416 protein-coding genes, 3 tRNA genes, 9 pseudogenes and 4 riboswitches (1 of these 432 only partly in view) are annotated in these 461373 nt (G+C 48.4%); of the genes and pseudogenes, 90 read left to right on the forward strand and 338 right to left on the reverse strand.

Annotated elements, in window-relative coordinates:
* On the forward strand, window positions 1–537 hold the 3' portion of the coding sequence (locus NIA71_RS08905; protein ID WP_253020242.1) for a tyrosine-type recombinase/integrase. It extends 522 nt beyond the left edge of the window; only the last 537 of its 1059 coding nucleotides appear in the window; the start codon falls outside the window, past its left edge; it ends in the stop codon at window positions 535–537.
* A gap of 126 nt (window positions 538–663) precedes the next feature.
* On the opposite strand, the gene nifJ is transcribed toward NIA71_RS08905, so the two are convergent.
* The 17 genes from nifJ to nadA form a co-directional block, all read right to left on the reverse strand.
* Window positions 664–4194, reverse strand: coding sequence for a pyruvate:ferredoxin (flavodoxin) oxidoreductase (gene nifJ, locus NIA71_RS08910; protein WP_253020243.1), 3531 nt, complete (start codon window positions 4192–4194; stop codon window positions 664–666).
* Window positions 4195–4941: 747 nt separating this feature from the next.
* Window positions 4942–6135: an elongation factor Tu gene (gene tuf, locus NIA71_RS08915; protein WP_148396131.1), complete on the reverse strand. Its 1194-nt coding sequence runs from the start codon at window positions 6133–6135 to the stop codon at window positions 4942–4944.
* 39 nt (window positions 6136–6174) lie between these two features.
* Window positions 6175–6251 (reverse strand) — tRNA-Thr (locus tag NIA71_RS08920).
* Window positions 6252–6322: 71 nt separating this feature from the next.
* The gene (gene sigH, locus NIA71_RS08925; protein ID WP_148399035.1) at window positions 6323–6934 is read right to left on the reverse strand and encodes an RNA polymerase sporulation sigma factor SigH; all 612 of its coding nucleotides are present in this window, start codon (window positions 6932–6934) and stop codon (window positions 6323–6325) included.
* Window positions 6915–7658, reverse strand: coding sequence for a 23S rRNA (guanosine(2251)-2'-O)-methyltransferase RlmB (rlmB, locus tag NIA71_RS08930; protein WP_148399007.1), 744 nt, complete (start codon window positions 7656–7658; stop codon window positions 6915–6917). The genes sigH and rlmB overlap by 20 nt, the downstream gene beginning before the upstream one ends.
* A 1-nt stretch (window position 7659) precedes the next feature.
* Complete coding sequence (locus NIA71_RS08935; protein ID WP_253020244.1) at window positions 7660–8139, reverse strand: dihydrofolate reductase; 480 nt, start codon at window positions 8137–8139, stop codon at window positions 7660–7662.
* 9 nt (window positions 8140–8148) lie between these two features.
* On the reverse strand, window positions 8149–8979 hold the full coding sequence (gene thyA / locus NIA71_RS08940; protein WP_148399003.1) for a thymidylate synthase: 831 nt from the start codon (window positions 8977–8979) through the stop codon (window positions 8149–8151).
* Between the two features lie 12 nt (window positions 8980–8991).
* Window positions 8992–9222, reverse strand: coding sequence for a hypothetical protein (locus NIA71_RS08945; protein WP_148399001.1), 231 nt, complete (start codon window positions 9220–9222; stop codon window positions 8992–8994).
* Window position 9223: 1 nt separating this feature from the next.
* A complete protein-coding gene (locus tag NIA71_RS08950) occupies window positions 9224–9619 on the reverse strand; it encodes a Mini-ribonuclease 3 (protein WP_148398999.1) in 396 nt (131 codons plus the stop codon).
* Between the two features lie 2 nt (window positions 9620–9621).
* Window positions 9622–11025, reverse strand: coding sequence for a cysteine--tRNA ligase (gene cysS, locus NIA71_RS08955; protein ID WP_148398997.1), 1404 nt, complete (start codon window positions 11023–11025; stop codon window positions 9622–9624).
* Window positions 11012–11671, reverse strand: a complete 660-nt coding sequence (cysE, locus tag NIA71_RS08960; protein ID WP_148398995.1) for a serine O-acetyltransferase — start codon at window positions 11669–11671, stop codon at window positions 11012–11014. The genes cysS and cysE overlap by 14 nt, the downstream gene beginning before the upstream one ends.
* Window positions 11672–11792: 121 nt before the next feature.
* Window positions 11793–12851, reverse strand: coding sequence for a M23 family metallopeptidase (locus NIA71_RS08965; RefSeq protein ID WP_253020245.1), 1059 nt, complete (start codon window positions 12849–12851; stop codon window positions 11793–11795).
* 147 nt (window positions 12852–12998) lie between these two features.
* Complete coding sequence (locus tag NIA71_RS08970; RefSeq protein WP_148398991.1) at window positions 12999–13799, reverse strand: PHP domain-containing protein; 801 nt, start codon at window positions 13797–13799, stop codon at window positions 12999–13001.
* On the reverse strand, window positions 13784–14332 hold the full coding sequence (locus NIA71_RS08975; protein ID WP_253020246.1) for a DJ-1 family glyoxalase III: 549 nt from the start codon (window positions 14330–14332) through the stop codon (window positions 13784–13786). Before NIA71_RS08975 ends, NIA71_RS08970 begins: the two co-directional genes overlap by 16 nt.
* A gap of 81 nt (window positions 14333–14413) precedes the next feature.
* On the reverse strand, window positions 14414–15271 hold the full coding sequence (gene nadC / locus NIA71_RS08980) for a carboxylating nicotinate-nucleotide diphosphorylase (protein ID WP_148399033.1): 858 nt from the start codon (window positions 15269–15271) through the stop codon (window positions 14414–14416).
* Complete coding sequence (locus tag NIA71_RS08985; protein ID WP_148398987.1) at window positions 15243–16556, reverse strand: L-aspartate oxidase; 1314 nt, start codon at window positions 16554–16556, stop codon at window positions 15243–15245. The genes nadC and NIA71_RS08985 overlap by 29 nt, the downstream gene beginning before the upstream one ends.
* Before the next feature lie 12 nt (window positions 16557–16568).
* Entirely contained in the window at window positions 16569–17480 is a 912-nt protein-coding gene (nadA, locus tag NIA71_RS08990) for a quinolinate synthase NadA (protein ID WP_253020247.1), read from the reverse strand.
* Between the two features lie 244 nt (window positions 17481–17724).
* Here nadA and NIA71_RS08995 point away from each other — a divergent pair, with 244 nt between their 5' ends.
* Window positions 17725–18051: an Rpn family recombination-promoting nuclease/putative transposase gene (locus NIA71_RS08995; RefSeq protein ID WP_253020248.1), complete on the forward strand. Its 327-nt coding sequence runs from the start codon at window positions 17725–17727 to the stop codon at window positions 18049–18051.
* Window positions 18052–18266: 215 nt separating this feature from the next.
* Complete coding sequence (locus tag NIA71_RS09000; protein WP_253020249.1) at window positions 18267–18827, forward strand: hypothetical protein; 561 nt, start codon at window positions 18267–18269, stop codon at window positions 18825–18827.
* Between the two features lie 516 nt (window positions 18828–19343).
* On the opposite strand, the gene NIA71_RS09005 is transcribed toward NIA71_RS09000, so the two are convergent.
* The 13 genes from NIA71_RS09005 to NIA71_RS09065 all read right to left on the reverse strand — a co-directional run bounded on the left by NIA71_RS09005 (window position 19344) and on the right by NIA71_RS09065 (window position 33634).
* Window positions 19344–20270 (reverse strand): ABC transporter permease, encoded by a 927-nt coding sequence (locus NIA71_RS09005; protein WP_148398777.1) that lies wholly within the window; start codon window positions 20268–20270, stop codon window positions 19344–19346.
* Window positions 20271–20272: 2 nt separating this feature from the next.
* Window positions 20273–21346 (reverse strand): ABC transporter permease, encoded by a 1074-nt coding sequence (locus NIA71_RS09010; RefSeq protein WP_148398779.1) that lies wholly within the window; start codon window positions 21344–21346, stop codon window positions 20273–20275.
* On the reverse strand, window positions 21346–22866 hold the full coding sequence (locus NIA71_RS09015; RefSeq protein ID WP_336246079.1) for an ABC transporter ATP-binding protein: 1521 nt from the start codon (window positions 22864–22866) through the stop codon (window positions 21346–21348). Before NIA71_RS09015 ends, NIA71_RS09010 begins: the two co-directional genes overlap by 1 nt.
* A gap of 89 nt (window positions 22867–22955) precedes the next feature.
* Entirely contained in the window at window positions 22956–24068 is a 1113-nt protein-coding gene (locus tag NIA71_RS09020) for a BMP family ABC transporter substrate-binding protein (RefSeq protein ID WP_148398781.1), read from the reverse strand.
* A 111-nt stretch (window positions 24069–24179) separates the two neighbouring features.
* On the reverse strand, window positions 24180–24752 hold the full coding sequence (locus tag NIA71_RS09025) for a xanthine phosphoribosyltransferase (protein WP_148398783.1): 573 nt from the start codon (window positions 24750–24752) through the stop codon (window positions 24180–24182).
* 10 nt (window positions 24753–24762) lie between these two features.
* Window positions 24763–25422: a signal peptidase I gene (gene lepB, locus NIA71_RS09030; protein ID WP_253020250.1), complete on the reverse strand. Its 660-nt coding sequence runs from the start codon at window positions 25420–25422 to the stop codon at window positions 24763–24765.
* A complete protein-coding gene (locus NIA71_RS09035) occupies window positions 25415–27037 on the reverse strand; it encodes a hypothetical protein (RefSeq protein WP_148398787.1) in 1623 nt (540 codons plus the stop codon). The genes lepB and NIA71_RS09035 overlap by 8 nt, the downstream gene beginning before the upstream one ends.
* A gap of 392 nt (window positions 27038–27429) precedes the next feature.
* Complete coding sequence (locus NIA71_RS09040; RefSeq protein WP_253020251.1) at window positions 27430–27723, reverse strand: cupin domain-containing protein; 294 nt, start codon at window positions 27721–27723, stop codon at window positions 27430–27432.
* 26 nt (window positions 27724–27749) lie between these two features.
* On the reverse strand, window positions 27750–28418 hold the full coding sequence (locus NIA71_RS09045) for a cyclase family protein (protein ID WP_148398791.1): 669 nt from the start codon (window positions 28416–28418) through the stop codon (window positions 27750–27752).
* A gap of 98 nt (window positions 28419–28516) precedes the next feature.
* Window positions 28517–30001, reverse strand: coding sequence for a M81 family metallopeptidase (locus NIA71_RS09050; protein ID WP_148398792.1), 1485 nt, complete (start codon window positions 29999–30001; stop codon window positions 28517–28519).
* Window positions 30002–30017: 16 nt separating this feature from the next.
* A complete protein-coding gene (locus NIA71_RS09055) occupies window positions 30018–31385 on the reverse strand; it encodes an MATE family efflux transporter (protein ID WP_253020252.1) in 1368 nt (455 codons plus the stop codon).
* A 212-nt stretch (window positions 31386–31597) separates the two neighbouring features.
* The gene (locus NIA71_RS09060) at window positions 31598–32320 is read right to left on the reverse strand and encodes a response regulator transcription factor (protein ID WP_253020253.1); all 723 of its coding nucleotides are present in this window, start codon (window positions 32318–32320) and stop codon (window positions 31598–31600) included.
* A 96-nt stretch (window positions 32321–32416) separates the two neighbouring features.
* Window positions 32417–33634, reverse strand: a complete 1218-nt coding sequence (locus NIA71_RS09065) for an MFS transporter (protein ID WP_253020254.1) — start codon at window positions 33632–33634, stop codon at window positions 32417–32419.
* Window positions 33635–33851: 217 nt separating this feature from the next.
* Between NIA71_RS09065 and NIA71_RS09070 the strand changes: the two genes are divergently transcribed.
* The gene (locus tag NIA71_RS09070; protein WP_253020255.1) at window positions 33852–35045 is read left to right on the forward strand and encodes a PucR family transcriptional regulator; all 1194 of its coding nucleotides are present in this window, start codon (window positions 33852–33854) and stop codon (window positions 35043–35045) included.
* 102 nt (window positions 35046–35147) lie between these two features.
* On the opposite strand, the gene NIA71_RS09075 is transcribed toward NIA71_RS09070, so the two are convergent.
* The 17 genes from NIA71_RS09075 to NIA71_RS09155 all read right to left on the reverse strand — a co-directional run bounded on the left by NIA71_RS09075 (window position 35148) and on the right by NIA71_RS09155 (window position 57562).
* Window positions 35148–36365 (reverse strand): CaiB/BaiF CoA transferase family protein, encoded by a 1218-nt coding sequence (locus NIA71_RS09075; protein WP_253020256.1) that lies wholly within the window; start codon window positions 36363–36365, stop codon window positions 35148–35150.
* Window positions 36362–37675, reverse strand: coding sequence for a 2-hydroxyacyl-CoA dehydratase subunit D (locus tag NIA71_RS09080; protein ID WP_253020257.1), 1314 nt, complete (start codon window positions 37673–37675; stop codon window positions 36362–36364). Before NIA71_RS09080 ends, NIA71_RS09075 begins: the two co-directional genes overlap by 4 nt.
* Window positions 37676–37679: 4 nt before the next feature.
* Window positions 37680–38837, reverse strand: a complete 1158-nt coding sequence (locus NIA71_RS09085; RefSeq protein ID WP_253020258.1) for a 2-hydroxyacyl-CoA dehydratase subunit D — start codon at window positions 38835–38837, stop codon at window positions 37680–37682.
* Entirely contained in the window at window positions 38834–40588 is a 1755-nt protein-coding gene (locus tag NIA71_RS09090; protein WP_253020259.1) for a CocE/NonD family hydrolase, read from the reverse strand. The genes NIA71_RS09085 and NIA71_RS09090 overlap by 4 nt, the downstream gene beginning before the upstream one ends.
* A 664-nt stretch (window positions 40589–41252) precedes the next feature.
* Window positions 41253–41675 (reverse strand): hypothetical protein, encoded by a 423-nt coding sequence (locus tag NIA71_RS09095; protein WP_148398809.1) that lies wholly within the window; start codon window positions 41673–41675, stop codon window positions 41253–41255.
* A gap of 67 nt (window positions 41676–41742) precedes the next feature.
* Window positions 41743–43275, reverse strand: coding sequence for a carboxylesterase/lipase family protein (locus NIA71_RS09100; RefSeq protein ID WP_148398811.1), 1533 nt, complete (start codon window positions 43273–43275; stop codon window positions 41743–41745).
* Window positions 43276–43284: 9 nt separating this feature from the next.
* Window positions 43285–44568, reverse strand: coding sequence for an MFS transporter (locus tag NIA71_RS09105; protein WP_148398813.1), 1284 nt, complete (start codon window positions 44566–44568; stop codon window positions 43285–43287).
* A gap of 153 nt (window positions 44569–44721) precedes the next feature.
* On the reverse strand, window positions 44722–45738 hold the full coding sequence (locus NIA71_RS09110; RefSeq protein WP_253020260.1) for a helix-turn-helix domain-containing protein: 1017 nt from the start codon (window positions 45736–45738) through the stop codon (window positions 44722–44724).
* A gap of 199 nt (window positions 45739–45937) precedes the next feature.
* Entirely contained in the window at window positions 45938–47161 is a 1224-nt protein-coding gene (locus tag NIA71_RS09115; protein WP_253020261.1) for an MFS transporter, read from the reverse strand.
* Window positions 47154–48344, reverse strand: coding sequence for an electron transfer flavoprotein subunit alpha (locus tag NIA71_RS09120; protein ID WP_253020262.1), 1191 nt, complete (start codon window positions 48342–48344; stop codon window positions 47154–47156). The genes NIA71_RS09115 and NIA71_RS09120 overlap by 8 nt, the downstream gene beginning before the upstream one ends.
* Window positions 48345–48357: 13 nt before the next feature.
* Window positions 48358–49149, reverse strand: a complete 792-nt coding sequence (locus NIA71_RS09125; RefSeq protein WP_148398837.1) for an electron transfer flavoprotein subunit beta/FixA family protein — start codon at window positions 49147–49149, stop codon at window positions 48358–48360.
* Window positions 49150–49170: 21 nt separating this feature from the next.
* Window positions 49171–50310 (reverse strand): acyl-CoA dehydrogenase family protein, encoded by a 1140-nt coding sequence (locus NIA71_RS09130; RefSeq protein WP_253020263.1) that lies wholly within the window; start codon window positions 50308–50310, stop codon window positions 49171–49173.
* Between the two features lie 4 nt (window positions 50311–50314).
* Complete coding sequence (locus NIA71_RS09135; RefSeq protein ID WP_253020264.1) at window positions 50315–51871, reverse strand: acyl CoA:acetate/3-ketoacid CoA transferase; 1557 nt, start codon at window positions 51869–51871, stop codon at window positions 50315–50317.
* Between the two features lie 368 nt (window positions 51872–52239).
* On the reverse strand, window positions 52240–53571 hold the full coding sequence (locus NIA71_RS09140; protein ID WP_148398824.1) for an MATE family efflux transporter: 1332 nt from the start codon (window positions 53569–53571) through the stop codon (window positions 52240–52242).
* A 3-nt stretch (window positions 53572–53574) separates the two neighbouring features.
* Window positions 53575–54711 (reverse strand): CapA family protein, encoded by a 1137-nt coding sequence (locus NIA71_RS09145; protein ID WP_253020265.1) that lies wholly within the window; start codon window positions 54709–54711, stop codon window positions 53575–53577.
* A 28-nt stretch (window positions 54712–54739) separates the two neighbouring features.
* Window positions 54740–56236 carry a carboxylesterase/lipase family protein gene (locus NIA71_RS09150; RefSeq protein WP_253020266.1) on the reverse strand — a complete coding sequence of 499 codons (1497 nt, stop codon included), beginning with the start codon at window positions 56234–56236 and terminating at the stop codon, window positions 54740–54742.
* An 18-nt stretch (window positions 56237–56254) separates the two neighbouring features.
* Window positions 56255–57562: an MFS transporter gene (locus tag NIA71_RS09155; RefSeq protein WP_253020267.1), complete on the reverse strand. Its 1308-nt coding sequence runs from the start codon at window positions 57560–57562 to the stop codon at window positions 56255–56257.
* A 314-nt stretch (window positions 57563–57876) separates the two neighbouring features.
* Here NIA71_RS09155 and NIA71_RS09160 point away from each other — a divergent pair, with 314 nt between their 5' ends.
* Window positions 57877–59439 carry a C45 family autoproteolytic acyltransferase/hydolase gene (locus NIA71_RS09160; protein WP_253020268.1) on the forward strand — a complete coding sequence of 521 codons (1563 nt, stop codon included), beginning with the start codon at window positions 57877–57879 and terminating at the stop codon, window positions 59437–59439.
* A 373-nt stretch (window positions 59440–59812) separates the two neighbouring features.
* Here NIA71_RS09160 and NIA71_RS09165 read toward each other — a convergent pair whose 3' ends face one another.
* Window positions 59813–60481, reverse strand: a complete 669-nt coding sequence (locus tag NIA71_RS09165; protein ID WP_253020269.1) for a cyclase family protein — start codon at window positions 60479–60481, stop codon at window positions 59813–59815.
* Between the two features lie 849 nt (window positions 60482–61330).
* Between NIA71_RS09165 and NIA71_RS09170 the strand changes: the two genes are divergently transcribed.
* A tRNA-Ala gene (locus NIA71_RS09170) sits at window positions 61331–61406 on the forward strand.
* A 143-nt stretch (window positions 61407–61549) separates the two neighbouring features.
* Here NIA71_RS09170 and NIA71_RS09175 read toward each other — a convergent pair.
* The 13 genes from NIA71_RS09175 to NIA71_RS09240 form a co-directional block, all read right to left on the reverse strand.
* A complete protein-coding gene (locus NIA71_RS09175; RefSeq protein ID WP_148396796.1) occupies window positions 61550–61795 on the reverse strand; it encodes a DUF2321 domain-containing protein in 246 nt (81 codons plus the stop codon).
* On the reverse strand, window positions 61795–61989 hold the full coding sequence (locus tag NIA71_RS09180) for a DVU_1557 family redox protein (RefSeq protein WP_148396797.1): 195 nt from the start codon (window positions 61987–61989) through the stop codon (window positions 61795–61797). Before NIA71_RS09180 ends, NIA71_RS09175 begins: the two co-directional genes overlap by 1 nt.
* Window positions 61961–64309 (reverse strand): pyridine nucleotide-disulfide oxidoreductase/dicluster-binding protein, encoded by a 2349-nt coding sequence (locus tag NIA71_RS09185; protein WP_253020270.1) that lies wholly within the window; start codon window positions 64307–64309, stop codon window positions 61961–61963. The genes NIA71_RS09180 and NIA71_RS09185 overlap by 29 nt, the downstream gene beginning before the upstream one ends.
* A 181-nt stretch (window positions 64310–64490) precedes the next feature.
* Window positions 64491–67430, reverse strand: a complete 2940-nt coding sequence (locus NIA71_RS09190) for a molybdopterin-dependent oxidoreductase (protein ID WP_148396799.1) — start codon at window positions 67428–67430, stop codon at window positions 64491–64493.
* A gap of 209 nt (window positions 67431–67639) precedes the next feature.
* Window positions 67640–67762, reverse strand: a riboswitch (molybdenum cofactor riboswitch).
* Between the two features lie 177 nt (window positions 67763–67939).
* On the reverse strand, window positions 67940–68728 hold the full coding sequence (locus NIA71_RS09195) for a nitroreductase family protein (protein ID WP_148396800.1): 789 nt from the start codon (window positions 68726–68728) through the stop codon (window positions 67940–67942).
* Between the two features lie 11 nt (window positions 68729–68739).
* Entirely contained in the window at window positions 68740–72045 is a 3306-nt protein-coding gene (locus NIA71_RS09200; protein WP_148396801.1) for a PD-(D/E)XK nuclease family protein, read from the reverse strand.
* A gap of 25 nt (window positions 72046–72070) precedes the next feature.
* Window positions 72071–73525: a nitronate monooxygenase gene (locus NIA71_RS09205; RefSeq protein WP_148396802.1), complete on the reverse strand. Its 1455-nt coding sequence runs from the start codon at window positions 73523–73525 to the stop codon at window positions 72071–72073.
* 12 nt (window positions 73526–73537) lie between these two features.
* On the reverse strand, window positions 73538–73963 hold the full coding sequence (fabZ, locus tag NIA71_RS09215; RefSeq protein ID WP_253020271.1) for a 3-hydroxyacyl-ACP dehydratase FabZ: 426 nt from the start codon (window positions 73961–73963) through the stop codon (window positions 73538–73540).
* 9 nt (window positions 73964–73972) lie between these two features.
* On the reverse strand, window positions 73973–75205 hold the full coding sequence (fabF, locus tag NIA71_RS09220; protein ID WP_148396804.1) for a beta-ketoacyl-ACP synthase II: 1233 nt from the start codon (window positions 75203–75205) through the stop codon (window positions 73973–73975).
* Between the two features lie 19 nt (window positions 75206–75224).
* Complete coding sequence (gene fabG, locus NIA71_RS09225; protein ID WP_148396805.1) at window positions 75225–75965, reverse strand: 3-oxoacyl-[acyl-carrier-protein] reductase; 741 nt, start codon at window positions 75963–75965, stop codon at window positions 75225–75227.
* 2 nt (window positions 75966–75967) lie between these two features.
* Entirely contained in the window at window positions 75968–76957 is a 990-nt protein-coding gene (locus NIA71_RS09230) for an ACP S-malonyltransferase (protein ID WP_148396806.1), read from the reverse strand.
* Window positions 76914–77867, reverse strand: a complete 954-nt coding sequence (gene fabK, locus NIA71_RS09235) for an enoyl-[acyl-carrier-protein] reductase FabK (protein ID WP_148396807.1) — start codon at window positions 77865–77867, stop codon at window positions 76914–76916. Before fabK ends, NIA71_RS09230 begins: the two co-directional genes overlap by 44 nt.
* 39 nt (window positions 77868–77906) lie before the next feature.
* On the reverse strand, window positions 77907–78893 hold the full coding sequence (locus tag NIA71_RS09240) for a 3-oxoacyl-ACP synthase III family protein (RefSeq protein ID WP_148396808.1): 987 nt from the start codon (window positions 78891–78893) through the stop codon (window positions 77907–77909).
* Window positions 78894–79101: 208 nt separating this feature from the next.
* Between NIA71_RS09240 and NIA71_RS09245 the strand changes: the two genes are divergently transcribed.
* Window positions 79102–80658: an ABC-F family ATP-binding cassette domain-containing protein gene (locus NIA71_RS09245; RefSeq protein WP_148396809.1), complete on the forward strand. Its 1557-nt coding sequence runs from the start codon at window positions 79102–79104 to the stop codon at window positions 80656–80658.
* A 296-nt stretch (window positions 80659–80954) separates the two neighbouring features.
* On the opposite strand, the gene ppaX is transcribed toward NIA71_RS09245, so the two are convergent.
* The 14 genes and pseudogenes from ppaX to NIA71_RS09315 all read right to left on the reverse strand — a co-directional run bounded on the left by ppaX (window position 80955) and on the right by NIA71_RS09315 (window position 93865).
* Window positions 80955–81602: a pyrophosphatase PpaX gene (gene ppaX / locus NIA71_RS09250; protein ID WP_148396810.1), complete on the reverse strand. Its 648-nt coding sequence runs from the start codon at window positions 81600–81602 to the stop codon at window positions 80955–80957.
* A gap of 273 nt (window positions 81603–81875) precedes the next feature.
* Entirely contained in the window at window positions 81876–83516 is a 1641-nt protein-coding gene (locus NIA71_RS09255; protein WP_253020272.1) for a recombinase family protein, read from the reverse strand.
* Between the two features lie 74 nt (window positions 83517–83590).
* The gene (locus NIA71_RS09260; RefSeq protein WP_253020273.1) at window positions 83591–83839 is read right to left on the reverse strand and encodes a hypothetical protein; all 249 of its coding nucleotides are present in this window, start codon (window positions 83837–83839) and stop codon (window positions 83591–83593) included.
* Window positions 83829–84179: a replication initiator protein A gene (locus tag NIA71_RS09265; protein WP_148396812.1), complete on the reverse strand. Its 351-nt coding sequence runs from the start codon at window positions 84177–84179 to the stop codon at window positions 83829–83831. Before NIA71_RS09265 ends, NIA71_RS09260 begins: the two co-directional genes overlap by 11 nt.
* A 362-nt stretch (window positions 84180–84541) precedes the next feature.
* The gene (locus tag NIA71_RS09270) at window positions 84542–84925 is read right to left on the reverse strand and encodes a cysteine-rich VLP domain-containing protein (protein WP_415270827.1); all 384 of its coding nucleotides are present in this window, start codon (window positions 84923–84925) and stop codon (window positions 84542–84544) included.
* 322 nt (window positions 84926–85247) lie between these two features.
* A complete protein-coding gene (locus NIA71_RS09275) occupies window positions 85248–86981 on the reverse strand; it encodes an ABC transporter ATP-binding protein (protein WP_148396813.1) in 1734 nt (577 codons plus the stop codon).
* A gap of 1 nt (window position 86982) precedes the next feature.
* Window positions 86983–88755, reverse strand: coding sequence for an ABC transporter ATP-binding protein (locus NIA71_RS09280; protein WP_253020275.1), 1773 nt, complete (start codon window positions 88753–88755; stop codon window positions 86983–86985).
* A gap of 108 nt (window positions 88756–88863) precedes the next feature.
* On the reverse strand, window positions 88864–89493 hold the full coding sequence (locus NIA71_RS09285) for a TetR/AcrR family transcriptional regulator (RefSeq protein ID WP_148396976.1): 630 nt from the start codon (window positions 89491–89493) through the stop codon (window positions 88864–88866).
* 135 nt (window positions 89494–89628) lie between these two features.
* Window positions 89629–89874 (reverse strand): annotated as a pseudogene (locus tag NIA71_RS09290) (winged helix-turn-helix domain-containing protein); the annotation flags it as partial.
* Window positions 89875–89933: 59 nt separating this feature from the next.
* Window positions 89934–90299: a metal-dependent transcriptional regulator gene (locus tag NIA71_RS09295; RefSeq protein WP_022155856.1), complete on the reverse strand. Its 366-nt coding sequence runs from the start codon at window positions 90297–90299 to the stop codon at window positions 89934–89936.
* Window positions 90300–90321: 22 nt separating this feature from the next.
* Window positions 90322–91710, reverse strand: coding sequence for an ABC transporter ATP-binding protein (locus NIA71_RS09300; RefSeq protein WP_148396816.1), 1389 nt, complete (start codon window positions 91708–91710; stop codon window positions 90322–90324).
* Complete coding sequence (locus tag NIA71_RS09305) at window positions 91707–92399, reverse strand: energy-coupling factor transporter transmembrane component T family protein (protein ID WP_253020276.1); 693 nt, start codon at window positions 92397–92399, stop codon at window positions 91707–91709. The genes NIA71_RS09300 and NIA71_RS09305 overlap by 4 nt, the downstream gene beginning before the upstream one ends.
* Window positions 92400–92993: an MptD family putative ECF transporter S component gene (locus NIA71_RS09310; protein WP_253020277.1), complete on the reverse strand. Its 594-nt coding sequence runs from the start codon at window positions 92991–92993 to the stop codon at window positions 92400–92402.
* A gap of 257 nt (window positions 92994–93250) precedes the next feature.
* The gene (locus NIA71_RS09315; protein ID WP_148396819.1) at window positions 93251–93865 is read right to left on the reverse strand and encodes a TetR/AcrR family transcriptional regulator; all 615 of its coding nucleotides are present in this window, start codon (window positions 93863–93865) and stop codon (window positions 93251–93253) included.
* 141 nt (window positions 93866–94006) lie between these two features.
* Here NIA71_RS09315 and NIA71_RS09320 point away from each other — a divergent pair, with 141 nt between their 5' ends.
* Complete coding sequence (locus NIA71_RS09320; RefSeq protein ID WP_148396820.1) at window positions 94007–94267, forward strand: helix-turn-helix domain-containing protein; 261 nt, start codon at window positions 94007–94009, stop codon at window positions 94265–94267.
* Between the two features lie 313 nt (window positions 94268–94580).
* Here the strand turns inward: NIA71_RS09320 and NIA71_RS09325 are convergent, their stop codons facing one another.
* The 6 genes from NIA71_RS09325 to NIA71_RS09350 all read right to left on the reverse strand — a co-directional run bounded on the left by NIA71_RS09325 (window position 94581) and on the right by NIA71_RS09350 (window position 101305).
* A complete protein-coding gene (locus tag NIA71_RS09325) occupies window positions 94581–95009 on the reverse strand; it encodes an Hsp20/alpha crystallin family protein (RefSeq protein WP_367177913.1) in 429 nt (142 codons plus the stop codon).
* A gap of 250 nt (window positions 95010–95259) precedes the next feature.
* A complete protein-coding gene (locus NIA71_RS09330) occupies window positions 95260–95703 on the reverse strand; it encodes a DUF3237 domain-containing protein (protein WP_148396822.1) in 444 nt (147 codons plus the stop codon).
* A complete protein-coding gene (locus NIA71_RS09335) occupies window positions 95700–97376 on the reverse strand; it encodes an amidohydrolase (protein WP_253020278.1) in 1677 nt (558 codons plus the stop codon). The genes NIA71_RS09330 and NIA71_RS09335 overlap by 4 nt, the downstream gene beginning before the upstream one ends.
* A 13-nt stretch (window positions 97377–97389) precedes the next feature.
* A complete protein-coding gene (locus NIA71_RS09340; protein ID WP_253020279.1) occupies window positions 97390–98751 on the reverse strand; it encodes an APC family permease in 1362 nt (453 codons plus the stop codon).
* Between the two features lie 114 nt (window positions 98752–98865).
* On the reverse strand, window positions 98866–99810 hold the full coding sequence (locus NIA71_RS09345; RefSeq protein ID WP_148396825.1) for a helix-turn-helix transcriptional regulator: 945 nt from the start codon (window positions 99808–99810) through the stop codon (window positions 98866–98868).
* 148 nt (window positions 99811–99958) lie between these two features.
* Window positions 99959–101305 (reverse strand): MATE family efflux transporter, encoded by a 1347-nt coding sequence (locus NIA71_RS09350; protein WP_148396826.1) that lies wholly within the window; start codon window positions 101303–101305, stop codon window positions 99959–99961.
* Window positions 101306–101547: 242 nt separating this feature from the next.
* On the opposite strand from NIA71_RS09350, the gene NIA71_RS09355 reads away from it, so the two are divergent.
* Together NIA71_RS09355 and NIA71_RS09360 are read left to right on the forward strand one after the other, a co-directional pair.
* On the forward strand, window positions 101548–103056 hold the full coding sequence (locus NIA71_RS09355) for an FAD-binding oxidoreductase (RefSeq protein ID WP_253020280.1): 1509 nt from the start codon (window positions 101548–101550) through the stop codon (window positions 103054–103056).
* A gap of 35 nt (window positions 103057–103091) precedes the next feature.
* Window positions 103092–103967, forward strand: coding sequence for a LysR family transcriptional regulator (locus tag NIA71_RS09360; protein ID WP_148396828.1), 876 nt, complete (start codon window positions 103092–103094; stop codon window positions 103965–103967).
* A 29-nt stretch (window positions 103968–103996) separates the two neighbouring features.
* Here NIA71_RS09360 and NIA71_RS09365 read toward each other — a convergent pair whose 3' ends face one another.
* The 21 genes from NIA71_RS09365 to NIA71_RS09460 all read right to left on the reverse strand — a co-directional run bounded on the left by NIA71_RS09365 (window position 103997) and on the right by NIA71_RS09460 (window position 137622).
* Window positions 103997–106483 (reverse strand): ABC transporter permease, encoded by a 2487-nt coding sequence (locus NIA71_RS09365; RefSeq protein ID WP_253020281.1) that lies wholly within the window; start codon window positions 106481–106483, stop codon window positions 103997–103999.
* Window positions 106470–107165, reverse strand: coding sequence for an ABC transporter ATP-binding protein (locus tag NIA71_RS09370; protein WP_148396830.1), 696 nt, complete (start codon window positions 107163–107165; stop codon window positions 106470–106472). The genes NIA71_RS09365 and NIA71_RS09370 overlap by 14 nt, the downstream gene beginning before the upstream one ends.
* Before the next feature lie 56 nt (window positions 107166–107221).
* On the reverse strand, window positions 107222–108181 hold the full coding sequence (locus NIA71_RS09375; RefSeq protein WP_253020282.1) for a sensor histidine kinase: 960 nt from the start codon (window positions 108179–108181) through the stop codon (window positions 107222–107224).
* Window positions 108169–108837, reverse strand: a complete 669-nt coding sequence (locus tag NIA71_RS09380; protein WP_253020283.1) for a response regulator transcription factor — start codon at window positions 108835–108837, stop codon at window positions 108169–108171. The genes NIA71_RS09375 and NIA71_RS09380 overlap by 13 nt, the downstream gene beginning before the upstream one ends.
* Window positions 108838–108973: 136 nt before the next feature.
* A complete protein-coding gene (locus NIA71_RS20060) occupies window positions 108974–109279 on the reverse strand; it encodes a hypothetical protein (protein WP_367177914.1) in 306 nt (101 codons plus the stop codon).
* Between the two features lie 64 nt (window positions 109280–109343).
* Window positions 109344–110042: a response regulator gene (locus NIA71_RS09385; protein WP_148396834.1), complete on the reverse strand. Its 699-nt coding sequence runs from the start codon at window positions 110040–110042 to the stop codon at window positions 109344–109346.
* Window positions 110008–112758, reverse strand: a complete 2751-nt coding sequence (locus tag NIA71_RS09390) for an ATP-binding protein (protein WP_253020284.1) — start codon at window positions 112756–112758, stop codon at window positions 110008–110010. The genes NIA71_RS09385 and NIA71_RS09390 overlap by 35 nt, the downstream gene beginning before the upstream one ends.
* A gap of 128 nt (window positions 112759–112886) precedes the next feature.
* The gene (gene kdpC / locus NIA71_RS09395; RefSeq protein WP_148396836.1) at window positions 112887–113489 is read right to left on the reverse strand and encodes a potassium-transporting ATPase subunit KdpC; all 603 of its coding nucleotides are present in this window, start codon (window positions 113487–113489) and stop codon (window positions 112887–112889) included.
* Window positions 113490–113508: 19 nt separating this feature from the next.
* Window positions 113509–115575 (reverse strand): potassium-transporting ATPase subunit KdpB, encoded by a 2067-nt coding sequence (gene kdpB, locus NIA71_RS09400; protein WP_253020285.1) that lies wholly within the window; start codon window positions 115573–115575, stop codon window positions 113509–113511.
* Between the two features lie 16 nt (window positions 115576–115591).
* Window positions 115592–117334: a potassium-transporting ATPase subunit KdpA gene (kdpA, locus tag NIA71_RS09405; RefSeq protein ID WP_148396838.1), complete on the reverse strand. Its 1743-nt coding sequence runs from the start codon at window positions 117332–117334 to the stop codon at window positions 115592–115594.
* A 319-nt stretch (window positions 117335–117653) separates the two neighbouring features.
* Window positions 117654–118799 carry a sodium ion-translocating decarboxylase subunit beta gene (locus NIA71_RS09410; protein WP_148396839.1) on the reverse strand — a complete coding sequence of 382 codons (1146 nt, stop codon included), beginning with the start codon at window positions 118797–118799 and terminating at the stop codon, window positions 117654–117656.
* A gap of 126 nt (window positions 118800–118925) precedes the next feature.
* On the reverse strand, window positions 118926–121184 hold the full coding sequence (locus NIA71_RS09415; protein ID WP_253020286.1) for a Tex family protein: 2259 nt from the start codon (window positions 121182–121184) through the stop codon (window positions 118926–118928).
* Window positions 121185–121195: 11 nt separating this feature from the next.
* Window positions 121196–122300 (reverse strand): peptide chain release factor 2 gene (gene prfB, locus NIA71_RS09420; protein ID WP_148396841.1). Its coding sequence is split into 2 segments (ribosomal slippage): window positions 121196–122224 and window positions 122226–122300, totalling 1104 coding nucleotides; the frame shifts between segments, so codons are not numbered across the junction.
* Between the two features lie 499 nt (window positions 122301–122799).
* Window positions 122800–124179, reverse strand: coding sequence for an APC family permease (locus NIA71_RS09425; RefSeq protein WP_148396842.1), 1380 nt, complete (start codon window positions 124177–124179; stop codon window positions 122800–122802).
* Between the two features lie 52 nt (window positions 124180–124231).
* Window positions 124232–125128, reverse strand: coding sequence for an acetamidase/formamidase family protein (locus NIA71_RS09430; protein WP_253020287.1), 897 nt, complete (start codon window positions 125126–125128; stop codon window positions 124232–124234).
* A gap of 117 nt (window positions 125129–125245) precedes the next feature.
* Window positions 125246–126001, reverse strand: a complete 756-nt coding sequence (locus tag NIA71_RS09435; RefSeq protein ID WP_148396844.1) for an alpha/beta hydrolase — start codon at window positions 125999–126001, stop codon at window positions 125246–125248.
* Between the two features lie 198 nt (window positions 126002–126199).
* Entirely contained in the window at window positions 126200–128953 is a 2754-nt protein-coding gene (secA, locus tag NIA71_RS09440; protein WP_148396845.1) for a preprotein translocase subunit SecA, read from the reverse strand.
* Window positions 128950–130239 carry an HlyC/CorC family transporter gene (locus NIA71_RS09445; protein WP_148396846.1) on the reverse strand — a complete coding sequence of 430 codons (1290 nt, stop codon included), beginning with the start codon at window positions 130237–130239 and terminating at the stop codon, window positions 128950–128952. The genes secA and NIA71_RS09445 overlap by 4 nt, the downstream gene beginning before the upstream one ends.
* Window positions 130240–130353: 114 nt before the next feature.
* A complete protein-coding gene (locus NIA71_RS09450) occupies window positions 130354–131616 on the reverse strand; it encodes an HD-GYP domain-containing protein (RefSeq protein ID WP_148396847.1) in 1263 nt (420 codons plus the stop codon).
* A 161-nt stretch (window positions 131617–131777) separates the two neighbouring features.
* Window positions 131778–136169, reverse strand: a complete 4392-nt coding sequence (locus NIA71_RS09455) for a leucine-rich repeat protein (protein ID WP_253020288.1) — start codon at window positions 136167–136169, stop codon at window positions 131778–131780.
* A 226-nt stretch (window positions 136170–136395) separates the two neighbouring features.
* Window positions 136396–137622 carry a saccharopine dehydrogenase family protein gene (locus NIA71_RS09460; RefSeq protein WP_148396848.1) on the reverse strand — a complete coding sequence of 409 codons (1227 nt, stop codon included), beginning with the start codon at window positions 137620–137622 and terminating at the stop codon, window positions 136396–136398.
* 255 nt (window positions 137623–137877) lie between these two features.
* Here NIA71_RS09460 and NIA71_RS09465 point away from each other — a divergent pair, with 255 nt between their 5' ends.
* On the forward strand, window positions 137878–139626 hold the full coding sequence (locus NIA71_RS09465; protein ID WP_253020289.1) for a helix-turn-helix domain-containing protein: 1749 nt from the start codon (window positions 137878–137880) through the stop codon (window positions 139624–139626).
* 77 nt (window positions 139627–139703) lie between these two features.
* Here NIA71_RS09465 and NIA71_RS09470 read toward each other — a convergent pair whose 3' ends face one another.
* Both NIA71_RS09470 and NIA71_RS09475 read right to left on the reverse strand, forming a co-directional pair.
* Window positions 139704–140585, reverse strand: coding sequence for an Rpn family recombination-promoting nuclease/putative transposase (locus NIA71_RS09470; RefSeq protein ID WP_253020290.1), 882 nt, complete (start codon window positions 140583–140585; stop codon window positions 139704–139706).
* 137 nt (window positions 140586–140722) lie between these two features.
* Window positions 140723–143050, reverse strand: a complete 2328-nt coding sequence (locus tag NIA71_RS09475) for a hypothetical protein (protein WP_253020291.1) — start codon at window positions 143048–143050, stop codon at window positions 140723–140725.
* 160 nt (window positions 143051–143210) lie between these two features.
* Window positions 143211–143286: riboswitch (cyclic di-GMP riboswitch) on the reverse strand.
* Window positions 143287–143445: 159 nt separating this feature from the next.
* Between NIA71_RS09475 and NIA71_RS09480 the strand changes: the two genes are divergently transcribed.
* Complete coding sequence (locus NIA71_RS09480; RefSeq protein ID WP_148396852.1) at window positions 143446–143898, forward strand: hypothetical protein; 453 nt, start codon at window positions 143446–143448, stop codon at window positions 143896–143898.
* A 74-nt stretch (window positions 143899–143972) separates the two neighbouring features.
* On the opposite strand, the gene NIA71_RS09485 is transcribed toward NIA71_RS09480, so the two are convergent.
* The 8 genes from NIA71_RS09485 to metK all read right to left on the reverse strand — a co-directional run bounded on the left by NIA71_RS09485 (window position 143973) and on the right by metK (window position 153054).
* The gene (locus tag NIA71_RS09485; RefSeq protein ID WP_253020292.1) at window positions 143973–144206 is read right to left on the reverse strand and encodes a hypothetical protein; all 234 of its coding nucleotides are present in this window, start codon (window positions 144204–144206) and stop codon (window positions 143973–143975) included.
* Complete coding sequence (locus tag NIA71_RS09490) at window positions 144203–144847, reverse strand: Rpn family recombination-promoting nuclease/putative transposase (RefSeq protein WP_253020293.1); 645 nt, start codon at window positions 144845–144847, stop codon at window positions 144203–144205. Before NIA71_RS09490 ends, NIA71_RS09485 begins: the two co-directional genes overlap by 4 nt.
* A 290-nt stretch (window positions 144848–145137) precedes the next feature.
* Window positions 145138–145446, reverse strand: a complete 309-nt coding sequence (locus NIA71_RS09495) for a DUF6506 family protein (protein WP_148396854.1) — start codon at window positions 145444–145446, stop codon at window positions 145138–145140.
* 16 nt (window positions 145447–145462) lie between these two features.
* Window positions 145463–147172, reverse strand: a complete 1710-nt coding sequence (locus NIA71_RS09500) for a molecular chaperone HscC (RefSeq protein WP_148396855.1) — start codon at window positions 147170–147172, stop codon at window positions 145463–145465.
* Window positions 147169–147939: a tetratricopeptide repeat protein gene (locus tag NIA71_RS09505; RefSeq protein WP_253020294.1), complete on the reverse strand. Its 771-nt coding sequence runs from the start codon at window positions 147937–147939 to the stop codon at window positions 147169–147171. The genes NIA71_RS09500 and NIA71_RS09505 overlap by 4 nt, the downstream gene beginning before the upstream one ends.
* A complete protein-coding gene (locus NIA71_RS09510) occupies window positions 147894–150374 on the reverse strand; it encodes a tetratricopeptide repeat protein (RefSeq protein ID WP_253020295.1) in 2481 nt (826 codons plus the stop codon). The genes NIA71_RS09505 and NIA71_RS09510 overlap by 46 nt, the downstream gene beginning before the upstream one ends.
* Window positions 150375–150479: 105 nt before the next feature.
* On the reverse strand, window positions 150480–151796 hold the full coding sequence (locus NIA71_RS09515; RefSeq protein ID WP_148396857.1) for an aspartate kinase: 1317 nt from the start codon (window positions 151794–151796) through the stop codon (window positions 150480–150482).
* 70 nt (window positions 151797–151866) lie between these two features.
* Window positions 151867–153054 (reverse strand): methionine adenosyltransferase, encoded by a 1188-nt coding sequence (gene metK, locus NIA71_RS09520; protein ID WP_148396858.1) that lies wholly within the window; start codon window positions 153052–153054, stop codon window positions 151867–151869.
* Window positions 153055–153140: 86 nt separating this feature from the next.
* Window positions 153141–153256, reverse strand: a riboswitch (SAM riboswitch).
* A 159-nt stretch (window positions 153257–153415) separates the two neighbouring features.
* On the opposite strand from metK, the gene NIA71_RS09525 reads away from it, so the two are divergent.
* Window positions 153416–154597: a hypothetical protein gene (locus NIA71_RS09525; protein ID WP_148396859.1), complete on the forward strand. Its 1182-nt coding sequence runs from the start codon at window positions 153416–153418 to the stop codon at window positions 154595–154597.
* Here NIA71_RS09525 and NIA71_RS09530 read toward each other — a convergent pair.
* Window positions 154581–155663 (reverse strand): serine hydrolase domain-containing protein, encoded by a 1083-nt coding sequence (locus NIA71_RS09530; RefSeq protein ID WP_148396860.1) that lies wholly within the window; start codon window positions 155661–155663, stop codon window positions 154581–154583. The genes NIA71_RS09525 and NIA71_RS09530 overlap by 17 nt on opposite strands.
* 90 nt (window positions 155664–155753) lie before the next feature.
* On the opposite strand from NIA71_RS09530, the gene NIA71_RS09535 reads away from it, so the two are divergent.
* On the forward strand, window positions 155754–156881 hold the full coding sequence (locus tag NIA71_RS09535; RefSeq protein ID WP_253020296.1) for an aldo/keto reductase: 1128 nt from the start codon (window positions 155754–155756) through the stop codon (window positions 156879–156881).
* 411 nt (window positions 156882–157292) lie between these two features.
* Here NIA71_RS09535 and NIA71_RS09540 read toward each other — a convergent pair whose 3' ends face one another.
* The 6 genes from NIA71_RS09540 to NIA71_RS09565 all read right to left on the reverse strand — a co-directional run bounded on the left by NIA71_RS09540 (window position 157293) and on the right by NIA71_RS09565 (window position 163571).
* Window positions 157293–157829, reverse strand: a complete 537-nt coding sequence (locus NIA71_RS09540; RefSeq protein ID WP_148396862.1) for a CHAP domain-containing protein — start codon at window positions 157827–157829, stop codon at window positions 157293–157295.
* Window positions 157830–158070: 241 nt separating this feature from the next.
* Window positions 158071–159336, reverse strand: a complete 1266-nt coding sequence (locus NIA71_RS09545; protein WP_148396863.1) for a 4Fe-4S dicluster domain-containing protein — start codon at window positions 159334–159336, stop codon at window positions 158071–158073.
* A 245-nt stretch (window positions 159337–159581) separates the two neighbouring features.
* Window positions 159582–160721: a saccharopine dehydrogenase family protein gene (locus NIA71_RS09550; protein ID WP_367177915.1), complete on the reverse strand. Its 1140-nt coding sequence runs from the start codon at window positions 160719–160721 to the stop codon at window positions 159582–159584.
* Window positions 160652–160864 (reverse strand): hypothetical protein, encoded by a 213-nt coding sequence (locus NIA71_RS09555; RefSeq protein WP_253020297.1) that lies wholly within the window; start codon window positions 160862–160864, stop codon window positions 160652–160654. Before NIA71_RS09555 ends, NIA71_RS09550 begins: the two co-directional genes overlap by 70 nt.
* A gap of 123 nt (window positions 160865–160987) precedes the next feature.
* The gene (locus NIA71_RS09560; protein WP_148396865.1) at window positions 160988–162523 is read right to left on the reverse strand and encodes a helix-turn-helix domain-containing protein; all 1536 of its coding nucleotides are present in this window, start codon (window positions 162521–162523) and stop codon (window positions 160988–160990) included.
* 253 nt (window positions 162524–162776) lie between these two features.
* Window positions 162777–163571: an N-acetylmuramoyl-L-alanine amidase gene (locus NIA71_RS09565; protein WP_253020298.1), complete on the reverse strand. Its 795-nt coding sequence runs from the start codon at window positions 163569–163571 to the stop codon at window positions 162777–162779.
* A 199-nt stretch (window positions 163572–163770) separates the two neighbouring features.
* Between NIA71_RS09565 and NIA71_RS09570 the strand changes: the two genes are divergently transcribed.
* Entirely contained in the window at window positions 163771–164979 is a 1209-nt protein-coding gene (locus NIA71_RS09570; protein ID WP_253020299.1) for an alanyl-tRNA editing protein, read from the forward strand.
* 1048 nt (window positions 164980–166027) lie between these two features.
* Here NIA71_RS09570 and NIA71_RS19940 read toward each other — a convergent pair.
* Complete coding sequence (locus tag NIA71_RS19940; protein WP_269478695.1) at window positions 166028–167107, reverse strand: 3D domain-containing protein; 1080 nt, start codon at window positions 167105–167107, stop codon at window positions 166028–166030.
* A 22-nt stretch (window positions 167108–167129) separates the two neighbouring features.
* Window positions 167130–168092 (reverse strand): G5 domain-containing protein, encoded by a 963-nt coding sequence (locus NIA71_RS19945; protein ID WP_148396869.1) that lies wholly within the window; start codon window positions 168090–168092, stop codon window positions 167130–167132.
* Window positions 168093–168433: 341 nt separating this feature from the next.
* On the opposite strand from NIA71_RS19945, the gene NIA71_RS20160 reads away from it, so the two are divergent.
* Genes NIA71_RS20160 through NIA71_RS09605 form a run of 5 tightly spaced genes read left to right on the forward strand, consistent with a single transcriptional unit; the run spans window position 168434 to window position 170418 of the window.
* Window positions 168434–168643 (forward strand): GntR family transcriptional regulator, encoded by a 210-nt coding sequence (locus NIA71_RS20160; RefSeq protein ID WP_417448626.1) that lies wholly within the window; start codon window positions 168434–168436, stop codon window positions 168641–168643.
* Between the two features lie 2 nt (window positions 168644–168645).
* Window positions 168646–168801, forward strand: coding sequence for a hypothetical protein (locus tag NIA71_RS20165; protein WP_417448627.1), 156 nt, complete (start codon window positions 168646–168648; stop codon window positions 168799–168801).
* Window positions 168798–169649, forward strand: coding sequence for an ABC transporter ATP-binding protein (locus NIA71_RS09595; protein ID WP_227755514.1), 852 nt, complete (start codon window positions 168798–168800; stop codon window positions 169647–169649). Before NIA71_RS20165 ends, NIA71_RS09595 begins: the two co-directional genes overlap by 4 nt.
* A gap of 14 nt (window positions 169650–169663) precedes the next feature.
* Window positions 169664–170239, forward strand: coding sequence for a hypothetical protein (locus NIA71_RS09600; RefSeq protein ID WP_253020300.1), 576 nt, complete (start codon window positions 169664–169666; stop codon window positions 170237–170239).
* Complete coding sequence (locus tag NIA71_RS09605; protein ID WP_253020301.1) at window positions 170227–170418, forward strand: hypothetical protein; 192 nt, start codon at window positions 170227–170229, stop codon at window positions 170416–170418. The genes NIA71_RS09600 and NIA71_RS09605 overlap by 13 nt, the downstream gene beginning before the upstream one ends.
* A gap of 401 nt (window positions 170419–170819) precedes the next feature.
* Here NIA71_RS09605 and NIA71_RS09610 read toward each other — a convergent pair whose 3' ends face one another.
* Entirely contained in the window at window positions 170820–171938 is a 1119-nt protein-coding gene (locus tag NIA71_RS09610; protein ID WP_253020302.1) for an aldo/keto reductase, read from the reverse strand.
* Between the two features lie 113 nt (window positions 171939–172051).
* Between NIA71_RS09610 and NIA71_RS09615 the strand changes: the two genes are divergently transcribed.
* Complete coding sequence (locus tag NIA71_RS09615; RefSeq protein ID WP_148396874.1) at window positions 172052–172462, forward strand: MerR family transcriptional regulator; 411 nt, start codon at window positions 172052–172054, stop codon at window positions 172460–172462.
* A 36-nt stretch (window positions 172463–172498) separates the two neighbouring features.
* Here NIA71_RS09615 and NIA71_RS09620 read toward each other — a convergent pair whose 3' ends face one another.
* From NIA71_RS09620 to NIA71_RS09635, 4 genes are all read right to left on the reverse strand, one after another.
* On the reverse strand, window positions 172499–173416 hold the full coding sequence (locus NIA71_RS09620; RefSeq protein WP_148396875.1) for a SufB/SufD family protein: 918 nt from the start codon (window positions 173414–173416) through the stop codon (window positions 172499–172501).
* Window positions 173409–174140, reverse strand: coding sequence for an ABC transporter ATP-binding protein (locus tag NIA71_RS09625; protein ID WP_148396876.1), 732 nt, complete (start codon window positions 174138–174140; stop codon window positions 173409–173411). The genes NIA71_RS09620 and NIA71_RS09625 overlap by 8 nt, the downstream gene beginning before the upstream one ends.
* A gap of 14 nt (window positions 174141–174154) precedes the next feature.
* Window positions 174155–174859 carry a pseudouridine synthase gene (locus tag NIA71_RS09630; RefSeq protein WP_148396877.1) on the reverse strand — a complete coding sequence of 235 codons (705 nt, stop codon included), beginning with the start codon at window positions 174857–174859 and terminating at the stop codon, window positions 174155–174157.
* Between the two features lie 128 nt (window positions 174860–174987).
* A complete protein-coding gene (locus NIA71_RS09635; protein WP_227755515.1) occupies window positions 174988–175143 on the reverse strand; it encodes a hypothetical protein in 156 nt (51 codons plus the stop codon).
* Window positions 175144–175338: 195 nt separating this feature from the next.
* Here NIA71_RS09635 and NIA71_RS09640 point away from each other — a divergent pair, with 195 nt between their 5' ends.
* Together NIA71_RS09640 and NIA71_RS09645 are read left to right on the forward strand one after the other, a co-directional pair.
* Entirely contained in the window at window positions 175339–176142 is an 804-nt protein-coding gene (locus NIA71_RS09640) for a threonine/serine ThrE exporter family protein (protein ID WP_227755516.1), read from the forward strand.
* On the forward strand, window positions 176139–176591 hold the full coding sequence (locus tag NIA71_RS09645; protein WP_148396879.1) for a threonine/serine exporter family protein: 453 nt from the start codon (window positions 176139–176141) through the stop codon (window positions 176589–176591). The genes NIA71_RS09640 and NIA71_RS09645 overlap by 4 nt, the downstream gene beginning before the upstream one ends.
* A gap of 19 nt (window positions 176592–176610) precedes the next feature.
* On the opposite strand, the gene NIA71_RS09650 is transcribed toward NIA71_RS09645, so the two are convergent.
* From NIA71_RS09650 to NIA71_RS09690, 10 genes and pseudogenes are all read right to left on the reverse strand, one after another.
* The gene (locus NIA71_RS09650; protein WP_336246084.1) at window positions 176611–177420 is read right to left on the reverse strand and encodes an amidohydrolase; all 810 of its coding nucleotides are present in this window, start codon (window positions 177418–177420) and stop codon (window positions 176611–176613) included.
* A 688-nt stretch (window positions 177421–178108) separates the two neighbouring features.
* On the reverse strand, window positions 178109–178960 hold the full coding sequence (locus tag NIA71_RS09655; RefSeq protein ID WP_148396881.1) for an Mrp/NBP35 family ATP-binding protein: 852 nt from the start codon (window positions 178958–178960) through the stop codon (window positions 178109–178111).
* Between the two features lie 81 nt (window positions 178961–179041).
* Window positions 179042–180319 (reverse strand): sensor histidine kinase, encoded by a 1278-nt coding sequence (locus NIA71_RS09660; RefSeq protein ID WP_253020304.1) that lies wholly within the window; start codon window positions 180317–180319, stop codon window positions 179042–179044.
* Window positions 180320–180337: 18 nt separating this feature from the next.
* Window positions 180338–180526, reverse strand: a complete 189-nt coding sequence (locus NIA71_RS20065) for a LytTR family transcriptional regulator DNA-binding domain-containing protein (RefSeq protein WP_367177916.1) — start codon at window positions 180524–180526, stop codon at window positions 180338–180340.
* Window positions 180527–180720: 194 nt separating this feature from the next.
* Window positions 180721–181038: pseudogene (locus NIA71_RS20070) on the reverse strand (LytR/AlgR family response regulator transcription factor); the annotation flags it as partial.
* 560 nt (window positions 181039–181598) lie between these two features.
* On the reverse strand, window positions 181599–182360 hold the full coding sequence (locus tag NIA71_RS09670; RefSeq protein ID WP_148396884.1) for a Rossmann-like domain-containing protein: 762 nt from the start codon (window positions 182358–182360) through the stop codon (window positions 181599–181601).
* Between the two features lie 517 nt (window positions 182361–182877).
* A pseudogene (locus NIA71_RS09675) lies at window positions 182878–183723 on the reverse strand (FAD-dependent oxidoreductase); the annotation flags it as partial.
* Between the two features lie 170 nt (window positions 183724–183893).
* Complete coding sequence (locus tag NIA71_RS09680) at window positions 183894–185759, reverse strand: DUF6273 domain-containing protein (RefSeq protein WP_253020306.1); 1866 nt, start codon at window positions 185757–185759, stop codon at window positions 183894–183896.
* Window positions 185760–186096: 337 nt separating this feature from the next.
* Window positions 186097–187737, reverse strand: a complete 1641-nt coding sequence (locus tag NIA71_RS09685) for a recombinase family protein (RefSeq protein ID WP_253020307.1) — start codon at window positions 187735–187737, stop codon at window positions 186097–186099.
* Window positions 187738–187754: 17 nt separating this feature from the next.
* Window positions 187755–187931: a DUF6870 family protein gene (locus tag NIA71_RS09690; RefSeq protein WP_253020308.1), complete on the reverse strand. Its 177-nt coding sequence runs from the start codon at window positions 187929–187931 to the stop codon at window positions 187755–187757.
* 229 nt (window positions 187932–188160) lie between these two features.
* On the opposite strand from NIA71_RS09690, the gene NIA71_RS09695 reads away from it, so the two are divergent.
* Window positions 188161–189507: a Na+/H+ antiporter NhaC family protein gene (locus tag NIA71_RS09695; RefSeq protein WP_148399116.1), complete on the forward strand. Its 1347-nt coding sequence runs from the start codon at window positions 188161–188163 to the stop codon at window positions 189505–189507.
* A gap of 28 nt (window positions 189508–189535) precedes the next feature.
* On the opposite strand, the gene NIA71_RS09700 is transcribed toward NIA71_RS09695, so the two are convergent.
* From NIA71_RS09700 to ppdK, 3 genes are all read right to left on the reverse strand, one after another.
* Window positions 189536–190045 (reverse strand): helix-turn-helix domain-containing protein, encoded by a 510-nt coding sequence (locus NIA71_RS09700; protein ID WP_253020309.1) that lies wholly within the window; start codon window positions 190043–190045, stop codon window positions 189536–189538.
* 156 nt (window positions 190046–190201) lie between these two features.
* Window positions 190202–193645 carry a pyruvate carboxylase gene (locus NIA71_RS09705; RefSeq protein ID WP_253021295.1) on the reverse strand — a complete coding sequence of 1148 codons (3444 nt, stop codon included), beginning with the start codon at window positions 193643–193645 and terminating at the stop codon, window positions 190202–190204.
* Window positions 193646–193677: 32 nt separating this feature from the next.
* On the reverse strand, window positions 193678–196329 hold the full coding sequence (gene ppdK, locus NIA71_RS09710; RefSeq protein ID WP_253020310.1) for a pyruvate, phosphate dikinase: 2652 nt from the start codon (window positions 196327–196329) through the stop codon (window positions 193678–193680).
* 151 nt (window positions 196330–196480) lie between these two features.
* On the opposite strand from ppdK, the gene NIA71_RS09715 reads away from it, so the two are divergent.
* Complete coding sequence (locus NIA71_RS09715) at window positions 196481–197359, forward strand: LysR family transcriptional regulator (RefSeq protein WP_148399114.1); 879 nt, start codon at window positions 196481–196483, stop codon at window positions 197357–197359.
* Window positions 197360–197361: 2 nt separating this feature from the next.
* Here NIA71_RS09715 and NIA71_RS09720 read toward each other — a convergent pair whose 3' ends face one another.
* The 3 genes from NIA71_RS09720 to NIA71_RS09730 all read right to left on the reverse strand — a co-directional run bounded on the left by NIA71_RS09720 (window position 197362) and on the right by NIA71_RS09730 (window position 200346).
* A complete protein-coding gene (locus tag NIA71_RS09720; protein ID WP_148399113.1) occupies window positions 197362–197541 on the reverse strand; it encodes a hypothetical protein in 180 nt (59 codons plus the stop codon).
* A 16-nt stretch (window positions 197542–197557) separates the two neighbouring features.
* Window positions 197558–199069: an L-lactate permease gene (locus NIA71_RS09725; RefSeq protein ID WP_253020311.1), complete on the reverse strand. Its 1512-nt coding sequence runs from the start codon at window positions 199067–199069 to the stop codon at window positions 197558–197560.
* Window positions 199070–199191: 122 nt separating this feature from the next.
* Window positions 199192–200346 carry an NAD(P)-dependent malic enzyme gene (locus NIA71_RS09730; protein WP_148399111.1) on the reverse strand — a complete coding sequence of 385 codons (1155 nt, stop codon included), beginning with the start codon at window positions 200344–200346 and terminating at the stop codon, window positions 199192–199194.
* Between the two features lie 255 nt (window positions 200347–200601).
* Between NIA71_RS09730 and NIA71_RS09735 the strand changes: the two genes are divergently transcribed.
* Window positions 200602–201978 (forward strand): Na+/H+ antiporter NhaC family protein, encoded by a 1377-nt coding sequence (locus NIA71_RS09735; RefSeq protein ID WP_227755529.1) that lies wholly within the window; start codon window positions 200602–200604, stop codon window positions 201976–201978.
* 19 nt (window positions 201979–201997) lie between these two features.
* Complete coding sequence (locus NIA71_RS09740; protein ID WP_148399109.1) at window positions 201998–203983, forward strand: M28 family peptidase; 1986 nt, start codon at window positions 201998–202000, stop codon at window positions 203981–203983.
* 1042 nt (window positions 203984–205025) lie between these two features.
* On the opposite strand, the gene NIA71_RS09745 is transcribed toward NIA71_RS09740, so the two are convergent.
* From NIA71_RS09745 to NIA71_RS09780, 8 genes and pseudogenes are all read right to left on the reverse strand, one after another.
* Window positions 205026–205454, reverse strand: a complete 429-nt coding sequence (locus tag NIA71_RS09745; protein ID WP_253020312.1) for an ATP-binding protein — start codon at window positions 205452–205454, stop codon at window positions 205026–205028.
* Entirely contained in the window at window positions 205444–205950 is a 507-nt protein-coding gene (locus NIA71_RS09750) for a DUF4869 domain-containing protein (RefSeq protein WP_253020313.1), read from the reverse strand. Before NIA71_RS09750 ends, NIA71_RS09745 begins: the two co-directional genes overlap by 11 nt.
* A gap of 53 nt (window positions 205951–206003) precedes the next feature.
* Window positions 206004–206291, reverse strand: coding sequence for a hypothetical protein (locus tag NIA71_RS09755; protein WP_253020314.1), 288 nt, complete (start codon window positions 206289–206291; stop codon window positions 206004–206006).
* A gap of 98 nt (window positions 206292–206389) precedes the next feature.
* Window positions 206390–206872 (reverse strand): annotated as a pseudogene (locus tag NIA71_RS09760) (FAD-dependent oxidoreductase); the annotation flags it as partial.
* A gap of 65 nt (window positions 206873–206937) precedes the next feature.
* Window positions 206938–207240: pseudogene (locus tag NIA71_RS09765) on the reverse strand (DUF2812 domain-containing protein); the annotation flags it as partial.
* Between the two features lie 22 nt (window positions 207241–207262).
* Window positions 207263–209020 carry a peptidoglycan D,D-transpeptidase FtsI family protein gene (locus NIA71_RS09770; protein WP_253020315.1) on the reverse strand — a complete coding sequence of 586 codons (1758 nt, stop codon included), beginning with the start codon at window positions 209018–209020 and terminating at the stop codon, window positions 207263–207265.
* Window positions 209021–209373: 353 nt separating this feature from the next.
* Complete coding sequence (locus NIA71_RS09775) at window positions 209374–210516, reverse strand: ethanolamine utilization protein EutH (RefSeq protein WP_227755534.1); 1143 nt, start codon at window positions 210514–210516, stop codon at window positions 209374–209376.
* 377 nt (window positions 210517–210893) lie between these two features.
* Window positions 210894–211061, reverse strand: coding sequence for a hypothetical protein (locus NIA71_RS09780; protein ID WP_227755535.1), 168 nt, complete (start codon window positions 211059–211061; stop codon window positions 210894–210896).
* Between the two features lie 155 nt (window positions 211062–211216).
* Between NIA71_RS09780 and NIA71_RS09785 the strand changes: the two genes are divergently transcribed.
* Window positions 211217–211456 carry a helix-turn-helix transcriptional regulator gene (locus NIA71_RS09785; protein ID WP_148396889.1) on the forward strand — a complete coding sequence of 80 codons (240 nt, stop codon included), beginning with the start codon at window positions 211217–211219 and terminating at the stop codon, window positions 211454–211456.
* A gap of 227 nt (window positions 211457–211683) precedes the next feature.
* On the opposite strand, the gene NIA71_RS09790 is transcribed toward NIA71_RS09785, so the two are convergent.
* From NIA71_RS09790 to mtnA, 8 genes are all read right to left on the reverse strand, one after another.
* Window positions 211684–213066 (reverse strand): TrpB-like pyridoxal phosphate-dependent enzyme, encoded by a 1383-nt coding sequence (locus tag NIA71_RS09790; protein WP_148396890.1) that lies wholly within the window; start codon window positions 213064–213066, stop codon window positions 211684–211686.
* A gap of 449 nt (window positions 213067–213515) precedes the next feature.
* A complete protein-coding gene (locus tag NIA71_RS09795) occupies window positions 213516–214415 on the reverse strand; it encodes a hypothetical protein (RefSeq protein ID WP_253020316.1) in 900 nt (299 codons plus the stop codon).
* A gap of 2 nt (window positions 214416–214417) precedes the next feature.
* Window positions 214418–215269 carry a D-alanyl-D-alanine carboxypeptidase family protein gene (locus NIA71_RS09800; protein ID WP_227755536.1) on the reverse strand — a complete coding sequence of 284 codons (852 nt, stop codon included), beginning with the start codon at window positions 215267–215269 and terminating at the stop codon, window positions 214418–214420.
* 92 nt (window positions 215270–215361) lie between these two features.
* Window positions 215362–216687: an MATE family efflux transporter gene (locus NIA71_RS09805; protein ID WP_148396893.1), complete on the reverse strand. Its 1326-nt coding sequence runs from the start codon at window positions 216685–216687 to the stop codon at window positions 215362–215364.
* 93 nt (window positions 216688–216780) lie between these two features.
* A complete protein-coding gene (gene scpB / locus NIA71_RS09810; RefSeq protein WP_148396894.1) occupies window positions 216781–217371 on the reverse strand; it encodes an SMC-Scp complex subunit ScpB in 591 nt (196 codons plus the stop codon).
* A complete protein-coding gene (locus NIA71_RS09815) occupies window positions 217361–218125 on the reverse strand; it encodes a segregation and condensation protein A (RefSeq protein WP_148396895.1) in 765 nt (254 codons plus the stop codon). The genes scpB and NIA71_RS09815 overlap by 11 nt, the downstream gene beginning before the upstream one ends.
* 7 nt (window positions 218126–218132) lie before the next feature.
* Window positions 218133–219044 carry a DMT family transporter gene (locus NIA71_RS09820; protein ID WP_253020317.1) on the reverse strand — a complete coding sequence of 304 codons (912 nt, stop codon included), beginning with the start codon at window positions 219042–219044 and terminating at the stop codon, window positions 218133–218135.
* Entirely contained in the window at window positions 219041–220111 is a 1071-nt protein-coding gene (gene mtnA, locus NIA71_RS09825) for an S-methyl-5-thioribose-1-phosphate isomerase (protein WP_148396897.1), read from the reverse strand. The genes NIA71_RS09820 and mtnA overlap by 4 nt, the downstream gene beginning before the upstream one ends.
* A gap of 783 nt (window positions 220112–220894) precedes the next feature.
* On the opposite strand from mtnA, the gene NIA71_RS09830 reads away from it, so the two are divergent.
* Window positions 220895–221779, forward strand: a complete 885-nt coding sequence (locus tag NIA71_RS09830) for a cation diffusion facilitator family transporter (protein WP_148396898.1) — start codon at window positions 220895–220897, stop codon at window positions 221777–221779.
* Window positions 221780–221910: 131 nt separating this feature from the next.
* Here NIA71_RS09830 and NIA71_RS20075 read toward each other — a convergent pair.
* A pseudogene (locus NIA71_RS20075) lies at window positions 221911–223469 on the reverse strand (aldehyde dehydrogenase family protein).
* Between the two features lie 208 nt (window positions 223470–223677).
* The gene (locus tag NIA71_RS09845) at window positions 223678–225063 is read right to left on the reverse strand and encodes a putrescine aminotransferase (protein WP_148396900.1); all 1386 of its coding nucleotides are present in this window, start codon (window positions 225061–225063) and stop codon (window positions 223678–223680) included.
* Window positions 225064–225439: 376 nt separating this feature from the next.
* Here NIA71_RS09845 and NIA71_RS09850 point away from each other — a divergent pair, with 376 nt between their 5' ends.
* Window positions 225440–226249: a DUF368 domain-containing protein gene (locus NIA71_RS09850; protein WP_227755540.1), complete on the forward strand. Its 810-nt coding sequence runs from the start codon at window positions 225440–225442 to the stop codon at window positions 226247–226249.
* Between the two features lie 551 nt (window positions 226250–226800).
* Here the strand turns inward: NIA71_RS09850 and NIA71_RS09855 are convergent.
* From NIA71_RS09855 to NIA71_RS09875, 5 genes are all read right to left on the reverse strand, one after another.
* Complete coding sequence (locus tag NIA71_RS09855) at window positions 226801–228030, reverse strand: saccharopine dehydrogenase family protein (RefSeq protein ID WP_148396902.1); 1230 nt, start codon at window positions 228028–228030, stop codon at window positions 226801–226803.
* A 361-nt stretch (window positions 228031–228391) separates the two neighbouring features.
* The gene (locus tag NIA71_RS09860) at window positions 228392–229756 is read right to left on the reverse strand and encodes a Na+/H+ antiporter NhaC family protein (RefSeq protein ID WP_227755541.1); all 1365 of its coding nucleotides are present in this window, start codon (window positions 229754–229756) and stop codon (window positions 228392–228394) included.
* A 359-nt stretch (window positions 229757–230115) separates the two neighbouring features.
* Entirely contained in the window at window positions 230116–231495 is a 1380-nt protein-coding gene (locus NIA71_RS09865; protein ID WP_148396904.1) for a sigma-54 interaction domain-containing protein, read from the reverse strand.
* A gap of 323 nt (window positions 231496–231818) precedes the next feature.
* On the reverse strand, window positions 231819–231980 hold the full coding sequence (locus NIA71_RS09870; protein ID WP_227755542.1) for a hypothetical protein: 162 nt from the start codon (window positions 231978–231980) through the stop codon (window positions 231819–231821).
* A 72-nt stretch (window positions 231981–232052) separates the two neighbouring features.
* A complete protein-coding gene (locus tag NIA71_RS09875) occupies window positions 232053–233192 on the reverse strand; it encodes a radical SAM protein (RefSeq protein WP_148396906.1) in 1140 nt (379 codons plus the stop codon).
* A 240-nt stretch (window positions 233193–233432) separates the two neighbouring features.
* On the opposite strand from NIA71_RS09875, the gene NIA71_RS09880 reads away from it, so the two are divergent.
* Window positions 233433–236222: a leucine-rich repeat protein gene (locus tag NIA71_RS09880; protein ID WP_253020319.1), complete on the forward strand. Its 2790-nt coding sequence runs from the start codon at window positions 233433–233435 to the stop codon at window positions 236220–236222.
* 118 nt (window positions 236223–236340) lie between these two features.
* Complete coding sequence (locus NIA71_RS09885) at window positions 236341–236937, forward strand: histidine kinase dimerization/phospho-acceptor domain-containing protein (RefSeq protein ID WP_253020320.1); 597 nt, start codon at window positions 236341–236343, stop codon at window positions 236935–236937.
* On the opposite strand, the gene NIA71_RS09890 is transcribed toward NIA71_RS09885, so the two are convergent.
* The 16 genes and pseudogenes from NIA71_RS09890 to NIA71_RS20080 form a co-directional block, all read right to left on the reverse strand.
* On the reverse strand, window positions 236838–237830 hold the full coding sequence (locus tag NIA71_RS09890) for a type II secretion system protein (protein WP_253020321.1): 993 nt from the start codon (window positions 237828–237830) through the stop codon (window positions 236838–236840). The two genes, NIA71_RS09885 and NIA71_RS09890, sit on opposite strands and share 100 nt — an antisense overlap.
* A 99-nt stretch (window positions 237831–237929) precedes the next feature.
* Entirely contained in the window at window positions 237930–238661 is a 732-nt protein-coding gene (locus NIA71_RS09895) for a type II secretion system protein (RefSeq protein ID WP_253020322.1), read from the reverse strand.
* Complete coding sequence (locus NIA71_RS09900) at window positions 238634–239242, reverse strand: hypothetical protein (RefSeq protein ID WP_227755546.1); 609 nt, start codon at window positions 239240–239242, stop codon at window positions 238634–238636. The genes NIA71_RS09895 and NIA71_RS09900 overlap by 28 nt, the downstream gene beginning before the upstream one ends.
* The gene (locus NIA71_RS09905; protein ID WP_253020323.1) at window positions 239232–239639 is read right to left on the reverse strand and encodes a hypothetical protein; all 408 of its coding nucleotides are present in this window, start codon (window positions 239637–239639) and stop codon (window positions 239232–239234) included. The genes NIA71_RS09900 and NIA71_RS09905 overlap by 11 nt, the downstream gene beginning before the upstream one ends.
* Window positions 239636–241954 carry a prepilin-type N-terminal cleavage/methylation domain-containing protein gene (locus NIA71_RS09910; RefSeq protein ID WP_253020324.1) on the reverse strand — a complete coding sequence of 773 codons (2319 nt, stop codon included), beginning with the start codon at window positions 241952–241954 and terminating at the stop codon, window positions 239636–239638. The genes NIA71_RS09905 and NIA71_RS09910 overlap by 4 nt, the downstream gene beginning before the upstream one ends.
* 20 nt (window positions 241955–241974) lie before the next feature.
* On the reverse strand, window positions 241975–243033 hold the full coding sequence (locus tag NIA71_RS09915) for a type IV pilus twitching motility protein PilT (protein WP_227755548.1): 1059 nt from the start codon (window positions 243031–243033) through the stop codon (window positions 241975–241977).
* 1 nt (window position 243034) lies between these two features.
* The gene (locus NIA71_RS09920; RefSeq protein ID WP_227755549.1) at window positions 243035–244717 is read right to left on the reverse strand and encodes a GspE/PulE family protein; all 1683 of its coding nucleotides are present in this window, start codon (window positions 244715–244717) and stop codon (window positions 243035–243037) included.
* Window positions 244718–244747: 30 nt separating this feature from the next.
* Window positions 244748–245527 (reverse strand): hypothetical protein, encoded by a 780-nt coding sequence (locus tag NIA71_RS09925; protein WP_253020325.1) that lies wholly within the window; start codon window positions 245525–245527, stop codon window positions 244748–244750.
* A 10-nt stretch (window positions 245528–245537) separates the two neighbouring features.
* Window positions 245538–246128, reverse strand: a complete 591-nt coding sequence (locus NIA71_RS09930; protein ID WP_148396915.1) for a hypothetical protein — start codon at window positions 246126–246128, stop codon at window positions 245538–245540.
* Between the two features lie 20 nt (window positions 246129–246148).
* Complete coding sequence (gene pilM / locus NIA71_RS09935) at window positions 246149–247030, reverse strand: type IV pilus biogenesis protein PilM (protein WP_148396916.1); 882 nt, start codon at window positions 247028–247030, stop codon at window positions 246149–246151.
* 52 nt (window positions 247031–247082) lie between these two features.
* The gene (locus tag NIA71_RS09940) at window positions 247083–248282 is read right to left on the reverse strand and encodes a type II secretion system F family protein (protein WP_253020326.1); all 1200 of its coding nucleotides are present in this window, start codon (window positions 248280–248282) and stop codon (window positions 247083–247085) included.
* Between the two features lie 314 nt (window positions 248283–248596).
* Window positions 248597–249376 carry a prepilin peptidase gene (locus NIA71_RS09945; RefSeq protein WP_227755550.1) on the reverse strand — a complete coding sequence of 260 codons (780 nt, stop codon included), beginning with the start codon at window positions 249374–249376 and terminating at the stop codon, window positions 248597–248599.
* Window positions 249377–249491: 115 nt separating this feature from the next.
* Window positions 249492–249968 carry a prepilin-type N-terminal cleavage/methylation domain-containing protein gene (locus NIA71_RS09950; protein ID WP_148396919.1) on the reverse strand — a complete coding sequence of 159 codons (477 nt, stop codon included), beginning with the start codon at window positions 249966–249968 and terminating at the stop codon, window positions 249492–249494.
* A 480-nt stretch (window positions 249969–250448) separates the two neighbouring features.
* Window positions 250449–250883 (reverse strand): prepilin-type N-terminal cleavage/methylation domain-containing protein, encoded by a 435-nt coding sequence (locus NIA71_RS09955; RefSeq protein WP_253020327.1) that lies wholly within the window; start codon window positions 250881–250883, stop codon window positions 250449–250451.
* Window positions 250884–251200: 317 nt separating this feature from the next.
* The gene (locus NIA71_RS09960) at window positions 251201–251623 is read right to left on the reverse strand and encodes an acyl-CoA thioesterase (protein WP_148396921.1); all 423 of its coding nucleotides are present in this window, start codon (window positions 251621–251623) and stop codon (window positions 251201–251203) included.
* Window positions 251624–252086: 463 nt separating this feature from the next.
* Window positions 252087–253114: pseudogene (locus NIA71_RS20080) on the reverse strand (Rpn family recombination-promoting nuclease/putative transposase).
* Between the two features lie 223 nt (window positions 253115–253337).
* On the opposite strand from NIA71_RS20080, the gene NIA71_RS09975 reads away from it, so the two are divergent.
* From NIA71_RS09975 to NIA71_RS09985, 3 genes are read left to right on the forward strand one after another with little or no spacing between them, the layout of a single operon-like run.
* Window positions 253338–253565, forward strand: coding sequence for a FeoA family protein (locus tag NIA71_RS09975; RefSeq protein ID WP_148396923.1), 228 nt, complete (start codon window positions 253338–253340; stop codon window positions 253563–253565).
* On the forward strand, window positions 253565–255580 hold the full coding sequence (feoB, locus tag NIA71_RS09980; RefSeq protein ID WP_253020330.1) for a ferrous iron transport protein B: 2016 nt from the start codon (window positions 253565–253567) through the stop codon (window positions 255578–255580). The genes NIA71_RS09975 and feoB overlap by 1 nt, the downstream gene beginning before the upstream one ends.
* A complete protein-coding gene (locus NIA71_RS09985) occupies window positions 255577–256476 on the forward strand; it encodes a PhzF family phenazine biosynthesis protein (RefSeq protein WP_253020331.1) in 900 nt (299 codons plus the stop codon). Before feoB ends, NIA71_RS09985 begins: the two co-directional genes overlap by 4 nt.
* Window positions 256477–256555: 79 nt before the next feature.
* On the opposite strand, the gene NIA71_RS09990 is transcribed toward NIA71_RS09985, so the two are convergent.
* Window positions 256556–256861: a hypothetical protein gene (locus tag NIA71_RS09990; RefSeq protein WP_148396926.1), complete on the reverse strand. Its 306-nt coding sequence runs from the start codon at window positions 256859–256861 to the stop codon at window positions 256556–256558.
* A 402-nt stretch (window positions 256862–257263) separates the two neighbouring features.
* Here NIA71_RS09990 and NIA71_RS09995 point away from each other — a divergent pair, with 402 nt between their 5' ends.
* From NIA71_RS09995 to NIA71_RS10025, 7 genes are all read left to right on the forward strand, one after another.
* Complete coding sequence (locus NIA71_RS09995) at window positions 257264–257758, forward strand: complex I 24 kDa subunit family protein (RefSeq protein WP_253020332.1); 495 nt, start codon at window positions 257264–257266, stop codon at window positions 257756–257758.
* Window positions 257759–257782: 24 nt separating this feature from the next.
* Window positions 257783–259669 carry an NADH-quinone oxidoreductase subunit NuoF gene (locus NIA71_RS10000; RefSeq protein WP_290445988.1) on the forward strand — a complete coding sequence of 629 codons (1887 nt, stop codon included), beginning with the start codon at window positions 257783–257785 and terminating at the stop codon, window positions 259667–259669.
* Window positions 259670–259680: 11 nt separating this feature from the next.
* Entirely contained in the window at window positions 259681–261423 is a 1743-nt protein-coding gene (locus NIA71_RS10005; protein ID WP_148396929.1) for an NADH-dependent [FeFe] hydrogenase, group A6, read from the forward strand.
* A 753-nt stretch (window positions 261424–262176) separates the two neighbouring features.
* Entirely contained in the window at window positions 262177–262671 is a 495-nt protein-coding gene (nuoE, locus tag NIA71_RS10010; protein WP_148396930.1) for an NADH-quinone oxidoreductase subunit NuoE, read from the forward strand.
* Between the two features lie 71 nt (window positions 262672–262742).
* Window positions 262743–264572: an NADH-quinone oxidoreductase subunit NuoF gene (nuoF, locus tag NIA71_RS10015; protein WP_148396979.1), complete on the forward strand. Its 1830-nt coding sequence runs from the start codon at window positions 262743–262745 to the stop codon at window positions 264570–264572.
* A gap of 19 nt (window positions 264573–264591) precedes the next feature.
* A complete protein-coding gene (locus tag NIA71_RS10020) occupies window positions 264592–266334 on the forward strand; it encodes an NADH-dependent [FeFe] hydrogenase, group A6 (RefSeq protein ID WP_148396931.1) in 1743 nt (580 codons plus the stop codon).
* Between the two features lie 366 nt (window positions 266335–266700).
* Entirely contained in the window at window positions 266701–266946 is a 246-nt protein-coding gene (locus NIA71_RS10025) for a TM1266 family iron-only hydrogenase system putative regulator (RefSeq protein WP_148396980.1), read from the forward strand.
* Window positions 266947–267009: 63 nt separating this feature from the next.
* On the opposite strand, the gene atpC is transcribed toward NIA71_RS10025, so the two are convergent.
* The 15 genes from atpC to NIA71_RS10100 form a co-directional block, all read right to left on the reverse strand.
* Window positions 267010–267444, reverse strand: a complete 435-nt coding sequence (gene atpC, locus NIA71_RS10030) for an ATP synthase F1 subunit epsilon (protein ID WP_148396932.1) — start codon at window positions 267442–267444, stop codon at window positions 267010–267012.
* Complete coding sequence (gene atpD / locus NIA71_RS10035; protein ID WP_148396933.1) at window positions 267437–268828, reverse strand: F0F1 ATP synthase subunit beta; 1392 nt, start codon at window positions 268826–268828, stop codon at window positions 267437–267439. The genes atpC and atpD overlap by 8 nt, the downstream gene beginning before the upstream one ends.
* Window positions 268829–268840: 12 nt before the next feature.
* Complete coding sequence (gene atpG / locus NIA71_RS10040; protein WP_148396934.1) at window positions 268841–269707, reverse strand: ATP synthase F1 subunit gamma; 867 nt, start codon at window positions 269705–269707, stop codon at window positions 268841–268843.
* A gap of 42 nt (window positions 269708–269749) precedes the next feature.
* Window positions 269750–271267, reverse strand: coding sequence for a F0F1 ATP synthase subunit alpha (gene atpA / locus NIA71_RS10045; protein WP_253020333.1), 1518 nt, complete (start codon window positions 271265–271267; stop codon window positions 269750–269752).
* An 18-nt stretch (window positions 271268–271285) separates the two neighbouring features.
* Entirely contained in the window at window positions 271286–271819 is a 534-nt protein-coding gene (atpH, locus tag NIA71_RS10050; protein ID WP_253020334.1) for an ATP synthase F1 subunit delta, read from the reverse strand.
* Window positions 271807–272316, reverse strand: coding sequence for a F0F1 ATP synthase subunit B (gene atpF, locus NIA71_RS10055; RefSeq protein WP_148396937.1), 510 nt, complete (start codon window positions 272314–272316; stop codon window positions 271807–271809). The genes atpH and atpF overlap by 13 nt, the downstream gene beginning before the upstream one ends.
* Window positions 272317–272355: 39 nt before the next feature.
* The gene (atpE, locus tag NIA71_RS10060; RefSeq protein ID WP_148396938.1) at window positions 272356–272622 is read right to left on the reverse strand and encodes an ATP synthase F0 subunit C; all 267 of its coding nucleotides are present in this window, start codon (window positions 272620–272622) and stop codon (window positions 272356–272358) included.
* 40 nt (window positions 272623–272662) lie between these two features.
* Window positions 272663–273394, reverse strand: coding sequence for a F0F1 ATP synthase subunit A (gene atpB, locus NIA71_RS10065; protein ID WP_148396939.1), 732 nt, complete (start codon window positions 273392–273394; stop codon window positions 272663–272665).
* Between the two features lie 2 nt (window positions 273395–273396).
* Window positions 273397–273858 (reverse strand): ATP synthase subunit I, encoded by a 462-nt coding sequence (locus tag NIA71_RS10070; protein WP_148396940.1) that lies wholly within the window; start codon window positions 273856–273858, stop codon window positions 273397–273399.
* Window positions 273859–274108: 250 nt separating this feature from the next.
* Entirely contained in the window at window positions 274109–275506 is a 1398-nt protein-coding gene (locus NIA71_RS10075) for an MATE family efflux transporter (RefSeq protein WP_148396941.1), read from the reverse strand.
* Between the two features lie 7 nt (window positions 275507–275513).
* Window positions 275514–276614, reverse strand: a complete 1101-nt coding sequence (locus NIA71_RS10080) for an MraY family glycosyltransferase (protein WP_148396942.1) — start codon at window positions 276612–276614, stop codon at window positions 275514–275516.
* A gap of 2 nt (window positions 276615–276616) precedes the next feature.
* Entirely contained in the window at window positions 276617–277078 is a 462-nt protein-coding gene (locus tag NIA71_RS10085) for a deoxycytidylate deaminase (protein ID WP_148396943.1), read from the reverse strand.
* The gene (gene truA, locus NIA71_RS10090; protein ID WP_253020335.1) at window positions 277068–277865 is read right to left on the reverse strand and encodes a tRNA pseudouridine(38-40) synthase TruA; all 798 of its coding nucleotides are present in this window, start codon (window positions 277863–277865) and stop codon (window positions 277068–277070) included. The genes NIA71_RS10085 and truA overlap by 11 nt, the downstream gene beginning before the upstream one ends.
* 8 nt (window positions 277866–277873) lie before the next feature.
* On the reverse strand, window positions 277874–278170 hold the full coding sequence (gene yhbY, locus NIA71_RS10095; RefSeq protein WP_148396945.1) for a ribosome assembly RNA-binding protein YhbY: 297 nt from the start codon (window positions 278168–278170) through the stop codon (window positions 277874–277876).
* Window positions 278171–278276: 106 nt separating this feature from the next.
* Window positions 278277–278969: a prepilin peptidase gene (locus NIA71_RS10100; protein ID WP_227755561.1), complete on the reverse strand. Its 693-nt coding sequence runs from the start codon at window positions 278967–278969 to the stop codon at window positions 278277–278279.
* Window positions 278970–279147: 178 nt separating this feature from the next.
* Here NIA71_RS10100 and NIA71_RS10105 point away from each other — a divergent pair, with 178 nt between their 5' ends.
* Window positions 279148–281211 carry an ATP-binding protein gene (locus NIA71_RS10105; protein ID WP_253020336.1) on the forward strand — a complete coding sequence of 688 codons (2064 nt, stop codon included), beginning with the start codon at window positions 279148–279150 and terminating at the stop codon, window positions 281209–281211.
* A 279-nt stretch (window positions 281212–281490) separates the two neighbouring features.
* On the opposite strand, the gene NIA71_RS10110 is transcribed toward NIA71_RS10105, so the two are convergent.
* The 6 genes from NIA71_RS10110 to NIA71_RS10135 all read right to left on the reverse strand — a co-directional run bounded on the left by NIA71_RS10110 (window position 281491) and on the right by NIA71_RS10135 (window position 289259).
* Complete coding sequence (locus tag NIA71_RS10110; RefSeq protein WP_148396948.1) at window positions 281491–282105, reverse strand: single-stranded DNA-binding protein; 615 nt, start codon at window positions 282103–282105, stop codon at window positions 281491–281493.
* Between the two features lie 136 nt (window positions 282106–282241).
* Window positions 282242–282688, reverse strand: a complete 447-nt coding sequence (locus NIA71_RS10115; RefSeq protein ID WP_253020337.1) for a GNAT family N-acetyltransferase — start codon at window positions 282686–282688, stop codon at window positions 282242–282244.
* Window positions 282689–283597 (reverse strand): YegS/Rv2252/BmrU family lipid kinase, encoded by a 909-nt coding sequence (locus tag NIA71_RS10120; RefSeq protein ID WP_148396950.1) that lies wholly within the window; start codon window positions 283595–283597, stop codon window positions 282689–282691. It abuts the gene before it with no gap.
* A complete protein-coding gene (locus NIA71_RS10125; RefSeq protein ID WP_253020338.1) occupies window positions 283597–284877 on the reverse strand; it encodes a bifunctional folylpolyglutamate synthase/dihydrofolate synthase in 1281 nt (426 codons plus the stop codon). Before NIA71_RS10125 ends, NIA71_RS10120 begins: the two co-directional genes overlap by 1 nt.
* A 17-nt stretch (window positions 284878–284894) precedes the next feature.
* The gene (locus tag NIA71_RS10130; protein WP_253020339.1) at window positions 284895–287570 is read right to left on the reverse strand and encodes a valine--tRNA ligase; all 2676 of its coding nucleotides are present in this window, start codon (window positions 287568–287570) and stop codon (window positions 284895–284897) included.
* Between the two features lie 909 nt (window positions 287571–288479).
* Window positions 288480–289259, reverse strand: a complete 780-nt coding sequence (locus NIA71_RS10135; RefSeq protein WP_148396953.1) for a MerR family DNA-binding transcriptional regulator — start codon at window positions 289257–289259, stop codon at window positions 288480–288482.
* Window positions 289260–289563: 304 nt separating this feature from the next.
* On the opposite strand from NIA71_RS10135, the gene NIA71_RS10140 reads away from it, so the two are divergent.
* Window positions 289564–291231, forward strand: coding sequence for an amidohydrolase (locus NIA71_RS10140; RefSeq protein WP_253020340.1), 1668 nt, complete (start codon window positions 289564–289566; stop codon window positions 291229–291231).
* A gap of 328 nt (window positions 291232–291559) precedes the next feature.
* Here NIA71_RS10140 and NIA71_RS10145 read toward each other — a convergent pair whose 3' ends face one another.
* The 18 genes from NIA71_RS10145 to NIA71_RS10230 form a co-directional block, all read right to left on the reverse strand.
* Window positions 291560–292300 (reverse strand): peptidylprolyl isomerase, encoded by a 741-nt coding sequence (locus NIA71_RS10145; RefSeq protein WP_148396955.1) that lies wholly within the window; start codon window positions 292298–292300, stop codon window positions 291560–291562.
* Between the two features lie 15 nt (window positions 292301–292315).
* Complete coding sequence (locus NIA71_RS10150; protein ID WP_148396956.1) at window positions 292316–292801, reverse strand: SseB family protein; 486 nt, start codon at window positions 292799–292801, stop codon at window positions 292316–292318.
* Window positions 292798–293475 carry a nickel insertion protein gene (gene larC / locus NIA71_RS10155; protein ID WP_253020341.1) on the reverse strand — a complete coding sequence of 226 codons (678 nt, stop codon included), beginning with the start codon at window positions 293473–293475 and terminating at the stop codon, window positions 292798–292800. The genes NIA71_RS10150 and larC overlap by 4 nt, the downstream gene beginning before the upstream one ends.
* Window positions 293476–293487: 12 nt before the next feature.
* Window positions 293488–294234: a nickel pincer cofactor biosynthesis protein LarB gene (gene larB, locus NIA71_RS10160; protein WP_253020342.1), complete on the reverse strand. Its 747-nt coding sequence runs from the start codon at window positions 294232–294234 to the stop codon at window positions 293488–293490.
* Between the two features lie 79 nt (window positions 294235–294313).
* Window positions 294314–295096 carry a ZIP family metal transporter gene (locus NIA71_RS10165; RefSeq protein WP_148396959.1) on the reverse strand — a complete coding sequence of 261 codons (783 nt, stop codon included), beginning with the start codon at window positions 295094–295096 and terminating at the stop codon, window positions 294314–294316.
* A 459-nt stretch (window positions 295097–295555) separates the two neighbouring features.
* The gene (locus NIA71_RS10170) at window positions 295556–295696 is read right to left on the reverse strand and encodes a CDIF630_02480 family spore surface protein (RefSeq protein ID WP_148396960.1); all 141 of its coding nucleotides are present in this window, start codon (window positions 295694–295696) and stop codon (window positions 295556–295558) included.
* Between the two features lie 94 nt (window positions 295697–295790).
* Window positions 295791–296864 (reverse strand): M42 family metallopeptidase, encoded by a 1074-nt coding sequence (locus NIA71_RS10175; protein WP_148396961.1) that lies wholly within the window; start codon window positions 296862–296864, stop codon window positions 295791–295793.
* A 10-nt stretch (window positions 296865–296874) separates the two neighbouring features.
* Window positions 296875–298251 carry a Na+/H+ antiporter NhaC family protein gene (locus tag NIA71_RS10180; RefSeq protein ID WP_148396962.1) on the reverse strand — a complete coding sequence of 459 codons (1377 nt, stop codon included), beginning with the start codon at window positions 298249–298251 and terminating at the stop codon, window positions 296875–296877.
* A gap of 310 nt (window positions 298252–298561) precedes the next feature.
* A complete protein-coding gene (locus NIA71_RS10185; RefSeq protein ID WP_227755567.1) occupies window positions 298562–299419 on the reverse strand; it encodes a bifunctional 5,10-methylenetetrahydrofolate dehydrogenase/5,10-methenyltetrahydrofolate cyclohydrolase in 858 nt (285 codons plus the stop codon).
* A gap of 26 nt (window positions 299420–299445) precedes the next feature.
* The gene (locus tag NIA71_RS10190; RefSeq protein ID WP_148396964.1) at window positions 299446–300075 is read right to left on the reverse strand and encodes a cyclodeaminase/cyclohydrolase family protein; all 630 of its coding nucleotides are present in this window, start codon (window positions 300073–300075) and stop codon (window positions 299446–299448) included.
* Between the two features lie 205 nt (window positions 300076–300280).
* Entirely contained in the window at window positions 300281–301315 is a 1035-nt protein-coding gene (locus NIA71_RS10195) for an ADP-ribosylglycohydrolase family protein (RefSeq protein ID WP_253020343.1), read from the reverse strand.
* Complete coding sequence (locus tag NIA71_RS10200) at window positions 301308–302336, reverse strand: ADP-ribosylglycohydrolase family protein (protein WP_148396966.1); 1029 nt, start codon at window positions 302334–302336, stop codon at window positions 301308–301310. Before NIA71_RS10200 ends, NIA71_RS10195 begins: the two co-directional genes overlap by 8 nt.
* Window position 302337: 1 nt before the next feature.
* Window positions 302338–303393 (reverse strand): substrate-binding domain-containing protein, encoded by a 1056-nt coding sequence (locus NIA71_RS10205; protein WP_148396967.1) that lies wholly within the window; start codon window positions 303391–303393, stop codon window positions 302338–302340.
* Between the two features lie 259 nt (window positions 303394–303652).
* Window positions 303653–304588, reverse strand: coding sequence for a carbohydrate kinase family protein (locus NIA71_RS10210; RefSeq protein ID WP_148396968.1), 936 nt, complete (start codon window positions 304586–304588; stop codon window positions 303653–303655).
* Window positions 304585–305535, reverse strand: a complete 951-nt coding sequence (locus NIA71_RS10215) for an ABC transporter permease (protein WP_253021298.1) — start codon at window positions 305533–305535, stop codon at window positions 304585–304587. Before NIA71_RS10215 ends, NIA71_RS10210 begins: the two co-directional genes overlap by 4 nt.
* Before the next feature lie 5 nt (window positions 305536–305540).
* On the reverse strand, window positions 305541–306296 hold the full coding sequence (locus NIA71_RS10220) for an ATP-binding cassette domain-containing protein (RefSeq protein WP_148396969.1): 756 nt from the start codon (window positions 306294–306296) through the stop codon (window positions 305541–305543).
* Between the two features lie 6 nt (window positions 306297–306302).
* Complete coding sequence (locus tag NIA71_RS10225; RefSeq protein WP_148396970.1) at window positions 306303–307448, reverse strand: double-cubane-cluster-containing anaerobic reductase; 1146 nt, start codon at window positions 307446–307448, stop codon at window positions 306303–306305.
* Window positions 307449–307484: 36 nt separating this feature from the next.
* Window positions 307485–308246, reverse strand: a complete 762-nt coding sequence (locus NIA71_RS10230) for an acyl-CoA dehydratase activase (RefSeq protein WP_253020344.1) — start codon at window positions 308244–308246, stop codon at window positions 307485–307487.
* A 237-nt stretch (window positions 308247–308483) separates the two neighbouring features.
* On the opposite strand from NIA71_RS10230, the gene NIA71_RS10235 reads away from it, so the two are divergent.
* Window positions 308484–309080, forward strand: a complete 597-nt coding sequence (locus NIA71_RS10235; protein ID WP_227755569.1) for a hypothetical protein — start codon at window positions 308484–308486, stop codon at window positions 309078–309080.
* Window positions 309081–309508: 428 nt separating this feature from the next.
* Here NIA71_RS10235 and NIA71_RS10240 read toward each other — a convergent pair whose 3' ends face one another.
* From NIA71_RS10240 to NIA71_RS10280, 9 genes and pseudogenes are all read right to left on the reverse strand, one after another.
* Window positions 309509–311185 carry a formate--tetrahydrofolate ligase gene (locus tag NIA71_RS10240; protein WP_227755570.1) on the reverse strand — a complete coding sequence of 559 codons (1677 nt, stop codon included), beginning with the start codon at window positions 311183–311185 and terminating at the stop codon, window positions 309509–309511.
* A gap of 114 nt (window positions 311186–311299) precedes the next feature.
* Window positions 311300–311384: riboswitch (ZMP/ZTP riboswitch) on the reverse strand.
* A gap of 33 nt (window positions 311385–311417) precedes the next feature.
* Window positions 311418–312083 carry a ribonuclease HII gene (locus tag NIA71_RS10245; protein WP_253020345.1) on the reverse strand — a complete coding sequence of 222 codons (666 nt, stop codon included), beginning with the start codon at window positions 312081–312083 and terminating at the stop codon, window positions 311418–311420.
* Complete coding sequence (ylqF, locus tag NIA71_RS10250) at window positions 312076–312921, reverse strand: ribosome biogenesis GTPase YlqF (protein ID WP_148396974.1); 846 nt, start codon at window positions 312919–312921, stop codon at window positions 312076–312078. The genes NIA71_RS10245 and ylqF overlap by 8 nt, the downstream gene beginning before the upstream one ends.
* 493 nt (window positions 312922–313414) lie before the next feature.
* Window positions 313415–313744: pseudogene (rplS, locus tag NIA71_RS10255) on the reverse strand (50S ribosomal protein L19); the annotation flags it as partial.
* 139 nt (window positions 313745–313883) lie between these two features.
* Window positions 313884–316313, reverse strand: coding sequence for a glycyl radical protein (locus NIA71_RS10260; protein ID WP_253020346.1), 2430 nt, complete (start codon window positions 316311–316313; stop codon window positions 313884–313886).
* Window positions 316314–316443: 130 nt separating this feature from the next.
* Complete coding sequence (locus tag NIA71_RS10265; RefSeq protein WP_253020347.1) at window positions 316444–317544, reverse strand: helix-turn-helix transcriptional regulator; 1101 nt, start codon at window positions 317542–317544, stop codon at window positions 316444–316446.
* A 16-nt stretch (window positions 317545–317560) separates the two neighbouring features.
* Window positions 317561–318457, reverse strand: coding sequence for a glycyl-radical enzyme activating protein (locus NIA71_RS10270; protein ID WP_227755572.1), 897 nt, complete (start codon window positions 318455–318457; stop codon window positions 317561–317563).
* A gap of 64 nt (window positions 318458–318521) precedes the next feature.
* Entirely contained in the window at window positions 318522–319973 is a 1452-nt protein-coding gene (locus NIA71_RS10275; RefSeq protein WP_148396234.1) for a cytosine permease, read from the reverse strand.
* A gap of 14 nt (window positions 319974–319987) precedes the next feature.
* Window positions 319988–320212 (reverse strand): hypothetical protein, encoded by a 225-nt coding sequence (locus NIA71_RS10280; RefSeq protein WP_148396233.1) that lies wholly within the window; start codon window positions 320210–320212, stop codon window positions 319988–319990.
* Between the two features lie 405 nt (window positions 320213–320617).
* On the opposite strand from NIA71_RS10280, the gene NIA71_RS10285 reads away from it, so the two are divergent.
* Window positions 320618–322174: an amidohydrolase gene (locus tag NIA71_RS10285; protein ID WP_253020348.1), complete on the forward strand. Its 1557-nt coding sequence runs from the start codon at window positions 320618–320620 to the stop codon at window positions 322172–322174.
* 85 nt (window positions 322175–322259) lie between these two features.
* Here NIA71_RS10285 and NIA71_RS10290 read toward each other — a convergent pair whose 3' ends face one another.
* On the reverse strand, window positions 322260–323048 hold the full coding sequence (locus NIA71_RS10290; protein WP_227755574.1) for a C40 family peptidase: 789 nt from the start codon (window positions 323046–323048) through the stop codon (window positions 322260–322262).
* 367 nt (window positions 323049–323415) lie between these two features.
* Window positions 323416–324297, reverse strand: a complete 882-nt coding sequence (locus NIA71_RS10295; RefSeq protein ID WP_148396230.1) for a site-specific tyrosine recombinase — start codon at window positions 324295–324297, stop codon at window positions 323416–323418.
* 171 nt (window positions 324298–324468) lie between these two features.
* On the opposite strand from NIA71_RS10295, the gene spoIIM reads away from it, so the two are divergent.
* Window positions 324469–325098, forward strand: a complete 630-nt coding sequence (spoIIM, locus tag NIA71_RS10300; RefSeq protein ID WP_227755575.1) for a stage II sporulation protein M — start codon at window positions 324469–324471, stop codon at window positions 325096–325098.
* Here the strand turns inward: spoIIM and NIA71_RS10305 are convergent.
* The 4 genes from NIA71_RS10305 to NIA71_RS10320 form a co-directional block, all read right to left on the reverse strand.
* Complete coding sequence (locus NIA71_RS10305) at window positions 325067–325606, reverse strand: NUDIX domain-containing protein (protein ID WP_148396228.1); 540 nt, start codon at window positions 325604–325606, stop codon at window positions 325067–325069. The two genes, spoIIM and NIA71_RS10305, sit on opposite strands and share 32 nt — an antisense overlap.
* A 9-nt stretch (window positions 325607–325615) precedes the next feature.
* The gene (gene proC, locus NIA71_RS10310; RefSeq protein ID WP_227755576.1) at window positions 325616–326419 is read right to left on the reverse strand and encodes a pyrroline-5-carboxylate reductase; all 804 of its coding nucleotides are present in this window, start codon (window positions 326417–326419) and stop codon (window positions 325616–325618) included.
* Window positions 326420–326423: 4 nt separating this feature from the next.
* The gene (gene proB / locus NIA71_RS10315) at window positions 326424–327221 is read right to left on the reverse strand and encodes a glutamate 5-kinase (RefSeq protein WP_148396226.1); all 798 of its coding nucleotides are present in this window, start codon (window positions 327219–327221) and stop codon (window positions 326424–326426) included.
* A gap of 480 nt (window positions 327222–327701) precedes the next feature.
* A complete protein-coding gene (locus tag NIA71_RS10320; protein WP_148396225.1) occupies window positions 327702–327962 on the reverse strand; it encodes a stage V sporulation protein S in 261 nt (86 codons plus the stop codon).
* 682 nt (window positions 327963–328644) lie between these two features.
* Between NIA71_RS10320 and NIA71_RS10325 the strand changes: the two genes are divergently transcribed.
* From NIA71_RS10325 to NIA71_RS10335, 3 genes are all read left to right on the forward strand, one after another.
* Window positions 328645–329658, forward strand: coding sequence for a ribonuclease H-like domain-containing protein (locus tag NIA71_RS10325; protein ID WP_253020349.1), 1014 nt, complete (start codon window positions 328645–328647; stop codon window positions 329656–329658).
* Window positions 329640–330917 (forward strand): glutamate-5-semialdehyde dehydrogenase, encoded by a 1278-nt coding sequence (locus tag NIA71_RS10330; protein ID WP_148396223.1) that lies wholly within the window; start codon window positions 329640–329642, stop codon window positions 330915–330917. The genes NIA71_RS10325 and NIA71_RS10330 overlap by 19 nt, the downstream gene beginning before the upstream one ends.
* A 78-nt stretch (window positions 330918–330995) precedes the next feature.
* Window positions 330996–331871, forward strand: a complete 876-nt coding sequence (locus NIA71_RS10335; protein WP_253020350.1) for a DUF368 domain-containing protein — start codon at window positions 330996–330998, stop codon at window positions 331869–331871.
* On the opposite strand, the gene amrS is transcribed toward NIA71_RS10335, so the two are convergent.
* The 42 genes from amrS to NIA71_RS10545 form a co-directional block, all read right to left on the reverse strand.
* On the reverse strand, window positions 331868–332701 hold the full coding sequence (gene amrS / locus NIA71_RS10340; RefSeq protein WP_253020351.1) for an AmmeMemoRadiSam system radical SAM enzyme: 834 nt from the start codon (window positions 332699–332701) through the stop codon (window positions 331868–331870). The two genes, NIA71_RS10335 and amrS, sit on opposite strands and share 4 nt — an antisense overlap.
* Window positions 332698–334083: an AmmeMemoRadiSam system protein A gene (gene amrA, locus NIA71_RS10345; RefSeq protein ID WP_148396220.1), complete on the reverse strand. Its 1386-nt coding sequence runs from the start codon at window positions 334081–334083 to the stop codon at window positions 332698–332700. The genes amrS and amrA overlap by 4 nt, the downstream gene beginning before the upstream one ends.
* Before the next feature lie 328 nt (window positions 334084–334411).
* On the reverse strand, window positions 334412–335389 hold the full coding sequence (locus NIA71_RS10350) for an Rpn family recombination-promoting nuclease/putative transposase (RefSeq protein ID WP_367177917.1): 978 nt from the start codon (window positions 335387–335389) through the stop codon (window positions 334412–334414).
* A 238-nt stretch (window positions 335390–335627) separates the two neighbouring features.
* The gene (locus NIA71_RS10355) at window positions 335628–337094 is read right to left on the reverse strand and encodes a M28 family peptidase (RefSeq protein ID WP_253020353.1); all 1467 of its coding nucleotides are present in this window, start codon (window positions 337092–337094) and stop codon (window positions 335628–335630) included.
* Window positions 337087–339156: a M28 family peptidase gene (locus NIA71_RS10360; RefSeq protein WP_253020354.1), complete on the reverse strand. Its 2070-nt coding sequence runs from the start codon at window positions 339154–339156 to the stop codon at window positions 337087–337089. The genes NIA71_RS10355 and NIA71_RS10360 overlap by 8 nt, the downstream gene beginning before the upstream one ends.
* A gap of 40 nt (window positions 339157–339196) precedes the next feature.
* Complete coding sequence (locus tag NIA71_RS10365) at window positions 339197–340618, reverse strand: MFS transporter (protein ID WP_148396203.1); 1422 nt, start codon at window positions 340616–340618, stop codon at window positions 339197–339199.
* A gap of 210 nt (window positions 340619–340828) precedes the next feature.
* The gene (locus tag NIA71_RS10370) at window positions 340829–342244 is read right to left on the reverse strand and encodes an AraC family transcriptional regulator (RefSeq protein ID WP_227755582.1); all 1416 of its coding nucleotides are present in this window, start codon (window positions 342242–342244) and stop codon (window positions 340829–340831) included.
* A gap of 289 nt (window positions 342245–342533) precedes the next feature.
* A complete protein-coding gene (rplQ, locus tag NIA71_RS10375) occupies window positions 342534–342875 on the reverse strand; it encodes a 50S ribosomal protein L17 (protein WP_148396201.1) in 342 nt (113 codons plus the stop codon).
* Window positions 342876–342889: 14 nt separating this feature from the next.
* Window positions 342890–343837 carry a DNA-directed RNA polymerase subunit alpha gene (locus tag NIA71_RS10380; RefSeq protein WP_148396200.1) on the reverse strand — a complete coding sequence of 316 codons (948 nt, stop codon included), beginning with the start codon at window positions 343835–343837 and terminating at the stop codon, window positions 342890–342892.
* Window positions 343838–343893: 56 nt separating this feature from the next.
* Window positions 343894–344514, reverse strand: coding sequence for a 30S ribosomal protein S4 (gene rpsD, locus NIA71_RS10385; protein ID WP_148396199.1), 621 nt, complete (start codon window positions 344512–344514; stop codon window positions 343894–343896).
* Window positions 344515–344536: 22 nt separating this feature from the next.
* Window positions 344537–344935 carry a 30S ribosomal protein S11 gene (gene rpsK, locus NIA71_RS10390; RefSeq protein ID WP_148396198.1) on the reverse strand — a complete coding sequence of 133 codons (399 nt, stop codon included), beginning with the start codon at window positions 344933–344935 and terminating at the stop codon, window positions 344537–344539.
* Between the two features lie 12 nt (window positions 344936–344947).
* Window positions 344948–345316 (reverse strand): 30S ribosomal protein S13, encoded by a 369-nt coding sequence (gene rpsM / locus NIA71_RS10395; protein WP_148396197.1) that lies wholly within the window; start codon window positions 345314–345316, stop codon window positions 344948–344950.
* Between the two features lie 335 nt (window positions 345317–345651).
* Window positions 345652–345765, reverse strand: coding sequence for a 50S ribosomal protein L36 (rpmJ, locus tag NIA71_RS10400; protein WP_022155406.1), 114 nt, complete (start codon window positions 345763–345765; stop codon window positions 345652–345654).
* 26 nt (window positions 345766–345791) lie between these two features.
* On the reverse strand, window positions 345792–346013 hold the full coding sequence (gene infA, locus NIA71_RS10405) for a translation initiation factor IF-1 (RefSeq protein ID WP_148396196.1): 222 nt from the start codon (window positions 346011–346013) through the stop codon (window positions 345792–345794).
* Window positions 346014–346029: 16 nt separating this feature from the next.
* On the reverse strand, window positions 346030–346776 hold the full coding sequence (map, locus tag NIA71_RS10410) for a type I methionyl aminopeptidase (protein ID WP_148396195.1): 747 nt from the start codon (window positions 346774–346776) through the stop codon (window positions 346030–346032).
* Window positions 346777–346778: 2 nt separating this feature from the next.
* Window positions 346779–347423, reverse strand: coding sequence for an adenylate kinase (locus tag NIA71_RS10415; protein WP_148396194.1), 645 nt, complete (start codon window positions 347421–347423; stop codon window positions 346779–346781).
* Between the two features lie 12 nt (window positions 347424–347435).
* The gene (gene secY / locus NIA71_RS10420) at window positions 347436–348713 is read right to left on the reverse strand and encodes a preprotein translocase subunit SecY (RefSeq protein ID WP_148396249.1); all 1278 of its coding nucleotides are present in this window, start codon (window positions 348711–348713) and stop codon (window positions 347436–347438) included.
* Window positions 348714–348720: 7 nt separating this feature from the next.
* Complete coding sequence (gene rplO, locus NIA71_RS10425; RefSeq protein WP_148396193.1) at window positions 348721–349161, reverse strand: 50S ribosomal protein L15; 441 nt, start codon at window positions 349159–349161, stop codon at window positions 348721–348723.
* Between the two features lie 18 nt (window positions 349162–349179).
* Complete coding sequence (gene rpmD, locus NIA71_RS10430) at window positions 349180–349362, reverse strand: 50S ribosomal protein L30 (RefSeq protein WP_148396192.1); 183 nt, start codon at window positions 349360–349362, stop codon at window positions 349180–349182.
* A gap of 12 nt (window positions 349363–349374) precedes the next feature.
* Window positions 349375–349878 (reverse strand): 30S ribosomal protein S5, encoded by a 504-nt coding sequence (rpsE, locus tag NIA71_RS10435; protein WP_148396191.1) that lies wholly within the window; start codon window positions 349876–349878, stop codon window positions 349375–349377.
* A 15-nt stretch (window positions 349879–349893) separates the two neighbouring features.
* Window positions 349894–350256, reverse strand: a complete 363-nt coding sequence (gene rplR, locus NIA71_RS10440; RefSeq protein ID WP_148396190.1) for a 50S ribosomal protein L18 — start codon at window positions 350254–350256, stop codon at window positions 349894–349896.
* A gap of 18 nt (window positions 350257–350274) precedes the next feature.
* Window positions 350275–350817 carry a 50S ribosomal protein L6 gene (rplF, locus tag NIA71_RS10445; protein WP_148396189.1) on the reverse strand — a complete coding sequence of 181 codons (543 nt, stop codon included), beginning with the start codon at window positions 350815–350817 and terminating at the stop codon, window positions 350275–350277.
* 10 nt (window positions 350818–350827) lie between these two features.
* A complete protein-coding gene (gene rpsH, locus NIA71_RS10450) occupies window positions 350828–351226 on the reverse strand; it encodes a 30S ribosomal protein S8 (protein WP_148396188.1) in 399 nt (132 codons plus the stop codon).
* A gap of 63 nt (window positions 351227–351289) precedes the next feature.
* Window positions 351290–351475, reverse strand: a complete 186-nt coding sequence (locus tag NIA71_RS10455; protein WP_148396187.1) for a type Z 30S ribosomal protein S14 — start codon at window positions 351473–351475, stop codon at window positions 351290–351292.
* 12 nt (window positions 351476–351487) lie between these two features.
* Window positions 351488–352030: a 50S ribosomal protein L5 gene (rplE, locus tag NIA71_RS10460; RefSeq protein WP_148396186.1), complete on the reverse strand. Its 543-nt coding sequence runs from the start codon at window positions 352028–352030 to the stop codon at window positions 351488–351490.
* Between the two features lie 17 nt (window positions 352031–352047).
* Window positions 352048–352353: a 50S ribosomal protein L24 gene (gene rplX, locus NIA71_RS10465; RefSeq protein WP_148396185.1), complete on the reverse strand. Its 306-nt coding sequence runs from the start codon at window positions 352351–352353 to the stop codon at window positions 352048–352050.
* A gap of 11 nt (window positions 352354–352364) precedes the next feature.
* Window positions 352365–352733, reverse strand: coding sequence for a 50S ribosomal protein L14 (gene rplN, locus NIA71_RS10470; protein ID WP_148396184.1), 369 nt, complete (start codon window positions 352731–352733; stop codon window positions 352365–352367).
* A gap of 12 nt (window positions 352734–352745) precedes the next feature.
* Window positions 352746–353006 (reverse strand): 30S ribosomal protein S17, encoded by a 261-nt coding sequence (gene rpsQ, locus NIA71_RS10475; protein WP_148396183.1) that lies wholly within the window; start codon window positions 353004–353006, stop codon window positions 352746–352748.
* 18 nt (window positions 353007–353024) lie between these two features.
* Complete coding sequence (gene rpmC / locus NIA71_RS10480; protein ID WP_148396182.1) at window positions 353025–353228, reverse strand: 50S ribosomal protein L29; 204 nt, start codon at window positions 353226–353228, stop codon at window positions 353025–353027.
* Window positions 353228–353659, reverse strand: coding sequence for a 50S ribosomal protein L16 (rplP, locus tag NIA71_RS10485; protein WP_148396181.1), 432 nt, complete (start codon window positions 353657–353659; stop codon window positions 353228–353230). Before rplP ends, rpmC begins: the two co-directional genes overlap by 1 nt.
* A 23-nt stretch (window positions 353660–353682) precedes the next feature.
* Window positions 353683–354576 carry a 30S ribosomal protein S3 gene (rpsC, locus tag NIA71_RS10490; RefSeq protein WP_148396180.1) on the reverse strand — a complete coding sequence of 298 codons (894 nt, stop codon included), beginning with the start codon at window positions 354574–354576 and terminating at the stop codon, window positions 353683–353685.
* 17 nt (window positions 354577–354593) lie between these two features.
* Window positions 354594–354926 (reverse strand): 50S ribosomal protein L22, encoded by a 333-nt coding sequence (gene rplV / locus NIA71_RS10495; RefSeq protein WP_148396179.1) that lies wholly within the window; start codon window positions 354924–354926, stop codon window positions 354594–354596.
* A gap of 18 nt (window positions 354927–354944) precedes the next feature.
* On the reverse strand, window positions 354945–355223 hold the full coding sequence (gene rpsS / locus NIA71_RS10500) for a 30S ribosomal protein S19 (RefSeq protein ID WP_148396178.1): 279 nt from the start codon (window positions 355221–355223) through the stop codon (window positions 354945–354947).
* 16 nt (window positions 355224–355239) lie between these two features.
* On the reverse strand, window positions 355240–356073 hold the full coding sequence (gene rplB, locus NIA71_RS10505; protein WP_148396177.1) for a 50S ribosomal protein L2: 834 nt from the start codon (window positions 356071–356073) through the stop codon (window positions 355240–355242).
* Between the two features lie 18 nt (window positions 356074–356091).
* The gene (gene rplW, locus NIA71_RS10510) at window positions 356092–356382 is read right to left on the reverse strand and encodes a 50S ribosomal protein L23 (protein ID WP_148396176.1); all 291 of its coding nucleotides are present in this window, start codon (window positions 356380–356382) and stop codon (window positions 356092–356094) included.
* Window positions 356382–357005: a 50S ribosomal protein L4 gene (gene rplD, locus NIA71_RS10515; protein ID WP_148396175.1), complete on the reverse strand. Its 624-nt coding sequence runs from the start codon at window positions 357003–357005 to the stop codon at window positions 356382–356384. The genes rplW and rplD overlap by 1 nt, the downstream gene beginning before the upstream one ends.
* A gap of 25 nt (window positions 357006–357030) precedes the next feature.
* Window positions 357031–357666, reverse strand: a complete 636-nt coding sequence (rplC, locus tag NIA71_RS10520; RefSeq protein ID WP_148396174.1) for a 50S ribosomal protein L3 — start codon at window positions 357664–357666, stop codon at window positions 357031–357033.
* A 289-nt stretch (window positions 357667–357955) separates the two neighbouring features.
* A complete protein-coding gene (rpsJ, locus tag NIA71_RS10525) occupies window positions 357956–358267 on the reverse strand; it encodes a 30S ribosomal protein S10 (RefSeq protein ID WP_148396173.1) in 312 nt (103 codons plus the stop codon).
* Between the two features lie 1184 nt (window positions 358268–359451).
* Complete coding sequence (locus NIA71_RS10530; RefSeq protein WP_227755587.1) at window positions 359452–360273, reverse strand: PhzF family phenazine biosynthesis protein; 822 nt, start codon at window positions 360271–360273, stop codon at window positions 359452–359454.
* 94 nt (window positions 360274–360367) lie between these two features.
* Window positions 360368–360988, reverse strand: a complete 621-nt coding sequence (locus NIA71_RS10535; protein WP_148396171.1) for a lactate utilization protein — start codon at window positions 360986–360988, stop codon at window positions 360368–360370.
* A complete protein-coding gene (locus tag NIA71_RS10540; RefSeq protein ID WP_253020355.1) occupies window positions 360985–361887 on the reverse strand; it encodes a PfkB family carbohydrate kinase in 903 nt (300 codons plus the stop codon). The genes NIA71_RS10535 and NIA71_RS10540 overlap by 4 nt, the downstream gene beginning before the upstream one ends.
* Before the next feature lie 27 nt (window positions 361888–361914).
* Window positions 361915–363579, reverse strand: coding sequence for a nucleoside kinase (locus tag NIA71_RS10545; protein ID WP_253020356.1), 1665 nt, complete (start codon window positions 363577–363579; stop codon window positions 361915–361917).
* Window positions 363580–363656: 77 nt separating this feature from the next.
* On the opposite strand from NIA71_RS10545, the gene NIA71_RS10550 reads away from it, so the two are divergent.
* On the forward strand, window positions 363657–363863 hold the full coding sequence (locus NIA71_RS10550) for a DUF378 domain-containing protein (RefSeq protein WP_148396168.1): 207 nt from the start codon (window positions 363657–363659) through the stop codon (window positions 363861–363863).
* Between the two features lie 36 nt (window positions 363864–363899).
* On the opposite strand, the gene NIA71_RS10555 is transcribed toward NIA71_RS10550, so the two are convergent.
* The 13 genes and pseudogenes from NIA71_RS10555 to NIA71_RS10615 form a co-directional block, all read right to left on the reverse strand.
* A complete protein-coding gene (locus tag NIA71_RS10555) occupies window positions 363900–364055 on the reverse strand; it encodes a hypothetical protein (protein WP_227755590.1) in 156 nt (51 codons plus the stop codon).
* Between the two features lie 68 nt (window positions 364056–364123).
* The gene (locus tag NIA71_RS10560) at window positions 364124–364360 is read right to left on the reverse strand and encodes a YdbC family protein (RefSeq protein ID WP_148396167.1); all 237 of its coding nucleotides are present in this window, start codon (window positions 364358–364360) and stop codon (window positions 364124–364126) included.
* Between the two features lie 86 nt (window positions 364361–364446).
* Complete coding sequence (locus NIA71_RS10565; protein WP_253020357.1) at window positions 364447–366426, reverse strand: thioredoxin domain-containing protein; 1980 nt, start codon at window positions 366424–366426, stop codon at window positions 364447–364449.
* 268 nt (window positions 366427–366694) lie between these two features.
* Entirely contained in the window at window positions 366695–366922 is a 228-nt protein-coding gene (locus NIA71_RS10570; protein ID WP_148396165.1) for a hypothetical protein, read from the reverse strand.
* 90 nt (window positions 366923–367012) lie between these two features.
* Window positions 367013–367465, reverse strand: a pseudogene (locus NIA71_RS10575) (DUF3990 domain-containing protein).
* Window positions 367410–367604 (reverse strand): DUF3791 domain-containing protein, encoded by a 195-nt coding sequence (locus NIA71_RS10580; protein WP_253020358.1) that lies wholly within the window; start codon window positions 367602–367604, stop codon window positions 367410–367412. Before NIA71_RS10580 ends, NIA71_RS10575 begins: the two are co-directional and overlap by 56 nt.
* Before the next feature lie 643 nt (window positions 367605–368247).
* Window positions 368248–369468 carry a saccharopine dehydrogenase family protein gene (locus NIA71_RS10585; RefSeq protein ID WP_227755593.1) on the reverse strand — a complete coding sequence of 407 codons (1221 nt, stop codon included), beginning with the start codon at window positions 369466–369468 and terminating at the stop codon, window positions 368248–368250.
* 15 nt (window positions 369469–369483) lie between these two features.
* Window positions 369484–369963 carry a DUF3237 domain-containing protein gene (locus tag NIA71_RS10590; RefSeq protein WP_253020359.1) on the reverse strand — a complete coding sequence of 160 codons (480 nt, stop codon included), beginning with the start codon at window positions 369961–369963 and terminating at the stop codon, window positions 369484–369486.
* Between the two features lie 17 nt (window positions 369964–369980).
* Window positions 369981–370457, reverse strand: a complete 477-nt coding sequence (locus NIA71_RS10595) for a DUF3237 domain-containing protein (protein ID WP_253020360.1) — start codon at window positions 370455–370457, stop codon at window positions 369981–369983.
* A 2-nt stretch (window positions 370458–370459) separates the two neighbouring features.
* Window positions 370460–372127: an amidohydrolase gene (locus tag NIA71_RS10600; RefSeq protein WP_253020361.1), complete on the reverse strand. Its 1668-nt coding sequence runs from the start codon at window positions 372125–372127 to the stop codon at window positions 370460–370462.
* 37 nt (window positions 372128–372164) lie between these two features.
* Window positions 372165–373247, reverse strand: coding sequence for an amidohydrolase family protein (locus NIA71_RS10605; protein WP_253020362.1), 1083 nt, complete (start codon window positions 373245–373247; stop codon window positions 372165–372167).
* A 21-nt stretch (window positions 373248–373268) separates the two neighbouring features.
* On the reverse strand, window positions 373269–373619 hold the full coding sequence (locus tag NIA71_RS10610; protein ID WP_253020363.1) for a hypothetical protein: 351 nt from the start codon (window positions 373617–373619) through the stop codon (window positions 373269–373271).
* Entirely contained in the window at window positions 373556–374542 is a 987-nt protein-coding gene (locus NIA71_RS10615; RefSeq protein WP_253020364.1) for an MFS transporter, read from the reverse strand. Before NIA71_RS10615 ends, NIA71_RS10610 begins: the two co-directional genes overlap by 64 nt.
* A 167-nt stretch (window positions 374543–374709) precedes the next feature.
* Between NIA71_RS10615 and NIA71_RS10620 the strand changes: the two genes are divergently transcribed.
* Window positions 374710–375681, forward strand: a complete 972-nt coding sequence (locus NIA71_RS10620) for an AraC family transcriptional regulator (protein WP_253020365.1) — start codon at window positions 374710–374712, stop codon at window positions 375679–375681.
* 72 nt (window positions 375682–375753) lie between these two features.
* Here the strand turns inward: NIA71_RS10620 and NIA71_RS10625 are convergent, their stop codons facing one another.
* The 11 genes from NIA71_RS10625 to NIA71_RS10675 all read right to left on the reverse strand — a co-directional run bounded on the left by NIA71_RS10625 (window position 375754) and on the right by NIA71_RS10675 (window position 385857).
* Complete coding sequence (locus NIA71_RS10625) at window positions 375754–377112, reverse strand: MATE family efflux transporter (RefSeq protein WP_253020366.1); 1359 nt, start codon at window positions 377110–377112, stop codon at window positions 375754–375756.
* A gap of 103 nt (window positions 377113–377215) precedes the next feature.
* Window positions 377216–377779, reverse strand: a complete 564-nt coding sequence (locus NIA71_RS10630) for a TetR/AcrR family transcriptional regulator (protein ID WP_148396155.1) — start codon at window positions 377777–377779, stop codon at window positions 377216–377218.
* Window positions 377780–377924: 145 nt separating this feature from the next.
* Window positions 377925–378806: a tocopherol cyclase family protein gene (locus tag NIA71_RS10635; protein ID WP_253020367.1), complete on the reverse strand. Its 882-nt coding sequence runs from the start codon at window positions 378804–378806 to the stop codon at window positions 377925–377927.
* Window positions 378803–380158 carry an FAD-dependent oxidoreductase gene (locus NIA71_RS10640; protein ID WP_253020368.1) on the reverse strand — a complete coding sequence of 452 codons (1356 nt, stop codon included), beginning with the start codon at window positions 380156–380158 and terminating at the stop codon, window positions 378803–378805. The genes NIA71_RS10635 and NIA71_RS10640 overlap by 4 nt, the downstream gene beginning before the upstream one ends.
* Before the next feature lie 139 nt (window positions 380159–380297).
* A complete protein-coding gene (locus NIA71_RS10645) occupies window positions 380298–381038 on the reverse strand; it encodes a TraX family protein (RefSeq protein WP_253020369.1) in 741 nt (246 codons plus the stop codon).
* A gap of 170 nt (window positions 381039–381208) precedes the next feature.
* On the reverse strand, window positions 381209–381952 hold the full coding sequence (locus NIA71_RS10650; protein ID WP_253021300.1) for an ABC transporter permease: 744 nt from the start codon (window positions 381950–381952) through the stop codon (window positions 381209–381211).
* Window positions 381945–382670 carry an ABC transporter ATP-binding protein gene (locus NIA71_RS10655; protein WP_253020370.1) on the reverse strand — a complete coding sequence of 242 codons (726 nt, stop codon included), beginning with the start codon at window positions 382668–382670 and terminating at the stop codon, window positions 381945–381947. Before NIA71_RS10655 ends, NIA71_RS10650 begins: the two co-directional genes overlap by 8 nt.
* A 35-nt stretch (window positions 382671–382705) precedes the next feature.
* Window positions 382706–383497, reverse strand: a complete 792-nt coding sequence (locus NIA71_RS10660; protein ID WP_253020371.1) for a MerR family transcriptional regulator — start codon at window positions 383495–383497, stop codon at window positions 382706–382708.
* A gap of 155 nt (window positions 383498–383652) precedes the next feature.
* Window positions 383653–383865, reverse strand: a complete 213-nt coding sequence (locus tag NIA71_RS10665) for a cold-shock protein (RefSeq protein WP_148396148.1) — start codon at window positions 383863–383865, stop codon at window positions 383653–383655.
* 205 nt (window positions 383866–384070) lie between these two features.
* Window positions 384071–384144 (reverse strand) — tRNA-Gly (locus NIA71_RS10670).
* A 474-nt stretch (window positions 384145–384618) separates the two neighbouring features.
* A complete protein-coding gene (locus NIA71_RS10675; RefSeq protein WP_253020372.1) occupies window positions 384619–385857 on the reverse strand; it encodes a pyridoxal phosphate-dependent aminotransferase in 1239 nt (412 codons plus the stop codon).
* A 231-nt stretch (window positions 385858–386088) separates the two neighbouring features.
* Here NIA71_RS10675 and NIA71_RS10680 point away from each other — a divergent pair, with 231 nt between their 5' ends.
* Complete coding sequence (locus NIA71_RS10680; RefSeq protein WP_253020373.1) at window positions 386089–386739, forward strand: M23 family metallopeptidase; 651 nt, start codon at window positions 386089–386091, stop codon at window positions 386737–386739.
* A gap of 101 nt (window positions 386740–386840) precedes the next feature.
* Here NIA71_RS10680 and NIA71_RS10685 read toward each other — a convergent pair whose 3' ends face one another.
* The 7 genes from NIA71_RS10685 to aroD form a co-directional block, all read right to left on the reverse strand.
* On the reverse strand, window positions 386841–392102 hold the full coding sequence (locus NIA71_RS10685; RefSeq protein WP_253020374.1) for a Cna B-type domain-containing protein: 5262 nt from the start codon (window positions 392100–392102) through the stop codon (window positions 386841–386843).
* A 245-nt stretch (window positions 392103–392347) separates the two neighbouring features.
* Window positions 392348–392980, reverse strand: a complete 633-nt coding sequence (gene trmB / locus NIA71_RS10690) for a tRNA (guanosine(46)-N7)-methyltransferase TrmB (protein WP_253020375.1) — start codon at window positions 392978–392980, stop codon at window positions 392348–392350.
* Window positions 392981–392994: 14 nt separating this feature from the next.
* Window positions 392995–393801: an energy-coupling factor transporter transmembrane component T family protein gene (locus NIA71_RS10695; protein ID WP_148396143.1), complete on the reverse strand. Its 807-nt coding sequence runs from the start codon at window positions 393799–393801 to the stop codon at window positions 392995–392997.
* Window positions 393798–394661 carry an energy-coupling factor transporter ATPase gene (locus tag NIA71_RS10700; RefSeq protein WP_253020376.1) on the reverse strand — a complete coding sequence of 288 codons (864 nt, stop codon included), beginning with the start codon at window positions 394659–394661 and terminating at the stop codon, window positions 393798–393800. The genes NIA71_RS10695 and NIA71_RS10700 overlap by 4 nt, the downstream gene beginning before the upstream one ends.
* Entirely contained in the window at window positions 394646–395485 is an 840-nt protein-coding gene (locus NIA71_RS10705) for an energy-coupling factor transporter ATPase (protein WP_148396141.1), read from the reverse strand. The genes NIA71_RS10700 and NIA71_RS10705 overlap by 16 nt, the downstream gene beginning before the upstream one ends.
* A complete protein-coding gene (locus tag NIA71_RS10710) occupies window positions 395486–396223 on the reverse strand; it encodes a hypothetical protein (protein WP_148396140.1) in 738 nt (245 codons plus the stop codon).
* 66 nt (window positions 396224–396289) lie between these two features.
* The gene (gene aroD, locus NIA71_RS10715; RefSeq protein ID WP_148396139.1) at window positions 396290–397075 is read right to left on the reverse strand and encodes a type I 3-dehydroquinate dehydratase; all 786 of its coding nucleotides are present in this window, start codon (window positions 397073–397075) and stop codon (window positions 396290–396292) included.
* Window positions 397076–397277: 202 nt separating this feature from the next.
* Here aroD and NIA71_RS10720 point away from each other — a divergent pair, with 202 nt between their 5' ends.
* From NIA71_RS10720 to NIA71_RS10730, 3 genes are all read left to right on the forward strand, one after another.
* Complete coding sequence (locus NIA71_RS10720) at window positions 397278–399011, forward strand: ATP-binding protein (RefSeq protein WP_253020377.1); 1734 nt, start codon at window positions 397278–397280, stop codon at window positions 399009–399011.
* Between the two features lie 2 nt (window positions 399012–399013).
* Window positions 399014–399781 carry a response regulator gene (locus NIA71_RS10725; protein ID WP_253020378.1) on the forward strand — a complete coding sequence of 256 codons (768 nt, stop codon included), beginning with the start codon at window positions 399014–399016 and terminating at the stop codon, window positions 399779–399781.
* Window positions 399782–399882: 101 nt separating this feature from the next.
* A complete protein-coding gene (locus NIA71_RS10730; protein WP_148396136.1) occupies window positions 399883–401370 on the forward strand; it encodes a Na+/H+ antiporter NhaC family protein in 1488 nt (495 codons plus the stop codon).
* 78 nt (window positions 401371–401448) lie between these two features.
* On the opposite strand, the gene NIA71_RS10735 is transcribed toward NIA71_RS10730, so the two are convergent.
* Window positions 401449–401646, reverse strand: coding sequence for a hypothetical protein (locus NIA71_RS10735; protein WP_148396135.1), 198 nt, complete (start codon window positions 401644–401646; stop codon window positions 401449–401451).
* Between the two features lie 410 nt (window positions 401647–402056).
* Here NIA71_RS10735 and NIA71_RS10740 point away from each other — a divergent pair, with 410 nt between their 5' ends.
* Window positions 402057–403157, forward strand: a complete 1101-nt coding sequence (locus NIA71_RS10740) for a DNA alkylation repair protein (RefSeq protein WP_148396134.1) — start codon at window positions 402057–402059, stop codon at window positions 403155–403157.
* Window positions 403158–403186: 29 nt separating this feature from the next.
* Here the strand turns inward: NIA71_RS10740 and NIA71_RS10745 are convergent, their stop codons facing one another.
* Together NIA71_RS10745 and NIA71_RS10750 are read right to left on the reverse strand one after the other, a co-directional pair.
* Window positions 403187–403699 (reverse strand): hypothetical protein, encoded by a 513-nt coding sequence (locus tag NIA71_RS10745; protein ID WP_253020379.1) that lies wholly within the window; start codon window positions 403697–403699, stop codon window positions 403187–403189.
* A 608-nt stretch (window positions 403700–404307) separates the two neighbouring features.
* A complete protein-coding gene (locus tag NIA71_RS10750; protein WP_253020380.1) occupies window positions 404308–404688 on the reverse strand; it encodes a hypothetical protein in 381 nt (126 codons plus the stop codon).
* 407 nt (window positions 404689–405095) lie between these two features.
* On the opposite strand from NIA71_RS10750, the gene NIA71_RS10755 reads away from it, so the two are divergent.
* The 16 genes from NIA71_RS10755 (at window position 405096) to NIA71_RS10830 (ending at window position 421393) form a co-directional block, all read left to right on the forward strand.
* Window positions 405096–406013 (forward strand): DUF6017 domain-containing protein, encoded by a 918-nt coding sequence (locus NIA71_RS10755; protein WP_253020381.1) that lies wholly within the window; start codon window positions 405096–405098, stop codon window positions 406011–406013.
* A gap of 18 nt (window positions 406014–406031) precedes the next feature.
* On the forward strand, window positions 406032–406244 hold the full coding sequence (locus tag NIA71_RS10760; RefSeq protein ID WP_227035716.1) for a DUF5348 domain-containing protein: 213 nt from the start codon (window positions 406032–406034) through the stop codon (window positions 406242–406244).
* A 38-nt stretch (window positions 406245–406282) separates the two neighbouring features.
* Window positions 406283–406771, forward strand: a complete 489-nt coding sequence (locus NIA71_RS10765) for a PcfB family protein (protein ID WP_253020382.1) — start codon at window positions 406283–406285, stop codon at window positions 406769–406771.
* Window positions 406768–408540, forward strand: a complete 1773-nt coding sequence (locus NIA71_RS10770) for a VirD4-like conjugal transfer protein, CD1115 family (protein ID WP_253020383.1) — start codon at window positions 406768–406770, stop codon at window positions 408538–408540. The genes NIA71_RS10765 and NIA71_RS10770 overlap by 4 nt, the downstream gene beginning before the upstream one ends.
* 165 nt (window positions 408541–408705) lie before the next feature.
* Complete coding sequence (locus NIA71_RS10775) at window positions 408706–408921, forward strand: Maff2 family mobile element protein (protein WP_253020384.1); 216 nt, start codon at window positions 408706–408708, stop codon at window positions 408919–408921.
* A gap of 19 nt (window positions 408922–408940) precedes the next feature.
* Complete coding sequence (locus NIA71_RS10780; RefSeq protein WP_253020385.1) at window positions 408941–409810, forward strand: VirB6/TrbL-like conjugal transfer protein, CD1112 family; 870 nt, start codon at window positions 408941–408943, stop codon at window positions 409808–409810.
* A 12-nt stretch (window positions 409811–409822) separates the two neighbouring features.
* Window positions 409823–410359: an MT-A70 family methyltransferase gene (locus tag NIA71_RS10785; RefSeq protein ID WP_253021301.1), complete on the forward strand. Its 537-nt coding sequence runs from the start codon at window positions 409823–409825 to the stop codon at window positions 410357–410359.
* A 14-nt stretch (window positions 410360–410373) separates the two neighbouring features.
* Window positions 410374–410766, forward strand: coding sequence for a PrgI family protein (locus NIA71_RS10790; protein WP_253020386.1), 393 nt, complete (start codon window positions 410374–410376; stop codon window positions 410764–410766).
* Window positions 410726–413125, forward strand: coding sequence for a VirB4-like conjugal transfer ATPase, CD1110 family (locus NIA71_RS10795; RefSeq protein ID WP_253020387.1), 2400 nt, complete (start codon window positions 410726–410728; stop codon window positions 413123–413125). Before NIA71_RS10790 ends, NIA71_RS10795 begins: the two co-directional genes overlap by 41 nt.
* 61 nt (window positions 413126–413186) lie before the next feature.
* Window positions 413187–415190 carry a CD1108 family mobile element protein gene (locus tag NIA71_RS10800; RefSeq protein WP_253021302.1) on the forward strand — a complete coding sequence of 668 codons (2004 nt, stop codon included), beginning with the start codon at window positions 413187–413189 and terminating at the stop codon, window positions 415188–415190.
* Between the two features lie 17 nt (window positions 415191–415207).
* Window positions 415208–415462, forward strand: coding sequence for a DUF4315 family protein (locus NIA71_RS10805; RefSeq protein ID WP_253020388.1), 255 nt, complete (start codon window positions 415208–415210; stop codon window positions 415460–415462).
* Window positions 415452–416120 carry a DUF4366 domain-containing protein gene (locus tag NIA71_RS10810; protein WP_253021303.1) on the forward strand — a complete coding sequence of 223 codons (669 nt, stop codon included), beginning with the start codon at window positions 415452–415454 and terminating at the stop codon, window positions 416118–416120. The genes NIA71_RS10805 and NIA71_RS10810 overlap by 11 nt, the downstream gene beginning before the upstream one ends.
* Entirely contained in the window at window positions 416117–418210 is a 2094-nt protein-coding gene (locus NIA71_RS10815) for a DNA topoisomerase 3 (RefSeq protein WP_253020389.1), read from the forward strand. Before NIA71_RS10810 ends, NIA71_RS10815 begins: the two co-directional genes overlap by 4 nt.
* Window positions 418211–418314: 104 nt before the next feature.
* Complete coding sequence (locus tag NIA71_RS10820) at window positions 418315–420825, forward strand: YodL domain-containing protein (protein ID WP_253020390.1); 2511 nt, start codon at window positions 418315–418317, stop codon at window positions 420823–420825.
* A 2-nt stretch (window positions 420826–420827) separates the two neighbouring features.
* The gene (locus NIA71_RS10825) at window positions 420828–421031 is read left to right on the forward strand and encodes a transposon-transfer assisting family protein (protein ID WP_253020391.1); all 204 of its coding nucleotides are present in this window, start codon (window positions 420828–420830) and stop codon (window positions 421029–421031) included.
* Window positions 421028–421393 (forward strand): cysteine-rich VLP domain-containing protein, encoded by a 366-nt coding sequence (locus NIA71_RS10830; protein ID WP_253020392.1) that lies wholly within the window; start codon window positions 421028–421030, stop codon window positions 421391–421393. Before NIA71_RS10825 ends, NIA71_RS10830 begins: the two co-directional genes overlap by 4 nt.
* A 179-nt stretch (window positions 421394–421572) precedes the next feature.
* Here NIA71_RS10830 and NIA71_RS10835 read toward each other — a convergent pair whose 3' ends face one another.
* The 5 genes from NIA71_RS10835 to NIA71_RS10855 are packed head-to-tail and all read right to left on the reverse strand — an operon-like array spanning window position 421573 to window position 424904.
* Window positions 421573–422370 carry an endo alpha-1,4 polygalactosaminidase gene (locus tag NIA71_RS10835; protein ID WP_253020393.1) on the reverse strand — a complete coding sequence of 266 codons (798 nt, stop codon included), beginning with the start codon at window positions 422368–422370 and terminating at the stop codon, window positions 421573–421575.
* Between the two features lie 14 nt (window positions 422371–422384).
* On the reverse strand, window positions 422385–423098 hold the full coding sequence (locus NIA71_RS10840; RefSeq protein ID WP_253020394.1) for a type II CAAX prenyl endopeptidase Rce1 family protein: 714 nt from the start codon (window positions 423096–423098) through the stop codon (window positions 422385–422387).
* Window positions 423099–423110: 12 nt separating this feature from the next.
* Complete coding sequence (locus tag NIA71_RS10845) at window positions 423111–423860, reverse strand: CPBP family intramembrane glutamic endopeptidase (protein ID WP_253020395.1); 750 nt, start codon at window positions 423858–423860, stop codon at window positions 423111–423113.
* A gap of 41 nt (window positions 423861–423901) precedes the next feature.
* Window positions 423902–424519 (reverse strand): VOC family protein, encoded by a 618-nt coding sequence (locus NIA71_RS10850; RefSeq protein WP_253020396.1) that lies wholly within the window; start codon window positions 424517–424519, stop codon window positions 423902–423904.
* 16 nt (window positions 424520–424535) lie between these two features.
* A complete protein-coding gene (locus NIA71_RS10855) occupies window positions 424536–424904 on the reverse strand; it encodes a DUF6050 family protein (RefSeq protein ID WP_253020397.1) in 369 nt (122 codons plus the stop codon).
* A 288-nt stretch (window positions 424905–425192) separates the two neighbouring features.
* Here NIA71_RS10855 and NIA71_RS10860 point away from each other — a divergent pair, with 288 nt between their 5' ends.
* Complete coding sequence (locus NIA71_RS10860) at window positions 425193–426401, forward strand: IS110 family transposase (RefSeq protein WP_253020398.1); 1209 nt, start codon at window positions 425193–425195, stop codon at window positions 426399–426401.
* Between the two features lie 216 nt (window positions 426402–426617).
* Here NIA71_RS10860 and NIA71_RS10865 read toward each other — a convergent pair whose 3' ends face one another.
* From NIA71_RS10865 to NIA71_RS10875, 3 genes are all read right to left on the reverse strand, one after another.
* On the reverse strand, window positions 426618–427967 hold the full coding sequence (locus tag NIA71_RS10865; protein WP_253020399.1) for a relaxase/mobilization nuclease domain-containing protein: 1350 nt from the start codon (window positions 427965–427967) through the stop codon (window positions 426618–426620).
* Window positions 427928–428257 carry a plasmid mobilization protein gene (locus tag NIA71_RS10870; protein WP_253020400.1) on the reverse strand — a complete coding sequence of 110 codons (330 nt, stop codon included), beginning with the start codon at window positions 428255–428257 and terminating at the stop codon, window positions 427928–427930. Before NIA71_RS10870 ends, NIA71_RS10865 begins: the two co-directional genes overlap by 40 nt.
* A gap of 216 nt (window positions 428258–428473) precedes the next feature.
* A complete protein-coding gene (locus tag NIA71_RS10875) occupies window positions 428474–428821 on the reverse strand; it encodes a helix-turn-helix domain-containing protein (protein ID WP_253020401.1) in 348 nt (115 codons plus the stop codon).
* Window positions 428822–428944: 123 nt separating this feature from the next.
* Between NIA71_RS10875 and NIA71_RS10880 the strand changes: the two genes are divergently transcribed.
* The 12 genes from NIA71_RS10880 (at window position 428945) to NIA71_RS19955 (ending at window position 438659) form a co-directional block, all read left to right on the forward strand.
* Window positions 428945–429514, forward strand: a complete 570-nt coding sequence (locus NIA71_RS10880) for a TetR/AcrR family transcriptional regulator (protein WP_227035694.1) — start codon at window positions 428945–428947, stop codon at window positions 429512–429514.
* A 130-nt stretch (window positions 429515–429644) separates the two neighbouring features.
* Window positions 429645–431381, forward strand: a complete 1737-nt coding sequence (locus NIA71_RS10885) for an ABC transporter ATP-binding protein (protein ID WP_253020402.1) — start codon at window positions 429645–429647, stop codon at window positions 431379–431381.
* Window positions 431378–433114 carry an ABC transporter ATP-binding protein gene (locus NIA71_RS10890; RefSeq protein WP_253020403.1) on the forward strand — a complete coding sequence of 579 codons (1737 nt, stop codon included), beginning with the start codon at window positions 431378–431380 and terminating at the stop codon, window positions 433112–433114. The genes NIA71_RS10885 and NIA71_RS10890 overlap by 4 nt, the downstream gene beginning before the upstream one ends.
* Entirely contained in the window at window positions 433095–434624 is a 1530-nt protein-coding gene (locus tag NIA71_RS10895) for an ABC transporter ATP-binding protein (RefSeq protein ID WP_253020404.1), read from the forward strand. Before NIA71_RS10890 ends, NIA71_RS10895 begins: the two co-directional genes overlap by 20 nt.
* Window positions 434602–435315: an energy-coupling factor transporter transmembrane component T gene (locus tag NIA71_RS10900; protein WP_367177888.1), complete on the forward strand. Its 714-nt coding sequence runs from the start codon at window positions 434602–434604 to the stop codon at window positions 435313–435315. The genes NIA71_RS10895 and NIA71_RS10900 overlap by 23 nt, the downstream gene beginning before the upstream one ends.
* Window positions 435316–435328: 13 nt before the next feature.
* The gene (locus NIA71_RS10905) at window positions 435329–435931 is read left to right on the forward strand and encodes an MptD family putative ECF transporter S component (protein ID WP_253020406.1); all 603 of its coding nucleotides are present in this window, start codon (window positions 435329–435331) and stop codon (window positions 435929–435931) included.
* A 15-nt stretch (window positions 435932–435946) separates the two neighbouring features.
* The gene (locus tag NIA71_RS10910; RefSeq protein WP_253020407.1) at window positions 435947–436375 is read left to right on the forward strand and encodes a metal-dependent transcriptional regulator; all 429 of its coding nucleotides are present in this window, start codon (window positions 435947–435949) and stop codon (window positions 436373–436375) included.
* 494 nt (window positions 436376–436869) lie between these two features.
* Window positions 436870–437316, forward strand: a complete 447-nt coding sequence (locus NIA71_RS10915; RefSeq protein ID WP_253020408.1) for an RNA polymerase sigma factor — start codon at window positions 436870–436872, stop codon at window positions 437314–437316.
* Window positions 437297–437551, forward strand: coding sequence for a helix-turn-helix domain-containing protein (locus NIA71_RS10920; RefSeq protein ID WP_253020409.1), 255 nt, complete (start codon window positions 437297–437299; stop codon window positions 437549–437551). Before NIA71_RS10915 ends, NIA71_RS10920 begins: the two co-directional genes overlap by 20 nt.
* A gap of 417 nt (window positions 437552–437968) precedes the next feature.
* On the forward strand, window positions 437969–438139 hold the full coding sequence (locus NIA71_RS10925; RefSeq protein ID WP_253020410.1) for a transposon-encoded TnpW family protein: 171 nt from the start codon (window positions 437969–437971) through the stop codon (window positions 438137–438139).
* 98 nt (window positions 438140–438237) lie between these two features.
* The gene (locus NIA71_RS19950) at window positions 438238–438363 is read left to right on the forward strand and encodes a hypothetical protein (RefSeq protein ID WP_256147837.1); all 126 of its coding nucleotides are present in this window, start codon (window positions 438238–438240) and stop codon (window positions 438361–438363) included.
* Window positions 438360–438659, forward strand: a complete 300-nt coding sequence (locus tag NIA71_RS19955) for a hypothetical protein (RefSeq protein WP_290445994.1) — start codon at window positions 438360–438362, stop codon at window positions 438657–438659. The genes NIA71_RS19950 and NIA71_RS19955 overlap by 4 nt, the downstream gene beginning before the upstream one ends.
* 48 nt (window positions 438660–438707) lie before the next feature.
* Here NIA71_RS19955 and NIA71_RS10935 read toward each other — a convergent pair whose 3' ends face one another.
* The 6 genes from NIA71_RS10935 to NIA71_RS10955 form a co-directional block, all read right to left on the reverse strand.
* Window positions 438708–440384 (reverse strand): recombinase family protein, encoded by a 1677-nt coding sequence (locus NIA71_RS10935; protein WP_009447114.1) that lies wholly within the window; start codon window positions 440382–440384, stop codon window positions 438708–438710.
* Between the two features lie 100 nt (window positions 440385–440484).
* Entirely contained in the window at window positions 440485–440712 is a 228-nt protein-coding gene (locus NIA71_RS19960; protein ID WP_004607973.1) for a transposon-encoded TnpW family protein, read from the reverse strand.
* Between the two features lie 417 nt (window positions 440713–441129).
* A complete protein-coding gene (locus NIA71_RS10940; RefSeq protein ID WP_016289899.1) occupies window positions 441130–441390 on the reverse strand; it encodes a helix-turn-helix domain-containing protein in 261 nt (86 codons plus the stop codon).
* A complete protein-coding gene (locus tag NIA71_RS10945) occupies window positions 441371–441811 on the reverse strand; it encodes a sigma-70 family RNA polymerase sigma factor (protein ID WP_050636981.1) in 441 nt (146 codons plus the stop codon). Before NIA71_RS10945 ends, NIA71_RS10940 begins: the two co-directional genes overlap by 20 nt.
* A 536-nt stretch (window positions 441812–442347) precedes the next feature.
* Window positions 442348–443337 (reverse strand): 23S rRNA (adenine(2503)-C(2))-methyltransferase RlmN, encoded by a 990-nt coding sequence (gene rlmN, locus NIA71_RS10950; RefSeq protein WP_002569187.1) that lies wholly within the window; start codon window positions 443335–443337, stop codon window positions 442348–442350.
* A 23-nt stretch (window positions 443338–443360) separates the two neighbouring features.
* The gene (locus NIA71_RS10955; RefSeq protein ID WP_002588768.1) at window positions 443361–443540 is read right to left on the reverse strand and encodes a cysteine-rich KTR domain-containing protein; all 180 of its coding nucleotides are present in this window, start codon (window positions 443538–443540) and stop codon (window positions 443361–443363) included.
* Between the two features lie 384 nt (window positions 443541–443924).
* On the opposite strand from NIA71_RS10955, the gene NIA71_RS10960 reads away from it, so the two are divergent.
* From NIA71_RS10960 to NIA71_RS10975, 4 genes are all read left to right on the forward strand, one after another.
* Window positions 443925–444278, forward strand: a complete 354-nt coding sequence (locus NIA71_RS10960; RefSeq protein ID WP_002569186.1) for a helix-turn-helix transcriptional regulator — start codon at window positions 443925–443927, stop codon at window positions 444276–444278.
* 268 nt (window positions 444279–444546) lie between these two features.
* Complete coding sequence (locus tag NIA71_RS10965) at window positions 444547–444876, forward strand: plasmid mobilization protein (protein WP_002569185.1); 330 nt, start codon at window positions 444547–444549, stop codon at window positions 444874–444876.
* Window positions 444837–446180, forward strand: a complete 1344-nt coding sequence (locus NIA71_RS10970; protein WP_253020411.1) for a relaxase/mobilization nuclease domain-containing protein — start codon at window positions 444837–444839, stop codon at window positions 446178–446180. The genes NIA71_RS10965 and NIA71_RS10970 overlap by 40 nt, the downstream gene beginning before the upstream one ends.
* An 89-nt stretch (window positions 446181–446269) precedes the next feature.
* Entirely contained in the window at window positions 446270–446716 is a 447-nt protein-coding gene (locus NIA71_RS10975) for a HEAT repeat domain-containing protein (RefSeq protein WP_009447122.1), read from the forward strand.
* A 172-nt stretch (window positions 446717–446888) separates the two neighbouring features.
* On the opposite strand, the gene NIA71_RS10980 is transcribed toward NIA71_RS10975, so the two are convergent.
* The 12 genes from NIA71_RS10980 to NIA71_RS11035 all read right to left on the reverse strand — a co-directional run bounded on the left by NIA71_RS10980 (window position 446889) and on the right by NIA71_RS11035 (window position 461258).
* A complete protein-coding gene (locus NIA71_RS10980) occupies window positions 446889–447254 on the reverse strand; it encodes a cysteine-rich VLP domain-containing protein (protein ID WP_009447123.1) in 366 nt (121 codons plus the stop codon).
* Window positions 447251–447457, reverse strand: a complete 207-nt coding sequence (locus NIA71_RS10985) for a transposon-transfer assisting family protein (RefSeq protein ID WP_009447124.1) — start codon at window positions 447455–447457, stop codon at window positions 447251–447253. Before NIA71_RS10985 ends, NIA71_RS10980 begins: the two co-directional genes overlap by 4 nt.
* Before the next feature lie 2 nt (window positions 447458–447459).
* Complete coding sequence (locus NIA71_RS10990) at window positions 447460–448413, reverse strand: hypothetical protein (protein ID WP_253020412.1); 954 nt, start codon at window positions 448411–448413, stop codon at window positions 447460–447462.
* Between the two features lie 3 nt (window positions 448414–448416).
* A complete protein-coding gene (locus NIA71_RS10995) occupies window positions 448417–451800 on the reverse strand; it encodes a YodL domain-containing protein (protein WP_253020413.1) in 3384 nt (1127 codons plus the stop codon).
* Between the two features lie 239 nt (window positions 451801–452039).
* Window positions 452040–454130, reverse strand: a complete 2091-nt coding sequence (locus tag NIA71_RS11000) for a DNA topoisomerase 3 (RefSeq protein WP_243197720.1) — start codon at window positions 454128–454130, stop codon at window positions 452040–452042.
* A 15-nt stretch (window positions 454131–454145) separates the two neighbouring features.
* Window positions 454146–454334: a hypothetical protein gene (locus NIA71_RS11005; protein ID WP_076776107.1), complete on the reverse strand. Its 189-nt coding sequence runs from the start codon at window positions 454332–454334 to the stop codon at window positions 454146–454148.
* Window positions 454331–455059, reverse strand: coding sequence for a DUF4366 domain-containing protein (locus tag NIA71_RS11010; protein WP_243197719.1), 729 nt, complete (start codon window positions 455057–455059; stop codon window positions 454331–454333). The genes NIA71_RS11005 and NIA71_RS11010 overlap by 4 nt, the downstream gene beginning before the upstream one ends.
* Window positions 455052–455330, reverse strand: coding sequence for a DUF4315 family protein (locus NIA71_RS11015; RefSeq protein WP_243197718.1), 279 nt, complete (start codon window positions 455328–455330; stop codon window positions 455052–455054). Before NIA71_RS11015 ends, NIA71_RS11010 begins: the two co-directional genes overlap by 8 nt.
* A gap of 31 nt (window positions 455331–455361) precedes the next feature.
* The gene (locus NIA71_RS11020) at window positions 455362–457470 is read right to left on the reverse strand and encodes a CHAP domain-containing protein (protein WP_253020414.1); all 2109 of its coding nucleotides are present in this window, start codon (window positions 457468–457470) and stop codon (window positions 455362–455364) included.
* A 35-nt stretch (window positions 457471–457505) separates the two neighbouring features.
* Window positions 457506–458465, reverse strand: coding sequence for a DNA-methyltransferase (locus NIA71_RS11025; RefSeq protein WP_253020415.1), 960 nt, complete (start codon window positions 458463–458465; stop codon window positions 457506–457508).
* On the reverse strand, window positions 458462–460906 hold the full coding sequence (locus tag NIA71_RS11030) for a VirB4-like conjugal transfer ATPase, CD1110 family (RefSeq protein WP_243197715.1): 2445 nt from the start codon (window positions 460904–460906) through the stop codon (window positions 458462–458464). The genes NIA71_RS11025 and NIA71_RS11030 overlap by 4 nt, the downstream gene beginning before the upstream one ends.
* Window positions 460851–461258: a PrgI family protein gene (locus NIA71_RS11035; RefSeq protein WP_253020416.1), complete on the reverse strand. Its 408-nt coding sequence runs from the start codon at window positions 461256–461258 to the stop codon at window positions 460851–460853. Before NIA71_RS11035 ends, NIA71_RS11030 begins: the two co-directional genes overlap by 56 nt.
* Window positions 461259–461373: the final 115 nt, after the last annotated feature.

Genomic DNA, 461373 nt, shown 5'->3' on the forward strand with positions numbered 1-461373 from the left:
TTTCGAAAGCTCATGAATGAGGCTGCCATCAAAGATCCGTATGGTGTCGTCTTGGAGGTCCTATACTGGTCTGGCATGCGCATTGGAGAGCTGCTTGCATTAAATTTTAATGATGTCGATTTCTACAAGAATACGATTCGAGTCACGAAAACGCTCATCGGCTCCACAGGACGGATACAGAACCACCCCAAAAACGAGGGTGGATACCGAACCATATTAATGCCAAAAAAAATCATGAAAAGTATCTCTACTTATGTGAATCGTATGTATGATAAAGTCGGACGCTTATTCCCATTTTCACACAACACAATACGCAGCCATTTTTATCGGGCCATTGACGAGGTTGGGCTGCATCAAATTCGGGTACACGATCTACGCCATTCCCAAGCTTCTCTTATGATCGATCTTGGCTATTCTGTCTTTGCTGTTGCGAAGCGGCTTGGGGACACTCCAGAAATGATTTTAAAAACATACGGCCACATGTATAAAAATAAAGAGCAAGAATTGATCGCTAAATATGATAACTTGCTCGAGTAATATATAGTACGCTTTTAGTACGATTCATCTGCCTTAATTCCCCAAAGCAAAGAAACCGCAACATAAGCACGGTTTCTTCACTGGTATTATTGTGTAGAAAGGAATTTAATCCCTTATACTACAAATTTATTTCCTCTCCGCCAGCTGTTTGTAGCCGTCATATCTTTCCTTGGCATCTTCCTCCGTCATCGTAAACAGTTTATCTGCGATTTCAGGGAATTCCTTAGCGAGTGAGGAGTAACGAACCTGACCCATGATAAAGTCTTTAAAGCTTGCATTTGGTTCTTTTGAATCCAGAATAAACGGATTCTTGCCTTTTGCCTTCAGTTCAGGATTGTACCTGTACAGATGCCAGTATCCGGCTTCCACTGCATCCTTGATATTTTCCTGAGATTTTCCCATGCCCTTCTTCAGGCCGTGGTTAATACATGGCGCGTAAGCGATAATCAAGGATGGGCCGTCATAGGCCTCCGCTTCGATCATGGCTTTCATCAGCTGATTTTTGTCTGCACCCATGCCAACCTGTGCTACATAAACATAGCCATAGGACATAGCCATCATACCCAGATCCTTCTTCTTAATTCTCTTTCCGGAGGCAGCAAATTTAGCAATCGCTGCAGCCGGTGTCGCTTTTGACGCCTGGCCGCCTGTGTTGGAGTAAACTTCGGTATCAAATACCAGAATATTGATGTTTTCGCCGGAAGCCAGCACATGGTCCAGACCTCCGTAACCGATATCGTACGCCCAGCCGTCGCCGCCCAGAGCCCAGATGGATTTCTTAACCAGATAATCTTTCAAATCCATGATTCTGTCACAAAGCGCTCTGACAACGTTATCTGTCGTTTTCATATGTTCAATCGCAGCAACGACTTTATCACTCTTTTCTCTGGATTCTTTACCGTCTTCCTTGAATTCCAGCCATTCTTCCATGGCCTCTTTCAAGTTTTCGTCAACATCCAGCTCCAGCAGGGCTTTCATGTTATGCTCGATCTTTTCTCTGTGTTGCTTGGAGGCCAGCGCCATACCATAGCCGTATTCCGCATTGTCCTCAAACAGGGAGTTGGCCCATGCAGGACCTCTGCCGTTCTCATCCTTGCAATAAGGCGTGGACGGAGCGGACGCACCCCAAATAGAGGAACATCCCGTTGCATTGGCAATCAGCATTCTGTCTCCAAAGAGCTGAGTCGCCAGCTTGATATACGGCGTCTCGCCGCAGCCTGCGCAAGCGCCGGAGAATTCAATATATGGTTTTGCGAACTGGCTTCCCTTAACGGTGTCAGGAGAAACTCGCTTGTCTTTTCTCGGAATATCGATACCATAATTCCAGTTTTCCGTTTCCATGATTTCCTCTGAGAAAGGCTTCATAACCAGAGCCTTTTCCTTGGACGGACAAATATCCGCACAGTTTCCGCAGCCTAAGCAATCCAGCGGTGAAACCTGCATTCTGTACTGGAGACCTTCCAGACCTTTGCCCTTGGCTTCCGCTGTAATAAATCCAAATGGCGCTGCAGCCTTTTCTTCTTCGTCGAGAAGCATTGGTCTGATAGCAGCATGGGGGCAGACAAAGGAACACTGGTTGCACTGAATACATTTTTCTGCATCCCATTCCGGCAGCATAATCGCTACGCCGCGCTTTTCATAAGCGGCCGTACCGGACGGGAATGTACCGTCTTCAATGCCGTCAAATGCGCTGACCGGCAGATCATCGCCTTCCTGCTTGTTCATTGGGATCAAAATTTCTTCAATAAATTCAGGCAGTTCTTCATATTTTTCTTTTGGATCTTCCGCGTGGGCCCAGCCTTCGGGAACGTTGATCTTCTTGATCGCAGCAACGCCCATATCGACTGCCTTGCAGTTCATATCAACGATATTCTGTCCCTTCTTTTTGTAGGTCTTGTCAATTCCTTCTTTCAGGTATTTGATCGCTTCATCAACCGGCATTACTTCCGCCAGCTTGAAGAAAGCCGCCTGCATGACCATGTTGATTCTGCTTCCCAGTCCTACTTCGCCTGCAATCTTCCAGGCATCTATGATATAGAAGTTGATATTCTTTTTTGCCAGGTCTCTTTTTACCTTTGCCGGGAGCTTTTCAGCGATTTCTTTTTCCGAATACATACAGTTGAGCAGGAAAGTGCCTCCCTTTTTCAGGTCTTTGAGCATATCGTACTGTCTCAGATACGCCTGATTATGGCAAGCTACAAAATCCGCCTGATTGATCAAATATGTAGACTGAATCGGATGCTCACCAAATCTCAGATGGGAGATGGTAACGCCACCGGACTTCTTGGAGTCATAAGCAAAATATCCCTGGGCATAAAGGTTTGTTTTATCACCGATAATCTTGATGGCTGTCTTGTTGGCGCCAACCGTACCATCGGAACCCAATCCCCAGAATTTACATTTGATGGTGCCTTCCGGTTCTCTGGCAATTCCTTCTGTGTACGGCAGCGATGTTCCTGTCACATCGTCCTCGATACCAATGGTAAAATGATTCTTTGGCTTTTTATGATACAGATTGTCATAAATGGCGTGAACCATCCCAGGAGTTGTATCCTTGGATCCCAGGCCGTATCTGCCGCCGTATACTTCCGGTGCGTTTCTTTCACCGTAAAGCATGGTCTTAACATCCTGGTAAAGCGGCTCACCGAGAGCGCCCGGCTCTTTGGTTCTATCTAAAACAGCAATTCTTTCTACAGACTTTGGAAGAACGTCCATAAAATATTTCTTAACAAAAGGTCTGTAGAGTCTTACTTTAATCAATCCTACTCTGTGGCCTTCTGAAATCAGCTTGTTCATAGTTTCTTCAATGGTTTCACATACAGAACCCATAGCTACCACAACGTTCTCAGCGTCCGGTGCTCCTACATAGTCAAAAGGCTTGTAGCTTCTCCCGGTTAGATCACTGACCTTATCCATATACTCTACTACGATTTCCGGAATGCGCTCATAAAATTTATTAGCAGCCTCTCTTCCCTGGAAGAAAATATCCGGATTTTGGGCCGTACCTCTGATTACTGGATGTTCCGGATTGAGGGCTCTTTCTCTGAATTCCTGAACTGCATCCCAATCAACCAGTTTCTTAAAGTCATCATATGCGAAAACTTCAATTTTCTGTATCTCGTGGGAAGTTCTAAATCCGTCAAAGAAATGCAGGAACGGTACTCTACCTTTAATAGAAGCAAGGTGCGCAATACCGCCTAAATCCATAACTTCCTGTACGGATCCGGAAGCCAGCATGGCAAATCCCGTCTGACGGCAGGCCATAACGTCGGAATGGTCGCCGAAGATACAAAGAGCATGGGTGGATACGCTTCTTGCCGCAACATGGAACACGCCCGGCAGCAGTTCACCCGCGATTTTATACATATTAGGAATCATCAGCAGCAGACCCTGCGATGCAGTAAATGTAGTCGACAGAGCGCCTGCCGCCAAAGAGCCGTGTACTGCTCCGGCCGCTCCGGCCTCGGACTGCATTTCCGCAACTTTTACAGTCTGTCCAAAGATATTCTTTCTCCCGTAAGCTGCCCATTCATCTACGACTTCTGCCATGGTAGATGATGGTGTAATCGGATAGATGGAGGCAACATCTGTAAATGCGTACGAAACATGTGCCGCAGCTGTATTGCCGTCCATTGTCTTCATTCTTCTGTGTGTCATTTTTCCCTCCAAACAATAGTACCACTATTATATTTTTTCACAATATACGTTATACTTTACCGCAATAAAATATAAATGTCAAGGATGTACTAAAAATTATACAAAATACACAAAAAAACTTGAACCTCAGTAATTGCAAGGATTTGCAAATTTTTTAACAATGTTTTCTTTGCAAATAAATCGTTCGAATAGTTCGTATTTTTCCTATCGCTGCAGAACAGTTCTGTATGCATATTATGAATAACTTATACATCGTCTATTCCCTATTGAATTTTTTCCTTCTCATTCCGCAGGGGAAGCTCGGGAAGAGTGGGATACTTGGGGAGCCTGTCAGCAACGCGCAAGTATCAGTATAAACACATTTATCCAGATATCCTGACCGGTTTGGATACATTTCGTCTTAACGGGCTATTCACCTCCTGGAAGAATATCGGGATTCAGAAAAAGAGCTTCTCTTTCAATACTTTTTTGGCGAGCGCAGGGACCAGCCCATCGGAAAACTATCAAAATTGAATAAAAGCGAGCGGAATTTTGATAGCTCCACTGCGGGCAAACCATCTGCAGGCTGGCTGGCCATGAAAAACGATCAAAATTTGCGCGTGTAGCCCTTCGGTCTGATACTTTCGCCCTTGGGCATGTGCCACACCACGATGCCACCCAGCCGGTCTGCGGCCGCCCCCTCCCGGCCGGCCCAGGCCAAAAAAAGACCGCCGATAACCGGTGGTCTTTTTTAATATCAATCTTTAATTACTCGATGATCTCGGATACGACGCCGGAGCCGACTGTTCTTCCGCCTTCTCTGATGGCGAATCTCAGTCCTTCTTCGATCGCGATCGGTGTGATCAGCTCGATTGTCATGGTGATGTTATCTCCAGGCATGCACATTTCTGTTCCTTCTGGCAGCTGCAGATCTCCCGTTACGTCCGTTGTTCTGAAATAGAACTGCGGTCTGTATCCGTTGAAGAACGGCGTATGTCTTCCGCCCTCTTCCTTCTTCAGCACGTATACTTCGCCTTTGAACTTTGTGTGCGGGTGAATCGTTCCCGGTGCGGACAGTACCTGCCCTCTTTCGATTTCATCTCTCTGCACGCCTCTTAAGAGCGCTCCGATGTTGTCTCCGGTCTCCGCTACGTCCAGCAGCTTTCTGAACATTTCGATTCCCGTTACGACGACCTTTCTCTTTTCTTCGGTCAGTCCTACGATTTCTACTTCTTCTCCCACCTTCAGGCAGCCTCTTTCGACTCTTCCAGTCGCTACTGTTCCACGGCCTGTGATGGAGAATACGTCCTCGACCGGCATGATGAACGGTTTGTCGTTATCTCTCTCCGGTTCCGGAATATAGCTGTCTACTGCTTCGAACAGTTCCACGATCTTGTCTCCCCATGGGCCGGCAGGATCTTCCAGCGCGCCCAGCGCCGATCCTCTGATGATCGGTGTGTCGTCTCCTGGGAATTCGTATTCGTCCAGCAGTTCTCTTACTTCCATTTCTACCAGATCCAGCAGTTCTTCGTCATCTACCATGTCGCATTTGTTCAGGAATACGATGATATATGGTACGCCTACCTGTCTCGACAGCAGGATGTGTTCTCTTGTCTGAGGCATTGGTCCGTCGGTCGCTGCTACTACTAGGATCGCTCCGTCCATCTGAGCCGCTCCTGTGATCATGTTCTTTACATAGTCCGCATGTCCCGGGCAGTCTACGTGCGCGTAGTGTCTGTTGGGTGTTTCATACTCTACGTGAGCGGTCGCGATGGTGATTCCTCTTTCTTTTTCTTCCGGAGCTTTATCGATCTGGTCGAAAGCTACCTTTTCACCCAGCTGGTATCTCTGCTGCAGGGTCGTTGTGATCGCTGCCGTCAGAGTTGTCTTACCATGGTCTACGTGTCCAATGGTTCCGATATTGATATGTGGTTTGTTTCTTTCAAACTTTGCCTTTGCCATTTCAATTTCCTCCTAAAATGTGTTTAATCGTTAAAAAATTGGAGCTGTTGAGCAGACTCGAACTGCCGAACCTCTTCCTTACCAAGGAAGTGCTCTACCAACTGAGCTACAACAGCACGCCGATCAATTCATATGGTACTATATTTTAGGGCTTGTGTCAACAAAAGAAATGAGTGAAAACGCTTAATTATTGACACAAGTACGCTAAAATTTTTTTCTTGGTTCTCTGGATGGCATTATCAACGGCTTTCGGGCTTTTTCCCAGACCTTCTGCAATCTGTCTATAATTCTTTCCCGTCAAATACTCATTCCATACCTGCATCTCAAATTTGCTGAAAATATTGCCCTCGTTGCCGATGATAGATTTCACCACATCCTTGAGAAGCAGCTGGGCTTCCGGATCCGAATTGCTGTCCGAACAGAGGGTTTCTTCCAGAGTTCCATCTGTCTCTTCCTCAGAAACCGGTTTGTTAAGTGAGATGGAGGTATTGAGTGGTGAATGCTTGAGCCGGCTGGCAGTTTTGATGGCTGTTATGATCTGACGGTTGATGCACAGTTCCGCAAATGTATGAAAGGATGCGTCTTTTGCGCAATCGTAACTCTTAATAGCTTTAAAGAGGCCGATCATCCCTTCCTGAACCACATCCTCGCCATCAGCGCCCATAATAAAATACAGCTTGGCCCTGCTTCTCACCACTTCTTTGTATTTTCGAATCAGATATTCTTCCGCCTCCAGGCTTTCCGCCTGAGCTTCTTCTACCAGCTGTTCATCCGTCAGCTCATCGTAACGCTTGTCCATCACGCTGCCTTACCACCTCGTACATTAAAATTGCCGCCGCACAACTCGCGTTCAGCGAAGTAATCTTTCCCTTCATGGGGATTGATACGGTGAAATCACATTTTTCCCGTACCAGCCTGCTGATGCCGGCCCCCTCGCCGCCGATCACCAGCGCCAGTTTGCCCGTCAAATTCTGCCGGCTGTAAATCTGCCCGTCCATGTCGCAGGCTGCCACCCAGATCCCCTGCGTTTTCAGCTTGTCGATCGTCTGACCAATATTGGCAACCTTTGCGCAGAGCATATGCTCGATGGCGCCGGCAGAAGCTTTAGCTACCGTTTCGGTCAACCCTGCTGCCCGCCGTTTTGGAATTACAATACCGTGAGCGCCGCAGCATTCTGCGGTGCGCATGATGGCTCCCAGATTGTGGGGATCTTCCAGTCCGTCCAGCAGGATCAAAAGCGGTTCTTCGCCGCGCTCTGCAGCACGGTCCAGAATATCTTCCACCTGGCAGTACCGATATTGGGAAACCCAGGCCGCCACTCCCTGATGGTTTTTTCCTTCCGCAACGCGGTCCAGCGCAGATTTGTCGCTGTAATGAATGGGTATCTTTTTCTCCTTAGCCATGCCGGTTATCTTACGGATGGAACCTTCCGCACCCTTGGCCACAATCAGCTTTTCAATTTCCCGGTCGCTTTTCAGCGCCTCCATAACGGCATTTCTGCCGATAATCATAGTATCTGCCATTCTATATCCTCGTATACTCAAAAAATTGGTAGCGAATTCCTTTTTCTTCCTGAACATCGCTTTTCCAGGTGACCGCAAGGTCCTCCATCTCATCCAGGTTGGGAAAGGATCGGTCCGCTGGAAAGGATGCATAGATCTTTGTTACATAAAATCGCCGGCAATCTTCCATAAACTGGAGGTAAATCTGTTCGCCGCCGGATACGAAAACTTCTTCGCCGGCCAGAGCTTCCATCAGCTCTTCTTTTGAGTGATAGACCGTGCAGTCTTTTGGATTGTAATCCTCATTTCGTGAAAGAACCACATTTTTTCTTCCGGGGAGGGGCTTTGCGCCGGGAAAGGATTCCAGGGTTTTTCGCCCCACGACCACCGTTTTTCCGTAAGTGCGCTCTTTAAAATATTTCAAGTCGCCGGGAAGATGGACCAAAAGTCCCCCGTCCCTGCCAATGTTCCAGTTTTCATCTACAACTACAATTGTGTTCATTCCGATCTCCTAAATTGCAACGGGTATATTTTTAATCTGGGGATTCTTTTGATAATCTTCAATCTTAAGATCGTCCACCGTAAAGTCATAGAAATCTTTGATATCCGGATTGAGCGTGAACTTGGGGGCCGGATACTGAGGCCTTTGAATCAGTTCTTTTATGACCGGAACATGCCGGTCATAGATATGGGCATCCGCGATTACGTGAACCAGCTCACCTGGTACTAAACCCGATACCTGAGCGAACATGTGAATCAGCACCGAATACTGCACTACGTTCCAATTATTGGCCGTCAAAATATCCTGGGATCTTTGGTTGAGGATGGCATTGAGCTTATTACCGGTTACGTTGAAGGTCATGCTGTAAGCGCAAGGCTCCAGTCCCATCTCCATCAGATCGCTGAAATTATAAATATTGGTCATAATCCTTCTCGAATAAGGGGTATGGCGAAGCTGCCACAAAACATTGTCCACCTGATCCATCTCTCCATGGGGGAACTTGTACTTCACACCCATCTGGTAGCCGTAGGCTTTGCCGATGGACCCCTCTTCATCCGCCCACTCGTCCCAAATGCGGCTCTTGAGGTCGTTGATGTTGTTGGATTTTTTCTGCCAGATCCAAAGGATCTCGTCCACTGCCGATTTAATCGCCGTCGGCCGCAGCGTCAGGGCCGGAAATTCTTCCTGCAAATCGTAGCGGTTGACTACCCCAAAAGTTTTTATGGTATGAGCCGGCGTTCCGTCTTCCCACTTGGCGCGCACAGTTTGGCCTTCCGATGAAAACCCGTGCTCCAAAATATTTCCGCACATGGTTACAAATAATTGATCTGCTTTGCTCATTTTCTCTCCTGTCTAAAAAATTACATATTTAACAAAGATGCCGATCAGCCCCAGGGCAATAACGACAATATAGGTCTTTTCCGTGGAGGAAAGATTATGCCACTTCCAGCTTTCTCTGCCAGTGGCTTTCCCCTCCTGCTGCTGCCGCTCTCGGTTTTCCTTTGCGTACTGTTTATTGGTTTCATAGTAATCCGTAAAAACGTCCCGGGCCTTATTACGGACTTTTTTCTTTTTTTTCGCCATCTTATGCTCCGTTTTTATTTATCGTTTCAATTGCCCGATCAATGAACCACTTGAGCCGGTCCTGCTGATCCGCCAAATACAGGTAGCCGACCAGTGCTTCGAAAGCGGTGGCCAGTTTGTAAGTCACCGGATCCGTATTCTTGGGCTTGGAAGTGATTTTGCGGTTTCTGGCCCTTCTGGCCAGCGCCTGCTCTTCCTCCGTCAGCTCGTCCATCAGCTTTTTTATCGCCAGCGCCTGGCCTTCGGCCCTGACAAACCTTACGGCGATTTGATGAAGCCGATCCGCGTTGTGCTGACCGGTCTCCATGATGAATCTGCGCACGGCCACTTCGTAGACCGCATCGCCCAGATAGGCCAGCGCTGTCGTATTGATGGTTTTTACTTCCTTTATATCCATATCTATTCTTTGATAATCTGTACGCCCTGCGGAGTATCTTTCAGGGTAATTCCCTTTTCTTTCAGCAGATCGCGAATCTCGTCCGCTCTGGCAAAGTTCTTGTTTTTTCTCGCTTCCTGACGTTCATCGACCAGCGCCTGAATGTCATCGTCAATGCCGCCCTCATCTTCCTGATCGTGCTGCAGAAGTCCCAAAACAGAGGCAAGCTCCATCAGTGTTTCCAAAGATTTTTCTGCAAATTCTTTACTGCAACCGTCTTTTACGGCGGTGTTGATGGCCGTCACCAGTTCAAATACTGCGGAAATGGCATCAGCCGTATTCAGGTCATCCTCCATAGCGGCAATGAATTCCTGTCTATATTGATCGTAACCCTTCAAAGTGTCCTGTTCTTTCTCAGACATCGTTCCCTGGCAGGTACTGATTAAGTGCTTGAGATTGCTCTTGGCATTCTCCATTCTGGCAAGACCGTTCTTGGCCTGTTCCATGAGGCTGTCGCTGAAGTTGATCGGATTGCGGTAATGGCCCGAAAGCAGGAAGAATCGGATCACCTCTCCATCATACTCCTTGAGGATATCTCTTACGGTAAAGAAGTTGCCCTTGGATTTGGACATCTTTTCATTATCAATGGTAATATAACCATTGTGCATCCAGTAGTTGGCGAACTGCTTGCCGCTGTGGGCCTCCGACTGGGCCACTTCGTTTTCGTGGTGGGGGAAGGTCAAATCCTGTCCGCCGGCATGGATATCGATGGTATCGCCCAGATACCGCTTTGACATGGTGGAGCATTCGATGTGCCAGCCGGGCCGCCCCATTCCCCATGGGGATTCCCAGGCGATTTCATCGTCCGTCTTTCTCGCCTTCCAAAGGGCGAAATCCAATGGATCTTTTTTCTTTTCGCCCACTTCAATTCTGGCGCCCGATTCCAAATCCTCGATGTTCTGTCCGGAAAGCTTTCCATAATCCTTAAAGGCTCTGGTGCTGTAGTAAACATCGCCGTCAACCTCATAGGCATATCCCAGATCGATCAGGTCTTTGACAAAGGCGATGATCTCATCCATGTTCTCGGTCACCTTGGGATGGACGTTCGCTTTCTTTACATTGAGCGCCGCTGCGTCTTTATAGTATTCTTCAATAAATTTTTCACTGATTTCTCCGGCGCTGACGCCTTCTTCTCTGGCCTTATTGATGATCTTGTCGTCCACATCGGTAAAGTTCTGGACAAACTTTACGTTTTTTCCCCGGTACTCCAGATATTTTCTCAGGGTGTCGAAGACGACGAAGGGCCTGGCGTTGCCGATGTGAAAGTAGTTGTAAACCGTCGGTCCGCAGACGTAGATTTTGATTTCATTCTGATCCACTGGCACAAATTCTTCTTTTTTCCTTGTCAAGGTATTATATATTTTCATCGTTTTTTCCTTTCTGTTGTTCCCTCAATTTATTTTCAAGCATTACGATACGTCTCCGCAGGCACTCCAGCTCGACGGCGATTGGATCCGGCAGGTCTACCTGGTTGAGATCTTCATTGGTCGGCTTGCTCCGTTTTACGATGGTCCCAGGTATTCCCACCACCGTACAGCCGTCGGGAATCTCCTTGAGTACCACAGAACCGGCGCCGATCTTAACGTCGTTTCCCACTCTGAATGGCCCCAGAACCTTGGCTCCTGAGCTTACGATTACCCGGTCGCCCAGGGTGGGATGGCGCTTGCCCACGTCCTTCCCCGTACCGCCCAGGGTCACTCCCTGATAGATGGTCGCATCATCGCCGATCTCGGTTGTTTCTCCTATGACCACAGCCATACCGTGGTCGATGAAACATCGCCTGCCGATGGCGGCTCCAGGATGGATTTCAATACCGGTGAACCATCTGGTCAGCTGGGAGATGATTCTGGCCAGCAATTTCATATGATGTTTGTAACACCAGTGAGCCGGCTTATGCCAGATCAAAGCCCATACGCCCGGATAACATAAAAGGACCTCAAAGCCGTTTCGCGCGGCCGGGTCTTTTTTTAATACGGTCTGTATGTCTTCTCTGATTGCCTTAAAAAATGCCATGTATCTCCTCTTTCATCCTTACAATATCTATTAAAATAAGACAGGTACGCATACCTGCCTTATATTATACAATGTGAGGATAAATTTGTCACCCCTTTGATTTTGCCTCGAAAAAGTTGTCTTACAGATAGTTCATGGGGTTGACATTTTCACCGTTTACCCGGACCTCAAAGTGGAGGTGGGGGCCGGTGGAGTTTCCGGTGGAGCCGACTTTGGCAATGGTCTGGCCTTTTTCTACAGCTTGTCCCTCTTTTGCCAGGATGGCGCTGCAATGGGCGTAATAGGTAACAAGTCCATTCCCGTGGTCGATTTTAACCAGGTTGCCGTAGCTTCCCGAATAACCGGCGAAAATCACCGTTCCTCCGTCGGCGGCGCTGATGGGCGAACCGGATGCCATTCCCAGATCCACACCCAAGTGAGTTCTTCCCCATCTGGGGCCAAATCCGGATGTGACGCGAATGGTCGATACGGGCGCCGCCAGGCTGCCGCTGCCCCGCTTTTCGGTGCCCCTGGAAGCGGTGAACAGGGCTTCTTCATTTTCTTTGGTCCCTGTCAACACAACCTGCGGCTCCGCCTCCTGAAGGATTTCTTCCTCCACAACGTCGGTTTTAACGGCTTCTCCGTTTTCCTTGGTGATTTTCTTTGTTACTTTCTTCAAACCGCTGCGGCCTTCTTTTTTGACTTTCGTCTGTCCCACATAGAGCTTGTCCGTTTTTTCGTGAGTCTCTTTGAATGCAATCGGTTCTTCTTCTGTAACCACTTCGGTGGTTTTGACGGTCAACTCTTCTTTTTCCGCAATTTCAGCGGCTGCTTCCTCTACCGTCATAATCCGGGGCTTTTTATCGCCGTTTTCCAGATTCATCTCTTTTGCAGAGGTCTGCTCTTCTATCTCGATTTTTACAGTTTCATTGTTTTTGTAATGCTGTGCTACTTTTTTTACGACTTCTCTGGCATCTTCCTTACTGTCCACGAGGGCAACCTGCTGCCCATTGGCGGTAACATACCAGGGTGGTGTGATCACTTCTCCATTTGCTAAACGTACAGGTACTTCAAAGTCTGACGGTACTATGGCTGTTCCGGCCGCAATGGATACAGCGGCCAGAAAAACGGCGGCGGTTCCCATGACGATCTTCTTTCTTGTTTTTAGGAACCGGAGGCTCCTACTGGGTAATTCTTTCATAATATCGCTTCCTTTTTTCTCTGTCCCCTTACAGGGAGCTTTGAATTTTGAGCGACTTCCTGGGCGGTGTTTTCAGGTTTAACACCACCTGGATTTAATCGCACACGATATATAGTATTCCCAGCTTGTCCCAATTATACCTATTTTTTATTCAAATTTTGTGCCATGAAAATCCGATCCCCTGGTAATACGCAGGTGATGTCTTTGGGCGATTTCCACAAAACGGGCCGCCTGCTCGACGCTGTGATCGCAATGAAAGCACTCCAATCCGTCCAGCCCATCTTTTTTTAGACGAGAGATCAGGTCATCCACTTTTTGATAAAAGGATTCACTTCCAGGCGTGCCAAACTTGCGAATTTGAATGGGATGGGCAAGGACAGCAATACCGCCCGCTCCTTTAATCAGACCAATGGCGTCGGAGGTTTTCAGCTTTTCTTTTTTAATGGCTTTTGCGGCGGGTGATTCTAAGAGCTTTCCCTCTGCAAAGGCCTCCTTGGGCTTTTCGATGTATCCCTTGGCCGCCATGGCACGGGCAATGATGGGCTTTCCGATAAAGGTCTGCCCGGACCGGAGCATCAGCTCCTCCTGTGTAAGGGGATATCCCATGCGTTCCAGCTCTTTGAGCAGTTTTTCATTGCGGGCGTCCCGCTTCTTGCGCAGATCGTCCAGCGTTTTTAAGAGCTGTTTGTTTTCAGTATCGATATAATAGCCCAGAATGTGAAGGCCGATGCCCGTTTCTGTTTCTGTGGCCAGCTCGATACCGGGTATAATCTCCAGCCCCAATTGTCTGCCGGCTTCCTGAGCTTCTTTGATTCCGTCGATGCCGTCATGATCGGTGATGGCGATTTTGTCGTAGCCATTCTCTTTTGCCTGCTTTACAAGTTCCGCCGGCGAGATGGATCCGTCGGAAAACCAGGTATGGATATGAAAATCTACTTTTGGTTCCATAAGAGCCCTGCTGCCACTTCATCGGAAGCAGCCTTGCCTTTCAACAGTTCGATCAGCTTGAGAGCAAAAGGCATGGCTGTGGCCGGTCCCATGGATGTGACGATTTTTCCATCCACCACTACCTTTTCGTTTTGATAGTCCGCACCGCCAAGCTTGTCCTCCATGCCCGGATAAATGGTGGATTTTTTCCCATCCAGCACTCCCAGCGCACCAAAGACCATAGGCGCCGCACAGATCGCCGCAATATATTTGTCGTTCTTCGCAAAGCAGCGAATGTGGCTTGTCAGACCTTCGTGATTTCCCAGGTGCTCGGCTCCCGGCATTCCTCCAGGCAGCACAATCATTTCACACTGTTCATAATCGGTTTCTTCAAAGAGGATATCCGCCTCCACCGTTACATTGTGGGCACCCGTAACCTCTTTCTTTCCGGTGATGGAAACCGTCTGCACGCCAATCTGGGCTCTGCGGAAAAGATCCACCGTTGTCAGCGCCTCTACTTCTTCAAATCCATCTGCTAAATGTACGTAAACCATAATCTTACCTCCTTTTTTCATTAGTATATGCCAAAATTCAGCCGCATACAAGCTGCGGCTGAATTCTTTCTTACCATTATTTTACTTGCAAGGCTTTAAGTTTTTCAAGGAAATGTCCATCAAAGGCGCGCCGTAGGTCAGCGTTCCTGCGGAGACATAGTCCACGCCGATGGCCGCGATTTCTTTCAGCCGCTGCTTGGTGACGTTTCCCGAGCATTCCAGCTCCGCCCGTCCTGCGGTAATTTCGACGGCTTTTCGCATGGTCTCAAGGTCCATATTATCCAGCATAATGATATCCGCTCCTGCTGCCAGAGCTTCCTCAAGCTGGTCCAGCGTTTCCACTTCCACTTCCACTTTACGGACAAAAGGTGCATATTCTTTGGCCATCTCCACGGCTTTGGCCACGCTTCCGGCAGCGCCGATGTGATTATCCTTCAGCATCAGCCCGTCGGAAAGATTATAGCGGTGGTTGTTTCCGCCGCCTACTTTTACCGCGTATTTTTCAAAGATGCGCATATTGGGCGTGGTCTTTCTGGTATCCAGAAGTTTTGTGTTGCTTTCTGCAAGCTGGGCTGCCATATTCCGGGTGTGGGTAGCAATGCCGCTCATTCGCTGGAGATAGTTGAGGGCGGTTCGTTCTCCCGATAGAATAGCCCGGATATCTCCGGTCACAATGCCGATCAGATCACCCTTTTTTACCGGATCGCCGTCTTTGAACCGAGTTTCGAAGCGGATGTTTTCATCCAGCAGTTCAAACACCCGCCGAAAGATTTCCAGTCCGCAGATAACGCCGTCCTCTTTGCAGATCAAGTCGGCGGTGCCCGTCTTTTCCTCCCGCATAACCGCATTGGTGGAAACGTCTTCTCCGGTGATATCCTCCTGCAAAGCGCTGAGCAGGTATTTATCCACGTTAATTTTTATGGTCACACCATTGATCATAGAACTTTTCATCCCTTCTCTTTATCTCATTCATAATCAGCTTGCGATTATCCGCCTGCCATGCCTCTTCATCTTCGTATTGGGTCAAGTCGACTTGCTTTCTACCATAAGCGATCAGAGAAATGTTTTTTTCGATCAGCGCGGCGGCCCGTTTGGCAAAGACCAGTCCTTCCAACAAGGAATTACTGGCCAGGCGGTTGGCGCCGTGCACGCCGTTGCAGCCGCTCTCACCTACAGCATAAAGGTTTTTGGCAGAGGTTTCGCCGTTGGTATTGGTTTCAATTCCACCCATCAGGTAGTGCTGCGCCGGTGTGATGGGAATCGGTTCTTTGCACAGATCGTAGCCTTCCTCCAAACATTTCTGATAGATGTTGGGGAAGCGGTCTTTGATCCATTGTTCCGGTTTGCCGGCCAGGGACAAATAGACGCACTGGCTGCGTGTCTTTGTCATTTCTTCCTGAATCGCTGCCGATACCACATCCCGCGGAAGCAGTTCGTCTACAAAGCGTTCGCCTTTATTGTTAATGAGAATCGCTCCTTCTCCGCGCACGGATTCGGATATGAGAAATCCTCTTCCCGGCTTGTTGGAGTAAAGCACGGTGGGGTGAATCTGTATGTAGTTGAGGTTTTTCAGTTTGATATGGTGCTTGGATGCCATGGCAAAACTGTCGCCGGTGATATGGCGGAAGTTGGTGGAATGTTCAAAGAGACCGCCCATGCCGCCGGTAGCCAGAATGACGGCTTTTGCCTGAATTTGTCTCAGCTGGCCGTCCCGGTCTTTTACAATGATTCCGCAGCAGCGGTTTCCTTCCATGACCAAATCCATCATCAGCGTATATTCCTCGATGGTGATATTCTTTTTCTTTCGTGCCGCATCGATCAGCTTGCTGGTGATCTCCTTGCCGGTCACGTCTTTATGGTGCAGGATGCGGCAGGAGCTGTGGGCTCCTTCTCTGGTGTAGTCAAAGCCGCCGTCTTCACTGCGGTCGAATTCCACTCCGTAGGAGATTAGCCGGCGGTTGACTTCCGCTGCCCCTTGGATCATGCACTTAACGGATTCTTTGTTGTTTTCATATCGCCCCGCCCGGAGGGTGTCTTCAAAGAAGGTTTCAAAATCCTGCTCTTCTTTTAAAGTGCAGATGCCGCCCTGGGCCAGGTAGGAGTTGCTGTTTTCTGTCTTGTCCTTTGTGATCATCAGCACATTCACGTTTTGCGGAAGGCTGAGTGCCGCGAACAGCCCGGAGGCACCGGTGCCCGCGACGATCACGTCATATTTGCTTTCCATGATCTTCTCCAATCATTTTTGGGCCAGCTCCAGCATTTTGGTCAGCGGCTTTTGCGCTTCCAGTCGTGCTGTTTCGTCCATTACAAGCGGCTGGTCCATCGATTCTAATGTCTGTAATACTTTTTCCAGCGTGATCTGCTTCATGCCGGAACAGATCTGCTGTTCTTTTGCCGGATGAAAAATCTTATCCGGATTGTTCTTGGTAAGCTCATAGAACACCCCCGTTTCGGTGCAGATAATAAATTCTTTGGCATCGCTTTCGCCTGCTCTTGCTATGATTCCCGATGTGCTGCCAATGTAATCGGCTTCTTCCAGAACTTCCATCGTGCATTCGGGATGGGCCAGAACTTCGGCCTGCGGCCATTGCTCCTTGGAGCCGAGCACGTCTTCTTTTTTTATTTCTTTATGTACATAGCAGTAGCCGTCATTGAAAATAAAGTGCTTTTCCGGAATCTTGGAAGCGATGTATCTTCCCAGATTCTCGTCCGGCACGAAGAGGATATGTTTGTTTGGCAGAGATTTGACGATCTTCATGGCGTTGGAAGATGTTACGCATACGTCCGAATACCGTTTGATTTCCGCCGTGGAGTTGATGTAGCAGACAACGGCCAGGTCGTCGTACTGCTGTCTGACTGCTTTGATTTTTTCCGCCGTCGCCATATGGGCCATCGGGCAGTCGGCGGAAGGATCGGGCATCAAGACCAGCTTTTCCGGATTGAGAATCTTGGCGCTCTCACCCATGAAAGAAACTCCGCAAAAGAGGATTGCTTGTTCTGTGGCCTCTACGGCCTTTTCGCTGAGATAGTAGGAATCGCCCACACAGTCGGCGATCTTCTGTACCTCTTCATCTACGTAATAATGCGCCAGAATGAGCACATCGTTTTCTTCTTTTAACTTTTTAATTTGATTTACAATATCAGCCATTGTCTTTCTCCTACGATTAAACTATAAAACATACTAATTTAACTATCGCACATTTCTTTACAGGTGTCAAGACATTTGTAAATTCCGGTTTGATTCTCGCGCAAATCCCGCTTTTAATTAAATGGTATATATTGACATTTAACATTATATGGTATATACTTCTATAAATTACATTTATATACAAAATATAAGTTAGGTACACCGGCACAAACTTGCAAAACCATCAAAAGGGGGATTTATCACCATGACAAAACCGAAACACATCTACAAAGACAGCGTATTCCGCCGGCTCTTCGACGACAAGGAAAAACTCCTGGAGCTGTACAGCGCCCTCTCCGGGCGGCACTACGCAAAGGATACCCAAATTGAAATCGTTACGTTGGAAGAGGCCATCTTCGGGGACCGGAAGAACGATCTGGCTTTTATCATCGAAGGCCGCCTGATCATCTTGATCGAACACCAATCCACGATCAACCCCAACATGCCGCTGAGGATGCTGGTTTACATCGCCAAAGAATATGAAAAATTCTATTTTTCCAAGGCCATTTACAGCAAGCATTTCGTGTACTAGCACGCTGAAGTTTGGATAAATGACGTCGAAGGATTTTTCATCTCACAAAACGGAAGAATGAGGCGTAGCCGTAGCTACGGCGAACGATGACAACGCAGTGAGGGGAAAATCCGGCAAGTCATTTGCCGAATTTTCAGCGTGTCAGTACACTATTACCCGCGCCGGAGCTTTACGTTTTTTACAACGGCATCCAGGCCGCGCCTTTGGAGCAGGAATTGAAACTTTCTAACGCATTTTTCGAAAAATGTGATAAAATAACCTTAGAAGCGGTGGTGAAGGTCATCAATGTGAACTACGGCCAGGGCGCGGAGGTTTTGACCCATTGCAAAACTCTCTCCGAATACAGTCGGTTCATCCACACCGTGCGTGAGAACCAAAAGCGCATGGGTGACCTGAAAGCCGCTATCGAAGAGGCCGTGAAGGCCTGCGTCAAGGAAGGGATCCTGCGGGATTTCCTGAAAAGGAATGGTGGTGAGGTTGTGAGTTTTTTATATGACGAATTGAGCAGGGAAGAATGTGAGACCATCCGCGAAAATGATGGCTACCAGACAGGCCGCGAGCAGGGACGTAAAGAAGGTCTGGAACAGGGAAGAACGGAAGGCGCAATCATTAAAACCATTGAAAAAGTGAAAACAAAATACCTAAAGCATCAATCCATCTCACAAATAGCGGACGCCCTGGAGGAGCCGGAAGCGGATATCGCGGCGATCCTTGAGGTCATAAAAAAATATCCAGATGCAGAAGCATCTGAACTTTATAAATTCCTGTGTCGTTGATCATATCAAAGAGAAAGCCTGCAGTCTCCTATTGGGGATATGCAGGCTTTCTCTTTTCATGTTTTCACTTATTGCTGTGAGTTTCACTTTTGGGGATCTAGGCCGGAAGCCTGGACAGGGTGGAGGCCGGGAGCAAATCATCGCGATCTGTGCCCAGCAGCCTTCCCAGCGATAATTTTTAGCCTTTTTCGCTGCCAATCCACCCAAAAACAGCAGCAAATTATCGCTCTTCTAAATTTTTTCTTTTTTCACGATGAAAAATCATCGCAATCTTAGACCAAAACAAGCTCCAGCGATCATTTTACTTTGCACCCTTTAAAAATCCGGGCCCGAAGGGCCCGCTCCTTATCCCTACACAAATCCGCGCTCCCCCACAAGGGGAACCGCGCCCCTTATCTCAACTCACAACTCCCGCAGCAAAAAACGTTTTGCGCAGGCAAACTCCGCAGAGCTGCATATCGCGCAAGCGATACAGCGCAGCTCGAGGACCTTGCCGTAGCAAAACGTTTTTTGCCCCTACCGCTCCTCTCGGAAGTAATTGTTGCCCAAATCTCCCGGAGGCTGGCTTTCTTTTCTCTTTTTATGCGTACTGATAATTACAATCAAAATCGTCGCAATATATGGAATCATATCCACCAAGTATTGGGAAATCCCAAGTCCCATAGCCTGGAATTTCAGACCCAGGATGGACAGTCCGCCGAAGAGCACGCCGCCGAAGAAACCTTTGATCGGATTCCATGCCACAAAGATTACCAGAGCCACCGCGATCCAGCCTCTGCCGTTGACAACGTCTTCCTGCCAGATGGGAATACGCACCAGAGAAAGGTACGCGCCGCCCAGCCCGCAAAGCGCGCCGCCGATGAGGATGTGCACATATTTATACAAGGTGATGTTGATACCGGAAGCATCCGCTGCCGCCGTGTTTTCCCCCATCGCTTTCAGGTTCATACCCATGCGGGTCTTATACATGTACACCGCTGCTACTGCGCAGACCACATAGCTCAAATACACGAACATATCCTGCTGGAAGAAAATCGGCCCTATAACCGGAATCTGACCCAGCACAGGAATCGTCACTTTGCTGAAAAAGGAAGTGATCGCAGATGGAGCCATGGAGCCCAGCAGCGGTTCGCCTACGAATTGAGCAAAGCCAGTGCCGAAGATGGTCAGCGTCAGTCCGGTAACAACCTGATTGGCCTTCAAGGTTACCGTCACGAATGCATAAATCATGGCGCCGCCGGCTCCCGCAAGGGCCGCCGAAAGCAGCGCGGCTCCAGGATTAGCTGTGTTCAGCCCCGTGTAAAAGCCCATAACTGCTCCCATGAGCATCATACCTTCCACACCCAGATTCATGTTTCCCGTTTTTTCCGTAATCAGTTCACCCACCGTCGCAAATACCAGAGGTGTTCCCGCTACCACGCACGCAGCCAGAAATTCAATCATAATTAAGCCACCTCCTTGGACGCTCTGCCGAAACGAACTCGGTACCGCATGAAAAATTCACTTCCCAGAACAAAGAACAAGACCAATCCCTGCACAATATCCGATACAGCGCTCGGAATGCCCAGGGCTATTTGAATGTATTCGCCGCCCTGAATCAGCATGGCAAAGACCACGCATACCAGCAGGGCGTATCCCGCATGAAGCTTGGAAAGCCATGCGGTAATGATGGCGGTAAATCCATAATTGTTGGCAATCGCCGCAACCAGCGTTTTTTCGATGGCCGATGCCTGCACCATGCCGACGATGCCGCAAAGACCGCCGGAAACCAGCATGGCAATGACGATAACCTTGCTGATATTCATACCCGCATAGCGGGCTGTTTCAACGCTTTCTCCAACAACTGTAATTTCGTATCCGACTTTAGTATGATTAATGAAGAAATATACAAACGCCGTCGCGATCAGCGCGAAAATCCAGCCGATATGCACGCCGCCCAAAGAAGGCAGCACCGCATTGGAGGAGAACGTTGCGATTTTGGGAAATCCGTTGGCTGCAGGATCCATCCAGGGACCGTACTGAAGGTATGTAACGAATTTAATCGCCACATAGTTCATCATCAAGGTAAAGATGGTTTCATTGGTTCCCAGCTTGGCCTTGAAGATCGCCGGTATGAACGCCCAAATTCCGCCGCAGATGGCAGCCGCGATCACCATGAGCAGGATCATGACCGGCTGAGGCACGCTTTCGCCCAGATTAAGGGCTACCCATCCGGCTCCGAGAGCTCCCATCGTGATCTGGCCCTCACCGCCGATATTCCAGAATTTCATTTTAAAGGCGACGATAATTCCCATGGACGCGATGATCAGTGGGATCGCCTTAATGATCGTCTGCTTGATCCGAAGAGAAGTTCCAACCGATCCCAATACGATCTCCTTGAAAATATTAAACGGGTTAAGCCCGAAAATCAATAAAATGATGCCTGCAAAGACAATTGACAGCACCACCGCCAAGGCAGTGATGATAATCTCTTTTTTTCTAGGCAGGTCATCACGTTTTGTCACTCTTATAAAATCCATTACGCCAAAGCCTCCCCATCTTGTTTTCCTGTCATCAAAAGACCAATATCTTCTTTTGTCACTTCCGACGGCTTGACAATGCCTGTAATTTCTCCATGACAAAGCACGATCACCCGGTCGCACAGATCCATCAGCACGTCCAAATCTTCACCGACAAAGAGGACGCCTACGCCTCTCTCCTTCTGTTCGTTGAGCAGATCGTAGATCTTGTAAGAAGCTCCGATATCCAATCCTCGGACCGCATATGCCGTAATCAGGACCTTGGGCGCAGAATCGATCTCCCTGCCAAGGAGCACCTTCTGTACATTGCCGCCCGAAAGCTTTTTAACCGGCGTATAAATATTAGGTGTCTGGATATCCAGTTCTTTGACGATTTTTTTCGCCTTCTTTACGCACGGGCCCCGCTGAAGGATAATCCCCGGCTGATTCTGATAATCTTTTAGAATCATATTATGAACGATATCCATGGAACCCACCAGCCCCATGCCCAACCGGTCCTCCGGAATAAATCCCATACGGATCCCCAAACGGATAATATCCCGCGGCGTTTTTCCCACCAGATTTTCGCCTTCGAAGTAGATCCTGCCCTTTTCCGCTTTGGCCAGGCCGGCAATCACCTCGCACAATTCCTTCTGTCCGCTGTTGGCCACTCCTGCCACACCGACGATCTCGTGGGAATTCAAGGTAAAGCTCACATCTGAGAGGGCGTTTTTCCCTTCGCTGTCCAAAACGGTCACCTCGTCCATGTTCAACAGCGGACGTTTTTTATCAAAGCTTTTCTTTTCAATGGACAAATCCACTTTTTTGCCTACCATCATCTCAATCAGATTGGCGACTTTGACCGTTTCTGTCACCACGGTCTCGATGGACTGTCCTTTCCTGAGAACCGTAACCCGGTCGGAAATCTCCATAACCTCATTGAGCTTATGGGTAATGATGACCACCGAACATCCCTGTTCCTTCATATTGCGGATAACCCGAAAAAGTTTTTTAATTTCCTGCGGGGTCAGGACAGCAGTAGGCTCATCCATGATCAGGATTTTGGCGCCCCTGTATAAAACTTTGATGATTTCCAAAGTCTGTTTTTCTCCCACGGACATATCGTATACCTTTTTATCAGGATCGATATCCAGCCCGTATTGATCGGAAAGGTCCTTCACTTTTTTAGACAGGGCTTTTCCGCGGAGAAAAACATTAGTCGGCTGTCCGATGATGATGTTCTCTTTTGCAGTCATAACGTCGACCAGTTTGAAATGCTGATGAATCATGCCGATTCCCATGCGAATAGATTCCTTAGGCGAAGAAAAATGCACTTCTTCCCCGTTGATCTTGATGATACCCGAATCAGGGGTGTAGATTCCCGAGAGCATGTTCATCAGAGTCGACTTGCCTGCGCCGTTTTCTCCAAGCAAAGCATGGACCTCTCCGTGCCGCACGGACAAATTGATATTGTCATTGGCCTTGAGGGTTCCGAATGATTTGCTGATGTTCTTCATTTCGATTGCCAGTTCTTGCTGCACTGTTCGCCTCCAAAATAATGGTAAAATAGTATAAGGGGGACCTGACGGTTCCCCTCAATACAATAAGTTTATTTGTTTCTCATCGATGATTATTTGTTGGAAGTCGCTTTCACGCCTTCAACCTCGCCCTGAATCTTCCATACTTCTTCATCAGTTAAGGTCTGGCCTTCTTTGCACAAAGTCTTTCCGTTATTGTATTTGATTTCGCCGGAGAATACTTTGAATTCGCCTTTTGCCATCTTATCCTTTACTTCGTTGATCTGCTTCTGAGCATCTTCCGGTACTGCTGCACCCAGCTTGTCCAGACAGATCAGACCGCTTTCGATGGAGCCGTAGCTGCTGAAAGGCTTTGTTCCGGTCGGTTTAAAGCTTCCGTCTTTGATCGCCTTAAAGGTCGGTGTGAAGTAAGCGGACATATCCCAGTAAGGAGCTGTCAGGTAATTTTCGCCTGCAACATTGTTGTTGTAGTTCCAGCCGGTGGTGTAAATGCCTGCTTCTTTTGCAGCCAGCTGGGTTGCTGTTGAGTCAGCATGATAGGTCAGCACATCGCATCCGGCGCTGATCAGCTGTTCTGCCGCTGCTTTTTCGATTTCAGCATCGCCCCAAGTGTTGATGTAAACGACTTTTACTTCAACATCCGGATTGACTGCCTGTGCGCCCAGTGTAAAGGCATTGATGCCAATCTGCACTTCTGTGTAAGGATGAGCCGCTACATAACCCAGAACGTTTTTCTTGCTTGCCGCTGCTGCTGCCATGCCGGAAAGATATCTTGCTTCTTCCATGGAACCGAAGAAGTTTTCCATGTTCTTTTCATTCTGGTAAGGGCCTGAGAAGTGTAAGAAGGTAACATCATCATAGTCGCCGGAATTGGCCAGCTCGTTGAGAGCATCTCCGTATCCGAAGGAACACCCTACAATGATCTTGCATCCCTGGTCGATTAGGTTGGTGGCAGTGGTTTTTGCTCCCTGCGTATCACTGTCGCTTACGTTTTCTTTCTTAACCAGTTCCATTCCGTTTTCTTTGGCTGCCTTTTCCAGACCTTCGTTCATGCACTGAGTAAAGCCGCCGTCATTGATGGATCCGATAAAGATACATCCAACTTTTACCGCGTCCTTATCGCCTTCATCGCTGCTTCCGCCGCCGCATGCCGCGAAGCTGAAGACCATAACAAGCGCCAGTAATACTGCTAGTACTTTTTTCATGTTCTTTTTCTCTCCTTTGCGTAAATATAAGTAAATGAAATAAGATACACTCCATTATAGCCACTTCATAATTGGCTTGTAAAGTTATTTTGTCCAGAAAATCACAATTTTTTACACAAAAGCAATCGTTCCGTCATCAATCTTTTCGATGACTGCCAGCGATTCCAGGCGGAACCCTGCCTGCCGCAGTTTTTGACCGCCGCCCTGAAAGCCTTTTTCGATCACTGCGCCGATCCCCAGGACTTTTGCGCCCGCCTGCTGTACCAGCTGTGTCATTGCCAGCGCTGCTTGGCCGTGGGCGAGAAAATCGTCCAGAATCAGCACCCGATCCCCTTCATGAAGATATTTTTTAGCGACCCGAATGATAGAGACGGTTCCCTTGGTAAAGGACTTGGCTTCAGCACCGTAAAAGTCTTCCGTCATGGTGCTGGGCGTGGTTTTTTTTGCGAAAACCACAGGTGGATAGCCGAAATACGGAGCCGTCATACAGGCGATGCCGATACCGCTGGCTTCCACGGTCAAAATTTTATCCACTTCGATATCTGCAAAACGGCGGCGGAATTCTTTGCCGATCTCATCCATAAATTTAACATCGATCTGGTGGTTGAGGAACCCGTCCACTTTCACGATCCCGGTTCCGACAGCTTGTCCTTCTCGGATGATTTTATCCTTTAATGCTTCCATGCTCTGTCTCCTAAACTTTTTTTATATCCAAAACAACTCGTCCAACAATATCTTTTTTCTCAACCAGTCCTACCTCTTTGCTTCTGGAGTCTTTGGAGTTGACCCGGTTGTCACCGAGGACAAAATAGCAATCCTCCCGAACGGTCACCGGATATTCCATCGTCTCATCGGTGATGGCCGTAGCCGTGTAAACATAGTCTTCTTCTACCTTGGTTCCGTTGATGTACAGCCCGTCCTGTCTGCTGACATCCACCGTATCCCCGGCAGTAGCGACCACTCGCTTGATCAGCTTTTCCCCTTTTTTCGTTTTAAAGACGATAATATCCCCTTTTTCTATGTTTCTGGCCAAACGAAAAATAACGATCCGGTCGCCGTTGCAGAAATTGGGCTCCATGGAATTTCCTGTAATCCGCGGCACGCCTATAATCAAATTAAAAACAAGCAAAACCACAAGGAGCGCTGCCCCCGCTTCGAGGGCGAGCCACTTCCAGTTTCGCTTGAAAAGGTTTTCTTTTGAATCCTCGGGTTCTTTTTTTTTCGGTTTCTTTGGTTCTTCGTCTTTAAAAGCTGCATCAAGAGCCTCCCTTACCCATTTATCGGAAGACAGGCTCTCATTCATCTCAAGATTTATTTTGGGAGTTTGCTGCAAATCTTTCTTCAGATCAATCATCCGACTCTACCAGAACATCCTCTATATCTGTACTTGTATCCGTATAGCTCCTGGTGATCTCGTCCTTATCCTGGAAATACAGCTTACTTCTAATTCCTTCCAAAGCTTCTGTTACACTGCCAATATCGGACTTGACTTTCCCGAATTCGCCTTCTATGGTTTCAATATATGTACTATATTTATATTTCTGCTGCTGCAGTTTCTTTTCTTCCAGCTCCAGGTTTCTCCGTTCCTGCTCCATCCGGCTTTCAAGAGCTTTTTTCTGTTCTTCCATTTCAGCCTTCATGCGATTGATCTCCGCTCTAGCCATGGATTTTTCGTTCTGCATTTCGATTTCCAGATTGGCGCGCATGGTCTGTACTTCAGAATTAAAGTTTTCTCTGGCCTGCTGGACATTTTTGGCCAGGCTTTCCTGAACAGCTTTGACTTCAGCCTGGCTCTTGGCACGGGCTTCCTGAACTTCCTTGCGGACAGCCTGCTGCTCCGCTTCCAGTTCTTGTCTGACTCTCTGCTGTTTTCTTTCCAGCTCATGATTGACGCGCTCTTCCTTTGCCTTAAGCTGCGCGTTGACTTTATTCTGTTCAGCGGCCAATTCTTCCCGAACACGATTCTTTTCAGCGGCCAGTTCTTCGCGTACTTTTTTCTTTTCTGCTTCCAGCTCTTCCCGAACCCGATTCTGGTCTGCCTCCAGCTGTGCATTGACTTTACTCTGTTTTGTTTCTAGTTCTTCGTTAATCTTCTTTTCTCTTGCTTCCAGGTCTGCCTGAACTTTTTGCTGTCTCGCTTCCAGTTGTTCGGTAATGCGCTTTTGTTCCGATTCCAGCTGAACCCGGATGCGCTTTTGTTCAGCTTCCAATTCTGCGTTAACCTGAGCCCGCTTCTCATTGATCTGTCTTTCTGCCTCAGCCCACGCAGCTTCGATCTGCATCTGAGACTTGGCCTTTGCCATCTGCATATCTTCTTCGGCCTGTTCTTTCTGCGCTTTGAGCAGAATTTCGCTCTCTGCTTTATCGGCCTCTATTTTGTCACGCAGCGCCTTCATTTCCATTTCAAAACGGCTTCTGGACGCTTGCGCCTCTTTTTCAAACTCTTCCCGTTCCTGCTGCAGTTCTGTCTGTGTCCGTACCTTTTCAGCCTGGAGCTGCAGCCTCTCTTCTTCCTGCTTCTTTTCTTCTTCAGCCAGCTGCGCTCTGCCCTCTTCCAACATCTGGGTAACTTCCGCCCTAGCTCTAGAAACAATCTCGTTGCTGTTTTTCTTCGCTTCCATCATCATGTTGATATAAACATCGTTGTTGGCTTCATATTTTTGCAGTCTCTGCTGAATTTCTTTCATTTTGATTTCAGCTTCCTGCTCAGCCTGACGCTTACTTTCGGCAATCCGCTGTTCCATGGAGGTCTTTTCCGCCTGCATCTGTTTCTGTAAAACCTGTATTTCTGAATCAAATGTCTGCTCCAGCTGAGCGATATTCGCTTCATATAAGTTGCAGAGGTCCTGCATGCTCGCATAGACCGCCTCTTTTGCGAAGCCTCCGTCGGCGTCTTTTTTTATGTTCATATTCTGAAGCAACTTGATAACTTCTTCTTTTCTCTTGCTTGCGATTTCGTTTCTATCCATACCTAGCCTCTTTCTGATTTTCAGTTATAGATTTTCTCATTTGTATCCATTCAGGTCCGCAGTGTCCTGAAAATGGTTCAGACAGATTTATTATAACATTTTATTTTCTATTTGTCTCCACATAATTTATACCCTTTAAATTATAAGGATTCTGCCATGAAAGTCAACCGCTTTTACGCTTATCGCCTCCTTCTGACTTTATATTTAGTGCGGCCGTCTCCTTGTTTCATCAGGCTGGCTGGCCGCCGCTTACACTAATTTGCGCAAAAATAGGGCATTTTTATTATGGTAAACCAATTAACACTTCGTGATATTGTGCGAAAAAAAGAGGCTGATCCCATTCATCCTTTGATGCGGCAGCCCCTTTTCTTCGTCTATATTTGAATGTATAATTACACCTCAAAGTCAAAACCTTCTTTAAAGGTTTTCTTCATATATTTCGGCGTTTTCCAGATACACGAAAGCCCTTTGGGAAACGAAACGAGGGTGCCGGGTGTCAGCATCAGTTCTTCACCATTTACAGTAACAATGGCCTCGCCCTCTACGATATAGCTGGCTTCTTGCTCTTCCACCAGCCACTCTTCTTCCAGAGGTTCCTCATCAATCAGAACTTCCCACTGATCGGCGCCGATCCGAACCGCTTCCTCAGCTGTAATTTTTTTCACTTTGATATCTTTAATTGTCAATTCTCTTTCTCCTTTCTTGCTTGCTATTATAACTCCATGGCCATGGCCCTGACCGGGGAGCCGTCCGCTCCTTCCAGCTTTAACGGCGCGCCGATAAAAAACACCTCATCCGGCAGCTGCGCCGCATGGACCAGGCCGAGGATGCACGGAATTCCCGCCTTCTGGAATACATAGTCCGGCAGCTCCAGGCCTTCCGGAACCACATCCATCCCATCCCGGGGATCACCGAACATGGGAGCATCGATGGCAAAGGCCTTGATCTTTTTTTCTTTTAGATAATTGGCCGATTCTACCGTAATAAATGGGCTTTCCCAGGTATAATTAGCCTCCTTAATCCGTTTATCCCATCCAGTGGCGATGATGCAGATGTCGCCTTCTTCCAGCCGGTCAGCTCCTGCGGCTTCCAGCATTTCCGGTGTAATCCCGTAAAAAGGCTGCTCCTTGCACGCAAACCGCAATACTCTGGCATGACCCGCTATTTTCTCCAGTGCCACCTGATCTGCGCATTCCCCATCATCCCACCAGTGCTTGCCGCACTCCAGATGGGTTCCGGTGTGGGATGTTAAGATATGTTCTTTGGTGATATATCCATTGCCTTTGACCGTAGCCAGGTATTTTGTCCGATAGGGAACATAGGGCGTTCCGTAATACCACAGCTCTTCATTGACTGTGGCTGACAAATCATAGATTTTCATCTTTATTGCTCTCCTTTATTCTCAAAATTTCGCAGCAGGCTCCGGGAAACAAGAAGCCTGCCGCATAAAAGGTCTATGTATAGAAATAAACTGATTGTTTATTCATACCTCATTTCTGTGCCCGGGTCCAGCGGATAAACCGGCCTTCTGATGTTCTTGAAGTCTCCGATCTTTGTCACATCCGGATTGGTCACGCCGATACTGTCGATGGTGATAAATTTATCGGCCATCTCTTTGAAAACCATTTGATAAGCTTCTCCCAGCCCTTTTCCGACAAGGACTTTGTAAGCCGCCGCGTCCATATTCAGATACTTGAAGACATTGATGCTTTCCGTAGATGTTTTATGCTGGGTCACCACAATATGAATGCCCTTAAAGTCTACCACTGCGATTCTGCCCGGATTCTGCAGGTCCTCTTCATTCCAGCATACAAGGGGGATTTTGCCTTCATATAATTTAACAACCGTTCCTTCCACTTGGATGGGATCACCGTGCTTGTTGTCAATCTTTCCGCCCAGCAGGCCGGAAACGGCATTTCCTTCTCCAGCCTGGAACGCCAGCGCAACAAATTCAGGATCGAAAATGGTCATAACCGCTGCCGAATCAGCGCCTTCCTCAAGCAGCCGGCTCAGTATGTAGGTACCGTCAGCCGGGCCTCCGCCCATCGGATCGTCGGCTTCATCGACGAAAAAGCACAGCTTCTCAGTCTGTTCGGCTATTTTCAGAGCATCTTTGACCGAAACCGTTTCCACGAAAAAGGTTTCCTTTTGCTGCCAGAAGTAATCTGCCATTTCAGCTGCGATTTCATTTGCCCGCTGTTCCTTATCCGCCTGCGCCACGACAACTGCCGAAGCTCCCGTATTTACCGTGTCCGACCCATAATAGCCGGCAAAAGGCGAAACGTTGATGATGCCGTTTTCCTCTTCATATTGGAATGCTTTTTCGATCACCGGCTTCATCGCTCCGATGGCCGTGTCCGTGGATATGGCCGGAAGCAAAAGCGGCGGCTGGGCATAAGTACAATAAGTTTTTACTTCTCCTTTTAAGGTGCGTCCCATCAGTGCGGCTGCTTCCTGTTCCCGCTCATACATATCGGCATGTGGCTGAGTATTGTAGCCGAACAGTCCATTTACCGTCTGGATCATTGCCGGCGATACATTAGCATGCAAGTCGTGCACGGTCATCATTGGGATCTCATTGCCCACAATCTCCCTGACGGCGGTCAGAATAGCGCCTTCGCAATCCGGAACTTCTTCCGAAACAATCGCCCCGTGTAAATGGAGCAGAATTCCATCCACCTTTTCTCTTTTTAACGGCTCGCAAAATTGCGCTTTTATATGTTCATAGGTTTCTTTTTTTACCGGGCCTGCCGGTACTGCCATCGCTGCTACCAACGGCAGGATTTCCCACTTCTGATCTTCGGCATAATCGATAAATCCTCCGAGAATCCGGCGATCATGGCGGTGCCTCTCAATTAGATTTCCGCTTTCGGTATAAATCATTTCCTTGAATTTTTCCAGGCCAATGGTTTCCACACTAAAACTGTTACCTTCATGGATAAATCCACCAATTGCAATTTTCATAATAAATCTCCCTTCTTTACTTTTCCGTTTTTGATAATCTCTTAAATTCGTGTGCCAGGCAGATGACTGCGATGATGCATGCTAGTGCATCCGCGAAGGGCTGTGCCATCCAAACGCCATTGAGGCCGAACAGCTTTGGAATCACAAACAGCATCGGCACTGCGAAAATCAGCACTCTGGTTGTTGAATTGAGGATAGCCAGCTTGTTGTTTTCGATCCCGATATAGTAGCCGCCAACCAATGTGGAAACATTGCCGAAGGCAAACATTAGGATATAAATTCTCATGGCGCTGACGGTGATGTCGGTCAGTTCACCCGCATCTCCTGCGAAGAAGCTTACGCACGGCCGGGCTGCTATGAGAATGATCACCTGCAGGGCCAGCAGCACGAGAAAACTCTGGCCGACGCCGGTCTTTAACAGCTGTTTGATTCTTCCGTTTTCATTGGCCCCGTAGTTGACGCTGGCAATGGGCTGGATACCGGCTGTCAGCCCGGTGGTCAGACAGTTCATGACGTAAACGATATATGCGTTAAAAATACCGAAGGCCGCGATATGCAGGTCATTGCCGCCATAAGCGATCAGCTGCCTATTGATGATGACCGTTGTAATGAGCGGGCAAAGGTTGAAGAGGAACATGGGAAAACCGATCTTGATTGATTCCCAAATGTAATCAAATCTGATTTTCAAATCCCGTTTTCTTAACTTGAAAGGATTGGCGGTCCCCTGCAAATAAGGAATCAACAGAACCGTACCGGCAACGCCGATTATAAAATCAGTAGCCGAAGCTGCGGTTTCAATATGCAGCTTAAAGGCCATGATGTATTCCACAAGGATGGCCGCCAAGCCGGAGGCAACAAAGATGATCGCCGCCATACGGGGCTTTTCCGCCAGCCGGCAGAAATAGTAGCCAATCTGGCCGAGAACGCTCAGAGGCAGAAATGAGAAAAACACCAGCCCATAAGCTCGGGCGTATGGCAGAATGGCATCTGTCGCGCCTAAGAATCTCAACAGCGGATTGAGGAAAAGGATGGACAGAATTCCGATTACCACTGTCAGAATTAAGGCGAATAAAAGGGTGCTGCCATAGACGTTTCTTGCTTCATCCCGTTTCCCCTGCCCCAGTTTGATACCGGCCAGGGTCGATGCTCCTACGCCGAACATGGCGCACAGTCCCATGCAGAAATACATCAGTGTAATACAGACCGCAATTGCTCCCAGAGCCAATTCCCCTACAGCGTTGCCCATAAAGTACCCGTCGATAATGACGGCCAGACAGGAGAACATAACACCTGCCACCGAAAGCAGCGCATACTTCCAAAATAGTTTAGGCACATGGCCTGTCAGCAGTTCACTGTTTTCATTTTTTAATACAGTTTCAGACATTTTCATTATCTCCTTTAAATTTATGAAGGATTAGAAGCTAAAAAAGATATACCTTTTACACTTAAAAGTATATCTTTATCTGAATATTTTATAAATTGTCTAAAAGAATCGAAATTTCCCGATCCATGCTCCTTTTAGATAGGTCAATGGTCTTTTTTGCTACTTTTCACTTGGCGAAAAAGACCATTATTCCTGCGAAGCGATAAGTTTGATCAACTCACCCCGGTGGACACCTGGAATTTAGAGAGAATGCTGTAAACATGCTTTTTGGCCGTTGAGCTTGAAATGTAAAAGATTTCGCTTAGATCATCGTTGGAATAGCCTTTTAGCACATAGGGTATGATTTCCTTCTCCCGTCCGGAGAGTTTTTGGTAAGCCTGCATAGTCTTGAAATCCATAAAGCGATTTTGCTGTTCAATGAGCAGATAGCCGATGATACTTTCCATATGGCCGATGAACAAATCTAAAATGTAGAGTTCCCGATCCGACAAGGGCCCGTTCATTTCATCCCGAAACAAAGTTATACAGCTTATAAGCCGGTTTTCCAATTTAATAGTCAGGCCGCCGCCGTACTTTTTCCCCTGGGGGGCCAGCCATTCCCGATAGATCGTTGTTTTCTGTTTCTGCTCTTCATTGATGAGATCGGTATCGCGGTAAGAAGTCGATTTGGGAAAGCTGAGAATTTCATTGGTATAGTCCTGATCCGCATATTTTTCATTATATTCCCTGATACTGCTGGCCGGTAAATTGATGCCTGCATATTGCTGCTCCCGCACGGTAAAACCATTATCGATTATGGTGAACGCAGCAGAACGAAACGGTATCAATTTGCGAATCAGCAGCAGAAAGGTCTCTCCAAACTGCTTGAGATTTTTCGCCGCATAAATCTCTTTTATAATGTCGTTGATCAGCAGGCATTCTTTTTCTGTCAGCATGTATACAACCTCCCAAAATGTGATTGTTTTATTATATCACGCTTTACCGGTTTCTTATCCAAGTTCCGTATCAAAAATTACCCCTTGGCTGGTTTATCAGGCCTGCACGGCCGCCTTTCCTTTTTTGTATCTCATATAACCGGCATAGAAGACAATTCCGGCCAGCATCAGGATGCCGCACAAATCGTACGCTGCCGCATAGCCTGCCCGGTCAATGACTGCCCCGCCAACAATTGGGCCAATGCCCTGCATAATGTCCGGCCCCAGATAATAGGTGCTGCTTGCCACGCCGACCCGATCCTGGGAAACGGAAGTCATGCACTGGGACTGAAGAGAGGGCTGCCCGGCGCCCTGCCCCAGTGCTTTTAGCGCCGCCGCAGCCAGGAACATGGCCATACACCCGGCATTTCTCAGGATGAACATGCTGACAGCCCCGACCAGATACGCCGGATAGAGAATGACCGCCAAGCCCTTTTTATCATAAATCCTTCCCGCAAAGAGCCTGGACAGCAGAATGAAAGCCGCGCTCACGGTAAAGTAGATGGAAATGTCGTCGATTCCTTTCGTCTCGCTGTAAAGTGCGATAAATGTGTATTCGATACTATTAGCAAAGGAAAAGAGTCCTGCAAGAAAAGCAAAGACGATCACTTCTGTGGCTATAAACTGTTTTAAAGAAAATCTGCGGCCCGCCGCCTGCGGCAGAGCTTTGCTCTCCTGGATTTTCTCTGATTCAGCATCTGGCGTTTCCCTTTGTTCTTGATTGGCAACAAACAGGATCACCAGTGTTGCCGCGGCGGACATGACTGCAGCAATGAAAAAACTGTTTATGTATCCGTAGGTTGTTCCGATTTTCAGTCCCATTCCGGGGGCAAAGGCTATGGCAATAATAGGCCCGATACCGAAGAATCCGATTCCCTGGCCCATCTTCCCCTTCGGTATATATCGGGTTACCAGCACCAAAGAAACCGTCGTATCAACGGCAAAGAAAATTCCGTGCACCACTCTTACGAAAAACAACCCTGAAAAACTGCTGAACACGGCATATCCGCAGCAGGCAGCGGTGATGATGGCGCCCGCTGCCAGATATAGTCTCTTTTGATTCATCTTATCCGCCGCAATGCCGCTCAGGGGCCTGAAAATCAGCGCCGTGATGGAGAAGCACCCTGACAGGACACCGGCCAGCGTAACGCTCATCCCCAAACCGGTCACATATTTGGGGAGCACCGGATTGATCATATTGAAGCTGGTAAACAAAAGCGTGTTGATGATCATCAGCAATATATAGTTTTTGTTAAATATTTTTTCTTCTTTCATTTTATCCCTTCCTATCTTTACATTATGCACGTTCCTTGGTCATGAAGGCAAATACTTTTCCCTGAAATATAGAACCTTCACTAATTGGAAAAGATAAAATAGTCAGGTTGCACATCCGCATGCTCCCGATTTCATTTGCTTCCCCGGTGATTCTATTATAAAATAAACAGAACAGGGTAAGTAACGTTTTACCCAATTCTTTATCAGAGGTAATCTTATGAAAATCATCAACTATTTATTGCAAACGCTGGGGAGCACGGTAAAAAACATCCATATAAAAAACGATCTGCGTACAATCCCGGTCCAGATTGTGCTCCTGGACAGAAATACGCCGATACCCGCAGACAGCATTTGCATAGGAACCATTGATGAAATCGCCGCTGTCATGAAACATTATGAGATTCCCAAGAGTGTGGTTTTTTTTGCGCCTTTGGAGGAACAGGCTCAGTCCGCTGCCGCACCGGCGGTCAGCTTAGTCGAAACCACGCTGAATTTGATTCCTCTATACAATAAACTGAACCAGGCATTGCTTTCCCTGCGAAAGGCTTTTCCCCAAGTAGGCTCACTGGAATCATCCTTTGATGTCTTTTTCCGCAATATCGTCTCCAGGGAGCTTTCCTATGAAGATGAAATCAAATCCGGTTTGTACGAGCTGCCCTTCCAATCGGCAGAAGCGTATAATCTATTTGTCATTGAAGCCTCAGACCCAGGCCGTTTTCAAAGTGCTCCCGAAGAAATCAAAGCTGATCTTAGGAACGCTTTTCCGACTTCCAATGTGACGTTGTTTTCCAACCGGGCGGTCGTCATGTATCACAGCCCCGGTCGATCGATCCACCTGGCGGTGGAAAGACAGGAAGCGCTGCAATCCATTTTGGAAAAATACGACGCTTATGCCGGGATCAGCAACCATACCCGCAACTTTGAAATGATTCGCACGGAATATCTGATTGCTAAACGAATTTTGTCCATTGCCAGAAAAATGTTCCCGGATTCGGGAAAACGGATTTTTACCCAGGAAGAGTATGGAACCTACTTTATTTTAGATTTGTGCTACCGCCAGTACGAGCAGATCTGCCACCATGATAATGTCCTCTATTTAACCCATCCGGGTCTTGCAGCTTTGATTCGTTATGATACGGAGCATAACACCAATCTGCGGGAAATTTTGCTGTGCTATCTCCTGCACGATCGCAATTTGACCAAAACATCGCAAATTCTCTTTATGCACCGCAACACCACCATGAATAAGATCAATCGAATTGTAGAAATCGTGGAGGATGATCTTGAAGATCCTTTAATCCGGCAGCGCCTGCTCTTTTCCTGCATGCTCTATGACTATTATGAAAAGTATAAGCAGAAATCCTTTAAACTGCTGCCTGTACTGGAAACGGACGGGAACAAAACACCATAACGCCTGGAAGAAAAAACGTATGCATGTCTGTCAATATGAATTTTATCGATATTTCCTGAATAATAACAAAAGAGACTGACACTTTTCAGCCTCTTTTTTCTTCTATATAACTTTTTTCTCCTTTAAGGCCTGCAGTTCCTCATCGGAAAGTCCCAGGATCCCTTGATACACTTCCTGGTTGCTTTCTCCCAGTCCCGGAGAAGGTTTATAGGGAACATGGTTTTCCGACATCCTGGATGCAAAGCCGGGGACCACCAGTTTGCCTCTGTCTTTGGTCTCCAGCTCCACCATCATACCCCGTTTTCGCAGGTACGGATCCTTGGTAATGTCATCACAGTCAAGAACTGCTCCAGCCGGGATATCCGCTTTGCAGAGAATATCCATCGCCTCCTGTTTGGTATGCTGGCCGGTCCATTCTTCAATAATTGGATCAAGCACATCTTTGTATTGGAATCTGGAGCGCGGCGTGGCAAATCGTTCGTCTTCCAGCAGATCCGGTCTGCCGATGATCCGGCACAGATTGGAAAAATGCTTGCTGCCCGGGTGTCTGGAGCAATAGATATGTACATAATCGTTTTCGCCGAACGGTTTGCACGGATACATACCGGCCGGTCCCACATCCTCCAGCGGCATGCCGTTGCCCACTCTTTTCGGCGGTCTGCCTTCCCGGTAATAGGGCTCCCAGCTGGAACGTCCGAATGCGATGACCACATCCTGCATGGCCACTTCAATTCTCTGTCCGACTCCGGTCCGTTCTCTTTGCAGCAAGGCCGCGATCATGGACATGGCGCACATATAACCGGCTCCCGAGTCCGCCAGATTCAATCCGGATTGGAGAGGCTTTCCTCCCGGAAATCCGGTAATAGCAGGCATTCCTCCCACTGCCGTAGCAATGGGGTTGAAGGCAGGATAATCCTTATAGGGGCCATCCATGCCAAAACCTTTGATCTGGGCATAGATGATCTTCGGGTTGATCTCCTTGCACTTATCATATCCCAGCCCCAGCTTCTCGATGGAGCCCGGTCCCATGTTCTCGACAATGGCATCGGCTTCTTTCAGCAGTTGGTAGATCAAGTCCAGCCCTTCCGCGCTCTTGAGATTACATGTAATGGATTTTTTATTCATGTTAACAAGGATAAACCCCACCGAATCCTGATCCGGCTCTGCAATGGAGTACCGCCCCAGCTCGCCGGTTCCCGGACGCTCTACCTTCCAGACTTCCGCGCCCATCCAGGCCAGCGTTTCCGTACAAACCGTGCCCGATTCAAATTGTGTCAAATCCAATATCTTATATCCTGTTAAAGGTCCTGTTTCTGTCATCTTTTTTCTCCCTTCCCGATGATTCGATCCTGTAAGAATGTTTCCACTGCTTCGGTCATTGTTTCCTGGTTCCATTTTCTCGCATCCACTGGATCCGCTCTCAGCTGGAGCACGGGAATTCCCGCATCCTCCAGCCGTTTGGTAATGAAGTAAGAGCCTTCTACCGCCTGCATGCAGTTTTCCGGAACCAGATAAACAACACCGTCAATTTTATTATGCCTGGCCTCTGAGACAAACCATTGGGCATTCCAGGGCGGCATATGGAGAAAGTCCTCCATGCCGATAAACCTGGCTGCAAGGGCCCGCAGCGGATCATCTTCCACGTGGTTTCGGATATATGCGTCTGCCCCCATAGCCAGATACATGGACCAAATGAACGCGGCGCCGTATTTTTTTTCAAAATATTGATAAAAGCCCAAATTAAACCAGAGCCCTCTGCCGATCCACATCAGCCGTATTTTTTCATTGGGGCATGCTTTGTGACCGGCATCCACCATGGCCTTGATTTCTTCGTAAAATTTTCGGGCATGATCGGCAGCCCATTGGGTTCCCCGCTGCCACTGGGCCTGCATCACTGCATTCACCGTATCGGCAATGGTAACCGGGGCCGGCACTGTATCAGCAATTAAATCCCGCGCCTTTTTATAATAACCTTCCTGCTCATTAATTAAATTCATGACTTTAATCAGTTGATTTTCATCGAACATTCGCCCGGTTTCCATTTCCAGAAAGCGAATGAATCCTTTCAGCTCCTCTACAGCCGCATCCAGGCGCTCGCTCTCATAAAGCTCTTCCCAGTTGTCCGGAGCTTTCTCCCACCAACGGTCCGGGGCAATGGCAGGGATGGTATTTTCGATGGGATAAAACTTGGCGCCGTATTTTTGGGCCAGCAGCTCGAAGATTCTTCCCTGGCTGTCGCAGGTCAGGCGCGTGATTGCCAGGGTGGGCCTTGGAAGCCCTCCCCACGGTCCCTTCTCCGGTTCCGGGTCCATGCTTCCGGCAAAAGCGGTGGCGCAATAGCTGCACAAGTCGTCCCGGTAACCGTTTTCCCGAAGGAAGTTAAAGTAACGCGGAGACATCTGTTTGGCGGAGCAAATGGCCGCCCACCATTGATTAACAACAAATGGTATATCCATAGCCCTTAGAATTTCCAGCGGCACATCCGCATTGATGTAAGCAAAGGGTTCTCCGCCGGCGACACGATCCTGCAGTCCGAAAAACCATTCTTTCTGATATTTGCTGGCTGTTTTTGCAGCCTCCATACTTTTAACGGATCTCTGTCCTTTCATCGGCTTTTTTTCTTCCGACATACCCTTACACCTCCTTGATGCTGCTTGCAAACTCTTCTAATTTTGTCTTTAACGATTCGCCCTCTTCCACTCCATAGGGCCGGCCTGTCAGCTGGAGCATGGGGATTCCCATCTCCTTTAAAGCCTTTTTCTGCTCGGGGAAATCCCATGACGGAGCATCGTCGTAGAGATACGTATAGGCAATTACACCCTCCGCTCCGCAGGCCCGGGCGCTGCGGCAAATCGCCTCTACCCGCTCCGACACGAAGGCCCGTTTAGTTCCCGGGCTTCGGAGCATGTAGCGGTCCACGATACCCTTTATGGGCTCCAGGCTGGTATCGATCTTTTTGTTCCAGTGACGGTCTCCCCAATCGTGGTCCTCACCAACGACCACCATTCCATGCTCTTCCAGCAGCTGATAAAATCCGCTCTGTTCCTGACCGCTGCCGGTGAGAAAGAGTTTGACGCCGGAAACGGTTTGCCATGCAGCTGCTTCCTGCAGCAAGTCTTCCAAAAGCACCGAATGGGCGTCCTTTTCCATATAGAAGGAGGAACCTATGATGACTAACGCTTCGGAGCCGTTGATTCTGCCTTCCCGTCTCAGAGCTGCCATCTTCTCCAGCAGCTCCCGGTTTCGATTGCACTGATCGGCGGCTTTCAAAATTTCCTGGTCATCCAGTTTTTTCCCAGACCAGGCCTCCAGCTTTTCCCGGAACTGTCCCACGATCTTTTCATTGCGGACCTGGTGCATTCTGAATCTGGTAAAGAGCCAATCAATGAAATACAGCTCGGGGATCGGTTTTTCCGGTTCTAATGCTGCCACCTCCCGAATATAATAGTAGATTCGAACCAGCGCATCCGTTGAATTGGAAATGATCAGGCAGTCCATCAAATCGGCATTTGCGCCGTCAATAATCTTTTCGAACTGGGACCTGAGGACCGGCGGAAAGGCAAATTCCAGATATTGATCCGCCTCCTTCATGGATATGTCAGGTGTTCCGTAAATCCGGTAGGGCAGTATATCCGCCGCCATCAAAAGTTCCTCCGGCACGTCCCACCCCAGGATGCCTGCTACCTTTTTCCCTTGGGCTTTCCAATCCCTGGCTATGCTCTCCCGATTGTCGTAAATTTCCTTTAACTTTTGAAACGCTTTGCTGTTTAATGCTTCTTTTCGAATGGTCATTTTATCCCTCCTTGCTGCTTGACAACGGGAAGCGAGATGTAGGATGTATGTACTGCGTCGCGATAAATAGTTACCGCAGGCGGCTCTGCTTCCTGTATAAAATAGACTTTCTGACAGGCACATGTGATGGTGACACGGATGCGATGGCCCTTGCAAAAGAGGTGGGAAAGGGGCTGAAGATCCATTTGCAGGCGGTAAGGCTTTCCCGGTGTAAGCTTGTGTTCATCTTCTTGACAGCATCTGTGCCACGGCAATCCCAGAAAATCGTAGGGCGGCTGGGAAACTGCACGAAGAGAAGCCCGCAGCTTGCCGTCGGAAAGATAGGTGCCTTTCCCCTCTTCGTCCACATCGATCAAGTGTACAAAGAAATCCCCGTCGTCGGATGAAGAGGAAATCCATAAGTCCATTGTCGGATGACCCGTCACCGTCAAATCCTGTTCCAAAGGCTGGCTGGTATAGGTCAGGCCTTTTTTGTCCCGATCTTCAGTTTGGGTGTGGTTATCGATGTTTTCCCGGATGTCGTAAACGACCTGGTATTCATCCTGTCCCGACTCTTCTTCAGGCGCGTTTTTACTCAGGCCGCCGTCATTGATCGAAGGGGCGGTTTTCGACGTTTCTCCGCCCAGGAAAAAACTCTGTCTTTCTGTATCGGGCAGAGGCCAGCTGCCGGCAAAGGACCATTCCCCGCCTTCTCTGGCATTTCCTGTGCTGTAGTAGATAGGAGGTTCTTCCATCAGACCGTTTTCAATATCCTTCAGCCAGTAATCAAAGAATCGCAGTTTTTCGGCGGCCATATCGAATCCAGGGCGGTGGTCCATGTGCCACCAGGGCCCAAACAGCAGCTTCTTGGGCTGCTTCAGGTTGCAGTACATCATCATCGTATCTCTTCGAAAGACATCTCTCCATCCGCCGTACAGATAGAGTGCTGTCTGTGCCTGATTGATGTCCGCCAGATACGTTACATGGCTGATATCCTCCCACAACCTGGTATCCGTATCCTCGCACCAAGAATCCCGATAAGGGCAAGCCTTCATGTTCTCGGCCTGCCGGGTACTGAATCTATGCTGCACGACCGCCTTTTCCAATTCTGCTTTTGCAGCCTCACTTTCCAGCTCACCCACCGGGACATTGCGCAGATCGTCCAAATAAGCGGCATCGGGCTGGGTACCAAATGCTCTCAGGCTTCCGCCCCGAACCCAGCCGTCGTATTTATCCAGATCGGTCATACCGATAAAGGCAGCTTTCAAGGCCGGCGGTCTTTTTCGCAGCATCTCCATCTGAGTGGCTCCGTAATACGAGTAACCGAATGTACCCACCTTCCCATTGGACCAGCTCTGCCGGGCCAGCCATGCGCACATTTCGTATCCGTCCCATGCTTCCTGGTCGCTGTTCACAGATTGCCGGAATCCAAAAGAAGCGCCTGTGCCTCTGACTTCCGCCGCTGCAAACACATAGCCGTGGGACACCAGCAGCTTTGCCTGCCCCAGTGTGTCTTCCTCCAGGTCCGGCGCATACTCTGTCCCATCGGTGAACTTCCCTGTAGCAAACACGGTGCGGTAATCATAAGGTGTGAAAATCCATACCACCGGCAGGGGTTCTTCTTCTAATACGCCCTGTCTGGTGGGACGGTAGTAATCGACTGCGATTTTCACGCCGTCCCGCATCTTTACATATTCAGAAAATCGTTTCCAGCCGTCATAGCTTGTTTCGCTGTATCCGCTGTAAACGCCCGGCTTTGATATTTTTTCCATGGTGGTCTCCTTTCCCCATCCATTGGGCTTTGTTTTCTTTGTAAATTCAGAATACCACAGGTCTTTACCGCCACCTAGCAGATTGCTTTTTGTAAGCGCAAAACTGTAATTCTGTCACATTTTTTTCCGGCAATTTGTTCATGTTGCACATGCCTTTGCATGAAGTTGGTATAGAAAGAAGCGATGTTGAAAATGGAAAACAGCTTTGGGATGCATTAGGAAGCCTTAGGCAGTCATGGGAATCAGGTTTGCTCTTTTAATCTGTATTTTATTTCCATTTCTATTCGAAACACGGTAGTTTAGCGGCAATGTCCATAGGAATCTGAGCTTTTTCCGCTATTTTCCGCAAACTGCGGGGAAGATCCGGGCGCCAGGGGGTCAAGTTAGCGCAAACTTTCATAATCAAATGTGTAGAATGGAGCAAGTTAGTTTCATTTTTCCAATCGTTTGTAAAAAGCTCATTAGTTTTATATGGACAAGCATGCTGAATTTGCCCATTTCGAATAGGTTTTTGCAAAAAAACTTAAAATCGGGTTGTGCCGTCCTGGCCGGGGCGGCCGCATGAGTGTTTCCAAAAAAAGAACGGCACCAGCCGCTTGCTGCCAAGCGGCTGATGCCGGTGTTATTATGCTCTACATCTGAACTGAGGGCTGCATGAATCAAATCAGTTTTCAGCAGATAGCTCCTGGTTTTCTACTTGATCTGTATTTATAAAAATCAGTTCGTCAGAAATTTTATTATATTTTTTTATCACATTATCTTTCGAAATCAGATACGCGGACTTTTTATCCAATAAGAGAAAGGATTCCGATTTCCCCTCAGGCTCCTTTAGTAAAAACAAATTAGGAACCGGCGTTTCTCTATAGGCTCCTTCAGTTTTCTTCTCAAATTGCTTATAGGAATAAAACTTTAATTGGTCCTGTTCATCTTTCGAAAACGCTATGTAGCTCTCTTTATTATCTAATTCGGCATTATCGTCTATATGCTCATAGGTGCCAGTAATATCAAATCCATTTTTGTATAAATTCAAATCATACTGCTGTTTTATAATAATAGCGCACATGCTGAGTAATAACACAACGATCATTACCCAGGAGCCGCCCTCCTTGCAATAGCCCTGGGCCCCTGATAAATCCCTGTTCTTGCTCTTACTTTCATTTTTTTGCTCCCGTGGTTTTCTGCTTCAAATGCAGCGGCAGCAATAAATCCGTATCTTGATTGCGGACACCTGCCTCAATGGACCAGGCGTGGTCGATTACGGCGGTCAGTCTCTTCTCGGGTGTATAAAGGGGCCACTCTACATCAATATGGTTTCCGTTGGGATTGCCATTGCGGACAAAGTTGGCCCAGCAGCCGTGAAGCTCTTTTTCCAGCTTGCCGCAAGGCTGATTTCCCTGCACCGGTTCACCCGTCTGCAAATCCATATATACCAGATGATCCTTTTTCATATTGGTGTAAGGGATCTCAAAGCAATGCTGCGGCCGAATCTTCGCTCCTTGTGGAAGGAAGGATATGTAATACAGGTAAGCCTTTCCGCCTCCCTGAGTCTGTGCATTTGCCGTTACCACAGCACCCAGCCTGAGAAGCGCGTCATTCCATAAATCCTGGTATGCGTTTTTCCGGTCTCTTTTTGGATCGTGGGATACAAATTCTTCGATCAAATCCGGCGTGAGGGCCTGAGGGAAAACGCCTGCCGCCGCTTGGCAAATTTCCTCTTCTGTCATATAAAACCCTACGGTATCAAATTCACCTGCCACGGTACCGATCATCAGCGGAATATCAGCGGCTTTTCCCTCTCGCAGCTCCTGACAGGGATTTTCCGGAAAAATCCCCTGGCCCCAGACCTGTTCAAACGCCCCTGCATCTCCGGTTCCCAGGCCTTTGGCCAATTCCTGCCCTGCCTGACACAGCTGGTCTGCAGGCATTTTTAATAAATCCTCCAGAGACTGCGCTCCGGCAATCTGGTAAAAACGATCCGCCAGCATGCGCGCATCCTCCTTTGTCTTTAAAAAGGCGTCGGAGCATGCGGTGCTTTGGCAAATTACTTTTTGAAAGTACGGTCTAGCTTCCGGAATCGCCATTAGACTTGCCACTGACATTCCTCCGGCAGACTGGCCTGAAATTGTCACCTGCTGAGGATCACCGCCGAAAGCCTGGATGTTTTCATGAATCCATTGCAGCGCAGCGATCTGATCCAGCGTCTGCAGGTTCGTGCTGTCCGCATAGATTCCCTCCTGGTCAAACCTGCTCAAATCCAGGCTGCCAAAGATGTTAATTCTGTAGTTGATATTCACATAGACGATATCCGGGCTTTCAGCCACAAACTGGTCACCGCAATATACGCCGTTATAGCAGTCTTTTCGGTTGCTGCCGGTGGCATAGCATCCGCCGTGGATCCAGACGAGGACAGGTTTGCCTTTTTTCTGTGGATCCGCTGTCCAAATATTTAAGGTCAAACAATCCTCGCTCATGGGCGGCGCAGTCACCCATTCTTCTTTTTGTACTTCCTGCCAACATGCAGGCCCGCATTCCGCCGCCTCAAAAATTTCTTTACTAGCTTTCAGCGGCTGGGCTTTCTGCCAGCGCTTCGGGGGCTGGGCATAAGGAATTCCCAGGAATTCGATCACGCCATTTTCCAATTTATGTCCTATATAGGTTCCTGTTGTTGCTGTTACTGTCGTATTCATAAAATTCTCCTATGCTGCTTTTTTTACTTTCCTGATCTGTGGCTCTACATTATTCCTTCTCATCAGATAAAGGACAACCATCAAAATGAATCCGATCCCACACATGATGGTGCAAACGGTAAAGGTTTTGGTGTAATCCCCAGTATCCGTTCCGCCCAGCACACCCAGCCATGGGGAAAGGGCCGATGCGATCAAAATGGATTGGTAGCAGATGGAATAGTTGAATCCAAAGTTTTTTGAACCGAACAAATCGCTGACAACGACAGGATGTATGGTCGCAAAACCGCCGAAGCAGAAACAAAAGGCAAAGGCGCAGACTGTAAACCAGATCACCCCGTGATCCCCTGCGAAAATCAGTCCTGCTACGCAAACCGTTCCCACGCCGAATAGAACAACGCTCACGAGCAAGCGGTTGAGCCTGTCTCCAATCGGTCCTACGATTCCGCAGATAATGCCGACAACGCTGACTCCGCTTACAAGAAACGCCGATTGCATGGCCGTAATCGGCAGCATGTCCTGGGCGATCCAGGAAAGCTGGTATGTGAGCAGCATATAGGTGGATGAGCCTAAAATCGGTGCGATGAAAACTACGTAAAAGGCCGGATCCTTCAGCATACCTTTCCAATCCTTTTGTACGAACTTTCCATCTTCCTCCGCCGCATTGTCTTCGCCATAGTCTGGAGTGTCATATCCGGCCGGAATGTAGTCCTGAGGCGCATTGGGGAAAAAGATAATTGAAATCACACCAATTGCAGTAAGGATCAAACCAACAAATACAAATTGCATATCAAAGCCTACGGTGTCAATCAGTTTCTGGACCAGCGGCGGCAAATAAACGCCTCCAATGGGAATTCCTGTGCAAGTAATAGCTACCGCAAGGCCTTTCCAATCAGGAAACATCTTGATGACATTATCATATACGGCGATATAGACGACAGCCTGCTGCCAGGAAAGAAAAATCACTTCCGCTGCGGCAAAGCCAGCAACTCCATCCAGGAGAGCGCACATCAATTCACCGACAGCGAATGCGATGATCGCAGATAGGATGACCTTCGTCCCGCCGAATTTATCCACACATTTTCCGCCGATCAGTGTCATAAGCGCTCCCGTAAGGGTTAATGCCGTATAAATACTCGCCATCCCGGCATCCGTCGCTCCTCGCAGCTCAATCATCGGCTCTACCAGCAAACTCCAGATATAGCCGATTCCCAGTGTTGACATCAACAAAAGAGCCGCGGCCAGGGCAACCCACCTTGTCTTGTCAAAATTTTTCGTACTCATTTGCATTTTCATAATGAACTCCTTTGAATCATGACAATCATTGCGTTTAGTATTAACGTTGAATTCATTATATTCTTACAATTTCAATATTTATATGGATCATTCATCTGCAAAAACCCCCAATTACATCATTTTTTTACTATAAGAAATATACCCTTCAAAAACTCAATAGGACCGCCATTCCGCATAAGTCTTGTGGCTCATCCCGGAAAGATTGATGGACGGCATGGGAATTTGGTGGGCCGCAAGTTGTGCTTTTGAAAAATAATAGAGGATATACTGCTGGATAATATGGCGGATTTCGTTTACGTGATAAAACCGGTTCGCCCGGCTCTTTTCGTTATGCTTTTTATGCCATTTGCGATGATTGGCCGGGGTTGTACCGTACCATTGTTTAAAGGTTTTGTAATAAAATTTGGGGTCGGAAAATCCGCAGTTATAAGAAATGGTTGAAATGGTATCGCTGGTAGCCAGCAAATCGATTTCAGAATGAAAGACCCGCAGCAGAGCCAGGTAATTGTTGAAGGTATCGTCAAAAATTTTGTTGAAATATACAGACAAGTAGTTGGGGTTTAAATGTTCTATGCTGCTCATGGACTTTAAAGTAAGTTTTTCCCGGTAGTGGGTATTGAGATAGAGCAGCATGCGGTCAAAGCGCTCCTTGGACCAGGCGATGTCCACATCATAATCTGCGATGCAGTACACGCTGAAATATTGGATCAAAATCTGCGTCATCTGATCTGCAATCGCCTGAAAGGTCTTGGTCTGCGGTTCGTAGTCACCGGTGAAGATATAGAGCGCGGAGAGAATGAGATCGTGCAGCTCTTTCAAATGTGTCTTCTGGTGCGGACCGGAAAGATCGGGTGTCAGTTTGAACATAAAATTCCCCAGATTCTGTCCTTGAAAGAATGGATGGGAAAAATCCAGATAAAAGGAAACGATCAGATTATCGCCCTGCCCGTCGATGCCGTGTACCTCATTGCAATTTATGCAGAGAATCTGCCCGGTTGCCAGGGGAATCGTTTCATAGGAGGAAAGGACAGAGGCTGACCCTTTCAGGCAGTAAATCAGTTCCAGCGTATCTTTGTGATAATGAGTAGGCTCATCAGCAGCCGTATAGATGGAAATGCCCAGTGGCGTTTTTGCGATGTATTTGGGGACCGCATTCTCTACGATATTCATGTTGCACCTCTTTTTCATCAAATCATCCGCATCCATTGTATGTTTCCTATTATTCTTGCAAAGGGCGTACCAACAAAAATGCTCTGTTTTTCAAGTCCCAGAACGGACGCAAAACCGCTTCTATTCAAAAGAAAATAAAAGCGGTTTCAAACCTCATCAGATAGATGGTTCAGCCCTATTCCAACTTAAATACAATATTTTAATTCGAATAGTCTTTGTCCAAACTTCTGCCGTTTTTCCCGGCCAGCCGCAAAACAGCGAAAACCACCGCCAGGGAAAGGATTCCAAGGCCCACCACGCCATAGAAGGTGGCAATGTAATTTCCAGTCATCGTATAAAGCTTCCCCGCCAGCATCGGTCCAAGCAAAGCCGCGATGATCAGCTGGGTGCTGATGATGCCAAAGTTGGAGGAAAAGTATCGCGGCCCATAAAAACGAATGACCACGGCTGAACTGGAAGTTGGCGCTGCCCCGAAGCTCAAGCCCACCAAGATGCAGCCGGCAATGAGCAAGGGCAGGCTCTCAACAGTCACCGCAGCCGCTATGGTCACTGCGGCAATGAGAAATATGGCACAAATAAGAAGCAATGTTTTTTTCACACCCAGCTTGTCATACAAGAGCCCATATACAATCCGCCCCGCGCCGTTGGACACGGAAACGATACCGGCGATTACAGCCGCCAGTTCCCCACCGGCTCCCATCTGAATCGCGCAGGGAGCGATGTGGCCCATCAAAGCCAGCCCTGCCGCGCTGATAAAGATCAGCCAAACATACAGAGCTTTAAAATCGCTGCTTCTGGTCATTTGACCAGTTGTCAGGCTGCCTGCTTCGGACTCGCTTTTCTTCTCCGGTTTATTGGATTTTGGTTTCACTGTAGATTGGAGCATAACGCCTTCTGCCAATATCAGGATGCCAAAGAGAATGCCCAGGATCAAAAAAGTCGTCCTCCAGCCAATGGCATTCATAAGGGCCGAGCAGACCGTGCCCAAAATCATCGCACCCAGACCGAAGCACATCATCAACATACCGGATGACAGCCCCTGTTTTCCGGGAAACCATTTGCTGGGAATGGCGATCATTTCTACATAGGCAAAGCCTACGCCAAACCCACAGAACATCCCGTAAAAAATATAAAAATGCATCAAAGCCTGTGCTCTACTGGCTGCGGCAAAACCCGCGAACAAGAGAATTGCCGCAATCAGTAAACTAAGGAGGGCTTTGTCTTTTCGCTTATTAAATTGTCCTCCGGCCATGATTCCCAAGGTCATTGCAATCATGGAAATGGTAAAGGTGAGAGAAGTCTGCGATCGCTGCCAACCGAATTCCGTTTCCAAAGGAACAACAAAAATCGACCACCCGTATACCAGACCTAGACAAAGCATGGCAATCAAGGTAAAGACAAACATTGGTATTTTTCTATTCATGAGACCGGTCCAATTCTTCCATAATACAAGGAATGATCTCATACAAATCGCCGATCAAACCATAGTCCGCCACTTGAAAAATGGGAGCATGGGCATCCTTATTGATCGCCACAATATAGTCGGATCCGTCCATCCCGGCCAAGTGCTGAATGGCGCCGGAAATCCCGCAGGCAAAATAGATGCTCGGCCTTACCGTGCTTCCCGTCTGACCGATAAGATGGGAATGGTCAATCCACCCGGCATCGACGGCCGCCCGGGAAGCGCCCACCACGCCGCCTAATTTTTTCGCGAATTCTTCCAAAAGGGCAAATCCTTCTCCACTTCCCAATCCGCTTCCGCCTGATACAATAATGTCTGCATCGGAAAGGGATACTTGTTCCTTGATGGATTTTACGGTTTCCAAAACCTTGGTCCGAATATCACCTTTTTGGAAATTCACCTCAAGGGGAATCACTGTACCTTGGCGCTGCGGATCAAAAACAGCCGCCTCCATAACGCCAGGCCTTACTGTGGCCATCTGCGGTCTGCTGTGGGGACAGAGAATGGTAGCCATCAGATTTCCGCCAAAAGCAGGTCTTGTCTGATGAAGATTCCGTTCCTCGTCGCCGATTTCCAACCTGGTACAGTCCGCCGTCAGCCCCGTATCCGCTTTTACAGCCAGACAGGGACCTAAATCCCTTCCAATGTGGGTCGCTCCCAAAAGAACGATTTCCGGCTTATACGCAGAAATCGCCTCTCCGATTACCTTTGTATAGGCATCGGTTCTATATGTATCAAGCTCTTGGTGGTCCCCTATATATACCTTTTCTGCGCCGTACCCGATCAGCTCTGAAGCCAAATCCGATATCTGATGTCCCAGCACCACCGCGCAAAGCTCTGTGTTCAGCTCATCGGCCAGCTTACGCCCCTCACCTAAAAGCTCGGCAACCGCCGGCATCAGCTTGCCTTCTCTTTGTTCAGCAAACACCCATACGCAGCGATAGGCCTCCCGATCAAAGGTCTGTGCCGCCTCTTCACTCTTTTCAATGGCATCGAATTTACAAACCTCGATACAGTTTCCGCACTGGGTGCAGCCGGGCTGAATGACAGCCGTCTTATGCTCCATGGTAATTGCATCAAAAGGGCACGCCTTTACACACAATTCACATCCTTTGCAATTCTCGTTTATTATCTTAACAGCCATGTTTTTCCTCCCGCTACCATACGTTTTTTTCTTCTAATTTAGCGACCAACGTCCTTGCCATTTCCTGGGGCGTACCTTTCAGCATCTCCCCCTGTCCCTTTAATTCAGGTGCAAAAGAGCGGACAACCCTTGTCGGCGAAGCCTCCAGACCGCATCGCTGCACCGGCAAATCGATATCATTGTGATCCAGCGTGATGATTTCTTTCTCGTAAGCATCCACAATACCTCCCCCGCTCATATACCGGGGCGTATTCAATTCCTTTACCGCAGTGATCAGACAAGGCAGAGGCGTTTCAATGACTTCATAGCCGTCCTCCAGCTGCCTCTGTACAATCGCTTTTCCCTCTTTTATCTTGATATCCTGCGCATATGTGACCAAGGGCAGTCCCAGCCGCTGGGCAAGCTGAGGTCCCACTTGAGCTGTGTCGCCTACAATTGACTGCCGTCCTGCCAGGATCAAATCAAAATCTCCGATTTTTCGAATGCCGTATTCCAATGTCACGGATGTGGCATAGGTGTCCGCGCCGCCAAAAGCATGGTCCGAAAGAAAGTAAGCGTCATCCGCGCCCATGGCAAGGCATTCACGAATCATAAATTTGGCAGCCGGGGCTCCCATGGTCAAGATCGTTACGGTAGTTCCTGGATTGGCATCTTTCATCGTAAGCGCGGCTTCCAGCGCATTGGCATCATCTGGGTTGAGGATCGATGGTACGCCTTCTTTGATCAAGGTACCTCTTACCGGATCCATCTTTAAATTAACATCGGTTGTATCAAGTACGCGTTTCGCGCAGACCAGTATTTTCATCATCATTCCCTTCGCCTCCTGTTATTTTTTCAGCAGCTGCCCTGCGATTACCATCTGCTGCACCTGTGATGTTCCTTCATAAATGGTAAAGACTCTGCAATCCCTATAGAAGCGTTCCACTTTATAATCTTTAATAAATCCGTATCCTCCATGGACCTGAATCGCTTTGGCGCATATTTCATTGCAGGCTTCAGACGCGTACCATTTAGCCATGGATGCCGCTTTGGACGCATCCTGACCGGTGTCCTTCAAATAAGCAGCCTGGTAGGTCAAGAGTCTGGCTGCTTCCAGCTTTGTCGCCATACCTGCGATGGTGAAGCTGATCGCCTGAAAATCTTTGATCTTTCTTCCGAATTGGGTTCTTTCCTGAGAATACTTGATCGTCTCCTCAAGAGCGCCCTTAGCCACGCCGATTGATTGGGCCGCTACGCCGATTCTCCCGCCGTCCAGCGTTTTCATAGCATTGATAAAGCCACGGTTTTCTTCTCCCAGCCGGTCCCTTTTATGAACCCGCACATCCTTGAGGATGATATCCGAGGTGGGCCCGCCGATAATGCCCATTTTTTTCTCCGGCAGCCCAGTGGATACGCCTGGCAGCGTCATATCTACGATAAAAGCGGAAATTCCTTTGGTGCCCCGCTGGGGATCCGTTTTGGCGAAGATAATCGCATAATCGGCCTCCGGCGCATGAGTAATAAAACATTTCCTGCCGTTGAGTATGTAATGGTCTCCGTCCTTGACAGCCGTCGTCTGCATGCCGCCCGCATCAGATCCTGCTCCCGGCTCGGTCAGTGCAAAGGAGATGATCCGCTTCCCTTTTGCTAGCGGGATTAAATATTTTTCCAGCTGTTCTTCCGTACCCGCTGAGAGCAGCGGCCCTCCGCCGAGGGAATTGGGTGTATTGGCATAAATGGCCGATATGGCACTAACGCTGGCCAGCTCCTCGTTGAGAATTACATATGCCCTGGTATCGAATCCTGCGCCTCCCCATTTTTTCGGTATCTTAACTCCAAAAAATCCGCACTCTGCCATCTTATCCAGGATTTCTCTCGGATAATGGTTGGTTTCTTCGATTTCATCCAGCAGCTCCGGCTTCAGTTCTGTTTGGGCGAACTGTTTCACCAGCTTTCTGAATAATTGGTGCTTTTCCGTCAAATACATGCTTTTAACCTCCTAAGTATTGGTTTAAATTTCCCCATTCTTCATGAAAGATCTCTTCACTCATCGATTTCAAGTCCTTGGAAATGGCCGGAACAAAATCCATGTTCGCCAGAATATCCTTTTCCAAATCCATTCCCGGAGCAATTTCCATAAGCGTCATCTTGCCGTCCATCAGCTGGAAAACGCATCGTTCGGTGATGTATAAGACTTGCTGATCCTCGCCTTTATAGGCCCCTGCGAAGGTAACCTGCTCCACCTTTTCCTTGAATTTTTTAATGCTTCCTTCTTCCACAACCGTTATTTTTCCATTGCCAGTTTTCAATTTGGCTTTTCCCATAAAAGTACCACAAAAAATCACTTTGGGCGTCGCCTTTGTAATGTTTATAAACCCGCCCGGCCCAGTCAGGCGCGGGCCAAATTTACTGACGTTGATATTTCCATCTCGATCGGCTTCTCCAATTCCCAGGCACGTGACGTCCAGGCCGCCGCCGTCGATCAAATCGAACATATCGCCGTGAACCATAATCGCTTCCGGATTGTAAGCGCTGCCGAAATTGGGCAGGGCCGCCGGAACGCCTCCGACCATGCCGCTTTCCGTTGTCATCACGACTGCTTCAGAGAGATTCTCTTCTGCGAGAATCTTGCCCATTTCCGCCGGCATTCCCACACCCAGATTGAGGACATCACCGTTCTTCAATTCCATCGCGCATCTTCTGCATATTACCTTTCGTTCATCAAAGGGCAAAGGCGGCAAAGCGCGGAGCGGTTTTTTGATTTGCCCGGAAAAAGACGGTTCATAATAAACGCCTTCTGTCTGCCAGCATGCTTTCTGATCACTGGCCTGAACCACATAGTCCACCAGCACGCCGGGAATCTTGACCTCCTTTGGCGCAAGGGTACCCGCCTTTGCCAGATATTCTACCTGAACGATGACGATTCCTCCTGTATTTTTAGCAGCGGCAGCTACCGACAACCCTTCGTTTATTACGCTTTCCCGTTCAAAGGAAATATTTCCATGTTCATCGGCGATTGACCCTCGCAGCAAAGCCACATCCACATCAAAGCCTTTATAAAAGAGGTATTCTTCGCCATCCAGCTCTTTTATCTCTACCAATTCGGTCTTGGTACATTGGTTCATTTTTCCCCCTTCCAGCCTGGGGTCGACGAAGGTTCCCAGTCCGACCTTGGTCAGCAGTCCAGGCCTCCCGGCGGCGATTTCTCTCCAAAGATTGACGATAACGCCCTGGGGCAGACAGTGACATTCCAGCTTGTTTTCCACTGCCAGTTTGCACAAGGAAAAGGCAGAACCTACGTGAGCCGCGGACCACTTGGTAACCAGACCTTCATATCCCAATCTGGTTGTTCCCCGTTCTTTCCAATCTCCCATGGCGCTCCCCTGCTTTAAATTCAAATCTCGGGGATGCCCTGTTTCCTGAAAGCGGTCTGCAATGGCGCAGGCGATTTCTTCCGCCCAGCCGGACAATCCCATTCCCGCAAGACCGATCGTCGCCCCGTCCGGTATCAGCTGCGCGGCTTCTCTGGCTGTAATCACTTTTGTCATGACTTTCTCCTTCCAACTATCTGCCTCAAAACAAAATTCGTACCTTTAACTTACCATAAACCTTGGGATTGGTCAGGGGTTGGGGAAAAACATGTATGCTTTGCATATATTGGACGGGCCGAATTGTAAAATTTACACATCTTTGCATTGAGACTACTGCTGGGAATAATCCCGCTGTCAAATTGCTGGCGCGCTGAACAACAAGAAGAATACGCAAAAACTCCGCCTTCACGGCGGAGCGGTTAAAATCGGGAACATGTTATTGGAAGAATAAGGCGTTTTCATTATGGTAAACCAAAAAACTTTTGTGCCGGGCCGATACACCACTGGCACGCTTGGCCTGCTATGTCCTGAGTTACAAGTTCTTTTTACAGATATCCGTACCGTTTCCTTTTGGCGGCAATAAAGCTGCCAGTCACGCCCAGGGCCAGCACTTCCGCCACAATGATCGAGCACCAGATGCCGTTGAGACCGAACAGTATCGGCAGAAAGATAATAGCTGATACTTCAAAGATCATCACTCGCACAAAGGATATAATCGCCGAAACGACGCCATTGCTCAATGCAGTAAACAGTGCGGAACCAAAGGTATTAAAACCTGAGAACAGAAACGCGATGGAAAAAACCCGCAGTCCATGGCTGGTCATTTGCCAAAGCTCCTGGTCATAGCCCACGAACAGCTTGGCCAGCGGCCCGGCAAAGGAAATAGCCGTTATCGCCAGAAGAAGTCCAACAACCGCTATGATCCGAAAGCTCTTTTTAAACATATTCTGCAGCTCGCATTTGTTCTTCGCACCGTAATGAAATCCGAAGATGGGAGCGCAGCCCACCCCGTATCCCAAATATATGGAGGCAAAGATAAAATGCACATACATGATTACACCGTAGGCCGCAATACCGTTTTCCCCCGCCAGCCGCATCAGTTGAAAATTATAGAGTACCGTGACGATGGACATGGAAATATGGGTCATCAATTCCGATGATCCGTTGATACAGGTTTTTAAAAGGATCGCTCCCATAAAGCGCGTTCTTCCCAATCGGAGGAGACTGGTATTCTCCCGCAGGAAATATCCCAGAGGAACCAGGCCGGCCACAAGCTCGCTCATGGCCGTAGCTATGGCAGCCCCGGCAAGTCCCCAATGAAACACAACAATAAAAAGAAAGTCCAATACGATATTGGTACATCCGGCAGCCACTGTAATCAACAGGCCCATCCGCGGTTTTTCCGCAGTAATGAGAAATGCCTGAAAGACATTTTGCAGCATGAAGCCGGTCAAAGAAGCCATCATGATTCTCCCGTACAGAACACAGCTTTCCAGCAAGTCTCCTGATGCTCCCAGGAATCGGGAGATAGACGGCATAAAAACAAACCCTAACATAGAAATTGCAAGGCCGCCTCCAACCACAACATAGACCAGCATCGAAAAATATCGATTGGCTTTCTCATGCTCACCTTCTCCGAGGGTTTTAGCCACAATAGCGCTGCCCCCAGTACCTACCATAAATCCGAGGGCGCCAAGAATCATCAGTACCGGCATAATCAGGTTGATGGCGGCGAACTGGGTTTTTCCCACAAAATTGGATACGAACAAACCGTCTACCACGCCGTAGATGGAAATAAAGACCATCATCATGATAGACGGCAGTACGAACCGAAACAATCTTCCATATGTAAAATGATCGGATAATTTTATCTGCATAAATCAGCCTTCTCCTACGATTATTTCATCCCCCGCCCATTGATAGACGCCGTTTAAGCCCGCCTGCCGGGTAATCGTCTCCATATAGGCCAGCACCTCCTGGCCACCTTCTTTACGGCTGACAATACGGGTTATACCGTCTTTGCCTACGATAGCCGGCAGGAATCCGTTTCGGACGATTTTTCCCTCTTCAATGTGGCATAATGCGGCGATGGTATAGACGGCCTGCGGGTGAAATGGATAGGTGGGATAGTTTCCGTCTGGCACAAATCCGAACATCTCCATGCGTTTGTGCGCCCAGCCTTCAGGATCAAAATCCGCGGTTTTGGAACCCTTTTGGGCCTTAAAATCCGGCCGCAGCGACGGAACCCATGCAATGAAGTTATTCAGGCCATGATAGATAGCCTTGCCTTTATATAGCTCCACTCCTCGCAGCAAATGCGCGTGAGAAGCAAATACAACATCGGCCCCCGCATCAATGGCCGCATACGATACTAATTTTTCATATTCCGCCAGCTTAGCCGGTTTATGAACCAGCCCTTTATGAAAATAGACGGTCAGGATATCGCACCGGAGCCGCAGCGCTTCGATCTGTCGGATCATACTGCAAAAGGAAGTTACCTCCGGGCTGGTCTTAATGCTTGTCGGCGGTCCTCCCGGATTTGCCACATCGCCCAAATCATATTGGGTCAATATTTCCACATAAGCGCCGCCGGCCTTGTCCGGTCCTTCCCAGGCAGCCTTCGGCCCCGTGCAGTTAAAGTTAAGAAAACCAAAGCGAATGCCCTCTTTAACCATAATAACCGGGCGTTCGGCTTCCTCCTGATTCATTCCGCCCCCTGTATGGGGAATTTGATTTTGATCCAGCCATCCAAGAGTTTGGGCAATGCTCTCTGTTCCCCCGTCGAACATGTGATTGCCTGAAAGGGTGAGTACATCGAAAAAGTCTTTCAGCGGCTCCAGATTGGTCAACTCCCGATGAAGGTCGCCATAGGCGGCAATGTCGTTTCCATACATGACTTCCAGCTGACCTAACCGAATATCGGCGTTCTTTAATGCTTCTGCCACACCGGAAAAATACGCTGCGGAATCTTCTCCTAAAATAATGTCACCTCCGGCCAGCATTGTCAATGGTTTCATCTGTAAATTTTGTCCTTTCTTTCATTTCTTATTCAAACATAAAATGCTGCAGTAATTCTGTATCCTTCTTTCTTGGGAAATCCTTCAAATGCCAGCCGCTGTTGGTTAGCATCATCGTTGTTTTCCGATCCAGCGTATAGGGCGGCCAGTCCATGGCAATATGCTCGCCGCCGGGGTTGCCCGATCTTGCGAAATTGGCCCAGCATCCCTGAATCTCATTTACCAGCTTACGGTCGGGATGATGGCCTTGTACCGGCTCATCAAAGCGCAGATCCATATGAACGGGGGTTTCCAGTTTGTCGTTGAAAAAAGGAATTTCAAAGAGGTGCTGCGCCCGGATCTGGGAGCCCTCGGGAATATAGTCGATATAGTACATATAGGTGTCTGCTCCCGATGCGCATTGGGCCTCCAGGGTGGACAGCACCGGCATTCGGATCGCCATATCGTTCCTGCAGTCCAGATAAGCCTCCCTCAGCGGCCGCTCTTTATCGTTATCTACGAATTGATTGATGAGCGTTTCATCAATGCGGTCGCCGAACAGATCGAGGATCCTCTGTTTTACCGCCTCATCAGGCAGACCAAAAGCTGCAGTATCGTACTCTCCCGATACGGTTCCCGACATCAGGGTAATGTGCTTGGCAACGCCCGCCCGCAGAGCTTCATAAGGCTTCTCTGGAATCAGATTTCCATCCCGCACAGAAGCAAAGGCCCTGGGGAAGCGAGAATTTTCAAAAATCTCCAGAGAATATTCCAGTACTTTTTCCGCCGGAAGCCGCAGCAAATCTTCCAGGGTTTCGGCCCCCGCAAGTCGTGCGAATTCTTCTCCCATACTCCGGCTGTCGTCCAGGGTTTTCTGCGTCTTTTCAAATCCGGAGCTTTCGCAGATAGCCTTGCTGATATACTGATTGACCTCCGGGATGAGCAGCAGGGTTGCCGTGGAATAGGAGCCGGCCGATTGTCCGTAAACGGTGATGTTTTCCGGATCGCCTCCAAAGGCCTCGATGTTTTCATAAACCCATTTGACAGCAGCCATCTGATCCAGGGTCTGCAGGTTGGGAGCATCCCGATATTCTCCCTTTTGGTCGAAGATGGTCAAATCCATGGAACCGAAGTTTCCCAGTCGGTAATTGATATTGACAAAGACCAGATCCCGGCAGTCGGCAGCGAATTTATCGTTGCAGTAATAAGGGATTCGATTGCTGCCGGTCAAATAGCAGCCGCCATGAATCCACAGCATAACCGGCTTTCCTTTTTTATCGATATCATCGGTCCAGATGTTCAAAGTGAGACAGTCCTCGCTCATTGGGGTGCCTTCCTCGTGTTCTTCCGGAAGAATGGGTTGATAGCAGATCGGGCCGAATTCAAATGCATCGATTCTTTCATCAGAAGTCTTTAAAGGCTCGGCTCGTTTCCATCTCTGCGGTGTTTTCGCATAAGGAATCCCCAGAAAATTAATGATGTCGTTTTGATCGATAAACCCTCGGTACTGACCGGTCTTTGCTTTGGCAATTGTATGTTTGCGCATTTTTTCCTCCAAATTGTATTACACAGCTTCTTCTTTTTTTATCTTCTTCACCACTTCGATATTGTCCTTTTTCATCTTTCTTAAAACGATCGCCAGAATAAATCCTATGAAACATAAAGCTGCAGTAAGGCCAAAGGTAATGGCGTAATTTCCTTCGTTGTCGCCGGATCGTCCAAGAACAGCAATCCAGGGAGCAACCATGGAGGCCAGCATAATCGCCTGATAGCAAATGGAGAAATTGAACCCATAGTATTTGGAACCAAACAAATCAGCGATCAGGGCCGGATAAGTGGAAGAATTTCCACCTGAAGCAAAGGACCCTAAAAAGATAAAAACAGTGAAGAGAATCACTTGCCCGGCTCCGATAAACATCAGTCCCACCATGGACAAGCAGCTAAGCGCCGCCAGAACAATGAGGATGTTCAGGCGTCCCGCCTTATCGGCAACTGTGCCCCAAAAGAGCTTGCCCAGGGTTCCCATCAGAAACACGCCGCTCAGCATCCAGGCCGCTTTGCCGGCGCTCACCTGAACGATATCCTGGGCCATCCAGGCAAGCTGGTAATTTAAAATCTGTCCGGCCACATTAACCAGCAGCGGCATGGCAAAGGCAATATAAAACGCCGGGTCCTTGATCATCATCTTCCAGTCTTTCTGAACAAACCCGCTGTTGAGCGTCTCATCTTGATCGCCCTCATCTTCACCGGCATCGAATACGGGTTCATATCCCTTGGGAACGTAGCCTTCTTCTGGTTTGGGGAAGAAGAACAGCGCCGCCAGACCCATGATGGTAAACAGGATTCCGGTTACCAGGAACTGGTTTCCAAAGCCCAGGGTGTCGATCAAATATTGGGTAAAGGGGACAAAAATCATCGATCCGCCGGTGATGCCCATGCCGGAAATAGCGATGGCCGTTCCTTTTTTGTCAGGAAACAGCTTCGCCATATTTGCGTAAACAGCAATATAGACCACGGAACCCTGCCATGTAAGGAAGATCACGTCTGCAATACCAAAGGGCAGAACCGTCGTCGTCCATGCACAGATAAACTGACAGACCGCCAGCGAAAAGATAGCCGAAATAATCACCTTGGTGCTGCCGATTTTATCCAGCAGCTTACCTCCAATCAGCGAGAATAGCATGCCCGATGCAGTGGCCAAAGTAAAGATCATCGCCATGCTTTTATCCGTTGCGCCTCTGGTTTCAATCATGGGATTGACCATCAGACTCCAGGTACTGGCATAGGAAAGGGTCGACATCAAAACGATCCCTGCCGCCAACGCGATCCATCTTGTTTTATCGAGATTTTTCGTGCTCATTTGTAAACGCATTTTCTTTAGAACCTCCTTTTTCCTCATTGAGGTTAGTGAGACGATAACAAATTGATATTTCGAAACATCTTAGTGGTTTCACTATAGGAGGTTTTCATTATTGTTTCAATTTTTTAAATATTCCATCTGAGTTTTATGTGAAGATTACCCATTTCTCACAGCCAAAAATAGATGTTTTGCACAGGAAATGGTGTATTTCCTAAAATACTTCCTGCATGGCCGGTTCGCCGCGCTATACTCTTTTTATAATACAGGAAAGATTGATTCCACTGATATTTTCATAACCCCGACGTACTTAGAAGGAGGTATTAAGTATGTATCGACCATTCCCCAATTTAGGCGACATCCTGAAAAAAGAAGGTTCTTCCATTTTCGATTACTTTGACTTTGATCCGGACCAGCCCCCTTTCCCCACAAAAGAGGTGGCGGTTCTGCAGGGGTCCTGGTATGAAATGGGCCTTCAGTACGGCCAGCAGGCCAGAGATTCGCTCCATCGGAGGGTTGCCTTTTTCCTTCAGCTAGATCGAAGCAAGGCCGAAACTTATGATAAGCTGTATGATGATATGAAGGAATATATCGCTCATTACCAACAATTTTTTCCCGAGTTCGTGGAACTGCTCCACGGTATGGCAGACGGCGCAAAGCTGGGATTTCTTGATGTAGCGGCTACCCATACCATCTATACGCCGCTCTCGGAGCACAGCTGCAGCCACGTTTCCGCCTGGGGCAAGGCAACGGCTGACGGTGGAATCTACGGCGGCGCCAACTGGGATTATGAGGGAAATCTAAGAGTTTACGAGCCCGCTGTAATCGCTTATCCGGACAATGGCCACGCTTTTATCAGCGCCAGCGGCATTGCCACCAATGCCATGATCAACGACGCCGGAGTCATGGTCCTTTCTTCCGGATCCCAGCATAAACTGCCGAAAGATCACAAGGATATCGGTTTTCAATATATGGTGGGTTTTCTCTATATTTCTGCAAAGTGCGCCACCGCTGCTGAGGCCCGGGATGCATTACTGAACGCAAACATTGCCTGCAATATTGGAAACAACGTTCAGATCGTGGACCAGACTTTAGATGCTTTCATATTGGAGCATACGGCCAGAATGGATATCATAAGAAAGTCCGGCGATTACGGGGAGCAGGATTATCTGATCGCTACCAATCATTTTCTTGCGCCGGAAATGAAGCCTTCGCTCTATTCAGGTGATCAGGAATGGATCGACTGCCAGTACCGTTATGACACGGAAGAGCAGGTAATCAAGGAGAACTATGGGAAGGTCACACTGGATACGATTAACCAGGCCCTGGGAAGCACCCGCACCTTCGTCGATGGCAGGTGGGAGGATGAAATTTGGTCCATGGAACCCACCGCTGGTGTATCCAGAGGCGAATGGTCGCCTGATAATGTGTCGGTAACCTGCAAATGCGTCAACCGCGGGCTGATCGATTTGAAAAAACGCACCCTTTATATCATCGCTGGCTGCGGCAATACCCTGGCTGCGGAGCGGCCTTATGCTGCCGGCACCGCATCGAGACTGGTACTGAAGGGTTCCCCAAAAGAGGTTCTGGAAAATGCCAAGATGCACGCTCAGGTGCAGTTGTTTCTGGCTGGCAAAGACCTGACAGGTCAAACCATGCCCGACCAGGACAAAATCGAGCGGCTCAACAAAGCCAAGGCAGCGCTGTATGCAGGACACAATTATATGAATCTGGCGGACTGTTCCCTGGACCGAAATGAAAGACTCCGTCTCTATGGAATGGCGGCTACCCGCTACAGCTATTGTCAGTGCATGGCGCAGCAGGCCATGGATGATCCCCAGAGAATTGTCCGGGAATCCTTTTATCTAGAAAGTTGGGAAGAACTGATCTAGTCCGGCTTTTATCGGCCAATAGAAACTCCCAGGCCTGCCTGCTGAAACAAATCGTTTTCAAGCAACAGCCCTGTTTGCAGGAGTGCTCCCGGCAGCGCATGCTTATTCTTGAATTTCATAGGGTATTGGCTCTTGGGAAAAAACTTAAAACAAATTTAAGTTTTTACGCAGCTTTCAACGATTGCGCCCTCTCAATATCAGCCAGAGGCACCAAAACCTGCTTCTTCTCAAGATCAGGTCCCGCAAGCCCACAATTTTGCGAAAAAAATGCAAACTTTCAACAGAATTTTCCCGATTGAGTCAACATTCCTTGAAGGTGAATTTTTTTTCGGCGCCTTCCCGTTTCTTCGTCTGTGTTGTCCAGTTGATTCAATTATAATTCAATGGCAAAAGCCCTTACTGGCGATCCGTCGGCTCCTTCCATTTTGAGCGGAGCAGCGATAAAGAACACCTCATCAGGAATTTTATCCACATCCACAAGTCCTAAAATACAAGGAATTCCCTTTCTGGAGAATACGTAATCTGGTAATTCCAAGTCAGCAGGTACATAGTCCATGCCGTCTCTTGGATCGCCGAACATGGGAGCATCGATCGCAAAAGCTTTGATCCCTTTATCGGTCAGATATTTGGCAGCTTCTACTGTGATAAACGGACTTTCCCAAGTGTAATTTTCTTTTGCTATGCGCTTGTCCCAGCCAGTAGCGATGATACAGATATCGTCCTTTTCCAGTTTGTCCGCACCGGCTTCTTTCAGCATATCCACATCGATTCCGTAGAAAGGCTGTTCCTCGCAAGCAAATCTTAAAACACGAGCTTTTCCGGCAATCTTGTCCAGCGAAAGTTTCTCTACGCCATCATAGTCGTCCCACCAGTGTTTGGCGCATTCCAGATGGGTACCTGTGTGAGATGTCATTACCTGTTTATGGGTGATATAGCCGTTTGCTTCTACCGTTCCTACCCGTTCCATCTCATATGGCACATATGGTTCTCCATAATACCATAAACCTTCTTTCAGCGTGCAGCTTAAATCGTAAGTGATCATAGTCATCCTCCTTCTCTGAGCTATATTATACCTTACGGAAAAAATAATTTAAATTGGCCTGGAGTTTGATTTTATGCCGGAATTTGCCTTTTATGGTGTAGGTCTATGGTCATGAAGTTCTATACCGTAGAACTATTTCCAATATTCTTTATATTTTCTTTCCAGTTCTGCAGCTTCTCCCTCGGTTATGCTTCCATTGTTGACTGAAGGGCCTCCTTCTATTATCTTTATAAAACTGTCTCAGTAATAATGATCGTCATCAGCCCTGAATCCTTGAGCGTCACGTTCTCGGAGAGCCGGGGGGATGGGGCCAGGAGTCGAGGCCGGCAGCAAATCATCGTGATCTGCGGCCAGCAGCCTTCTCCACGATAATTTTAGGCCTTTTTCGCTGCCAATCTGCCTAAAAACAGCAGGAAATTATCGCTTTTCTAGCTATTTTTCTTTTCCCACGATGAAAATTCATCGCAAACCTAGACCAAAACAAGCTCGAGCGATTATTTTGCTTTTCACCCTTTATTAGCCCGGGCCCGAAGGGCCCGCTCTGAAACAGCCTTGACAAACTCAACGCGTATGAAAATGCTTCGTATTTCCAATAGTTTACAAAATGAGTCGAAAGAGGTACCGCTCCCCTCACCCAGATATTACCGCTATCCATAGACCAGTCCCCGTGCTATAATAAAAACCGTAAGAAGGATTTGATGAAGGTCCATCCTTTTTTTAATATTAACAGCAGATAAGGCGCCCGCAGCGGTGCCTTTTTGCTTTAAAGCCAACCGTTTTTTCTATTCAATTTGACACTTTTCTATTGACTTTCAAAACCCTCCATAGTAAAATAATTCTTGACAGTTTGGGGGATTAGCGCAGCTGGGAGCGCGTTTGACTGGCAGTCAAGAGGTCACGGGTTCGAGCCCCGTATTCTCCACCAAGAAAAAAAAGAATGTTCAAAAACGAACATTCTTTTTTTATGAACCTGCTGCAGGAAAATCGATTTGCCTCATACAGCCCCCTGGCAGGCCAGGACACTATTTGTCCGAAAGAGTTTTCGGACAACCTCCTGATCATATCGCTCTATTTATCGGCCCAGGGGAATACCTGCCCGCATTTGGCGCAGGAATCCGGCCGTTCAAATTTTAGGTTTTTCGGGGTCAGATACACCATGCCATAATAGTGCCATTGCTTGATCAGATTGCCGCACTGGGGGCAGGAATCCATCAGAGGCGCGCCGCATTCCTGACAGTGCTCATCTCCTTTGACTCTTCGATACGTGATATTCACGTGGCCGCTTTCGCATATTCTCGCATAGAAATTACTCATTACTTATCCTCCATCATGGATTCAACTTCGCTCATTCTTCCGCTGACCAGTTCTTCGGGAAGGCATACCTGCCCGCACTGGGGACACCTGCTGACTTTATGACGAAAGCTTTTTCCCAGATACGAAAACTGTACTTCCAGTTCCGCAAGCTCTACTTTACATTTATCACAAATCAGTCTCTGTTTTTCTTCCATTCCAGACAGCCTCCAATTCTATTTTCATTCTATGGGTATACAGGTTGTGGACTTCATAGCCCTGTTCCAAAGGCGTGTATTCCACCCAGCATGTGATATGCCCGATCTCCTTATATGCTTTGTAATGCCCTGTATTTGGGTCAAAGGTTCTCCTGCCTGTCGTTTGGGCGTTATCAATGACCGCGCATATATCCTCTTCAAGGATTTTTTGTTTGTTTACCTTTTCCCGGACTTCATCCTCCATGATGAGGGGATATTCATTTTCATATGATTCCATTTCCGATTCTTCTTTCCAGATCTCTTCGAGTAATCGCTTTTTCAAGGCGACGCGGTTCATTCTCCTGCGGGTCAGGTCAGGCTGTGATCTTACTCCGTCAGGGTCAATACCAAAGAGGATATCCAGTATATGGACGGTCTTTTTTCCCCTGTCGCAGAAAATATCTTTACAATTTGAACAATACACAATATAAGGGGCCTCACTGAGTTCCATCCTCTGGCGGGCAACGTATTCTGCGAATTCAGGCGCGGCAACGCTTCCCATACCGCCAAACCCGCAGCAGCCGTGCTGGTCGCCCTTGGGCAGTTCACCGGCGCTGATGCCGGAAGCAGAAATAAGCGTTCGCACTGCCGATTGTACGTTCTCTTCATTGCGGGCAGAACACGGGTCAAAAATAGCATAGGAAGTCCCCTTGTCCTCTTTCGCGGCTTCATCAGGTTCAAATCCCCACTGCTCCAGTATTTCATACAAAGACACCGTCTCGATCTCCGGAAGATATTGCCGGATATGCTTTTGACAGGACATACAGGCCATGATTAACGTAGGTTTTCCCAGATCCATCCAGTCGCGTCTGAGGGCTTCAATTTCTTCCCCATGCTGCTGGCTGTTTCCGTCCCAGTCCGCCGGCACGCTGCAGCACCTCAGCAGAATAGAAGTATCCGGCTGTTTGGAAAGCAGCCATTTATACGGTCTTAAAACATATTCCGGCTCCAATGCGCCCAGATTACATCCTGGGAAAAAGGCATAGTTGCCTTCCGTGCCTATGTTTTTTTTAAGCGCCGCGTACTCTCCGTTTGCAAAAGCCATATCGCGTATAAAATACTGCCTGTACGCTGCCGGCACTTTATCAGCATCATGCATTTTATGTCTTGCGTATTTCACCATGCCGCACAGGTCTATATGTTCGGGACAGCCTTCTGTCATCAGATCGCACCGGGTGCAGGCGGCCACATATTTTCGCGCCGGGGATTTATGAACAAGAGAGCCTGCGGGTTTGCAGGAGAGAAAAATCTCATCTCTCATTTTAACCGGCATTTTATCAAAGTATGCCACAAGGTCGCACTGAGCGGCGCAGGCGTCGCATTGGCAGCGTATGCAGCGCTTTGCTTCTGCGATACATTCCTCCTGATCCAGGACCTTTCCATCCTTTGGAATCACCGCCGGAGTATCGGTCAGCTTGTCTTGATCAGGCACACACCCTGTCGGTTGGGCCTGCTTTGGATAATCCAGTTTTTTTGCTTTCAAAAACCCTTCTGCGGATGAAGCGATATTGATCCCGTCCGCCAGGGCATGCATCAGATCTTTGCCGCATACCTCACCGCCGATAAACACAGCCGTATCGCCCACCGTCATATAACCGCCGGGGCCGCCGGTTTCTGTCTTTTGGTTCGGCATCGGCAGGCCAAAGGTATTTCCGCCTTTTCCCGTTGCCACATAAATAACATCAAAGGTCTCTCCGCCGCCTGAAGCATCTGGGGATTCCGAGCCGCCGTTTTTACAAAGTTTATGGATATCATCGATTTGGGTATTGAGCCTGAGTTCATAGTTTTCATTTGCAAATTGCAGATCAAACTCAGCCATGTATACGGATTCCTCCATCAGTTCTTTGAGGTGTCCGCCAATCCTGTCTTCTTTTTCAAAAACGGTTACCGGATATTTTTTCGAAGCCATGCGGAAAGCAAAGCCCATACCGGAAAGCCCGGCGCCGATGACTGCGACACTTTTTTTCTTCGCCGGAAGATTATATTTATTCGATGTTTTACGCGTTGCGCTTGCAACCACCGATTTCTCCATAAGTCTTACCTGCACCGGTGCGTCTATGCTCTTGCGTATACATACATTTTCACAATACGCAGGGCAGATTTCTGATACAATACCCGGGAAAACGACTTGATCCCGAATTGATTTATAGGCTGCATTAAAACGCCCCGTTGCAATTTTATCCTGGACGGTAAGAATATCCAGTTTGAACGGACATGCATCGGCACACGCGGGAATATCCCGCTCTCTGCATGTCTCAAATTGTTTATAATAATTTTGCATTTTTTTCTCCTTAAAGCTTATATAGGCCCGATCTTATCTTAGCCAAGCCTCTGAGCAAAAACATTATACCATAAAACTCTGCCTGCGGCCCGCCTTCTCAGATTTTGACAAATTATAGAACGGAGCGTGCAAATCACGCACGCTCCGCAGTTGAATATTTGGTTTTCAGATTACCGTAGCCTTATTTCCACTGAACGCCTTCCTTACCAAGTGAACCGAATTCCAGGTTTTCAGGTTTTGAAGGAGTAAGCGGATTATTTTTGATTTCCTCGATGGCATCGTAAAGATCCGATCCCAGGAAGTATGGCTCAGGTGCGTTGGGGTTTGGTTCTCCCTTAGCAAGAGCCTCCATTCCGGCTTTGATCTTGTCCGGTGTTGCCGGGAGCTCATGTACTCTTACGCCTACCGCATTATTAATGGCATTGATTACAGCCATGTGATCGGATGACTGGAATGCTTCGGAGGCTCCGGATGAACCGAAAGGACCTCTTGGGTCAGTACCGCCCACATCAACCGATACAAGCTTATCCGGAACATCCTTGATGTAAGGCACACCCGCGCCAAGCATGTTGGCATGTTTCTTAAGGTCATCGTAGTTTTCGCTGAGAGCGAATCCAATGGCGTGGGAAATACCACCGTTAACCTGACCTTCAACAGCCTGTATGTTACCAGGTTTACCGATCCAGTAAATGCAGGTCATACCTGTACATGTTGTCTTTCCTGTCGCGGTTTCTACATCAACCTCTGCCAGGAACAGCGCATATGTGTATGTATAAGTCGGGTTACCGCTTCCATCGTTCGGGTCAAGGTCGTAGAAGCAATCGTATTCGTCAGCTGTAGCCCAGTCTCCGTCGTATCTTGTCGGAATTCCTTCTGCAACCATTTCGTCATAAGTTCTGTAAGTACCGTCGGGCTTTCTCATTGCATCTGCGATATTCTTAGCAGCTACGATACTTGCTTTACCATTGGCATAATGGGATCTGGAACCTGCAGACTCACCGGTGTTCGGACAGTATTTGCTGTCTGTCTGGATCAACTTGATGTCATCCGGTGTAACGTCCGGGAAGTAAGGCTTGAGAGCTTCCAGCGTACAAATGAGGGAACCCTGGTCGCCGCCCTGTCCCTGATCCTGCCATGTATCGTATTTTCTGAACTTCGGTCTGTCTCCAGGCATCAGCTCGATGGCAACATGGGCTTCGTCAACCGCACCCAGGCCTACGTTATATCCGCCCCAGGCGATACCGACACCCTTCTTGATTTCGTCTGTTGATTCAGCTTTCGCCTTTGCAACAGCTTCCTCATACATCGGTTTTAATTTATCCATCATTTCTTCCATTGGATAATGGAGGAACGGATACTGGTTCAGATTGTCCTGTCCCGGTCTTGCGATATTCTTATATCTGATTTCAAACGGATCGATTCCCGCTTTTTCAGCCAGCATGTCCACCAGCGCTTCGGAGCATGTAAATGCCTGCGGAGCACCGTATCCTCTATATGCAGTACCGAAGGAGTGGTTTGTAGCAGCTACTCTTGAGAGACCTACCACATTGGGCATGTAATACGGGTAGAACATAAATCTTGAAATCTTAGTCAGTTTGTCGTCACCCAGTTCTAAGAACGGACCATGGTCCAGTCCTGCGTCAAATTCGCCGGCAACGAACATGCCGTCCTTATCGCAGGCAAGCTTGGCGTTGAAGTAAGCCGGAGAACGTTTGCCGGATACTGCCATGAACTGACCGTAATCCATCGACAGTGAGCAAGGCATGCCGGTAACCTTGGCAGCCATGCCGACCATGGAATAAGTGTGAGCACTCATAGCCCATCCGAAAGATCCTCCGGTCGGATTTTCGATAACTCTCAGTTTTTCAACCGGAACTCCGATCGCTTCTGCGATTTCATCTCTGTCAAAGTATAAGGTCATCGTCTTGCAGTGGATGCAAAGGTTGTCATCTTCATCATAGTATGCCTGCATAACATCACCTTCGATGGACATATGCGGCTCTCTGGATGAATAGAAGGAACCCTCTACCGAGTATGCAGCATCGCCGATGATTTCCGGAACCTTCTCATGATCGCCCTTGAGTACAGGAAGCTCGGAGTAAATGTTTTTACCGTATGTATCCGGCATCCAGTCATGGATTTTCTCAGCGTCCGGAGTAACAGCTTCCAGATAATTCATATATTCAGGCAGCGGCTCAAGTTCAACCTTTACTGCGTCTGCCGCGGCTTTTGCATGCGCTCTTGTGTCTGCGCATACCAGCGCAACAACATCACCATAATAAAGGATTTCATCTTCAGCCAAAACGTGATGCGCCTGCTGCATTTCAACCGTTCTTTCTGAGAAAGCATAGGTCATCAGTCTGTTTGCACCTTTTACATCTTCAGCAGTAACAATCTTTACTACGCCAGGCATTTTTTCCGCTTCGCTGCAATCGATGTTGATAATCTTCGCGTGGCTGTACTTTCTTGGCTGAACCAGTTCAACCTTGAGTGTTTCTTCCGGCATGTGCAGTTCTACATCATCACCGTAGTCGCATACACCGCAGGCCTTAGGCATGGCATTGGGTCTGATGAGCGGTTTGCCGTAGAAATCGCCTACATCCTTTGACCAGTCATAAGTAATATCGTCAAATGTCTTTTCTCCGCGCATAATCGCAGCCGCTTCCATAACAGCGTCCACAATCTGCTTGTAACCAGTGCATCTGCAGACATTTCTATGTTTCTGGAACCAATCACGAACATCTTCTCTTGTCGGGTTTGGATTGTCCAGTAGCAGCTGATAAGCAGATACAATAAATCCAGGTACGCAGAATCCGCACTGTACGGCTCCGAGATGTACCCATGCATACTGGAGCGGATGCGGGTTCAGTACTGTTCCGATTCCTTCGATCGTCATAACGGAACTGTATTCTTTAACATTCTTGATCTTTCTGGTACAGGAACGGATTACTTTTCCGTCCAGAATAACAGAGCATGCTCCGCATACGCCGGTACCGCAGCCTACTTTCGTTCCAGTCAGGCCCAGACGACGCAGTACGGATGCCAGCGTGTCCTTTTCGGGATCGCAGATGAACATACGGTCCGCGCCGTTGATGTTCAGGGTCATTTTCTTCAAATTCATAATAGCTTGCCTCCGATTTTTCCAATAAAACTTGTTTTAACTTGGTAACAATCTGAAAAAATAAAGACCCTCCGCTCATTTGTGCGGAAAGGTCTAGGTTGCGATCTGCTCCTCAAAACATATGTACTGCGCAGCTAAAGAAACCCTACATTCCAATCAGCTCGGCTGCTGCATATAAACGACTGCCGCAAAGCCGACGGTTTCGGCCTGGCTGCCAGATCATCCATCCTTTCCAAACACGGGAGGCCCACGCGTTTCCGCAGTGAACCCATTGGTCCCGATTCCATGCGTTCCGCAGCGAAGGAATTCGGGACTCGGATCTCTATCTTATCTGTTACATTGACAACATTTTATCAGTTTGTTCTCCTGTATGTCAACAGGAGAAACCATTATTTTTGTACTATTTTGCGATTTTACTGCAAATCAAGTTGCTAATTTTAAAATCCTTGAGAATTAATCTCATTTATTGTAAATTGGATATTTGTTTTGAGAAAGTTTTTTCTACTACTTTATACCCATTTTATGTCTTCCCGTTTTAACCGTTCCGGGATATGGAAGTATTCTTCCTGCTGGGGATAGCCAGCCATGAAAGCGCCGTAAAAGCTGTTGTTGTCTGGCAGCGGCGGCAGAAGTTCCCGGATCTGGGGGATCGCGTTGCACATTCTTGTCAAATAGCCGGCCCAGCAGGTTCCGATGCCTCTAGCTTGAAGGACCAGTTCGGCAGTGGTCATGGCGATGGCCGTATCGGCCGGCGAATTAATGGCGTTATTTCTTCCATAGCACAGAATCAGTATGGGCGCTGTTCCCATAACCACATTGTTGCCCTCTTCATATTCGCTGGCGATTTCCGGAGATGTTCCCGTTTCTTTCACATAGTCCAATATGTACCCCATCATTTTTTCAATCACCTCTTTGGAATCGATGACCATCCACTTGGCCGGATGCTGGTTTTTGGCGCTGGGCGCCCAGGCTGCCATTTCCAATGCGTGGCGCACCAGCTCCCGGTCGGGCGGCGTCTGCTTGAAATGGCGATAGGATCTTCTGGTCAGGATGTGGTTATCCAAGTCTTCGGCAAAGCCCTGGGAAAGTGCGGGCAAAGTTCGGTCAAGTACAGCCGGTTTGTCATCCCAGCAAATGGCGTTTTGGGGACATGCAGCCGCGCAGTGCATACATTTGAGACAAGCCTTTCCCTCTCTCAGCTGGGGCCTTCCATCCTTTTCCCCCAGCACGGTAAAGGGGCATACGGATACACATTTCAGGCATTCAACACACTTTTCCATATCAAATTTTATCATCATTCAACCTCCATTTAAATAATTTCATATCTGCATCCTTCAAAGGCCAGGTCAAACTGGCAGATGCCCTTGTACTTACAATAGGTGCAGGCGCTCACCTGACCGGATTTTTTCGGCTTTACGGCGATGTTCCCCGAAAGCAGCTCCTGGCACAGCTCGCTCACTGTCTCATCCACCTTTTCCTGCAGCTGTAAAAAGGTTTCCTCATCCAGCAGTTTTCCGGCCCCGGTCCCGGAAAAGCCCTTCTGTGTCTGGCGAATGGGAACCACGTCCGAATACCCGGAAAAATCTCCGGCAATGTCCCGGATCACCTGGGGATCATCCACCATGACCCCGTCCATCTTGCACGCTTTCTTTGCTTCCTGCTCCACCTTCTCCCCAAGCTCCTCGGGTTTGATCGCATCTGCGCTCACAGATGGTTCGCTGATGAGAAAGTAGAACACGCCGGCAGGTTCCCGCTCTTTTTGCTGGGCGGCTTTTAAATAAAGCATCAGCTGGAGGCGAAATCCCTTTTCTGCTTCATGGACACGGAAGGTTTCATTACCCGTCTTGTAATCGATGACCTTGACCCGGCCGTCATCCAACAGATCTACCCGGTCGATCTTACCTTCAATAAAGACGTCTCCCTGGCTGGTTTCTACTATCACCGGCGGAATGCTCCTTCCTCTGCCGAATGCCTGTTCAAAGGCAATGGTTCGGATGCTGCCCCGCCTTACATGGTCGATGAGAACCCAGCTGATTTCACTGCAAATCTCATGGAGCCGCTTGGTTCGATAGGCCTCTTCACTGCCGGAGGAGAGCATGCCCTCCCGGTACAAAAGCGCCTCCCGCGAAAGGATGCTCCCGATCTTTTTATCGCATTCCTCTTTTGACACAGTCATCCAGCGGGATGCGGGATCGTTCACCGGGATGCCGTCATCGGTCAGCCACCTGGAGATCTCCATCAGGCAGGTGTGATACAGATCGCCGATCTCCCGGCCGCCCATTTCATAGATTCGCTGCTCCTGGGGCCGCAGGCCATATCCCACAAAATGAGCAAAGGGGCAGCGACTGTATTGTTCCAGCCGGGACGGGCTGACCGTCATTTCCTGGGGCACCTCCTTTTTATAAAGGGCTTCCACGAAATCTCCTGATATATGCTCCTGCTCATTGGTGAAAAAGAGTCCTTCTTCCAGCTGAGCCAGATTTCGGTTTTCCCGGTACCAGGCGATGGCCGACTGCCACTGGGGATCCAGCTCGCCGCTGTCCATGGTCCGCCGCAGGGCCCCGGTCAAATGCTCCACAGCCGCCTTTTCCGCCTGCAAAAGCTCCAGGGGCTTTCCTCTGCTCACCAGGTCGGTTTCCACCTCAAGCCCCGGATAGATGCTCTGCAGCTTGTTAAATATGGGAGAGGGTTTCAGTTCCCGGCCGTCGCCGTCCGAGGCCGAATAGCTGATCCACAGCCGTGTCTTGGGCCTGGCCAGATTCTTATAGATGGCCAGTTTTTCTTCCTGGAGGCGGATCTCATCCACTTTGCAGATTTCGATTTCCTGCTGGGCCAGATAATGTTTTTCGTCCTCGCTTAGAATGCTGTCCGCAGGCGCCGATGCAGGCAGCAAGCCTTCATTGGCTCCCAGAATCAGCATCGCCTTCACATGTCCGCTCCTAGTCCGCTGCATGGTTCCCATGATCAAACCGTCAGCCGAAGGCGGCAGCAGGCCCACCTCGATGGATTCCAGCCCGGCCTTAAAAATATCACCGAAGCTGCCGGCCAAAATGGTTTCCTCGCCCACGATTTCCACGAACTGGTCCAATACATCCATCACCAGCCCCCACACTTGGGCGGTTTCCTCCGCGGCTGTGAGAAATCCCTGCTCTTCCTGCTTTCCAATCATCCCTTCCAGTTTTCCCGGCAGGCCGCAGTCCTCAGCCAGATAGGTATACAGCGCTCTCACCCGCTCCTTTACCGTAGAGCCTTGTTTGAATTTCTCAGAAAAGGTTTCGATCAGCGATACGAACCGGATGCGGGAATCCTCCAGCCGGGAAAGGGCTTCCTGTCCGTATTCTCCTGCGCCTCTGGTAAACGGTTTTTTCCACTTGCTTCCCCGGATGCGGAATTTCCTGGCGTAGTTTTCCAGCTCCTCGATTTCATCCCAGCCGAGATCCGTCAGTCCGGTTTTCAGCAGCCGGAACACATCCTCGCTTCGGTACCCTTTGCTGCTGATGTCCAAAAGGGACAGAATGAACACCGAGGCCGGGTTATGGAGGATGCTCTGTTTTTTATCCAAAAACAGCTCCATGCCGTACTGGGCAAAGATGCGCTTGACAATGGCGCCTCTGGTTTCCATGTCATTGCAGATGAGAATGATATCTTTGTATTCCATCCCCTGATCCCGGACTAAAGAAAGCACTTCCGCTGCGGCTGACTCTGCCTCGCTGTAGAGATTGGCCGCCCGCAGGAGGGTGATCCCATCGTGCTCCCCCGCTGCTTTGGACGGTATGGCATACAGCTCGTGCTCCAAATGGAGGATTGACGGCGCCTTATCTTCAATGGCATAGGTCTTTGGGATGGGGGATTTTTCCCACGGGATTCCAGCTTCCTCCGCCATTTTGCAGAATTTGTAGATGATGGTCCCGGGAAGGCCGAAGATCTCGCTGTCCCGCCCTCCTTCTCCGTAGGTGAGCACCAGATTCACATCCCTGGCCGTCCTCATCAGCTGCCCGATCACTTCCGTGTTTTTGGGTGTAAAAGAATCAAAACCATAAACCCATACGGAGGATTGGCCGATCTTCTTGGAGTCTGTGATCTTCTGCCCATAGAGGCTCACATAGTCTTCCGTATCCAGATACTTTCCTTTTATATAGGCCTCGTAGCTTTCAAAGACCAGTCCGATGTCTTTGAGCTTTTTCCTCAGAAAGGTGTCCTCCCCCAGTCCCTGGGCAATGGCTTCCAGCTCCTGGGGCGTGGTTCCGTACTGCTTTAATTCGGAAATAAAGTTGTTGACCATTTCGATGAAGGACTGCTTTTTTTCCAGGCCCCGGTAGATCTCCAATTCTTCTCTGCGTTCAGTGAGGATTTTGGTCAGCAGCATGTGGCGCCCGTACTTATCGATGAGGGCCGTGCGTCCGCCGCCGGTTTCTGCCAGCACCTTCAGTCCCAGCCTGGAAATGCTCACCACTTCCAGGTCCATCAGGCCCCGTGCTCCCAGATAAAAAAAGGCATCCCGTTCCGCTTGCAGGGTAAACTGGTCCGGTACAAGCAGCAGGGTTTTGCCTTTTATGGAATCGAATATGAATTTGTCTTTGTTGATCTGTTCGCGGCCGTAATAGATATGCAGCATTAACCGTTCTCCTCCTTGGATGATGTCACCGTGTGAATTCTTGAAAGATATCGGCCACGCTTTCGATTTTATCCGCTTTGTACACTTTGCTTCCGCAGAATACGAGGCCGTTTTCCAGGTCCCCCATGGCCGCGTTGATCAGCCCCTTGGTAATGCACCTGGGGTCCTCGCCCGTCCGCTTTACATAGGGACTTTCGATCACCCTTCCCGGGAATCCTTCAGGGCTTGTAATGATTGTAACATCCTTTTCCCTGCAGTTCAAATAGGCATTCTTGAATTCTTCGCAGGCATCACATTCTCTGGTGGTGACAAACCGGGTTCCCATCTGGAATCCGTCCGCACCGTAGGCATAGGCTTTTTCTGCGTCCTCCCGGCCGTAGATGCCGCCGCAGACGATGAGCGGACAGTTGTCCAGCGCCTCAAGCTCGCCTTTGATATCGGCGATGTTTTTGTAAAAGTCCTCTGCCGCCGCCTCCATCTGAAATTCTTTCACACCCAGATAGCCTCCGGCCAGGGGGCCTTGGAAAATAAAGCCGTCCGGTGTCCGGTTGTATTTTTTTGCCCAGTTGCGAATGATGATGTTGGCCGCCCGTTTTGAAGAGACGATGGGTACCAAGGCTATTTTTTTGTCCTTGCAGCAGCGGGGCAGGTTGGTGGGCACCCCGGCTCCGCAGATGATCACTTCTGCTCCGGCCGCCGCGGCAGTCTCCACGTAGTCCTGCAGATGGCGGGACGACCACATAACGTTGACGCCGATGGGTCCCCGATTTTCACAATCCTTCACCAGCTCCCGGGCCCGCCTTACTTCCCGCGTTAAAATCCGTTTATTGGCAGTTAAGGGATCGCTGCTGTAATCGGGCTCGCGAAATCCGATCTTGGATGCAGCGATGATCCCCACTCCGCCTTCCTTTGCCACGGCTGCGGCAAGCGTGCTCATGGAAAGGCCGATGCTCAGGGCTCCCTGGAAAATGGGCACTGGCACCAGAATTTTTCCCAGCTTGATGGGCTTTAGGGTAAAAGGTCCCGGATCCCTTGCAGGAGGATGCTTGCGCATCAACAGGTATTCATTGATGTTGTCGATGGATTCAATGAACTTTCCCACCTGGTCCTCCGGAATCTGGGAAATGGCTTCGCTGATCATGGCTGTGTGAAAGGCCTCGTGCTCCCGCACGGCCGCCGCCCCTTCATCGGTCAGGCGGATTTTCACGATCCGCCGGTCCTCAGGAATGCGAAAGCGTTCCACATAACCCTTTTTCACCAGCTTGTTGATGGCTGCGGTAAGTGTGCTGACATTGATCTTCAGCGACGCGGCCACCTGGCTCATGGTTTTGGTTTTACCCTCGCCCACAGCGGCCAGGGTATGGAGCTCCGTTATGGAGAGGTCTCTGCGGGTGGATCCCTGGATCGCCTTTTCTTCCAGCTTTAAGACGACATTAAACAGGTTCACTAAAATATCATTGATTTTTTTAACGTTATCCACCTTGGATGCTCCTTATTCAAACATAAACATGATCTCACATTTGCAGGCCAGCTTGTCGTCCACGTAGGCTTCCGCCTTACCGGTACCGGCCCTGCTTCTAAGCTTTTCAAAGTGAACCTTGAGGGTCAGCGTGTCCCCCGGAACCACCTGGTGCTTGAATTTGGCCTCTTTGATGGAGCCGAAGAAAGCCAGCTTGCCCTTGTTTTCCGGCAGGGATAAAACCGCGATTGCTCCCGCCTGGGCCAGGGCTTCCACTTCCAGCACGCCGGGCATTACTTTTCTTTCGGGAAAATGTCCCTGAAAATAGTATTCGTCCTCCCGCACGTATTTGACGGCTGTGATGGATTTTCCCGCTTCCATTTCCAACACTTCGTCAACCAGAAGGAAAGGCTCTCTATGGGGAATGATTTCTTTGATCTGTTCCTGATTCATCAACATGGTATCACCTTATTTCTCGAATTTCTTAACAATAATGGACCCGTTATGGCCGCCAAATCCCAGGGAGTTGGAGAGGACATACGTCAAATCCGCGTCTCTTCCTTCATTGGGAACATAGTCCAGCGTCAGCTCCGGATCTGGCTTTTCAAGGCCGATGGTGGCCGGTATAAATCCATCGTTGATGGCTTCTACGCAGAATACGGTTTCGATTCCGCCCGCTGCTCCCAGCAGATGGCCGGTCATGCTCTTGGTGGAGCTGATGGGTACCTTGGTATCGTCTCCGAAGATCTTTTTAATGGCATTGGTCTCAAAGAGGTCGTTATATGGAGTTCCCGTACCATGGGCATTGATGTAGTCGATTTTGTCCGGTGTGATGCCGGCTTCCTGAATGGCCAGCTCCATGGCGTCGGCCGCGCCTTCGCCGTCCGGAGATGGCGCTGTGATGTGGTAAGCATCGCAGGTTGCTCCGTATCCTACCATTTCGCCATAGATTTTGGCGCCTCTTGCCAGCGCGTGCTCCAGCTCTTCCAGAATCAGGAATCCTGCTCCTTCTCCGAGAATAAAGCCGTCTCTTTCCACATCGAAAGGAGTGGAGCACCTTGCCGGGTCGGTTCTGGTGGACATGGCTTTCATATTGGCAAATCCCGCGAAGCAGACGGGCGTAAACACCGATTCGGCTGAGCCTGCCAGCACAACGTCCGCATAGCCGTGCTTGACATTGCGGAAGGCTTCTCCCACGCTGTGGGTTCCTGCGGCACATGCGGAAACTACGCCGAAGCAGGAGGCTTTGGCGTTGAACTTAATGGCCAGGTTTCCGGCTACCGCGTTGGGCATGACCATGGGCACCAGCAGGGCCGAAGCTCTGGTCACATTATCCTTTTTTACACATTTGGTTACTTCTGCTTCCAGAGTGGTGATTCCGCCGATTCCCGTTCCGCCGAATACGCCGAACCGCTGGGGTTTTACGTTTTCACCGCTGACAATCCCCGCATCCTGCACTGCCTCTTCCGCTGCCGTAAGGGCCAGCTGAGATGATAGGTCCAGCCGCTTGGCTTCCCGCTTGTCTCCGAACTGAAAATCTTTGACTTCCGCACCCATCTTTACTTTGTGGGGGGTGATATCAAATCGGGTGATCTCTCCGATTCCGTGTTTGCCTGCTTTGATGCTGGCCCAGGAATCCGCGACGTTATTTCCAACAGGAGTAACTGCTCCTCTTCCCGTAATTACAACTCTTTTTTCCATTTATCCAAATCCTTTCTCTTTACATGGTTAATCCGCCGTCAACGCAGATGGTCTGTCCCGTAATATAGGAAGCGCTGTCGGAAGCCAGGAACAGGGCAGTCTTTGCAATGTCCTCCGGTTTTCCCGTGCGTCCCAGGCTGATGGCCTCTGCAATCTTGGCTTTCTGATCGTCAGTCATAACGGCTGTCATATCGGTATCGATGAATCCAGGAGCGATGGCGTTGACGGTAATGCCCCGTCTGCCCAGCTCCTTGGCCGCCGACATGGTCATGCCGATGACACCGGCTTTTGATGCGCTGTAGTTGACCTGGGCCGGATTGCCCTTCACTCCGGCCACCGACGACAGGTTGATAATTCTGCCGGATCTCTGTTTGATCATGACCTTGGAAGCCTCGCTGAGGAAATAAAAGGAACCGTTCAGGTTGGCGCTGATCACATCGGTAAAATCTTCGGCTGACATGCGCATCAGCAGCTTGTCTCTGGTGATGCCGGCGTTGTTGACCAAAATGTCCACTTTTCCGAACAAGTCTTTGGCCCTGGCGACAGCTTCCTTTGCCGTCTTAGGATCCGCCACATCTCCTTTCAGCAGTTCCACCCTGGTTCCGTGCTGTGAAAGCTCGGCTGCTGTTTTCTGCGCCTGCTCATCGTTGCTCCGATAGCAGAGGAGCACATCGGCGCCGTTTTTGCAGAATTCAGCGGCAATGGCCTTGCCGATCCCGCGCACGCCTCCTGTAATTATGGCTGATTTTCCCTGTAACATAGCTATTCTCCTTTTTTCAGAGCCGCCAGCCCTTCAATGGTCTGCTGCAAGCTCTCCTCATTTTCGATATTAAACCTGGCGATGGACGAATCGGTCTTTTTGGCCAGCCCGGATAAGGTTTTTCCAGGTCCGATTTCAATCAGCGCTTCTGCGCCGTCGCGGACAAAATTGCGGATGGTCTCTTCCCAGTAAACCGGGCTCATGGCCTGTCTGGACATGATATCAGCCAGATACTCACATACGTCGCCGCCGTCAAAGTCCTTCATCATATCCTCTGCGGTTACGTTGGCATAAATCTTTGCCTGAGGAGCACCAAGTCCTGCTTCCCGGAGCACGTTCTTCAATTCTTTTGCCGCCGGAACCATCATCGGGCTGTGGAAGGCTGTTCCCACCGGCAGCACCATGGCCCGAATCTTCTTGGCCTTGGCCGCCTGTACAAAGCGTTCGATCGCTGCTTTATCGCCTGCCACAACGGTCTGTGCCGGAGAGTTGAAGTTGACCCCTTCCAGAACCCCGTCTTCTCTGGCTTCTTCCACCACCTCCAGGATCGGTTCCCGTTTTCCCATGGCTGCTGCCATCGCGCCCATGGGTTTGCCGTCGGCCCCCGTTCCGGCTTCATTCATCAGTTTTCCCCGCTTGGTGACGATTTCCATGCCTGTTTTGATCTCATCGATAACGCCGGCTGCGGTGAGGGCAGCGTACTCGCCCAGGCTGAATCCTGCATAGCCTATGATTTCCACATCATCCTTCAGTCCCGCCTGCTCCAGTGCCTGCAAAAATGCTTCATAAGCAGCCATGGTTACGGTATAGATGCACGGCTGGGTCACGTGGGTCTGCTTTAAGGTCTCTTCATCGCCTTCAAAGCACCATTCCTTCACCTGTTCACCTGCCATGTCAAAGATTGCTTTTGCTGCCGGGTAGGTATCGTACAGATCCTTTCCCATTCCGCTATATTGAGCGCCCTGCCCTGCAAATGTGATTCCGATCTTCATAAATCTCCTCTGCCTCCTTAAATAGTTCTTTGATAATCTCTGCCGCCGGCTGTTCTTTTTTTACCATTCCGGCGATCTGCCCGGACATGATGTTGCCGTGGTCCGCGTCTCCATCGCGCACAGCGGCTGCCAATGTTCCTGTACACAGTTCATTGATCTTTTCCAAGTCCTCATTTTTCTTTTCCAATGCCAGAATCTCTCTGGCCAGCTTATTTTTAATTACTCTCACCGGATGGCCCGTGCTCCTGCCGGTGGCGACGGTGGATGAGTCCTTTGCTTTCAGAATGGCATCCTTATACCCCTGGGCCACGATGCACTCGTCGGCTACCAGAAATCGAGTTCCGATCTGCACGCCCTTGGCTCCCAGCATATATGCGGCTGCCACGCCTCTTCCGTCTGCGATTCCCCCTGCTGCCAGAACCGGAATCTTTACCGCATCCGCAATCTGGGGAACGAGGGCCATGGTCGTAGTTTCCCCGATATGGCCTCCGGCTTCCGTTCCTTCTGCCACCACTGCGTCTGCTCCGGCCCGCTCAACACGAATGGCCAGCGCCACGTTGGCGACCACCGGCACTACTTTAATGCCGCATTCTTTCATTCGTTTAATGTATTTTCCCGGATTTCCGGCTCCTGTTGTGACCACCGCCACCTTTTCTTCGCATACTACATCGATCAATTCATCTACGTTGGGGGCCAGCAGCATGATGTTAACACCGAACGGCTTGTCTGTCATTTGGCGCGTTTTCGCGATCTGGTCTCTCAGCCAGTCTGCCGATTCTCCGCCTGCGGCGATGATTCCCAGACCGCCGCCGTTACTCACAGCTGCCGCCAGATTGCATTCTGCGATTCTGGCCATCGCCCCCTGGATAATTGGATATTCTGTTCCCAACACTTCGCATACGTTTACCATTTTATTTTCCTCCTGCTTCTTATCGGATATGGGACGAGCTTACCATTCTATAATGGCCGCAGCGGCACAGAGCCCGCCGCCAAATCCCATGACTGCAATTTTATCGCCTTTCTCCATTTTACCAGTTTTTGAAAGGTCATACAATGCCATTGGAATACTTGCTGAAGAAACATTGGCGCTCTTGTTGATGCTGATCTGAAATTTTTCGATGGGTTGATTGAGCCTTTTGGCCGCTGCTTCCATGATACGGCCGTTGGCCTGATGGGGAACGAACCAGTCGATATCGTCCAGCTCCAATCCCGCCTGCTTTAGCGCTTCCATGGTCACCTCTTCAATGGAGTTGACCGCGAATTTGAACACTGCTTTGCCTCGCAGCGCCAGGTGCTGGGGTTGATTCTCATCCTTATAGAACGGCGTCTGATGATATTCTTTGCCGCAGGTCAGCACACCCTTTTGGTCATCGTAATTTTTTAAGTATGTAGCCAGAATACCCGGCCGTTTTGGATTGTTCTCCAGTACCGCCGCCCCGGCTCCATCTCCAAACAATATGCAGCTGGAACGTTCTTTCCAGTTGGTAATCCTTGAAAGCCGCTCGGCCCCGATCACTAGCGCCCTCTGAATATTCATGGTGCCCGCACCGGGCGCGGCGCCGTTTTTCATCAGCGCCTCCGCACACCAAATCCCGTACATAAACCCGCTGCACGCCGCGTTTATGTCAAAAGCGACGGCATGATCAAGCCCTAATCTCATTTTTACCTGTGCGCTAGTTACCGGCACCATGGCATCCGGCGTGACGGTAGCCACCAGCACCAGACCGATGGAGTCACGGTCGATGTTGCCCAGAGCTTCTTCTGCTGCTTTGCACGCCAGGTCAGTTCCTGACTCACCGGCTGCGATGTGCCTCTGCTCGATGCCGGTCCGTTCGATGATCCAGGTGTGATCGGTATCTACCAGGTCGGAAATGTCGTCATTTGTCACGACTTTTTCCGGCAGACATTTCCCTAATCCTACAATTTCTACGCCCAAATCGTCCTCCTTTTGAAATTAATTTACTTCTAAAACAAAATACTTTGATGATCAAACTATTTATTTAATTATAGTTTATTTTCAAAAAAAGTCAATGTTTTTGTTGAGTCTTTGACCGTTGTAAAAACCTTCCTTGCAAGTTGTCCGCCTTTTGGGTATAATCTGCTTTGCGGCTATATTTGGATGCCGTTTGAGCAAAGGAGCAGGTATGAGTATTTTAACAGTTGAACATTTATCCCATGGCTTTGGCGACAGGGCCATTTTTAACGACGTATCCTTCCGTCTGCTGGCCGGTGAGCACATCGGACTTGTGGGCGCCAACGGAGAAGGAAAGTCTACGTTTATGAATATTGTCACCGGCAAGCTGGCGCCGGATGAAGGAAAGGTGGAGTGGGCCAAGAACTGCCGCATCGGTTACTTGGATCAGCACACGGTTCTGCAAAAAGGCATGACCATGCGGGATGTGCTCAAGTCGGCCTTTTCCTGGCTCTTTGAGATGGAGGCGCGCATGAACCAGATCTGCGACCAGCTGGGATCGGCCGATGAGTCGGAGATGGACATGCTCATGGAAGAGCTGGGAGAAATTCAGGATATGCTGACCATGCACGATTTTTATATCATCGATGCCAAGGTGGAAGAGGTGGGAAGAGCCCTGGGCCTTACGGACATCGGTCTGGACAAGGATGTGTCTGATCTGTCCGGCGGCCAGAGGACAAAGGCCCTGCTGGCAAAGCTGCTTTTGGAAAAGCCGGATATCCTCCTGCTGGACGAGCCGACCAATTATCTAGATGAAGAGCATATTGAGTGGCTGAAGCGGTATTTGCTTGATTACGAAAATGCCTTTATTCTCATCTCCCACGATATTCCTTTTTTAAACAGTGTCATCAATCTGGTCTATCATATGGAAAATCAGCGGCTGGACCGTTATGTGGGCGATTACGACAAATTCCAGGAGGTCTATGCGGTGAAAAAGGCCCAGCTGGAGGCTGCGTACAAGCGTCAGCAGCAGGAAATCAGTGAGCTGAAGGATTTCGTGGCCAGAAACAAGGCCCGGGTGGCGACCCGCAATATGGCCATGTCCCGGCAGAAAAAGCTGGATAACATGGAACGGATCGAGCTGGCGTCTGAAAAACCCAAGCCGGAATTTAACTTCCAGAAAGGGCGCACTTCGGGGAAGGTGTTGTTTGAGACTCGGGAGCTGGTGATCGGCTATGATGAGCCTTTGTCCAAACCGCTGAATCTTTCCATGGAGCGGGGACAGAAAATTGCCTTGATCGGCGCCAACGGCATCGGCAAGACCACGCTGCTGAAAAGTATCCTGGGTCTCATCCCGCCCCTTTCCGGGAAATGCGAGCTGGGTGATTATCTGCAGATCGGTTATTTTGAACAGGAGATGGCGCCGGGAAACACCAATACCTGCATTCAGGAAATGTGGAATGAGTTTCCGGGCATGAATCAGTTCGAGGTGCGGGCGGCGCTGGCAAAGTGCGGGCTGACCACCAAACATATTGAAAGCCAGGTGCGGGTTCTCTCCGGGGGCGAGCAGGCGAAAGTGCGGCTCTGCAAGCTGATCAACCGGGACAGCAATCTTTTGCTGCTGGACGAACCGACCAATCATCTGGATGTGGATGCCAAGGCGGAGCTAAAGCGGGCTTTGGTGGATTATAAAGGAAGCTTGCTTCTGATCTGTCACGAGCCGGAATTCTATCAGGATGTGGTGACGGATGTCTGGGATTGCAGCAAATGGACGACCAAGCTGGTTTAAGGCCGCCGGGTGACGGCTACGCTTTGCAAGGTGGAGTTTTGGGGAATATGGGGTGCCTCGGGGCTGGCGCATCATGGAGCAGTGGTGTCTGGGATGCCTTGGGCGCTTCAGATTACCTTTTTGGGTTTTTTTGAGTTTAGGGGGCGGGTCTCGGGGTACTTTGAGGGTGCCCCGAGTTGCCGCAGGAAAAAAGCGAGAATTTTATTGAAAATTTACCGGATTTTTACCTTTGTTGAAATTTGGTGCCGCGCAAAGCAAGAAGGCCGCCTGCAGAATAGTGTCGAAAATTGTCGAATTTAAATCAGCAGCTTCAGCAGATCGTCCGCTTGATCGATGATATAATCCGGCCTGTTGGGGCCGGTCTTTTCTTCTTCGCTCACCGCCATGGCCCAGCTCACCAGCACCGACTTGACGCCGGCATTTTTCGCGCAGAGGATATCGAACATGGTATCCCCCAGCATAATACTCTTTTCCGGTACAGAGCCCAGCTTTTCCAGGGCAATATTAATAGGCTCCGGATCCGGTTTATGTTTATCCGTATCATCGGCAGTCACGACGGTATCAAAGTATTCCATGATTCCGTACTTTTCCATTCCCTGCTCTGTGGTCCTTCTTAGTCTGGAAGTAACCATGCCCAGCTTATATCCCCGCTTTTTCAGCTCTGCGATCAGTTCCTTCATCCCGGGGAACAGGGAAATCAGCTCGCCAAAATTGTCATAATGGTAACTCCGATAAACCTGAATCGACTCTTCCACCGGTACATTGGGAAAGAGCTTTTCCATGGTCACTTGCAGCGGTTCCCCAAAGGTGGCGATAATTTTCGCCTCGTCCTCTTCCCGGTTTTCCAGGGTTCTGAAAGTATGCTGCCAGGAATTGATGATTACATCGTTGGTATTCATCACCGTTCCGTCAAAATCAAATAGTACAGTATCTATTTTACTCATAATGATTCTCCTTTTACATGCTGCCTATTATTATAGGACGGAACCGAAAGTTTTGCAATGGGCGGCAGACAGAATTGGGAAAGGTTTGGTTTTTGGAGGCGGTGGCCTAACGAAAACAAGGAATTTTGAATGAAGTTAGTGTAAAGGCAGATGTCTGGCAGGTTTGGGCCAGGTGCATGAAGTAAGACGTTTCTTCTACGAAAAAAGGCCGCCTCTATAGGCGGAGACCCATAAGGAAGTAAAAAGTGTTTTGGTCGGAACCGGCGTGTTAAGTCATGCCGGTTCTGATTCGTTTAGAGACTCCCTTCCAATCTTCAAAGGGATGCGGATTTGCCCCACATAGGTAAAGTATAAATCTATCTGCACATGCTTTCTTCCATTCTCCCTTACCGGGCTGTGTACCACGATCTTGCTCACAAGTGCATTGAGGATGGCGGCGTCGAGTTCCGGTATATCCAGGTACTTGTCCACCAGCTTCAGAAACTCGTTCACATCGGAAACCTGCCCGGCCTGTGCCTCGATTTCCCGTTCCAATACGGCGGTAAGCTGCTCAATCTCCGCCTGCTCCTTCTCATATTGGCGGGATAATTTTAAGTACCGGCTGTCAGACAGCTTGCCCAGCACATTGTCCTCATAGATGTGTTGGATAATCCGGTCCAAATCCTCCATCCGTTTTTTCGCCCCGGAGAGGGTTTTCTGCTTTTCCGCCAGTTCTGCCTTGCGGCTTTCCTCGTCCTGCGCCAGCATTTCCAGTTTGAAATCCTTCTGGAACATACGGACATAACTCAATGTCTGCCGTATGGTTTCCAGCACAATTCGGTAAAGCACCTGTTCCCGGATATAATGGATTTTACAGGAGCCGGTGTTGCTCTTGTAATTGGAGCAGACGAAATGGTTCTGGCTGCCGTCCTTGTAAGTGTTGCAGGTGCAGAAATACAGCTTGGCCCTGCAGTCGGCGCAGTAGAGCAGGCCGGTGAACATGCTGGTCCTTCCTGTTTTTGTCGGCCTGCGTTTGTTCTTCCGCAACTCCTGTACCCGTTCCCATTGTCCTCTCTCGATGATGGCGGGCTGGGTATCCTCAAATATTTTCTGATTCTCAATCGGGTTTTCCATCTGCTTTTTGAATTTCAGGGACTTGGTATAGGTCTTGAAGTTCACGGTACAGCCTGTGTACTCCCGCCGCTCCAATATCCTGGCGACAGATTTAGCGCACCACTGATAAAGATTTTCCGGCATGGCCCAGCCTTTCTGCCTGGCGTGATAGGCGGTAACGGTCGGCACCTTGTCGGCTGTGAGGATTTTGGCAATCTGCATGGGGCCTTTCCCCGCAATACAGAGGTTAAAGATACGTCGCACCACCTTTGCCGCTTCTTCATCCACAATCCATTTCTTTTTGTCCTGCGGGTCTTTTATGTACCCATAAGGCGGGTTGCTGGCAATATGCTCCCCGGCTTCGCCCCGGATTTTTACCACCGCCCGGATTTTCTTGCTGGTATCCTTGGCGTAGTAGTCGTTGAATACATTTTTGAACACCGCAAAATCATTTTCCCCCTTGGCGCTGTCCACATCGTCGTTGATAGCGATAAAGCGGACGTCATAAGCGGGGAAGATGAAATCCTGAAGCCGCCCCATGTAGGAATACTCCCTGCCCAACCGGGACAGGTCTTTGACAATCACAGCGGATACGCTGTAATCCTCCACATATTTCATCATTTCCTGAAAGCCCGGCCTTTGAAAGCTGGTTCCAGAATATCCGTCGTCTACAAAGAATTGGATATTCCGAAACCCGTGTTCGTCGGCGTATTTGCTTAGAAGGGCTTTCTGGTTGGTAATAGAATTGCTTTCCCCGTCCAGGGCGTCGTCCTGGCTCAAGCGGCAGTATAATGCGGTGATCTTGTCTGGCTGCTGGTTCATTTGCTTCTCCTTTCTGTTCAGGCAGCCAAGTAAACGGTTGCCCTTATTATAACGCTCCGGTTTAGATTTTTCAGCTATGTCTCTGACTCTTTTTCCTGTAAATCTTTCTCCATCAGCCGCTTTAATTTCTTTACGATCCCTTCCGAGCCTTTTTCCGCAAAGTGGGGAATGACCCTGTAGACGGAGGCACCTTCAAAGTATGTATATTTGCTGTTTCCCAAATCAAAGTGATACGCACCGTCTTTGAAATACTTTTCCATCCGTTCCCCCACAGCGGGGTCAAAGTCTTTCAGCAGTTCATACAGCTTTTGTTCATCGGTCATTGGCGTCCCTCCTTTTGTCAACAGGCAAATTCAATGTGATAATAGCTGGCCTGCCGAAGCCCTGTTTCCGGCGGACGATCAGGCCGCAGGATTCTAGTTCGTGAAACGCCCGTGTTGCTACCTGCCTGCTCCGGCGGAGTTTCGCTTTGGCGTCCTCCACAGTGAAGTACAAGCGGATGGTCCCATCCGCTTCGATATAGCCTTTCTTTCTGGAAATCCCTGCCCGGTCCAAAAGCAGGGCGTACAGCACCTTGGCGTCATTGGATAAGTCCAGGGGGATAAGGGAACGTGGGAAAATGATGTAAGACGAAATCTCCGTATCTGTTTTGAATGGAATCATAAATTCACCTTCCTATCCATCGGCATGATAGATAGATTGATATTGACTGTTTTGTATTTAACTTTTTCTTATTAACTACCGTCTAAATCCGGGCTGTCAGAGAGGCGGGAAAGCTGCGGACTGAAAAACAGGATATGGACGTTTCAGAGCGTCAGCTTTGCCATGTTCTGAAAAACCAATCCTGGATATTCCCGTTTAGGAGGTAAAATGAGGCGGCAGCCTATATGTACGCAGCTTGCTGCCTGTTCGGGAAAATCCCGTTTAGGTCAAGAGCCTGTTCGGACAATTAGAAGTCCGTTTGGGATAGGTATAAGGGATTTATCCCTCTATCCCATTGACCGGCGCTTATAAAGCCTACAGAATCAATGGTTTTTCTCCCCTAATTGTCCACAGGCAACCCGCCTTTTCCGGTCGCTGGCTGTTTTCTGCCTGCGGTGAATAATGGCGGCGCAGGCCTTACAGTATTTTGCCCGGTTGGAACCGGGGAGAAAGGATTGGCCACAGACAGTACACCGTTTATGTTCCTTCCGGTAAAGCAAAGCAGCCGCCAGAGGTTCATCCAAGGGCAGGACAGCGGCACGGAACCACCTGCACAGCAGGGAGTAGGAAATGCTCTGCACGCACACGCATTCTTCTCCATCGTCAAGGGCAAGGCAGTTCCCGCTCTCATAGTTGCAGCACTGATGAACCAGCTTTCTGGCTCTGCGGTAATGGGAATAGGTCATGATGGGGATTTTTTCTTTGATTTCCATCGCCTCCTTTCAGGCTGTTAAAAAACTCTCCCTATCTATCTGTACATTTTGAAAGCAAAATGACACCCCCTTTTGAAAATAAATTTGAGATGGCTCAAAATATCTTTCATATATCCGTACATTTTTCGGGGGATTGTTGCATGGGTAAACACAAAAATATGCTTCTAATAGTCACTTCATTTCTCAGAGATTTTTACAGTGGGGGGGTAAAAATTAAAAAAATACCACCACGACTATTTCAAGCCATGATGGTATTTCTCAAATTTCAAACTTATAGCCGATGCGACGGATAATAAAACCGGAGGAAACAAAAATTTTACGCCAGTTTCCAGCTTTGGCTCTCCGTTTGTAACTTCACCATTCGGGCATACAAGCCGTTTTGCTTTAACAATTTTTCCGGTGCGCCTTCTTCGGCCACGGTTCCTTCAGAAAGCACCACGATCTTATCTGCCCCGGCTACGGTGCGCATCCGGTGGGCGATCACCAGCACCGTCTTATCCGCAATCAGACGGGAGAGGGCAGTTTGAATCAGGGTCTCGTTCTCCACATCGAGGGAAGCGGTTGCTTCATCCAAGAGAATAATCGGCGCGTTTTTCAGGAAAGCGCGGGCAATGGAAATACGCTGCCGTTCACCGCCGGAAAGCTCGCAGCCGTTTTCCCCGATGTTGGTATGCCAGCCATCCGGCAGCTTTTCGGCAAATTCATCCACATTGGCAAGTTTTGCCGCTGCTAATACCTGTTCGTCGGTTGCATCCTTATTCCCAATTCGTATATTCTCCAAAATGGTATTGTCAAACAGCGTAACATCCTGAAACACAATGGAGAACAAGGAAAGCAGAGCCTCCGGGTCCATTTTGGAAATATCCATACCTCCCACAGTGATTTTTCCCCGGCTCGCATCCCAAAACCTTGCTGCAAGCCGCGATACCGTGGTTTTGCCGCCGCCAGAGGGCCCTACTAAAGCTGTGACTTCGCCCTGTTTTGCGGTAAAGGAAACATCCTTCAATACGGTTTTTCCTGTGTTGTAAGCAAAGCCTACATGGTCGAAGGTAATATCATAGCCTTTGTTGGAAAGTCTGTTTTCTCCCTGCTGAATCGGGTGATCGAGAATTTCATTCATGCGGGCGATATTAGTGCGGGTGCTGATAACCGCCGCCAGATTTTGCAACGCCCCTTGCAGCGGGTCATAGAGCCGTGAAACAACCAGCAGGAACATGAAGAAAGTCAGGACATCGAGGTTGCCGCCTATCAGCAGAATAGAGCCTACCAGCGCAACGGTGGCAATTCCCAGCTTTAATATGAGTGACGCGGACACCACAAAGGCAGCCAACCCAAACTCATTGAGAATGGAACGATATTCCACGGCACGGATTTTCTTTTCTAAGCCTTTCAGGTATTCTGCTTCGGCATTGTTGGCTTTTAAGTCGCGCACCGTCTCAATGCACTCCTGAATCCCGTCGGCGCAGGCCATCTTTACATCCATCGCTTTCTGATTGAGCCGTTCCTGCACCTTGGAGGAGAACCCCACAATGGCAAAGGCCACCGGCAGTACCCACAGCGCCGCTAATGCCATGCGCCAGTCGAACACCAAAAGGCTAATGGAAATTAAGACAGTGGAGATGATGGAGCCTGCCAGTTCGGGAATAAAATGGGAAAAGCTCTGCTCCAAAAAGGTGCAGTCGGCCATGATGGTGCTGGTGAGATCCGCCAAATCCTTTTTTCCAAAGAAGGACAGCGGAATCCTCCGAAGTCGTTCGGCCAGCGTAATCCGCCGCACACCGCTTTCTGTATAAGTGGCAAAGTAGGTGGCGTTGTACTGAAAGTATGTGGTAAGCAGGATCAGGCCGATACACACCACGCAGCCCACGATGTAAAAAGCAATTTTTTCGCCGGGTACGCCGCCAGCCATCAAATCGCCTACCAAAAAATACAAGAGGCCCACTGGGAACATAAAGGAAAGATTTTGAAGAACGCAGGCAAGGCAGCCTTTTACCAGATCCTTCGCCCCCTGCTCGGAAAGGGCATACCGTTTTTGCAGCCGTTTTATCATGTTATTGTACCTCCTTTGCAACCTTCCATTGAACAGAAGTTTGATAGTCCTGCCACATGCGGCTGAATACGCCGCCTTTTTCCAACAGCTCACGGCTTTTGCCGCTCTCTGTGATCTGCCCGTCCTCAATGACATAGATTTGGTCTACGCCAGCCACGGTAGAGAGCCGATGGGCGATCATAATCACCGTTTTCCCCTGTGACAGCTTGGAAAAGGCTGCCTGTACGCGGGATTCATTATCCGGCTCGGCAAAGGCGGTGGCCTCGTCTAAGATTACGATAGGCGCATTTTTCAGCATCACGCGGGCAATGGCGATCCGCTGCTGTTCGCCGCCGGAAAGGTACACACCTTTTGTCCCTATCACGGTGTCTGCGCCCCTCGGCAGCTTTTCCAGAATATCATCGCACTGGGCGTTGTGGAGGGCAGCCATGATTTCTTCCCGGGTAGCATCCGGTTTTCCCATGCGCACATTTTCCAAAATCGAGGCTTTGATTAGGCGGCTGTTCTGGAATACAAAAGAAACGGTATTCATAAGTTCCTCTTTGGCGATGTTCTTCACATTCACGCCGCCAATCTTCACCTGCCCGCCTTGCGGGTCAAAGAACCGGCAGATCAGATTGGCAAGCGTGGTCTTGCCACCGCCGGAAGGTCCCACAAAGGCCACCGTCTGCCCTGCGGGAATTGAAAGGGAAATATCCTTGATGACCTCGTTTTTTCCATCATAACTGAAATGAACATGGTTAAGCTGTACCGAAGCGCCGTTTGGGTGTTCCGGCTGTGCTACTTCTGCAAGAGGGTTCAAATTCAATACGCTGTCGATTCTATGCAGGGCATCGTCCACGATCATGGCATTTTCGCTCTGAAACATGATACGGGTAAGGGTGACGGAGATGATGGGCGTGATGATGATGTAGAACATCAAATCCAGCAGGAAATCCTTCGTAACGCCGCCCCCTGTAAAAATCAACGCACCGGCAATCAGCGCGGCAAAGACGCCGTTGATGGCTGCCGTATAAAACATCATGGGTGCTCGAAGCTGCTTGGTATAGGCAATCACCCACACCTTATACCTATCAATGGAATCCTTGAATTTTTTGAAGGAGAATATGGTCTGCCCGAAGGTTTTCACAACGGGAATCCCCCGTACATACTCCACCGCTTCATTGGACATATCATCGAGAGCGTTTTGGTATTCTTTCATTTTTTCCTGCATTTTCTTTCCGGTCATCGTCATCATAATCAGAAAGCCCAACAAAACTGGCACAAGGCTCAAAAGTCCCAGCCGCCAGTCGAACACCAGCAGCAGAACCAAAAGGCCGCATGGTGTCGCAATGGCATTGGCACGGTCGGGAAGCTGATGCGCCAGATAGGTTTCGGTGGCGGCGCTGGATTCATTGACGATTTTGCGCAGCCTGCCGCTGCCGAATTGCTCTGCAAACCCCAGCGGCAGCTTTACAATACGCTCCATCGTTTGCAGGCGCAGGTTGGTGGCAATGCGGAACGCCCCTTTGTGGGAACACATCAGAGCGCCTATGTAGACCAACACCGCGATCACTGCGAACAGCACCGCCATCCAGCCGTTACGGGTCAGGTTTTGCGCATGGCTGAAATCCGGCGCAAATGTCAACACTTCCTGCATGACCTTCCAGATATAGTAGAAAGGCACTAACGCTATGAGGGCGCTGATGGCCGAAAGCACCCAGGAAGCGTAAGTCAGGTATTTGTGGCCGCCTGCAACTGCAAGCAACCGTGATAGATTGGATCGTTTTTTCAAAGAAAATTCCTCCTTTTCGTTTATTTATGATAAAGAGAACACAAGCGCGTTCTTCTTATATCCGTATAAGTTAGTTATTGCTAACCTATGGGCAAAAATTACAGGGCGTTACTGCCCCATAATTTTCATCCATCCGGCTGTATAGAAAGCCCGCATTTCCTTCACATAGTTTTCTGCGTTATGAAGCGGCATTTCGTGAATCACCAGTTCAAAGAAAGTATGAAACATGCCGGTAATCAGAATATGCTCCAGCGCAGGGTCGATCTGCGGGGAAGGACGACCAAGCTCCTGCAAAACTTTCTGATAGGCGTGGGTTGCCGCCACTTCAATCTCCACCATTTCATCGATGAAACCGAAAAACTTCGTCCCCTCCGAACAGCAGAGAATCAGTTTACATTCTTCCAGATGTTCGTAGGCGTAGTGGAGCATATCAAACATGCAAGCGCCGGAAAAATCTCCCATAACCTCCGGCTGCTGCTCGTGGGGGAGATTAGCAAATTCTTTCTGCGCTTTTTGAAAACAGCCGAGCAGATACGCATAATGCTCGCCTACCAAAGCCTCGAACAGTTCTTCTTTACTTTTATAATATCCGTAAAAGGCTCCAGTTGTCATACCTACGGATTTTACGATATTCCGCAGGGAAGCGTCTTTGTAGCCTTTTTGCAAAAACTCCGCTTTTGCGGCCCGGTGGATGCGTTCTAAGGTTGTCAGATTTCCTTCTATCCTTCTCACCTCCATAACACTGTTATATATCACTGTTATATTTTATTCCAAGAGGCGGGTCTTGTCAAGAGGGAAATTACCCATAGAATCATTTCAGAGACATTGAAGATAAAACAAGGTGAGGCAGCGTTTATACACTGCCTCACCTTTCTATTTTTCTTCAAACTTATAGCCGATGCCGTAGACGCTTTTCACATAGTCCGGCAGGTCGGGAGCGATCTTTAGCTTCCTCCGTAAATTACTCACATGGTTGTTGACTACTTTGCGGGAATAGTAGGTATAATCTTCTTCCCACACCAGATCCATAAGCATTTCATAGGTGAATACCCGCTTCGGATTTAAGATAAGCAAGGAGAAGATTTCAAATTCCTTGACGGTCAATTCTATCGACTGCTCCAATCTGCCAGCCGGTTTCAGCTAAATCAAGTACGGCTAATTTCCCATATCACCACCACCTAACCATCATCCAATGCTTTCTTTAACTTTTGAAAAGACTCCGCGCTGATCGCATGTTCAATGTTGCAAGCGTCTTGTTCTGCTATTTTGGGGGCTACGCCTGCCGCTATGAGCCGTTCTGTAAAAAAACGATGCTTTTCAAAAATCTGTTCGGCAAGCTGCAATCCTGTTTCTGTGAGGGAGAGTGTGCCGTCAGCATTTTTAACAAGATGGCCGGATTTGGATAGTTCCTTGACTGCCCGGCTTACGGAAGGCTTTTTTACCCCCAACTGCTTTGCAACATCCACGCAGCGGACATAGCCATGACGCTGCTGCATTATTAAAACGGCCTCCAGATAATCTTCCATCGAAGAAGTTAAAGACATAAAGGCTCCTCTCTTTTAGTTCTTATTTACTCAAATCCCACTGAAAACTACAGCAGGCTTGAATCAGTTCCTCATCATGGGTGATCACTAATACGGTTTTTCCCTCGGCCGCAGTATCTTCCAATGCAGAGGCAATTTTTCGCATGTTCCCGCCGTCCAGCCCCGACGTAGGTTCATCGAACAATAAAATTTCTCTGTCGGATAAAAGGCCGCAGGCAATGGAAAGGCGCTGCTTCTGTCCGCCGGACAGAATAGCCGGATGCGCGTCTTTGTAAGCGTAAAGATCTAATTTCTTCAGCAAATTTCTGGCCCTTTCCAATTGTTCCTCTGTCCTGGAAATCCCTAAGAACAGTTCTTCTGTTACGCTGTTTGTAAAGAATTGTGTGCCAGTGTCGTTGGAACTGTACCAGCAGCTTTTCCGCCGCCGTGACGAACCGGCTTTCCGACCGTGAAGGGAAATACTGCCCTTGGACGGACGTTCCAAGCCGGCAACGATTTTTGCCAGTGTTGTTTTTCCCGCCCCGTTGTGTCCGGTGATGGCAATGATCTGCCCCGCCCAGGCTGCAAGGTTTAAATTCTCCCAAATTGTATGCTTCCCTCGCTTACAGGAAAGGCTTTTCAGGGAAAGAAGAGGCGAGCCTGTGACGGCAGGTATGGAGAGCCTTGAAGGCATACAATGCTGTACAGCGCGTAGTTCCAACTGTTTCATGACTTCAGAAGGGAGCAGTCGCATTTGTTCAGGCGTGCGCTCCCACTGGATGGCTCCATCCCGGATATACACAAAGCGATCCGCTACATCCATCAGCCAGGAAATCCGATGTTCCGCAATCAGAAGCGTGCAGCCTTCCCGCTTTAGCCCTTGGAGAACTTCCCGCAGTTCTTTAACACCTTGGCCGTCCAGATTGGCGGTAGGCTCGTCACAAACATAAACGGGAGGGTTCATGGCGTAGACAGAGGCCACGGCTGTACGCTGCTTTTCTCCGCTGGAAAGCACATCAAGGGAGCGGTCACGCAATTGTTCCAAACGAAACCGCCGGATAGCCACGTCTGTTCGCAGAACAATTTTTTCATGCGGGAAGCCGTAATTTTCACAGCTGAAAGCAACTTCTCCCGGCATTTCAGAGGAGAAAAACTGACTTCCCGGATCCTGGAACACACTGCCCACCGTTTTTCCCCGTTTCCACAATGGCTCATCGCTTCTGTCTTTCCCATTAATCTGAAGGCGGCCGGAAAACCGGCCCATATGAAAGGCAGGCGCAATGCCGTTCACTATATGGATCAAGGTGGTTTTCCCATTTCCTGAAGGGCCGGTCAATACCACGCATTCGCCTTTCCGGACATGCAGACAAATATCGGTCACGCCTGCCTCGGAGTCGGCATATTGAAAATTCACATGTTCAAACCGGATCACTTTATCCCTCCTATTATGAAAAACAGGATGGTTCCAATCGCCCATATTCCCATCCAGAGGAAATCAGCCAGCTGAAGCTTTCTGGCATAGTAGCTTCCCCGCACCCCCGGTGCCTGGGCGCCACGCGCTATCGCCGATACGGAAAGCTGATCCGCAATCTGCAGGCAGCGCAGCAGCATGGGCACCAACACATATTCGCAGGTAACGGCAGGGTGGCGGAGCACCTGCACTGATCCGGTCAGCCTTCGGTTCTTCATGGACTGCCGAATCCCATTCAGTTCCGCCTTCATGGTTGGGAAAAACCGAAATACCACCAGCAGCCCTAAGATAACCGGAGTGGGGGTATGGATTTTCGACAGGGAGGCCGAGAGCTGTCCCGGAGGCGTGGTAATGAGATCCCACGCCGCCAGGAATACCGGCATAAGGTTGTAAAACATCAGCACATAGAACTCCGAAAAAAACACCATACGCAGGCCGTGAAAGCGAATGAGATACAGCAGCAGCGCCAGCGCCAGATAAAAAATGCCGAAGGTCAGGCAGCGCCGCCACCGCTTTTCAAAAACCAACTGGTAGAAAGCAAGCAGTGCAAGAAGACAGGTGAGCAGGGTGTTTGCGGTAAGCGACACTCCAAGGATGGCGCAGGCCGCCGCCCACGCTTTTACCGGAACGGATAAGGCTGTTTCCCGCATTTACAGAACACCCGCTTTTTTGAAATGCTTTTGAATCAGCTTCCGGCCGACAAGGCTGCCCAGGAATCCGCAGAACATGGTAAAAATCAGGATAAAAGCCACCCAGCCCGGCGCTGTATAATACTGAACGTAAGCGTCGATATAACTCTGCTCCATACCGCTGGCAATCGCAAAACTGTAATAGGTACCCCAGAAAAACCAGACGGGAAGCAGGTTTACCCCGTTGTATAACAGGCTGGAAACTATCCATGCGGCGGTCAGGCGGTTTGGCGTAATCCCTTTCCACAGGATGATTTCCGCGAGGACTCCCACCACGATAAACCACGGGAGCAAAAACCAGTTGCCCATCATCAGAAAGACAAGGCCCAGCAGCGTCATGTATACCAGTGAAACAAACCGTTTGCGGATGCGGTTTACCATCAAAAAATAGATGGGCCCGCAAACAAGCATGGTAATGCCTACGGACAGCACCATGCTGACAAAATCATTCACCATGCAGACCATGTTGATCCCCAGCTGAATGACAATGAGCAGCACGGTCATCAGTACCAGTGTAATAACGTCTTTTACAGACCATTTCTTTGCGTTTTCCATTTTGATTCTCCTTTGTTTTCTTTTATGATTCTTGCAGCTTCCGGCTTAATGCCCATTCGCGCAGCCCTATAAACCGCCGGTACGGGCCTTTCTGTTTCATAAGTTTCTGATGCGTTCCCCGCTGTACGGTCCGCCCCATTTCAGCACAAGGGTCTGGTCGGCATTCCGAACATTGGCAAGGCGATTGCCTCATCTATACGATTCTCCTCCTTTCTTAAAGTTAGTTTTAGCTAACCGTTGTGCAAAAAATTTAAGGTTCAAATGAACCTTAAAAGGCCGCTCCAGCCACAGTTGAAAAAGACTGCCAGTTCATTGACATAGCCAATCGCCTGTTCCCGGCTCATATCATGGGCGACTGTTTCAAAAACGGCGGTAAAATAGGCGCTTGTGATCATATGGTGAAGGTCACGGTTGACCGTCCCCTCCAATTTCCCGAGCTGCCGGAGCTGCTGATAGTAATCCTCCGTCTGATCGACTTCAAGCTCCACAAGCTCATGAATATAGTTGGCATACCGGGTTCCCTCGGAGCAGCAAATCACCAGTTTGAACGCATCGAAATGATCATAGATGTAATTGATAAAGTAATTCAGGTAGCTGGTAGATAAATCTTGGCTCTGTCCCGTTTTATCCTCTGTAACCAATTCATAATGTGCTTGCTGCGCCTGTTTAAACTGAGCGATCAGTTCATCGGCCGCCGGAGCTACCAAAGCGTCAAACAACGCTTCCTTACTGTTGTAATAGCCATAAAAGGCCCCTTTGGTAAAACCGGCTTCTTTGACAATGGCCCGCAGGGAAGCATCTTTAAAGCCCTTCTCCAAAAACTCCCGCTTTCCAACCTCAAGAATGCGCTTTTGCGTATCAGTCAGCTTCACGTTTTGTTCTCCCTTCATATACCATTGGTATATTAACATAAGCAGTGTAATTTGTCAACAAGTTTTGAGCGAGCGTATAGCGCTGGATCGAAAACAACTTTGAAATTAGCGCCTTAAATATAGAGGATTTGACGAAAATAAATGCCGCAAGAAGTTCACGTTGATCCTGTGGCATTTTATATTATGGTTGCGCTTAACAAAAACAAGTTCCAAAAAGCATTTCAGCTTACAGAAGGCATAAGCATTAGGGAATACATTCGGGCATTGCGGATGGAACTTGCTCTGGAACCTTTTGAAAAAAGCGATATGTCCACTGGCAACATCGCAAAAGCAGTTGGCTATCATGGAGTATCAAATTTCTACCATGTCTTTCAGCAGAGATTTGGAGAAACATATTCATAAGCTGTTTTCACAGATTGGCAAGCAATGCAAACATGTACATGTTTGCGATTTTGGCGGGTTTTCTACCCGCCAAAATGCTTGTTGAGGGATAACCCCCAAGCCCCCAAGATCGCTACCTTCGGTAGCGGCTGCGCGTCCTGCGGACGCTGAAAAATTTTTAATAAGCAAAAGAAAAACTCTATGCAAATGGTTCGTCCATTCACATAGAGTTTTCTTATTTCCCGTTCACTTGGCATAGGTTAGTATTTTCGCAATACTTCTATATGTTCCTCTGCCATTCTGAGGCAGCCTCTTCTCTCGTTTGTGATGTGCTTTATTCAATGGAAATCAGCTTTTTCTGCTCTTCCAGTTTTTTCGGTTCTTCTTTTGGTATTGACAGGTGCAGCGTGCCGTCTTTAAAGGAAGCTTTGATGTCTTCCTCTGTTACTCCGTTCCCTACATAGAAGGTCCTGGAGCAACTGCCGGTGTAACGCTCTCTGTGAATATAGTTGCCGTTCTCGTCTTTTGTGTCGTTGGACTCATTTTTCGTGGCAGTGATGGTCATGTAACCGTCCTTCAGCTCTGCGCTAATGTCTTCCTTCGCATAACCCGGCAGGTCAATGTCCATCAGATAATCTCCATCCTGTTCCTTAATATCGGTCTTCATGACGTTCTTGTTGCTATCCATTCTGCTGAAAAATGGGTCTTTGAACATCTCGTCAAACAAATCCAAACCGAAACTACTTCTTCTAGGCACCATCATCATATGTCATCCCTCCTTAATTTCTAACCAGTGGCAAAACGCAGGTTAGATAAAATATAATGATTTTATGTTCCCCCTTTTGGAACAATTTTATAATAACACTTTTTGTTAGCACTGTAAAGAGGTGAGTGCTAATTTTTCCGAAAATTTTTTTGCCTCTTTTGAGAAAACTGTAGATTTCAATGTTTTTGCATTATAATGGAAAAATTTTGCACTTACTCAGTCCGGCTTTATTCTTCTGACCCTGAATTCAAACCTCATACACGGAAAACCGCAAAGCCTGCCAGCTGTCAATCGCGCCTTCACAGACGAAAAGCCTGTTTTCCAGCCATTTATACTCGGAACTGCCGACATCGAATCTGGCAGTTCCTTTATAATAATATTCCTCCGAAGAAACGGCTTCCCCGGCCAAAAGCTTTTCCTCCAGCTCCTGCGCCAGATGGAGATAGGCGTCGATCTGCATGAACAGCTCTGCGCCGTCATCGGTTTTGAGAAGCACCGGAGCATAGATGATATTCACCCCCTCTGATGGCGTATAGGTCGTAGACGCTCCCACAGGCAAAATTCTGCCCTTCATCCTATCGCCGGAGAAAGAGCCTTCGCCTGCAGGGGAGATCAGCAGGTCCCCCCTGCAGGTGTTCTCGATTAAAAGATCGGAGGTCTGCTCCAGCTCCATATCAAACAACTTCCTCATAAGCTGCCTCTGATAACCGTTCCTTCGAAAATAACTGCATCGATGGCAGCATCTTTCAGCTGCTCCGAAGGCGTATCGAAAATATTCCTGTCGACTAGAATCATATTTGCCAGCTTGCCCGCTTCGAGGGAGCCCATTTTGTCCTGCCAGCGAAGCTGTATTGCACCGCCAATGGTATAGCCCTTCAGCAGAACAGGAAGACTCAGTTTCGCTGAGGCCGGCGGCCTCATGGACCCCGGATATTTTTGTGGATTCAGAGGGAACTCCGGATCCACTTTTGTGGCCGCCACTTGCATGCCAAAGAAGGGATAGGCCCTGTGAAGTTCGTAACCGGTCACCACATCGCTGGAGAAGGTAACAAGAGCGCCGCTTTCGATCATCGGGTTGAACTGGTACATCCTTCTCCACTTTTCTTCCGAATAATAGTTCATGGCTTCTTCGCCGAAATATCCGCCCGACCAGTGGCAGGACCAGTTGATGGTAATGCCCAGCTCCGCCGGCCGTTTCATGTCCGCCGGATCCACAACTTCGCAGTGGGCCAGCACCGGCATACATACCCAGGGAACGCCCGCGGCGGCAGCCTGCGCCTTGGCAGCTTCCACTGCGTCGCAGGCAACCCGGAAGCCCCGGTCGCCGACCACATGGATATGCAGATCCAATCCCTCCTCGTTGCACAGCAGGAAACATTTGGTGAGCTCATCGGTCTCCATCATAATTTCGCCGTAATTTCCCGGGTCATGGATATGTTCATGGAGGGAAGCCGAATTGCCGCTCTCATTGGTACCGTCTAAAAAGAGTTTCATGGTATTTATTTTAATATGCTTTGTCGTGTATTTTTTTTGGTATTCCTTCAGCTTTTCGATCTTTTCCGGGAGATCCGCATAATTCCAGAATCGGACCATGCCATCATAATACACTCGAAGCTCGCCCGCTTGGTCCAACTGGTAAATGCCTTCGATCTGGTCGTCGTTTTCAATAAACCCGTCGGCCATGGCCGTGATGCCGCTTTCCTCCAAGAAATCGAAGAACCCTTTCATCGTTTCCCCGGTCAGCTCTTCCGGCGGATACCAACCGAGAGCGCGGAACATATTGTCAGCAAACTTATACCAGGCCATTTCCCGGATCCAGCCGGTGGGAGTCCCCTCTTCGTCTCGCACAAAGGTCTCTAACGGTCCTGGGTCCGGCGTATTTTTATCCACCTTTAGCAGCTCCAGCATTTTGCTGTTGACCCAGCATAGATGCTCGCCAAAATCCTGGCAGAGCACCGGCCTGTCACTGACCGCCGTATCCAGCAGTTCCTTAGTCGGCCCGTGTTCATCGAACATGGAAGTGGGGTAATATTCAAAATACAGAAAGGGACATTCCGACTTGGGATGCTTCTCGCCGTATTCTTTCACAAAGCGCAGCAGCTCATCCACATCCTCGGTCCAGGGCAGGCGGACATGCCACAAGCTCTTAGTCACCCATCCCGGATGAATGTGACTGTCGATCATGCCAGGAAGTAGGCATTTTCCGCCGAGATCATGGACATCTGCATCCGGATACGCTTCCAATTTGGCATCTGATTGATCGCCCACAAATTGGATCCCTGTTTCATCAAAAATAATGCAGTTCGCTTTTGGACATGCTTCATTGGATGTATAAATATCCGCGTTTTTAAAAATCGTTGTCATCTGCCTTTCCTCCTTATTCATCAAGCTTCATTTCCGGCGGCAGCTCTTTAAATCCCCTGGTTTTGATCGCCAGATAAAGGATGCCCACCAGAAGCCATGCGCCTCCCAGAATCTTAGCCGGCGTCTCGATAAAGTAGAACACGACGACGAGACTTACCATTCCCAGAGCAGGAATGACAAGATGCCGAAACATCGCTGCCCCGCCTCTTTCTTTGCCCCGGATGATATAATGGCTGATGACCGATAAATTGACCATAAAGAATCCGCAGACAGCGCCGAAGGACACCAGCGATGCAGCGCCCATTACATTGTCCTGATAAAAAATTGCGGTCAGTGCGATGAGGGTCGTCAGTACAATATTGTTTACCGGGGTCTGGAATTTTGGCGATAATTTGCCGAAGAATTTCTTTGGCAGGATGTTGTCGCGGCCCATGCCGTACAGAATTCGGGAAACAGCGCCCATGCCCGCCATGGCGCATACAAAGCTGCCGCAGTTATCGATTACAAAAAACATGGTTCCCAGCCAGTTCATGCCGATATGGGGGAAAAGCTCGAAGATACCCGTGTCCGGATCTTCAATCCCTGTATGGGCCTGGGGCCACGCGATTTGGGAGAAATAGGCGACAATGGCGAAGATAACGCCCGCTCCGATGACAACGCCCATGATGGCTTTCCCCATCACTTTTTGCGGATCCTTTGCTTCTTCTGCCAGAGTCGTTACCGCGTCAAATCCCACAAAGGATGCGCAGAGGACGGCCGACGCCGCAAGGGTGCCCTTTAGCTCAAAATTGTCAGGATTGTAAAAAGCCGACGGATCGAATAAAGTCCCCGAACCGCCGCCGTTTGTCACATATCTCACAATGCAGGCCACAAAGAGAATGGTGAAAGCGATTGTGGCGCAAGTGACGATGGTATCGATGATGCTAGCCGTTTTTATGCCCACAATATTGACGATCATTCCGATGGCAGCCACAAAGACAACGATGGCCCACACCGGAAGCACTGGAAAATACTCATTGATGTAAACGCCCAAGAGCAGGTAGCAGATCATCGGCAGCAGCAGATAATCCACCAGCATCACCCATCCTGATAAGAAGCCTAAGTGGGGCTGCACCGACTTGTTTACATAGGTGTATGCAGAGCCGGCCGAAGGATACGCTTTTACCATCTGGGTATAGCTGTAGGCCGTAAGCGCCATCACGACAGCAGTAACACATAATGCCAGCGTATACATGCCGTGGGTGCTGGGCGTAAACAGTCCGTAGTAGTTGAATACCACGGTTGGGGCCAGATATGCCAGCCCAAACATAATGATCAGCGGCAGCGTTAACGTTCGCTTTAATGTAACTTCTCCCGCTTGCTTTTGTTCACTCATAATAAACCTCCCTCTAATAATATTTCCTATTGTTATAATATTCAGAAAATTAATTAAAGGCAATGTCTTTTTATTGTTGTTTTTAATAGGTTTATCATGATTTCAACAATAGAATCATTCTAAAAACAGGTTCATATAGTGTTCGATCAGCAGATTGTCCACGATCGTTCGGATCACATAGGGTTCGTAATAGACCATATTATCCTGGGATTGATTAATGTATTTTTCACGAAATTGTTTAGGGGTGCATTTGTACCACTCTTTAAAAGCTTTGTAGTAATACTGGGGATCAGAAAACCCGCATGCTTCTGAAATTTCAACGATTGTATAATTGGTGTTGATCAGATACCATTCCGACTTGTTGGCCCTGATATACGCCAGCATTTGCCGAAAGCCGATGGACACCTTGCGCATGAATTCGGAGACATAGCTGCTGCTCAGTCCAAGATGGGAGGAAAGATCCTTCAACGTTATTGTTTCAACCAAATGTTTATCAATATACGCATAGATCTCCTGATTTCTTTTGAGAATTTCTTCATGAAATTCTGTTTTACCGGAATGGAAAAAGATGATATCAAAATGGTGAACAAATAGATCGGTGATGGATTCGGTGATTTGGGTGATTTTCGCCGCGTCCTGTTCCAGGCTGCCGTCAAGTATAAACTTTAATAAGGCAATCAGGATTCCCCGCAGACGATCGTGATAGACGGTGGGATAGGGCATAGTTGTCTCTTTGCAGCCCTCGCAGACAAAGAGCATATGCTTAATATTGGGGTATTTTTTCTCAAACCACATTAAATCAACATAGAAGGACACGCACATATTATAGCCGTCGCTGTGAAGATAATATGCGTCCCGGTCAACCGAAACATATTCGCCTGTATTGAGTATGAACTCTTCGTAGGCATAGGCGAATTTAATGGTTCCAGTCAGACAGAAGATAATTTCCAGCGTGCCCGCATCGTGCATACACAGCGGCTTGTCTTTAACGGAATAAACGCTGATGCTGAGGGGAGTATTTTCAATTTTGGTAATACTTTGTACGGGTGAAGTGTTCATCGATTCTTTCTATGAAGCTGCCGCAGTTTGAGAAGAATGCCTTTTTTAAATGTGTCATACGCTGGGCTGTCGTAAGCTGCCCAAATCTGCCCGCGCAGCAGTCTCCTTCCTTTCTTTTGATTTTCAAATTTATCCCATGCGGATGGATTTAAATTTCAAGTTTTCTCATAACCACGCAGTAGGCCGCAAAGAGCAGAACCGCTGCTCCCAGCCAGGCTGCGATTTCCACAAAATAGATTCCGGCCGCACCGATGATGGTCACCACTAACACGGCCATCACAGCCCTTAAAATCAGCTCAACCACTCCCGCAGTCACAGCAATCCAAACCTTTCCCAAACCCATTAGAATATTGCGGTAGGTATTGAGCGCATATAAGGCGAACAGCATGATGCTCATGATAAACAAGTATTTATATGCGATATCCAAGACCTGTCCCGCCACTTCAGCTTCCGCGGAAATGAACAGCAGTAAAATATTTTTCCCGAAGAGAATCATTATGACACCGATGGACACAGAAGCGACGGCACCAAGGATCAGTGCCACTCTTGTTCCCTTTTTTATACGTTCTTTGCTGCCGGCGCCATAATTTTGACCGGTATACACCATCATGGCATTTCCCACGGCCAGCGAGATGGCTTCCAGTACTCCGTACAGCTTGTTGGTAGCCGTAAACCCTGCCACGTAGATAAAGCCCAGTGTGTTGAGGGCGTACTGGACCACGATGCCGCCGATGGCTATGATCGCATACTGGAAAGCAGATGGCAGTCCCTTACGCCAAAGCTGTCTCAGAATAGGTTTATCCAGTTTCCAGTCTTCCTTTTCTGACTTGAGGATAGAGATTTTTCGGATTTTGTTGAAACAATAAATGCAGGAGACGGTCTGGGCGACAATGGTAGCCACAGCAGCTCCTCCGATCCCCCACTTGAACGCTAAGATAAAGAGCAGATCCAGCCCAATGTTGGAAAGAGATGAAATGAGCAGGGCAATAAAGGGCGTGCTGCTGTCGCCCAGCGCGCGCAGAATGCAAGCGGCTATGTTGTACATCATCACCACAAATATACCTGCATACATGATAGTAACATAGGTTTTCGCATACCCGAAAATGTTGTCGGGCGTATTGAGCAGGGACAAAATCGGTCCCGCTGCGCATATACCGATCAAAGCAAGAACCGCACCTGTGGCGATGCTCAGGATAATCGACATATTGACGCTTTTTTTCAGCTGATCATACTCCTTAGCACCGAAATAAAAGGTGATTAAAACGGAAAATCCCTGTCCGAATCCAAAGGCCGCCCACATCATGAACCAGTAAATCCAGTCTGTCGCGCCGATCGCGGCCAGGGCGGTGACGCCGACCCCTTTTCCAACAATCATGGCATCTGCCACTGTATATAACTGCTGCAGAAAATTACCGCCCATCAAAGGCAGCATAAATTTGAAAATGAGCTTCTTGGGATCACCCGTTGTCATATCATGAATTCGCTCTTTTTTCACCGTTTACCTCCGTCTTTGTAAAATGATCTTTGGATATTCTACACTGACGGACCGGGAAAGTAAAGTATTAGATTCCGCCCATTTGGGTAATACCCGCGTATCGATCGCGCCGTCATCTGTCTGTTTCACTTTTCAAATCAGAGGAAATCAGGAAAACGATAACCAATATACAAAAAAATGAATTGCCCCATACCCGAAAATACTATATCATTTTAGGAAAGAAGGGATCATGGAGGTACCAAGTGTTAAAATCAACCAGTTCAAAAGAAATCATGGATGAATATCTGCGGGATGAATCCAAAAGAACCGGTTCATCAGAGCGAATCTTCTTCCCCAAAAATGAGGCGGATGTAATTTCCATATTACGGGATCATCCGGGAATGCCGGTGACGGTCCAAGGATCCAGGACCGGTGTGACCGGCGGCTGCGTTCCGGATGGCGGTTTGACGGTCAATATGGAACAGATGAATCAGGTCCTCGATTTCCGCCGCGATGAGAAAGCGGCTGCGATCACCGTCCAGCCCGGTGTGCTTTTGCAGACACTGCGGAGTTTCATCCTTCCCCACAAGCTTTTCTTTCCTCCTGATCCAACAGAAACGACTGCTTCCCTGGGCGGCATGGTCTCCTGTAATTCTTCCGGTGCCCGCAGCTTTCGCTACGGTTCGATCCGCGATTATGTTCTGGCCCTGGATCTGATCCTGCCCGGCGGCGACAAGCTGCATCTGGAGCGGGGCAGCATCACGGCAAAAGAAAACCGGTTTACGCTAAGTACCTGCAGCGGCCGCCGGATCAGCGGCAAACTGACTGATCTGCAGATGCCGCGGGTAAAAAAGCACACCGCAGGATACTATATTCGACCGGACATGGATTTGATCGACCTTTTTATTGGTGCTGAAGGTACTCTGGGTATTATTACTTCCATAAAGCTCAAGCTGGTATCCGCTAAAAAGGAAACCTGGGGCAGTGTCATATTTCTCCCTGATGAGGCCAGTGCTCTTGCCCTTGTCAAACTTGTTCGCCAAGAAACGCCCGACAGTCTTTCCCCGGAAGCCTTGGAGTTCTTTGGGAGTGATACCCTGCATTTACTTCGGCAGGCTCAATTGACAAAAACAGCCCTTACTGAAATGGAACTGATCCGGCAGGATGCGTGCTGCGCCGTCTATGTGGAATATGCCTGCGATCAGCGTGCTTCGCTGATTCAGGCTTTCGAGGATACCTGTCATTGTATTGAATCCGTGGGCGGCAATCCTGAACAAACCTGGGCTGCCATTAACGCTTATCATATGGAAAAGCTTCATTTATTTCGCCATGCTGCCCCAGAATGTATAAACCGGAAAATCAGCGAGATCAAAAGGACTTGCCCGGCGATCACAAAGCTGGGTACCGATATGTCCGTCCCTGACAGTCGATTGGAGGAGGTTTTCAGCCTCTATCGCAGCGGCCTGGCGGAAGAAGGCCTCACTTCGGCCATATTTGGCCATATCGGAAATAATCATTTCCACGTCAACGTCATCCCCAAAAACATGGATGAATTTAATCGCACTAAAAAATTATTCAGCCGCTGGGCCGAAGTGGTTGTTGCCATGGACGGCACCGTATCTGCCGAACATGGAATCGGCAAACTAAAAACATCCCTTTTAAAACAGCTATATTCAAAGGAGAAGCTTGCTGAAATGGCAAAAATCAAGAGCCTTTTTGACCCGGATTGGCTTTTAAATCGGGGAAATATTTTCTCCGATCCTGTTCTATAAATTTGTAAGAATAGCAAAACATGGAGGTTTGAAATATGGAAATCAGAGTTCTTGAATATTTTCTTGCGGTTGCGAGAGAACAGAGTATTTCCGGCGCGGCTGAGTCCCTGCATCTTTCTCAGCCTACCCTTTCCAGGCAGCTGAAAGACTTGGAGGATAGCCTGGGCAAACAGCTCTTTACCCGCGGAAGCCGCCGCATTACGTTAACGGAAGAAGGAATGCTGCTGCGTAAGCGCGCGCAAGAAATCGTTGATCTGGTCAAGAAAACGGAAAATGAAATCAATTGTTCCCAAGAAACGATTTCCGGAGATGTTTACATCGGTACCGGGGAAACAGATGCGGTACGGCTGATTGCCAGAACAGCCCGGGATCTGCAAACAGATTATCCCGGTATCCGTTTTCGAATTTCCAGCGGCGATGCAGCCGATGTGGTGGAACGCCTGGATAAAGGCCTTCTTGATTTCGGGGTTCTGCTGGATCCGGTGGATATTGCAAAATATAATTATTTGCGGTTTCCTGTTAAAGATGTTTGGGGTGTTTTGATGCGCAAAGACAGCCCTCTGGCAGTCAAGGATTCGATCCATCCCCAGGATTTATGGGACAAGCCGCTGATTTTTTCCCGCCAAAATGAACTGACCGCATGGCTTAAAAGGCCGCCTTCAGCACTGAACGCTGCGGCGACCTATAATCTGGTATACAATGCCTCTCTCATGGTGGATGAAGGCCTGGGATATGCCCTGTGTCTGGACAAAATCATCAATACCACCGGCTGCAGCAATTTGTGTTTTCGCCCTTTGAAGCCAAAGCTGGAGATCGGCATCAATCTGGTATGGAAAAAATATCAAATTTTTTCCCGGGCAGCAGAAGTATTTTTAAAAGCTTTTGAAGAGACGCTTGCCTCTCTCGACTAACACTCTGTCCTGTGATCAAGGTTTAATACTTACTCGTTTCCCCGGATCCGTTCGACAACGGAGTGGTTGCCCGAAAGATGCCGATAGGCGATCAGCGGAACCGCAATACAAATCGCCCCGATTACTACAATCATAATCAGAACCGGAATAACAGGAATTGAAAAAGCAATGCCTATATAATTCATAGATTGATAAATGAGATAGGTAATCCCCAGCCCTGCAGTCCCGGTCAGCATCAAAGAAAGTACCGCATAAAGGACGCCTTCCCGAACCAGCATCTTCTTGGTCTGCCGGTCGGTCATTCCTACACTTTCCATCACCGCCAGCTCCACCTGCCGGTTTTGAATGCTTCCGCAAACGGTGTTGATGTAATTCATGATGCCGATTAGAGCCAAAAGCACAGTAATGCCCATACCAATACCCATCATATTGTTTTGAGCCTTTTCAACTTGTTTCATCTCCTCAAGCTTGGAGTCATAGGAAAAATCTTTACGTTTGGGGCTTGTATTCATAGCCTTTTTAATCTGTTCTTCGGTGTTTTCATCGTATTCTTGCTGATATTGAATGGTCAGCTTGGAAATCAGCGGCTTATCAACAATGCGCTTAAAGTATCCATCGCTGATAATGATGGTAGGCCCAAGACCAGGCATGGCATAATAGGTGTCGTCGGTCAGGCCCGCAATATCAAAGGAGCAGGACTTTTCCCGCTGATCGAGCAGAAAGCAGGATACTTGTTTTTCGCGCAGCTCCTTTTGATTAAAGTCCAGATCGTTTCTGAACAGGATACACGTTTTTCCTTCCAGGAAGGCCTTTTCATCCACCGGCTCATCCAAGGTACTATTTAAATACTCGAACTCTACCTGATCAATCCCAGTCAGATAGGAATAATATGTTTCTGGATGCAGCTTATAATCCTCTCTCACATTCTCATAAGACTCTTCCATCCACATGTCATAGGTCTGCTTCATCCAGCCATCGGAAAAGTCCGGCTCCCAGGGGACGGCGATGGCGGCATTAAGCATTTTATGCGTCTGGCTGATCTCGCCGGCGGGCAGCTGGGACAAAAAGTCATCGTCCATAAGCTGCTTCCATTGGCCTTGATCTTCTTTCCAAATGGTATCGTTTTTAATCAGAAGATCCGCGTCCATGTAGTTGGATACAATCGTTCTCGGCCCGTGGCTCGCGATGAGAGTGGCCAGACATAAGAATACCGACAGCGCTGCCGCAAGGGAGAGCACCACCACAAAGGTTTTCTTCTTATCTTTAAACAGCTGGTCTTTAGCCATTCGCCAAACAATCTGTCCCTTTCCGGTCCTGCGCGCCTTCGTTTTTCCGGACAGGCCCCGGTACCCCAGAGCTTCCATTGGTGTAATTTCGGCAGCGATCCGGGCAGGCTTCCGGCTGCCGATGAAAACCGTTGCTCCCACCAAAAGAACAGCGGCGAGCAATATGAGCGGGTGAAAGACAATCTGAATATCAGTCTGGCGGATTCCCAGGGTTTTGACCACCGCCGGTATGAGGAAAAAGGAGGCTGCCGCTCCCAGGAGAAACCCGCCTGCCATTCCAATGGCCCCTGTGAAGAGCATTTGTTTTCTGATTAAACCGTTAATTTGTCTGCCGGTCATGCCCACAGTCCGTAGCAGTCCATAGTAGCGGATATTTCCCGAAACCGACAAGGATAAAATGTTATAGACCAGCAGATATGCGCTCAGGCAGGTAATGAGAATCAGCCCTGCCATTCCCAGAAGAAGCTGGATCGACCAGGCGGTTTCGGCAGTAAAAATCAGCCGCTGTTTCTGCCCCAAATCCAGGCTGGATTTAAGCTGATCCTGCGTTTTCTGACTTACCAAAGAGCTTTGGAATTTTAAATACAGGAAGCCTCGTCCGTAGTCGGAAAGCTGAAAGCCGGACTTTTGAAAAAATGACTTTGAGACGTAGAAGATACGCTTGTCGCCGTATCCGCCCCACATGCCGGTTATGGTAAATCGTTTGGTATGGCTGCCCAGCTTGTCTCCATAGGTAATCTCAAAGGAATCCCCGATTCCAAGGTTTTGCAAACCGCAGTCTTTCAGCGCCTCTTTGGTAGCCATCACTTCGTTGTCTTTGGTTGGATAGCGGCCTTTTACCCACTCCATGGCAGGCCGTTTCATCTCCTTCCACATGGTATCGTCGGCCCATAGAAAGGCTGTATGAAGCGTATCGTCGGCGGCAGTCTTTTCCGCCCAGGCCGCCATCGCCTCAACGCCGATTTTTTCAATATCTGTATTTGCTTCACACACACTTTTTTGTTCATCCGTAAACCCGCCATAAATGTAGGCGCCGAAGTCAGCCCCTTGCATGCGGATCTCCTGAATCTGCTGCATACGAAAGTATGTTCCCCCAACTGTCAGGATGCTGAAGAGCATAAAGGAAGCCAGCGAAATCGGGATGATGAGCATTCCATTTTTACGCTTATTGGCGGCAAGGGAGCTTTTGGCCATTCTTGTAATGATCCCCCGGTTATTATTCGCCAGCATAGCCGCCACTTCCCTTCACGATCTTTCCGTCTTCGATGCGGACGATCCGGTCCGCCAGCTGGGCGATGTCCTGATCGTGGGTGATCAGGATCAGGGTCTGCTGAAATTTTTTGGCCGCTGCCTGCAGCAGTCCCAGCACATCGTGACTGGTGGCCGTATCCAGATTGCCAGTCGGCTCATCGGCCAGTATAATGGCCGGTTTTGACGCCAGCGCTCTGGCGATGGCAACCCGTTGCTGCTGTCCTCCTGAGAGGGTGCCCGGCAGGGCTTCCTTTTTTTCGCTCAATTTGAGCAGCTCCAGGATTCCATCGACGAATCTGCGGTCGATGCGGGCTCCGTCCAGCTCAATGGGCAGAACCACATTTTCATAAACGTTTAAATCGGGCACCAGGTTATAACTTTGAAAGACAAAGCCTACTTTTCTTCTGCGAAAAATGGTCAGCTGCTCTTTGCTCAGCTTGGAAAGGCGGCGTCCGTCCACGTAAACTTCTCCTTCGGTCGGGTTATCCAGTCCGCCGATCATATGGAGCAGGGTGCTCTTTCCGCTTCCTGATTTACCTACTATGGCGACGAATTCTCCTTCTCTCACGGAAAAGTCCACTCCATCCAGCGCTTTTACCGTATTACTTCCCAGCTTGTAGTATTTTTTCAATGCTTGTGTCTGTACAATGGGTGATTTCATGCTGCGTTCTCCTTTCTTTCCTACTACAAGCATAACGCCGAAAAATCACAAACTGTTCACAGCTGGAAAGTTTCACGGAACTGTGATTTTTCCCTGTCATATGGAAGATAAACCTGAAAGTCTGCGCCCTGCCCTTCCTGGGATTGAACTTGAATATAGCCCCTCTGCAGGGTGATGATCTTTCTCGCCAAATAGAGACCCACGCCAATGCCTTCCTGGTCGTGGACTTCCGGCTCCCGGTAAAACCGCTGAAAAACTGCTGCCTGTCTGCCCGCGGCGATGCCTTTTCCCGAATCCCGGATGGATATTTTGACAAAGAATTCCTGCGCCGATACGAAAACGTCAATGGTTCCTCCCTCAGGCGTGTATTTAACTCCATTGTCCAGGATATTAAAGAGAGCTTCTTCCGTCCATTTCCTGTCGTGGCTCACCTGCAGCGCGTCGCCGCATTCCACGGAAAGGCGTATGTTCTTCTTTTCCGCTTTGGGTACCACAGCCGCCACCGCCCGCCCCAATGTGGGCTTTAAATAATCCGGCCGCTGGCGAATCTCGATGACGCCGGTCTCAAGGCGGGACATCTTCACCATGCTCTGGAGCAAAAAGTCTAGTTTTTCCGTCTGCCCCTCCATCTTCTGCAGAAATTCTTTTTGGCGTTCTTCCCCGCCGGCCTCCTGCTTCATAATATCCAGATATAATTTCATATTGGCAATTGGCGTTTTAGTCTGGTGGGAAATATCGGAGATCAATTCTTTCATCTGCTCTTTTTCCGCTGCGCTTTGAGCATTCTGTCTTTGTTGTATGCGGTAAACCTGTTCCAGCTTTCCATAGATTTTGTCCCATAAAAAATCGCCGGGCGCACCCGGTTCTTCCAGCTTTTGTCCGAGGATCATCTCATCCAGGCAGGTTTCCAGGAGGTCGGAAAAGGAGTAAATCTCTTTTTTAAGCCGCCTCATCCGCATCCATAAAAATACGGAAAGCAGCGCCAGTCCTACGACTGCTCCAATTAATCCAGCCATTGGTACCCCATTCCATACACATTTGAAATATATTTATGCCCGTCCTTTTCAATTTTGCGCCGCAGCCGGTTCACATTGACCGCCAGAGCGTGTTTGTCCACGAACTGGCCGCCGCAGTCCCAGAGCTGGTCCAGCATCAGAGAATAGGTCATCAGCTGGCCGCTGTGATCGATGAATAGTTTTAACATGCGAAACTCCGTCGGGGTGATGATGCATTCCGCTCCTCCCGCTTCTGCCCGCGCCCGCGCAAAATCGATGCGCAGATATCCATCGTCAAACAGCTGTTTGGCGTTTTTTGCCGTCCGCTTGAAAATCACCTGGATTTTTTTTAAAAGAACGTGAATGGAAAAAGGCTTTGTAATGTAATCGTCGGCTCCCAGTTCATATCCTTGCAGCATGTCCTCTTCCAGGTCCCGGGCCGTCAGAAAAATCACCGGCGTGTCGCCTTTTTCCTTTACCTGCCGGCAGAAGGAAAAGCCTTCTCCGTCGGGCAGATTGACATCCAGCAGGACCAGCGCCGTCCTTTCTCTTTGATAACGCTGCTCCGCCTCTTTCATGGAACAGGCCGCCGATACGGAGTAGCCTTCTTTTTCCAGGGCATAAGCGATCCCCTGATTCAGTTCTCGATCGTCTTCCACAATTAATATGTTCTGCATCTTATACCTCACTGATTTTATTATACAGGCAAAGAAAAAACACTGCAATTAGGGAATAATCACAGTGTTGAGACAATCAGGCCACCCCCGGCACCTTATCTGTCGGCGATCGACCTTGCCAATTCATAGAAACATTTCACATCTCTGCTATAAACATGCTTGCAAAAAGAACGACTGATATCAGCGCTGGCGTTTTTGTAGAAAATAGCAGGCACGTTGTTAACCTTGTAAAAATACAAATCATCTTCTTTATATATTGGATGTCAATGCTCGTGTATCTTGTGCCTTCTATCGCATTTCCCGCATCGGCGGCAGCATCAATCAAAAGGCAATTTTTCTTGCATTGTGATAATTGTTCTCTGGAAATAATACATTTACCAGGTTCATCCACCTCTATCCCACTGATGATTATATCGTATTGGTTGATCGTTGTTATCCAAATCGACGATTACCAATGATTTGGGGTTGGCTACCATGGCCGCAATCTTTTTCCCATTTGCGACCGGCTATTCCACCTGCAGCATCTTATACCCCACACCCACGTGGGTCTGAATATACTTGGGATCCGCCGTATTCTTCTCGATCTTTTTGCGCAGGGTTGCCATGAATACCCGCAGGGAAGGTACATCGCTCTCAAAGGCCTGCCCCCATAATTCTTTGAGGATATAACTGTGGGTCAAAACTCTGCCCATATTTTTTGCCAGCAGACAGATCAGCTTATACTCCATGGGGGTCAGGTGGATCTGCTGCCCGTCGACGGACACGGTGCCGGCTCCATAATCGATGGTCAGCCCGCCGTTGGTAAAAACAGGCGACTCGGCGGACGCGTTCCGGCCTAGCGCTGCGATCTTCCTTTGGGCCACCCGCAGGCGGGCCAGCAGTTCTTCCATGCTGAAGGGCTTGGTGAGATAATCGTCAGCTCCCGCATCCAATGCCGTAATCTTATCCTTATCCTCGCTTCTGGCGCTGACCACGATGATTGGACATCCCGACCAGGAACGAACCTTTTTAATAATTTCCACTCCATCCACGTCGGGAAGGCCCAGATCTAAAATGATGATATCGGGTCGTTTGACGGTAGCGTAAAAAATCGCTTTTTCCCCGTCATCGGCTGTGTAACATTGATAAGCATTGGCATCCAGTGTTGCTGCCAATAGATTTTGGATGGCTTTATCGTCCTCCACAATGAGAATTGAAGTTTTCATCCGCTTTTACCTCCGCTAATGGTACTGTAAATTCAAAGATCGTTCCCCTGGGCTGATTGTCCTTGACCACAATCTCGCCGCCGTGGGCGTTGATGATAGATTTGCACAGAGCCAAACCAAGGCCCATCCCTCTTCGTGAATCACTGCTGCCCTTTCCGCCAGTAAAAAACATATTGAAGACAGAGGCTTTATCTTCGTCTCTGATTCCGCCCCCATCATCAGAAACCCTTACAACCGCATCGCTGCTGTGCTGGAACGCGGAAATTCGAATATGGGAACCCTCCGGCGTGTATTCCACCGCATTGTTGACAAGGTTGATCAGAACCTGGACGATGAGCGTCAGATCCACCTCCGCCATCAGTAGCGGATCCTCCACCTTCACGTCGATATGATGACTTATCGATTTTCTGGTTACATGGGCCAGGGCCTCCGTAATCACCTCTTCCACCAGCTGAGGTTCTTTTTTCAGATCATCGATGCCGCTGTCGTCCAGCCTGGATATGGAAAGAAGGTTTTCCACCAAGTTGATCAGCCACATGGAATCGTCATAGATTCCCTGGGTTAGCGCGTTCTTCGTCTCTTCATCAAATTCCGTGGAGAGCAGGGAACTGGCGCTGCCTGATATGCTGGTGAGAGGCGTTCGCAAATCGTGGGAAACGGCCCGCAGCAGATTGGCCCGGAACCGCTCCTTCTCCGCCTGCATGGCGTGCTGGTTCTTTTTCAGCGCTGTATAGTAGATTTCCAGAGCAAAGGCGATTTCTCCAATCAGCGCCGCCAAAAGGGACCGGTCCATGTCTTCCAAAGGATTGTCACTTTTCAGCACAATGCCCACGATCGCCAGTACCTGGTTATTCCTGTCCCGGATGGGCATATAAAAGCATTTGGCTCCCGGAAGAGTTTCTGTGCCTTTTCCTGCCCGCCGTTTATTCTTCAGCACCCAGTTTACCACACCTTGTTCATCATGGTCCATATAGATTTCATCCACCGGCCGCTCTTTTTCCGAATCATAGGAATAGACGTTCGTAATCTGTTCCTCTTCCACCGTATAAATGATTACCGGAGCTCTGACGATCTTAAAGATTTGCCGTTCTGCTTCAATGACTATATCATCGATGGTCTGAGCATGCTGCAGGCGGCTGCTGGCATCCAACAGAATATCGGTCCGGTAAACGTTGAGGGCTGATGCCACCGCCTGACTCTTGGCCCTGCTGGTCAGTGTGCTGACAATAAAGGCTGCAATCAACATAATAACGAACGTCACCGGATATTCTGCGCTGGAGTATAAGGTAAACTTGGGATCCGTAAAAAAGAAATTAAAGCTGAGTACTCCGATTACCGAAGCTGCAGCCCCATAAAACTTGCCCGTAGTCTGGTTGGCTGTAATCAATACTCCAAGAATGAAGATAATGATCACATTCGCTTCCCGCAAGCCTATAGTATGCAGCAGTCCTCCCAGCAGGGTGGACAACACCATAATCAAAAGCATTTTCATCAAATCTTTAACGGAAAGGGAAAAGTTTTTGCCTGGTTTTTTCTCTATGGGGGCGCGCTTGGCCTCTCGGTCCGGAATTACAAAGAGCTCCAGGTCCGGCGCCAAACTGATCATCCGATCGGTAAAGGTAGGCTTTCCGAAGGATATGCCGGCAAAGGACCGCTTACTTCTTGCCCTGCCCATGACGATCTTGGAAATGCCGCTGACTCTGGCAAACTCTACAATCTGATAAGGAATATCATCGCTGTAAGTGGATGAAACCTTGGCCCCCAGAGTTTCCGCAAGCTTGAGATTTTTCCGAAGCCGCTTTCTCTCTGTTTCTGACAATTTCTCGTCCCTGGGTGTCTCCACATACAGTGCCGTAAACCTGCCGTGAAAAGCTCCGGCCATTCTGGCTGCTGTCCTTATAACATTTTCATTGGTTGGAGACGGGCTGATGCAGACTAGTATATGTTCGTTAATCTGATAGCGGCTGCCATCTGCTCTGGCATTTTTAATAGTTTCCAGCTCCTGATTGACCTGGTCAGCCGTATAACGCAAAGAAATCTCCCTCAGCGCCACCAGATTATCCTGGGTGAAAAAATGATTCAGAGCTTTTTCCGCTTGCTTTTCTTTGTAGATTTTTCCGTCGCTCAGCCTCTGAAGCAGCTCTTCCGGCTCAATGTCTACCAGTTCCAGCTGTTCTGCCCCATCAAAGATATAGTCCGGAACCCGCTCCTGCACGATTACCTGAGTGATGGAAGCTACCACATCGTTCAGGCTTTCAATATGCTGCACGTTGACCGTAGTATAAACATCGATTCCGGCATCCAAAAGCTCCTCGATATCGGAATACCGTTTGGTATGACGCATCCCCGGCGCATTAGTATGGGCCAGCTCATCTACCAGGATTAAATCCGGCTTTCGTTTCAGCGCCCCGTCCAAATCAAAATCCCGCAAGCTCATCCCTTTATAAGGCACCTCAAGGGCTGGAAGCACTTCCAACCCTTCAAGCAAAGCCATGGTTTCCGGCCTGGTATGAGGCTCAATATATCCGACGACAACATCGATCCCCTGTTTTTGAGCAGTATGAGCATCATCCAGCATGGTGTAGGTTTTGCCCACACCTGCCGCGTATCCGAAGAAAATTTTCAGTTTTCCCTTCCCTTTTGACCGCTCCTGCTGATTGATCTTATGGAGCAGAGCATCGGGGTTGATGCGTTTATCCCCGTTTTCACCAGTCACCTTCTCGTCACCTCATTTGTTTCTATATACATGCCGCTCCCTCCAATCCGGAGCGGACTCTTATTCGCTGTAAACTGCTTAATCATCATTCTAATCCCCGCTCTGGGAAATGTCAAACCAGACATCCTTTACAAAATTCCTTCCAGCGCCAGATTGACTTGCAGAACATTTACTGTTTTTTCACCAAAAACCCCGAAGGTTTTGCCAGTCGTGTATTTGTCGATGATTTTCTGCAGGTCCGCCATGCTCATATTTCTTGCCTTTGCTACCCGCTCCAGTTGATATTCGGCAGCGGCTAGAGAAATATGGGGGTCCAGCCCGCTTCCCGAAACGGTGACCAAGTCCACAGGGACAGGCTCGCCTTTTTTATCCGGGTGGGCATCCTGCATTTGTTTGGTTCTTTCTTTTACCATCTGCTCCAACTCTTCTCCGGCCGGCGTCTTATTGCTGGCTCCAGCATACAGGAGCGGCTTGCCGTCTTTATCGTAGAACGTTTCCGTATTGAGCATCATTGGTCTTCCCCACAGATATTCATCTCCGGTAAACTGCTGCGCCAGCAGTGCGCTCCCGTATTTAACTCCATTCACTTCAATGATACTGCCGTTGGCTTTATCCTTAAACAGCACTTGCGAAATTCCTGTCATAGCAACTGGGTACAGAATCCCGCAGATCACAGTAAAGATCACGATGAGAATCAGCGCCCGCAGCGCAACCGATTTATGATTTGTCATTTTCTTCTCCTCCCTTCCCTTACATGAGCCCTAAGGCTGCCAGGATCATATCGATCACCTTGATCGCAATAAATGGGGCCACGATTCCGCCCAGGCCATAAATCAGCAGGTTTCTCGACAATAACTTTCTGGCCGGAACTTCTCTGTACTTAACGCCCTTTAAGGCCAGCGGAATTAAGGCGATGATGATCAGCGCATTATAAATGATTGCTGACAGGATAGCGCTTTCCGGGGTTGCCAGATTCATGATGTTCAAAGCCGACAGCTGAGGATACAGCCCTATAAACAGTACCGGAATGATGGCAAAATATTTGGCAATATCATTGGCGATACTGAATGTGGTCAGAGAACCGCGGGTCATCAAAAGCTGTTTGCCGATTCTTACAACATCGATCAGTTTGGTCGGTGAAGAATCCAGATCGACCATGTTGCCCGCTTCTTTGGCCGCCTGAGTACCGGTGTTCATTGCTACGGCCACATCCGCCTGAGCCAGAGCCGGCGCATCGTTGGTTCCGTCACCGGTCATGGCCACCAGATGGCCTTTCTTTTGGTAATCTCTAATCAAATCCAGCTTGGTTTCCGGAGTAGCTTCCGCCAGGAAGTCATCCACTCCTGCCTCCGCGGCTATGGCAGCCGCAGTTACCGGGTTGTCTCCGGTGATCATGATGGTTTTGATACCCATTTTTCTCAAATCAGCAAATTTTTCTTTAACGCCTTTTTTAATAATATCCTTTAAGTGAATAACGCCCAGAACTTTTTTGTTCTTTGCCACCACCAGAGGCGTACCGCCGGTTTTGGCGATCCTGGTTACGATTTGGTCGCATTCCATCGTGTAAGTTCCGCCCTGTTCCAAGATATAAGCTTTTACTGCGTCGGCAGCGCCTTTGCGGACTTCATTATCCCCGTAATTTACACCGCTCATTCTTGTCTTGGCCGTAAAGGGGATAAAATCCGCATTGAGCTCATTCATGTTTCTTTCCCGAATACCGAACTGTTCTTTGGCTAGTACGACAATGCTCCTGCCTTCCGGCGTTTCATCGGCCAGCGAGGAAAGCTGTGCCGCATCCGCCAGCTCTTCCATCGTTATGCCGCTGACCGGAATGAATTCGCTAGCCTGGCGGTTGCCCAGGGTAATGGTCCCTGTCTTATCAAGCATAAGAATATCCACATCGCCGGCCGCTTCGATGGCCCGGCCGCTCATGGCCAGTACGTTGGCCTGATTCAATCTGCTCATCCCGGCAATGCCGATGGCGGAGAGCAAGGCTCCGATCGTTGTCGGTGCCAGACAGACCAAAAGCGCAATCAGGGCAGTAACAGATGTTGTATTTGCAAGTCCCGCCTGGACAAAACCAAAATCTGAGAATGTATACAGAGACAGGGTTACCAGCAGGAAAATAATCGTCAGTGCCACCAGCAGGATCTGGAGAGCCAGTTCATTGGGCGTCTTTTTTCTCGCTGCCCCTTCTACCATGGCAATCATTTTGTCCAGGAAGCTCTCTCCCGGATCCGCTGTGACTCGTATGACCAACGAGTCAGATGTTATAGTGGTTCCTCCGGTGACCGCACTTCGGTCTCCGCCGCTCTCACGGATAACCGGCGCCGATTCGCCGGTTATCGCGCTCTCATCTACTGAGGCGGCACCTTCAATGACTTCACCGTCCGCAGGAATCTGGTCGCCCGCCTCAACATAAACAATATCCCCTTTACGAAGCTTTGCAGACGGTATCTGCTCATATCGATATTTGTCATTCATATCACTGAGCCGTTTAGCCGCAATGTCTTTTTTCGCGCTTCTGAGCGCATCAGCCTGCGCTTTGCCCCTTCCTTCTGCGATGGCTTCTGCGAAGTTGGCGAAGAGAACCGTAAACCACAAGATGATGGCCACGGCCAGAATGAATCCCGGCGCATTGTCGGACAGCCCGCACAGAGCCGCGATAAACAGCCCTGAAGTCAAAATAGCTGCTATATATACGATAAACATGACCGGATTTTCAATTTGTGTTTTGGGGTTTAATTTTGAAAAAGCATCTTTCATGGCTCGTAAGGCCAACCCCTTTGAAAATGCGTCTTTCTTTTTATTATCCATAGTCTCACTCCTTCTATTACAGAATCATCTGCAAATGCTCTGCGATGGGTCCCAGCGCTAATGCGGGGAAGAAGCTGAGGGCTCCTACCAGCAATACCACTACGATCAGGAAACCAATGAACATCCCATTGTATGTCGGTAGTGTTCCAACGCTTTCGGCCACTTTTTTCTTTTGCACCAGAGAGCCTGCGATTGCCAGTGTTGCCATCATCGGCAGGAACCGTACAAACAGCATTACCAGGCCGATCGTTATGTTTACAAAGGGCGTGTTGGCATTGAACCCTGCGAAAGCAGAACCGTTATTGCCGCCTCCCGACGAGTATGCATATAGTACCTCAGAGAAACCGTGCATACCCGGATTGTTTAGACTGTCAGCCACCGATGGAACGATGCAGGCAATACCGGTTCCTACCAGTACAGCTACCGGGGTGGCCAGGCAGACCAACATCGCCATCTTCATCTCGTATGGCTCAATCTTCTTGCCCAGGTACTCCGGCGTTCGACCAACCATCAACCCTGCGATAAAGACAGTAATGATGGCAAAACCCAGCATTCCGTACAGTCCGCAGCCGACGCCGCCGTAGATGACTTCGCCAAGCTGCATCTGCAGCATCGTCACAAGTCCGCCGATCGGCGTATAGCTGTCATGCATGGAATTGACCGAACCGTTGGACGCAGCAGTCGTCCACGTCGCCCAGGTAGCGGAGGTTCCCGGTCCGAACCGTACTTCCTTTCCTTCCATATTTCCGCCTACTAATTCGTCAGAGGCCGTTATATTGACCGCACCGTTTGCCTCCAGCTGGGGAGTTCCTTTTAATTCCATAACGCCTGTTACGCTCATAGCCGCCACTAGCATAATGCCCATGGCCAGAAACAGAGCGATCCCCTGCCGTTTATCTTTCACACTTCGTCCGAAAGAAAAACATAGTCCAACCGGGATCAAAAGCAGCGACAGCATTTCCAATAAATTAGAAAACGGTGTGGCATTTTCGAGGGGATGGGCTGAATTGACTCCAAAGAATCCGCCGCCGTTGGTACCCAGCTGTTTAATTGCAATTTGGCTGGCTGCCGGGCCCATTGGTATGACTTGCTTGTCGATCACTGTTCCATCTTCCATGGTTACCGGCTCCAAAAGCTGCGTTTCTTCATAAGCAGAAAAGTTCTGGATAACGCCCTGGGATGCGATACCGATGGTCACAACAATCGACAGCGGCAGCAATATGTACAAAACGCTTCTGATCATATCGACCCAAAAGTTCCCGATGCCTTTTTCTTTCACTCTTACAAATCCGCGGACCAGTGCAAATAGGACTGCGATACCGGTGGCCGCAGAAACGAAGTTCTGCACGGTCAATCCCAGCATCTGCGTCAGATAGCTGAGCTGCATCTCTCCCGAGTAAGCCTGCCAGTTGGTGTTGGTTACAAAACTGGCCGTCGTGTTAAATCCCAGATGCCAGGAAGTTCCTCCAATGCCTTCCGGGTTCAGCGGCAGCTTTCCCTGAAGAAGATTCAGCAGGAAAAGAATAATAAATCCAAATACGCTGAACAAGACGGCTGCTTTGGCATATTTCTTCCAACCCATGTCTTCGTTTTTGTCGATTTTCATGAGTTTGTAGAGCGCATTTTCACAAGGAACCAGTATCTTGGAAAGGAATACGTGTTCTCCGTTCATGACCTTGCTCATGTAAGCTCCCAAAGGGATTGCAAGTAAGATTAATATAACCAGGTATATTCCCATTTGTATCAGTTCGCCGCTCATTTTTGGTCACCTCCAAGCAAAACCTTGCTAAGATAGATGAGCAGGGCAATTCCTAAAACGCCCACTATCTTTATGATCAATGACATGTTTCTTCCTCCTTTATTTCATTTCTTAATTCATTTTCATTATAGGAGGTTTGGTATAAAAATGGGGTTAAGGGTGGGTACGTTGGCATTAAGATCGTATAAAGAAAGCCCCCTTCAAGACAAAAGGAGACGACCGGATACTCTCTCAAACAGAAAAAAGCCTATTGTCATAAGACAACAGGCTTTTTCTTGTATAAAAATGATTTTAGAGATTTTCGATATGTAAGCTGAGATCAACCGAACATAGAAAGCATTACCGAAGCGGCCACGGCCGAACCGATTACGCCGGCTACGTTGGGTCCCATGGCGTGCATCAGCAGGAAGTTTGAAGGATTTTCTTGCTGGCCTACCTTTTGCGATACTCGGGCAGCCATCGGTACAGCTGATACACCTGCCGAACCGATCAGAGGATTGATCTTTCCGCCTGTAAGTACATTCATCAATTTGGCGATCAAAACGCCACCGGCAGTTCCTACTGCGAATGCGCAGATTCCCAAAACGACGATCTTCAAGGTTTCAGCCTTGATAAAGGTTGCTCCTGTAGCGGAAGCTCCAACTGCCAGACCCAGCAGTATGGTAACAATGTTCATCATCGCATTCTGTGCAGTATCAGAAAGTCGATCCGCTCTTCCTGATTCTTTAAAGAGGTTGCCCAGCATGAGCATACCGATCAGCGGTGCTGCTGCCGGCAGGAGCAGAACAACGAGAACAGTAACAACAATCGGGAATAAAATCTTTTCTTTCTGGCTCACGACTCTCAGCTGATCCATCTTGATCACCCGTTCGCTTTTGGTTGTCAGCGCCTTCATAATTGGCGGCTGTATGATCGGTACCAAAGCCATATAGGAATAGGCAGCTACAGCGATAGGTCCTAAGAGATCTGGAGCCAGCTTGCTGGTCAGATAGATCGCAGTCGGCCCATCCGCACCGCCGATAATGCCAATGGATGCAGCACCCTGTGCATCGAAACCCAGAATAACAGCGGCAAAGAACGCGAAGAAGATACCAAACTGCGCTGCAGCGCCCATAATCAACGATTTTGGATTGGCGATCAGCGGCCCGAAGTCGGTCATCGCCCCTACTCCCAGGAAGATCAGCGAAGGGAAGATTGGTTTCAACGCGTAGAATATGGACAGCAATCCAATATCGGATAGCTGGTTCGATGATGTAATCTCCGCATGCTCAATAAACATACCACTTATTGGCAGGTTGGATAATAACATACCCATAGCGATTGGAATCAGCAGCAGCGGTTCAAACCCATGCCTGATTGCCAAATAAAGGAAGATAAATGATACCACGATCATAATGACATTTTGATATGCCACGTTAGCCAGGCCGGTATCCTGCCAGAAGTTACTGAGTGTCTCAATTAGCATTTTTTCTCGTCTCCTTTTCTAAATGACGTAAAAGTGCAGACCTGCACTAATCGTTAAAATACTAACACATCTAAGCGTTTATTACAACCTTGTATCGGGATAAATACTGTATACACTCGGGATACATTACAGCTTCATGGTCAGTCCGATTTTCTGCTTTTCATGGTCAATTTGGATAATCTTAACCTTCACCGTATCACCGACTGAAACTGCATCCATCGGATGCTTGATAAACTTATTGCTCATCTGGGAAATGTGTACTAGGCCGTCGTTTTTTACGCCGATATCCACAAAGGCGCCAAAGTCAACAACATTGCGCACGGTACCCATCATTTCCATACCTTCTTCCAAATCTTCAAAACTGCGAACGTCATTTCGGAAGACGACCGCAGGCGCATTCTCCCTGGGATCCCTGGCCGGCTTTTTGATCTCTTCGATGATGTCTCTCAGGGTCATCGATCCTATTTCCAGCTCCTGGGACAGCTTTTCGATGGCTTTTCCCAGATTCTTTTTGGGATTATCCTTTTTCTTGCTCAGTTCTGCCAGAGCGGCCAGACCTTTTGCTCTGGTTTCCGGCTTCTTGGGTTTGAACTGATCCGCGTACAGGTCGCTGATTTTCTGCTCAATATCAGCCACGCCGCCGCGAATGATCTCTTTCTTATCGATCTTGAGTTTTTTCAGCATGGCTTCCGCCGCTTTATAGGATTCCGGGTGGACGGAAGTGGCGTCCAGCGGGTTGCTGCCTTCGGAAATGCGCATAAAGCCGGCACATTGCTTGTAGGTTTTTTCTCCCAGCTTTGAAACTTTTTTCAGTTCTTTTCGATCCATGAAGGACCCCTGTTCTTCCCGGTAAGCAACGATGTTTTTGGCGATCCCCATGTTGATGCCGGCCACATGGGCCAAAAGGGACGGGGAAGCCGTATTCAAGTCCACGCCGACCCGGTTTACGCAGTCTTCTACCACATTATCAAGAGCCGTCTCCAGCAGTCCCTGATTGATGTCATGCTGATACTGCCCCACGCCGATGCTTTTGGTGGGGATCTTCACCAGTTCCGCCAGCGGATCCTGCAGCCGCCTTCCCAGGGACATGGCGCCTCTGGTGGTGACATCCAAATCCGGATATTCTTCAGTTGCCAGTTTGGAAGCGGAATAAACCGATGCCCCCGCTTCATTGACGATGGTGTAGCTGATGTCCAGACCATTCTTTTTTATAAAACCGGCCACTACTTCTTCCGTTTCCCGGGAGCCTGTCCCATTGCCGATAACGATCACATTGATCCGGTATTTATCCACCAGCTTTTTCAGCGTCGCTTCTGTACCGGCCACATCGTTTCTCGGCTGGGTTGGATATACGGTTGTATAGGCCAGCAGTTTGCCGGTCTCATTGAGCACAGCGACTTTACAGCCGGTACGATACCCTGGGTCAATGCTGATGATCCTGGCCCCTTTTACAGGAGGAACCATCAGCAGCTTTTCCGTGTTCTTGGCAAAGACCTTGACCGCTTCCAGTTCTGCCCGCTCGGTAAGCATGTTTCGCATCTCCCGCTCAATGGACGGAGCCATCAAACGTTTATAGGCATCGGCGATGGTTTCCTGGAGCAGACCTGTAAAAATGGACCGCTGGTTGGTGATAACCGCTTCCTGGAGCAGCTGTTCCATCTCCTCTACTAAAACCGTCACTTTGACTTTTAGCTTTTTTTCCTTTTCGCCTCGGTTTATAGCCAGAATTCTGTGGTTGGGAATCTTTTTGATTGCTTCCTGATATTCATAGTACATTTCGTAAACCGTCTTTTCTTCCGGGTCTGCCGCCTCGGTGACGATTAAGCCGCTGTTTTGGGTTTTTTCACGGATTTTTGCCGTCAGTTCCGGATCATCAGAAATCATTTCGGCCAGAATGTCCATGGCCCCGGTAATGGCTGCGGCGGCATCGGGAACTTCCTGTTCCTCATTGATAAAGGGCTGGGCCAAATCTTCGACAGCTCCTTCTTCCAGTTCCTGGGCCCAAAAGGTCATGGCCAGCGGTTCCAGTCCCCTGGCTTTGGCTTTGGACGCCCGGGTAGTTTTTTTCTGTTTGTACGGTTTATACAGGTCCTCAACTCTCTGCAGAACCTCGGCTTCTATAATTTTCGCTTTCAGCTCATCGGTCAGTTTTCCCTGTTCTTCGATCAATCGAATGACTTCTTCTTTACGTTCCTCCAGATTACGCAGATAGGTCAGACGTTCGTCCAGATCTCGCAGTGTCACGTCGGAAAGGCCGCCGGTCACTTCCTTTCGATACCTTGCGATGAAGGGGATCGTGTTGCCCTCATCAATGAGCGCTACTGTGTTTTCCACCTGCGGCAGCCTGAGTTCAAATTCTTTTGCTAATTGTTCGATAATGTTCATAGAGCCTGCTTTTACCTTTCTTTCTGTTTGAGCTTTTCATTGATAAAATAGTCGATGTCACCATCCATAACGCCGCCCACGTTTCCAACTTCCGCCCCTGTCCGGTGGTCTTTGACCATGGTATACGGGTGGAATACATACGAACGGATTTGGCTGCCCCAGGTGATCTGACTGTAGTCGCCCTGGAGCTCTTTGAGGTTTTCTTTATGCTCCTGCTCCTTCAGTTCCACCAGCTTGGACAGGAGCAGTTTCATTGCCACTTCCCGGTTCTGGTGCTGGGACCGTTCATTCTGGCAGGATACCACGATGTTGGTCGGAATATGGGTGATGCGGATAGCGGAATCGGTTTTATTGACGTGCTGCCCGCCGGCGCCGCTGGAGCGGAAGGTGTCGATCCGCAAATCGTCCGGATCGATCTCCACAGTGGTGTCGTCGTCGATTTCCGGAATCACGTCCAATGAGGCAAAGGAGGTATGTCTTCTGCCGGATGAATCGTAAGGTGAAATTCGCACCAAACGATGGACGCCCTTTTCGTTTTTCAGATAACCGTAGGCATTGTCTCCTTCCACCACTGCGGTGGCGCTGTTGATGCCGCCTTCCTTTTCTTCCTGGTAATCGAGAATTTTAACCTTGTATCCTTTTCGCTCCGCCCACCTTACATACATGCGGAAGAGCATTTCCGCCCAGTCCTTGGCATCAGTGCCGCCCGATCCTCCATGCAAGGAAATGATGGCGTTATTTTTATCGTATTCTCCGGTCAAAAGCGTGGCCAGCCGCAGTTCTTCCAGCTTTTCGGCCGCCGCATCATAGGCGTCCTGAATCTCTTTCGTCATGGAAGCGTCCTGCGCTTCTTCGGCAAGTAAAATCAGCACTTCCACGTCTTCGATCTCTGTGGCCAGCGCTTCATATTCTTCGATTTTGTTTTCAATGGATTTCTTTTCTTTCATGACTTTCTGGGCCTTTTCGTGGTCGTCCCAGAAGCCTGATGCCTGTGTCTTTTCATCCAGGCCTTTTAATTGATCCCTCAGACCTGCCAGGTCAAAGGGACTCACCTGCCTCTTTGAGCCTGCCTTTCAGGCCGGGCAGATCAGCTTTGATCTGTTCCAATTCTATCATGTGTTCATCCCTCTCTCTGTTTGAATGGGGCCTGATTTGGCCCGATAGTTTAGTATACCCTACTGGCAAAAAATTTCCAAGGGGGATTTTTTATGATCGATGCCATGCATCGCATACTTTTTCATTGCAGGCAGTAGAGCCTTTTGGGAAAAAAGCTAAAATAAATTCAGGTTTTACGCAAATTTCAACGATTGCACCCTCTCAAAACCAGACAGAAGCAGCAAAACCTGCTTCTTCTCAGTATCAGGCCCCGCAAACCCATTGGATTGCGTAAAAACTGAAACCTTTCAATAAAATTTTCCCGATTTGAGATAATAGCCGTAATAAAAAGAGCCCCGGCCCCTCATGCGTCAGATTTTCCATATCCGACGTATAGAGGGCCAGGGAAGCACTCAGTACAAAGCTCTTTTTTCTCCAAGACGATCTCCAAGCCAGCACGGCGGCAAAGAGTTTGCCGCAACCCCTACAGCTCCAGCTCCTGACCGCCTTGCACAATCCTTTAAACTTCCAGATTTTTAAAGGCCTCTGGAACCTCTTTATATCCCTTGGACTTGATGGCTCCAATGACCAGGCCGACGATCAGCCAAACAATACCTACGATATAAGTCATTTTGTCAAAGCCTGTGAACACATAAATCAAGATCAGAATTCCCAGCCACGGGCAGATCAGATACTTGACAAAATCGCCGAAGGAATTGCGCATCTTCTCTTTTACGAAGAAGTAGAGGAATACGGCGAAGTTGAGCAGCACGAAGGACGCCAGTGCACCGAAGTTTACCAGTCTTACCAGCTGCGACATGTTCAGGATCAGCGGAATCACGCAGGAAGCAGCACCGACGATAATCGCGCCAACGTACGGAGTCTGGTATTTGGGATGGATCTTGGCGAAGATTCTTGGAATAACGCCGTCGCGTCCCATACCATAGAGCATTCTTGCGGTTGCCGTCTGAGCTGCCATAATGTTGGCAACGCCGATGGCGATGATGTTTACAACCAGCAGGATTTTTCTGAACACTTCGCCGCCTGCCAGGGCTGCTGCATCAAAGAATCCGGTAGCCAAATCGGTATTTTCCCAATCGGGCAGGATCAGTGCCGCAACATAAGTCTGCAGTACGAAAACCACGACAATGGTACATAATGCGATAATAATCCCTTTTCCGATATTTTTTTCCGGATGAATGGTTTCTTCCGCCAGTGTACTCATACCATCAAATCCCAAGAAGGACAAACATGCGATGGAGCATGCGGAAGCAATAAAGTGAGCGTCAACTTTTCCAGGCTGATAGAAGGGATCCGGCGCAATGTGGCCGAAGCCGCCTCCGCCCAGGACATATTTAAAGCCCAGATAGATGAACACGATCAAAATTACAATTTCCATGACAAACATTACCCAATCAACACCCTTGGTCATTTCCATTCCCCGGACATTGACGATGGTGTTAAAGATAACGAATACCAGAATCCATAGCCACCACGGACTGTTTGGAATCAGCTCCACGCCCCAATTGGCAACCATAGTGTAAAGCAGGGATGGCACGAACAGGTAATCCAGCAGAATCAGCCATCCGCCGATAAAGCCCACATGGGGGTTGATCCCTCTTTGCACATAGGCATAGACGGAACCTGCGATGGGGAATTTGTTGCTCATCCTCATATAGCTGAGGGCTGTAAAGCTGATGGCAACAAAGCCTACGATGTAAACAAGCGGCGTCATACCTCCGCTTGCCACCTGGATTTCTCCGAAAATGGACTGGGGCGCAATGATTACCATAAACAATACGCCGTAAAGAACAACGTCGCGCAGGGACAGGGCGCGCTTCAGCTCCTGTTTGTAGCCGAACTGCTCAACATTGCCTTTGTTTTGCTGTTGGTCACTCATGTCTCTTTTCTCCTTAAAATAATAATAATTGTTATAAAAACGCGGTCCGGCCTTAGCCGATCAGCGGTTTGAACTGAGGCAGCTTGGGTGTTCCAAAGCGAAGGATCATCGCGACTTCACAGGGGACGCATGCCTGATTGATGGCCACATCGCTCTGCACGGACATGTACATATAGGTATCCGTCTTGTCCCATCCTGTCACGTTCATCAGCAGTCTCTGCAGTTCCTCAGAGGCGTATTTAAGTGCCTCCGGGAATTCATGGGCGCAGGCGTTGACATACCAATGGGTGGCGGTTTCAGTCACAGGCCAGTGAAGTTCGAAGTCTTTGATCAAAGAAACCTTGACCAGCACCTCTGCCGGAATTTCTATGCCCGTTCCGCACAGCTCGGCATCGCCCATGGTCGCATGAACGTCGCCCAGCTGGAGCAGCGCCCCTTCCACTCTGACGGGGAAGTAAACTCGCGCGCCTTTTTTGATGATCTTACTGTCCATATTACCGCCGTGATTCCCCGGATAGCCGTCAATCACATCATCTCCGTCAGGAGCAGTGCCGATTACACCGATCATGGGATCGATGGGAAACCTGACGCCGTTGAATTCAGCTACTTGATCTTTGATTTTTACCACTCGGGTACGGATCTCCATATCTTCGCAGAGCGGCCCGCAGCCCTCGCTGGTGGAAATAACGCCCTGGCCGGCTACTTGCACATCTAAAATATCCACCGCCAGCACGTCTCCCGGCTGAGCGCCGTTAATGTAAACAGGACCTGCGGCCGGGTTGGCCACATCGTAGCTGTAAGCCAGATCGGTGATTAAATCCGCTTCTGTTTTCAACCTGTTGGAAAAACAATCCATGGTCTTGAATAGCAGCAGTTCTCCCGGATCTGCATCTGTAAAAGGGTTGTTGTTTTTAGAAAACTTGTATACGGATTGATCGATTATCTTCATGGGTTCCTCCTTCGCGCTTGCGCAAAAAAATAAAAGCGGCAGAACTGAAACTTCCCCCGCTTCCCTAATATCCGACTGCATTGTAGCAGTGTTTGCCGACCTTTGTCAATGCAATTGTTAAAAGTTAGACAATTCAAAAAATGATTCTGCAAGCTTCAAAACTTTTTCCGCCATTCCCGGCTGCGAAAGACGATGATCGCCCTCTGGTATCAAGGTCAGTTCTGCCCCGAATGTCCGGGCAAATTTTACGGCTGCTTCCGGCGAAGCAGTTTCATCCTTGCTGCCATGGACCATGCCCAGCCGGGCTGACTCCGGCTGGTAAAGATCGAACAAGTCATGGGCATCCAGCTCATCGAAAAAAGTCTTGGTCAGCTTGAGCGGGCGCAGGTAATCCTGGTCTACCATTAAAAACCCGTCTCTGTCTAAAGCGCGCCGCTCTTCTCCTGTACTTGGGCGGATCAGCTTTGGCATCTCCACTGCGGTACTGCGCAGAAATGCTTTCTTCCCCAGATGAGGCCGAAGGGACAAATACAATAGCGTAGTATACGCGCCGAAGCTGGATCCGAAGTAACAGATTTCCCCATGTCCGGTCAGCTCCAAAGCCCGCTGTTCTGCCGCAGCCAGATCGTCTATACAGTGAGTCAGCGTTAATTCCATTCCGTCCACTGGGCTTTCTCCATGGGCAGGGAAATCAAAGGCCAGAGTCCCAATACCCTTTCTTGGCAGTTCTTCGGCTAGCATCTTGGCCGTAGGGCTTTCCTTGCTGCTGCCGAAGCCGTGAGCAATGATTACTGCTTTCTGCTCATTTCCGGTCAGCGTATGGGAACAGGGAATCAGGTAGTCGTTTTTACTGCTTATCATTTCTGTTTTCATGGTTCACCTCCAGACAGGCCACAAACTTTTTTCCAGATACGTTCTTTGAAACTTGGCTGGATCGATTTAATCCACCACTCCTCCACAATAAAAATTATCTCTAATCAGGGCCGAAAGACCCGATCAGAGATAATTAAGCATGCCTTTCTATTTACAGAGCCATATCTATATCGGCATCGCATTAATGAAAGCCGCAGGTTATGCGTTTTTTCCGCAGCAGTTCTTGTACTTCTTGCCAGAGCCGCATGGACAGGGATCGTTGCGGCCTATTTTGGGATGCTCTCTCCGATATGGTTCCTGCTTTTTCTCTCGCTGTGGGATCTGCTCTTCTTCCGGCAGCTCGCCGCCGCCCATCATGGGGCCTTCATCCACATATTCGTCCTTGTGGCCTTCGCCGGTGCCGATGACATCCACACGCTCTGTTCTCGTCTGCACCGTTACGCTGTAGCAGAATTTAACCGTTTCTTCCTTGATCCCCTGGATCATCAGCTCGAACATGTCAAAGCCTTCCTGCGCATAGGCGGCAGCCGGATCCTGCTGGCCCAGCGCCCGCAGTCCGATACCGCTCTTGAGCTGGTCCATGGCATCGATGTGGTCCATCCACTTATTATCGACGACACGAATCAGAATCATCCGTTCAACCTCGCGCATCTTGTCTATGCCGATTTCCGCCTCTTTGGCCTGGTACAGCTCCTCGAACTTCTCATAAACCAGTTCCTTGAGATTGTCCGGATTCAAATCCAGGAATTCATCTTCCGTAAAAGAAAGCGATTCAAAGTTTGGCGATAGCTTTTTCAAGCCTTCATTGAGGGTGTCCAGATCCCATTCTTCAGCAAATCTGGAGGCGATGGTGATCGGTTCCACCACTTCGTCGATCAGCTCATGGGTCATGCTGGTGATATCTTCCCGCAGGTCTTCGCCAAAGAGCACTTTTTTCCGCTCTCCGTAGATGATTTCACGCTGTTTGTTCATAACGTTATCGTACTGGAGCACATATTTACGGATGGAGAAGTTTCGGCCTTCCACCTTCTTCTGAGCCCCCTCGATGGAGCGGGTGATCATACCGGCTTCGATGGGTTCGTCCTCTTCCACGCCCAAGCGTTTTACCACGTTCTGCATCTTTTCGCCGCCAAAGAGGCGCATCAGCTCATCTTCAAGGGAAATGCAGAATTGAGTGCGGCCAGGGTCGCCCTGTCTTCCGGAACGGCCTCGCAGCTGATTATCGATTCTTCGGGACTCATGACGCTCCGTACCGATGATGCAAAGGCCTCCCAGCTGGATGACTTTTTCCTGTTCTTCCTTCCGCTCCTCCTTGAACTGTTCGTGGAGCCGGTGGAACTCTTCCCGGGCTTTCACAAGCTCCGGATCGTCAGTCTGGACAAAGCCGGTGGCAAAGGCGATGGCTTCTGGACTGTAGCCCATTTTCCGCATTTCACGGCGGGCCTCAAACTCCGGATTACCCCCCAAAATGATATCGGTACCACGTCCGGCCATGTTGGTGGCGATGGTGATCGCGCCCAGGCGGCCCGCCTCAGCGATAATCTCCGCTTCCTGCTCGTGGTGCTTGGCATTGAGGACGTTGAAGGTCTTTATGCCGCGTTTTTTCAGGCTGTTTGCAATGATTTCCGACTTTTCGATGGAAATGGTTCCCACCAGCACTGGCTGCCCGGTCTCATGGGCTTCCACCACTTTGTCGACAATCGACTTATATTTTCCTCTTTCTGTGCTGTAGACCGCATCCTGAAGGTCCTCCCTGATGATGGGCATATTGGTGGGAACCACAACTACGTCCATGTTGTAAATATCCCGAAACTCATCTTCCTCGGTCTTGGCCGTACCGGTCATACCGGCCAGCTTCTGATACATACGGAAATAGTTTTGCAGCGTGATCGTCGCCAGAGTCTTGGATTCGGACCGGACCAGCACTCCTTCCTTGGCCTCAATGGCCTGATGAAGTCCATCGCTGTAACGTCTTCCAAACATCAGACGGCCGGTAAACTCATCGACGATGACGATCTCACCGTCCTTAATGATATAATCCACGTCCCGTTTCATCAGGTTCCTGGCCTTCAGGGCCTGGAGCACGTGGTGGTTGATCTCCATATTTTCCGGATCAGAGAAGTTTTCCACATTAAAGTATTGTTCGCATTTTTCAACACCCTCTTCTGTCAAGGATACCTGTTTATCTTTTTCTTCAATGGTAAAATCCGTCTCTACGGTTAACCCTTTTACAAAGCGGTCGGCAGTCTTATACATATCAGTGGATTTTCCGCCCTGGCCGGAGATAATCAGCGGTGTTCTCGCCTCATCGATGAGAATGGAGTCTACTTCGTCGACGATGGCAAAGTTGAGATCCCGCTGCATCATATCCTCTTTGTAGAGAACCATGTTATCCCTCAGATAATCAAATCCGTACTCATTGTTGGTACCGTATGTGATATCCGCCTCATAAGCCGCTTTTCGCTCTTCTTCACTGATTCCGTGGATAACACAGCCAACGGTCAGTCCCAAGAAATTGTACAGCTTTCCCATCCATTCCATATCTCGCTTTGCCAGATAGTCATTGACCGTTACAACGTGAACACCCTTTCCTTCCAGAGCATTTAAGTATACTGGCAGAGTCGCCACCAGCGTCTTACCTTCACCAGTCTTCATTTCCGCGATACGTCCTTGATGAAGTACAATACCTCCAATGATCTGCACCCGGAAATGTTTCATGCCCAGGCTTCTCACCGATCCTTCACGGCAGACCGCAAATGCCTCCGGCAAGATATCATCCAGTGTTTCTCCGTTCTTCAGCCTTTCCTTGAATTCTGCGGTCTTATCCCGCAGCTGTTCATCGGTAAGGCCCTGCATTTGCTCATCATAAACCTCGACCTTATCTGCAATTTTAGCGACCTTTTTTACTTCCTTCGCATTCAGGTCGCCAAAGATTTTTTCCATAAAGCTCATTTTTGTTGTTCCCCTTTCCTTTCTTCTTCAGGCTCCAGCTCCTCTACCACCAGATTGATCTCCAAGGCCCGGCGGTCATCTGCTTTCGTTACTCTGACTTTTAACAAATTGTCGTCAATCTGCTGCTGGAAGGTATCGTTTTTTACCGGCAGCTTGTCCAGCTGCACCACGACCCAGCCGTTGACCGTCTGTACGTCCATCTCCTCTTCAATATCGAAGAAGTCGAACACTTTCGCAATACTTGCATTGCATTTCACCCGATAACTGCCGTTCTGCAAAGGAATGATCTCCTGCGACATGACAGCATCGTGCTCATCGTAAATCTCTCCTACCAATTCCTCAATGATATCTTCCATAGTCACCAGACCTTCTGTGCCGCCGTATTCGTCGATCACGATGGCCAGATGAGTCTTCATCTGCTGCATCTTTTTCAGCAGTGCCGAGACTTTTATTGCGCCGGCCACGAAAACCACCGGCATTACATAATCCGAAATATTTTTATTGGTACCTACTATATAGTTATGGAAGTCCTTTTGATTGAGTACTCCCATAATTTTGTCTATGTCATCTTCGTATACCGGAAGACGGGAAAACCCAGTCTTTTTGAACAGCTTTGCCACCTCTTCCTTGGAATCTTCCACATCGATGGCTTCCATATCGACCCGGGGCGTCAGCACATCCCAGGCCGTCAGTTCGTTGAATTCAATTGCATTCTGAATCAGTTCGCTCTGTTCGTTATCAATACCGCCTACATTCTCAGCTTCCTCAACAATGGTGAGCAGCTCATCTTCAGTGATCGTACGGTCATCACCGAATTTGAAGATTTTTGCCATTAGCTGTTTCCACTTGGTAAAAAGAAAGTTGACAGGGGTCAGAAGAACCATCAGAACACGAATCACCGGCCCCGAAAACAGGGAAAAGGATTCTGCAGATTCTTTTGCAATTCCTTTGGGCGTAATTTCTCCGAAGATCAGAACCACCACGGTAATCACCACTGTGGATAAGGTTGGCCCGTAAGCGCCGAACAGTTCCACGAAGAGTAATGTGGAAATGGCGGTCATGGTTATGTTTACTATATTGTTGCCGATCAAAATCGTAGTCAGCAGCTTGTCGTAATTTTCTTCCAGCCTCAGCACCAGGCCTGCACGTTTATTTCCATCAGCCGCAAGGTTTTTCATCTTAATGCGATTGAGCGAAGTAAAGGCGGTTTCCGTTGCGGAAAAATAGGCGGACAAAACCACAAGTATTACGATTACTGCTATGTCCACAATTATGTGACTCTCCATTTAAAATGTTTCCTCCTGCATCAATAGAAAAATATATCAATACTTTAGTATAGCCTGTTTTATGGTAATTGAAAAGAGGGCGAACCCTCTTTTAACCTGAATTTAACAATTTTTTTATACTTTGCCCAAATATTGAAGGTAAATCCGTTCATATTCATCCTCCATTTTATGATAAAGATCGTAGAGTTCTTTGCTTCCTCGATTAACTTCTCCGATGATTTCATCAAAATGCTCCAGCATAACGCTGGTTACTTTGGGGCATATTTTCCCACTGTCCGAAAGTTCCCGCAGAATCGCCTTTACCTTTTCCGGGGGAAATGGTTTTTTATAGCTTCGTTCGCCATTGAGGGCGCTGACGATATCGGCAATGGCTACAATCCGCTGAGGAATCGTCAAATCTTTGCCGCAGAGCCCTTTCGGGTAACCGGATCCATCCATCTTTTCATGGTGCCGCAGGGCAATCAAAGCAATTTCCTCATCAATCTGTCCGGAGATAATGTCTTCGGACAGGAGGATATGGCTGCGCATCAGGGCCATGTCGCTGTCACTTAGCTTTTCGGTGGATTCCAAAATATCAAGGGGAATCCCCACTTTTCCCAGATCATGAAGAAAGGCACCGTATTTGACTTTCTGTAAAACCGTTCCCTTTATTCCAAAATTACGCGCCAGCTTCATACTAATGGCTGCCGTGGCAAAAGTATGGGCAACCGTAAAGCGGCTGCGAAAATCAATGGCAAATACCAGCATCTGCAAAAACTGTTCGTTTTTCCGTTCATCCGTCCATTGATGAAAAAGATTTTCAAGCGCCTCCGTTTGTTTTTCGGGATTTGTTCCTACAAATAGTTTCCCATTTTTTAAAGTCTTTTCCAGCAGGTTCAGCACCTCAGGGGAAAATTTCGCAGCGCGATACTCATTCAGCACCTCTAAGATCTGATTGCCGCTTCCCAGCTCCAAGCAGAGAGCCGCTCGGTCGGCCAAGTTAATTACCTGGGCCAGTTTTCGGTTTTCATTATCACAGGCATATTGGGGAAGATCGACAAAATCCATATGATGGTATAGGATCGCCGGAGCATATTGGGATAAGGGCGACAGGTATTTGACAAACAAATATCCGTATATGGAGTGTTCCCATACATCTTTGGTCTCAAAACGGATCATATTGTCGATTTCTTCTGTTTTGTAAGCGCCGATATCGTGAAGCAGTGCCGTAAATACAATGCTGCAGCGCTGTTTGATGTCATAGCCTCCGTCTTCTTCTAAAAGCTTTAAGACTATATACGCCACTTGTTCACCGTGGCCCACCAGCCGCTCGTCAACAAAGTTGAGCGACCTTCGAATCAAATGGAACAAGTTTGTACCGTTGAGCAGCTCCATCATCCATCCTTCCTCCCTCTTTTGTCAATAAGATCAATGTGTCCATTATAGCAAACTTTCTTTCATCCTGCATCAAGTATATGCTGGCATTAGCGATCATTTGCATATTAAAAAGACATCGCTGCACAGAACAGTTTCCATGCGGCGATGCCTTTTGTAGGTCATTATTTAATTTTTACTTTCTTGACGGAACTATAACTTCCATAAAGTTTTGTCTTTCCCGCTTTCTTAAATGCTCTTACTTTCACATAATACGTTTTCTTCGATTTCAGTTTTTTAACCGTTTTCTTTACAGTCTTATTTTTTGAAATCGTTATATTTTTCTTTCCCTTCGTTATTTTTTTATTTTTTCCATAAGTAATTTGATATCCACTGGCTTTCGAATCCTTTTTCCAGGTTATGGTCATTGCTTTTTTGCCGGCTCTTACTTTTAGCTTTGCAACTTTTTTAGGCGTCACATTGATGGTAACAAGTTGCGATGCCGGGTTATAGTTGGCTGTCGCCGCAGCGGTAACGGTAATCGTCGTTTTGCCGGTTCCTTTAACGGTCACTTTTCCTGCCGACGAAACGGCCGCTACTTTTGAATTTCCTGTTTTGTAGCTCAATGCTCCCTGCGCGCGATTGCCTAAACTGAATGCTTTGCTTCCATAGGCTTTAGTGATTGTCGCTGTTCCAGATATTGATTGCGCAGCTTTATTGATTGTAAATTCCTTTGTTATGCTGCCTTCATAATCTCCTTTGCCAGTTATAACAACACTGGCCGTTCCTGCATTGACATTGTTTTTATACGACAGCGTATAATCGCTATTTACTCTTAGTGTTTTTCTGCCATCTCTGACTGTAACAGCCGGGGTTTTCGCATTGCCGTCATAAGTATATGCAGTTGTGGAAAGGGTAGCCGTACAGTTGGTAAGTGCCTGTGTAATTGGTTTGAATTTATATCCATTGGCATCTGCAAATGTTTGCGCTGCTGATCCAGGAACACCTTGTATCGTTACATTATCGCAATCCGACAGAGCATCTCCGGATATATTGGTTACAGTTTCTGGGATTACAATCGTGATATCCTTACATAGCATAAACGTTCCACTCTCAATCGATTGTACACCAGATGAAATACGAATGTTTCTCAAAGACGTACATCCTAAGAACGCATTTGGCCCAATGGACTGTACACTATCGGGCATTACGATTTGGATAAGGTTCTTGCAGTCTGCAAATGCTCCTTCTGCGATTCGTTCCGTACCGGCTTCGATCGTATATCTCTGCGCACTATTATTCACCTGGCTGGTTTTTACGCTGCTTCTTGTCTCTTGCGCATTATATGCCGGCGGGCAACGCAGTATTTTATTATTTTCAACGTCATATAGCGAACCATTTTTTACTTTATAATGATTCGAAGCTTCCACGATAATCCGCTTTATATTATTTCCTAAAAATGCATATTCTTCGATGGTTTCAACCGATCCAGGAATTGTAATCGTCTCCAGCGTATTGTTCGATAGAGAAGATTTTTTGATTACTTTTACTGAATCCGGTATCGCATACGCTGTTTGTTCCGTTTTCCCATTAGGATAAACAATCAATTCGGATTTGTTTTTGTTAAATAAAATGTTATCCTCGGCTGAAAAATGCTGATTGTTATTGTCCACAGTTATTTTACGAAGGTTCTCCGGCCAATCTGTCGTGGGGTAGATTGATTTGATGTGTGAGGAGATTCTCAGCTCTTGGACAAAACTGAGCGGTGCTTTGAATCCCGTTACATTGATCCCATTTATTTGATCCGGGATTTCCAGAACAGTCACGTGCTCTCCAACCTCAACAATTTCCTGTGTCTGCGGATCGAATTCTACTGTTCCGCCCAAGATACCAGCATCTGTATAACGAATTGTTTCTGCGCCGTATACATTGACATTGATAAATTGAAGGCAATTGCCAATCTTCAAAATGCATAGTCCTTCATTAACAGTTGTGCCTCCATATATGCCTTTCACTACAATTGTCTTTTCGTCTTTTTTCTCTATCTCTATCACTTCAGGATCATAGGTCAGTTCCTGTCCGTCATCAAAGTAGTGGCCAAACTCCAAATCTTTTAGGTCTAACCCATTATAAGAAGTAATGTTAATTTCCGCCGAATCCCCTCTATTCAGGCAAATAAACTGCTTATCAACGGTAAAGCCTGGGACATCTTTGACCGCAAAATCCAGCTTGCATGATGATGCTTGCTCTGATCTAGGCTCTTCTTCATCAATACTTTTTCCAACTTCAACATAATATGTTCCTGCTTCCCCAATCATTATTTTTTTGGAATCAGGGTCTTCCCAAAAGGCAATATTATTAACTATCTCATTTTTGCTATTGTAAAGATAAAAATAGTATTGGTTATTGTCTTGATATCTTAATGTAAAGTCGATTGTTTTGCCGATATCCGCTGTCTCAGCAGTGAACTTATAATACTTGCTGCTTTCGTTATCTCCAAAGTTAATAGCTTTATTTCCAGACTTGATGGCTCCCCAATCTGTGGCTTCTTTGAATTTGTCAATTACAGTAAGCTCAAAGCTGCCGCTTACGTCCCCCATCTTTAATGTAATGGTTGCTTTTCCTTCTGCTTTTCCTTCAAAGAGGCCCGTATCTTTGTCAATTTGGATAACATCTGAATCGGAGCTTGTCCATTCTTTTGTCTCAGATTCAACTCTGCCAGGTATAAACTCTGTAATTAGTTTTCTTTTATCGCCTACATAAATTTCATGTTCATTCGAATCTTCTTCCAGGGCTAGCCCTATATCTTTTCTAGGTTCACTTAAGCTTATCTGCAGAGTATAGTCAAGGTTCTCATCCCTGTCGCTTGCTCGATCTATTCGGATATAATAGGTACCCGATTGATCAGCGAAGTATGTGTTTCCATCTAAACCATATTCATCCTCATCTATAGGAGTTTTGTTGCAATCTAATAAAGTACAGCATACATCTCCTGTTGTCTGAATTCCTACTCTCTGTCCTTTTTGCACATCGATTTTATATCCTTGTGCCTTCCGTCCTGATGTCATTGTAGGAGACAATTTCCCCGCAGTAACAGTTTCTTCATATAAACCGTCTATAACATATATAAGACACGTTTTGGTAGTTCCGCCTGATGTAACTTTAACTGGGATCCCTTTTGTACCTGATTCTTTCCTTCCTGTAACTACAAAATACTCACTGGAAGAACTTTCAGTCGCCAGCACATATTCCGGATCCCCGCTTTTTATTGTAGCCCATCCTTCATCTTTTTGTGAGATTCCAATGTGTGCAGTCTCACCCACGCCAATGGTATAAGTTGTTTTATCGAGATCCAGTCCATCCCAAATAATTTTTTTGCCCGTTAACCGGTAATTTAAGCTGCCGCCACATCCATCGACTTTTATATAGTAAGTTCCTGTTTCATTAAGAATTTGTTTTAAAGTTGCTGTATTTTGTCCATTGTGCTCAGCGCGAGCTATCCAACCATGTTCACCATAAAGGTTAATTTCAAAATAATCGCTCCATCCATTTAATGTAAACTCAATTTTACTGCCCTCTATCGCTTCAAAGTAATATCCTTCATTTTCTTCACTTGCTAAGCTTTGGTGTCCACTATCGTAGTCACCATTTTTATCAAATTTAATTTCTGTCTTATAAATATCAGTCACTGTAACGCTGCAAACAGCTTTCTTATTCCCAATTGTGATTTTAATATCCGCTTTTCCTTCACCGATACCTTCAATCCATACGAAACTATCATCCTCTGCTAAAGAAACTGTCGCAACCTTCTCGTTACTGCTGCTGCATTGAACTTGTTCCGAACCTGTAAGTTCAGGATAAATGATCTCAATTGGTGCTGTATCTTTTTTATACATATTTACCGCAGTTTCAGATAAACGAATACCATCAAAATTCTCTGCGATGACGCTCATTTTAGCTGTTGTTCCCGCTTCACTCTCATTCCAGTTGTCAATCGCCATATTATATGTATCCGCTTTTCTCGATAAAAAGGTGTATGTTCCCGATGCATCATCAACTTTAATGTCACACCATTCTCCATTCTGGTTCTTTATATTGACAGAGGGCAAATCTTGTACATTTTCAAAAGAAATCTTTATGTCCTGCCCTTTGTCTGCATTAAAAGAGTAACCTGATCTGCCATACTCTAAATCTACAGATTCGGTATTTAAACTGATTGACTTATAATTCTTTACTGTTATATCACAGGATTTTTCAGATTCACCAGCCTTAAATGAAACTGTGGTAGAGCCTACTTTTTCAGGAATAATTGTAATGCCGCTTTCTTCCCCTTCGGCTATTTTTGTGATGGTCACAATCCCCTCTGGTTCTGCTGTCCAGCTGATCTCCTCCACTTTTTCCGGTGAAATGTATAGTATGTATTGCTCATCATCAACCAGAAGTTGCATGGTATCTGGAATATCGTCCAATGCATTGGTCCCTTCCTCACCCGCAAACACGCCTGCTGGTGATAAGGTGAACAACATCGTCAATGTCATTAAAAACACCAGCAATTTTTGTAAAATTGGTCTGTTCATAACATTCTCCTTCTTTTATATCATGTATATCATGTTCAATTAAATTCTTAGAATTATTATACCATTTTTCTACATGGACAGCTACTTTCAAATAACAAAATATTTCAATGTACACCTATTTGAAATTACACCCTCATCAAGCAAAAAGAGCCCGCATCGCTGCGCACTCTTTCTGCTTGGGTTTTATGCTATTATGTTTTAAGAAGCGATTTTACATGATGTATCGTTACAGTTCTTTTACCTTTGTATCTAAGGTAATATCCAGCTCTGCCGCATATTCGAAGTAAGCGTCAACCTGTTCGAAGGTCAGCATATCGGATGAAATCAGGCCAGTCTGATCAAATTTGTCGTTTACAAACAGTTTGGTGAAGAGATATCCGCCCTGTCCGGTGAGATACATTTCTGCAGTAATTCCGGATTTTTCGTAGGATTCAACCAATCCCGGAGCATTTACGTGGGTTTCAACCAAAACGTCTTTGCCGTCTTTCTTGCCGTATGCTTCGATGACCATGCAGCCGGAATCGGAAACAAGCCCTTCGTCAATGATCTCTTTGATTTCTTCCTTGAACTTTGGAGCTGGCGGAACGTGAGCCAGCACTACATCAAACGGTGCGATTTCAACGCCCTTGATGGTTTCCGTGTTATGAGAAAGAAGTCCTGCTCTGTAAAGCGGTTTTGAGAAATCTACGCCTGCGCCGGCATACTTAAAGTAAGCGTTCTTAGCACCCTTGAAGAATTTTTCTGCATTAAAGCTGTAATGGATCGGCTCATCATGGCAATGTTCTACAAAAGTGATTTCTTCATCCATGTAGTCGTACTGTCTCTTGATCGGCAGATCGAAAGCAGGTGTGCGTACCAGCTTGCCGTCGATAAAGGCGTATGCTTCTTCACTCATATCATGAAGAGCTGTTACCGGAGACCACCAGAAAGGCTGGAATCTCTTGGCTTCAACGCCTTCCCATACGATGTTATAGATGGTATCGCAAGTATCCAGATAACGCATCGCATCTCTAGTTGCAGCGCAGATCAGTCCCGGAGCCGAACCGGTTCCTACGATGGCAGTTCTGCCGATTGCCTCAAATTTAGGGCCATATTCATTATACTGAATACGGATACTTTCTACCCAATCTTCATGAAGCGCTGTGGTGGCCGCATAATCCTGATAGTTGGCCTTTACTTCTAAAGCCGCATCGAGTACGTTCTTTGTACATTCCAAAGGAAGTGCGTTGAGAATTAAATCCACACCTTGAGCCGCAGCTACGATGCTGTCTTTGCTATGGGCGTCAACCTGAGTGCCTTTTGCTTTTTTTAAGTCATTTACCAGATTGTCAACTGCTTTTTTATCATAATCGGCACAAACGATTTCCGCTACGCCCGGATCCTCATCCAGTCTTCTTGCTGCTGCGGATCCCTGTGCTCCAACGCCTAATACGAGAATTTTCTTTAAAGCCATTTTTCTTTACCTTACCTTTCCAAATAACTGTTTTTTATCTTGACTCTATTATAGCGAAAAGGAAGCCTGCCGCGAAATTTACATATTGCCATCTTTTCCCGTTTTAAATGCTTTCTTTACCTTTTATATTTTCTGATTATTTTGTGAATACAGAAAATACAGCAAGATTTACTATATTCAAAAGCAAGATTTATACACTTTCCCTTTGTCCGCGGTTAATGATATAATGATCGTAGAGAATTATGGAGGTTGCATATGCTGTTAGAGAGTGTTTCTTATATGGGAGAGCTGCCCTTTGAGCTGTCGTTTTTGAATGTGGCAGAGGAAAGCAAGCATTGCCACAAAGAAATTGAAATTCTGCTGGTTCTGCGGGGAATGACCCATTATCAAATTTATCATACGGATTACGAACTGAGCCCCGGCGACCTGATCATCGCTGATGTGGAGGACTTGCATCAGATACACGGTTCCACCGACGATATTCTGATGTTATCCATTCATGTGGATACCGGACGTTTTGAACACCTTTATCCCAATATCCGCTATATGTTCTTTGTCTGCGAAGAGTGTATGGAAGGGCCTGCCGGCAACCGGCAGCTTCTGGAAAGCAAGCTGACCCGCCTCAAGGGCCACATTGCCAAACTGGCTATGGATTATACAAAAAAGGATAAGGATATGCCCCTGCTGATGGACGAAATCAGCGAGCTGGTTTCAATTTTGGTCAACCATTTCCAGGGATTCTTTATGGAGGATTATCAGTACAAGACCAGTCAGGAAGATATGAGTCCCGACGATCTGCAGCGATTGTCCCGCATCACCCGGTATATCATGCTCAATTATAAGGAAAAGATTACCCTGGACGATGTATCCAACATGGAGCATCTCAGTTCCTATTACGTTTCTCACTTAATTAAGAAGACCCTGGGCTTTAACTTTCAGAACTTTGTCAATGCCATCCGCCTGGAATATGCAGAAAAACTCTTGGTATTCACCAATATGACGCTGATGCAGATCAGCGAAGAATGCGGTTTCTCATCGCCCAATTATTTTAACAAATGCTTCTCCGCCTGGCATGGCAAAACGCCCGCCCAGTACCGGAAAGCCTATCACCCCTGCGAACGCTCTTTCAAAGCTCCCTTTACCCAGGAAGAGGCGCTTTCTCTGGTTGCGCCCTTTTTAAACGTCATAAAACGCAATTATGAACCTCCCGCCAGGATCACCGTAGAGCCGGACTTTGAAAAAGGTAAATTCGTGGATTTCTGGGAAATCTGCGCGCCCCGAATCGTGGTCGATTCTCTGGAATCTGCCCTCAATCTGGGCTATTATTGGGAAACCCTCCAGCGTCTCCGTCCGGCCGCTTTCATCCTTGATGAAAATCTGACCAGACGCAACAAGGATTTGGAAAAAAGCCTCCGCGAGCTTTTAGCTCCCTTAAATATCCCCCTTTTCGCAGATCAAATCATCCGGGAGGAAGATCTCATCGCCGCATCAAACACAGCCTCTGCCTTCGAGCAAATCCTCTGCGCCGGACACTCCCGTGTGCGGCTGATGGGCGATCAGGACGCCCTCTTTACAGCAGGCGGTCTGAAAACGCCCGCTTTCCAGGTGTACGACTACTTTTCCCAGCTGGCAGGTCCCCAGTTTTTCAATGCCGATACCCATATTTTAATTAAATGCCGCGATGCCCGGGCAATTTTGCTGTTCAATACGGATTCCACCACAGTTCTGGACATCAATTTCGTTTTGACCAGAATTCCTGACCCGGACTATTTGGTGCGTCGTGAATTTTCCCAGCGAGAGAATTGTTACAGTGTGCTTGGCGATTTGGAGGCTCAGGAGCAGGCTCTGCCGCCCCTGCTCATAGACAGGATCAATCAAAGCTTTGATGGAAAAGTTCACTTTTTCCGCCTTGATAAGGATCTTCAAGAGGATGATTTTTTAATCGATCACAACACTGCAGTGGTTTTGGAAATCATGGAGCCTCCGAAGGGTCATGACGGCTAAATCCCCTTCATCTGTTTTGGAAAAACAGGGACATCACCTGCCTCGCCCCTCTGGCTGGACAGGCCTTTGCGCAGGTATTATTTCCAGTATTGCTGCATATAGTTGTCAGCTCTTTCCTCCGACAAGGAAAATTTCTCCGCAATCTGAGCCTTCGTTTCCGCTCTTGAAAGCTCCATATCCTGACAGAGCTCTATCAGGGCTGCAGTACCTTGCGCGATACCTTTCTCAATTCCCTGTTCAATGCCTTGTTCGATTCCCTTGTCGAAGCCTTCCGATAACCCCTTCTGATAGCCGTCCTGCTCCCGAATCGTTTCGCACTCTTCTCTGCTCAGCTCATCATACAAAAAACTCATAACATCACCACCGTTCTTCTTTAGAAAATCCCGTAAGACTCCTTCTTTAATGCAGGTGTCTATGGATTGTTTGATGGCAGCTTTCAGGTCATTCGTTTTCTCCCAGTTTTTCCGTACCAGGTATATGAATCTGCTGTATTCGTTCAAAACCTTACAGCGCTCTAGAATTTCAGCTCCCTGCTTGTAGTTGACATTGATGACCTTTACGACTGCTTCTAACGATAGTGTAGCACATTTTTCAAGAAATGCGTCGGAAAGTTTTAAGTTTTCTTCCAGCGGAAGGACTTCTTTTCCGTTATAAAAAACGTACATCTCCGGCGTGGGTATTTTAACCAGCTGCTTACTGTAAATGGTCTTGGAAAAGTAAAGTTTTTCATACTCTTTGGTGATGTAAACCAGCATCCTCAGCGGCATGTTGGGGTTGATCGTCGATTGGTGTTCGATCAGGATGATCAGCCGCCCATCGATGATAAAGGCCAGGTCGTTCTTACGGTCACCGAAAATCACATCCTCTAAGGTGACGATTTGTATTTCGGTGTCCGAAGAATAGTTCCTGCCCGATAAGGCATTGTATAGCTCTAGGATCTTTTCTTTGTCATGGAACAACTATGTAAATAAATTTTTAGGCTTCCATACAAAAAAATTGCACTAATTTATCAAACTTGTAAATTAGTGCAATCGTCGTTAATCTCCCATTTCCATGGGCCCGGCTATACGGCCTGGGCAAATCACGTCACATCTTTTTAATTACGTTTCTTTCTCAACGGCCCCCAGATAAGAAGTACTGCCGCACCGCTGACTGCTGCCAGCAAAATCAGAGGCCAAAAATCGAAGTCATCTCCTGTTGCGGCGGAGCGATCCGGCTGACCGGTTTCCTTTGCAGCAGCCGTATTCACATCTTTCCCACTTTCGGTTTCAGGCTTTGTTTCAGCGACACTGCTTTGATCGTCAGTATATGCCAGCGCGAAGGTTGACATGCCCTTGATTCGAGCAGTAATTGTCCGATCGTTATCGTCCATGTCAGGAAGCTCTGTGGTAATCAATTGGCCGTCCTTTTCGTGCACGTGGATGATAGAAAAAATCCGCTTTTCCCCTTCCCTCGGCCACAGTTCTTGCGGAATGGCAATAACCAAATCCATCGAATCGTTCCATTCGGAAATCGAACTTTTGACTCCGTCTTTTTCCTTGACCAAATTGATATCTAAATAGGCTCCAACTTTTTTACCTGTATCTTGCAGCTGTTGATTTACTTCCTGAAGAACAGCCTGTGCGGGCTTCTCCACCTTATCAACCTGAACAAGGAACCGAATCGTGCTTCCATTGGCAAGATCCGCCTTATCCTCTTCTGTCAGGAACTTTTGCACATCATCGTCTTTGACTGTAACCGTTGGCGCTCCCTGACTGATTTCCGTATTGATCTGCGGTGTCTGTACCGGGGTTACCTCAGCAATTTTCCAGACAGCCTGATTTTCCGTCTTTTCAAAAGCCAGCTTTCCTCCCTGCAGGGCAAACCAGCCGGCCTCCGCATCGACGCTGCCACATCTAATCACAGTGTCGCCTGTTTTCAAGTCGGCAGCCTTGAGCTTGGTCGCCATACCGGGTTTCTTTGGCTGGAAGTTTTCAAGGGATAAGGTACGATCCAGCTGAATCGTATCAAAGAGCCCCGCTTTTCCAATTTTCGTTTTATCGCCTGAGACAGTCAGAGCAGCAGTACCTTCAATAGCATTAGGCTGATTTTCTTTCATGTATCCGCCCCATACTTCTTCGATCTGACTGTCAGCAACGGTTATGGCCGACTTGGCCGGGCTGACAGCTTCCGTTTCACCCCCTGAGACAACCGAAGGACAGGCTGTTTGATCCAATTGATCAACATAGAATCCCTTGCAGCCGGTAAACAGAATTTCGCTGCTATCGATGGACGCCGAGCCGTCTCCTGTAGCTTCTCCTCCGCCGAGAATACTGCCGCCCAATGTATCCCCTTCAAAGTTCATGGTAACCTTTCCCAGAATATCAGCCTGAGATCCTGCTTCCGCATCTCCGCCGCCGTAGAAAGCAGCACATACCCAATAATCCGTGAATTGCTCTTCTACTGGCGTAACGCTGTCTTGAATGACCATGTTCACAGAGACGGCATTGGCAGAACCGCCATTTCTGGCACTGCCGCCGCCGCAGGTATATCCATATAGATTGGAAAAATTCTTCAGCTCGATTTGAATTGCTCCTGCAACATCGGCTTTTCCTTTATCCGCATCTCCTCCTGCCCGAAAGATCATCATCTCGTTGCCGCTGCCCATTACCTTCACCGATCCTGCTTTGGCACTAGCGTTTATCCCGCTGGCATAGCCGCCTCCGTATACTTCCCGTATATCCACGGCATCCAACTGAACAGCGATACTGCCCTGAATGTCTGCCTGGGCGTTTCCTTCTTCCTTTGCGTATGCCATGCCGCCGCCGCGGAGGGAGTAGGTCCTCCCTTTTGTCTGGGCATAGGATGCGCCTGCGGTCGCCGAAGCACGATAGGTACTGTTTGCGGTGGCATACCCGCCGCCATAGATATTGCCATGATTGCCGGTCGGATCGGCGATGATCTTTGCAGATGCAGTGCCGCCCACATTGGCGCTGGCGTTTCCTTTGGCCGCATCGGCCCGGCCGCCTCCATAGATGGTCGCCGCATCCACGTTTCCTTTAATCAGCACCGTCGAATCGCCGGACACATCGGCAGAACCGCTGCCGTCAGAGTAACCGCCTCCGTAGATATAACCCATTTTTACATTGTCCACGATTATGCTTGTGTCCCCGTTCACCGGAACATTTTTACCGCCGCCATAGACTGTCAATCCTGTCACCTCATCGGGCAGCAGTTTTCCAGTTCCCGCCTGGTCATAGACATACGCTTTATTATCGCTATCCTTTTTGATTAAAATCGGTACTCCGTTGGCATATATGTTATTCCCCTCTTTTATGACCGCCGTTTCCTGGGTCCTTGTGTCTGCCCAGGCCGTCATTGCTGACAAGGCCGCTGCCAACACGATTGCGGTCGTCAACAAACCAATCTTTCTCAGTTTCTTCATAAAATGTCACCAATTATGTACAGAACTTCCGTACCCTTTCACACCGGACGGTGAGGTGTCTTTCCAACAAAAAAATCATCCTTTCGGATGACGCAGCAAAATACAATCGACGCCCTATCCTCTGAGACATTCTCAGTGATAACCGTATCGATCTTAAAGTTATTGCAGCTGGCTGCCATTTTACAGGCCCTGTAGCTTTGCGTCACCGTGTTTCCCCGGCTTTGCCCATTAAATTTTCTAAGATCAGAATACGCTTTTTTATGAGCTATGTCAATAACTATTTGTATGTTTCCTCTATTTGGAATCATGCCCTTTTGCCTTCACCCGCATATCATCCGGGCTGATGGAAAAAATAAACCTCATACAAAAAATCAGGGAAAAAGAGGGTGTGAAATTTGATTTTAAGAGAAATTGTGATTTCCGTTGCTGTGGGAATGATAACCGGGATGATGTCCGGGTGGCTTTCCGGAGCCATGGTGATGAACCACTACCGAAAGCTGGATGAAGAACAGACGCGAAAAGAACTGCATATTAAATACCTGGAAGAGACTGCGATGCACGTCTCCAAGGTCTTGAATGAAGTGGATCTTTTGATCCACCGTGACGGGCCGCCGGACTATGATAACATTTTAAGGGAAATCGGGATTTTTCAGATCCCAGACGGAAAGTTGGATGAAAAGGACGATTCCGCACGGATTGCCGAGGAGAAAACGATTTTGATGGACAGGATCGAAAATCAAATCAAAGAAGATACACTGGATGCACGGCAGGCAGCCATTGAGCTGATCAAATTATCGGCCAAATTGATGGTCGCAATGGAAACATACCGTCGCGAAAACCTGCAGTGATCATGGCACCGGGCTGAGCCGCTGTCCTGTCTCTTGTTCAAAGAAATGAAGGCGCTTTCTATACTGCCTTGTTCCTATCGCTCGCCCTTTAACTCCTCCAGTATCTCTTCCTCAGAGCGTTCCATATCCTCCATAACTTTTTCCACGATGGGCCGGATATTAACAGCCTCCTCTTCCAATTCCTCCGCTATTTGTCCCAGTGGTTTTCCTTTCAGGCACTTTTTCTTGACCTGTTGGATCAATTTCAATAACTCCCCTTCAGATCGGCCTTCAAAGTATTCTTTTTGCAATAGTTCTTCGAATTTCATATAACTGACCTCGCTTCCCTGGAGCTTTTGATCTCCTTTACCTGGCTGTGGATCAACGCAAGGAGGTCGCTTCCTGAGCGTTCCACCACCTCGTCGGTCGATTCCTCGATGTACTGCAGCAGCGCTTTCATTTCATCGTCCACGTCGTCAGCCGTCCCCCTCGTGTTGAGGACGATGGTATAGGCCTCGTCCTTCAGTTCCAGGCCGGACTCTTCTTCGCACCGATGCCGAAAACTGTACTTATGACGCCCATATCCAAAGAAGTCAAACAGGCAGAGGAAAATCACATAATTCCCGCGCAGTTCATTGTAGCTCATGCCCTTTTTCAGCAGCTGTTCCACGTCCACGATGCTGTGGTAATACCTCGATCTTTTGGGTATATTATACTCGTTATACTTTTGCATTTCAACTGTGTAAACGCTGTTTTCCTCGTCGTCCAGGAAGATGTCCAGCCGGACGCTTTTGGCATCGTGCACCACGTCCTTCGTTAGCTGCGGCTCTACGAACCGGACCTTTTTAATCTTCAGGTCCAGGATCTTTTCCAGCAGCCTCCGGCATACCTCTTCGTTCTCCATTACTTTTGCGAAGAGGAAATCATCGGATAGGTTCAATTCCTGCAAGGTGGGTCTGTTTTTCGTCATGTTACGTGCCTCCTTTTTATCTGTTAATATTTTACTGTAAATAAAAGGAATTTTCAACCGTTTTTTCAAAACCTCCATGAAAATTTTTAGTTATTACAAAAAATCCCATTACACAGCAAGAATTTTAGATATCCCAGCGATCCATGTACCAATCTCACCAAAGACGCTCTCCTGTCTCTTGATCAAAGAAGGTTATAGAATTTTCAGAACTATGTTCAAAAAAAATGATTCACCAAAGCATCTTATCGATTCTTTGGTGAATCATTTACGGTAACCTAGTCCTCAACCGATCACTTCCCCCACTTCTCATCGCCGGACATTCCATCATAGCCTGGGTGGTTATCGAACCGGATCACACCTACCGGGCATTTACCGGCGACCGCTTCCGTCACCTTGGCATGGCCCATGGTGCCAAAACCGCCGCACAGCTCCAGAGCCACAACGCCCTCTTCCGCCAGCTTGGCCGCTTCCTCGACGGCCGAAGCATAGCTGCCCACGCCCACCAGAATCATTTCACCGTTTTCTCCGACTTCCATAATCGTTCTCTGGGGAGCATCGATCTCTCCGTTGATGAACATAAAACAAATCTTTCTTTTCATAAGTTCCTCCTTATCTTTAATCAAATAAATCGTCTTCCATAGCAGCTTCGATCTCGTCCAGGGCTTCCTTTACCTCACCTGCGGCCTGTCGAATTGCGTCCTTATCCTGTTTATCCAGCACAGCTTCAAATTGGCTCAGTAAAAAATCCAGCTCCCGCCGAAGGTCGCCGGTGGCCTCTTCATACAGCCGCTCTCCGCGAAACAAAAGCAGCTTGTTTTCCTCCTGATCCCGGGGATGGATCTTGAGATAATTGAGCTCTTCCATGCGCCTTTCCGCTTCCTCTTCTGTCAGCTGAGATCCTTCCTTTTGAATGATGATCTTCTTTTCCACCCCGGTGGAATTTACCTTCACTTTTACCTCAAGAATGGAATTAATGTCATAAGTATAGGTGACATCGATGGATTCTTCACCGGACTTTTTCGGCGGCACCGGCACTGTAATTTCTCCCAGAGACAGGTTATTCTTTGCCAGCCGGCTTTCGCCCTGAAGAATATCCACAGTAATTTTTCGCTGATAGTCGCTGGCCGTATATAAGGTGTCGGTCCGGCTGACGGGTATAACCGTGTTGCGTTCAATAATGGGAAGGAAATGGCCGCTCTCCAGCATTTCTCCCAAACGCTGAACTGCCACCGAGGTCCCCAGAGTAAAGGGGCATACTTCTGTCAGCACCACTTCACGGACCGCCTGGTTCCGCTCTTTCATGGCGCACTGAATGGCGGCCCCCACAGCGATGGCCTCGTCGGGGTTTACATCTGTGTTAGGGATACGTCCGAAAATACGCCCCACAAAATTGCGAATGATCGGCAGCTTGGTGGCACCTCCCACCAAAACAATCTCATCGATATCAGAAAGTCTTATATTGGCATCTTTCAAGCTTCTTTCAATGGGCTTTCGAATTCGAGCCAAAAGCAGCTGGCAGTTGCGTTCATACTCTTCCAGGGAAAATTCCCGCTCATAGGTTTCTTTGTTAAGCACGCATTTCATGGAAGAACGATCACTGTTGGCAAATCCCAGCTTGCAGGTTTCAGCCTGGCGGGTCAGATACACCTGCTCCTTCGGGCTCAGCAAAGTTTCATCAACTTCCCGTTCTCTCAGCATCATCCCGCAGAGAACCTTGGTAAAGTCCTCGCCGCCGATAAAGTTGTCACCGGCGATGGCCCTCACCTCCATAATATTTCCATATCGCTCCAATATGGAAATATCAAAGGTACCGCCGCCCAAATCAAAGACTAGAAAACGGGTATGGTCCGCCCGGTGGTGAAGCCCATAGGCAATGGCGGCCGCTGTCGGTTCATTGATGATCCGTTCCACCTTCAGTCCCGCCAGTTCCCCGGCCCTCTTGGTGGCTTTTCGCTGTATATCGTTGAAATAAGCGGGAACACTGATGACTGCTTCTTCAACCGGCTGTCCCAGATAGCTCTCCGCGTCCTCTTTCAGCGCCCGCAGCACAAAAGACGATAGCTCTTCAGCGCGAAATTTTTGGTTTCCCATAACAAATTCTCTCTCTGTACCCATACTCCGCTTGAATAGGGATGCCGTCCGATCGGGAAAAGTGGACATCCGTTCCCGGGCTGTTTTTCCCACATATACAGTCCCCGATTCATCAAAGCTGACAATCGACGGGGTCAAACGATCTCCCAGGCGGTTGGGAATAATCACCGGTCCCTGATCGGTATAATATGCTGCTAACGAATTTGTAGTTCCTAAGTCAATTCCTATCTTCATATCCTCATATACTCCAAGTTTGCCGCTGCAGAGACCAAATCGCTGTCAGCAGGAGAAAAGCGCAGTCCTTCTTCATAGCAGCGCCTTGCACCCTCAAGGTCGCCCTCCAGCTCACATAAAAATCCCAGCTCATAAAGAGCGTCCGTGCAGCATCCATAGTTGCAATAGTCACATTTTCTTAATTCCAAGGCTTTTTTCAGCCAGCCCCGCGCGCTTTTATAGTCGCCCTGGGTTGCATACAGCGCTCCCCGAAGCTGATAAACCATGGGCAGACAATGGCTGAGAGTGCGTTCGCAATCGCCGGGCAGCTTTTCAAGTCCCCTGCGCGCAAACAAAGCCGCATCCTCCGGCTTACCCAGTTTGAGACTAGCCCTTGCGGCCCACAAGTCATAGTCAGCCTCCAAAAAGTCCGGCTCCAAATAATCGTGGTCCTTATCCAGCCCGGCGATGGCCTTAAAAAAGTATTTTAACGCCTTGCGGTACTTTCCTTTATAATATAATAGTTTTCCCGCTTCTTTCAAAGCCGCCGGCTCTCGCTTTCCCTCCGATTCATAAATAACCAAAGCATCGGCCGTCAATTTTTCATCGCGGAATATATGAGCCTTTTCCCATCTATAAAGAAAATCGGAAGTCTCCAGCCCCATTGCCCTTTTATAGGCTTCCAGCTTCTGCCTGGCGCTGATAAAATCGCCGGCAATCCGGCAGATTTCGATCTGCTTTCTTAGATATTTAGGTTCTTCTGTCCGCTCATAAATCTCCTGCAACATGTCCAGTGCGGCGTTCCAATCTCCCTGCGGCATTGAAGATTGGCTGCGTTTTCATATGCTTCCTCGCAAAGCTCGTCCTGCTGCTCGCCTACATCGATGGCTTTCTTGTAATAGGACAACGCCTCATCTTCCTGACCCTTGAATTCTAAAATCACGCCCATATAATTATAGGTGTATTCCAGCTCCGGGTCCATAGCCGCCGCTTTGCAAAAATCCTCCCACGCTTCATCCAATCGATCCAGGCATGTATAAATCTGGCCTCTGCGCATATACGCGTATGCCGATTGGGTCTGCGCCAGCTGAAGGCCAGCATATTTCAGCGCCTGGTCCCATTGATCCAGTTCCCGATAGATTCCGTCTATCATTCCGCAGGTACCAATGCGGCCGGGTGCTGCTTTTCGGATCCGCTGATACAGCTCCAGCGCCTCCTGATACTTTTCGCAGTCCTGGGCAATCTCCGCTTTTAGTTCCAGCAGGGGCACATATTGCTCATCACAGGCCAGCCCCTGGTCGATCAGCTCCACCACTGGTGTAAAATCTTCATCTTCCCGGTCGTATTCCATTACAGCCAAATGGTGGTAAACCTCGGCCAAATTCTCCACATTGAAAACTACATCTCCTTCTTCGCCTTTTTCCGTTGTTTCGATGATCTTGTAATAAATTCGTCTCGCTTGAAGAAAATGCTCTTTTGCCTCTTCTATATAGCCCTTTAAAAAGTCCAGCTCACTTCCGCTGATCTCCTCGCTTTCCAAGTAGGTGACCACGTTCTTCGCCTCCTCCAGCTCGCCTGCCGCAACGAGAATCTTAATTTTATAAACATAGGAGGCCAGCTCATAAGGATAAAGATCCATCGACGCTTCGCAGTCGTCGAAGGCTTCACCGTAAAATTCCATGCGGTAAAACGCTTTGGCCCGCATTAAGTAGGATATATGGGAAGTCCGGTCCAGCTCAATGGATTTGCTCAGTGCCTCTACAGCCTCTTCAAAATTCCAGATATCGTAGAGGATCTGGCCTTTCTGCCGCCAGGCATCCGCATCGTCCGGCCTCTCCTCAAGCAGCTGATTCAGCAGCTTTAAGGCATTTTCTATCTCGCCCAGACTTTGATAGATGGAACTTTCCAGCTGAAGCACATACGGCAGCTGATCTTCTTTTTTCTTTTGATTCTCCTCTGTATCTTCCAAATCCAGCAAATACTGTTTCCAGTCCTTGATATAGGTCAGAGCCCTTTTTTCATCGCCGCTATAGAGGCAGGCCCTTCCAATCAAGCTGCTGAATTCGATTTTGTGGGATTCTTCCGGCTCCACATTATGAAAAAGTTCTAAAACCGTTTCGTATTCGCCATTCTGAAAATAGGACCACCCCAGCTCAAAGAGGATCTCCTGGCCGTTCTCACCTTCACTGCGCCGCTGGTTCAGCTGATCGATATAAAGATTGTTACACTCATGCAGCCACTCCTCGGCGCCCTGATTATAAGGGTCTTCCTGAAGAAGTCGGGACAAAATTTCATTGGCTTCTTTCAGCTTTCCCTTTTTTACATAACATCTTGCCAGTCCGTAACGCCCCCACCTGGAATGGGGCTCATCCTCCAAGGCCTGGATGTATGCCTTGCGGGCCTCTTCATATTCCTCCAAGAAAAAACAGATATCCCCCTGCATCAGCTTGACATCCGCCAGATACTCATATTGAGGCAGCAGCTGGTCGATCGTTTCTTTCGCCTGGTGGTACTTTTTCTCCTGGCAGCAAATTTTAGCCATTTCGATTTGATCGTAGGGAGAGCGGATTCCGGTCGCCTCCATTTGCTTTAAAAGTTCCCGGCTCTGCTGGGTATCGCCTTCACCAATACAGCTGCTGAGCCGGGAACAAAGCCGCAGATATTCTTCAAAGGGCAGACTATCATCGCCCTGCAAACTATCATAGGGCGGATATTCCTGCGCTTCCAGCGATTCCAGGATCGCCCCCTCCAAAAACGCCTGCGGAAATTCTTCCGCCAGTTCATCCATATTTTCTCTCAGGCCGAATGCCAGGTCGATCACCGCAACGACTGACTGGGGCAGAAAAAAATGATCCAGCATATATTCCAACAGAGCGTCCCTTGCGGAAGTCTTTGTATCTAAATTCTGGCAAACATCCGCCTGCAGCAGCGCTTCCCATTGCTCAGGATCAATCCTCTTTGAAAAATGGCGATACAGATGATCCACCTGGCGCATCCATCTGCCAACGGAGCTGTCATCCCACACTGGTTCCTGATCACCATCGGCCGTTTTTTCTTCGGGTTCATCCGCTGCTTTGAGAGCTTCTTCCAGAGCCTCCCGCAAAGCCATGAATGCTTCCGGATCGTCCTCCGGGTTGGCAGTTGTCAGTTTTTTGCGGTAGGCGGCTTGAATCTCTTCTTTCTTCTTTGTTTCCTGGATTCCCAGGGTATTCCATATATCCATGCTCAACTCCTAATATTGTCTTTGTCCTATTATCCAAATGATACCACATATAACAAAAACGAGCAAAGAAGAAAAACTCCTTTGCCCGCGTATTTATCACTTTCTCTAATCGACAAAAGCCTTGTAGATGGCCCGGATTGAGGTTTCCAGATCCTTATTTTCAACACCAACGATAATATTCATTTCGCTGGACCCCTGGTCGATCATACGGATGTTCACCCCTGCTTCCGCCAGCGCCGTGAACAGCTTTGCCGACACGCCTGGGCGGTCGGACATACCGTAGCCTACGGTAGCAACCAATGCCATATGCTCGGAGACATCTATAGTATCCGGCTTGAGCTGCTGCTGGAACTGCTCCAGAATTTCATCCAGCCGTCCGTCAATGGATTTGTCAGAAAGAACGACAGATACGGTATCGATCCCGCTGGGCAGGTGCTCCAAAGGGATGTCGAAATCTTCCAGAATTCCCGTCAATCTGCGGACAAAGCCTCGTTCATCACTGAGCATATTCTTGTACAGGGCGATAACGGTAAAGTCCTTGCTTCCTGCAATACCGGTGATAATCTGCCCGTCTTCAAGGGGACCTGCTTCGGCAGTAATGAGCGTGCCTTCATCTTCAGGGCGGTTGGTATTCCGAATATTGATGGGAATATCCGCCACTCTTGCCGGGTAGATGGCATCTTCGTGAAGAACCGATGCTCCCATATAGGAAAGCTCCCTTAGTTCTTTATAGGAAATGGTACTGATCGGTTTTGCCCCCTCTACAATCCGGGGATCCGCTACCAGAAAACCGGATACGTCGGTCCAATTTTCATATACTTCCGCCCCTACGGCTCTGGCCACCAGAGCACCGGTGATATCGGAGCCGCCCCTGCTGAAGGTCTTCACACTTCCATCAGGGCTGCAGCCGTAGAACCCGGGAATAACGGCCCGTTCATGCTTTGCCAGCTCGGCCTTGAGGGCCTGGTTGGTCTCTTCTGCCAGCATTTTTCCTTTGGCATTGAATCGAATCAGTCCCTGTGCATCCACAAAATCGTAACCCAGATACGCGGCGATGAGTATGGCGTTGAGATACTCGCCTCTGCTGGCGATATAATCGGATGTGGTCCCTTTTTCCAGGTTGGCTTTGATTTCATCCAGATATTTCTGGATATTTACCTCAACTTCCAGATTCACTTCCGTAACCTTATAGCGGTCGCAGACAACCTGAAACAACTGCTCGTAAGGCAGATTATGCTCGATGTGCGTCTTGCACAGATACAGCAAGTCTGTCACTTTTGTATCTCCGTCAAATCGCTTTCCCGGCGCCGAAACCACAATATATTTTCTGTCCGGGTCGGCCTCAATGATTTTCTTGGTCTTTCCGATCTGAATGGCGTCCGCCACCGAAGAACCGCCGAACTTTGCTACCTTTATGCCCATTTATATTCCTCCTGTTATTATTGTCTGGGAAGTACCGCTTTTCAAGCACGCACGGGATTCCCTTATATGTTTATAGTATGCCTGCGCTCTTTTTTAGCGCCTCTACCTTATCGGTCTTTTCCCAGGGCAAGTCGATATCGGTCCTGCCAAAGTGTCCGTAGGCGGCCAGCTGTCTGTAGATCGGCCTTCTCAGATTCAGGTCGCGGATAATTGCTGCCGGACGCAGGTCGAAGTGTTCTTCTACCAGCTGTGCCAGTTTTTCATCGGAAACCTTTCCGGTGCCAAAAGAATCGACCAGGATGGATACCGGCTTGGCGACGCCAATTGCATAGGCCAGCTGGATTTCGCACTTATCAGCAAGCCCTGCGGCAACCAGGTTCTTTGCTGCATATCTGGCGGCATAAGCGGCGGACCGGTCTACCTTTGTCGGATCTTTTCCGCTGAATGCGCCCCCGCCGTGGCGTGCATATCCGCCGTAAGTATCGACGATAATCTTTCTTCCGGTCAGCCCCGAATCCCCGTGGGGTCCTCCAATGACAAATTTGCCGGTAGGATTGACAAAATATTTTGTGTTCTCGTCAAGGAGCTCCTCCGGAATAATTGGTTTTATTACCTGCTGGATGATGTCCGCTTCAATCAGATCGTGGGTCACATCTGGGTCATGCTGGGAAGATACCAAGACTGTATCGATCCGCTTTACTTGATCGTCGTCATATTCCACGGTCACCTGGGTCTTTCCGTCCGGTCTCAGATAAGGCAGGAGTCCCGCCTTTCTAACCTCTGTCAGCCGTCTGGCCAGCTTATGGGCCATGGCGATGGGCATCGGCATCAGCTCCGGCGTTTCGCTGCAGGCAAATCCAAACATGAGACCCTGGTCTCCGGCACCGGTTTCCTCCGCCTCATCAGCCAAAATGCCTTCTTTGTATTCCAGGGCTTTATCCACGCCCATGGCGATATCCGGCGACTGATCGTCGATGGCGGTCAGTACTGCACATGTATTTCCGTCAAACCCATAATCGCTTTTGGTGTAGCCGATATCGCAGATCACTTTGCGGGCGATTTCCTGTATATCTATGTAACATTCGGTGGTGATTTCACCCATGATCATTGCGTAGCCGGTATTTACGGTCGTCTCCGCCGCCACGCGTCCGTAAGGATCCTCTTCGAAGATCGCATCTAAAATAGCATCGGAAATCTGGTCACAGATTTTATCCGGATGCCCTTCGGTCACTGATTCTGATGTAAAAAGTTTTTTCATTCACGTTCCTCCTCGTTTTGTCATAGAATCCTCATCTAGCGAAAAAACCTCTTCTTAAAGAAGAGGTTTGAGATTTTCGTTATCTTTCCTCATCTTTCAGAATAAACTATTCTGTAGGATTTAGCACCTTTTCTGTTTGTTGAGAAACATCTAGGTTGCCGGGCTTCATTGGGCCTATTCCCTCTGCCGCTCTTAATAAGGATATCTATATCATTTTTTAAAGAATCGGCAAAGCCGACTTAGTTATTACACTTTTATATTATATCGTTTTTAATTGGCTTGTCAATAGGTGCTATGCCTACTTGTAATTTTTATAAAATGGGTTATACTTTATGTATTATATTTAAAAGAGGTACCAATTTTGACCAAACCAAAATTCACAGTTATTGAGGGCGGATTAAGCGCCCCAAAAGAAACGCAGAAAAAATATTTCATGGGAGCTTATGTTACCGATACCCGGCTGATGGGCGTGATGGGGCTTTATATACACTGGCGGATCCCCGATCAGCCGCTGCCCCCGGACTTTCACCAATTCTTTTATCTGGATGCGGAAGAATTCGGGTTTGAGACATATAAGAGCATTACTGGAAATAATGTGGAGGAGATCGCTGCCATCGAGCAAGCCCTTATCGGCGGTCTTGGCGGCCGCAAAGTAGAGGTAACGGAACGGGAAGCCAGATATTTGCTGTGTGAATACGCCCGCTTCAATCAGCGCCACAACCTTTCACTTCCGGAAGGCCGGGAGGAATACGAATTTCTCATCGAGCATCCCACGGTCCTCAATCCAAACGAACAGAAGGTTCTCATCGAGAAGCAGTGCGACCGGATCGTTTCCAGCTATCAAACCATCAATTATTTTCTCATGCGCTGCTTTGGCCACGATTACGAAGCGGCATCCTGGCTGTCAGAAGGGGACTTTCCTCTGGATATTTACGGGGAGCATCCTGCGGCGACCTTGTGCAAAAACACCATTGATGAAGATGAGTTCGATTCCGGCACTTATTTGTGCGAATCTCTGATCGAATATAATGATCAGTATACCCTGCTGGTATCGGAATTGACGGTAAATAAAAACCGGGTTACTTCCTTTGAGAAATGCTCCGGCTTTCCCATCAGCCCGGCCGAGGCGGCAATGATGCTTTCCCGGCCTGAATTTGTCACAGTGTATGAAGTTCTCATGCCGCCCGATGATTTCAGCAGCAGCATGGGACAGATGGCCCACGGAACCATGATGACGCCCCACGAAAACGGCAAGCTGTTCCTCGCCTTCAACAACAATAACAACCACGTCAACAAGCGGGTATTCCGCCTCAGTGAAGATGTTTTTGGACTGTACTATATCACAGATTACGGTCAGTTGATCGTTTCCTCCTACAGTCTGAGCGGAATCCATGCTTTGGAGCGGGATTTACGAAAAAGCGTCCTCGCGCCGTATCTGATGGCAACGGCCAAATATGAGTTCAAAGAACCGATTCTCTATGAGTTTATCCAGAGTGATTTTGAGGACTTCAATGAATTTCTCGATTTTATTCGCAATGAATAAGCATGTCGTAGATCTTTTTGTTGATCTTCTTAACTGCTCCGCGGCTGATGTTGGAAACCACGGTAACGTGGGCGCATAGTGCGGGGCAGATCCAAAAGCTGGCGCGGAATCCATCATCCGTGCCTTCATGTCCGTAAATATCGTATTCTCCCTGGCGGCGCATAAACCAGCCAAGGCCCATACCTTCTCCATTATTGGGTACAGTCGCATACCTTTTCCATAGCTTTTCATAAGTTTCTTTTTTGAAGAACTGTTTGCTCAGATGGGCCTTTGCCCACTTTGCCAGGTCGCAGATGTTGCTGGTCAATGTGGAGCTGGGGCCGTGCTGCCGGTTGTACGGATAATGCTTTTCCAGCACAATCTGTTTTTCCTGATTCTTGGTATGGGGCATAGCCATGCCTGCCTGGCTCAAGTCGCTCAATGCCAGGCTTCCCCCGGCCCGCTCAAAGGTCAAAAATGTGGAATCATTCATGCCCAAGGGCTCCAGAATATGTTTTTTCATGTACTCCTCGTAGGTCATGCTTGAGGTTTGGGCGATCACCAGTCCCAAAAGCTCATAGGCCATATTGCTGTAACGGAATTTATTCTCCTTGGGAGACCACAGCATGCGGGAGCCTTTTACTTCTTCACTGAGGGCATAATTCTTTAATGCCTGATCATCCAGCTTGGGATCATCCCAGTGATAATCTTCCACATCGGCCAGCCCGGATGTATGGGTGAGCATATGAAAGAGGGTGATTTCCCCATATCGTTCATCGTCTACGCACACATCGGGCAGCAAACGGCAAATCCGGCTGTCCAGGCTCAGCTTTTCCTGCTCGCATAGCTTCAGGATGCCCGCGGAAGTAAACAATTTTGACACCGACGCCATATGAAAAATCTGTTCCGGCAAAAGCGGCTGCCGGGTGGTCGCGTCCTTCACCCCCAGCGCTCTTTTATAGTTGAGCCCTTTTAAAGGCTCCGGGCCGTTTTCGCCGATCTCTACGGAAATGGCCAGGCCCGGCAGGTCGTGGTAAAAAAGGGCTTCTTCCGCGTATTTATCCAGTTGTTTTATCATATTTTCCATTACGCTTCTTTTTCTCCTTGGTTATAATTTATGGTATTAGTTGTTCCTTAGCTGGAACCATTATAACATAAAAGGTGAGGAGATAAATACATGCAATATCGTACATTTAACAAAACAGGAGAACAGGTTTCCCTCCTCGGCACCGGAACTATGCGGCTGCCGCTTTCCGAGGACGGCAAGGTGGACCGTCTGGAAGCGATTTCGATGATCCGCCGTTCCATCGATATGGGGGTCAACTATGTGGATACCGCCTATATGTACCACGACGGCGAAAGCGAAAAGATCGTCGGTGAGGCGCTGAAAGACGGGTATCGTGAAAAAGTTCTGCTGGCTGATAAAATGCCCGTTTGGCTGGCCAAGGATGAGGATGAGATGAAGGCGCTCTTTGAGGAGCAGTTCAAGCGCCTTCAGGTTGATGTGATCGACATGTATCTGGTCCACAACATCACGGTTCCTGTATGGAAGCGGGCGCAAAAATTCAAGCTGATGGATTTTTTAAAGGAGCAGCAGGAAAAAGGCAGAATCAAGCATATCGGCTTTTCCTTCCATGATGAATTATCTCTCTTTAAAGAAGTAATTGATGCGTATCCGTGGGATTTCTGTCAAATCCAGCTCAATTATATGGACAAGGATTTTCAGGCTGGCGAAGAAGGCTTGCGGTATGCAGCGGAACGAAATATTCCGGTTGTAATCATGGAACCGCTGAAAGGCGGCAAATTGACCGATGCGCTGCCAAGGACCGTCCAGTCGCTGTGGGAGCAGGCAGAAATCAAGAGGACACCGGCGGAATGGGCCTTCCGCTGGGTGGCTGATCATCCGGAAGTCATGGTCATTCTCAGCGGCATGAGTTCAAAGGAGCAGCTGGAAGAAAATCTGCGCATCCTCTCCGATGCCAAGCCTTGCAGCTTAACGGACAAGGAACGCGCCATCATCGATCAGGTTTCCAGTGAATATAATAAGCTGATTCAATATTCCTGCACTGGCTGTAAATACTGCATGCCGTGTCCAAAAAAAATTGACATCCCGACCGCTATCAACTTTTATAACGAATGGTTTCTCTATGAAGGCAATCCTAAGATCAAGGACGACTATCCAACATGGCTCACGGAAGGCAGAAGACCCAGCGATTGCGTTGCCTGCAAAGCTTGCGAAGAACATTGTCCTCAGCACCTCCCCATTAGCGAAATCATGGAGAAAACTGCGGAAATTTTTGAATAGCAGCGAATTGGGGCCGGGCCGCTGCTCTGGTCCTGTAAGGCGAGGCTTCAGGGCGGGGCCGGAATGAATATAAGAAGCCGGGCTGCTGTGGGGCCCAGGCCGGAGGGCTGAGCCCGCCGGATGCTGCGGATTTTATCGCTAGAGTGCCCAAATTTTGCTTCCAGCGATGATTTTGACCATATTTAACGGATAATCCGGGATAATCCGGGACAAAATCATCGTAAATCCACCAGTATCTCAACAGTAGCGATAAAGAATCATCGCTGAGCCGGCAAAACCAGCTCCATAACGATAATTTTCTATTCAAACCTGATTCCGACTGCTGTTTTTTTATGGAAGCACGGCCGATGGACCGGGTGAATGCTTTGCTGGCTTTGATTCCGCCCTTCGGGGCGGGCGCTGTCATTGGCATTAAGGAATCACATAAATGTATCCCAGCGGCCGTTCTTTGCTGCGCCAAGGCTTTCCGCAGTGAAAGACCGGGCCGCTTTTTTTTGGAGAAACGGTCCAGCCCGATTCAGAAACAGTCAGCGGCTCCGCCTGTTCGACCACTGCCACATGGGTCTCATAGCAAGCAATGGCACCCCGCTGCGGGCTGGCGCCGTAATCATACCAGCCTTCATCAATGTTTTTCTGCCACCACGTCCCTGCATCTCCGGTAAAAACATACGGCAGCTTGCCTCCCTTTATTTCACATACCCGCCCCCAGGCATACCAGGTACAGTTACCGGTTACATATCCGCTTTTTGTGCGATAGTAGGGCGCCAGTTTGGGATAAAAGGGATTTGTCTTTTGATTGTAATAGAAGTCCGATCCCTGCCTTCCTTTCACAGGCGCTTGGGTACGCATTTGCACCGCAGCTTGCTCCGGATTCTGGGATGCGATGCGATTGCAGAATATAAAAATTGTCAGGATCAGGAGAACTCCTGCGATCAGCCTTTGCTTCATAACTAACCTCTCTGCTGGTCCAATCTATGAAAATATTGGACTATTTAGAACTGATACCTGACAGAAAGTCTAATCCTGGGGGGGGGAGTCTATTTCCTTGTCGCTGCCATTTCTGTGAAAAAAGGCGGGGGGGGATTGCCGGTCCGATTCCGATCGGGTTCTTTGATTTTCCCCAGCAAAAGAGGGCGCGCCCGGTTACGGCGCTGCCCTCTTTGTCTATATGCTCATGCAGTTTCCTATCTTATTTCTCTGCCAACATTTCTTTGGCAATCTTAACGATGTAATTCAGTGGATTTTTATCCGGGCAGACATATGCGCATCTCCCACACTCGGCACAGGTTTCCACTCCGGTCTTTTTCAATCCCTCCATGTCATTGGCCATAAAGGTCTTGTATATTTGTCCCGGGTCTAAATCAGCAGAGCAGTTATCCCGGCACACCCCGCAATCGCTGCATTCCAGTCTGACGTCCGCATCGCCATTCTGCGGAGATTTGTCAAAGACAAAGACAGCCATATTGTCCCTGCCCAGCGGAAGCTGATAGTTCTTTAAGAGGTGTGCTACATTATACCCACCTAAAAGAATTTCCTTAGGAAACTCGTTGTCTTCGCTGCAGTAAGCAACAATATCCTCGATCGTTGCTCCCAGCGGAGTAAGGAGATCCCTAGAAGCTGTCCGATCCTGATCGGTAACAGTAATCAGTTTGTGCGTAACCGGAATGCCCTCTTTGATATAGCGGCCCAAGGCTGAGAAGGAAACAACATTGGCGATCAAAATGCCCATATCCGTAGAAAGCATCCGGGCGTCCAGCAGCTCGCCCACGGTCTCGAATACCAAAAGCCGGTCTGAACCCGGCGGATAACTGTGCTGCAGTGGAACCACTTCGATATTGTCCAGTTCCTTTTCTTTCAGATACCACTTGAGGCAAGCCATGGAGTCTTTTCGGTTTTCAATTACCCCAATATAGCATTTTTGCAGCTGCAAGCACTTCATAGTCAAACAAATCATATCAATGATCGTCTCTGCGTCCTTTTTAATAATCGTTTGTTCTAAATTACCATATTCAATCCACTCGGCTGCATTTACCACCAAGGTGTCCAAATTGTCCAGTTCATCATTCTCAATCAACAGACAAGTTGCCAAGGTAATACCTTCGATACCTCGAATTCCGCAGCTGGCGATCGCCCGTAAAAAATCACTGCGATCTTTAATTTCTGGAGGTTGGAGTTGTTCCCATCTGGCCTGCTTACCGTCGGTTTTAATTTTCACGTATTCGCTTTCCATGGTGCCGTAATCATTATACATAATATAATCTTCGATATAACCGGAGACACTGGAGCGCAGCTCAGAGTGGTATCTGCCGCTGTAAGATACGATCGGCTGTCCAACCTTTACATATTCACCCTTTTCAGCCCGTACCGCTTCTCCGCTTCGAAAATCATGATCTACCTTAATATAAACATATTCAGGAGTCGGCATTACTTTAAAATCATTCTTTAAGCCTAACATAATATTCACCTTTCCCTTTCTCGATCTCTGTTATCCTCTCCCTCACCGAAAATTGTACAAAATCCTGTACAATTTTATTATAAATGATAGCAAAAGAAAATGTAATAGATTAATTCAGAATTTTCAAAAATTATAAATTTAACATTCTCAAATCCGGGAATTTTGCAGCACAAAAAGACGGCCAACGATCGGCCGTCTTTTATTGCATTGAATATGTAGCGCTTATACTACCTGCCTTGCAGCTCTTATTTTAAAGCGTCCAGAAGTTTCTGTTCGTCCAGCATATCCGCATATTCGGAATCCATTTCTCTGATTCCAGCCGGGAATTCATACTTAGCCAGTCTTTCTACGAATGGATCTGGATCAAAGTGTTCTGGTCCCCATGCACCAGCATCGCTCCAGATGCCTTTGGCGATCAGTTCCATCATGATAACTGGGCCTACTGCGGTCTGTGCTACTACAGAGTTGGTTGTATACTTCTTGATGCAATCCTGATTGTCTGCGATCTGATACAGGTAAATGGATCTGTATTTTCCGTCTTTCCAGCCTGTTACCCATGTTCCTGCGCAGCCTTTTCCAGTCATGGTCATAGTAGCGTCTACCGGGCTCGGGATTACTTTACAGATGAAATCTCTCGGTGTGATTTCGCTGTCGCCGACCTTGATCTTGGTCTTCTTGTCGGAGAGACCATATTCGAACAGAACCATCAGCTTCTTTCTGAAGTCAGCAGGTACGCCGTATTTGAACGTACATCTGTTACAATCGATTTCTCTCGGTACCAGCAGAACTTCTTCGTGCTCTACGTTGATTACTTCCACATCGCCGATTCCACCAGGGAAGTTAAAGATTTCAGGCTCGGAGAACTGCTCGGTACAGAACCAGTGGCCTTCCGGATGCTCTTCGTTCTTTTCCCAGATTACTGGCGGCTGCAGACATTCTTCGATGGTCGTCCATACGGAGAAACCGAAGTCGGAATCAGTATTTCCATAGTTGTCGCCGTCTCTTACATTTACTTCATCGATCTTATCAAACAGATGCTTTTCCGCATATTTAGCGAATACGTCCGCCATACCAGGTTCAACACCGGATCCGCATACCGCGATTTTACCGGAAGCTTCCCATTCCTTCTGCTTCGCGAACTGGTAATCGCCCAGCTTGATGTTCGCCAGCTCGTATGGCTTTTCCGGATGCTCAGTTCCCAGAGTCATCGCACAGTCCAGATATCCGATTCCTGCTTCCAGGCAAGTGTCGAAGATCGTTTCGTTCATTCTAGGATCGCAAGCGTTCATTGCGAAGTCGATATCGTGTTCTTTTACTACCGATTTAATGCTTTCTGCATCCATAGCATTGATCTGAGCCGGAACGAATTTTCCGCCGCCGCAAATCTCATTGGCAACTTTCTTCGCTCTTCGAAATCGTAGTCAGCTACTACAACTTTTTCTGCCCAGTCGCCTTCTGCACCTCTGCGTTCAATGATCTTTGCCGCTGATGTTCCTACGCCGCCTGCTCCGATAATAAGTAATTTCATCTTCCTACCTCCAAACATATTCTTAAAACATAAAACCATGTCTTAAATTTGATAGGTCAATCTTACCAGAGATATCTGAAAATTTCAACAATGCATTTGCTATAAAAAAATACTTATTTGCTGTTATTTTTTGTCCACCAATAACAATTCTGCACTGAATCCTTTGAGCGTTGTTCTCAGGCTTAATGTGTCAGAACTGGTGAATTCTCCGAACTCAATGACCGGCATGGATGTCCACTGGCTGATAATTTCCTCCCTTCGGCTAAAAGTTCCATGGGGCCTTATAACGTCCTCAAGGTCTGAAATCACTTTATCGCGGAAGGTTTTATACCTGGAAATTTTAAATTCACCGGAAAGGCCCGAGCAGCGTACCAGAAATTCGATTTCTTCATCGTATTTTTTTATAATATCCAAAGTCGTCTCTTTGCTGGTCGTATTTTTTAAGTCCGCTTCCACGGCTTCACTGAAATTATATACTAATATGCTTAAATTGCTCAGCGGTCCCGGGTATTTGGAGGCTGTGGTAATGATGTAGTTCTTCCCGGATGCGACCACCGTCTCTCCTAGACTTTTCAGCAGTTCGTAAGGTCCTGCCGCCGGTTTCATATTATCCCGTTCCATTAATTCTTTCAGCTCAAGGGATTTTGACCGATATCCCATGTAGTCGTCGTGGATGTTCACATCAACGATAATCGGTTTTGCTTTCTGCTTATTAATATAGTCGGTGTAAACGCCCTTTACCTGCTGGCGGATCGCCTCTTCAATCTCTGCCGGCGTACTTCTGGTATATTGGGCGTGGGTCTCCCGGCTGATGACCTTGCCGGTAAACAACTTTCTATATTCCAGCGGATGCATTCCGTACCAAGTTTCAAAATGCTTGATATAATAGCGGACCGCCGAGAATCCGGTTTCTTCGGCAATAGCTCCAATTTTCTTGTTGGTACCCAGGAGCAGTTTTTCTGATTCCTCCACGCGGATAAAGCTGAGTAAATCTTGAAAACTGAGGCCGGTGGCCTCTTTGATTACATGGGACAAATAATAAATGCTCAAATGCTCCCGATTGGCGATTTCGTTCAGAGTCAGCTTGCGTGAATAGTTGTCGTACATGTAATCGGTGATCCTGGCAAGACGCCCGGCCAGAATTTTATTTCCTTTGTTCTTGGCTTCGTTGACAAATTTGCCGTCCTCCATAACAAAATATTGAAAATCGGACATGAGGCAGGCGATAAGGTTGTGGGTGCTTTCAATTACCTTGTGTTCATAACCGTATCCTTTCTGCAGAATCTCCATCATGATTCTGGCAAGAATGTTTCGCAGAATTTCAAGGCTTTCGTCGCTGTCATCCTCCATATCGGTAACAAAGAAATTATTCCGCAGGTTATCATAGTATTTGGAGAAGTATGCCAGATCCAGCTGGAGCATCATCACCATATTTTTTTCGCCGGTATTGGCAAAGCTGTGCATCTCTCTGTCATTAAGGATAAAAATGTCACCCTGTTTAAGGGTATACGTGTAGTAGCCGTTACGGAGCACCACGCTGCCCTCCAGGACGTATACCACTTCCATATCATCGTGAAAGTGGATCGGATATTCTTCAATATTGGCGACCACCACGCTAACGGGTAATTCATCCTTGTAAATGTTTTTTTCTTTTAACAACCCTTTATCCTCCTTGTTCTTCAAAAAATTTTTCTTTTGCTTTTCATCCGCATTATGTAAACCTACGTCCTCCCTATGGGGAAACGGTTTTCAACAACTTCAAATGTGGTTAATTTTAAGCTTTTCGACGTTTATCCACACTTTTTTCAAAATCGTATACAATTTTATCCCAACCCTCCTGTGGAAAATCCAATCAAAAAAAGTCCATCAATTTCAACGTTTTTCTTGTCAACCCCCTTTTTTTCATACTGTGTTATCCACAGCCTGTTCTGTTATATCCCACTCCCCTTGTTTTTTTCGGAATTATCAACAATTTCAATCTGTTTTCTAGGCTTTTTACCGGTAAAATCCGTAATGCCCTCAAAAATCCCCTGCGCCAATTTTTTCTGATACTGACTGCTTTCCAAAAGCTTTGCTTCCTCGGGTTGGACAAGAATCCGCATTCAATAATAGCGATGGGACAGGTCACTTCCTTGAATAAAAATACATCTGTTTTTGGAAGAGCCACCCTCTTTTTATTATTTTCTAAAACTGCTCCTACTTTTTCTTGAAGTGTTTCGGCTAATTTTTTGCTGTTCTTAAGGATTTTTTCTTCCCCGCCCGAACCTGGATAGAAAACCTGCATACCTCTCACCGACGGGTCTTCTTTAAAGCTGTTCAGATGTATGCTTACTGCCAGCACCGGATCCGTCTTGTCAATCAAATCTCGTCTCGCTTTTAAATCCTGGGTTTTCAGGCTGCGTATGGTACCGCTGCCCTCTTCATATAGTCCTGTATCCGTATCTCGTGTCATGACCACCTGCCATCCCGCAGCCTCTGCCAGGGCTTTTACTTCTTGAGAAATTGCCAGGTTGATCGCTTTCTCAGAAACGCCCTGCCCGCTTTCAGCTCCGCCATCTATTCCGCCGTGGCCAGGGTCAATCAGCAGTACATCCGTTTCCATCACACTTGCCACTTTTTCAACGATCTGGCTGTAACCCGGAACAAATGCAACTGCCAGGAGCAGCAAACCTATACAAATACCTGCTTGTATCAGTCTTTTTTTCATTAACTCCACCTCATTTCATTGGAAAGACTCCTTTGAAATTGTATGAAGCAGAGTGCTCACTTATTCTACAGCAAATTAGTACATGTTTGTTTTATTATATAACAAACTGATTTGTTTGGACAGCCTAACATTTGACTTTTTTATAGAATTTATATTACAATCTTTTCATTGGACTATGCTTTGTAATAAGGAGATGCTTATGAACACGATAAAGCTATACCAGCAAGACGTATATCAACAACAATGCCAGGCAGTCGTAAAGGCCGTGGATCAGGACACCGTCCTTCTGGATCAGACGATTTTCTTTCCAACCGGCGGCGGACAGAGCTGCGACCTGGGAACCATAGACGGGTTGGAGGTAACGGAAGTTTATGAAAAGGACGACCTGGTCTATCACCGCCTTTCCGTTCCGCCTGCCTTTCAGGAAGGTATGCAGGTACATTGCCGGATCGACTGGGATAGGCGCTTTGATAACATGCAGCGCCATTGCGGCGAACATATTCTGTCGGGCATCTGTTACCAATTGTTCGGAGGAATCAACCGCGGGTTTCATATGGGGCAGGATTATATGACCGTCGATATTGCTTTGGAAGAGAATCCCGAAATAAAAGAAATCACCTGGGAAATGGCAAAGGAAGCCGAATTGGCGGCCAATCAAGTTATCTGGTCGAACGCCCCTGTAACAGTAAGACACTTTGAAACCAGGGAGGAAGCTGAAAAAATGCCTCTGCGCAAGGCTCTGGCCATTGATGAAGAAATCTCCATCGTCTGTGTAGGGGATGTAAAAAATGCCTCCGACTGTGTTGCCTGCTGCGGAACCCACCCCTCATCGGCTGGTCAGGTGGGGCTGATCAAGCTCTATAAGGTTGAACATTATAAGGGGATGTTCCGTATCTATTTTGAAGCCGGCCAGCGCGCGCTTATGGATTACGATGGCAAGCACGACTTGGTCACCGCTCTGGGCAATCGCTATTCTGCAGGAGCAGAAGATTTATTGGATAAAATAAAGGCCAGAGAAGAAAAGAATAAGATCATAAAAAACGAACTTCATGTGCTCCGACAATCTATAATTCAGGAAAGGGTCGATCGCATCCGTCAGCAGATCCAGAGTTCAGAGCCATCGGAAATTGTGATATATGAATTTGCCGACATGAAGACCGATGATCTGCTCAATATTGGCCGCCCCTTAATTCAGGATATCAAAAAGCTGCTATTGATTATCTCGCCGCAGGATTGCACATTGCTGCTCTTTTCAAACGGTAATCTCGACTGCGGAAAGCTGGTAAAGGAGAATGCTTCGATCTATAACGGAAAGGGCGGCGGCAGCGCCACCTCCGCCAGAGCCATTTTTCCCAAGCGGGAAGGGCTTGATACCTTTGTCGACCTTTTGGAGAAACATCTTCGCTAGAGGTTTGGTGAATTTTTCAGGCGGTTAATATCATAATTGCGGCGAAAATGCCTTGATTCCAATACCTTATGGCGTCTGGCGGCTTCCACGTAACTGGGCATCTGGGGAACTATCAGAACGCCCTTTAAAGTGTTCTGATACTTTCGTGGCTCTTCTTCAAGCAAGTGGAAGGAAAAGTATCAGTATCGAAGAAATTTTCGTTAAATCGTGATAGTTTCTTATCATGCCGCTTTGTATACCTAGACTATTTCACTTCCTGACTGTCTTGATCACTTAGTTGCCGTTTGTTTTTTGATATTGCTCTCTGGGTGCGCCGGTTCAATCGATTGGCAGTTGGCCGGAAAAAGTGGCTGCTAATATGGGGTGCGAGTACGGCAAAGAGATCACATTTCAACAATACCCGGTGAGGTCCCGCGACTACGGCAAAGCCGCAAGGTCACATTAGTGTGCTATCGTTGTACTCAACCCACAAAAATTTGTGATATTTCCGCAAAGTTGTGAGGCTGTGGGACTTATATTAAAGAAAGGATCATCTGGCGCGGTTTCAGCCCTCCGGCAGGCACTAAAATATAAATAAATTCCAATTCTATTCGAAATACTGCATTTTAGAGACATTGTCCATATCAATTCAGCCTTTTTCGTAAAATCCAGGAAATATTAGGAATCGGAAACCAAGTTAGCGCAAACTTTTTATTTCTAAGTTTGTATTGACAGCAAATTAATGCTTATCAAGGTGTCTAATATGAAAAATAGCCTATTTTTTCTATGGACATTGCTTTGATTTTAGCCCATATCGAATAGAAATCGGGAAAAAAACTTTAAATCGGACTATCAGGGAGCAATACCATCTGGGCAAAACGGCATCGTTCCCCTGCGGCTCTCTCCTCCGCTCCCTTCGTTCGCTTCGCTGTCCCTTTTGCCTTCATCGCTAAAGCGCTGGGCAAAACGGCATCGTTCCCCTGCGGCTCTCTCCTCCGCGAACAACAAAACGGGCCGCTGCGCGTTGTGAATAACGACAGTGGCCCGTTTTTAGAACCGGTACGATATTTTATTTTCTAACATCTACATAAACAGTCTTGAATTGTACACCCCATTTATAGCACTTGCTGCTGGAGTTCATATACAAATCTACGGTTCTGCCTTTGATGTTGCCGCCGGTATCCTCAGCCCTGGCGTGCCCGTATCCATCGATGTACACCTTGGTGCCAAGGGGAATCACCTTTGGATCGACCGCAATGGCACCGACCCTGGCCTTAGTTCCCATAGCCGTCCGTCCGCCTCCGCTGTAAGCATATGCTTTCACGGTAAACTTCTTCTTATAAGAAAAACCCTTTTTATGAGTCTTCATCTTCACCTTGCCTGCTTTCGCCATTGCTGGAGCAGAATAAACGGAAAAGACTTTCTTGCCTTTCATTTTTTTAAAGGCTCGCACTTTATAATAATAAGTTTTTCCGCCCTTAAGCTTTGAATTGGTAAACTTGGTTGTCTTCCCCTTGTTTATGATCTTAATCCGTTTATACTTCCCGTTTTTTGATCCGGCCCGGTATATGTGGTAGCCTTCAGCGCCGCTGATCTTTTTCCAGGTTATAGTTACTTTTTCCTCCCCGGCCCTTGCTTTCACTGTTGTTTTAACAGGTCTGGCTTTGCCCGACGCAATCTTGGAATAGCTGCTCTGAACGCTGCCATTATAGGCTCTTACCTTATAATAGTAGACCTTTCCCGTAATACGTTTTTTATTCTTATAGCTGGTCTTGCCGCCTCTCACAGTGGCAATCTTCTTGTATTTTCCGTTTTTCTTTGTTGCACGATAGACCCTGTAGCCGTCGGCTCCCGCCACCTGCTTCCACTGAATCTGAATGGTTTTGACACCCAGGCTCTTGGTTTTAATTCCTGACGGAGCCGCCAAAGTTTTCGGCGCCTGTACGGCAGAAGTTTCATCAGCTGATCCCTGCTCCTGCGTAGATACAGTCTCCGATGCTGCCATCGCCGCCGCTTCGCTGGAAGTCTCCATCTGTGTATCTGTCTGCGCAAAAGCAGTCGGCATCGGAGAAAACACAGCCACCAGCATAATCGCCGCCACGGTGAGTGCTCCCCATCGTCGTATTTTACTTACTTCTTCTTTTTTCATACTCCCTCCTTTGCTGCCCCAGTTAATCACTGAGGATATAAATTGTAACATTTCGAACGCCCCAACTGAGGCAGGCACTTTCTGAGTTCTTATAAACATCTATGGTGTTTCCCTTGATATTGCCTCCGGTATCTTCTGCCCTGGCAAAGCCATAGCCTTCTACATACACATTTGTCCCCAAGGGGATTACACTTGGATCAACCGCAATCTCGCCGGTTCTGGCAGCAGTACCCATGGCTGTCCGGCCGCCGCCAGTATAGGCATATGCTTTGACCGTAAATTTTTTCGTATATTCCTTGCCTTGAATCGTGCCGCGGGTGCTCTTAGCAACCACCTTATTCACTGGTTTGCTGACTGTTTCACGTTCCAGCTCCTTGCGCGCAATCTCCTTACCATCGGAATAAGTGATTTGGTAGACAACCCGATCCTGTCCCTTCTCACCCTTTTTTTCAACCTTCGTCGTTCCTGCAGGCAAGTCATCGTCGTCCTTTGTCTTAGTTTTAAAATCGATCTCTTCCATAACCTCCTGGGTAGCAGTCGTGATGCGATTAATCACAATCTCCGTTCCCGCCGCCAGGGGTTCGCTGAGCGCAGGGCTGACCTTGTCGGCTTCTCCCACTTTAACCTTATGATACTTCAGGGCCTCACCGACAGTTTTTGGAAGGGCTTTCAGCTCCTTAGTCCGGCCGTCGGCCTGCAGGGTAAAGTCCACTGCTTTCTCAACCGTAACTTCCTGTCCATCCGTCAGCGGCTTGTCAATATCCGGTGTAACGGAATCTTCCTTGACCAGCTCAATCTTTTCTTCTTCCAGCAGCTCACCAACGTCATAGCTGCTCGTTTCAACGGATTGAGCCTGTCCATCCACCACCAGCCGGATCTCCTTTGAAGCCAGCTGGGTCACAAGCAGGAAAGCCAGTCCAATAATTAGGAGCAACATTCCCAGGCATATGATTAATAGTTTATGATCTGCAAGTTTTTTAATCATGGCTTTGTCTTTACTCCTTCATAAAATGAAAAACAGTGTATTCTTTATAAATACACTGTGCAAAAATTATTATAGCAAATTGATACGACATGTCAAGTTTTTGCCCCCTCGTCCGCCCTTTCTACAACGTCAAGATTCTTGAAATTTCAACATTTCTGCTCATTTCAAAAAGTTCTCGCAAAATCCTTGTTTTTCCGTAAAACAACCAGCAAATTTCTTTTTTTGCACTTTTTCTTGACACCGATCCTTTGTCGTGGCATAATACCGATATGGTTAGTTACTCAAGTAATTAACCATCTAACAAATGAAGCATTCTTATAATTCTAGTAAGGAGGGATTTTATGAAACTTGACTTTGAATCAAGTAAGCCCATATTTCTCCAAATCGCAGAAGGTATCGAAGATGCCATTCTTTCCGGAGCATTTCCTGAAGGGCAGCAGATCCCCTCAATTACAGAGCTTTCAGCCAGTTATAAAATCAATCCGGCCACGGCTTTGAAGGGGATCAACTTGCTGGTTGATGAAGATATCGTGTATAAAAAAAGGGGGTAGGCATGTTTGTCAATAACGGAGCAACGGAAAAGTTACAGCAGATTAGGAGAGACCAGTTCTATGACAGTTACATTGCCAGTTTGGTGGAAGAAGCTAAACGGCTGGGACTGACTGCAGAAGATATCAAAAATATGATTGAAAGGGGTTTTAACAAATGAACAGTATTGCATTAAAAGGCATATCGAAACAGTTTGGAGATACCATAGCCCTAAAGGACATTTCTCTCTATTTTGAAGAAAATAAAATCTACGGACTCCTGGGCAGAAACGGGGCCGGGAAGTCGACCATGCTCAACATCATTGCCAACCGGCTGTTCGCGGATTCCGGAGAAGTTACAGTCAACGGACTGGCGGCAGCGGAAAACGACCAGGCCCAGCAGTTGATCTATCTCATGAGCGAACAGACTTTGTATCCGGAAAGTATGAAGATACAGGAAGTATTCAAGTGGACAAAGAATTTTTATCCTAATTTTGATCTGGCCTATGCCCAGAATCTGGCGGCCAAGTTCGGCTTGGACACTAAGAAAAAGGTCCGCTCCCTTTCAACCGGCTACGGATCGATCTTTAAGATCATTGTCGCCCTTTCCGTCAATACGCCTTATGTGCTGCTGGACGAACCGGTTCTGGGGCTGGACGCCAACCATCGGGATATGTTCTACAAGCTTCTCATTGAGAAATACAGCAAAAGTCCCAGCACTTTTATCATCTCGACCCACTTGATCGAGGAAGTATCCAGTGTTATCGAAGATATTATAATCATTAAAAATGGAACCATCATCAAAAATGAATCCTGTGAATCGCTTTTATCCAAAGGCTATACGGTTTCGGGAAAAGCCAGCCAGGTCGATGCTTTCATCGAGGGGAAGGAAGTCATCGGCATAGATCGGCTGGGAGGATTGAAAACCGCCCATATTATCGGCGACCTCGATCGGTGCCAAGTGCCCGATTCCCTGGAAGTCACCAAACTGGATCTGCAAAAGCTGTTCATTCAGCTTACCAATTCTTAAGGAGTGTGATTGTCATGAATATATTACCAAGTTACCGCTATCAGATGGCGGATCATAAAAAGAGTATCCTCATTTTCTATGTAGTGATTGTTGGGCTATCTCTCATCTTCGGTTTTAGTACCACCTTGATCATCAACGGCAATGACGCAGCTGTTCATGGTTCCACGAGCGGCAATGAAATGGCCACTGTCATTTTCCTCTTTGTCGTTGGCCTGTGTACCTTTAAAGAAACGTTTCTGATCTCCCTTCAAAACGGGGTTTCCAGAAAAACACTTTTTACGGCAAAACTGCTCACCATGCTGTCAGTTGCCGTAATTATGGCGATGATTGATAAGATTTTCTTTCTGCTCTACGCGGCAGCCTTATCCATCACCAATAGTCAAGTCACCGCCTCCACTTTTTATGAAGCGCTGTATCCATCCAGCACCGCTGGTGCAGGCCCGCTGATGCTTCATGCAGAAAGCTTTTTCTTCGAAGTTCTGCTAGCCCTGGCAGCTATGGCCGCAGGCTATTTTATCACCATTATGTTTTATCGTCTGAGCAAAACTGGGAAAGTGATTGTAGGCGCCGGGTTCCCGTGCTTTTCCTGATGGCCATTCCCTGGGCGGATCAATATTTTTTAAATGGAAAGATTACGATCGCTCTGGTAAAGCTGATTCTAACTGCTGTGAATACGCCTTCTCATATGGCTGTTACTTGCCTGCTGGCCATCGTCGTCTTCAACGCATTGGCTTTTACCCTAATGCGAAAAGCTGTCGTCAAACAATAGGTATTTACAGCGAATAACATGAGGCTGCCTGCAAGGAGAGCGGCCTCTGGGCCTCCCAGGTTGATAGCCGGGAAATTATCGCGGCCTGGGAGTTTCCCTCCGGATTGCGGTAATTTTTTATCGCGGCCAGATTGATATGGGATTGCCCCACGAAACGTAGTTAAAATTCTATACTAAATTTTTAAGAATCAAGAAATTAGTGTAATCCCAGACATCGGGCCGCTGTATGCACCAAACTAGCTTTCATGCGACAACGCATCCTGTTTTCGCATTCCATTTTACATTGAGCTGCTTCTCAAACTGTCAAGAGGCTTCACATCTCCCCCAGCCAGCAAAAATCCTGGCGGCTGGGTAATTCTCTTCCCATCGTGACTGAAACGGTCATAGTGGTCGTCCAGCAATCAGGAAAACGTTTGGCTGACCTTTTCCAATTCACGAATAATGGAAATATGCTGGGGGCAGACTTCTTCGCATTTTCCGCATTTGATACATTCCGAAGCCCGTTTTTTTCCATGTCCGTTCACCAGCCATTCTTCTTGTGATGCCGCTGCTTCTTTCTGGTTGAATAAGGTCAACTGGTTCATTGCAGTGAAGGACCCAGAAATGCCAATGTTCATGGGGCATACCTTTGCGCAGTAATCGCAGGTGGTACAGGAAATAAGCGGGATTCGGCGCAAAGCGTCACGCGCTCTTTCGATCACGCCTTTCTCCTCAGCCGACAGCCCTTTAAAAGTTTTCATAAAAGAAAGGTTGTCTTCCATTTGCTCCAAACTGCTCATGCCGGACAAGACCGTAATCACACCTTCCAAATCCGCAGCATAACGAATTGCCCAGGACGCGTTTGATGCGCCGGGGTCGGCCTCCTGCAGAACTTTTTGCACAGGCGCAGGCGGAGTCGCCAGCATGCCGCCTTTGACCGGTTCCATAATAATCACGGGTGTTTTGTGTTTTCTGGCAACCTCGTAGCAGGATCGGGATTGTATGGATGGATTATCCCAGTCCGCATAATTGATCTGCAGCTGGACGAATTCCATTTCCGGGTGAGCCGTTAGGATAGCTTCCAGTTCATCTGCCGTTGAATGAAAGGAAAATCCTGCATGCTTAATTAGACCTTCCTCTTTTTTTTCCTGTACCCAACTCCACATATCATAGTCATCGAAAACTTTTGTACGGTTTTCACCCAAATTGTGCAGCAAATAAAAATCAAAGTAACCGGCGCCAGTTTGCTTGAGCGACGTATCGAATTGCTTAATCGCTTCCTCCCTGGTCTTGCAGTCAATCCATGCTGCGTTCTTCGTTGCCAGCTGAAAACGCTCCCTCGGGTACCGCTCCACGAGAGCCGTCCGAATCGCATCTTCACTGCCTGCATAGGCCCATGCCGTATCAAAATAGGTAAAACCGGCATCCAAAAACCGATCCACCATTATTTTTACCTGTTCGACATCGACTTTGCCCTCTTTCTGCGGCAGCCGCATCAGTCCAAACCCCAGTTTTTTTATGTCTTTTCCTAAAGTCTCCATTTAGGTCCCTCCTCGTTTTCTATCTTCAAAGCTTGACAGGGATGTACACCTGCATTATCATTACTTTAACACCTTCGAGCAGCTCGAAGTCAAGCTTTTTAAGGAGGTTTTTTATGTTTACGGTAAAAGATGTATCCAAGATGCTGGATCTTACGGAACATACGGTCCGCTTTTATACGGATAAGGGACTGGTGCCCTCTGTAAAACGAGATAAGAATAATATTCGTCTGTTTGATGAGGAATCCATCAACTGGCTGACCGGAGTCAAATATCTTCGCGATTGCGGAATGCCTCTCGATGCGGTTAAACAGTATGTGGATTTATGCCTGGAGGGTGATTCCACCATCCGCCAGCGCTGGCAGATCATTCAGGATCAAATCATCAAAGCCAAGGCGCAAAAAGCGGAAGCAGAACGGCGTCTGGAATATCTGGAAAAGAAAGCGGCGCTGTATCAGGAAACGATGAATCATCAGCTTCCCGATCAGCTCAATCCTGCCAAATGGTCCAAGCAGTCCGCAGGTTGAGCGGCTCTTTCGCCAATGCGCCTTTGTCTCATTTTTCTATTTCAAAAATCCCGAAATAATTTTTTCTTCGGCTTCGGCCTCAGTAAGGCCTAAGGTCCGCAGCTTGAGGATCTGTTCGCCTGCAATCTTTCCGATGGCTGCCTCATGGATCAGCTGTGCGTCCACATGGGATGCCTCCAGCGCCGGGGCTGCGGAAACCGTTCCGTTGTCCGCCAGAATGGCGTCGCATTCCGAATGGCCGGTACAGCGGGTTTCACCTTTGATAACCGAACGGAACATCTGATGGGAATTGCCCCGGGCAACGGATCTGGAAATCAGGTCGGCTCCTGAATCCTCCCCTGCAAGGGTCACCTCAAAATCGGTCTCTGCTTTCTCATAGCCATCAGTCATGATTCGCTCGCGCACCACCAGCTTGGCCCGCGCAGCCAGGGTTCCCGTAGTTTTACGGATGGTACTGTCAACCCCTTTGATCTGGACCGTATCCATTTCCAGGCTGGCATCCTCCGCCAGCTCTACTTCCGTCACCGGATCGATGCGGCGCGCTCCCGTACCGCTTCCCGTACCGATATGTTTTTCCGTATAAAGTACGTGGGCTCCTTTTTCCAGAACAAAACGATGGATCCCGTTGTGGCGGGCCTCATCATCGCTGTCTGTATGAACACCGCAGCCGGCGACAATGGTCACATCCGCCCCTTCTCCCACATAAAAATCATTGTAAACTAAATCGTCCACATTTCCCCTGGTCACGCAGGCTGGTATGGAAATGGTTTCGCCCTTGGTTCCCGGCTTGATGTGGATTTCCAGGCCAGGCTTGTCCGTCTTAGATTCAATGCGCACATGTTCCGTAGACTGGCGGCCGGCGCACATGCCGTCTTCCCGTATATTGAAGGCGCCTTTAAAATCTCCGTCAAACTCGGAGACAATGCGCAGTAGAGTTTCCGTAATCTTATTCATGGCAAATCTCCTCCTTTCCATGAGGGCAGCGAATCGTCCGTTCTTCTGAAAGCAGCGTCGGCAGGATCTTCTCCCGAGGTCCGGCGCTCTTCACACGGCCCGCTCCGATAACGACGATCTCGTCGGCAATGGATAAAATTCGCTCCTGGTGGGAAATCACCAGCAAAGTCCCCTCGTTTTCCTGGCGCAATTCTTCAAAAGTCTCCACCAAACGGGTAAAGCTCCAAAGATCGATACCTGCCTCCGGTTCATCGAAGATGGACAGCTTGGCATTGCGAGCCAGAACGGTAGCAATCTCAATGCGTTTGCTTTCGCCTCCTGAAAGGGACGCGCTCATTTCCCGGTCTATGTATTCTTCCGCACAGAGCCCCACTTTTCCCAGCAGTGTGCAGATGGACGTTTCATCCAGACCGCCGCCTGCGGCCAGATCCAGCAGATCGCGAACGGTCAGTCCCTTAAAGCGTACCGGCTGCTGGAACGCATATGCGATTCCCTTTTTTGCCCGATCCGTCACGTTGGCCTCGGTGATATCTTCTCCCTCCAGGAAAATCCGCCCTGATGAGGGCGTTACAAGACCTGCGATCAGTTTGGCCAGCGTGGTCTTTCCTCCCCCGTTGGGGCCTGTAACGACAATCAGCTTGCCCTTTCCTATCTCCAAATCGATATCCTGGATGATTTCCTCGCCGTCCGGCGAATCCCAGGCAATATGTTCCAGTCTCAGCATACCATTTTCCTCCTCTATAAACCTTTCAGATAATCGATTTCCTCTTTTGTCAGTTTCCGATAATGGCCTTCTTTCAGGCGCCCAAGATATAGATCCCCAATGGCTGTTCTCTGCAGCTCCTGCACTTTATTTCCAACAGCGGCGAACATCTTGCGCACCTGCCGGTTCTTGCCTTCGTGGATTTTAATTTCCACCAAAGCCGAACGCTCCGCCTGCTTGATGACCTTCACTTGTGCCGGAGAAGTCACAAAACCGCCGATGTCCACGCCCCTCCGCAGCCTGGCCAGCTTTTCATTGGAAAGTACGCCGGCTACCAGCGCCCGATAGGTCTTGGTAACCTGATGCTTGGGGTGTGTCAATCGGTACGCCAGATCGCCGTCATTGGTCAAAATCAGCATTCCGGATGTATTGTAATCCAGTCTCCCGACTGGAAACAGTCTCGCATCCACATCGGCTACCAGCTCCATGACCACCGGCCTGCCCTGTTCGTCTTGAACCGAGGTAATGTATCCCACTGGTTTATTCAAAAGCACATATTCCTTCTTTTCCTGTGAGCGGATGGTAGTACCGTTGACTTCCACCACATCCCCCGGTTTCACGTCATAACCGGGCTCGCGCATGGTCAGGCCATTGATCTTCACGTTTCCGTTTATGGTCAGTTCGTCCGCTTTGCGCCTGCTGGCGATCCCGGCATGGGCAATATATTTATTTAATCTCATAGTCGCTCCTCAAAATTTAAGAGGCCCGCGGGCCTCCGGTTTCTTGTCCCGCTTGATTCTACCATATTTAGGGCAAAATGAAAAGACCATGCTTCCATGGTCTTTCAGAGAGTTGATTTATTTACCACCTAGTGGTAGGAACCAAATACCTGCTCAAGGCTGTATTCTTTCTGTTCGTCGGAAAAGTCGTCGTCTCTTACACAAAGCCGCAGCAGAACTTCTTTCTGACTGATTTCCTTTTCAATTACAACGTTTCCGTTGCTGTCTTTGACCAGAACTATCATCCTATGACCCTCCCTTCGAACCGCTTTCTTTATTACTTTATCATGATAACGTGATACGCAGGAAAAGTCAACCGATTTTCTTTTGTTTTTGAAGATTTTTAAGGGATTCTTCATTTGCTGTAGGCAGGGCCTTTTGGTATAATGGGACGTAATCAATCATATACCTGTAAAATGTTGTGTAGAAGGGCTTATAATATGATCAATCCATTTCAAAAAAAAGTGCTGATTCTAGCCGTTCGGGCGGGAGAACTGATGATGAAAAACGGGGCGGAAATCTACCGGGTGGAAGATACCATAGAGCGGATTTGTAAGGCCTGCCGGATCCATTATGTAGAGGTTTTCGCCATGCCCACCGGCATCTTCGTCTCCCTGGATTCCGGCGATGCGGACAGCGATATGTATACGTATGTAAAGCGGATCAAGGGCGGCGGCGATACGGACCTGACGAAAATATCCGAAATCAACCGCTTTTCCCGGGAGTTTACTACAACGGACCTTTCCGTAGAAGATGGGATGAAGCGGCTAAAGGAAATTGACAATATACCCTCGGCCCCGCTTCCGGTACGGCTGCTGGGAGCTTCTCTCGTTGCGTCCTTTTTCTCCGTGCTCTTCGGCGGGGGAATTCTCGACTTTCTCTGCGGACTTTTGATCGGAGCTGCCAGCTATTTGCTGTCCCTTTTGCTCAAGCGTTTTTCCATCAATTATTTTATCCGAGGGTTCTGCTGCTGTGCCGTTTCGGCAGCCCTTGCCCTCACGGCGGCGGCTTTTATTCCGGGAACCAATTCCAATGCCATTATCATCGGCACCTTGATGATCTTTGTTCCCGGCGTAGCCATCACCAACTCCATCCGTGATTTTCTGTCGGGCGATATGCTGTCGGGACTTGCCAGAGCCACGGAAGCCGCTTTGATCGCCATATCGCTGGCTGCCGGGGCCGGTGTGATCATGAAGATTTGGAACTCGGTATTTGGGTCTTTGATAGGAGGTACGTTCATATGATTTCCGCATTTTTCTTTGCCCTCTTTGCCACGCTGGGATTTTGCATCATCTTTCATGTGCCTGCCCGCCATATTCCCGTTGCCGCCTGCATCGGCGCAGTGGGCTGGGTGGTCTATCAGTCCCTCATGGCTCTGGGAGCTACGGCGGTTGTCTCCTGCTTCATCGCTTCCTGCGCGGTGGGGCTGCTCAGCGACATCGCCTCCCGCGTATTTAAAGATGCTTCGACCATTTTCACCATTCCCGGCATCTTGTGTCTTGTCCCCGGTTCCGGCATGTACAACACCATGGCCGCGCTGGTTTCGGGCGATCTGAAAGATGCGGCGGCCACCGGCAGCAATACGCTGATGATGGCAGGCTCTATCGCCTTGGGACTGCTGGTCGTGGGCGCGGTGCTGCGGATTATTCTATCTATTGTACACCGGGCCAGCTATATCGCCGGAAAGCTGTAGCCTTCCGATCTGCATATGATTAAACAGGCTCCTTCCTATATATTATGCGGCCGTCCTTGATCGTAGCCAGAACTTCCATCTCCAGGATTTCACCAGCAGCGGCCGCTTCATAAGGATCCTTGCTGATCACTGCCATGTCGGCGGTTTTTCCCACCTCCAAGGAGCCCTTTTGTTTTTCTTCACCATTGGCATAAGCAGCATTGACCGTACACATCTTGATGGCCTCGGTAACAGAAATGTTTCTAACTTGATTATAGCCGCTTACGCAGTGGGCCAGATAAGTAAGGGGCTGAATCGGCGCCACCGGCGCGTCGGAGCCGCTGAGGACAGTGATCCCCTTTTCGATAATTTTATGAAAGGGGTCCATTCTGTCTGCCCGCTTTCTTCCCACCACATTGGCGAACTCTTGGCCGGCTCCGTCCCAAAAGTAGGAAAAGCTCGGCTGCATGGAAAGAATGATGTCCAGTTCTTTTGCCATTTGGATCTGTTCATCTGTGGGGAGGCAGAAATGCTCCAGCCTGTGGCGGATGTCTTTTCTCCCCTGCTCCGAAAATACCCGAAGATATGTATAGAGCAGCTGATCGATGGCCCTTTCGCCTACAGCGTGCATGGTACACTGCATGCTCCGTGCATGGGCTTTTGAAATAAAATCATATACTTCCTCATCGGAATGATAGAGCATTCCCCGAAGCTCCGGCCGATCCGTGTAGGGTGTGAAGCAGGCCATGGTATGTTCAAATGCTGCACCGTCAAGGGTCAGGATACCGTTTTTCCTTGATATATTGATCCAGAAAATTGAAGCCGTACACCCATCCGTCTCCCGGCTCAGCGAGACATCTTGCTTCTATATCACCGCATTCTGGATGTGCGCCGCATTGCTTGCCATCATGACCATCCTCAGATTTATCCTCTCCGGGAGCAAATTTAGTTATAAGAATCGGAAGGGGCTTTAAACCTGACGAGGTGCTGGGACCCGGAAAGGTGTTTTGTGAGCAGGTATCGTAGCGGGGCCAGGAAAAATATCAAAAACAGGCATGGCAGCGGGATCCGGACCTGGACCCGGAAAACTTTTGAAAAAAATTGCATTATTTACGCAAAGTTGTGAGCTTGCAGGGTCTGATCTCCGCAACCTGCGGCCCGCGCGGCCTCCATGGCGAGTCTGAGTGTGCCTGAGCGTTGAAACTTGCGTAAAAAGTGAAATTTTGTTTTACTTTTTTCCCGAAGATCCCCACATCGTATCTGCAAGCCGCAGCAGCCTCGCATTGCAAAGGTATGGCCCCACTGGCTGGAAGCAAATTTCATGAAATCAAAAACGCAGGGCGGCTGCATGAAGCATATCGCTTTTCATGCAGCCGCCCTTTCTTGTACCTTTTATTTTCGCTTGTTTCTTTTACGCCGCAGCTCCAGCTTGTATATAACCATTACTACGATTAATACCCCCGCCAAAGCCCAGGGTATCCAGGTTTGCCCTTGTAAATCCATCTTTTTCTCCCTTTTGCTCAAACAGCAGCGGCTTTCTACATGGTTTCCAGTTTCTTTGCCAGCTCTTCCAGCCAGTCGCCTTCAAAGAGTTCGATCATTCCCTTGTCGCAGGCCGCAGCCAGCTTAGGATCGATCGGCAGGCGTCCCAGCACTTCCAAACCGTGTTCCTTGGCGACCTCTTCAATATGGCTGTCGCCGAATACTTGATAATCCTTGCCATTGTCCGGACAGGTAAAATAGGACATGTTTTCCACCAGACCGATGATTGGAATATTCATCAGCTGGGCCATTTTAACGGCTTTGGAAACGATCATCGATACCAGTTCCTGTGGAGAAGTAACGATTACGATACCATCCACCGGAATGGATTGGAATACGGTCAGCGGCACATCGCCGGTACCCGGCGGCATGTCGATGAACATGTAATCCACATCCCCCCATAAAACATCGGTCCAGAACTGTTTAACCGTTCCGGCGATAACCGGTCCTCTCCATACGACCGGATCCGTGTCGTTTTCCAGAATGGAGTTGACAGACATAGTGCCGATGCCTGTCTTAGTTTTTACCGGAAAGATTCCCAGTTCATTGGCCACGGCTTTTTCCTTCAGCTTAAATGCCTTGGGAATGGACGGACCTGTAATATCCGCATCCAGGATCGCAGCTTGGTATCCCTTTCTCTGCATGGTCACTGCCAGCAGCGAGGTCACCAAGGATTTTCCTACGCCGCCTTTTCCGCTGACAACGCCAATTACTTTTTTGATATTGTTGTATTCGTTGGTCGGTTCGATCAGGCTCTCAGGCTGCTGATCAGAACATGCGTGTTCGCATCCGCTGCAGCATTCTTCCGTGCATCCGGTGTCGCCGCAGCCTCTTGTATTTTCTTCCATTGTTTATTTCCTCTCTTCTGTTATTGACATATGTTATTTATATTATATCGGGAAAGCCCGGCTTGGTCAACCGGGTATTACCTATATTTTTACCATTACATCAACAACAAAGAGTCCGCCCTCCGCATAGCAGACGATTTCGCCTCCCAACCGGGCAGCCAGTTCTTTCATAGTGGGAAGCCCAAAGCCATGTCCTGCTTCCTGCTTGGTCGACTTGGGCAAAGTCCCCTCCCGAGTGACCAATCGTTTATCGCAATGATTTTTGATCCGAATCAGCAGCAGGTTGTTATGTTTTTTCCGCATTTGCAGACTGACAAAACGTTCTCTGACAGGCAGCTTTTGGCTGGCCTCCCATGCGTTTTCCAGAGCATTGGAAAGGATCAAACATAGTTCCACTCGATGGGTGATGATGATCGGCACGGAAACATCGATTTCAATGGCTGTTTCCAACTTCTCGAAACGAGCGACGAACTGGGTGAGCACTCCATTGAGATAGGGGTCCTCGCAATATTTGCTGCCTGCCAGTTCATCGCTATAATCCGACGCTTCCTGTAAATAGGACTTTGCCTCCTCGCTCCTTCCCTCTGCCAGCATTCCTGTCAAAGCGGCAAAATGGGCTTTCATATCGTGCTTCATTTGACGAATCATCCGCTGGTTTTCCAATTGCGCCTCGTAGGTTTCCATCTGAATCCGCAGTTCCCTTTGCTGCTGCTGCGTCCGAAAAAGCAGCAGCTGTCTGTAAAGCGCGAAAAAGATAACCAGATAGGTCATCGGCATCAAAAGCAATACTAAAAACATCGCTGGAAGGTCGTGAGGCCGATCGGTAACCACCGTCGGCCAGTTGGACATCACCGCCAGCAGCATGTAGTACAATGCTGTCATCAGCGCGAAGATCCACCACCCTTTTTCCACATGGCTCTGCACTTCCAGGTAAGGCTTTCGCAAATATCGATATACAAAAAACTCAAGCAGCGGAAAAGCTACGATACGGCTCACCAGCATGATCACGCATTGGCCGTGCAGATAAAAATCCAGCAGATTGGTCACTGCTATGATCCAAAGGGCAATGGTATCTGTAATACAAAAAGTAAAGAAAAAACGTCCGCCCCGGTCCTTGGACATATAGAAGAAAAAGACCAGGCTGGGCAGCGTGCAAGTAAGGATGAACAGTTTTCCCATAACCCCCGGACCGAATCTTGCCAAGCCCCAGACGTTGCCCAGGATTAACAGACCCATGCAGATACCGGTGGCAATCATCGTGGTTTTCAGAGAGTAACGTGAACGATAGATCAGGATAAAAAGAATCAAAATATGAAATAAGGACCATAGAATCGATAACTGGCGTAATAATTCTTCCACGAGCGTGTCTCCCTTTGTTCAATCAAATTCCTCGAAGAGCGCTCTTCGATACCGCTCTTTCGCCTGCTGGTAATAAGGTCTGGAGATAGGGATTTCTTCTCCCCCGCACAAAAAAATGTTTTGCTGCATATCGTCCACATTGTACATATTGACGATAAAACTCTGATGACATCGGAAAAATATTCCTGGATCCAGCGCCTCGGCGATTTCATTGAGTTTTCCGCCGCTGCTGTATTCACTCCCGTCTTTGCATTTATATAAAAGATTATGCCCCGGCTGGCGATATAGAGGAGTTTTTGGTAAGGGATCGCGTAGGGCTTCCCATACCGCTCAAAGATTACGGCTCTTCCCTTATTTTTTTTGATCTGATGTTCAGCTCTTTGCAAAAGCCTGTCCATATCCTGTTGTTCCACTGGTTTGATCAGGTACTGAAACACATATAGATCATATGCCTGGCGATAAAAATCATCGCTGGTGGAAACAAAACAGATCAAAGCCTCTTCGTCCATACTGCGGATGTTTCCGGCCAAGTGAATGCCGTTTTCATCATCCTCCAGAAAAATATCCAGCAGATAAAGATCAAAGCGAAGGGAAAGTTCTTCCATATCGAGTATCAGTTTTTCTCCGCTGGTATAGAGTTCGCAGCTATGATCCACGCCGATCATCTGCACCAGCCGCCGAGTATCTTTTTCGTTGTCTTCACAAATTGCAATACGCATGCCTTATCCCTCGTCTTCCGGCCCCGAGGGCCTTCTTTTAATTAACCTGTCAGCACGTATGCCACCTGCAGATAGCATATCGCGCGGCGAACGTTCTTTGAAATCTTGAAACAATGAAAATAATACCCTTATATTATATAGAGAACTGCGTAAAAATGTAACGTCAATCTTGTCGATTTTTCTGCAAAATTTGACCAATTTCTTTCGTTACCGGGTCATATGGGGCATCAGGCCTCAGTGGTGATCGCATATTGGCAGTTTTCTGGCGGCATGAAGAGAGGGTTGCCGGCGGTATGGAAGGAGAGTCGTAAATAGCAGGCTGCTGGAAGGGAAAAGCTGTTTGCGGAAAAAAGCAAAAAAATTATGCGAAATTTACGCATTTTTCAACGATTGCGCCCCCTTAAATTGACCATAGCGCAGGAAAACCTTCTTTTTGGCAAGACGGGGCCCCGCAAACCCACAACTTTGCGTAAAGATTGCCAAATTTCGCAGAAATTTTCCGATCTTCGGCTCCAGGCAGGCCCGCCCAGTTGGGATGGAAGGTCCCCGGAGACAAAGATTTACGGTCTTACTTTTACATTCTTCTTGATCATATAAGGTCTCAGCCCATCGATACCAGATGCCAGGGATATCAAGCGAAAGATTTCGCTTTTCTTGGTGCCATCCCACCAGCTTCCTGCCAGAATATCCACTTGCGTGCCCCTGAATCCTTGCGGAAACATGGGCGTACTGGATCCGAGCATAACGATGCGGCTGTCCGGCGCGCACCAGCGGAGCAGCTGATCGATGGTTCCATTGATAGTTGTGGTGCCGCTTAGAAAAACAACTTGGCACTGGGGCAGCAATTCTGCTTGTCTTTCTGCAGGGTAGATACCATCCTGTCCTTCTCTTCCCTTATCGAACATGTACATCTGGCAGTTGTAGGGCTTTAGCATCATGACGGCCGGTTGGATCATACCGATCATGCCCACCTTTTCGCCTCCCGTCAAATGCAGTCCGAATGGTTTTCCCTCCTGGCTGCAGTCGGGCAAATCCTGCTGGGTAGAAGCCGCATTGAGAACTGCATTGCCAATGGCTCTTTGAATATTATCCCTTCCTTCGGCCGCCCAGTCAGCGATTTGCGCCGCCGAAACGCCGATCATTTCTCTGGCGTAGGGGAAAACGGAGCATCCGCCGGGCAAATCTTCCCGGAGGACATAGGACACGCCCACACTGTCATCGTCCAGCTGGACAGCGATCAGGGAAATTCCTACCACCAGATCTTTTATGGTTCTGTTTTGGGTATATGGCTTTGCAGCTTGTAAAAGTTTATCGATCAACAATTCAGGGTCCTCCTTTTATTGGGATTGTCTGCAGTCCAATTTGGAAGCAGAGGCGACGATGCTGTTATTCCTCTGTACTTGCTGCAGGGTCATTGCTGCTGTTTTCTGCTGTCGGGTCTGTAGGTGCGGTTTTAGCTTGTGTTTCTCCTGCTGCAGCTTGCTCTGGGTCTTGCCAGTGCCCCCAGTTCTTCTTCCAATGCATTCATAGACATTATACGCTGTAATCCTTGCTGTTGCAAGCACTGGAAGGTTTTTGGCTTGATATTCCACTGGGAGTTTGGGACTTTTCAGATTAGTTTTTTCTTTCTTCAAGCAGATGAATGGGACTGCCTGATGAAGCAAATCGCTTTTCATGCGGCAGCCCTATTTGCGGGAGTTCACTCGGCAGCACAAGCTTTTTTCAAATGTTGGGTGTATAGATTTTCGGATTGCGGAAAAGATTTAGTAAAATTTGCGTGAAAAAGGAGCTGATCGCATTCATCACGAATTCGAATGCAGCAGCTCCTCTCAGCATTTCTTAAATCAACTTTTCACTATAAATGTCCTCAAGGCCGTATCGTTTCACCCGTTCCCGGATCTCTTCCCGATCAATGGAATACAGTCCTTTTTCTTTCATTCGCTTAAAGTATTCCGCTCCGGCAAAGGTATAGCGTGTCATCAAACCTTCCTCGCTTTCCAGGTTCTTATTGGCGAAGGCAATCAAATCGCCGATGGCCAGGCCGATAGGCAGTTCTAAAAGCTTCATGCCTTTCAGATACCGCACCGCGTTATGCCCGGCCAGGCTGCCAGTGGAGATGGCTTCTGTGTGGCCTACAAAAAGTCCGGATTTTTCGCCGCCGCAGAAAATATTTTCAATTCCGGCTGCCTTCATCGAATTTTCCCGTTCCGCCACGGACAGATAGCGAATGGAGTTGCCTTTTCCCCCGGCGTAAGGGTCCACATATCTGGCATTTTCAAAGCCCGGAACACGGCGCAAACTTTCCAGCGGGAAGAAGGGCGTCATGATTTTGGCATAGCCCGTGTCCAAAAGAACAATGTTCTCCGCATATTCAGTCAGGGCATACTGCTGACAAACCTTCAAATCCAATTTTTCCGGCACGATTTCTTCCTTTGGCACAGGAATGACTGCTACGCCGTATTCATCCAACTGCTGACGAATTTCATCGGAAAGGGAACCTTTTTCCAACTTGCCCGATCCGCTGAAAGCGCCGAAAGCTCCGTCTTTTCGGCGGCCCATAATATCACTCTTGCCTGCTTTTTGCGTTATGCTGACTCGCGGGCCGAAGGCCGGGCACCTGAGGATGCACATGCAGCAGCCATTGCCGTATGTAAGGCAGTTTCCCATAGGCCCGGTAGAGCCGGTGCATTTGGTAAGCAATTGGACAAAACCCTCGCTTTTACTTTTGCGGCTTTGGTAACCGCAGGGATTACGTCCCCAAACATAAAAATCTCCTCCTTCGTTCTTCTCTTTGTGAGCATTATAACGAAGAAAGAGATTTTTTGCTGTGCTATGAAACACGCATTTGTCTAATATTATTTTGTACGAACGCTCTTCACGGTTGAATAGGGGCTGTAAACTTTCTTGCCTTTGACGATTCTGTAGGAGCGCACTTTATAATAGTACCGGTGATGACTCGTCAGACAAATGCTCGTGTAACGTCTCAGCTTACTGCGGGAATCTTTGATCTGCTTATATTTGCCGTTTTTACTTTTTGCTCGGTAGATACGATAACCATCGGCTCCATGGACTTTTTTCCAGGATATCCGAATTTTCTTTTTGCCTGCGGTCAGTTTGTAAGAAGGCGCTTTGGTCCGGGGCACGGCCTTTAGCCTCTTGGAGAAGTTACTGTACAAGTTTTTCCCACCCTGATTTTTGTATGCGCGCACTTTGTAATAATAGCTCTGGCCGGTGGTCAGCTTCTTGTTGGTCCAGGAAGTGGCTTTGGTGGTCTTTACCTTTTTGTATTTGCCGTTCTTGGTGGCACGATAGACCTGGTAGCCGGCTGCGCCCTTTACCTTCTTCCAGGTTACTTTGGCGCTGTTATAGGTGACCGAACCTTTTACCTTCGGCGTGGCCGGGGGCGCGGCCTTTGGTTTTGGTACGGTGGTTTCCTGTTCCTTCACGTTCAAGTTTATGGTATAAGGGGTGCCGGTGGCATAATCGGTCCGCTTGTCTCCATTCCACTGTTCCCCGTAAATCTTCAAGGTGTAGGTTCCGAGAGGAAGCCCTGCAGGGATTGTCAGGCTGGAGCTGGTCGCTGTTTTGTTGCTGTTGATTGAGCCGTAGTACAGGATTTCTCCCCTGGAATCGGTCAATGCCGCGGTCACATTGGTGTAATTTGCACTGCCAAAGGATTGTAATGCCGGATGGCGGATTGTCAGTGCGGCCGCAGGATAACCTTTTGTCAAGGTGACCGTGTTGCCACTGACTCCTTTTCCGGAAACCCCGGCGCTGCCGGACATGGAGTTTTTATCAGACAGGGTGGCCTTCCATTCCGTGATCGAACCGTTTGTTGCCACTTTTTTAAAGGTCGAGGATTTGCTGCCTTCGGCAGCCGATGTGAAGAGGACAGAGGACAGATTCAAATTAAAAGCGGGAGCAGCGCCGACGTCATTCGAGTGCACATTTCCGATAGCCACCTCACCGTCAAAGTCAACGATGGCGGCAAAGTTAGCCTCAGTAGTGGACGCCGAACGCAGCCACCAAACGCCCGCAGAATTAGCGCCCTGACCTTTTGCATACGTTGTCACAGTTTGTTTTCTGGATTGGGCAGCGCCATTTGCATTATAAAACCCATATTTTTCATTGTTTATATCTGCTGCCGTAAGGCAAAAGATTTTGTTCCCTCCTATGGCAGGATTTGTATACCATCCATAGGTATCGTCGCTTTTACTGCCATTGCTGTTCCAGATCGCTCCTTGTTCGCTCTCCTGAAATGCTGTTTTTAAAAATCCGCCTGATGTATAGAAGCCGCTAAAGCCATCACTGTTCAGCCACTTTAACAGATTGCTGTCTTTCCATTCATTTCCCTCAACAGAATTTTCATTAAATTGAACGCAATCTACGACCTGGTCGGAAAGCAACAACATACATCCATTCTCAGAGGATAAACTGTTCTTTTTGCCGTTGTCCAGGACCTTCCATTTTATTGGCTCCTTATCTGTAGCGTTCCCTTGATAATATTCCCCGAAATACAGGTATTCGCCTGACCAGGCAGCATTCTTACTTGCCGGCTTTGCAGGATTGGCGATTCCACCGCTGCCTGCTTGAATGAGTTTCTCTTTTGCTGCCGCCATTGCAAGAAAGCCTTCGCCTGGCAGCAATGGTATTGTTGCCGTGATCAGGCAGAGGGACAGCACCGCGGCCATCACTCTCTTCCAACGTATGGCGCTAATCATTTTTCTGTCCCTGCTAAGAATCCTTTTTTCCATAAGCGCGCCTTTCTCTACGTTGCGTGTTACCTTGATTTTAACTATATCTTACAAGCTTTTTAATAACATTTCCAGTATCTTTTATTTTACCATGCACTTATGTCATCTTCAATATTTTTTTAAAATTCTAACATTTACTGTTAAATATTCTGCAATTCTTACCGCACATTTTTAAAATACTCCGAAAAAACGTCACAGTTAGGAGACAGTCTGCGGACTTTAATGGACATGGAACTGAGTACTGCTGATTTTGTACAGAGACGCCATGCCGCTGACAATAATATAAATCGTGTCAATCTATTCTTTATCTAAATAAATCCCCAAACTTAAAATATATCGTAAGATTTTTCTCCTCATCCACATAAATTCGTTCTACCAGTTCTTCCAGGAGCGGCCTGTTAAGGGCCGCGATATTCTGGTGTTTTCGGAATACTTCTTTCCACTGCCTTTGCTCTTGTTTCTGCGTTTCATCCTTTTGATCGGCATCCATCTGCGCAAGATTCTTTTCCAAAGCTGCTTTCTGTGTGCGGAATTTTTTGCGAAAACTCAGATATTCTTTCTCTGTCAGCAAACGTTTATTATAATCCAAATACAAGGTTTCCAACTGTTTATCCAGTTTTTTAAGTTCTGCTTTCGCAGCCTTCTTCCGGCTCTTTTGTTCACTGCGCCATTCCCCTTCATCCAGCTCTGCGATGCCTTCCATGATCCCGTCCACATCGACCAAAGAAATCTGCAGCTGGATTGCTTTAAGTACTGCTTTTTCAATGATATCCGCCTTCGTAAAATGGGAAGTGCAATCGTTTTTGTTCCTTTTATAGTAGGTGCTGCAGGCATAGTAGACCCGCTTGCCATTTTTCCGTTTGTGCATTTTCCGCTTGCAATCCGCGCAGTACACAAAGCCCGACAGGAGTGACGGCTCCGACTGGCAGCTTTTCATGCTTTTATTCAACTCCAGCAGCTCCTGCGCCTTGTCAAAAACCTCTTGCTCGATGATCGGCTCATGCCGGCCTGGGACAGCGGCCCACTGGTCTTCAGGCACTTTAATTTGCTTATGAACTTTGTAGCTGATCACGGTGAGCTTTCCCTGTATCATCTCCCCGAGATAAGTCCGGTTTTGCAATATCGTTTTGACCGTCCGCGCGCTCCAGGCAAAGCTTTCACTTCCCTGCACCCCGGGATTTTGGTATTTGTATCCTTTTGAGACTTTGTAGCCTGTGGGATTTGGTATGTTTTTTTCATTTAACGTTCTTCGGATTTTCTCCAGCGCCATACGGTTTACCACATACCATTGAAAAATTTGCCTTACGATACTGGCGGCCTCCTCATCTATGATAAAGCTGTACTTATCCTCTGGATTCCTTATATACCCATACGGCGGAAAACCGCCTTGAAATTTTCCTTCCCTGCGCATGTTCTGAAAGGTTTGACGGACAGACCTGGACGCGGACTCGGCGATTCGATCGTTGACGATCCCATTTAGGGGCAGCTCGTAGCCGTGTACCACATTGGGGTTCCTATAAGTGTCAACTTCTGGGGCTTCCAGGGTAATGAACCGGATTCCCATTCTGGGAAAATATTCCTCAAGAAAGTACCCCTGATCCGAGTAATTTCGAAAAACCCGGGACAGCATCTTGGAAACGACACAGTTTACATTGCCGCCTTCAATGTCTTTGATCATTTCCTGAAAGGAAGTTCTTTCATCATTGGTGGTTCCGCTGATTCCATCGTCAATATAGGTTTTATAGAGTTTGTACGGTTCACGGAATTCCTCTTCTAAAAAGTGCTTGATAATCGCATCCTGATTTTTTACGCTGAGGCTCACATCGTTTCCATCGGCAACCGAAAGCCGGATATAGACTCCGATCTTCCAGACGATCGGCTCGCTTTGGCTGCGAAAATAAACGCCGTTTTTGTTTTTGCCATCCTTTGCAAGTCGTGTTCCCATGGTTCCTCCTTCAAACGCTAACGGTGATTCATGGTAATGAAGTATTGCCGTAACTTGCTTTCGATGGTTTGGCTGGTGTCGCTGAATCGCATCGTCACCTTGGTCTTGCCGCTGAGGAAGCAATAGGGATTCTCTGTTTGCTTGAGATAGGATTTGATTTTGTTTCCTTTGGTGTTGCTGTTCGCTGGTTTCATATGCACACCCCCTTTTAAAAAATATACCTGGGACAAAGGGAATATGCCTTTTATCTGAATCACAAGAAAGCTGTCAGGGGCGTCTTGTAAATTATAATAACAATACAACTGACATTTTGGTTTACCATAATGAAAACACTTTATTTTTAAGCAAGTTAGTGGAAAAGGGCTGCATACAAAAGGGCTAAACCCGCTAATAATAAGAAGAAAACATGCGGGGGATCACAGTATGAATAAGACTTGCAGCAAAAATTACAAAGCTCTGGCATTCCTGCCGCTGGCTCTTTTTCTGGGATTGTACGTGGGCTGCGGAATCGCTTTTACTTTGGCGGGAGCAGAAAATCCCTTTGCAAAGATGCCCCGTTACGTGGCTGTGATGGCGGCAATTTTGGCGGCGCTGCTTTTTTACGACCGAAAAACACCCGTCAGCCAAAAGCTGGATGTCTATTGCAGGGGCGCCGGAAGTTCGGGAGTCATGCTGCTGGGCATCGTTGTTCTCATGGCAGGAGGTTTCTCTTCGGCCGCAGAGGCAATGGGCGGAAAGGAATCCATTGTCAACATGGGGCTCACCCTCATTCCCCACCATTTTTTAATCCCTGGAATTTTTATCGTAACCTGCTTTATTTCTACTTGTATCGGAACTTCCACCGGGACCCAGGTGGCCTTGATTCCCGTTGCAATGGCCCTAGCCCAGGGAGCAGGACTGAATGCGGCCATGGCCGGATCGGCTGTCATAGCCGGTTCCTATTTCGGCGACAATCTGTCCATGATTTCCGATACCACCATCTGCGCGACCAAAGGTGTTGGCGCAAAGATGAAGGATAAGTTTCAAATGAATTTATTGATCGCCCTGCCCGCAGCAATGATTACCATCATTCTTTATGCTGTACTGGGCGGCAGCCAGGGGGGAACCGCAGATACTCAGGACCTGTCCTATCACGTGGTCCAGGTTTTGCCCTATGTGACCGTCCTGGCAACTGCCATCGCAGGGCTGGATGTCCTCCTGGTATTGCTGATCGGCATCTTGATGTCCGGCATCATCGGCATTGCCATGGGCACCGTCACCTTCTTTGAGTGGACGATGGCCATTGGTTCCGGGATGGAGGATCTGTTTTTCCTGGCTGTGTTTTCCATGCTCATATCGGGATTGATCGAGCTTGTGAGGTATTACGGCGGCATCAGCTGGCTCTTTGAAGCCATGACCCGCAAGATAAAAACGCGAAAAAGCTGCGAATATCTCATCTCTTTTTCCTGTATGGCCCTGTCTGGAACCACGCTGAACAACCCGGTGGCCATTCTCATAACTGCGCCGGTAGCCAAAGAGCTGGGTGAAAAATACCGGATCGCTCCAAAGCGCCTGGCCAGCCTTTTGGATATTTTTTCCTGCATCATTCTTATGCTGCTGCCCCACGACAGCGGCCTCCTGCTGGCCCAGCAGTACGGGCACGTCACTTATCTGGAAATCATGAAATACTCCTTTTATCCGGTCCTGCTGTTTTTGTTTACTTGCGTTACCATACAGTTTGGGCTGCTGCGAACGAAAGAAGAAAGCAGTTCGGGGCGGCGCGGCTTGTAAATTACCATGGCGGTATCGTATAGCAGTTTTATACGTTCTTCCGCGTCATGAAAATTCCAACGATTGCCCCTATAAGGATAATAGGCGCTGATCTGACAAACAGCCATTCGAATACGTGGAAAGCTGCTCCTGCAACGGCGGTTTCAGGGTCATCATAATTCCAACCTAAGTAAGGACTGTTTGCTACTATTAAGACCGCAAAAATTGTTACTATGACCACGCACAATGAGATGAGCAGCCAATGAAGCAGTTTTCTCCTTGCGGCCTTCTTTTGTGCAAGTTGTAAGTTGATAATCTCCAGTTTTTCGGAAAGCGCTTTCAAGTCATTCGCTTTTGGCTCAATAACTGTTTCACCAAGCAAAGTGCTGACGGGCATTTCAAGCACTTCCGATATGGAGATTAGCATGTCGGAATCAGGAACGGACAATCCTTGCTCCCACTTAGAGATTGTCTGTCGCACCACATTCAACTTGATAGCCAGTTCTTCTTGCGAAAGTCCTTTTGATTTTCTGATTGCTTTTATATTTTCGCTTAACATCAGGGAAATCTCCTTCCTTTCATTGGTTACCGCTATTGTATATGGAACTGCCCGTTGCTGCAAGCAACGGGCATTAACAATCAAGGAAAACAACGCAATTGTTGCGCCAATTCTCTCATTCGACATTTTTCGACACTGATCTCGGCAGCGCCACGCTTACTTCAGCTTGACGATCAGCTGTCCGATTTTCACCTGCTGGCCTTCCTGGACATAAATCTTGTCCACAGTCCCATTCATTGGTGATAAGATATTGGTTTCCATCTTCATGGCCTCAATGACGGCAAGGGGCTGTTTTTCCCTGATTTCCTCACCTTCCTCCACCAGGACTTTGAGAATGTTTCCTGGAATATTGGCCCCAATCTCCGTTAAGTCTTCTTCATCGGCGTATAAAATCTGCGATATCTCCGATGCGATTCCGGCATCTTTATCCCTAATTCTTACAGCGGTGCGGCTTCCGTTGACCTCGAACACCACATCGCGAGAACCAGCTTCATCCCCATCGCCGGCATGAATCAGTTTGATGATCAATTCTTTTCCTTCTGCGATCTTCACCTCACAGGTCTCGCCCTCAGCCAAACCATGGAAGAAAATATCGCTGCCCATCAAACGAAAATCCCCTTCAGTTCTCACTTCCTTAATATAGTCTTCGAAGACCTTGGGATACAGCGCCCAGCTGAGGGCCTGACGCTCTGTGCCTTCGAGATTTAATTCTTCCCGCAGGGTTTTCTTAATCCCATCAAAGTCTTTGGGCTGCAGCAAATCCCCCGGCCTGCAGGTGATCGGCTCTATATTTTTTAGTACCAGCTTTTGCAGCTTCTCGGGAAAGCCTCCTTCCGGCTGGCCCATCATGCCTTCAAAATAGGAAACAGCCGAGTCCGGAAAGTCAATGTCCTTTCCTTTTTCATAGATGTTTTCCGGCGTCAGGTCATTTCGCACCATGAAGATGGCCAAATCCCCCACTACTTTGGAAGTGGGCGTTACTTTGACTATGTCTCCCAGCATCTCGTTAACCGCTTTGTACATGTCCTTGACTTCCTGGAATTTATGGCCCAGTCCAAAGCTCTCCACCTGAGGTTTCAAATTGGAATACTGTCCTCCTGGTATTTCATATTGATAGATTTCCGCTGAGTTGGCGGTAAGCTCCGATTCAAACTTCTTGTAAACCGGCCTTACGGCTGCCCAGTACTCGGATATCTTTTGCAGGCCCTCCTGCTCCATCCCAGTGGCCCGCTCCGTATTTTCCAAAGCAGCCGCCAAGGAATTCAAAGCCGGCTGACTGGTCAGCCCCGACATGCTGTTGAAGGCCGCATCGGCCAAATCCACGCCTGCTCCGGCGGCCATGAGTGTGGCTGCGATGCCATTGCCGCTGGTATCGTGAGTATGCAGATGAATCGGGATACTGACTTCCTGCTTTAGCGCTGTCACCAGCTTGCTTGCAGCCATGGGCTTGAGCAGACCGGACATATCTTTAATTCCCAGTATATGGGTCCCCCGCTTTTCCAGTTCCTTTGCCATCCGTACATAATAGCTTAGATTGTATTTTTCCTTTCGTTCATCCAAAATATCTCCCGTATAGCAAATGCATGCTTCGGCAACTTTCCCCTGATTCAGAGTCTCATCCAGAGCAATTTCCATACCTTGAATCCAGTTGAGTGAATCAAAGATACGGAAAACGTCGATCCCCGAACGGGCCGATTCTTTGATAAACCTGCGGATTACGTTATCCGGATAATTTTTGTAACCCACTCCGTTGGAACCGCGGATGAGCATCTGCAGCAGGATATTGGGAATTTGGGCGCGCAGAAGGTCCAGTCTTTCCCATGGCGACTCCTTGAGGAACCGGTAACACGTATCGAAGGTCGCGCCGCCCCACATTTCTATGGAAAACAGATCCTTTCCATAAACGGCGGTCGCCGGTGCAATCTTTTCCATGTCGACGGTTCGAACCCGCGTTGCCATCAGGGATTGCTGAGCGTCCCGCATGGTGGTATCCGTCAGCAGGAGCTTTTTCTGCCTTTGAATCCACCGGATCAGTCCGTCCGGCCCTTCTTCCTCCAGAATCTGCTTGGTCCCTCTCAGCTCTTTCAAATCCTCCTGCTTGATTCTCGGGAAAACCGGCACATCAAACTCCGGTTTTATTCCTTTTGTTTCATTGACAAATTGATTTCCCAGGAAGGCCAGCACCTTCATTTCCCGGTCTTCTCTGACTCGTATATTGAGCAGCTTGGGATTGTCGGCTATAAATCCCGTGTCACAGCTGCCCGTGCGGAAATCAGGATGGTTGAGCACGTTCATGAGAAAAGGCGCGTTGGTCTTGACACCCTTTATCTTCATTTCCCTAAGAGCCCGCATGGCCTTGTCAGCCGCATCGGTAAAGCTTCTGGACCAGGCAGTTACTTTTACCAGCAGGCTGTCGTAATAGGGCGAAATTTCCGAATCAGTAAAGGCATTGCCGCCGTCCAGGCGGATCCCAAATCCGGATGCGCTTTGGTATGCGGTAATTATACCCGTATCCGGGGCAAATCCGTGAATAGGGTCCTCGGTGGTTACTCTGCACTGGATGGCATAGCCTCGCGGCTCGATGGATTCCTGCCCTTTTATGTTCAATTCCTCCGAATTCAGGGGGTAGCCTTGGGCGATAAGAATCTGGGACTGGACAATATCGATTCCCGTTGTCATCTCCGTCACGGTATGCTCTACTTGAATTCTCGGGTTCATTTCAATAAAATAGTGGCCGCCATATTCATCCACTAGAAATTCCACCGTGCCCGCGCTGCGATAGTTGACAGCGCCGGCCAATTTGAGCGCGTCCCGGCAGATTCTCTGTCTCTGTTCCTTTGTAAGGCAGATGGCTGGGGTAAATTCCACTACTTTCTGGTGCCGTCTTTGGATCGAGCAGTCCCGCTCGTACAGATGCACCAGATTTCCATATTGATCGCCCAGCACCTGCACTTCGATATGCTTAGGCCGCTCCAGGTACTTTTCGATGAAAATATCATCGATCCCAAAGGCTTTTTTGGCTTCCCGCTTTGCGCTCAAAAACTGGGGGATCAGTTCCTTGCGATTGCGGACGATCCGCATTCCTCTCCCTCCGCCGCCGGCGGCCGCCTTGAGCATAATCGGATACCCGCAGGCCTCTGCGTATTTAACCGCATCCTCTTTTGTCTCAATGGCTTTTTCGATTCCTGGAATGGTAGGCACGCCTGCTTGATTTGCTGCAAGTTTGGATTGAATCTTGTCGCCCAGGCGTTCCATCATTTCATGGGTGGGGCCGATAAAAACAATTCCTGCTTCCTCACAGGCTTTGGCAAACGCAACATTCTCAGAGAGGAATCCATACCCCGGGTGGATTGCTTCTACCCCCTTGGCTTTTGCCAGCTCGATGATCTCATCGGCCGCAAGGTATGCGTCCACCGGCGACTTTCCCTTACCGATGCGATAGGACTCGTCGGCTTTTGATCTGAAAAGCGCGTTCTTATCTTCTTCCGAATAAATTGCTACACTTCTAATACCTAATTCTTTACAAGCCCGAAAGATTCGGATTGCGATTTCTCCCCGATTGGCGACCAGCACTCTTTTAAAGGTCCTGATGGTTTTCATCTTTTCAATCTCCTTTCCGCTGCCTTTCTCTCTCAGCATCCCTTTTCGCTCCCATCCAGCAGACGCTTTATTCTTGCCTGGGCCGCGGCCAGTCTTGCCGCAGGTACACGGAATGGTGAGCAGGATACATAATTCAATCCAATGCGATCACAAAATTCGATGGATTTGGGATCACCTCCATGTTCACCGCAGATGCCCAGGTGGATGCCTGGTCTTACTGCTCTTCCTTTTTTCGTTCCTGTCTCCACCAGCCAGCCTACACCGTCCTCATCAATCGACTGGAAGGGGTCCTCTTTGAAGATGCCCTTTTCCTTGTACTCTTTGATCATTTTGCCCGTATCGTCTCTGGAAAAGCCAAAAGTCAGCTGAGTCAAATCATTGGTACCAAAAGAAAAGAATTCCGCTTCTTCTGCGATTTCATCGGCTGTCAGAGCGGCCCGCGGCAGCTCGATCATGGTACCGATCAAATAGGGAATCTGCTCACCCTCCCGCGCCATAACGGACTGGGCAGTTCTCTCCACCGTTGCCTTCACATCCGCCAGTTCGTTTTTCATACCAGCCAGGGGGATCATGATTTCCGGGACAAGATTGAGATTCTCTTCTCTGCGTACCTCAATCGCCGCTGCTATAATTGCTTCTGCCTGCATCTCGGCGATTTCCGGATAGGTGACCGCCAGGCGGCAGCCTCGATGCCCCATCATCGGATTGAACTCATGCAGCTCCTCTACTTTCTTAGCCAGCTTCTCATAAGGAACGTAGATCTGCTCCGAAAGCTGGCGGATCTCGTCCTCCGTATGTGGCAGGAATTCATGAAGCGGCGGATCCAGCAAGCGGATGGTCACCGGCCGTTCTCCCATAATTTGATAAAGTCTCTTAAAATCATCTTTCTGATAGCTTAAGAGGAAGGATAGGGCCTCCCTCCGTTCTTTTTCCGTATCCGCCAGAATCATTCTTCTTACAGCGGGAATGCGTTCTTCCTCAAAAAACATATGCTCGGTTCTGCAAAGACCAATTCCTTCGGCTCCAAAATCCAAAGCCTGCTGGGCATCTCTGGGATTATCCGCATTGGCCCGAACTCCCAAACTGCGAAGTTCATCCGCCCATCCCATAATCGTTTCAAAGTCGCCTGAAAGCTCCGCCGGTACTGTTTTCAGCTGACCCAGCAGCACCTCACCGGCCGTACCGTCCAAAGAGAGATAATCGCCTTCCTTTAACACGGTATTCCCAATGTTTAAACGATGTCCTTCTTCGTCAATATGAAGCTCCCCACAGCCGGAAACACAGCATTTTCCCATACCTCTGGCTACCACCGCAGCATGTGAGGTCATGCCTCCTCTAGCCGTGAGAATACCCTGGGCCGCTGCCATTCCCGCCAAATCCTCGGGGGAAGTCTCCAGCCTTACCAAAATGGCGGCAATCCCGTTCTCAGCAGCTGCCACAACATCTGAGGCTGTAAAGTAAATCCTGCCGGTCGCTGCTCCCGGAGATGCGGGAAGTCCCTTTGCGATCCGCTCTGCCCCTCCCAAATCTCCATCGTCGAATCTGGGGTGAAGGAGCTGGTCGATCATGGCAGGTTCCAGCCTCATGACTGCCGTATCCTTGTCAATCAGCCCCTCCTTTACCATGTCTACTGCGATTTTAACCGTTGCCGCCGCGGTTCGCTTTCCATTTCTGGTTTGAAGCAAAAACAGCCGGTTTTTCTCAATGGTAAATTCGATATCCTGCATATCCAGATAATGGTTTTCTAAAAGCTTTGAAATACGAAGGAACTCTTTGTACGCTTCGGGAAACGCCTTCTCCATTTCTCCAATGGGCTGCGGCGTCCGCACTCCGGCGACCACATCCTCCCCCTGCGCATTAACCAGGAATTCCCCAAAGAGCGCTGTTTGTCCATTGGCCGGATTTCTTGTAAAAGCCACGCCCGTTCCTGAGGTCTCGCCCATATTTCCGAACACCATGGCCTGCACATTTACCGCAGTACCCATGTCTTCTGCAATTCCGTTGAGCTGTCTGTAAAGGATCGCCCTTTTATTGTTCCAGGATCGGAAAACAGCTTTGATCGCTTCCATCAGCTGGTCGCCCGGATTCTGCGGAAAGCAGCTTCCGGTTTCTTTCTTGACCAGTGCTTTATAGTCGTCGATGATGGTTTTCAGGTGGCCTGCTGTCAGCTCCACATCAAAGCGGCAGCCTTCCTTTTCTTTCTTAGTATCAAAGATAGCATCGAATTTTGCCTTTTCAATCTCCATCACCACTTCGCCGAACATCTGGATGAATCTGCGATAGCTGTCATAGGCAAACCGTGGATTTTCTGTCAGTCTGGCGAGACCTTCTGCCGTATCGTCGTTCAGTCCCAGGTTCAAAATCGTATCCATCATACCGGGCATGGAAATTTTAGCCCCGGAACGAACCGATACCAGAAGAGGATTTTCTTTACTGCCAAAGCCTTTTCCCGTTACCTCTTCCAGTTCAGCAAGCTTTTCAAAAATTTCCCCAGCAAGGTCATCTGCCAGCTTTTGATCGTCCTGATAATATCGGCTGCACGCCTGAGTGGTAACGGTGAAGCCAAAGGGTACCGGCAGGCCGATTTTTGTCATTTCAGCCAGACCAGCACCTTTTCCGCCCAGCAGCTCCTTCATGTCCTTTGAGCCTTCATTAAACGAATAGACAAACTTTTTCTTTTCCATGTTTCTTTTCCTTTCATATAACAACTGTTCATGTTTTTCTACAAATTGTATATTTTTACAACTTTTCAAGATCGTGTGAATTGATTTTCTGTTCCGGTTATGTTTTAATGGGGATATCAATTATTTAACACATTCGTTTGGGAGGGAGTCAATGGATATTAAATCGCTTCAATATTTTATCGCTGTCGTGGAATCAACCAGCATCACAAAAGCTGCTAAAGCCCTGCATATCTCCCAACCTCCTCTCAGCCACCAGCTCAAACAGCTGGAAGTGGAACTGGGTACCAGGCTCTTTGACCGGGGCCCCCGCTGCATCACCTTAACCAGTGCTGGTGAAACCCTCTACCACCGCGCCAAGAATATCGTTGATTATACCGAAGAAACCTGCCGGGAAATCAAAAGCATCGGCGACGGCAACAGCGGCCATATCAGCATTGGAATGATCTCCTCACTGAGCTCGAACTTGTTGTCGGATATCCTGAGTCAGTTCTGCAGCAAATATCCCAATGTACAATTCGATATTCATGAACACAATACATATGACCTGATTGAATCTCTTGACAATAATTTAATCGAACTGGCTTTTGTGCGCACGCCTTTTGATAATAATCATTTCAGTCAAATGCTTCTTCTAAAAGAGCCTCTGGTTGCTTACGGTCATTCCAGCTTTTTTTCCGATGTTTCAGAACTCCTTTTGGAAGCGGACTTTTTTCAGGGTAAGCCGCTGATTATCTATCGGCGCTGGAAGTATATCCTCGATGAATACTTTAAGTCTGAAAAGGTTTCTCCCGTTTACCGCTGCATCAACGATGATGCAAAATCCTCATTACTTCTGGCTTCCTCCGGCCAGGGCATAGCCATCATCCCCGCAGGCATCGCCAATATAATCCATGATGATGCTATGCGATACCTTCCAATGGATGCTGCTCATCTGGCAACAGAGGTCTATGCCATTTGGGATTCGGAGCGCTACATCTCCCCTGCTGCCAGCAACTTCCTTCAGATGCTGGAATCGTTTGAGATCAATTGATCTCAAACATCTTTTTTTGAGACTTTAGCCTTGGATGGCTTTTTCTGAAGGATGATGAAGCAGGCGTTCAATACCAGCAGCAAAATTCCAATGAGCGCAATTGCTGTATTTCCCTTGACGCCTCCCAAGAAAAGGATCGGAAAAGCAGCCATGATTAAGATTGCATTTATTTCTCTTTTCATTTTAAAAGTTCCTTTCTCAATGATTTAAAAGGATAAAGTTAACAATTCCCAATACCATTGTCGTCCCTATGATTGGGATGAGTGTTTTTTTATAAACACGGTTTTCTTCCCCTTGAATCTGCGCGGCCGTAGAACCGAGCGAAACAGTCGTCGGTCCTATGGCGCAGCCTACGGAGGCTCCAATCGACTGCACGGCGCACATGATCGCCACACTCATCCCAAGAGAGCTTGCCGCTGTTTCCTGTAAAGATCCGAAAATAATATTCGAATTGGTATTGCTGCCTGTAACAAAGGCTCCCAAGAGTCCGATGAACGGCGCGGCAAGAGGATATAACTGTTTTGTTACGGAAACGAGGAACTGGGCGATTTCACTGATCATACCCGAATCCATCATGATCACGGCCATGTTGAGCAAAAACACAATCGTCACCGTTGTAGGCACACATTTTTTTACAGTCTGCGAAAGGATTATTTTCACCTTCTTTCCGTCCATCACTTTCTTGTTATGGAAAAGAACCATGCTGATGACGGAAGCCATCATGATAATGGAGAAGGGATACTTTAACAGGTTGAAGGTGACATAATCCGCTTCTTCCGCCACAATGCGGCCCAGCCCGGTCTGATATTGAGGAAAATCAAAGCCCAGAGAGATCTTTGGATCGAGGATATAAAACAGGATTGAAAGCACCACGATCAAAAGATATGGGAGCACTGCCTGGAACAAATTGAGCTTTCCCTTGTATAGTTTTATTGTTTCTGACTTACCCCGCTTGAACTTGTTGATTAAAAGGCAGGCAACCAGACCGGTAAAGCCGGTTAACAATCCGATGACAGAAAACATGGAGAAGCTGGCCAGAGTATAGAGCATGCCGCCCATGAAAAGCGTCAGCAAAACGATATAGGGCAGCCCTCTGACAAGCTGTTTTCCTCCCCCGTAAATCCAGCAGACCGTCATTCCTGTGCAGAACATCCCACAGCACCCGAAAACAGCCATGAATATCACGATTTGATCCAGCGGCGCATGGGTCACCATATTGATCGCATAGATGGAAGAGCCCATGGAACCAAAACTGATGGACCAGGAATGGCCCACCAGGACAGCTGCCACCGATACAACCGGATCAAATCCCAGGGCGATTAAAATGGGCGTCACGACGATGACCGGAACGCCGAACCCTGCAATTCCCTGTAGAAACGCCGAAAAAATCCAGCTTAATAAAATGAACTGGAGAAACCGGTTTGTAAAAACCCGCTCCAGATTTTTATTGATCACTTCCAAAGCCTGTACTTGATAGACCAGATTATAGAGGAACATGGCTCCCCAGATAATCAAAATCACAAACAGCGCCAGGCTGAAGCCTTTTGCCATGGAGATGGCCAGGCCCACTGTTCCGCTCTGATATTTTATGTAAAAGATCAGGGTAGCGACCAAAAACGATATGGCGCTCGCCTTCATCGCTGACAGTTTAAAGATCAGCAGCCCGCACAGCAAACATAAAATTGGTAAAATTGACAAGAATATTGACATACGACTCCCTCTTTTCTAATTATTCAAAGGTTAAAGAAGCTTCTCGTTGTTTAAATCGTAGCATGTATCCTTGTAGATTAAAAATACGAAAATGCTATGTTTTTCATATTGAAAAAATATGTCTACCGATTCCAGGCCCGGGCTGCCGCCTCTGCCACCCGGTCTGCAATCCCCGGACAAAGCACATCCGGCAGGATTGCCTCTTCGTTCAATTCCTCCGCCGAAATCCCATCAGCAAGGGCCCGGGCCGCCGCCATCTTCATCTCTTCAGTAATCCTCTTCGCTCCTGCTTTTAATGCCCCTTTAAACACTCCCGGAAAAGCCAGCACATTGTTGATCTGGTTGGGATAATCCGAGCGCCCCGTACCCACAATCCGAGCGCCTGCCCCTTTTGCCAGCTGGGGAAGGATTTCCGGCTCCGGATTTGCCATGGGAAATACTATGGCATCCCGATTCATGGAGTTAACCATCTCTTCGCTGACAATTCCAGGAGCAGAAACTCCGATAAATACATCCGCGTTCACCATCATCTCTTTCAAACTTCCCGACTGGCGTCTCTTATTGGTCACCCTGGCCAATTCCCTCATTTCCGTCGTGAGAGTCTCATCGCCAGCTGCGATGGCGCCCATTTTATCACAGACAATCACCTCACCTGCGCCCATGGACATCATCATCTTTGCAATGGCGGTTCCTGCAGCTCCCGCCCCGCTGACGACGATCTTCAAGTCCACCATGTTCTTTTTCACAAGCTTGATCCCGTTTATAATCGCTGCTGCTACAACGATGGCCGTTCCGTGCTGATCATCGTGAAAGACCGGAATATCCAGCTCTTCCTGGAGTCGTTTTTCTATTTCAAAACAGCGGGGCGCCGCGACATCTTCCAGATTAATGCCGCCTAAGGTTGGTGCAATGGCTTTGACGATTGCGATGATTTCTTCCGTATCCTGCGTCGCCAGACAAATGGGAATCGCATCAATGTCAGCGAAGGTTTTAAAGAGCAGTGCCTTTCCCTCCATCACAGGGATGGCAGCAGGCCCGCCGATGTTGCCCAGTCCTAAAACCGCTGATCCGTCTGTCACCACTCCCACGGTGTTTCCTTTATTTGTATAGCGATATGCGTCCTGTGGATTTCGGCAGATTTCCCGGCAAACGGCCGCTACCCCGGGCGTATACAGAACCGATAAGTCTTTCTTTGTCCGAACCTCCATCTTGCCGGAGCATTGCATCTTTCCCCGGTATTTTTCGTGTATTTGCAATGCTTCCATGTAATAATCCATCTCTTTCTTCTCCTTTGTCTGATTTGATTTTGCAAAAGCTCCTATTCATTATATCCCAGCTCTCCCAGGGCCGGGGCATACGTATTTTGTATAGAAATCATATCGTATTGGTATTTGTCCAATTGAAATAGAAATGCTAATCTGAATATACAGAATATTCATTTGTGAATACGCGATGCGCGTTAGAGAAAGGAGGTCTTTGCATTTGCAATCAATGAAATTCGTTAATTTTTATCAAACACAAAGGAGGTTGTAATGGACAATTATGGTCTTATCAGTTTTATTCCTGTTGTATGCGTTATCGTACTTGTTTTTGTAACTAAGCGGACAATGGCGTCCCTGGTTGCAGGCTCCATTGTCGGCGCTGTCATTCTCTATGGAAAAGACTTTTTCATGAAATGGATCGACGCTATTTATACGGTGCTGGGGGACGGCACATGGAAGTGGCTGTTCCTTGTCTGCGGATTGTTCGGCGGCATTATTGCACTTTTCGAAGCATCGGGAGGCGCGCTGGGCTTCTCCCGTTTTGCCACCCGATTGTGCAAATCCAAAAAACAGTCCTTGTTTATGGCCTGGTTCCTGGATCTGGTTATCTTTGCCGATGACTGGCTAAATGCGCTGGCCGTAGGCTCTGCCATGAGAAACGTTACTGACAAATTCAAAGTTCCAAGAGAGCTGCTGGCTTTTGTCATCTGCGCTACCGGCTGCTCCATCTGTACCTTGGTTCCCTTCTCCACCTGGGGCGTATTCATGGCCGGCCAGCTGGAATCCAACGGCGTGGCCGCCGCTGGTGAAGGTATGACCGTTTATCTCCATACCCTGCCATACATTTTCTATGCCATCGTTTCCATGGTGGTTGTCCCCTTGTACATCGCAGGCATTATCCCCCATTTCGGAAAAATGAAAAAAGCGGAGTTGCGGGCGCAAAACACCGGACAGCTCCTGCCGGACAGCATGCTGGGCATGGTAAAAGCAGAGCGGGAAGCCGCTACTGAAGAAGAGGATGCATCAGTCAAAGGCAAAGCAATTAACTTCCTGGTTCCGCTCCTGGTGCTGGCTGTCATTACAACGATTACCAGGGAAATTTTATACGGAATCTTTTCCTGCTTCATCGTATGCGCCATTATGTATTTCCCGCAGAAACTGGTCAAGCCGGGAGAGTTCTTGAACTGTATCGTGAGCGGATTTAAAGACATGCTGGGGGTAATCGGCATCATATCGGCCGCGTTTATCCTCAAAGAGATGAACAATGAGCTGGGGCTGCCGGCCTTTATTATCGGACTGGTGCAGGATGCCCTGGATCCCAGACTGCTGCCTGTCGTGGCCTTTATCGTAGTCGGATTCTTATGCTTTGCCGCAGGAAACTTCTGGGGTATGCTGGCCATCGCTTTTCCGGTCATCATCCCCATCGCCCAGGCTCTGGACGCCAACTCGATCCTGGTATCCGGCGCTATGATTTCCGGCTGTGTTTTCGGCTCCAGCGCATGTTTTTATGGATCGGAAGTTTCCCTGGTTTGCACCACCACCCAGATCCAAAACCAGGATTTTGCCAAAACTTCTCTGCCGGTGTACATTTTCCCGGTAGCGGTCACGTTAGTTTTATTTATTATCTTTGGTTATGTAAAAGGCTGATTGCCGGAAAGGAACTGAAATGCTCAACAAAATCATACAAAATGAAAACCTGGAATATATCCACAATCTGACCAAAACGTTAAGCCTTATGGGAAACGACGGAGGCGAATACGGCTTTCGCGTATCGGGCAGCAGCGGCGAATGGAATGTGTCGCGGCACATTAAAAAGGAGATGGAGGAAATCGGTCTGAAAAACGTTACCGTCGATCCTTTCCCTGTCCATTCCTGGGAATTCACTTCGGGGAAGCTGAAAGTGGAAGGAATCGAAATGCCCATGTCCTCTTACTGCGGAATCAAAGGGACCCCAGAGGGCGGCATCTGCGGAGAAATCGTGGATGTGGGCCGGGGAACCGCAGCCGACTATGAAGGTCTTGACGTAACGGGTAAAATTGTATTCTGTACCTTTGATATCCTTGAGGATTATTGGATGAGCCTGCCCATCTGTCAGGCGGAGGTTCGGGGCGCCATCGGCTGCGTGATCTCCTATGCCGGCGATTTTTACGGCACGAAAGAGGATGCCATCAACAGCTTTGATTCCCAGAGCAAATACAGCCTTCCTGCAGGAAACATTTCCCGCAAAAATGCAGCTGTCTTGCGGGACTTATTGAAAAAGGGGCCTGTCACTGCCAATATGAGCTTGCAGATTCAGGTGGATTTTCACGGTACCAGCTCCAATGTGGTCGGATACATTCCCGGCAAGGATAAAGATCGTATAATCCTTCTGGGCGGCCATATGGACGGCTATTTTCATTCTTACCAGGACGACCTGCTGGGCGTTGGTATCATCCTGGGAATCGCCAAGGCTATGATCGACAGCGGCTATCAGCCTGAGCACACTTTGGCCTTCATCGCCCACGGCTCGGAAGAATACGGTGTGACCGAATCCCGCTACGACTGGTGCATCGGTTCATGGAACAGCATTAATAGAAAGCACCCGGAATGGTTTGGAAAGATGGCGGCCTTTTTCAACATCGATGCAATCCGGCCGGGAACGCCAGTTTACAATATCGCCAGCACACCTGAATATCACGGCTTCTTTGATGAATTTATGAAAACTATGGAGGTGCCGGAAACATCATGGCCGGGCGGAAAGGCGCTTTTAGGACTCAACGGCCCTTGGTCGGACGACTACAATTATGCCATTAACGGAGTTCCCGGGATCATTTGCGGCAGAGGCCCCGCTGAATGGAGCTATCAGAACTACCATACTCAATTTGACGACTATACCATCTTTGAAAAAGAAAAGGAAATCATCTCCTATGTAGCTGAAAGCTATGCGGAAATGGTCTACGCTTTTGATTCCTTTATTCTGCCGCCCTTTAACTATAAGTACGCGCTGGATGGGCTGAGCGAGAGCTTGGATGAATTTGAGGAAGAGTTCTTGCAGGCTTCCATTGCTGCCTTGGCGAAGGAAACCGAACAAGTGTCTGCCATGGCAGATGGGCTGTTTGATGAAATCAAAGCCGTAAACCAGGCTTACGCAAAGGGTCAGATTCCCCTATCCTGGCTGCCCCATTTGAGTGAGGAGCGGGTAAAGCTATTTAAGGCCTACCGGCTCATACAAAGGGATTTGATGAAATTGTCTCCCTGGGACGATGTGATCTTCGCCCATGATGCAATCGCCGCCAATCTTTGCGCCATAAAGAAGGCTCTGGCAGGATTTGCCGAAAAGGAGGCGGCTCAGATCGTAGAAGAGCTATGGGAAGTGGATCTCTTCAAGATTGCATGGCAATTTGATTCCCAGGTCTATGGCTGGCTGATGAACTGCCAGGATCCTGCCAGAGACGATTTGTTCTGGGGCACAGGCAAAATTCATCAATTCGCCGATCTGCTGCCTCTGGCTGATGCTCTGCGCAAAGGTGACATGCATACGGTTCTCAAAGAATTAAAAAATCTGCTGGATTTTGAGTACCAGTTACTGCAGAAAACACTGAGCCAGGAGCTGGATGTGCTCTCACAAGTAAAAGATACAATCGAATCGATTAAAATCAGCAGATTTTTATAAAGACTTGTCTTTCCGGCCAATGTTTCGCAGCATCTAACGGAAGACAAAGCCTTTTGAAGCGCGATCAGCCGTTACTGATCGCGCTTCTTTATCTTATATAGATTGGGGTGTTCTGTCAAGGCGCCGATCAAGTGCGGGTTGCTTTGGTTTTTTCTGGCTTTTCTGTTTTGCGCCCTACCAGATAGGCGATAATGGCAAATGCCCGAGCAGAGCGCCGCCAAGCCCTATGAAGGCTGCGCCGGACACAACACCGGCTGGTCCAAGAAAGCGGTGTTTAAAGATACGGCTTAACAAAATAATATCCGCGACCTGATAGATGTAAACTTCCCGCTCAAGACCATGATATTTACCCTTGACCCATACGCCGTCGCAGGTTCTTCCTGTCTGCCCACCTCGCCAGGTTTGGGAGCCGTAACCCCGATCAATTTGATGGGAATTTTTATACATTCGGAAACGGATTTACAAGGAATATGTTTTGATCGATGCTAGTATTTTCAGCACCATTGAATCATTTTCCGAATCTGCAACGTTATTGAATCCCTGATTCTCCACGATTCCATCCCGTATCCCAACTATGCGATGATCGCCGAGTTGGCCGGGTTTCTTGCTGAAGCAGCTTTTTGATACCTCCGCGCCATCCCAGGGAGGGCTCTTGGATTCCCCCAAATCAACCGGCCTTATCGACGGCCAGGGGATTAAAACGCCATACTATTAAGCCCTGCAAATCCTGTGCAAGCTGGGCGGGGAGCTGCTCTTTCAGTAGGACGGCATTGTGGTCACGAAGGAAACTGTGCGTTAACCTGCCAGGATTGTCTCGTGAACCCGTCCCACATGCCGCCGCTGGGCAAAGCGCTGCTTCATTCGGCCACATCGGTCAAGCCCGTGGTTGAAAAGCCGCTCAGGCAAAACGCTGTCCAGTACCTGCTAAAGCTCATGCCGGGCAGTGCGAAATTGTATATCTTGCTTCCGTCGGCGGTCTTTATTTGAGAAACAGCTAAGATTGCTCTTGCTGTTTATTCACCAGTTATTAATTCCTTTTCTATCACAGATACCGTTTTAGCCGAAATTCTGTCCGCTCGCCTTTTTTCTCACTTGCGAGTTCGAACAAATTTTCTTGCGTAGCCATCAGATTGTTCGGATTTCTTCCGATGATTAGATACTGGTTTTTTTCATCAAACGCAATATATTTCCTTAAATCATTATCAAGCAAAAGATCTGCATTATCAATTACAATCAACTTTCCTTCTGCTTCCTTTATCATCGATGCAATATCTTTATTGATATCCAAATAATTCATGCAAAGGAGCCTCGGCTCCTCAATCATATCTTCCTGCATGAAAGAAAATACTGCCGATTTGCCGGTTCCGGAGTCGCCCGTTAAAATCGTGATATTGTTCGTAAATTCAAAGTCTACCAAAAACGAAGTATGGGCAGTAGAAAAATGCTCCATTACTTTAGGCTTACTGTACATTGCTCCACCACTCCTTCACCACTTCGTAATCATCCGTTATATGTTTCCCGTATTGATCGACCAATGCAACCCGGCTCATCTGAAAGGATATCATTGGATATTCACAGTATACGTTGCCCTGCTCATAGGAATAGATCACATTTAACGCATTATCCCCGCACTCCTGAATCCCAAAAATCTTATCAGGAAAATACAAAATATTTAATGCCGTCTTACAACCGCTTGATAATTTATCGATATCAAGCGTCACCCCATTAAATGCCGAGAAAATTTTATATTTCTCTTGTAACATTGTTTGATCAATCTGGTAAATTACCTTTTCTGCTCTTTCATCAATGTGTCCCGACGTTGTTTTATTAAAGAAATAATCATTCATCTCAACTAGTTCTATAGATTTGGGATAAATATCCACCATTTTTTCTCTCGCAGATATTCTATTTTCATCGAGTCCGCAAATATCGTCTTCTTTCCTGCCAAGCCAATCACAGCAATCCACTAGCCAGCATTGTCCCAGACTGCCTTTCGATACTTCAAACCCAGTATTGCGCGTCAACTCAAACAGGATTTAGCCGATAACTGTTCGATGTTATATTCATCCACAGTTCTTACATACTCGACAATTTCATCGACCGTTTTGTAGTCTGCTTGTTTTGAGATCGCTTCCAGCAACTTTTCTCTCACGACGATGGACTTCTGACGTTTGGTTAAAAACTCATCATCCGACGCATAAATCCAATCGATCAATTTTTTAAATTCAAGTAATATGAACTCAAAGCAAATGATATCTAATTCTAAAACATTCTTTTTGGTCCGTGCGATTTCATTTATCATTCTCATTTCACGAACAACCTGCGGATTATCGAAAGAATATTTTTATTATACCCCGATTTTAAAAATTTGTATATACGGCAATCATGCTCCTCCCAAGGCCGCCCGCATCCGGTTGCCTGCCGGCACGGCCCGGTAGAGCCGGTGGTTTCCACAAACACATCTCCCTCGATAATCTCGCCGCCAGCCAAAATAATGCGATCCACGATCACTGGATCCTCCTGGCGTTTTTCCACGTCAATGGCTCTGCTCATGAGCCGGATGTCCACGCCCATATCCTTCAGCAGCCGCCTTACCTGCGGCTCCACTTTGACCACATCGTAGAGGCTGGCATGCTTATGCCCCGGAAAATCCACGTTGACATGGCGCGCGCAGCGGTCTGTGATTTCAAAGAGCTCATGAGCGCCCAAGGCGATGTTTTCCTCTGCAGCCGTAAATCTGCCGTTGTTGCGCATGATTCCGCCCACGTTGCCAAGGCCCAAAAGCATGTCGGTCTTTTCAAGAAGGGTTACTTCAGCTCCGGCTTTTCTGGCTGATACCGCAGCCGCGCAGCCGGACCATCCGCCCCCGATCACTACTACTTTATACAAATTAAATACCCCCAATCGATTTAGTATATGCAGGATTGGGGGTTTTGGTTATTGCAGGCTTCCGTTTATATTTCAGTCTTTTCTCCGGTATATTTCTTTCTCAATCGGTAAAAGCCGATTCCGCAATGGATAAAAATCGCCAGTTCCGCCGCTTTCGCATCGGCAGCCCGCTTTCTAAAATAGCTGAAGTCGTTCAGCTCCTGTATATATTCCCAACCATAATCAGCGTACATCTGCAAGTAACATTCTTTGTCAGCGCCCTCCTGGGGATTGAAATCCAGCCGGTACGCCACATCCTCCGGTTCACATGGCTCAAAGTAGTAGAAGCCCGGCGAAACAGCTTTGACCAATCGATAACCTTGGCTATGCTTTTTTCTTAAATTTTACACCCTATTTTCCGGAAGGCCGGGCTTGGAGATATGGGAGCACGCTTTCCATGATTTCCTTAACGATGGGGGCAGCTGCCTCGCTTCCATGAATCTTGCCCTTGGGATTATCCACTACCACCAAAATGGCTACTTCAGGATCATCGATCGGCGCCAGTCCCACAAAGGACGCGTAATAAGTCTTTGAAGCAAGTCCCTTGGACTCGTTCTGCGCGGTTCCCGTCTTACCGCCCATTTTATAACCCTTCACTTTGGCTGCGGTGCCGCCGCTTTCTTCCACGACATATTCCATGGCTTCTTTCACTTCTTCGGCCGTTTCCTTGGAAATCGCCTGCCGCACAACCTCAGTGCCGTAAGATTTTACCGTATTGCCGTCCGCATCGGTGAGTTTACTTACCATATGCGGGCGCACTAGAACGCCATCGTTGCCAATAGCACTGACTGCTGTCAACAGCTGAACAGGCGTAACCGAAATTCCTTGACCATAAGACATCGTGGCAAAGTCCACCGAGGTCAGTTTATCCTTGTTTTGAATCTGTGCCTGAGCTTCTCCCGGAAAATCAACCCCTGTTTTCTCAGTGATTCCGAACAAATCCAAATACTTATAAAAAGTGTCAACACCCAGCCGTTTTCCAAGCTGAATGAATACTGGGTTGCAGGAATTTCCCACCGCCTGTTTTAAGGTCTCATCACCGTGGGGATTGTCGTACCTCCAGCAGCGGAGAATCGTACCGCTGACATTATAGGTCCCTGAACAATGAAAATGCTGTTTTAAGCTGCTGGTCTTTTCTTCCAAAGCCGCTGATAAGGTCAGCAGCTTAAAGGTCGACCCCGGTTCGTAGGTATCGCTGAACAAGGGATTTCTCCACATTTTGTTCAAGTACTCCGCTTTGTCCTTGGGAGACATCTTTTCCACTTTTTTTGCTTCCGTATCCGAAAGCGGTATCCTGGCATTATTGGGATCATAGGTTTCTGTTGTAGCAGATGCAAGAATTTCACCAGTCTTTGGGTTCATCATCAGGCAGGTAACTTTATCAGCCTTAGTATTCTTTTTTCCAGTTTTGATTGCTTTTTCCGCATGGCTTTGCACCACCGCATCCAGCGTTGTCACCACATTCAGACCGTCCTCAGCTTGATAGGTGTCGTTCGTTCCATAGGAAAGCGTCCGGCCCGCCGGATCCGTTTTTTCCACCTGCCGCCCGGCGATACCGTTAAGCTCGTTATTATATTGCAGCTCCAGGCCCGCAAGTCCGTCGCCGTCGCTGGAAACATTGCCGATGACTTGGGCTGCCAGCGTTTTCATCGGGTAGTATCTGGTCTTCCCTTTTGTAATCTCGATACCGTTCAGTTTGGAGTCTTTGACTTTTTCTTTTGTTTTTTCGTCCAAATCTTTGGCGATCTTCACTAGCACAGATTCCTGACGCAGCTTTTTCTTAACATCCGCCTTGTCCAAATCCAGGAGCTCAGCCAGTTCTTTTGCCGTAGATTCCAGTTCTTTTTTTGGTATGTTGGCCGGCCTGGCCCAGACGACATAGGTTGTGGCACTGACAGCCATGATATCTCCGTTGCGGTCGGAAATGCTCCCCCGATTGGCGCTGACCACTTTATTTCTCGTCTGTTGATTTTCAGCCATTGCCGTATAGGTTTCTCCCTTAACGATTTGTATGTAACCTGCCCGCAGGCACAACGCCAGCATCACTGCAGCCAGAATACCAAATATGTAAATGCTTCTTTTTTTACTTATATTTGTAGCCTTTGTCATCTTCTCCTATCCCTTCTTATGCCGCTTCTCCATAAAAAACGTGTGCATAACGGAATCAAGGATTCCTATACACACATGTCGCTGACTCGCAAGGTACGTTTTTTGATATTTCCTGCATAATAAACAATAACACAAAAATGTGATCATATAAAGAGTTCTGTCCGGTGAATCATCGATGGAAATCTTAATATTTTATGAATAGGTCAGACTTCGGCGCTTTCCTCCGCTTCGCTGTCCGTTTTGCCTTCCAAGCTTTGCTGGGGCAAAAGGAAAAGCATCGGGTGTTTGCAGTGGGTTGCTGCTTGCACGCGATGCTTATTCGATTCTTTATTCAGCTGCAGCCTTTTGAGCGTTTATGCTGCGTTCTTTTCTGCTTGATGATCTTTGTTACGAGGATTCGCCTTTTCTTCCAGTTTTTTGGTAGCAAACCATGCCACTGCTACTGCAGCGATTCCGGCAACGCCTTTGCCAACGATCACCGGCAGTATCATTTCTTTATTAACGCTGGCGGTAAAAGCCAGATCATCACCGATAATAAACGTTCCACTGACCATGAAAGCTGCGTTGAGGATTTTCCCTCTCTTATTCATATCTTTCATCATTCCGCACATCGGGATGTTGTTGGCCATGCTGGCAACCAATCCTGCCGCAGCCGTGTCATTGATTCCGATCTTAGTTCCCAATTTTTGCAGCGGTTTTCCCAGTTTCTTAGTCACAAAGCATACCATTGGAAATGCTCCTGCCAAAACAATAGCGATATTTCCGATCACATCAAACCCTTCTGAAAGCGGAGCCATCCCCGGGATAATCGTAAAACCGGTTAATGTTTCTATAATGGAGCATACCAATGCTACTGTGATCATCGCAATGATGGCATCGCCAAAAATGCGAAAGCCTTTAATCATTTTTTCAGGGATCAGCTTTAGTCCCAATATAATCAGTCCGGCGATGAGGATAATGGGAAGCAGATTACGCAGAATCATTGTTAACTCGTATCCTGCTGCCAAACCTCCGGCAATGCAGCCTACCGGAATGGTCGTTACTCCATATAAAATGCCCTGTGCCATAAACGGGTAATCCTCTTTCTTCAAAATGCTGATCGCCACTGGTATGATAAACACAAGTGTGTTGCCCATCATCCCTCCCAGGATTAAACCTGAAAAATTCGCCACTTCCTCAGAAGCCGCCATTTCATGTGCGATGGAATATGCTCCCATATCCATGCCGAGAAAAGAACCGGCCATCATTGCTGGATCAGCACCAAGGAACTCATAGACAGGACCCAGCACCGTAAGGAGAATTTTGGTCAGTACCGGCGCGAATGCCAGAATTCCCAGCATGGAAAGCGCTAAAGCACCCAGGGCTTGAAACCCTTCCTCAAACTCATCAGCAAGCCCCAATTTGAACTTTTTCTTGGTTATTTTATCAAACCCTCCCAAAATCATAAAGATTACCATGATATCAACAACGATTTGATTAAAACTAAAATGATCCACAATTTCACCACGCTTTGTCAGCGTATTTTCATCCTTTCTCTTTTATCTTTTTCTTACAACTCTATTCTACACCTGGACTTGTTAAATAATCAACGATTTGTTTGTTACTTGATCGTAATTTATTTGCTATATTTGTAATTAATTTGTTTGTTATTTTGGTCCATATGTAACTAATTTGCTATATTTTATTTTCTAATTATTTATTTAATCCGTTTTTTATTGAATTTTCAGGCTTTTACTGATTTTTTCTTATATGTTAATTAAATGTCAACATAAGAATTCACTAATAAACAGGCGTTTCTTATCACAAAAAAGCGCAAGGATCAAACTTCCTTGCGCTATTAAAGGTCATATTGTTTCCAAACCACTCGGACTTTTTATACCCGCGGTTCAACAGAAAAGCATTTAACGACAAATCTGCTGCCATCTGCCACTGTAACAGCTAACCCGCCGTTTTTATCAAAACTTTCCAGATCGTTGATACATATTTCATCCGATTCGTTGATCACATCAAAAATACGTTCTTCAAATTCTTCTACTGTCATCTGTTTCTCCTCTTTTTTCCATTTTGTTATACATTCCAACAAATTGCTATCTTTTGTAGCTTTTTCGTCCTAACTCACAAAATAAATGCAACCGCATGGTGGTATATTTATTATAATTATGCCACCGTTTGGTAACATTGGCAAGGGGTGATTTTATGAGAATTAATAATCGGATAGCCGACCTTCGTATTGACCATGATTTGACACAGCAGCAAATTGCTGACCTCTTGCACTGCCAGCGTGAAGTCTACAGACGCTATGAAAAAGGCGACCGTGAACTACCTCTTTGGGCAGCGGTCCGGCTGGCGGAATACTATAACGTGTCAATTGATTATCTTTTAGGATTGTCATCGCAAAAACGACATTTCAGGGACTGCCGCAAATTGGATCTTTAAGAGTTTTTATGCATAAACTCAACTAAATATAACCCTCCGTCTCCGGACAGCAAATTCCAGACGGGCTCTGTAGGAATTGCGTTATAGATGGGTCCGGTGAGGGTCAAATATTCAATCGTTTCCCATTTCTCAAGAACTAAAAAAACACGAAACGTTTTTCAGCCTGTGCGCAAGCGATGCTCAGCAGTACCTAGGAGGTTTCGTGTTTTGCATTTATAAATGCCGCTTTATTCTTGAATGCCCGGAATCGTTGGAATCTCATCGATTGCAGGCTTTAGCTCTTCGTCAGTGGGGATATGGTCAGACATCTTGCCTTCGTTATATGCAGCATAAGCGGTCATATCGAAATAACCGGTTCCTGTCAGGCCAAAGAGAATGGTCTTTTCTTCACCCGATTCTCTGCATTTGATTGCTTCGTCAATGGCGCAGCGAATTGCATGTGCAGACTCCGGCGCCGGGAGGATCGTTTCCAGCTTCGCAAACTGCACCGCAGCCTCGAAGACCTTGGTCTGTTCCACTGCCACCGCTTCCATATATTTATCATGATAGAGCTTGGACAAAATCGGCGACATACCGTGATATCTCAGGCCGCCCGCGTGATTGGCGGATGGCTTAAAGGTACATCCCAGCGTGTACATCTTTGCCATTGGGGTAATTTTTCCAGTGTCACAAAAATCATATTTATAAACTCCGCGGGTAAAGGATGGGCACGATGCCGGCTCTACTGCCACGATTCTCGGATCCTTTTTACCAGTGATTTTATCCCGCATAAATGGAGCGATAAGCCCACCTAAATTGGAACCGCCGCCTGCACAGCCGATAACGATATCCGGATATTCATCCAGCATGGCCATAGCCTGTTCTGCCTCCAATCCGATAATCGACTGATGGAGCAGTACTTGGTTGAGCACGGAGCCCAAAACATATCGATAACCGTCGCTGGATACAGCCCGCTCAACTGCCTCTGAGATGGCACAGCCCAGGCTGCCGCTATTGTCCGGATCTTCTGCAAGAATCTTTCTCCCCGCTTCCGTACGGTCGGAAGGAGAAGCGAAAACATTGCCGCCGAAGGTCTCCATTATACTCTTTCTAAAGGGTTTTTGAGTAAAGGATACTTTTACCATGTATACCTCAAGATCCAGCCCAAAATAGGAGCATGCCTCCGAAAGGGCGGTTCCCCACTGGCCGGCTCCGGTCTCCGTGGTCACGCCTTTCAGCCCTTGCTGTTTTGCGTAGTAAGCCTGGGCTACGGCGGAGTTCAGCTTATGGCTGCCGGAAGTGTTGTTGCCTTCGAATTTATAGTAAATCTTTGCCGGCGTATCCAGAGCCTTTTCTAAATTATATGCTCTGCACAGCGGGGACGGCCGATAGATTTTATAGATGTCCTGCACTTCCTGAGGGATATCAAAATATCTAGTCGTATTATCCAATTCCTGCTTTGCCAGTTCTTCACAGAAAACCGGATATAAATCTTTTTCGGTTGCAGGTTTTCCTGTTGCAGGATTGATCATCGGATCATGCTGCTGTTTCATATCGGCCCTCAGATTGTACCATTGTTTCGGCATCTGGTCCTCTGTAAGATATAATCTGTGGGGTATGTTTTTTGTCATTTTTGTTTCTCCTTTCAAATTTCCTGATTGATTGAGTCCAGCTGCCAAATAATCATGAAAAAAGCGCTCTCATCCCTGCTATGGGACAAAAGCGCTGCTTTTGCTATGCCACCCTGAGAGCAGACATAATCCGTCTCTCAACTCCACGTACAGCTGTTGATACGTGCTCCCTTTGTAACAGGCGGAGATCCCGTCAGGTGCTAATCGGCGCAAATCACTGTGCCTTTCGTCCTACCCTCATAAGTCCATTCAGTCCGGCCGTCCTTATCGCGTTCTCACCATCCGCGGTTCTCTGTGAAGTCCTGATCCAAACTTACTAGTCTCAATCATCGGTTTTAAATATATGTTTATTATGGTGTTATTATAGAGTGTAATTTGTTGGTTGTCAACTTATTTATTATAATTTTTTGTATTTTTTCACAACATGCTTTTGAAAATTAGCTGTGAAGCTAGAATTCATAAAACTGACATTTGCACATTTTATGACTCTTTCCCTGGTCATCAACCATGGTGCAGGCCCCGCAGATTCCTTCGCCGCAGCACATATGAAAATTATTGCTGACAATTCTCTTCTTCTCAGGAACCGCAATGGATTCCACAAAATAATCAGACGCCAGAATCAGAACCCGGTCGTATTCCTCCGGGCAAACCAAATCCGGGGTCAGCTCTGTATAGCGAATGCTGTTTGCCGGGTAATCCACCAAATAATCATTGACCAGTTCCTGATTGATCTTATCCAGATCGATAATCATATCGATGGTATCCTTGCCGAAGGCCCACTGGTTATAATTGGCTGCGGGTGCAAACCCCACGCCTTTGGTAATACAAAGAACTTTTTGGGGCTGCTTCGTCAAAAGGCGGGAAACGCCCAAAAGACCGTTGCGGTAAACGCCTCTGATTTCAATATGGTCGGTCGCTTCCGCTAGGGCCTTGGTCTTTCCCGCCACAACCTTCACAGCCAGATGCAGCTGGCCTTTTTCCGGTTCCGCCCGCATGACCGAAATGGGCACGCTGTAGCAGTCGCTCTCATGGCAGCGCTTGAGGAACACATAGGAGCCTGGCAGTGAAGCTTTCAAGGCAAATCCTTTGCTTACTTCCACCACCAGCACCACCAGATCTTCCCCGTACCAAATTTTTTTCAAAATCCTCGTTTTCTTGCTCTCCCGGCGGTTGTTGATCTTCTTGCCATTTTGGATGTACTCATTATATATGCAGACGCCGCGCCAGTTACAGTCGCAGCAGTCCTTTCCCTGCAAACGGCTGCAGGTGATACAGTCGCCCGATTCTGCCAGCAGGCAGGGACAGTTTTCTGATCCTGCGTCGATGCATACTTCTTCCTTATATGTCATGGTTATTCCTCCAATCTCTTAAAACCATACTCCATTAATATATATGCATCTTGAAACCAATTTGGTGCGCTCATAACGACACAGATCAGCTCTTTTCCGTTTCTTTCAGAGGAAGCCACCAGGGTTCTGCCGGAAGCTTTGGTAAACCCGATTTTAATTCCGTTTCCGCCTTTGAACTGATGGACGGTTTTATTTTTATTGTAAAAATGATTGAACTCGCTCTCTTCCCGGTCAGCGTCCCACGATTTGGCGGCAACAATCGTCCGGAAGGCTTTATGGGTCATGGCTTCTCTGGCAATGATGGACATGTCCCGCACAGTCGTATAATGGTTTTCATCAAAAAGGCCGTTGGGATTGACAAAATGGGTGTTTTTGCAATGAAGCTTTACCGCCTTATCGTTCATTTGCTGTACAAAGAGATCGGTATTTCCCGCGGCTATGATTGACAGCGCCACTGCTGCATCGTTGCCGGAACGAAGCATCAGTCCGTAGAGCAGATCCTGCAGACTGATCTTTTCCCCTTCCTTTAAGTACAGGGAGGAGCCTTCTACACCGACGGCCTCTTTGGGTACAGCCACCTTCTGGTCGATGGGACTGTCGTATTTCTCCAGTGTTTCCAGCACCAGCAGCGCGGTCATAATCTTAGTGGTACTGGCCGGGTAGGCTTTTTCATCGGCGTTTTTCTCATACAAAACTTTTCCCGTCTTGCCGTCCACCAAAATGGCCTGGGCCGCAGAAACATCCGGGGCAGGCTCGGCCGCCGTCTGCCGGGTCACGTAATGTCTCCCCAGACCCGCGGCAACGGCCAGGATCACCAGGGTAATTAAAATAATGGCAAGTTTCATTTTCTTCATAATCAAAAATCTCCTACAAAACATCTTATTGTTTCACAGGAGATTTTATACGTTTTTTCACCGTCAAATTTTGCGCCCACGCCAGCGTTTCATTAACCCTTCTGCCATTTTGCGCCGCGATAGCGGACGGCAAAGCAGATCGCTCGAAACAGCCAGTCGATGGTCATGGCCACCCAGACGCCAAACAGCTGCATATCCAGATAAATGCCCAGCAGATAGCTGAATCCCACTCGGAAAATCCACATGGAAATGATTGCGATCAGCATGGTCAGCGCCACATCGTTGGATGCCCGCAGGGTATTGGGCAGGGTGAAGGAAAGGGGCCAGATGGTCACCGCGCAGATGGAGTGGTAGATCAAAATCTCTTTGGCAAATTGGCTGGCCTGATCGGACAAACCGTAAACATGCAAGATCAGCGGCAGCGAAAGCACCACCAGACCGTTGAAAATCAAAAGCAGCAGATAGCACAGCTTCACCAGTTTTTTCGTGTAATAGCGGACCTGTTCGTAATCGCCGGCGCCCACGCACTGGGAAACGACGGTAACGGTGGTAAGCCCCAGCGCCATGCCCGGCAGAATGGCGAACATTGCCACATAGTTGCCGATAGCATTGGCCGCGATGGCCGCTGTTCCGAACCCGGAAACCAGGCTCAAAACTAAAATTTTTCCCAGCTGGAACATACTGTTTTCTAGTCCGTTGGGAATGCCGATATATAATATTTTTTTCAAAAGTTTTCTATCTATTCTCCATAAAAAAGGCCTTGGAATATGCAGCAAACGATCCTGCCTGCACAACAGCTTTAGGATAATAATGGCAGCAATGATACGGGATGCGAGGGTCGGTATGGCAGCTCCCTCCACACCCATATGCAGCCCAAAGATCAGCACTGCGTTTCCGATGAGATTGATGCCGTTCATCAATAGTGACATTTCCATGGCGATCTTGGAATTTCCCATGGCCCTGAAGATGGCTGCTCCGCCGTTATACAGCGCGATAAACGGAATTGACGCGCAAACGATGAGAAGATAAGTGCGGCTGTTATAATAGACATCGGCATCGATGCTGCCGAAAACCTGATGGAGAATAAATCCCCGGCAAAGATAGCATGCGGCCATGACGATAATCGATGAAATGGCAATGAAGATCAGCATCTGCCAGGCCGCCCTGCAGCCTGTCTCCGGCTCTTTTCGCCCTATGTACTGTCCTGAGACAACGGCGCCTCCCGTTGCAAGCGCAGCAAAGATATTGATAAACAGTATGAAAACAGAGTCCACCAGCGATACCCCGGAAACCGCGGCTTCGCCCACGCTGGCCACCATGATCGAATCGGCCAATCCCACAAAAATTTGAAGAAACTGTTCAATGATCAGCGGTATGATCAGTTTTTTCAAATCCCGATTGGTAAACCTGTACTCCATGTTTCATCCCTCCATGCTTTTATCAGTATACTCCTGAAAGAAGCGGGATACAACGGATATGGGATTGTTTTTTAATTCGGTATTTTCACACTTTTATTTTTCCGGAAAGGTAAGAGCGATCTGTTGGAGATCCACGCTGTCAGCAGGCTCATCGGAATTCATTGCCTCTTCAATATCCTCGATATCAGGCAGCTCCTTGAGATTTTTAAAGCCGAAGTTTTTCAGAAACACATCGGTAGTACCATACAGAATGGGGCGTCCGATGCCGGTCGACCGGCCCACTTCCGCCACCAATTCCTTTCTTTGCAAGCCTTCAATGACCCGTTCGCACTTAATGCCTCGGATAGCCTCGATCTCTCCCCTTGTAACCGGCTGCTTGTATGCGATAATGGCCAGAACCTCCAGTGCTGACTGGGAAAGCCGTTTGTGTTTCACCGGCGTGCACAAGCGCTCGATGTATTCCACGTTTTCTTCCGCTGTCACAAATTGAAAGCTCTTGTTGACCTCGCGGATTCGAATGCCGCGGCCTTCCTCTTCATATTCCCTGGCCAACTCGCAAAAGCAGTCGTATGCGTCCCGCCAGTTGACATTGAAAATTTCCGCCGCCAGCTTCACGTCCAGCGGTTCGCCCCAAACAAACATCATCGATTCAAACGCGGCTTTCATGGATTTTTTACTCGTCATCGTCTTCTCCTTCCATCAAATGCTCTGTGGCTCTTACCTTGATCTGGCCGTAAATATAATTCTGCTCCGCGTCCAGCTTCTTTTCCTTCATCATTTCCAGAACAGAAGAAAAGGTGAGCGCAATGTCATATCGGTCCTCCTTCTTGTCGATCAGTTCTTTGAAATCTGCCTCCCGGAATGGGTCCTCCCGGAAAAAATCGCGAATATCGGCCATTCTCGCTTCCGCAGTCACCCGCTGCTTTTCGCTGCGAATATGATGCCTTCTGATCTCTTCTACTTTTTTCTTTTTGCGGAGAAAAAGGTTGAAGGCGGTGATAAACTGGAGCAGATCCAGGTCCAGGTATTCATCGGTTTGTCCCGTATAGACCGACAAGTCTTCCTGGGGTTTTTCCAAAATACGCAGCCCTGCTTCTTCCTGCTGCTGCAGCATCTCGGCCAGCATTTTGAAACGTTTGTATTCCAACAGTTTTTCCACCAGGTCCGTGCGGGGGTCCTCTGGCGCCGCACCCTCTTCGCTGGGGGAAGTTCTCGGAAGCAGCATCTTGGATTTTATTTCAATCAAAGCGGCCGCCAGCACCATGAACTCCGCCGCCATAGGCACGTCCAGCTTTTTCATCGCTTCCATATAAGCCAGATACTGCTTGGTAATCTCCGCGATTTCAATGTCGTAGATATTCATCTGTGCGTTTTCGATCAAATAGACCAGCAGGTCGAAGGGTCCCTCGAACACGCCCAATTTTACTTTATATCCCATAGAAACTCTATCCTTTCTGATCTGCGCTGCCCGAAAACTGGCAGATGCAACCCCCCAAAATGATAATACCGGCCGTCGCCAGTTTGATAGGCGCCAATGCTTCCCCCAAAATCAACGTTGCCAGCACCATGGAAAAAACCGGCACCAGGTTGATGAAGATGGAGGTTTTGGAAGGACCGATCTGTTTGATGGCGATTTGCTGGATCATATATCCGGCCACGGAAGCAAAGATGCTCATATAAAGCACGGCTATCCACGCCTGCGGCGGCGCCTGTGCCAAAAGCTGCCACGGCTTTTCCCAAATCACAAAAGGTATCAAAATCAACGTGCAGACCAGGAAGCTGTAGTAGGTCAGCCAAAAAGGCGGAATCCCAGCTCCTTTGCTCTTGCTGAAAACGCCATAGGCTGCCCAGCAGATGACGGCCGCCGCCATCCACAGGTCGCCCCGGTTAAAGTCCAGTTGGACCAAAGTCTCAACATCGGCCCCAGTGATGGTGAGGAGCACGCCAAAAAAGGAAAGCAGAATTCCTGCGATCTGTTTTGCCGGAATTTTGTTTCTCAAAAACAAAGCGGCGATCACGATGGTGACGATGGGGTTCATGGCCCCGATTATGGAAGAGTTGATCGCCGTGGTGTATTTCAGGGCTATGAAAAAGAACACGTGGTAGCCGAACATTCCCACGATTCCGGTAAAAAGGAAGATTGGCAGATGTTCTTTTTTCAGGCGGAACCGGTCTTCTTCCTTTTTCCTAGCTGCTCCGGACAAGATGCAGAGGATCAGGGAAGCGAAGAAAAACCGCAGAAAGGTCAGGGTAAAGGTTGGAATAAACGGTACCGCATACTTGCCCGCAATAAAGGCTCCCGACCAGAAAAGGGCCGCCAGCACCATGAATCCGTAAATCTTTTTTCCCTTGTTCATTTCTGTTCGATAACCTTTCTCAAATTTTCTGTATATGGCGGGTAAACGATCCCTTTTTCGGTCACCACGGCCGTAATGTACTGATGGTCGGTCACATCAAAGGATGGATTGTAGGTTTTGATTCCAGCAGGAGCCATGGGCTTTTGGTACCACATTTCATAGATTTCCCCGCCTCTTCTCTCTTCAATGGTGATCTGATCGCCTGTAGGCGTTGACAAGTCGATGGTCGAAACCGGCACGAACATATAAAAGGGGATTCCGTATTCCTTTGCCAGAATCGCCACTTGGGAGGTGCCGATCTTATTGGCGCCGTCTCCATTCGCCGCCATTCGGTCGCAGCCAACTACTACTGCGTCGATCCAGCCTTTTTTCATGACCGATGCCGCCATATTATCGCAAATCAAGGTCACATCGACTCCTGCCTGGGAAAGCTCCCAAGAAGTCAGCCTTGCTCCCTGCAGCAGCGGTCTTGTCTCATCGGCGAAAACTTTGAATTCGTATCCCCGCTCCTGGCCCAGATAAATGGGCGCCAGGCAGGTTCCATATTTGGCTGTCGCCAGCGTCCCTGCGTTGCAGTGGGTGAGAATGCCCATTCCCTTTTTCAGCAAAGACAAGCCATATTCGCCCATGGCAAGACAGGCCGCCTCATCCTCGCTGCGGATGGCATCGGCTTCTTTTCGGAGTTCTTCTTTTATGTAATCCAGCTCCTGATTCCAGGACGGCTCAAAGCACAACCCGTCCTCCAGGGCCAGCAGCTTTTTTTCCATCCGTTCCAGCGCCCAAAACAAATTGACGGCCGTCGGCCTGGCCGTTGCGATATACTCTTTGGCCCAATGAAACTCCCTTGCGAAATCGCTGAAATTCTCTGTTTCCAGATCCCGCACGGCTCGATAAACGCCGTATGCCGCAGCCACCCCAATGGCCGGTGCGCCCCGGACCTGCAGTTTGTTGATGGCCTTCCAAATATCCTCTTTCGTCTTAATTTCAATGTACCGCTCCTCGCCAGGAAGCAGCGTCTGATCCAAGATCATCAATCTATCGTCTTCATACCGAACCGGTGTAATCATTCGTAATCTATTCCTTTCCAAGAAATTTCGTTTTGAGCCTATGCTGCGGGGATTATGAACAGCCTGAGTAGTTTGCAGGTCCACGGTGTCTGCGGTGTCCGGTACCTGGTGTGGTGTGGCCCCAGGGCAAATTTCATCGCTATTCCTTCCAAAATGCCTCTCCAGCGATAATTTTGAGGGCTTTTTATGCCTGATCGGGCAAATAACAACATGAAATCATCGCTGATCGGCCGTGTAGTTACAAATAGCGATAAGAAATTATCGCAAACTGCATCAAATGAGGCAAGACCGCGATGATCCACGCCCGCCCTTATTCCCACAGACCTGGCTCCGTCCAATTTCTGCCTGTCGCCTGCTTTCAATAAACGCATCCTTACAGCAACGCCGTTTCAATCCGATGCGGGGATTATAAGCAGCCTGCCCAGTCTGGCTGCTTTCAATAAACGCATCCTTACGGCAACGCCGCTTCAATCCGATGCGGGGATTATAAGCAGCCTGCCCAGTCTGGCTGCTTTCAATAAACGCATCCTTACGGCAACGCCGTTTCAATCCGATGCGGGGATTATAAGCAGCCTGCCCAGTCTGGCTGCTTTCAATAAACGCATCCTTACGGCAACGCCGTTTCAATCCGATGCGTTTATTATAACAAATCTCTGTCCATAATTACAGCAGAAAATCCCCCCGCGCTGCCTGGCCAAAGCCGGCGGCCCGGACATCACCCAGAGGCTTTGACAAAACGCGCTTGTTGTAATATAACTAATAGGGAGAAAGGATTTATAATTTATGAAAAATCAGTCACGGGAACAGATTACGATGCGAGTTTCCTTTGTCAGTATCGGCGGGAATCTCTTTTTATGCTTTCTAAAGCTGATGGCCGGCATCTTGGGCAGGTCAGGCGCCCTGATTTCTGATGCGGTCCATTCTGCGGCGGACGCAGTGGATACCATTATAGTAATCATTGGAATCAAAGTGGCTTCACGGGCTCCGGATTCACGTCATCCTTACGGTCACGAGCGGATGGAATGCGTGGCGGCAATCATTCTTTCCATTATTTTAGGCGTTGTCGGCGTGGGCATCGGTTACGCCGGTCTGGATAAAATTTTGTCCCGCAGCTTTGAAAATGTGGAAGCGCCCAGCATGCTGGCAGCCGCAGCCGCCCTGGTGGCCATTGCCATCAAAGAGGGCCTGTATTGGTACATGCGCTCCTCGGCGAAAAAGATCAATTCGGATTCTCTGATGGCCATCGCTTGGCATAATCGGGCGGACGCGCTCTCTTCCATCGGAAGCTTTATTGGAATCTTGGGAGCACGGGCGGGATTAGCCATTCTCGATCCCTTGGTCAGCGTTATCATCTGCTTGTTTGTCATCAAGGCCGCACTTTCCATTTTTATGGGTGCAATCAATAAAATGGTGGACCAAGCATGCGATCCTCAGATAGCTGAAAAAATACGGGCGGCAGCGGAATCCTATTCAGGCCTGTACCGCCTGGGAACTATTCGAACCCGCATCTTTGGGGACAAGATTTATGTAGAAATGAAAATTCATCTACCGGGAGAAACGACCTTGCAGGCCTCAACGGACCTGTGTTTCCAACTTCGCCAATATATTGAATCACAATTTGACGAGGTCAAGGAATGCCGAGTGCTCCCAGCACCCGAACAAAAGTAAACCTGGAACCCGGTATATTTGCCCAGGCCCCAGGTGAATCGCTTTCTGACTATCATCATTTGGTCCAAAGAAATTGCATTATGATAATTGCCCCTGGCGAGCAATCCGTTCCAGCCGCCAGACAGCAAACTCTATTTTCCGAATACCGCTTTGATCTCCAGATATTCTTCAAAGCCATAAGTTCCGCCTTCACGCCCCAAGCCTGATTCTTTGTAACCTCCGAAGGGACAAGTCATCCGATAATCAGCTCCGTTGATATGCAATCCTCCGGCCCGGATACGACATCCCACTTCATACGCTTCTTGGTCAGGACCGTATACCGCGCTGTCAAGGCCATATGGAGTATCGTTGGCAATCTCAATTGCTTGCTCTACCGTATCATAAGCGATAACGGAAAGCACTGGTCCGAAAATCTCCTCTCTGGCAATGGTCATATCATTGGTGACATCAGAAAAAATAACCGGCTTCACATAGTATCCTGTCTCGATTCCAGAAGGCGTCTGTCCGTAAATCATTTTAGCTCCTTCTGCTAAGCCCTTTTCGATATAGCCTTTTACCCGTTCAAAGGCGCGCTGGGAAATAAGCGGTCCGATATCAGATTTGGGATCGGAAGGTTCTCCTACTTTATATTTTCCAGCCTCTTCTTTCAATAGCGATTCGATTTCTTGCTGATGCTGCCTTGGGATCAGCATTCTTGTATAAGCACAGCAGGTCTGCCCAGTATTCATGAACACTGAATGCACCGCTTCCTCGGCGGCTGCTTTTAAATCCGCTCCTGGAAGGACGATCAGCGGCGATTTTCCGCCCAGCTCCAGGTAATCTTTTTCACCGTTGAAAGAGCCAGAGCACCAACCTTTTTGCCAGCGGAAGTGGACCCGGTAAAGGTGAGCATATCCACATCCGGGTGGAGCGCCAGACAGTTCCCCACTTCCCCGCCTGCACCGGTGACGATATTGAACACGCCCGCAGGCAGTCCTGCATCTTCAAAGACATTGGCCAACATGCATGCGCATAGCGGCGTCGCCTGACTTGGCTTTAAAACGGTACAGTTTCCCGCAGCAATGGCCGGAAAGAGCTTCATGGTGATCTGCTCCATTGGATAGTTCCAGGGCGTCAGACCGGCAATCACGCCGAAGGGTTCTCTGCGCACCAATCCGCCTTCTGCTTCTTGTTCATACTCAAAATTTTCGGCCATATGGGCGAAATAGACTGCCTCGCGGATGGAACTTTTTAGGTGCCACTTTTCCACATGGTTGATTGGCATCCCCAATTCCAACGAGATCACTCTTGCAAACTCCTCTTTACGCTGCTCCATAAGCTCGCCTGCTTTTCTGAGAATGGCTCCTCGCTCCTGCGGCGGCATCTGCGACCATGCCGGGAACGCACGCTTTGCTGCAGCCACTGCGCGGTTTACATCTTCCTCCGTTCCCCGAGGCACTGAGCCGATCACTTGCCGTGTAGCCGGATCTTCTACTTCTATACGGCGACTTCCGGTGCTGGCTGTCCATTTACCGTCAATGTACAAATCATATTTGATCATCGTTTCCTCCTTTGGATCTTTTTCTTTAGCGTTCCCTATTCTGTATAAAGTATCCCTATAAAGGAGTCCTGCAAATTGTTTACTTGTACGTATAAGGCATGTGCAGAAAAGTGATATTTCCTTTTTTTGCAGCAAAAAGAGCCCTGTCATGGCGGGCTCTCCTCTTTTACTGTATCATCGTGCGCATCAGGGGGTGATGGGCGTGATTTCATACAGCACGACTACCATTTTATACGAAGAAAGTTTAGCTCTAAAGCGGTAATTGTTGGTAGTTTTCTGGTAAGAAAGGTTTTCTGGACAAAAAGGGACCCGCAACTCGCATTGCAGGTCCCGAAGGTAATATGATGAAATTACTTGTTTACAGTTTGAAGTCAGCCTTTGTCAGTGCCAGAGCTTCGTCCAGTGCAGACAGAACCTTATCGATTGTTTCGTAAGACTGTGTTGCAGGTGGTTCGATTCTTACTGTCTTGGCATTTACTAATGTACCAGCTACCATGATCTTTCTTTCGAACAGGTGCTTAGTTACATCGTATCCAACTTCTGCTTCTGGGAATTCCATACAGATCAGCATACCAGCTCCTCTGAAGTCTTTCAGAACGGTCGGGTATTTTTCCTGTAATTTCTTCAGGCCAGCCAGGTAGTAGTCACCCTTTTCTTTTGCCTGTCCCGGAATGTCATTCTTCAGCATGTACTTGATTGTGGAAATGAATGCTGCGCAAGCCAGCGGGTTACCGCCGAATGTCGGGGATCCCAGGATCCATGGGTTGTCAAACATCTTTCCTTCTGTACCTGTGCCAGCACCGGATTTTTCATAAGTCCAAGGTCTTGCGATGATACCTGTGATAGGAACTACGCCGCCGGAAGAAGCTTTACCGAATGTCATGATATCCGGAGTAACGTCTTCAGCTTCGCATCTCCACATTGTACCAGTACGTCCCAGACCAGTCTGGATTTCGTCGAAGATCAGAGCTACGCCATATTCGTCAGCGATTTCTCTTAATCTCTTCAGATAGCCTTTAGGAGGAACGATAACGCCAGCTTCGCCCTGAACCGGCTCAACGATGATAGCAGCAACCTTTTCGCCTACTGTCTGCAGGTTCTTGATTGCAGTTTCTGTAGCATCAGCATTACCGTATTCAACGTGCTGTACCTGCTGGATCATTGGAACATAGTCTTCTCTGTAAGCGCCTTTACCTCCCATGGAGATAGCTCCCATGGATTTACCGTGGAATGCGCCAACTGTGGATATGTACCATTTTCCGCCTGTAGCCAGTCTAGCCAGCTTCAGAGCCATTTCTACAGCCTCAGCACCACCGTTGGTGAAGAAGGAGTACTGCAGATCTCCAGGAGTGATCATAGCCAGCAGCTTAGCCAGGTAACCTCTCAGCGGGTCTACCAGTTCCTGGGAGTGGAGTGAGAATCTATCTAACTGAGCGCGTACAGTCTTTTTGATTTCCTGGTTGTTATGTCCGCAGATGAAGATACCGAATCCGCCTAAGCAGTCGATAAATTCTGTTCCGTTCAGATCTCTGAATACGTCGCCTTCGTCTTCCCATTCGATGAATGCGGAGTCAGTAGATACAGATTTTCTGTATTCCAGCCAACCTGGATTGTAGTTTTCGTTAAAGTTTGCGATTGATTCATCATGGATGGCTTTTTTGTCAGCGTCTGTCAGCGCATCCTTTTCGATGTAATCCACAACGCGAGTTGCTAGCTCTAAAGCTTTTTTGTTCATTTCAGTCATTTTATTGACCTCCCTTTTCTTTCTTTTTGCTGCCCAACGAATTCGGCAGCAGAAGTATAACTTTTTACGGTACTATATATATACAAAACTCATGCCAAATTTTTTCACAGAATTGTCCTCACTATGGCAATATTCTGACAAAAGCGTCAATTTCAATGTTTTCAAGGCCTAAAAACATTTAAGATTTTTTCTCATTCATCAGATTTCTTTGTTTTTTCGGTCTCATTTTCGTTTCACATCTCATAATTATTCTCATTTTTAAGATTTAAATGGATTTTTCTTTCTTTTTTCTTAACACTCTTTTCCTTTATGGACAGGCTAACTTTTTCTGTGTACAATAGATATCGTAGCAAAAAACTAAAACAGGATGGTTAATATGGAATATATTAAAAATTTTATTTATGGAGCTCTGATCGGGATCGCCAACGCTATTCCCGGTGTCAGCGGCGGAACGATGGCAGTTATTCTCAATATTTATGACAAGATCATGTACGCGGTTAGCCTTAAAAACCTGAAAAAGCATCTGATGTTTCTCATTCCTTTGGCAATTGGAGCAGTTGCCGGAATTTTTGCCCTGAGCAACGTCATTGTCTCTTTGCTGAATTCTCATCCTATGCTGCTCAATTTCTGTTTCATTGGTCTGGTTTTTGGAAGTATTCCTTCTATATATAAAAAGGCAAGAGATCAAAAGCTAAAACCACGCAACCTTGTATTGGGTGTCATCGCGCTTGCCTTTATGCTCTTTATCAGTTATTTAAATCAAGGTGAGATTACCAATAAATCTCTGGCGGACTTCGGCGGAATCAGCTTCGGACTTTGTCTATGGATTTTCGCTGCCGTCGCGATTAGTACTATCGCTATGATCCTTCCTGGGATCAGCGGTTCTTTAATGATGCTTCTTATGGGGATTTATGCAGTCGTTATGGAAGCAGTAGCTAGCATTGACTTGGTTTTGATGATTCCAATCGGCCTCGGGGTAATCGTAGGACTTTTCGTAGGAATCAAGGTTATCAAAAAAATGTTACGCTTTCATCCTCAGGCGTTATATTTTATCATTCTGGGGCTGGTCGCCGGATCGGTCTTTGCTATTTATCCGGGGTTTACCGTGTCGCCGGAAGGATTTGCCTCATTGGGCGGCCTGGCCATCTTCGCACTACTGGCGTATTTTCTTTCCAGCCGGAAATAATCGTGAGCACGACGGTTTGCATCGTCAGTTGAAACGCGAAAAAAGCAAAATGCAAGAATGCAAAGAAACCGCCGTCCGAATGCCAGAATTCACGATCATCCCTGGCTTTTCTGATACTTTTCCCCCGCGGCCACAAAACACTCCTAAAACAGTAGACCTCATCAGCGGCATAAACCGATCCGTCTCCTGAACACCAAAAGCCCGTAAGGAATGATGGTAACACAACGTTTAACCTGTTTTTTTCATGGCTATGTCCATAAAGCGCAGAGGAGTGAACCGCAGGCGAACGGTATCCGCATTTCGCAGAACGTTTTCATTTTTTGCAAGAAACGCCATTCCCTTCAAAATTGACATCTTTGCCCCACCGGTCTGAATTATATAAATACTGCCCGGCGAGCCATAAGAGCCCCCGGGCAGTAATTTTTTTATAATACAGGAAATATCGATTGCGTAGCATTTCCTGTATTTCAAAGAACGTACCTTGCGAAGCGTCGCTGCTTGTCAGCGACATGTGTGCATAGGAATCTTTGATTCCGTCATGCACACGTTTTTTATTTTGGTTTGTTCATTGCTTGGTTCAGCTGTTCAAAGTCATCGGATGACAGCGGCGTTTTTTCAACGCAGTAAACCGGCATTTCTCTCTTTGCCAATTCTTTAAAGTACAAAATCGGCGGCACACATTGTTCTCCTGCGAGAGCACCTCTTTCTGTAATCTGGCCTTTGCAGATCATCTGAGCTACGATTGAAGGCGGGACGCCTGTGTCCAAGGCTCCTGCCATAAAGCCCCATTTCTCGCTGGTACGGATAACCGATTCAACGATTACTTCTTTTTCAACACCGTCTTTCGTTCCTTTCACAACGGCCCGCAGAACGTCACTGTCGTTCAGCTCACCGTCATTGGAATCGTCATAGCGGCTCAGATAGCGATTGACCACGCCAACCATGGTTTTCAGAGGATTTACCTGCTGGCCACCCACTTCCAGCGGTTCTTCGCTGGAAAATCCCAGATCGGCCAGGAAGCGGATTCTTTCTTCGAACTCCTTGGGCAGGGAAAGCTTGAAGCTGGCTTCCTGAATGCCCTTATCTTTAAAGGACCGGGCAAACTGAGCCGGCTCAGAGTGGATACAATAGAAGGCTTCGGCCAGACCGATCGGCTCTGAGAACGGAATCATTTCCTTTCCTGAACCTGCGGATACAGGCTGCAGCTCTCCATCTTTTAAAATCCAAGGATCCATTGTATGTTCTTCCATAACAGTGAGGAGGGAGTATGGAATACCTATGATCGCTTCTGTTCTTGTGAAATCGCCGCAGGCACAAATCGCATGAGCCTCGCGCACAGTATCCAGCCTGCTGGCCGCATACCCTGCCATAACGTTCATGGTCCCCGGCGTGCTCCCCATGCCCAGGACAGCCGTCAGACCGGCTCTCTTAAAGTCTTCGTGGAGATCAAATTGTTTCTTGGTCACGTGGAACAGCCCGCCCAAGTCAATATAATGTGCTCCCACAATCAGGCAAGCCCGCATAATATCGATGTTCCAATTATACTGTACGCAGTTGAGCACTACATCGGCCCCTTTAATAATGGAAATCAGCGCGTCATGATCCGATACATCGCACTTAAGCGCTTTGATCCCCAGTCTGTCCGCGACTTCTTTCGCCTTCGCGAAATCGTAATCGCAGATCGTAACATCTTTTTCATCAGGGCTCAAATCCGGATCGCACAGATCGGTCGCTACAATGCTCCCCTGTATTCCAGCACCTAAAATTACCAGTTTCATCATGTTTTGTTCCTCCTTAGTTCTTTCTTATATAAGCTAACAATTTGTAACTTGTGAGCTGCGTCGAGCAAGTTTCACTATTTTCTTCCTTACGGTAACGCCGTACTTGATGGTGAAAATAGTATAAGAGTCGAGCTGCGTCGAGCATTTGGGTCAACAATGTATTAATTTTCGCTTGTTATTGAGACTATTCCAAGGCCTGCAGGCTGCAATTCCTGCCAAAGGCTTTGATAAACAAGGTTATTTACATTTAGGCAGCCTACAAGCCTGTTTTTTGGTTCAACAATTGAGTTGTTTTCCTCGATTGTTGAACCAAACTCTTAATTTCCACTTTGCGGCAGTGCCGTATTCAATGGAAAAAATATTATGCCATTATGAATCCCGTAACCAGGAAACCTATGATCGCAACGCCTCCGGCAATCAAGGCATATGGAATCTGCGTCAGCGCATGATCCATATTTTCAATTCCGGCAGCAGATGATGACAGTACCGTCGCATCCGAATAGAAACACGCATGTGCTCCAAAAGTAGCGGACGAGAGGATGGCGGCAACGGTCAGCACTGGATCTGCTCCAACTGCCATTCCCAGCGGAACGATAATGGGAAGCGTAACTGCTGGCACACCCCAGCAGCTTCCTGTTACGAAGGAAAGGACCGCTACAATAATAAACGCCATCGCCGGCAGCAAGGCCGGGCTCATATATGGAGCAACCGTGTCGACAATAAAGTCGGACATTCCGATCGCTGCCAGAACCTTTTGCAGTGTCAGCGCAGAAATGATAATAGCAAACATCAGAAACATATCTGCGAATCCCGAAATAAAGGCTTCGGAAAATTCGCTGAATGTGATTCTCCGCTTGATCAGGTACATAGCAGAGGCGACAACGGTGCCGATAATAACGCCATGAAGCAGGTCAACATCAAAGTAGAAGGTTCCTCCGATCAAAGCGATCATCGGTAAGAAGAAATCCCATAAACTGCTTGTATTCTCATCCGGATCTTCCACAGTGAGATTGAATTTCCGGCTTCCTTCGTTATAAGTCATGCCGGTGTTCAGCGTTCTCTGATAGGCCTTTTTCATGGGTCCGATCTTTGGTATAACTCCCAGAATCACCAGCGGAACGACAACCGTAGCCGCCATTGCATAGAAGGAAAAGGGAATCGTTTTAATAAAGATGTCCATTCCTGATCCCAGGTACGCCAGTTCTTTTTCTTCGGCCAGCATTCCAGCCCAGTAAACAGCCTGCGTCGAAATTGGAATCAACATACATACAGGCACACCCGTTGAATCGATAACATAGGCCAGCATTTCTCTCGGCGTTTTCTGTTTGTCGCATACGCTTCTCATTACATTACCAATCGTCAGTACATTCAGGTATTCATCCACAAAGATGATGATCCCCATGATCCACGAGATCATCATGGACTTTTTCTCTGAGTTGGAATATTTGAGAACCAGTGCTGTAAATCCGGAAGTGGCTTTTGCCTTTCTCATGATGGCAATAAAGCTTCCGAAAATTCCTACCGTCAAGATAACCCAGATGTTTCCCGTATCAGACATTGTCTCGTAGAGGAAATCCAGGTATCCGCCGAAGAAGCCCGTACCGTAAGCAATGACGCAGCCTACCAGGCCTCCCAGGACCAGGGCTTCAAAGGTTTTCTTGGTGATGAGCGCAAATGCAATGATCAGTATAGGCGGAAGGAGTGTGATTATTCCATAATTATCCATTTTGCATTCCTTTCTTTTTGCGGAAATCATTCCGCATCTTTTTTTGGCGCCTCAGATCGGATATCCGCCTATATATAGAGCAACTGCCATACCAAAAGTTCTGAATTTTTAAGATTCTTATTTTTAAATCCGCAAACCCTTGGAATTTAAGGCTTTTAATTTTTAAAATCTTTTATTTCGCAGCGATTTGTTTTTTTCTGTAAAGGAAAAAGCGACGCAGCATTGCGTCGCTTTTTAGGGGTTTTTAATTAACCTAATAGTTTTGATTTGCTTTTTAAAGCCATATTCTTCTTTTTTCAACGGTTGAGATTTCGGGCTCCGAGCTCTGCGCAAGTTTGCGTCAAAACGCAGCTTTGCGTTCATCGAATCTCATATTTTTTTAGTTTGCGATTGATGGTGGACCGGGTTGTCTTCAAAGCCTTTGCCATCATGCCCGAGTCCTGGTACCTTTCATAAGTTTCTTCCAAGATACCCTTTTCGAAGGCCTCCACCATCTCGGACAGGGAGCCTTCGCCGGACATCGTCCGCCTGCCCCCTTCGTCTGTCTCATCAAACAGGTACTCCTGGACATCTCTGCCGGTTATCATGGTGCCTTCGGCTGTAATGACCAGGCTCTCGATCAGATTTTCCAGCTCCCTCACATTTCCCGGCCAATCATAGCCAGTAAGCGTTTTCAGCGCCTTACCGCTCAACTTCCGGTCCAAACGATACCTTTTGTTATATCGATCCAAAAACATCGCCGCCAATTCGATAATGTCCTCTTTCCGCTCTCTCAAAGGCGGCACATTGATGGTCGTCACGCTCAGCCGGTAATAAAGATCCTGGCGGAATTGCTCTGTTTTCAGCATATCCTTCAGCTTGCGATTTGTGGCGGCAATGATTCGGATATTCAAAGGTATGCTTTCTGTTCCGCCCACGCGGGTGAGTCTTCTGTCTTGGATGACCCTCAGCAATTTTACTTGAAGGTTCAGCGGCAGCTCACCAATTTCATCCAGGAAAATCGTGCCTCCCTCAGCAGCTTCAAAATAACCGGCTTTCCCTTCTTTGGAAGCTCCTGTGAAAGCGCCTCCTACATACCCGAACATTTCTGATTCCAGCAGATTTTCGGGGATCGCGCCGCAATTTACTTTGATGTAGGCATTGTCTTTCCGCGAACTATTTTTCTGAATGGCATCGGCAATAACCTCTTTTCCGGTTCCCGACTCTCCCTGAATCAAAACAGTAGAATCAATCTTCGCTAGTTTTTGTGCCAGCATCATCGTCTTTGCCATATTCTTTGAAGCGCAAACCACATTGTCCAGCTGAGGCAGCCCGCGTTTAAGGGTTTGCAGTTCATGTTCATATCTGGATGTCAGCTTTTCCATCCAGGATAAACTTCGCTGCAGATAATTCAACTCCGTGATATCTCGTTCGCAGGCCACGACCATTTGTAATTTTCCGTTCTCAAAATAAGGAATTCCTGTTACAATGAATTCCCTGCCGTCGCTTAATTCCTGTTTAATGGTACTTTTTTCACCGGTGAGAATCACTTTCTTTGTCACGAATTCGGAGCAGTAGCCTTCTTTTTGCAAGTCGTCGATGTTGCGCCCCACCAATTCATCCATTTTTTTATTTCCCGTCTTTTCCACAGCCTTATTGACCATGATGATATTGCCTTGGGCATCGGAAATAAAAATTCCGTCATCAATCCCATTGAGAACCTTTTGAAAATCCAAATCAAATTTACCGATTTTCTCCATTCCGTTCTCCTTTTAATTCTAAGAACCTGATCTTGTTCTGTATGCGCATTCCCTTTCATACTCCGCTCGGCCCTGAGGTCGAACGGGGGGATTGGCGCGGGCCGTGTCTCCCCAGGCTGCGCCGCTTGTAAATCAGCCTCCGGGCTCCGTTATGGAGTGGTGTGCGACAAAAATAAGTTTTTATTTTTTTACAGCCCGCTTGTCTATCATAACGAAGGAGCTGTCGCATGAATGTGAATACCTATGTTTTTTGATTGACCGTAATGAAAATGGGTTGTTTTTCGTAGAAAAAATTTGTGTAATCCCAGACATCGCAAAGACCCTTAAAGAGTAACATGAATCAAATCAGTTTTCAGCAGGCAGCCCCTTCCTTCCCAATCTTCAATCAGGCCCAGCTCCCGCTCAATGTCAGACCAAAAGCATCCCGCCTTTTCCCAGGCGGGTTTGGAAGCCCAGCCATGTGCGGCCTCAGCAAGACCGGCCAAACCCGGCGCCTCATCAATCCCCCGCCTCAGCAAATTACTGAATCGCCCAACATACCAGCAACAAATCCCCCTTCATATATACCTGCCGATCAAAGCATTCATCTTCTCCGCCCATTCATAACGATCAGGTGTTTCATCCACCAGCTTCTCAAGCTTCACCCGGTCGGCCCCATCAAGGCGCAGCATCTCCTTCAAGCTGATCACATAACCCATGCGCCTTGCAATTTGAAACAGTTTCCGATCCCTTTCAGGCAGCTCCAGATAGCCATCAATGATGCCCAACATTTTTTCCTTGTCCGTCGCCAAGCTCCCCTTGACCGCTTGCAGCAGGTTAACGATGTGGTCGCTGACAAGGCGGGTATCCACACCCTTTGTCTCCGTAATCAATCTGCGAACTTCTATAACCTTTTCATCATCGCTGCAGAGGGTAAATCGGCCCTGCTCATAATCCTCATAGAGCTCTGTACCCGGCTTGACCGCGGCAGTGCGGATACGCACAAACTCCGGGTTCACCTGACTGACCACATGGGCCATGCCTTCCGCATTTTCCCGGCTAAGCTCTTTTCCGCCCAGGCCAGGCATAAAATATACCGAAAGCTCCAGGCCGCCCGCTTTAATATTACGGCCGGCGGTAATCTGCTGCTCTGCAGTAACGCCCTTGTTGACCAGCTTCAACACTTCATCGGAGCCGGACTCAAATCCCGAATGGATCCGATCCAGTCCAGCCGTTTTCAGCTCGGCAAATTCCTGAGCAGAAACCCGCGACAAATTTTCCGCTCTGCCGTAGGATGTGATTCGCTCGATCTGAGGAAAAGCCTTCCTTAAATAAAGCAAAACTTCCGTCAAGCGGCCTCCGCTCAAAGCCAGCGTGTTTCCGTCCTGCAGAAACACGTGCTTGCCGCCGTTAATCAGCCACATAGCTACCACATAGTAACAGTTTTGCTGATCCGCCGGCATCATGGACAGTTCCGTATTGATTCGCTCAATATCCCAGGTTCCGTCCTGCCTCTTGTTCTTCAGCGCCTTTTCCCCATACAGCGCCATCCGGTCAATGTCCTCTTTGATGCTGTCGATGGTATAGGCCTGAAAACGGGTATGCCTGTATAAATTGCAGAATTTACATTTGTTCCAGGTGCAGCCCTGTGTGACCTGCAAAAGCAGGCTGGCCGCTTCGCTGGGCGGCCTGATCGGTCCAATTCGAAAAGTTTCCATAAAGATGCTTCCTTTCTGCTATATAGCGCGAGACGGCACTTCCGCCTAAAAAGCGGAGCGCCATAAACTAATAATCAATTCATGTATGAATATTATAGCATGTTACGGCCAAGGATTCCAATATATCGCGCACGTTACATTAAGGTTACACCGCAATTTTTTTTGAGTTGACCTTCTATTTTTTAAGGCGTACAATAAAAGAAGGTTTTAAGACAGTTTTAATGAAAAGCTGGAGGTATTATGCGAAAAAAATTCAAGAAAATCATTTCCCTGTTACTGGCGGCCACGCTGCTCCTCAGCATGTCTTTGGTCAACGTTCACGCCCAGTCTGGGGAAACAAAAGTAATTCCCACTGAAAGCGACTATGATTATGCGGCTGTCGAAAACGGCATCAGCCTTACCGGGCTAAAGTCCACATATCTAGCGGGTTTGACAAATGAACAGAAGCAGAATATCTTCCTTGACATTCCCGGCTCCATCGATGGAAAAACCGTCGTCTCCATCGGCAGCAATGCCTTTAAGTTACCTTATAATTCAAATTATAGCGGATGCAGTTTCGTTGGCCTCGACTTGTCAAAGGCAACCGGCCTGAAGAGCATTCTCTCTGGTGCCTTTTATGGAAACCCCAATATCCGCGGGCAATTGTCCATCCCTGACAGCGTGATCGAAATCGGACAGGAAGCTTTCCGTGAATGCACCGGCATCACCGGCGAGCTGCGCATACCGGAAAACGTGGAGATACTTGGGAAAAGGGTTTTCTCCGGAGCCACCGGAATTACTTCGCTCAAGTTTATGGGAAATAAATTGACAGAACTGCCTGAATCTGCCTTTCGGAAATGCAGCTTGAGCAACGGATCGGTGACCATTCCCTCTTCCATTCAAAAGCTGGGTGCAACTGTGTTCGCGGAAACCGGTCTCAAAACAATCTATTTGCCTAAAAAGGCTGACCCGGCTAACACAAGTTTTCTCGTTTCCAACACCTTTGGTTCGTCAGCTTCCAGCAGCAAGCTGACGGCAATCGTGTGCCATAAGGATGATTTCGATGAAGTATGCAAAATCCTGGGCACAAGCTATGCCAAACGGGTCGGCTATGAAATGAAAGTCAGCTTTGTAACCAATGACGGTTCTGCCTATGAGGCGATCGATGGCTTGTTCAATCTTCCATATAACTACAAAAAGGATGCCCAGGGTATTTGGAATGCCGACAGTTCTTATCGGTTCCCTCAGGTTGATGGAAAAGGCTGGGGAACGGCTGCCGATGCTGTAAAGCCTGTTGCGGAAACAGAAATTATCAAGCAGGAAAATTTATATATGATTAGTCTTCTGGAAAATCCGGTTATCACTTACAGCGGCGGCATTGATAAAGTTTATGACGGCAACTCGGAAACCCTGTCAGTAACTGCGACTCACCCCAAAGCAAGACCCTTTAAAGGTGCTGGAAACGGCGACGTTTGTTTTCGTTACAGATGGAAATGGGATACCATCTCCCCCACAAAGTACGAACTGGATGGCTTCGATCTAAACGCCTATGAGGTAACCGATGTCCGTAGCCCGCAGTATGCCATAAGCTGCACGGTCGAGGTCTACGCATATATTATTGAAAACGGCAAGGCGAAAATCTTTTATTCAACGAGACATTCTTTCCCCGTTGATCTGAGACAGGCAGATCCGGTCATCCATCCCCAGTACCCCACTGGAGAAATCAAACTTGCTGACGGCATGCCGGAAATCTCTCTTGCTCAGGGAGACAGCCCGGGGACGATCAATTGGGAGCCGGGGCAAACGCTGAAAACCGGCATACATGACTATACTTGGAAGTACACTCCTGCCATGAACAGCGTTGACAGCTGCAACTACAAGGAAAAGACCGGCTCTATAAAACTAAACGGCGTGGAACACAAGCATTTTCGCGTTACTCTGGAAAAGACTTCCCACGGACAGATCAACCCGGCGGATTCCTTTGACGCAGTCGAAGGCAGCGATGCAGCTATACAGTTTAGCCCCGACAGCGGGTACCATCTGTCACGTGTCACTGTGAATGGAACCGATGTTACCAGCGCAGTGGTAAATCAAACTTACACATTGAAAAATGTGCAAAGCGACTGCAAAATCAGCGCTGTATTTTCTCCTGACAGCCAAAACGGCATGGAAAATATTATAAGCAAGCTTCCTGAAGTCCCCGCAGGCAATCCGCCGACAGATGATCAAAAGACATCCATATTGGAGGCAAAACTGCAATATGAAGCCATGCCCGCAAAGGAAAAGAAAGCTGTCTCGGAGACTGCAAAAAAAGAATTGTGCGACGCCATTGCCCAGCTGCCCCAGGTCAAAACAGCCGTTGAGGGAACCCTAACTGTCGCAGATCAAAATCTGCTGTTGGAAAACATGACCTCAGAAGATGTGGAAAAGCTGAGCCAGGACAGCAGCGTAAAGCTTTCCATTATCATAACATCCGAAAACGCCAGCCCCAAACCGGAAGAGCAGACCGCAATCGACCATATTCTCAATGGAGCTGAAAAATATAAAAGCTATGATATTCATGTCATAAAAAAGATGGCAGTAAACGGAAGCAACGAGATAGCAGAACCGCTCACACAGCTGGAATCACCGGTCACACTGGTATTTCCAGTCCCACAGGAGTTACAAACAGCGCCGGATGGATATCAAAGAACTGTCTTTATCACACGTACCCACGATGAAGGCTCCCGGCTAAACACAGAAGTGCTGGCAGACCTGGATCATGCAGCAGATACCCTCACTGTTGCAAGCGACAAATTTTCCATCTATACGCTGGCCTGGCAGGATACGAAAATCGACTCCGAAAGCGCAGGGCCGACCGAACACACCGATACCTTGTCTCCAGGCAAGGAAAGCAGTTTGCCTTCAAAACAGACCGTAGATACGAAGGAGGCTCAACCCACCCCGCCCACCGGGGATGAATCCCAGCCTCTGACCTTGTGGGTCGCCGCTGCGGTCCTCGCAGGCGCAGTCCTTGTTCTGCTGATGGTTTCAAGAAGAAAAAGGCAGTAAGCCAGTCCACAAGATAAAATCCAGAAAACAAAACAGCTCCGCACCCCGATAAATGATGCGGAGCTGTTATCATTTTTAAATAAAAATCACACACAAAAGGATAGACAGCGGGGGTTTTGTGGTCGGGGTGGTGCTGGTGCAGGCTTCTTATGCGGTTGTATTGGATGCGCTGAAAACGTCCATGACCAATCTGGCCTTCAGCCTTCTCATTGCCATGGCTGTAACGCTGCTCATCGCTATGGTGGTCTTTCGCATTCTTACCCAGCCTTTGGAAAAAATTCAAAAAAGCGCCCGGCAGCTCCAGGAGGGCAATTATGATGTGCGTACGGATATTCATCAAGAGGATGAGCTGGGGAGGCTGGCCAAGTCTGTGGATGAGCTGGCCTTGAGGCTGGCGAAGGCAAAGCAGGAGCGGAATCGTTTGGATGACATACGCAGCACCTTTATTACCAACATTTCCCATGAGCTGCGCACGCCGGTGACCAGTATGCGCGCTTCATTGGAGGCCCTCTGTGACGGCTTGGTAACGGAGCCGGAAAAGGTGGATCAATATCATCGGGCGATTTTAAAGGACAGTATTCAGCTTCATCGCCTGATCCATGAGATAAAATTCAATTATAAGGCCTTAGCCGACGGTATCCATCCGTTGCTCTGCAAGGTAGATAAAATCGAATCCGATTCAACCCCATTGAATGGTGTCATTGCTGATGATTGAAGGTTGGGCCTAACATACCAGGTTCCTTCCCAATAGACTGCATAAGAAGCCGTATGTTGCTGATATTCAAAACGCTTATAAAGGCTCTCTGAGGTAATGTAAACAATAGGCACTAAGGTGTTTTTGGTGATGAAAATACACAAATACATTTTTTCATTGAGCCAAATCTTACATCCGTTTTCCAGGCTTTTGTCCTTGGTGCTTTCATAAGTTTTCTGTATCTTATCCCTCGATAAGATATTGCTGATACTGTACTCAGGGAACTGTCCGTTGTAGTACTTGCCATCCTTTTGCAGCATGCGGAAGATACCGTCATTTCTCTGCCACTTTTCCGGAAAACCATACTGGCTATAGGTCGCATTGAGGGCGATTTCCTCTCTTGCCAAAGCCAGCATGCCTTCAGGCGAATTCTTATCGTAAACGCTTGCCACATCAAGCACTGGTTTTAGCTGGCTTTTTAGTGTATAAATCTTCCTTTCGCCAGAAAAAACATTCAATGTCATGTCAATGCAATTTTCGCCATTCTGTACAGTTTCCATGGCCACTGTCTTATTTTTATAAAATTTGGGATCAAACAGTAATTGACTCTGCCCATTCTCATTTTTAACCAGATAGCCTTCGTCGTTTATCGTGATTGTAATACCATCCGCCTGTATTGTTCCATTTCCGTTTTCATCCTTTTCGCCGGCGGTTAAGGTCCCGGACAGATTTGCGTCGCTGCGAATCTCTTCCAGCAGACTTTCTGTCAATAATTTGGCATCGGAAGAATCCTCTACACGGTTAAAAATCTTAGTGGAAGGAGATATCAACGCAATCACGCATATGATAAAGATTGCAGCAACTGCCATCGCTACAATAAGCTCGATTAATGTGAAACCTTTTTTGTTTTGCATCTGCGTTCACCTCCTAAACCATATGGAATGATTGCCTCGCTAAAGCTGGATAATATTTCTATATTGTGTCGTTCATCCTATTTGCTGGACGGAATTCAATTATGATGCCTCAAACCAATTCTGTAAAGTCACTGTGGGAGGCCAGTACCAACTGCCTCCCGGCCCGGCATAGACGTAGAGCTTTCCGTCTTTACCGCGATACAGATCTCCCGTATACACCTTATCAAAATAATCGCTGGCATTCAAGTCCTCGTCTGTCAGTATAGTACCAGTAAACTTTGCAAAGCTATTATGCTGTGATGGCCCGGCAGCAGCCTGTGCTTTTGTCACATGGGTATCCTGCACCGCTACATAGTATTCCTTATTATATTTTACGATAGTTCCCATAGGAAAAGACACCAGACTATTCTCTCCTACATCCTCTGGATCCGGCCAATCAACAGCATTCTTAATTTCGTCCTGATCCGGCGGTTCCTCCGGTTCTTCTCCTGGATCCGGCTCAATCTCTCCAGGAACGTATGTAAAATAAGTAAACAAATCGGCAGACTTCACCTTTATTTCCATCGCAACTGTCTGCCCGCCTATGCTAACGTCCAGCGTTCCCTCCGCTTCATCCTGCCCTGCATTTTGCTCCACCTTCGTCGCCTCAGCTTCAATCTTGTCGGATTTTTCCTGGGCCTTCCTGTTCATCGTTGTTGCGGAGCTGATCAGCGCAGTAATCGCTCCCAGGGCGATTATGACTATGACAAAACTGACGATGGTCTCTACCAGAGTCTCGCCTTTTTTATTCATACGGATTTGTTTTATTGGCTGACGCTTTCTGTTACCCATGTCTCCTGCTCCCACATTTTCTTGTCCGCCGAAATGGTTACAATCCCATCATATGCATAAACGGCTTTTAATCGATACGTATTTTTTCCGAACTTGGCGGTAAATTGAATCGTAAGGTCAGATAATGCCAGTCTGGCTCTCGTTATGCTGGTGCCGTCTTTTCCCAAAATCGTCAAGCTGGGCGTATAACGAACCTCCATATTTTCAATCGAGTAGTCTGAAAGGCCGTCGCCTGTCAGCTGGATACTCTCCACCGAAAGCTCCTGCGCAGGTAATGTCACCGTATCATTAATCTCCGCGACTCTCCCGGAAACGGCGCTGTACGCCTTGTTGCGGATCAAAATTCCTAGTTCTCTTCCATGCATCGACTGATCGATCACATTCATCGCCGATTTTGCCACATAGTAGGTTTGTCTGCCTTCTACTCTGCGATTAACCGTATTCAGGCTGTTGGCCGCCGCCGTGAGTACAGCAGTTCCGACAATCAGTAGAACGGCCATGATAATGACAGCGATAATCAGAGTATAGCCTTTTTTTCCTGAATCCTGCGGTATCAATCTGCATCTATATTTAGCTGCCATCAGCGACCTCCTTCCATGGAGTCCGATGGAATAACGTTTTCAATTTGCAGGAACTATCGTTAACTTTAAGATAAGGATAGGTGTATTCAAAAACGCCGACTTTTTTACCGTTTTGTGATTCTAATCCGGCAAATTTATGTTTTTTCAGATCTTTCGGCTCTTCAAAAATACGCTCTGCATTTTCAAATATGAAATTGGGCCTTTCTGGCGCACCTTTATAGGTTGCACAGTTTTTAGCCGGCCCCGTTGCCTTTGCGCCACGTCCGTAAAAAAGACCATCGGCACGATCTTTAACGTTCTCTACTTCTCCAATATTATAACAATCCGACAATTCCGTATAGGCTCCGTAGCGGCCGGCCAGACCTCCAAGATATGCCTTTTGGCTGCCCGCTTTCACAGCGCCGGTATTATAGCAGAACCGGATACGATGATAATCGCTTTTGACTGCTCCAGCATTTGCAGCCCCTGCGCCTGGAAAACATCTCCAAGCACCCCGCCTGCATAAAGACCTCCTGTGACCGTACCTGCATTATAAGATAACTCTATAGTAAGTGTGCGCTGTTTGAATTGGCTCAAATACTGGCCAACCAAACCGCCCGCGTTTTTCTCCGAATCTACTTTCGCAGCATTGACGCAGTATCGGATCGTCGCATCACGACCAAACTCCGAGCCCCGGTGTTCACCGGCTATTCCGCCGGCACAGTTGCTGCCATTGATTTGAAGGCTGTCATTTGCCGTACCACCGGTTACCGTGTTATAAGTACCCATCTGATGCAGCTCCATGCCAGCGCCGAAATACGGCGTACCGACGAACCAAGGCAACCCTTTTTCTGCGTTATATCCTGCCGCTGTACCGTTTTCACAATATGTAATATTACCGTAGTTGTCGCCGACAATGCCTCCTGCACATCCTCCTTCAGCATCTTCTGTCTTAGGATCGGAATCAAGATCTGCAACCCCCGCAGTTACGTTAACCGCAGCTGCGCATTGGGTAACAAGACCGGGGCCTTCCGCTTCCGTTTTCCCGATCATGTTCTTGCCCACGATGCCTCCGGCCTTGCTCTCTCCTCCGGAAGCATACACAGCGCCTCTTGCTGTACATTGGGATACAATGCCCCAGTTTTCTCCCACAATACCGCCAACTCTGTGCTTTCCATTTATGAAATATTTGCTTTTAGCAGAGCTTTTCAAATAACCGCTGATATAGGAATCCGTATAATCAAGCGATACTCCGCTGACCACACCGGTTTTTGAAAGGCAGCTGAACAGTCCGGTCATATTGCGCCCATTATCTTGAATAGTCAAATTATAGATAGCATGGCCCATGCCGTAATACTGCCCTTTAAATCCGTTATTTTGACCCCATGTGTAGGATGGTTTGTCGCCCGCCGATCCCAAAAGCGGAGCCTGGTTTCCAATTGGCTCCCAGTACGGAACCTTTCCGTCATAGGTACTGCAGTAGATATCGCCCAGCTGAATGTAATTGGTCGCTTTTGCTTCATCACCATAACGAACATTATTCAAATGGCGGATGCTTTTTATTCCATATCCCTCCTTGCCGTCTGCGGTTGCTTTTCCTGCAAAATAGCTATGGGGAGCAGTCTGACCTGCTTCAGGAAAGCTATAGGTTTTGTTCTCTGAATGCTTGTTGACAATCAGGGTCGCCGTTAATTCTTCCATACCAAGAGATTCGTGGTTTTTCGTTATAGAAAATTGTTCTCCAATTGTATCCAGAACGAGTACCAGGATCTTGCGATCGTCACTTTTTCGTGTTTCGATATACATTGGATAATAGCAGATGTCCGAGCTGCTGCTCTTCACTTGAAAAGCCTGCTTCAAAGCTTCATCGACCTTACCTTTGGGGTCCTCTACATCTTTGGCCACCGCCTCAATCTGAGAGAAAGCAAAGCTGCCTGCCTGCGGCGATGATTGGTCGTTTGTGATTGTAATGCTTTCTTCCTTGTCGCCTTTTATGGTAATAACCATATTTTTCACCTGGTCCATTTCTTTCGGAAGCAGGCATTCAACGGTCAGCAATCCGTAGTTGTTGCCGCCGTTAATATTATTTCCTTTTGTCTGCTCCAATTCATCATAATCGACAATCTGAATATCAGCATCCGCAGCTTCCTCGGTCCCATCGGCTTTTCCCGTGCTGTCCACACCCCAATAGCCCATCTTTCCATCTTTACGGTCCTGCTTACTCCGCTTATAGGCATTATATGTATCCGAATTTTTGCTCCCATAGCCGATGGCCGCAACTACTTCGCTGTAAAAGGTCGCATAAACCTTTCCCGTCTTTTTGTTAAACTCAACGAGAACGGTATTTTCCAGAATCTCAGGATCGGTTAAATACGGCTCCAACAGCTGGTATATGGCCGTCCCTGTTTTATTGGTCTGGGACTGGTTAATCGATAAGAATACAATATTGTTTTTATTCTCATCCAAATCGGTAAACTCGGGAGAGATCCCTTCGACGTTTACAGGTTCGCCTTCGACCAGCTTATCCCCACTGGACATCCTGGACGTCAGCGCCTTCTGCGCGGCAAGAAATACGCTCCGGGCCACCTTGTCCCGTGCGGTTTGTTTGGCGTTTTCCATATATCCGATCCCGGTGGGTATGGCGATGGCTGCCAGAATGGCGACAATCGTCAGCGTAACAATCACTTCCACCAGGGTAAAGCCTTTTTTCTGTTTTCCCGCGCTGCTAAACATGTTTTTCTCCCAATATCTAACTAAACTCTTCTCATGAATTGCTGCAGATCAGCCCGGTCTGTGGAGGCCATTTCAGCGGTTTCCAGGGTGATCGATCCCATGAGAACCAATCTGGCCAAGTCGCTGTTCAAAGTATGCATGCCCTGGGACATTCCCGAATGCATGGCCGTGGGAAGCTGGTAGCACTTATCTTCACGGATCAGATTACCCACAGCATCCGTACCCAGGAGGATTTCGGTAGCCGCGATCCTGCCGTTTCCAGCCGCGTTGGGCAGCAGCTGCTGGGTGATGACACCCCGCAGAATCATAGAGAGCTGATTGCGCATCTGCTGCTGCGTCTGAGGCGGGCAAGTGTCCACGATACGGTCAATGGTCTGTGAAGCCCCTGTGGTATGCAGGGTGGAAAGGACCAGATGGCCGGTTTCCGCCGCGGTTACAGCTGTGGAGATGGTTTCGTAGTCGCGCATCTCTCCCACCAGAATAATGTCCGGATCTTCACGAAGGGCAGAGCGCAGCGCCCCGGCAAAGGAACCCACGTCCTCACCCACTTCCCGCTGGTGAATCATGCTTTGATTCTGGTCAAAGACATATTCCACCGGATCTTCCACCGTGATGATATGGGCGGCTTTTTTCCGGGAAATATAATCGATCATAGCGGCCAGCGTCGTCGACTTGCCGCTTCCGGTTGGCCCGGTCACCAGGATCAGACCTCTGGGTTCTTCTGCCAATTTTGCCATGACCGGCGGCAGATAGAGTTCTTCCAAGGTGGGTATCTTGTCGTTTAGAAGGCGCACTGCCGCCGACAGCCCGGTCCGATCCTGGTAGACATTAACCCTGTGCCTGGTTTTATCCGGAAGCTGCAAGGCGAAGTCCTGATCTTCTCCCCGCTCCAATCCCTCTCTCTGCTCCTGGCTGCACATGGATAGAATCAATTCCCGCAGCTCCTGGCGGGAAAGGGCTTCTTCAGCGCGGATCAGGCGGCCGTGCTTTCGCATGGCCATTCCCAGCCCTTCACTAATATGCAAGTCGGAACAGTTCTGTTTTCTGGCTCCTGTGAGCAGCTGCTGAATATCCATCATCTTAATCATCCTCTTCTGCGTAATACGCGATCTTATAGAATTCCTCCATGGTGGTGATTCCCTGCAAAACCAGGGTTCTCGCCGCATCATAGAGACTTTTGAAATTCTGTTCTTTTCTCAAGTAATGGCGAATATCGCTCATTTCCACTTCTTCCGTTATCATCTTGCGCAGCGTTTTATCGATGAGCACCATTTCATGGATGGAACGCCTCCCCATATAACCAGTGTGATTGCATTTTGAGCAGCCCTGGCCTTTTTTCAAGGCTGCGGTTTCACCGATGTCAAGTCCCAGAGCCTTCAGCTCGGCGGGCGATGCCGGATACGCCTGGCCGCAGTGGGGGCAGACCTTTCGCATCAGACGCTGCGCTACCAGTCCCACCAGTGAATTGGCCACCATGTAGGACGGAATTCCCATGTCTCTGAGACGAACAATGGATGAGATGGCGTCGTTGGTATGGAGGGTGGAAAAAACCTGATGGCCGGTGATGGCCGCACGCACGGAAATGGATGCGGTTTCGCTGTCTCTGGTCTCACCGACCATGATCACATCCGGGTCCTGTCGCAGCAGCGCCTTCAGCCCCACATCGAAGGTAAGGCCGGCCGTGTTGTTCACCTGCATCTGATTGACTTGGGGCAGATTTCGTTCAACCGGGTCTTCAATGGTGGAAACATTGACCGCTTTCTTCGCTATTTGCTCCAGCACCATGTAAAGCGTGGTCGTCTTTCCCGATCCGGTGGGCCCTGTTATGTAAATGATCCCATGGGGACTGGCGATCATGGACTGAAATTTTTCAAAATTTTCTTCTGTCATACCGTACGTCTGTTCCTGATCGACCACCACATTGGTGTATAAAAAACGGATAACCGCTTTTTCGCCGAAAACGGTAGGGACAATGGAAACACGCGTATTAATCTCCATATCCTCCAGCCGTATCTGGAAATGGCCGTCCTGGGGAAGCCGCCGCTCTGCGATATCCATCCCTGATAGGATTTTGATCCTGGCGATCAGGGGCAACTGCAGAGCTGGCGCCAGCTTTACAATTTCCGTAATGACACCGTCCACACGCATCCTTACTTGTATATGTTTTTTAAAGGGTTCGATGTGAATATCACTGGCACCCATCCGGTAGCCCTGGACCAGCAAGTTATTGAGGGCCTGAACAATGGGAGCCTCATCACCCGTCGGCTCCAGCTGGGCCAGTTCTTCGGCCGGCAGCACCACGTCCACCTTTTGAAAGGCTTGTTTGGTGACGATCTCTGAATAATAGCGGTCGATGGCTGCCTTGATATGTTCGCTCACATCTAAAACTACGCCAATGGTCTTTTGGGTAATCTGACGAACGTCTTCCACGGCGTAAAAGTTCAGAGGATCGCTCATGGCAACGGTTAGAATACTGTCTTTCTCCTCCACTGCGATCAAATTGTACTTCTGTGCCACTTGGCGGGGAATCAGGCTGACCGCTTCTGTATCCAGAGTTTTCCCCGATATGTCCACCACAGGCAGTTCCATTCGGTGACCCAGCGCGTCCAGCATCTGCTGTTCGGTCACAAAGCCCATTTCCATGAGAATGCCGCCCAGCCGTTTTCCTTTGTTCTGACGCTGATATTCCAATGCCTGCCCGAGCTGCTGATCGTCGATATATCCATGTTCTTTCAGGACTTCTCCAATTCGAACATTTTTCATTGCCATCCTGCTATGCCCTCGCTTTCCTGGTTATACCTGGCTGCTCTGGTAAACTTCAAATACCAGTTCTGCCGTATATGGATATTCCTTTGATTTTTTCGTTTCATTAAGTACCTCGGCCAGCGCGGAAGCGGTCTCGTCTTTTTCCTGGTTGGTCAGTGCAAAGCTCCTCACAGCTACGCCTTTTTTGGCGGCAGCTCTGCCCACCAAGGCCGAGAATTGACCCATGCTGCCCTTCACCTTTACTGTGACCACGGTCGTGGTAACGACGGAATCATTTGCCGAAGTGATGGGCTGTGTCTGAGGCAGAGCGGCATCCTGGTCAGTAAGCACGTTGGTGTTCTGCTGGTCCAGCAAGGCGTCTTTTTCTTCCTTTGTCGCCTGGATTTCTCCCTCAGTGTTTTGATCCTGCTGATTATCGTTTTCTTCGTCGCTGCCGATGGTCAGCGATATGGGCTTAAGTCCGCTGGATGTGATCATTCCGGTAATCAATTTGTCGATGTCCTCATTGACCATGACCTCGTTGAACTGATCTGCCAGTTTGCTGATGCTTTTTTTATACCCGGTAACCTGATCCTGCAGGGACGCTTTTTGCCCGATCATCTGGTCGATCTCTTCCTTTTGCTGTTCAATGGCTATCAGTTCATCGGAAACTTCTCCGTGCCGCTCCACTGCCGGAGCGATTAAAAATGTAACGCCGCCGGCCACGATGACCACAATGATCAGCACGTAGATCAAAATCAGCTCCCGTTTTGTCAGCTTTGCCAGCTGCCCCATGATGTCCATGGATTTTTTCTTTTCTTTACCCATTCCTGCCCCCTTATCTGAACATCACGCAGCTGATCGTCGCCACGTACTTGGAATCGCTGTCTTCGTATCCTTTATAGGCTACATCTGAAAAACAGCCTACGGATTTAAGCCGTTTAACTAGACCCGGCATCTGGGCTGCCGTGCTGGTACGCGTAACAATGACAAAGGTCCCAGCGCCGGAATCGTAGGTGTGAGAAATGACTTTTGCTCCGGAAAGGGCACTGTTGATCCTGCCAATTACGGATGTATCCATGTCGGGAAGTCCCTCGACCGTAGAAATAATACCTTCCATAGAGCCGCTGACTTTTGCCAGATCATCCCGCTTTTGCTGCAGTTCCATAGCCTCATTGTAGCTCTGGGTCGTCTGAGGTGAACTGAGGTATTCTTGAATTTCCTTGATTTGGTGGTTATGAATGGCATCGCTGATTTTAAAGAACGCGAAAATACCTAGTATGACAACCAACAGGGCGGCCGCCGGAATAATGGCCGTTACAAAGAATTTTTTCTTTGCCTCAGCCTCCGGATCGTAATAATACCGCTCGTAAAAATTGATTTCTTTCTTTTTCAGCTTTTTTACATTTGCCGCTTTCGCTTTCCTCATCTCGCTTGTTCTCCGCTTTTCTATAATAAAGTTCCGATGGCATATACATATTCATCGACCCTGATTCGCTGCTCGCCTGCATCAATCAGCCCCGTTTTATCCCTCAGCAGATCGGTGGGCAGGGAAAATCGTTCTGTAATGTTTTTAAATAAGAAGATCTCATCCCGCCTGCATCCGCAGACATAGATTTTTTTGATTTCCTGGGCATATCCTTCTGTGTGGGAAAACTGCATCAGGTTGGATACCATGCGTTCGATCTCCCCGCTGACAGCCGGCGTGCTCCGCTCGCTGAACAGTCTGGTCCAGTTGGAAATACGGAATACGCCGTTCACGTAAATGCTGGCGTAAAGGCTGCTGCCGTCCAGTGTCAGGAAGATAAAACTGTCCTGGCTGGTTTCCGGCAGAAAGCTGAGCAGCTTGATCTGGCTGTCCAGTCCGGCGCCGATACTTTCCAGTTCAATGCCCAGTTCCTCGAAGATGTTGATATAGGAGCCGATCATTTCCTTCTGGGCCGCGCAGATCAGTGCCAGGTCGCCATCTTGGTCAACCCGAATAATCCGGTAGTCATACAGCATGTCTTCCCTAATCTCTGATTCGGAAAATTCGCCTTTGACCCATTCAAGCAGCTGTCTTTCTGAGATTCGGGGCGCTATGGAAACTTTCGTTAAAATCTGGTCGCCGCCGATGAGCAGCCGTACCTTTCGGTCCAGCATGTCAGGATGCTCTGTCATCAACTGGCGAAAGGACATGATAAAGAGTTCCTCATTGGTGATAACGCCGTTGAGAACCGCGCCTTCCGGCAAATCGATCTGAGCATAGGTGTCGATTACTAGAGAGCCGCTCTTTTTCGCACCGCATACCATTTGCATTTTTTCATTTCCAATATAAATCGCTGTATCCATGTTCTACCTCATTTCCAGGGGTTGTATTTTGAAGTCTGGGATTGCCTTGCTCTTAAGCTCCCGATCCGATGGCATTGTATAAGGTGGGCAGCGGCAGCATGACCGAGATCATGACCGAGCCGATTACTATGGCCATTATGATAATCATCGCCGGTTCCATCAAGGTGGTCATCCTCTGAAGGGCAATTTCTGCATCGTAATCAAAGGTGTCGGCAATGGATTCCAGCATGGAGTCCAGACGCCCAGTTTCTTCACCGATGAGGATGCTGGCCGGCAGCTTATTGTCAATTCCTTGTATTTTTCCGATAGAATCGGATAGGGACTGGCCTTCCCTCACATCGTTGATTAACTGGTCAAACTGACCCGCTATGTAGGTGTTGCCAATCGTATCCCTGGTGTTTTCCAGGGCGTTGATCATGGAAATACCGCTGGAATAGGATGAGCTGAGGGTTCTGGCAAAACGGGAGGTATAGATGGTCCTCAGGAGCTTTCCAACGATGGGAATTCCCAGCTTCTTTTTATCCAGCACCGCTTTGACCCTGGGCCGCGCTACAACTCCGCGAATGACCAGAATCAAAATCAGCACTACGATCAATATGACCAGCCAGTGTTTTTGAATTCCCATGCTCAGTCCCAGCATGAACTGGGTAATGCCCGGTAAAGCCGCATCCATGTCCTGGTACATTTCGAAGAATTTCGGCAGTACGGCCAGAAAAACTACTAACAGAACAACCAGCGTTACCGACATCAATATGATGGGGTATACGGCCGCAGATACGGCTTTCTGGTTGATTTTATGCATTTTTTCGAAGTGGTCTGCCATCTTCTTGGAGGTGACATCCATGCCGCCTGTGCTTTCGCTGGCTTTATACATGTTGATCAGAAGATCAGGAAACACGTTTCCCTGCTCGGCCATGGCTTCCGACAGCATCATGCCCTTTTGCAAGTCCCGGTACAAGTCTGTATAGACTTTTTTGATCTGCGGCTTGACGTCGCGCTGCGCCATGATGCTGATGGCCCGGATAAGAGGAACACCGGAGCTGATCATCATTCCCAGCTCTCTGCAGAATTCCGCCAGTTGTTTTGCTTTCATCTTTTTGGCGTTCTGCTTGTCTTTTGCCTCCTGGCAGGAAATCAGGAAAATCCCCTGTTCTCTCAAGTCGGCTCTGAGGGCCGCCGGGTCCGCCGCCTGCGCGGTGCCTTTTACTGCTTTTCCATTTTGTCTTGCTGCTTTAAATTGATATGCAGGCACAGTCTTTCTCCTCTCGTGCTCGTGTACTGGCCGGTTTGTACAGGCCGGCCCGGCCTGGCTGAATCTATTTCTTACACGAATTTTATGATTTTTAATCAAATTCGTGTAATTTTTAAGGCTGGCGGGGCCGGATTTTGCAAAATTCGTTCAATATGCCAAAATTCGCAGATTTTGGGCCCGCGAACCCGCAAAATTTACACGAATTATGCCAGTTATTGCCCGTTTTCATTATGGTAAACCACTCCCTCAGCGATCCTGCGTGCTCTGCGATGATGCAATGGTGCGGTCAGCAGGCAGCCCGTTTCAGCCGGACACTACGCCAGGTTAAATATGCTCAAATAGCTGTCGATCAGGATGGTTCCCGCAAATAATGCTATGATAATTCCAAGGCTTAAAAAAGGGCCGAATGCGAAATGGTCCTTTTTTCCTTTTTTCTTTGCGATCAGCAGATAGGCGCCGTAGATGCCTCCTGTGATCAGGGCGATCAGCGCCGCCGCCAGCATTTGCTGCCATCCCAGCATCAGGCCGCAGGCCGCGCAGAGTTTGATGTCGCCGCCGCCGAAGCTGTCTTTGATGATCAGGTTCATCAGCACCATGGGAAGCGAAATCTCCGCCATTCCAATCAGCGCAGACAGCCATGTGATGTTCCGAAACCAAATCAGACTGACCAGGGCCAGAAGCAGCAGGGCCAGCACCAGTCCGTTGGGAATTTCCATGGTGTCGATGTCGATGAAGGCAATTACCAAAAGGATGCAGGAACAAGCAAAAACCACTGCCGCTTGCCAGGTAAGTCCGAAGCGGCAGACGCTGCACAGCGCCAGCGCTCCGCCCAACAGTTCGATGAGTGGGTAGCGAAAGGATATTTTGTTCCCGCAGTAACGGCATTTCCCTCTGAGAAAAAGGAAGCTGACTACAGGTACCAGGTCGATGGCTTTCAGCTCATGTCCGCAGGCCGGGCAAAAGGATCGGCCTTTTGCAAAATTCAGCTTTTCTGGTATGCGGTATATGAGGACATTTAGGAAACTTCCGATGCAGATTCCCGCGATCAGAACGAATCCGTATATGACTGCGTATGCGATGTATAGTTGCGCCATGTAACCCTCTTTTCCATTCGTTTTAAATTTGGTCGTTTTGCTTTTTTGCTGCCTGTTCTGAAAGTGCAGGTACATCGTGTTCGTTCGACAAAAACTGCGTTCTTCTTATTTTATCCTAATTTGGCGTTACGGTAAACCCTGCTTCGTAAGTATTTTGACCCGATCCGCCTGCCTGGGCATGGTAAGTTATGGTGACATCTTCTGTTTTGTAGGTGAAGTTGTCAACTTTATAATCTTTCAGCATGATTACACCTACCATATCGCGTTTATCCGAGAGCTCCGCCAATTCCAGAATCTCGGTCTTGATTGGCCTCAAGTATTGTCGATCGTCATCAATTATAAAAGTACTGCCTTTTATCATAGAACTGGGGTCGCCAGCAGCTTCCGAGGCGATGGTCTGAGTAGCAATCAAAATATTCCTGGCTTCCGCAATAGCCGTCTTTTCATTGGCTTTCTTAATCCATCCGATCATTGTTGGTACTAGAATTGCTGCCAAAATCGCCAAGATTACCAGCACGACAATAACTTCGACTAATGTGAATCCTTTTGCTTTGTTGTTCCATTTTCTGTTTTTCATGATTTTTCCGTTCATATTATGAGGCTCTATGCTATTTGCCTGCCAGCATTCGGCTGGCAGGGTCCCTTTGGGAAGGGGGACCGTCCAGCTAACCCCTTCCTGAAGAATGCGCATATTTGTTATAAACATTGAAAATTTATTGTTTTTTGTATCTTTTACCAATCGTTTCAGCCCCTGACTAGAGCAAATTCAGGCCAAATTCGTCCTCTGCGGAAGTTTTCTGACTTTTAATGCCTGAGCGTCTTGAAATTTGATACAAAAACCAGATATTTTTTCACTTTTTGTATCGCCCTGGTAGATATGGAATTCCCCTTAAAGGCAGGTTTCTGCCTTCCGGCAGAAACCCACCACATTACTTCCAATCCGGCCCCTTCCCCAATGGGGCCTTCCTCATTCCCTCTACATGCAGAAAAGGCTGCCGCCTGGCGATCTTCATCGCTGGTTGCGGCAGCCTTTGGCTTTTACTGACTTAAACCTTTATTTTCAAAATACGACTTAATTATCTGTTATGACGAATTTTTTATCCCCTTTTTCATCTCCATTGTATGTAACTTTATATTTATTTGTTGAATCGATATAAGTAAAACTTTTTACTTTTCCCTTAGCATCAGTTACGATATTCGTTGCCAACGTCCCTTCAACTTCCGACAACGCCATAATTTCTTTTCCTGCAGCCTCTTCCGACGTTATTGCACCACCTGACAGTGTATTTGAATTCTCAGATACAATAGTCTGCGCCGCCAGTTCAACGCTTCTTGCCTCAACAATAGCCGTTTTCTTATTGGCCTTATTAATCCATCCAATCATGGTCGGTATCAAAATCGCCGCCAAGATCGCCAGGATAACCAGCACTACAATAACCTCGACCAAGGTAAAACCTTTTTTATTCTTCTTCAGGTCATTTCTTTTCTTATTTACTAATTCAAACATTTTGGAATTCTCCCCTCTCCGCTCACTAATAATAATGTATTCCGTTTGGTTACAAGTCATTATAACTCCGCATCATTTAATTTACAACACTCTTCGACACTTTTTTCATAGGGCTGGCGGTTGGAAGCTCGTTATTAGCCAAAAGTTACACGCATCTCTCGCACAGCTGTAACGGTTGAGCAGCTATACCTGTCCAACTGTTACATATTTAAGTCTATTCATTACATTATAACGTTGAACCACAAAAAAAGGTTACATGGAACTAAATGTTACCATGCAACCCGTTTTCCGTAAAAACTGCCCTTTTTCTAAATCACCTACTTCACCTTTAGCGCCCGCTCCCTCAAAGCCGCCTCTTCCTCATTTTCCGGCTCATCCAAAACAATGCCATGGAGCCGTTTTTTCTTAGTATCCGGTTCTACACACACAAAGGTCACGAACCCTTCTACATTCTGTCCTGAGTCGATCTCGCACAACGCCTTCACATGAACCATCAGGCTTGTGTTTCCAGTCTTTACGATCCGACTGTGGATGGTGAGGATATCCCCCTTTTGAACCGGCTTTTTAAAGGTAAACCCATGTACATTGACGCACAGAACATCCTGCGGCCGGCCGTGAGTGGCCGCTGCTGCGATAAAGGCCGCTTCAACCAGCCATTCCGCCGTCCTCCCAGCAAACAGCGTACCGTGGTGGTTCAGGTCCTCTGACTTTATTAAATGCGATATTTTATACTCTTTCATAATATTACCCTCCTGAAAATTTTCGTGTTACCTCATTATAATCAATTGCGGTCAAAAAGAAAGTACATATATAGGTATACAATATATTTATTCCATCCGGCCACTTTGTCAGCAAATGGTTTTTCCGGGCCTGCTTTCATATTCGGAAACGTTATTCGCGCTTTGCGCTCACTTTCACAAGGCAACCTTTTTTAAAGCCTAGGAAATGCTACGCATTCGATATCTCCCAGACTATAATAAAGTCGGTTTCGCCGATTCTTAGAAGAAGTAGGCTTCATTGATAATCCGGAAATATCGCTGCCTATTTCCTACGTATTAAAAAAAGCAACCAGCTTCGGCGGCTTTGCCGTGCTGCTTGCTTAAAAGTGGGTACTTTTAAACTTTGTATTTTACTTCCTCATCGAAGAATCTTGGTCTGCCCAAATGATGCCGGTCCCACCCGGCGGCAGATTTGATCAGCCTTTTAACCAGGCTTCGACCGTTTCCAGAGATAGCTTTGCCATCCTGGCGATTTGCTGTCTTTCCATGCCGCTGGCAGCCAGATTCCGCACCAGCTCTTTCTGACCTTCTTCCTTTCCTGTGAAATCCCTTGCAAGATTCCCTGTGATATTCCTTGTGATATTCCTTCTGAGATCCCTTGCGAGATTCCCTGGGCAAGTCCTTCCTTCTGTCCATCCTCAAACGCCTGAGCCAGGCCTTTCTTTAACTGTACTTCACGGCAGTGCTGCTGTAAGCGGAATTTGTCCCTCGCAATCGCCTGCTCACGGACGATCTCGTCGGCCGTGGCCTTTCGCAATAGTTTTTCCGTCATGGCAATCTCCTTTCCTCCCTGACTTCGCAGATCCTCCAGATACTCCCGGCAAGCCGCATCTCCTGCGCAGCGCAGGTATTCCAGATAACGCTCCAGCTTCGTCAGCTCGCCCGCCGTTTTCTTCCGGCCTGGGTTGACTTTGGGCAGCTCCAAATAATGCAGTTCCACCAGCTCCGTCAACACAAAGTTCTCCCGCTCTTCTTTGAAAAGAAACTTGCTGGCATACTGGTCCGTCTGCGGAAACAGGCAAAAATCCACGATAAAGATACTGATGGTTTTCTTTATCTTAACATACTCTCGCCCGATTCCAATGCCTGGGTGATCATTCCGCCATGATAATAGATGTTACGGTGAATAAAGTCCGCATCGTAGAGAAGATGAATTTCCAGATCCAGGAGTTCACCCTGCTCCGTTTCTGCTTTAATGTCCAGGATGGATTCTTTTTGCGTTTCGTTTTCCCGAACATTGAAAGGATTCTTGTAGATGATCGCCGTAATGGGATTGTCTTTCCGGTCCAGAATGAGATTGAGCACGGCAATCAACGCCTGTTTGCATTCCTCATCTTCCCGGCCATAGACGGCTTTGAACAAAAGATCGTTTTTTAAATTGAGTGCGATATGTAAGCCCCCCTTTCTGAATTGGTATATTTTTACTTTAACATCATTTCCATATTTTGTCAATTAATAAATGTAATATACTACCATTTTTGTCGCAAACAAAGCGCCGATATGTCCCTGCCTGTGACCAGGTCCTGGGGAATGAAGGTTTTATGGAAAAGGCTTTGGATGTAGCAACTGATATTTCCTGTATTATAAAAAGAAGCCTCTGCATTGACTTTTGCACACATATTCATTATAGTGTTAGCATAAATTTACTACAAACGAGTAAAGGAATAAAACACACATGACATTGGACAAACTTGAGCCTGGAAAAAAAGGCTATATCGTCTCTGTTGGAGGCGAAGGCGCGCTCAGAAGACGCCTGCTCGATCTGGGGCTTACCCCCAAAACGATCGTATTGGTACGAAAAGTCGCTCCGCTGGGCGATCCCATAGAAATATTTTTAAGAGGCTATGAATTGACTCTACGCAGGGAAGAAGCCGCACGGATCGAAGTGGCAGAGGTGCAATAATGGCAATTGACATTGCACTCATCGGAAACCCCGGCTGCGGGCTGACCACCCTTTTCAACCAAATGACCGGCGGCGCAGTTCACGCAGGTCATTTTTCCACGCCGGAGAACAAAACCAAAGAAGGTCCCGTTAAGGGCCACAAAGATGTAAACCTGATTGAGCTTCCGGGTACCTATTCCCTTTCCGCATATTCCATCGATGATGTAGCAACCAGAGAAATTTTGCTTCAGGGAAAGCCGGATGTAATCGTCAACGTAATCGACGCAGCCAGCTTTGAGCGCAACCTCTACCTGACCCTCCAGCTGATGGAGCTGGAGCTGCCTATGGTACTGGCTCTCAATATGATGGATGAAATGGAAAATAACAAAATTGATATCGACTTGCAAAGACTTTCACAGCAGTTGACCATTCCGGTCATTCCCATCTCTGCCATCCGTAACCGGGGCACCCACGACCTGATTCATTACGCCCTGGAAGCTGCCAAAGAGCATCATGTGCCGCAAAAGATCGACTTTTGCTCCGGGCACGTTCATACCGCGATTCACACCGTCAGCCATTTGATTGCAGCGGATGCGGAAAAAGCTCAGCTCCCTTTAAGGTTTTGCTGCACCAAGATCGTCGAGGGCGATGCTCCCACGCTGAAAGCACTCCAGCTGGGAGATCCGGAGCTGGACATCATCGACCACCTCATTGAAGATATGCAGAATCATCTGGGCACAGATCGGGAAGCGGCAATGGCCGATATGCGCTACGCATTTATCGAAAAGCTGTGCAAAAAAGTACTGAGCCGGCCGGTGCAGAGCACGAAGGAGCATGCGCGATCCGTCCGCATGGACAGGGTTCTCACCCATCGGATTTTCGCCATCCCCATCTTTCTGTGCATCATGCTATTAGTCTTTTATTTTACATTCGGCTCCCTTGGAACCTGGCTCAGTGACTGGCTTTCGGCCGGGATCGATAAGTGCGTGGGCGTTATCAGCTATGGACTTTTGAGCGCCGGGGTCAATCCGGCGTTTCACTCCCTGGTGATCGATGGAATTTGCGCCGGGGTGGGCAGCGTCCTGTCCTTCCTGCCCATCATCGCTGTGCTGTTTTTCTTTCTGTCCATTCTGGAGGACAGCGGATACATGCCCCGGGTCGCCTTTGTAATGGACAAACTGCTGCGCAAGATGGGGCTGTCGGGACGCTCCATCGTACCCATGCTCATCGGGTTCGGCTGTTCTGTACCGGCGATCATGGCTACCAGGTCTTTGCCCAGCAAGCGGGACCGCAGTCTGACCATGGCTTTGATCCCCTTCATGTCCTGCAGCGCAAAGCTGCCCATTTACGCCATGTTTACAGCCGCTTTCTTTACCGATCACAAAGCGCTGGTCATGATCGGCTTGTACGTGACAGGGATCATCGTCGCCATCGTCTGCGCTCTGTCTTTTAAAGGAACGATTTTTCAAGGCGATCCGGTACCGTTCGTGCTGGTGCTTCCGCCTTATCGGATTCCTGCCATGAAAAGCGTGGCCCTGCGCATGTGGGAAAATGTGAAAGGGTTTATCAAGAAAGCCTTTACCGTCATTTTTATCGCCACCATTGTAATCTGGTTTCTCCAAAGCTTTGACACCGGTTTTAACATGGTGGAAAGCAGCGACACCAGCATTCTGGCGGACATCGGCAAGGCGGCGGCTCCCATCTTCGCGCCGCTGGGTTTCGGCGACTGGCGCGCGGCCACGGCTTTGATTACCGGAATGTCTGCCAAGGAAGCGGTCGTCAGTACCCTGGCTGTTCTCACCGGGGCTTCGGAAGGGGCGAACCTCACAGCCATGCTGACGCAGGTATTTACGCCCTTATCCGCCTTCGCCTTTTTGGTTTTCTGCCTGCTGTACATGCCCTGCGTTGCGACTCTGGCAACCATCCGCAGAGAAATGGGCGGCTGGCGCTATGCGATTGGCGTCGTTTGTTTCCAGTGCGCTGTGGCCTGGATTGTGTCCTTCATAATCTTTCGCGTGGGAGGTTTGTTCCTATGAAATTTTACATTGTAGATGCTTTTACCGAGGAGCTGTTCGGCGGCAATCCGGCCGGCGTGGTCATTCTGGAGGAAGGCTGTGAATTCCCCAGCGATTCGATTATGCAAAAAACAGCGGCAGAGCTGCGTTATTCGGAAACGGCTTTCATTAAGCCGCTGGTCCCGGACCAGTTTCAGCTCCGTTACTTCACTCCTGTCGCAGAGGTGGAATTGTGCGGTCATGCTACCATCGCTTCTTTTGCTGCGCTGGCAGCTGCCGGGCTGACCGGATTCAATGCGCAGATTTGCACGGCCAGAACTTTGGCCGGCGACTTGCGGATCAAGCTTGATCAAGGGCTGGTCATGATGGAAATGGGTGCGCCCCAATGCCTGGGAAAGATACAAGCGCCTGGGGAGCTGGAGGAACTTTACTCAACGATGGGGCTTACCTGGCCTGTACAGGTCGCTTCGCTGGAAAGCATTGATGCAGTCCTGCTGCCACAAATCATCTCCACTGGGCTTCCCGATATTATACTGCCGGTAAAGGATCGCAGCACTCTGAACGGCATGCAGCCGAATTTCCCGGCTCTGATCAAGCTGTCGCAAAACTATCAGGTCACGGGTGTTCACGCTTTTGCTTTGGACGGATGCAGCTCCGAAGTTACTGCTCATTGCAGAAATTTTGCGCCGCTTTTCGGCATTGATGAAGAAGCTGCAACCGGTACTGCAAGCGGTGCTCTGACCCATTATCTGTACACTCACCAACTGATCACGAGAGGCCAGAGCTGCACCTTTATTCAGGGTGAAGCCATAAAGCGACCTTCCAAGATTCGGGCTTGTGTCGATCCGCAGGACGACCGCCTGATCCGAGTCGGCGGCCGCGCAAAGATTCTTGCGCAAGGGATGATTCATCTTTAGATGTTAGTGTGCTTGCCCGGGGAGTTGAAGCCGAATTGCTTCCAACTCCCCGGAAATTTTTTATAAAAACTTTTCTTTTTTACGCAAAGTTGTGGACTTGCCGGGCCTGTGATGGAGAAAAAGCCCATCTGGCTGTTAAAAGCCCATTGTAAGCGGCCGCATCCCTTGAAAACTGCGTAAATTCCCCGTTATTTTGTTCTTTTTTTCGCAACCCGCCCCATTCCCGCGTTTCTGCTTCTTCCCAACGAAAGCAAACAACTCTCCTCTGTTGAGCGAACAGTTCACTTCCCCATCCCGCAGCCAGCCGGCTGCCTCCCAGCTTACCGATCCTCTGCCGGCGGCCAATCCCGCCAATCGTCGCCGAGGCCTCCTTCTGGGCCTTCATTGCGATGTTTTTTAATCGTCAGAAACGAAAAAAAGTTCCATCAGCGATAATTTCACCTTGGTTTTATGCGGATTGGCGGCGAAAAAGGCTCTAAATTACCCCCAAACAGCACCAGAAAAGCACGATCACGATAATCAACCCTGTTTTGCATCTCCCCGCCAATTCCGCGCCAGTCAAGCCAACTCGCGGCGCCGCCCATTTGACCCCACAGCTCGACAAATCCCCCCAAATTTTGTATACAGTATCTTCTTTTATTGACAGAAACGTATCAAATATGATAAAATTTCTTAATGTCAATACATTTTATGCATATTTTAGACGAGAGACAAAATGAAATATGCGCACTCACCTCGGTTTTATGTTTTATTTATGCTTTATTTATGTTGAAAGGAGCACTTTATCATGACCACAAATTGCGCCGGCTGTGCCGAAGCAACAGAAAAGGCGGCTGAGCTCAAAAAGATCATTGCCAAGTACAAGGACACCCGCGGAGCACTGATCCCTGTTCTTCATGAGGCCCAGGAAGTCTACGGCTACCTGCCTCTGGATGTGCAGCGAGAGATTTCGCTGGGACTTGACATACCTTTGGCAGAGGTCTATGGAGTCGTCAGCTTTTACACCCAGTTTTCCATCAATCCCAAAGGGAAGTTCCGGATTAATGTCTGCATGGGAACAGCTTGCTACGTAAAAGGCGCCAACGAAATTCTGGACAAATTCAAAACAAGGCTTTCCATAGACGTCGGAGACTGTACCGACGATCAGAAGTTTTCTCTGGATGCATGCCGCTGCATCGGTGCATGCGGACTGGCACCCGTTGTTACAATCAACGATGAAGTCTACGGCAAACTCACGGCCGACGATGTAGACGATATTCTTGACAAATACGAAGATAAATAACGGATTGCAAAAGGAGAAACGATCATGATTAGAAACATTGAAGAACTAAATGCTTTAAAAGACCGTGCCCTAGGCCAACTCACTGTACGCCTGGACCGCACGGAAAATCCGTCTCCTGAAGGCGGCAAAATACATATTCTGGTCTGCGGCGTTGCCGGATGCGCATCTTCCGGTTCCCTGAAGGTAGCCGCAGCCATCGAAGACGAAATCAAAAAAAATAATCTGGGCGCTGATGTAAAGGTCATTAAGACTGGCTGTTTCGGTCTCTGCGCCGAAGGACCGATCATGATGATCTGCCCGGAACACGTCATGTACACAAAAGTTACGCCGGAAGATGTACCCGAAATCTTCGAAAGCCACATCAAAGAAGGCAAACTTGTAACGAGACTGCTGGCCGGCGAAAAGGAATACGAAGAGATTGAGGATCGCCTTCCGCAAATTCCCTTCTTTGCCATGCAGAAACGTATCGCCCTCAATAATTGCGGAATCATCGACCCGGAAAAGATTGATGAATACATCGCCTTGGACGGCTATCAGGCCCTCGCCAAGGTGTTAAACGAATACGAGCCGGACGAAGTTATCGACGAAATCAAAAAGTCCGGTCTGCGCGGCCGAGGCGGCGGCGGCTTTCCTACCGGACGCAAATGGGAATCTTCAGCAGTCGTTCACGAACACGAAAAATATGTAATCTGCAATGCGGACGAAGGCGATCCAGGCGCATTCATGGACCGCTCCATCCTGGAGGGAGATCCCCATTCCGTTATCGAAGCAATGATTATCAACGGCTATGCGGTGGGCGCTAACCAGGGATACATCTACGTGCGCGCCGAGTATCCAGTAGCAGTAAAACGCCTGGGCGTTGCCATTAAACAGGCGGAAGAATACGGATTCCTGGGCAACAACATCCTCGGAAAAGGATTCAACTTTAACCTGGAAGTCCGGCTGGGAGCAGGAGCTTTCGTATGCGGCGAAGGAAGCGCTCTCATGACTTCCATTGAAGGCAGGCGGGGCGAACCTCGTCCCAAACCCCCCAGATCAGCGGAAAAGGGCTTATGGAAAAAGCCGACCGTTCTCAATAACGTGGAAACCTATGCCAACATACCGCAAATCATCCGCAAGGGCGCGGACTGGTTCAATGGCATCGGAACAGAAAAATCCAAAGGCACCAAGGTTTTTGCCCTCGGCGGCAAAATCAATAATATTGGTCTGGTAGAGGTTCCCATGGGAACCACACTTCGCCAGATCGTTTACGATATCGGCGGCGGAATTCCCGACGGCGGTACCTTCAAAGCCGCTCAGACAGGCGGGCCTTCCGGCGGCTGTCTGCCGGCAGAACACTTGGATGTTCCCATCGATTATGATTCACTTACCAATCTGGGATCGATGATGGGATCCGGCGGTTTGATCGTCATGGACGAGCACACCTGCATGGTAGACCTGGCTAGATTCTTTCTCGACTTTACGGTAGATGAATCCTGCGGAAAATGTCCGCCATGCCGGATCGGAACAAAGCGTATGCATGAGATCCTCGTGCGGATCACGGAAGGAAAAGGGACCCTGGAAGATCTGGATAAGCTGGAGGTTCTGGCCAGAAACATTAAAGCATCCGCTCTGTGCGGACTGGGCCAGAGCGCTCCCAATCCAGTGCTTTCCACATTAAAATATTTCAGAGATGAATATGTGGCTCACGTTGTAGATAAGAAGTGTCCGGCCGGCGTCTGCGTATCCATGATCAAATACAAAATCGATACCGACGTATGTAAGCGCTGCGGCATCTGTAAGAAAGGATGCCCGGCCGAGTGTATTTCGGGGGACAAGAACACGCCGTTTGCTATTGATCAGGATAAATGCGTCAAGTGCGGTGTCTGTATGGAAAAATGCCCGTTCAAGGCAATACTTAAGAACGCGTAAAGGAGGAGCAAATGAACAAAGTTCATATTACAATAGACGGAATCCGGCTGTATGTGCCGGAGAACTATACGATCCTGCAGGCCGCAAAGGAAGTAAACATTACCATCCCTACCCTGTGCTTTCTGAAGGATATTAATGAAATCGGCTGCTGCCGCATGTGCGTTGTGGAAGTCAAAGGGTCCAAAGCCCTGCAGGCCGCCTGCGTGCACCCGGTCAGAGAAGGCATGGAAGTTTTTACCCATACGCCCAAGGTCATGGAAGCGAGAAAGGTCAACCTGGAGCTGATCCTTTCCAACCACGATGCCATGTGCCAGACCTGCACCAGAAGCTGGATGGACTGTGAACTGCAGACCCTGGCCAACAAACTTTCGGTGGAAAACGTCCGCTTTGAGGGCGACCGCAAGCGTCTGCCTCTGGACATCGGTGTTTCCATCGTCCGCGACCCTAATAAATGTATCCTCTGCAGAAGATGCATCGGTGCCTGCAAGAATATCCAGACCGTAGGCGTAATCGACACCATGAACCGCGGTTTTGATACGGTAATCGGTTCGCCTTTCGGCATGAAACTGGAAGATACGCCATGCACCAACTGCGGCCAGTGCATCAACGTCTGCCCGGTGGCCGCCCTCCACGAAAAGGGAGATACGGACCGGGTATGGGAAGCGCTCAACGATCCCAAGAAACACGTTGTTGTGCAGACAGCACCCGCCGTTCGGGTTGCTCTGGGCGAAGAGTTCAACATGAACATTGGCGAGTCGGTCACCGGAAAAATGGTCACTGCTCTGCGCATGCTGGGCTTTGATAAAGTCTTTGATACTGATACGGCTGCCGATCTGACCATCATGGAGGAAGGGGCCGAACTGATCGACCGCATCCGCGGAGGCGGCAAGCTGCCGCTGATCACCTCCTGCTCGCCGGGCTGGATTAAGTTCTGCGAACACAACTTCCCGGATATGCTGGGCAATGTGTCCAGCTGCAAATCGCCTCATCAAATGTTCGGGGCGGTTCTCAAAAGTTATTACGCAGAAAAAGAAGGCATTAACCCGGATGACATTTTCGTTGTTTCCGTTATGCCCTGCACAGCGAAAAAGTTCGAAGCTGCCAGACCGGAAATGCAGGTTGACGGACGCGCGGATGTCGATGTGGTGCTGACCACCAGGGAGCTGGGCAAAATGATTTACGACGTAGGTATCGACTTCCCGGATCTGGGAGACAGCGACTTTGACAATCCGTTTGGAGAAGCCACCGGAGCCGGCGTTATCTTCGGAACCACCGGCGGCGTTATGGAAGCTGCCCTGAGAACAGTTTCCGATCTGCTCACAGGAACTTCTGCCGACAACATTGAGTACGAAGAAGTCCGCGGTCTGGAAGGCATCAAGATTGCCAAGGTTCAGATCGCTGATCTGGAAGTCCGTGCTGCTGTGGCCCACGGTCTGGGCAATGCCAGAAAACTGATGGAAGCCATCCGCAGCGGAGAAACCTTCCATTTTATCGAAATCATGGCTTGTCCCGGCGGCTGCATCAACGGCGGCGGCCAGCCTCTGCAGCTGTCGGATGTGCGCAACTGGGTGGACATTAAGGCGGAACGTGCAAAATCCTTGTACCAGGAGGACCGCAAGATGTTTATCCGTAAATCCCACAACAACCCGGCTGTCAAAAAACTATATAAGGAATACCTGGGCATGGCTGGCGGAAAGCAATCCCACAGACTGCTCCACACTCACTACACCCCGAGAAAGAATTACGAGGACTAAGCCAATTCGCCTCGCAAATCATACAATATGGCGCCTCTGGCGCAACCCTTCAAGAGACCGGATTGTATCCGGTCTCTTTTCCTGTTTGATTCTGGCCGGAGCAGCGGGGCCCCGGAGGTCGATGCCCGGAAAACTTGTTTAAAATTTTTTATTTTTTACGCGAAGTTATGGGCTCGCTGGACCTGGTTTCAGCAAAAATCAGAGATTCCCGCTTCAAGTCGAATCCCAGACGGCTCAATCGTTGAAAACCGCGTAAATTTTAGATTTATTTTTCAGTTTTTACCCAAAGAGCCCCATTTCCTCAAAACTGGCAGCGGCCATCCAGACATTAGCGGAGCACCGATCAGGCGCCGCGCAGGCGAAAATCCGCCTCAGTTGAGCGAACCCTTCGCTTTTCCAGGCAGCTTCCTCCCATCAGGCTCCAGCCTGCCCGCCTTCCCTGGGTTTCCCCTCAAAAAAAAACATTGTTAACAAATCAGAAAAGTCCCCATCCCCGCTCCCCCTTTCACGCCCCTGCCCAAACCCAATTTCGCAAACTAGTTATTTTTTATCCTATGGAATTAGTTACAAGCGTTGATTTTTGACAACTCTAATGTACAATCTTGCTGTTTTTAATTTCGTACAACGATTAGCATTGACTTGCCGCCGAATGGCATGTTATGGTTTTAACGAGAAGTTATAAATATATTCAGAATATATTTATTAATTTACGCAACACTCACCTGTTTTATTGATGAATGAAAGGAGTTTCCGATGACTGACAAATGCACAGGATGTGCTGAATCACAGGAAAAGGCAAAAGAGCTTCAAAAGATCATTGCCAAGTACAAGGACACGCGGGGCGCGCTGATCCCAGTACTGCACGAAGCTCAGGAAATTTACGGGTATCTTCCTTTGGAAGTGCAGCGTGAAATCGCAAACCAGCTGGACATCCCTCTGGCTGAAGTGTATGGGGTTGTAAGCTTTTACACACAGTTCTCGATTAATCCGAAAGGAAAATATCGGATCAACGTATGCATGGGTACAGCCTGCTACGTTAAGGGAGCAAATGAGATTTTAGATAAGTTCAGGACCAGATTGTCCATCGATGTGGGCGAATGCACAGATGACCAGAAATTTTCTCTGGACGCCTGCAGATGTATTGGTGCCTGCGGTCTTGCCCCAGTAGTTACGATCAATGATGAAGTTTACGGCAAACTGGTGCCAGACGATGTAGACGACATTCTTGATAAGTATGAAGATCTGTAAGGGGGGGCGCCGAAATGATAAAAAGTATAGCTGATATTGATAAAATAAGAAAAGCCAAGCGCGCGGACATGATGATCCGTGTAGACAAAGACGCCGAGCCGACCAAAGCAGGCGGCCGGATGCATATCATGGTCTGCGGAGGTACGGGATGCACGTCTTCCAGCTCCATGAAAATTATCGAAAACTTTGAAGAGCTGATTCGCATCAACAAGATGCAGGATGACGTGAAAGTCGTAAAGACCGGCTGCTTCGGCCTCTGCGCCGAGGGCCCGATTGTAATGATCTATCCAGATCATATTATGTACACCACCGTTCAGCCGGACGATGTGTCCGAGCTCTTTGAATCTCACGTGCAAAAGGGCGAAGTTGTTAAACGGCTTTTGGCCGGTGACAAGACTGCTGAAGAGATTACCAATGCTTTGGACAACGTGGACTTTTTCTCGCGGCAGATGCGTGTAGCGCTGAGAAACTGCGGCGCCATTAATCCCGAAGAAATCGACGAATACATAGCAAGAGACGGTTACCTGGCTCTAGAAAAAGTAATTACGGAAATGGAGCCGGAGGATGTCATCGATACCATCAAAGCTTCTCAGCTGAGAGGCCGGGGCGGCGCAGGATTCCCCACCGGGACCAAATGGAGCTTTGCTGCTGCTCAGCAGGTTGCGCAAAAATATGTATGCTGTAACGCGGACGAAGGCGACCCGGGCGCGTTCATGGACCGTTCGGTTCTGGAAGGCGACCCCCACTCCCTCATTGAGGCCATGGCCATTGCCGGCTATGCCATCGGAGCCAACCAGGGATTTGTCTATGTAAGAGCAGAATACCCGATCGCCGTTGAACGTCTTTCCATTGCCATCGAGCAGGCGAAAGCTTACGGACTCATCGGCAAAGACATCTTCGGAAAAGGATTTGACTTTGACCTGGAGATTCGTCTGGGAGCCGGCGCTTTTGTATGCGGTGAAGAAACTGCGCTTATGACCTCTGTCGAAGGAAAGCGGGGCGAACCGAGACCAAGACCGCCGTTCCCGGCTGTAAAGGGACTTTTCGGCCAGCCTACGATCCTGAACAATGTTGAAACTTATGCCAACGTTCCTGTCATCATCATGAAGGGCGCTGACTGGTTTGCTAATATCGGTACGGAAAAATCCAAAGGAACGAAAGTATTCGCCGTAGGCGGAAAAATCAATAATACAGGACTTGTGGAAATTCCCATGGGTACCACGCTGCGGGAAATCATCTATGATATCGGCGGCGGCATACCCAACGGAAAAACCTTTAAGGCCGCTCAGACAGGCGGACCATCGGGAGGCTGTATCCCGGCCAGCGAGCTGGATACGCCCATCGACTACGAATCCCTCATCGCACTGGGTTCCATGATGGGATCCGGCGGACTGATCGTCATGGACGAAGACACTTGCATGGTCGACCTGGCCAGATTCTTCCTGGAATTTACGGTGGATGAATCTTGCGGAAAATGCCCTCCATGCCGGATCGGAACCAAGCGGATGCTGGAAATCGTAACAAGAATCACAGAAGGTAAAGGGACTATGGAAGATCTGGATAAGCTGGAAGTTCTGGCAAAGAACATTAAGGCTTCCGCCCTCTGCGGGCTGGGGCAGACAGCTCCAAACCCGGTGCTATCCACTATGAAATATTTCCGTGACGAATACATCGCCCACGTTGTCGACAAGAAATGTCCGGCCGGCGTATGTAAATCCATGGTTAAATACATCATCGATACCGATACCTGCAAACGCTGCAGCATTTGTAAGAAGGGCTGCCCGACTCAGTGTATCTCCGGTGATAAGAATACGCCGTTCTCGATTGATCAGGATAAATGCGTTAAGTGCGGACTTTGTATGGAAAAATGTCCGTTCAAGGCCATCCTCAAGAATGCGTAAGAAGGGAGCGTAAAACGATATGAATAAAGTACATATAACCATTGACGGTATTAAGCTTTACGTGCCTGAGAATTATACCATTCTCGAGGCAGCGAAAGAAGTAAACATCACCATTCCCACCCTGTGTTTTCTGAAAGATGTAAATGAAGTGGGCTGCTGCCGTATGTGCGTCGTGGAGGTCAAGGGGGCGAGAGCTCTGCAGGCCGCCTGCGTCCACCCGGTCAGCGAAGGAATGGAAGTATTCACCCATACTCCGAAGGTCATGGAGGCAAGAAAGGTCAATCTGGAATTGATCCTTTCCAACCACAACTCCATGTGCCAGACCTGTACCAGAAGCTGGATGGACTGCGAACTTCAGTCCCTGGCCAACAAGCTGTCGGTGGATAACGTTCGTTTTGAAGGAGAGCAGAAAAAGCAGCCTCTGGATATCGGCGTTTCCATTGTCCGCGACCCCAACAAATGTATTCTCTGCAGAAGATGCGTCAGCGCCTGCAAGAACATTCAGACAGTAGGCGTTATCGACTGTGTCAACAGAGGATTTGAGACCAAGATTGCAGCACCGTTCAACCTGTCTCTTGCCGATACGCCATGCGTAAACTGCGGACAATGCATCAACTACTGCCCGGTCGGCGCGCTTCACGAAAAGAGCGATATCGACCAGGTTTGGGAAGCGATTTACGATCCGGATACCCATGTTGTGGTTCAGACCGCTCCGGCTGTCAGAGTTGCGCTGGGCGAGGATTTTGAAATGCCGATCGGCACTCCAGTAACCGGCAAAATGGTTACTGCGCTCAGAATGTTAGGCTTTGACAAGGTATTCGATACGGATACCGGCGCTGACCTGACGATTATGGAGGAAGGCGCGGAGCTGATCGACCGCATCCGCGGCGGCGGAACTCTGCCGCTGATCACATCCTGTTCACCGGGCTGGATCAAGTTCTGCGAACATAATTTCCCGGATATGCTGGATCACTTGTCCAGCTGCAAGTCGCCTCATCAGATGTTCGGCGCTGTGCTCAAGACTTATTACGCACAGAAGGAAGGCATTGATCCGGATAAAATCTTTGTTGTATCCGTTATGCCCTGTACTGCGAAGAAATTTGAGGCTTCCAGGCCTGAGATGAATGTGGACGGCCGTCCTGACGTGGATGTGGTTCTGACCACCAGAGAACTGGGCAAGATGATCTACGACGTTGGTATCGACTTCCCGGATCTGGGCGACAGCGACTTTGACGATCCATTCGGCAACGCGTCCGGCGCAGGTGTTATCTTTGGTACCACCGGCGGTGTTATGGAAGCGGCTCTGCGTACGGTTGCAGATATCTTGAACGATTCCTCCGCCGACAACTTTGAGTATGAAGAAGTCCGCGGTCTGGAAGGCATCAAGATCGCCACGGTGGAAATCGCTGATTTAAAGGTCCGTGCTGCCGTAGCTCACGGCCTTGGAAATGCCAGAAAATTGATGGAAGCCATCCGTGCCGGCGAAGAGTTCCACTTTGTGGAGATCATGGCCTGCCCCGGCGGCTGTATCAATGGAGGCGGCCAGCCGCTGCAGCTTTCCGACGTGCGCAACTGGATTGATGTTCGTGAAGAAAGAGCGAAAGGTTTGTACAAAGAGGATCGCGCGACTTACATCCGCAAGTCCCATAATAATCCGGCTGTTAAAAAGCTTTACAAAGAGTTCCTGGGCATGGCCGGCGGCAAGAAATCCCACGACCTGCTTCACACTCACTACCACGAAAGATCAAATTACGACGAATAGATCACTCCTTCCCCCAGAGCAGCTGCTCTGGGGGATTTTTTTATGAAGCAGATCAGAACCAGTGAGACTGTTTACACTAATTTTGAAAAGTTGGCCGAAATTAGTGTAAAATTTCAACGGTTTCGGCATGTCAATTTAGCCAAAACCGCTCATAGTTCTGATTTTTCCCAATCTCACCCTCTGCAGCCCACAATTTTTGCACTAATTTACACAAAAATACGGCGTTTTCATTATGGTAAACCAATCTGCCCTGTTCTGGCCCAATCGGCCCGCACTCGCCAGCCCCAAAGAATCCATCATTTTTTCGACTGGCTCTTGAGAAAAGAAAAAATTAGTGATATCCTAATGGCTATGGAGGAAATACATATGGAAACTAGAACAGCATTGGTTGGAATTGTTGTGGAAAACCCCGACTCTGTAAACAAGCTCAATTCCATTCTACATGATTACAAGCAGTTTATTATCGGTCGCATGGGTGTACCGCATCCGACAAAAGAAATTTCGATTATTAGTATTGCCATGGAGGCGCCGGCCGACACAATCAGTGCTCTGTCAGGCAAACTGGGAGCACTGCCGGGAATTAGCACCAAGACGATTTATGCCAAAGCATAAAAAACAGACCGGATGCCGGCCTGTTTCAACGGCCTGCTTCCGGTCTTATCTGTTACTGATTGTTTATCGCTTTCTTCTAGCGCCGCCCTCGGCTACGTTCATCCTGGTGATGGCCTTGGAGATGGCAATCTGCGCCCTGGCGATCTCATCGGGATCGTGTTTGGTCTCATGGGTCAGCCAGTCTTCCGCCTTGGCCTTTTCACTGAGCACGCGATCCATGTCGATATCCTCCGACCACTCGGCGGCGTCCGTATAGATGATAATGCTGTCTTTCACATCAATAAATCCCCCGGCAATGGCCGCGATCCGACAATCATTATAACTTTTTCCTTGCTCCTGAATCCACAGTTCGCCGATGTCCAGCAGCTTGCAGGCCCAGGAATGGCCAGCCATAAAGCCTTCGTCGCCTTCCAGCGTTCTGGCGATCACCAGTTCCACTTTTCCCCGGTAAAATAGCTTTGACGGTGTAATGATTTCAAGTTTTACCGTTCTACTCATGGCTCTGTTCAAACCTTTCTACCACTTCATCAATGCCCCCTGCAAAGAGGAACATGGATTCCGGTATCTCATCATGTTTGCCTTCCAATATTTCTTTGAAGCCTCTGACCGTTTCCTTCAGCGGCAAATACTTGCCTGGGCTTCCGGTGAACTGTTCGGCTACGCTGAAAGGCTGAGAGAGAAATCTTTGAATCTTTCTGGCCCTGTTTACCACCAGCTTATCCGAATCGGACAATTCATCCATGCCCAGAATGGCGATAATATCCTGCAAATCCTTGTATCTTTGCAGCACTTCCTGGACACCTCTGGCGGTATTGTAATGCTCTTCGCCCAGAATCAGCGGGTCCATGATTCTGGATGTTGACTCCAGCGGATCCACCGCCGGATAGATGCCCAGTTCTGTGATGGCACGGGACAGTACCGTAGTCGCATCCAGGTGGGCGAATGTCGTCGCCGGGGCCGGGTCGGTCAAGTCGTCCGCAGGCACGTAGATGGCCTGTACGGAAGTGATGGAACCTTTCTTTGTGGAAGTGATTCGTTCCTGTAAAGCGCCCATCTCAGTGGCCAGAGTGGGCTGATAGCCGACGGCCGACGGCACTCGTCCCAGCAGTGCCGATACCTCGGAACCAGCCTGAGTGAAACGGAAGATATTATCGATAAACAGAAGTACGTCCTGTCCTTCCTGATCTCTGAAATATTCCGCCATGGTGAGGCCGGTGAGCGCTACACGCATTCTGGCGCCCGGCGGCTCGTTCATCTGTCCGAATACCATGGCCGTATTGTTAATTACGCCGGATTCGATCATTTCGTAATAAAGGTCGTTGCCCTCTCTGGTACGTTCTCCCACGCCTGCGAAAACGGAAATTCCGCCGTGTTCCTTGGCGATATTATTGATCAGCTCCTGGATCAACACGGTTTTGCCTACGCCGGCGCCGCCGAAGAGACCTACCTTACCGCCTCTGGTATAAGGCGCGATCAGGTCGATAACCTTAATTCCGGTTTCGAAAATCTGCGCTGTCGTGTCCTGTTCGTCGAATTCCGGGGCCTGTCTGTGGATGGAAGAGCGAATGTCTGTGCCCACAGGACCTTTTTCATCGATGGTTTCTCCGATAACATTGAACATTCTGCCCAAAACTTCCTTGCCCACCGGTACGCTGATGGGCGCCCCGGTGTCTACCGCTTCCATGCCCCTTGTCAGGCCGTCCGTGGACGACAATGCGACACAACGCACAACGTCATCGCCGATATGCTGAGCTACCTCCGTAACAATGGTCTTTCCTTCGAACTCTATATTGATAGCGCTCAGCAGCTCCGGCATTTCCTCCGGGTCAAATTTTATATCGATAACAGGCCCAATGATCTGATGTATGATTCCTTTGCCCATATCTACCTCCTACTATTTCTGCGCTTCTGAGCCGGCAACAATCTCAATGATCTCATCGGTAATTGCCGATTGACGCGCTCTGTTGTAATACAGGGACAGGCTGTCCAGCATCTCCCTGGCATTGTCGGTGGCGTTTTCCATAGCCATACGCCTGGCGGCGTGCTCGCAGGTGGCCGATTCCACCACTGCGGCGTAGATCATCATTTCTACATATTTGGGAACCAGATAGTTGAATACGGCCTCCACCGACGGTTCGTATTCCACCGCTTTATCCAGCTTCATGATTTCCGGGTCATGCTCGATGTCAAAGGGCAGCAGGGTAACATTTTTTACTTCCTGCTCCAGGCTGCTGATAAAGGATGTGTAGATCAGCACTACTTCATCGATTTTCCCCTCGTTGTACATTTCAATGATCGGTTTACTCATCTTCTGCGTTTCCAGGAAGGAAATGCTTTCAGGCGGAGCCAGATATTCGCTGTAAATATCGTAACCCCGTTTTTCAAAGTATTCCTTGCCCTTGGTGCCAATAGCAACGATCATCGGTTTTTCCCAGTCCGCCAGAATCTCTTGTTCCGCCTCTTTGATGATATTGGTGTTGAACCCGCCGCAGAGGCCTTTGCAGCTGGTGACAATAATATAGCAGGTTGTTTTGATCTCTCTGTTCCCCAGAAGATACTGCTTGGGTACGTCGCTGCTGTTGTTAAAGATTTCGGCAATAGAATGGGTTATATAGTGAAAATTCTCATTGGTCTTTTCAAAGGTGGCCTTGGCTTTTCTCAGTTTTCCCGCAGACACCAGTTTCATGGCGTTGGTAATATGTTCGGTACTGTTGACGCTCTTGATACGCCGTTTTATGTCCTGCATACTGCTGGTCGCCATTTCCTCACCCCCTTCTTTTCAATAATTAATTGTTAACGCTCATTAAACGGCCAGCCTGGTAAAGGATCCCTTGCAAAGCTTGATCCCCTCCTGCAGCTGCTTTTCCGCTTCTTCTTCCAGTTTTCCCGTGGCCTTGATGGATTTTCCAACCTCCGGATAGTGGGTATCCATGAACTCGTAAAGTTCTTTTTCGAATACCTTTACCTGATCAATTTCCAGATCAGCCAGGTAATTATTGATCGCCGCGTAGATGATCATAACCTGATGGGCTACCGGAATCGGCTGATACTGAGGCTGTTTGAGAATTTCCATCAGAATCAGGCCGTGGTCCAGCCTCTTTTTCGTGTCCGCGTCCACATCGGATCCGAACTGGGAAAAGTTGGCCAGTTCCCGGTATTGGGCCAGTTCCAGCTTAACCTTGCTGGAAACCTGTTTCATGGCTTTGATCTGGGCGTTTCCTCCTACACGGGATACGGAAATACCTGCGTTAACCGCCGGCCTCTGGCCGGTGAAGAACAGCTCCGTCTCCAGGAAGATCTGTCCGTCGGTGATGGAAATAACATTGGTCGGGATATATGCGGAAACGTCGCCAGCCTGGGTTTCGATGATGGGCAGCGCGGTAATGGACCCGCCGCCCAATTCGTCGGAAAGCCTCGCCGCCCGCTCCAGCAGTCTGCTGTGCAGGTAAAAAACATCCCCCGGATAAGCTTCTCTTCCCGGCGGCCTTCTCAGCAGCAGGGACATGGCTCTGTAGGCCACCGCATGTTTGGACAGATCGTCGTAGACAATGAGTACGTGCTTTCCCTGGTACATAAAGTGTTCCCCGATGGCGCATCCCGCATATGGTGCGATGTACTGCAGGGGAGCCACCTCCGAGGCTGTGGCCGAAACGACGATGGTATAGTCCATAGCGCCTTTATTTTCCAGTGTTTGTACCAGCTGGGCCACGGTAGACTGCTTCTGGCCGATAGCAACGTAGATACAAATCACGTCTTCTTCTTTTTGATTGATGATGGTGTCGATGGCAATGGCCGTTTTTCCAGTCTGCCGGTCACCGATGATCAGCTCTCTCTGGCCTTTTCCGATGGGGATCATGGAGTCGATGGCCTTAATCCCGGTCTGGAGAGGCTGGTTTACGGATTTTCTCTGCAATACGCCGGGTGCCGGGTACTCGATGGGTCTGTGCTCTACCGCGGTAATGGGCCCTTTGCCGTCGATTGGCTGCCCCAACGCATTGACAACGCGCCCGATCATCTCGGGACCCACCGGAACTTCTACCACTTTTCCAGTGGGCTTTACAATGTCGCCCTCTTTAATCTCTTTATCGGAACCCAGTATAACCGCGCCTACATTGTCTTCTTCCAGATTCAGCGCCATGCCGTAGGTATCTGCTGGGAATTCCAGCAGTTCACCCGCCATACACTTTTCCAATCCGTAGACTCTTGCAATACCGTCTCCGACCTGTATAACGGTTCCAAAATCAGATATTTCCAGCTGATTTTCGTAGTTCTTTATTTGTTCCTTTATGACAGCACTTATTTCCTCAGGTCGTAAGTTCATATGGCTATCTCCTCTCTGTTAAAGTAATTGATTCCCCAGATCCGCAAAGCGCTTGCGTATGGAAGCATCGATGATGCGACCGTCCACCAGGATCTTCACGCCCCCGATCAGCTTAGGATCGATCAAATTTTCCAGCCGGACTTTGTTCTTTATCAACCGGGACGTCTGTTCCTCGAATTTGGCAAGCTGCTCCGGTTTTAAAGGCACGACAGAATAGATACTGCCGTAGGCGTATCCTTCTTCATGGTCGATCATTTCTTTGTACGCTTTTACGATCTTCGGGAAATGCCGGGTCCTGCCTTTATCCACCAAAACATACAGCAGATTTAAAAGTTCCTTACAGATTTTTCCTTCAAAGACATTCTTAAGAACGTCTTTCTTTTCTCTGGCTGATATGGCCGGATAATTGACGAAGGCATAGAAATCCGGCTCCTGCTCAAAGATGCCAAGTATTTGGCATGCTTCATCCAGGATAAGATCTTTTTTACCCGTCTCTTCCGCAGCCTGAAACAGTGCGCTGCCGTAAGTCAGGTCAATTGTTAATTCTGCCATTGACTTGCACCTGCCTGTTCAATGATTTCATCTACGATCTGATCTTGGCCAATCTGCGCGATATCCCGTTCGACAATCTTTTCTGCGGCCAGGAGAGCCAATGCAGCCACCTGCTCTTTCATTTCTGCCAGAGCTTTCTGCCTTTCCCGCTCGATCTGTTTTTCTGCAGCCAGCATCATCTCATTGGCCTTATTATTGGCATCCTGAACGATTTCTGCTGCCTGGGCTTCCGCGCGGATCTTGGCTTCCTTGATAATCTCACGGCCTTCCCCTTCTATCTTGGCGATTTTCTTGTTATAGTTTTCCATCTTCTCATCGGCCTTGCGATTTACAGCCTCCGCGCTGTCATAAGCATCCTTGATGGAATTTTCTCTTGCTTCGACAAACTTGTGCACTTTTTCAAAGAAAAACTTTTTTAAAACAAGAAATAAGATGATGACGGTGATCCAGATCATGAGTAAGGTCCAGTTAAATTCTATCAGCCCCGTATATTGCATTTCTACACCTCCCCGTCAAGTTTATGTTTCACATTCATCTTATAGCATTCCAACCAGCGGATTGGCGAAAAGCAATACGATCGATACAACAAAGGCAAAGATCGTCGGAGTCTCTGCAACACCCTGACCTACCAGCATAGTCTTTAAAATATCTCCCTGCGCTTCCGGCTGTCTGGCAACGCCTTCAACGGCGCGTCCTGCCGCGTAGCCCTGTCCGATTCCTGTACCAATACCGCAGAACATAGCAAGTCCTGCTCCTAATGCCGACATTCCAAGTACAAATGCTTCCGGTGTAATTCCTGTCATTTTAAAAATCCTCCTTAAACTTTCATTTGATGATGCTTTATTATTCTCCCTTATGGGCACTGATCACAATTGCTTCCTGGGCAATATAGACCATGGATAACATGGTGAAAATGTACGCCTGCAGAACTGGCTCGAACATGTCGAAGAACGCATTGGCCGGCAGCGGCAGAATGGTGTCTAAAATCGGCAAGCTTACCAGTTTGTACGATAAGCTGGCCAGCCCGCTGTATACCAGCGACATAACGATCAGTCCGCCCAGGATATTCCCGAACAGTCGGAATCCCAGTGAAAGCGGTCTTGCCACTTCCTCAATGATCTTGATCGGAAACATCCATGCCATCGGTGAAGCAAGCTCTTTCAGTCTTCCAACCGGGCCCTGATAACGGATCGCTGTTATTTGAACCAATGCGAATGTGGTCAGCGCCAGCGCAAAAGTACAATTCAAATCCGTCGTTACCGGCCTGAAGCCGAAAAGTCCCAGCATATTGGAAATAAGCAGGAAAAAGAAAATCGTCCCCATATAGGGTGCGAACGCTTCGCCCACTTCCTTGCCCATGATTTGTTTTACCATGTCATAGGTCTTGGTCACGACCAGCTCCGCAACTACCTGCTTTCCTCTGGGGATCCGTTCCATCTTGCGGACGGACCACAGAGCCAGAACCAATATAATGACTGCGACAATGATGCCCCAGACAGCCGTCTCTGTCAGATAAAAGCTTCCGTCACCAAATATGAATACCTTTTTGGGTCCCAGGTGAGCCAAATCATGCATAGTCACTCCTCCCTTCCGTAATATTCATCTTCCGCCTTCTTGTCCTCTTCCTCATACATGGCCTGGACCTCCGGGCGAATCTTACGCTCTGTATTAAATTTCGGCTTGATGGCGTAAAAATAATACATGGGCACTTTTAAAGTCAGAAAACCGATCAAACATGCGGCTCCGGCAGCATAGCTCCTGGTAATGGCGAAATAGAACACCACACAGTAGAGGGTCATTCTCACAAAGAAGCCCAGCGCCGAAGTTCCCTGATTCCCGCTTTTGAGCATCCGGTCCAGGGTGAATGCCAGAATATTAAAATTCACGATGGCGGTCGCCAGTCCTGCCAGCAGTCCTGTCAGGAAACCCAGGTCCCATCCCAAAATAAAAAAGGAAATCAGCTCGCACACCAGGGCGACTAAACTCCCATACAGAAATATCTGTTTTTTTAGTTTGCGGATATCATCCATTGTTGTCATAATTTCCCCTTCTGCTTTCTGATTTTAATAACTTTCTTGCCATAATACTATATTATAAACCTTTTCTTTCAAAAGTAAAGAATTGTTAAAAATTAACCAAATGTTTTTTGAAGAATAATGGTTCAAATCCGACAAATTCCAACATTTGTATCATTTTCTCACATGTGATAATTAAAAAAAGCCCCTTCCCCTTAGGGGGAGGCTTTTTTTGTTTTCCATAAACTTGCCTATGAAGTCCTTCATTTTACAACTAATTTGCTGTATCATTGCCGCTTATATCCCGTATCACATTTTTAACCCATTTTTTTGAGAAAAAGCGTCTCGTTAATGCGATACCTTTGGCCACATCCTCCAATCTTACTGCTAAAACTGCAAAATAAATCGGCCATTTCAGCACCAGCGCTGTAAGAAAGGCTGTAGGCACGCCGATACACCAAACCGCCAAAACCTCAGCGAGCATCGCGTAACGGGTATCACCGCCGCATCGCAGTACACCGGTTATATTGGTAGCGTTGTAAATTCCCATCCACATGGTACAGCCATATACTACTAGAATCCAAAATGCATACTCTGCACCAGTCTGGGTAAAATCAAAGAGGCTCAGCAGGGGTTTTCCGCATAAAATCAAACCCGATCCCGCACAGATGCCGATGATCAAACTGATACGCACCAACTTCTTTGCCAGATAATAGGCATACTCCAGCTTGCCTTCTCCCAATTTCTGTCCGACAAGAATCAGGGTCGCGTCTCCCACGCTGAAGGCGGCCATCATAAACAGATTATTGATGGTATTGCAGGCCTGAACAGCAGCGCCCTCTGTTACGCCGATTCTGGCAAAGGCAGCGATATAAAGAGCTGTGCCCAACCCCCACATGGTTTCGTTTATCGTAGTAGGTATGGCATTTTTGATGATCTTTACCGCAAATTCCTTGTCAAAGTCAAAGAATTCTCTCAGCCTACCACCAATCAAGTTTTTGCGGCCGAAGATCACGATCAAGGTCAGCGACATTTCGATTGCCCGCGCGATCATAGTAGCAAGTGCAGCTCCTGTCACTCCCAATTTAGGAGCTCCCAAACTTCCAAAGATAAATAAGTAATTGAGAAAGGTATTGGTCAGGAAAGCTACTCCACTGATGTACAGCGGCAGCTTGGTCTGCTGCGTAGCGCGCAGGGCCGCAGTCAAAGGTACGTTAATCGCTACAAATAGAAACGCAGGCGCCGCCATCCTTACATAGCCCACACCCAGGTCGATGACTTCCGGAAACCTGGTAAAGATACGCAGAACATAATGGGGGAAAAACATGGCTGCGGTGAAAAACAGAATACTGACACTCATCGCTACTGTTATGGCAAATCCCGCTGTCTTTCTTATGTTATGAAGGTCTTTTGCCCCAAAGAATTGGGCCATAAAGGTGGAGGATCCGCTGGTAAAGCCAAACATCACCATCCAATGAATAAAATAAATCTGCACGGAAACTCCAACTGCGTTGAGTTCCGCTTCACCCAGGCTGCCCACCATCAAGTTGTCCACCAGATTGAGGGAGGAACCGATCAAACTTTGCAGCGCGATCGGCAGAGCTACTACCGCCAGGGTCCTGTACAGCCCTTTTTGATCCGAATGGTTTAAATTCTCTTCTCTTCTTGACATTCTTTTCTTATTTTTTGTGTTTCTTTTCTTTCTCCTCTTCTTTTTTTATATTAACTGCATTGAGCTCAATCCTTTTGTTGCTGGTATCGGAAAGAAGCACATACAGCAGCATAACGACAATCGCCAATAACCCCAGGCATTCCACCATCATATGGCCTCTGCTGTAGAGGACTGCAATTACCCCCATGATTCCGCTGATGCAGTACATGATCATCACTGAACGTCTTTGGCCGAATCCTGCCCGCATAATTCGATGATGGAGATGTTCTTTATCTGCCACTATGATGGACTGCCTGCGGATTATCCGCCGCAGAATCGCAAAAGCAGTATCAAAGATCGGCAGCCCCAGTACCAGAGCAGGAATGGCAACCGCTACTACCGTAGCGCTTTTGACCGGCTGGATCAAAGAAAAGGTTGCCAGACAAAACCCCAGGAACTGCGAGCCTCCGTCTCCCATAAAAATCTTGGCCGGGTGAAAATTGTAGGGCAGAAATCCCAACGCTCCTCCGGCTACAGCAAGCATTGCCGTCGCCGCTACGTAGTGGCCGTGGATATAGCCGGCATAGGCAATACAGAGGGAAGCAATGGCTGCAATTCCTGCCGCCAGTCCATCCAATCCATCGACCAGGTTGACCGCATTGGTGATACCGACGATCCACAAGATGGTTACCAGAAAAGCCGGAACGCTGGAAAAAAGCAGATCCTCTCCGCCAAGAAAATCATTGATAAAGTCCAGCCGGATTCCTGATGCGTAAACAATACAAGCGCAGACTACTTGTCCCAGAAGTTTCAGTTTGGGATTGATATCCCGCAAGTCATCGATCACGCCAAACAAATAGATTAAGGCTCCTCCGATAAGAATTCCTTCCACCGTCTTGCCCGGAATGAAGGCGGGCATGATAAAGATCAGCGTCGAAGCCATGACTCCAATGAAGATCGCCATCCCGCCGAAGCGAGGAATTGGTTTAACGTGAACTCTTCTCTCGTCCTTGGGTATGTCCATGGCTCCGATTTTGGGCGCCAGCCAAATGGCCAGAGGCGTAAACGCCAGTGCCAGGACAAGTGATGTGAGAAACGCTGCCCATAGTATAAAAAAGTTAAACTCCACTGTTACTGGTCTCCTAACATTACGATTTTCAATCCCGCTTCCGCCAGAATATCCACGGACATTTGGTCCGGATAGCCTTCTTTGACGACGATTCTGCGGATTCCCGCATTGATGATCATCTTGGCGCAAATCATGCAGGGCTGATTAGTTATGTATATGGTCGCGCCCTCAATGCTGTGGCCCAGCGTGGCTGCCTGAATAATGGCATTTTGTTCTGCATGCAGGGCTCTGCAAAGCTCGTGCCTTTCTCCCGAAGGGATCCCAAGCTGCTGGCGCAGACAGCCCCCTTCCCGCTGGCTGCAGTGTTCCAGGCCGCGGGGCGCGCCGTTATATCCTGTAGCGATTATATGTTTTTCCTGAACGATCACAGCTCCCACCTGTCTGCGCAGGCAAGTGGAACGCTTTGCTGTGAGTTCAGCCATTTCCATGAAATATTCATCCCATCCCGGGCGTTCATTCATCATATCCTGGTACCTCCTGTAATTCATAATAAATCTCTCCCAGATAGAGCCCTTGCGGCGGCGCCGTATGGCCCGCATTTTGGCGGTCCTCGCTTTCAATGATGGAAGCTACGGCCGTGGGAGGTATCTTTCCCATTCCGACTTCCACCAAGGTTCCTGTTATGATCCGCACCATGTTGTAGAGAAACCCGTCTCCAGTCACCCATATTTGGATATCGCTGCCTGCCTGGCGCAATTCCAGCTTGTAGATGGTGCGTACCGTAGTTTCCCGCTCTGTGCCGCCAGATGCTTGAAAGCATTGGAAGTCATGGGTACCTGTAATTTGCTCGGCAGCCAGCTTCATGGCTGGCAAATCCAGGGGCCTGGGAATTTGATAGCAGTAATTTCGTTGAAACACGTCCATATTTTCCGAATTGCGGATTTTATAAATATAAGTCTTTCCTTTGGCATCGAAACGGGCGTGAAAGTTCATTGGCTTTTCACAGACGTCCGTAACGCGGATGGGTCCAGCAGCCATCTTTCCCCGCATACCGCCTGCCAGCCTGTGATTGACGGCCAGCGCCAAGCGTTCTGTCGGTATTCCAAATTCACCCTTCAGGGTGGCTCTCTGTCTGTAGGCGTGGACGCCGGCATCGGTCCTGCTGGTCCCGTCGATGCGGATCTCTTTGCCGCACACTGCCGATAATGCCGATTCCAGGGTACCTTGTACCGTCGGCCGTCCCGGCTGTCTCTGCCACCCGGAAAAATCGGTCCCGTCGTATTCAATGGTAAGAAGCAGGTTTCTTTCCATGGGAATACCTACTTCTTGGGCAGAAGGATCTGTTTATTATCCTTTGATTCCCTGTAAAGTACGAATTTGCGGCCGATTGCTTGTACAAATTCTGCATTCAGCTCCTGGGCCAGCTGGTTTGCCACCTCTTTCGGCGACAGGCTGCAGCCTTCCTGGAGTTTGACTTTCACCAGCTCTCTGGATTCAAATCCGTTTTCCATTTCTTTTTTTATATTTTCTGTTAGCCCGCTTTTCCCCAAAAAAACCGTCGGCTCAAGTTCGTGGGCCAGCTTTTTGAGAAAGCTTCTTTGTTTGCTTGTAATCATCTCTTATCCTCTCTTGCTATATCTTTACTGATGGACTGGACCGGATGCCGCAGATCTCATCAGAATGAGAACTTTATCCCTTCTATTATATATGAATTCTGCGTTTTTACAACAGCGGCCAGATAATTACTGTATAAAAAATGGCGCTGCCGCAGATATACGGACCCAAGGGCAGCATGTCGGTGCGTTTGATTTTCCGCCTGATCAGAAGGAAGGAGAAAACCCCGGCACTGCTGAAAGCAGTCAGGACCAGCACAGCCAATGTGCCTTTAAATCCCAATGCCAGACCCAGGGCTGCAAACAGCTTGACATCTCCCAAACCGAGAGACTCCTTTTTGAAAATCAGTTTTCCAAAAAGGGCGGAAAGGAGCATCACGCCGCTGCCCAAAAGCGCGCCCCAAAGCGGCTCAAGAAAGGTTTGGTGAAAGGGAATAAAGCCCAGTGCGGAAATCGCCGTCAATAGGACAAACTGATCCGGAATAATTCCGTATTTTTTATCGGCCAATGCGATCTCCAGGAGTGCCCAGCAAAGAACAACTGCCGCCAAGGAAAGCACCCAATCAAAAAAAGCCAGCCTGAGCAAACCGGCTGTAAAAAAGCCGGAATAAATCCATTTCCATGGAAATCCTTTTATCCTTTGAAGATACGGATCTTTCAGTTTTTCATCCGGTTCCTCACCATAATCACAAAGCCACTTGGCCGGAATCTTATTAAAAATGTACACAACGGCATGCCCAGCCAGGATTCCAATTGTTACTGAGTAACAAACCGTTCCCGCCAAAACGACAAGATTCGACACGCATTTTCCTCCCTTCCTCTGCATTTTTCTTCTATTCTACCAATTTCGACAAAACACCACAACATTTTTTACGAATAGCTCACAAATTGTCGTAAATGTGTTGTGGATTTTTGTCTATTTTCACTATAAAATCTACTTAAATAGCAATTTAAGTAGAGAATTGGGGGTAATTTGATTTATGAAAAAAAATGATACGGTTATAACCACGATAACCTGCGTTGGATCCATATTTATCATTAACATTATCATTTTGCTGTTCCTGCACAACCGGGATTTGAGTACAGGGATGGCTATCTTATTGGAGAATTCGCTGGTTTTTTTTGGATTACTGCTGGTCACGATGTTCGTTGCGGAATCCATAAGAATCAAAAAAATTAAGGGGTCTATCAGCTATTACAATGATTTTTCTAACAGCATATTAAAGCACGCGGAAAATGGGATTGCAGTGCTGGACGAATTCAATCGCTTTGAGTTTGTCAGCTGTCGTTTCAGAGAGTTCATGGAGCTTGAGGAGGTTTCTCTGATTGGGCATAATGCCGCGGAATATCTTCCCAAGAGCATCTATCAATTTTTAATGGAATACCGGCTCGTCCCTTATTTGGAATCCAGAGAGCCGGTGAGACAAACATTGCAATTTAAGGATTCCTATTTTGAAGCATCCGCCTTTACAATTTTTGACAAAGAAGAGCAGGCAAAATGTGTTCTAACTATTTATGACCATACAAAGCAAGTAGTGATGGAGCAGCAGCTGATTGATCAGCTTGAAGAAGTGCAGTTCCATATCGAGGCAAAGGAATCTCTCCTGGCAAATGTTTCTCATGAGCTGAAAACGCCTCTCAATGCGATTACAGGCCTTAGTCACATTTTGGAGGAATCAGATCTGGATGATCGTCAGAAAGAAATCGTCTCCAAGATCAATACGTCTTCCGATTATCTGCTCACTTTAATTAATGATGTACTGGACTTTTCAAAATTGAAAAACGGTACGATCAGTTTGGAGCCTTCCCATTTCTGCTTGCTGGATCTTTTAAAGGATTTGGAACAGATGTTTCAGCCCGTGGCTTCCCAAAAAGGAATTCATTTGCTGACCAATTACGGATTCGACTCTGAGCTGTGTTTAAACCTGGACCGGCTCCGGATGGAACAGGTCATGGTCAACTTAATTAATAACGCCTGTAAGTTCACGGATGCAGGATATGTCCGCATTAACGTATCGGTTTTAAAAGAATTCCAGGATACGATCACACTGAAAATCGCTGTAGAGGATACAGGCATCGGCATTGATCCTCAAGATCTTTCAGGCATTTTTACAGAGTTTTATCAGGCAGAGGGCCATTTGACGAAAATGCACTCGGGTGCAGGGCTGGGTCTGCCTATTTGCAAGCACTTGGTTGAACATATGGGCGGCTCTTTATGGGCTGAGAGCAAAAAGGGGATGGGATCCACATTTTGCTTTACGATCACTGCGCCCAAGTACTATAGCGCCGAAGAAAAAAACACGTCGCTGGTACCGGTCTTGCAAGGTCATGGAGAAAACATTCTCGTTGTAGAGGATACTCCCATAAACTACGAAGTCGTTGAAGATCTTCTCACTCGTGTAAATCTGACCTGTGAGCATGCAGCTTCCGGCCTGGAGGCGCTCAATATGTGTGAACAATCGGGAGACGAATATTACAGCGTCATTCTAATGGACATTCATATGCCAATTATGAATGGGTATGAGACCGCCCGCAAACTGAAAGAAATGGGCATAACCGCGCCAATCATCGCTCTTACTGCAACAAATATGGATAAGGAGATACAAATGCGTTACAAAGATTTATTCCACGATTTTATACTGAAACCGTTCAAATACACCCAGCTTTACAGCGCCCTGCGTCCTTATATCGAGGATGCCCCCGTCGGAGGAAAGACAAGACTTCAGGAGGATCCTTTTGCCGGCAGGGATCAAGCCATTGAAAATCTCGGCGGCAGCACCGCCCTTTACGAAAAGCATCTGTCTCGCTTTAAAAAGAACTATGCCCAGGCCTGCGATACGCTGGAAGACCACTTAACTTCCGGCCACAGGGACAAAGCAAAAATTTTAGCCCATTCCATTAAGGGACTGGCCGGGACATTAGGACTTACTTATTTGGCACGCTCTGCCGAGGTATTGGAAAGCGCTATCAACAATGGTGCTGAAAATCTTTCTCCTCAGGTCACAGTCTTTCGGGACAAGCTGGAGCAGGTGATTAATCAATAATCGGTGATCAAGGGATCGAACAAAGCATGCTGCGGCATGCAAGACGTCAAAGGGTTCTTGGATATATTGTTGCTTTTTGTCCATGAGGCAGGCGTTTTGCTGGTGTAGCGTGGATGGTGGTTGACCGAAATAAAATCAGACTATTTTTTGCCTAATTGGTGTAAATTTTTTTAGGTGCGCGGACTCAAAATCGCCCAAAGTCCGCGCTTTGGGCGATTTTTACAACGTCCGGTTCAGAAAGTTAAATCAAATTAAAGTTTCTCTTTTGACCCGCTTCTTTTAGCATTCTTCCATCTTGATAATCGATACTTCGTAAGCGACTTTCACACTTACATTTCCTTCTTCATCCCGTTTTTTGTATTCTCTGCTCTGTATCCTTCCCTCAATGGCCAGCTTGCATCCTACGTCCAGTTCTCCGCCGTATGCAGCATTTCGGCCCCAAGCAATACATGGTATGTAATCGGATTTATTATACATACGGTTAACTGCTAGCATTAAATCACAAATTTCCCGCCCAAGAGGCGAGGTCCTTCTCACCGGTTTTTTGCACACAAATCCTTCCAAATAAATTCGATTTTCATGAGGAGTCTCCGCCTCAAGTACTTCTACTTCCCTGACAAAAACTACAACATTCAATCGATTTTTTCCTTCGCACTCCTGGTTATAAGTGCGTACCTGTCCGGAGACTTTTACAGTCTGACCCGGCGTAAGGGACATGCTGCCGATAAGACGTTCAGATACCATTAGTCTGATATCGTCCTCATAACCGCTTTTTCGCACCACTCCCAGCAGTGCCACATAAAAAGCTTCTCCATACGTTTTGTGGCTGAATTCCAGTTCCGACAGGACCTTCCCCACCAGCTGCGCGCTGTTTCCTTCCAGAATCTTTTCCATAAAAATCCCCCTAAAGCAAAGTATCTATGATAAACACATCATCTTAACACGGCATTGCCGCAAGGTTGCGTCTCAATAAAAGATGCCCCGGCGTGGTTCGCATCTTATAGAATATATTGCCTTTTGGGGGGAATTATTACTCGAAATCTAGCTTCATCACTTCGGGATGACAGGTTTTTCCGTATTGTGGACAGGTCAGACACTCAAAAAAATTCGGTGCTTCCTCCCTGGGAACGGTTTTGAATCCGTACTTTCGAAAAAATTCCGGAGCGCGGGCGACCAAGTAGATACCGCTCCCCCCTTGTGATAAAGTTTCTTCTACCGCTTTATCCAGCAGAATCTTGCCGATCTTGAGTTTACGGTAAATCTTTTCCACTGCGATTCCATCGATGATGAATTCACCTTCCCTCTTGGCCAGAACCAGCGCAGCTACCAGATGCTCGTCCTTTCCGTGGGTTACCTGCCAGCATTTGACCAGGTCAGTAGGCACCGGCTCTTCTTCTGAAAACTCCAGCTCGTTTTCGATGAAAAAGGGCACTAATTTTTCATAATCCTTGGTTTCGGACATTACAATATTAATCATCTATAAATCATCCTCCTCTGTAAAAATTTTCAGCCGGTTATGGAGAAGACCGAAATTAAGCGGGAACTTTTCTCCTTGTTCGCCGTCGATATCTGTAGAAACATCGTCGTCCGACTCCAATCGCAGCTCTGCTGTTTTGAAGGTCAAGACGTGTTTGTTTTTGGAATGGTTGCCGTGTATCACATTGAACAGCAGAGGTCCCAGTTCAATAATCGGCATTTTACGGAATAGGATTACATCCATCAAGCCGTCATTAATCTCGGATTCCGGTGAAATCTTTTTAAAGCCGCCGGCAGATATCCCGTTCATAACCACCATAAAATACATCTCCTCTTCATAGGTTTCATCCGGCGTGATCAGCCGCACTTTATGCGCCCGCAGATTGGGCACCTCAGTAACCGCTTTTAGATAATAGGCCATGACTCCGATGGTGTTTTTCAAATTGGGATCCGTTTTCTGGCTCACATCGATCAGAGCGCCCATGGCCGCCACATTGATAAAATGCCGGTCGTTGACCTTTCCCACATCAGCGTTGGTAAAATGGTTCCCCAGAGCGATGTCCACCATACCGTCAATATCGGTAGGGATTTCAAAATAGTAAGCAAAATCATTGGCCGTTCCCGCAGGGAAGATCGCCAGCGGAAGATGGATATCGTGACGGATCATAGCATTGACACAAATATTAATAGTACCGTCGCCGCCGGCAGCGATGATCTGCCGGTATTCATCCACGTTCATTGTCGCCAGCGCCCGATCGATTGCCATCCCTTTGGCTGCACGCACTGGTACAATCTGATATCCGGCCGTCTGGAAGCGATCGATAATATAATCCAAATTATTTTTAAATAGTCCGTTTCCCGAATTCGGGTTATAAAAGAGTAATACTTTTTCAGCTTTTTCTTGGCACATTAGTTAAACAGCCCCCTTATTTCTCCTATTAAATACAACGATCCGGCAATCAGAACCACTTCCGGATCAAATGGCGCTTCTGCTGCCATACGGTATGCTTCTTTTGCATTCGATGCTACTTTGCAGACCGCGCCTTTTTTGTCCAGCAGCTGCCGAAGGTCCTCTGCAGGCATTTTCCTCGGATTGTCCGGCTCTGTTACCACGAACTGATCGGTAATCTGACAGAGCTCATCGGTAATTTGATCCGTCTCTTTATCTGCCAGCATGCCGGTGACCACGACGATCCGTCGCTGAGGAAAACAAGCTTTCACCGTTTCTTTAAGCGCTGCCGCCCCCGCCTGGTTGTGGGCGCCGTCGAGAACGACACAAGGGTCGCCGTCCAGAACTTCAAATCGTCCCGGCTGTCTGGCACAAAGCAGTCCTTGGTATAATTTGTCACGGCTTACTTTTATTATACCCTTTTTTCTGAGAATCTCCAAGGCGGTCAAAGCAGTTTTCGCATTTTCAATCTGATGTCTGCCTGCCATGCCGATGCGGACGCCGCTGTAGTCGGTTCCATAAATCTCTATGTCAAAGGCATATCCTGACAGAGATTGTTCCCGGATCCCATACGTTAGCTTTGCAGCATCGTAAAGGACCGCGCCTTTTTCATAGGCTCTTTTGGCGATAACCCGCGCCGCCTGCTTTTGCTCCACATTGGAAACCACCGGCACGCCGGTTTTGATGATGCCGGCCTTTTCGCCGGCGATTTCTTCCAGGGTATTTCCCAGCCGATCCATATGGTCGTAGGAAATAGAAGTAATGATGCTGATCAACGGGTTTTCCACCACGTTGGTAGAATCGCCGCTCCCTCCCAGCCCCACTTCCAGAATTACAAAATCAGCCTTCCGCCCTGCAAAATACAAGAAGGCTATGGCTGTCACCACTTCGAACTCAGTCGGCGAATCCAGGCCTTCCCGCACCATTTCTTCTGCTTTTTCCATCACCTGATCGGTGTATTGGTCCAGCTCCCGGTCGGATATAAATGCGCCGTCCAATTGAATCCGCTCGTGGAAGCTTTGAATGAAAGGGGAGGTGTAAAGCCCCACCTTATATCCGTTGGCCGCAAGCGCCTCGTAGATAAACTTGCATACGGAACCTTTTCCGTTGGTCCCGGCCACATGGATGACCCGCAGAGGCTTGTGCGGGTCTCCCAATTTTTTTAGCAGCACGTTCATCCGTTCCAACCCCAGGACGCTTCCGAACCGGTCAAACTGGTGTATCTTTTTTATTGCATCCATTGCTGCTACCTATCTCCTTAAAACTTTCCTTCCACCATTGCCAGCCGGTCACAAACCTTGGCCAGCATGTCTTCATATTTTGCTAATTTTTCTTTTTCCGCGTTGACTACTTTTTCCGGAGCTTTCTTTATAAAACCTTCGTTGGAAAGCTTGCCCGTAAGCCGCTTTACTTCCCCTTCCAGTCTCTTCTTTTCCTTTGTAAGCCGTTCGAATTCTGCTTTATAATCCACCAGATCATCCAGCGGGACGAAGATTTCCGCGCCTGTGATTACAGCGGACATAACCTCCTCGGGTACCTCATCCTTGCTCTGGGTAAAGGTGATCTGGGTAATGTTGGCCAGGTTTCTAATATACCGTTCGCCGGCTTTTACTGTATCCAGCTGCTGTCCCTGTGCCAGGATGACGGCGCTCAGCTTTCTGCTGGGTGCTGCGTCGGCTTCGGCGCGGATGTTACGGATGCTGCGGATGGCGTCCATGGCCATCTCCAGCTTCTTCACTTCTTCTTTATAGGTCAGGGCCTCATCGTATACGGGCCAGCGTTCTTTAATTAGGAAATTGTGCGGGTTATCTTCGGCCGGCTGATCCTTTGGCAGGAATCCCCAAATTTCTTCCGTAATATATGGCATGAACGGGTGGAGCATGCGCAGCATGTCTTTCAGCGCCCGCACCAGCACGCAGCGGGCCGTTTCTTTATCCGCTTCATCGTCCCCGTAGAGCCGCCCCTTTACGATTTCGATATACCAGTCGCAGTATTCATTCCAGATCAGCTCGTAAACCCGCTGTCCGGCCAGAGCCAGGTCGAATTTTTCCATGGTTTCCGTCACGTATTTTGCCGCGTCGTTCACTCTGGAAAGGAGCCATTTATCTTCATCCTGCAGTCCGTTGTTCTTCATGGTTTTAAAGTTGCCGTCCTCATCCTGCAGGTTCATGATTACGAATCTGCTGGCGTTCCACAGCTTGTTGGCAAAGTTTCTGGAGCTTTCCAGCTTGTCCTCTTTAAAACGCATGTCATTGCCCGGCGTAATGCCGGTGGTGAGCATGAACCTGAGGGCGTCCGCTCCGTACTGGTCGATGATCTCCAGGGGGTCGATGCCGTTGCCCAGGGATTTGCTCATCTTGCGGCCTTCTCCATCCCGCACCAGGCCGTGGACATAAACATATTTGAACGGTGATTCGCCCGTTGTTTCCAGGGCGGAAAATACCATGCGCACAACCCAGAAGAAGATGATATCATAGCCCGTCACCAAAACGTCGGTGGGATAAAAATACTTGAGGTCCTCAGTTTCTTCCGGCCACCCCAGGGTGGAGAAGGGCCACAGAGCCGACGAGAACCAGGTGTCCAGCACGTCTTCGTCCTGCTTGAGATTGGTGCTGCCGCATTTACTGCATTTCTCCGGCGCCGACTCAGCTACGATGATCTCGCCGCAATCCTGGCAGTACCAGGCCGGAATCCGGTGTCCCCACCACAGCTGACGGGAAATGCACCAGTCCCGAATCTCTTCCAGCCAGTGGAGATAAGTTTTTTCAAAGCGTTCCGGCACATGGATCAGCTTGCCGGTTTTGGCAGCTTCGATGGCCGGTTTTGCCAATTCTTCCATGGCTACGAACCACTGGTCCGACAGCATGGGCTCGATGGTAGTTCCGCAGCGGTAGCAGCCGCCTACCGGAATTACCTTTTCTTCTATTTTTACCAGATAACCGGCTTCTTTCAGGTCGGCTACCCAGGCTTTTCTGCATTCATATCGATCCATGCCTTCGTATTTTCCGGCCAGGCTGTTCATGGTGGCATTTTCGTTTATGCAGCAGATGCTTTCCAGATTGTTTCGCTGTCCCACTTCAAAGTCGTTGGCGTCGTGGGCCGGGGTGATCTTCACGGCTCCGGTTCCCTTTTCCGGATCCGGGTATGGGTCAGCGATAACGGGAATTTCTTTTCCAACCAGCGGCAGAATCACGTTCTTTCCCACAAGGTCTTTGTATCGCTCATCATCCGGATGCACAGCAATGGCCACGTCGCCGAACATGGTCTCCGGTCTGGATGTGGCAACTACTACTCCTTCGCCGCCGTCAGCCGCCGGATAGCGGAAATACCAGTAGCTGCCGTTTTTATCTTCGTGTTCTACTTCGGCGTCAGACAGGGAGGTTCCGCATTCCGGACACCAGTTGATGAGCCGGTTTCCTCTGTAAATGTATCCTTTTTCGTAGAGCTTGACAAAGAAGTGGTTTACCGCTTTGTTACATCCTTCATCCATGGTGAAGCGTTCTCTGCTCCAGTCGCAGGAGTCGCCCAGCTTTCTGCACTGCTTGGTGATCTTGCCGCCGTAAATGCGCTTCCAGTCCCAAGCTCTCTTGAGAAAGGCTTCTCTGCCGATCTCTTCTTTTTCAACGCCTTCTTCTTCTCGCAGCTTTTCTACGACTTTTACTTCTGTGGCAATGCTGGCGTGGTCGCTGCCGGGAAGCCACAGAGCGCTATAGCCCTGGAGCCGTTTGAAGCGGGTCAGTACGTCCTGAAGGGTTTGGTCTAGGGCATGTCCCATGTGCAGCTGTCCGGTAATGTTGGGCGGCGGCATCACGATTGTGAATGGTTTCTTGCCCGGATCCCTTTCTGCTTTAAAGGCTCCGCTCTCTTCCCACATGGCGTAGATGCGGTCCTCAAAATCCTTTGGATTATATGTCTTTGCCAGGTTTTTCTCCATTTCTTTCTTCTCCTTTTATTTGTAATGAATTTGCAAGCTGCGCCCGCATTTGTCTCAATCTATTGCTTGCGCCGGCGGCCTCGGCGGCCTGCCAGGGCCTGTTTTCAGTTTTTTTGCCGATTTCTATTCGAAATGGGCAAAATCCGGGTGCATGTCCATATATAAATGGAATTTTTCTCAAATTCGCTCTTTCGCAAGCTACTAGTTTGCAGTGCGTGACGCATTTATTGGCGAAAGTTTGCGCTAACCATCCGTAAAATGCTCGGCAGTGGGCCCATTTTCGCTGAAAACGGCCAAATTTATATGGACTTTGGTTTCAAAAAGGCACATTTCGAATAGAAATTGCATTATTTTTTGTTTTTGGCAGCCTCGGCGGCCGGGCCGGGTGCTGGGTGCTGGGAAAATTTAGTTAAAGTTCGTAATTTTTACGCAAAGTTGTGGGTTCGCTAAGCCTTATCTTGATAAGCAGCGTGTTTGGCCGCTGATCAGCCAATTTGAGGGGGCTCAATCGTTGAAAAAAGCGTAAATTTTTAAAGCTTTTTTCGTTTTTTACCCAACCTGCCCAAAAACTAATAATAAAAAAACCGCCCTTCAAGCTCTAAAGGACGGAAATTCCGCGGTACCACCTTTATTCCGCAGCCTGTTAAGGCGCGGCCCTCATTTGCCGGCACGAAGACTCCAAAGCAACCTTCAGAAAACGTTTCCCTTAAAGATCTTTCAGCCGCGGATCTTCTCTCTGTTAAGGACTATTTCCCTACTCCTCTTTTTCACTGCCTTCTATTTTATTGCATAGAACTAGTTTAACGGATTTACGGAATTTGTCAAGAGGAGATTTCCCCATGCTGCAAAGGTTTCGCCAAGTAAGCCGCCACATTTCCGGACACCTCTGTTTCCAGCAGGCGCCACCTGTTACAGCTGCGCATAAACTTCATTATAAAAGCAAGGTCCTTGGAACTCTTCATCATAGGCCGTAAGCAAGAAGTGGCACAAGAGCTCTTTGGGCTTTGAATAAAGCCGGGCGATATTTCGGACATGGGGCTCAATGTAAGGCCGCAGAGACTCAATCTTGTATGGAAACACCAGCTCTTTTGCGGGAGCTTTGAGCAAAAAAACGACATAGCTGGCATCGGTCCTGCCTTTTTGCAGCAGAACTTTTCCATACGAAAAATCTTTGGGCACAGAAAAACCGTATTCCAATGTCTCTTGATCTCCGGTTAAAGAAATCATCGCCACAAATTCGGTCAAAAGGGGTTTGCCATACTTGATGAGCGCCTCTTTATCATTGGGCGTGGAAACGATCTTTTCCATTCCCAGTTTGCTCTCTGAGTAGGGGCGCATGGCCAATTCCTGTATCCGATCGAGGCCCGCCCGACGCTTTTCGATTCTGGTGCGCATGGCCTGGAGCTTTTCTATTTCTTCCTGGATCCGCAGGTCGGATGCCCGAAGGGTCTGCTCGATTTGCGAAAAATCCATGGAATACAAGTCTTCCAGCTCACTTTTGTTCCATCCCAGATTATGATAAATATCCATATCGCAGACATAGGATAAGTCATCAAAGAAAAACTCTTTGTAATTGTTGCCATCGTTTCGTTGAAGATGGATTAAGCCCTGCCGTTCCCAGTAGCGCAATGTGGTAATGGGAATATCAAACATTTTGCTTACTTCTTTAAGCGAAAAGGGATAACTCATATTCTTACCTCTCCCCTATAATTTGGGCATTTTAGGTCTAATGGATGCAAAGTTTCTATTATTTTATCCCAAGCAAAATTTATTGTCAATTACGTGATTTTTTATCAAAAAAGCACCCCTTTCATCTTTTAAATTTCGACGCCTCTTAAAACGCAAAAAATTTAAAATATTCTGTTGACTTGACACTAGGTGTCAGGATTATTTTATAAATAGAAAGCTTCCTGACCAAAGTGATGGGAAAAGTTCAGGAGCCTGCGGTTCTTATCATCCATGGGCCGGCGGGCGCAAGAAAGGAGATCCATTTATGAAACATGCTGATTTAATTTTGAAAAACGGAGTTATCCAGACCATGGTCGGTGATACGACAGCAGAGGCAGTTGCTGTGATCGGTGGCGAAATCGTTTATGTAGGCGGCAATGCCGGCGTCGAAAGCTATTTGGGCGCAGATACCAAATTGATCGATCTGGACGGCAAATACGTTACGCCGGGGTTTATCGACGGCCATACCCATGAGGTCATGTCTTTAATCGATGCGGATACGACCTTGAGCTTTGAAAACATCCCGCCCTCAATGGAAGCATACACAGAGGCTTTTCAAGCCTTTGTCGATGCCCATCCGGACAATCCCATGTATTACGGCGACGGCTTGGATATCAATGCCTTTCCCGACGGGGCCGTCACCAATGAGTGGCTGAATAAAATCTGCCCCGATAAACCGGTGTCCATTACGGACATGTCCCGCCACGCGTCTTTGCTCAACGCAAAGGCCATGGAAATGATCGGCCTGGACAGCACCACGCCCGTTCCCAGCGGCGCCAATATTTACAAATATGAAAACGGCGAGCCGACGGGCTTTATTGTCGATGGCATTTCTCTCATGGAAAATCTGCCTCAGCGGGAGCATACAAAGAAAAAATTCCACGATGCCTTCCTCAAGTTCCAGGAAGAATGCAGCTCCTTCGGCATCACCGGAATCGATGTGGCCGCAGCAACGATTCAGGACACGGAAGCCTGGGAAGTGTACAACCAGATGGAAAAGGACGGCGAATTAAAGCTGAGAGTCAATTCCACCGCAATGAATTTTGAAGAGCGAAATGTGGATGCATCCGTGGCCAAGGAATACATCAGCAGGCTGGATGAATATCAATCCTTTAATTCGGATTTTCAGAAGATTTCCCAGGCCAAGGTGGTCTTTGACGGAGTTCCCGAGGGCAAGAGCGCGCTGCTCCTGGAACCGTATGCGCCGGAGGCCGGTGAAGCCGCGGACTTTAAGGGCGATGCCTACAGCGACCCTGAAAGCCTCAAAGAATTTACAGCTCTTCTCAACGGGGCAGGCTATCAGGTGCAAATTCATTCCATGGGCGATGGCGCAGTGCGCTGTGCCCTGGATGCCTTTGCGTATTCGCGCAAGGTTAACGGAGACAAGGATTTTCGTAACATGATCGCCCATGTTACCCTTATTACGGAAAGTGATATGCAGCGAATGGCGGATTTGAAGGTTATTGGGACCATGCAGCCGCTGTGGTGGTATTACGATCCTAATTTCTCGCCTCTGGAGGAAATGATGTTCGGCACCGAGCGGTTTGAGCGGGAATACCATATTCGCGATATGATGGATGCGGGCATCAAAATCACAGGCTCCATGGACTATCCGGTGCAGCCTGACTACCGTCCCCTCAGCGGGATCGAGGTAGGCGTGACCCAGTGCTCCCCATATCCGGGGGAAAAGAATGATCCCAAGTATACGAGAAATCCCAAACAGGGGGTTACCGCCAGGGAAATGTTGGAGTGCTATACAATCAACGGCGCCTATGAAATGAAGATGGAGGACATGATCGGCTCCATCCAGGTGGGTAAGAAAGCGGATATGGTGGTGCTGGAACAGAACATTTTGACCTGCGATCCCAAGACCATCGCCCAGACGAAAGTCTGCTGTACGATTATGAATGGAGATATTGTATATCAGTGTTGAGATTGCAGCTGGGTATGAAGCAGTGGTGGTGTGGCTCGGCCGAAATTTCATATTTCCGGAAAAAAATGAAAATAAATTCAAGTATTTACGCAGTTTTCAACGATTATACCCTCTCAAAATCAGCCAGAAGCACCAAAACCTGCTTCTTCTCAAGATCAGACCCCGCAAATCCACAACTTTGCGTAAAAACTAAAACTTTTCAATAAAATTTTCCCGGCCCGGATCAATCGGACTCGACTAGCGCGCTTCGACATTCTGCCGAAAAAGGGGCTGAGCGCATTCATCTCTCATTTGAATGCGCTCAGCCCCAATTTATTCCTGCTGTTTCTTAGTCAGCCATGTACGTTTCTTTCAGTTCATTGATCTTTTCGTTGAAAGCGACAGCTCTTTTCTGCTGCAGCATCTGCTGCGCGATCTCGTTCTTAGCTTCGTCAAAGGTCTTTGTTCCCGGAGCATTCTTCTGTTCAACCTTAATCAGATGATAACCGAATTGGGTTTTGACCGGTCCGACCACTTTGCCGATTTCCGCAGCAAATGCGGCATCTTCAAACTCTTTGACCATCTGGCCTTTTCCGAATTCACCCAGATCTCCGCCCTTCTCTTTGGACGGGCAGGATGAATACTTTCCGGCAGCATCCTCAAAGGAGGTTTCCTGGTTTTCGATGGCCTGGTAAATCTCATTTCCTTTTTCTTCCGAATCAACGAGGATGTGTTTTGCCTGCAAGGTTTCACCTTTTACAAATTTTTCTTCGTTTGCATCAAAAAAGGCTTTTGCTTCCTCTTCCGATACGGACACGCTCTCCAGAACCCTGGTCATGGCCATCTGGGATAAAACCTCTTTTTTCAGGCTGGACATGATGGTTTTGAACTCATCCGTCTCATCTATCTTTTCGTCCTCGCCCATCTTGGCGAACAGCTTTGATGCGATGAACTGCTCCATAAGCTGCTCTCTTGCCTGGGGCTGAGACGCATACGCCCTCTGCTCCTGGGGGATCTTCTGCAGAAACTCGTTAAAATCCGCCTGAGTAAGTTCTTCTCCTGCGACAACTGCCAATACTTCCTGACTCATAATTTTTCTCCTTTTTTACGCCTGATTTTCATCGGCCTGTTTTTTCATATCGTCAATCATACCTTGAATCATCTCTTGTGTAAAGCAAATATTATCGCCCATCGGATTAATTACAAATCCGCGGACCGCTTTACCCTGGCTTAAAATCATATTCGCCAAATCTTCAAAGTCAACGATCATACTGTGCTGGTTCTGTTCCTGACTGCATTTGCGCAGTTCTTCGCCGTGGGTGAACACCGGATAGTACAGATCCCCATTGGTGGCCTTGATCAACTCAAAACTAATGGTTGTGTCTTTTTCCAAAACCACTTGTCCGTCTTCCCCTTCCACCACCGGATCTCTGTCCAGATTGATAGGCGCCAGCAGTTTGGCCCGCACCACTTCATTGAGCATTTTCACGGTGTTTTCCTGTGAACCATCCTTCTTTACGGCAGCTATGGTCCCAACCAGTTCGTCGTTGCGAACCGGCTTGGGCGCTTCCGTCATTTTTGCATCTGTCATTTTTCTTCTCCTTGTATCAGGAAAGCTTTCAGGCCTTCTTTGCCTGTGTCACGCCCTCCCTTTGCTGCTGCGGTTTTAACAATTTTTCCCGGAGGCATTTCCTCCGCATATTTGGCTCCGATCCCCATCAGGATCCCCAGCCCGGAAGGCGTTACCAGCTCTGTCTCGATATCATCCGTAACAAACACATAATCGCAAGTCTGCCGCATCGCCATAACCGCCGGCACCGGCACCGGAATTCTGCCGTGGCTGCACTGGATAAACCCGGTTCCGTCGTGAATCGGCGAGCAATAAATTCGGGAAACACCAAGGCTTTCCAAAGCAGCGGCAATGCCTGTGATGTTGCGGATTGCCTGATCCCGTCCCACCTCATGAAAATGTACATCCAAAACCGTGGTCCCGTGCACCTGAGCCTCGCCCTTTGCGATCACCTCATAGATAGCAAGGACGGTTTTCTTTATCCCGGAGGATAAATCACTGTTTTCAATCAGCGAAATGATTTCCCGGTGGCTTCTGTGACTATGATGGTGCCCATGGTCATGTTGGGCCGAATTCTGGGAATGCCCGGGCAATTTCAGCTTGTCCGCTTCATCGGCCTTTCCTCCCAGTCCGATCAGCGCTTTCAGGATCATATCGCTGCTGACACCGCTGGTGCAGTCAAAATATAAGTTCATCTTCACTTTCTCCTATATGCGATTGATATTGGATGCCAGGTATGCGGCTCCAAATCCGTTGTCGATATTAACGATGCCCACGCCGTTGGCGCAGCTGTTGAGCATGGAAAGCAGCGCCGCAATTCCGCCCAGATTGGCGCCGTAGCCGATGCTGGTGGGAACTGCGATCACAGGACGTTCCACCAGTCCTCCGACTACGCTGGCCAGGGCGCCCTCCATTCCCGCGACCACAATGACCACGTTGGCCTTTCGGATCAGCTCCAGCTTGGCAAAGAGGCGGTGAATACCAGCCACGCCCACATCGTAAATGCGGTCCACTTTGTTACCCAAGGCCTGTGCGGTGATGGCAGCTTCCTCCGCTATCGGGATGTCGGCCGTACCGGCAGTCACCACTGCGATGGACCCATCCTGATGAGGAAGGGGATCCCGCATAACGACAATCATGCGTGCATCCTCATGGTATTCCGCTTCCGGAAGGACACGCCGCACTTCCTCATAGTCCGCTTTGGAAGCTCTGGTCCCGATAATATTTTTATTATGCACAGACAACTCTTTCATGATTGCAGCAATCTGCGAAGGCGTTTTTCCCTGACAAAAAACAGCCTCCGGATAACCTGTCCGAAGGCTCCTGTGATGATCCACATTGGCAAACCCCAAATCTTCAAACGGCAGTTCTTTTAATATTTCCACCGCATCCTCCGGCTTTCTTTCGCCGGCAGCCACCTGGTTCATCAATTCCGTTAAATAGGCTCGATCCATATGTACACCCCCTCAAGTCAGATGGGATTATTATACCACAACCAGAGGCCGCTTGGAACCGGAAATCAAAAAGGATGCTTTATCCTAGGGCCACATCCAGAACCATCATGATGACAAACCCCACGGCAAAACCGATGGTTCCAATGTTGCTGTGGGTTCCCTGGCTGGCTTCCGGTATCAGCTCTTCCACCACCACATAGATCATCGCGCCTGCGGCAAATGCCAGAAGATAAGGAAGAATCGGCGTTACCAGCCCGGCCAGCAAAATGGTGATCACTGCTGCCACCGGCTCCACGACTCCCGAAAGCGTTCCGTAAAGAAAGGCTCTTCCCCGGCTCACTCCGCCGTCGCTCTTTAAGGGCATGGAAATAATGGCGCCTTCAGGAAAGTTCTGAATGGCGATGCCCACGGCCAAAGTCAAAGCGCCTGCCATTGTGATTTCACTGCTGCTGGAAAGGGCCCCGGCAAAGATGACGCCCACGGCCATCCCCTCGGGTATATTGTGCAAAGTAACCGCCAGCACCAGCATGGTCGCCTTTTTCATCTTCTCTTTTTTGGGTCCTTCCGGACTCTTGGCTCCCAAATGAAGATGAGGAATGCTTCGGTCCAGAATCAACAGAAAAAACACGCCCACCAGCACGCCCGCAGCAGCCGGCAGGAAGGCCAGCCCGCCCATGTTCTGGGACATTTCAATGGAAGGCATCAACAGGGACCAGACCGATGCCGCGATCATCACCCCGGAAGCAAATCCCAGCAGCGCTTTCTGCAGGGATGGGCGAATTTTCCCCTTCAAGAAAAAGACACAGGCCGAACCGGCCGTCGTTCCGATCAATGGTATCATCAAACCCCAAAAGGTCATCATAATTGTTCCTCCATGTTTTGTTTTTACCTATTATATATCCCAAATGGGGCCCACTCAAACAATCGGCCGCTTAGGTGGGGCAGTACTGCTGCATCTGGGGCTTCGATGGGGCGTGCTGCCAGGCCGGACCAATCGGCAAAAAACTTTTTTTGTCGATTTCTATTCGAAATGGCCTGATTTGGATTCAAAGTCCATAGAAAAACAGAAAATTTTGCTGTTTTCGCAGCAAACCGGGCTGGCAATCGTCATTTATTTGCTGTCCATAGGTACGTGCAAGCGATTTATATGTGGTTAATTTTATATAACAATTCGATTACACCTGTCTGACATGTGATTTCATATGGACATTGGCCTCCAAAAGGCTGGTTTCGAATAGGTTTTGCGAAAATTTTTATTTTAGAAAATTTTGAAGCTGTCCACCAACAGCTTTCTTGCCGTTGATAGACAGCTTCTTGTTTTTCACATTTCTTTAAAGTCCACCCAATCTTTTGCATCCTCCACATCCTGCTGGGACGGAATGTTGACTTGGGAATCCTCTTCCAGCTCGTCCATATCCGCCAGCGGATAAGTGCGGAATGCTTCTTTTAATTTTTCTGTCATGGTTCTTTCTCCTTTTCCTGCAATCGATCGCAGGCTTAGGCTTCCCCATGAACAAGAAATCATGCGTGGTTTTGCCTAGAAGCCAACTATCGGTTTAATACTCCTTCAAGAAGTTGACCAGCAGCTGGACTGTGTTTTCCATGTCATCCATATTGATGGTTCCAACGGCAGTATGCATATAACGCTGCGGAATACATACGCCTCCTGCCAAAACGCCTCCTCCGGCCATAGCTGCGGACCAGGCATCTGTACCGCCGCCGGTCATGACTTCCCTCTGGTAAGGGATGCCGTGTTTTTCCGCTGTCTGTATGAGCTTTCTGGTCAGCTTGCGGGGAACGTTGTTTCCGGTGGCGCCCAGGATCGGGTCCCAGTCGTAATATTTGATTCCCGGGCCGTCACCCATTTTTTCTGAACATTTATTGATTTCCACGCCCGGCGTATCTCCGGTGAGAGTCACATCAATGGCCAGGAACAGCTCCGGATTCAGTCTTGTGACCAGCGGGCCGCCGCTGCGGATCCCCACTTCTTCCTGAACCGATCCTACGACGCAGATGGTCTGCTCAAGATCAGCATCCTGCAGACGTTTCATTACCTCCACCAGCACTGCGCACCCGGCTCTGTCGTCCACCGATTTGCCGGTATAAAACTTGCCGTCGTTGAGTACGTAGCCTTCTCTGGCAAATCCCATATAGTCGCCCACTTCAACGCCAAGCGCGTTGGTTTCTTCTCTGGACATGGTTCCGAAATCAACGAAGAGGTCCTCAATTTTAATGACCTTTTCGTGATCTTCCTCCGTCATGATATGCGCCGGCTTGGAACCGGTCACGCCGTAGACTTTTTTCCCGCTGTCGGTCATAACCACCATATCCTGATTCACAGCCGTGCGGTCATCATGATATCCTACCGGCAGGAATCTGGCGATTCCGTTATCCTCGATGTAATTGATGATAAAGCCGATCTCATCCATATGAGCAGAGAGAACGATTTTTCTGTCTCTGTCTTTTCCATATTTGATAAAGATTTGGCTTCCCAGCGGGTCTTCGATGTATTCATCGTACAGACCTTCCATCTCTTTACGCAGCGCCGCCGCTGTCTCTTCTTCATTTCCGGAAACACCAAAGGTATTGTCCAGATGGTATAATGTTTCTAAAATCGAATTGTTTTTCATAATAACTCCTCTACATTGCAAATCCGCAGACCAGATACAAAATCAGGGTCAGGCCGCCGGCGATACAAGCGTAAGGCAGCGTGGCGAACATCAAGTCGATGGATTTGATCTCGCAGCCCTGGGCGCACATGATAACGCCGTCGCCATAAAGACAGGTGTTGCTTCCGAAAGCAGCGCCTGAGAAAACCGCAGCCGAAGCCAGAATTGGATCTACATCCATCGCCGCAGCAAGCGGGATTACCAGCGGCAGAATGATGGCGGCCAAATCCCAGAAGCAGCCAGTCGCATAAGCATAGATACCGCAAACGATAAAGACTACCGCAGGAAGGAACGCGCCCTTCATGATCGGCAGCGTGATGCTGATGATGTAGTCAGCAAGTCCCAGATCCGTATTGACGGCCTGAACGGAGAAGGCCAGAACCGAAAGGATCAGCACAAATCCCATACTGAGAACGCCGTCATAGCAGCAAGTCAGCAGCTCTTTAAACTTAAGCTTGCCCTGTACCAGATACAGCAGGAAGGCAACGATCACGCCTGCAAAGGATCCATATAGGATCTCACTGTCGCACAATAAAGTAACTGCGATCATTACGATCAGAGGAACCAGGAAGTTCCATGGACGGGCTTTGTAGCCTTCCGGCAGCTCTTCCGCTTCAAATCCCGGCTCGATCGCTTCTACGCTTCCGCCAACCGGGAACACATCGCCGGTTTCCTCGGCCCGGATTGAATCCTTTTTAATCATGCCCAATTTTGGAAAAAGGCCCAGAACATGAAGGAATACCAAGATAACCATAATCCAGGCATAGAAGGTCAGTGGCATGGCTTTTAAGTATGCGCCCATACCACTTCCGCCCACTGTGATTCCTTCCGCTTTCAGCAAACCAGCGAAATACACCGCCCATGAAGAAAGGGGAATCAGGATGCAGACCGGAGCCGCCACGCAGTTTACGACGAAGGCCAACTGGGTCCTGGGGATGCGCAGTCTGTCTGTAATTCCTTTCATGGTCGTACCTACGGCCAGATTGTTGAGGTAATCGTCCAGGAAGATGATCACGCCCAGAATAGCCGTACCGGTCAATGCCTGTCTTTTACTGTGAATAAATTTGGATGCCCAGAATCCAAAATCCTTTACCGCATGAGACTGTTCGAACAGTACAATGAGAATTCCGAACATGGCGATTACCAAAAGCAGCCACTGGAGAGTTTCATTGGACATGGACGAATAAACATACTTGAACCAATTGACAACGCAGCCTTTGATACCTCCCAAAATAACTGCGCCCACCGACAACCCGCAGACCATAGCAAAAAGGGTCCGCTTTGTTGTCACCGCGATCACCAGAATGGTCAGAACTGGCAGAACGCTTAAAACACCATATGAATCCATATAGTCCTCCTTAAAATGATAATAGTATTTTCCCAATCTCGTTTCCCATTTCCCTTTTGCCGCCGATGCTGTCATCGGTCAATCCTTTCGTATTATACCATTAAATTCTCATTTCGTCACCATTTTCTCTTTTTCGCGAATGTTTTATCATTATTAATACATTCTTGTGAGTTTTATGTCAATTCCAATTTGTTTCATTCTTTTAAGTCTTGCTGGAGTAAAAAAAACCGATTCATGTTTCGAAAGCATACGGCTCTAAAAGAACCTCTTTGCTGATTTGAAACACAAACCGGTACATCCAATTATTTTATCAGAACATTTCCTGCTGAGCCGCCTCCACCACCTGCAGCATCAGCACGGCTGTCGTTACAGCCCCTACGCCGCCGGGTACTGGTGTAATAGCCTCACACAGCCGGGAAGCGGATTCAAAATCCACATCTCCGCATAAGTTTCCATGCTGGTCAACATTGATCCCTACATCAATTACAATCTGGCTGCCGGTCAGATATCGGCTGTCAATCATTCCTGCTCTGCCCATGGCCGCAAGGATGATATCGCTTTCTTTACAAATCTCCATCATCCGCGCCTCGCCAGTCTTGCTGTGACAGACGGTTACCGTACCGTTTTTCTCCATGATCATCATGGCTGCCGGTTTGCCGATCACTAAACTCCGCCCCAGGACAGCAGCCCGCTTTCCGGCCGGATCAATACCATAGTAGTTAAGAATTTCCATGCAAGCTCTGGCCGTACAAGGTGCAAACCCTCTATGGGATGCGCTAAAAACACCACAAAGCGACCCCTCTGTTATTCCATCCACGTCTTTTTCCGGCTTGAGTACTTTTCTCACGGCCCCATCGTCTATTTGCTTTGGAAGGGGCTGAAAAATCAGGACACCGTGTATAGAGTCATCTTGATTGATCCCCTCCAGATCGCCGATGAGCGTTTCCTGATCAATCGCTTCATCATACACATACTGCCTGACGGTGATGCCTACTTTCTCCGCTCGTTTCAATGCTCCTCGTTCATAAGACAGATCGCTGGGATTTTCGCCCACGCGAATGATAGCGAGACACGGCGCGATCCCCTTCTCCTTCATCTCTTTCACCTGGCTTTGCAATTTTTCTGTCAGCGCATCGGCAACTTCTTTTCCTTTTAAAAGCTGTGTCATCCTATTTTCACCTCACATAAATCGATTTATCTGATTGCGGAAAAAACCTGTTCTAGGATCCGATCGGCTTTTTCCAGATAATCCTTTAACATTTCGTCCGCTTTTCGGTCGGCCGTATCGGCGTATTCCCGGTCCTTCATTGCTTTGGTATTAATGTATACATTCAAGCTGGCGCTTGCAAGAGCCGCCCGGCAAAAGACTGCGCCCGCTCCCGCATCGCTTATTGCCATTGCACTGCCTTTATCCGCGAATTTCCCGCACAAATCAATTCCTTGACAGCATTTTTCCATGATGGCAAGGGGAACTTCACAGGCTGCTTTGAGGGCCTGTTCCATGACCGCGCTTTTTTCTTCCCGCTGTTCCTGGGTTTCCTTTGGCATGCCGTATGCTTGTGCCAGAGGCGCGAAGACCTCCGCATCCTGTTGAACCAGCTGCAACAGCTCCGATTGCAGCTTTTGGGACTGATCCATCAGATCCCGGACCTCTGTTTCCACCGCTTGATATTTTTTCTTGCCTACGGTGAGGGAGCCCACCATCGTTCCCAGGGCCGTTCCCACGGCTCCTACCAGCGCCGAAGCCCCGCCTCCGCCAGGCACAGGTTCTTTGCTGGCCAAAACCTGCACAAAATCTTCGCAGCTCTCTTTGATAAATGCCATTGCCTTACCTCCTTTATCACTGTTTCTATGGCAGGCCGCCTGGATCCGGCCATAAAACGGTTTGATTCTCTGGTATTATAGCATTAAAATGGTCATCCGTCACTGTCTTCTCTGGCTGAGATCATTTTTACCACAAAGCGGCCTGCGCATCTTCCAGTCGAATTTGCGAGGCCGCTATCATTGAAATTGTGTAAACGAACAATAATTATCTCCCGCCGAGGCGGGCTGCCATCTGCATAAGCTGCAGCTGGTTCTCCGCTTCCAGCTGGCTGCACAGCTCCTGGGGGAAACACGTTTCTCCATGGAAACATCCGGCGATTGCTCCGGCAATGGAGGCCGCCGCGCTGGTCTCATCCCCCATGCCTACACCAGCGTAAATGGATTCCATAGCATCACCCTGCTCAGCTATCAGTATTCCAAAAACAGTTGGTACCGTTTCTGCGATGGCCGGTCCGTTTCCGATCTTTTCCCTGAGCTGAGAAAGAATATAGGCTTGATCTCCGGCCTTAAGCGCGATCTCAATTGCCATATCGATTCGTTTTTTCACCGATGGCCCAGGGTAGATCCAGATATCGTGCCGCTTTCGCGCCAGCTCTTCACCTCTTCGTGCGCCGTAAAGCCCTGCCTGGACCAGATTAAATACGGTTGTATTCGCCTTTAAGGCTTCGCTGACTGCGGCAGCTACGGCGCATGCACCCGATATACTCAAAGGATCATCGTGGGAGCTCATGGATATTTCAACGGCATACTCGATGGCCGCATCCAGCTCGCCTCTGCTGAGCAGTCCGGCCGGAAACGCCTTGCAGGCTGCTCCGTTGGAGGACAGGGCATAGTAGTGGCCTTTGAACAGCTTGTTTCCCAAGTGGCCCGCGAATTCCCAGTCGCTCATCTGCTCACTGTCATTCAGCCGCTTTACGGCTTTTCGTGTGGTCATTCCGGCAAATGGTTCAAAATATTCGCTTTTTCCCCATTTTTTCAAAGCCTGCTTTGCAGTCTGCCTGGTAATTTGGCTGTCCTGCTCTAGAATTTCATTCAAAAGAAAATAGGGTATGCTGAAAGCGTCGGTAATCTGTCCGGCTCTTCTGCCCCTGGCTGGAACATAGGGCGGCGGAGCTTTGAATTCTTTTACCGGAGCGCCATACTGTTTTAATATTTGCGATGCGGACATGGTTTCCGTGGCAGCGCCCATGGCATCGCCGATGGCGGCTCCCAGCAGGCAGCCCAGCGTTTTATTATACATCCTGCGCCTCCCTTTCTTGTATCAATCGATGGATTCTCCGAGCCAGCGATTCGATCTTTAGCCCATTGGCCTTTTCCAAAGTAGGCAGAAAATGCTCCGGAAAAGCCTGCCGTCCCTGCAGCGTGCCGGCGATAGCACCTGCGATCGTTCCCACGGTATCCGTATCGTACCCGGCGTTGACAGCGCTGATTATAGTTCCCATGGCCCTGCCGCCGCTGGCGGCGATAAATCCGAAAGCAGCCGGAACAGCCTCTGAAATGTGGAGACCCGTGCCGATCCTCTGGCTGATCTCTGTCATCTTCTCTTCTTCTGTGCCCGGACCTAATCCAATGGCGACCGCCATTTCCATTCGTTTGCATACGGACGGGCCCGCCACATCGCGGGCAATCTCCCGTCCCCGCAGTTCACCCTGCTCTGCGCCAAAAAGACCGGCTTGAATCACATTGTAGAGATCGGCATCCGGCAGCAGAGCCCTGCTTACGGCAGCAGCCACTGCGCATGCCCCCGATAAAGCCAGATAATTATCATGGGTTACCATGGTAACCGTTATGGCGTCTTTTATAGCGCGCCGGGTGTCTCCGCCGCTGATCAGTCCCACGGGGGCGATTTTCATCGCCGCTCCATTGGTAGCCTGGCGGGAGACCAGATTGACGCCTCCCGTTTCTTCAATTGTTTCACCCTTGAACCGGCGGATGGCCAGCCTGGTGGTAGGCCCTGCAAAGCGATCGAAAAACACTGCGTGCTCCGACCAGTCGATCAGCGCCGCCTTGACTGCCTGCTCTGTTACCTGTCCCTTATTTTTCAGAATATGGTCAGCGATGAACCAGGCGGAACTGAAATCATCGGTTACCTGCCCCGGCTCATTGCCCGCGCCGAAGGTGTCCGGCGGCACTTTCTCAAAGTCCGTTACTTTATGTCCAAAATACTCCTCAATCTGCTTCGTTGTCCTTCCCTCTGTGGCCGCTCCCATGGCATCCGCCGCACCGGCTCCGATCAAGCCGCCTAATATTCGATCAAACACGTTATTTCCATCCTTCCATAGAATCTACATTATCCTTATTTACTAAGCTGAGAGGCGTCCAGATCACATCCTCGGACAGTTCATCGCCCTGAATGGCTTTCAAAAGGGTAATTACACCTGCTTTACCAAAGAGATACGGCGACATGGCTACAGTAGCATCCAGCTCGCCTGAGACGATGGAGTCCTTCGCCTCTTCAATAAAGTCAACGCCCACGACCATGACCTGGTCCTTCAGATTCTTTTCCTTGAGAGCTTGTACTGCTCCCAGGGCCATGGTATCATTTCCGCAGGTAATTCCAACTACGTCTGGGTTTGCTTCCATAATGGCGACTGTAGCATCGTAAGCCTTCTGCATATCGAAGTTGGCCGTTTTCACTGCCGCTACATCCATTCCCGCTTTTTCAAAGGCTTTCTTGGCTCCAGTTTTGCGGGCCTCGCTTTGGGTCGCTCCCGGGATGCCTTCGATGACCGCTACTTTGCCTTTTCCGCCCGTTTTATCAATGATATATTCCGCGCCCAGTTTTCCCTGAGCTTCAAAATCGGAGGTAATAAAAGCTTCAATCTTAGCCCCTGCTTTTTTCATCGCATTCTCATCCACACCGTTGCCCACTGCTACTACTGTTACTTTGTCCTGATTGGCTTTGGCGATTCCGGGGATCAAATTCTGCTCGGTCAGGGGAGATACCGCAATTCCGGCATAATCCTTAACCAATAGATTGTTCATAATATCCAGCTGCCCGTCCGTGTCATCTTCCGCATCCGTAGCCAGCACATCGATGGATACTCCATATTCCTTGGCAGCAGCTTCATAGCCTTCCTGCATGGTAATCCAAAAAGAATTGGCCAGTGTACTTTCGATGGCCGCCAGCTTGACGCCCGTGTCCTTGTCCGGCAGCGGAGCCAGCGCTTTCTCCAGATCCGCTTCCGCTTTTTGGAAAGCCGTGTTTTGAGCCTCAGCTTCTTTGGTTTCTTTTCCTTCGTCCTTGCTTCCGCATCCTCCTGCGAAAACCATGACCAGCAGCATACCTACAAGTAAAAGACTAATTTTTTTCTTCATTGTTTACCTCCATTTTCCAGCCTCGTGGCCGCGTCTAAATTATGCTATTGCGATTTTTATCAACATCAGATTGTTTTTTGCAATTTGTTGAGTTGATACTCAGGCTTGCGGGCGGCGCATTCTCGTTTTTAACTCTAACTCTTAAAAATCTCCGAATACAACGCCTGCATCCATTGAAAAAGGCTCAACAATGAGCCATACATGCGCCGTTGTTAAGAAAACGATACTATTCGACAGATAACAACTCGCCTACACAGCTTTATACCCTGCGTATAAAGGCTGCGATGGTTTGCTCATCCGACTTGCAGCGCGGCCCCGCTTTCATACATTTAATGGCCGCCGCGCCGCTGGCGAACCTCAGCGCCTCTTGCTTATTTTTTTTCTGCAGCACTCGGGAAAAAATCAGGCCTCCGGTAAAGCAGTCCCCCGCTCCGGTGGTATCCACCGCCTCTACAGGAAAAGCCGCCTGCCGGTACAGGCAGTCTTTGTCTTTCCAAAAAGCCCCCTCTTCACCGGCTGTACAAATCACGCCATCGTCTATACCGTACTTCTGCCGCACCTGTTCCATCGCCGCCACTGCATCCTCTGTCCCCGTCAGCTGATAATACCCTTCTTTGCCGCTGATGAACAGGCTACAAAGCTTCAGCATTTCTGCGATCTCTTCATCGGAGACAGAGCACTTTTTCATAAAGGACGGAGGGCACTGCATGTTATAGACAACGGGTACATAGCGCTTCTTTGCTTCCCTGGCCAGGACGATCGCTGCCTCTGAGGAAAACATGTCCACATAGAGGCAGTCCATCTCCCCCACAATATCAAGAGGTGCCTGCTCCCTGGTCATGGAAGCCGCGCTGTCTCCCAGATTGGCAAAGATACAATGCTTTCCTCCCGGCGCGGTGATGATATAGGTATGCAGAGTAGTCCCGCCTTCCTTGATGATCAAATAGGTATCATCGACTCCATCCTCCCGCAGCGTACTGCGAAAAACTTCGCCGTATTGATCATCGCCAATCTGCCCGGTCTGATAGGCCGCTGCGCCCAGAGCCGCCAAAGCCGCCGCCACATTGGAAGCGCTGCCCCCGGGTACAAGCTGCTCCCTGCGCAAAATTTCAAATCCATCGTCCCTTGGAAGGGAATCGCTGTCCAGGACTACATCCATGGCTACAGCGCCCAGTAAGAGAACCTTTCCAATCATCCCGCCGCCTCCTTCTTTCTTCTGTTTTTTTCTGAAATGATTACGGAAACCAGAACGATAAGTCCGGTCAAAAGCTGCTGATAATTGGAGGAAATGGCCAGCATGGTAAGACCGTTTTTCATCACATTGAGAATCAAACAGCCGAGTACGGTCCCGCCAATACTTCCCTTGCCGCCCTGCATGAGGGTTCCTCCTAAAATCACTGCTGCGATGGCATACATCTCATATCCGCTTCCCGCAAGGGGATCGGCGGAATTGAGGCGGGCGGTCATGATAAAACCGGCCATCCCGGCGCAGATGCCTGATAGACCGAAAATCAGCATCTTGTATTTGTCTGTATTGATCCCACTCCTGTGGAGGGCTTTTTCATTGGAACCAAGGAATAAGCAGTAATTGCCGAACCTGGTCCTTTCCAGTAAGATCCAGGCCGCGGCCGTCAGAGTCAGGGCGAGGATAACCGGCATACCCACTCCCAAAATCGTGCTGCTGCCCCAAAAAGTAAAACTGGCTTCGAATCCGTAAATTGGGCGGCCGTCGGTGAGCAAGACCGTTCCGCCTCTCAAAATCGACATCATGCTGAGAGTAACAATAAAGGAGTTGACCCTTGCCCTGGCAACAATGGCTCCATTGAAAAGGCCGACGACTCCGGCGGCTGCCACCCCCGCCAGTATGGACAAACCAGACGGCGCGCCCGCTTTGAGACAAAAGGACATGATTACGGCGCTGAAAGCCATCAAAGCCCCGATGGAAAGATCGATACCCGCCGAACAGATGACAAAGGTCATGCCGATGGATAGGATCATTTGAATGGCAGACTGGTTAAGAATATTTAGGCAGTTTTTCCAGCTAAAAAAATAAGGAGAAATTACGCTCAGTACTGCCACCATAACCGCCAGCACCAGAAGCAGCAGCAATTTATAGGAGTTGTTCCGCATCTTCTTTTGCATCGCATTCACTGTCTTTTGCCCCCTTCCTGGGGCGGTTCGGTTCCTGTAATCAGCCCGATTACCTGATCCATGGTACAATCCGCCGTTTTCATCAGCGCAACTGCTTTTCCCTGTCTGAAAACAGCGATCCGATCGCTGATCTGAAAAACTTGGGGCAGGTCGTGACTGATGAGGATAACGCCATAGCCTTCGCTCGCTAATTTTTTGATTAGCTTGAGCACTGCACCGGTTTCTTTAAGACCCATAGCTGCCGTGGGTTCGTCAAAGATGAACAGCTTCCCTCCCTGGTGCATCAGTCTGGCTACGGCTGTACCCTGACGCTGTCCGCCGCTGAGTACGCCCACCGGGGCGGAAAGATCCGGGATATCGATGCCCAATCGATCCACCAGGGCTCTGGCATCTTTCTCCATGGCCTTCTTCCTCAGAAATCCCATTGAAGTCAATTCCTGGCCCAGGAAAATATTAGCACTCACATTTCTGGTATTGGCCAGCGCCAAATCCTGGTATACGGTTGAAATGCCCGCCGCAATGGCCTCTCTGGGGGTAAAGTAGGAATGGGCCTGTCCATCGACGACGATCGATCCCTGGTCGGGTCGGATGGAGCCTGCGAGGATTTTGATAAAGGTCGATTTGCCAGCGCCGTTATCGCCGACAATGGCGAGAATTTCTCCCCGGTAAGCGGAAAGCTCCACGCCCCGCAGCGCGCGCACATGTCCGAAACTTTTTTTGATATCCCTGGTTTGTAATAATGCTTTTTCCATAGCCTGCTACTTTAACATCTCGATAAAGGCCGCAATCCTGGTGGCGAGCTGGCCTACGTCAGCCTTGGAATAATCGGTTTCGATGCTGAAATAAGGAATTTTCTTCTCGCCGGTCACAAACCTGCGGATCAATCCCGACTCGACCGCATACGTGTGGCAGGCGGAAAGTTCCATGTCGATCACTGCATCGGCCCTGTATTCGTCGATGAGCCTGCCCAGCAGCTGGTAGCGATTCGGATTGGGGCTCATGCAGGAGCATCCAATGTTGACATACTTTTGCGCCAGCGCTTCGTATACATCTTCCATATTCTCATCCACATTGTCCTCAATGGCTTTTGCGCCCGTGCAGTTTTCAAAGGCCACGCAGCATGCTCCCTGGCTTTCGATAATTTCCACTACTTTTCTGGTAGCTCCGCCCATTGGACATCCGGTAATGACAATCCTGGGCTTTCTTTCTTTTACAGCCTCCTGGCCTTTGATTTTCGCAAGCAGCGCCGAAAGCTCGGCCGGAACCTGCTCTTTGTTAAAGTGGAAGGTGATCCCCTCTAGGGTTTTGAGCACGTCGAGGCCCGAAATAGGCGGGTACTCGTCCTTCATGATGGCGTAAAAATCCTTCACGGCCTGCCGCTCTGCGTTCTTAATATGGATGGCTTCACGAATATCGTCCATGGTGATTTCTTTATCAAAGACTTCTTCCAGCTTTTCCTTCATGCGAATGATCTCTTCTTTCCAGAGGACCAGCCCGGCTTCGCTGTTTTTATTGGGAAGCTCCATGATATGTACCGGTTTAAAATCAGCCATATATTCATACATTTTTTTCTTTCCGTCACAGGTCGTCTCGCCCACTACCAGATCGGAAAAGAAAAAGAAAGGACACTTGTCCGTTTTTCCAAACCCGTAGCTGGATTTGATCAGCGGGCAGAGATTTTTCGGTAAATCTTCTTCAGCCGCGGATATAGTTTCATCCGATGTGGCGCAGAGGGAAACCGGCGCTGCTCCCGCGGCCAATGCCAGCTCCTGGGGAAAGTAGGTGCAGAACATGCCCACGACCGGGATATTCTGTTCCTTCAAATCTTTCACCCGCACAAAAGCGTTCCTTCGTTCTTCTGCAAAATCTTCAAAAATCTCTGGTAGTTCTTTTCTTACATCCATGTTCATTTCCTTTCTGTGACTGTATGAGCAGTTTTTTTATTTACCGGCCTTTTCTTCGGCCAGAATTGATGCTCCCAGTGCTCCCGCGTATCTGCCCAGCTTTAGCGTCCTTACTTCTGTACTGAGCCGCTCCTCGATTCTATCTGCAAATTGGCGGCAGTGGCTCAGCCCGCCGGTGAGGTAAATTCCTTTTTTTGCAGGCCGCCTTCCGTAGAGCTGCGCTACTTTTTCCGCTACCGAATCGACGATCCCGGCGGCGATATTTTCTTTCGGGTGTCCTTCTCCCATATAGCTGACGATCTCCGACTCAGCGAAAACCGTGCACAAAGAGCTGATGGCCAGCGGCTTCCCCTCTTTAGCCAAAGCAAAGAGCTCATCGATGGTCACGCCCATGCGGTTTGCCATGATTTCCAGAAACTTTCCTGTACCGGCGGAGCATTTATCATTCATCAAAAAATCGCAAACCTGCCCGTTTTCGATCTGTATAATCTTGGTATCCTGTCCGCCCACATCGATGATGGTGCAGTCCTCTCCCGTCAGCTCAAATCCGCCCCGGCCATGACAGGTGATCTCGGTGATCCGATAGTCTGAAAAATCGACGGAAATCCGCCCGTAGCCAGTAGCGGCGACAGCGCATTTTTCTGCAAGATCAACGCCTGCTTCTGTTAATCTGTTTTTTACCGCCTGGGAGGTCTCCTTGCTGTTCCACCCGGAAGGCATGGCAAAATGGCCGTTGTGGTCGCCTCTGACCACGACTTTTGTGGCCGTGGATCCGATATCGATTCCTATGTAGTCCAATCGTAAGCCTCCTCTCCATTTTCTTCCTGTTATTATAATAGAGCGTTTTGGTAAGCGTCTAATTCATAATTTCTATTAATTACAGCTTTACTAATTAAATTTTAGATATGGGTATTGGTATTCTTTTACTGGACAAACTATGTTACAATGGGATTCAGAGGGCCTGATACCAGATTTAGGGACAGGCTTTCGCTCAGGGGAGATGTGTGTATCAATAACAGGAAAGAAGGTTGTTAAATGAAAAAAATAGTTTGCGTTATGACAGCGCTTTGCCTGGTCCTTGGCATTACGGCCTGCTCAGGTAAGGGTGGCGCAAGCAGCGGGGCTGATTCGGAAAAAGCAGCCGCAAACGTCAGCGCCGATGAAAACGGCCGCTACGAGATTGAAGATGTTTCTTACGTGGTAATGGCGGAGACGGAAAGCGGCGACATGCGTATTACGGAAACAAAGGAAACGGAAGGCAACTATCAGGTGGTACTGATCGATGCGGCCAATACCGGTGATTCCAGCGGCGCTATGACTGTCACAATGACAAAGGAACAGTACGACAAGCAAATTAAAGGTAAGAAAACAGTAAAATGCGATGCCAGAAAGACGGTGTTCCTGGTGCCTTGCAAGGAAGCGGACCAGAAGAAATACCAGGCGCCGGCTTTTGAATATACATTTGTCAAGACTTCATTAGATACTGAGGACAGCAATAAGGATTATATGGTAAAAGAAATGGCAAATATTGTGCTGAAGGAGCTGAACAGCGGGGATGAGGCTGTTAAAGCAAGCCACCTTTGTACAGCAGACTTCGATACCTACAAAAATGCTTTTGCACCGGTGGAATAGTTTCGCAGGTGCATTTACGGATATGCATCTTCCCTGATCGCAGACTGACCATTTAAAAAGACACTCGCCTCAAAGAGGCCGGGTGTCTTTTTTGCTGCCAGCAGCGGCCGGGCTGTGGCTTTGGAAGGGATGATGCTCTTTTCCAAGCGGCGGCTTGCCAGATAAGGCTCTTGAGGAAAAGATTTTTAAAATCACGAAAAACTTACGCTTCTTTCAACGATTGAGCCTCCTTAAATCAAACGTTTGGGAGTCAGTCCTTCTTTTTCTCAGGACGAAGCCCCTCAAACCCACAACTTTACGAAAAATGTGCGGATTTTCACAAAAGTTTTTCCGGAGCTGCCTGGAAATTGGTCATTCCCACCCGCTATATAACAAGACCCCAGGGCTGAAGCAATATGCTCCCGCCCTGGGGTCTTCCAAAAAACGTCTTAGAACAAACCGGTGATCTTTCCGCTCTTATCCACATCGATCTTCTCCGCAGCAGGAACTTTGGGCAGCCCCGGCATTGTCATAATATCCCCGGTCAGCGCCACAATAAATCCTGCTCCCGCAGATACTTTCAAATTGCGCACGGTCAGTGTAAAGCCTCTTGGTGCTCCCAGCAAGGCGGGATCATCAGAAAAACTGTACTGAGTTTTGGCAACGCAGATGGGCAGGTTTCCAAAGCCCAGCTTCTCCAGCTGGTCCATCTGTTTTCTGGCAGCCGGAAGAATATTGATGTCATCGGCCCGATAAATCTTAGTGGCGATGGCACGAATCTTTTCTTCAATGGACAGGTCAAGCTGATAGGATTGGCTGAACGTGTTCGGTTCATCGCAGAGACGCACTACCTCTTTTGCCAGAGCAATACCGCCTTCGCCGCCTTTTCCCCACACTTCGCTGAGAGCTACATGAACGCCCAGCTCTTTGCATTTGGCTTCCACCAGCTTTAATTCAGCTTCAGTGTCCGTCGGGAATCGGTTGATCGCCACAACAGCCGGAAGTCCGTAGACCTGGGTGATGTTTTCCACATGCTGGAGAAGATTGGGCAGGCCTTTTTCCAAGGCGTCCAGATTTTCCTGTCCCAGATCGCCCTTGGCTACGCCGCCGTGATGTTTTAATGCCCGTACCGTAGCTACTACCACAACTGCCGATGGTTTAATGCCCGCCATGCGGCATTTAATATCCAGGAACTTTTCCGCGCCCAGATCAGCCCCGAATCCGGCTTCCGTTACCACGTAGTCCGCCATCTTCATCGCCATGCGGGTAGCCATGATCGAGTTGCAGCCGTGGGCGATATTGGCAAAAGGACCGCCGTGGATAAAGGCCGGAGTATGCTCCAAAGTCTGTACCAGATTGGGCTTGAGGGCATCCTTTAAAAGAGCTGCCAATGCTCCCTGGGCCTTCAACTGTCCGGCTGTTACCGGCTGGTCGTCATATGTATAGCCGACAATAATGTTGGCCACTCGGTTCTTCAAGTCTTCAATATCGCTGGAAAGGCAGAGAATAGCCATGATTTCGCTGGCAACGGTGATGTCGAAGCCGTCCTCCCGTGGCGTTCCGTTGGCTTTTCCGCCCAAGCCGTCCACCACAAAACGCAGCTGACGGTCGTTCATGTCCACGCACCGTTTCCAGGTGATCTTCCTTGGGTCAATTCCCAGCGAATTTCCCTGCTGAATATGGTTGTCCAGCATTGCGGCCAAAAGGTTATTTGCAGCGCCGATGGCGTGCATATCTCCGGTAAAATGGAGATTGATGTCCTCCATGGGAACCACTTGCGCGTATCCGCCGCCCGCAGCTCCGCCTTTTACGCCGAATACCGGGCCCAGAGACGGCTCTCTCAGCGCCACCAACACCTTCTTGTCAATCTTCTTCAGCGCATCGGCAAGGCCGACGGTTGTCGTCGTCTTACCTTCGCCGGCCGGTGTGGGAGAAATGGCGGTCACCAAGATCACCTTGCCGTCTGGGCCATCCTTTTTTTCCTCCAGCAAATTATAGTCTACCTTGGCTTTATAGTTTCCATACAGCTCAATGTACTTCTGGTCAAGACCGGCAGCATCTGCAATCTCTTTGATGTTTTTCATCTCTGTTTCCTGAGCGATCTGAATATCACTTTTGATTTCCATTTCATTTCTCCTTTTCAATCAACGTTTACAAACAGTTATAACTGGGGCCGATTCTCTTGCCTTTTTCAATGGCACAGAAGCTCTCCATATACGCAAAAAGAGCCTGGCAATCCGGACAAATGCCCAGACGGTCGGCTCATCATATACATTATACTCCACGTGGTCCATTCCACTTGTTCCGTCAGTCGTATAACAAATAAATAATAGCATCTCCCTTATGGAGAATCAAGCTTTATTTTAAGAAGTTTTTTAAAAACGTCCGCCTGTGGATCGGGCACGGGCCTTGCTGCCGCAAGCCTTCATAATGGGCTTTTGTTCCGTAACCTTTATTTTTTTCAAAACTGTATCCCGGGTAACGCTGCGCCATTTCCACCATCATCCGGTCCCGAGTGACCTTGGCCAAAACCGAGGCCGCTGCAATGGACAAGCTCTTACTGTCTCCTTTTATGACGGAGGTTTGGGGAATTGGAATGGACTTGATGATCATGGCATCAAAAAGGATATGCTCAATCCCGGCCCCCGCCCTCTCTTTCAGCATACGGGAGGCCTCCTCCACCGCCTGAATCATCGCTTCCTTTGTGGCCTCAAGAATATTGATCTCATCGATCCGCATATGATCCGCCATACCGATTCCATAGGCCAGAGCTTTTTCTTTAATCAGAGGATACAAGGCTTCCCGCTTTTTTTCCGTCAACTTTTTGGAATCGTCGATACCCGGCACATCAAAATCCTCCGGGAGCACCACACAGGCCGCCACCACCGGACCGGCCAGGGGCCCTCTGCCCACTTCGTCCACGCCAGCGATAAACATCACGTCTTTTCCGCATAGCTCCTTGTCAAACTGCTTCATTTCCACAAGCCGCCGGGCCAAAAGCATCTCTTTTTCCTGCTTATTCATGGGGTACCCTTTCCAATGTGATCTTTCCGATCGTTCCTGCGCGAAACTCATCCAGCACCACTTTGGCGATTCGTTCGTAATCGATCTTTTTCCCAGGGAGAATGCAGCCCCGTTTGAGCGCTATCGCTTCCATGGTCTGAATCGGGGTCTCTTCTACTCCGTCCAGCTTGTAGCGCTGTGCCAGAAGTTCCGCATAGCCGTTTTGAAGGACGGCAATCAGCTCCAGGGCCAGGGTAGCCACATCGAGGATTTCGTCCTTGATCGAACCGCAGAAAGCCAGATTAAGGCCTGCTTTCGGATCCTCAAACTTGGGCCAGAGGATCCCTGGCGTATCCAAAAGCTGCATATTGCCCGGAAGGTTGAGCCATTGCTTGCCTTTGGTCACCCCCGGCCTGTCCCCTGTCTGGGCGCTCTTTTTTCCGGTCAAACGATTGATGAGAGACGACTTGCCCACATTGGGCACGCCCACGATCATCAGCCGGTACGGCCGCTGCCTGACCTGGCCGGCGTTTTTCTCATCCTGCAGCCGGGACAGCAGCTTTAAAAGCTGTGCCGCCCCACCGCCCTTCATACAGTTCATCGTCAGGACCTGACTGCCTCTTTTCCGAAAGTATTGCTCCCATTCCTGATTGGCCTCGCTGTCCGACAGATCGCTCTTGTTGAGAATGATGATGCGCTTCTTATTTCTCACCAGTTCGTCGATAATGGGATTTCTGCTGGAAACCGGGATGCGTGCATCGATCACTTCCACCACCGCATCCACCAGCTTCAGATTTTCCTGGATCAGCTCCCGGGTCTTTTTCATGTGTCCCGGATACCAGTTTATATGTTCCATCATAGGTTGTTCCTCTCGTTTTTTCAGTGTACTTTATTATAGCAGGGATTGGGCGGAATTACAATGCAGGGAGCGGACCCTTCGGGCCCGGATTCATAAAGGCCGAAAAGCAAAATTATCGCTAGAACTCGTTTTGGCCTAACTTTACGATGATTTTTCATCGTGACGAAAGACAAAAAGCTTAAAAAGCGATAGTTTCCTGCTGTTTTTAGGTGGATTAGCAGAAAAAAAGGCCTAAAATCATCGCTGGGAAGGCTGCCAGGCACGGATCACGATGATTTGATTTGCTCCCGGCCCCATCTTTTCTGCCATAAAAAAAGGATCGCCGCATATACGACAATCCTTCATTAAGTCAAGCTTATTCTTCGGTCTTTTCCTCTGCTGCCGGAGCTTCTTCCGCAGGAGCTTCCACAACTGCTGCTTCTTCAGCCGCCGCTGCTTTCGCTGCTGCCTTTGCTTCAGCTGCTGCCAGCTGTTCTTCACTGTATTCCTTGGCTTTAATCTTGGCAGATTTACCAGTTCTTTCACGCATATAGTGAAGCTTCGCTCTTCTGACATCACCTTTTCTCACAACTTCGATCTTTTCAACCAGTGGTGAGTGCAGCGGGAATGTCTTTTCCACGCCGACGCCGGAAGCGATTCTTCTTACTGTGAATGTTTCGCTGATTCCACCGTTCTGCTTTTTCAGGACAAAACCTTCAAAAATCTGAATTCTTTCTCTCGATCCTTCTTTAATTTTAATGTGCACTTTTACAGTGTCTCCCACATTAAACGCAGGGATATCTTTTTTGGTGTATTCCTGTGCAATTGACTGCATAATATTCATTGCTCATTTCCTCCTTCCCTCCAAGACGTTCGTGGTGCCCAATTCTGCATCCAGAGGACCGCCCGTAATAACTTTCAATATTTTAGCACAAAAGCTGGAAAAGCGCAAGGATTTTTTTGCCTGCCAACTCTGCCGCCCGCTAAAACTTCTGCACGGTTCTTTGAATGATGTCGTCCTGCATCTCCTTGCACAGCTCGGTGAAAAAGGCGCTATAGCCTGCCACCCTGACGATCAGCGATTTATAGCTGCCCGGATTTTTCTGCGCTTTTTTCAGCAGATCGCTGGATATGATGTTGAATTGGACATGGTAAATATTCAAATCAATAAAGCTGCGGATCAGGGAAACGATTCTGGCATTTCCTTCCTCACCCTTGGAGGACATGGGATCCAGCCGCATATTGAGCAGCGTGCCGGCAACATGGGCATCGTGGTTGATCTTTGACACGGACTTGAGCACAGCCGTCGGCCCTTTCACATCTGTCCCGCCCTTGGGCGAGCAGCCGTCGGCCAGAGGAGTTCCTTCCAGCCTGCCGTAAGGCAGCGCAGCCACCACTTCGCCGTGGGGAACATGGGAAGCTACCGGATACAAACCCGAAATATAGTGGGGACCCCGATAAGACTGATATTGGGTGATTTCTTCAAAAGCAAAATCGGTCATTTCCCTTACAAAATCGTCCACATAGTCATCGTCGTTGCCATAAAAGCGGCCGTTGCTTTCAATATACGCTTTCATTTCCTCATGGCCTTTGAAATTATGCTTTACAGCCTGAACAAAATCCTGCATGGTGAACACCTGCTTGTCGAACACAAACTCTTTTATCACCGACAGAGAATCCGCCAGATCGGCAATGCCGGTGCCGATAAAGGCCGGGCCTACCGTCAGCTCTGCGCCGCCGCGGGTAATGTCTCTGCCCGTTTCAATACAGCCGTCGATCATGGCCGACATGTAGGGATAGGGCGTGTATTCCGCGTGGAGCTTTTCGCAGATATGACAGGCCGTCGCGATATGCTTGATGCAGAAAGCAAGCTGCTTTTTCACCGCATCCTTCAGTTCTTCAAAGCTCATCTCCGACGGATCGCCGGTGCTCAGGCCCAGCTTCTTATTGCCGTTTACCACGCTGATGCCGTTAGTCAGCGCCAGTTCCATCACTGACCCATAGTTATAATGGCCGCCGTCGGTCCATTTGGACATTTTTCCCGGAATATAGGGTTCTACGCATCCAACCATGCAGTAATCCCGCGCATCCTCGATATCCGCTCCGCTGATGAGCATCATTTTAATGGTCACCTCGTCGTTGTGGATGGCTGGAAAACCTGTTCCGATCTGGGAAAGGGCCGCTGCCTTGCGCAGGAATTTGTCCGGCGACTGTTTATGAACGCGCACCGAAAGGGATGGCGAATGGAGACGCACTTCCATTTTGGCGGTTATGAATAAGTAGGATAACTCGTTGGTGGCATCCTTTCCATCCCTGGCGATTCCGCCCACGCAGACATTTTGATAAGGCTGGTAGCCGGCAAAATACATGGCCGCATTGGTGCTCAAAAACCAAGTGTTTTCCGCAAACTTGAGATACAGACATTCGATCAGCTCCAGGGCCTTCTTCTCTGTCAGCAGCCCGGCTGCGAGATCTTTTTTGTAATACGGGTAAAACAGCTGATCCACTCTGCCGGGAGAATAGGACGGTCCGTTGGCCTCTATGTAGCAGCCAATCTGGAGGATCCAAAAAGATTGCAGCGCCTCCATAAAGGTCCTGGCCGGATTGGCCGGCACATGATCCAGATTTTCCGCGATTTGCAGCAGCTCCGCCTTTCGATCCGCATCGGTTTCCGCCGCTGCTTTTTCTCTGGCAAGAGCAGCATAACGGGCTGCCAGAGCCATGATTCCGTCCAGGGAAATACAGACCGCTTCATAAAAATTCTTCTTTTCGTAGTCCTCAGGCTTGACAATATCCAGGGCTGCCGCAGCGTCCTGCGCCTGTTTTTTAATCCCCAGGAATCCTTTTTGCAGCACTTTTTTCACATTGGGCGAAATTTCTCCCGGTCCGCTCTGGGTTTTAATTTCAATGTCTATGATTCCCGTTTTGACAGCGATTTCCTTCACCTCGTCGGGAATCTGGCGCAGCCAATGGCTGCTGATGTCCTTATCTTCCCAATAGGGAAAGATTTCACTTCTCAGCACCGCTTTCTGTTCCTCCGTCACTTCATAAGGGTCCTGACGGCGGGTGCTCAGACCGTCCAGCTCTTCCTTCAGCCAGCCAGTAGCATGCTCCGGGCAAAAGACCGCGGCCCTTGGTATGGAAGCGGCGCAGCCAACGATCAGCTCATCATCGGCAATAAAAATGCTTTTTTCCTCGCAGGCTTTCTTAAAGGCTTTGGCCCTTCGAATCACCGCGGTCTCCCCTTCCGTTTTTTGATAGGATCTGGTATAGGCCATGGCCCTTTCAATGCAAAGCTGGGGTTTGATATCGAAAAATCTGTCCAAAAGCCGGTTCACTCTGGGAAATGCTGTGCTGCTGGTTTCATCGATGGTACCGCCGCAGCAAGCTTCATCTTTTATCATGTCACTCATTGGTTTCTCCTTTCATTTCAGTGGTAACGTTATGTATATAACCATTTTACCGGTTCTCGAAAATTTGTATATTCGCCGCCAGGATAAAAAGCGGCCGCCGGCCGGCCGGTTATGTATACCTGCGTATACCTTATAAAATCGTCCCCAGGATCTGATGCTTTCCTTCGATGTCCATTTTATTGTAGATGTTGGTCAAATGCTTTTTTACCGTGGGCACGCTGATGAAAAGTTTTTTGCTGATTTCCAGATTGTTCATCCCTTTAAACATGCACTGCATCACCTCATATTCCCGATCCGTCAGGCCGTAGCGGTCTTTCACTTCCACCAGAATGTTTTCAAACAGGCTGGAATAGTCATAGACGGTTGCGATAAATTTACTGTCCATGGCCGACTTACCTGTCACAAAGACTACTTCTGCAAAATAGGTAGCTTTTCCGATAACGATCCTGCTCCTGGCCCGAATGTCGTCCCCTTTGGGCATCAGCCCGCCGTCGGAAGCCAGCTTGCTTTTTATGCTTTTGCACAGGGTGATCAGGGTGCGCATCAATTCCCCGATGTGCTGATATTGGATGGTTTGATTTTCCTCCAGATTGCAGTCCAGCAGCTTCAAATCATAGTTCCAGATACAGATACCCATTCCCTGGATGTTGGACAAAAGGGGCAATTCCAATAAGTAGTGGTTGATCTGCTCTCTGGTGTTCTGAAATCGCTTGGCAATGTTGGCCAGATGGGGCCTGGCCATTTTAAGGATCTCCAGGTCTTTGTTGGAAAAGTCCTTGTACTTTTCAGGGCGGTGGATTCCGATGCCGCCCACATATCCATTTTCCCCGATATAAAGGTTCCCCTCAATGGAATGGTTCATCCCCGCAGGGCGGAGCAGTTCGTTATAATATCTGGTTTTTTTCCGCTCATCAAAGATAAAGACATCGGAGCTGCGGAACATGATCGGATAGTCGTTTGAAACAATAGGCAGCACATCATCGATTCCGCAGTACTGGTCGAGATAGCTTTTCAGATCCTTTTCTCCCCAGTCCACAAAGATAAAGTCCTCAAAGATGATTTGATCATCCTTCTTTTTATAAAAATAGATATCGCCCTTTTCAAAGATAATCAGCTCTTTGAGTTTTGCCAGAAAGTTGTTGAATGCCTTCTCGTAATCATCGTCATCGTGAAGCTCCGCCAATATCTGATTCAGATACAAAAGTTCTCTGTTGTCCAAAAAGGTTTCCATATTGATCACCTCCCCTTTAAACAAGTTTAATCTCAATGGGGTAGTTTTGGTCCGCGATCCATCTGCTTAATTCCTGCTTTTGCTCCTCCGAATAGGTCTGCAGGCCGCTCAGCTCATAGTCCTCGCCGATCCACTGGTATTTGCTCTCCCCCAAGCTGTGATACGGCAGCAGTTCCACCCGCTGCGCGTTCTCAAATTGGGCCGCGAACAAAACCGTTTCTTCTAAGTTTTTGAAACTATCGTTTAAGCCCGGTATCAGCGGCACTCTGAAAATCACCGGCTGGTCTTTTTTCAGCCGATAGGCGTTTCTAAGAATTTTTTCATTGCCCGCGCCAGTCAGACTTTTATGCTTGGCTGAATTCATATGCTTTAAATCGAATAAAACCAAATCCGCATATTCAATGGTTTCCTCGAACTGCTCCGCCTCCGCAAACGCGCAGGTTTCAATGCAGGTTGAAATGGATTCTTGTCTGCATCTTTTTAAAAGCTGATTCACAAAGGCGCTTTGGAGCGCGGGCTCGCCGCCGCCGATGGTTGCTCCGCCGCCGGAATTCCGATAGAACAAACGGTCTTCCGCGATGATTTCCATCAGCTCCTCCACAGTGACTTGAGATCCGATCATCTTTTTGGCCTGCACCGGGCACACGGCCGCACACTTGCTGCAGCCGGTGCAGCGCTCCCGGATAATCCCATAGTCTGGCCCTTGGATGGCCCGGTCCGGACAGACAGCCGCGCATTTTCCGCAGCGAATACAGTTTTTTTGTGTATAGCCGACCTGCACGCCCGTCTTTTGCGATTCGGGGTTGCTGCACCACCTGCAGCGCATCGGACATCCCTTCATAAAAACCAGGGTACGAATCCCCGGCCCGTCATGCAATGAATATTTTTGAATATCAAATATTGTTCCAGTCATGTTTTTCCTGTTTCTACTTGAGAAAGGGACTGTTGCGCTCGGCGACAGCCCCTTTGGGTTTGCATTAGCGATTGGTTTCAATTTCGTTGTCATTGACAAAGGGAATCTTATACTTTTTCATAATCCAAGTCTTCATCAAAACCGTATAAACGATTCCTGTAAGGAAGAAGGTTGGCACGATGGCAGTCGTATAAGGGAAGATTCCCGTCAGACTGGTCCAAGTGAGCGGGTTGAGAATCAGCAGATATGTAGCGAAACCTGCGCCCACTGCGATCAGAGCCGCCGGGTTCCAGCCCTTGGCATATTGATAGCCTTTGTTGACACTGAAGAATTCTCTGATCCGGAACCGGCCTTTGCTGATAAAGAGGAAATCAAATACAACGATGGACGCATAGATTCCGGTTACCAGGCCGATAAAGGCGTAGACGTTGCTGACCATGTAATAGACCGCGTTATTGAGCATAAACAATACCGGCACCACAGAAATCAGCAGAGCCGGAATCCAGCCGAACCTGGGCATCCTGCTTTTGACGGCGATGGCCTCCGGATAAACCAGCGTAGCTACCGAAGTGATATTGGCGATGGCAAAGAGCACCAGACCTACGGCAGCCAGGAATCCCAGACCCGTGTCTTTGCTGACCTGTACGAACCAGATGGTCGGGTCATATTTTCCGATGGCAAGGGCGGCGAAAGCGGCGAATAATCCTGCCACTGCCGCGAGAACACCCCAGCCCCACATGCATCCATGGTACCCGTTGCTCTCGGTCTTGGCCAATCTGGTCCATCCGCCGAAGAAGAATCCCCAGGACATGCCCAGGCCCAGATTTGCTTCAAGAGCCGTGGCCCTGCTCCACTTTATGCCCATGCCGGCTCCCATATCTGCATCCGTATAAGGCTCCGCCGGTTTTGCGTGGATAACGGAATCTATTCCATGGTAGGCAAAGAGATAAATAATCAATCCCGCCAGGATCAGTGCCATGAAGATGGCCGAAAGCCTTGTGAACCACCTGAGGGCATTGGGCCCCAGCCAGGCAATAAACGTACCGCCCACCAAAGCAATCAGAGCAAATATGGTAACAGCCGCTCCTTCCGTGGCAAAAAAACCTGGTCCTGTCAGAACCGCTACAAATTTAATCGCACTTTGTCCAAACATTAAAGTTGCCAGGGCCAGCGCCGGATAACATGCGATCAAAAAGAAAAAGGTCATGAGAATTGAACCTTTTTGTCCAAATATACCAGCGGTGGCAGTAAGCTGTTCAACACCGTATCTGGATGGACTGATTGATAGAAATGAAATCATAAAAATACCGACGCAGTTTCCTGCTAAAATTGTTGGAATTGCTTCCTTAGCGGTTAAGAGCATTCCGGCCTGACTTCCGCAGAGGAAGAACCACGCTGCGATGCCAAAACAAATCTGAACAGCGATCAGATCCCACATGCCATAACATCTCTCGGATTTGTCTGCCGGCAGCAGAGATGTATATACAGCTTCTGTAACATTATTATTGTTCGCCATGTTTTCTCCTTTCTCTATGCCATTAAAACGGCAATGATGTAATAGAGCAGAATCGCTCCATTAATGACTCCTGCAAAGATGTAATCTCCCTTCCTGATCTTCGGCACATAGCCGGCTCCTCCCTTTGATGTTTGAGGTTCGTGATTTTTTTCGAAATCAACGATTCTTTCCTCCAGTGCTTTGCGCATTTCCGGGTCAATCCCTTTAATGTCGATTGGCAGTTGTTCAACTGGTAACATCTGATCACCTCTTTCCTGTTAAAACCGTCAGCTAAAAATGTTTACTACGATTATTGTAAAACAAGATTGAATTTGTGATAATTATCCTCAAGGATATTTCACCCGGTTTTGACTATCCCTGAGGCGTACCGCCGCATGCAGGTTATGGAACAATCATTTTATTCATTTTTAAATTTACTATTTATATTTAAATAATAATAAAACGTTGGTAGAAACCTTGTAATATGAGTGGTTTTCTTTGTTTTTAAAATTACGGTCTATTCATATAAAAATTTCATTTAATTTTCAGTCCCTGTTTTTGCTGAAAATTCGTTCTTTTTCACTCGAATTTGATTGGAACGAATCTTGCTTTCTAATAGATTATGGCACTTACGTTTTTTCATTGTTTATTAGGAGGTGTTTCTCATGAAGGAAAATCTGTCTTTGAATGCCAATATGGATTATGACTACATTTTGACAGGAAAAGCGATCTACACGCTGGACGAAGACCATCCTGCGGCAGACTGGGTTGCCGTCAAGGATAAAAAAATTGCGAAGGTCGGCGACGGCCCCATCCCGGAAGGCTGCGAAAGGAAGGACTTTGGCGATAATATCATTATTCCCGGCCTGATCGATTCCCATGTCCACGCAGGGCAGACCGCGATTATGATGGGAGGCGTCAACCTGATCAACGCTGTAACCATTGAAGAAGTTTTAAATCTGATCGATGAACGCTGCAAAACTACCGAGGACGACCTGGTATTCGCACCCTTTTTCATTGTAGCTCAAATTGAAGAAAACCGGTTCCCCACAAGGAAGGAGTTGGATGCAGTTTCCCACGGCAAGAAGGTCATGGTAATCAGCATTACGCTGCATACATCCGCAATCAATACTGCGGCCTATGAAGCAGTCGATTACCACGGAAGCACTTACGGCCTGACCATGGATGAAAGTGGAGAATTCAACGGCTATCTGGCGGAAGACGAGGTTAATTTTTATACCCTTGGCGAGCTGATCGCCGGCATTTCTGAGGAAAAGTACGACAGCTATATTACACAGTTCGCTCAAATGTGTGTTGAAAATGGAATTACCACTGCCCATTGTCTGGAAGGGCAGTTTGTCACAGGTGATATTGATCTGGATTTGTGGCTCAAACGGTTAGATAAGGGTGATCTGCCTCTCCACTGCGTGCTTTATCCCCAGATGTGGGATTATGAAAAATCCAAGAAATACAATCTGCCCAGACATGGCGGGTGTCTGACCCTGGATGGCGCTGATTTGGATTACACCATGGCTCTGGACGAGCCCTATACCTGCAGGCCGGAGGTTCGCGGCGATCTTTATCGGAAGGATAGCGAGGTCTATGAGCTGACAGCAAAAGCTTATGCCGATAACAAGCAGATCGCCTTTCATGCCATGGGAGAGCGGGCCATCGATCAGGTAATGGATGCATACCGGCGGGTAATTGCTGAGCAGGGGCAGAAAAATCTCCGCCTGAGAGTGGAGCATTTTACCCTTCCGAGAGAAGCCCATATCAAGATGGCAGCCGAGCTGGGTATTGTCGTCAGCCAGCAGCCGGAATACACCTATCTCTATGGCTCCCCCGGCGGACCAATCGAGCAGTGGTTCGGGGAGGAGAGGAGCCGTCGTATGGAGCCCTACAAATATATCAGCGATCAGGGGATCATCGTAGCCGGAGGCTCTGATTCACCAGTAAACAGCTTGAATCCTCTGACTGGAATTCAGGGGCTTGTAAATGCCCGTTTTGATACCAGGCGGATGAGCGTGACGGAAGCGTTGAAGGCTTACACGTATAATGCGGCCTATGCTGCCTTTGAAGAAGACGAAAGAGGTACGATCAAAGAAGGTTATTATGCGGACTTTACCGTATTGAGCGAGGATCCATATGAGGTTTCCGACCGCATTGATGAGATTCAGGTTAAAGGGACGATTTCGGAAGGCCGGGTGGTCTTTGAAAAATAACCGGCCCGGCGGCGGGCTGCTGCATGAAAAAAGGAGCTGATCGCGTTTTATAATGCGACAGCTCCTTTATTTGCGTTTTTGTGGCTTATTCTACGACCCGAATAATCGCGGCGACTCTCGTGCCTGAATTATTCAGTTGCTTCACGCTCTGGGCGCATACTCCCTTTCTTGCGTTAGCAGCATGGATAATCTTTCCGCTTCCGGCGTATATAGCCGCATGGCTATAACGTCCGCCCCTCTTAAAAAGAATAATATCTCCGGCTTTCGCCTTTTTGATGCTCTTTATGGAAGAGCCCACTTTATACTTTTTAAGAGAAGAATACAACCCGGCAGAAGAAGTCCGTTTTACTTTTTTCTTTGCGTCTACATCCGCGTTTTTATATACCCAGTATACGAATCCGCTGCAGTCGAAGGATTTTGGGCCTGACCCGCCAGATCGATAGCGAGCGCCTATTTTGGCCTTTGCTTTTGCGACCACTTTTTGAGGATCGCTCTTTTTCGTCTTTGTTTTTGTGGCTGCGGAATAATCTCCGTAATATGTCACGCCGTTTACTTCAGCGTATGCTCTCACCTTATAGCGGTAAGTCGTATTCCCTTTCAGCTTTTTATCTGTATAGCTGGTCTGGGATGTGGTTGTCAACTCTTTATACTGTTTCTTTTTTGAGTTGTACCTGTAGACCGCGTATCCGTCTGCGCCGGACACGGCTCCCCAGGTCAGTTTGATCGTGCTGCCGCTTGTTGCCTTCGCTTTCGCACCGGTCGTTTTCGCCACTTGCGGGTCCTTGCCGTCAGCTCCATGCACTGCTGCCGGAAGGCAAAAGATGCTGAACATCATTGCCAATGTCACCGCATAGGTTACCATTTTTTTACTCATAAAAGCCTCTCTCTAAGTTTTTTCCCCAGCTTTTATTGAATAACACGGGTATTACTATACCATCGAACATACAAAAAGTCAAATTCTGCTTCATCCCTTGCTATCACTAGTATGCAGTGCTATATTATCAAAAACATCTAAAAATCTTTTTAAATAATTTTATAAAATCAGTTGTTTTTGCTGGGTTAGCGACTTAAAACCATTGATTTTTCTGATTTCTTTACGCGTTTAGCAGTATTTTTACCATTTTTATAAAAACTATTCTATTGCACTTAAATGTTTTTCAGTAACTAATTTGCTGTAATTTTCGGATTGTATGTATTGGTTTGTTTGTTATGTTTATTCATGTTTATGAATAAAACCCACCTCATGCTCTGGGATGGGTTTTATCGTAAACGTCTTTTATTCGATTTTTGGTAACGGTGAGATAGATTTGGGTAGCCGATATATCCTCATGCCCCAGCAGCTCCTGCAAGGATTTCAGGTCGGCTCCATTCTGTATCATATGAACCGCAAAAGAGTTCCTTATAATGTTGGGCGTCAGCTTATGCTCAAGGCCGGCTTGCTTTCCGTATTCCTTTAATACTTTCCACAGTCCCTGGCGAGTAATTCGCTGTCCGTAATAGTTGACGAAAAGCGCGGTTTCCTCAGTTCGTTCTTTAAGCAGTGTATTTCTGGCATCGTATATATATTCTTCCAACGCTGCTCTGGCCGGCCGCCCCATGGGAATGATTCTGGCTTTGCTCTGTTCACCGGCGCAGGTGATGAATCCCATGCGCAGATTGATATCCTCCACATCCGCTTCGATCAATTCGCTGACCCGAATTCCGGTGGCGTAAAGCAACTCCAGAATTGCTTTGTCACGAATCCCCCGAACGCTTTGGTCCGGAAGGGACAGCAAGCGGTCGATCTCTTCGATTGTAAGATATTCAATCGTTTTTCTTTCGATTCTCGGCGATTTAATATCGCTGGTGGGGTTGACCGCAACCTCTTTTATGGTCAGCAGGTAATTGTAAAGAGACCGTATGGAGGCCAATTTGCGATTAACTGTGGCTGCGGACTTACCTTCATTTTTTAGCTTTAGAAGATACGCCACCACCTCTGTACCAGGCGTTTGTCTGAGATCTGTAATCCCGCGCTGATTCTCAAATCGAGAAAACTCCAAAACATCCCGCCGATACGCTTCCAGCGTATTTTTCGCCATCTTCTTTTCGCTCTTCAAATACTCAAAAAATTGTTCAAGAAGCATGTACGCTCCTCCCTCCTGTAAGCAAATACCTGCTTTCCGTTCTACTTTTCCATTATAATCCATTTGGTTATGGTTTACAATAATATTTTGTCGAATTCTGACATTTTTTGTAGAGCAGTAATAAAGTGCTTCTGGTTAACATAATTTAACTAAGTAAGAGGAGGCATACATATGAAAAGGGTTCAAATAAATAAACGATATACCTTAAATCAGGCCGTATCTGTGGCTTTTGGCAGCAAAAAGGTACTCCTGATTTGTGCGTTCTTTTTTCTGACTGGTATATCCACCGGTATTTTCTTGGAACTGACCATGGCTTTTGATGAAAAAACCAGTCTGGCCGGTTATTTGAAGCAATACTTGTATATGGAAGGCAGCAATGTGGATTATCCCAATCCATTTTTTTCTTCCCTGACGAGCAATCTGCTGCTGCTGTTGATCATATTTCTAGCTGGCCTTTCTGCGCTGGGATTTCCCGCTGCTCTGGCTGCGATTACCTATCAAGGTATGGCCTTGGGGTTTTGTACTGGTCTGATCATTGAAACGTTGAAGGATAAAGGCATGCTGATGATCCTTACTTCTCTGGTTCCTCAAAATCTGATTTTGATCCCGGCCTTTATTTTGGCTGCAGCCGCGGCGGTTAATTACGGACTTTATTCTCTGCGGTCCAGGCATATGGCGTCAAAAAAGAACCTGAAAGATTTCTCAGGCTCTTATATTTTGGTTATGATGTTTTTGTGTCTGGCCATCGGACTGGCCTGCGGGCTGGAAGCTATTTTATATCCAATTGTTCTTTCGCCATAAAGATGGCGGCGATGGTTTTCGCATCCACCAGCTTGCCGGAAGCTGCCATTTGATAGGCTTCTTGAAAGTCGTATTCCACAATATCCAGGGCTTCGTCATCGTCAAAACTGGTTTCGCCCGGGGTCAGGCCGGTAGCAGCGTATAAATGAATGACTTCCTCCGTATATGCTACGCTGGGATTGAGTTTTCCCAGATAATGAAGGTTTTGCGCGGTATACCCGGTCTCTTCTTTTAGTTCACGCTTTGCGGTCAGGAGCGGGTCGGTCTCACCCTGGTCGATTTTGCCTGCAGGAATCTCTAGAATGACCTTTCCCGTGGGATAACGAAATTGTTTTACCATGACCAGCTTTCCGTCATTTGTAATGGGAACGATGGCGACTGCCCCATTGTGTTCGACGATTTCCCGGTAAGCCTTGCCTTTGGGCGCTGTAACCGTATCTTTCCTCAGGTTGAGTATGGCGCCTTCGTAAATGCGTTCGCTGCTGATTTTCTTTTCTTCAAAGACCATGTTTTCCTCCTATTTTGTCATTGCTTTGGATTTTTCTACTGCTGCCGCAAAGCCTTCCTTTACATGATCCATAAAGCCGTTTTCCATCAATTTGTTCACGGCTTCGATGGTGGTGCCTCCCGGCGAACATACATTGATGCGCAGCTGCTCCGGGCTGATATCAGTTTCCAGAACCATCTTAGCGGCTCCCAGGACTGACTGGGCCGCAAAAACTTTTGCCTTTTCCTCATCCATGCCATAGTCAACGGCCGCCTGTATAAGCGCATCTATGTACATATACGTATATGCAGGGCTGCTTCCGCTGACGCCGATGACACAGTGGATCAAAGCTTCATCTACTTCTTCGGCTCTGCCGATGGCCTCAAAGATGCCGAATACCTGGCGGAAAGTTTGATCATCCACATGCTGGTTCCTGCAGACCGCCACCATGGACTCGCTTACCTGAGCCGGTGTGTTGGGCATAATGCGGATGATCCTTTGCTCACTGCCCAGATAGCTTTGGATAAAGCCGATGCTGACACCAGCTGCCATGGAAACGATCACTTTTTCACTGGTACATTCCTCTGCGATCTGGGGCAGAAGCGTTTCAAACATATTGGGCTTTACTCCTAAAAGAATCACGTCGCTGCTGCGGGCCAGCTCTTTTTCCGAGCTGCACGCTGAGACTACCGGGATTTGCTGTTCCAAAGCCGTTCTTTTTTCTTCATTTATATCAAAAACCAATATCTGATCGCCGTTTTGGGCAGCGGTTTTTGCATAACCTTTTAAAATAGCTCCGCCCATATTGCCTGCGCCGATAAATCCAATCTTCATTCTTCTACCTCCCCGAAAATACTGTTCCCGTTTCTTTGCCATTCCATGCTTTGTTGATGATATCCGGCTTTTTTCCGTTTAAAAGGATCATGGCGATCCCGTATTGGTTGACCAGTCTGGCCGCCTCGATCTTGGTGGCGATGCCGCCGGTTCCGAAACTGCTCTTTTCTCCGATATCGATGTCCGCAAGCAGGCGGTCGATATCCGGCACTTCTTCGATCAGCCTGGCATCGGCCTCTGCCTTGGGGTCTTTGTCGTAGACGCCGTTAATGTCGCTGAGGACGATGAGCGCGTCCGCGTTCCAGAGTTTTGCGGCATGGGCGCCAAGGGTATCGTTATCGCCGATTTTAATTTCATCGACGCTGACGCTGTCATTTTCGTTGATGATGGGAACCACGCCTTCGTCCACCAGGGTGAACAGGGCGTTGCGTATGTTGAGCGTCCTGTGGGGGTCGAGAAAGTCCTCCCTGGTCAGCAGAATCTGTCCCACGTGAATGCCGTAGTCGCTGAAATATTCTTTATAGGCCATCATCAGCTCAACTTGGCCGATGGCGCAGAGAGCTTGCTTGTAGTTCATGTCTCCCCGCCGGCTCCATTTGTTGATGGCGCCTACTCCGCAGATTCCCGCTCCGGAGGAAACCATGATGACTTGTTTGTGATGTTCTATGAGATTGCTGACTTGTTCTACAATATTATGGAGAACCTCCCGGTTTACCGCTCCGTTGTCATCGGAAAGCACATTGCTTCCGATCTTGATGACAATTTTCCGGCTCTCCTTGATTAAATCGCTGATCGGATTCATATTTCATCGCCTCTTTCTTTATTTATATGACCGTATAAGTATACGACAAAATGGGCGCATCCGCAAGGTTCACAGGGCAGAATTTGGTCTGTATCCGTGGAATCCTTGGAATCGTTCGGAGGATTGGTGCGGATTGGTATGGATTGACGCGGCGGCAGTCTGGGTGCGATGCCGCTCTTGGTTGCAGGCTTCTGATTGGATGGGGCCGTGGGTTGAGTTGAGTGGGGTCGGCGGGGCTTCTATCAAAATGGGTAACTTTGCGAAAAAATTTGTGATCTTTTCGCAAAGTTACCCATTTTTCTATTGTCCAGCATTGTAGAGTTGCTGGATGCGCGATGCGCAGCAGGCGCCGAGATTTTGGAAAGATCGATAAAATCGATCTTTCCTACTACTTTTAATAGAAAAAGCGGAACCATCTGACTCCTATGTAGATTCAAGTTCCGCTTTACATTATTTTTTACGCTTCATGCAGGCTTATGATTATCTCGGCTCCACGATCAGCTTGATTGCCGTCCGTTCTTCTCCATCTATCTCTATATCCGTAAACGCCGGCACGGTCACCAGATCGATACCGCTTGGTGCAACAAACCCTCTTGCAATAGCGATGGCCTTCACCGCCTGATTGAGCGCTCCGGCACCGATAGCCTGGATTTCCGCTCCGCCCTTTTCTCTCAATACTCCTGCGAGTGCTCCTGCCACCGAATTCGGATTTGATTTCGCTGATACTTTTAAAACTTCCACGTGTACATCCTCCTTAATATAAATAGATATTCATTTATCCCTCACGGGCTTACAAGGTTAAAGTGAGGTTGAAACGGTTTTCATCCTCGTATCTATTATATAGTTCAAAAATACCAATTTATAGCAAAAAAATCCGACAAATTCTTTGCTTTTTTTCTTTTTTCTAAAATTTTTAGACAACCCCTTGATTTTTTTGACATGACCCGCTATAATCAAATTGTGGTTATCCCCCTGATAACCTCATTAATCTCTAATCCCAATACCCCTTTTGAACAAAACAGACTGCTCCCCTGCAGTCTGTTTTGTTTTTTGGAGAGGGGAATTTGTGGTATAATGTTTGCATCAGATTGGTACGGCGTTGCCGTAGGGATGCAAACCTTGAAATATGCTCGACTGCGCTCGCATATTATAATGTCCGCATCAGATTGGTACGGCGTTGCCGTAAGGATGCAAACCGGCATCCTGCGCCTGCGGCACGTGACTCCGCTTCAGCGCTCCTTTTGCTTTGCGGCCCTGAGAGGCCCCAGGCTTAGCAGACCTTTGACTAAGATCAAAGTTACTGCAGGCAGCAAGGTGAGAGGTCCAGCAGCAGAAAAGCGGGAAAATTGGTGGAACCACGAGCGCACCGGTTTTATCCATACCGAATCCGTTGCGTTGGTAAAAGATGATACAAGGAGACAATATGGAATATATTACGGACAAAATTGCATATCCTTTATACGCATCCAAGGCCTTCGACCTCTATTTCGATGGAATGCGGCTGGGGGTCGTTGATATTGAAACGACTGGACTCAGTCCGCAGCGGAGCCGCTTTGTTCTCGGCGGGCTTTTGACAGTAGAAGACGGAATGCTTCAGGTGCAGCAGTTCTTTGCCGAAGATCTTTCCCAGGAAAAAGAAACGCTTCAGGCCTATCTTTCGGCCGTCAGCGAAACAGATTTTTTGCTGACCTATAATGGAAAGCATTTCGACGTCCCTTTCATAAAAGGCCGCGCCGGCAGGCCGGCGCCCCAGCTGCCATTCAACCTGGACCTCTATCTTCTGGTCAAAATCTACAGCCCGGTGCGAAAGTTTCTGCCCAATCTCAAGCAAAAAACAGTGGAAAATTTCCTTGGTTTATGGGATCATAGAAAAGACGAGATTTCCGGAGCGGAAAGCGTAGAGCTTTACTACCAATACCTTTCGCAGAAGGATCCGTTCGTAAAAGAAAAAATACTGCTTCACAATCACGATGATATTCTCCAGCTCTACCGTCTTTTGGCGGTTTTGGAAAAAGCGGACGTTCACAAAGCGATGTTCCACATGGGATTTCCTTTGAAGCCAGATGTACCGGGGCAGCCTGGCCTGATCGTCGAACAGATTGCCTTTTCCGGAAACCAGCTGAAGATTTCCGGCAGCCAGCGACAGCCCGGCTGGGACTACAAATGCTTTGAATGGGGAGAGGTCTCCTGTTATGCGGATTTCAGCCGACAGAACGGCATTTTTTCAGTCTCAGTGCCCCTTATAAAACAAGCTGGTCTTGTTCTTGTGGATTTGAAGGCCATGAAATTGGACCTGAGTATCTTTGAGAAATATCCCGGCTGTCAGGAAGGCTTTCTGATTTTGGAGCAGCAACATGAAAAGCATTATTTAGAAATTAATCACTTCGTTAAAATATTTTTAGAAAGGATGTTGAACCAATGGATTATAAAACCTTAGCAGCTAATGTCAAAGCTGACAGCTTTAAAATGGCGGCCTTGCCCCGTCAGATCCGGGACAGCGCTTTAAACGCCATAATTGACGATCTTACGGCCAACAAAGAGGCGATCTTTGCTGCCAATGCCAAAGATTTGGAAAAAGCAGCGGCGGATGCTCTGCCGGCTCCCATTCAAAACCGGCTCAAATTCGACGAACACAAACTCAATGATTGCATCAGCGGCATCAAGGATTTAATTGCCATGGAGGACCCTCTTTTTCAAGAGCTGCTCAAGCGCCAGCTGGACGAAGGGCTCACCCTGATCAAAACCACCTGCCCCATAGGCGTCATCGGCGTCATATTCGAATCCCGGCCCGATGCGCTGGTTCAGATTTCCTCCCTGTGCATCAAAAGCGGCAACTGCGCCATCTTAAAGGGCGGAAGCGAGGCAGGCAATACCAATCGGATCCTCTTTGACATCATCTACAAAGCTGGCACAACTGCAGGCCTGCCGCAAAGCTTCGCCCTGCTGATCGAAGATCGGGCAGGAATTGACGAACTGCTCAAATGCCACGAATCCGTCGATTTGATCATTCCCAGAGGCTCCAATCAGTTCGTTTCCTACATCATGGCCAATTCCAAAATTCCGGTCATGGGCCATGCGGACGGCGTTTGCCACGTATATGTGGATAAAGATGCGGATTTGGAAAAAGCGGTGCCCATCGTAATCGACTCCAAGACGCAATATGTAGCAGCCTGCAACGCAGCCGAAACCCTGCTGGTTAACCGCAGTATCGCTTCTCAATTCCTGCCCAGGCTGGCGGAGGCTTCCGGCGCCTCCATTGAATATCGGGGAGACGAAACAGTCTGCAGCCTGATCGGCTGTAAAGCAGCGGACGATCAGGATTTTGAAACGGAATATTTGGATTATATTTTGTCCATAAAAGTAGTGGACAATGCCGACGAAGCCATTGACCACATCAACCGCTATGGCTCCCACCATACGGACTGCATTGTTACCGAAAACAGCGACACAGCTGCAAGGTTCATGGCCAACGTGGACTCTGCCGGGGTCTACCAGAATTGCTCCACCCGGTTTGCCGATGGTTTCCGCTATGGCTTCGGCGCGGAGGTCGGCATCAGTACCGGCAAGCTCCATGCCAGAGGGCCTGTGGGCCTAGACGGACTTGTAACCTACAAGTACAAACTCTTTGGCAGCGGCCAGATCGTTTCCGACTATGCCGGCGGCGTTCGCAGCTTCCACTTTAAAGATTTAAAATAACACCATTTGAGAACAATTTACGGGGAGAAGAGATTTTATTTTTCATTTGCAAGACTCAGGGGAGGACCATTTATTAAAATGAGTTATATCAAACGGTTTTTTTACGGCGTCCTGATCGGCGTCGCATCCATCGCACCAGGGCTTTCCGGCGGCACCATCGCCATTGCCCTGGGTTTTTACGAGCATCTAATCCATGCTATCGCAAATCTTTTCAAACAGTTCCGTAAAAATTTTTTATATCTGCTGCCCTATGGGGTCGGCGGCTTTATCAGCGTTGCCTGTCTCTCGGTGGTAATCAATTACTTTTTTATTCACCATCCGCTTCCGACCAACACCCTCTTTATTGGTTTTATTATTGGAACGCTGCCTTTTATTTGGAAAAAACTGAAGGGCAGCCTGGATAGCGGCAGACTCAGGGTTTCCCACGGTCTCACAGCCACTGCGTTCCTGGCGGTCGTCCTGATCCCCGTATTTGTAAAGGGTTCCGCAGGAGGGGGCAGCTCGCTGATTTCTGCAGATCCGCGCGCTGTGATTCTCTTGATTGGAATCGGTATGATCGCAGCAACCACGCTGGTGATCCCGGGGCTTTCCGGAACCATGATTCTCACTTCGCTGGGTTATTACAAGCCGCTGCTTTTCATTGCCAGCACCTTTGTTACAGCCGTCGTGACTTTGGATATGCAAACTGCCCTCAGGCAGCTGATTTTTATCGTACCCTTAGGCGCAGGAGTGGTCATGGGAGTTTTTTTCACAGCAAAACTGGTGAACCTCCTCTTTGAAAAGATTCCCGCTTATGTTTATTCAGCTATCGTCGGGCTTATTGCTGCCACCCCCATCGTCATGCTGGCGGACGCAGCCAAAGCAGAGGCCGATCTCTCCCTGTTCAATGCCGCTGTCAGCCTGGCGGCACTGGCAATCGGCCTGCTGCTGGTGCGCAGACTGGGAGAAAACTAGCAGTTTCCTGTAAAAACATCTTTTAATTCCGTTCTCGCAACCTCGGCCAGCTGATAAACGGTCTCGATTTCGGTTGCAGCCCGATCCCGCATTTTCCGCATGGGATAGAAGCGGGTTACATGGAGCGGGATTTCCGCATCGACGGATGCCACCCAGGAAGCCAGCTTTTTTATTTCCTGTGGGGAATCGTTTTCCCCAGGCACAATCAAGGTCGTCAGCTCCACGTGGCAGCTGGCGGCTGCTTGCTTTATAAAAGCCTTGACGGTTTCCAAATCTCCGCCCAGCTTGCGGTAATAGGTCTCCGTGAACCCTTTCAGATCGATATTCAGGGCATCAATATGGGGCAGGACTTCTTGGGCGATCTCTTTACAAACAGAACCGTTGGTAACGCAGACCATTTTTAAACCTTCCTCTTGAGCCGCTTTGGCAGTGTCCCGGACATACTCAAATCCCACCAAAGGTTCATTATAGGTAAAGGCCAGTCCAATGTTTCCGGCGACTTTCAGTTCTATCCCTTTCTGCATCAGTTCCTGGGGCGACAGACAGATGCTCCGGTGCTCCCAGCTGCCCGACTCGGGCCGGGCAATCTGGTAGTTCTGGCAAAAGGGGCAGTCCAAATTGCAGCCATAACTCCCCACAGATAGGATTAGACTGCCCGGATAAAACCTTCGCAGGGGCTTTTTTTCAATGGGATCCAGTGCCAATGCCGTTATCTTTCCGTAAGTTTCGCAAAGGATCCTTCCGTTCTCATTTTTTCTAACGCCGCATCTGCCCTTCTGTCCAGGAGCCAAAAGGCAATGATGCATGCAGACCTGGCATTGCCGCTTCATTTGTGTCTCACCACTTCGAACCGCTTCAAGTGCACAGACTCGTCCGGCCCGATCCCGGCTTTTTGTTTTGCAATGGCAATCTGCTGCTGGGGCGTATCGACGCCTTCCAGATTGGGCAGCAATAGTCCTCGTTTATCGCCTCTGGTGACGATAACGCCGAACTTGCGAGCATCCAGCTCCTGCTCCGATCCAATGGGCTGCGGCTCACCCAGCACATCGACACTGTATTCCAATTTGACCAGTTCCTCCGCGCCCACAGGAGAAAATCTGGGGTCCCTGCTCCCAGCGCTGACAGCGTTTTCCAAAATCTCGGCTGCCAGATTCTCTCTCACAGGTCCAATGGTTCCAATGCAGCCTCTCAGCCTTCCATCTTTCTTTAAAGAAACAAATGCTCCCGCCCTGTGCTCCGTCAGCTCCTTGGGTAAATTATCGGGCATAAGCAGCTTTTCGCCGGTGGTCACGTAAGTTTCCAGAGATTCTCGGGCAAGGCGGACATAGATGTCCTCCGCAGACTTTTGCTCTTTCAGACGGCGCCGCTCCTTTTCTTCGTACTGCTCCTTAAAATTTCTCTGACAATTCTCGCCGGCCGCCTGATAAGCGCAAACTCCATAACCTACGCCGAAGGTTCCTTGATAGGAAAGCTGCTGCGCTTCCACATCCGTACAGTCTAATGCTCCGGCCATAATCGTAAATGCTCCGTGTCCGCATTCGCTGGCGTTTCTACGAAATTCATCGGCAAACTCGAAAAGCCGGAAAAAGTTGGCGCTGCCCATAACGTTCATGATCTGCTCATCATAGACCGGCCCTTCCTTTTTATATCCATAGGGACCGTCTTCTTTCAAACAATGGGACAAATCTCCGCTGGCAATGACAACAGTCCGGCGCTCCAGCCGCCCAGCCGCCTCCTTGATGGCCTGGCCCAAAGCGTAGTGATCGGTCAGCGGCAGCCCGGACAGCCCCACTCTAACCAGCTTGTAGCCTTTATAGACCTGGTCGATAAAATAAAGAGGCACCATGGTTCCGTGGTCAAGATCAGCATCCCGCTCCCCCAGCGGCCCGGCCATCAGATGCCGATTTCTGCAAACAGCAGAAATTTCTTTGACCAGCTCCGTATCGTAAACGACATCGAAGTTGATTTGCTTTGCCCGGAACTGTTTGAAGTCGCCATGTGCGCCCTGCCCTGGGGAAATATGAAAATAGTCGGCGTACATGGCACAGTGGGGAGAAACGACAACAATGGTTTCCGGCTCCAGTAGTGCAATCTGCTTGGCAACAGTCTGGTAAGCCTGCGTAGTATCGCTGATAGCCGCTTCCTGACCCTTGCCGATCTCTGGAACGATCAAAGGCGGATGGGGAACCATAAATGCTCCTGTAATATACATGAGGATCAACTCCTTTCGCTTTTTTCTCATTATAGCACGTTTGAGCGAAAGTGGCGGCTATGAATTTTCTGAAAATTGTTCATGCTCTAATAGGTTACTATAATGAAAGCACTGGCTCGGTGTAAATCTTATGGGTTTGCAGGCGGCCCCAAGCGGCCCGGCACCGGCTCGGAAAATTTCTGTGAAATATAAAAAAAGCAACCAGCTTCGGCGGCTTTGCCTTACTGCTTGCTTAAAAGTGGGTACTTTTAAACTTCGTATTCTTCTTTCTCATGAAAGAAGCTTGATCTGCCCAAATGATGCCGGTCCCACCCGGCGGCAGATTTGATCAGCCTTTTAACCAGGCTTCGACCGTTTCCAGAGATAGCTTTGCCATCCTGGCAATTTGCTGTCTTTCCATGCCGCTGGCAGCCAGATTCCGTACCAGCTCTTTCTGTCCTTCTTCCTTTCCTTGTGAAACCCCTTGCAAAATGCCCTGTGATATTCCTTGCGAGATCCCTTGGGCAATCCCTTCCTTCTGACCATCCTCAAACGCCTGAGCCAGGCCTTTCTTAAACTGTACTTCACGGCAGTGCTGTTGTAAGCGGAATTTGTCCCTCGCAATCGCCTGCTCACGGACGATTTCGTCGGCCGTAGCCTTTCGCAATAGTTTTTCCGTCATGGCAATCTCCTTTCCTCCCTGACTTCGCAGATCCTCCAGATACTCCCGGCAAGACACATCTCCCGCGCAGCGCAGGTATTCCAGATAACGCTCCAGCTTTGTCAGCTCGCCCGCCGTTTTCTTCCGGTCTGGGTTGACTTTGGGCAGCTCCAAATAATGCAGTTCCACCAGCTCTGTCAACACAAAGTTCTCCCGCTCTTCTTTGAAAAGAAACTTGCTGGCATACTGGTCCGTCTGCGGAAACAGGCAAAAATCCACGATAAAGATACTGATGGTTTTCTTTATCTTAACATACTCTTCGCCCGATTCCAATGCCTGGGTGATCATTCCGCCATGATAATAGATGTTGCGGTGAATAAAGTCCGCATCGTAGAGAAGATGAATTTCCAGGTCCAGAAGTTCGCCTTGTTCCGTTTCCGCTTTAATGTCCAGGATGGATTCTTTTTGCGTTTCGTTTTCCCGAACATTGAAAGGATTCTTGTAGACGATCGCCGTAATGGGATTGTCTTTCCGGTCCAGAATGAGATTAAGCACGGCAATCAACGCCTGTTTGCATTCCTCATCTTCCCGGCCATAGACGGCTTTGAACAGAAGATCGTTTTTTAAATTGAGTGCGATATGTAAGCCCCCTTTTTTAATTGGTATATTTTTACTTTAACATTATTTCCATATTATGTCAATTAATAAATGTGATATATTTCCACATTTTAATAAAACCAGCCGGCGAAGGAGCGAGATGCTCCCTGCCTGCTGGTTTTTGTGTTCTAATTGGGCGATTGCCGAAAACGACCCATACTTATATAATCGGTTTGTTCTTTTCCCGCTTGCCTGATCAAATCAGCGAAAGGATGATGCTCGACGTAATTACTGAACATGCCGGCATTTACAACTTGCGCATCGCTTCGGTCGTTATTTCTGCGAAAGCCATTCCTACAGGCTGCAATTCTTCGACAGGGATTCTGTCAGGTTTATCTGAATTATGGAACAGATACTGCATGCCGCAGACCATACTGACAACAGGCACGCCCGACTCATTCCAGTAAAATGCATCTGATATGACTTCATCCTGGTGAAACTTATACTCTCGCTCAAGCCCCTTTCCAACTGGTACAAGCGCTGCGATGGATTTTTTCAAATCGTAATTTGCGATAGTAGCTTTCGTAAATGCATAAAGCTTTGGTTCTGATACATAGAACAGCCTGGGCTCGACCTGACCTGTTTCATACAAATTATAATTTTCATCAAAAGCAGCCTCTTTTCCTATATGCTCTATCGCAATATCGATTATGACATTATCCCCGACTTCCTTACGTTTCTTCACAAAGCCTATATTAGCTGCATAATCCGTATAATGCGTATCAAGCGCTGCAAACATCAACGTTTTTTCGCGTTCTTCTGCCGGTATCTGCGCAAAATACTTTGCCAAAGCCAGCATTTCGGAAGTTCCCGACGCGTCCTGTACAGCGCCTTCAAATACTGCGTCATGATGGGAATGCACGAGTACGATATCATCCGATTTCCCTTTTAATCTGCCGGAAACGTTGAACGCATTTCTATATTCATATAACGTGTCTACTGTCATCTGCCCCCTGATCACGCCGCTGGTTTCAAACTCAGCTTTTATCTTTTTGCCGGAGCTTCTACTCACCCACAGGGCCGGCAGAGACATGTATTGACAGCCATAGGGCCACCCGTTTTCCGTATAATCTTCATTGTAAAAATAAGGATCGTCCATATAATTTTCAAGGATACCCACAAAGCCGACAGCGCCATGGTTCTGCGCCAGATAAAAGTTCGCAGGCCAGATCGATGGTGAATATATGTCAACCTTCTTCTTTTTCTCCTCCATCTGGTTTAACGGATCGTATACAAACGGATCATCAAACCACTCATGCTGCTTCTGCATATCAAATTCCGGCAGATACACGCTGGCAACCACCACCTTGCCTTTAACGTCTAATCTTTCAAAATCCTCTGCAAGCCCCTGTCCAACATATACAAATTCTGACTCCGATCCGTCCGTTCCGAATGAGAATCTGCCGCTCTCTCCACCTCTGTTCGTCCCATTGATATAGAAAGCGTCCATTTTTTCTCCGCCAACAGTAAGTGAAAAATCTTCCACCATCATACACATAGATGGAACACTTTCAATGCGCACATCCTCCAATCCGAACGCTCTCATTTTGCCTTCGATATATTCCGCAGATTTGCGTCCTTCCGGAGTTCCGGTCTTCCTGTGTCCCCACTGGGCCAGATCCTTGATCCATGAAAAGATTTCCTTTCCTTCGGGAAAACTATTTTGCCTTACTTTTGCCTGATATGTCATTTCTTCTCCTTTACTATTATTCATCAAGTGCTTTCCGAATAAGTTCTGTCACCTTCTCTATGCAAGCCTTTTCGTCATCCATTGCCTGAGGTATAAATCCTGCTTCTGTTTCTATCGCCTTGTCTGCAAGGGCCAGCGTTTTTTCAAATCCGTCGCCTGTTTCTGATTCAGCTGCAAAGCTCTGCATAAGCTCATAATACGTGAAAACATTCAGCTCTCGTCCTGCCGCCCACGTTCGTCTGTCAACGAATTCCGGATCGCATATCTGCTTCCTCATGTGCTCAGCCACTTCTTCGTCAAAGTAGTATGAGGCCGCTGCAAGATCAAGCTGAACCAGCAATTCAAATGCCGCTTTTGCATCTCCTTTTACAAGAGCTTCCTTTGCTGCCATCAAAAGTTCTGTGTTCTGCATATATTTCACGGTAGCCAGGCAAAGGAAGTCGCAGCTATTGATTTTATCAAGCCCGTCAGCAACAGCTTTATAAGCTTTAAGGGTATATTGGTTCTGTTCATGTGCAGCGTCAAAGAATGCCTTCTTTTCTGCGTGTGTCAAACCGGACGAGAGCGCTTTTATATAATCTCTATTATGCGATTCCGTCGTTTTATTCAGTTGAATGGCAGCCATATTCAACCTCTCTACAGCATTGAAGTATTCTTCGTGAGTAATACCAAGCGTATTCAGCAAATCTATATCCACCTCATTCTTGATTCTGGCGGCCTGCTCTGTATAATCAAGCTGCAGATACGGCATACTGTCAATATATAACCCCATACCACCGTAAAATCTTCCTATATCTTCCAGTATCTTCGTATCAAATATATCCCAGTTATCAAAATTTGAGTGGTCTCTGCCTACATAAGGACCGGTACCTTCATAGTACTGCTCTGAAATTGGGTCGTTGCACAGCGTAGGTATACCTGCCGTATGATAAGAAATACTGTCGGACCATGAGAGCATATAATATTCTGTCTGAGGCGCATACTGCTCCTTTTCTTCAAATCCTCCGCCAACAAGCTCGGGAGAATATGTATAATATGAAATGGGTATACGATTTACGCCTATATATGCAGTTGCCTGCAGCTTTTTCATTTTTAGCGCCGTATATTCGAAGTTTATATTGGCAACCGTCTTTCCTGTCCAGTCCTTTCTGCTTTCGTGAGTAAGCTCATATGAACCATAGATATAGGGGTATCTCGTATCCATGCCCCCTGTTTCATGGCTTCCATGAAATGCAAAGGTTATCATCCTATTTGGCTTATATCCGGAATCTATGATAGCTTTCGCAATACCAAGAAGCGTAGAACATGTTGACATATTATCCTGCAGGCACCTGAAATAATGGTCAAGATGCGCGGTATAAACAATCCTTTCATCGCTTATCTCTCCAGGGATTTCGCCTACGACATTATAAGTAGTTCCGCCGTAGGGATCAAAATCCGCATCTACCTTTAACGTCACTACACAATTTCCTGCGGACACTTTATTTCTCAGCAATTCAGCATCCCCGTGACAAATACCTACGATGGGGATATCACTGATTATATTAGGCGGCTGCACCCGTATGGTTTCATCGTTCAAAATATCCTCAGCTGCATATATCACCAAAGCCGCTGCTCCGTGCCGGATAGCTTCTTCCATCTGTCCGGAAAGACTCGCTCCCTCAAGCGTACCCATCGCTGCAAACAGTCCTATCTTTCCATTCAAGTCCAGCGCGCTGCATTCCGCCTTAGTAGCTTTACCCAGGTCCATCAGTTCCGCGGTTAATCCCTCTGTTGCAGTTCCCGGAGAAACATAGCCGTATGGATAGATAATCTTTTCTTCATCTGCAACCGATATTTCTGCCGAATTAAACTGATATCTTGCCGTGTTGCAGGGAAGCATCTGTATATTACTCAATCCGATTTCTTTCAATTTTTCAGCTATGAATTCGGAACCTTCATTCTCCGCATCAGAGCCGCAATGCTTACCGCCGTAAAGCTTACTGTCACCTATTTTTTCGTACTCTTTGATAAACTCTACCTGAAAACCAACATCTAACTCTCTACAGAAATTTTTTATGTCTTTATCAAGAATCATATTTCTCATTATATTTTCCTCCTGCGACAAATTCATATATTCTACAGTATTACAGAATTTCTCTAAATCCATCTATAGAATAATCTCTTCCTTCTTTCTTAGCTTCGAGAGCTTCAACAAGCGCCGCATAATTATTAGGTGTGATTTTATAAAGTAAAACTACAGCAATCGCGCTCAAAACCATAAATCCGAGCGGCACTACAGTCTCAGATAGGGTTATAGCTGTTATTACACTGTCAGGCTGCTGTGCAGCCATAGCGTCAAATCCTGCCCATGCCAATATGTAACCGATCAGTGAATATCCAATCGCCTGTGCTAGACCCATTCCCAGCGTATATGTTCCTACGCATGCGGCTACCTTGCTGTCACCAAATTTAAATTCGTTCAATTCACCGATATCATAAACCATCGAATAACTTACGATCAGGGCGATAGAATTGGTAATACCATATCCTACTGAAAGAATAGCTCCGTCCAGATAGGAAGACGGGCCTTTAATTATGACTGTAAGTCCACAAACTGCATATACGCACATAGCAATCAACAAGGTATTCTTTTTACCAAATCTTCCTGCAAGCCAATTCGCAGGTACAGCCATTAATATCGTAACAACCATGCTGATTGTAAAATATGTAGAGGCTGTGGCTTCGCTGAGTCCCAACACATATACTCCGAAATAAACAAGAAATCCTGATAAAACAGTATTGCCGATGAAATAAAGCAGCGACCATATGGCAATTCCTAAGAAGGGTTTTATTTTCAATACGGACATATAGGATTTAAAAATATTTTCTTTTGGTTTTTCCTGGATTTCGCCGATTTCTACGCCTATAGGTTCTTTTCCTTTGGTAGCCGCCCATGCAATGAGTCCGCAAATCAGCATGGGAAGCGTACATGAGATCAGAACCGCCAGGCTCCAGCTTCCTGCTTCGCCGCCTATTCCCGCATTGGCGAATCCCGTCTGTACATACATGACTAATGTCCCGCCGACAAATACCGAAACATATAGAATAACGGTACACAGGCTTCTGATTTTTGTTCTCGCATTGTAATCTACCGTCAGCTCTGCACCAAGAGAATCATACGGCACAAGGAAGGTATAATATATGATATAAAATAAAATACAGACGATCGCATAGTAAGCAGCCGTCGCCTGCCCAAAATCCACTTTGATAAAAATTAAGGTCATCAAAATCACAGTAGGAAAAATGGAGGCCAGCATGATCGGTCTTCTCTTGCCGTGCTTTGATTTACTGTTGTCAGAGATGTAGCCGATAAAGATACACCAGACCGATGCGATAAGCAGCGCTGCTCCGCTGATAGTTCCGGCTGCCGCGGCGTTTATCCCTACGACGGTTACTAAAAAATAGCTTAAATAAAATCCCCAGAGGTTCTCACCTGTTCTAACCATAGAACCAAGTCCATAGCCGATCGTCGTTCCCAATGAACTCTTTTTCCTTTCCTGACTCATTACATTCCTCCTTTGAAATAGAGTGAAAAAGTATTAATCATTGCTTATAAGCTATTTTTATAATAATCACTAAATTCAATTAATTCACGCACAGTACCGCTTCAAATCATGATAATATCAAAAAAACGCATAAGATAGAGTAGTTGCATTCTATTTTATGCGGAATCGTTGGTTTTGGAGTGCGGAATCATACTTTTCAATTTGCTGGTTTTATCCGATTTTCTGTATGATAATCTTAGCGATCTGCTCACAATTCAAATCGATATTCATATAAACTTGTTCCTCCTGTGAAATCTCCCCGTATTCATATGCCGCATGAAATATATGATCGATGATATCTCTGTTTAGAATGTTTATTTTTCCTGAATTCATTATGTTTCTCAAGCTGTCTGGAATATTGAGGCTTTTCTCACGGCAATATATATAAGTACCTGATGGGTCAAGGCCTGATATTTTAATGATACATTCTCTTCCTGAAGCTGCGTCGGGATTCATACACAGCAATTTCAGAGCATCGGATTCTTTCCATACAAAAACATGTTCTTGTGGCTTTGAGCACGGGAACTGAATATCAGCCAGGAAACGCTGCACACTGTAATGCCATATACTGCTTTGTTTTGCTATTGGAAGCTTGATCCCGGACATATCCTTTATATCCGCCCGCACCGTATTGAAATCAATATCTACCTTTTCCCTGATTTGTTCGTCTTCGCTGAAAACGATTTCATATTTTTCTGCCTTTTCAAGAACATCCGAAAGGTCTATGTCCTCATCGAGTATCACGCCCATCGTTTCTTTTTGTCTCTCCAGCCTAAAATTTTTTCTATTATTTTTCCTGTATTCGGATGGCGTACAGCCATAGCTTTTCAGAAACGCCGCGTTATAATATCTCGGAGCGGAGAATCCACATTCAAAGGTTATATCCGAAATATTCATGTCTGTATTCAACAAGAATTTAATTGACAGTTCCGCTCGAACGAACGCTACGAATTGTTCAAATCCCATTCCGTTGCTTTTCTTCAGCAGCCTTGTAAGGTAATCATCGCTCACATAGATCTGCGATGCAACTTCGTGAAGCGTCAGCCTTCTGTGACAATTGTCGTAGATGTAGTCGATTGCTTTCCATACCCTTTTCATCTGCTCATCGTTTAATCGCTGTGCATTTGAGTCTATCGTCGCTAAAAACCCCATTTTCAGACTGCTCAATATATCTATGGAGTAATAAACGATTTTATTTTCAGCATCTATATTCCTCATTTGCTCCGACATAAGTCTGAGGATTCTGCTGATATGACCTTTCATTTCCGTTTTCAAATTCTGCGAAATAATATCATCCTCTTCAGGAGAGCAATAGAACAAAGCTGTCCATATCTCAGGCAGGTACTGATTATATTTTTCCAGATCAAAGTGCAGTTGGATATATAATAAATCCTCGGACCGGCTTTCCACAGAATGGATATCATCTCGATTCAAAACCATCATTTCGCCGGTTTGCACATGAAAGGTTCTGTTATTGCGCACGATATCCAGTTCGCCTTGAATCACAAAATTGATTTCCAGCAAATCGTGCCAGTGTATCGGCTGCTTTTTATTTTTTACCGAAATGGTCAGCATTTTTTCAATCATATTCTTACGCCTTTTCCCTTTGCCTAGTGTCGTGCCATGCATACTCCCCGGCATCTCTCTGCTTCTATTGTATCACACATTTCTTTTAACACTCTGTTTTTATGTTCTATGCCTTTATTTATACGAGCGAATTGCTTCTTGCGCAGCTTTATCCGGAGCTCTCTTTTATAATATTTTCGTACCATTATGTCCGGGCAGCGCGTCATATTCCATGCCCAGCGGTTGCGCGCACATACAAAAAAGGGCCTCCCATATTATTGGGAAACCCTCATTTTTAAAGCTTCTTTGTTTATACCAACTCTAAAAATACAACTTCCGCGCAATCTCCGCGTCTCGGTCCTAATTTTAAAATTCTTGTATATCCGCCGTTTCTGTCAGCGTAGTTCGGTGCAATTTCATCGAACAGCTTTGAAACCACGTCTTCGTCGTAAACGTATGCGAGCACCTGTCTTCTGGCATGGAGATCGCCGCGTTTCGCAAGAGTGATCATTTTCTCAGCCTGACGTCTGGCTTCCTTCGCTCTATGCTCTGTTGTGGAAATCCGTCCTTCTCTCAGAAGATCCGTAACCAGATTTCTCAGCATTGCCTTTCTATGAGCAGTAGGTCTGCCTAGTTTTCTATATCCTGGCATCGCTAAATCCTCCTTTATTCATCGCTTTGTCTTAATCCAAGACCTAATTCTTCTAGTTTATGTTTTACTTCGTCTAGAGATTTCTTACCAAGGTTTCTGACTTTCATCATGTCTTCTTCTGAACGGTGTGTCAGTTCTTCGACAGTATTGATGGCCGCGCGCTTCAGGCAGTTGAAGGAACGTACGGAAAGTTCCAGCTCTTCGATGGTCATCTCAAGAGCTTTTTCTTTCTGGTCTTCTTCCTTCTCGACCATGATTTCCATCGTATCCGTGCTGTCCGTCAGCTCGATGAACAGGTTCAGATGCTCCTGCATGATCTTTGCGCCGATGGACACCCCTTCGCTCGGTGTGATCGAACCGTCTGTCCAGATCTCTAAAATCAGCTTATCGTAGTCAGTAACTTGACCAACTCTTGTATTTTCAACAGTAAAGTTAACTTTTCTTACCGGCGTATAAATCGAATCGGTCGGGATCACTGCGATGGGAGTGCTTTCGGTCTTGTTCTGGTCGGCGGAGACATAGCCTCTGCCTCTGGCCAGATTCATTTCCATGACCAGCGTGGCATTTTCCTCCAGAGTAGCAATATGCAGATCCGGGTTGCAGATTTCCAGATCGGAATCTCCAATAATATCCGCAGCCGTTACCTCTTTGGGCCCAATGGCATTGATCAGAACCTTTTTCGTATTTTCGCCGCTTAATTTAATGGCTAACTTTTTCAGATTTAGAATTATCTCTGTAACGTCTTCTTTGACTCCTGGAATGGTTGAAAACTCGTGAAGTATTCCGTCGATTTTAACAGATGTGACAGCTACTCCTGGCAGCGAGCTTAAAAGAATTCTTCTAAGGCTGTTTCCCAGCGTAGTGCCGTAACCTCTTTCCAGAGGCTCTACAACGAATTTCCCATAGTTGGGATCCTCGTTAGAAAATACACATTCAATTGTTGGTTTTTCGATTTCTATCACTCAAAACCCTCCTTTTCTCCCAAAACACCGTCAACTAACAAACGTTAATCAACCGATTATTTGGAATATAATTCGACGATCAGGTGCTCTGCGACCGGAGTATCGATATCCTCTCTAGTCGGCAGAGTAACAACCTTGCCTTCCAGTTTTTCAACCTCTACTGTAAGCCATGATGGTACAGAAATGGTCATATCTTTAATCTCCTTGAATTTCGGAGAACTTGTGCTCTTTTCTTTGACCTTGATCACATCGCCGGCCTTCACTTCGTAAGAAGGAATGTCTACCTTCTTGCCGTTTACCTGGAAATGGCCGTGTGTTACAAGCTGTCTGGCTTCTTTTCTTGAGGAAGCGAATCCAAGTCTGAACACAACGTTATCCAGTCTTGTTTCCAGCATGATCAGCAGGTTTTCACCTGTGATTCCCTTCTTTCTCGCTGCCTTATCAAATAAGTTTCTGAACTGAGTTTCCTGCAGTCCGTAGAATCTCTTTGTCTTCTGTTTTTCTCTTAACTGAGTTCCATAGTCAGAGACTTTCTTTCTTCCCTGACCATGCTGTCCAGGAGGAAAGTTTCTTTTTTCGATGGCGCACTTGGTGCTGTAGCATCTGTCGCCTTTTAAGAACAGTTTCTGTCCTTCTCTTCTGCATAATCTGCAGCTAGCATCTGTATATCTTGACATTCTACCTAGTTCCTCCCTTCAATTAGACTCTTCTTCTCTTCGGCGGTCTGCATCCGTTGTGCGGTATTGGTGTGATGTCCTTGATCATGGTGATTTCAAGGCCAGCACTCTGAAGCGCTCTGATCGCGGCTTCTCTTCCGGATCCCGGACCCTTTACATATACTTCAACGGTTTTCAGACCATGCTCCATCGCGCCTTTTGCAGCTTCTTCAGCAGCCATCTGAGCGGCGAACGGAGTGGATTTTCTCGATCCTTTGAATCCCAGTGAACCGGCACTGGACCAGGAAAGCGCATTTCCTGCAAGATCTGTAAGAGTTACAAGGGTATTGTTAAAGGTAGACTGAATATGTGCTTGGCCTTTTTCAATGTTCTTGCGTTCTCTTCTTTTTTTTCTAGCTGTCTTTTTCACAGTTTTAGCCATTGTTCTACCTCCTTACTTCTTCTTTCTTCCTACAGTCTTTTTCGGACCTTTGCGAGTTCTAGCGTTTGTCTTTGTTTTCTGTCCTCTCACCGGAAGACCTCTTCTATGTCTGATTCCTCTGTAGCATCCGATTTCCATGAGTCTCTTGATATTCAGTGAAATATCTCTTCTCAGGTCACCTTCTACTGCATATTCCTGGTCAATGATCTTTCTGATCTTACCAGCTTCATCCTCGGATAAATCCTTTACTCTCGTATCAGGATTGATTCCGGCTTTTTCCAATATTGCGTTTGCCGTCGGTCTGCCAATACCATAAATGTATGTCAAACCAATTTCAACTCTCTTTTCTCTTGGTAAATCGACACCGGCTATACGAGCCATATTTCCCTCCTATTCCCATCTTCCGTCACGTACCCACCTTCGCGCCAGGCCGCAGGCCCTAGGCGCCCGATGTCCGTAATATAAACGGGATGTTCTTTTGCGTCTTGCAATATAAAATAACTATCTATCTTGAGAAACCATCGACCCCAGCGGGCCCTTGCAGCCGCGAACCTGACGCTCCCAAAGCAGCCATATCAAGTCCATTCGCCCACTAACCAAGTCAACAATTTCCTAAGCGGAAATGTTATTGCGCAGGCAAACTCCGCAGGACGGCGTATCGCGTAAGCGATACAGCGCCGGCCGAGGACCTTGCCGAAGCAAAACATTTCCGCGCTCTAACCTTGTCTCTGCTTGTGCTTCGGGTTTTCACAGATAACCATTACTTTCCCGTTACGCTTAATTACTTTGCACTTTTCGCAGATTGGTTTTACGGAAGCTCTAACTTTCATTTCGCACTCCTCCTAACCTTTCTTGTCTACGCTTTCCCTCTCCAGGTGATCCGGCCTCTGGTCAGATCGTAAGGAGAAAGCTCAACTTTTACTTTATCTCCCGGAAGGATCCGGATAAAGTTCATTCTGATTTTTCCTGAAACGTGTGCAAGCACTTCATGTCCGGTCTCCAGCCTTACTACAAACATTGCGTTGGGCTGCGCGTCTACGACCGTCCCTTCTGCTTCAATGACGTCTTTTTTCGCCATAATAACACCTCTCTTTTTACAATGTAAGCAACTCAGGCTCACCATCAGTTATAACAACAGTATTTTCATAATGGGCGGACAGCTTTCCGTCCAGTGTGACCACAGTCCAATTGTTGAGAAGAGTCTCAACTTCATAATCGCCTTGGGTGATCATGGGCTCAATGGCAAAGACCATGCCTTTCGCAAGTCTGGGCCCTCTGCCAGGCGCCCCGTAGTTGGGGATCTGCGGTTCCTCGTGCATGTCTCTTCCCACGCCGTGGCCTACAAAATCCCGGATAACACCGTATCCTTCGCTCTCCGCCTTTACTTGGATGGCGTGAGAGATATCCGAAAGCCTGTATCCTACTTTGCAGAATTTCAGACCTTCGAAAAAGCTGTCTCTGGTTACATCGATCAGGCGCTGTGCCTCCGGGTCGATCTTGCCTACCGGATAAGTCCTGGCCGCATCGCTGACATAGCTTTTGTAGGTGGAACCCACATCTACGCTGACGATATCGCCTTCTTTCAGCTTGCGTTTCTTCGAGGGAATCCCATGGACCACTTCTTCGTTTACCGAAACGCAGGCGCTCGCCGGAAAACCGTACAGACCTTTGAAGGATGGGATCATATCGTGATCCCGGATCATGTCCTCAACGAACTGATCGATCTCCTGGGTGGTAACACCCGGTTTTATGAAGCTCTCCAGCTCCTTGAGCACCAAACCTGTGACGCTCCCGGACTGCCGCATTATGTCGATTTCCTGCTCTGACTTGATGATGATCATGCTTATTCACCTAGAACGCTTACAATGTGGTTAAATACATTTTCAAGTCCGATCGCACCGTCGATATGGGCGATGTTGCCGGCCTTTTCGTAATATTCAACCAGCGGCATTGTCTGCGAATTATATACTTCGATTCTGTTTTCAACAGTTTCTTTCGTATCGTCGGCTCTCTGCATCAGCTCGCCGCCGCACTTATCGCAAACGCCTTCCTTTGCAGGAGGCATGTTTTTAACGTTATACGTGGCTCCGCAGGCCTTGCATACCCGTCTGTTGATGAGCCGCTGCATCAGTTCTTCCTTTTCGACTGCGATATCCAGTACTTTATCTACTTTCTTACCGTGTTTTTCAAGGAATTCATCCAGCTTTTCCGCCTGATATACGGTTCTTGGAAAACCGTCCAGCAGGAAACCGTCCGTGCAGTCATCCTCAAGCAATCTGGTGGTTGCGATCTCACATACCAGATCATCGGGAACCAGTTCGCCTTTATCCATGTATTCCTTTGCTTTCTTTCCCAGCTCAGTGCCGTTTTTAATGTTGGCTCTGAAAATATCGCCGGTAGAGATATGCGGAATATGATATTTTTCAACGATCTTTACTGCCTGAGTGCCTTTGCCGGCACCCGGAGGGCCTAATAAAATTAAGTTCATTTCTTAACCTCCCTACTTAAGGAAACCTTGATAGTTTCTCATGACCATCTGATTTTCCAGCTGTTTCATCGTATCCAGAGCCACACCGACGGCAATCAAAAGCGATGTGCCTCCGAAGTGGATGTTCAGGCCTGTGTACTGACTGACGATTGTCGGCAGTACCGCTACCAGCGCCAGGAAAACAGCTCCTACAAAAGTGATTCTTGTCATTACTTTGTTTAAATATTCAACCGTGGCCTTACCCGGTCTGATTCCCGGAATAAATCCGCCGTTGGCCTTCATATTCTGCGCGACTTCCATAGGGTTGAAGGTAACAGCCGTATAGAAATAGGTGAAGAATAAAATCAGTATCACATTAAATACGGCATACACCCATACGCCCGGAGAACCCTGCGGCGACAGCCACTTGGTGATCCACATGGACGCGGAACTGTCGGCTGACATGAAATAAGTGATGGTCAGCGGGAACTGCAAAAACGACATGGCAAAGATTACCGGGATAACCCCTGCCTGATTTACTTTCAGCGGAATGTGTGTTGACTGTCCGCCGTACATCTTTCTTCCTACCACGCGCTTAGCATATTGGACCGGAATTCTTCTTTGACCCTGCTGGATCTCGATAATCCCGATAATAACGATTACTGCGAAAACGACGAACAGAGCCAAGGATACAAAGGTCATGGTTCCTTCCCTGTATTTGAGCCAAATTTCGTGAATTCCGCTCGGCAGTCTGGCGATGATCCCTCCGAAAATAATCAGTGAGATCCCGTTTCCGATGCCGTTTTCATTGATCTTTTCACCCAGCCACATAAGAAAGGCCGTTCCTGCCGACAGTACCAGTACAATGACCGCTACTGAAAAGAAGTCGGTGCTGATCAATGCATTTCTGAACATACCCACCGATACGCCGATAGCCTGAACGACCGCCAGCACTACCGTGAGATAACGGGTGTACTGAGCAATCTTTTTCTGGCCTTCGGTACCTTCCTTGGCCAGACGCTCCAGCCTTGGAATAGCAATCGTGAGCAGCTGCAGTATGATGGAAGCCGTGATGTATGGGGTGATACTCAAAGCAAATATGGTAAAGTTGCTGAAAGCACCACCAGAGAATAAATTAAATAGAGCAAACAATCCGTCCTGGTGATTCATTTGCTGAGCCAGGTAAGCTCTGTCTATTCCGGGAACCGGAATATTGGAGCCAATTCGGAAAATCACAAGCATCAAAAGCGTATAAATAATCTTCTTTCTGATGTCCATGATCTTCCAAGCTTTCGCGATTGTTTTGAACATCTCCATTTTAAATCACCTCTGCCTTTCCTCCGGCAGATTCTATTTTTTCGATCGCTGTCTTGCTAAATTTGTGAGCCTGAACAGTAATGTTCTTATCCAGGTTACCATTTCCCAGAATTTTAATTCCATCTTTTACCTGCTTTACAAGCCCTACTTCCTCCAGCAGTGCCGGCGTTACAACAGTACCTGCGTCAAATCGGTTTAAATCATCAACGTTGAGAACGGTATATTCTGTTGCCCAGATGTTGGTGAATCCTCTCTTTGGAATTCTTCTGTAAAGAGGCATCTGTCCGCCTTCAAATCCTGGCCGTGTGCCGCCGCCGCTTCTGGAGTTCTGGCCGTTCATACCTCTTCCGGCAGTTTTACCCTGTCCGGTAGCAGTACCGCGGCCCTTCCTCTTCGGCGCTTTTGTGGCGCCCGGAGCAGCTTTTAATTCATGCAGTTTCATCTATTTGCACCTCCAATCCTATAGCTCTTCTACAGTCAAAAGATGCTCTACTTTGTTGATAGCACCCCAGGTTACCGGAGAATCAACGAGCTCAACTGACTGGTGCATCTTTTTTAGTCCTAGCGCTTCTACAACTTTTCTCTGTTTTGGGGAAGCGCCAATCGTGCTTTTTGTTAAAGTAACTTTAATCATTTTAGCCATTGCTCTTCCTCCTTATCCTATAATTTCTTCTTGATTTTTTCCTCTCAGACGAGCAACCTTTTCTACAGTCATCAGGTTTTTCAGTCCTTCGATCGTTGCATAAGCCATGTTTGCCGTATTGTTAGAGCCAATGGACTTAGCTCTGATATCTTTGATTCCAGCAGCTTCAAGAACCGTACGTACGGATGAACCTGCGATAACTCCTGTACCTTCCGCAGCCGGCATAAGCTGTACTCTGCCTGCTCCGAAAATTCCCAGGATTCTGTGTGGGATCGTAGTTCCTACAGTCGGAACTTTGATCAGTTTTTTCTTTGCGTCTTCCGTCGCTTTCCTTACTGCTTCAGGGATTTCCTGAGCTTTGCCAAGACCAACTCCTACATGGCCTTCGCCGTCTCCAACTACTACAGTTACGCTGAATCTCATGTTTCTGCCGCCCTTAACTGTCTTAGCTACACGTCTGATGCTGACGATCGTTTCGTTTAAGTCTAGCTTGGAAGCATCGATAGTATTTCGCATTCCTTTTACCTCCTGTTAGAATTTCAATCCAGCTTCGCGAGCGCCGTCAGCAAGTTCCTTTACACGTCCGTGATAAAGGAATCCGCCCCTGTCAAAAGCAACGGTTTCGATGCCCTTATCCAGTGCTCTCTTAGCAATAGCTTCTCCGACCTTCTTAGCGGCGTCTTTGTTTCCGCCGTATTCGATCTGGCCTTTCAGCTCCTTATCCAATGTGGAAGCGGAAGCAAGGGTAACTCCATTTACGTCATCGATAATCTGAACGGAAATGTTCTTATTACTTCTGAAAACGCAAAGTCTAGGTTTCTCAGGAGTTCCATAAAGGTCTTTTCTAACTCTCTGGTGTCTTGCGACACGCCTATCATTTCTGCTGTTTGCCATCTTATTTCACTCCTTTCCTTATTTTGCTCCGGTTTTACCTTCTTTTCTGCGGATGTGTTCGCCGACATAGCGAATACCTTTGCCTTTGTAAGGTTCCGGTTTTCTCCAGGCACGGATATTGGCAGCATAGTTGCCAACAACTGCTTTATCGATTCCTTTAACCGTAATTTCGGTATTGGAAGGTGCCTCGGTGGTAATTCCGTCCGGGTCTTCCAGCTCTACCGGATGGGAATATCCCAGGCTCAGGACCAGTTTCTTGCCCTTCTTTTCAGCCTTATATCCAACACCGACCAGTTCCAATTTCTTTTCGTAGCCCTGGGTTACGCCGGTCACCATGTTCTGGATCAAGCTTCTTGCCAGCCCGTGCTGTTCTCTGTAAGCCTTGGCGTCCGAATCTCTGGAAACGTTAACCTGATTATCTTTTACTTCGATTTTTAATAACTTGCTGATCTGCTCTGTAAGTTCGCCTTTTGGTCCTTTAACAGTAACTGCATTATTACCGTCAACCTTAACCTCAACGCCAGCAGGAAGATCAACAGGTTTGATACCTATTCTTGACATTGTCTACCTCCTACCAAACATAACAAACTACTTCGCCGCCAACGCCCAGTTTTCTGGCTTCTTTGTCGCTGATAACTCCGCTTGACGTGGAGATGATCGCGATTCCCAGTCCGCCCAGAACTTTTGGAACGTCGCTTGCCTTAGCATAAACCTTCAGGCCTGGCTTTGAGATCTTTTTGATCCCGGTGATAACTCTTTCTTTGTCAGGACCATATTTCATCTGAACGCGGATCATGCCCTGCTTGTTGTCGTCTATAACGTCAAATCCTTTAATGTAGCCTTCTTCCGTCAAAATTCCTGCGATGGACTTTTTCATCTTTGAAGCCGGAATATCAACCGTGTCATGACCTACAGTATTGGCATTTCTGATTCTTGTCAGCATATCTGCTATTGGATCTGTCATTGTCATTACAGTATTTCTCCTTTCTTGACCAGCTTTGCACGCACGTGCAGTTCTGGCAATTTCACTTTTCTACCAGCTCGCTTTTTTCACGCCGGGAATTTCTCCCTTGTAAGCAAGCTCTCTAAAACAGATACGGCATATTCCATATTTCTTGAGAACAGAATGGGGTCTTCCGCAGATTCTGCATCTTGTATATGCGCGTGTTGAGTATTTCGGTTTTCTTTGCTGTTTTATTTTGAGAGATGTTTTCGCCATGTTTCCCTCCTATTATTTCTCGAACGGCATTCCGAGAAGTTCCAGCAGAGCTGCCGCTTCTTCATCTGTTTTAGCCGTTGTAGTGAATACAATGTTCATACCTTTGATCATGTCAACTTTATCGTAGTTGATTTCCGGGAAGATGAGCTGTTCCTTGATCCCCATGGAATAATTGCCTCTTCCGTCAAAGGAGTTCTTGCTGACGCCCTTGAAGTCTCTCACTCTGGGAAGAGCGATGTTGATGAATTTATCAACGAAGGTGTACATGTTCTCTCCTCTTAAAGTGACTTTCGCTCCTACAGGCATACCCTGTCTTACCTTAAAGTTGGCGATTGATTTTTTCGCCTTGGTAACCACAGGTCTCTGGCCGGTTATGAGGGCCAGCTCTTCGACTGCGCTTTCCATAATTTTGGCATTTTCTTTGGCTTCGCCAAGGCCCATGTTAATGGTCACTTTTTCCAGCTTGGGAACTTCCATTGCATTCTTATATGAGAATTTTTCCATCAATGCCTGAAAGACATTGTTGTCATAGTTTTCTTTTAATCTGGCTGTCAAAATCGTCTCCTCCTTTCTTAGTCGATTACTTCGCCGGTTTTCTTAGCTACTCTGACTTTTTTGTCGCCGTCCATCTTGTAGCCAATCTTGCTGGCGGTCTTTGATTTTGTATCGTAGTACATAACGTTGGAAACGTCCAGCGGACCTTCCTGATGCTTGATCTCGGCAGCCTCTTTCTGGGTCTGCTTCTGGTGCTTGGTCTGCATGTTGATGCCTTCTACGATCACTTTGCCGTCTTTGGGCATAGCTTTCAGCACTTTGCCAGTCTTACCTTTATCTTTTCCAGTAAGTACAATTACTGTATCGTCTTTCTTAATTCGCATCCGCTCGCCTCCTATAATACTTCCGGTGCCAGCGATACGATCTTCATAAAGCTCTTTTCTCTGAGCTCTCTGGCTACTGGCCCGAAGATACGAGTGCCGACCGGTGTCATATCATCCTTCAAAATTACAGCCGCGTTCTGGTCGAATTTTACATAGCTGCCGTCAACTCTTCTGGCACCCTTTTTCGATCTAACTACAACTGCCTTAACAACGTCGCCCTTTTTAACAACGCCGCCCGGTGTCGCGTCTTTTACTGCGCAAACGATCACATCTCCGATGTTCGCGTACTGACGGCTTGTTCCGCCGAGAATACGGATACACAGAAGTTCTTTTGCACCGGAGTTGTCAGCGACTTTCAGTCTTGTTTCTGTCTGAATCATTCTGGTGCCTCCTTACTTAACTTTCTCTACGATGTTCACAAGTCTCCATCTCTTGTCTTTGGACAGAGGTCTTGTTTCCATAATTCTAACTTTATCACCAATGTTGCATTCGTTGTTTTCATCGTGAGCCTTGACCTTCTTGGTTCTCTTTACAGCTTTACCATAAAGGGAATGTCTTACGAAGTCTTCCAGCGCAACGACAACAGTCTTATCCATCTTGTCGCTTACAACAACGCCAACTCTTGTTTTTCTGAGGTTTCTTTCAACTGTCATATTACATCCTCCTTTCTACTAGCCCTGAGCCTTTTCAAGCTGTTTTTCTCTGATGATCGTCTTGACTCTGGCGATGTCTTTCTTTGTATCTCTCATTTTAATCGGGTTTTCAAGCTGTCCGGTAACGTGCTGGAATCTGAGATTGAATAAATCTTTCTTCATCTTTACCAGTTCAGCATTGAGTTCCACTTCTGACATTTCTCTCATCTTCTTCAGTTCCATTATGCTTCACCACCCTTTGCTTCCATTTCTTTGATGGCAAATTTACATTTAACAGGCAGCTTGTGAGATGCAAGACGCATAGCCTCTCTTGCCTGGGCCTCGGTTACACCCTCGATTTCAAACATAACTCTGCCTGGTTTTACAACTGCTACCCAGTACTCCGGAGCACCTTTACCGGAACCCATACGTACTTCTGCAGGTTTCTTTGTTACAGACTTGTGGGGGAAGATTTTGATATAAACCTTACCACCTCTTTTTACCGATCTGGTCATGGCAATTCTGGCTGCCTCGATCTGATTTGAAGTTATCCATCCGCATTCGGTAGCCACCAGGCCGTAATCTCCGTAAGTAACCTTGTTACCTTTGGTAGCAACGCCCTTCATTCTACCTCTGTGGACTCTTCTGCGTTTAACGCGCTTTGGCATTAACATCAGCGTTTCCTCCTCTCTTTCGTCTATTCTTCAGTTGTTGCTGCTTCGGTCGCTGCATCAACCTGTGCTTCTGTGGTCTGCGCTTCGGCTGCTTTAGCTGGTTCTTCCTTCGGAGCTTTTCTCTTTCTCGGATTTACTGCCTTTGGAAGTTCCGGCTTATCGTCTCTTCTGCGATCATTTCTTCTTCTGTCGCCGTCTCTTCTCGGTCTTCTGTCGCCGTCTCTTCTGTTTCTTTTGCCGTCTCTTCTTCCGTTTCCTTCGTCGCGAACCGCGCTCTTGAGTCCCTTGTCAAGGATTTCTCCGTGGTTGATCCACACTTTGACGCCGATCTTTCCGTAAGTGGTATCGGCTTCCGCGAATCCATAGTCGATGTCCGCTCTCAGTGTGTGGAGAGGAACGTTTCCTTCGCTGTACTTTTCGTTTCTGGCGATTTCAGCTCCGCCCAATCTGCCGGATACCAGTACTTTGATACCTTTTGCGCCGGCTTTCATGGTTCTGCCGATGGCCTGCTTCATCGCTCTTCTGAAGGAAATTCTTCTTTCCAGAGCCTGTGCGATGCTTTCAGCTGTCAGCTGGGCATCCAGCTCGGATCTTCTCACTTCTTTGATCTCGATATTAATGGCCTTTCCGGTCATTTTTTCCAGATCGCTCTTCAGTTCGTCAATGCCGTTTCCGGATCTTCCGATAACCATACCGGGTTTTGCGGTCAGCACGATGACTTTCAGTTTATTGTCAGCCTGACGCTCCAGCAGTATTTTGGAAACGCCTGCTACATACAGCTTTTTCTTTACGAACTCTCTAACTTTATTATCTTCGATCAGGTAGTCGGCAAAGTTTCCTTTGTCAGCATACCATTTGGAATCCCAGTCTTTGATGATGCCCACTCTCAATCCATGTGGACTTACTTTCTGACCCATTAAATGAACCTCCTATCTTAATTCTTTTCTCTTAAAGTGACGCCGACATGACTGCTTCTCTTTAAGATGATCGATGCTCTGCCCTGTGATCCAGCTCTCCATCTCTTCATAGTCGGTCCCTGGTTAGCATAAACTTCCGCTACATATAAGTTGTCTGTGTCCATTTCTTTTACGTCAGCATTAGCCAGAGCGGACTGAACAACCTTTTCTACGATTTCAGCACCTTTGCCCGGTGTGAATTTTAATATAGTAAGCGCCTCATTTATATCTTTTCCTCTTACAAGATCTGCAACAGGCTTAAGCTTGATCGGAGACATTCTTACATATTTTGCAATTGCTTTTGCTTCCATTTTCATGTTCTCCTTTTCTTACTTTACTTTTGATGACTTGTCTGCAGCGTGGCCCCTGTAAGTTCTGGTTGGAGCAAATTCTCCAAGTCTGTGTCCTACCATATCTTCGGTGATATATACAGGTACGTGCTTTCTTCCATCATGCACTGCGATTGTGTGTCCCACCATCTGCGGGAATATCGTGGATGGTCTTGACCATGTTTTTATGACTTTCTTTTCGTTGGCTGCATTCATATCTTCGATAGCCTTAAGCAGTTTTCTGTTGACGAAAGGGCCTTTTTTCAGTGATCTACCCATTATCTATGCTCCTTCCTTATTTTTCATTTCTTCTCTTAACGATATACTTGTCGGAAGCCTTGTTCTTCTTTCTCGTCTTGTATCCGAGAGCAGGCTTGCCCCAAGGTGTAACCGGACTTACACGACCAATTCCAGCCTTACCTTCACCACCGCCATGTGGGTGGTCGTTGGGGTTCATGACAGAACCGCGAACGGTAGGTCTGATACCCATGTGTCTTTTTCTTCCCGCTTTACCGATCTGGATGTTGGCGTGGTCTCCGTTACCAACTTCTCCGATGGTCGCTCTGCATTCCATTCTCACTTTTCTCACTTCGCCGGAAGGAAGTCTTACCTGAGCTTCTTTTCCTTCTTTGGCCATGAGCTGGGCTCCGTTACCTGCGGATCTTACCATCTGGCCGCCTTTGCCAGGCTTGAGCTCGATGTTGTGGATCACGGTACCTACCGGAATATTTGCCAGCGGAAGGGTGTTTCCTACTTTGATATCAGCTTCTGGGCCGGATTCAATCATATCGCCTACCATTAATTTTTCAGGAGCGATGATATATCTTTTTTCGCCGTCAGCATAGTTGATCAGGGCAATGTTGGCACTTCTGTTCGGATCGTATTCGATCGCTGCTACTGTTCCTGGAACACCATCTTTATTTCTCTTGAAATCGATGATTCTGTATTTGGGTCTGTATCCGCCGCCTCTGTGTCTTACGGTGATCTTGCCTCTGGAGTTTCTTCCAGCATGCTTTTTCAGTGTCACGGTAAGGGATTTTTCAGGGGCGTCCTTGGTGATTTCCTCAAAAGTAGAAACCGTCATTCCTCTTAAACCAGGAGTAGTCGGATTATATTTTTTGATTCCCATTCTTTCCTACCTCCTATATTATAAGCTCTGGAAGAATTCGATCTCTTTACTCTTATCTGTCAGAGTAACGATTGCCTTTTTGCTAGCGGCAGTCATTCCTACGCTTCTTCCCATTCTTTTCTGTTTGCCGACAACGTTCATAATGTTTACTTTTTTCACTTCCACATCGAAGATTTCTTCTACAGCGTGCTTAACCTGTGTCTTGTTCGCATCTACCGCAACCTTGAATGTGTATTTTTTGTTCTGCGCATCTTCCATACTTTTTTCAGAGATGACAGGTTTTAAAATTACATCGTAAGGCGTTTTCATTATGAGTACACCTCCTCAATCTTGTTAATCGCATCTTTTGTTACAATGAAGCTGGGGTGATTGATGATCTCGTATACGTTCATTGTGGATACCAGCTCTGTTCTAACTCCCGGAATATTGGCCGCAGAACGGATCACGTTCTCATCTTTTTCAGCCATAACGATCAGCGCTTTTTTACCAGCTTTGATATTTTCCAGAACTTTTACCATTTCTTTTGTCTTAGGAGCATCCAATTTCAGCTCGTCTAAAACGATGATTTCCTTTTCCTCTACCTTTGAGGAAAGCGCGGATTTCATTGCCAGTCTTCTCAGCTTCTTAGGCAGTGTATATCTGTAACTTCTTGGCTTTGGAGCAAATACTACTCCACCGCCTACCTGAGATGGGTCTGTGGTGCTTCCCTGTCTATGGCGTCCTGTTCCCTTCTGTCTGAAAGGCTTTCTTCCGCCGCCTCTTACTTCTGCTCTTGTCTTTGCGGACTGCGTTCCCTGTCTCTGGTTCGCCAAGTAATTTTTTACTACAGCGTGTACTGCGTTCTGGTTAGGCTCGATTCCGAAGATTTCATCGTTCAGTTCGATGGTTCCGGCTTCTGCTCCAGTCATGTTAAGCATCGTTACTTTTGCCATTTTACTTCCTCCTTCCTGAAGTCTTCTATTTGTCCTCGCCCTTTACTGCGTACTGAATGCGAACCAGGCCACCTTTGTTTCCCGGTACAGCACCTTTTACCAGCATCAGGTTTCTGTCTTCAATAACTTTTACTAATACGACATTCTGTACGGTCACAGTATCGCGTCCCATTCTTCCGGATTCTTTGTTTCCTTTGAAAACTCTTCCCGGATAGGATGCGCCGGCCTTGCCGCCCGGCAGTCTCTTATGCTTGGAGCCGTGGGTCATCGGGCCTCTATGGTGTCCGTGCCGTTTGATTTCGCCCTGGGTACCTTTACCTTTGGAGGTTCCGGTAATGTCCAGCTTCTTGCCTTCTTCAAAATCAGCTACGGTGATGACCTGTCCTACTTCATAAGCTTCGCCGTCTTCAATTATGAATTCCGCCAGGTGCTTCTTGACAGAAACGCCTGCTTTTTCAAAATGGCCTGTCATCGGCTTGTTGATTCTGTGGGCTTTCGCATCTTCGAACGCTACTTGAGCCGCGGCATAACCATCGTTTTCAACCGTTTTGATCTGTGTTACTGTTTCCGGACCTGCCTCGATCACTGTTACAGGAATCACTTCGCCTGCGTCAGTAAAGATCTGAGTCATTCCGACTTTCTTTCCTAAAATCGCTTTCATATTTTTCCTCCTAATTCTTACAGCGGATTGCTCTGGTTTGGAAGCCCTATCCCGATTTGCTGATGCAAATCGCCGAAGTTCTCCTGCAAGAAGCGCCCAAAACTTGCTTTTGGCTGCGCTTTACTGCTGGAAGCCCTGACCTGTATCTGCAACTCTTTCTTTTAGGCCGTCTTCCCTCTCATGCAATCTTACTAAGGGGAGTTCCCTTACATTTTTTGTGCTGCTGCAAAGCAGCTTTTGTTCTGTAAAAAGTTATCGCGCCGGCAGTAATCTACCGGAATGCAACGTTTTACAGCTTAATTTCAATGTCCACGCCGGCAGGCAGATCGAGCTTTGTCAGTGCGTCGGTCGTCTTAGCCGTAGCACTGGTGATGTCGATCAGTCTCTTATGTGTTCTCTGTTCGAACTGTTCTCTCGAGTCCTTGTATTTGTGGACCGCTCTTAAGATCGTGATGACCTCTTTTTCTGTCGGCAGCGGAATCGGGCCGGAAACTTCTGCGCCGGTCTTCTTTGCTGTTTCGACGATCTTGGCTGCGCTCTGATCCAGCAGTGCGTGGTCATAAGCCTTAAGCTTAATTCTGATTTTCTGTAATTCGCTCATTTCATCCTCCTAATTTTTTGTACTGTTTTCGCTATGCTCGTACAGGGGGTTCTGCTGCCCGCTTTTCAAGTGCGTGTACGAGGTCTTGCTTGCTTAGTACACGGCTCCGTGTGTTTCTTAATTTTTTACACAAAGCAAAAAGCCGGCGAATCCCTTCGCCCCCATCTGGTGGGGACAATTCTCGGTAGAAATTATCCTATAGCAAGGTAACTTCCTACTTCATCGCCTTACACAAGCTTTTGTAGTATATACCACATGATTGGAAATTGCAAGGGTTTTTGGTAAAAAAATTGATCTATTTTTTATGTTTTTTGGACAGGCAAAAGGCTGTGTTTCCAATGCATAAAAGAGATGTTTTCTGAACACGCATCCTGGTGTTCCTTTTTCGCTGCATTTCTAGTGTATCTTTTCTTAGTTTTAGCGATTTGCCTACAAGATATGGGATTTGGCGGATGCAGCGGACGATTGTTGGGAGGCAGCTTCTGCGAAATCTGGCGGCGGCTTGGGCAGTGCAGGTTGCCGCACGGGTTGCATGTTTTTTGTATGCTGGGTCATAGTTTTGGCAGAGCTTGATACGAGATGCTGGGATTGTTGAAGATGCGGGCTGACGATAGAGTTGAGGGAGAAATTGCTGCGTTTTTTTGAATTGAGGGGTGAGGCCTGTAGTATTGGGAGGGGGGCGGGAAGATAAGCGGCAGTTTTAAGAGGATTTATTGCGGGCGGGCTTTCCCGCTGCTTGGTGCCGGGTGCTTGATGTTTAATACTTGAAAACGATCAGCATTAAATGGTTGCGGGACCAATCCTGATAGTTTTGGTGCGGCTTGGCTCTGGAAAGGCAGGCTGTAAACCAGAAACAGTCTGGTTTCCAATATTTCTTTCATGGTTTTTGATAGTAAGCCCTTTTCTGGCCCGCCGGCTCAGTTGGTTAAGGTTTGGTTTTTGAAAGGAATGGGGCCGTCTGTGAAATAATTAAGGATACGTCGCAGAATTTACGCATTTTTCAACGGTTATTCCCTCTCGAATTGGAGATGGGACAGGAAACTCCCTTTATTCTCAATATGACGCCCCACAAATCCACAGCTTTGCGTAAATAAATCAGATATTTCCAGAAAGTTTCTCCGGCTGCTCAATCCCGCTGCCCAACCAGGCTGGCCAGCCAAACCCGATAAAACACTATCACCTTGTTAAAGCAAAATGTACCCTTTGGAGAAGATTTGGAGTTCCGCTCCCAAGCTCACCGTATCATCATCGTTATTGACGCAGGCGATATCTCCTCGCCGCTCCGACAGCTGCTTTGCGGTCAAATCCTTTTTATGCAGAACGTCTGACCAATACGGCACCAGGCTGCTATGGGCTCTCCCGGTAACCGGATCTTCATTAATGCCTGCATTAGGCGCAAAAAATCGCGAAACAAAATCGCAGCCAAATCCGCCGCCGCGGGCCGTAACAATGATGCCGAATACGTCATCCTCCAGTCCCGCCTCTTCTTTCACCAGCTTCAACTTCTCAAAATCCGGCTCGAGCGCTGCCACTTCTTCCGGTGAATCAAAGACCAGAAAAAAATCATTGGCTTTCAATGTCTGAAAATTGTCCGTACCAAACGCTGAAGCAAAAGACTTGTAACATCCTGTCGGACTGGGTTTTCTTTTGGGCAGCGTTAGCCAGAAGCGCTCTTGGGCTTTGGCAACTGAAAGAACGCCCGATAAGGTGTTGAACCGGACCGCATCCGCGTTCACGCCTGCTTGCTCATACAAAACATATCCGGATGCCAAGGTCGCATGGCCGCACAATTCCACTTCCACTTTAGGTGTAAACCAACGCAGATCATAAACCGCGCCGGCATCGCTCCTTTTAATGAGAAATGCCGTCTCAGACAAATTAATCTCTGACGCAATTTTTTGCTGCAGTTTCGTGGAAATCGCCTCCTCTAAAAGGCAGACCGCCGCCGGATTACCGCCGAACTTATCATTTGTAAAAACGTCCACAATATAATATTCAATTTGCATAGGCTCCTCCCTTTCATTTAAACAAAACGCCTGCCCCGCACTCCGCTTCTAACAGCGGGCAGACGCGGACAGGCGTTCACTGGGCCGTAAGACTTTAATAGCCTAAGTGTTCATTAACCAATATAATATGTATCCTGTCCTTAATCGCGCTGGCTCTGGTAGTCACAGTATAGCAGCACATGGACTGTCCCAGGCAGTGGGCGCATTTTCCAGTTACTGCGCACGGTGTCATCAACCCCAAGCGAATGGCATTGGGCACGCAGGCCTCTGTCCGGATCCTGCCGACAGCAGCATCTTCATTTTCAACAATTTTATTAATTCCTGCCACTACAATGACTTTTTTAGGTCCAAAGCACATGGCCGCTACCCGGTTGCCCGTCTTGTCAATATTGACCAGCTCTCCATCCATAGTAACGGCATTGGTTCCAGTCAGATATACATCTGCCATAAACGCTTTGCGGCGGTTTTCCAGGGCTTCCTCCTTGGAAGGAGCTGTTCCGTCCAGCACGTTTTTCAATTCTTTTTTAATTCCCAGCTCATCCAGAGAAGCCGATCCGCCCCAAGAAACCAGGTCGCCCTCGCTGATCATGGACAAAATCTTATTCTTGGCATCCTCTGCGGTTTCACAATAGTAACCGCTCATGTTTCGAGTTTCTAGATTTTTAATAATGGCTTCGATCCGTTTTTTATTGGCTTCTTTTACGTGTTCATTCATTCCTGCATCCTCCTCTCACTCATCAGCGGATTTACCGCGCATTTACTTTCCAAGGCGATGGCCGCCGCCTTCATTCCGTATGCTGCAATCGCCTCTATATCCATGTTCTTTCTCGTTCCGTCCAGGATAGCCGCGGAAAAAGCATCGCCGGCCCCCTCTTCATTGGCAAAAGGCAGCACCTGCTCCGGCCGCAGAATTCCTTCCTTCATCCCTTCCTTATAATAGACACCGCCGCCGCTCATGGTGATAAATACACGTTTCACCCCCTGATCAACAAACCATTTGCCAGCTTCCATCAACTGGTCTTCGCTGAAAATATCCAGGCCGCAGATAGCGGACGCTTCTCCTCGATTGGGCTTGATGGTATGGAAAGAGCCGATGAATTCTTTGACTTTTTTTGCGTCCTCTTCCGTATGCGGGTCGAAAAACAGCGGCACTTCTACCGTTTCTGCCAAATAGGTTAAAACGCCTTCGGACAAGGTTCCATCCACACACACGATCTCAGAATTATTGATCATGGGCAGCACTTGATCGATCGCCTCAAGATCGATCAAGCCGTACGCGTCGATGTTCTCCACCCCAAATTCCAGATCGCCGACAATATCGAGAATTGAGATATTCATGGCAGTATTTTGTCCTTCAATCAAATGCAGCTGAGACGTATCCACCCCCAAGGCTTCCAGTTCCAACTTGGCCCCCCTGCCTACGATATCATTTCCCGCTGCGCCCACAAAAGCCGTAGCAGCACCCAGCCGTCCCAGGTTTTCCGCAATATTACGTCCTGTTCCGCCGTACGAAACGGAGATGGTTCCTCCATTCTGCTGGGCAGCCATCAGCTGCTCTTGTGCATTTGCTACAACATTTCCTTTAATTCCACCAATTACTGTAATTTCGCTCATTCAATATTTCTCCTTTTCCTATATGAATCATTCTACAAATATACTTCCGCCTATAAACTCTCTCAGGATCGAATTGTTGGGAATGATCGATTCCTCCTCAATGGCCTCGAAAAAGGTCAGAAACTTGAGCAGTCTCCGCGCGTCGCTGTATTCCGGCTCTGATCGATCGATTTCTTCCAATAGGGGCTGGGCATATTTTTTCAAAACAGCCAGCTCATAGGTCAATGCCGAATTAAACAGCACATCCGCCTCTCCATTAAATGGAAAAATATTTTTGTCCTCCCCCTTGCGTACCTTGGGCCAGTCAGCAATGGTCATCTTTGCAGAATGGCCTCTGAAAAGATGATCCCTGACCATTCGCCTCAGAATCCGGGCATCGGTAGTGGGAATCCGATTATGGCTGTCAATATTCAATTGGGTGAACGGACTGATATAAATGCGGAACTTTTCTTCCTCCGATATATATTTGGTCAGTTCTTTGTTGAGGGCATGAATCCCTTCTATGACAATAGGCTGATGGGGTTTGATCGACGTAATCCGTTTGCCGTAAAGCTTCGTTCCTTCAATGAAATCAAAGGTAGGAAGGTCTACCTGCTTGCCGCAGAGCAGGCCATTCATGTTACTGTTGAACAGATCGATGTCAATGGCGGATAAATCTTCGTAGTTAGGTTCCCCATCTTCATCCAGCGGAGTGTCCTTCCGTTCTACAAAATAATCGTCCGTACCCATATACAGCGGATCCAGCCCGTTGACCTTAAGTTGTATGCACAGCCGTCTGGCAAAAGTAGTTTTCCCGGAAGATGACGGGCCTGCTATCAGTATGATGCGTTTTTTACCTCTTGTGATCTGGTCTGCAATCTCGGCCACCTTTTTCTCATGGAGTGCTTCCGAAAGCAAAATGATTTCTTTATATTCTCCGTCCCGAACCTTTTCGTTGAGATCGGCCAGATAAGAAATCTTTAAAAGCTTGTGCCATTTTTTCGCTTCACCAAACGCAGAGCAAAGCTTTTTCTCATCCACATACGGCGGAATGCGGTTGGGCTCAGAAGGATAGGGGAACCGGAGAATAACGCCGCGGCGATATTTTACCAGCTCAAAGAACTTGATATATCCGGTTGAAGGAACCATGGCTCCGTAAAAGAAATTTTTATAATTATCCAGGCAGTAGAACACGGGATGCTCAATCTCCGGGTGATTTTTTAAAATTCGAATCTTTTCTTCATAACCTCGTTCGGTCAGCAGCTTAATTGCCTGATCCCAGGATACAGATTCTTTTACAATAGGCCGGTTCTCTTTCACCAGCAGCTTCATCCGTCTTTCAATAGCACGCACTTGCGGTTCGGTTACGGCCCTGGCAGTTTTAATTTCTGTATAAAGTCCTTTGTTAAGAGAGTTCTGAATTTCCACAGGTATCTTTCCCAGCACATCCTCGATTGCTTTTAGATAAATCAAACACAGACTGTATTGATAAATCAGATTTGCAGCTTGCGTGCGCATGTCCAGAAACTCGATACTGCAGTCATGGTCAACAATCATGGTCAACTCTTCTATTTTATTATCCACCTTAGCAGCAAGAATTGTATAGGGCAGTTCTTTGCCCCAAGTGTCTTTTAATTCTTCTATGGGAACAGGGTTTTTTATTTCAATTTCACGTTCCGGCTCTTTTGGGCCTGTTTTTAATTTAATCTTCACGTGACTTCCTCCTTAAACGATTACTGATTAGTATATCATATTTTATGTAGAAATGGGCAAAATACCTATTGAAAGGGGTGAGTACTTTGAAAAAATTAGTTCTTGCGCTGATCATCATCGGCGCAATAAATTGGGGCTTGATTGGATTCTTTAACTTTAATCTGGTCACAGCAATCTTTGGGAACAGCCTGCTCTTTATCAGCAAAATCATTTTCGCTGTAGTTGGGCTCGCCGGACTTTATGCCATTTCATTCTTCTTTGATAGAAGTAAAAATTCCGTCTGATTACAGACGGAATTTTTACTGGTGCTAAGCAAGCGTTTAACAGTCACAGGACGGTTCACATACCGGTTCTCTTTCGCAGCATTCATCGCCGCATCCGACGATTCCTGGTTTGCAGAAGATCAGCACAAGGATCAAGAAGAAAAATAACAGAGCAGGCTCAATGCCTTCTTCGTTTTTGTTATAGCATCTCATATGGAAATACCTCCTAAAAAGTCTTTTTCTATCACTATATGCATTTCCCCCGATTATGTGTCTTTCCCTCAGACCTGCCGGTCTTTGAGCAATTGAACAATCTTACGCATCTCATCCGGATGCAGTGTAATTCCCCTGGACATATGTTCATGCTCCGGATCCCAATCCCTTATATCATATTTTACGGGATTACCGTTCCATGATACCAGGTTCAGTTCTTTGTTCCAGCCGGTAGGATACGGCTTTATCACACCAATCTGTTCTTTGATCTCAAATACGATCTCGCTTCTTTCATTATCATGCATTTTCTATGTATCTCCTTTCCCAGAATGAATGCGGGCCCCTTTTTTACCCGCATCCATATTATATTTTAATTTACATATTTTGTCAATCATAAATTGTATTTTTCTTCCAATTCTTTCAAGCTGCTGACCGGACTTTCGCATCGCTGCCCTCTGCAAAGGTAATAGGAAGCCTCTTTTTCCGGGATTGGGTATTGGCTTAGAAACGGGGCGATTATGAGCATTTTTTCCCGGTTTTCTTCTGTAACCTGCAGAATCTTCACGTTATAGTTTTGAAAGCTTTGTGGAGGAAGCGCCGCCTGCGAAGTACAGATCAACTGGCTGGAGCTCTGTTCTTCTTCCATTTGCCAAAGAAAGAAGCTGAGCGCCGCAGGATGTCCTGCCGCTTTTGCCCTCATAAAATCCCATTGTTTTTCCCGCGCCTGCCGCCAGCTGTCCTCACCGGTATAAAAAGCCAGCTGGTCCATTACCAGGGCAGCAACAGAATTTCCCGACGGCATCGCACCGTCATATGCCTCTTTGGGGCGGATAATCAGCTGTTCGCTATCTTTACCGTACAGGTAGCAGCCGCCATTTTCCCAATCAAAGAACTGCTCCGTCATTCGCTTTCCAATCTGTATGGCACGTTCCAAATAGTCGGCTTCCAGGGTGCTCCGATAGCACTCCAGCAGGCCCCAGGCTAAAAATGCATAGTCATCCAGTGTTCCTGCATGGGCGGCTTCTCCCTGGCGCCATCTTGCTTTTAAATATCCGTCCTGCTGCAGATTGTTCCAGATAAAACGTGCTCCCGCCTCTGCCAGCTCAAGGTACTGAGACTCATTCATCAATCTCGACGCTCTGCACAGCGCTGCGATCATCAAGCCGTTCCAACCCGTCAGCACTTTATCGTCCTTGTGCAGCCAGGTCCTCTTTTTCCGATATTCCAACAGTTTTTCCACCTGGTCTTTGGACGGCATCTGCTCATATTGGGCATCTTTAATCCGGTTGGGAATGCTTTTTCCCTCAAAATTACCGGCGGCCGTGATGTCGAATTGCCGGCAGAATGCGCCGCCATCCTCTTCGCCCAGCACTTGGATGATTTCGCCGGGAGTAAAAAGGTAGTATTTTCCCTCTTCACCTTCGCTGTCCGCGTCTTGTCCGCAATAAAAACCGCCTTCTTCATCCGTCAGCTCCCGCTCGATATATTGAACTGTCCGCTGGACGATCTCCTTATACAGTTGGTTTTCGGTCTTTTCATAACCTTTAGCATATGCCAGAATCAGCAGCGCATTGTCGTAGAGCATTTTTTCAAAATGGGGCGCCAGCCACCGTTCATCGGTTGAATAGCGGCTGAATCCGCCGCCGATGTGGTCGAACAGACCACCCCGATACATCTGGATCAGCGTCTTTTGGGCCATACCCAATTCTTCGCTTCCCCCTGTTTCCATTAGAAACAAAAGATTATGAGGCGAAGGGAATTTCGGCATGGGGCCAAATCCGCCCCATCGTGCATCAAAGGTCTGCTTGTAGTAGTCCCGGGCTTTTTCCATCAAGTCCTCGTCGTCTGCGCCTCCTGCTGCGGTCTCTTGTGCATGTTCTTTTATGAAGTTGGTTATTTTATGCCCTTCCAAGATCAGCTTGCTTTTGTTCTCCTGCCAGGTTTCCTGGATAAAGGTAAGCAGCTCGATCAGACCGGCCTGGCCGCGTTTTCCCCGTTTGGGGAAATACGTTCCTGCGAAGAACGGTTCTTTTTTTGGCGTCATGATAATGGTCAGGGGCCAGCCGCCGGATCCGGTCAGAGCCTGGCAGACGGCCATATATACCGCATCCACGTCCGGGCGCTCCTCCCGGTCCACTTTTATGGAAACGAAGCCGCCGTTGAGAAGTTGGGCGACCTCCTGGTCTTCAAAGGATTCGTGGGCCATCACGTGGCACCAGTGACAGGTCGAATAGCCGATGGAAAGGAAGATCGGCTTGTCTTCTTGTTCTGCTTTTTGGAAGGCCTCTTCGCCCCACGGGTACCAGTTCACCGGGTTGTTTGCATGTTGGTGAAGATACGGGGACTTTTCGTTTATAAGTTTATTTTCCATGATGGGTACCACCTTTTTTGACATTTTGTATTAGTGTTTCCGAAGATGGTTTATTGATACCCGGTTTTGGGAGAATTAAAAATAGAGCCTGAAAGGCAAGCTCTATTTTTGAACTTCTTGTATTTTATTCTTTATTCAACTGATCTTCAAAGATTAAAGAAATCACTGATAGATGTATAAAAGATTACCATATACTTTTGGGTTTATTTGTAGTTTAATCATTTTTTAGCCTCTGCCATCTTTGCTTTTAATGTTTTCCTTCACTGTTTTAATGCGTTTCGCGATCATATTCATCGGCGATAAACTCTGCGCTCTCAGCCCACAAAAGGGATTCCATCTTTTTCAATGCGGCATATGTCTTTGATCCTAAAAAATCCTGATACATATCATCAAATTCTCTCCCTTCCCTTTCGGAAAGGATGCGAACAACATGCTCAATTTTCATGAGCACATCCAATGTGATATCTTGCCCTCGATAAATATATTTACCTTTCAATGGAGCGCCTCCCTTCCAACGTGAGATACGCAAGTGCACTTTCCGTATGAATGGAAACTTGATCATTTGCCTTGAAAAACTTTAATTGCTCTAAAGCCATATCCACAGTATAGATACCCTCAGTGCAATCGTTCTCATGGTGTTATCATTTGCAACAGGGCCGCAAACAATATCATACTCGTGTTGAACATTACCTTCCATTCGGTTTGCTTTTACCATGTTCAGCCACTCTTCACAGAGTCCCTGGTATATTTTTACTTTTAGATCATCTGGCATCTCTAAGGTAAATTCTTAAATATACTGGCCTTCACCACCATAGCGGATATACATATTCTCTGCCCAATGTTCCGCCTGTTCTTGTAGTGTTGTCATATAAAATCCCCGCCCGAAATCTCGTTTGTCCCGTGATTTTGAAAGATCAACAACATCGAATTTTTGATTCGATCCGTGATATAATGTCAGTTTCTTCATCATTTGTTCCTCTTTATCACATCTTCGGCAAAAAAACGCTTTCATCCAAATCCTGTGTATGGAGGACTTCATATTGAGAGCGCAGCAAATGCAAAAGATTAAATTTATGAAAGATTTCGAAGACGGTCTTTTCGTCCATACTGTGCTTACGAGCATAGCCCTCTACCGCAGCCACGACGATTAAATTTTCGTCCATTATGTTTTTAAACATCGCTGTTCTCCTTTCTTGATTCAAATATAGTATATCACAAATAATTCGTTTCGTTTAACTAAAAACACCATGCTTCTCAAACCATTTTTTAAGGACTAACGCATCAAGTTTTTTGTGTTGCAATATTTTTCTAATAGAGAACAATCGTGTTTACATCCATTTTTAGGAAATTTGCTGTCAAGAAAATCAAAGAGCGGAATATGCTGAAATTCATTTCGTTCATCATAATTTGTTTCATTCTATTCCCTCCAATTATTTTCACATTCAGTATTAATAGCTTTCTTACCATTCTATCCCAACCACCACGGCCGCAGATTCCCGGAAAACTTCTGTAAAAATCTTCATTCTTTACGCAAAGTTGTGGGATTGCGGGGCCTCTGATCGAGAAAAGGCGCGGATGGTTGCTGAAAGCTCATTTCAAGAGGCTGCGGCCGTTGAAAACTGCGTAAATTTTGGATGATTTTTTTGCTTTTTTCCCGAAGAGCTTCTGTGAGGGCCACACCAGATCAAGAAAAGGCGCCCCGCTCCAGTCGCGCTAAACCGCCCCGCCCGGGAGTCATCTCAGCCGCAGCCCCTCCCAGGACTGTAAACGAAAAGAAACCCAGCAAACCAGCCAGGTTTCTTCCCTAACCGTAATTATGTTTTATAGAGGCTTCACTTCCGTTTCCAGAGTGATGTCCAAGGCTTTCGCATAGTCCAGATACAGGTCGCATTCCTCATAGGTCAGCATATCGGAGGAAATGAGCCCGGTCTGGGTGTAGTCATCGTTTACAAACATCTTTGTAAAAAGGGAGCCGCACTGTCCGGTCAAATACATTTCGCCTGTGATGCCGGCTCTTTCAAAGGATTCCACACAGCCCGGAGCGTACAAGTAAGTTTCAACCATAACCTTCTTGCCGTCCTTGGTTCCGGTGGCTTCGATTACGAACGCGCCCTCATCCTTTACAAGGCCCTCGTCCAGGATTTCCTTGATTTCTTCCTTAAACTTTGGCGCAGGCGGCAAGTGGGATACAATGACATCAAATGGCACGAAGGTATGGCCCTTGTAAGTCTCTTCTTCTCTGGAAAGCAGGCCCGCCCGGTAGAGCGGAGTGGAAAAGTTGATTCCTACGCCGCCGTACTTAAAGTTAATATTCTTTGCTCCCTTGAAGTGGGTATCTTTGTTCAGTCCCATGTAAACCGTTTCGTCATGGGCGTGTTCCACCAGGGTCACCGGCGCGGCGCAGCCCTTGAAGTGTCTTGTTACCGGCAGGCTATGGGGCTCTGTTTCCACCAGAACGCCGTCTTTGAGGGCAAAAGTCGGGTCGATCATATCGGAAAGAGCCGTAAAGGGCGACCACCAGAATGGCAGGAAACGCTTGGCCTCCACGCCTTCGTAAACCATCATGAGAATGTCATCGCAAGTGTCCAGGTATCTCATGCAGCTTTTCGTCGCTACGCACATCATTCCGGGTGCGGAGCCGGTACCGATAATCGCCATCTTGCCGATCTCCGCGAAACGCTTTCCATAATCTTCATACATGATTTCTACGCATTTCGGCCACCAGGTATCCAAAACATCGGTGGCCGCAAAGTCCTGGTAGTTGGCTTTCACAGCGATTGCCGCCTCCAAAACATTTGGTGCAAAGGCGATGGGCAGCGCGTTTACGATCAGGTCCACGCCATCCGCCGCTTTGATGATGCTGTCGACGTCATTGGCATCCACGATCATGCCTTTTGCTTTGTTTAAAATTTTCACCAATTCGTCAACTGCTTTTTTGTCGTAGTCCGCACAGATGATTTCGCTTACATTGGGTTCCTCGTCCATTCTCTGCGCTACGGTCGAGCCTTGCGCTCCTGTTCCTAATACTAAAATCTTTTTCATGTTTATTCACTCCTTTTATTTCACCATATATGCATCATATACAATCGTCCATTCATCCTTGCACCCAAGCACCCCAAAACAGCAGGCGCCATTTATCCAGTCATATCTTTCGTCCCCGGTTTCAAACAGCAGATGCTGTCTAAAATAGTAGTCCGCCGGGTCCACATATTCGCCCCGCTCCATGGCTTCATCCTGTTCCGGTTTGATTACTGCTCTGCCAATGGTTGTCAGCGAAATCAGCGCGCCATCGTCCGTCTTCAGAAGATATCGCGTATCCACGCAATTCAAATAGTTTGGGTACATCAGGTTCCAGTCCGCACCGAAATTCAGCACTTCTCCCGTTATCTTACCTTCAAATCTTCCGCCGGCGATCGGGCAGATCACCAGATCTCCCCGCCCCACATCCCCGATTTCATATAGATTCTGATGCAGATCCACTTCAATATAAAACAGATGCTCCAGCTCCGCTTTGGGCAGTTTCATTCTATTTTTCATACCATCTTTCCTTTCTATTATATAAGCTTATATACATCCAGACAAATATTTCCGTCATCCGTGATAGCAGAAATGCCGACAGCGACAATCTCGTTCATCCAGCGATATGGATCGGCCCCTGTTGTAAAGCTGATGCTCTGCCTGAAATAGTAATCCTCTTCCGCTAAAAGCCCTTCATCTGATTTCTGCATGTCCTCCAGACTCATAATCAGCCGTCCCCTGCAATGAACAGAAATATATGCTCCGTCATCCGTTTTAAGGAGGTATTTGGTGTCCAGGTTGTTTACCGTATCGTCATAAAGCAGGCCCCAGTCGCCGCCGAAACTCATAATTTCTCCATGGATGCTCCCTTCAAAGCTGCCGCCAGTGACCGCTACAATCTCCTGATAGCCTCCGCCAATGTTTCCAAGGGGATACACATCGCCAAGCAGCACTTCGGCCCGAAACAGCTTTTCAAATTTGGGAGCAGGCAAAGGATACTTTTTCATTTCCATAGCTATAACTCCCCCCTGACCACATTTCCTTCAAAGATAACAACCTCAGCCTTTATGTTATGTATGTCCTCTGCGGGTGTCTCAAATAGATTGCCCGATAGAATACATAGATTCGCCATTTTACCCATTTCCAGACTTCCCGTTTTATCCGCGATACCCATTCCCTTTGCATTATTTATGGTATAACCTTTCAGCAGGTCTTCCAGCGACAGACACTCATCGGCCGGCTCTCTGACCGGACTCTCCGGGCCCACCTCTTTTCTCGTATGACCTACTTGAATTCCCACAAGCGGCTCTGCTTCAGGAAGACTTTCCTCATCGACCACATCTGCCGAAAAGTTTACAGTTGCCCCTGATTTTATCACTTCATTAAAGGAATACATGCTATTGTATCGTCTTCCGCCAAGATATTTTTTTGCACCGTCTCCAAAGGCTCCGCCTGCCCAGATTGGTGTGAAATTAATATATACGCCCAGCTTTGCGGCACGTTTTCTGTCGTCAGGATGTATGAGCTCGCAATGGAGCAAGGTTACGCGGATCGTAAAATCCCTGCCTTTTTTTCGTTCCTGCTCCTGCGCGCGTTCTACTGCATTAAGGGCTGTTCGGAAAGAGCGGTCGCCGACCAGATGGATCTGGATACTCAGGCTTTCTTGGTTCAGCCGCTCAAATACCTGGGTAAGTTCCTCCTCCGACATATTGATCTTGCCAAAATTATTGGGGTCATTGACAAAAGGCTCTAGCACAGCCCCTGTCCCCAATTCATTGGTTCCGTCCAGGAAATACTTGATACTGTCGACCCGAATCAAATCATCGTTATACTTGGCCGCCCATTCCTTGGCCGTTTTGATCGTTTCTTCAAGATCCGAAAAACTGGCCATCAATGGCATCGTATGGTAATAATGATTCAGCCTGCCCTGATTCTCAAGAGCCTTAACGCCTGCAAAGACATCCTCTGAATCAGAAAACCCGTCATGGAGCCCGCAGATGCCATAGTCTGTCATTTTTTCAAACACCCTGCTCAAGATTTCCGGGTCTGATTCTGACGGCGGGTACCAATTGAGTTTTTCAAACATTTTTTCAATGTCATGTCGGAACTCAAATGCGCGCTCCTGAATGATGCCGTTTGGGATATTTCCTTCAAACCTTTCATAATTGCAGGATGTGGAAGGGTCGTATTCCACCGTCTCATCCACTTCCATCAGCTCCAGCATCTTGCTGTTCACCAGGCACCGGTGAAAATTCATATCGCAGAGCAGCACAGGCCGGTCTGAAATATACTGATCCATAAAATACCGGTCCGCATAACTTACATCCATGAGATAGGTCGGGCAGGAATAGGCATATATGTACGGCGCCTCCTCTTTTGGATGTTCCAATGCGTATTCCTTAACGACTTCCATGACCGCATCGATGGAGCCGTATTCCTTCTTTTCCAGCAGAAGGCACCATAGGGTTTTCGCTGTGGCGGCCACATGGGTATGGCTGTCAAGAAATGCAGGAATCATCATCTTCCCTTGCGCATCCACTTCAGCGAAATCTTCATCGGCATTGAGGTCCTCATAAGCTCCCACATATTCGATGCGCTTATCCTTGATCGCAATGCAATCCGCCCATGGATGTTTTTCATCTGCTGTCCATATCCTGGAATTTTTTATTATGTATTTCTTCATTTTGCTTTCTCCCAAATGATTTACAGAATTTCACCTTTCAAAATACGATGGGTGATTTTCGTGAATTCAAGTTCCATTTCGTCTGTTTTCTCCAAATCGCAATAGCTTTCAACCTTTCATCGGACCACTGGGAAGACCCTCTGTAATCCTGCTGCAATCCGTGAACCCTTAAAATCTCTTTTTCAAAGGGTTCATTCATATAAAACCCAAACAGGCCGTCGTCGCAAAAGAACTTGATGGTTTCAATTTTAAAGTCATCGCCCACATCATATTTGCCTTTTTCCGCGATCATCCGGTCAAACTGGCTGTCATCTTTTCCCGGATCTGCCAGCCATGCGGTCCGCACCCTTATTTTCAATTCCCCTGCTTTTGCAAGCTGTTGATAGGCAGCCATGGCATTTTTACTGGCATATGCGTCGAAGATCCCCATGATTCCGTTGGGCAGCGCATGCTGGTCCTGGAAGGCCAGCAGACCTTCCTTGTATTCTTCAACAGAGAAGTCCGCCAGCTCCAAATGGTCAAACACAATGTTTATGGCCTGCATTTCCCGAAAAAGTCCGGTGGGGTTCCCGTCCGAATCCCGTTTCATGCCGCCGGAAGGATCTTCCGTATCCTTTGTTATTCCAGCCCTTTCCAGCACTTTACTATTGACCAGCAGATAATGATGGTCATAGGACCTCATGGTTAACGGCCTATCTTCGCATATTTTATCAAGATCTTTGCAGGTCGGCTCGCCTTCCGGGTCCTGCTGAAACTCCGCAGGGTTCCAGCCAACGATCCGGATGATCGGGGCGTCCGGTTTCGAGTCGCAATACGCCTTGATTTCCGTCACCATTCGATCAATGTATTCCTGCCTGCCTTCCCCTTCATGTCTTTCAAAACCATACATCAGTTTTGTTTTAAAGAGTTCCGTACAGGAGGACGCATGCAGATGAGCGTCGATAAATACGGGGATCACGCTGTTTCTCTCTGCGTCAAGGATCGTTGCGCCCTTATCTTCATAATACTTCATGTCTTTTTCAGTGCCGACTTTGATGATTTTCCCCTCACCGATCGCAATGCAATCGGCTTTTTCCGCGGAAAACACCCTGCCGTTTTTTATAATAATATCTGCTTTCATTTTCCTGATCTCTTTCTCCAGTTATTCTGCTGCATACTTGTTCATTTTCGAGGTTGCCGCAGCTCTCATGATTGCCGCGATCAGCAATACCGCCGCCATGATCAGCCATGGGATTTTATAGCCGCCTGTTGCGTCAAACAGCAATCCCACAACTGTTGCGCCGAAGATTCCGCCCACGGCGATCAGCATATTCATGTAGCTGATAAATTTTTGGATTGCTTTTTCTCCGCATATGTAGGCGATAATCAGAGGTGAAACCGTATTGACCGCAGGCACGCCAAAGGCGTAAAGAAGAATCGCAGGATACATCAGGCCCGGGATGGTTCCCACCATGGCATAGCCCAATACGCCGACGGCGAACAAAAAAGGCATGTTGCTACGGCGCCGAACTGAACGCCAAACCGGTCCGTTGCCCAGCCGATGATGATGTTGGTGCCGATGAGGGCAATGGAAATTAGTGATGAAATAAAGGTCGCGATTGCCGGAGACTGTCCTGACATTATGAGGGTCGGGATACCGTGCTGCAGCATGGAGCTGGATGCTAATGTAACGAATAAACATGAAAGGAGCGCAATCCATACAGCGGATTTTTTAAGCCCTTCTCTTGCGGTGTATCCGGCAGTCGCATCCGGGTCCACCGGTCCTGCCTCAACCGCCTCCTCTTCATCTCCCATTCTTGCTACGCCTTTATCGGCCGGGCTCCAGACTGCCAGCTTTGCCATCAGAGGCAGGCAGATCAGCACGCCGACCGCACAGAAAACATATCCGCCTCTCCAGCCGTTTCCTAAGATCACATAGTTTAAAAGATTAATAACCGGCATACCGATCAAGGAAACCCCTGCAATATAAAAGCTCATTGCTTTTCCTCTTACCTTTGGCCCAAACCAATTACTGACTAAAATCGTGCAAGGTGTCATGGTGCATGCGCCGAAGCAAACTCCCATTGGGATGGAAAATAAATAGAAGTGCCAGATCTGCGTGCTGAAGGCGAACCCCACAAAGGACAAAGCACCCAAGGCTCCTGTTATGAGCATGATCTTTTTCATGTTTCCTTTGTTCAGCTTTCTGGATATAAAATACAGTGTAATAATATTGGCGATCGATAAAATGGAAATGTAGAAGGAAAATGCCCCCACAGGGATTCCCAGCTCCGTCGTAACCGGCAATAGAAATACGCCCGATGTGGAAATAATTCCGTTATAAATTAGAGTTCCGACGATTGCAGACATGATGAGAATATACCAGCCAAAGTATACTTTCCCGTTCTCATCCCTCAGCTTCATTTTGTTGTTCATCTTGTTACCTCCTTAATTTTCGAGCAGCTTTGCTTTGTATTATTATCCTACTATTCTGACTTTAAGGTAACAACCGGCATTTCTTGTTACAATTCAATAATTTTATATAAGATTTGACGGCATTTAACTTTTTTTATATACTAACAGTATACTGATAGGAGGGCGCTATGCGTAAAATCAACAAAATTTTGGACTTAAAACAACAATTGCCTGATTACAGGAACGGTTCGGTGGTTTCCATCGACATCTGCAAAATCAGGCATACTTCCGTACACTACCACGCCGATGCTGTTGAGCTTGTTTACTGTCTTGACGGCCAAGTCGATATCCATTGCAACCATGAATTTATCACGCTCAAAAAGGGCCAAATGTTCACCATTGATTTTGAAGATGTCCATTGCCTCTATTCCAGCTGCGATAATTTAATTGTTATGCTTCATATCAATCTGAAAAAAGTTTACATTCCCTGGTCCTACCTCCAGTTTGTTTATTTCGCATGTGAGGACAGCACTTGCAAGCCCTACCAGCAGGCTCCGCTGCAGCAAATTAAAAATCTTATTTTGTCAATCGCTTATCTGCACAGCAAAAAGGGCGCTCTCTCGGAAAAAGAATGCGCCGCTGCTGCCAATAAAATCATATCGATTCTTTTGAATTATTTTGATTGGTTCAATTACATTAACATCTATCCCAACAGCAATGACGAAATAAGGGAACGGTTTCAGGCGATTTCCTCTTATTGTCAAACCAATTTCAGACGTAAAGTGACGATTTCCGAACTGGCGAAAACCGTGCATATCAATGAAAACTATCTCTCCCAATTCATAAAAAAATCACCGTATGGCAGCTTCAGTAATATGATTGGCTACATGCGTTGTTTCGCCGCCCAGTCTCTGCTTTTAACTACGGATCTGTCCGTGATCGACATATCCAACCGCTGCGGCTTTTCAGACGACAAATATTTTTACAAACATTTTAAGCTGGCCTGGGGCCAGACGCCCAGCCAGTACCGTAAGTGGTTTCAGAACTATATTAAAGTCAAGGATGAAATCATCGCCATATCCAAGGAAGAGGCACATAGAATCATTGAGCCTTATGCTGCGGAGTATTTTTCGAAGCTTATGCTGGAAGTGGGAGCATAGCAAGCGCACGGATTCCATCGTGTCAACGCGCCAGTGTCAGAAAAATAGGTTGTTGAATGCTCTGCAGATACCTCATTTCTTTTGTGCAGGAATGTGCAGCCTCTTATCCAATTGTACCGCAAATATACACGCAACAACCGAGGCGCACAAATCCGCAAGAGGCTGGGCCCATATGAGCCCCTGGATCCCCAAAAGAAGCGGCAATGCAATAATCAGAGGGAAGAAAAAGATTCCCTGCCTGCCCAGACTGAGAATACTGCCTGCCAAACTCTTACCGGCAGAAAGATACAAGGATGCATATACCATTTGCAGCCCAAATGTGATAAACAGAGCCCCATTCGCCCGCAAAGCCTGTATTCCCAGATCGATCATCGCCGGATCACTTCCGAAAAAACGGATGATTGGCTCAGCAAAAAAGATACAAACCATCGCCTGGATCACGCAAAAGCAAGTCGCACCCCACAGACAAAGCCGGGTTGCATTCTTTAATCGTTCGTACTGCTTGGCTCCGTAGTTGAATCCAGCAAAAGGTTGATACCCTTTCATAAAACCGAAGACCACATAGCTTCCGACAGTCATGGTTCTGGTAACCGCTCCCATCGCTGCCACCGCATAGTCCCCATAGCTTTTCGCAGCGATATTGGTCAAGCCTAAAGATGCACTCGTAAAGAGCTGATAGGCCAGCACCGGCACCCCAATTTTGAGAATCTGGCTGTAAATGTCTTTCCTAGGTGAAAACAGCATTAAAGAAATTTGCAGTACACCTTTTCCTTTTGCTAAAAAACTGATGTAAAACGCTGCATTGAAACACAAAGACAAAATCGTGGCAATTGCAGCTCCTTCAATTCCCAAATGCAAACCGTAGATGAAAATCGGATCCAGTATGACATTGGCCAGGCTGCCGCTGGCCATAGCGATCATTGTATATTTTGCAGCGCCTTGGGCAGTCAATAAGTTGTTCATCGTGACAGTAAAAATATTTAAAATCGAACCTGTGACATAAATCTTTGCATATGCATGTGCATACGGAAGAATCGTACCAGTAGCCCCCAGTCCTGTCAGTACCGGATCCAAAAACAGCAAAATCAGGATAATGAAAATACCGCCGAAAAGCAGGCCAGACAGCAATGCTGTTGATGCTGTTTTTCCCGCCTGCACATAATCCCGACTTCCCAAAAGCCTGGATATATAGGAGGAAGCTCCAGCTCCAAACATCATTCCCAGTCCGATGATAAGCTGGACAATGGGAAAAACAACTGAAACGGCACCCATTTGCGCAATACCCAGTCCGGCCACAAAGTATGCGTCTATCGCATTGTAAAGTGCCGATATCAGCATACCCGTCATGGTTGGTATTCCCAGTTTCAATAGTGCTTTCGGCACACGCTCGGTCTTTAGAACACTTACTTTTTCTTCATTTCTTGTCACCATAAAATTTCCTCCTGTTTACTGTAGAATTATCCTTTAATGGAAAGTTCTCCGCATTTAATATTAAACGATTGTTCAATATTGTTCAATAAAAAAAGGCACCTGCCTAGATGCCGATTCCTTGTAAGTATGCGGTTATTAATTTATTCAAAAGTTTCATTGCCCATTCTTCTCCTTTGTAATGGTACATAATCTGCAAAAGTCCGTCCACAAAATTACTGGCGATAATATGTATATACACTGGGTCATAATCCGAAATCTGCTCCTTATGCAAATTGAGATGGTTTTCGATCTCCTCGATCAGACGTTCTTTTTCCTCTTCATACTTGGTATTCCTGCATTTGTCCATCATAATGATAAATGCCTGTCTATCATGCAACAGCGTCTGAAGGCAGTTCCGTTCTTCTCTGCTGAGCCAGTCAGCTCCTCCGCCCTCATGATACTGATTCCCTGAAGTGAGGACCTTTTTCCAGTCGTAGATAACCGGCTGCAAAACCGCTTGGAGAAGCGCATCTTTACTGGAATAGTAAGAATAGATCAAACCAGCTGGAATGTTTGCTTTTTCAGCAATCTTACGCATCGTTGCCTTAGAAAATCCTTTTTCGTAAAACTCTTCCTCCGCCGCCTTTCGAATTTTTTCCCTTATCTCATCTTTCAGTACCTGTGGCATATATTCCGCCTTTCAATATTGAACTCATGTTTAATATTATATCCTTTTCGCTTTCTTGTCAATACCCCCGTTTGACATTCGCCCCCCGAATACTCCATAGCTGCCCCCAGCACAACCCGCAACCGCCAGCCAGTACCGAGATAGCCTAGCCGTCCATCGCCCACTCAAATCCTGCGTTTTGGCTATAATGCTCTAATATGACTTGTCCGTCTTTGCGAACCTCATAGAAAACGGCGCAGGAAGGGCTTTCGTGGATGATACGACCCATGCTCCCCCCCTGGGGCGCCTTCAACGGATGGGCGGCTTCCTCGATCAGACGAACCGCCAGCTGCAATCCGCCCTGGGATATCTGAATTTCTTCCTTGGTCACTTTTATCAGCTTTACTCCCAGATAAGTTGCAAGCCGGTATTCCTTCCCATTGAGATAGATAAAACCAACGCAGCCCGTAAATGATCGCCCGGCAAACGGGATCTTCGCAATGGAAAGCATGATGCTCCCTGTTTCCCAATAGCATTGGGTCCAAAGATATTCGGAGGGAAAGGAGCTTCCACGATCCCCCTCAATATAACCCAGGCCCTGCTGAAAACGATATCGTTTTCCATCAATGGAAAGTTGGCCGCTGACCTTATGGTGGAGACTGATTACCTTATGGCGGCATTCCATGAAGGGTACTAAGGCAAAGGGTCCCATGATATCGTACCTTGGCTTTTTTCTTTCTTCAAAGTTCAAAATGCCAGTTACAGAATGCTCACCGACTTTGGCATCTAAACGACAGCCCGATTTGGAGAATCTACACATGCCGATCTCAACCAGAAAACGGCTCTGCGCTGCGTGAAAGTCCTGGTTGCTGAACTCCAGTCCAAACGAAGCCTCCTGAGTGATGATCTGCATAGAGGCCCACCGGTTCCCCGCTTCATCGATATGAAACGAGGGGATAAACGCTGCGGTACCGTCTTCTCCAGTTTGCTTGAAATACCATCCTTCAAAATAAGCGCTTCGCTTTCCGGTTCCATGAAAGTGACTCATCGCTTCTCTCCTTTTTGTATCAAGCGGGTTTGAGCCGGTCCGGCAAGCAGCTTTCCGTCTTTATCGAAGCGGGAGCCGTGGCATTGGCATTCCCACGTCTTTTCAAAAGGATTCCAGTCGAGACGGCATCCCAAATGAGGGCATTTGGGAGATGCTCCCGCCCAGGCCATAAAGAGGTTCTTGCTGGTGATGGCCCCATCCCGGAGCATAGAAAAGGGCTCCTTGGACCATTTGAATCTGCGCGGGCTGAAGATGCTTTCTTTCTCATCCTGCTGGTCCAAAATTTCTTCTGTCAGAAGCCTGGCTGCTGCCATTGAATGGGTCATTCCCCATTTATTAAATCCCGTTGCCACATACCAGCCGGGCGTGCGGCGGGAAAACCTGCCGATAAAGGGAACCTGGTCGGCTGTCATACAGTCCTGAGCTGACCAACATGCTGCTGGCCGGCAGCCAGGCCAAAATTCTTTTGATGCGGCTAGCAGCTTCTCATACGGATCCTCCTCAGGCATGTCCCCAGTTCTATGATTGCCGCCGCCGATGATCAGGCGATCCTGCTCACTGCGGAAGGACCAGCCTGCGTCTTGATCGATTCCATAATACATTCCTTCCAGGGGTTGGGCGTTTTCCAGGGCCGCCGCGTAGCTTCGCTCTTGATGCATGCGCATGAAATAGTATCCCGGCCGATTGATAAAGGGGTAATGGGATGCAAATACAATCGTCTGCGCCAGCACGCCGCCCCTGGGAGTAAAAATCCGGTTTCCTTCCACTTTCAGGACCGGCGTCCGCTCGTAAATCTCCAGGCCCCGGCTGACAGCAGTAAGAAATTTGAGCGGATGAAACTGGGCTTGATCAGAAAACTCCAATGCTCCTGCAATCTCAATGGGCAGTTCTGTGTCGCCTTTGACTTTGCAACTAATACCCAGGGACCTGGCGGCTCTTTCCTCCTGACGCAAAATTTCCCGCTGTTTTATCGTATACAAAAACGAAGGCAATCGTTTAAAATCGCAATCGATCTTTTCTTTTTGTACAATCTGCTCATAATCCTCGATCGCCTGCTGATTGCGGCGCGCGTATTCACCCGCCCCATCTTTTCCGAACCAGGATAATAATTTGTGATACACGGCTCCATGCTGGATGGTAATTTTAGCGGTTGTGTTTTCCGTCTGTCCGCTTCCAATTCGGTCCGCCTCCAGGACCGCCACATCCATGCCTCTGCTTTGAAGAAAGTAGGCGGTCAGGATTCCGGCCAAACCGCCTCCGATGACCACGGCTTCCCGCTTCATAGTCCGTGACAGCCGAGGATATTCGATTGGTTTCATTTGTTCCTGCCAAATTGATTTTCCCTTATTCATAATTCCACCTCAGCCTTAGTATGAACAAAAGACCCATGAATCATCCTTACCAGTGAGGATTCCTTTAACTGCAAGCAAAAGGCCGGCCTTTTTTGCAAAAGAAAACAGCGCCCCGTTGAAGCGCTGTCTGTATGTTTTTTTATTGCAAAAACGTGCCTATCACTGTAAATACCCAGATATGGAGCGGGTAATAGACGTAGAACATCCACTTGGAAAATCCGTTTCTCGGACCCGGTCTGCCGTTATACAGCAGGATAAAGGGAATCACGCTCACCATCGCCCAGTCGCAGTTTACTGCAAAGAACAGCTCCCACTCGATCTCGCCGGAGGAATTGTAAGTAAGGCTGGTAAAAGCAAGGACTGCGCCAATGGCAATCAATATCAGGCACAGTAGCCATCTCTTTTTGTAAAGAAAATAGCTGGCCGCAATGACCGGAATAATATAAAACCCGCCTTCTGTATACATCATGGCCATGACACAGATAATCGCTCCCGCTGTAAATGCCACCAGCTTGCTCTGTATGGTTTCAGCCTGCTTTCGCGACCATTCAAAGACCCACATGGCCCCAAATCCGGCAGCCAAGGTCAGGAACATACTATGGCCGATTGGAGCATCATTACCTGTCAGATACGCCACAAGCTTGTTTCCGCCCCACATGATAATTCCTGCCGCAGCCAGACGGATAAAATATTTGGTCCGGTCCGAAGTGTGGAAAAAGCCTTGCACCAGCAAATAGGCGAACAGGGCTCCCACAAATCTGGAAAAAATATGGTAGTATGGAAACGGCTCCTGGTTCAAGAGGATGTCCACATTATCCAAAGTCATAAAAAGCAGTGCGATAAATTTCAGTTGAAATGAATTCAATCCTATTTTTTGCATGTCCAAACATTCCTTTCCAGTCTTTCATCTATATTGATTATATCCTATCATACATTTATTAACATTGCAGGATATAAATATTAATTTTTTATGATTTTCCTATGAGCGTCCGATGTTGGACATGCTGATTTTGAGCTCCGAAAGCTTCAAAAGAACAAACACCGCAGCGTTTATTCCCATTTGAAAAACAGGATCGAGATTCCGCCGCAAATGAGCAGGCAGGCGAGTATAATGAACGCTGGCAGCCATACGGATTCTACCGGCAACCCGAGAGACGAGGTCTTGAGCAGCTTAATGCCTTGTGTCAAAGGCATAAGATCGGCAACTTTTTGTAATACAGAGGGCATCACCTCATAAGGCAGGGTAGCCCCTGAAAAAATGATCATCGGAAAATAGAGAATACTGGCCGCAGCACCGGCAATTTTTCCGTTGGGAGATAGGCCGCCAACCAGCATGCCGATACTGAACATTGATAACATGACCAGAAAATATGCGCATAGAAACAGCCCCGCAGACCCCGTAAACCTATATCCAAAGAACCAGGATGCTGTTACGAAAATCAAGAGCAGGGACAACAGCGAGTAGAGCACATATACGGCTGCCTGAACAGCCAGCAGCAATGCAGGACTTGTCGGTGTCACTTTAAAACGTTTGAGAATTTTTTGCTGTCGATACTCAGATACAACCAGGGGGAGCCCCATAACGCCTCCGGCACATATGGCAATGGAGGACAATGCTCCGAAGGATTGCTGCAAAAACGTGTATTCTGCACCTGCAGCTGCCGGCTCCTCTCCATAAATCATTCCCAGAATAACGGTAACAACCAATGGCATAATCAGAGCAAAAATAATCATATCCATTCCCCGGATTGATAGTTTCAGCTCTGTTTTGAGCATGGTAAGGAATTTATTCATCATCGGCCTCCTCTCCGCTAAACCATAGATAGGCATCTTCAAACTTGGAACAGGCGCTCTGCTCCATCGCTTCTCGTACTGTACCGGTAAAAATCAGCTTTCCTGCTTTCAGTATTCCGATTCTGTCGCAAAGCACCTCGACTTCATCCATATAATGAGAAGTCAAAAATATGGTTAGCCCCTGCGCTTTCAATTCCAGCAGGCTTTTCCACACGCTGCGCCGTGCTTTAGGATCCAGGCCGGTCGTCAGCTCATCTAAAAAGACGACTTTCGGGTCCGGTATCAATGCCAAAACAATAAACAGTTTTTGTTTCTGCCCCCCTGACAATTCGCTGATAAAGGCACCTTTCTTTTCTATCAAGCCAAACCGATCCAGCAGCTGCACATAGTCTGCAGGTGTTTTGTAAAGGCAGGCTGTTTCTTCGCACAGCTCTTTGACCTTGATTTTATCCGGGTAATTAGCCTCCTGAAACTGAACGCCCACTTGCTCAAAAAGTTGTTTACGTTTTTTTTGCGGGCCAACCCCCAGGATGCGCACAATGCCGCTGTCAGCGCCTCTCGTTCCCAGGACGCACTCGATGGTGGTACTCTTCCCTGCCCCATTGGCCCCCAAAAGCCCATATACTTCACCTGCCGCAACCGATATGCTGAGATGATCGATTACGTTCTTTCCGGCGTAGGATTTGCTCAGGCCGGAAATTTGGATTGTTTGATCCATGTCTTTATACCTCCTTATGTTGATGTGTATAAAGACTAGCATGTTCCGTCGCTCTGGTGGGTAAGTGTAGGCTTATTGCTGGTCATCCTCTTCAATTTTTTAATTTGTTGGGCTGCAAACAGCGCATTGTCTTTCGCCTCTTTTAATGAAGTCAGCAGCCGATCACAGGCGGTGATAATGTCGTCATCTAATTCCGGCGTATCGATGATTTCCAGAATATTCGCCTTTGGATCGCTTGACAATGCCCGCAGCATTCTCAATATTGCAGCGAGGGAATAGTTTGCGCATCGCAGTGAGCGGATGATCATAAGCCCCTGCAAATCCGCTTCTGTATAAACCCGATACCCATTCTGACGGCGTTTTATGGTAAAAAGGCCATTCAATTCCCAGTTTCGAAGTGTATCGATAGACACCTCCAGAAAATCGGCTGCTTCTTTTCGCGAATAGGTTTTATCCTCTATTTCACAATTTCCTTCAATGCCTGAAAGTATCTTTCTGGCAATTTTGATTGCTTCATTTGCCTTCTCTTCCTCTGCATTTACCCGTTCAACATATTGCCCGATCAGATCCTCAGCTTTATCATAATCTCCCGCAGCTGAAGTCTTAACGATGCATACAGCCAGCTTACGAAGTCCGTTTTGCAGGATTTCGGTTTGCAAGACCTTACGAGCCAGCCGAAATTGTTCAATATGCAGATCGGTAAAAATTCTGTAGCCATTTTCCTGACGCTCGGGTTTTGGGATTAGGCCGCATTCCTCATAAAGCCGGACCGTATTTACATGAATCCCGATCATTTTTGCCACTTCATTGGTTCTAAATGTGTTCATTTCTTGCACCTCCTTCCCGATTATGACAGATTCTCAAACCCTGGTGTTAAAATGTAGGGTTTGCTTTTTTTCTATGAAAAAACCCCGAAAGATTCAATCTTCCAGGGCTTGTATTTGGATGCATCAACTAGTGCTGGCCTTCTCCATAGCGGAGGTTAAGCTGCGTATACGTTGATCGCTCTTACTTTCTGACTGTTCTTCGGATCCGCTTCTGTATCGAAGGTTACGTTCTGTCCGTCAGCAAGGGTCTTATATCCCTCTCCCTGAATCGCAGAAAAATGAACAAAAACTTCTTCCTTTGTATCATCATTCGTAATAAATCCAAATCCCTTATCAGCATTAAACCATTTTACTGTACCATTATTCATTGTGGCACCTCCATTTTTTATTATACCCCAACTGTTAGACAAAAAAACACATGCTTTTGTAAATCATCGAATGAACCAGTGACTTACAAAAACATGTGAGACAATGCGACATTTAGAATATGTATTTAATATACCATGGAAGCTGGCGATTGTCAAGGGTATTTTAAATATAATGAAAAACCCGCGCTTTGGCGGGTTTTCAACATGGAGCGGATGAAGGGAATCGAACCCTCGTCGCCAGCTTGGGAAGCTGGAGTTCTACCATTGAACCACATCCGCAAAATTGTATTTCTTTCATAAACTGTTATTTATTATAACCAATATTTATCGGATAGTCAAATAGGCTTTTTAGAAAAAGCTCGTCTTCTATAAAAAATTTTCTGACTCTAGCCTCTATTCGACAGCTGCGGCAAAATCTTGGGAGTTCTTGGCTTTTTTCCGTTTATTTGCGGATTTATATTCGAAATGAACAAAATCAGGACGAATGTCCATATAAAAACGCCCTGTTTTTCATGTATTCAACCTTAATCTCAATTAGTTTGTTGTAAATCAGCAATTCATAGTCATAAGTTTGCACTAACTAAAACTAAAAAATTTACAAATCAGCTTCCACCCTCTGAAAATGGGTCAAAAAAGCAAATTTTATATGGACATTACCAGAAAAACACCGAGTTTCGAATATAAAAGGGACAAATTTACATTTTCTGCGCGCACTCATCCCCGAAAAACGCAACCGATATGAAACAAATCTCTTTATTTTTCCATTGCTGCCTTGACCATTCCCGGAATCTTTCTGCAGGCAGCTTCTGATACAGATGCTATCGATACGCGCAGACCTTTTGCCAAAGGAACAATGAAAAGTCCTTGGTTTTCCAATTGCTTGCTGACTTCATCCGGACGATCACAAGGAATTGATACGAAGAAGCCTGCATCAAAAGGAACAATCTCTAAGTCTGCTTTTTTTGCTTCCTCTTCAAAAGCACGCCCTCTCTTAATGAGCATCTCACGATAGCCAGCGCGCTCCTGGTCAACTTTTTTCAAGAGTTCAGGATCGCCATAGATTTTCGACAAAATCACCTGAGCCAGTTTGGCGCTGTTGGACCAGGAACCTCTTGATGAAAACTCGCATACGCGTTTGAACTCAGCCGCAATAGCTTCGGTCTGCGCCATACAGATCATTGCTCCGCATCTGGTGCCATAAAGCGTGTATGTTTTGGATAAACTATAAGCGATGATGGGAAGAACATTCTCAGGTACAGCTTCCAGCCTAGGCAGAAATCTCCTGTACTCTTCTTCATCTCCTGCAAAATCAATATAAGCCACATCCACCAAAAGCACGATGCTTTCCGCCTTTACAGCCGCCGACTTGATCGAATCCATCACTCGGTCCCAATCTTCCAGTGTCAGTGAATAGCCGGTGGGATTGTGAGCCGGCGTGTTTAAAATAATTACTAAGCTTCCCTGCGCCTCAGACAGTTCTTCAACCTTTTCAGCAAAAGCAGCTCCATTAAATCTGCCCTGTTCGTCAAACATCCGGTAAGTGTCAATGGTCCGGCCCATTTCGCCGGCGATCGTATTATAGGGAGCCCAATGCCAATCAGATGTCAAAATCTTGTCGCCCGGCTCCGAGTAATTGGCGATGGCATTTCGAATTGCGCCTGTGCCTCCAGGCGTTGAAACCGCCTCGGTAAAACGTTTTGGCTGAAAGCTTCCAAAAGCTGCTTTTTTTACGGCCTCGCGAAACTGTGGAATACCGCCGATGGGTGCATAATCGGCAAAGTCAACAGGTTCAAGCTCCTTTACCGCTTCTGCCACTGAAGATAGCACAACCAGATTGCCGTCGTCATCCAGCAGCGAGCCAATCGTAGCATTGATTACCTGACCGGCGCCCTTTTCCGCAATCATATTCTTCGCCCGACTGCTGATACCAAATATTTTATCCTCTAAAGGGATTTTTCTTCCGTTTTGTTTTGCTAAAATATAATCTGACATATTTCACCTCATTACCTCATCAAACACTACAGCAGCACACCGCCGTATAAATCCATGCGAACATTATAATACCCGAGCTATGTCGAGTCGTATTTCAATGTTCGCCTCCTTTCGGCAACGCCGTATAAATCCATGCGAACATTATACCACAAGTCATATGAATTACAAGCAATTGACAGTATGAAAATTTTCAACTATGGCGATAATAAAGAATATTGGAGGTGAAACTTTATGCGAGAAAAGAAAAAGAAAAAAGATCGGGCAGCACTGGCGTTGGTCCTGTGTTTCTGTGTCGTAGCGCTTACCTCAGTATTTGCAGTTAAATCCAATTTGGATAAATTGAATACCGAAGACAAGAATATGGAAATTTCCAAAAATACGAAAACGGAAACGGAAGGTACACAGGCGGCTGCGCAGACCCCGGTAGTGGACAGCAAGAATTCGGAAAAAAAAGCTGAGAAAAAAGCATCCGCCGATTACATCGCACCCTTAAATGGAAAGATACAAATGGAGTATTCCATGGATATGCCCATCTATTCAAAGACTCTGGACCAGTATATGACCCATCCGGGCATCGATATCGCCGCTGCTCTTAGTACGAAAGTCAAAGCCATCGCAGGCGGCACGGTTACAAAAGTTGCTGAAGATGATCGCTATGGTATGACAGTGGAAATTACGCATGGTAATGGCATTGTATCCATTTATTCCAATCTTGCGGAGAAGGGGCTTACTGAGGAAGGCAATGTAGTAAAGCAAGGAGATGTCATCGGGATTGTAGGGGAAACTGCTCTATTCGAGACGTTGGAGGAATCACATCTGCATCTGGAAATGACTAGAGATAGCGCTTATGTCGACCCAACCGATTATATTAAAGGCTTATAATCGAATAAAACGATCTGCTGGGATCATGTCAATTGTATCAAAAAACCATATACAAAGAGGAATGAGATCCTCCAGTATATGGTTTTTCATATATCTGTAAACTATTTATTTCTTCCTGAGACCAATTTTCTATAAAGCAAAACATAGCCTATTGTGAGTGTTGCCAGGATCAATAGAAGCAGCAGCCAAAGCATGCTGGAATCAGAATCACCCGTCTGAGGAACTTTTTTGACTTGATAAGTATTTGTAAATGTGACCTTACCAGTGCCGCCGCCCTTAACGGAACAGACCCCGCCTTTGACTTCGCAGGTAAACTGCTGACTGCCGGACGAATCGACAGGAGTTCCATATTCATCAACTTCTGTTACATAATAAGTGATTGCTTCCCCCTTCGCTCCTGCAGGAACAGGCACCTGGATCGAAGCCTGCGATTCATTATCCAGTGCGATCGCGTAGATGATATCCTCGCCGTTTTCATCGGTCAGCAAATTTGTATAATGGCTGTCAGTAAAAACACCTGCATAATATACATCATCCACATTATAGGCTTTATCCCTCAGCATCGTCTTTTTCGTAATGTCGATGGTCCCTTGGTAGTAGTATTGCTCCACGTTGAGGGTATTGACCAGATTCATACCGCTCACTTCCGACGTATACGCTGCTTCAGCGCCTGTTTCCATTACCGAATACTCATATGGTTTTCCCGTCTCATCTTTATCCGCAAGATTAACAAAATGATAGGACCAATTATCTTTTGCAGTAACCGTTTTTACAAGCGCGCTGTCTGTAATGGGATCTTTATATACCTTTCCATTTTGCAGCAGCGTTACTTTGATGGAAGCCGGCCGTTTATTTTCTGCGTTATTATCGTCATTCCAGGTTTTGGTCCCGCTCAGTTCTGCTTTTTGGGCATATTCGTTGGTAATTGTTACTGCTTTTGTACCACGCGCGTCTACCGTTACCTCTGGGTGATCAATGCTGATGGTAAACTCATTGCCTTCGGTGATGGCATTTCCCTTACTGTCCGTTTCCGCAATATAGTATTTAACTGGTTCTCCGCCAGCTCCCAAGGGCAGACCATCGACCGTCACAGCCTGACTCTGAGTGCCATCCACCGGAAGGGCTGCTACTGCAGACACTTCCCTGCCGTCCTGATTTACAGTAAGAATATTCTTGCACGCCGGATCTGTAAATATTCCTGCGTAGAACACACCGGCCACATTGTATGGACTGCCTCTGAGCGTAACCTTTTTGGTAATGGAAACTGAGCCGGCCAGATAACCTTGCAGCGTGTTCGTCAAATCCATTCCTTCTGCAGTCACTGAATATCCATCTACCGCCACTTCATCTACCGTATATTGATATAAGGTTCCGTGCTTATCAAATTTAGGCAGCTTATCAAAGGTATAAATCCACTCCCCCTTGTCGTCGGCTTTTACCTCTTTCGTTTGATATACTTTCCCATTTTGAAGCAATTTTACCGTAATGCTGTCCGGCCGGAACAAATCTGCTACGAATTGATCGTTTTCCCAATTCTTAACACCCTTGACAGAGGTTTCATTATTAAAGGAGTTGGTTATTTCTGCTTTCCCCTGATGGTTTTTTACAGTCAGTTCGATCTGATTGCCTGGTGTTCCGTCAACCTTTATGGATGCACGATATTCATAATCCTCACCAAGTAGTTGTCCGCTGTCATCTGCTACTTCGGCCAGATAGTAAGTGATCGCCTCATCAGCGGTGCCGACCGGGATGCCTTTAAATTCTGCCGTGCCTGTATCACTGCCGCTGAGTTGGATTTTCTGAACAGGGATATCCATGTCTGCCCCCTGACCTTCAGGATTCGGATCCGGCATCTGCGCTCTAATGGTGCATTCTTTATCGCTGAAGAGTGCCACATAGAAGGTATCCGTTACTTTCTGCGGCCGGCTGTCCGCGGTAACGTTCTTTGTGACTTTAATCGTTCCATCCCAGGAATAAGCCTCATAATCATCCAGTGTATTGATGATATTGGTACCATCATAGGTTACAATATAGCCGGCAGCAGTTTCTTTTTCATTTTCTGTCTCCACCTTCTGATCGCCTATTTTTGTTTCCTTTACCGAATAGTCGATTTTTACACCATCTTTATACACGGGCAGTTCCTTGAATTCATATGTCCAGTTATTTTCTTTTGTCACCTTTGTTTTTCGATTGGTCGCAGCGCCGTCAGCAAAGAGTGTTACTTCAACGCTGTCCGGTCTGGTCTTAAATAAATCCTCCCCGTCTTTCCAGATTTTCGTGCCCTTTACTGCAGTTTTATCCGGTACATGTGTATTTGTTACTGTAAGGCCGCTGTAAACGGTTGTATACTCGTCATCGTAGCTGTCAGTCACTTCCTTGTCTCCGTTGAACTCGACCACTGTATAATGAATCTTTGTTTTATCCGGATGATAAACCGGGAGCTTCTTCCATACTGCAACATCTTTGTTTTTGGACCCATCAACTGTAATTTCCTGCTTGCTGTCTTCGATGAGCGTGCCATCCTTTTTCAGCGCCAGCGTAATTTTGTCTGGTCTTACTTTATCCTGGTCATTTCCATCCGACCAAATTTTTTCGGCGGTCACATCTTTAAGACCCAGCCATGTGTTGGTAGCGGTCACGCTGTTTTGATTATTGTAGGTAATATCGCCGTACGAATCAACTTTGACTCTTATGTCATCGGCTTTTCCCCACCCATCAGCAGCGGTCTCTTGGATTATATAGTCACCCTTCGCCAATTTGACGGGTTTATTATCAGAACCGACAAACTTTACCGGGCCGTAAACACCTTCTTGCTTTTCGGTGTCATTACTGATCACTGCAGTACCGAGTTCTTGTGTTCCTTTATACAGCTTGAATTGGAAAGAGAATTCCTTTGGAATCGTACCTGCTTCATCGCCCGCAATTTCAATTTTCTTGGAAATTTCGGGAGTCGGACCTGGCTTCTTATATTCATTGGTAACGTTCAGCCCGCTGTCATCTATATTGGAATCATAATGATCTGCATCATCATCTGCAATATTGATTTCCTTTACAAAATAATGAATTTTTGTAGCGATTCCGTTTTGTGCAATTGAATACTGGGGAAGGTTCTCCCAGGTCACCTTAGTGCTTGCCTTCCATTCTCCGTTTGAGTCCGGTCTTAAAGTGGCCGGATTTCCAGTAATATCCACCTTACTCTCTTGTGTGCCGATCTTATGCCACAGCTCAAACTGAACACTGGTTGGAGTTTTTTTATCTTGGAAATCGTTGTATTTCCATTCTTTTTGCGCAGTGATATCCGTTAATCCGTAGAATTTATTTTCAAAGTTGTTTCCTCCGCTGCTGTAGACCGCCTTTCCATCGGCAACCGTTACCGCGACCATTTTTGTGTCGTATTCCCACCCTGCAGGAACCTTAGACGTATCCTCTATAATTACGTACTCTCCTGACTTAACTTTATCTGTAAACGCTTTTTCCAAGGCCAATCCCTGTTCTTTCAATTCTTTTGCCGTGATTGTCAAAGATTGCAGAGCATTGCCCTCGACTTTTGGCTCTCCGGCGCTGCCGCCGTTTTTATACAGATTGAAGGTAAAGCAAAGCGTGTCCGGAATATCCTTCGGATTCGCCTGGGCTTCCAGTTTAATTGTTTTATGAACGTTCAGCTGAACTTTTTTTGGCGTATTTGCGATAGCCGTAAATTCTTCTGCTGGCTTTCCTTCAATGGTTACGTTTCCATAAGCCACTTTTACATCATACTTTGACGAACTCGCTTCATAACCTTCCGGTGCTGTTGTTTCACTAAGTTTATAATTTCCTGCAGGGATTTTGTCAAAGGATACAGTACCATCCTCGCCGGATGCAGCATTCATTATGACGTTTTTTTCGCTGCCTGAAGCAGTGCCGCTTAATTGAAAGTTCGCTCCCGGTAAGGCCGTCTTTTTATCCTCTTTTACTTTTTTGAAAGTGAAGTCCCCGCAAAATCCTTGGATTTTGGGCACTTCAAATTGTTGATGGTTTAATTTGCTGAGGACCTGATCGTCATTTACCTTAGAGAACATAAAGTAAGCCAAGTCCGTCAACCCGTTTGTTTCGACTGATTTTTGGAACTCGAACCCTTTTTGAGTTGTATCCAGTGCAATTGGATAGGTCAACGTATACGAGTAATACGTTTTTCTCCCGTCTTTCTGTTCCGTCCTCGGGCTGTTCTTAAGATCCCAGGTCAGCTGTCTTTTGCTTTCATTATATGTAAAGGCATTCTCGGTTTGAGAGCCTCCCTGGCTGGACTTTCCAAGATAAAGAATGTTTTCCCCCATTGGATCTGTCGCATACCATGCCTCGGCGCCTAATTTGATCAGCGTCAAGATTGCGTTGAAATTGTTAATCAATTCCTCCGTATCGTCCGATTTAAACGCTTTACTGGAAAATCCGCTGAGCCAGGTAAAGACGTTCTGATTTTTATAGTTGCCTCTTGGCGACTGCTGGAAGGAAGCATTTCCAGTAGCAAATGCGATCGAGTACAAAGAAACCGGGCTCTCATTAACTTTCAGTTCTTTTATTTTCTGAGCGATACCTCCATCTTTTGTTACTGAGTTATGATCGTTCCAGGAAGCGCGGTTTCCGCCTCCACGCGCCCCTTTTATATAAGCGGTTGAATTTCGTGATGCATCATCAGCAATATGATAGGTGGGGCACCCGTCCGTCAGCATAATTACATTTACATTTTTAATACCCTCGAGCGTACCATCCTGATCAGCGGCTTTTATTACATTATATGCCAGCTGAAGGCCGCCCTCAATATTGGTACCTCCATTCGACCAATCGAGACTATTGATATCTTCTTTACTGCGTTTTTTACCGCTAGAAGAAAGCACATTCTCCCAATTCCATCCGTTTTTTACTTTTGCATTGCTTCCAAACTGGACCAGCTTGATAAGCCGTTTTTCAGTTAAACTGCCTTCTACTGTACCAAATGCATCAATAAAGCTTTTTGCTGCATCTACTGCCGCATCGGCACGGCTCTTTTTACTGCCGGCTATCTTCTCATCGCTCATGCTATTGGATGTATCCATCACGAGTACAACAGCTGCATCTGCTGATGTCGGAATTTCATCCAGTTTTTCCGTAGTTGTTACATCTAGAGTGACTTGAAACTTGTTTTCCGTATCAGTGCCTTCAATATATTTGTCTATCTTCAGGTCACCATTCTCATAGATCTGTGCCTTTTTACTGGCATCTGTAATTTGTTGGCTGGAGCCGCTATTGGTGTTTTGCTCCGCAAAGGATACAGGCGTCGCCTGTATAAAGGCCATGATCACGACTGCTAAAATTGCGATAAGCCGTGTACGTTTCTTTTTCCTCTTCATTTTCTCCTCCTGGTTCGTGCTAAATATAGTTACATCGTAACCACGATTTGTTACATCTACGTTACATTTTGGCTGTTTTTAACAATTCAAACAATTTATTTTGCCAAGCTGTTTTTTTGTCTATGGGAGAACCGAAGTATGGCACCAATCGCTGTCTAGCAGCGGCCACAAAAAAGCAGCCGGGCGTAGAGCTTCTTGTTTGCTCACGCCCGGCCGCTTCCGGCTTTCATTTTATTCATTTGTGTTTACAGCAGTACATAATTGATCTTTTTACCGGCAGCCCGAAACTTATCCTCATATTCCGTGGTAACATCCCTTGCTTCATACTTGCTGCCATGCAAATCCCTGGTCATTTCCTTCACTTCCAGGCCCATTCGCTGGGCTTCTTCTATTGTGAAGTCAAAGAGGCCGTCGTTGTCTGTTTTGACAGCGATAAAGCCATCCTTTGCAAGGATCTGTTTATAACGGGTTAAATATTCACCATAGGTAAGACGCCGTTTGGCATGACGTGCTTTGGGCCAAGGATCGCTGAAGTTGAGATAAATACCAGCAAGCTCTCCTTCTTCAAAGAGATCTCGGATATCGCGCACGAACATATGCACAAATCGCAAATTGACGATTTGCGCCGCATCCACTTTTTCGAGGGCCCGCAGCAGAACGCTGTCCTGCCCTTCAATACCGATCAAATTGGCGTCTTTAGATGATTGAGCGCGGCCAATCAGAAATTGGCCTTTTCCGCAGCCCAGCTCCAGATAAAGAGGGCCTTCCTGGTCGAATGCTGACGTCCAATTTCCTTTGTATGTTTCCGGCTTCTCGATCAAGTAATGACTTAGAGCCGCCATACGTTCTTCCATATTTTTTGCTTTACGCTGTCTCATTTTCTTGCAATCCTTTATCTTCCTATCAATACTCTTTCCAAAATAATCACTGCCAGAAAAGCGATCAGCAAAATGGCGGCTGCCAAATCTCGCTTGCCAAGCTTCATTCCGTTCATTCTGGTGCGGTGCTGTCCACCCCTGTAGCAGCGGGCTTCCATCGCCATAGCTAATTCCTGAGCAATTCGAAACGCACTGATAAACAACGGCACCAGCAGCGGAATCAGGCTTTTGGCCCGGCGGATGATATTGCCGCTTTCAAAATCGGCGCCTCTGGCCTGCTGCGCTTTCATAATCTTATCGGTTTCCTCCAGCAGAGTAGGAATAAATCGCAGGGCGATGGTCATCATCATCGCCAGCTCATGAGCAGGGACACCAATCCGCTTTAAAGGAGAAAGCAGCGCTTCAATGCCATCGGTAAGGCTGATGGGTTTGGTGGTCAGCGTCAGAAGGGACGAGCCTATAATCAGCAAAATCAACCTCGCTGCCATAAAAAAGGCGGTATTTAAGCCTTCCTCAGTAATCGTCAGAATCCAGATATGGGCTATGACCTTTCCTGGTATCATAAACATATTCAGCACAAAGGTGAATAAAATAATCAAAAATATGGGTTTCAAACCTTTGAGCATGAATTTAAGCGGCACCCTCGAAACGGCAATCACAATGCCCAATACCACCACCGCAATCAGAAGCCCCCAGAAATCCGTCACCACAAAGAGGGCGACAATATAAGCTAATGTAACTATAATTTTGACCCTGGGATCCAACCTGTGGATCCAGGATTCACCTGGGTAATACTGCCCCAGTGTAATATCTCTTATCATTTAAACGATTCCTTTTTTAAAAATTGATATAGTGCTTCTTCCGCGTCTTCCATGCGAAGAAAACTCCCTGTAAAAGGCAAATTCTCTTGCTTGGCCAGTTTCATCAGTTGAGCAGATTCCGGCAGTGCAAGCCCCATTGAAGTCAGCTCTTCTTCTCTAGAAAATACTTCCTCCGGAGTCCCCTGCATCACCAGCCGGCCGCTGTCCATCACCAGAATTTTATCAGCCATGCGGGCAATATCGTTCATGTTATGGGATACTAAAAATATAATATTTTTCTCATGGGTATGAATCGTCTCGATCATCTGCAGCACATCCTGGTGAGCCTTTGGATCCAGACCCGCTGTCGGCTCGTCCAGAATCAAGACTTCCGGCTTCATGGCAATGACCCCGGCAATGGCAACACGCCGCTTCTGCCCTCCTGACAAATCGAATGGAGACCGCTCATGAATTTCATCATAATCAAGACCTACCAAAAGAAGCGCTTCGCGGACCCGGGCCTTTACCTCGTCTTCATTCAGACCCAGATTAAGAGGCCCGAAAGCCACATCCTTCTCCACAGTCTCTTCAAACAACTGGTATTCCGGATACTGGAAAACCAGCCCAATCTTCTTGCGGATGTCCCGCATCACCACACCTTCCCCCGTAATATCGGTTCCACTGACAACAATGGTTCCGGACTTCGGTTTAAGCAGCCCGTTCAAATGCTGAACCAAGGTAGATTTTCCCGATCCCGTATGTCCAATAATGCCGACAAATTGGCCGTCCTCAGCACTAAAGGTCACATCCTCCAGTGCGATAGACTGATGGGGCATGCCTTCACTATAGATATGTGTTAAATGTTTTACTTGTATTGACATAAGAATTCAACCATTTCTTCCATATTGATGATATTTTCCGGCACTGCAATGCCTCGCTTTCGCAGCCGATGACATAGTTCGATGGTTAAAGGCACATCCAGGTTCATTGCCCGAATCTCGTCGCCCCGGGAAAACACCTCCCTGGGAGTGCCGTCCAAGGCGATTTTTCCTTGGTCCATAATTACAATCCGTTCTGCCTCAGCAGCTTCCTCCATAAAGTGGGTAATTAAAACAACAGTAATCCCTTCTTCATGCAAGCCCTTAATAATAGACATTACTTCACTGCGCCCCTTGGGATCCAGCATGGCAGTAGGCTCATCAAAGACAATGCAGTCGGGCTTCATTGCGATAGCGCCGGCAATGGCAATCCGCTGTTTCTGTCCGCCCGACAGCAGGTGGGGAGCCTTTTTTCTATGCTGGTACATATTTACTGCCTTCAGAGAATGGTCGACCCGTATTCGAATCTCGCCTGGAGGTACACCCAGGTTTTCCGGACCAAAAGCCACGTCATCTTCAACGATGGACGATACGATCTGATTGTCCGGATTCTGAAATACCATGGCCGCGCTCTGTCGAACATCCCAAATGTTCTCTTCTTTTCTCGTATCATAACCGTTAACATAAACAGCCCCGCTGCTGGGCAGCAGCAAGGCGTTGATATTCTTTGCCAGGGTGGATTTCCCAGAACCATTTTTACCGATGATGGCCGTAAAGCTGCCTCTTTCAATTGACAGAGAGACTCCTTTAATGGCACGTACATGCTTCTGATCTTCGTCCCGCGTATATTCAAATACCAAATCTTCGATTTGTATCATATTGTTCATTTATTCCATTACTCTCTTTCCTGCTTCTGCCTCCAGATAGGTACAGGTGCTGTAATAGGCTTTAACCGCCTCCGCGTTTTTCAAATCCAATGTTCCGTGCATGTTCTTGACATATTCCAAGTATTGGCTGAGGATGTCAGCAAGCACCGTATCCGGATTTTCTGCTGCATAGGTCCGGTAGACCTTATCTGCATCTTCCGAAAAGCGGCCGCTTTTCAAATTAAAATTTGGGCTGTCAGCAGTGCCTGCAAGAAGCAGCTTTATATACGTTTTATACAGCGCGTCCGCATCCTGATGAATGGGCTTTTTCTCCTTTTCTCCGCGGATCAGGTGTTCTACCTCTGCAGCTCTATTACATAATTCCTGTCTTGATATCGTCAGTTTTCCAGCCTTAGTTGCCGGTTTTTTCTGTTCCTTATTCTTTATTGCGCATAGATTTCGATAATCGTCGCTGGCGTAGGATCCATAGAGTTGCAAGATCTTGTCATAATCGATCATTCCATCATAATAAGGGAAAAGATAGGCTTCATATTCGATCAGCATTTCATCTGCCGCTTCTTCACTCATATTGGGAATAGTTTCTTTTAAATATGCCTCTACTTTTTCAATTTGATGTTCAGATACCGGCTTTTCCATCATCGCCACGTATTCTTTTTGTATGTCAACCGGATCTTTTCCGCAGGCTGCCAGCATCAGCACGGCTGCAAGCAGAAAAAAAAGAACCGCTCTCTTTTTCATATCCATCCTCTCCCTAAAATCTGCCGTGCACCCGCACTATTATATCATAGGAAATTCCTATGTGCATCAGTAATATTGCACGAGGAATTCATGCAGGGCGTTGGCATCCAGTTGTCCAGGAGCAGAAACCTTCTGTCCGGCCGCAAAGGTAATTACCGAGCCGAACTCGCCGCCGCAGATTCTGGTAGTAGCCCCCAACTCTCCCATGGATAATGCGATAAACGGAATTTCTGCATATGTATCCCGCATCAACGCCGCAACTTCCAGTAGGCTGAACACATCACTTTCTGACTCTGGCATAACTGCAAGTTTCATCATGTCTGCTCCCAATTCCTGCATAACAAAAAACCTTGCCAGCATTTCCTCCAAATCAGGTGTCTTCTCAAAATCATGATTAGAAAGCAGCACTCTCGATCCATTTTTATGGGCATAAAAAATGAAATCGCGAATTCGCTCTTCGTCTACCTGCCCCGGTGCGTCGAATGTCTCTATATCCATAAAATCCGCCATCCCGCCTTCTGCGATCAGCTCGTTGATCTTAAAATAGTCTTCTTTATCCATCTTCACCATCCCGCCTTCTTTTTCCGTACGGATGGTAAAGATGATTGGTACGTCAAGGGCAATGCGCAAATAGCCCAGCACCTGCTTGAGTTTTTCGCCCTGCCTCTGGGGAGTTTCCTCTTTCATCTTGCTCAGCATATAATCAGCCCGCCACTCCACCAGCTGGCACGGCAACGTTTCTGTCAACTCAGCTTCTTTTAATATCTCGTTCTGGCTGAACCCGGTAAGAGGTATACAGATTTTCGGCATTCCTTTACCCAAAACCAGATCTCCGATTGTCAATGTATTCATATTCTCACTTCTCCTCAATGCTTTGCTATTCCTTAGTTTAGTACACTTTTATGGGTTCGTCAAGCAGACGGCACAATGTTTTACTGCGGGAAAGGCTTTGCCAGGCACATTCCAGTATCACAAGGACAGCCCCTCCCCTATTCCAGCGGTGTCCGCCAAAACAAATCTTCCCCAGGTTCAGATAAACTGCTATAATGACAATATGAAAAGTATAACTGCAAGACTCATTCTTACCATTATTTTAATATCATTGTCCGTCAGTCTGATCATCGGTGCTGCGACCCTTTATCGAAGTTCCTCTTTGCTGGAGGATGAAACCAGGACCCAGCTCCTGGCATCAACGAAAGAACAGCCCAATGGGCTCAGTTCCAAATTTAGCCATATCGAAGGACTGGTCGATTCTTTGACCGGCACGGTTACGGCTGCTTTTGATGCAAAAAAGGGCCGCAGCAACCCGCAATATGTAAAGTCTTTTAACCGCGATTTAAAAAGGATTATTAAAAATAGCCTCTCTGCCACTCAGCTGGCCCACGGCCTTTACGTCACATATAACCCAGAGTTTACATCCCGTAACGATGAAGTATGGTACGCTCGGATGGACGGCCAGATCACTTATATTGCTGCAGATTTTGCCGCTAATAAAAGGAATTTTTCTCTGCCATACGACGAGGACATGGCTTACTTCTTCAAACCCCAAGAAACCGGTTCCCCATCCTGGACCGGCCCCTATTACGATCGGGATGTAAGTCTCAGTGTCCTTTCTTACTCCAGAGCCATCTGCATAAACGGACAATTTGTCGGTGTGGCGGGAGCTGACATTACTACAGATACGACTTTGGATTTGGTCAGCTCCATGAAGCTTTATCCCCGCGGTTATGCCTTTCTTCTTGATGAGAAAGGCAATCCTATTATTGCACCAAAAAATCCAAAAGCGCAAAGCTTAATTAAGGCAGGTCAGGCATCCGTATCCGAATTTACTGCCGGTGAAAAGATGATGGTGGCCTATGCTCCCCTTTCCAACGGGTGGATGCTAGCTACAGTACAGCCCCAGTCCGAAGCCTACCATGCTATTGACCAGCTAAAAAATGCCTTTCTTATCATTTTCATCATTACACTGACAGTGATTATCATTTTAGCCGTTTTCTTTTCCCGAGCCTTTTCCAAACCAATTGAAGAAAAGCAGCTGCTCTTGGAAAAGGAGAACTACGAAAAAGACGTTTTGCTGGTCTATCAAGCAAGGCAAGCGAAAATCGGCGAAATGATGGGCAATATAACCCATCAATGGAAGCAGCCCCTCAACAGCATCCACTTGATCATTGAAAATTTGCTGGACGCCTATAATTATGACGCCCTGGACAAAGAAACCATGACCGCTGCCGCCGATAAAATCGAAACCATCACCAAAACCATGGCGCGGACCATCACCGATTTCACCCAGTTTCTCAAGCCTCCTGCTAAAAACTGCTCTTTTGAGCTTAACAAGTGCATCGCCCTAGCTCTTTCCCTGATGGAAGAAAGCTTGCGCAGAAATAACATTACTGTGGATTTTGATGCAAAGCAGACGTATTATGCTTATGGGAATGCCAACGAATGCTCCCACGTGCTCTTTAATATTTTAAATAACGCCCGCGATGCGATCCTGGAAAGTGGTCCTGAAGACCGCCGCATACGCATATCCATCCACACTTGTATGCACCAAGGAGCCCACCATACTCAGCTGGAAATCTTTAATGCGGGCGACCCGATTCCAGACGAGCAGCTTGCCAAACTCTTCGATCAATACTATACCACCAAGTCCTCCGACCAAGGCACTGGACTTGGCCTCTATATTTCAAGAATCATTATCGAAAAGCGTATGAACGGCACCATCCGCCTCATAAACGGCGGCGGCGGGGTCAGCTGTATTATCGAAATACCTACGGAAGGGGGGAAATAACCATGCATGAAAACACGCCCTTGGAAAAGGTAAAAGTCCTCTATGTAGAAGACGATGACAATGCCAGAGATGCTCTGGCATCCATGCTGAAACGGCGTGTAGGCCGCTTGTTTACCGCTAGAGACGGCGCAGAAGGCTTGAGCCTTTTTCAAACTTACCAGCCGGAAATCATTATTGCGGATCTCTTTATGCCCAATATGGGCGGGGTCGAAATGATCCGGCAGATTAAGGCTGCCGGCCATAAGCCCTTTGTAATTATCACCACAGCGGTCAGCGAATCGAAGGTCATTTTGGATGCCGTGGATGTGGGCATCGACAAGTATATCGTCAAGCCCCTGGATCTGCCGGCATTGATGGATGAGCTGGCATTGATGGCCGGGGAAGTGGAACAGCGCTGCAGTGCGGATCACGCTCTTCCTCCCACCGTTCTGTCCCATAAAAAAGAATTTGAATCCTCCATCAAAAAAGAATTTTCATCCTTCTTAAAAGCCGCCACCGGAAAGGGACCTTTAGACGTTAAAGTACTGATTTCCGATAACTGCCTGGAACTGACCGCAGTAGGCGTTTTGACTCCTTATGAAAAAACGTTACTTGACAATTTTCAGAATATTGCTATAATTAAACAGAACAGGCAATTATTTTTCTCCATAAAAGGCGACGAAATACGGAGGCTGATCGCAGATTGCTTAAACATGGATGTGGAAGTATCTGAAATCGCCATTGACGTGAAACAAGATATTCATAAGCTGATATTTCATTGGAAAGGTTAATGAAAAAACAGTCTGTTTTCTGTTCGTTTATTAAAACCAATGCAAAGTGATTTGCGTTGGTTTTTTAATTGTTATTTTTATATCAAAGAAAGGAGTGAAACATGACTGACAAACTAAAGGCGGAAGCCTACAACTTCAAACCCTTGCGTTCCTTGATCGCAGTGGTGCTCGTCATCCTTATTACTTATATCGTAACCAAACTTTTCATACCAGACGATCCTTCCCAGCTGGGAGCCTGGTCACTGATCCCGGCGTTATTCCTGGTCATCTATATCTTTGCGACCAAACGTATCCTGGAATCGCTGGTTCTAGCTTCCATCATGGGTTTTATCATGGTTTCGGAAGGCGGCAATCTGCTGAGTACCTTCAGCGATTCTCTGCTCAACGTGATGATGGCCGAAGATATCGCCTGGCTGATTATCGTCTGCGGCCTCATGGGCAGTATTATCAGCCTTATCGAACGGTCCGGCGGCGCCTTTGCCTTCGGCGAGTGGGCAGCCACCAAAGCCAAGAGCAGAAAGTCCGCACTCATGTGGACCTGGCTGCTGGGCGTGGTTATCTTTATCGATGACTATCTCAATTCCCTGACCGTAGGTTCCTGTATGACTTCCCTCACGGATAAGCATAAGGTTCCCCGTGAGTTTTTATCCTATGTTGTCAGCTCCACCGCCGCGCCGCTGTGCGTACTGATCCCCATTTCCACTTGGGCGGTGTTCTGCGGAAGGCTGTTGGAAACCAACGGCTGGGCACCCAAGGGAGACGGCCTTATCTATTTTATTTATACGATACCTTTTAACTTTTACGGCTGGGCGGCAGCTCTGCTGGTTCCGCTGGTTGTCTTTGGCATCGTACCCATATTCGGTCCTATGAAAGGCGCGGAAAAACGTGTTGCTGAAGGCGGACCTCTGGCGCCTCCGGGGTCGGAAAAAATCGATATCCACGCCAATGCTGGGGATATTGAAATGCCGGCTAATCCGAGAATGATCAATCTTTTCCTGCCCATCATCGTTTTAGTGGGTTCCACCATCATCTTCGATGTCGATATGCAGATGGGGGTTCTCTGCACCCTCGTATTTATGTTTATCCTTTATTTGCTGCAGGGCATCATGTCGGCCATGGATTTTGCCGATACCTGCGTCAAGGGAATTCAAAGCATGATCCTGCCCCTGATGCTGATGGTGCTCGCCTTCTTGTTTGCCGAAGTCAATGACCAGATCGGCTTCACGGCCTATGTAATCAGCTCTGCGGCGAAGATTATGACCCCGGCCCTGATGCCGTTCATTATTTTCATGGCCCTGGCTGTAACCGAATTCATAACCGGTACCAACTGGGGCATGTATATCATCGCCCTGCCAATCGTCATTCCTCTGGCGCAGCAACTGGACGTCAACATGGCTCTGGCTGTCGGCGCAGTTCTCTCCGCCGGAGTTCTAGGAAGTCATTGCTGCTTCTATTCCGATGCCACCATCCTCACGTCTTCGGCCTGCGGATGCGATAACTTCCGTCATGCTTTTACACAGATGCCTTTCGGCCTGTTGGCCGGCGTCTTCGCTGCCATCGGATTTTTAATCTGCGGCTTTTTATTCTAGATAGGGTTGCTTTCAGCAAAGGGAAAACGGGCCTCGCGGCGTCCAGAATTTCACCAGATGCCCAAGGCCCGTAAATTTCTACTTATGTTCGCTTCCAACTCCCCTCCTGTATCCCAATATGACTGCGCTTCCTATCATAAGGGAAAGGATCGCCAGCAATACTTCCCAGCCCATTGACGCCCTCTCATCGCCGGTTTTAGGGGTCTGCTGATCCCTGTCCCCGGACGCTGTAACGGCCGCCTTATAGGTTCCTTCTTTCCGCCCTGTCTTGGGCACAATCTGAGGATCCCAAGTACCGTATCCGGGGGATCAAGCGGGCCTATCTTCCCGTTTTTCGGTGTTTGTATGAAGGTGTAGGTGCCTAAAATAAGCTCATCGTTAATATGAAAGGGCCACAAGGTTCGATCACCATCTGGATCGTTGAGCTTCCTTTTATTAAAATATATATACGGATCTACGGGATCAAAAGCAAGCTGAGACATAATAATATGGCGATCCACTTCTTTGTTGTGCCTTGCAAGCCCGTACTGATGAAAAAGATTCCTGAACGGCGCCAGCGGGCAAGCCGGTTTCATAACAGCCGCATGAGAGGAAATGCGTTGTTTGACATTTCCATGGGCTAATATTAAAATGAAACCGCTAGTGTTGAAGGGCTCTCGGCAAAATAAAATTCAAAGGAGAAGGATATGGCGGGTTTATATAAAGACAGGTTTAATCACGAATCGCTATACAAGCTTGCACTGGAGATTCAAACGGTCTATGATGAATTTCCGGCAGAAGCGTTTTTGAATTCAACGATGGACAAAGCGTGGGACTGTTTAGAATTCAAGCAGCGGATTATGCAGATTAGTATGAATTTGGGGAAATACTTGCCGGCTGACTATAAAAGGGCGATTCAGATCATCAATCAAGTGATACGAAATTATGAAATTTCCTTGGACGGATTTGCCTTTTTCTTTCCGGGCTTTGTTGAGCTTTACGGGCAGGATCAAGAAAATTGGGATGTCTCTATGGCTGCTTTGGCAAGGTATACCCAGTACGCTTCTGCCGAATTTGCTGTAAGAGCCTTCATTCTCAATGATGAAGAACGCATGATGGCGCAGATGGCCGCCTGGGCTAAGGATGACAACGAACATGTCCGGCGGCTTGCCAGCGAGGGATGCCGCCCCAGGCTGCCTTGGGGACAAGCCCTGCCCAGTTTTCAAAAAAACCCAGTTCCCGTTCTTTGTATTTTAGAGCTGCTGAAAGCTGACCCATCGCCGTATGTCCGTAAAAGTGTAGCCAACAATCTAAACGATATCTCTAAAACACATCCTGACCTTGTGGTAAAAATCGCTCGGGACTGGTACGGCAAAGACAAGGGCACTGATTGGATTGTAAGGCATGGATGCAGAACGCTTCTAAAAAAGGGCCGCCGGGATGTGTTTGACCTTTTAGGGTTTGCAGATGCCGATTGTGTGAAGGTTTACGGCTTTTCGCTGGTAAGTGCATCTGTTTCCATTGGGGCGGATATGATCTTTTCCTTTGAAATTGAGACAAAAAAAGCAGCTAAGGTGCGGCTGGAATATGGCATTGATTATGTAAAATCAAGCGGCAGGCGAAATCGTAAGATATTCCAAATATCCCAGCTTACCTTCAAGGCCGATGGAAAGAAGTCTTACACAAAATCCCATTCCTTTGCAGATAAAAGTACGAGGAAACACTACCCAGGCATCCATTCGGTCACCCTGATTGTAAACGGCGCCGAACGCGGCACGCTGGATTTTGAAGTATTGGCTGCCTTATAATGGCTAAGACTCGTATCCAGGCAAAAGAATCATTTGCCTGGATGCTCAGTCCAGTATTGCTGTATATAGTTTTCAGCTTTTTCTTCCGACAAGGAAAACTTCTGCGCTATCCGGGCTTTCGTTTCCGCTCTGGAAAGCTCCATATCCTGGCAGAGCTCTGTCAGGGCTGCAATACCCTGTTCGATTCCTTTGTCGAAGCCTTCCGATAACCCCTTCTGATAGCCGTCCTGCTCCCGAATCGTTTCGCACTCTTCTCTGCTCAGTTCATCATACAAAAAACTCATAACATCACCACCGTTCTTCTTTAGAAAATCTCGTAAGACTCCTTCCTCAATACAGGTGTCTATGGATTGTTTGATGGCAGCTTCCAGGTCATTCGTTTTCTCCCAGTTTTTCCGTACCAGGTATATGAATCTGCTGTATTCGTTCAAAACCTTACAGCGCTCCAGAATTTCAGCTCCCTGTTTGTAATTGACATTGATGACCTTTACAAAAAGGCCACGAGCACAACACCTGACAACATCAGAGTCAGATAGATCCATAGAGACAATCCGGAGTCTCCCGTCTGCGTGGAAGAGGTCTCAGCGGCAGTCTTGTCCGAAGATCCAGCGGTTTTGGACGGATCAATCCGGTCAGTCGGAGCGGCTGGTTCGGTCGGATCGATCTGGCCAGTCGTGTTAGTTGGGCCAGTCGCATTAGTGGGATCAGACTGATCAGTTGGGGGTCGTCGGTCCGGTCGATTCTCCGGTCGGTTCGGTCGATTTTGGGTAGTCTAGCGTAGCTTCCATAACCATGGCAAAACCACTAGAAGCAGGTCCAAGTATAACAGTTCGAGACCTTCCACCGACTGCGGGGTGGTTGCAGTATCCTACCTGCCCTGGGCCTTGTGGCGTATTTATAACTGCGTTGCATCTCTCGTTCTGAAGTAATAATGTCTTGATAATCCTTCAGATTCGGAACAATACTTCCCAGCACGTCCTGATTCCTTATTTCCTCGGTCGTTCCTGCTGTAATAACGGACTTTGCTTTTATGGAAAGGGGTTGGGCGGCATAGATCAATCCAGCCGTAATATGATCATTATTAAATGCAAGTGTGTTTTCGGCTTTTTATGGATATTCTCTTTATCTCCCTGCTGCAGGGCGTTAAGGGTTATGGACTCCACATTGTTTTCAACTGAATTGTGTCCGGATTCGCCTCCGCAACCCAGTCTTGATTTTCCACTCCGCTTACTGTTATTCCCCATGCGGCTTGGGCTGCGGACGGGGCGGCGGCTTTTTGCTGGGAAAAGGCAATGGTGTCTTTGGCAGCGGTTTCCTCTTCTATACTATACCCCCCCGCCTTTTCAGAAGGCGATACTGCGGATTCTTCCGTTGTTGCTTCTACCGTGGTGTTTTCTGCCGGATCCATCGCTTCCGACGAGCTGCTGCTCTCTGTCGCAGCGCTATCCTTCTGGCTTTCCGCATACGCAGCTGCCGGGATCAAAAGCAGGCTGAGACACAATAATATCGCGATCCATTTTTTACGCTTCATAGTATTCTCCTTATTGAACTTTCCGTGTAAATGATAAATAAAAGCAATAATGCAAAAAAAGACCGCCGATAATGGCGCGCTGACATAAGAAAACACGAGAAAATGCAGTAAAATCAATGGTTTTCTATGGCAGCGGGCAAACAGGGCAAGTCTAAAAATCGAATAATCGAGCGATAAAGGGATGTTTCCGCAAGGAGCATCCCTTTTCGCTTATGCCAGCGGCATAGAGTTTCTGTCAGAAGTCTATGCCGCTTTTTTCACGCCCACCGTTACGCATTGGACGGTGTTTCTGCCTTGCCGGAAGCCGTTTTCCGGGCGCGATTGCAGCGAAGCAAGGGGTTTATACCTTTTTCCTCAAAATTGACGTTCTAATGCGTAACAGCCAGACGATTAAAGGAGGTGAGACTATGGCAGTTTTCCGGGTGGAGCGAAACAAAGGCTATACCGTAATGAGTAACCACCATCTGCGAAACCGGGAGCTTTCCCTAAAGGCAAAAGGGCTGCTTTCGCAAATGCTGTCCTTACCGGAGGATTGGGACTATACCCTTGCGGGACTGTCCTACATCAACCGGGAAAGCATTGACGCGATCCGTACCGCCGTCTGGGAGCTGGAAAAGGCCGGATATATCCGGCGCAGCCAGAGCCGGGACGATAAAGGCAAGATGGCCGAGATGGTCTATACCATCTACGAGCAGCCGGTATTGGAAAATCCAACATCGGGTGAGCCGGTGTTGGAAAATCCGACATCGGATAATCCGGTATCGGAAAATCCAATGCAATTAAATAAAGATATACAAACTAAAGATCAAAAAAAGAAAGATGGATCAATTACCGATTCCATTCCTATCCTTTCCCCACCCTCTCCTTTGAAGGAAGCGGCTGCGCCGCCGGAAAGGAAAAGAACGGAACGGAATGACGCCTACAAGGTCTATGAGGAAATCATCAAGGAGAATATCGAGTACGACTATCTCTTGCAGGACTTCCGCTTTGAGAAAGACCGGGTAGATGAAATCATTGACCTGATCCTTGAAGCCGTATGCAGCGCCAGAAAGACGATCCGCATTGCCGGGGATGACTACCCGGCAGAACTGGTGAAATCCAAGTTTATGAAGCTGGACAGCGAACATATCCGCTTTGTGCTGGACTGTATGCGGGAGAACACCACGAAGATACGCAACATCAAGCAGTATCTACGGGCGGCGCTGTTCAATGCTCCGTCCACCATCGGAAGCTATTACACATCCCTTGTCTCTCACGATATGGCAAGCGGCAAGTTGACGCCGCCCAAGAGGGAGTACACCTACAACGAGGGCGAAAGCCTGTAATCGCAAGGAGGATTCACTATGAAGCAAGGAGCATTATTCTATGACGAGCTGACAGACCGCTACGACATCCGCTTTGACCTGGCGGACTACTACGGCGGGCTGCACGCCGGGGACTGTCTGGAAGTATTCACAGGCGGCAAGTGGAAGCCTGCCCGGATGGAGTACGGCGAGAATTGGTATCTTGTCGGCATCCGGGCGGACGACCTGACCGGCCTGCGGGTGCGGATTTAACCGTTATCTCTGCAAATCCGAGGAAAGGAGGCCGGTAAATGCAGGATGAAATCAATGAAAAAACGATTGTCCTATCCATACGGGGCGCAAAGATCACCGCAAGGATTCTGCAAAATGCGATCAAAGCCATCCTTGCGGAAATACAAAAGGGGCTTTCAAAGAAACAGCAGACCATCCCCCACGGGAAGCAGACCCTAAAACAGCTCATGCGACAAAATGCCGGTGTCTCCAATATCGAGATCACCGCAGACAATATCAAAGCCTTTGAGCATACGGCAAAAAAATACGGGATCGACTTTGCTCTGAAAAAGGACGTAAGCGAGGTGCCGCCACGCTACCTTGTGTTCTTCAAAGGGCGGGACGCCGATGTGCTTATGTCCGCTTTCAAGGAGTTTTCCGCAAAAAAGCTGACGCAGGAGCAGAAACCGTCCCTGCGGAAATCCCTGTCGGTATTCAAAGAGGCTGCCCAGCAGAAAAACGCGGAACGAGCAAAGGTCAAGAACAAGGACAGGAGGATCGAACGATGAATACAGAGTTTTTCAAGAAATGGATTCTCCCGAATCTCCCATACCTGTTCTTTGTCTATCTCTTTGACAAGGCGGCACAGGCGTTTCGGCTTGCCCCCAGCGCAGACCTCTCCGGCAAGATACTCTATCTGGGGAAAGGGTTTGCCGCTGCCTTTGCCAGCGCCGCACCCAGCTTTGTCCTCGCGGATTTGCTGATCGGGCTTGCCGGGGCCGCCCTGATCCGGCTGATCGTCTATGTCAAGGGTAGGAACGCGAAGAAATACCGCAAGGGAATTGAGTACGGCAGCGCCCGATGGGGCAAGGCTGCGGATATAAAGCCCTACGTCGATCCCGTCTTTGACAACAACGTGATCCTGACCCAGACGGAACGGCTGATGATGAGTAACCGCCCGAAGAATCCGAAGTACGCAAGAAACAAAAACGTGCTGGTGATCGGCGGCAGCGGAAGCGGCAAGACGAGATTTTTTGTGAAGCCCAACCTGATGCAGCTCCATTCCAGCTATGTTGTGACTGACCCGAAAGGGACTTTGCTTGTGGAGTGCGGCCAGCTCTTGCAAAGGGCGAAATATCGGATCAAGGTGCTGAATACGATCAACTTTTCCAAAAGCATGAAGTATAACCCCTTTTCGTATATCCGAAGCGAAAAGGACATCTTGAAGCTGGTAAACACCATCATAGCCAATACCAAAGGCGACGGAGAAAAAGCCGGGGAAGATTTCTGGATCAAGGCCGAACGGCTCTACTATACGGCGCTGATCGGCTACATCTGGTATGAAGCGCCGGAGAATGAAAAGAACTTTACCACCCTGCTTGATATGATAAACGCCAGCGAAGCGCGGGAGGACGACGAGGACTTTCAGAACCCCGTCGATCTTATGTTTGAGCGATTGGAGGCAAAAGACCCGGATCACTTTGCCGTGAAGCAATATGCCAAGTACAAGCTGGCGGCGGGCAAGACCGCAAAATCCATCCTCATTTCCTGCGGAGCGCGGCTTGCCCCCTTTGACATCCGGGAGCTGCGGGAGCTGATGGAAACGGACGAAATGGAGCTGGACACCATAGGCGACAGGAAAACGGCGCTGTTCGTCATCATCTCCGATACCGACGACACGTTTAACTTTGTCGTTTCCATCCTCTACACCCAGCTATTTAACTTGTTATGCGACAAGGCCGATGACGTGTACGGCGGCAGGCTCCCCGTTCATGTGCGCTGCCTGCTTGATGAGTTTGCAAACATCGGACAGATACCGAAGTTTGAAAAGCTGATCGCCACCATCCGAAGCCGGGAAATCTCGGCCTCTATCATTTTGCAGAGCCAGAGCCAGCTAAAGGCCATCTACAAGGACAATGCGGATACGATTGTGGGGAATTGTGACAGCACCTTATTTCTCGGCGGCAAGGAGAAGACGACGCTGAAAGAAATCTCGGAAATCCTCGGTAAAGAGACAATCGACAGCTTCAACACCGGGGAAAACCGGGGGCGGGAAATCTCTCACAGCCTCAATTATCAGAAGTTAGGCAAGGAGCTGATGACACAGGACGAGATCGCCGTTATGGACGGCGGCAAGTGTATCTTGCAGCTCCGGGGCGTCAGGCCGTTCTTCTCCGACAAGTACGACATCACAAAGCATCCCCGGTATAAGTACCTTTCGGACTACGACAAGAAAAACGCCTTTGACATCGAAAAGTACAGGACGCGCCGCCCGCCCATTGTCCGGCCGGAGGAAGTCTTTGATTACTACGAAATCGACGCCGCCGATCTTTCGTGATCTGGCAGCGGGAAAGGAGGAACGATCAAGAATACCATAACAGCATACCGGGCGCGGGCACCCAATGAAGCCCCGCCGCAGAACTTACCGCCGTAACACTACGGCGGCTTTTCCATTTCTACACAACATTGCTACGCCGCAAAGCGGCAGAAAGGAGTTTTACTTATGGCATTTTTCAATAGCGCAGTTGGAGTTTTACAGACCCTTGTTATCGCTCTCGGAGCCGGTCTTGGTATCTGGGGCGTCATCAACCTGATGGAAGGTTACGGAAATGATAATCCGGGCGCGAAAAGTCAGGGCATGAAGCAGCTCATGGCCGGAGGCGGCGTCGCCCTGATCGGCACCGTGCTTGTGCCGCTTCTTCGAGGTTTGTTTGGATAAGTTCAGGAGGTAATCGCTTATGCAGAGCATACTTGACGCGATTAACGAATGGATAAAGGAACTCCTGATCGGAGCCATCAACGGGAATCTGTCAACTATGTTCGGGGACGTAAACGAGAAGGTAGGCACGATTGCCGCAGAGGTCGGCAAGACCCCGCAGGCGTGGAACGCCAACATTTTTTCGATGATAAAAATGCTCTCGGAGAATGTGATCGTTCCCATTGCGGGGATCGTCATAACCTATGTGCTGTGCTATGAGCTGATCAGCATGGTCATCGACAAGAACAATATGCACGATTTTGATACGTTCGTGTTCTTCAAGTGGTTTTTCAAGGCGTGGGTGGCGGTATTCCTCGTCACCCACACCTTTGACATCACAATGGCCGTCTTTGACGTGGCGCAGCACGTCGTAGCAAGATCGGCAGGGGTCATTGGAGGCAGCACCAGCATTGATGTTGCCTCCGCCCTGTCGTCCCTGCAAGCGGGGCTTGATTCTATGGAAATCCCCGAACTGCTATTACTCACGATGGAAACGACCCTTGTGAGCTTCGGCATGAAAATCATGTCGGTCATCATTACGGTCGTGATCTACGGGCGTATGATCCAGATTTACCTTTACTGTTCGGTATCGCCAATCCCATTTGCAACACTCACCAACCGGGAGTGGGGCCAGATCGGAAACAATTTTCTGCGCGGCCTGATCGCCCTCGGCTTTCAGGGATTCCTCATTATGGTATGCGTCGGTATCTACGCGGTGCTGGTAAGCAGCTTGGTTGTGGCAAATAACCTGTCAACGGCCATCTTCTCTATTGCTGCCTATACCGTGCTGCTGTGCTTTATGCTTTTGAAATCCGATTCCATAGCGAAATCCCTGTTTGCAGCACATTAAAGGAGGTATCGCATTACAAAGAAATACAATATCATCTACGCCGATCCGCCGTGGCGGTATGAACAAAAGAGACTGCCCGGCGCGGCGGAACATCATTACCCCACCATGAGCCTTGAAGAATTGACGGCGCTGCCTGTCTCCGATCTTGCGGACACAGACAGCATTTTGTTTCTCTGGGCGACCTTTCCGCAGCTTCCCGAAGCCCTGCGTCTGATAAAAGCATGGGGCTTTCGGTATAAGACGGTTGCCTTTGTCTGGCTGAAAACAAATCGGAAAGCCCGTACATGGTTTTACGGGCTGGGCTTTTGGACAAGAGGCAATGCGGAAATCTGCCTGCTTGCCACCAAAGGACACCCAAAACGGCAATCGGCAGGCGTCCACCAGCTCATTGTAAGCCCGGTGGAGCAGCACAGCAAAAAGCCGGACATTGTACGGGATAAGATCGTTGCCCTTATGGGCGATCTGCCCCGCATAGAGCTTTTCGCAAGGCAGAAATCGCCGGGCTGGGACGTGTGGGGAAATGAAATTGAAAGCAGTATCACGCTTTAGAAAGGAGGTCACGGATGGCCTATGTACCTGTGCCAAAGGATCTGTCGAAGGTCAAAACAAAGGTTGTACTGAACCTGACAAAACGGCAGCTCCTTTGCTTTGCGGCAGCCCTCGTTGTAGGACTACCGCTTTTCTTTTTACTCAAAGGAAGTACGGGAACAAGCCTTGCGGCATTTGCCATGATCCTTGTCATGCTCCCATGCTTCCTGTTTGCCATGTATGAGAAACACGGGCAGCCCCTTGAAACGGTCATTAAAAACATCGTGCTGACGAAGTTTGTCCAGCCAAAGGAGCGCCCCTATCAGACCAACAACTTTTACGCCGTTCTGGAACGGCAGAGAAATCTTGAAAAGGAGGTAGCCGCCATTGTCAAAGGAAAAAACAAAAAGCGCAAAGGCAAAGCGTAAGCTGACCCGCGCAGAGAAAAAGCAGATCGCCGCCGTGATCCGGCAGGCGAAGGGCGACGGGAAGCCCCATACCGCCCAAGAAACCATCCCGTATTTGCAGATGTTCCCGGACGGCATTTGCCGCGTCACGGAAAAACGGTACAGCAAAAGTATTGCCTTTGAGGACATCAACTATCAATTAGCGCAGGCTGACGAAAAGACCGCCATTTTTGAAAACTGGTGCGATTTTCTCAACTACTTTGATTCCTCCGTGGCGGTGCAGCTCTCCTTTATCAATCAGGGGACGCGCCGGACGGACGCGGAGCAGATCATCGACATTCCGGCGCGAAACGACGCCTTTCAGACGATCCGAAACGAATACACGGCTATGCTGAAAGACCAGCTTGCCAAAGGCAACAACGGCCTTGTGAAAGCAAAATACATCACCTTTTCCGTGGAGGCGGAAAACATCAGCGCGGCCAAAGCCCGCCTTGCCCGGATCGAAACGGACGTCTTAAACAATTTCAAGGTGCTGGGTGTGGCCGCCCACCCCATGACCGGCTATGAACGGCTGGAAACGCTGCACGGCGTATTCCACCCGGACGGTGAGCCTTTCGCCTTTTCGTGGGATTGGCTGGCTCCGTCAGGGCTGTCCACAAAGGACTTTATCGCGCCGTCCTCCTTCCGCTTTGGAGAGGGACGCACCTTCCGCATGGGCCGGAAGCTGGGCGCGGTGAGTTTCCTTGAAATCCTCGCCCCGGAGCTAAATGACCGGGTGCTGTCGGACATTCTGGACTTGGAAAACGGTGTGATCGTCAATCTCCATATCCGCAGCATCGACCAGAGCGAGGCCATTAAGACCATCAAGCGGAAAATCACAGACTTGGATAAAATGCGGATCGACGAACAGAAAAAGGCCGTCCGAAGCGGCTACGACATGGACATCATCCCCTCTGACCTTGCCACCTACGGCGGCGAGGCGAAAAATCTCTTGCAGGATTTACAGAGCCGAAATGAGCGAATGTTTCTTGTGACGCTTCTTGTGGTGAACATGGCGGATACGAAGCGGAAGCTGGACAATGACATCTTTGCCGTGGCGGGGCTGGTGCAGAAATACAACTGTGCCTTGACCCGCCTTGACTATATGCAGGAGCCGGGCTTTATGTCCTGCGTCCCCATCGGGATCAATCAGATTCCTATTGAACGGGGACTGACCACTTCCAGCACGGCGATCTTTGTTCCCTTTATCACGCAGGAGCTTTTTCAGAGCGGCGAAGCCCTCTATTACGGGCTGAACGCCCTTAGTAACAATATGATCCTGTGTGACCGAAAGAAGCTGAAAAACCCCAACGGCCTGATTTTAGGCACCCCCGGCAGCGGCAAATCCTTTGCCGCAAAGCGCGAGATCACAAACGGCTTTTTAATCACGGAGGACGACATTATCATCTGCGACCCGGAGGCCGAATACGCCGCACTGGTGGAGCGGCTAAAGGGACAGGTGATCCGCATTTCCCCGACCAGCAAGGAGTACGTCAATCCTATGGACATCAACCTGAACTATTCCGAGGACGATAACCCGCTGGCGCTGAAATCCGATTTTGTCCTCTCCCTCTGCGAGTTGGTGATCGGCGGCAAGGAGGGCCTCGCGCCCATTGAAAAGACCGTCATTGACCGCGCCGTACAGAGCGTGTACCGGCCTTTCCTTGCCAACCCCGACCCGGCGAAAATGCCGATCCTGGGCGATCTGTACGAGGAACTTTTGAAGCAGCCGGAGCCGGAGGCGGCAAGAGTGGCGGCGGCTTTGGAGCTGTATGTTTCCGGCTCTCTCAATGTCTTTAACCACCGTACCAACGTGGAGCTTTCCAACCGGCTTGTGTGCTTTGACATCAAGCAGCTTGGAAAACAGCTTAAAAAGCTGGGGATGCTCATTATTCAGGATCAGGTGTGGAACCGCGTCACCGTCAACCGGGCGGCAAGCAAGGCCACCCGCTACTACATGGATGAGTTTCACTTGCTGCTGCGGGAGGAACAGACCGCCGCGTATTCTGTGGAGATTTGGAAGCGGTTTCGTAAATGGTCGGGCATCCCGACAGGGATCACCCAGAACGTCAAAGACCTGCTTTCCAGCCGAGAAGTGGAAAACATCTTTGAAAACAGCGATTTTGTCCTGATGCTCAATCAGGCCGGCGGCGATCAGGCAATCCTTGCCAAGCAGCTCACCATATCGCCCCAGCAGATGAAGTACGTCACCCACGCCGAGGCGGGCGAAGGGCTGTTATTCTACGGCAACGTGATCCTGCCTTTCATTGACCGCTTCCCGACCAATACCGAGCTATACCGGGTAATGACGACGAAGCCGGAGGAAGTAGGCAGCGCATAAGGATCGGAGGTGAAACCCATTGAGTGAAAAACTGAAACCAAAAGACAAGATCACACAGAAAATGAGCCGGGACGGGCTGGTGGAGATCAACGAAACCCAACAGACCGCCCGGCGTATCAGTCAAAGAGAATCCGATGAACTGACCCGGCAGCCGCCTGTTCCTGAAAAGGACACAGGAGCCGCCGAGCGTATAATGGAGCATTTGGAGGCGGCGCACGACAGACAGGCCGCCAGACGGGACGCAAGAGAGCTAAAGCGGGATGTTGCCGCAAAGCCCAAAGCGTCCCGTTTGCAGTTTACCGAGGAAGAACGCGCCTCCCCAGAGCTTGATCCATATATCAGAAAAGCGGAGAAAGCCGCGGGCAAGCTGGATCGGGCGCAGGCCACCGTTCCCAAGAAGAAAAAAATCGTGCAGCAGCGCACCTTTGACGAGGTAAGCGGCAAGGCAAAAACCAAGCTCACCTTTGAGGAAACGGAAAAGCCCATCGGCAAAGGAAAGAACCTTCCCTCCGGAGCGCTTTCTCTCCCGGCAAAGGAGGTGGGCGTTTTTGTCCACAACAAAATCCATTCCGTGGAAAAGGAAAATGTGGGCGTGGAGGGCGCACACAAGACGGAAAAGGCCGCTGAACGCCTATCACAGGTGAGCCGCCGGGCGATCCGGCGCAGCAGCCGCAGCCGGAAGCTGAAACCCTACCGGGCGGCGGCAAAGGCCGAGAAAGCGGCGACGAAAGCCAACGCGGATTTTCTCTATCAAAAGGCGCTGCACGACAACCCGCAGCTTGCCTCCAATCCCGTTTCCCGCCTCTGGCAGAAACAGCGGATCAAGCGGCAGTACGCAAAGGCGCTCAGGACGGGAGCCGCAGGCAGCGCGAGGACGGCAGCCGAAGCCGTGAAGAACAGCCGCAAGGCAGCGAAGAAAGCAAAGAAAGAGACAAAGCGGACGCTGGGCTTTATCGCCCGGCACCCCGCAGGCGTGGCGATTGCCGTGCTTGTCCTTGTCTTTTCCATCGTCATGTTTTCCGGCCTTTCCTCCTGTTCCTCTATGCTGACAGGCGGGATCAACAGCATTTTGGGAACGTCCTATACGTCCGAGGATGTCGATCTGATCGCCGTGGAACGGCACTATGAGGGCATGGAAAGCGACCTGCAAAGCAGGGTCAACCGGATCGAGCAGGACTATCCCGGCTATGACGAATACCGCTATGACTTTTCTATGATCGGCCACAATCCCCATGAGCTGGCTTCCTACCTGACTGCGAAGTATCAGAGCTACACCCTCTCCGACGTGCGGGGCGAGCTGTCGCAGATATTTGAACAGCAATACACCCTGACCCTGACGCGGGAGGTGGAAACGAGATACCGGGAGGAAACCCATACCGAAACCTACACCGACGAGGACGGCAACACCTATACAGAAACCGTCACCGAGCAGGTACCCTATGACTATTACATTCTCAACGTCAAGCTGACGAACACGCCGCTTTCCTCTTTCCTGCCGGACAAGCTGAATGAGGAACAGCGGAAGATGTACGCGGTGTATCTGGAAACCAGCGGCAACAAGCCCCTGATCTTCGGCGGCGGAAGTCCGGGCGGTGGAGAATCCACGGATTTGAGCGGCGTCCACTTTGTAAACGGCAAGCGCCCCGGCAATACCGCCGTGGTGGACATTGCCAAGCGGCAGGAGGGCAACGTAGGCGGCTATCCCTATTGGAGCTGGTACGGCTTTAATGGCCGGGTGGAATGGTGCGCCTGCTTTGTGTCATGGTGCTATCACAAGGCCGGACTGTCCGAGCCGCGCTTTGCCGCCTGCCAGTCGCAGGGCGTAGCGTGGTTTACGGCCCGCGGGCAATGGGGCGCAAGAGGCTACAAGGACATTGCGCCGGGCGACGCCATTTTCTTTGATTGGGATTTGGACGGCAGCGCCGACCATGTAGGCATCGTCATCGGCAGAGACAGCGAGCGCGTCTATACCGTCGAGGGCAATTCCGGCGACGCCTGCAAGATCAAGAGCTATTCCCTGAACTATGAGTGTATTAAGGGCTACGGCCTGATGAATTGGGACTGATGAAAGGAGGATCACCCATGACAAATAGTAAAATCAACCGCATTGACAAGGAGATGCAAAAGACCCGTGAGAAGATCACAGAGTACCAGAACAAGTTAAAGGAGCTGCAAGCACAGAAAACCGAAGCGGAAAACCTGCAAATCGTCCAGATGGTGCGCTCCATGCGCTTGACCCCGCAGGAGCTTTCCCAGCTTTTGAAAAGCGATCCGATCCCCGGTATCGCTGCCTATACCCCAGAGGAAGAAAAGGAGGATTTCGATGATGAAGCATAAAGCAATATCCCGTATCTTTGCCGTACTGCTGGCCGCCCTGATCTTAACGGGCGGCCTTTCCGTTACCGCCTATGCAGAAACACCAACGGAAACGCCCACCGACGACAGCGGCGTAAAGTTCGATCCCAAGCCCCTTACCCCGGAGGGCAACATGACCCTTGTGGACGACATACAAGGTGAAGCCGCAAAAGACAAGCAATTTATCGTTGTCCAGAGCAGAGGCGGCAACTATTTCTATATCATCATCGACAACGCCGCCGAGGGTGAAAACCGCGTCCATTTCTTGAATCAGGTAGACGAGGCCGATCTTCTCTCCCTCATTGACGAGGACTTACAGAGTATTCAGAAGCAGCAGACCCCAGAAGTGACGCCTGCCCCGCAGATCGAGCCAGAGCCTTCGCCGCAGCCGGAGCCAGAGCAAAAGAAAGACGATGCAAACCCGATGGGCGGGCTGATCCTTTTCCTGATCCTCGCTGTATTGGGCGGCGGCGGTGCCATCGTCTATCTCAAAGTGATTAAGCCAAAGCAGAACGTCAAAGGCGGTACCGATTTAGACGACTTTGACCTTGAAGAATGGGAGGACGACGAGCCGGAGGAAGATACCGACGACGGGATTGAATTTGTGGATTTGGATAACGGACAGGAGGACGAGGAATGAAGCTGATTATTGCAGAGAAACCCAGCGTGGCGGCGGCTATTGCCGCCGCGCTGGACGTAAGAAACCGAAAGGACGGATATATCGAGGGCGGCGGTTATCTCATTTCATGGTGTATCGGTCATCTGGTGGGACTGGCCGAGGCTGCCGCTTATGGCGAGCAGTACCGTAAGTGGAACTATGACACGCTTCCCATCTTGCCGGAGAAATGGCAGTACGCCGTTTCACAGGATAAGGGCAAGCAGTTCAAAATCTTAAAGGAGCTGATGCACCGCGCCGACGTTTCCGAAGTCATCAACGCCTGCGACGCCGGGCGCGAGGGAGAATTGATCTTCCGTTTTGTCTATGAGGTGGCGGGCTGCAAAAAGCCCATGAAACGCCTCTGGATTTCCTCTATGGAGGACGAGGCGATCCGGGCGGGCTTTGCCTCTCTCAAAGACGGCGCGGACTACGAAGCCCTCAACGCTTCCGCCCTCTGCCGGGCAAAGGCGGATTGGATCGTCGGGATCAACGCCACACGCCTTTTCTCCTGTCTCTACCATCACACTTTGAACGTGGGACGGGTACAGACCCCGACCCTCAAAATGCTGGTTGACCGGGATGCAGCCATTACGGGATTCAAGAAAGAGCCATATTACCATGTACGCCTTGCTGTCGGCGGCGCGGACGCGGCAAGCTGCCGGATCTCCGCAGCCGACGAAGCGGACACCCTGAAAGCGGCCTGTGAGAAATCGCAGGCCGTTTGTACGTCCGTTACCCGCGAGAAAAAGACCCTTGCCCCGCCGAAGCTCTTTGACCTGACCCTCTTACAGAGGGAGGCAAACCGTATCTACGGCTATACCGCAAAACAGACCCTTGATCTGGCGCAAGCTCTCTATGAAAAACGGCTTATCACTTATCCCCGGACGGACAGCAATTACCTGACCGATGACATGGAAGGTACGGCGGCAAGGATCGCCGCGCTCCTGTGCGGGAAGCTGCCCTTTATGCAGGGCACGGCGCTGACGCCGGATATTACCCGCCTGCTGGACAGCAAAAAGGTGTCCGACCACCACGCCATGATTCCCACGATGGAGCTTGCAAAGGCTGACCCCGATACGCTCCCGGAGAGTGAGCGGAATATCCTCTACCTTGTAGGCGCAAGGCTCCTGATGGCTGCCGCCGATTCTCATGTTTACGAGGCGGTTACAGCGGTTTTCTCCTGCGCCGGTGCCGAGTTTACGGCAAAGGGAAAGACGGTGCTTTCCGAGGGCTGGAAAGACATTGAAAAGCGTTTCCGTGCATCCCTCAAAAAGAAGCCGGACGCCGAGGACGACGAGGCGGCTTTGGAGCTGCCCGCTTTTACCGAGGGGCAGAGCTTTGACGCTCCGCCCGTTAAGGTCACAGAGCATGAAACGAAGCCGCCCAAGCCCCACACGGAGGCGTCCTTGCTCTCCGCTATGGAGCGTGCCGGAAACGAGGAAACCGACGAGGACGCGGAGCGCCGGGGGCTGGGGACACCTGCCACCCGCGCCGCTGTCATTGAAAAGCTGGTTGCTTCCGGCTTTGTGCAGAGAAAGGGAAAGCAACTCAACCCCACCAAGAACGGCTACAACCTGATCGCCGTTCTCCCGGAAAACCTGACAAGCCCGAAGCTCACCGCTGAATGGGAAAATGCTCTCTTGCAGATCGCAAGGGGCAAGGCCGATCCTGACGAGTTTCTTTCCGGCATTTCTAAAATGGTGCGTGAGCTGGTTAAGACCTATCCTTTCCTCGCAGGTGATGATGCGGGGCGTTTTCAAGAGGAACGAAAGCTGATCGGCAAGTGCCCGCGCTGCGGGGAGCAAGTCTTTGAGGGCAAGAAAAACTATTATTGCACGAGTAAGGATTGCAGCTTTGTCATGTGGAAGAATGACCGATTCTTTCAGGATCGAGAGGTCACGTTTTCCGAGAAAATAGCCGCCGATCTTCTGAAAAGCGGCAGGGCGAAAGTGAAAAAGCTCTACTCCCCGAAAACCGGGAAAACCTATGACGGGACGGTGCTTTTGGCCGATACCGGCGGCAAGTATGTGAATTACAAAGTAGCCATTGAAAGGGATATAGAACTTCCGTAAAAATCCCTGCTTTTGTCAGTTGACAATAGCGGGGATTTTCCTTTCTGGGATAGTCCCAGACCCTTAACCGAAAATACCTGATTTCAAAGAAAGGAGAAAAAGCTATGCCATACACTTCATACGATTTTGACAGCTTGGAAGCCAGCCACAAGATGAAGATTGACCGCACCGTGTACTTTGATACCGCCGCCGAGGATATTGCCCCGCTGACGGCGTTGCCGCTTACGGAGTTACAGCAGATGCGGCAGGAAAGCACCGGCACGGAGCAGACCATTTTTGAAGGGCTGCAACAGCAGGCCAAAGCATGGGAGGAACAGGCCGGGCGCAGCGCCTTACTTAGTAAAGCGATTGAATATGTAATGACGCCGCCCGTCAAGCACACCTCCAACAAGTGGGAGAAAACCGATTACGATTGGCACACCCGCAGCAACGCCGTCTATCAGATGACCTATCACATCTACGAGAACACCCGCTATGACCGGGAGAAAAAAGAATCCGTACCGTATTCATGGAGCCTGACTTGGAGCGTCCGTACCAACGGGCCGGACAACGGGCGAAACGTGAGGATCGCCGGGCAGGAGCGCAAGACCTATTCCAACAAGGCCGCTATGGAAAAATACCTGGCCGGACGGATCAAGGCTTACGATCATCTGTTTACGGAAATCTCCCCGGTCATTCCCAAAGAATACGCCCAGCAATTCAAGGTCAACGGCCAGCTCTTGCCGGGTTATACCATCGAGGGCGAGGAAGTGCAGAAAGCGCCGGAGGCGGCAGTAACGCCAGAGCCGGAAGCAGCCGCCACGGTGCAGGCTGAAACGGCGGCGGAAGCGTCCGAAAGCAAGCCCATTATTCCCCTTGTGATTTCTGCGAAAGACCCGGCAGGCCGCATGAAGGAGATCACGGACAAGCTGGAAGATGGCATCCGGGGTATTTTCGACAGCGAGAAGTACGCGGAATATCTGCGGGCTATGTCCAAGTTCCACAATTACAGTTTCAACAATACGATCCTGATTGCCATGCAGGGCGGTACGCTGGTAAAGGGCTATTCCCAATGGGAAAAGGAGTTTGAACGCCACGTAAAGCCCGGCGAAAAAGGCATCAAGATCATTGCCCCGGCCCCCTTTAAGGTGAAGCAGGAAGTGAAGAAGCTCGACCCGCAGACAAGGCAGCCGGTAATCGGCGCGGACGGAAAGCCCGTCATGGAGGAAAAAGAGGTTACGATCCCCGCCTACAAGGTGGTGACTGTGTTTGACGTTTCCCAGACCGAGGGGAAGGAGCTGCCGAGTATCGGGGTAAATGTCCTGACCGGCGACGTGGAGCATTTCAAAGATGTTCTGTCCGCGCTGGAAAAGGTTTCGCCTGTCCCTATCGGCTTTGAGGACATCAAGGGCAGCGCCCACGGCTATTACAGCCTTGCAGACAAGCGGATCGCCATTCAAGAGAACATGAGCCAACTCCAAACCCTGAAAACTGCCATCCATGAGATCGCCCATGCGAAGCTCCACGATATTGACTTAAACGCTCCGAAGGAGGAACGGGAAAACCTGCCTGACCAGCGCACCCGTGAAGTGCAGGCTGAGAGCGTGGCCTATACCGTCTGCCAACACTACGGGCTGGACACGTCGGATTACTCTTTCGGCTATGTGGCCGGATGGAGCACCGGGCGGGAAATGGAAGAACTGAAAAGCTCTCTTGAAACCATCCGCTCCACCGCCGCCGAGATCATCAACGGCATTGACGCCCAGATTACGGAGCTGCAAAAAGATCAGGAACAGGAGCGGGAAGCGGTATATCGTCTTGACAGCGGAGAATATCTCCATGTGCAGGCCAGCGAAGCAGGCTATGATTATACGCTGTATGACAAGAACTATCAGGCGTTGGACGGCGGCCAGCTTGATAATCCTGATCTGCCGCTGACCGCTGCCCGTGATGAAATCCTTGCCCTGCAAGACCGAAAAACAGCAGAAACGCAGGCTGTAAAGATAGCCGATTTTGAAAAAGGAAAAGAAGCCGCAGAGCAAGGCACCTTTACCATCTATCAGCTAAAGCGTGAGGACGCCACAAGGGATTACCGTTTTGAGCCGTATGACCGCCTGCAGGCGGCGGGGCTTGCCGTTGATCCAGCCCATTATGAGCCGGTCTATTCCGGCCCCATGACGCCGGGCATGACGCTGGACGCCATCTACACCCGTTTCAATCTCGACCATCCCCAGGACTTCAAGGGACACAGCCTTTCCGTTTCGGATGTGGTTGTGGTGCAGCAGGGCGGCCAAAGCACCGCCCACTATGTTGACAGCTTCGGGTACAAGACGGTGCCGGAGTTCTTGCAGCCGGAAAACTACCTGAAAAACGCGGAGATGTCCACGGAGCAGAATTACAACATGATTGACGGGATCGCCAACAACGCGCCCACGGTGGGCGAGCTGGAAGCAAAGGCAAAGGCCGGTGAGGTCATTTCCCTTACCGAGCTTGCCACGGCGATTCAGGCGGAGAAAGGGCAAGGCCGGGGACGAGAGGAAAAGCCCTCGATCCGGGCGCAGCTCAAAGCGTACAAGGAACAGACCGCCGATAGAAAAAAGGCGGCAAAAACCAAATCTCACGAAATGGAGGTATGAACATGAATACATTTACCGTTGAGGAAACCAATCTTTTGAGTATCTATAATACAGGCGGCAAACGGGAGCTGGTGGAGAATCTTTCCGGCGCATTGCCATACATGGGAAAGGGCTTACGGGCGCTTTCAGAGCGTGTCTTGCGGAAGGTGGACGCCATGACGGAAGCGGAGTATAACGCCCTTGTCCTTGAATTAGTGGAGGAATGAGCGAGATCATACGGCTGTCTCCCCAGCAGAGCCGCCGCGTCAACGCCCTTGTAAAACGGGAGTGCTGCAACTGCGACGGCGGCAACTGTCTCTTGCTGGACGATGGGGACGCCTGTATCTGCCCGCAGCTCATTTCCTATTCTCTGCTATGTAAATGGTTTCGTAACGCTGTCCTGCCTGCGGACAAAGAGTTGTATGCGGTCATTTACAAAACCGATGACAGGCGGCGGTGTATCGTATGCGGCGCAGCCTTTGTTTCCGGCTCCAACCGGGCGAAATATTGCCCTGATTGCCGGATCAGACAAAGACGCAAACAGGCCGCAGAACGTATGCGCAAACTGCGCTCCCATGTGGACATTTAGAGGCTTAAAAAGCCTTGTATCATGCGGCTTTGCAGGCACAAAACCGGAGGGGTAAGGTGTTTATACCTGAACTCACGAAAACGACGTTCTAAAGCGTAACAGAAGCAGCACCTACGGAAACGGGGCGCGGTGGCCATCTACTGGCTGCCGCGCCCCGTCTTTTTTCTTTACCAACCTGCTTACCGCAGCTCTATCCCGTCCGCATTGTACCAGAGAAAACCGTTCTCTGAACAATATGCGTCTATCCGCTTTGAGAGGGCGCGATCCGCCCTGTATTCCAGCAGGTAAACGGACAGACCATGTTCTTTTGTTTTAGAAAGATACTCCTGAAAATACTCTGTTTCTTCTTCCGGCTGCTTCCCGTAGCTTTGATTTGTAAAATCTATGCTGGTAAACACAGTTTCCTGATTGATCCCGTCGAACAGGGACAAAGCTGTGTTTTCTTCCATGCACCTTGAAACAAAAGGATCGCCCCCGTTTATTATGAGCGGCAGGCCATAGCTTTTCAGACCCTTCATGATCGTACAAATCCCTTGAAAAACATCATCTTCCGGGAAATGATAATAGACATCGGCATTGTCAAGGAAAAACCCATCCAGACCCATAGCCGCATAGTCTTTCCCAAGCTCATCAATGACAAAGCTCTGCCATAAAGGAGAAGTTACGTCGATCCACCGTTCATCCGGCCAGTCCTCATAGATGCCAAGAGACAAATCCCGAAAGCGATCATAATAAGGGCGATATTTTTCGACAGCTCCGACATTGAGGTAGCTGTAAACCGTTTTCCCTTCTGTGTGCAGATTGCCGATCTGTTCAGAGGAAAACGCAGAGGGCTCAATAACGACGATGCTGAACTTGTCCAGCTTATGTATTTCTTCACTGTCGATCCCGAGGAAGACGCCATATTCTTTAGGCTGCCCGCTGCATCCGGCAAGCGATATAGTCAAACAGAGAATGAAAAATAAAACCTTTTTCATATTGCCCCCATGTGTTACATCCAGAAATATGAAAGGATCCCCAGACCGAATATGTCTCCTATCGCGTGGGCGATAAAGAAAGGCAATAGGTTCCTGTCCTTTGACCGGCGGTACAGCAGGTACATAAATATGCCAAACAGCAGCCCGATCCCAAGAGCCGAAAGAATCCCCTGATAGGTGTGGAAGCTGACCCGTATCAGCAGAGAGAACGGAACAGCCCATTTCAGGTGTTCCTTTCTCACCGCGAGACAGATACCAAGGAAATAGATCTCCTCATATACGCCGTTGAGCAGGGCGTATAATACACTGGATACCGTTTCGTTTACGAAGAAAGCACCAATCGGCCCCGGAAACGGGAGGAGGCTCGTCAGCGGATTGGTGAGCAGGAAATATATATCAAGGAGAAGTGCTGCGGCAAGGAAGATCAGAACCCCACTCGCGACGGCTTTTATGTTGAAGCGTATCGTCCATGCCTTGAAATCGAAGCGGCGCAGCCACAGATACAGCAGGGCAAGGAGCAGAAGTCCCGCCTGCAACGCCAGTGATCCGTAGTTATCCGTTGCGGAAAATGAAAGGTTGTCATCAATAGTTGCCTTGCCCTGTATCAGAGCGATATACGATATTGTAGAGGTATAGATGCCCTCGCCCCACAGAATCAGGGTAAGGACGAGAATATCAAACCATTTCAGATAGGTGTTTTTTTCTTTGTTTTGAAGGTTAAAGAGCAAATGATGATCCTCCTATATACGTTCTGCGGCGGCGCATTGCCTCCATTTTCTGGCCAACAGCACCAGCATGATGACGATTTCCGCAGCCTGTAAAATACCCATCAGGATCGTATAGACGGGAATCTGCTTTGTCGCTCCGCTGAACAGGATATAGTCCCACAAAGAGTGCATGATGATCAGAAGATAGATGTTCCGGGTGTAATCAAACATAAGTACATAGAACAGTCCGGCGACAAAGGTTGCCGCAAGCTGCATAAGAACCTGCGGCACCGGTGATCCTCCCAAAATGTTGACTGCGTGAAGGAGGCTAAAGCTTGCGGCTGAGATCAGAAGCGCTTTTTTGAACCCCCGCTCCTGAAACAGCCCGAACAGCCGGACAAAAAGAATCCTGCGGAACATGGTTTCTTCCGCTACGCCGACAAGCAGCGTTACGGCAAGCGGAACTATAAACGCATACGTAAAGCTGCCGTTTGTCAGCAGATAGTAAATCGTCATTGCCGCAAGAGGCAGAAATATAATCAGGAACAATGACAGCCTGCCACGCTCCTTCCACGGAAGGGTAAGCCGTTCTCTTTGGATAAACAGGCAGATCAGAGTACCGGCTGCCAGCGCCGCAAGGAACGGAAGCATTGCATTTATATACCCATCACCGCCATACTCTATATGATAGTGGCGATATACGATGTAATTGGAAAGCCCCATCCCCAAAGTATACAGAATAGGCCATAATATTATTGTAAAGATTTCTTTTTTCTTGTTCATAAAACTATTTTTGCTTCAACAGCGCAACACGCTGCATGTCTTTATCTATTCCTGTTATCAAATTCGACCTCGATTCCGGTTCCCTCTTTCAGTTCCAGCCGTTCATCGTCGCACAGCTCTTTTATCAGCATGAAACGGGCGGGGTCTGTGCCGTAAACGACCTTGCTGATCTCTGTAATGCCGTTTGGATGCACAAATTTCACGGGTTTGGGATCGACAGAAAAATAGGTCATCAGAAAAGGCACATCGAGAGCTACCGGAGAAGCGATCCGAAATCGCAAATCTCTGCCGTGGGTGTCGATCCTGCGGCTCGGCATCCCGCAGCTCTTGATCCCGTATTTCTGCAAAATGGCGATTTCCTTTTTTAGATCAGTCTCGTAATTCTCAAAGGCAAGCTCACAATATCCGAGGCCGCAGGTGTCGAGGCGTTGCAGCCTGTCAATAAGCGCCCCTTTCCCCAGCAGGCGCATGAGGGCCTTTGCTGCACCGGGCATCCTTGATCCGTCCAATAGCTCTATGTAGGGGCCTTTAGAGAAGTAAATCAAAGCGTTGATGGGGTTTTTCTCTTTGCCGTATTCAACGGCAAAGCCCTTTTCTCTGTATTCCTGAACAGCCTTGTCAAGCTGCTCCACTTTCAAAATTACATGGCTTAATTTCATAGACATATCCTTTCGCTTATTCTTCAATGTAAATATCTGTTCCGCCGCCTTTTCCGACGGTTGCGAGCCGATAGATCGTCAATGGGATATACCATGCAGCAACTACCAGCTTCCACGCCAGAACGAAAATCCCGATGATCCCACCGACAATGATGTTTACGGCAAAAATCCCAATGGTAAAGGTGATGTCATGTCCGAAAGGCACCAGCCAAATAAACATACGACGGATTCCAAAGGGGACACCGCAGAAAAGGGCAACGTAGAAGTATTCGCCCTGCCCGTCATGTATGAAAAGAATCTTGCCCCAAGTAAACAAAAGATAGGCTATACCAACGGTCAAAACCGTGTTCTTGAAAAAATCTTTTAAGATAGTCCCTCGCGTCATGGAAAAACACCCCTATTACAATAAATTTGGACAGGAAAGCCGGGCAGCCAGTCCGGCTTTCTTTCCATCTCGTGCCTAAGCTAGAATGAGAGGAGCAACTGGCTGACCTATCACCCCTTGGGCTTCCATGTCCGAAGAAAAGACTGTCAGCCATCCTCTTGTTGCAGCGTTCGATTTGAGCAGGTTGAGCCACCGGATGCCGGAGAGTTCGTGTCACCCAATAGATTGAATCGGCAGCGAGAAAAAGATGGGTTCCGGTTGCGGATTCTTTGTATTGGGGGGATGTGAATGAACTGTGTTGGCATCGATGTTTCTAAGGGCAAGAGCATGATTGCAGTCATGCGCCCTTTTGGAGAGGTGGTAGTCTCGCCCTTTGAGGTACTTCACACCGACAGCGAACTGAGCAAGCTGGCAGGGCTGCTCAAAAGCCTGGACGGCGAGACCCGTGTGGTGATGGAATCCACAGGTAATTACCACGCGCCGGTGGCCTGGCTGCTCCACGACGCGGGGCTTTATGTCTCGGTAATCAATGCAATGCTGGTGCATGACTACGGAAACAACAGTTTAAGACGGGCCAAGACCGACAAGAAGGATGCCGTGAAGCTGGCCAACTACGGCCTTGACCACTGGCTCACACTGCCGAGATATGTCCCTGATGAGGATACCCGGCTCATGCTGAAGACCTGCTACCGGCAGTACCAGCAGTATTCCAAAGTACAGACCATGCTGAAGAACAACTTGATCTCCCTGCTGGACATTGCTTTCCCGGACGCAAACCGCCTGTTTACCAGTCCGCCCCGCGCCGATGGCAGCGAGAAGTGGGTGGACTTTGTAGCCGCTTTTTGGCATTGCGAGTGCGTCTGTGGCCTGTCTGAGAAGGCTTTTACCGCCAAGTACCATAAATGGTGCAGAAAGCACGGCTATAATTTCAGCGAAGATAAGGCGCTGGATATTTATGCCTCCGCCTGTGGACACTTTGGTGTCATGCCGAAAACGGATACAGCAAAACTTTTGGTAGAACAGGCCATTTTCCAACTCCGGGCAACTTCTGCCACATTAGCTGCTCTCAAGCAGGAGATGCAGTCCCTGGCGGCTTCTCTGCCGGAGTATCCGGTGGTGATGGGGATGTTTGGTGTTGGTCCTGTCCTCGGCCCCCAACTCATGGCTGAAATTGGCGATGTACGCCGGTTTCATTCCAAAAAAGCGCTGGTTGCCTTTGCGGGCATTGATGCTCCGCCCTACCAATCCGGCCAAATGGCTATCCGTAGCCGCAGCATTTCCAAGCGGGGATCTGCCTCACTGCGCAGGACGCTCTTTCTGGTGATGAGTGTCATCCTGCAACGTGCTCCAATGAATGAGCCAGTCTACCAGTTCATGAACAAGAAACGCTCTGAAGGCAAGCCCTACCGTGTCTACATGATGGCCTCCGCAAATAAGTTCCTGCGCATCTACTACGCTTCTGTGAAAGCCTACTTGGCTTCCCTGGATCACGACTGATTTTCCTGCGCTATACCATCTGGCTGGCCGCCGTTTTAATTTTGAGATGCTCAGCGGCTTGATTTTGTGTTGCCTTTTTCGCTTCCCTAAAAATCTGAAATTTCTACTTGACTTTTATTAGCAGGTCTTTTCTATAACACGCGCAAATCGCCTGACAGCAATTTGAATATATTATTATACACCATAGCTGCACATCTCTAACTAACAAACAAACACTTACTCCCTTACACGTTGCCTCTCTCGTTCCTGCTCCTGACGCCGGGGCAATATGCTGTCGATATTTTTCTTGATAACGCCGTATTCCTTGACCTGCTTTTTCAGCTTTCCGTAATCCACATACAGAGTTTCTTTCTGCGCTTGCAGCTTGGCATACTCCGCTTGTAAAGCGGCCATATCTGGGAGCTTGGTAATTCCCGCCGCTTTCAATGCTTTTGCGGCGGCTTCATGGAGGATCAGGGCGCTTTCATGTTCCGCCCGGTACTTGGCGGGATCTCCCGCCTTGCGGGACACCGCATAGACCGGCCTTGTCTTTTGGTAGGTAGTGACGTTCTTAATAAGCACCGCCAAATCCGCAAGTCGTTTTTCCACGCCCTTTAGTTCCTCGGCGGCCTGTTCGCTGGCCGCTGTGATCTCCGCGATTTTCGCCGTCAGCTCCGTGTACTGCTCGATCCTGTGTTCCGTCAGGAAGTTCATTGTCCGGGCGGCCTGCTTCAAGTTGTGTATTTTCGCCCAATGCTCATAGCCCGCCGATTGCTGTGCCTTGATACTTTTCTCAATGTCGATCAGAAGAGAGACGCCGCCGCGATCCTGTTTTGGGGCCTTCACGCTGTGGTTCCGTGCTCCGGCGATCCTCTCTTTGATTGCATCCTCCGTATAGTCCGGGCCTAGAGTTTTCAGACGGGTAAACCGTTCCTGCTCCGGAGCCCGGCAGGAGATATACTTGCCGCGCTTGATCTCGTAGCCCGCTGCTTGCAGACGGGATAGCAATTCCTCAAAATCCGATACCTGCGGAATGAGTGCATCCACGGCATATTTCAGCTTTCCTTTCCAGCTTGTTCCGGCTTTCTCCGCCTGATATTCAATATAGCTCTTTCCCTTATGGCCTTTCTCCGGCACCACGACGGAAAGACCGTTTTCCCTGCAAAGCCTGTCGCTGATGTTCCGTATGCCGTAATAGCTGCGCCGGTTGGAAACGTACTTGTGATGATCCACGAAATTGACGGCACAGAAAATGATGTGATTATGGACATGGCCTTTGTCAATGTGCGTCGTCAAGACGTATTCATGCTGACCCTTTGTAACGGCGTCGGCAAGCTGCCGCCCGATCTCATGGGCTTTTTCAAAATCCACCTCGCCCGGCTCAAAGGATTGGATCAGGTGGTGGGCTAAATTGTTTCCCTTGTCAAGCGCCTGCGAGAGCGTAAAGGCAAACTCAATATCCGCCGTTTCATAGCTGCAACCGTAAGAGGACACCAGCATCTTTTCATCGGTCTTGTCCGGGTTTTGGATATAATCAAGGGCTTGCTTTAGCGTGCTTTTAATAGGCTTAATCTTTGTAACCGCCATATCTCGCTTAGCACCCCCTTGATTTCTTCTATGTCCTCCTGATACACGTTGCCCGTGGCATTGGCGCGGCGGGCGATCTGATTGATATTGACCCCGATTTTCTGTATCTCGGCGGTCATGGCCTTGATGTCGCTGTGATCCACCTGAATCACATAACCGTCGATTGCCATTTTTCGCAGATAGGCCGCCATGTTCCGGGTTGGGATCAGCTTCATCTTTTCCTCGATCAAAGCGCGTTCTTCCTCCGTCACGCGAAATTTGATCTGCACCGTTCTTTTTCGTTTGCTCATGCGTTGTCGCTCCTTTCCGTTATAGAGGGTTTGGGACACTTCCCAAGGGTCTGCCCCAGCAGGCTTTAGTCTGCGAGGGTACAAGCTCTTTTGCCGTAGCAAAAGACGGAAGAGGGTACCCACTTCCTATGCTTGCTATGAAAGTTTTATCCTCTATCCCTTACTACAACGGAAAGTTGAATTTGCCAAAAGAACGAAGATCAAAGTTTCTTATTTTCAAGGGGCTTTTTGTTCGGTGTCTGCAACTTCTTTAGCTGTGGCAGTTATAATCCGAAGGCCGCTTTCGCTAATGATGTCAAGGAGGGTGTCAAGCTGCCGCCGCTGGGTGGTCTTTGCGGCAGTTTTCTCTGGAAAAAAGAATTGATCGACGGACACATCCAAACATATGACGAGGCGATAGAAAACTTGCAGGCTGGGGGTTTGCCCTCGGTTTTCAATAGAGGCTAAATATCGGGGAGAAATGCGTATCTGCGCCGCAAGCTCTTTGCGGGTCAGACCTTTTCGCTCCCTTGCGGCTTTGATGGCCTGTCCAAAAGGAGTGAAGTTGTATTTTTGAACGGGCATAGCTATACGTCGCCTCCTATTACGAAAAACCTCCATTAAGTCACAGGAACCCCTTGACTTTACTCCTATTATACTGTATTATTAAAAGCGAATCAAGATTCAGTTTTAGAGGGAGGGGTTAATTTGGCTCAGGTATTAAAAGATGAAATATTCGAGCGCATCTTCCATGCAGGAGTAGATGTGTTTTACGAAAAGGACTACCGAAGCGCCAAGATGCAGGAAATAGCGGAAAGGGCAGGTATACCAGTCAGTCTGATCTATAACTACCATAAGAATAAAGCGGAATTGTTTGATAAGATTGCTTCCTCACTGCATGTGAATTATGACAAAATTGCATTTGAGGAAGAACAGGCTGACGGTCTTCCGTCAGAGAAGTATAAGAATATAGCTGAGGACTATATTCTTGATTTACTGGAAAGCCATAAGATATTTGTAATCCTCATGGATAAAAGTCAGGGAACAAAGTATGAGATTTCAAAGGAGCAGTTTATCCACTCCATCGAACAGCATATCAAGCGGCAGCTTGGGAAGAAAACTCACGCTTCCTATAATGATATGCTCTGTCACATTCTTGCCAGCAACTTCGCAGAGGGTATATTGGAAGTTGCAAGGCATTATAAAGATCGTGAATTTGCTCACACCATGCTTTCCCTCGTAACAAAGTGTTATTATGAAGGTGTAAACTCTTTGTAAAATGGGTCTTATGCTTACCCGTTTTGGATAATCATAGGCCCTATTCTTTCACCCGCGTGTTAGCTTTGGCTAACTATTATTTTGAACAAATACCGAATTATAATTCGGTATTAAAAGGAGGTTGTACTACATGACAAACCAACAGGAGCTTGTGAGACAGGTAACGGGCAAAAACAGGCTGTCCAACATCATGCTGTGCTGCAAAATTGTTTTTGACCTGATCCCACAAGTGCTTTTGATCCACATGATCGGCTTATACTTCGCCGCAGCCCTCACGAGGGAGCAAATCCTTTGGGAGTGCGGCGCTATGCTGATCTGCTTTATCGGAAAGGCCGTCTGCGCGTACTCTGCAACATGGACGGCCCATAAAGCAGCCTATACCTGCCTGACGGATTTGCGGCTGCAAATCATCCGGCATTTGAAAAAGTTGTCTCTCGGTTTCTTTCAGGAACGAAAGACGGGCGATCTGACAAATGTTGTGCAGCATGACGTAGAACAGGTGGAGGGGCATCTTGCTCATGGCCTGCCTGAAATCATGTCCGCTACCATCCTTCCGGCCGCCGTTTTTCTCGTTATGTTGTGGGTGGATTGGCGTCTGGCTCTCGTAATGATCGCGGGGCTTCCGCTGATGTGGATCACGAAAAAAGTCTCTGCCCCGCTTTGGACAAAGAACTTTAAGATATACGCCGATTCCGTGACAAGGATGCAGGAAAACGTCATGGAGTATGTTTCAAATATTTCCGTAATCAAAGCCTTTGGGAAAGAGGAAACCAAGACGGAAAAAACGATTCAATCGGCAAAAGACTACGATTATTGGGTGAAGAAGTCCATGGCTGGAATCTCTGTCCCAATGGGATTGATTATCCTGTTCATGGAATCCGGCGTTGTTCTCGTGATGATCCTCGGCACCTATCTTCACTCTGTCGGGCAAATCGAGGTTCCGCGGCTGATCCTTGCGATTGTTTTAGGCGGACTGTTCACATCCTCTATTGCCAAGGTCGCAACCTTCCAGCATTACGGGATCGTGTTCAAACAGGCCATGAAAGGGATTTGGTCAATCCTGGGTGTCGCTGCCCCGAACAGGCCGGAGCAAAGCGCCGATCCGCACAATGGCGAAATCGTCATTTCAAATCTGAACTTTGCTTATAACGGCGACGGGAAAGTGCTGGAAAACATCAATCTTCGTTTCCCGAAGGGCAGCAAGACCGCACTGGTCGGAGCCTCCGGCTGCGGAAAAAGTACGCTTGCCAATCTGCTTATGGGCTTTTGGGAGCCGACAGACGGGCGCATTACCATAGCGGGAGAAGATGCGGCGTCCTTTTCCGAGCAGCAATTAAACCGTCTTTTTTCCATCGTTCAACAGGAGGTCTTTCTCTTTAATCTGAGCATGGAAGAAAACATACGGATCGGAAAGCCGGAGGCCAGCATAGAAGAAATTATAGCGGCAGCGAAGAAGGCCCGCATCCATGATTTCATCATGTCCCTGCCAAACGGCTATCAGACCATGGCGGGAGAAGCAGGCGTCAAGTTCTCCGGCGGAGAGAAGCAGCGGATTTCCATTGCCCGCATGATCCTGAAGGACGCACCGATCATCATTTTGGACGAAGCAACCGCGGCGGTAGATACAGAGAACGAAGCCTTCATTCAGGCAGCAATCGACGATTTGAGCCGCGATAAAACCGTCATTATGATTGCCCACCACTTAAACACCATCCGGGACGCAGATCAGATTGTTGTCATGGACAGCGGGAGGATTGTAGATACAGGCAGGCATAACGCGCTGCTTGAGAGCTGCGCCCTATATCGAAAGATGGTGGAGGATCAGAACAAGGTCGATAACTGGAAGATCAAGGAGGTGTCCCTTTGATTAAGGAAATCTGGAATACCCTTACCCCCAGCGGGAAACGCTCTTTATCGCTCTCTGTCACGGGCTTTACCCTGTACGCCCTTTCAGGGATCGCTATGATGTATATCGTTTTGAAAGCACTGGAAGCCGTTATTTCAGGCGGCGGCAATCTGCTTTGGTATTGGGTCGCATTGGTCGCCTGCCTCCTGATAAAAGGCGGCAGCAATATACTTGCAGACGTAAGAAAACACTACGCGGGGTTTGATATTGTCTATCAGGTACGCAAAAACATCATTTATCGCTTGAAAGAGTTTTCACTCGGTTTTTATACCAACGAGCGTTTGGGCGAGATCAGCACCATCATCCATAAAGACGTAGACAAAATGGAAATGGTTGTTGGTCATGTGTGGACGCGGATGCTTGCCGATTTTATCGTGTCTGCCGTTCTGCTTACGGCGCTGGTCGTTTACAGCCCGAAAATGGCGTTGCTTATGGTTTCGGCCTTGCCTGTCGCAATTCTGTTTCTTGTTTTGGGATTGAAGCGAGCGAAACGGTTAGAGGAAGAAGCCGGAAATGATCTTGCCGATATGGTGAGTGTCTTTGTGGAATATGTAAAAGGGATCCCCCTCCTGAAAGCCTTTTCTGAAAGCCGCCGCTTTGAGAAAAAGGTGGAACAGACAGCCCGCGACTTCGGACAGAGTAGCAAAGCGGTATCCAGAAACCGGGCGGCGGTCTTGTCCGTCTATGGCCTTATCATTGATGTCTCCTTTTGGATCATGCTCACCGCCGGGCTGCTCCTGCTGCTGATGGGCAATCTCCCCGTTTATGGGTTCTTGCTCTTTGCCATCATCAGCCGTGAGTTTTACAAGCCCTTCCTTGCGTTGGAGAGCCATTGGGTGAATTATCTGACGGTAACAGACAGCTATCGCCGCATCAAAAAGATAACCGAAGCCGAAACCGTCCCGGAGCCGGAAAGGCCAATCCACCCCACGGAATACGCAATTTCCTTTGAGGACGTGTCTTTCTCTTATGAGGAGGGCGGTTTCACCATGCAAAACATCTCTTTCCATACACCGGCACAAACACTCACCGCCCTTGTCGGCGGCTCCGGCTCCGGCAAAACGACAATTACAAATCTCCTGCTGCGCTTTTGGGATGTGACGGACGGCGCAATCCGCATCGGCGGAGTGGACGTGCGGGATATGAGCTACGATGAACTTCTCGGCTCTGTCAGCATCGTCATGCAGAACGTCCAGCTTTTTGCGGATACCATCGAGGGGAATATACGGCTTGGAAAGGCCGCGGCCACACAGGAAGAAATCATTACCGCCGCAAAGAAGGCCCGCATCCACGACTTTATCATGTCGCTTCCTGACGGGTATCAGACCATGATCGGAGAAAACGGCGTTGGGCTTTCCGGCGGGCAGAAGCAGCGCCTTTCTATCGCGCGAGCATTTTTGAAAGACGCCCCGGTCCTGCTTTTGGACGAGATCACAAGCAACGTCGATCCGGTCAATGAGGCTTTGATCCAGGAGGCCATTTCGGAGCTGGCAAAGGATAGGACGGTTTTGGTAATCGCCCATCATTTGAGTACGATCCGCAGCGCGGATCAGATATTGGTATTTCAGGATGGCCAGATCGTTCAATCAGGGCAACATGAAACCCTGCTGTCGGATTCCGATGGATACTATCACAAGCTGTGGAACGCCCGCGGCAGCAAGGAGGTCAGCGCAAATGAAGGATTATGCGGTTGAGCTGCGGGAGGTATCGTATCAATATCAGGGTCACTCCCAGCCCGCTATTCATGGAATTGACCTCAAAATCGAAAAGGGCTCTTTTGTGCTTGTCAGCGGCGCAAGCGGCAGCGGGAAAACAACGCTTTCCCGCTGCATCAATGGGCTTGTTCCGCACTTCTACGAGGGCACCTTTAGCGGCGAGGTCTATTTGAATGGCAGGAATACCGGGGATTACGCCTTGCGCGATTTTGGAACTATCGTCGGCTCCGTCTTTCAAGACCCGCGCAGTCAATTCTTTATGACGGATACGACAAACGAGATAGCCTTTGGCTGTGTCAATATGAAGCTGCCGCGGGAAGAAGTATGGCAACGCACAAAGGACAGTCTTGAAAAGATCAATATTTCCAAGCTGACGGACAAAAACCTGTTTCAGTTGTCCAGCGGTGAGATGCAAAAGGTGTCCATCGCCTCCTGCTACGCTATGGCCCCGGATATTTATGTGTTTGACGAGCCCTCCGCAAATTTGGATTTTCGGGCAATTATGGAGCTGCATGATGTCCTTTCGGAACTGAAAAGCGAAGGGAAAACCGTGATTGTGCTGGAACACCGGGTTTTCTATCTGGCCGATCTGTTGGATCGTATGATCTTTTTGGAGGATGGCGTTATACGAAACGATTTCAACAGGCAGGAAACGCTTTCGTTAAGCGACAGTGATTTGAGGCAGCTCGAACTGAGGGATTTCAGCCTTGACGCACTCACGCCCTGCTCACGCCCGACAGCTTTACAGGAGGAATCGAGACTGACACTATCCCTCTCCCATGTGTCTTTCGCCTATGGGCGACGCAAAAGGCGTTCAGAGGCGGAGGTTGCGCTTTTGCACGATGTTTCTTTTGAAGCGTATAGCGGAGAAATCATAGGGATCATCGGAGATAACGGCGCGGGCAAAACGACTCTTGCGAAACTGTGCTGTGGGCTGCTGAAAGAAAGTGCAGGGATTATTTCCATCCACGAAAAGCAGCTTCCGCAGAAAAAACGCCTCGGCCAGATTTACTTTGTCATGCAGGATTCAGATTATCAGCTCTTTGGGGATAGTGTGTTAAACGAGTTGCGGATCGGAGCCGGAAACAAAAGCTCAAATGACACAGAAAATCAGGCGATTTTGAAAAAGCTCTCCCTCTGGGAAAAACGCGAAAACCATCCTGCCGCCCTTTCCAGAGGGCAAAAGCAGCGGCTCACGATAGCCGGAGCTTTGAAAGCAGACAGCCGTGTACTGTTCTTCGATGAGCCGACCAGCGGTTTGGATCGCGGGAATATGCTTCGTGTCGCCGCGGAACTCAAATCGCTTGCGAGAGAAAGCCGTGTCGTTTTCGTGATTACCCATGACTACGAGTTTATCTTGGCGGCCTGCCATCGTGTGCTTTATCTGAACGACGGGAAAATAGAACAAGATTTCCCTTTGACAGAAAACAGCAAAGACACGGTGCTCCGTCTGCTTCGGAAAGGGGGTGCTTCTTCTGGACAAGACTAAGCCTGCATTAGACCCACGGATCGTTGGATTTGTAGTAATTCTGCTCGGAATAACGGCCATGTTTATGAACAAGGCCATGACTGCGCATATCATCTGCGCGGTAGCCGCAGTTTATCTGCTTGCCGCAAAGGCATACAAGCCGTTTGCCGTGTATCTCACCATTTACATTGCCGTTGCCTTGCTCATGGCAAACGTGGACAAGATCCATAACACAAGCGCGATGCTTCTTATCGTGTCGCTCAGCTATTTCGTTCAAAAGCTGGTCGTCCTGCTGATGATGGGAAGTTTCTTTGTCCGCATGACAACGATTCCTTATGTGTTGTCCGCCATGCAGCACATGAAGATACCGGACGCTGCCGCCGTTCCAATCATGGTTGCGCTGCGTTTCTTCCCCACCATACGGGAGGATTATCACAGCCTGAAAGACAGCCTGCGGATTCGCAAGGTATCCCTGTCGCCGCTGCAATTTATCATACATCCCGTGCGGATGGTGGAATACCTGTTCGTCCCGATCCTGATGAAAAGCCTCCGTACATCCGATGAACTTGCAGCCTCCGCGTTATCGCGGGGATTTGAGCACATGAACGAACAGACGATCCTTTATCCGCTGAAGCTGAACGCACTCGACTACCTCATTGGAGCACTTTCTACCCTGATTGTTGCCGCACTATTCTATCTACAATACAAATAAGGAGGATTTCAAAATGAACACCATCAAAACAGAAAAGTTGACCGCCCGTGATTTTATTACCATCGGTATCTTTGCCGCCATCAGCCTTGTCATTTTCTTTGTGATCGGCGGAGCCGCTGGAATGACCCTCGTCGGAACAGTCGCAAATATTCCCATAACTGTTTTTTTCACTTCTATTGCTTATATGCTGCTCGTTTCAAAGGTCAGGAAAAAAGGAACATTCCTGATTATGGGAACGATTAGTGCGCTTCCGGGGCTTATGGCCGCAAATGTGATCGGTGTTGTGGCATCTATTGTCGGCTGGATCATTGCTGAGATTGTTGCAAGTGCCAATCATTACAGGAGCAAAAAGGTGTTAATATTCACCTATATTCTCGGCTGCACGCTTCATTCTGCCGGATATACGCTGCCTATGTATCTATCCAACGCTCAATACCTAATCGACAGGCAGGAGATCCTTCATCTGACAGATGAAGCCCTTGCTTTATACTTAAAAATGTTTACATGGCCTATGTTTTTCAGCATGGTGGCATTAACGATTGTAACCAGCTTCCTCGGTGCGTTTATTTCCACCCGGATTTTGAAAAAGCATTTTGAGAAAGCAGGATTGTTGTAATACAGGAGGTGCAAAATGAAGCTCTATTCTTCCGGCGAGAACTATTTGAAAGCAATTTATATTCTGCATAAAGAGAGAGGCATGGTTCGATCTGTGGACGTGGCAACATACATGGGAGTATCTAAGCCAAGCGTCAGTCATGCTGTTAAAACACTTCAAGAATGCGGCGTGATCTATGTAGACGACGACCACTATCTACACTTGACGGAAGACGGACGAGATATTGCGGAAAAACTCTATGAGCGCTATCAGTATTTTGCCAAGCATCTTGCCGGTGCAGGGGTTGATGCCACAGTTGCAAAGGAAGAAGCCTGCAAGATGGAACACTCAGTCAGCCATGCATCGTTTCAGCTCTTAAAGGAGCAGAAACAAAATACCTGCCCGTTTGCGGATTCCTGTCAGCTTGTGGCTGAAAGTAAGCGCAGTGCAAAGGAAGATAATTAAATGTGCAATCTATTTCTATTATTGCTACACTAAAACCGTTGTCAGAATTACGGTATGCTCCCAAAAGTTAATATGGACAATCTGACGGCGGTTTTGGAACAATCACGATTTCAAACCGCCGTTTTCCTGTTTTGAAAAAGGATGCGGAGGCTGTATAGCGTCACTCTATTCTCGGAACACGGCAGCAGCAAGGAGGTGTCGTCGTGTTCATTTTATGTCTGTATGATCTCCACAACCTCTATCTGCGAAAAAAAGCTATCGCAGTTCCGTAACCCTTTGCGTCCGCGTAAAGGAACAAGTTAATCATCCACCTGCTGTTGTAGGTTCCTATTTTGCCTCGGCTGCTTCATGCAGTCGGGGTCTTTTTTGCTTTTTTCGATATTTTTTTCAAAAAGTTTCCCCGATTCTTTGGCATTTCAAAAAATCGGTTGTAGTCATACGCGAAAAGGGGATGTACCAGCGAGCCGCCTTTCGGCCAGAAAGGAGGTGAGACGATGCAACCTAATCGCTTGGAGTTTCAAAAGCAATGTGCCTTTCAAAGTTTCTGCAAGCGGGCTTTGCGGAACGAAGCCGCCAACGCCCATAAGGAAATCAAACGGCGCAGAGCAAAGGAAGTGAGCTTTTCCGATTTGACACCGCATGAGCAAGATCAGCTTTGCACCTATGACAGCTATTTATATGGCGGTCATGAGGACACAGAGCCGGGTTACTACGCAGCGGGCAAGAAGATCACGGCGAAGCTCATAGCCGAAGCCCTCCGCACATTGCCGGAGGAAAAGCGCAAGGCGGTACTTCTGTACTACTTTGCCGGAATGAATGATACGGAGATCGGGAAGCTGTTTGACGCACCGCGCAGCACGATCCAGTATCGACGGACAAGCTCTTTCGAGCTGCTGAAAAAATATTTGGAGGAACACGCTGATGAATGGGACGAATGGTAAATATGAATGCCCGGAAGTCGCACTTGTTCCCTATCCAATCATTGTAGCGGCAACAAAGGGTGATCCGGAAGCTATGAAAGCGGTGGTGCAGCATTTCAGCGGATATATCGCAAGCCTTTCTATGCGAAAGCTCTATGACGAGCGAGGCAACGCCTACTACGGCGTGGACGAGGACATCCGCGAACGGCTGCAAGCCAAATTGATGAGGACAGTCCTCAGATTCAAGGCTGATTAACAATACCCGCAGCGAGACGCCTTAACCCCCTTTTCCGTTTCGCACGCAGCAGCAAACAGCCTGCTTGCACTTTGACAAAGAAAGCCCGTCGGGAGGCCGTCGGCGCAGTATAGGGCAAATCGGATACGTTCCTTTTGCGCCGAGCCGGACGGCGGGTGCGCCATGACGCCTTTTCTCTATGGAAAAGCCGAGCGATTTACACCGCGCCGCAAAACAAGCGTAGCGGCTTTGTGGGCGACGACAGCGCAAAAGGCATAATGATACTCCCGCGTTGAACGCCCACACAGCATTGCGCGGCGCACCCATAAGCATGGGCCGAGGTGAAACCCCTGTGAGGCTGCCGCTAACAGCCGTCCGATTAAAGTCCATTTCTCTATTAACCTTTTTTGCATTTTTTAGAAAGGGGGATGTATTCAGATGAATACTACTACAACCAAAAAAGAATCTTCCCCCGTTGTACGCGAGTACAAAATCGGGGACATGACATATATCGTTAAGGCCGTCACGAAAGACGGCGCAAAAGAAGATGCTGCTACAAAGGTACGGCGATTGATACAAAACGATCTCCGGCGGGCGAAAAAGCTATAAAAGTCGGGATTGTTCACGCTTTAGATGCAGACGGTAAACAGGTTTTATGCTACAATACATATAACCTGTTTGTCCGGCTGCCGGAACAGGAGGTACCAATGAAGCAGCCAGACAAAATGACCGCATATTTTAGCTGTGCGGCAACTATACAAACAGACCTGCACCTTGACAATCAAATGCACCGGCTGTGCCATGCCGCCGAGAAAGGCGGTGATGGCAGATGACAAGCAACCTTTCCTTTCAGAGCGTCCAGACAAAAAGCACGTTGAGTGACGAGCTTCGTAGTGCGATCCGCGATAACATTCTGTTTTTCATACAGGATCAAGAGCCGGAGGATGAGGGCATTTCGGCCCTGTACGAACGGCTTTCGCAGGAGGACAAGGCAGACGGTGAGAGTAACAGTATCGCCAATCAAAAAAGGATTTTGGAACGGTACTGCCGGGATCATGGGATTACCGCTTTTCGCCACTATGACGAGGACGATGGTTATTCCGGGACGAACTTTGTTGAGGTAAGATAACGTAACCTTTTTTGCAGAGGGCGTTATCTTACCTCTTTTTGATGTATGTTAGATAGCATAACTCTTTACGTCGGCTCCTATCTGTCTGAAATAGGAGATACTTTCGGTAGGCTTGTCGCCCGTATCAACTCTGCCGACAAAGCTATAAAAGATTTCGATTTTGCGGGTGTTCGTTTCCTTATCCAGTTCGTGAATAAGAATACGGTCAATAAATTCATGGACGTTTTCGTAGGTCAGTTCGGTAATGGCGGTGTATCTGCGTACCAGTGCGACAAACCTTTTCACGTCCGCGCTGCGCTCGGTGGCGTTGTCGATTTCCTGTGACAGCTCCGCAATCCTCCGGGTCAGCGTCTTTTTTTCTTCATCATAGCCGGAAGTCAGAAAAGCAAACTGTTCATCAGAAAGTTTCCCTAAAGCGTTGTCCTCGTAGAGCTTGCGGAATAAGATGTTCAGCTCGCTAATGCGGCTCTGCGCCTTGTCAAGCTCTTTCCGCTGCTGTGTCAGCGTCTTTTGTACTGCCTTTGCGCTGCACTCGTTGGCGGTTTCGATAAACTCCTGTTCATGCTCTTTCACATAGGACAGCACCCTCTGTAAATCAGCAAGGACAAGTTCTTTAAGGACGCTCTTTCGGATATAATGGGTAGTGCAAAGCTCGCCAGTCCTTATCCTGTTTCGGTACTTTCCGCAAGTGTAGGCGTGTTTGCGTTCCAGTGTCCCGGCTCCCTGTTGCAGATACATTTTATAGCCGCAATCCCCACAAAAGAGAAGTCCCGAAAAAATGTCAATTTCATCAACCTTTGTAGGGCGGTGTTTGGTAGCAATCCGTTTCTGTGCAAGGTCAAAGGTTTCTTCGTCAATCAAAGGTTCGTGCGTGTTGGGGAAAAAGTATTGCTTTTCCTCCGGGTTCTTTTTCGTCTTTTTCGATTTGTAAGATACCTTATAGCTCTTGCCCGTAATGGTATGCCCCAAATATTCTTTGCGTCCAAGAATATCATACAGTGTCTTATCCGGCCAGTTATAAATACAGGTCGGGTGCGGGCGCGGGTGGCGGCAACTGCCGGAACGACGGTAGCGCAGTTCTGAAACAGTAAGTACCTCATGTTCCCGTAGCCAGTTCTGGATTTCGCAGATACGGTCGCCGCGCACATACATAGCGAAAATCTGTTTTACAATGTGCGCCGTTTCCGGGTCGGGCAATAGATGATTGCGGTCGTTTGGGTCGGCTATGTAACCATACGGCACTTCGCCGTTGACACGCTCGCCTTTCTGTGCCTTTGCCTGTTTAACAGCCCGGATTTTCTTTGAGGTGTCGCGGGCGTAAAACTCGTTGAACCAGTTCCGCAGAGGGGTAAACTCGTTATCTTCCCTCGCTGTGTCTACACCGTCGTTAATGGCAATGTAGCGCACTTCATATTCGGGGAAAACAATCTCTATCAGTTCGCCGGTTTTCAGATAATTGCGTCCCAGACGGGAAAGGTCTTTTGTTATGACGGTCGCCACGTTCCCGGCTTCAACCTCATGCAGCATGGCTTGAAGCCCCTCACGCTCGAAACTCACGCCGGAAAATCCGTCGTCTACAAAAAAGCGCGTATTGAAAAAGTGGTGTTCGTCAGCGTACTTTTGTAAAATCAGCTTTTGGTTCTGTATGCTCTCGCTTTCCCCGGCCTGCATATCTTCCTGGCTCAATCTGCAATATAAAGCGGTAATCTTGTCTGTCTGTAACATTTTGTCCTCCTTTCCGACGACAGACAAGCATGGTATTTGTACTGTCTATATTATACCACATACCGCTGCCTGTGTCATGTATAAAATGTGAAGAAACGCCCTATTTTCGGGCGTTTGCGGGGTTCAGCTCCATGTCTTTGCGAATGAGCTTTTTTATCTTTTTATCCAGTGTGTCCGTTGCGCGTTCACTTGCAGACGAACATACAAGGTAAGTAACTTTTCCGATTTTATGCTCCGTTGTGGTAACGGGCGTTTGGTTTTGCGTCAAAGAAAATCCCCCTTTCTTTCGCAAACATATAATACAGTCTATGAATAGCAGCAAGTCCACTATTCAATAAAACAAAGGCTTTAATCGGACGGTTATTAGCATAACCTCATGGGAATTTCACCCCGGCATGGTTCTCATGCAGCCCTACCCATTGCCTGCGACGCTCTTAACGCTCGGACTGTGGCTGTAAGGAAGTATCATTGTATATTCTGCGTGTCGTTGCCCGCAAACCGCTACACTTGCTTTCCGGCGCGGTGTTGGTCGCTCGGCTGTCCGGGCGGTGATAACCTCGCCCGGATAGCGTCATGGCGCACCCGCCGTATGGCTCGACGCAAAAGGAACGTATCCGATTTGCCCTATGCTGCGCCGCCGTTATCTTGCGCCGCTTTCTTTTTCAAGGTTCAAAATGGCTGTGCTACCCGCGTCAACAGCGGAACGGAAAAGGGGGTGAGAGAAAGCGTCCCGCCGCCGTTGCGGTTATTCCTCTGTCCTAAAGGTGAGGACAGCCATCATCAGTTTTGCTTGCAGCCGTTCCCGAATGTCGTGGTCTACGCCGAAATAGACGTTCCCGCGCTCGTCGTACAGCTTCCGCATGGAGAGGCGGGCTATGTAGCCGCTAAAATGCTGCAAGACAATCTTCATGGCGTCCGGGTCACCCTTTGTCGCTGCCACAATGACAGGATAGGGAACAAGGGCATTTTCCGGGTAGCCGGGTTCGTTACCATTCGTCCCATTCATCAGCATTTTCCTCCAGATATTTTCTTAATTTCTCAAAAGAGCTTGTCCGCCTGTACTGTATCGTGCTTCTCGATGTATTGAACAACTTCGCAATCTCGGTGTCGTTCATTCCCTCGAAATAGTACAGGAGTACGGCTTTGCGCTTTTCTTCCGGCAAAGTACGGATTGCTTCAAGAAGCAGCTTCGGCGTGATTTTCTTCCCGGCTTTCTCAAAGACGGTTTCGGCGGTTTCCCGTTTGAAATATTCATCAAAGGTATGAAGCTGCCGCGCTTCGTCTAAGGGCAAATCGGAAAAGGTGACTTCCCTTGCCTTATGCCTGTGCAGCTCCCTGTGAGCGTCACACGCTTCATTGTGCAGCACCGTATTACAAAACTTCTGAAAAGCACATTGTTTGTAAAACTCCCTGCTATTAGGTTCCACATTCTCACCTCCTTTCTCGTTGGAAAGTTGGTGGTGCTTCCCCCTTTTCGCGGGGCAATACGGCGTTTTTGAAAAACGCCGAAGATTTTTTGAAATTTTTTCAAAAAATTTTTTGAGCAGCAAAATACGCCTGTCCGAAAAGCCCGGACAGGCGTATAGGTATTGTAAGCAGTATTTAGATGATTAGACAGTTCATAGTCAAGGGTAGAGAGGTTCCCGGCGGTGGTCGGGCTTTTTTTGATATGTCAATGACCGTCGGATTTTGTCGATAGGGTATGTGCTTCATGGCGGCTACCTCCTTTAGCCGCCGCTTTTAACAGTGATACCGCGTCATTTCATTAGAAGATAAAAAGAAACGGCGGCTTTGATTTTTCAAAGCTGCTGCGGAAATCAAAGAACGACAAGCAACAGTTCTGATTTTGCTCCAATATGGTTATTAGGGGCACAAATTAAAATCAAAAAAGAGCCGATAACAGCAGTATTTCAAACTGCATATTATCGGCTCTGCGTCTGTGCGTCTGGCTCTTTTAATTAAATTATTTCTGTTGTTTTTTGGCTTTATTATATGTATTAGCTAACTGTCCACAAGCTGCTTTAATCTCTCTACCATGAGAAACTCTCATGGTAACTTCAAGTCCTGTTTGCTCTAATTGATGTTTGAACGCAACCATTTCTTGTTTTTGTGGTGCTCTAATTTTTGAATTACTCGTCGGGTTGTATTGCAGCACGTTAATCATAACATTTTTGCCCTTAAACCATTTTGCAAGTTGCCTTATATCTGAGGAACGGTCATTTATACCTGGTAAAAGCAAATACGCAAATACCACTTTTCGATTATGCCTTTGAGAATAGGACAATGCTTGCTTAACAACATCTTCAATAGCGTACATGTGCATATGAGGAATGATACAGTTTCTCGCAGCCTGTGTTGCTGCATGTAAAGATATTGTCAACTGAATTTTTAGATGTTCTTCGCGCAATTTTTTTAATTGATTAACTGGACCAACTGTTGATACGGTAATGCCGTCGGTTGGAAAGTTAAGTCCATTTCTATCTCGAAGAATATGGATTGCTGCAATCAAGTTGTCGTAATTGAATAAAGGTTCTCCCATTCCCATAAAAACGATACGATTTACTTTTTGACGTATCAATACAACCTGCTGCACAATTTCAGACGGTGTTAGATTACGAACAAAACCATTGCGTCCGGACTCACAAAAAATACAGCCAACAGAACAACCAACTTGCGTACTTACGCAAACAGTCCCACCATCTCGCCGTTTAATAAAAACCGTTTCAATATACCTGTTATCTTTCAATTCATAAACATACTTTTCAGTATCGCTACTTTTATAGACTTTTTTTGTTGATATTGATAGATTTTCTTTGTGAAATGGCTGTTTATACAATTCCGTATATAAGGCTCTTGCTTTATCCTCTCCAATTACTTCCGACATTTCTTTGTAAGTAAATCCGTATGGGTCATTCAATATTTCCGTAGGTGTACTTTTAGGTAAGTGTTTCATTTAAATATCCTTCCTTTTCAAAATTAAAAAGTTTGTTTTTCAGAGTTTTTGATTATGATTTCTAGTTTTTCAACATCAACGATATGCGTTAATTTACATTTAGGGCAGAAAAGAGGAAAATTTCTTAATACCGTATTATAAAATACTTGAACCCTCGTCTTTCCGTTACAAATTGGACATTTTATCCAATATTTTTCAAGCATAATATTTCTCCTTTTGCGCAAAAAAATGCAGGTCAATTCTCAACATGAGCATTGACCTGCATTTATACATATAATACTACAACAAAATTAAGGCATAGTTTTTATACTATGTCTATACGTCGTTAGTTTTGTTGTATAGCATACGCAAAATAAGCATGACAAAAAAGCCCATATTGAAAATGGGAAAAATCTTTTTTGATTTCAATGCTTATCGAATACGCATGCTATGTAACATAAACATTCCCCCCCTTTTATATAATATTATATACAAAAGCAGCTTGTTGTCAACATATATATATATGAATTATTTTGGCTAACTGATAGAACTACGTAGACATATCCAAGAAGAAAGGGGAACAGTAAAATGTAATAGGGTGAATAACTATGGCAAAAAGACCAGTACCACGATACGACTTTAAGGCTTTTGGGGCAGCGATAAAGGCAGCGCGTGAGGGATGCAAGGAGAGCCGCAAGAAAGTAGGCGACGAAATGTTTATCTCGCCGCGCTACCTTGCGAACATTGAGAACAAGGGGCAGCACCCAAGTTTACAGATATTCTTTGAGCTGATACAGCGTTACCATATATCCGTAGACCAATTCCTTTTAGAAACGCCGCCGGAGAAGAACACGCAGCGGCGGCAGCTTGACGCGCTTCTTGACGGTATGAGCGATACAGGCATACGGATTGTAACCGCAACGGCAAAGGAGATTTCCGAAGTCGAAAAAGAGGGCGAATAGGAATGTCCGACTTAAAACTGAACAGGATTTAGAAAGCGTTGTAATCTTTTTTGAGGTTGCAGCGTTTTTCTTTTGCGTAAGTTTGGCAAAATCGCTTTTTCTCCGTAGTAGGTGATAAGAGCCTAAAGGATAAAAACATTCGTAGCAAGCATAGGAAGCGGGTACCCACTTCCGTATTTTCGCCCTCCCGCGCTGCGGCGCGTCGGTTGAAAATTGCTTGTTGGGAAGTGTCCCAAACCCTCGGAACGGAAAGGAAAGGAGCGAATACATGGACGGACGCAAAAGGACGGTACAAATCAAATTCAGAGTGACGGAAGCGGAACGGGATTTAATACTGGAAAAAATGAAGCTCGTACCCACCCGGAACATGGCGGCGTATCTGCGGAAGATTGCCATTGACGGGTATATCATTCAGATAGACCACGCCGATATAAAGGCTATGACCGCAGAGATACAGAAAATCGGTGTCAACGTCAACCAGATAGCACGCCGCGTAAACGCGACGGGGAACGCATACCAAGAGGACATAGAGGAAATAAAGGGGGTGCTTGCGGAGATATGGCGGTTACAAAGATTAAGCCTATTAAAAGCACTCTAAGCAAAGCCCTTGACTATATCGAAAACCCGGACAAGACGGACGGGAAAATGCTTGTGTCCTCTTTCGGTTGCTCCTATGAAACGGCAGATATTGAGTTTGAATATACCCTGTCGCAAGCACTCCAAAAGGGGAACAATTTAGCCTTTCATCTGATACAGTCCTTTGAGCCGGGGGAAGTCGATTATCAGAAAGCCCATGAAATCGGAAAGCAGCTTGCCGACGCGGTAACAAAGGGGCAGCATGAGTATGTACTCACGACGCACATTGACAAAGGACACGTCCATAACCATATCATTTTTTGCGCGGTGAACTTCGTAGACCACCACAAATACAATTCCAACAAAAGGAGCTATTACGGCATACGGAACATGAGCGACAAGCTGTGCCGGGAAAATGGCTTGTCCGTTGTCGTCCCCGGCAAGGGCAGCAAGGGAAAGAGCTATGCAGAGTACCAGGCAGAAAAGACGGGTACAAGTTGGAAAGGCAAGCTGAAAACCACTGTTGACGCGCTTATCCCCCAAGTTTCCAGTTTTGAGGAATTGCTAACGCGGTTACAGGCGGCGGGCTATGAGATAAAGCCGGGGAAATATGTATCATGCCGCGCCCCCGGACAGGAACGCTTCACCCGCCTTAAAACCCTCGGCGCAGACTATACAGAGGAAGCCGTAAGGGAACGGATAGCGGGCAGACGGACAAAGGTGGCGAAAGCTCCCAGAGAGCAGCGCGGCGTTTCGCTGCTTATCGACATTGAGAACAGTATCAAGGCGGCGCAGAGTAAGGGCTATGAACAGTGGGCGAAAATCCACAATCTGAAACAGGCGGCAAAGACTATGAACTTTCTCACCGAAAACAAGATTGAACAGTACGCGGATTTAGTTAGCCGGATTGAGGAAATGGCAGCGGAAAGCGGACAGGCGGCAGACGCATTGAAGAACGCCGAAAAGCGGCTTGCGGACATGGCGGTGCTTATCAAGAATGTTTCCACCTACCAAAAGACAAAGCCCGTCTATGACGCATACCGCAAGGCAAGGAACAGGGAGAAATACCGCGCCGGACAGGAACAGGCGATTATCTTACATGAAGCCGCCGCAAGGTCGCTGAAAGCTGCGGGCATTGCGAAGCTCCCGAACCTCGCCGCGCTGCAATCGGAATATGAAGCCCTCCAAGCGCAGAAAGAAGCCCTTTACGCCGACTATGGGAAGCTGAAAAAGAAAGTCCGGGAATATGACATTATCAAGCAGAACATTGACAACATTTTACAGGCAGACAGACAGCCGGAACGGGAAAAGGGAATGGAACACTGATTAAGCAAAAAATGATTTTCGTATAGAAACAGAAAGCGGTATGTGGTATAATAAAATTATCTACAACTTTTGAAAGGATTTGATAGTACATGACAAAAGGAACACCAGCTAATATTAGTCAGCTTGTCAAAGACGCAAACAATAAATCATCATGGAAAATTAGGCTTGCTGCGTTGAATGAACTAAAACAATATGATTGTCAACAATCAAGAGATGTTATTACTCGTCTTGCTCTCCATGACAAAGTTTATAAAGTTAAAGAGGAAGCATTTAGAGCAGCACAAGCTATGGGGATTACTTACCGCGGAAATCCTATTCGCTTAGGACGTAAAGATATTGGTTTTAAGACAAAAGACTTTACTAAAGTTTTTCTACGTATCAAACGTGAAAAATCAATGGAAGAATTAGATTTACAATTATTCAAGGAAGCGTTCAAAACAATCGCGGCAGAAATGTATGATGTAATGGAATTTGAAAAGGGTCAAAAATTTGATGATTGGATTACAAATACATACAAATGTTTGCCAAAGAAATAAAAAGAACAGGGCGCGGAAAGTCAGTATATGACTTCCGCGCCCTGTCTTTTTGTGGGTGCTGTTGTGGTAAATGTTACGCAATAGAACGCCATTTTCGGGGGAAAAGGTATAAAGTATCGCCTATCCGATTTTCCCGCCCGGAAAGCCTTGCAAATCAAGGGATTTTCCGCGCCTACTGCGTAACAGGGGCGCGTCTTTTCCTCATGCGCTCGGCGGCCTGTCTGCGGGTGATACGCTTCCGGCAGTCGGGGCAGTATTTGACGCTGTTAGAGCTTGACGCAAAGGACGTGCCGCACTCGGTACATTTCTTCCTGTCCCCGGTTTGGTAAAGCTCCGCATAGAGCAGCTTATCAGCGGGAAGCACCGCAACCTTAAACCACTTGCAGAGAAGCGAATAGGAAATGAGCTGCGGACATACGCACTCGTCCCCGTCGTCCAGTAAGATACAGTTTCCATTATCGCAGTTGCAGCACGTCCGGCGCACAAGGGCGTTGACTTTCCGGCTCTGGGGCGGCGTCAGCCGCTTGACCTCGCTCATACTTCATCAGCGGCGTAAATGGGAAGCCCCGCAAACTCCGCTTCGGTCATGGCTTCCACTTTGGAGAGGGTACGGGCAGCAAAGCCCCGCATTTCCCCGTCCATAAAGGGCAGCGCGGCGTTCATGGCGACGATAAGCCCCTGTCGGCTCCCGGTCTTGTAAATGCTCAAAAGGTTTGTTTCTTCTACGGTCAGTTTTGTCATGTTCACACCTCCAAATCGTGATTTTTATTCTTTGCCGCCGCCTTTTTCGGGGCGGTCTTTGCCTTGTCTGTTTTAAGCTGCGCCCGGATAGAGGGGCGGGGCTTCCGTATCTCCCTGTCCCGGTTCTCCCTCTTGTCAATCAGCGCATACGTCCCATGTCTGCCCTCGATTTTGGAAAAGGAAAGGGTCTTGTAGGGCAGCATGGAGAAAAGACGGTCAGTGTCCTTTGTAGCCGCAAGCTGCATGAACGCCGGGGAAAGCTCTACCATGAAATGGGTCTTGTTTGGGCTGTTCGGCGTGTCGTGCCGCTTCATTTCCCACACAATGCGCCGCGCTTCCTTTTCAATCAGCCCGTCCCGCAATGCGGCGATATGCGCCTTGAAATCTCCCGGTGGAAGCTGCTCCCGGCTGCGCCGTTCTTCCTGTAAGAGCGATTGCAGCGCGTCCGGGTCGTTGGGTACGGCTTCAAAGCGTTCAAACTTCCCAAGCTGCGGGTCTGGGGTTCCGTCAAAATATCTCCCGGCTTTCTGTACCCTTTCCCCACGCTCATAAAACAGCTTCACCGTATCGGCGGGCAGCTCCTTTTCCTTGACGCGCTCATAATGGCGGGAATAGTCAAGCTCATACAGATTGCCCTTGATTTTCCCGCGCTCCTTTCCCGTCAGCTCGATTGCATAGGCAAGTACGCGGTCGCTTGTCTGCTCCATGTAGAAACGCCATGTATTGTGGGGCGCGGTGTCCTTTAGGAAAACGTCGCGCTCCCTAAAGCAATGCGTCCCGGACGGGCGGCAGAACCACAAAAGGGTCTTGTCCTCCCTGTGGGGGCTTGCCGCCGCCTTTGCGATAATCTCCTTGTCAATCTCCAAGTCGCTCTGGTAAAAGCCTGTATTCTGCTTCATAATCGCTTCAAGGGAAGCGAACAAATCCACGTTTTCAAATCTGCTCTGTTCCGGCATGGGTCAGCTCCTTTCCAAGTCCTGTGACTTCTGCTTTGCGTTTTTCTTCTGCGCCTTTTCCTTGTCGGCTCTAAGCTGCGCCCGGATAGAGGGCTTCTTTTCCGGCTTCGCTCCCTTGACGCGCTCCTTGTCGGCTTTGACCGCATTAGCCAGGTCAACAAGGGAAATCGTTTCTCCCGCCTTGACCTTTGCTTCCAGTTCGTCAACGGTAGGGGTGTTGTTGATGATACCGTCAAAGTTGTTGTCGTTCTGCTCTACGGTGTCCTCGACGTGCTTCAAAGGGTTTGCCTTTTCCGGCTGCTCTGCGGCAACGGCAAACGCCCGCGTCCCGTTCCCCATAATCAGATACTTCCCGTCGTCGGATTGATGATGAAAGCCATATCCGGCGGCTTCTATCTGCTCCCGGCTCATGGCGGTTACATGGAAAGTCCCCCTCGGTGTTTTGACGGTTTCGCCCGTTTCCAAGTCGTCCGGGGTAAGCTGTTTCTGCTCCTGTAAAAACTCCGGCACTTGCCGGAAGCCCGCGCTGTCAACATAGTGTGCCGCGTCCTGCCCGTCCTGATGAAGCACTACCACGTCGGAAACGGAAAGGCTATGTCCCTTCAAGTCTTTGGGGTGGTCGATATTGAAACGGGTATGAATATCTTCAAGGGAAGTCCCCGGCGCAAGGGGCGCGGAATAGACAAGCTCATAGTTCGCCCTGTCAACCACATTTCCCGCCGCCTGCAGGCGGTCGTAAGGCTCAAAGCGGAAATCCCTTGTTTCGTCCCCGCCCTTTATCTGGTAAATAGAAAAGGTGTCTTTGTCCGGCACGGCGGTCTTTGCCGTTTCCTGTGCCTTTGCGTAAAGCTGTTTTACGTCGCCCTCGGTCAGCTCGCCGCTTTTAAGCTGCCCCATAAGCTCGCGGCATTTCTCCGGCGTCCCGGTGAAAAGAACGTCGCCCATTTTCGCCCGCCCGTTCTCCTGTGTCACATAGGCTTGCAAGAGGTAGCTGTTTTCTCGGCTGTCGCCGTAAGGGTTCCGGCGCACTCTGTAAATCGTTTCCGGGGCAAAGGCTTCTTTCGGGGCTGCGTCCGCTTTTTCCTGTGCGCCGGATTTTCCCGGTGCGGCTGCTTCCGGCTCCGGCTTCTCTTTCCCGGCTGTATCTGCCTTTGTCAGGGCTTCCGGCTGCGGCTGTTCTTTCGGGGCTGCCTGTTCCTCTCTGGTGGGCTGCTCCTGTCCGGCGGTCTGCTCCTTGTCCTGTGCCTTTTGCAGCTCCGCAAGATTTTCGTCTATGGAATTGATAATCTCGGCGGCTGCGCTGCGTATCGTTTCAAGGGAGCTTTTCAGCTCGGACAGCTCCCGCCCGCTGCTCCACCCGGCGACGTAGCCGAAAGAGTAGTCCGACGTGTCAAGCCCGTAATGTTGGCAGACGGTATAGGCGACGCTTTCCGCTTCGACTTCGCGGGTGCGGCGGTCAACGCGGGGCTTCTGTTCGTCCTCTGGCGCGTTGAGGTCAATGTCGTGCAGCTTCGCATGGGCGATTTCGTGAATGGCGGTCTTTAAGGTCTGCAACTCGCTCATGCCCTCGTTGATAGCAATGCGCTTGTCCTCCAAGTGGTAGTAGCCATGAGAGCCGCCCTCGATATTCTCAAAGGCGATAGGGACGGGGGAAGTCTTTTCAAGGGCTGCGAAAAAATCCTTGTAGCGGTCAACGTCGCCCGTCAGCTCGTCCACCGCAATATCCGGCAGCTCCTTTCCCTCGGTCTGGGAAACGTCGAAAACGGACACTACCTTGTAGGCGGGTATCTTGATTTCCTTTTCCTCGGTAACGGGCTTCCCGTCCTTGCCGATAATGGGCTTCTGCGTGTGCGGGTCTATCTTCTCCACTTCCTGTCTGATTTTGAATGGCGACGGGGCAATGATTTTAATCCCCTTTTGCCCTTTCATCACGTTGCGCCCGAAATTATTCTTCCAAGCGGAAAAGCCCGCCACAAGGGAAGCGTCCGGCTTCTGCATGGCGATAAGCAGCGTATTGTTGAAGCTGTAATTATGGAATTTTGACATGACGCGCAGATATTCCTTGTAACGCTCGCTGTCAAAGAGTTCCGTAATGCCCTGTTCCAGACGGTCGGTAATCTCTTTGAGCTTTTCGGCGGGCTTCTCGCTCGTCAGCACGATAGGGATAACGGGGCGCGGCTCCTGTGTCTGCTCTGCGGCCTGTGCCGTTCTCTGCCCCGGCGCGGCTGCGTCCATTTCTACCTTTTCCGGGTCGGGGCGTGACCGCTGCGGGAAGCTCATTACTTTATACTCTTTGGGAATGTCGCTTTCGCGCCCGTTGTACCACTCCGTAAAGGTGTTCTTGTTGTTGTAAATATAGCCCTGGTCGGTAAAGCGTCCCCCGTCATTGATAGCTGCGTCCCGCCCGTATTCCTCATACATGAAATACTTTTTCGCTTCTTCGGGAAGCTCCAATTCGTCCAGCTCGTCGATAAGGTAATAGCCGTAATCTTCCTCGCTCTGTACGGTAGGATAGAGCCAGTAACAATCAAGGTTCTGTGCAAGGTTGATAAGGTCTTTGATGTTCCCGGCGCGTTCCCCAAGCGTCACCGCCGCCGTAAACTTGTCCCTGTCCTCGTCGCCCTGCATTTCCAAGAGCTTCCCAAGATAGTTCAGCTCGTCAATCCCCGCGCTCTGGATAACGGGAAGCGGCACGTCAAAGGGCTGCTGCTCGGTGTCGGCAAATCCATTGATGAAAAAATCCTGTGGGTTGTCTGCGGTAATGCCGACGCTTTCCATAGCCGCGTGAAGCTGCTGCGTTGTGGTCGGCATGGGAAGCCACACGCCGCCCGGTTCGCCTGTTTCAAAGCGGGTGCGGCTGTCAATCAAAATCGAAAACTGCTCGCTCATTTTTTCTCTCCTTTCCTGTTCCATCATGCGGTGCATAAGCTCAAAATCTTCAATGCTCATGCTCCCGTCAAATACATAGGGGTTAAAATCCTCCCCGTCCCGGTAGGGGTTTTCGGAAAAGGGAAGCCCCGCTTCATGGGCGGCTGCCCTCGCTTTCTCGATAACCTCCGGGGGAAGCCTGTCGTCATGCGCCCCGATAAAACCGTCAATGTCGTTCATGCTGTTTTCGTAGTGGTAGCGCACTCCGGCGGTCAGCTCGTCAAGGCTCATATCCTCGCCTAAATGCCCGCAATAGTAGCCGTTTAAGATAACGGCGGCGGGGTCAATGCTTTTGATTTCCTCTAACCGGCTCCTGTCCTCCGGGTAGAGCGTATCGTCCATATCAAGATGAAAATATTCCGCGTTCCATGAACGCCCCTGTTTCCAGAACGCCACCCATGCGATACCGTCCCTAAGCTCGTCCTGATAGTCCTTTACGGTGTCCCGTAAACTTGCCATAGTTGAAAAACCTCCTTTCTCTGGGGCAGCGTCATAAGCTGCATTTTTTGGCTGCATAGCCTACTACGGCACACCCGCATTTCTGCCAAAGTTTTTTGAAGATTTTCAGAGGGTGAAGCCCTCCGCAAAAGAGGGTTTGGGAAACTTCCCAACAAGCAAAATCCCCGTCCGGCGCGTCAGCGTCGTAACGGGGATTTACGGAAGTGGGTACCCGCTTCCTATGCTTGCTATTCCAGTTTTTAGTTCTTCTGCACTTCGATACGGTAGTTGACGTATTTCCCGCCAGTGTCAGCTAAAACGATAGTCCCGTCGTAGGTCTTGCCTGTTTTCGGGGAATAGAGCTTCTTCACATTCGCCTTGCCGGATTTAAGGAGCGCGGCGGCAATCTTCGCGGAAAAAGCGGTCTTGCGTTCCTCAAAGAAACGGTCGTTCTTCCACATGACAAAGGCACATTCCCTGTTGCTGCAATAGTAGTTTTTCTTCCCCTCATGAACGGGGGAACCGCAACGGGGGCATTTCCCGATAGAGGGCTTTTCCTCTCTGAATAAATCCTTTTTCCCGTCCAGTGCTGCGGCGTGTGTCTGCACAAGCTCCCGCGCCATAGCTTCAATGCCGGACAGAAATTCTCCGGGGTCTGCGGCTCCCTTTGCTATCTGCGTCAGATTGTTTTCCCATTCTGCGGTAAGCTGCGGGGAAGTGAGGTTATCCGGCAGAATACAGATAAGGCTGTTTCCGTTTTGGGTAGGGATAAGCTGCTTCCCCTTGCGTTCCACAAAGCCGCCCTTTACCAGTTTTTCAATGACTGCGGCGCGGGTGGCGGGAGTGCCAAGCCCCCGGCGTTCTGCCTCCGGGTCGGTGTCCCCGTTCCCGGCGCGTTCCATAGCAGAGAGAAGCGACGCTTCGCTGTGGGGCTTCGGCGGCGTTGTGGTATGCTCCGTTACTTTTGCGGCGGGTTTTTCAAAGCTCTGTCCCTCGGAAAGCTCCGGCAGCGTCACACCCTCATTTTCCCCGTCCTCCGGGTCGGGTTTGCTTTTCAGCGTCGCCCGGTATCTGCGTTCAATCTCTTTCCAACCGTCCGAAAGTACGGTCTTTCCCCTTGCGGTGAAGTCTGTCCCGGCGCATGAGAAAACCGCCGTAACCGCTTCAAAGATATGTGGCTCGGCGGTAGCAGAGAGCAGACGCGCCCCCGCAAGGGTGAGGATATTCCTCTCGCTTTCCGGCAGCGCGGCAAGTTCTGTCTTTGCAAGCTCCATAGTGGGAATGATTGCGTGGTGGTCTGATACTTTCTTGCTGTCTAATACCTTTGCAATCCCCGGTGTGAAGCCCACGCCCGCCATAAAGGGGAGCTTTTCACAAAGCAGCGTGATAATGCCCGCTGCGGTATCGCCCATGTCGTCGGTGAGGAAGCTGCTGTCCGTCCTCGGATAAGTCAACAGCTGCTTTTCATAAAGGGCTTGTGCAAGGTCAAGGGTCTGCTTCGCGGTGTAGCCGAAAATGCGGTTCGCTTCCCGCTGCAAAGAGGTAAGGTCAAAGAGCTTTGGCGGGGCTGCGGTTTTCTTCTCTCTGGTGAGGGAAACGCATACCGCCTTTCCCGCTTCGCAAGCCCCTTTCAGCGCGTCGGCTTCTGCCTTGTCGGAAATCCTCTCGCTTGCCGCTTCCGCGCCGGATAAGTCAAGACGCACATGGTAATATTTCTCTTTCTGGAAATGGGAGATAGCCGCGTCCCGGTCGGTGAGCATTTTCAAGGTCGGGGTCTGGACGCGCCCCACGTTCAAGGTCTTTCCATACAGGCATGAGAAAAGCCGGGTGGCGTTAATGCCGATAAGCCAGTCAGCCTTTGCGCGGCAGAGGGCAGACGCAAAGAGCGCGTCATATTCCCGCCCGTCTTTGAGGGAAGCAAAGCCCGCCTTGATTGCCCCGTCCTCCATTGAGGAAATCCACAAGCGGCGCATGGGCTTCTTGCAGCCCGCCACTTCGTAGACAAAGCGGAATATCAATTCTCCCTCGCGCCCCGCGTCGCAAGCGTTCACCACTTCCGAAACGTCGGTGCGGTGCATAAGCTCCTTTAAGGTCGCAAACTGCTTCCCCTTGTCCGGGTCAACGGCGTACTGCCATTCCTCCGGCAGAATGGGTAAGCTGTCAAGCTGCCATTTCCTGTACTGCTCCCCGTAGGCGGCGGCTTCCGCAAGCTGTACCAAATGCCCGACGCACCATGAAATGAGGTAGCCGCCGCCCTCGATATATCCGTCCTGTTTTCCCTTAACGCCAAGCGCGGCGGCGATAGTCTGCGCCACGCTCGGCTTTTCTGCAATCACAAGTCTAAGTGCCATGAAAAAATCCTCCTTTCAGCGTTCCGGCGCAGTATGCTTCTTCTCCTGTGCCTGTTTCAGACAATAGCCGATACAGGGGGATTGCGCCTTATAAGGGCAGCGCATACACGCCGGGGATTTTGGAACGGGCGGCGCATTGTCACGCCGCCCGGTGGGTCTTTGTATCATCATTCTTTCTAAAGGGTTCTCGGTGAAAAGCGTCATGCGTCCCTGTCCTCCGCTTCTTCATCTTCGGGAACGTCCAAGCCCTCCCCGTCGTCCGGCTCCGGCTCGTCCTCGTCGTAGTCGTCAAAGTTGAAATCTTCAAGGTCGGTGCCGCCCTTGACGCTCTGCTTCGGCTTCATAAACTTAAAATAGTAGAGTGCGCCCCCGCCGCCAAGAAGTGCCACGACAAGGAAAAGCACAAGCCCGCCCGTATTGCTTTTCTCTTTGGGCTGCTCCGGCGGTTCCTCGGTTTCCGGCTCCGCTTCCTTGCCGCTGCAAGCGGTCATGTTGTCCTTGCAGACGGGGCAGCTCACATTCACTTTCCCGGCCTCGCATTTATCGGTGCAACTGCAAACAGCGGGCGGGGCTGCTGTTTCGGTGCTTCCGTCCTCCATGAGTGCCATAAGGTCGGCTTCGTCCACTTGATTAAGGAAATGTACGGTGTTCTCGCCCTCGTCGTCCCGGTCAATGAGGATATAGAAGTAATTGCCGTTTTTGGTCGTCACTGTGATAAGCTGCTTGTTGCCGCCGAAATCGTCTACAAGGGTCGCGTTCCCGTCCGGGGTAAGGGGTTCTTCCTTTTGGGGTTCCTCATAGACAACGCCGCTGTCGTCGGTGTCGTCCTGTCCCTCCGGGGTCTGTGCAAAGGCGGTGACGGAAAAGCCGCCCATAAGTACAAGGGCGGCGCAGAGTGCGGTCAAGGTTCTAAGGATTTTCTTATTCATTCTCGGTGTCCTCCATTTCTTCGGTGTCGTGGTCTGCGGGTTCTGCGGGGTAGTCCGGCGCGGCTTCCATGCCCGGAATACCGCCCCCGGAAAGCATAGCGGAAAGCTCATGCGGGGAAAGGCGCATGGAGCGCACAAGCTGTACGATTTGCAGATTTTCCGCTTCGGTTTTCTGCGCTTCAAGCCCCCTTAATCTGTTCTGGTACTCGGTGATTTTCTCGCGGGTCTTTGCAATCTCTTTGTCGATACGTTCAATCTTGTTCATAGCCATAAATCAATTTCTCCTTTCAGATTTTCAGTTTTTAGTTCCAATTCATTAAGCCGTAGCCCTTGATACAGCCATAGTCAACGGGATAGCTCTTTATCTTGCAGGCGTCGCCGGAATTGCCCTCAACGGTATAGACGCGCTCCCTGTCCGTCCCGATAACAAGCCCTACATGGTCTGCGCTCCCGTCCCCGTCCCAGTCGAAAAAGATAGCGTCGCCGGGGGCGATATTCGCATAGCCCCTTGCGCCCCATTGCCCGCGTGACTGGAACCACGGTACGCCCTGTGACTGGCACCCGGCAAAGCGCGGCTCGGATAGCCCCGCCTGTCCGTAGCACCATGAAACGAAACAGGCGCACCATTCCACGCGGCTGTTAAATCCGTACCAGCTCCAATAAGGACGCCCGCCCACGTTTCCGGCCTGCCGCTTTGCAAGCTCTACAATGGCGGTGTTGCCGGGGCGTGTGCCGTTCACAAGCTGTACGCCGCTCAAATCCTCGGACGCGCCCGTATCGGGAGAACCGCCGCCAAAAATCAGCGGTTTGTTGCCGCTTGTTTCCAGATAGACGCGGTACATTTCAAGCTGTTCCGGCGTTAGAAGTTCCTCCGCAATCTCGGAAACAGGCTTGTTCGTCAGCTTCACGTTCAGAATGTAATAGTTATAGGCAACGTCAACCTCGTATTCGTAGGTTTCCGTAGAGGTTTCCCCCGTTTCCGGGTCGGTGACGGTGCGCGTTCCTGTGCGGGTTTCCGTCCTGTGGCGTACTTCAATTTCTTCCGTCAGCGTCAAGGTGTACTGCATGGCAAAGACGCGGTTTATTTCTGCCTGTGCGCTCTGCGGGGTGTAGGTCTGGAAAAGGGCGGTGAGGTAGGACGCTAATTCATGGGGGTTATGCCCGATACTGTCAAGGTCGTAACGGTATTCGTCATAGCCCGGATTGTCGCGCTCGATATTGTCAATCCTCTGCTGAAGCTCGTTTTCCTTTGCGGCGTAATTGTTCTCCGTCGCCACAAGGTCGCTGTCCTCCGACGTGTAGGAAGTCCCGACAATGCCGTTCATCAAGCCGGAGAACATAGAGCCGCAAGAGGAAAGCCCCGCCGATACCATGATGAATAAGAGCAGCGCGGCAACGGCGATACATACGCCCGCCGGGTGCCTTGCCACAAACGCCGCCGCTTTCTTTGTTTCCTCGGCTGTTTTCTTCGCTGCCTTGCGGGTGTTCTCTGCGGCTTTCTGTGCCGTTTTTGCTCCGCTTTTCCTTGCCGCCTTTGCATACTGCCGCTTGATTTGCTGTTTCTGCATGAAGCGGGAAAGGGGGTTGCCCCCAATCTGCGGATTGTCATGTAGTGCTTTGTGGTACTGGAAATCCACATTCGCCTTGAACGCCGCTTTCTCTGCCTTTGCCGCCGCCCGGTAGGGTTTGAGCTTGTGGCTGCGGTAGCCCTCCTTGACTTTCCGCGCCCCGTACTTCGCGCCGCGCTCTGCCAGTTCTTCGGATTTGTGCGCCCCCTCAACGCCGGAATTGTCCTTTTCAACGGAATGTATTTTGTTGTGGACGAAAGTACCCGCTTCCTGTGCGGGGCGGGATAGCGGGTTATTGTGGGGCTTGTTCTTTCCTATGGGCTTTTCCCGTTCCTCAAAGCGTAGGCGGGTCTTGCCTTTCCCGGTGGCTTCGTCAAAGGTGCGCTCCCCCATAAGTTTCTTTTCTTTGGGGATAGCTGCCTTTGCCGCGTCCAGACGGTCGGCTGCTTTGTCCGATTTTCGGATATACTTTTCAAGCTCCGGCGTTGCCCGTTCTTCCTCGGTAAACTGCAAGCGGGAAGATTTTTCTTTTGCTGTGGCTTCTGCCTGTGCCTTTCTCGCCGCCTTTTTGGAAGCGGCGCGGGTATGCGCCCCGTCGATATGCTCTAAGACGCGCTCGGCTGCTGCGGTGTCCTGTTCCCGTTCTGCCCCCGGCGCATGGGGAAGCGGCGGCGCGTCGGCTGCGGGCGCGGAAGCTGCGCCGCCCGGTATGGTCTGCGCTGCCTGTCCCGGCTGCTGCGGGGCGGCTTCCTTTCTGGTAAGGTCAGCGTCCCTTATGCGGTTGCTGATACGCTTTTTCTTGCCTGTGGCGGCGTTTACCTCAACGGCTCCCTCGCGGGTCATTTTCTGCGTGACTTTCTCACGCGCTTTATACTGTTTTATTTTTCTGTCCCTCCAATCCGCGCCCTTGCAAGGGCGCAATACTCGGCATTTATCTCAATGCCTATATAATGCCTGTGAAGCTGCCTTGCGGCTGCCCCCGTCGTGCCACTGCCGAAAAAGGGGTCAAGCACAATGCCGCCTTTCGGACAGCCCGCCTTGATACAGGTTTCGGCTAACTTCGGCGGGAACGCGGCGAAATGCCCGCCCTTGTAGGGTACGGTATTGATAAGCCACACGTCCCGCCTGTTCCGCATGGTCGGCATGAGGGCTTCGTCGTAGTAGCTGCCGCTTCTCGCCCGGTTAAGCCCCTGTACGTTTCCCTGTCCGGGTACTTCGTCCGCATATTTCTGTCCCGCGCTGCGCCCGGTGCGGTACCGCGCCGCCGTTGTGGGGGCTAACGGCTCGGCTATGGCGGCTGCGTCATAGAAATATTTCCTTGATTTTGTAAGCAGAAAGATATGTTCATAGCAGCGGGTAGGGCGGTCTTTCACGCTCTCCGGCATGGGGTTCTCTTTCTGCCAGATAATATCGCTCCGCAGATACCACCCGTCAGCGCGTAGGGCAAAAGCCAAGAGCCACGGGATACCGATTAAGTCCTTTTGCTTGCAGCCCGCCGCCTGTCTTGCGATTGATACGGCTTGACCGTTCCTCCCTCTGGGGTTCTTCGGGTCTGCATGGTAGCCTTTATTCCCTGTGCCGCAGTAGGTGTCCGCGATATTCAGCCAGAAAGTACCGTCGGTACGCAGTACCCGGCGCACTTCGCGGAAAACTTCGGTAAGCCTGTCAATGTACTGCTCCGGCGTGTCCTCCCGCCCAATCTGTGCGTCAAGCCCGTAATCCCTAAGTGCATAGTAGGGCGGGCTTGTGACGCAACAATGTACGCTTTCCTCTGGAAGCTCCCGCAAGGCATAGAGCGCGTCCCGGTTGATGATTGTGTCAGTTTTCAGCTCGTTCATGCTTCGCCCACTTCCTCCGGCTTCGTCGTCATTACCCGGTAAAGCTCGGTGTCTTTCGGGAAGCGGTCTACAAAGGGCAGCACCACGTTACCGTAGAAGATAAGCCCCTCGCCCGCTTCGGTGTGGGTGACATACTTCATCTGCTGCGGGGAGATATTGAGCTGCTTCGCAAGGATAGCCCGGTCGCCCGCCGCCTGATTGAGCATAAGGACAAAATCGCTGTTCTCAAAGATATTCTCCACTTCGCGGCTTGCCAAAAGGTCTTTGACGTTCTGCGTGATTGCTGTGGGTATGCCGCCCCATTTTCTGAAACGCTTCCAGATTTCGACGGAATAGGCGGCGGTCTGTTCCTCTTTCAAGAGAAGATGAAATTCGTCCATGTAGTAGCGGGTGGATTTCCTTTCTGCCCGGTTGATTGTGACGCGGTTCCATACCTGGTCTTGCACAATGAGCATACCTAACTTTTTGAGCTGCTTCCCAAGCTGTTTGATGTCAAAGCAGACAAGGCGGTTTGAAAGCTCTACATTCGTCCTGTGGTTAAAGACGTTAAGGCTCCCGGAAACATACAGCTCCAACGCCGACGCGATACGCGCCGCTTCCGGCTCCGGCTGCTTCAAAAGCTCGTCGTAGAGGTCGCCCAAAATCGGCATTTTCTCCGGGTCGGGGTCTGCAAGGAAAGGGCGGTACACGTTCCTAACAGCGCGGTCAATGACGGTCTTATCGACGGGCTGCAAGCCCTCCTTGCCGCCTATGACAAGCTCGCAGAGGGAGAGGATAAAGTCGGATTTCAGCGCAAGGGGGCTGTCGTCCTCGGAATAGTTGAGGTTAATATCCATAGGGTTCACATACTGGGGTTTCCCGTCAATGCCCTTGCCCGTAGGGGATAACCGTATCACTTGCCCGTCAAGCCGCTGCACAAGGGAAAAATACTCTGCTTCCGGGTCGCAGATAATAATGTCGTCGTCGGTAATGAGGAAAGCGTTTGTCATTTCCCGTTTGGCTGCAAAGGATTTCCCGCTTCCCGGCGTACCCAAGATTAAGCCGTTGGGGTTCTTTAGCTGCTTGCGGTCGCAGAGTATCATGTTGTTAGACAGGGCGTTTAAGCCGTAGTACAAAGCCGCGCCCGTCTGGAAAAGCTCCTGTGTGATAAAGGGGATAAAGATAGCGGTGCTTGACGTGGTAAGCCCTCTTTGAATGGGGATAAGGTTCTCCCCAAGCGGTACAGAGGACATAAGCCCCGCTTCCTGTTGGTAGTCAAGGCGGGTCAAGGCGCAGTTGTTCTTCTGTGCAATGCCCGCCGCCGCAAACACGTCATTTTCCAGTTTCCTTTTTGTGTCTGCCATGTTCACCACAAGGAACGTCAAGAGGAACATTCTTTCATTCCGGCTCTGCAAGTCCTGTAAGAGATTTTTTGCTTCGCTGCCGAACGTGGCAAGGTCGGACGGGATTATATCCATGTCGTAGCCGCTGCGTACCGCTTTTTTCTGTTCCTCGATTTTCATTTTGTCAAGGTCGGTGATTTTCCGCTTGATTGTCTTTATGGCTTCGGTCTGGTCGATACTGTGGATATGCAGATTGACGATAACGCCCGTTTCCAAGTCCAGAATATCCGATAAGATACGGTCGTTTAATTCCGGCGCAAGGATTTCAAGGAATGAAACCGCGCCGATTTTGCGCCCCATGCGGAAATACCGCCCCTCGCCAAAACGGAAAGAGGACGGGGCGATAAAGTCCTTTGTGGAAAGCCCGGACGGGGCAAGCCAAGAAAAATCAAAGGCAAACTGCCCGCCCTCCGGGTGGAAAATCCCATGCAGCATTTTAAGGCGTTCATAGCCCGTCATGGGGCGGGCAGACACGCCCAAGAGCTTAAAGTTGTTGAGTACGTCCGTTTCGATACGGGCAAGGCGGGATTTCGCCGCGCCCAGACTGTCGGCTTCAATGGCAAAGGTGATATATTTTGCTTTGACAAGCCCGTTGTTGCCCTTTGCAAGCTGGTTTTTCAGCATATCCCGGTATTCGCTGCGTATAGAGTTGAAAGCGTCGTCCTGTGCCGGGATATGGATAGATTTCTCTGCTTCGCCCCGCTGCGTCCCTTGATTGATGAAAGAGAGCTGCACCGAAACGGAAGCGTCAAAGTAGTTTAAGAAGTCGCACCAGTTCTCAAAAATGGCGGTCTTGTCGTCTGCCTGTGCAAGCTGATAGTTAATATCTTCAAAGGCGACGGTCTTTGAGTATTTCCGTTCCGTAACCTTGCAGATACCGTCCGGGTACATCTGGATATAGGGGATTGTCTGCTGCGCGGTGTGCGCTTTCCCGTCGCCCTTTGCCTGTCTGATGATTTCCGCAATCTGCTTCTTCTCGGCGCGGGTGAGCTTGCGGGGCGGGTTAGCCTTTGCGGGCGCGTTTCCCGCCGCGCTGTTTCTTCGTGTTTCCTTTTGCAATCGCTGATACCTCCTTTTCAAGTTTTCGCTGCCGTTCAAGGTCAGCATATAAATTTTCAGTCCTGTATGGTCGTTCCTTTGGGGCTATGAATTTCGTCCGTATGATGTTCCTCACCACCACTTCAAGGGGCTGTCCATGCTTCTCATACATGGCAAAGAGGAAACAGGGCAGCATGACCGCAATCATAGCCATAGACGCAAGGCTTGTGCCTGTGCTGTCTTTGAGCAGAAAGAAAAGCGGCAAACCTATAATGAGAGCCGCCGCAAAACATACAATCTGCCGTTTGGTAAGGTTGAACGCTACTTTTGTCTTGACTTTGGATAAGTCTTTGGGTACGGGTACATACGCCAAGTGAAAACCTCCTTTCGTTATGTTTTGTGTTGCTGTAACTTCCCATAGGGGCAATCAAGGCAAAGGTCAATTTCTGCCCTTTGCCCGTCCCTATTCTATGGGGTTTTCCCGCGTC

It is taken from the genome of Ihubacter massiliensis, from assembly GCF_024125305.1.
GTDB lineage: Bacteria > Bacillota > Clostridia > Peptostreptococcales > Anaerovoracaceae > Hominibacterium > Hominibacterium faecale.

Bases quoted from the DNA above. Each gene is read 5' to 3' on its own strand.
- nifJ (WP_253020243.1), bottom strand. From the start codon at position 4,194: ATGACACACAGAAGAATGAAGACAATGGACGGCAATACAGCTGCGGCA.
- tuf (WP_148396131.1), bottom strand. From the start codon at position 6,135: ATGGCAAAGGCAAAGTTTGAAAGAAACAAACCACATATCAATATCGGA.
- sigH (WP_148399035.1), bottom strand. From the start codon at position 6,934: ATGGACAAGCGTTACGATGAGCTGACGGATGAACAGCTGGTAGAAGAA.
- rlmB (WP_148399007.1), bottom strand. From the start codon at position 7,658: ATGGCAGATACTATGATTATCGGCAGAAATGCCGTTATGGAGGCGCTG.
- NIA71_RS08935 (WP_253020244.1), bottom strand. From the start codon at position 8,139: ATGAACACAATTGTAGTTGTAGATGAAAACTGGAACATTGGCAGGGAC.
- thyA (WP_148399003.1), bottom strand. From the start codon at position 8,979: ATGAGCAAAGCAGATCAATTATTTGTAACCATGTGCGGAAATATTTTG.
- NIA71_RS08945 (WP_148399001.1), bottom strand. From the start codon at position 9,222: ATGGCGAAAAAAAAGAAAAAAGTCCGTAATAAGGCCCGGGACGTTTTT.
- NIA71_RS08950 (WP_148398999.1), bottom strand. From the start codon at position 9,619: ATGGATATAAAGGAAGTAAAAACCATCAATACGACAGCGCTGGCCTAT.
- cysS (WP_148398997.1), bottom strand. From the start codon at position 11,025: ATGAAAATATATAATACCTTGACAAGGAAAAAAGAAGAATTTGTGCCA.
- cysE (WP_148398995.1), bottom strand. From the start codon at position 11,671: ATGGCATTTTTTAAGGCAATCAGAGAAGACATACAGACCGTATTAAAA.
- NIA71_RS08965 (WP_253020245.1), bottom strand. From the start codon at position 12,851: ATGAAAGAATTACCCAGTAGGAGCCTCCGGTTCCTAAAAACAAGAAAG.
- NIA71_RS08970 (WP_148398991.1), bottom strand. From the start codon at position 13,799: ATGGAACCAAAAGTAGATTTTCATATCCATACCTGGTTTTCCGACGGA.
- NIA71_RS08975 (WP_253020246.1), bottom strand. From the start codon at position 14,332: ATGGTTTACGTACATTTAGCAGATGGATTTGAAGAAGTAGAGGCGCTG.
- nadC (WP_148399033.1), bottom strand. From the start codon at position 15,271: ATGATCAATGGTGTGACCATAAAAATTAACGTGGATAAATACCTGCTC.
- NIA71_RS08985 (WP_148398987.1), bottom strand. From the start codon at position 16,556: ATGGAAAGCAAATATGACGTGATCGTCGCGGGCACCGGTGCCTCCGGG.
- nadA (WP_253020247.1), bottom strand. From the start codon at position 17,480: ATGGCTGATATTGTAAATCAAATTAAAAAGTTAAAAGAAGAAAACGAT.
- NIA71_RS08995 (WP_253020248.1), top strand. From the start codon at position 17,725: ATGACAAAACCGAAACACATCTACAAAGACAGCGTATTCCGCCGGCTC.
- NIA71_RS09005 (WP_148398777.1), bottom strand. From the start codon at position 20,270: ATGATTGAATTTCTGGCTGCGTGCGTGGTAGCGGGAACACCTCTGGTA.
- NIA71_RS09010 (WP_148398779.1), bottom strand. From the start codon at position 21,346: ATGGATTTTATAAGAGTGACAAAACGTGATGACCTGCCTAGAAAAAAA.
- NIA71_RS09020 (WP_148398781.1), bottom strand. From the start codon at position 24,068: ATGAAAAAAGTACTAGCAGTATTACTGGCGCTTGTTATGGTCTTCAGC.
- NIA71_RS09025 (WP_148398783.1), bottom strand. From the start codon at position 24,752: ATGGAAGCATTAAAGGATAAAATCATCCGAGAAGGACAAGCTGTCGGA.
- lepB (WP_253020250.1), bottom strand. From the start codon at position 25,422: ATGATTGATCTGAAGAAAGATTTGCAGCAAACTCCCAAAATAAATCTT.
- NIA71_RS09035 (WP_148398787.1), bottom strand. From the start codon at position 27,037: ATGGATAGAAACGAAATCGCAAGCAAGAGAAAAGAAGAAGTTATCAAG.
- NIA71_RS09045 (WP_148398791.1), bottom strand. From the start codon at position 28,418: ATGAAAATCTATGATTTGTCAGCCACAGTCAATGAAGAGCTGTGGTAT.
- NIA71_RS09050 (WP_148398792.1), bottom strand. From the start codon at position 30,001: ATGAAAATTGCAATTGGTGGATTTATCCATGAAGGTAACAGTTTTAGT.
- NIA71_RS09055 (WP_253020252.1), bottom strand. From the start codon at position 31,385: ATGTCTGAAACTGTATTAAAAAATGAAAACAGTGAACTGCTGACAGGC.
- NIA71_RS09060 (WP_253020253.1), bottom strand. From the start codon at position 32,320: ATGCTGACAGAAAAAGAATGCCTGCTGATCAACGACATTATAAAAGAG.
- NIA71_RS09065 (WP_253020254.1), bottom strand. From the start codon at position 33,634: ATGAAAGAAGAAAAAATATTTAACAAAAACTATATATTGCTGATGATC.
- NIA71_RS09070 (WP_253020255.1), top strand. From the start codon at position 33,852: ATGAAAATCATCAACTATTTATTGCAAACGCTGGGGAGCACGGTAAAA.
- NIA71_RS09075 (WP_253020256.1), bottom strand. From the start codon at position 36,365: ATGACAGAAACAGGACCTTTAACAGGATATAAGATATTGGATTTGACA.
- NIA71_RS09080 (WP_253020257.1), bottom strand. From the start codon at position 37,675: ATGTCGGAAGAAAAAAAGCCGATGAAAGGACAGAGATCCGTTAAAAGT.
- NIA71_RS09085 (WP_253020258.1), bottom strand. From the start codon at position 38,837: ATGACCATTCGAAAAGAAGCATTAAACAGCAAAGCGTTTCAAAAGTTA.
- NIA71_RS09090 (WP_253020259.1), bottom strand. From the start codon at position 40,588: ATGGAAAAAATATCAAAGCCGGGCGTTTACAGCGGATACAGCGAAACA.
- NIA71_RS09095 (WP_148398809.1), bottom strand. From the start codon at position 41,675: ATGATCGTTGTGTTATTACTCAGCATGTGCGCTATTATTATAAAACAG.
- NIA71_RS09100 (WP_148398811.1), bottom strand. From the start codon at position 43,275: ATGAATACGACAGTAACAGCAACAACAGGAACCTATATAGGACATAAA.
- NIA71_RS09105 (WP_148398813.1), bottom strand. From the start codon at position 44,568: ATGAAAATGCAAATGAGTACGAAAAATTTTGACAAGACAAGGTGGGTT.
- NIA71_RS09110 (WP_253020260.1), bottom strand. From the start codon at position 45,738: ATGAATATCGTAGAGAATGCGGTCCCCAAATACATCGCAAAAACGCCA.
- NIA71_RS09115 (WP_253020261.1), bottom strand. From the start codon at position 47,161: ATGAATAGAAAAATACCAATGTTTGTCTTTACCTTGATTGCCATGCTT.
- NIA71_RS09120 (WP_253020262.1), bottom strand. From the start codon at position 48,344: ATGGCTGTTAAGATAATAAACGAGAATTGCAAAGGATGTGAATTGTGT.
- NIA71_RS09125 (WP_148398837.1), bottom strand. From the start codon at position 49,149: ATGAAAATACTGGTCTGCGCGAAACGCGTACTTGATACAACCGATGTT.
- NIA71_RS09130 (WP_253020263.1), bottom strand. From the start codon at position 50,310: ATGTATTTGACGGAAAAGCACCAATTATTCAGAAAGCTGGTGAAACAG.
- NIA71_RS09135 (WP_253020264.1), bottom strand. From the start codon at position 51,871: ATGACAAAAGTGATTACAGCCAGAGAAGCCGCGCAGCTGATACCGGAC.
- NIA71_RS09140 (WP_148398824.1), bottom strand. From the start codon at position 53,571: ATGCAGATAAAATTATCCGATCATTTTACATATGGAAGATTGTTTCGG.
- NIA71_RS09145 (WP_253020265.1), bottom strand. From the start codon at position 54,711: ATGAAACCATTGACAATGCTGGCCGGAGGTGACATTATTTTAGGAGAA.
- NIA71_RS09150 (WP_253020266.1), bottom strand. From the start codon at position 56,236: ATGCGCAAACATACAATTGCCAAAGCAAAGACCGGTCAGTACCGAGGG.
- NIA71_RS09155 (WP_253020267.1), bottom strand. From the start codon at position 57,562: ATGCGTTTACAAATGAGCACGAAAAATCTCGATAAAACAAGATGGATC.
- NIA71_RS09160 (WP_253020268.1), top strand. From the start codon at position 57,877: ATGTATCGACCATTCCCCAATTTAGGCGACATCCTGAAAAAAGAAGGT.
- NIA71_RS09165 (WP_253020269.1), bottom strand. From the start codon at position 60,481: ATGATCACTTACGATTTAAGCTGCACGCTGAAAGAAGGTTTATGGTAT.
- NIA71_RS09175 (WP_148396796.1), bottom strand. From the start codon at position 61,795: ATGAGTAATTTCTATGCGAGAATATGCGAAAGCGGCCACGTGAATATC.
- NIA71_RS09180 (WP_148396797.1), bottom strand. From the start codon at position 61,989: ATGGAAGAAAAACAGAGACTGATTTGTGATAAATGTAAAGTAGAGCTT.
- NIA71_RS09185 (WP_253020270.1), bottom strand. From the start codon at position 64,309: ATGCAAAATTATTATAAACAATTTGAGACATGCAGAGAGCGGGATATT.
- NIA71_RS09190 (WP_148396799.1), bottom strand. From the start codon at position 67,430: ATGAATTTGAAGAAAATGACCCTGAACATCAACGGCGCGGACCGTATG.
- NIA71_RS09195 (WP_148396800.1), bottom strand. From the start codon at position 68,728: ATGATGATAAAATTTGATATGGAAAAGTGTGTTGAATGCCTGAAATGT.
- NIA71_RS09200 (WP_148396801.1), bottom strand. From the start codon at position 72,045: ATGCTGCATATCTATTACGGCCGCGAACAGATCAACAAAGACAAATTC.
- fabZ (WP_253020271.1), bottom strand. From the start codon at position 73,963: ATGTTGATGAATCAGGAACAGATCAAAGAAATCATTCCCCATAGAGAG.
- fabF (WP_148396804.1), bottom strand. From the start codon at position 75,205: ATGGAAAAAAGAGTTGTAATTACGGGAAGAGGAGCAGTTACTCCTGTT.
- fabG (WP_148396805.1), bottom strand. From the start codon at position 75,965: ATGTTACAGGGAAAATCAGCCATAATTACAGGAGGCGTGCGCGGGATC.
- NIA71_RS09230 (WP_148396806.1), bottom strand. From the start codon at position 76,957: ATGAAGATCGGAATCACATTTGCAGGGCAGGGCGCTCAATATAGCGGA.
- fabK (WP_148396807.1), bottom strand. From the start codon at position 77,867: ATGGTAAACGTATGCGAAGTGTTGGGAACAGAATATCCAATTATCCAG.
- NIA71_RS09245 (WP_148396809.1), top strand. From the start codon at position 79,102: ATGAGTATTTTAACAGTTGAACATTTATCCCATGGCTTTGGCGACAGG.
- ppaX (WP_148396810.1), bottom strand. From the start codon at position 81,602: ATGAGTAAAATAGATACTGTACTATTTGATTTTGACGGAACGGTGATG.
- NIA71_RS09255 (WP_253020272.1), bottom strand. From the start codon at position 83,516: ATGAACCAGCAGCCAGACAAGATCACCGCATTATACTGCCGCTTGAGC.
- NIA71_RS09260 (WP_253020273.1), bottom strand. From the start codon at position 83,839: ATGACCGATGAACAAAAGCTGTATGAACTGCTGAAAGACTTTGACCCC.
- NIA71_RS09265 (WP_148396812.1), bottom strand. From the start codon at position 84,179: ATGATTCCATTCAAAACAGATACGGAGATTTCGTCTTACATCATTTTC.
- NIA71_RS09275 (WP_148396813.1), bottom strand. From the start codon at position 86,981: ATGATAAAACGGCTGCAAAAACGGTATGCCCTTTCCGAGCAGGGGGCG.
- NIA71_RS09285 (WP_148396976.1), bottom strand. From the start codon at position 89,493: ATGGAGGTGAGAAGGATAGAAGGAAATCTGACAACCTTAGAACGCATC.
- NIA71_RS09295 (WP_022155856.1), bottom strand. From the start codon at position 90,299: ATGTCTTTAACTTCTTCGATGGAAGATTATCTGGAGGCCGTTTTAATA.
- NIA71_RS09305 (WP_253020276.1), bottom strand. From the start codon at position 92,399: ATGCGGGAAACAGCCTTATCCGTTCCGGTAAAAGCGTGGGCGGCGGCC.
- NIA71_RS09310 (WP_253020277.1), bottom strand. From the start codon at position 92,993: ATGGAAAACGCAAAGAAATGGTCTGTAAAAGACGTTATTACACTGGTA.
- NIA71_RS09320 (WP_148396820.1), top strand. From the start codon at position 94,007: ATGCCGCAAGAAGTTCACGTTGATCCTGTGGCATTTTATATTATGGTT.
- NIA71_RS09325 (WP_367177913.1), bottom strand. From the start codon at position 95,009: ATGATGGTGCCTAGAAGAAGTAGTTTCGGTTTGGATTTGTTTGACGAG.
- NIA71_RS09330 (WP_148396822.1), bottom strand. From the start codon at position 95,703: ATGAGGAAGTTGTTTGATATGGAGCTGGAGCAGACCTCCGATCTTTTA.
- NIA71_RS09335 (WP_253020278.1), bottom strand. From the start codon at position 97,376: ATGACAACGATTTTTAAAAACGCGGATATTTATACATCCAATGAAGCA.
- NIA71_RS09340 (WP_253020279.1), bottom strand. From the start codon at position 98,751: ATGAGTGAACAAAAGCAAGCGGGAGAAGTTACATTAAAGCGAACGTTA.
- NIA71_RS09345 (WP_148396825.1), bottom strand. From the start codon at position 99,810: ATGAACACTTCACCCGTACAAAGTATTACCAAAATTGAAAATACTCCC.
- NIA71_RS09360 (WP_148396828.1), top strand. From the start codon at position 103,092: ATGGAAATCAGAGTTCTTGAATATTTTCTTGCGGTTGCGAGAGAACAG.
- NIA71_RS09365 (WP_253020281.1), bottom strand. From the start codon at position 106,483: ATGCTGGCGAATAATAACCGGGGGATCATTACAAGAATGGCCAAAAGC.
- NIA71_RS09370 (WP_148396830.1), bottom strand. From the start codon at position 107,165: ATGAAATCACCCATTGTACAGACACAAGCATTGAAAAAATACTACAAG.
- NIA71_RS09375 (WP_253020282.1), bottom strand. From the start codon at position 108,181: ATGGCTGGATTAATTGGAGCAGTCGTAGGACTGGCGCTGCTTTCCGTA.
- NIA71_RS09380 (WP_253020283.1), bottom strand. From the start codon at position 108,837: ATGCAGAACATATTAATTGTGGAAGACGATCGAGAACTGAATCAGGGG.
- NIA71_RS09385 (WP_148396834.1), bottom strand. From the start codon at position 110,042: ATGAAAACTTCAATTCTCATTGTGGAGGACGATAAAGCCATCCAAAAT.
- kdpC (WP_148396836.1), bottom strand. From the start codon at position 113,489: ATGACAAATCATAAATCGGTTGCGCTGCGGGCGCTGATTCTCATCGTG.
- kdpB (WP_253020285.1), bottom strand. From the start codon at position 115,575: ATGGATAATAAAAAGAAAGACGCATTTTCAAAGGGGTTGGCCTTACGA.
- kdpA (WP_148396838.1), bottom strand. From the start codon at position 117,334: ATGAGCGGCGAACTGATACAAATGGGAATATACCTGGTTATATTAATC.
- NIA71_RS09410 (WP_148396839.1), bottom strand. From the start codon at position 118,799: ATGCTAATTGAGACACTCAGTAACTTCTGGCAGGATACCGGCCTGGCT.
- NIA71_RS09415 (WP_253020286.1), bottom strand. From the start codon at position 121,184: ATGAACATTATCGAACAATTAGCAAAAGAATTTGAACTCAGGCTGCCG.
- NIA71_RS09425 (WP_148396842.1), bottom strand. From the start codon at position 124,179: ATGAGTGACCAACAGCAAAACAAAGGCAATGTTGAGCAGTTCGGCTAC.
- NIA71_RS09430 (WP_253020287.1), bottom strand. From the start codon at position 125,128: ATGAAGATAATCGATCAATCCGTATACAAGTTTTCTAAAAACAACAAC.
- NIA71_RS09435 (WP_148396844.1), bottom strand. From the start codon at position 126,001: ATGAAAACAGAAATGATAAGCAGTAAAAACGACTACCTGATTCCCTGT.
- secA (WP_148396845.1), bottom strand. From the start codon at position 128,953: ATGAGCTTTATGGAAAAAATCTTTGGCGACCTGAATGCGAAGGAAGTA.
- NIA71_RS09445 (WP_148396846.1), bottom strand. From the start codon at position 130,239: ATGGAGAGTCACATAATTGTGGACATAGCAGTAATCGTAATACTTGTG.
- NIA71_RS09450 (WP_148396847.1), bottom strand. From the start codon at position 131,616: ATGATGGAGCTGCTCAACGGTACAAACTTGTTCCATTTGATTCGAAGG.
- NIA71_RS09455 (WP_253020288.1), bottom strand. From the start codon at position 136,169: ATGAACAGACCAATTTTACAAAAATTGCTGGTGTTTTTAATGACATTG.
- NIA71_RS09460 (WP_148396848.1), bottom strand. From the start codon at position 137,622: ATGGCTTTAAAGAAAATTCTCGTATTAGGCGTTGGAGCACAGGGATCC.
- NIA71_RS09465 (WP_253020289.1), top strand. From the start codon at position 137,878: ATGCTGTTAGAGAGTGTTTCTTATATGGGAGAGCTGCCCTTTGAGCTG.
- NIA71_RS09475 (WP_253020291.1), bottom strand. From the start codon at position 143,050: ATGAAGAAACTGAGAAAGATTGGTTTGTTGACGACCGCAATCGTGTTG.
- NIA71_RS09485 (WP_253020292.1), bottom strand. From the start codon at position 144,206: ATGAAATTCGAAGAACTATTGCAAAAAGAATACTTTGAAGGCCGATCT.
- NIA71_RS09490 (WP_253020293.1), bottom strand. From the start codon at position 144,847: ATGACGAAAAACAGACCCACCTTGCAGGAATTGAACCTATCCGATGAT.
- NIA71_RS09495 (WP_148396854.1), bottom strand. From the start codon at position 145,446: ATGAAAAGAAAGATTTGTTTTATGTTCATCAACGGAGAGATCGATGCT.
- NIA71_RS09500 (WP_148396855.1), bottom strand. From the start codon at position 147,172: ATGAAGATAGGAATTGACTTAGGAACTACAAATTCGTTAGCAGCATAT.
- NIA71_RS09505 (WP_253020294.1), bottom strand. From the start codon at position 147,939: ATGTTGCAGGAGATTTATGAGCGGACAGAAGAACCTAAATATCTAAGA.
- NIA71_RS09510 (WP_253020295.1), bottom strand. From the start codon at position 150,374: ATGGATATATGGAATACCCTGGGAATCCAGGAAACAAAGAAGAAAGAA.
- NIA71_RS09515 (WP_148396857.1), bottom strand. From the start codon at position 151,796: ATGGGCATAAAGGTAGCAAAGTTCGGCGGTTCTTCGGTGGCGGACGCC.
- metK (WP_148396858.1), bottom strand. From the start codon at position 153,054: ATGAAAAAACTTTTTACATCAGAATCAGTGACCGAAGGGCATCCGGAT.
- NIA71_RS09530 (WP_148396860.1), bottom strand. From the start codon at position 155,663: ATGGAAAATATGATAAAACAACTGGATAAATACGCGGAAGAAGCCCTT.
- NIA71_RS09535 (WP_253020296.1), top strand. From the start codon at position 155,754: ATGCAATATCGTACATTTAACAAAACAGGAGAACAGGTTTCCCTCCTC.
- NIA71_RS09540 (WP_148396862.1), bottom strand. From the start codon at position 157,829: ATGAAGCAAAGGCTGATCGCAGGAGTTCTCCTGATCCTGACAATTTTT.
- NIA71_RS09545 (WP_148396863.1), bottom strand. From the start codon at position 159,336: ATGTTAGGCTTAAAGAATGATTTTAAAGTAATGCCGACTCCTGAATAT.
- NIA71_RS09555 (WP_253020297.1), bottom strand. From the start codon at position 160,864: ATGAAATTACTTATTATCGGAGCAGGCGGCGTAGGAACATCAGCGGCA.
- NIA71_RS09565 (WP_253020298.1), bottom strand. From the start codon at position 163,571: ATGAAAAAAAGACTGATACAAGCAGGTATTTGTATAGGTTTGCTGCTC.
- NIA71_RS09570 (WP_253020299.1), top strand. From the start codon at position 163,771: ATGAACACGATAAAGCTATACCAGCAAGACGTATATCAACAACAATGC.
- NIA71_RS19940 (WP_269478695.1), bottom strand. From the start codon at position 167,107: ATGAAAAAAGAAGAAGTAAGTAAAATACGACGATGGGGAGCACTCACC.
- NIA71_RS19945 (WP_148396869.1), bottom strand. From the start codon at position 168,092: ATGATTAAAAAACTTGCAGATCATAAACTATTAATCATATGCCTGGGA.
- NIA71_RS20160 (WP_417448626.1), top strand. From the start codon at position 168,434: ATGAAACTTGACTTTGAATCAAGTAAGCCCATATTTCTCCAAATCGCA.
- NIA71_RS20165 (WP_417448627.1), top strand. From the start codon at position 168,646: ATGTTTGTCAATAACGGAGCAACGGAAAAGTTACAGCAGATTAGGAGA.
- NIA71_RS09595 (WP_227755514.1), top strand. From the start codon at position 168,798: ATGAACAGTATTGCATTAAAAGGCATATCGAAACAGTTTGGAGATACC.
- NIA71_RS09600 (WP_253020300.1), top strand. From the start codon at position 169,664: ATGAATATATTACCAAGTTACCGCTATCAGATGGCGGATCATAAAAAG.
- NIA71_RS09610 (WP_253020302.1), bottom strand. From the start codon at position 171,938: ATGGAGACTTTAGGAAAAGACATAAAAAAACTGGGGTTTGGACTGATG.
- NIA71_RS09615 (WP_148396874.1), top strand. From the start codon at position 172,052: ATGTTTACGGTAAAAGATGTATCCAAGATGCTGGATCTTACGGAACAT.
- NIA71_RS09620 (WP_148396875.1), bottom strand. From the start codon at position 173,416: ATGAATAAGATTACGGAAACTCTACTGCGCATTGTCTCCGAGTTTGAC.
- NIA71_RS09625 (WP_148396876.1), bottom strand. From the start codon at position 174,140: ATGCTGAGACTGGAACATATTGCCTGGGATTCGCCGGACGGCGAGGAA.
- NIA71_RS09630 (WP_148396877.1), bottom strand. From the start codon at position 174,859: ATGAGATTAAATAAATATATTGCCCATGCCGGGATCGCCAGCAGGCGC.
- NIA71_RS09635 (WP_227755515.1), bottom strand. From the start codon at position 175,143: ATGATAGTTCTGGTCAAAGACAGCAACGGAAACGTTGTAATTGAAAAG.
- NIA71_RS09640 (WP_227755516.1), top strand. From the start codon at position 175,339: ATGATCAATCCATTTCAAAAAAAAGTGCTGATTCTAGCCGTTCGGGCG.
- NIA71_RS09645 (WP_148396879.1), top strand. From the start codon at position 176,139: ATGATTTCCGCATTTTTCTTTGCCCTCTTTGCCACGCTGGGATTTTGC.
- NIA71_RS09655 (WP_148396881.1), bottom strand. From the start codon at position 178,960: ATGGAAGAAAATACAAGAGGCTGCGGCGACACCGGATGCACGGAAGAA.
- NIA71_RS09680 (WP_253020306.1), bottom strand. From the start codon at position 185,759: ATGATTAGCGCCATACGTTGGAAGAGAGTGATGGCCGCGGTGCTGTCC.
- NIA71_RS09685 (WP_253020307.1), bottom strand. From the start codon at position 187,737: ATGGGAACACGACTTGCAAAGGATGGCAAAAACAAAAACGGCGTTTAT.
- NIA71_RS09690 (WP_253020308.1), bottom strand. From the start codon at position 187,931: ATGAAACCAGCGAACAGCAACACCAAAGGAAACAAAATCAAATCCTAT.
- NIA71_RS09695 (WP_148399116.1), top strand. From the start codon at position 188,161: ATGAATAAGACTTGCAGCAAAAATTACAAAGCTCTGGCATTCCTGCCG.
- NIA71_RS09700 (WP_253020309.1), bottom strand. From the start codon at position 190,045: ATGTTAAGCGAAAATATAAAAGCAATCAGAAAATCAAAAGGACTTTCG.
- NIA71_RS09705 (WP_253021295.1), bottom strand. From the start codon at position 193,645: ATGAAAACCATCAGGACCTTTAAAAGAGTGCTGGTCGCCAATCGGGGA.
- ppdK (WP_253020310.1), bottom strand. From the start codon at position 196,329: ATGGAAAAGAAAAAGTTTGTCTATTCGTTTAATGAAGGCTCAAAGGAC.
- NIA71_RS09715 (WP_148399114.1), top strand. From the start codon at position 196,481: ATGGATATTAAATCGCTTCAATATTTTATCGCTGTCGTGGAATCAACC.
- NIA71_RS09720 (WP_148399113.1), bottom strand. From the start codon at position 197,541: ATGAAAAGAGAAATAAATGCAATCTTAATCATGGCTGCTTTTCCGATC.
- NIA71_RS09725 (WP_253020311.1), bottom strand. From the start codon at position 199,069: ATGTCAATATTCTTGTCAATTTTACCAATTTTATGTTTGCTGTGCGGG.
- NIA71_RS09730 (WP_148399111.1), bottom strand. From the start codon at position 200,346: ATGGATTATTACATGGAAGCATTGCAAATACACGAAAAATACCGGGGA.
- NIA71_RS09735 (WP_227755529.1), top strand. From the start codon at position 200,602: ATGGACAATTATGGTCTTATCAGTTTTATTCCTGTTGTATGCGTTATC.
- NIA71_RS09740 (WP_148399109.1), top strand. From the start codon at position 201,998: ATGCTCAACAAAATCATACAAAATGAAAACCTGGAATATATCCACAAT.
- NIA71_RS09745 (WP_253020312.1), bottom strand. From the start codon at position 205,454: ATGTACAGTAAGCCTAAAGTAATGGAGCATTTTTCTACTGCCCATACT.
- NIA71_RS09755 (WP_253020314.1), bottom strand. From the start codon at position 206,291: ATGAGAATGATAAATGAAATCGCACGGACCAAAAAGAATGTTTTAGAA.
- NIA71_RS09770 (WP_253020315.1), bottom strand. From the start codon at position 209,020: ATGACAAAGGCTACAAATATAAGTAAAAAAAGAAGCATTTACATATTT.
- NIA71_RS09780 (WP_227755535.1), bottom strand. From the start codon at position 211,061: ATGACAGTAGAAGAATTTGAAGAACGTATTTTTGATGTGATCAACGAA.
- NIA71_RS09785 (WP_148396889.1), top strand. From the start codon at position 211,217: ATGAGAATTAATAATCGGATAGCCGACCTTCGTATTGACCATGATTTG.
- NIA71_RS09790 (WP_148396890.1), bottom strand. From the start codon at position 213,066: ATGACAAAAAACATACCCCACAGATTATATCTTACAGAGGACCAGATG.
- NIA71_RS09795 (WP_253020316.1), bottom strand. From the start codon at position 214,415: ATGACATATAAGGAAGAAGTATGCATCGACGCAGGATCAGAAAACTGT.
- NIA71_RS09800 (WP_227755536.1), bottom strand. From the start codon at position 215,269: ATGAAGAAAATGAAACTTGCCATTATTTTAATTACCCTGGTGATCCTG.
- NIA71_RS09805 (WP_148396893.1), bottom strand. From the start codon at position 216,687: ATGGAGTACAGGTTTACCAATCGGGATTTGAAAAAACTGATCATACCG.
- scpB (WP_148396894.1), bottom strand. From the start codon at position 217,371: ATGACGAGTAAAAAATCCATGAAAGCCGCGTTTGAATCGATGATGTTT.
- NIA71_RS09815 (WP_148396895.1), bottom strand. From the start codon at position 218,125: ATGGGATATAAAGTAAAATTGGGCGTGTTCGAGGGACCCTTCGACCTG.
- NIA71_RS09820 (WP_253020317.1), bottom strand. From the start codon at position 219,044: ATGAACAAGGGAAAAAAGATTTACGGATTCATGGTGCTGGCGGCCCTT.
- mtnA (WP_148396897.1), bottom strand. From the start codon at position 220,111: ATGATTACACCGGTTCGGTATGAAGACGATAGATTGATGATCTTGGAT.
- NIA71_RS09830 (WP_148396898.1), top strand. From the start codon at position 220,895: ATGAAAAATCAGTCACGGGAACAGATTACGATGCGAGTTTCCTTTGTC.
- NIA71_RS09845 (WP_148396900.1), bottom strand. From the start codon at position 225,063: ATGACTGAAATGAACAAAAAAGCTTTAGAGCTAGCAACTCGCGTTGTG.
- NIA71_RS09850 (WP_227755540.1), top strand. From the start codon at position 225,440: ATGGAATATATTAAAAATTTTATTTATGGAGCTCTGATCGGGATCGCC.
- NIA71_RS09855 (WP_148396902.1), bottom strand. From the start codon at position 228,030: ATGATGAAACTGGTAATTTTAGGTGCTGGAATACAGGGGAGCATTGTA.
- NIA71_RS09860 (WP_227755541.1), bottom strand. From the start codon at position 229,756: ATGGATAATTATGGAATAATCACACTCCTTCCGCCTATACTGATCATT.
- NIA71_RS09865 (WP_148396904.1), bottom strand. From the start codon at position 231,495: ATGGAGAAAATCGGTAAATTTGATTTGGATTTTCAAAAGGTTCTCAAT.
- NIA71_RS09875 (WP_148396906.1), bottom strand. From the start codon at position 233,192: ATGGAAACTTTTCGAATTGGACCGATCAGGCCGCCCAGCGAAGCGGCC.
- NIA71_RS09880 (WP_253020319.1), top strand. From the start codon at position 233,433: ATGCGAAAAAAATTCAAGAAAATCATTTCCCTGTTACTGGCGGCCACG.
- NIA71_RS09890 (WP_253020321.1), bottom strand. From the start codon at position 237,830: ATGCAAAACAAAAAAGGTTTCACATTAATCGAGCTTATTGTAGCGATG.
- NIA71_RS09895 (WP_253020322.1), bottom strand. From the start codon at position 238,661: ATGGGTAACAGAAAGCGTCAGCCAATAAAACAAATCCGTATGAATAAA.
- NIA71_RS09900 (WP_227755546.1), bottom strand. From the start codon at position 239,242: ATGGCAGCTAAATATAGATGCAGATTGATACCGCAGGATTCAGGAAAA.
- NIA71_RS09910 (WP_253020324.1), bottom strand. From the start codon at position 241,954: ATGTTTAGCAGCGCGGGAAAACAGAAAAAAGGCTTTACCCTGGTGGAA.
- NIA71_RS09915 (WP_227755548.1), bottom strand. From the start codon at position 243,033: ATGATGGATATTCAGCAGCTGCTCACAGGAGCCAGAAAACAGAACTGT.
- NIA71_RS09920 (WP_227755549.1), bottom strand. From the start codon at position 244,717: ATGAAAAATGTTCGAATTGGAGAAGTCCTGAAAGAACATGGATATATC.
- NIA71_RS09925 (WP_253020325.1), bottom strand. From the start codon at position 245,527: ATGGGTAAAGAAAAGAAAAAATCCATGGACATCATGGGGCAGCTGGCA.
- NIA71_RS09930 (WP_148396915.1), bottom strand. From the start codon at position 246,128: ATGAGGAAAGCGAAAGCGGCAAATGTAAAAAAGCTGAAAAAGAAAGAA.
- pilM (WP_148396916.1), bottom strand. From the start codon at position 247,030: ATGGATACAGCGATTTATATTGGAAATGAAAAAATGCAAATGGTATGC.
- NIA71_RS09945 (WP_227755550.1), bottom strand. From the start codon at position 249,376: ATGGCGCAACTATACATCGCATACGCAGTCATATACGGATTCGTTCTG.
- NIA71_RS09950 (WP_148396919.1), bottom strand. From the start codon at position 249,968: ATGAACGGAAAAATCATGAAAAACAGAAAATGGAACAACAAAGCAAAA.
- NIA71_RS09955 (WP_253020327.1), bottom strand. From the start codon at position 250,883: ATGTTTGAATTAGTAAATAAGAAAAGAAATGACCTGAAGAAGAATAAA.
- NIA71_RS09960 (WP_148396921.1), bottom strand. From the start codon at position 251,623: ATGAAAGAGTATAAAATATCGCATTTAATAAAGTCAGAGGACCTGAAC.
- NIA71_RS09975 (WP_148396923.1), top strand. From the start codon at position 253,338: ATGACATTGGACAAACTTGAGCCTGGAAAAAAAGGCTATATCGTCTCT.
- feoB (WP_253020330.1), top strand. From the start codon at position 253,565: ATGGCAATTGACATTGCACTCATCGGAAACCCCGGCTGCGGGCTGACC.
- NIA71_RS09985 (WP_253020331.1), top strand. From the start codon at position 255,577: ATGAAATTTTACATTGTAGATGCTTTTACCGAGGAGCTGTTCGGCGGC.
- NIA71_RS09990 (WP_148396926.1), bottom strand. From the start codon at position 256,861: ATGAAGGCCCAGAAGGAGGCCTCGGCGACGATTGGCGGGATTGGCCGC.
- NIA71_RS09995 (WP_253020332.1), top strand. From the start codon at position 257,264: ATGACCACAAATTGCGCCGGCTGTGCCGAAGCAACAGAAAAGGCGGCT.
- NIA71_RS10000 (WP_290445988.1), top strand. From the start codon at position 257,783: ATGATTAGAAACATTGAAGAACTAAATGCTTTAAAAGACCGTGCCCTA.
- NIA71_RS10005 (WP_148396929.1), top strand. From the start codon at position 259,681: ATGAACAAAGTTCATATTACAATAGACGGAATCCGGCTGTATGTGCCG.
- nuoE (WP_148396930.1), top strand. From the start codon at position 262,177: ATGACTGACAAATGCACAGGATGTGCTGAATCACAGGAAAAGGCAAAA.
- nuoF (WP_148396979.1), top strand. From the start codon at position 262,743: ATGATCCGTGTAGACAAAGACGCCGAGCCGACCAAAGCAGGCGGCCGG.
- NIA71_RS10020 (WP_148396931.1), top strand. From the start codon at position 264,592: ATGAATAAAGTACATATAACCATTGACGGTATTAAGCTTTACGTGCCT.
- NIA71_RS10025 (WP_148396980.1), top strand. From the start codon at position 266,701: ATGGAAACTAGAACAGCATTGGTTGGAATTGTTGTGGAAAACCCCGAC.
- atpC (WP_148396932.1), bottom strand. From the start codon at position 267,444: ATGAGTAGAACGGTAAAACTTGAAATCATTACACCGTCAAAGCTATTT.
- atpD (WP_148396933.1), bottom strand. From the start codon at position 268,828: ATGGGCAAAGGAATCATACATCAGATCATTGGGCCTGTTATCGATATA.
- atpG (WP_148396934.1), bottom strand. From the start codon at position 269,707: ATGGCGACCAGCAGTATGCAGGACATAAAACGGCGTATCAAGAGCGTC.
- atpA (WP_253020333.1), bottom strand. From the start codon at position 271,267: ATGAACTTACGACCTGAGGAAATAAGTGCTGTCATAAAGGAACAAATA.
- atpH (WP_253020334.1), bottom strand. From the start codon at position 271,819: ATGGCAGAATTAACAATTGACCTGACTTACGGCAGCGCACTGTTTCAG.
- atpF (WP_148396937.1), bottom strand. From the start codon at position 272,316: ATGCAATATACGGGGCTGATAGAATTTAACTGGACCTTACTCATGATC.
- atpE (WP_148396938.1), bottom strand. From the start codon at position 272,622: ATGACAGGAATTACACCGGAAGCATTTGTACTTGGAATGTCGGCATTA.
- atpB (WP_148396939.1), bottom strand. From the start codon at position 273,394: ATGCATGATTTGGCTCACCTGGGACCCAAAAAGGTATTCATATTTGGT.
- NIA71_RS10070 (WP_148396940.1), bottom strand. From the start codon at position 273,858: ATGACAACAATGGATGATATCCGCAAACTAAAAAAACAGATATTTCTG.
- NIA71_RS10075 (WP_148396941.1), bottom strand. From the start codon at position 275,506: ATGTCAAGAAGAGAAGAGAATTTAAACCATTCGGATCAAAAAGGGCTG.
- NIA71_RS10085 (WP_148396943.1), bottom strand. From the start codon at position 277,078: ATGATGAATGAACGCCCGGGATGGGATGAATATTTCATGGAAATGGCT.
- truA (WP_253020335.1), bottom strand. From the start codon at position 277,865: ATGGAAAGAAACCTGCTTCTTACCATTGAATACGACGGGACCGATTTT.
- yhbY (WP_148396945.1), bottom strand. From the start codon at position 278,170: ATGATTACAAGCAAACAAAGAAGCTTTCTCAAAAAGCTGGCCCACGAA.
- NIA71_RS10105 (WP_253020336.1), top strand. From the start codon at position 279,148: ATGAAAAAAAATGATACGGTTATAACCACGATAACCTGCGTTGGATCC.
- NIA71_RS10110 (WP_148396948.1), bottom strand. From the start codon at position 282,105: ATGGAAAAGATTCTGGAAGGAAACAGCGCGCAGCTGGTGGGGAAGGTC.
- NIA71_RS10115 (WP_253020337.1), bottom strand. From the start codon at position 282,688: ATGATTAATATTGTAATGTCCGAAACCAAGGATTATGAAAAATTAGTG.
- NIA71_RS10120 (WP_148396950.1), bottom strand. From the start codon at position 283,597: ATGTGCCAAGAAAAAGCTGAAAAAGTATTACTCTTTTATAACCCGAAT.
- NIA71_RS10125 (WP_253020338.1), bottom strand. From the start codon at position 284,877: ATGGATGCAATAAAAAAGATACACCAGTTTGACCGGTTCGGAAGCGTC.
- NIA71_RS10130 (WP_253020339.1), bottom strand. From the start codon at position 287,570: ATGGAGAAAAACCTGGCAAAGACATATAATCCAAAGGATTTTGAGGAC.
- NIA71_RS10135 (WP_148396953.1), bottom strand. From the start codon at position 289,259: ATGAGTTATCCCTTTTCGCTTAAAGAAGTAAGCAAAATGTTTGATATT.
- NIA71_RS10140 (WP_253020340.1), top strand. From the start codon at position 289,564: ATGAAACATGCTGATTTAATTTTGAAAAACGGAGTTATCCAGACCATG.
- NIA71_RS10145 (WP_148396955.1), bottom strand. From the start codon at position 292,300: ATGAGTCAGGAAGTATTGGCAGTTGTCGCAGGAGAAGAACTTACTCAG.
- NIA71_RS10150 (WP_148396956.1), bottom strand. From the start codon at position 292,801: ATGACAGATGCAAAAATGACGGAAGCGCCCAAGCCGGTTCGCAACGAC.
- larC (WP_253020341.1), bottom strand. From the start codon at position 293,475: ATGAACTTATATTTTGACTGCACCAGCGGTGTCAGCAGCGATATGATC.
- larB (WP_253020342.1), bottom strand. From the start codon at position 294,234: ATGGATCGAGCCTATTTAACGGAATTGATGAACCAGGTGGCTGCCGGC.
- NIA71_RS10165 (WP_148396959.1), bottom strand. From the start codon at position 295,096: ATGATGACCTTTTGGGGTTTGATGATACCATTGATCGGAACGACGGCC.
- NIA71_RS10170 (WP_148396960.1), bottom strand. From the start codon at position 295,696: ATGACAGAAAAATTAAAAGAAGCATTCCGCACTTATCCGCTGGCGGAT.
- NIA71_RS10175 (WP_148396961.1), bottom strand. From the start codon at position 296,864: ATGAAAAACAATTCGATTTTAGAAACATTATACCATCTGGACAATACC.
- NIA71_RS10180 (WP_148396962.1), bottom strand. From the start codon at position 298,251: ATGGATTCATATGGTGTTTTAAGCGTTCTGCCAGTTCTGACCATTCTG.
- NIA71_RS10185 (WP_227755567.1), bottom strand. From the start codon at position 299,419: ATGACACAGCTTTTAAAAGGAAAAGAAGTTGCCGATGCGCTGACAGAA.
- NIA71_RS10190 (WP_148396964.1), bottom strand. From the start codon at position 300,075: ATGGCATTTATCAAAGAGAGCTGCGAAGATTTTGTGCAGGTTTTGGCC.
- NIA71_RS10195 (WP_253020343.1), bottom strand. From the start codon at position 301,315: ATGTATAATAAAACGCTGGGCTGCCTGCTGGGAGCCGCCATCGGCGAT.
- NIA71_RS10205 (WP_148396967.1), bottom strand. From the start codon at position 303,393: ATGAAGAAAAAAATTAGTCTTTTACTTGTAGGTATGCTGCTGGTCATG.
- NIA71_RS10210 (WP_148396968.1), bottom strand. From the start codon at position 304,588: ATGATTGGAAAGGTTCTCTTACTGGGCGCTGTAGCCATGGATGTAGTC.
- NIA71_RS10215 (WP_253021298.1), bottom strand. From the start codon at position 305,535: ATGCAAAAGAAGATGCGGAACAACTCCTATAAATTGCTGCTGCTTCTG.
- NIA71_RS10220 (WP_148396969.1), bottom strand. From the start codon at position 306,296: ATGGAAAAAGCATTATTACAAACCAGGGATATCAAAAAAAGTTTCGGA.
- NIA71_RS10225 (WP_148396970.1), bottom strand. From the start codon at position 307,448: ATGGATGTAAGAAAAGAACTACCAGAGATTTTTGAAGATTTTGCAGAA.
- NIA71_RS10235 (WP_227755569.1), top strand. From the start codon at position 308,484: ATGAAAAAAATAGTTTGCGTTATGACAGCGCTTTGCCTGGTCCTTGGC.
- NIA71_RS10240 (WP_227755570.1), bottom strand. From the start codon at position 311,185: ATGGAAATCAAAAGTGATATTCAGATCGCTCAGGAAACAGAGATGAAA.
- NIA71_RS10245 (WP_253020345.1), bottom strand. From the start codon at position 312,083: ATGAATAAGCAGGAAAAAGAGATGCTTTTGGCCCGGCGGCTTGTGGAA.
- ylqF (WP_148396974.1), bottom strand. From the start codon at position 312,921: ATGATGGAACATATAAACTGGTATCCGGGACACATGAAAAAGACCCGG.
- NIA71_RS10260 (WP_253020346.1), bottom strand. From the start codon at position 316,313: ATGAGTGACATGATAAAAGATGAAGCTTGCTGCGGCGGTACCATCGAT.
- NIA71_RS10265 (WP_253020347.1), bottom strand. From the start codon at position 317,544: ATGGAAACCTTTTTGGACAACAGAGAACTTTTGTATCTGAATCAGATA.
- NIA71_RS10270 (WP_227755572.1), bottom strand. From the start codon at position 318,457: ATGACTGGAACAATATTTGATATTCAAAAATATTCATTGCATGACGGG.
- NIA71_RS10275 (WP_148396234.1), bottom strand. From the start codon at position 319,973: ATGGCGAACAATAATAATGTTACAGAAGCTGTATATACATCTCTGCTG.
- NIA71_RS10280 (WP_148396233.1), bottom strand. From the start codon at position 320,212: ATGTTACCAGTTGAACAACTGCCAATCGACATTAAAGGGATTGACCCG.
- NIA71_RS10285 (WP_253020348.1), top strand. From the start codon at position 320,618: ATGAAGGAAAATCTGTCTTTGAATGCCAATATGGATTATGACTACATT.
- NIA71_RS10290 (WP_227755574.1), bottom strand. From the start codon at position 323,048: ATGAGTAAAAAAATGGTAACCTATGCGGTGACATTGGCAATGATGTTC.
- NIA71_RS10295 (WP_148396230.1), bottom strand. From the start codon at position 324,297: ATGCTTCTTGAACAATTTTTTGAGTATTTGAAGAGCGAAAAGAAGATG.
- spoIIM (WP_227755575.1), top strand. From the start codon at position 324,469: ATGAAAAGGGTTCAAATAAATAAACGATATACCTTAAATCAGGCCGTA.
- NIA71_RS10305 (WP_148396228.1), bottom strand. From the start codon at position 325,606: ATGGTCTTTGAAGAAAAGAAAATCAGCAGCGAACGCATTTACGAAGGC.
- proC (WP_227755576.1), bottom strand. From the start codon at position 326,419: ATGAAGATTGGATTTATCGGCGCAGGCAATATGGGCGGAGCTATTTTA.
- proB (WP_148396226.1), bottom strand. From the start codon at position 327,221: ATGAATCCGATCAGCGATTTAATCAAGGAGAGCCGGAAAATTGTCATC.
- NIA71_RS10325 (WP_253020349.1), top strand. From the start codon at position 328,645: ATGGAATATATTACGGACAAAATTGCATATCCTTTATACGCATCCAAG.
- NIA71_RS10330 (WP_148396223.1), top strand. From the start codon at position 329,640: ATGGATTATAAAACCTTAGCAGCTAATGTCAAAGCTGACAGCTTTAAA.
- NIA71_RS10335 (WP_253020350.1), top strand. From the start codon at position 330,996: ATGAGTTATATCAAACGGTTTTTTTACGGCGTCCTGATCGGCGTCGCA.
- amrS (WP_253020351.1), bottom strand. From the start codon at position 332,701: ATGAAGCGGCAATGCCAGGTCTGCATGCATCATTGCCTTTTGGCTCCT.
- amrA (WP_148396220.1), bottom strand. From the start codon at position 334,083: ATGTATATTACAGGAGCATTTATGGTTCCCCATCCGCCTTTGATCGTT.
- NIA71_RS10355 (WP_253020353.1), bottom strand. From the start codon at position 337,094: ATGAATAATAGTAAAGGAGAAGAAATGACATATCAGGCAAAAGTAAGG.
- NIA71_RS10360 (WP_253020354.1), bottom strand. From the start codon at position 339,156: ATGAGAAATATGATTCTTGATAAAGACATAAAAAATTTCTGTAGAGAG.
- NIA71_RS10365 (WP_148396203.1), bottom strand. From the start codon at position 340,618: ATGAGTCAGGAAAGGAAAAAGAGTTCATTGGGAACGACGATCGGCTAT.
- NIA71_RS10370 (WP_227755582.1), bottom strand. From the start codon at position 342,244: ATGATTGAAAAAATGCTGACCATTTCGGTAAAAAATAAAAAGCAGCCG.
- rplQ (WP_148396201.1), bottom strand. From the start codon at position 342,875: ATGCCAGGATATAGAAAACTAGGCAGACCTACTGCTCATAGAAAGGCA.
- rpsD (WP_148396199.1), bottom strand. From the start codon at position 344,514: ATGTCAAGATATACAGATGCTAGCTGCAGATTATGCAGAAGAGAAGGA.
- rpsK (WP_148396198.1), bottom strand. From the start codon at position 344,935: ATGGCTAAAACTGTGAAAAAGACAGCTAGAAAAAAAAGAAGAGAACGC.
- rpsM (WP_148396197.1), bottom strand. From the start codon at position 345,316: ATGGCTCGTATAGCCGGTGTCGATTTACCAAGAGAAAAGAGAGTTGAA.
- rpmJ (WP_022155406.1), bottom strand. From the start codon at position 345,765: ATGAAAGTTAGAGCTTCCGTAAAACCAATCTGCGAAAAGTGCAAAGTA.
- infA (WP_148396196.1), bottom strand. From the start codon at position 346,013: ATGGCGAAAAAAGACGTCATTGAAGCAGAAGGGACGGTCGTAGACGCG.
- map (WP_148396195.1), bottom strand. From the start codon at position 346,776: ATGATCATCATCAAGTCAGAGCAGGAAATCGACATAATGCGGCAGTCC.
- NIA71_RS10415 (WP_148396194.1), bottom strand. From the start codon at position 347,423: ATGAACTTAATTTTATTAGGCCCTCCGGGTGCCGGCAAAGGCACTCAG.
- secY (WP_148396249.1), bottom strand. From the start codon at position 348,713: ATGTTCAAAACAATCGCGAAAGCTTGGAAGATCATGGACATCAGAAAG.
- rplO (WP_148396193.1), bottom strand. From the start codon at position 349,161: ATGAAACTGCATGAATTAAAAGCTGCTCCGGGCGCCACAAAAGCGCCG.
- rpmD (WP_148396192.1), bottom strand. From the start codon at position 349,362: ATGGCTAAAATGATTAAAGTTACTTTAACAAAAAGCACGATTGGCGCT.
- rpsE (WP_148396191.1), bottom strand. From the start codon at position 349,878: ATGCGAAATACTATCGATGCTTCCAAGCTAGACTTAAACGAAACGATC.
- rplR (WP_148396190.1), bottom strand. From the start codon at position 350,256: ATGGCAAACAGCAGAAATGATAGGCGTGTCGCAAGACACCAGAGAGTT.
- rplF (WP_148396189.1), bottom strand. From the start codon at position 350,817: ATGTCAAGAATAGGTATCAAACCTGTTGATCTTCCTGCTGGCGTTGAG.
- rpsH (WP_148396188.1), bottom strand. From the start codon at position 351,226: ATGACAATGACAGATCCAATAGCAGATATGCTGACAAGAATCAGAAAT.
- NIA71_RS10455 (WP_148396187.1), bottom strand. From the start codon at position 351,475: ATGGCGAAAACATCTCTCAAAATAAAACAGCAAAGAAAACCGAAATAC.
- rplX (WP_148396185.1), bottom strand. From the start codon at position 352,353: ATGCGAATTAAGAAAGACGATACAGTAATTGTACTTACTGGAAAAGAT.
- rplN (WP_148396184.1), bottom strand. From the start codon at position 352,733: ATGATTCAGACAGAAACAAGACTGAAAGTCGCTGACAACTCCGGTGCA.
- rpsQ (WP_148396183.1), bottom strand. From the start codon at position 353,006: ATGACAGTTGAAAGAAACCTCAGAAAAACAAGAGTTGGCGTTGTTGTA.
- rpmC (WP_148396182.1), bottom strand. From the start codon at position 353,228: ATGGAACTGAAGAAGATGAGAGAAATGTCAGAAGTGGAACTCAATGCT.
- rplP (WP_148396181.1), bottom strand. From the start codon at position 353,659: ATGTTAATGCCAAAGCGCGTTAAACGCAGAAGAGTCCACAGAGGTAGA.
- rpsC (WP_148396180.1), bottom strand. From the start codon at position 354,576: ATGGGTCAGAAAGTAAGTCCACATGGATTGAGAGTGGGCATCATCAAA.
- rplV (WP_148396179.1), bottom strand. From the start codon at position 354,926: ATGGAAGCAAAAGCAATTGCAAAATATGTAAGAATGTCTCCGATCAAG.
- rpsS (WP_148396178.1), bottom strand. From the start codon at position 355,223: ATGGGTAGATCACTGAAAAAAGGCCCTTTCGTCAACAGAAAACTGCTT.
- rplB (WP_148396177.1), bottom strand. From the start codon at position 356,073: ATGGGAATCAAAAAATATAATCCGACTACTCCTGGTTTAAGAGGAATG.
- rplW (WP_148396176.1), bottom strand. From the start codon at position 356,382: ATGAAAACGCCTTACGATGTAATTTTAAAACCTGTCATCTCTGAAAAA.
- rplD (WP_148396175.1), bottom strand. From the start codon at position 357,005: ATGGCAAAAGTAACGATGCTTAACATGACTGGAGCAGAAGCCGGAACC.
- rplC (WP_148396174.1), bottom strand. From the start codon at position 357,666: ATGAAAGCGATTTTAGGAAAGAAAGTCGGAATGACTCAGATCTTTACT.
- rpsJ (WP_148396173.1), bottom strand. From the start codon at position 358,267: ATGAGCGAATTACAGAAAATCAGAATTAAGCTTAAGGCTTATGACCAC.
- NIA71_RS10530 (WP_227755587.1), bottom strand. From the start codon at position 360,273: ATGCAAATTGAATATTATATTGTGGACGTTTTTACAAATGATAAGTTC.
- NIA71_RS10535 (WP_148396171.1), bottom strand. From the start codon at position 360,988: ATGAATGAACACGTAAAAGAAGCCAATAAAAAACGGATCGAAGCCATT.
- NIA71_RS10540 (WP_253020355.1), bottom strand. From the start codon at position 361,887: ATGAGCGAAATTACAGTAATTGGTGGAATTAAAGGAAATGTTGTAGCA.
- NIA71_RS10555 (WP_227755590.1), bottom strand. From the start codon at position 364,055: ATGAGATGCTATAACAAAAACGAAGAAGGCATTGAGCCTGCTCTGTTA.
- NIA71_RS10560 (WP_148396167.1), bottom strand. From the start codon at position 364,360: ATGCATGATAATGAAAGAAGCGAGATCGTATTTGAGATCAAAGAACAG.
- NIA71_RS10565 (WP_253020357.1), bottom strand. From the start codon at position 366,426: ATGGAAAATAAACTTATAAACGAAAAGTCCCCGTATCTTCACCAACAT.
- NIA71_RS10580 (WP_253020358.1), bottom strand. From the start codon at position 367,604: ATGTTTAAAAACATAATGGACGAAAATTTAATCGTCGTGGCTGCGGTA.
- NIA71_RS10585 (WP_227755593.1), bottom strand. From the start codon at position 369,468: ATGAAAAAGATTTTAGTATTAGGAACAGGAGCGCAAGGCTCGACCGTA.
- NIA71_RS10590 (WP_253020359.1), bottom strand. From the start codon at position 369,963: ATGAAAAATAGAATGAAACTGCCCAAAGCGGAGCTGGAGCATCTGTTT.
- NIA71_RS10595 (WP_253020360.1), bottom strand. From the start codon at position 370,457: ATGGAAATGAAAAAGTATCCTTTGCCTGCTCCCAAATTTGAAAAGCTG.
- NIA71_RS10600 (WP_253020361.1), bottom strand. From the start codon at position 372,127: ATGAAGAAATACATAATAAAAAATTCCAGGATATGGACAGCAGATGAA.
- NIA71_RS10605 (WP_253020362.1), bottom strand. From the start codon at position 373,247: ATGAAAGCAGATATTATTATAAAAAACGGCAGGGTGTTTTCCGCGGAA.
- NIA71_RS10610 (WP_253020363.1), bottom strand. From the start codon at position 373,619: ATGCCTTTTTTGTTCGCCGTCGGCGTATTGGGCTATGCCATGGTGGGA.
- NIA71_RS10615 (WP_253020364.1), bottom strand. From the start codon at position 374,542: ATGAACAACAAAATGAAGCTGAGGGATGAGAACGGGAAAGTATACTTT.
- NIA71_RS10620 (WP_253020365.1), top strand. From the start codon at position 374,710: ATGCGTAAAATCAACAAAATTTTGGACTTAAAACAACAATTGCCTGAT.
- NIA71_RS10625 (WP_253020366.1), bottom strand. From the start codon at position 377,112: ATGGTGACAAGAAATGAAGAAAAAGTAAGTGTTCTAAAGACCGAGCGT.
- NIA71_RS10630 (WP_148396155.1), bottom strand. From the start codon at position 377,779: ATGCCACAGGTACTGAAAGATGAGATAAGGGAAAAAATTCGAAAGGCG.
- NIA71_RS10635 (WP_253020367.1), bottom strand. From the start codon at position 378,806: ATGAGTCACTTTCATGGAACCGGAAAGCGAAGCGCTTATTTTGAAGGA.
- NIA71_RS10640 (WP_253020368.1), bottom strand. From the start codon at position 380,158: ATGAATAAGGGAAAATCAATTTGGCAGGAACAAATGAAACCAATCGAA.
- NIA71_RS10645 (WP_253020369.1), bottom strand. From the start codon at position 381,038: ATGCAAAAAATAGGATTGAATTCATTTCAACTGAAATTTATCGCACTG.
- NIA71_RS10650 (WP_253021300.1), bottom strand. From the start codon at position 381,952: ATGAATAAATTCCTTACCATGCTCAAAACAGAGCTGAAACTATCAATC.
- NIA71_RS10655 (WP_253020370.1), bottom strand. From the start codon at position 382,670: ATGGATCAAACAATCCAAATTTCCGGCCTGAGCAAATCCTACGCCGGA.
- NIA71_RS10660 (WP_253020371.1), bottom strand. From the start codon at position 383,497: ATGAACACATTTAGAACCAATGAAGTGGCAAAAATGATCGGGATTCAT.
- NIA71_RS10665 (WP_148396148.1), bottom strand. From the start codon at position 383,865: ATGAATAATGGTACAGTAAAATGGTTTAATGCTGATAAGGGATTTGGA.
- NIA71_RS10675 (WP_253020372.1), bottom strand. From the start codon at position 385,857: ATGTCAGATTATATTTTAGCAAAACAAAACGGAAGAAAAATCCCTTTA.
- NIA71_RS10680 (WP_253020373.1), top strand. From the start codon at position 386,089: ATGCGAGAAAAGAAAAAGAAAAAAGATCGGGCAGCACTGGCGTTGGTC.
- NIA71_RS10685 (WP_253020374.1), bottom strand. From the start codon at position 392,102: ATGAAGAGGAAAAAGAAACGTACACGGCTTATCGCAATTTTAGCAGTC.
- trmB (WP_253020375.1), bottom strand. From the start codon at position 392,980: ATGAGACAGCGTAAAGCAAAAAATATGGAAGAACGTATGGCGGCTCTA.
- NIA71_RS10695 (WP_148396143.1), bottom strand. From the start codon at position 393,801: ATGATAAGAGATATTACACTGGGGCAGTATTACCCAGGTGAATCCTGG.
- NIA71_RS10700 (WP_253020376.1), bottom strand. From the start codon at position 394,661: ATGTCAATACAAGTAAAACATTTAACACATATCTATAGTGAAGGCATG.
- NIA71_RS10705 (WP_148396141.1), bottom strand. From the start codon at position 395,485: ATGAACAATATGATACAAATCGAAGATTTGGTATTTGAATATACGCGG.
- NIA71_RS10710 (WP_148396140.1), bottom strand. From the start codon at position 396,223: ATGAAAAAGAGAGCGGTTCTTTTTTTTCTGCTTGCAGCCGTGCTGATG.
- aroD (WP_148396139.1), bottom strand. From the start codon at position 397,075: ATGAATACATTGACAATCGGAGATCTGGTTTTGGGTAAAGGAATGCCG.
- NIA71_RS10720 (WP_253020377.1), top strand. From the start codon at position 397,278: ATGAAAAGTATAACTGCAAGACTCATTCTTACCATTATTTTAATATCA.
- NIA71_RS10725 (WP_253020378.1), top strand. From the start codon at position 399,014: ATGCATGAAAACACGCCCTTGGAAAAGGTAAAAGTCCTCTATGTAGAA.
- NIA71_RS10730 (WP_148396136.1), top strand. From the start codon at position 399,883: ATGACTGACAAACTAAAGGCGGAAGCCTACAACTTCAAACCCTTGCGT.
- NIA71_RS10740 (WP_148396134.1), top strand. From the start codon at position 402,057: ATGGCGGGTTTATATAAAGACAGGTTTAATCACGAATCGCTATACAAG.
- NIA71_RS10745 (WP_253020379.1), bottom strand. From the start codon at position 403,699: ATGGATCTATCTGACTCTGATGTTGTCAGGTGTTGTGCTCGTGGCCTT.
- NIA71_RS10750 (WP_253020380.1), bottom strand. From the start codon at position 404,688: ATGAAGCGTAAAAAATGGATCGCGATATTATTGTGTCTCAGCCTGCTT.
- NIA71_RS10755 (WP_253020381.1), top strand. From the start codon at position 405,096: ATGGCAGTTTTCCGGGTGGAGCGAAACAAAGGCTATACCGTAATGAGT.
- NIA71_RS10760 (WP_227035716.1), top strand. From the start codon at position 406,032: ATGAAGCAAGGAGCATTATTCTATGACGAGCTGACAGACCGCTACGAC.
- NIA71_RS10765 (WP_253020382.1), top strand. From the start codon at position 406,283: ATGCAGGATGAAATCAATGAAAAAACGATTGTCCTATCCATACGGGGC.
- NIA71_RS10770 (WP_253020383.1), top strand. From the start codon at position 406,768: ATGAATACAGAGTTTTTCAAGAAATGGATTCTCCCGAATCTCCCATAC.
- NIA71_RS10775 (WP_253020384.1), top strand. From the start codon at position 408,706: ATGGCATTTTTCAATAGCGCAGTTGGAGTTTTACAGACCCTTGTTATC.
- NIA71_RS10780 (WP_253020385.1), top strand. From the start codon at position 408,941: ATGCAGAGCATACTTGACGCGATTAACGAATGGATAAAGGAACTCCTG.
- NIA71_RS10790 (WP_253020386.1), top strand. From the start codon at position 410,374: ATGGCCTATGTACCTGTGCCAAAGGATCTGTCGAAGGTCAAAACAAAG.
- NIA71_RS10800 (WP_253021302.1), top strand. From the start codon at position 413,187: ATGAGCCGGGACGGGCTGGTGGAGATCAACGAAACCCAACAGACCGCC.
- NIA71_RS10805 (WP_253020388.1), top strand. From the start codon at position 415,208: ATGACAAATAGTAAAATCAACCGCATTGACAAGGAGATGCAAAAGACC.
- NIA71_RS10810 (WP_253021303.1), top strand. From the start codon at position 415,452: ATGAAGCATAAAGCAATATCCCGTATCTTTGCCGTACTGCTGGCCGCC.
- NIA71_RS10815 (WP_253020389.1), top strand. From the start codon at position 416,117: ATGAAGCTGATTATTGCAGAGAAACCCAGCGTGGCGGCGGCTATTGCC.
- NIA71_RS10820 (WP_253020390.1), top strand. From the start codon at position 418,315: ATGCCATACACTTCATACGATTTTGACAGCTTGGAAGCCAGCCACAAG.
- NIA71_RS10825 (WP_253020391.1), top strand. From the start codon at position 420,828: ATGAATACATTTACCGTTGAGGAAACCAATCTTTTGAGTATCTATAAT.
- NIA71_RS10830 (WP_253020392.1), top strand. From the start codon at position 421,028: ATGAGCGAGATCATACGGCTGTCTCCCCAGCAGAGCCGCCGCGTCAAC.
- NIA71_RS10835 (WP_253020393.1), bottom strand. From the start codon at position 422,370: ATGAAAAAGGTTTTATTTTTCATTCTCTGTTTGACTATATCGCTTGCC.
- NIA71_RS10845 (WP_253020395.1), bottom strand. From the start codon at position 423,860: ATGAACAAGAAAAAAGAAATCTTTACAATAATATTATGGCCTATTCTG.
- NIA71_RS10850 (WP_253020396.1), bottom strand. From the start codon at position 424,519: ATGAAATTAAGCCATGTAATTTTGAAAGTGGAGCAGCTTGACAAGGCT.
- NIA71_RS10855 (WP_253020397.1), bottom strand. From the start codon at position 424,904: ATGACGCGAGGGACTATCTTAAAAGATTTTTTCAAGAACACGGTTTTG.
- NIA71_RS10860 (WP_253020398.1), top strand. From the start codon at position 425,193: ATGAACTGTGTTGGCATCGATGTTTCTAAGGGCAAGAGCATGATTGCA.
- NIA71_RS10865 (WP_253020399.1), bottom strand. From the start codon at position 427,967: ATGGCGGTTACAAAGATTAAGCCTATTAAAAGCACGCTAAAGCAAGCC.
- NIA71_RS10870 (WP_253020400.1), bottom strand. From the start codon at position 428,257: ATGAGCAAACGAAAAAGAACGGTGCAGATCAAATTTCGCGTGACGGAG.
- NIA71_RS10875 (WP_253020401.1), bottom strand. From the start codon at position 428,821: ATGCCCGTTCAAAAATACAACTTCACTCCTTTTGGACAGGCCATCAAA.
- NIA71_RS10885 (WP_253020402.1), top strand. From the start codon at position 429,645: ATGACAAACCAACAGGAGCTTGTGAGACAGGTAACGGGCAAAAACAGG.
- NIA71_RS10895 (WP_253020404.1), top strand. From the start codon at position 433,095: ATGAAGGATTATGCGGTTGAGCTGCGGGAGGTATCGTATCAATATCAG.
- NIA71_RS10905 (WP_253020406.1), top strand. From the start codon at position 435,329: ATGAACACCATCAAAACAGAAAAGTTGACCGCCCGTGATTTTATTACC.
- NIA71_RS10910 (WP_253020407.1), top strand. From the start codon at position 435,947: ATGAAGCTCTATTCTTCCGGCGAGAACTATTTGAAAGCAATTTATATT.
- NIA71_RS10915 (WP_253020408.1), top strand. From the start codon at position 436,870: ATGCAACCTAATCGCTTGGAGTTTCAAAAGCAATGTGCCTTTCAAAGT.
- NIA71_RS10920 (WP_253020409.1), top strand. From the start codon at position 437,297: ATGAATGGGACGAATGGTAAATATGAATGCCCGGAAGTCGCACTTGTT.
- NIA71_RS10925 (WP_253020410.1), top strand. From the start codon at position 437,969: ATGAATACTACTACAACCAAAAAAGAATCTTCCCCCGTTGTACGCGAG.
- NIA71_RS19950 (WP_256147837.1), top strand. From the start codon at position 438,238: ATGAAGCAGCCAGACAAAATGACCGCATATTTTAGCTGTGCGGCAACT.
- NIA71_RS19955 (WP_290445994.1), top strand. From the start codon at position 438,360: ATGACAAGCAACCTTTCCTTTCAGAGCGTCCAGACAAAAAGCACGTTG.
- NIA71_RS10935 (WP_009447114.1), bottom strand. From the start codon at position 440,384: ATGTTACAGACAGACAAGATTACCGCTTTATATTGCAGATTGAGCCAG.
- NIA71_RS10940 (WP_016289899.1), bottom strand. From the start codon at position 441,390: ATGAATGGGACGAATGGTAACGAACCCGGCTACCCGGAAAATGCCCTT.
- rlmN (WP_002569187.1), bottom strand. From the start codon at position 443,337: ATGAAACACTTACCTAAAAGTACACCTACGGAAATATTGAATGACCCA.
- NIA71_RS10955 (WP_002588768.1), bottom strand. From the start codon at position 443,540: ATGCTTGAAAAATATTGGATAAAATGTCCAATTTGTAACGGAAAGACG.
- NIA71_RS10960 (WP_002569186.1), top strand. From the start codon at position 443,925: ATGGCAAAAAGACCAGTACCACGATACGACTTTAAGGCTTTTGGGGCA.
- NIA71_RS10965 (WP_002569185.1), top strand. From the start codon at position 444,547: ATGGACGGACGCAAAAGGACGGTACAAATCAAATTCAGAGTGACGGAA.
- NIA71_RS10970 (WP_253020411.1), top strand. From the start codon at position 444,837: ATGGCGGTTACAAAGATTAAGCCTATTAAAAGCACTCTAAGCAAAGCC.
- NIA71_RS10975 (WP_009447122.1), top strand. From the start codon at position 446,270: ATGACAAAAGGAACACCAGCTAATATTAGTCAGCTTGTCAAAGACGCA.
- NIA71_RS10980 (WP_009447123.1), bottom strand. From the start codon at position 447,254: ATGAGCGAGGTCAAGCGGCTGACGCCGCCCCAGAGCCGGAAAGTCAAC.
- NIA71_RS10985 (WP_009447124.1), bottom strand. From the start codon at position 447,457: ATGACAAAACTGACCGTAGAAGAAACAAACCTTTTGAGCATTTACAAG.
- NIA71_RS10990 (WP_253020412.1), bottom strand. From the start codon at position 448,413: ATGCCGGAACAGAGCAGATTTGAAAACGTGGATTTGTTCGCTTCCCTT.
- NIA71_RS10995 (WP_253020413.1), bottom strand. From the start codon at position 451,800: ATGGCAAGTTTACGGGACACCGTAAAGGACTATCAGGACGAGCTTAGG.
- NIA71_RS11000 (WP_243197720.1), bottom strand. From the start codon at position 454,130: ATGGCACTTAGACTTGTGATTGCAGAAAAGCCGAGCGTGGCGCAGACT.
- NIA71_RS11005 (WP_076776107.1), bottom strand. From the start codon at position 454,334: ATGACGCTTTTCACCGAGAACCCTTTAGAAAGAATGATGATACAAAGA.
- NIA71_RS11010 (WP_243197719.1), bottom strand. From the start codon at position 455,059: ATGAATAAGAAAATCCTTAGAACCTTGACCGCACTCTGCGCCGCCCTT.
- NIA71_RS11015 (WP_243197718.1), bottom strand. From the start codon at position 455,330: ATGGCTATGAACAAGATTGAACGTATCGACAAAGAGATTGCAAAGACC.
- NIA71_RS11020 (WP_253020414.1), bottom strand. From the start codon at position 457,470: ATGACCCGCGAGGGAGCCGTTGAGGTAAACGCCGCCACAGGCAAGAAA.
- NIA71_RS11025 (WP_253020415.1), bottom strand. From the start codon at position 458,465: ATGAACGAGCTGAAAACTGACACAATCATCAACCGGGACGCGCTCTAT.